This window comes from Salmonella sp. SAL-020, from assembly GCF_017372215.1.
Lineage (GTDB): Bacteria > Pseudomonadota > Gammaproteobacteria > Enterobacterales > Enterobacteriaceae > Salmonella > Salmonella enterica.
Genome location: NZ_CP071690.1, coordinates 1609534 through 2070906, shown reverse-complemented (window position 1 = coordinate 2070906; position 461373 = coordinate 1609534). Strand labels below are relative to the sequence as shown.

Here is a 461373-nt window from a genome sequence, read left to right as displayed (position 1 = left end):
CCTTCCACTTTTATTACCGCGCCTTCGGAGTAATTCTGATCCTGGTAAACGCAGCACTGAATGCAGGGCTGGGACGACTGACCGCGCGTGCTGAAAACTTCCGGCGGGACATTCACCTGAATATCAGGACGACTGTTCTGGTTTGCCAGCCCGACCATTGGCATTATCGCCATCACGGCGACCACGAGGCTTCGGCACATAGGAGTTCCTTATTTTTCTAAGTATATTCTCAGTATAACGGTAAGCCGCCGTGAAAACTTTAATCCTCTTTTGTCATCGCTTTTAGTTATGACCCTCGCCCCGTTATGAATTTACTTAGCAGCGTCATTTTTTTCTTGCTTACCGTCACATTGCTGATGGTATAGTCGAAAACTGCAAATACATATTCTGATAAAACGCAAATACAACCACATTAATATATAAGAGGTTTTTATATCTATGGATCAGACATGTTCTCTGGAATCGTTCCTCAACCATGTACAAAAGCGCGACCCGCATCAAACCGAGTTCGCGCAAGCCGTCCGTGAAGTCATGACCACCCTGTGGCCGTTTCTTGAACAAAACCCCCGTTACCGCCACATGTCTTTACTGGAACGTTTGGTTGAACCAGAGCGCGTAATTCAGTTTCGCGTAGTGTGGCTGGACGACAAAAACCAGGTGCAGGTAAATCGCGCCTGGCGCGTGCAGTTCAACTCTGCTATCGGCCCCTATAAAGGCGGTATGCGCTTCCATCCTTCGGTAAACCTTTCCATCCTTAAGTTCCTCGGCTTTGAGCAAACCTTTAAAAATGCCCTCACCACGTTGCCGATGGGCGGCGGTAAAGGCGGCAGCGATTTCGATCCGAAAGGGAAAAGCGAAGGCGAAGTGATGCGTTTCTGCCAGGCGCTGATGACTGAACTGTATCGCCATTTAGGGCCGGATACCGACGTGCCTGCCGGGGATATCGGCGTGGGCGGGCGCGAAGTGGGCTTTATGGCGGGAATGATGCGCAAGCTTTCCAATAACAGCGCCTGCGTCTTCACCGGCAAAGGGCTTTCCTTCGGCGGCAGCCTGATTCGTCCGGAGGCGACGGGCTATGGCCTGGTCTACTTCACCGAAGCGATGCTTAAACGTCATGGTCTCGGTTTTGAAGGGATGCGCGTCGCCGTGTCCGGCTCCGGCAACGTAGCGCAATACGCCATTGAGAAAGCGATGGCCTTTGGCGCGCGCGTGGTTACCGCGTCGGATTCGAGCGGGACGGTGGTCGATGAAAGTGGCTTCACGCCAGAGAAGCTGGCGCGTCTGTGTGAAATTAAAGCCAGCCGTGACGGTCGCGTCGCTGACTACGCCCGTGAGTTTGGCTTAACCTATCTGGAAGGCCAGCAGCCCTGGAGCGTACCGGTGGATATCGCCCTGCCATGCGCGACGCAGAACGAACTGGACGTTGACGCCGCGCGCGTACTGATTGCCAATGGCGTGAAAGCCGTGGCGGAAGGGGCAAATATGCCAACCACGATTGAAGCGACCGATCTCTTCCTTGAAGCGGGCGTACTGTTTGCGCCGGGTAAAGCCGCCAACGCGGGCGGCGTGGCGACATCAGGGCTGGAAATGGCGCAGAACGCCGCGCGGTTGAGCTGGAAAGCCGAGAAAGTGGACGCCCGTCTGCATCACATTATGCTGGATATCCACCACGCCTGTGTCGAGTACGGCGGCGATAATAAGCATACCAACTACGTTCAGGGCGCCAACATCGCCGGTTTCGTGAAAGTCGCCGACGCCATGCTGGCGCAGGGCGTCATTTAATCCCGTCGTCAGGCCAGATAGCTTTGCGCTTATTCGGTCTGACGGCCTGTCTCCTCAGCAGGCGGGCTTTTTTTGCCCGCTCGCTTACGCGGCGCGCTCTTTTTCTTTTCTCCACCGCCTGGCGCGACTATCCCTCTGAAACGCTTCACCGGCGTGCGCTTAGCCTGATCGATCAGCTGATATAACGTGCCGACCAGCGGTTGCATAAAATCCTGGTAACGGCACTGCTTTTCGCTGATTTGCGTCAAAACAGATTCCCAGTGCGCGGTCATATCTGGACGGGCCGCCATTTCCGGCAGCGAATGTATTAACGCTTTGCCAGCATCGGTAGAATGAATGTAGCGCCCTTTTTTGGTCAGAAAGCTACGTTTGAACAGCAGCTCGATAATCCCGGCGCGCGTGGCTTCCGTCCCCAGCCCATCGGTCGCGCGCAGGATCTTTTTCAGATCTTTATCCTGCACGAAGCGGGCAATTCCGGTCATCGCGGAAAGCAATGTCGCATCGGTGAAATGACGCGGCGGCTGGGTTTGGCGCTCGACCACTTCCCCCTTTTCACACAGCAACTCATCACCTTTGGCGACAACCGGCAGCGGCGTACCGTCGTTTTCCTCGTCGCGCTCTTTACTGCCCAGTAACGTCCGCCAACCGGCCTCCGCCAGAAAACGCGCTTTGGCGACAAATTTTCCTTTGGCGATTTCCAGTTCAATAACGCATTTACGAAACACCGCGTCCGGGCAGAACTGCATCAGATACTGACGCGCAATCAGGGTGTACACTTTCGCTTCGTTTTCCGTCAAATGGACAGAAGAACTGCGCGCCGTCGGGATAATCGCGTGGTGCGCATCCACTTTTTTGTCATCCCAGCAGCGATTGCGCGTGTCAGGATTAACCACAGACTGCGGCAGTAAATCCGGGGCGTGGACGCTAATCGCGTTCATGACCGCCTGCCGTCCGGCAAAGTGTTCTTCCGGCAGATAACGGCAGTCGGAACGCGGATAGGTAATCAGTTTGTGGGTTTCATATAGCTTCTGACAAATATCAAGCACGTTTTGCGCGCTCAGGCCAAAGCGTTTGGCGGCTTCAATCTGTAGCGTCGAGAGCGAAAACGGCAGCGGCGCGGATTCTGATTCCCGTTTATCATTATAACTGGTTACCAGCGCGGGCTGACCGTTGATTCGGTTCACTACATGCTCCGCCAGCGGACGATGAAGCAAGCGCCCCTCTTCATCCTGATAAGGTTCGCACGCCTCGCTCGGCTGCCAGATAGCGGTAAAACGCTCGTCGGCAGGCGTAACGATGTGCGCCTTTACTTCAAAGAAGTCTTTGGCGACGAAGTTCTCAATCTCTTCGTCTCGCCGCACCACCAGCCCCAGTACAGGCGTCTGCACGCGTCCCACGGATAACACGCCCTGATAGCCGGCATTACGGCCCAGGATCGTGTAAGCACGGGTCATATTAATGCCATACAGCCAGTCCGCTCGCGCTCGCGCCAGAGCGGAGACGCACAGCGGCACGAAGTCGCTGTTCGCCCGCAGCCTGTCAATAGCACGCTCGACCGCCTGCGGGTTAAGGTCGTTTATCAGACAACGCCGCACCTGCTGGCGCTTTTCGGCAGGAAGCTGGAGATAATCCAGCACTTCATCAACCAGAAGCTGTCCTTCGCGATCCGGGTCGCCGGCGTGAATAATTTCACCGGCTTGATGCAAAAAGCGCTTAATCACATTGAGCTGTTTGGTGACGGAAGGACGAGGCTGAAGCTGCCATTTTTCCGGCACGATAGGCAGGTCAGCCAGATTCCAGCGCGCATAACGGCTGTCATACGCATCCGGCTGCGCCTGTTCCAGCAAATGACCAATACACCAGGTGACGACCTGCCCGTTTCCGCACTCAATAAAACCATCGCCTTTACGGTGCGGTTTTGGCAGCACATCCGCAATGGCGCGCCCCAGACTCGGTTTTTCGGCAATAAACAACCGCATCAGGTTAACGAATCTCAACCATAGCGCGACCGCCGCGGGCCTCGACCAGTTCGCCAATCGCGGTCAGATCGATACCAAATTCCGCCGCGGTGGCTTTAACATCGTCTTCGGCGTCCGGCGTTACCGCCAACAGCAGACCGCCTGACGTTTGCGGATCGCACAGCAGGCTACGAACTTCACGCGACATGTCGCCCATCAGATGACCATAGCTGGCGAAGTTGCGCTCTGTGCCGCCCGGTACGGCGCCCAGAGCAATATACTCTTCCACGCCCGGCAGTTTAGGGATGTCCTGATAGCAAAGCAGCGCCTGCACGCCTGCGCCCTGGCACATCTCGCTCAGGTGCCCCAGCAGGCCAAAACCGGTAACGTCAGTCATGGCTTTTACGCCGTCGATATTGGCAAACGCCGCGCCAGCAACGTTCATCCGACACATGACTTCCGTCGCCAGCCCCTGATGTTCAGGTTTAAGCAGCGATTTTTTCTCGGCGGTGGTCAACACGCCAATCCCCAACGGTTTGGTCAGAAAGAGTTTGCATCCCGCCTGCGCGGTACTGTTTTTCTTCACCCGTTCGGTCGGCACTACGCCTGTGACCGCGAGACCAAAGATCGGCTCCGGGGCGTCAATAGAGTGTCCGCCCGCCAGCGCGATACCGGCCTGACGGCAGGCAAAACGCCCCCCCTCGGTCACTTCACGCGCAATATCGGGCGACAGGGTATTAATCGGCCAGCCAAGGATCGCGATCGCCATAATCGGTTTGCCGCCCATCGCAAAAATATCGCTGATGGCGTTTGTTGCCGCAATGCGGCCAAAATCAAACGGGTTGTCGACTATCGGCATAAAGAAGTCGGTGGTGCTGATAATACTGGTGCCATTACCCAGATCGTAAACCGCCGCATCATCGCGGGTTTCATTACCCACCAGCAGGTTCGGGTCGACGAACTTCGCCTGCTCGCTATGCAGGATAGTCTCCAGCACTTTAGGGGAAATTTTACAACCGCAACCAGCGCCGTGGCTGTATTGCGTTAAACGAATGGCTTGCTCGCTCATGGACATCTCCTGTCATTGCATTCGCGCTATGGTAGCGCTCATTCCCTGATGTGGTAAGTATCACTGTCTGAATTACCGCGCCTTTGCTCAGAATCCAGACAGTTTTATCCCTCAGCGTCAGAAATAACGCACAAACGGCGTGGGGTCGGGGGTACTGATCGTCGTTGACGCTTTGAGCTGCGGCGTGCCGAGATAGAGAAAACCAACAATTTTATCCTGCGGGCGGCACTCAAAGGCTTCCCGCACGATAGCGCTCTCCGTTAATGCGCCGCTACGCCAGATACCATTAAACCCTTGCGCAATCGCCGCCATTTGCATCGCCATCACCGCGCATCCGGCAGACATCTCCTGTTCCCACACGGGAACCTTATGGTTTTCTTCGCATTTCGCCACCACGGTAATGATCAGCGGCGCGCGAAACGGCGAATTACGCGCTTTTTCGATCGCTTTCTCATCGCCTCCGGCAGCGACAGCGCCTCGTTCAAGCACGGCGCTGAAGCGGTCGCGCCCCTCTCCTTCAATCACAAAAAAACGCCACGGCTGTAGAGATTTATGATCGGGAACACGCATTCCCGCCCGCAGAATGTTCTGTAATTGCTCTCCGACAGGCGCCGGTTCTGCGAGACGAGAGGCGCTACGACGGTTGACCAGCAGTTCTAGTGCATCCATTTGATTAACTCCAGCAATGATATTTATTCACAAAATTAACACGGGAGCGGATTTTGTTACAGCGCAGGCAGTGATTCCTGCTGACAACTGCCTGATGGGTCATTACGATAGCCACATCTTAATGCTTTATCCTCACCAAGGTATAAGCGTTGTTACTCAGATAGGGAGAATACATGCGAACCCTGTGGCGATTTATTGCCGGATTTTTTAAATGGACGTGGCGAGTGTTGAACTTCGTCCGTGAAATGGTACTCAACCTGTTCTTTATTTTTCTGGTCCTGGTGGGCGTTGGGATCTGGATGCAGATCGGTAACGGCAGCAACAGTGAACAAACGGCGCGCGGCGCTCTGCTGCTGGATATTTCCGGCGTCATTGTGGATAAACCCTCCACCAATCATCGTCTGGGCGCGCTGGGTCGCCAGTTATTTGGCGCCAGCTCCGACCGTCTGCAGGAAAACTCTCTGTTTAACATCGTCAACGCTATTCGTCAGGCGAAAGATGACCGTAACATCACGGGTATCGTTCTGGATCTGAAAAACTTCACCGGTGCCGATCAGCCGTCAATGCGCTATATCGGTAAAGCGCTGCGCGAATTCCGCGATAGCGGCAAACCGGTTTTCGCCGTGGGTGAAAACTACAGCCAGGGTCAGTATTACCTCGCCAGTTTCGCCAATAAAATTTGGCTTTCCCCACAGGGTCAGGTAGATCTTCACGGCTTCGCTACGAATGGCCTGTACTACAAAACGCTGCTGGATAAACTGAAAGTCTCTACCCACGTTTTCCGGGTCGGCACCTATAAATCCGCCGTCGAGCCGTTTATCCGCGACGATATGTCGCCCGCCGCCCGCGAGGCCGACAGCCGCTGGATAGGCGAACTGTGGCAGAACTACCTGCATACCGTTTCTGCCAATCGCCAGATTTCGCCGCAACAACTGTTCCCCGGCGCGCAGGCTATTATCGACGGGTTAACCAGCGTGGGCGGCGACACCGCCAAATATGCGCTCGACCATAAACTGGTGGACGCCCTCGCCTCCAGCGCAGATGTTGAAAAAGCGCTGACGAAGCAGTTTGGCTGGAGCAAAACCGAAAATAACTATCGCGCGATCAGCTATTACGATTATTCGCTGAAAACGCCTGCGGATACCGGCGGTACTATTGCGGTTATTTTCGCCAATGGCGCGATTATGGATGGCGAAGAAACGCCAGGGAATGTCGGCGGCGACACTACGGCATCGCAGATCCGCGACGCACGCCTTGATCCTAAAGTGAAAGCGATTGTGCTGCGCGTCAATAGCCCAGGCGGGAGCGTCAACGCCTCCGAAGTTATCCGCGCCGAACTGGCGGCAGCAAGAGCGGCTGGCAAACCGGTGGTGGTCTCAATGGGCGGCATGGCGGCCTCCGGCGGTTACTGGATCTCTACGCCGGCAAACTATATCGTGGCCAGCCCCAGCACGCTGACGGGTTCAATTGGCATCTTCGGCGTCATCAATACGGTAGAAAACAGCCTGTCGTCGATTGGCGTACACAGCGACGGCGTTTCCACCTCGCCGCTGGCGGATATTTCGATGACCAAAGCACTGTCACCGGAAGTGCAGCAGATGATGCAACTCAGTATTGAGTACGGCTACAAACGCTTTATCACGCTGGTGGCAGACGCGCGTAAGCGTACGCCGGAGCAAATTGATAAAATCGCACAAGGCCATGTCTGGACCGGAGAAGACGCGAAAGCCAATGGTCTGGTGGACAGTCTCGGCGACTTTGACGACGCCGTCGCCAAAGCGGCGGAGCTGGCGAAACTGAAACAGTGGCATCTTGATTACTATCAGGACGAACCGACGGTCCTTGATATGGTCATGGACAGTATGACCGGATCAGTACGCGCCATGCTGCCGGAGGCCATTCAGGCTATGCTCCCGGCGCCGCTCGTTTCCGCCGCCAACACGGTGAAGGCCGAGGGGGATAAACTGGCGGCATTTAACGATCCCCAAAACCGTTATGCGTTCTGTTTGACTTGCGCGAACGTTCGCTAATGCTTCATCAATAGCCATACCGGATGGCGGCGTCTGCTCATAGCCGCCATCCGATAATCATTAATACGTCCTTCGCGACACGACTGAACATTATCATGCAAAAGAAATCAATTTACGTTGCCTATACCGGCGGTACTATCGGTATGCAGCGCTCAGATAAAGGGTATATCCCGGTGTCCGGGCACCTTCAGCGCCAGCTGGCGCTGATGCCGGAATTCCACCGCCCGGAGATGCCGGATTTTACCATCCATGAATATGCCCCGCTGATGGATTCATCAGATATGACGCCGGAAGACTGGCAGCATATCGCTGCAGATATCAAAGCGCACTACGATGAGTATGACGGTTTTGTTATTCTGCACGGCACCGACACGATGGCGTATACCGCATCGGCGCTCTCTTTCATGCTGGAAAATCTGGGTAAACCGGTTATTGTGACAGGGTCACAAATTCCGCTGGCTGAGCTGCGCTCCGACGGGCAAATTAATTTGCTGAATGCGCTTTATGTCGCCGCCAACTACCCTGTTAATGAAGTAACGCTGTTTTTTAATAATCGTCTGTTCCGCGGCAATCGCACGACCAAAGCACATGCGGATGGTTTTGACGCTTTTGCCTCTCCTAATCTGCCGCCCTTGCTGGAAGCAGGAATTCACATTCGCCGTTTAAATACGCCTCCCGCGCCCTACGGTTCTGGTGAATTAATCGTTCACCCTATTACGCCGCAGCCGATAGGCGTAGTGACGATTTATCCGGGGATTTCCGCCGAGGTAGTACGTAACTTTCTGCGTCAGCCGGTAAAAGCGCTGATTCTGCGCTCTTATGGCGTAGGCAACGCGCCGCAAAATAAAGCGTTTTTACAGGAGCTGAAAGAGGCCAGTTCGCGCGGCATCGTGGTGGTTAACCTGACGCAATGCATGTCAGGGAGAGTCAATATGGGCGGGTACGCTACCGGTAATGCGCTGGCGCACGCTGGCGTGATTGGCGGTGCCGATATGACCGTCGAAGCTACCTTAACCAAACTGCATTATTTGTTAAGCCAGGGTCTGGACACTCAGGCGATTCGTAGCGCGATGGCGCAAAACTTGCGTGGTGAATTGACGCCGGATGATTAAAAAATCCCGACGACAAGGAGAAGATAATGACAAACCGGGCCTTATTACTGGTCGACTTGCAAAATGACTTTTGCGCCGGCGGCGCGCTGGCTGTAGCGGAAGGCGACAGTACCATCGACATCGCCAACGCTCTTATTGACTGGTGCCAGCCCCGGCAGATTCCGGTGCTGGCCAGCCAGGACTGGCATCCCGCGCAGCATGGCAGCTTCGCCAGCCAGCATCAGGCGGAACCCTATAGTCAGGGAGAGCTGGACGGGCTGCCGCAAACGCTCTGGCCGGATCACTGCGTTCAACATACCGACGGCGCGGCGTTACATCCCCTGCTTAACCAACATGCGATTGACGCCTGCATCTATAAGGGTGAGAACCCGCTGATTGATAGCTACAGCGCGTTTTTTGACAACGAACATCGGCAGAAAACTACCCTTGATACCTGGCTTCGCGAGCATGACGTTACCGAGCTTATCGTGATGGGGTTGGCGACCGATTACTGCGTAAAATTTACGGTGCTGGATGCGCTAGAGTTGGGCTATGCCGTTAACGTTATCACCGATGGCTGTCGCGGCGTGAATATTCACCCGCAGGATAGCGCACACGCGTTTATGGAGATGGCGTCGGCAGGCGCGACGCTGTATACGCTGGCAGACTGGGAAGAGACGCAGGGCCAGGCTGTCGCCAGGTAGCGGAGCAGGTATCGTATCCGGTCAATACATCACGCAACGGTGAGACCATTGCATAGATCTTTGGGCCGGATACGTCACGTCAGCGCCGCTACCAGGCAAAGCTCAACGCAGGCTGGAGAGCGCTTCTAACGAAACTCTTCTCGTTTCAATGCCAAAACAAAATAATATCAGCGCGCACGCCGCCAGCAGCATACCCAGCACAACAAAAACGGTGACAGATCCATACCGGGTCAGTAAAACCGCCACGCCGTAGGGGGTAAAGACAGCGACGATCCGCCCTACCGCATTCACAAAACCCGATCCACGTAGTCTAAGGTGCGTAGGCCATAATTCGGGAACGTAAACCGCCGAGGCGAAGCAGACGTACATATACAGAAAGGAAATCATGACTAGTCCATAAACCAGAATGGCCCATTCCTCAGTCTGTATTGAGTAAAAATATCCTACTACCGCAATAACGATAAGCAACAGCGAACCAAATAACCGTCTGGGGAAATGATCAATAATGAGCGCGGCGATAAATATGCCCACCGGCGCGCCAATCATAATGATGGCGGTCATGAAAATGGATTTTGTAACATCAATTCCTGAATTAACAAAAATTGTCGGGATCCATACCGTAATGGTATAAAGCGAAATGTTCATCGCAATCAATACAGTGATCGCCACTAACGTGCGCCGCAACATTTGTCCTTTGAATAAGAGCCAGAATGTACCGTTTTCAAAGCGCGATTCCGTGGATTTATTGCTTTCCTGATGCGGCGGCAAAACAATACTTTTTTCTTTTTCTATTTGCGATTCAATCATGAGAAGCTGCTGTTCAGCCTCGCGTTGCCGCCCTTTACCTGCTAACCACCTGGGCGATTCGATAAAGTACTTCCCCGAAAGAGACCACGCCAGCAGCATCCCTATCCCACCAAGAAGAAACATCATCCGCCAGCTTAAAAACGCAATGACCACTACGCCAATTCCCGCAGACAGCATCGGTGACCAGTTCCCTACAAAAGAGAGACGCGCGGACCATTTTCCTCGTACAATGGGAGGGATAAACTCGGTAAAAGAAGCATATCCAACCATAATCAATGCCCCCATGCCTGTCCCCATCAGACAACGAAAGAAAATCAGCCAGTACATATTGGGAACAAATGCGGCAGCCGTTGCGGAGATGCCCACAAGCAACAAATTAATGCGAAACGCTTTTCGACGCCCCAGGTAATCCCCAATAAAACCGCCGGTAAGCGAACCAATAAAATAGCCAAGCATCAGTGCCGATGTGAACGCGGCATTAAGATAATTATTCGACCAGCCATTGTTTATCAATTTGGCCAGAACCACATTTCCTGAATAACTCAAAAACCCCGTTAATAGCAGGCCAAAACTAATTATTCCAAAAATACGAAAATGAAACCGGGATAACGGTAAGCGGTCTAGTCTGGCGCCGATATGATCATTGTCTTCCATCTGGATGGCCTCTAACGCAGCAAAATAATAAATTATTGTCTCTCGGCAAAGGGGTATTTGCCGCACTTGCTATCATCTGCCGTTTTTTTTGGCATAATCCAGGCGAAAACAATCCAGGCAAGGATAATCTATCGATTAATAGACAAGCTGGATATTATTTTTATCGCAAAATGCGATCCATTCATCACCTGGCGTTTTATTCGTTATCAGGTAATGGATATGACTAAAATCGACCAACCGCACGAACGCTTTACGATCAAATTTTGAGTGGTCCACCAATAACGCCACCTCTGTGGCCTGGCGAATCATCGTTTTTTTGATTTCAGCTTCCGCCTCGTTAGAATCAAGCGCCCCGCTCGCCATATCCAGCCCTTTACAACTCATTACCATAATATCAACATGATAACGGCTGATTATTTCTTTAGTGATACGCCCCTGCAGCGATAGCGTATTTTTATTTAACTCACCGCCCGTAGAAACAAGATTAATGTCCGATTGCGCCAGTTCATGGAAAGCTTCCGCTGAGTTAGTTAACAAAGTAAGATCGTTTCGGTCTTTCAGGAGTTTTAGCAATTCCATTACCGTACTGCTGGAGTCGGCGGCCATCGTTGTTTTGTTTTTAATAAACGGAAGCGTATTACGGGCTATAATTTGCTTCTCTTCATAGAACGATTTTGCACGCTTATAAAAATGGATATTGTCAGCCAGCACCGCCGAATTTAATACCGCACCGCCATAAGTTCGAGTCAAAAAGCCTTCATCTTCGAGTTTTTCCAGATCGCGTCGAATTGTCTCTTCGGTTACCTGAAAAATTGAACTCAAGTTAGAGACTGTTACTTTTTTATCATTAGCGACCATTTGTTTGATCGCCTGAATCCTGTCTTTCGCCGCCACGATTACACCTCTGTTTTCGACGTCATGATAAACGTTGAGTATCTCACAGACTATGTTTACTTTCAAAATAAGCCGTTTGAATAACAGATTTTATCTGCATTTCGCCAAAAAAGAGGTGTAATGTATTGCTTATGGATTGTCCAGCGCTTCCGCCATTTGTCTCATCAATAACGCATCGTCATCCGTTAAGGTGATGGACAGCGCAGCGATATTCTCTCGTACCTGCTCCGGCGACGTGGCGCCGCTCAGTATCGAAATCAGCTCGCTTTGTCGCAATATCCACGCCAGCGCCAGCGTCGGGACGGCGCAATGGTATTTGTCGCACAATGGCTGCCACTGCTCCAGCATATCAATAACCCGCAACATATTCTCACGCTGGAACCAGAGTTTATTCGCGCGCGCCCCGCCGGGAACATAGTCACGGGTAATGGTGCCGGTTAACAATCCCTGCTCCAGTGGCGAATAAACCTGTACCACGATGCCGTGCTCGCGGCATAGCGGCAGCAGCTCCGTTTCCAGCGCCCGGTCAAGAATGCTGTATTTCGCCTGTATGATGTCCAGCTCGCCATGTTTAAGGTATTCGCGGATATGGCTGACATCTACATTCGCCGCCCCGATAGAACGGATTTTCCCCTCTGCTTTCAGAGCATTGAGCACGCCAACGGTTTCCGCAATCGGCGTAAAAAACGGCGGTACCGACTGCCAGTGGGTCATATAGATATCGATATAATCAATCCCTAGTCGCTGGAGACTGGCATCGACTTCTTTACGAATAGAGTCCGGAGAAAGATTTTTATAGAGCTGGCGATCGCCGACTTTATTGAACAGACTCCCTTCCCGCTCCCAGACGATCCCGCATTTGGTCTCCACCACCATCTCGTTACGCGGTAATTTTTTCAGCGCCTGGCCGACAATCACTTCGCTATTGCCAAAGTTATAGCCCGGCGCCGTATCAATCAGGTTAATACCACAACGGTGCGCCTCAACGATAGTATCGATGCAGACCTGCATATCGAGGTTGCCATTCCATGCCGGACCGCCGCCGATAGCCCAGGTGCCGAGTCCCATACGGGAAAGCGCTATATCTGTATTACCTAAAGGTATCATTTTCATCTGCCGCTATTACCCTTCGTATTCATTCAGGAGTTGTTCCACTAGCATTCTGTTTTTCACGCCCGTTGTGGCGCCCACGCTGAGTACCGATATCGCGGCCGTCGCATTGGCGAACCGTGCGCATTCACGCAGCGTTTTTCCCTCCAGTAGCGCGGCGATAAATCCCGATGCAAAATTATCACCAGCGCCAATAGTGTCGATGGCGGTAATGCCTGACACCGCAGGCACCTCCATTTTTATATCGGCGCTTTTGATAAAGCAGCCTTTCTTGCCAGTTTTAATCACCACTGTTTTTACGCCACATTGCAAAAAACAATCGGCAATATCATCCAGCGTCTCTTTCCCGGTCAGCTTTTTGGCTTCATCAATATTAGGAAACAGATAATCGACAAAACTTAGCGCTTCGCGAATATCGTCCAGAGTTTCATTCAGCCGCGGTTTGATCATGTCAGCGCAGATAACCAGTTGATGCGCTTTCGCCTGCGTAAAAATAGCCGTTAATGCTTTGCCATCCAGCAGCGGGCTGTTAAAGATACTTGCCAGTGATAACAGCCTGACCTGAGAAAAACGGTCAAAATCGACATCGTTAATATTTAGCTTCCACAGGCTGCCGTTACGGTTAGTGACAAAGGTGCGCTCACCATCATCAGTCACCAGCCCAACATTAATTGAGGTATCAATATCCGCATCCTGCTTCAGGCTCTGAATATCGATATTCTCCTTCCGACAGTGGTCGAGAATAAAATATCCTGCCGCATCGTCGCCAACGCGACTCATTAGCGCAGTGCGATGCCCGAGACGCGAAATAATCGTGGCTTCATTAATCGCATCTCCCCCTGTGGTCATGGCAATTCGTTCTAATGGATACGAATCGACATCAAAGATATTTTTACTAACCGGTTGCAAAGGAATGTCGACAATGGCCGCCCCTATGCAAAGAACTTCAATTTCGTCCATATCATCATTCCGCTTTACCATCTGAACCAAACAGTTTGATTTTTTCCAGCGCACGGGCTTTTACCGCTTTGCGTACTTCGCGTTCCAGATGCAGGAACGGCTGATCCTGATTCTCTTTTACCGCTACCATCGCGGCCTGACACAGTTCGGTGTGGATATTGATTTTCGAGATGCCCAGCGAAATGGCTTTTTTGATATCCGCGTCGCTAATACCGGAAGCGCCGTGTAACACTAGCGGTACGGAAACTGCCTGGCGCACGCGCTCCACGACCTCAAAATTCAGTTTTGGTTTAGAGGTATACACGCCATGCTGGTTGCCGATGGCGACCGCCAGCGAGTCACAACCGGTGCGCGCTACAAATTCCGCCGCCTGATCCGGGTCGGTATAGTGATACCCCGCCAACGCCTCTTCATACACCGTTTCGTTCCCTACGTGTCCTAACTCCGCCTCTACCGGAATACCCAGCGGATGGAAGAAATCCACGGCTTCTTTGGTCAGGCGAATATTTTCTTCAAAATCAAAGGAAGAAGCGTCACGCATCAGCGAGTTCATGCCGTGCGTCCAGGCATTATGGATAATGTCCATGCTACGTCCATGATCCCAGTGGGTAATTACCGGCACAGTGGCTTTTTTAGCCATGGAAACCATCATATGAGAGAAGTCTTCAAATGAAGTATTGCCCACAAATCCGGTACCAAAGGAGATAATAACCGGCGAATTTGCCTCTTCCGCCGCATCAATCACTCCCATCAACATTTCCGCATTCCACACATTAAAGTGCGCAATCGCGTAATGTTTATTTTGTGCATCATTTTCCCAATATTTTATATCTGCCAACATCGCTGTTTCTCCCGTTTTTCATTAATCGCAAACTTTAATAACGCCTTTAATAATGTCGCGTTTGTTATTCACCGACTCTTCAAATGCACGTTGTACGTCTTTGTAATCGTAAATATGCGTCACCATTGATTTCACATCGAAACGCCCGGAGGAGATGGCATCAATAGTCACCGGATAGCGGTTGGCATAGCGGAATACCGTCTGGATGGAGACTTCACGGTTAATTTTGAGGAAATTAATCGCTGAATCTCCTGCGACAGTGCCAACAATCATGATCTTCCCGCCGCGCATGACCAGATACGGCGCTTGCTGAGTTGTGACGGCGGAACCGGCGGTTTCAAACACAATATCGGCGCCCATATCGTCGGTGAACTGCTGGCAGAGCGCGACAGTATCTTCTTTCGCCCCATTGATAACGGTTGTCGCGCCCAGTCGTTCAGCCATTGCCAGCCGTTTTTCCAGCACATCCACTACCGCGATATTGGTCGCCCCCAGACACTTACACGCTTGCAGGGTCATTAAACCAATGCAGCCCGCGCCGAGAATGACGATTTTCTTACCCGGTTTAACATCCGCCAGCATTGCCGCGTGCATTCCAACAGCAGCAGGTTCCACCAGCGCACCTTCCATAGTGTCCATATTGTCCGGAAGCTTGTACGTAAAACTTTCCGGATGGCACAGATAGTGCGTTAAGGCCCCGCGATAATTCGGCTGCGTCGCCATAAAATCAACATCCGGACAAATATTGTATTTTCCTTCCAGACAATAGCGGCAGTGGCCGCACGGCACGCCCGGCTCGATATTAACCCGATCGCCTGGCTTAAATTTGCTTACCCGATTGCCGACCGCAACGACCGTACCAGCACACTCATGACCGAGACCAATTTCCTGATTTGGATCCTTCGGCGGAATGAATGGCCCGGATTCAAAACCGTGAACATCTGAACCGCAAATACCGACATATTCCACTTTGATCAATACTTCGTTTTCTTTTGGTACTGGAATATCAGCCGCTATAATTGTCATGGTGCCCGGCGTTTTTAGTATCGCTTTTGAATTTTTCATTTTTATTCCTTTATTTACTCGTGACCTTATCAATGCTCAGACTTTCAACCGAAACACCCTTGGTCTCGATTCCGATAGTCGCTATTGCGACGGCGACGATAATCGAGACAGCGCCCAGCAGGACGAAAACGCCCGTCACGCCATAACCGTTGAGTAATACCGCCACCGCATAGGGGGCAGCGATACCGCTGATTCTGCCGACAGCGTTCGCCAGGCCGGAACCGCGAAGTTTCGCTTCTGTTGGCCAGATCTCCGGCACATAGACCGCCGAGGCATAACAGACATACATATAGACAAAGGTAATCAGGAAAAAGCCAATTAAGGTGATAAGCAACATGCTGGTTTGCAGCGAATAAATATATCCCAGCACGGCAATCAGAATTAATAAACCGACACCCATGGTTTTGCGCGGAATTTTATCCATTACCAGCATAGCGATAAATATGCCAAACGGTGCGCCGAACATACTCATGGTATTTAAAACGATCGAATCTTTGAGGTTGATGCCCTGTGTCATAAAGATGGTGGGCAGCCAGTTAATTAACGTGTATTGCACAACGTTCATGGCAATCAGCACGCAGGAACCCAAAATAACGCGTTTCAGTAATACGCCAGTGAGCAACGCTGAATACGGTACGGAACGCGGCGGCTTGCCGCTGTTTTCAATAACAACCGGCGGCAGCGGTTTTCCTGTCTGACGTTCGATGCCTGCTTCAATGGCCTGCATAACCTTTTCGGCTTCCTGATAACGCCCGCGCGATTCCAGCCAGCGGGGAGATTCAGGGAAGTATCGCCAGGCAAGCGCGGTAGCAATCAGCGACAGCACAGCCGGGATCAGTAACTGCACGCGCCAGTTCCATTCCGCGCTAATTAGCGGCGTCAGCCCCATTGCAATCAGGGAACACAATGGATATGACCAGTTGCCAATAAACGAAACGCGACTCGACCAGGTTCCCCGGTTTCTGCCGGGCATGTACTCGGTAAATCCGGCGAACAGCGTGACCAGTAGTGCCCCTAATCCCACGCCCATCACAAAACGACAGGCAATCAGGAACATCATATTCGGTGAAAATGCGCCCACGACCATCGAGGCAATGTGAATCGCTTCATAAAGAATAAAGGCGTTCCTGCGTCCGGTTTTATCGCCGATAATGCCGCCCACCAGCGCGCCGAGAAACATCCCCGCCGTGGTAATGGCGGAGAAGGTGGCTGTCGTGGAATTATCGGTCCAGCCTAACTCCTTGAGCTGGGCAAGAATTAATCCGCCGACGGCATTACTCCAGCAAACAAGCAGACCAAAGGCGACGACGGCAAACATTGATGAATGCCACCGGCAATCCGGCAGGCGATCCAGCCGGGCGCCGCAGTGCGGTTTTGTTATCTGTTCCATGCGATAACGTTCCTTTAGCAGAAGGGTTATTCATCAAAGTCGTAGGTCATGATCACTTTAATGGCTGTTTTATCGACCATTGCGTCAAACCCTTCGCGCCACTGAGAAAGACCGATACGATGGGTGATCATCGGTTTTACTTTGATAGCGCCGCTGGCAAGCAGGCGAATCGCATTGCGCCAGGATGTGGAGTCATAGGCCATATGCCCAATGATGCTTTTGTTCCAGGAAGTAATGTCGTTAATGGAGAAATCGAGCGGCTTAAACCCCATACCGACGCGAACCACTTCACCATTTGGCCGCAGCATGTCGATGGCCTGTTTAAGCGCAATGTTGGCACCGGAGCATTCGATCACCAGACCGAGGTTGTCTTTGCCGCAAATCTCCCGGCAGCGTGCGACGACATCTTCCGTGGAGCCGTTAACAAACGCCGTCGCGCCGAGTTCTTTGGCCACAGGGAAACGGACAGGAACATCCTCATCCAGGCCAACCACCACGATATTTACCGCCCCCATAATGCGGGCCATTTGGACCGAAAACAGACCTAACGGACCGGTGCCGATGACTACCACGTCCTGGCCGGGTAAAAATTTGGATTGCTGGGCGATAGATTTATAGGCGTTGCAGATAGGGTCCAGTACTGCGGCTTCCTCGTAATCCACGCCTTCCGGGATCTCCCACAGGGCATGGCGATGGATTTTCAGGATTTCTCCCGGAACCAGGCAGTATTTGGAAAATCCACCGCCCCAGGTGTTGTTATCCAGACCCAGATTCACTTTTTCTGTACAACACAGAAAATCGCCTTGTTCACAGGCAGGGCAAACGCCGCAAACGTGTCCGCTGTTGTCAGAAACCACGCGCTGGCCGACTTTCCAGTCTTTCACTTTTTCGCCCACCCGCGCGATACGTCCGGCGAATTCATGACCGCGAACGGAGTTAAATTCGTCGGACCCGCTGTCAACGTTATAGTGCTTCATATCCGCGCCGCAGATCGCCGCCGCTTTGATTTCGATAATCACGTCTTCCGGACCGCATACCGGCTCCGGGACATCAATCATTTTGTAGCCGCCAAAGGCCTTGCCAAATCTCGCCAGTGCTTTCATTGCATCTTCCTTTGTGTTTGGTGTGCATCAATGCTCATCATACTTAACCATAAAATCTTTAAGGTCAACGATAAATCTTTAAAACACAGATAATGATCTGTATTTACCAACCAAGATCACAAACTCAACGAAACAAACGGCGATAAAACCAAAAAGATGGAAGCCGTATCGCGAAAGACGGCGTGAACGCCTGCGCAGGTTTCCATGGATGAAGATGCTAATCTGCTGCGGTTATTTTTTCGCCACTCCATTCTGTGGCGTGTTTCTGTTTTAGATGTCGAAGAGGATCGTTAAAGAAGCCTGTGCGGTGTTTATTCAACCGGCGCAGAAGATTGTCGACAAATATGGTCTCGATGGGATCGATCTTGACTGGGAATATTCGTTTAACGTCGCATTTAAAAGCGCTTCGTCAGCTAATGGGCCAATGGGTCACCCTCGTCGTCGGCGCGAATGCGGAAAGTCCGAAAAGCTGGCTGGACGTGAAAGCTATAGCCCCGTAGCTCGATTTTATCAATCTGATGACTTACGACATGGCCCTATGGCACACAGTATTTCAACGCCAATACGTATGACTCAAACGCCTGACCTGCTGCTGTCAGTGAAGTCTGCCGGAGGAAGGCACTGCTTGCCCTCTCTTATGAAAATCCGCGCTCGGTGGCGATCGATCAACGCGGACCAGATTAAAAAGCGCGGACTGGCCGGCGCAATGTTCTGGGAATAGGCCGCCGATGACAATAATCAGTTAGCGAAACAGTTGGCGGACTCGCTGGACATTAAGCGTTAATGGGTAAAAATATGGCGGGCCTGTGCCTGACAGCAATGAGCAGGCCCGGTAAGCACAACGCATTGGCAATGAAACCGCCGGATGGCGGCTACCTCTTATCCGGCTGCCGTTACTGCATTTTCAATGTCGCAATCGGCTTTGACGTAATACCGAAATCCGCTTTGAGCTGCTGCTTGCTTTTCATCACCATCTGACCGTGAGTATCGATCGTCATATGTTGCGCTTCGGTATTGTGCCGCGCCTGCCATAGCATCACCAGTTGCAGGCTGTTTTCTTTCTGTTCCGGCGTCAACGCCACGCCATCCGGCCATTTACCCAGCTCAACGGCGGTGGATAAACGTTGATACACTTCCGGCGTCATGCTGTTAATGATCTCATCAAGATTCATGATGTGTCCGCTCCTGTGGAATAATTTGCTGAATCGTTTTTTCAGCCTTTCAGTTGATCGCCGTTTTTCTCGTCAGAAAAGGCCAGCGAGGCCGAGTTAACGCAATAGCGCTCACCGGTTGGCTGCGGCCCGTCCGGGAAAACGTGTCCGAGATGCGCATCGCAGTTACCGCAACGAATTTCGACACGCTGCATGCCATGAGAAAAATCGTCTATGTAACGAATCGCCTCTTCGCTGACAGGCTGGTAAAAGCTAGGCCAGCCGCAGCCTGAATCGTATTTGGTGTGGGAGTGAAAAAGCGGCGTATCACAGACCAGGCAGTGATAAACCCCATCGCGTTTATTATGTAGCAGGCGTCCGGTAAATGGCGGTTCTGTGCCACGATCCTGCGTCACGTAGAATTGCATTTCGGACAATTTTTTCTTGAGTTCTTCTGCTGAAGGTTGGTTAGCCATTTGCTCACATCTCACTTTAAACGTGCTCACATTGCCTGACCGATTCTAACAAAACATTAACACCTCAGTACCAACTTTTGTTCTAAACTTGATCATTGCGAAATGGCGGCTCACGAATCGTGACTGATGTCACATTATTATCTCGGTTGCCCTTTAAAATTCGGGGCGGCGCCCCCATGTGGTTTCAAGCCGAAAGGAAGAGTGAGGCGAATCAGCCGCGCAAAGGTTGTGCAGAGGATTGATTTGTCGCAATGATTGACACGATTCCGCTTGACGCTGCGTAAGGTTTTTGTAATTTTACAGGCAACCTTTTATTCACTAACAAATAGCTGGTGGAATATATGACTATCAAAGTAGGTATCAACGGTTTTGGCCGTATCGGTCGCATTGTTTTCCGTGCTGCTCAGAAACGTTCTGACATCGAGATCGTTGCAATCAACGACCTGTTAGACGCAGAGTACATGGCATACATGCTGAAATATGACTCCACTCACGGCCGTTTCGACGGTACTGTTGAAGTGAAAGACGGTCATCTGATCGTTAACGGTAAAAAAATCCGTGTTACCGCTGAACGCGATCCGGCTAACCTGAAATGGGACGAAGTTGGTGTTGACGTAGTGGCTGAAGCTACCGGTATCTTCCTGACTGACGAAACCGCGCGTAAACACATCACCGCTGGCGCGAAAAAAGTGGTTCTGACGGGTCCATCTAAAGACAACACCCCAATGTTTGTTAAAGGCGCTAACTTTGACAAATACGAAGGCCAGGACATCGTTTCCAACGCTTCCTGCACCACCAACTGCCTGGCGCCGCTGGCTAAAGTTATCAACGACAACTTCGGCATCATCGAAGGTCTGATGACTACTGTTCACGCGACTACCGCAACCCAGAAAACCGTTGACGGCCCGTCTCACAAAGACTGGCGCGGCGGCCGCGGCGCATCTCAGAACATCATCCCGTCCTCTACTGGCGCTGCTAAAGCGGTAGGTAAAGTACTGCCAGAACTGAATGGCAAACTGACTGGTATGGCGTTCCGCGTTCCGACTCCGAACGTATCCGTTGTTGACCTGACCGTTCGTCTGGAAAAAGCGGCTACCTACGAGCAGATCAAAGCTGCTGTTAAAGCTGCTGCCGAAGGCGAAATGAAAGGCGTTCTGGGTTACACCGAAGACGACGTTGTATCTACCGATTTCAACGGCGAAGTATGCACCTCCGTGTTCGATGCTAAAGCAGGCATCGCGCTGAACGACAACTTCGTGAAACTGGTCTCCTGGTACGATAACGAAACCGGTTACTCCAACAAAGTACTGGACCTGATTGCTCACATCTCCAAATAAGTTGAGATGACACAGTCATTGGTAAGAGCGACTCAGGTCGCTCTTTTTTTTGCTTAAAGATATACCCGTCATACTTCAAGTTGCAGGTGTGTTGGCTATGCTTTCTCACCCGAATCACTGACGGAAGTCGAACTTATCGGGATGAATCAGGGATGTCCCTGGCCGGAGGTTACCTACGGTTGTTCAAATTCGTTCCCGATGAATTTGTCGTTCACTTGCCGCGTTACTCGGCCTGCGGCCTCGCCTCTACGGGCCAGCGCAAGCACTGGTCAAGGCACAAGCGCCTTGTCATGCAACTCGAATTATTTAGGGTTAAGAGGATTGCGTAATGATTAATAAAATTTTTGCCCTCCCGGTTATCGAACAGCTTACCCCTGTCCTTTCCCGTCGTCAGCTTGATGACCTGGATCTGATCGTCGTTGACCATCCGCAGGTTAAAGCCTCTTTTGCATTACAGGGCGCGCACCTTCTCTCCTGGAAACCCGTTGGCGAGGAAGAGGTATTGTGGCTCAGTAATAATACGCCTTTCAAAACCGGCGTGGCGCTACGCGGCGGTGTACCGATCTGCTGGCCCTGGTTTGGACCTGCGGCTCAACAGGGTCTACCGTCACACGGCTTTGCGCGTAATCTACCGTGGGCGCTAAAAGCGCATAATGAAGATGATAATGGCGTAATGCTGACATTTGAGCTGCAAAGCAGTGAGGCCACCCGGAAATACTGGCCGCACGATTTCACGCTGCTGGCACGTTTTAAAGTGGGCAAAACCTGTGAAATTGAACTGGAAGCGCATGGCGAGTTTGCAACCACATCCGCGCTCCACAGCTATTTTAACGTTGGCGACATCGCCAACGTTAAGGTCAGCGGACTCGGCGATCGGTTTATTGATAAAGTTAACGACGCTAAAGAAGGTGTCCTGGCCGGCGGTATACAAACCTTTCCGGACCGTACCGATCGCGTTTACCTCAATCCTGAAGCATGTAGCGTGATCCACGATGCGACATTAAACCGCACGATTGATGTAGTTCACCACCATCACCTTAACGTCGTAGGCTGGAACCCTGGCCCGGCGTTGTCCGTCAGCATGGGCGACATGCCGGATGACGGCTATAAAACGTTTGTCTGCGTTGAAACGGTTTACGCTACTGCGCCGCAACAAGCCACAGAAGAAAAACCCTCTCGTCTGGCGCAGACTATCTGCGTCGCTAAACGCTAAAAGTGAATGGATAACGGCGTTGCTATAGGATCTGAAAGGCGTCAGCCGCCATCAGGCATGACCTGCCGGATGGCGGCGCTTACACATTTTATCCGGCGTCACACCATATCCAACGCGGTTTTCCCTTTTGGCGCAGGCCAGGCGTTGTCCAGTAAGGCAAGTTCGTTTGCTGACAAGGCGATCTCAAGCGCCGCCGCATTTTGCTTCACGTGTTCTGTACTTCCGGCTTTCGGGATCGCCATCACGCCCGGATGTGCAATCACCCACGTCAGTAAGATTTGCGCCGCCGTTGCGTTATGCGCTTGCGCAATTTCATTCACCACCGGATGATTCAGTAAACCGCTACGTAACCGGCCAGCCTGCGCCAGCGGGCTATAGGCCATCACTGGCATTCGCTGTTGTTGACACCACGGCAATAAATCATACTCAATACCGCGTGACGCCAGATGATAGAGCACCTGATTTGTCGTGCATTGCTGTCCCCCAGGGATGCGCCACAGCGCCTGCATATCGTCATAATCAAGATTAGAGACTCCCCAACGGCGAATTTTCCCCTGCGCGATTAGCCGCTCCATACCTTCAACGGTCTCTTCGAATGAAAAGCTTCCGGCCCAGTGCAATAGATAGAGATCGAGATAATCTGTTTTCAGACGACGCAGGCTTTCCTCACAGGCGGCAACTATCTTCTGGCCGCCAGCGTTCCACGGGTACACTTTTGACACCAGAAATGCCTCATCGCGTCGCCCTGCCAGCGCCTCGCCCACGACCTTTTCCGCCCCGCCGTCGGCATACATTTCCGCCGTATCAATAAGGCGTAACCCCAAATCCAGCCCCGCGCGCAGCGCCGAAACCTCGCGCTGACGTTGATCCGCGCGCTCGCCCATATACCATGTTCCCTGTCCGATGGCAGGAAGCGTCACCTGCCCGCAAAACGTTACGTTTTTCACTGATTTTATTTCCTTTTCAAGGTCACTCGACGGTAAAACAATACAGGACTCTTAGACCCTACGGTAATGTCCGGCATCATACCGCGCAAGGGGGCGATTTTCTTGTCACTGACGAACGTCATCCGCAATCATGTCGACGATGCGGGTAATATGCGCGGCGGGTCGCTGATTTAGTAATAATTGACGCATCACATTCATATAGGGCGTCACATGTTGAAAGAACTCCAGATATCCTTTACAGAGATAATTTTGCCGTTCGCCGCCGTCCATACAAATTCGATGTTTCGGACAACCGCCGTGACAGGCAAAGCGCCACGTACAGTTCTGGCAGCGTGAGGAAAGGTTTGCTTTAGCCGCGCCAAACTGCTGCTGAAAAGGAGAGGCCGCCATTTCTTCTAAAGAGTGTTGCTGCAGATTGCCCAGTTTATAGGCGGGAAAAACAAAATGGTCACAGCTAAACACGTCGCCATTCTGCTCCACCAGCAAACTTTGCCCGCAGGTCGACTGCATCGTACAAAGCGTGGCGGGCTCCCCCATCCAGACGCCAAGTAAGTTATCAAAAAGCTGTACGAATATGCGTCCGACATCGTGACGTATCCATTGATCAAAAACATCGCACATAAAGGCGCCCCACCCTTCAGGCGTGACGGAAAAGGGCATCAGCGAAGGCGAATCCTCATTGTCAGATAACGTCAAAGAACGCTGCGCTTTTTGCGCGAGCGGCTCAACAATGGGAATAAATTGCAGGTGTTTACTTTCCAGTTCCTGCGTCAAAAAATGATAAATAGCGTTGCCATGACGGCATGACGCATCATTCACGACAGTGAGCGTGTTGAACTCGACATCATTTGCCTGCAGAAGGCGGATAGCATTAACGACTCGGGAAAAAGACGCCCGCCCTGACGGCGTTTTCCGGTAATTATCATGAACGACTTGCGGCCCATCAATCGATATACCAATCAGGAACTGGTGCTGCGCAAAGAAAGCCGCCCACTCTTCATTGATTAATACGCCATTGGTTTGCAGACTGTTGTAGATAGTTTTGCCGTTGGCATAGCGTTGCTGCAAGCGCACCACTTTTTGGTAAAAAGAAAGACCGCATAGCGTCGGCTCTCCCCCCTGCCAGCAAAACGAGACCTCTGAGGATGGCGTATCATCAATTACCCGGCGGATATACGTCTCCAGCACATCGTCAGAAATGACGCGCTGCCCCCGGGGTTTATCAAGATAGAAACAGTACTTGCAGGATAAGTTACACAGACTGCCGCTGGGCTTGGCTACGGTATTGAATACTATGCTCATTCGTCTTACTCACTGTGAAGAATGGGTATAGCATAAGCGGGACGTGACAGGGCGATATCAGCCAGCATTGCAACAATTATTACGCTAATTGTTAGCGCAGTTGTAATCACCTGGATTTTTCATATAAAAGGCTAGTTTTTTAAATTGATGTAACAAAGTATAAATCACGTAAGGCTGTACCATACCCGGTCAACAGCGCATTTATGCAAGCCGCCATGTTCGCGTTTCAGTTAGCACAAAGCCTGCATAACGCAGGCTTTGTCATGGTTTTTCCGGCAAATTCAATCAATCAGAATCTATAGGTCACGCCAGTAGAAAGGATACCGGTCCAGGATTTATCCACCATCGGGCTGTCGGTAATTTCATCCGACAGGCGGGTGTAGCGCGCAGTACCATATACGCTCCAGTTACCGGCGAAATTATAGTTAGCGCTAAGTTCAAGATACGGGTTCCAGCTATCGTTCGGGTTATAGCCGCGCAGGCCGCTACGCGAAGATTCTTTACGTGATACGCCGTAATAGTAATCGTTCTGGTTCTCGCTATTCCATTCAACCCCGATACCTGGCGTTAAGGTCAGCCCGCCATTGGTATACCGATACAGCCAGGCCAGATCCCAGACAATACCGTTACTGTTATCCAACGTATCCCCTGCCAGTGAGGTACGCAGGAATCCATACTGGGTGTGATGCGCGTAAGAAACGCCCGCCATCATAGTACTTTTACGCCTGTCCAGACGACGCAACTGATGGTCATCGCTGTCGCCCGGTTTGAAGTACATCGGGGACCAGTATGCCATGATTGACAACTTATCGGCATTGTCATTCCACAAGTAATACCCGCCGCCCAGACCACGGAACCAGAAGTTTTCGCTTTCATAAGCGATGACCGGTATCGGATAAACATCGCTATCGTAATCTTTATAAGGGTGTTCAACCACACCAACGCCTGCGCCCAACGTCAGGTTGCTTTCAGCGTGCGCGACGCTGGCGGATGTTGCAATAAACACGCCAAGAGCCAGAAGTTTAAGTTTGGTCACAATCCATAATTCCTTATTCAAATGTTCTGCGGCAAAAGTGTAACCGCCAATACCTGTAAGCCCAACTATTTTACACAATGTAACCGTTTAATATCACCATCACCGATTATTTTCAGATGATCGGCTGATGATCGTTATGTGACCGGGAACGCTTTTTCTGATATCCACCAGCCTTTTCTACCTGATGAGTTATTGATATGTCATCGAAATCCACTGACGCGTACAGGCAAGTTTTGCAAATGCCATCTACGCTTAATGTTAAGAAGGTGTATCACCGGACACGTTGATCTTCTGACCAATAAAATGGCATGAGAGTTGCTTTTTTTTCCTTAGCAGAGACGGCGTTCAGTCTACCTCTTCCGGGAGCCTCTACTATTCATATGAACGGCTCTTAACATGTGCGAAAAAACGAAAGGATGGCATATCATGAATATATTCGATCACTATCGCCAGCGTTACGAAGCTGCCAAGGACGAAGAGTTCACACTGCAGGATTTTCTTACCATTTGTCGGCAAGATCGCAGTGCTTATGCCAACGCGGCAGAGCGGCTATTAATGGCTATCGGCGAGCCTAATATGGTCGACACTGCCCAGGAACCCCGACTTTCCCGACTCTTCTCCAACCGGGTTATTGCTCGCTATCCTGCGTTTGAAGAGTTTTACGGCATGGAAGACGCGATTGAACAGATTGTCTCTTATCTGAAACATGCGGCGCAAGGGCTGGAAGAGAAGAAGCAAATTCTCTATTTGCTGGGACCTGTGGGGGGTGGCAAATCATCGCTCGCTGAACGGCTGAAATCGCTAATGCAGCGCGTGCCAATTTATGTTTTAAGCGCCAACGGCGAGCGTAGTCCGGTCAACGATCATCCGTTATGCCTGTTTAATCCGCAGGAAGACGCGCAGATTCTGGAAAAAGAGTACGGTATTCCGCGCCGCTATCTCGGTACGATTATGTCCCCGTGGGCGGCCAAACGCCTGCATGAGTTTGGCGGCGATATTACTAAATTCCGCGTGGTGAAAGTCTGGCCCTCCATTCTGGAGCAGATTGCCATCGCCAAAACGGAACCCGGCGATGAAAACAACCAGGATATTTCGGCGCTGGTCGGCAAGGTGGATATTCGTAAACTCGAACATCACGCCCAGAACGATCCGGATGCGTATGGTTACTCTGGCGCGCTGTGCCGCGCTAACCAGGGGATCATGGAGTTCGTCGAGATGTTTAAAGCGCCTATTAAGGTGCTGCACCCCTTGCTGACCGCAACTCAGGAAGGTAACTACAATGGTACGGAAGGTATTTCCGCCCTGCCCTTTAATGGCATCATACTTGCCCACTCAAACGAATCTGAATGGGTGACTTTCCGTAACAATAAAAATAACGAAGCGTTCCTCGACCGTGTCTATATCGTGAAGGTGCCTTATTGCCTGCGAATCTCCGAAGAGATCAAAATCTACGAGAAACTGCTTAATCATAGCGAGCTGGCTCATGCGCCCTGCGCGCCGGGCACGTTGGAAACGCTTTCGCGCTTCTCGATTCTTTCCCGCCTGAAAGAGCCGGAAAATTCCAGTATTTACTCGAAAATGCGCGTTTATGACGGTGAAAGCCTGAAAGATACCGACCCTAAAGCTAAATCGTACCAGGAGTATCGCGACTATGCGGGCGTGGACGAAGGGATGAACGGTCTCTCCACCCGATTCGCCTTTAAGATCCTCTCCCGCGTATTCAACTTCGACCATGCGGAAGTGGCGGCAAACCCGGTACATCTGTTCTACGTTCTGGAACAACAAATCGAGCGTGAACAGTTCCCGCAGGAGCAAGCTGAGCGTTATCTGGAGTTCCTGAAAGGCTACCTGATCCCGAAATACGCCGAATTTATCGGCAAGGAGATCCAGACGGCCTATCTCGAATCTTATTCTGAGTACGGGCAGAACATTTTTGATCGTTACGTGACTTATGCGGATTTCTGGATTCAGGATCAGGAGTATCGCGACCCGGATACCGGTCAACTGTTCGATCGCGAGTCGCTGAACGCCGAACTGGAAAAAATTGAAAAACCAGCGGGTATCAGTAACCCGAAAGATTTCCGTAATGAGATAGTAAACTTTGTCCTGCGCGCCAGAGCCAACAATAGCGGCCGTAATCCAAACTGGACCAGTTACGAGAAGCTGCGCACGGTGATTGAGAAAAAAATGTTCTCTAATACTGAAGAGCTGTTGCCGGTCATTTCTTTTAACGCCAAAACGTCGACTGACGAGCAGAAAAAGCATGACGACTTTGTCGATCGGATGATGGAGAAAGGATATACCCGTAAGCAGGTTCGTTTGCTGTGCGAGTGGTACCTGCGCGTGCGTAAATCGTCGTGATGTTAATGCCCGGTGGCGCTTGCGCTTACCGGGCCTACAAAGTAATGTTCTGTAGACTGGCTAAGCATTAGCGCTATCCGGCACTGACAGAACAGGCGCTCAGTTGGCAGTACGGGGGGCATATGACCTGGTTCATAGACCGACGTCTTAACGGCAAAAATAAAAGCACGGTGAATCGCCAGCGCTTTTTGCGCCGTTATAAAGCACAAATTAAGCAGTCAATTTCCGAAGCGATTAATAAACGCTCTGTGACCGATGTCGACAGCGGAGAGTCCGTCTCTATTCCAACCGATGATATTAGCGAACCGATGTTTCATCAGGGGCGCGGCGGTCTGCGCCATCGCGTCCATCCGGGTAACGATCACTTTATCCAGAATGATCGCATTGAGCGTCCGCAAGGCGGTGGCGGCGGCGGTTCCGGCAGCGGTCAAGGTCAGGCCAGCCAGGACGGCGAAGGCCAGGATGAGTTTGTTTTTCAGATTTCAAAAGATGAATATCTGGATCTGCTCTTTGAAGATTTAGCGCTGCCTAATCTGAAGAAAAACCAGCATCGCCAGCTTAACGAGTATAAAACTCACCGCGCCGGTTTCACCTCAAACGGCGTACCGGCCAATATCAGCGTGGTACGTTCGCTACAAAACTCTCTGGCGCGCCGTACAGCAATGACGGCAGGAAAACGCCGCGAACTGCACGCGCTGGAAACGGAACTGGAGACCATCAGCCATAGCGAACCAGCGCAACTGCTTGAAGAGGAGCGGTTACGTCGGGAAATTGCCGAACTACGGGCTAAAATCGAGCGAGTGCCGTTTATCGACACCTTTGATTTACGCTATAAAAATTATGAAAAACGGCCTGAGCCCTCCAGCCAGGCGGTGATGTTCTGTCTGATGGACGTCTCGGGTTCGATGGACCAGGCAACCAAAGATATGGCCAAGCGTTTTTACATTCTGCTCTATCTGTTTTTGAGCCGAACATATAAGAACGTAGAAGTGGTTTATATCCGCCACCATACCCAGGCGAAGGAAGTGGACGAACATGAGTTCTTTTATTCGCAAGAGACCGGGGGGACGATTGTCTCCAGCGCGCTTAAACTCATGGATGAAGTGGTTAAAGAGCGCTACGACCCGGGGCAGTGGAACATCTATGCGGCGCAAGCGTCAGACGGTGATAACTGGGCCGACGATTCACCGCTGTGTCATGAGATTCTGGCGAAAAAGCTGCTGCCGGTAGTGCGCTATTACAGCTATATCGAGATTACCCGCCGCGCCCACCAGACCTTATGGCGCGAGTATGAACATCTGCAGGCGACGTTCGATAACTTCGCCATGCAGCATATTCGCGATCAGGAGGATATTTATCCGGTATTCCGCGAATTGTTTCAGAAACAGAGCGCCAATCAAAGCGTATAAATAAATCCGCCCGTTCATATGTCGGGCGGATTTTAATAAACCTGGTGTTCGGTTTTTATGACTGAAGCAATTACCCGCGAATAGTCTGAATGAAGGTATTCCGGCATATCGGGTAATTTAACCCATTAATAGAATTCCATCATGTTAATAACACCAAGGCCAAGACCAAGGCCCCAAATGTCCTGGTTGCCCCACTCCAGGAGGAACAATGTGACAGGCAGGGACTTTATCAAAAACATGATCCAAAACATGTGAAAAAGGATCATCCGCCATCGCCGACGACGTAAAACCTGCTGCCAGTAATGCAAAAAATAAAATCACAGCCATCTCTTTAAATCGTTTCATAGAGCCTCAGAACGGAAGTAAATTATTATTCTTACCACTTCACACTCTTTTCATCATCATAATAAAGGTTATTTTCTTTTTGTCACAAATAGATCAGTATTGTTGGTTAAAAATTTAGTTTTTATCACAATAGTCACACATGAAAATATAAACACAGCGTATTAATTGGTTTATTAAATCGAGAATGATTTTTATTTCATAACATCAACACGTTTTATTTTTAAACAGTCTATTAGAGGAATTCTCATCGCTATGGTAAACTAACGCATCCGACTTTCAGGGCTGTAGTTCATCATGAATTTGCATCATAAAGCGCTCAGGCACTTTATCTCGGCAAGCGTCATCGTTTTGACATCGTCCTTCCTGATTTACGAACTTATTGCCAGCGACAGGGCAATGAATGCCTATATGCGTTATATCATGGAGAGAGCCGATTCGTCGTTTTTGTACGATAAGTACCAGAATCAGAGCATCGCCGCACATTTGATGCGAACTTTTGAAGCGCCGGGAGACCCCGTCACTGCAGAAAAACGCCGCGCGTTTTGCGACGCCTTTGAGGCTATTAACGGTACGCACGGCGTCAACCTGACCCGGCATAATTATCCGGGGCTACATGGCACCCTGCAAACCGCCGCTACACAGTGTACCGATAATCTTGATGACGCCCTTTTACTGCCTGCATTTGATCAGGCGGTAAGCATCAACCGTTCGCAGGACGACCACAGTCACGGGCTGGGCACACTGGAGCTTAAATTCCGTTATTACGTTGATTTAAATAAACATTATGTCCATTTCTATGATTTAATCAACTCACGGCGCTTCGCCATGCATCGTTGGACTTTTTTACAAAAAGGCACAATGGGTATTAACAGAAAAGATATAGATAAACTTTTTACCGGCCGTACGGTTATTTCAAGTATTTACATGGATGATATTACCCAGGAAAACGTCATGAGCTTTTTAACGCCAGTCTATCTGGCGGGAACGTTAAAAGGTATCGTGATGGTGGATGTTAACCAGGATAATTTAAAAAATATTTTTTATACCCAGGACCGTCCGCTGGTTTGGCGTTATCTTAACGTAACACTAAAGGACATGGACTCCGGAAAAGAAATTATTATTAATCAAAGCAAAAATAATCTGTTTCAATATGTGAATTATAGCCATGATATCCCGGGTGGACTGCGCGTTTCGTTGTCCCTTGATTTAACCTATTTCCTTGTCTCGTCCTGGAAAGCGCTGGCCTTTTACTTACTGGCAACGGCGCTCCTGCTTAATATGGTACGGATGCACTTTCGGCTTTATCGCAACGTCACACGCGAAAATATTAGCGATGCCATGACCGGGCTTTACAACCGTAAAATATTAACACCGGAGCTGGAACAGCGACTGCAACGCCTGGTCAATGCCGGGACGCCGGTGACATTTGTCGCTATTGATTGCGATAGGTTAAAACTGATCAACGATACCCAGGGGCACCAGGAAGGCGACCGAATTATTACCCTGTTGGCGAAAGCGATTAAAACATCGATTCGTAAAAGCGATTACGCCATTCGCCTCGGCGGCGATGAGTTCTGTATTATTCTTGTTGATTACGCGGCGGATTTGGCTATCCATCTGCCGGAGCGTATTATTCGTAACCTGCAAATTATTGCACCGGATAAGACAGTCCATTTTTCCGCCGGGATTTATAATATGCAGCCCAATGATACGATTAATGATGCCTACCAGGCTTCCGATGCGCAGCTCTATCTGAACAAACAGCAAAAACAACATCGTTCATCATAGTGCTTCGCAGTAAATGTTCATATTGCACCAGGAGTAAGAAATGGCCGAAATGACTGAAGTCGCAAAGGGTGTCGCTACACACCAACGTTTAGTGGCTTTATTAACCCAGGAGAACGCGCGCTATCGTGTGGTGAACCATGAAGCGGTAGGGAAATGCGAAGCGGTATCTGAAATACGCGGTACTGCGCTGGGCCAGGGCGCAAAAGCGCTGGTCTGTAAAGTCAAAGGCAACGGCGTCAACCAGCACGTTCTTGCTATTCTGGCGGCCGATCAGCAAGCCGACCTCTCTCAGCTTGCTTCACATCTGGGCGGCTTACGCGCTTCCCTTGCCAGCCCGGCGGAAGTCGATATGCTGACCGGCTGCGTTTTTGGCGCGATCCCGCCTTTCAGTTTTCACCCCAATCTGAAACTGGTCGCCGATCCGCTCCTGTTTGAGCGTTTCGATGAAATTGCCTTTAATGCCGGCCTGCTGGAAAAATCAGTCATTATGAATACACAGGACTATCTGCGCATCGCCCGACCAGAACTGGCAGTCTTCCGCCGCTTTCAGTCATCGCCAACGGCTTAGTCCCCTTCCCCTTCAAGGAGCAATACAGACACAACGATAATGATAAAAATGGCGAAAAACGACGCCGTTATCATCAGCGCTTCAAGAAACGGTGGATCGTACATAATTGTATCCTCAGGAAGACAACAATGACGGTTCACCGGTTAGCAGTACGCTGCGTTGATGGCAATTTAATGACAACGCCGTTTTTCACGTAGAAATTGTCTTTCAGGCAGTTGCCTGAAATCCGCATCAATCGTTAAAAAGGCCTGTGCGCTTTCCCGTTTGGGCGTAAAGTAGTCAGGCTTACTTTTTGGCAAGGAAACCATAATGTTTGATGTCACTCTGCTGATCCTGCTCGGACTGGCAGCTCTGGGATTTATCAGCCACAACACCACTGTCGCCGTCTCAATTCTGGTGCTGATTATTGTCCGCGTAACCCCGTTGAATACCTTTTTTCCCTGGATTGAAAAACAGGGGCTCACCGTCGGGATTATCATTCTGACCATCGGCGTGATGGCCCCCATCGCCAGCGGAACCCTACCGCCCTCCACATTGATCCACTCTTTTGTGAACTGGAAATCGCTGGTCGCGATTGCCGTCGGCGTTTTCGTCTCCTGGCTGGGCGGTCGCGGCATTACGCTGATGGGAAACCAACCGCAGCTCGTCGCCGGGCTGCTGGTCGGTACGGTACTTGGCGTCGCGCTGTTTCGCGGCGTGCCGGTCGGCCCACTGATTGCGGCGGGGCTGGTCTCTTTAATTGTGGGGAAGCAGTAACTCGCCCGTCAGATACTGGCCTGGCGTCTGCCCCAGGCCTTTTTTAAACATGGTAATGAATGCCGTGGTGGAATCATAACCCAGCATTTGCGCCGTCTGCTGTACATTACGTCCCGCGATCAGCGCTTGTAGCGCCAGAATTAATTGCAACTGATGACGCCAGCGACGAAAGCTTAGCCCCGTCTCTTTGACGACCAGCCGGGCAAGGTTACGCTCGCTCATCGCGAATACGCTGGCCCACTGCCCTAACGTATTCCATCGCGCGGGCTCCTGCGCCATTGTCTCAACCATTTGGCGGATTTTCGGATGCCCCGATACCGGTAATTGCAATTGTTCCTGCGGCTGCTGCGGCAGTTCATCAAACAACACCTGAATAAGGCGCTGCGTTGGCATTTGCGCTCTTTCGGGATCGGTTCTGCGCGCCAGCGACAAAATCAACTCCCGGCATAACGGCGAAATTTTCAGCGTGCAGCAACGCTCCGGCATGACGACCGCCGCAGGTTCAATAAATAAAAAGCACAGCTCCGCCCCTGCGGTCACATGATTACTGTGCGGCAGCGAGCCGGGGAGCCAGACGGCATACTGGGGCGGAACCATCCACATCGCATTTTCCACCTCACAGGTGATCGCGCCGTGCAGAGCGAGGATCAACTGTCCCTTGCGATGCTGATGGCGAGGGCTAAACAGTTCATCATCCCTGGCGCGAATACAAAAGGCCACAGCGGCATCGTGGTGAAGGTCGGGATCGTAACCGTCCAGTCTCAGGCCAATCATTATATTGTCCGATTTTAGCGATAAATTGTCATTTTAGCTTGATTCATCCAAACAGTAAAAACTGTTAAGGTATCGCCTCGCCTGACGAGATGAGAAAACGATGACGACAGCCCTTTCACCACGCGGCAAACAGGGCGCTTTACTGATTGCCGGTATTTTGATGATAGCCACTACGCTGCGCGTAACATTTACCGGCGCTGCGCCGTTGCTGGAGACAATCCGTTCGGATTACGGTCTTTCCACCGCCCAGACGGGCCTGCTAACAACCTTGCCGCTTCTGGCGTTTGCACTGGTTTCGCCGCTGGCGGCCGGTATTGCCCGCCGGTTTGGGATGGAACGCAGTCTGTTTGCCGCAATGCTGCTGATTTGCGCGGGTATTGCTCTCCGCTCCCTGCCCTCCGCTGCATTGTTGTTTGCCGGAACTGCCATTATTGGGTGCGGGATAGCGCTGGGTAATGTGCTGCTACCAGGATTGATTAAGCGCGATTTTTCACAACATGTCGCCAGGCTGACGGGCGCGTATTCATTGACGATGGGCGCCGCCGCCGCGTTGGGGTCCGCGCTGGTGGTTCCGCTGGCGTTGCACGGTTTTGGCTGGCGCGGCGCGCTGTTAATGCTAATGCTGTTTCCGCTGTTGGCGTTTCTTATCTGGTTGCCGCAGTGGCGCACTACCCGCTCAGCTAACCTGAGTAGCTCCCGGGCATTACATGAACGCGGTATCTGGCGTTCGCCTTTAGCCAGGCAAGTTACGTTGTTTCTGGGACTTAACTCACTGATTTATTATGTGATTATCGGCTGGTTACCAACAATACTCATCAGCCACGGTTACAGCGAAGCACAGGCAGGATCGCTACATGGCCTGCTGCAACTGGCGACCGCGGCGCCTGGGTTAGCCATTCCGCTTATTTTGCCTCGCTTTAACGATCAACGCTGGATTGCCGCGCTGGTCTCACTCTTGTGCGCAGTGGGCGCGGCGGGGCTTTGGTTTGTGCCGGGCCAGGCGATCATCTGGACGCTACTGTTCGGCTTCGGTTCAGGCGCGACGATGATCCTCGGCCTGACGTTTATCGGCCTGCGCGCCAGTTCGGCGCATCAGGCGGCGGCGCTTTCCGGCATGGCGCAGTCGGTCGGGTATTTACTGGCGGCATGTGGGCCGCCCGTCATGGGAAAACTTCATGATGCCAGCGGTAGCTGGTATCTGCCGCTATCGGGCGTAACGGTTCTGGCTATCATCATGGCGATTTTAGGCCTCTACGCCGGACGCGATCGAGAGATAGCGTCATAAATAAACCTGATACCCACTTGAATGCCTGATGACGCTTCGTTTATCAGGCCTGATCCATTAAAATCATTACCGCTATCCGACAAAAGTACCGTAAGCGACACCATCACAGGAGGGAAAAATGCGAATCCAGTGTAAGCGCGTCTATTTCCCGGCGGAAAAAGACGATGGTTATCGGGTATTGGTTGACAGGCTATGGCCACGCGGCATTAAAAAATCGGCGCTGGTCTATGATGAATGGAATAAGGCCATTACGCCCTCCACCGAATTGCGCAAAGCCTTTCATAGCGAACTGATTGATTTTAACCACTTCGCGCAGCAATACCGGGCAGAACTTGCGCAACAGCATCACGAAGGCAAACGGCTGGCGGATATTGCCCGACACCAGCCGCTAACGTTGCTATACGCCGCTAAAGATACTCGCCAGAACCATGCCATTGTGCTGGCAGAGTGGCTACGAGAGCTGTGATTGTCGTGCCGCCGCCTGGCCTGGTTGTCTGTCCGGGGACAACGGCATCAAATGTTCTGCTCGCACCCAGGCAAAACCGTGCTGACCATCGGCGGAGGCTACGTCGCCCGTAACCAGCCACAGCGCCCGAGGCGCTTCTTTCGGCAGTAAGGTGACGTGTCCATTTACCGGATTAATGAATTCATCTCCGGGTTGGCACAGGCAAAATAGCTCAACCGATTTACCAATATTCCGCCGTCCGGCGGGTGTCTTAGCGCCAATAACTATTGCCAACGCGCCCGGCTTTAACTGAAACATATTTTCTTGCGCCGCATGAAACTCATTATCAGATTGTTCTTAATCATATCCCGTCGGACCGCAGGTTGTCACTTTTTCGTATCAGGGTGCTCTCTGCGCCATAATGCCCACTCATCAATGATTTCGCCATTGGGCAATTTGCAATCGGAACGCACGCCTTGTGGGGTCTGCACCGGCATCAGCGTACCGCCCTGTTGCTCACAGTAGACGGCTGCCGGATTAGGCATCCCAATGCGCGGCGGCCGGGGGGCGTTGGGTTGCGACGATGAACAAGCGCTCAGCAGCAATACGCCTGGCAACGCAATCCACGTAAATTTCATAACGACTCCTTAAAGCGATATTTTGTCCAGGATAACCTGGCGGGTACGCTATTTCCATACTTTCTGTCAGCGCTTTAGTGGGTGTTTATCCCGGGTTAAGTCAGTAATAGCCACGCCCTGTCACAAAGCAACCGACCTTTTGTCGCTGAGAAAACCCTGCTATTCTGGCGCCCCCTGAACAGTGAAGGTAATAGCATGAGAGTGGGTATCCTCTTCCCTGTCGTCATTTTCATTACGGCAATATTATTTTTGGCATGGTTTTTTATTGGCGGTTACGCCGCGCCGGGAGCATAACCATGAGGAAAACAACGATGGTGTTGATGGGCATCGCGCTAATTGCGGCGGCGGGTACCGAACTGGGCTGGTGGTAAATTCATTTTGAATAATAAAGGCTACCTGTCGTAGCCTTTATTATCTCTGAAAGTTCTGCGTTTAGCTTTTGATTTTTCTGTAGATTAACAGCACGACAATCGCACCGATCACCGCGACTGCAAAGCTGCCGAAGTTGAAACCATCCACTTTGCCAAAGCCAAAGAACGTACTGATCCATCCTCCGACTACCGCACCAACGATCCCCAGAATGATCGTCATAAAGAATCCGCCGCCATCTTTACCTGGCATGATCCACTTAGCCAAAATACCCGCAATAAGTCCAAAAATAATCCATGAAAGAATGCCCATTTTTTCCTCACTTATGTCTTAACGTTAGCGGTTTATTTGCCGTTAAAAAGAATAGCACATCGTCAGGAAAGTGAAGTTTGTGATATCCATCACCTTTTAGCGTCGTGGATAAAAGCGCATAAATATCAGGGTTGCAATCATTAATGATAACGATTATCTTTATCAACACCGAGTAGTTGAGTTTATAACCCACCTGTTCGGTACGACATTGCTCACATTGCTTCCAGTATTATTTGCCCGCCTCACCGAGTGCGGGCTTTTTTTGCTAACCGCTATCTATCCCATGTCGAATTCATGGTCTTTTTCAGCCGCGCTATTTTGCGTGATACGGGGTCATCTCCAGCGCCGTACATTCATCCTGCTTGTCCTGCTGCATAAACACCACGGTCACCATAAACAAACCGATCATAAATGGCACTTCATAAAGCTCTTCAATCAAATCTGTGTAACGAGCGTTATGCAGGAATATCGGCGACAACCACCGATGATGCTCGACAGTGTCGGAAATCAGATATGAACATGCCGTCACGGTAAACAGCCACAATGGCAGAGGAGCGTCCCGTAGGCGACGAACAATCTCCTTACGGAGCCCGGCAGAAAACAGGACTGGCAAGACTAACGCAGCAATTAATAGCACTGAAATCGTTCTGAACAGCATACGCGGCTCGTCAGGGAAATAGTCACGCCCCCAACTGGTGCTTCTACCCAATAGCACCACCCACCAGACAACAGCCCATAGCCAAAACTGCTTTGCCCCTTCGGGACGGGAAAGTGGCCGTATATACCAGGCGGTAAATAGCGCCCCAAACAGTAACCATAACGCTTGTCCGTTTTCAATCCATCGGACCACCACGCCGTTAAGCAAAGGCAATTGCCAGTCCGCCGTAAACGGGATGACCACAGCGGCAAGCGCAAGAGTAAGTGCTGACGAAGTTAATCGGGTATCGAGTTTCATGATTATAAGACTCTTCTGGTTTTTAATACCCAATCATAAGTTTTATGAATACGCTCTCATTAGCAAACAATGCGATATTCTTAATGTTTTCTTAATGTTTCTTTTCAACCCATGTCTGATGTAAATAAACAGCGCTTTTCAATACGCAAAAACCGCATCACGCTGGCGACGCGCGATGCGGCTTCTGATTTAAAAAATCACTTTATATCAAATAGATACTACAAGATCCTTACCAACCGCAAACGTCGTGTTCGTTTTCGGTATCGTAGGAACGCACGGTATTGACCAAATCCTTCACAACTTCTGCTGCAACTTCAGGTACCAGCAACGTCATCGGTGCTTCCGTTTCATAGTCCACAGAGACGCCGTTGCTATTATTCGTGACCGTGACGGTATAAGTGGCCTTTCCCATTATTATTCTCTCCCGGCATGAATGACTTTTCGTGAGGTCGCCCCTTCCATCAGTACTTCCGGCGCGACAAAAAAGTCGATGTTAAAATAGGTATCATCCGTCATGACCTCAATATTGTGCCACTTTTCCGGAGGAAACACGCCAAACTCGCCGGCATTGATCACCATGATCTCTTCCGGCTCAGAGCAATGTTCATCAGCGTATCCGAGATATTTGACCGCCCCCTGCATCACCGAGAGACGAGGATAAACGCCGGGTCGCGTTCCCTTATCAAGGTGGCGTTCGAAAATTCCGGCAGGCGCCGTCTCTTTGTTCCAGAAGGGCGTGGAACGTGTATGGATATGATTTTGTGGAATTTGCCGCATTTGCTTCCCTCTTCCCGCAGGTTACTCAGCGATAATCTCATCGCTGTCGTAAAAAGGTTACGCTCCAAAAACAGCATTTTAAATACCATTTATTGGTTACTATTTTGCTGTTTTCCACGCAATAACACCGAAAGGAGAGCAATGACCCGCCGTTGACGACGGGTCCGGGAGGGTTAAGACTGGAGCGTTGCCAGGCGGGCGGCAAACCCGACGAAAAGAAGGCCAATCAAAGAATTGCCCACTTTTGCCAGTTTCTTTTTGGTACCAATATAGTGGGTTACAAAAGCGCCAGAAAGAATTAAAAAGCTCAGATAGCAAAAACTGACAATTTCAAGGGTGGTGGCCAAAATAAAAAATGACACGCCAGTATGCGGCGCAGTAACATCAATAAATTGCACAAAAAAGGAAACATAAAAAAGTATGGCTTTAGGATTCGTCAGGCTAAGAATTAAAGCACGCTTAAAAATAGCGCCAAAAGGAACTACCGTTTCCGTCGCCGCACGCCCTTTTGAGGTCAGAGTGGCGTAAAGGATTTTTGCGCCAAGGTAGAGCAGATAAAACGCGCCGAGATAGCGAACAATGTTAAACAGAACCGGCGTTGTTTTGATCAGCGTCGCCACGCCCGCATACGCCAGAAACATTAATATCGCATCGCCGATAAACACGCCGCATGCGGCAAGATATCCTCCTTTAACCCCGCGTCCCACGCTATTTTTAAGCACAAAAAGCGTATTCGGCCCCGGTACCAGAACGATAAAAATCGCCCCGACCAGGTACGTCCAATAATTCAGAACACCATACTCCGCGAACACATTAACCTCTTCCTGAAAACATTTACGCTTAGCTGCGAAACAGTATGCTAACGAATGCACCGGAAGATGGGAAGCGAAACCACGTCTCACCAGCCGCTATTCCGCCACGCTTATATCCAAATCACCTAAAAGCGTTCTTTTATCGCTACCTCCGCAGGCAATCACCAGGTATTGGCCCACCTCTCCTCATGTGGAGTTAACGCGCGCGTCGCACCAAAGATAAGGCTGCCAACACATTACTGATATCGCTCTCATTCAGATTCGGCGCATTAAACTGCGCTCTCAGCCACACCATATCGTCGTGGCTGAAAGCGCCGACCATCAAGCGCTGGCTGATAATGATCAACATTTGATTATCAAGTTGTCGAATACGTTGCCGGGTGACCGACAAGGTTTGTATCGGAAAGGAGGGTTCCGAGCCGGTTCGCCACTGCGCTAAATAGCGGTACTGTATCGCTTTACTGGCATCCATTAGCGAACGAATAAAAGGGGTTATCGAATGCGGGTCCAGACCGTTATTTTTCGCTTCTTCTTCAGCCTCGGCAAAAACATTTTGTTCACGTGTGAAATCCTCTATCGGCAGATGGTGCTTCATTTTATAAGCAGCCACATCTTTCATTAATAACATGCGTTCATTGAGCGCGGTTAAGAGCGCGCCAAGCGATACCGACGTTACCGAATCGGCAAAAGTGGTGCTGCACATCAATAAAGAACAAAGAAAAATGGCGATATGACGAATCATTAATCAACCTCCTTTTACGGAGGCTTGACAGTAATTTACCTTTATTAAGATAACATTAAGTAATTATTACAGATGGGTATTAATGCTTATTCGTTTAAACTGGAGTGATAGAAAGAACAGGCCGTTGATTCTGCGGAATCTTCACCTTCATTTAAAGTGTATAAAATATACAACAAATCACACAAATGTGATGCATATCACGTTTTTATGATTTTTTATTACAGTTTTATGATATAGGTCTAACTTTAATAGGTCACTAATTTCTCTCCCCCGCTCAGGGAGATCGGCTTCAATTTACATCGAATATGGTGAAATATGACTACCATTACACTAGTCAACGAACAAAATAGTACTGGCAATCCTTTTTCTGCACATATGTTATGTGAACAGCGAGCTATTCAGGAAATTACTTACGAACTATTGCAATCGCAGCAGCATGTCTCAAATAAGGATATCATCGCCAAACTTATTGAAAAACTGGAAACAGAAAAAGACGTAGTGCAGCTTGATATTTACCGTAATGCCTTAGAAGCCGTTTTGTTTCAGACACCTGACGACATCTAATATATACCCAAAATAATTCGAGTTGCTTAAAGGCGGCAAGGGAGTGAGTCCCCAGGAGCATAGATAACTATGTGACTGGGGTGAACGACAAATCTGCCGGGAGCAGATTTGAACGTCGCTTGCGACGGCCCGTCAGGGCGAGGCCTATGGATGGGCCGAGTAATCCGTAGCCAACACATAAGCAACTTGAAGTATGAAGGGTATAAACAAGGGAGGGGTTACTCCTCCCCTGTTCGTTAATAATGCAGATGCCTCAACGTGCGGTGCCTGATTTTTCGTAGCCGTTTGCATGGATTTGCGGTGCAACATGCTGCATGCTTTCGGGCATCTCATGCTGCCGGTATACGGCTGGCAGTAATGTTAAGCCTGAGCCATTTTTCACATGAAGACTAAATTTACCCGATTCTTTTAAAGCCTGAATAAGATTTTCCTGCGCGGGAGTTAATGTCTCATCATGCCACAGAACAATATGCTCGAAAGACGTTGATAAAAGATCGGGCATCGGCGCCTGCCAGGGGATGACTTCAACTCGCATACCTTCACTACAATATTTAATCGTTTCCAGCCATAGCTCAATGGGGTCGTTCAGCGAAAACGCAGCAATAAGCATTGTGCCTGCTGGCGCCTTTCGTACGCTACTTAGCTGGAACGTGGCGTATTCAATAATCGCAGTATCCAGTAATGCCTTTTCAAATCGGCGTGCATCATCATCGCCTGCGGACAACCACAGCCGTAAAGGACGCAGTATTGACTCAATTACGATACACGGCGGAATTTCCCGACCATAACGCCAGAGTAATTTTCGCAATTTGGCGGGTTCGAATTTTCTACACTGCGCTAAAATCTCTTCCTGGTAGAATAACCATCCCGAGCGGCAATGCGTTTCTTCACCATAGAGGGCAGGTTTAATCTCTTTTAATGAAAAGCCTTTGCTTAACGCGTCGATAATATGCTGTATTCTGATAGCATCTTCTATGCAATAAAAACGATTGCCAGCTTCATCTTTGGTAGGTTGAAGCAGGCCATAGCGTTCCCAGGACCTGATATTTGCTGTTGTGACACCACACTGCGCCGCCATTGCGCTAATACTAAAAGTAGCCATGCCTGTCTGGCCTCATGATGATGTAAGAAAGCATAGTGAACCTAAACGCCATCAGAAGCAAATCATTATTAAGCAATGACCTTACTATTTACACGGGAAATTACATTATCAACATTATTTATTGTAAGCCAGTGCGTAAAGGCTTTAGAAACGGACAGTATTTGATAGTCCAGAACTGTTCTACAACCTAATTTAGTCAGAACATGGTAGCGTACTGAGTAAATAGTTTTTAAATGTACATTCAGCTCACAGCTTATTTGTCGGATATCCATTCCTTTAACAAGCATCGCCAAAACATTTCTTTCATTCGCCGTTAATCTGACTTTCTCTGACCTGGGAAAAAATTGACCAGCAGCGGCCAAAATTAGTAATTCGCGCCACTCAGCAATAGAGGCATCGACCTTTATTCGATATATAGCATGATGTTCATCAATAAAGTTATATTCATTATGGGTAACAATTCCAATGAGTACCGCTTTAAATGTGGAAGTAATATACTGCTGTACGGTGTAGTAATCGTCGATATCAAAAATAATATAATTTACGTTGCCAGCTATTATTGCGACGTCCTTAAATAAGGACTCCAGACCATAATTAAGAAACAGGTTTTCGCTCAATAGTCTTGTATCTGTCTTTAAAACAGATGATGCGGAACCAGTCATATCCACCTCAACAAAACGAGAGCCATGTGGGAATATCCATTCGATGGCCCGCATAAGATCATCTGCTTACTTCAGCGATGAGAACCTATTAAGTAGTAGTTGAGGAACGCCGTTTGCGCAACCTGACAGACGTCCTGGGGCATCTTATGTGAACTGCGTGGGGATGTGCGCTTTGGCAAAATCCACAAAGCGTACGACCGCAGGCAGCAAAATATGCCAGTCCTGTTGCTCCAGACCTAAATATTCACGCTGCGCCGCACGCAACGTGGCAGCATAATCTTCTGGCAACTGAGGTAACAGCCAGTCAGCCGCCGCATCCTTAGAGGTAAATCTCCCGGTAGAAAGGGTATACCAGATACGCGCCAGGGTTAAAACGATATGATACTCATCTCCCTGCACATCTGCCGTGGATTGCCAAAGGTCGAGGGGATAACGCAAGGCCTTCAGCAACTGCGCCGCAGGGGCTGGCGTGAACAGCCGTTCCGCGCGTTCTCCCTTTAGCGGTATACTGGTTTCCAGAATTTGGGTTATCAGTAACACAATGTCCCAGTCCTGCTGCGCTGGTTCATAAATCCCCTGACAAATGTCCTCTCTTAGCCACTCGCCAAATTGCATTTCCCGGGCAGGTGGAAAACACCAGGGAACCAGCTGCGAATAAAGCACGACAGTGACCTCCAGAGCGCGTTTTTCTGCCGACGCCCCCGGCGGCGATGAAAGCGCCAGCAATTCCTGCATCAGCGTTGCGCGTTGGGCCTCCGTCAGCAGCTGGCATATTGTCACCAGTAGATCAATGTCGCTGTTTGGCTTCAGACCGCCCGCGACAGCGGAACCATATAAATGAATAGCACGCAACGTATCGCCTGTGACACGAGTAATCAGGCGACACGCCGCTTCCGTTTGGCATTGAATCGAGGGCGGTATGGACAGCGTCATCGTTGCTCCGGGGGCGCAGGTATTTTTTATATTGATTGCCAGAAATATGGCATAACGGCAGAAAAAAAGCCCGCTATTCATAGCGAGCTTTTAACATTGCAATCAGACTTAATGATGTAGCATTTCGTCAACGACCTCATTCGCCTTTAACTGATAAGGATAATAGGTAGGCCAGTTTTCCATCTCTTGCAACAATGCCTGCTGCGAGGTATTTCCCATAAAGATATGGAAGTGCGCCGATTTGCGCGGGGCAATGATATGATCGCTAAACTGAACATATTTAGGCGCTTTGCTATTCGCATCTTTACATTCGAACAGGTAGCGCACCCCTTTTTTACCCGATGCGTAAGTCAGAATTTTATAGCCGGCATAATTGTATTTACAGGATGCAACGTTATTGTCGCGATGGAATTCTATAACGCCATTTTCAATGCCGATCGTCTCAACATTCGTCACGTATCCTTTGCGATAATACGCTTTAATATCCTCAAACGTTTTCTCCGGGTCTTTCTTCGCCTTTTGTCTGAAGACAGGGTCCAGCTCGCCGCTGACCAGATAAGGATAGACGGATTGCCACATACCATCCCAGTCGGTGAGCGCGCGATCGCGTACATTCGCGTCATCAAACACGCCCGCTGCCGCTTTTTGCTCAACCTCCGTCATCGGCGCGCCATGAGCATGATGACCATGCGCGAAGGCAGGACTATTGACCAACAGCATTCCCAGAAGCATTGTCAGTTTTTTTAAATGAATCACCAAAACGTTACCCTCATCTTTCTTAGAAAGATGATTGTTATATTATAACATTGCACTTATTTCAACAGAAACTCAGCGGCCACCGCGCAGGTGGCCTTTTTTGATATCAACTGGTCCGCCATCGAGGAATTGAACCCCGAACCTTAGAGGTAGAAGCTCTATGCTCTATCCGGTTGAGCTAATGGCGGAAGAAAAATTACGCGGCCATTTTAAGGCAGGCGTCTGCGCATTGGCTGCATGCCCGCGCGCAATTCTGGCAATGGTCGTGATCGTGCCTTGCACACTCTTCGGCGCAGGCTTTGCAGATATCCGCGCACAGGCGGCATAATTTTTGTGAGTACTCGCTTTCCAATGCCATAAATTGCGCCGCCAGGCGACAAATGGCCGCACATTGCATATCTAACTGGATGCAGTGCTTCATCATTTCGACGTTATCTTCACGCAGACAAGAAGAGGCGCAGATATCACACGCCGCCGCGCATTCATAACACTGCTCAATACACTCACGATGTTCTTGTTGCATAAATGACTCCTTATTTTATTAAGAGGAGTAGATAAGTCTGCACAGAAACGCCGGGATAGCCAAACGGCTACCCCTCTTTTTCATACTTTTTGAACAAAAGTGCTGAATAAAACAGCAATAGTAAAGCCGGAAATCGGCCTCCGTGATGTGACGTCTATACTGTAATGTTCATCTGCTTTTCATCGGAGGTAAAATGGAGTATTTAGCACGACTAAATATCGTTGCGATGCTGATGTCAACGACGTTCTGGATCAATCTGGCGGTCGTTTTTTTCGTCACCCTCATTACTTACTGGCTCATCAACTGGCTACTTAATGTGGTCTATAAAGCGCTACAACGCCCGGATAAAAAGAATGATGCTCATGGGCGGCTGCGGCCTATTGTTTTCGAGATGCTGAAAAAGACCAGTAAGATGCTAATCTTTTTTGCCGCATTTCTCTTTAGCCTGCGCTTTGTCGCCCTGCCCGACCGGTTATTCTCTACCCTCTCTCACGCCTGGTTTTTAGTGGTTGCGATTCAAATGGCGATTTGGCTTGATCAGGGCGTACAGTCATGGATGCGTCATTTACTGTATGCCCCAGGCTCCAATAAAAACCCGGTGACGTTAGTCATTCTTGGTATGATTTTGCGCGTGCTCGTCTGGTCTATGATGTTGCTCTCCATCCTGGCGAACGTCGGCGTGGATATTACCGCACTGGTAGCCAGCCTCGGCGTGGGCGGTATTGCTATTGCCCTGGCGGTACAAACCGTTCTGAGCGATGTCTTCGCTTCGCTGTCGATTGGTTTCGATAAGCCCTTCGAGATCGGCGATTTCGTCGTCTTTAATGATGTAGCCGGTACGATTGAACATATCGGTTTGAAAACCACTCGCATCCGTAGCCTCAGCGGCGAACAGATCGTTTGTGCGAACGCGCAATTGTTGCAGCAAACCATACACAACTATAAGCGGATGCAAACGCGTCGTATCGTGTTTACTTTTGGCGTCGCCACTGCGACACCGCCGGAAAAGTTACGCCTCATCGGCGATATGGTGAAAAAGATTATTACCGATGTCGGCGAAACACAATTCGACCGCGCCCATCTACTGGCCTTTGGTCAGGATCGGCTGACCTATGAGGTGGTGCATATCGTCAATACCGCGGATTACAATAAATACATGGATATTCAGCAAGAGATAAATATCCGTATTATTGAAAAACTCATTGAGAATGATATCGAACTGGCGCTGCCTAGTCTGGTTGTCAGAGCCCCTGTACAGGTTGAAGAGACCAGGGACTACAGTAATACCGCTGATGCAAAAAACGCAGATAAACGCGTCATGCAGTAAAATCTCTGCCGACAATACCGGGAACCCATGGGTTCCCGGTGCGTTAACGGCGACACGGCAATGCGGAGAAACGACTTGCGGCTATTCCACCTGTAAATGGCGGGTACAGACTTGATCAAGTAGCGCAGACTGATGACTAATCACCAACATCCCTAATGAACGGCTGCGGCACACCTCAAGCACGTATACCCATATCGCTTTTTGAATAGACGGATCGAGTTGCGCCGTCATTTCGTCGGCAATCAGAAAACGCGTTCGTGGGTCAAGCGCGCGCAGTATCGCAATACGCGCCAACTCCCCGCCTGAGAGCTGCATTGGCCGACGCGTCAGCCACTCGGGCTGCACATGCAAACGCCTCATCGTTTCCGGGTCAGGCTGCCAGGCATCACGTACAGCGTCTCCGGCGCTTCGCCAGGGATTAAACGTCAGTTCAGGATGCTGGGGGACAAGCTGTACCGGACAATACTGATGCAGGGGTAACGGGCTGCCGTCCAGCAGAACGTCGCCCGCCGTCGGCTTTTGCCATCCGGCCAGGACGCGCCCCAACGTTGTTTTCCCCGTTCCGCTTGGCGCATGAATTCCTACCCGTTCACCGGCAGAAATCCTAAACGTCAGGTTCTGCCATAAGACTTTCCCGCCCTGACGAATAACGAGGTCGCGGCAGCTCAGCATTCTATTCCCTCTCCGGTCGGCATAAATAACGGGTTTAGTTCAGGCAATGCTTGCCATTGCCGTTTTAACGGCTCACTCATCTCTTCCGGCTGTAACTGCTCGCAGCGGATATTGTCCGTGATATAACCCTGATGCAGCGCCACAATGCGATCGGCATACCGCGCCGCCAGCAGCAGGTCATGAGTCACCCACAGCACGCCGCATCCCCGCTCGCAGAGACCTCGCAAGTGCTCAAGCAACTGGTTTGCCAGTGCGGTATCAAGCCAGGCGGTGATCTCATCCGCGAGGATATAACGAGCCTGGCTGAGCGAGGCGTGGCACGCCAGAATTCGTTTAGCCATCCCGCCAGAGAGCTGGCGGGGAAAGCGTTCCAGGACTGTCGGTTCAAGATCGCTTTGCTGTAATAGCTGTACCATCTGCGTCTCATCCCAGGCGCGTCCGGTCAGATGACATGCTCTGTTCAAATGTTTTCTGATATTCAGCATGGGATTAAGCGCCTGTACCCCCTGCGGCACGTAGCTAAACGTATTGCCCCTAAGCTGCCTGATGGTATGTCTGTCCAGCCGGTTGCCATCAAGCGTAATCTCCCCCCGAAAGCGTAAGTTTTCCGGCAGCAGATCGAGCAGGCATTGCAGCAGCAGACTTTTTCCCTCCCCGCTGCCGCCAACCAATGCCACCATTTCGCCGGGTGCGATATCAAAAGAGACATTCTGTAATAACGGCGACCAGCGTCTCGTGCCATACCAGCGATAACGCGCGCTTTCCAGCGTAACCTGTTGTAAACTTAGCATACGTCACTCCTTAGCCACAGCCGCTGAATGGCGCGCGCAAACTGATCGAAGAGCATCACCAGCGTGAATAACATTAGGCCGGGAAACAGCACCAGCCACCAGTTACCATGGCTAATAAACCGTAACGCATCCGCCAGCAACAGCCCCAGCGAAGGCTCATGCGGCGCCAGCCCAAACCCCAGAAAACTTAATGCCGCGCTGTGCAATACCGCATGAGGAAACATCAATAACGTTCCCGTCAACCATTGCGGCAATAGCGCCGGAAAATAGTGATATCGCCAGCAATAAAGGTGTCCATGCCCCAGACGATAGGTCAATGTCAGGTAGTCACTCTGCGCTACCCGCTCCGCGTCGGCGCGCAGAATCAGCGCCAGACGGGGCCAGTGCGTTAACGCCACGGCCGCAATGACGCCGCTTTTACCGCCGCCGAGCGTAAAACAGATAAGGATCAGCAAAAGTAAATGCGGCATGGCGAGCATAGCATCGGTTATCAACCGCATCAGGAGGTCCAGCCGGGGATGAATGCGCGCCACTGCCGCCATCACTAGCGCGATAACGCCGCTGCACAGCGCGGCGCCAACGCCAATTTGTAAACTGGTGAAGGCCCCCTGAAAGCAACGAAGCCATACATCGCGCCCCAGATTATCGGTGCCAAACCAGTGCTGGATATCAGGCGACAGATGCCGGGCAAGCAGATTAACCTCTGGCGGCTGGCTCAACGTGGCATAACCGTATCCGGCAATAAACAGCAGACAGGTAACGGAGAGGATCAGACGAAACAACGTCGGGGCAGGATTATAGAGCATCGGGACGCTCCAGCGATCGATTAAGCACCACCACAAGCCAGGCTGAAATCGTATTTCCGGCAAACACTAATAGTGTACAGAATAAAACGATCCCCATGAGTAGCGGGACATCGCCACGCAGACCGGCATCGATAGTGGCCTGTCCCAGCCCCGGATACGCAAAGACTTTTTCTGCCAGTAACGCTCCCCCCATCAGTTCGCCCAGAGAAGCAAACTGTAAACAGAGTGCTGGGGTAATCGCATGACGTAACACCTGGTGACGTAACAGCGACCATCCTTTATCCCCCTGAGCGCGCGCAAAACGAATAAATTCGCTCTTCATTACGCTGGCTATTTTTTCTCGCGTATGCAGCGCAATTTGCCCCATGCCCAATAGACTTAACGCACATACCGGCAACACAAGATGGCGTAAACGTTCCGATAAAAGAGCTGTTCCTGCATTATTTCCGGGGTCCCAGGCGCAACAAACAGGTAATACCGGCCAGCGGACGGCAAATAGCGCCAGCAACAGCATTGCTATCCAGAAAGTGGGCAACGATGACAATAAGTAGCTGATACGGCAAATCATCTTATCCGGCCAACGGTGGAGAAAACGTCCGGCCAGAAAACCCAATGTCACGCCCAGCACACCAGACAATAGCCAGGCGCCCGCCAGCAGCGCGAATGACGTCGCAAAACGTTCCCGGATCACGCTGGCGACAGGCATGTTGAACAGCATGGAATACCCCATGTCACCCTGGAGCAGACGCCAAAACCAGTGACCGAAACGCTCCCACAGCGGCTGGTCGAGCCCCCAGCGCGCCGCAATCCGCGCATATTGTTCTGGCGGAACATGGAGCAGATCGTTGCCAATATAAGCACGGATAGGATCAACGGGCGAAAAGCTAAGCAAAATGAAGGTGCCGGCAGCCACCAGCACCAACAGAATAATCAGCCGCAAAAAATGACTGAAGAACAATTTCATCACCGACAGGTCCAGGTCCAGTCATCAAGATTGTTTAACACCGACCAGCTACCGTGGATTTCTGGCGCGCCTTTTCCCAGATCAATACAGGGGTTGGCCAGATAGGTATGCTGAATATTAAGCAGCCATGCCCATGCCGCATCGCCCTGGACGCCCGCGCCCTGCTTCCCATCCCACTCAACCTGCTGCCAGAAAGGAATCGCCTTTTGCCAGTCAGGCGCATCTATAGCCTGTTTCAGATGTGCTTCTACCGCAGGGTTGCTGTAATAGCCCGGGTTATAATATTCCACACCAGCGGCTTTCCCACTGTAGTGATGGAAGAGTTCCATCGGGTCCAGACTTCCCCAGCCAAACAGCGTAGGGTTAGCGTGCATATGGCGCTCTACAGTTTCCCAGCTTCCCGATTGCAACGAGACGACAATGCCTAAAGGCTGCAACATGGCGCGCACCGCCTCGGCCAGATCCCGTCGGGTGCTGTCGCCACTGGCATACCATAAGGTCAGACGCGCTTCTTTACCCGCTTTTTCACGCACGCCCGCACGGTTTATCTTCCAGCCAGCCTCTTCCAGGATGGCGCGCGCTTTTGCAATATCGCCATCGCTGAATATCACTGAAGGATTTTGCCACGGCAATCCCTGCACCGCGCTATAGGCGGGTATCGCATGGCCTTCCATCACCTGTTCCGCCAGTTGCTTACGATTAATGGCATAGTTAATTGCGCGTCTGATAGCGACATCAGCGGTCACATCGTTGCCGACAGGATAACCGTTAGCATCCTTTTTACCGGCAGGCACCATCGGGAAGACAATGCCCCGGTTTTCAACGCTATCGCGTACCCAGAGTTTAAGATTATCCTGCTGCGGGGCCACCGCCATAGAAGGGGCAATGCGCACCAGTCCCAACTGTCCGCTGCGCGCGGCGGCATAAGCATTATCTTCATCCAGAAAGACAAAAACCAGCCGGTTAAAGTCATTCTTTTTACCCGCATACCAGGGATTAGCTTCAACGATCAGTTGCTGACCCGGCTGAAAGCTGACCAGTCGGTACGGACCGGCGCCTATCGGTTCGCGGGCGAACGTTTTTTCATCATAACGGCTGGCCGGAACAATCCCTAACGACCCGAGTACATTCACAAAGGTGCTCTGCGGATGGCTCAGCGTCATCTCAATTCGGCGTGCGTCCAGCGCTCGCGCATGGCTAAAATTGCCCATGTCAATTTTACCGCCGCTCTTCGCCGCTTTATTGTATGTAAAAACGACATCTTCGGCAGTTAATGGCGAGCCATCGGAGAATTTCAGCCCGGGCTTTAAGGTTAGCGTCCAGATTTTACCGACGGGGCTGGTATCCACTTTTTCCGTCAGTAAATTACCCCAACTCATGTCGGCGTTTTGCTTAAGCAACGGCGCATGAAGCAATAAGTAGCTGCCGTGGCTCCAGCCCAGCATAGGATCAAAGCCTTCCGTTGGCTCAGGGCCAATGGCCAGCTTCAGGGTACGACCGTCTGCCGTGTCCGACGCGGCGAAAAGCGACGAAGTGAATACCAGAGTCAGCGCGCACGTCACGAGCGCCAGTTTGCCTTTAATCATCAATTTGTCCCAGATTATGCGTTGTTTTTGTTTCTCCCGGCGCAGCATAAACGTCGGGAGACCTCCTGAGGACGGCATTATGGCGAGCATTTGTAATGAAAAAATTGACGCAGAACAGAAAGTATGACGATCTTTTAAAAACATCATACGCACAAACGTCGGGAGCGCCAACGTGAGCTAAAGGCCGCTTTTGACGGGGATAAAACGCAAGGGAAATGACGCCAGGAATACCGGGTTAATTAACGCCATCTTATTCTCTTATTTCCTTTCTATTCTGTATTGCGTCTTCCCACCCGACGCTGTTCATTTTCTCAACATTATTAGTCAGTACTGAAACGTAAGAAGGTATCGTAATTAGCGCCTCCTGGCTTTAAACCTAAACCAATATTAAACGAACCGGGCGTTAATGAAACTTACCAGCAGAACGCCAGTCATATGGCAACCCGATGAAATGACATGCTATGGAGTCCAACCGAAAAATGTTAACGCCGCCAGGGCTCGTGATGATTTTTTTAGCCGTAATGTTCTCATTGCTGACAGGATGCACAAGTTATAAAAACACGGCATGGGGAATATATCCGGCTTCAACGGATATTTGTCCGTCAGGTACGACATCAACAGGAGGGTGCAAAGAGTAATATCGCATATTTAATATACACCACTTTTTTAATGACTGTCCGGACATTTTCGGACGGTAAGTTTTCTATTAATTTATAATGGACTAATCCCATGACAAATAAAAAACACATTTTTTCAATTATCTTTATTGGTTCTCTTTTAACGGGGTGTGCTACAGGACCATCACCGACAGGGATTGGCTTATATACGGATGTTAAAGGGCCAATTACTGCCACGAGTCTCCCGGCAACCAAAACCGGTAAAGCGTGTGCGCAAACGGTATTGGGTATTGTAAATACCGGCGACGCATCTATTGATTCAGCGAAAAAAGCGGGCGATATTTCTTTAGTGTCGAGTGTTGATTATGAAACTACAGGTTCATATCCGTTTTATGGTAAAACCTGTGTTGTCGTAAGAGGACAATAACAACAGTAAGCCGGCGATGCCGCCGGCTTTTTATCCCATTTTACGTGCCGCTATCTCTGTCTGTTCCTTGCGACTCAGCCCCCGCTTTAAGGTTCTGTTAAGATTTTACGCATACTCTACAAGCAGTTGTTAATAAAGGATAATAATAATGGCACATTTCTCAAGACTGCAAATAACGCTTCACTGGTTAACACTGCTCCTGACAGGCATCGCATATGCTGCTATTGAGTTACGGGGGTGGGCGCCAAAAGGCTCCAGCGTTTACCTGTTTATGAAAGACACGCACTATGATATGGGCGTTCTGGTCTGGGCGCTGATGTTTTTACGGTTATATCTTAAACACAAATACCCGGATCCGGTCATTACGCCTCCCCCTCCTCACTGGCAGCACGTAGCCGCTAAATTAATGCATATCGCGCTTTATCTCACTTTTCTCGCCTTACCGCTGCTGGGCGTCGCGATGATGGCATCAGGCGGGAAAAGCTGGAGCTTTTTTGGTTTTACTGTACCGGTATTTTTGACGCCAGATAGCGCCCTAAAATCGGATATAAAGCGTATTCATGAAATGCTGGCCAATATCGGCTATTTCCTGATTGCCATGCATGCAGCAGCGGCGTTGTTTCACCATTACATACAAAAAGATGATACATTTTCAAGGATGTTACCCGGTAAATCATGACTATTTCGGCCATCCCGGCGTGAGAGAGCACGCCGGGCAAGGCATTATTATTCCAGCGCTATCGGTTTCGACTGATAGCGCCTTACACCGTTTGTAATCGACAATATACGATATTTTTCCGGTTCCACGTGTAGGTGATATGTACGACGCCGCCCTCGCTAATAATAGCGGGATAAGAATACTCACCGTGGTCACTTTCCAGGTCCAGTAGCGGTAGCCATGATTCGCCATTATCCTGGGAAGCAATCAGTGAAAGCGGATAGCGCTTTCCCCAGTTGCCGTTGACCAGATTTAACGCAAGAATCAGCGTACCGTCCTGCATACTAACCAGATCGATACCACTATTATTATTCGGTAAAGATGTCGCGCGGGCAACAGACCAGGTAGCGCCATAGTCGATTGAATCACTGCGAAAAATTGCCCCGCGTGTGCTTCGTAACAACATATGGATATGCCCCGGAGAAGACTCCCACAGCGTAGGCTGAATAACGCCATCCCAGCGCAGGAGGTTTTCCAGACAACATTCCCACAACATCCCCTTTTTTACACCATCCCACAACGCTACGTTTGTCCCGGAAATAGCGTTATCAGGCTCCAGCGGAACAAAAGAGATATTCCAGTGTTTTCCTTCGTCAGAGGATCGATCCACAAATGCCCTCCACCGTTCAGGACTTTCAATCGACCCTGGCGCAATCCAGGCGCCATTTGATGCCAGCAGGAGTTTATTTTTTACGGGACCGCGCGGCAAAATATCATCGTTAACCAACGGAGCTGGCGTACTCCAGGTAAATCCTCGATCGCTGGAGGTGATAAACCAGGTTTTCCACACGTGTACGTCGCTGCCTACTTTATAAAATAACCACAATTTATCCGACGGGTAAAATAACACCGGATTCCAGTGCGCTTCCCCCTCGCGTGCCGCCACTCGCTGCGGTGTTGTCCAGATATTATGTTCATAGCGAGATAGCCAGATGGCTGTATCTTCGCTTCCTTCGCGCAACCCCGCGAACCATGCGGCCACGAGCGTACCGCACGGTAAGCGAACAAGCGTAGAGGCATGGCACTGGAAGGACTCGGTTCCGCTTTCCGGTAAAATGACCTGCCGATTGACGAGCACTAATTTCATACCTGCCTCTATTAAATAAGGTAAAAAGCATCAGCTTTTTTACGTATGAAAGTAGTGTTAGCAGAAATAGCATCAACGCGGTGAAAACGATCAACCGCTATACGAATTTATATTCAGGTATCGCGCCCATAACAGGCAGAATGTCGAGAGTGGACAAAAATTGGACTGACCTCGCGGATAATTCCAACTTACCGCCGTCCAATGGCGACGAGGTCAGTGGCACGGGATAATATAGAGGTCAGGGCTATAATATTTAGCGATCTGTGCCTACAAGCATGACGGGATACTTTTCGCTACAGGCAATGAAGGCCCGTCTAAACGGGCCTTCATTAACGCGATTATGATTTGTGTTCAATCGCCTTTGGTTTGCTTTCTATGGCAATTTTTTTCGGTTTCTCGCTTTCAGGGATCTCCTGGTAAATCTCGACCAACAAGAGGCCCTGTTCCAGTTTCGCATTATTCACCTTAGCATGTTCAGGCAAAGAAAAACTCAACTGGAAATCCGCCTTACGAATACCACGATAAATCCAGTGCGTCTGATCCTCTACCGTCTCTTCAGTGTGTTTACCCGTAATATTCAGGTTGCCGCCAACCGTTTCAATTTCAAGCTCTTCCTCTTTCCAGCCAGGAACGCTCACGGTAAGCAGATAGTTATTCGCATCGCGCTTTTGCAGATCGTAAGCTGGCGTCGCAGTGACTGGCGTATCTCCTGTTAATTGACTGAAAAGTCTATCAATACGGTTGAAACGGTCAGAGAAAAGAGAATCAGCAAACACGGGAAGTGCTGACAAGGTTCTGAGTGCCATCATTAACCTCCTGAATCACTATTCAAAAGTTCAACATCAAGGCAAGCATTGCTTGTCCACTGACTACATAGGGACGGGAAAAACATTTTCAAGTCTATAAAAGCCTTTTTTTAGTCACGAATTTAAGTGGTTAACGAAAAATCTCATCCCGTTCATTGCCATTTCCTCTGTCCCTTCATCTTTACAATTTTTCTCCACCAGTACAATTGATAATGATTATCAATTGCATTAATGTATACAGGTTGGTTATGGCAGTGACCAACGCCCTTCTCCATTATCAAACCCAGCGCCGCCTTCGGGCGGCCTTTTGGGAGGAAATATGGTCGCCAAAAATAAAATTCACGGTCGTCGTATTCGTCAGTCTCTGCAACAGTTACATCATCGTTGTCTTTTTCAGCAACTGGCGGTAAGCCCACCAGGAGCAAAATATGTTTCAGTCACCGCTGAAACAAAAAACTGGCTTATTCATCTTGTGACTTCAGAGGGCCGTTAGCACGCGGTAGTGACTGTCCATGTTGTCGCTAAAATTTTAATGAAATGACATTTATACACCTACAATTTGCGCCCGGCGGCTCCGGGCGCCATACCTAAAGATATGACACCCGTTGCCAACTCACAGGAATTTTAGCTATCGTCTCCGACGTAGAAAAATTCTATATCTTTATTAAACCATTTATCAATGTTGTGCCACATCAGACAACCGGTCAGAAAACTTGCGATCAATATCCCTCCTATAAGCCACTTTTTCACATATACTCCTGAATAACCCCTGTTGATGCCATTATCTGATCGATAATAAAAAGACCATCATTTGAAGAAATAGTTTCACTGACAGATACCGTATGAAACGAGACAGTGAACAGTACCGTTTTCTTCGGTTTTTATGCCATAGTATTGAGCAGTGGTGACAATCATTTTCTATCGCACCATAATGATTTGCAGCCTATAGTTTATGATTTTAAGATTTGTCTACTCATCACATATGTCAGTGATGGATAAATTATAATACGCTTTTCTGGCGCACTTTTCGTCAGTAAACAGGAATACTACAGCATTCATCGTATTGATGCCGCTTTATCTCCCGTTCTTCAGGGAATTAACGACAATTTTATGCACAAAGGATACTAATGATGAAACGTAAATTGATCCCATTTACCCTCTTTCTCGCTGCGCTTAGCGCCAGTACCACCTCTATAGCAGCTTCGCAGGAGATTTCTAAATCTATATACACCTGTAATGATAACCAGGTTATGGAGGTGATTTACGTCAACACCGAGGCTGGAAACGCCTATGCGATTATCAGTCAGGTAAACGAGATGATCCCGATGCGGTTAATGAAAATGGCCTCCGGAGCAAATTACGAAGCCATAGACAAAAATTATACTTATAAACTTTATACCAAAGGCAAAACGGCTGAACTGGTGGAAGGTGATGATAAACCTGTTCTCAGTAACTGTTCCTTAGCTAACTAACCTTAAGAAATGCCTGAAGACTCATCAGGCATTTCCACTTCAACCTTCCTGTAACGTAACGTTAAAGAATATGTGAATCACTACCGTAGTATAATGGCTAATTAGTAACCACTTTTAAGCATGGTTAATCCTATTTTTAAAGAAAAGTTCGAACTGTCTGAATTGTCGTTGTTGAGCGTTTAAATGTTTTGCTTTATTAAGTGACCCAGGTAGAATTCGCAGCGGCTGGTAACCATTCATATTCGCACTATTGAACGATCACCAGCCAACCGCGCCAGGGTCTTGCATACGCTCTGGCGCGGTTAAATCCCCAGGCCATAAACGAAATCACTGGTTTCTGCTATTGATCATATCTTTCAAGTTAACCTGCATTATGCTTGCCCACCTGATGTAAAAAGACACCGCTCTGAACCATAGGGTGTGAATTTCATTTTATAAAAAATTGCGGTGCCGGGTGCCTCCCGGTGAACCATACCACAGTCAATATGGTTCGCGAGGAACATTAACTATTTGACTGGACGCCCCGCCGCAAAGGGGGATTCACCGCATAAGAAAAATCTACAACTCACAAGTAATAAAAGACAATAACATTTTTGTGCATTTTTTATAAATGACTATCTTGTCACGTAATAAATGAAATTATTCTGTAACAGGATTGCAAGACAATACTTATTCAAAACTGAAGTGGTCAGTGGGAGTCGAACCCACATCATCAGCCTGACACTGAGGTAATAACATTATACGATAACCACATTGGACCGCCACCGAGGCCTCGAACCTCGCACCATCAACTTAGGAGGTTGATGCTCTATCCAGCTGAGCTAGTGGCGGCTGGGGACTTCTGCCAGGCGCAAAAAAGGCGCTCTCCTGGATAAAATACATACCTTGCTACTTTTCAGTAGTCGTTCAACGGCAGGTACAATATGCGAAGGCGGTCACAAAATCTTGATGACATTGTGATTAATTCCAGGAAAATTTTTCAGAGTGAATCTTGTGAGATCAGGCGTTATTTACACCAGATTTTCCTTCCTGCTTATCACCTACCTGAGCAACCTTGATTGCTTACCACAACCCCTTATCTGTGCTTATGCTGGTGAGATGTTATGTACAGCGTCACTATGACGAAGAGAGAAAAGACAGGCAGGTACGTGTTACTGGTAAAGAAGCCCTGTTTTGTGACTGGCGGTGCGGAAGGCGAACCTTCCGCATAGCTTATGCTTTTCAGAAACGGTATCCAACCCCGACGTTGAAGCCGTTTATTTTTGTAGAGGAGATGTTGCTTCCTTCATACCCAACATCGACGACGATATTCTCCAGCGGATTCATCTGTACACCCGCGCCCCAGGCAAATCCCGTTTTCCTTGAGGAAATTTTGTTAGAAAAAGAATCGCCATCCTGAGTGGAATGTTCTTTAAATGTCGCCTTTACCGTGCCGACACCCGCCAGCGCGTATAACGAAAAATTGTCAGACAATCGATAGGCTGGCCCAACCATTAAAGAACCGTACTTCACCTCAAACTTGTCATGGTAATGAATACCTTCAGGCTCAACAGACCCGGAAGCCTGTCTGTCTCCATATAAGTAACTTAGCGAGGAAATAAAACTTACCGGAGAGTCATCCTCATAACGGTATTTCACATTTACCCCTCGGATATTTTTGAAATCCTGAACTTTACTTTGTGCATACCCCACGGAAAAGGCGTTAGTATCGGCCTGTGCAACATTTACAACCAAAACGCTTGTAGTAATAAATAAAGTGGATAAAATAATATTTTTCATAACAACTCCTTAATACTACTTATTATTTACGGTGTGTTTAAACACCTGCAGTACCGATCCGGCATTCAGTTATCGCCACTATGCCGAATCGACAAAACCACGAATAATTCACCGCTATCGCTCCTGATGTGTTTACTTCCTGAAAGATATTTTTACTACCGAAGCACTCTATCGCTCATTTAGGTAACCGGTTCTACAATGTCATCTAACTTTTATAGATTTGAATGCTAATTTTTCTCACGCATATATATTTAACAGAAACCATAAAGTGTTTAGCCACTATAGAACAACAAACCCACCATGCAACATTTTGATATTTAAAGAGAAAATCTCACAACCACATTAAGAAACCTGACACCGATCGGCTAAAAACATGTCATTAAGCAAACTCGCCATATAACCAGAACATATCGCATTGTGCTTCACAGTCCTCACGTGACGCTCCAGCCGCAATACGGTTATATGCCATCGCAGGCGCTGTAATCATATTCACGATGATGCTTAGCACGCTTTATTCCCGCTCCGATTTAATCTTTTAATATATCTATCAGTTACAACATTTCTTGTTATATTATAAGAATAGAATCAACACCACAATTCCAACATAAATATCACCTGTGTTTAGAGAGAATTTACATTCCAAAAAAATAATAACTAACGCAAATATTGAACACGCGATAAAAAAGTCTATTTCGCTATAAAACCCATTATTATTAAGAGTGGTTAACTCTTCGTTGAATAAAAAATGTCAATGACGTTCCATAATTCAGGAGATGAACTTCACAAGTCATTATATATAACAGGAGGTGCTATGAAACATCATGCTTTTATGCTTTGGTCATTACTTATTTTTTCATTCCATGTTTTGGCCAGTTCAGGCCATTGTTCTGGTTTACAACAGGCATCATGGGATATTTTTATCTACGATTTTGGTAGTAAAACCCCGCAACCACCTACAAATACTGATAAAAAGCAAGCCAGGCAGATTAGTTCACCGTCCTGCCCGACGACAAAACCCATGATGTCCGCACCAGTCAATGACGCCAGGAAAGGGAATACTTTCTCCAGAACATAATGTTATTTATCTACAATGGTGCCGAACGACTACTTTTAGCCATCCGGAAATCTTGATTGCCATCAAATATAGCTGGCATTATTTTTCCTGACGTGTATAGTGCGCCTCGTTATCCCCATTAAGGAATTTGTTTGTCTCGTAAAATGACAGGAATTGTCAAAACCTTTGATTGTAAGAGCGGTAAAGGTCTCATCACCCCCTCCGATGGACGCAAAGATGTTCAGGTCCACATTTCAGCATGTCGCCAACACGAAACAGAAGCGCTTATCCCCGGTATACGCGTTGAGTTTTGTCGTATTAATGGCCTCCGCGGACCTACCGCCGCCAACGTTTATCTTTCATAATTCGTCACCCGGCATTTTTTCAGAAAAATTTAGCGAGTACGTCTACCTCCGCAGCCTGCTATGAGGCTTTGCCTGAAAGGCTGCAGAATGTTTTCAGTGGCGAAAATCTAAAAGATTTATTTTGCTAATGACTCCTGTGACCTCTTTTATCATATATCGGGTGCCCCCCCCTTCTCACTTTGTTTAACGTGAAGAAATGTACAGCCGTTTTTCACTGTGATAGCATCTAATATTGCAAAAGTATTTAACGCTATATACCCATCGTCACAGGAGTGGCTGGCTGCGCGCATTTAACCGAAGTATTTATGTGATTCTATCGGAATTATCTCTATTGCCGCTCAATGCTACGTCATATTCAGTGGGTATAAATCGCCAATATAGTTGTAACGCTATTTATTTTTAGGGTAATAATTGAATGACTTTGCTTTCAGGAAAAACCACACTGGTTCTCTGCCTCTCCTCTATTTTATGTGGATGTACGACGAACGGCTTACCCACACCTTATAGTATTAATTTGTCGTTCCCGGTCATTACACAAAACCAGATTAATTCCGGTGGTTATTACATAAATGACGCGGAACAAATTCGGACAACTGATGGTCTGTGCCTTGATACAGGCCCAGATCAACAGAATCGTTTGACGCTGCGGGAGTGTAAGCATGTGCAATCTCAGCTTTTCTCATTTCACCGAGACAGAATCACGCAGGGTGAGAAATGTCTGGATGCCGCAGGACAAGGTACAAAAGAAGGCACACCAATCATTCTTTATTCATGCACGGGTAATGATAACCAGCGCTGGCTCACTGATGATAACAAAATTAAGGGGAAACAGAGCCGAAAATGCCTGGGCACAAATAGCATTATTGTCAGAAAAGGCGACCCTGTTGTGTTGGCCGATTGCGATTTTAGTCGCGCCCTGGAATTTACCATCAGGTAGCAGGACACCGCTGTGAAGAGAGTGCCGCTAACCTCTTGACACGACAACAGGTTAGCGACCTTTACTTCCACGTGCGATCAATTTACTTTACGTCCGCAACGTCAGGATGACAAAACGGCGGCTAAACCTTGACACCAGTTATATACCCAGCTTAAATACTGGTCATCCAACCAGTAAAAAGGAAATGGCGATGTTCGTCGAACTCGTTTATGACAAGCGAAATGTTGAAGGTTTGCCAGGCGCACGCGAAATCATCCTCAATGAACTCACAAAACGCGTACATCAACTTTTTCCCGATGCGCAAGTGAAAGTTAAGCCAATGCAGGCGAACGCATTAAACAGTGACTGTACAAAAACCGAGAAAGAACGGCTGCACCGTATGCTGGAAGAGATGTTTGAAGAGGCTGATATGTGGCTGGTCGCCGAATAACGTCCCCTCCTGCGAAAGCGACATGTCCGATCGAAAACAGCGCCCTGAGGCGCTGTCTGTGACGATATAACGCAAACGCTACCACTCAGAACATGTTGTTGTTGATACCTCAGACCGGTATGTGGAACCGACATTCATCGCTTCACTGGCCTGTCGGTATGAGTAGCCCTTATCAACAATCAGCTGTGCGCATTCCAGCCTGAAATCTGAAAGTACGTTTGGTTTTGTTGTTTATTAAGAGCCTATCCCATTAGACTCTTTTATTCGCCAAACTGGCTTTAACGATTACGCCTACTGGGATAGGTTCTAAACTTATCATCAATACGTAAAATACCTATTTACGAACAAAAAGTAACAGGTAAAAATCCGAAATAAAACCAGCATAACTAAAACTTACTGCAGATATGCACACGCATTATTACTATGTTTCCAAGATAGTCTCGACCAGTCAAGACTATCTATTTTATATAAAAAAGGGAAATACTTCACATGAATAAAATACATGTTACATATAAAAATCTCTTACTTCCGATTACCTTCATTGCAGCAACTCTAATTAGCGCCTGTGATAACGATAAAGATGCCATGGCGGAAGCTGAAAAAAATCAAGAGAAATACATGCAAAAAATCCAGCAAAAAGAGCACCAGCAATCAATGTTCTTTTACGACAAAGCCGAAATGCAAAAAGCTATTGCCAATATCAACGCAAAAGGTGGAGCCAATCTTGCGATTATTGAAGTCCGTTTCTTCAAGGGCGGGTATTCATTCATTCGACAAAGCGTTAACACCCCTGCTAAAGTAGAGATGTTTAAATTTAACAACGGCTACTGGGGGGGACCTTCGCCTGTCAACTTAACCATCTTTGGCACTATAACAGAGGAGCAAAAACAAGAAGCACTAAAAGAGGCTTTATTCAAATTCGACTCGATCAATTTCAGCATTATACCAGAGCGTATTCAGGAAACAATTAAACGCGCTAACGCCAGTGGCATCATTTCCGTTACGGAAGATAGCGATATCGTTGTACGAGCAGAGATAGCTCATAATGGCGAATTCGTCTATGACATTACCATCACTGCTAAAAATACAGCACGTGCGGTAATGACCTTAAATAAGGATGGTTCTATTGCCGGATATGAGATCAAAGAACCTTTCGACCCAAAAAAATAAGCCGAAAAAGCACAGCAACTTGTTGAACAATCGAGAAAAGACATTGAAAGTCAGCGTAAAAAAGCAGCTGAAAAGATGAACGAAATACAGCAGACATTTAAAAAATAGCAGGCGATACAAACATTGATAAAAATTATAGCGCGAAAGAGCGCGTGCCAGGTACTAAGGCACTGCTTGAAGACAGCGAATCGCTATTTCATTCTCTGACACTGTAATTTTTCGTACTCAAGATGTTTATTTATTGAGTCTTTTGTGGATAACCAGGTGAAGTTATGTGACGCCAGGAATCTATTCCAGCGGGCGTACTTGTTGGAGCCAGTGTGAAGCCGGGCAGCGCGCAGAAACCGGAGCGTATACGTTGTACGTGAGAATTTCGAGCACTGCCCGACCTAAAAATGATGAATAAAATAGATATTTTAAAGAGGTAATATGAAGAATTTTTTCAAAATAATTACTGATTTCATCGCGGATATTTCCCTTGATCTATTTGCTATATTTTTATGCATGTTATTCGTATACAAAACAGGACCATCAATTGGTGTGATATCATTTTTTATTGCATTAATTATTTATATCATTCTTCATTTTGTTTTTTACTCATTTCGTGAAAAAATCATAAAAAAAATATTCAAATAAGTATTTAAAATTATTGTTTTGAGGTACAAATTCAGCGCAATAAAACAGAGCAACTAAAAAAAAATTAGGCGTAGCGAAGTGGAAAAGGACTGTCATGTACTGGACCGTGAGCTGGTCGGGAGAGCAATGTACGGGAAAGAGCGAAATACTGTCATTGATATGAGCAGGAATATCGATAGCCAGTAAATCACTCCTGTGGTAATACAGGCCACTTGATGACTGTGAAGGTCGCTTCATCTGAAGCGCCGGTGAAGTCCAGCGATTTAAGTGAAAAGTAGCCAGCAGGCGCTTCTACTGGTCCATATTCCTCTATTTTGCTAGGCCATACTGGAGCGCCACCCAGGTATCTGCCAGATTGATCCTAAGCTAATAAATATAGCAGCTACTGCCTACCTCAAGAAGTATGCGCTCATGATCATTTAATGCTCTTTTAAAGAGCCTGATAATAAGCTTGTCAATATAATATTATGCAGTCTCTATTAAGCACCAGGTTTATTTGTTTTGCATAATCATATAGTTGACTTTCCGAGTAAGAGTTTTCTTGCAAAGACAAATAAACGTGTTTTATATCTCTGAATAAACATACATCACCATGAATATGAGCTTCTATATAATTCCCTTCATAGCCTTTACCATAATTAGAATGAGCTAAAAATTTTTCGCCCTTAGCCATTTTAACCAAACTCTTAAAGCAATTATAACCAAAAAAATCATTTTGACAGGATGCAATCAGGTTCTCCATATGCCAAAATGTTGATAGTTTACTCGTATCCAGACCAAATCTGTGGCCGTAGATATCAAAAGGTGATAATGTACAATTTGTTTTTACATTATCATTTAATTCAAAAAATGATTTCCCATAGGCGCTGGCACCTCCATTTTCACCGTTCAGAAAGTCCAGTGCAGCATAAATTGGTCTGCTTGTAGGGCTAAAAGTTCTACTGTTGGGAGTATATGCTACGGAAAAACCGCCTGTCTGACCATATGGGGCATAAGGTGAATCTGCAAGCCTCTCCAGTTCAAATGCTTTAGTTTCAACTGAATCACGTCCGACATTATAAGCAGGTAAATCTCCTGGTCTGCAACCTAATGCATAAGAGTTCAGATATTCTTTATTTTTTAAGAGAGAGGCAAAGTCAATTTTTGCCGCATTAAAATTTATTGTCAGCCGGGCATTTTGTAAAATATCCACCATCTTATTTAGCAAGAGAGTGCAATCTATTTCGGTACCACACTCACGGCTTATCCGCCTGAGCGCTTTTTCTCTTATTATGTCAGCGTCTCGCTGACACCTGGAATGAATATGCGCAAGTACTTGTTTTCCAAAAAGGCGACCATACACCTTTTTACGCTCTTCATTGCTGAGACCGCAAAACACTTCGTCAAAAGAAAGCCTGTACGCTGCGCTCACAGAACCTCTCGCCGTTCTGCTTTCTGGAAATGGCGGAACATCTTCAACAACATTTCTAACTTGCTGAATGTCTGAAGACAGTGGAGTACGTCCGGCATTTTTTTCCTTATCTGTTTCCAGATATTCCGGAACCTTTATACTTCCACTATGGCAGATAGGTTTGAGCATATGTCTCCTGAATTTTTATGACTAATATAGCATTCACTTTCGCTGACGTATTCTTTATCAGGCTGATATTTCAACACTTCTTAGCAGCCTTGTAGAAAAGCAAATAAAGCATGCTAATAATTTTATAAAATACTTAACCTACCCACTATTGTAGTCAATAAACCATCACTTTTTATTAAAAAATTATCCTGATAATAACAATAAATCTGGTAAGGCACTTTCAAAAAATAGCCAAATCACACATTATTAAGAAAACCACTACAATCAAAATCGGTAACTATCAGCTTTCAGGGGGGTCTCAGGTTATCATGACGATCGGGGTAAAGGATGAACTACTATTGCGGTCTGAATTGAGGGAGTTTTGATAAATTTTTTTGATAAAGTTTTGATAACCGTTCGAATACTAATAATAAAAACGGGGACGTTAAGTCCCCGTTTTAGTTTTTAACAATTATCGTTATTACATATTTGCGATAATCGCGTCACCAAACTCACTACATTTCAGCAGCTTAGCGCCTTCCATCAGGCGTTCAAAGTCATAGGTCACGGTCTTCGCGGCAATCGCGCCTTCCATACCTTTAACAATCAGGTCTGCGGCTTCGAACCACTGCATGTGGCGCAGCATCATCTCCGCAGACAGAATAATGGAGCCTGGGTTGACTTTATCCTGGCCCGCATATTTCGGCGCAGTCCCGTGAGTCGCTTCAAACAACGCGCATTCGTCGCCGATATTCGCACCCGGTGCAATACCGATACCGCCAACCTGAGCCGCCAGGGCATCGGAAATATAGTCACCGTTCAGGTTCATACAGGCGATAACGTCGTATTCCGCCGGACGCAACAGGATTTGTTGCAGGAACGCATCGGCGATAACGTCTTTAACCACGATCTCTTTACCCGTGTTCGGGTTCTTAATTTTCAGCCACGGACCGCCGTCAATAAGCTCACCGCCGAACTCGTCGCGCGCCAACTGGTAGCCCCAGTCTTTAAACGCGCCTTCGGTGAACTTCATGATATTGCCTTTATGTACCAGCGTGACGGAATCGCGATCGTTGGTAATAGCGTATTCAATCGCCGCGCGAACCAGACGTTTAGTGCCTTCTTCAGAACACGGTTTGATACCGATACCGCAGTGCTCCGGGAAGCGAATTTTCTTCACGCCCATCTCTTCGCGCAGGAACTTGATCACTTTCTCAGCGTCTGCAGAGTCAGCTTTCCATTCAATTCCGGCGTAGATGTCTTCAGAGTTTTCACGGAAGATGACCATATCGGTCAGCTCCGGATGTTTCACCGGACTTGGCGTGCCCTGATAGTAACGAACGGGACGCAGACAAACGTACAGGTCAAGCTCCTGACGCAGGGCAACGTTCAGAGAGCGGATACCGCCGCCAACCGGCGTGGTCAATGGACCTTTAATCGCTACGCGGTAGTCACGAATTAAATCAAGGGTTTCAGCGGGAAGCCAGACATCCTGGCCGTAAACCTGTGTGGATTTTTCTCCGGTGTAAATTTCCATCCAGGAAATTTTACGCTCGCCTTTATAGGCTTTCTCGACGGCGGCATCGACTACTTTAAGCATGGCTGGAGTGACATCAACACCGATACCATCGCCTTCAATAAACGGGATAATCGGATTCTCAGGAACGTTGAGTTTGCCGTTTTGCAGGGTGATCTTCTTACCTTCCACCGGAACAACTACTTTGCTTTCCATTCACCTCTCCTTCGAGCGCTTCTGGTTTGCTCGTCTGTCATCGCGCTGCATGTGCAATGGCGTCCTGCTGCACGACTGCGTTAGAGCAATTTTTTGTTAATGTTTTGTAATGAGCATGTCAATACTACCCTATTGTTTGCCGCCATGAAAGACACTCATTATTGCGCTATAATGCGGCAATTAATAAGTTCTGAAAACACCATGCAAAAAACTTCTTTTAGAAATCACTACGTTAAGCGATTCAGCTCACGACAAGCATCTAAATCACGGAAAGAAAACCAGCCAAAACGCGTGGTTTTGTTCAATAAACCTTACGATGTGTTGCCGCAGTTCACGGATGAAGCAGGTCGCCGCACGTTAAAAGATTTTATTCCTGTGCAAGGCGTTTATGCCGCAGGCCGCCTGGACCGCGACAGCGAAGGGCTTTTGGTGCTGACTAATGACGGCGCGCTGCAGGCGCGCCTCACGCAACCGGGCAAACGCACCGGCAAGATTTACTATGTTCAGGTAGAAGGTATCCCGGATAATGCAGCGCTGCAGGCGCTTCGTACTGGCGTCACGCTCAACGATGGCCCTACCCTGCCCGCCGGTATTGAGATTGTCGCGGAGCCTGACTGGCTGTGGCCGCGCACCCCGCCGATTCGCGAACGGAAGAATATTCCCACCAGTTGGCTAAAAGTCACCTTATATGAAGGCCGCAACCGCCAGGTAAGACGCATGACAGCGCATGTCGGTCATCCCACTCTACGATTAATTCGTTACAGCATGGGCGACTACACGCTCAACGGCCTCGATAATGGACAGTGGCGCGAGATCGCACAGGAGAAAGACAGATGAAACGGCTTCTCATTGCTTTTGCTTTATTAACACCGTTATCCGTCGATGCGGCCAGCTTCGACTGCCAGAAAGCGCAGGCTGCGGATGAAAAGGCTATCTGCGCGCACCTGACGCTGAATGATAAAAACGTGGAAATGCACACCAAATATCAGTTTCTGAAAGGGTTGTTCGCGATGGGCAGTCGCGGCGCGCTGCAGGACGCCCAGCAGAGCTGGCTTAAACAGCGTCAGCAGTGCAAGGCCGATGTCACCTGCCTGACAAAAGCTTATAACGAGCGTCTGAAACAGCTTGACGCGATCTATGACCACATTGATAAACCGCTTTAATAAGGATGCCTATGTTCAAGCCGCACGTGACCGTTGCCTGCATCGTACATGCCGAAGATAAATTTCTGGTGGTGGAAGAGACCATCAACGGTAAATCGTTATGGAATCAACCTGCCGGACACCTGGAGGCAGATGAAACGCTGGCGCAGGCCGCCGCGCGTGAACTGTGGGAAGAGACTGGCATCACGGCGCAACCACAGTATTTTATCCGTATGCATCAGTGGATTGCGCCGGATAAGACCCCGTTCCTGCGCTTTTTATTCGCTATCAAGCTTGATCATATTTGCGCGACCGAACCCCATGACAATGACATCGATTGCTGCCGTTGGGTGAGCGCCGACGAGATTCTGAACGCGCCGAATTTACGTTCTCCGCTGGTGGCTGAAAGCATTCGCAGTTATCAAACGGGACAATGTTACCCCTTATCTATAGTGGGCGAATTTAACTGGCCGTTTACAGAGGGTGTCAAGTAAAGGGCTGCGTGGTAGAATACGCCGCCTTGAAGTTCAATGTCGCGAGTATTCCAATGTCAGAAAGCCCAAAAAAAGTGATCGTCGGCATGTCCGGCGGTGTCGACTCCTCCGTTTCCGCCTGGCTGTTGCAACAACAGGGTTATCAGGTAGAAGGCCTGTTCATGAAGAACTGGGAAGAGGACGATGGTGAGGAATACTGTACCGCGGCAGCCGATCTGGCTGACGCGCAGGCCGTGTGCGACAAGCTTGGCATTGAACTGCATACCGTTAATTTTGCCGCAGAATATTGGGATAACGTCTTTGAACTGTTCCTTGAAGAGTACAAAGCGGGCCGTACGCCGAACCCGGATATTCTGTGCAATAAAGAGATCAAATTTAAAGCCTTCCTTGAATTTGCCGCAGAAGATTTAGGCGCCGACTATATCGCCACCGGTCACTACGTTCGCCGCGCGGATGTAAACGGCAAAAGCCGGTTGTTGCGCGGGCTCGACGGCAACAAAGATCAGAGCTACTTCCTCTATACGCTTGGCCATGAGCAGATTGCGCAAAGTCTGTTCCCGGTTGGCGAGCTGGAAAAACCGCAGGTGCGTAAAATCGCCGAAGATCTGGGGCTGGTAACCGCCAAGAAAAAAGATTCTACCGGTATCTGCTTTATCGGCGAGCGCAAATTCCGCGACTTTTTAGGGCGCTATCTGCCTGCGCAGCCGGGGAAAATCATTACCGTTGACGGCGATGAAATCGGCGAGCATCAGGGTCTGATGTATCATACGCTCGGTCAGCGTAAAGGGCTGGGAATCGGCGGCACCAAAGACGGTAGCGAAGACCCCTGGTATGTGGTGGATAAAGACGTTGAAAACAATGTGTTAATTGTCGCCCAGGGGCATGAGCACCCACGTCTGATGTCGGTAGGCCTCATCGCCCAGCAGCTACATTGGGTCGATCGCGAACCGTTCACCGGCACCCTGCGCTGTACGGTAAAAACCCGCTACCGCCAGACCGATATTCCGTGCACGATTAACGCGCTGGATGACGATCGTATCGAGGTCATTTTTGACGAGCCGGTTGCCGCCGTTACGCCGGGCCAGTCCGCTGTCTTTTACAGCGGCGAAGTCTGCCTGGGCGGCGGCATTATCGAGCAGCGACTGCCGCTGACGGTCTGATTATTCAATACACAACACCATTCAAGTCGCCTCAAAGCGGCTTAAAAGATGAAGTGTATTTTATTTGATACAAGGAAGCAGTGATTGTGGCAAAGAATTATTATGACATCACCCTCGCGCTGTCTGGCATTTGCCAGTCGGCACGCCTGGTGCAACAACTGGCGCACCAGGGGCACTGTGATGCCGACGCGTTGCACGTTTCACTCAACAGTGTCATTGATATGAATCCCAGTTCTACTCTGGGCGTGTTCGGCGGCAGCGAAGCTAACCTGCGTCTTGGTCTGGAAACACTGCTCGGCGTGCTGAATGCCAGCAGCCGACAAGGACTTAACGCCGAACTGACGCGTTATACGCTTAGCCTGATGGTGCTGGAGCGCAAGCTGTCATCCGCCAAAGGCGCGTTGAATACGTTAGGCGATCGCATTAACGGCCTGCAGCGCCAGCTTGACCATTTTGATTTACAGTCAGACACGTTAATGAGCGCCATGGCGGGCATCTACGTGGATGTGATTAGCCCATTGGGCCCGCGCATTCAGGTGACGGGCTCCCCGGCCGTTCTGCAAAGTCCGCAGGTGCAGGCCAAAGTCCGCGCCTCGCTACTGGCAGGCATCCGTGCAGCCGTGCTCTGGCATCAGGTAGGCGGTGGTCGCCTACAGCTTATGTTTTCTCGTCATCGCCTGACGACTCAGGCAAAACAAATTCTTGCTCATTTAACCCCGGAGTTATGATCTATGGAATTATCCTCACTGACCGCCGTTTCCCCTGTCGATGGACGCTACGGCGATAAAGTCAGCGCGCTGCGCGGAATTTTTAGCGAATACGGTTTGCTGAAATTTCGTGTACAAGTCGAAGTACGTTGGCTGCAGAAATTAGCCGCGCACGCAGCGATCAAGGAAGTTCCTGCTTTTGCTGCCGACGCAAACGGTTACCTGGATACGCTTGTTGCAAACTTCAATGAAGAAGATGCCGCGCGCATTAAAACCATTGAGCGCACCACGAATCACGATGTGAAAGCGGTTGAGTATTTTCTGAAAGAAAAAGTCGCCGCGATCCCGGCGCTACATGACGTTTCCGAATTTATCCACTTTGCCTGCACTTCTGAGGACATTAACAACCTGTCGCACGCGTTAATGCTCAAAACCGCGCGCGATGAAGTGATCCTGCCTTACTGGCGTCAGATGATTAACGCGGTTAAAGATCTCGCCACGCAGTATCGCGACATTCCTCTGCTCTCCCGCACCCACGGCCAGCCGGCAACGCCTTCCACTCTGGGTAAAGAGATGGCGAACGTGGCGTATCGGATGGAGCGTCAGTTCCGCCAGCTCAACCAGGTGGAGATCCTCGGTAAAATTAACGGCGCCGTAGGCAACTATAACGCGCATATCGCCGCCTATCCGGAAGTTGACTGGCATCAGTTCAGCGAAGAGTTCGTCACCTCGCTGGGCATCCAGTGGAATCCTTACACCACCCAGATTGAACCGCATGATTATATTGCGGAACTGTTTGACTGTATCGCGCGCTTTAACACCATCCTGATCGATTTCGATCGCGATGTCTGGGGCTATATTGCGTTGAACCATTTCAAACAGAAAACCATCGCCGGGGAGATCGGTTCTTCTACCATGCCGCATAAAGTTAACCCCATTGACTTTGAAAACTCAGAAGGCAACCTCGGTCTGTCTAACGCAGTGTTGCACCATCTGGCAAACAAACTGCCGGTTTCCCGCTGGCAGCGCGATCTGACCGACTCAACCGTCCTGCGTAACCTGGGTGTCGGCATCGGCTATGCGCTTATCGCTTATCAGTCCACCCTGAAGGGCGTCAGCAAGCTGGAAGTAAACCGCGATCATCTGCTTGACGAACTGGATCACAACTGGGAAGTATTAGCCGAACCGATCCAGACCGTCATGCGCCGCTATGGTATTGAAAAACCATATGAAAAACTGAAAGAGTTGACCCGTGGCAAGCGTGTTGATGCCGAAGGAATGAAACAGTTTATTGATAGTCTGGCCCTGCCGGAAGCAGAAAAAACGCGCCTTAAAGCCATGACGCCGGCAAATTATATCGGTCGCGCTGTGACTCTGGTCGACGAACTTAAATAATGCCTGCCTCACCCTCTTTTCTTCAGAAAGAGGGTGACTATTTGTCTGGTTTATTAACTGTTTATCCCCAAAGCACCATAATCAACGCTAGACTGTTCTTATTGTTAACACAAGGGAGAAGAGATGATGCGCGTACTGGTTGTAGAGGATAATGCATTATTACGCCACCACCTGAAGGTTCAGCTCCAGGATTCAGGTCACCAGGTCGATGCCGCAGAAGATGCCAGGGAAGCTGATTACTACCTTAATGAACACCTTCCGGATATCGCTATTGTCGATTTAGGTCTGCCGGATGAAGACGGCCTTTCCTTGATACGCCGCTGGCGCAGCAGTGATGTTTCACTGCCGGTTCTGGTGTTAACCGCGCGCGAAGGCTGGCAGGATAAAGTCGAGGTTCTCAGCTCCGGGGCCGATGACTACGTGACGAAGCCATTCCACATCGAAGAGGTAATGGCGCGTATGCAGGCGTTAATGCGCCGTAATAGCGGTCTGGCCTCCCAAGTGATCAACATCCCGCCGTTCCAGGTGGATCTCTCACGCCGGGAATTATCCGTCAATGAAGAGGTCATCAAACTCACGGCGTTCGAATACACCATTATGGAAACACTTATCCGTAACAACGGTAAAGTGGTCAGCAAGGATTCGCTGATGCTTCAGCTGTATCCGGATGCGGAACTGCGGGAAAGTCATACCATTGATGTTCTCATGGGGCGTCTGCGGAAAAAAATACAGGCCCAGTATCCGCACGATGTCATTACCACCGTACGCGGACAAGGATATCTTTTTGAATTGCGCTAATGAATAAATTTGCTCGCCATTTTCTGCCGCTGTCGCTGCGGGTTCGTTTTTTGCTGGCGACAGCCGGCGTCGTGCTGGTGCTTTCTCTGGCATATGGCATAGTGGCGCTGGTCGGCTATAGCGTAAGTTTTGATAAAACCACCTTTCGTTTGCTGCGCGGCGAAAGCAACCTGTTTTATACCCTCGCCAAATGGGAAAATAATAAAATCAGCGTTGAGCTGCCTGAAAATCTGGACATGCAAAGCCCGACCATGACGCTGATTTACGATGAAACGGGCAAATTATTATGGACGCAGCGCAATATCCCCTGGCTGATTAAAAGCATTCAACCGGAATGGTTAAAAACGAACGGCTTCCATGAAATTGAAACCAACGTAGACGCCACCAGCACGCTGTTGAGCGAGGACCATTCCGCGCAGGAAAAACTCAAAGAAGTACGTGAAGATGACGATGATGCGGAGATGACCCACTCGGTAGCGGTAAATATTTATCCTGCCACGGCGCGGATGCCGCAGTTAACCATCGTGGTGGTCGATACCATTCCGATAGAACTAAAACGCTCCTATATGGTGTGGAGCTGGTTCGTATACGTGCTGGCCGCCAATTTACTGTTAGTCATTCCTTTACTGTGGATCGCCGCCTGGTGGAGCTTACGCCCTATCGAGGCGCTGGCACGGGAAGTCCGCGAGCTTGAAGATCATCACCGCGAAATGCTCAATCCGGAGACGACGCGTGAACTGACCAGCCTTGTGCGCAACCTTAATCAACTGCTCAAAAGCGAGCGTGAACGTTATAACAAATACCGCACGACCCTGACCGACCTGACACACAGTTTAAAAACGCCGCTCGCGGTTTTGCAGAGTACATTACGCTCTTTACGCAACGAAAAGATGAGCGTCAGCAAAGCTGAACCGGTGATGCTGGAACAGATCAGCCGGATTTCCCAGCAGATCGGCTATTATCTGCATCGCGCCAGTATGCGCGGTAGCGGCGTGTTGTTAAGCCGCGAACTGCATCCCGTCGCGCCGTTGTTAGATAACCTGATCTCCGCGCTAAATAAAGTTTATCAGCGTAAAGGGGTGAATATCAGTATGGATATTTCACCAGAGATCAGTTTTGTCGGCGAGCAAAACGACTTTGTCGAAGTAATGGGCAACGTACTGGACAACGCTTGTAAATATTGTCTGGAGTTTGTCGAGATTTCGGCTCGCCAGACCGACGATCATTTGCATATTTTCGTCGAAGATGATGGCCCAGGCATTCCCCACAGTAAACGTTCCCTGGTGTTTGATCGCGGTCAGCGCGCCGATACCCTACGACCAGGACAAGGCGTGGGGCTGGCTGTCGCGCGCGAGATTACGGAACAATACGCCGGGCAGATCATTGCCAGCGACAGTCTGCTCGGCGGTGCCCGTATGGAGGTCGTTTTTGGCCGACAGCATCCCACACAGAAAGAGGAATAAACATTTCTGTGCGTTCTTCCACGCATCTCGTTAAGCATCCGTTATAATCGGTGTCAGATACCAGCCTGCGGATACTTAACATGGAATACCAATTAACTCTTAACTGGCCCGACTTTCTTGAACGCCACTGGCAAAAACGCCCGGTGGTCTTAAAACGTGGGTTTAGCAACTTTATCGATCCGCTCTCGCCGGATGAGCTGGCGGGGCTGGCGATGGAAAGCGAAATCGACAGCCGACTCGTTAGCCATCAGGATGGCAAATGGCAGGTCAGCCATGGCCCTTTCGAAAGCTACGATCATCTGGGTGAGAGCAATTGGTCGCTGCTGGTACAGGCGGTAAACCACTGGCACGAACCCACCGCCGCGCTGATGCGCCCGTTCCGCGCTCTGCCGGACTGGCGTATCGACGATCTGATGATCTCCTTTTCCGTTCCCGGCGGCGGCGTTGGCCCGCATCTGGATCAGTATGATGTGTTTATTATTCAGGGAACCGGTCGCCGTCGCTGGCGCGTGGGCGAAAAGCTGCAAATGCGTCAGCACTGCCCGCATCCCGACCTGTTACAAGTCGATCCGTTCGAGGCCATTATTGATGAAGAGCTGGAGCCGGGCGACATTCTGTATATTCCGCCAGGATTCCCGCATGAAGGCTATGCGCTGGAAAACGCCATGAACTATTCGGTCGGTTTTCGCGCGCCCAATAGCCGTGAGCTGATCAGCGGTTTTGCCGATTACGTCCTGCAACGGGAGTTGGGCAATACATACTACAGCGATCCGGATATGCCGTCCCGCAAGCATCCGGCGGATATCCTGCCGCAGGAGATGGATAAACTGCGTAATATGATGCTCGATTTGATCAATCAACCCGCGCATTTCCAACAGTGGCTTGGCGAGTTTCTCTCTCAGTCACGCCACGAACTGGATATTGCGCCGCCGGAGCCGCCGTATCAGCCTGATGAAATTTACGATGCCTTAAAGCAAGGCGAGGTATTAGTACGTCTCGGCGGGCTTCGCGTGTTGCGTATCGGCGATGAGGTCTATGCGAATGGCGAAAAAATAGACTCTCCGCATCGCCCCGCTCTGGAGGCGCTCGCCAGTCATATTGCACTGACCGCTGAAAACTTCGGCGATGCGCTGGAAGACCCGTCCTTCCTCGCGATGCTGGCGGCGCTGGTGAATAGCGGATACTGGTTTTTCGAAGGATAAGAACATCGCAATGCCCGGCGACCGCCGGGCTGACGCAAACTATCCACAACGATCGCCGCCAGGTTTGGCGAAATCGTTATATTGCGGATCGCCCGGATAAATCGAGTGGGCCATTCGATGGCGAAATGACAATTGTCGGTAACGTCGCGCCAGTACGTTATCGCCAAGACCTTCGGCAATATTAGCCAGTCGCTGTAATCGTTCATACTGCATCTTTGCTGGATAAGCTACGGCATCAAGCGTAAAGGCGCGTTCCGCAAAGTCTTTTGCTTGTTCAAGCTGTTGATTATTCTGATAAAGCAGCGAAATACCATACAACACCATGGATACGTCGGACTGCCGACGTTTATATTCTTCCAGCAATGGGAGATAGGGGGAGGTACTGTCCAGGTCGATGTTTTCGGGCAAATAAAAGCGTAATCGTGATATTACCGTCGCCATTGGCGTTAAACGGCTCTGGTAATACGCGATAAGTTTAAGGTAGAGATCTTTCGCTTCCTTATAATGATGGCCCTGTGCATAAAAGCCAGCAAGATTATTGCTGTCAACCGTCATTTCGCCGAATTCGGCGCCATAAAGCGTTTGCTCAATTTTTAGCGCCTGACTTAGCGCATTAATCGCCTCGCTAATATGCCCTGCATTATAAGCAATATCCGCTTTCTGCTGCAAAAAAGAGGCGACGCGCTCACGATTATCCCAGGTTTTATCTCGTAAAATAACGCTCAGCCACTGCCGCTCCGTTGTGTCTATCTTCGCCAAATAATAGGCTTTACGCGCACTATCACATTCGACATCCCGCTCTTCCAGCGCATCAGAATAAGCGTCGCGCATCCTGTTTAAGGTATAAACCAATGCCTCCGTCGATGCCTTTTTGTCTTTAAGACGCCACGTTAATGCCTGCTCTTGCCAGGCTATTCGCTGACGGTAATCAACCTTAATCTCGTATCGCCACTGCTCTGTAGATGAATACTCTATATGGCGATCGTCACTGTAAACATAAAAGGCCGCCAGGTGTTCAAACATATCGGCCCGATCGCCCGGATAAGTGCCCGCCGGAAATGTTTTCATTATTGCCCGCGCTCGCAGCAGCATTTGCGGCGTTAATTCAGGTTTACCCAGCCATTGATAAATATCGCTTTGTAATAGCAGGCTACGAACAAGCTGTATTGAGCGTTTGCCATATTGCTGCGAGGCCAGCCTCACCGCATCATCAATAAACGTCATGCAGGTTTCATCGCCGGTCATAAAACATGCTGCAGATTGTTGCTGGCGCTGGGACCAGGAAGGCGTATATTCGGCGCTCCAGGCAGAAAAATTGATGGCGGAAAATATCCCGCCATAAATAATAAAACGCTTCACCACAATGCGTAACATTCGCTACTGGCCGCGCTTCGCCGTCAGCTCCGCGATACGTACAATCACCTGTACCGCTTTTTCCATCCCCTCCAGCGTCACAAACTCATGTTTACCATGATAGTTATATCCGCCGGTAAAGAGATTAGGACACGGCAGGCCCATAAACGACAGTTGCGCCCCGTCTGTACCGCCGCGAATTGGTTTCATCTCCGGCGTAATATGACAGTCACGCATGGCCTGCTGGGCGATATCGAGAATATGCGGATGCTCAACCACTTTTTCGCGCATATTGTAATAACTGTCTTCAATCACCAGTTCGATATAGCAGTCCGGATGCAGCCCCTTACCGACTTTTTTGGCAATCTCCATCATTTTGCGTTTACGCGCTTCAAACTGCTTACGGTCGAAATCGCGAATGATGTAGTGCATTTCGGCCCGGTCAACGGTGCCTTTCATGCTGGCCAGATGATAAAACCCTTCGTAACCTTCAGTGGTTTCAGGCGTTTCATCCGCCGGCACTTCCGCGTGAATCCTCGCCGCCAACGACAGCGCATTGACCATCACGCCTTTTGCCGTACCGGGATGCACGTTATTGCCGACGATTTTGATATTCACCGAGGCGGCATTGAAGTTTTCAAACTCCAGTTCGCCCACGCCGCCGCCGTCGACCGTATAGGCCCACTGCGCGCCAAAGGCCTCAACATCGAAGTGCTTCGCGCCTTTCCCTACCTCTTCGTCAGGCGTAAACGCCACTTTAATTTCACCGTGGGGAATAGGATTACCTTTCAGCACCGCCAGCGCGGTCATGATCTCCGCAACGCCGGCTTTATCGTCCGCGCCCAGCAATGTCTTACCATCGGTAGTAATCAGCGTCTGTCCCAGTAATTGATGCAGTACCGGGAACATCACGGGTGACAACACCTCATCGCCAATCCCTAATGCTATATCGCCGCCGCGATAATTCTCGACAATCTGCGGGTTAACGTTTTTACCGCTGAAATCCGGAGAGGTATCCACATGGGAGATAAAACCAATGGCGGGAATATCCCCCTCAACATTGGCCGGGAGCGTCGCCATCAACGTCCCTTTTTCACTTAATGTAATGTTAACCAGCCCCATCTCTTCGAGCTGCTGTTTGAGCAAACGTAGTAACTTCCACTGCCCCTCAGTGCTGGGAACCTGCCGAACACCCGACTTTGATTGGGTATCCAGCGATACGTAGTGTAAAAAACGCTCAAGTAGTTTATCCATGCAGTCACCCTCACTTTTCGTGACAACATTATTAATAAGCAAGAAAAGACAAATATTGCGTCAGGTCACTTTTATCCCTGCAAACAAGAATATTTCACTTTGACACGCTTTCTGACTATAAAGCTAAGTCAGTAATTCGCAACAAGGATTGGCGATCACAGTGGTTTGCCGTAGAATGACCGCCCTCATTAAGAGTGATTAAGGTGGTTAACCACAAACCCCGCAGCGGTCAGCCATCCGTTGCGTTTACATGGGACAGAGTAAGAAATTGAATAATCAACCGCGTTCGCTTTCACCGCTGGTGCTTTTGTCTGGAATTAGCAAAAGTTTCGATGGCAAAGAGGTCATTTCGCAACTGGATTTGACCATTAACAATGGCGAATTCCTCACGCTGCTTGGCCCTTCCGGCTGCGGTAAAACAACCGTTCTTCGCCTGATTGCCGGCCTGGAAACCGTTGATGCCGGGCATATCATGTTGGATAACCAGGATATCACCCACGTTCCCGCCGAAAATCGTTATGTAAATACCGTATTTCAAAGCTACGCTTTATTTCCGCATATGACGGTGTTTGAAAATGTCGCGTTTGGCTTACGAATGCAAAAAACGCCAGCCGCCGAGATAGCGCCTCGCGTGACCGATGCGCTGCGTATGGTGCAGCTTGAAGAGTTTGCACAACGTAAACCGCACCAGCTTTCCGGCGGACAGCAGCAGCGTGTGGCTATCGCTCGCGCGGTGGTGAATAAACCTCGCCTGTTATTACTGGATGAATCGCTTTCCGCGCTGGACTATAAATTGCGCAAACAAATGCAGAACGAGCTTAAAGCATTACAGCGTAAACTCGGTATCACGTTTGTTTTTGTCACTCACGATCAGGAAGAAGCGCTCACCATGTCCGATCGTATCGTGGTAATGCGTAATGGCGTGATTGAGCAAGACGGCACGCCGCGTGAAATCTATGAAGAGCCAAAAAACCTGTTTGTCGCCGGTTTTATCGGCGAAATTAACCGCTTTGACGCAACCGTCATTGAACGGCTTGATGAACAGCGCGTCCGCGCCAGCGTAGAAGGTCGGGAGTGCAATATATACGTCAATTTCGCTGTCGAACCGGGCCAAAAACTGAACGTCCTGCTGCGACCGGAAGATCTACGCGTCGAAGAGATCAACGATGATAACCACATCGAAGGGCTTATCGGCTACGTGCGCGAGCGCAATTATAAAGGTATGACGCTGGAGTCGGTGGTTGAACTGGAAAATGGCAAAATGGTGATGGTCAGCGAATTCTTCAACGAAGACGATCCTGACTTCGACCATTCACTTGACCAAAAAATGGCCATTAGTTGGGTAGAAAGCTGGGAGGTCGTACTGGCTGATGAAGAACACAAGTAAATTCCAGAATGTAGTGATTGTCACTATCGTCGGTTGGCTTGTGTTATTTGTTTTTCTGCCCAACCTGATGATCATTGGCACCAGCTTTCTGACCCGTGACGACGCCAGTTTCGTCAAGATGGTCTTTACGCTGGATAATTACGCGCGCCTGCTCGATCCGCTCTATTTTGAAGTGCTCCTGCACTCTCTGAATATGGCGCTGATCGCCACCCTCTCCTGCCTGGTGCTGGGCTATCCTTTTGCCTGGTTTCTGGCGAAGTTACCGGAAAAGATACGTCCGTTATTGCTGTTTTTGCTGATTGTTCCTTTCTGGACCAACTCACTGATCCGCATCTATGGGCTGAAAATATTCCTGAGCACTAAAGGTTATCTCAATGAATTCCTGCTGTGGCTGGGCGTGATTGATACACCGATTCGCATCATGTTCACCCCGAGCGCCGTTATTATCGGCCTGGTTTACATTTTGCTGCCATTTATGGTCATGCCGCTCTACTCCAGCATTGAGAAGCTCGACAAACCACTACTGGAGGCCGCACGCGATCTCGGCGCCAGTAAAATGCAAACGTTCATCCGCATCATTATTCCATTAACCATGCCGGGCATTGTCGCCGGTTGCTTGCTCGTGATGCTACCGGCAATGGGCCTGTTCTACGTCTCCGATTTAATGGGTGGCGCGAAAAACCTGCTGATTGGTAACGTCATTAAGGTACAGTTCCTGAATATTCGCGACTGGCCGTTTGGCGCGGCTACCAGCATTACGCTGACCATTGTGATGGGACTCATGCTATTGATTTACTGGCGGGCTTCCCGCTTATTGAATAAGAAGGTGAGTGATATAAGCGATTAATTGCGCAACGCTAACAAATCCACACGCATCCAGGCATGAAGTTTATTCAAGGGTAAACTTCATGCCTCCGGCATAAAAAACGCATGAAAGCAGTTGCCGCCAGTATTGCAAATCTACAACATCATCCGCGCCAGGCCTTCTTTTATTTTTACCTGTAGCGACGCTATCACAGACAGTAATGCGTTTATACGCGAAGCTCTCAGGTTTTATACTGATTGTCAGTCTCTTTTAAAAATTATATTACATCCGATGCGCCCGCAGTTGAGATAAAAAGGGTCGATTTAATCAATTATGTAGTCATTTTTACTCCAGTTTAAGTGAGATTAATATGCCGATTACTATAGGGAATGGTTTTTTAAAAAGTGAAATCCTTACCAACTCCCCAAGGAATACGAAAGAAGCATGGTGGAAAGTTTTATGGGAAAAAATTAAAGACTTCTTTTTTTCTACTGGCAAAGCAAAAGCGGACCGTTGTCTACATGAGATGTTGTTTGCCGAACGCGCCCCCACACGAGAGCGGCTTACAGAGATTTTTTTTGAGTTGAAAGAGTTAGCCTGCGCATCGCAAAGAGATAGATTTCAGGTTCATAATCCTCATGAAAATGATGCCACCATTATTCTTCGCATCATGGATCAAAACGAAGAGAACGAATTGTTACGTATCACTCAAAATACCGATACCTTTAGCTGTGAAGTCATGGGGAATCTTTATTTTTTAATGAAAGATCGCCCGGATATTTTAAAATCGCATCCACAAATGACGGCCATGATTAAGAGAAGATATAGCGAAATCGTAGACTACCCCCTCCCTTCGACATTATGTCTCAATCCTGCTGGCGCGCCGATATTATCGGTTCCATTAGACAACATAGAGGGGTATTTATATACTGAATTGAGAAAAGGACATTTAGATGGGTGGAAAGCGCAAGAAAAGGCAACCTACCTGGCAGCGAAAATTCAGTCTGGGATTGAAAAGACAACGCGCATTTTACACCATGCGAATATATCCGAAAGTACTCAGCAAAACGCATTTTTAGAAACAATGGCGATGTGTGGATTAAAACAGCTTGAAATACCACCACCGCATACCCACATACCTATTGAAAAAATGGTAAAAGAGGTTTTACTAGCGGATAAGACGTTTCAGGCGTTCCTCGTAACGGATCCCAGCACCAGCCAAAGTATGTTAGCTGAGATAATCGAAACCATCTCTGATCAGGTTTTTCACGCCATTTTTAGAATAGACCCCCAGGCTATACAAAAAATGGCGGAAGAACAGTTAACCACGCTACACGTTCGCTCAGAACAACAAAGCGGCTGTTTATGTTGTTTTTTATAAAATCAGACGACGCTTTCTCAAACGTCACGTTCAGGGTTTACTCACGTACTCCATGTTTGCCTACAGAGTAACCTCTTGCCTGGTGCAATAATGCCGCATATGACCGGATCGGATGAGAATAGTCATTTAAATGGCCTTTTTTTCCCGCTCGTCTGGCAATTTGTTGTAAAATTCGCGGCTTCAAGCGGCAGCTTGCTTCTTCCTGGCTGCTGATAACCGCGAGACGTTTTGGAGAGATTTTGGAGAAGAGAAAAAATTGATCATTTTCAATACTCTAAAAGCACCCCATCCTCTGAATAAGAAGGTGGAACTTGAATGATCGGTCGGCTGCTCCGTGGCGGTTTCATGACTGCCATCTATGCGTATCTGTATATTCCCATCATTATTCTGATCGTGAACTCCTTCAACAGTTCGCGGTTCGGCATTAACTGGCAGGGCTTTACCACTAAATGGTACGAACTCCTGGTCAATAACGACAGTCTGTTGCAGGCCGCTCAACATTCACTGACGATGGCGATTTTTTCAGCGACCTTCGCCACGTTGATTGGCTCGTTAACCGCGGTGGCGCTTTATCGCTACCGCTTTCGCGGGAAGCCATTCGTCAGCGGGATGCTGTTTGTAGTAATGATGTCGCCGGATATCGTGATGGCGATCTCCCTGCTGGTGCTGTTTATGTTACTCGGCATTCAACTGGGCTTTTGGTCGTTGCTGTTCTCGCACATCACCTTTAGCCTGCCGTTTGTGGTCGTCACGGTCTATTCGCGCCTGAAAGGCTTTGATGTCAGAATGCTGGAAGCCGCAAAAGACCTGGGGGCCAGTGAGGTAACGATTTTACGCAAAATCATTCTGCCGCTGGCGATGCCGGCGGTGGCGGCGGGCTGGTTGCTGAGCTTTACGTTGTCGATGGACGATGTAGTGGTCTCGTCGTTTGTCACCGGGCCGGGCTATGAAATTTTACCCTTAAAGATTTATTCCATGGTAAAAGTCGGCGTTTCACCAGAAGTGAACGCGCTGGCGACCGTTTTATTGGTGCTGTCTCTGGTAATGGTCATTGCCAGCCAGCTTATTGCTCGTGATAAAACCAAGGGCCGATAAGGCCCGTAATTCAGGGGACGTTAAATGAAAAAATGGTCACGCCACCTGCTCGCGGCGGGCGCCCTGGCGCTGGGTATGAGTGCCGCTCATGCCTCCGACAACGACACGCTCTATTTCTATAACTGGACTGAGTATGTACCGCCGGGCCTGCTGGAACAGTTCACTAAAGAGACAGGCATTAAGGTGATTTATTCGACCTACGAGTCGAACGAAACCATGTATGCCAAACTCAAAACCTATAAAGATGGCGCGTATGACCTGGTTGTTCCTTCTACATACTATGTCGACAAAATGCGCAAAGAAGGCATGATCCAGAAGATCGATAAGTCGAAATTAACCAATTTCCACAACCTCGATCCGGAAATGCTCAACAAACCGTTTGACCCCAACAACGATTATTCTGTTCCGTATATCTGGGGCGCAACGGCGATTGGCGTGAACAGCGATGCTATCGATCCAAAAACCATTACCAGCTGGGCTGACTTGTGGAAACCGGAATATAAAAACAGCCTGCTTTTAACCGACGATGCGCGAGAAGTCTTCCAGATGGCGCTGCGCAAGCTAGGTTATTCCGGTAACACTACCGATCCGAAAGAGATCGAAGCGGCATATGAAGAGTTGAAAAAACTGATGCCGAACGTAGCGGCCTTCAACTCCGATAATCCGGCGAATCCGTATATGGAAGGGGAAGTCAATCTGGGGATGGTGTGGAACGGTTCGGCCTTCGTTGCTCGTCAGGCTGGCACGCCGCTGGAGGTCGTCTGGCCGAAAGAAGGCGGTATTTTCTGGATGGATAGCCTGGCTATTCCGGCAAACGCGAAAAATAAAGAGGGCGCGCTGAAGCTAATCAACTTCCTGCTGCGTCCTGACGTCGCGAAAGAGGTGGCAGAAACCATCGGCTACCCTACCCCCAACCTGGCGGCGCGTAAGCTGTTAAGCCCGGAGGTCGCCAATGATAAGTCGCTCTATCCGGATGCGCAAACCATCAGCAAAGGCGAGTGGCAAAACGATGTCGGCGACGCCAGCGCCATTTATGAAGAGTATTATCAGAAGCTAAAAGCAGGACGCTAATTCAGCCAAAGCGCCTGTCGGGCCTACAGATGAACGTAACGTGAAATGTAGGCCGGATAAGGCGTTACCGGGCAAACAGCACTACAGCCCTTTCAGGAATTTATCAACAAATTCCGGCACAACCTGGCTTGCCGGGCCGTAGTGCTTCTCTTCAAACTCGCTGCCGACCTGGCTTGGCTCAAGATTCAGTTCCACCGTATGTGCGCCGTGCAGTTTTGCTTCATGCACAAACCCCGCAGCCGGATAGACATGACCGGATGTGCCAATGGCGATAAAAATATCCGCCATCGACAGCGCCATATAAATTTCATCCATGCCAAGCGGCATCTCGCCAAACCACACCACGTGCGGACGTAGCGGCGCCGGGAACTGGCAGCAGTGACATTTATCTTCCGGCATCACATCGCCGTTCCATTCCAGAATTTGGCCGCTTTGCGAACAGCGCACCTTCAACAGCTCGCCATGCATATGAATGATGTTGCGATTGCCCGCGCGTTCATGCAAATTGTCGATGTTTTGCGTCACCAGCAAAAAGCGATCGCCAAGCGCTTCTTCAAGCTTCGCTAACGCCAGATGCGCCGCATTGGGTTGTATTTCCGGCTGTTGAAGCTGCTGACGGCGGGCATTATAAAATGTCTGCACCAGCCCCGGATTACGGGCGAATCCTTCCGGCGTTGCCACGTCTTCAACCCGATGCTCTTCCCAAAGGCCATCCGCCGCGCGAAACGTACGAATACCAGACTCTGCAGAAATTCCTGCACCTGTAAGGACTAATACTCTTGGGTTTTCCATCATTTCCGGCACCACTCTGTCTCTGAAAAAGATCCGCTGGCGCAGACGTTCACGCAACAGACGTTTATTTTTACGAAAGCGGCTTAATCGATGAAACCGACGCGACTGCATAACAACCTCTTTTTTTGATTAGTCGGTAAGATGTAAAAAAGCAGCACCGCGCATCCCACCTGCATCCCCATGCCGCGCACGCTCAATGCGCGGCGCGCGGGCAACAGGGAGGAGATGGCGCGGCAGTCTTTCCGCCAGTTGCGTTGTTATTGCCGTAAAGTTCGATAGTCCGCCGCCGATCACCAATAAATCGGGATCGACAATCGTCAGTATATTCCCCAGACAAACCGCCAGTAAATCCAGATAGCGCTCAACATGCGCGTGCGCCTGCTCATCGCCCTGCTCCCACAACGCGATAATCTCCGGCGCCTGCAGCGATTGATCATAATAATGCTGATATAGCCACGCAAACCCGCGCCCGGACAGATAATTCTCAATGCAGCCCATCTGACCGCATCCACAACGGCGGAGAGGAAAATCAAACCCCATCAACGTTAGCGCGTCAACCGGCAAACGCATATGACCAAACTCGCCGGTGATATAGCTCTGACCGGTAATCGGCTTCCCGTTTAGCACCAGGCCACCGCCGACGCCGGTGCCGAGGATAAGCCCCATAACCAAAGGATATTGCGTGAATTCATCATCCCAGGCTTCGGACAAGGCAAAACAGTTAGCGTCATTGTCCAGACGCACATCGCGATCCAGTCGGGCGCTGAGATCGGCGCGCAACGGCTTACCGCTGGCTGCCGGGACATTCGCGGCGTACAGCGTGCCGTCTTCGGTTTCCGGCATACCGGGTATGCCAATCCCTACCGACCCTTTTACGCCAAATCGCTGGTCGGCTTCCGCGACCAGTTCGCATACGGCGTCTAAAAAGGCGCTATAGCTGGTATGGGGCGTGGGAACCCGTTTTTCCCACTGCAGCCGCCGCGTTGAGTCAAATACGCCTAACGCAATCTTTGTTCCGCCAATGTCAAACCCGTAATACATCACCGCTCCTTGTTTTTATATTCCGCGATTACTGCCCGCTCAATACTCGCGCAGGGTCAATGTTGCTCGCCCGCCGCGCCGGATACCAGCTCGCCAGTAAGCTTAACAACAACGCCGTGACCAGTACGTAAACAACGTCCAGCCAATGTAATTCGGATGGCAGGAAGTCGATAAAATAGATATCGCCGGACAAAAACTGATGCCCGATCTCCTTTTCAATCCCATTAATAATGGCGGTAAGCTGAAGCGAAACGACAACGCCGATCGCCACGCCAATCAAGCTGCCCAGCAAGCCCGCCAGTAGCCCGTACCAGACGAAAATGGCACGAATCAAACCATCTTTCGCCCCCAGCGTTCTTAATACCGCAATGTCGCCGCTTTTGTCTTTTACCGCCATCACTAAGGTGGAAACGATATTAAAACAGGCCACGCCGATCACCAGAATCATCGCCAGATACATAATGGCGCGAATCATCTGGATATCGCGATACATATAGCCGTAGGTGCCGATCCAGCTCTTAATGTAGACATAGCTGTTAGTCACTTCACCCGCGTCACGCACCAGTTTGTTCGCATTAAACACGTCGTGGACTTTAAGCGCGATACCGGAAACGCTGGACCCCATATCCAGATACTGCTGCGCATCCTCAAGCGGGATCATGGCGAAGCTGTGATCGAGCTGGCCGCTCAGTTGCAGAATCCCGATGACATGCAAACGCACGCGTTTGGGCTGGAGCAGCTTATGGTCGGCATTCGCATTGGGGATCATGATGGACACCCAGTCGCCCTGTTTCACGTTCAGCGCATCGGCGACGCCTTTGCCGATAATGATCTGCTGTTCGCCCGCTTTGAAATGATCCCAGGCGTGATTTTGCACAAATGACGGTAACGCGCTAAGCTGCTGCTCTTGCTTAGGGTCGACGCCTTTAACCTGAATGGCGCGCAAATTCGCCCCGCTCTCTACCAGGCCGGTAAAATTGATATACGGCGCGGCGGCGGCAATGCCCGGCACCTTCTGCACTTTTGCCAGCGCTTCACGCCAGTTGGTCCACGGCTGATTGACCGCTTCAATCTCCCCGTGCGGAACCACCGCCAGAATACGGTTATTCAACTCGCGTTCGAAACCGTTCATCGCGCTTAAACCGACAATCAATACCGCCACGCCCAGCGCGATACCGATGGTAGAAATGACGGAAATGAGCGAAACCATACCGCCGCGCCGCCGCCCACGGCTGAAGCGCAAGCCAATTAACAATGATAAAGGCGACGCCATTACTCCGCCCCCATCAGGCTCAGTTCCGCCGTCAGGCGGCCATCGCGCATCTCAAGCTGGCGGCTCATACGTTTCGCCAGTTGCAAATCGTGAGTCACCACCAGAAACGCGGTTCCCTGCAGACGATTTAACTCGCCCAGAAGCTCAAAAATACTGTCGGCATTACGCGCATCCAGATTACCGGTCGGCTCATCCGCCAGTACCAGACGCGGGTTATTCACCAACGCGCGCGCTATCGCGACACGCTGGCGCTCACCGCCGGAAAGTTCCGAAGGTCGATGGGTTGCGCGATGCTCCAGCCCTACGGCGTGCAGCATTTCTCGCGCCCGAGCGTCAATCTCCGCCGGTTTCTTTTTGCCAATCAATAATGGCATCGCCACGTTTTCCAGCGCCGTAAAATCCGGCAGGAGATGATGAAACTGATAGATAAACCCCAGTTTCTGGTTACGTAATTCCGCTTTTGCCGCAGAAGAGAGTTTGCTCATCGGCTGGCCGCTAAAAATCACATCGCCGGAGGTGGGCGTATCCAGCCCGCCTAACAGATGCAGCAACGTACTTTTACCCGAACCGGAACTGCCGACGATCGCCATCATTTCGCCTTCGCCGATACTGAAGCTGACATCGTGCAACACGTCGGTTTGTACGGTGCCTTCCTGATAGCGTTTGCACAGGTTGTCGCATTGCAACAGGATCTTATTCATAACGTAAAGCCTCAGCGGGTTGAGTGGCGGCAGCGCGCCAGGAAGGATAAAGCGTAGAAAGCAGCGCGATGGCCATTGCCACCAGAGCGATAACGATCACCTGTAACGGCTCTATCGCCACGGGCAACGCAGCGCCATCCAGAAACGCGCCGATGATCGGCATCAGGTTATTCAGTTGGCTGGCAAGCAATGCGCCCAGCGCGGCGCCCAACAGCGCGCCGATAATCCCGGCGCTGGCGCCCTGCACCATAAAGACCATCATAATTTGTCGCGGCGTCAGCCCTTGAGTTTGTAAAATCGCCACTTCGCCCTGCTTCTCCATGACCATCAGGCCCAACGAAGTAATAATGTTAAAAGCCGCGACTGCCACGATGAGACTCAGCAACAATCCCATCATGTTCTTTTCCATGCGCACAGCCTGGAACAACTCGCCTTTGCGTTCGCGCCAGTCCTGCCACTTCGTGCCTTGCGGCAGCGTCTGTTGACTGAGGGTATCGACTTGCAGCGGTTCATCCAGCCACAGACGCCAGCCGGTAATATTGCCTGCCGGATAGCGCATTAAACGCGACGCGTCCTGAATATTGACCAGCATTTCATAGCCATCGACCTCGCTATTGGCGGCAAATGTGCCAATCACCGTAAACAGACGCTGGCTGGGCAGGCGTCCCATTGGCGTAAACTGGCTGGCAGATGGCACCATTAGCCGAATCTGATCGCCACGGTTGACCCCTAACTGTCCGGCGAGCTGCTCGCCGAGGATGACATTATACTTACCCGGCTGTAATTCGCTTTGCTTCACATTGACCAGATACGGCGTTAACGGATCTTTTTGCGCCGGATCGATACCCAACATCACGCCAACCGCAACGCTACGCGCGCTTTGCAGTACGACATCGCCCGTCGTCAGCGGCGCAATACGGTTAACGCCTTGCAGATTCACCGCTTTTTCCGGCATCTGACTCGGGTTAAGAGAACCATGTTCAGCAGAGAGGATGGCCTGAGGCATCAAACCAAGAATGTTATTTTGCAGTTCGCGCTCAAAACCGTTCATCACCGACAATACCGTGACCAGCGCCATCACCCCCAGGGTAATGCCGATAGTGGAAAGCCAGGAAACGAAGCGACCGAAGCGATCTGCTGCACGCCCGCGCATGTAACGCAGGCCGATGAATAGAGCGACAGGTTGATACATGTAATCCGTCTGGTTGCTGTTAGCAAAGTCCCGAGTATATAAGCGAAAGCGGAATGCGTAAATGTCTGAACCGTAAGAGTTCGTCAGCGTTATTCTGAAAAAGGCCGACAAATCAAGTCACTTACATGTTCATACTTTACCTGTTCGGCGCGTTATCCGGCGGATTCAATTTGCTAATAAACAACGATCGCGGATAATAAAGAACATTGCTTATCAGTCATATGCCCCTGAATACCTGAGTCCTTCATGCTGTCCCGGCGCGCAGCCAACCATGAAGCAGCCTGAAGGGTGACGCGTAGAGTGCGGCGTAAAACAAAAAGAGATACTGACAACCGTTATGCCTGAAAAACAACGTTACACGCTGCCGACAAAAGCGGGCGATCAGCGCCAGTTGGGCGAACTTACCGGTGCCGCCTGCGCTACGCTGGTGGCGGAGATAGCCGAACGCCATGCCGGTCCGGTGGTACTCATAGCGCCTGACATGCAAAATGCTCTGCGATTGCATGATGAAATCCGCCAGTTTACCGATCAGATGGTGATGAACCTGGCGGACTGGGAAACGCTACCGTATGACAGCTTCTCCCCGCATCAGGAAATTATCTCTTCGCGCCTGTCCACGCTCTACCAGTTGCCGTCGATGCAGCGCGGCGTCTTGATTGTACCGGTAAACACCCTGATGCAGCGCGTTTGTCCGCATAGCTATCTGCATGGTCATGCGCTGGTGATGAAAAAAGGCCAGCGGCTGTCCCGCGACGCTCTGCGCGCGCAGCTTGACAGCGCCGGTTATCGGCATGTCGATCAGGTGATGGAGCATGGCGAATACGCGACGCGCGGCGCGCTGTTGGATCTCTTTCCGATGGGCAGCGAACAGCCTTATCGCCTCGACTTTTTTGATGATGAAATCGACAGCCTGCGTCTGTTTGACGCGGATACCCAGCGTACGCTGGAGGAGGTCGAGGCCATCAATTTGTTGCCCGCGCACGAATTTCCTACCGACAAAGCCGCTATTGAGCTTTTCCGTAGCCAGTGGCGCGATACCTTTGAGGTAAAACGCGACGCCGAACACATCTATCAGCAGGTCAGCAAAGGCACCTTGCCCGCCGGGATCGAATACTGGCAGCCGCTCTTTTTCAGCGAACCGTTACCGCCATTATTTAGCTATTTCCCCGCCAATACTCTGGTGGTGAATACTGGCTCGCTGGAAACCAGCGCCGAACGCTTTCAGGCCGATACGCTGGCGCGTTTTGAAAATCGCGGCGTCGATCCTATGCGCCCGCTTTTGCCGCCGGAAGCCCTCTGGCTACGGGTAGATGAGCTCTTTTCCGAGCTTAAACGCTGGCCTCGCCTCCAGCTTAAAACCGACCATCTGCCGGAAAAAGCCGCCAATACCAATCTTGGTTTCCAGAAATTACCGGATTTGGCTATCCAGGCACAGCAGAAAGCGCCGCTGGACGCGCTGCGTAAGTTCCTCGAATCTTTCAGCGGCCCGGTGATTTTTTCTGTGGAAAGCGAAGGACGCCGCGAAGCGCTGGGAGAGCTCCTGGCTCGCATAAAAATCGCGCCGAAGCGGATATTACGCCAGGACGAGGCGCAGGATGCGGGACGCTATCTGATGATTGGCGCCGCAGAACATGGCTTTATCGACACCCAACGCAATCTGGCGCTGATTTGTGAAAGCGATCTTTTGGGTGAGCGGGTGGCGCGTCGCCGCCTGGATTCCCGCCGCACGATCAACCCGGATACGTTGATTCGTAACCTGGCGGAGCTCCACGTCGGTCAGCCGGTAGTGCATCTGGAGCACGGCGTCGGACGCTATGCCGGCATGACCACTCTGGAGGCTGGCGGCATCAAGGGTGAGTATCTGATGCTCACCTACGCCAATGACGCCAAACTGTATGTGCCGGTCTCCTCATTGCATCTGATTAGCCGCTATGCCGGCGGCGCGGAAGAAAGTGCGCCGCTGCATAAACTGGGCGGCGACGCCTGGTCGCGCGCCCGGCAGAAAGCGGCGGAAAAAGTGCGCGATGTCGCAGCGGAACTGTTGGATATTTATGCGCAACGGGCGGCAAAAGAGGGGTTTGCCTTTAAGCATGATCGTGAGCAGTATCAGTTATTCTGCGACAGCTTCCCGTTTGAAACGACGCCCGATCAGGCACAGGCGATTAACGCCGTATTGAGCGATATGTGCCAACCGCTGGCGATGGACAGGCTGGTGTGCGGCGACGTCGGCTTCGGCAAAACCGAAGTGGCGATGCGCGCCGCGTTCCTGGCAGTGGAAAACCATAAACAAGTAGCGGTACTGGTGCCAACCACGCTGCTGGCGCAGCAACACTATGATAACTTCCGCGACCGTTTCGCCAACTGGCCGGTACGCATTGAGATGCTGTCCCGCTTTCGCAGCGCCAAAGAGCAGACACAAATCCTGGCGGAAGCCGCCGAGGGTAAGATCGATATTCTGATCGGTACGCATAAACTGCTACAAAGCGATGTGAAGCTGCGCGACCTGGGCCTGCTGATTGTCGATGAAGAGCACCGTTTCGGCGTGCGCCACAAAGAGCGAATTAAGGCGATGCGCGCCGATGTCGATATTCTGACGCTCACGGCGACGCCGATCCCGCGGACGCTGAATATGGCGATGAGCGGTATGCGCGATCTCTCCATTATCGCCACTCCCCCTGCCCGTCGTCTGGCGGTAAAAACCTTTGTTCGCGAGTATGATAGCCTGGTAGTAAGGGAAGCGATTCTGCGTGAAATCCTGCGCGGCGGTCAGGTTTACTATTTGTACAATGACGTCGAAAATATTCAGAAAGCCGCAGAGCGGCTGGCGGAACTGGTACCGGAAGCGCGAATCGCTATAGGCCACGGGCAGATGCGTGAACGTGAGCTGGAACGGGTCATGAACGATTTCCACCATCAACGTTTTAACGTGCTGGTGTGTACTACCATTATCGAAACGGGGATCGACATTCCCACCGCTAACACGATCATCATTGAACGCGCGGATCATTTCGGCCTCGCGCAGTTGCACCAGCTGCGTGGCCGCGTTGGGCGCTCGCACCACCAGGCCTACGCCTGGCTGTTGACGCCACATCCTAAGGCCATGACCACCGATGCGCAAAAACGGCTGGAGGCGATTGCGTCGCTGGAGGATTTAGGCGCCGGGTTTGCGCTGGCGACCCACGACCTGGAGATCCGCGGCGCGGGCGAACTGCTTGGCGAAGAGCAAAGCGGCTCAATGGAAACCATTGGCTTCTCACTCTACATGGAACTGCTGGAAAACGCCGTCGATGCGCTGAAAGCAGGCCGCGAACCCTCGCTGGAAGATCTCACCAGTCAGCAAACGGAAGTCGAGCTGCGAATGCCGTCGTTGCTGCCAGATGATTTTATTCCGGATGTTAATACCCGGCTGTCATTCTATAAACGCATTGCCAGCGCGAAGAACGAAAACGAGCTGGAGGAGATCAAAGTGGAATTGATCGACCGCTTCGGCCTGCTGCCCGATCCGGCGCGTAATCTGCTGGATATCGCCCGCCTGCGCCAACAGGCGCAAAAGCTCGGCATCCGAAAACTGGAGGGTAACGAGAAAGGCGGAACGATTGAGTTCGCCGAGAAAAACCACGTTGACCCCGCCTGGCTTATCGGGTTGCTGCAAAAACAGCCGCAGCATTTCCGTCTGGATGGCCCGACGCGCCTCAAGTTTATTCAGGATTTAAGCGAACGTAAAACGCGTATAGACTGGGTACGCCAGTTTATGCAGCAACTGGAAGAAAACGCTATTGCATAAGCGTCAGGCCGGGCGTCATTACTCTGCGTCCGGCCTAATCTTTACAAATTCTTTGCACTTCCCTGCAGTTCCAGACACAGCCAACCGCCATAATTCTTATTTCCTCTTTTATAAAAATAACCACATAATAATCATGGGCTTATTATAATGTTCAACAATACGCGACTCTCTCGCTGGTGGGCGTTGTTTGCGCTTACCGCGACCATCATGCTTGCCCTTCCCGCGCAGGCGAATACGTGGCCTCTTCCGCCCCCCGGCAGTCGACTGGTGGGAGAAAATAAATTCCATGTCGTTGAAGACGACGGCGGCTCGCTGGAGGCGATCGCCAAAAAATATAACGTGGGCTTTTTAGCCCTGTTACAGGCCAACCCCGGCATTGATCCTTACGTGCCACGCGCAGGCAGCGTGCTGACGATTCCGCTGCAAACGCTGCTACCGGACGCGCCACGTGAAGGGATTGTCATTAACCTCGCGGAATTACGGCTTTACTATTATCAACCGGGGAAAAATACGGTCACGGTCTACCCTATCGGGATTGGCCAACTGGGCGGCGATACCCTGACGCCAACGATGGTGACGACCATTTCGGATAAACGCGCCAATCCAACCTGGACGCCGACCGCCAATATTCGCGCACGTTATAAAGCGCAAGGCATCGATCTCCCCGCCGTGGTGCCTGCCGGTCCCGATAACCCAATGGGGCATCACGCGATTCGTTTAGCGGCCTACGGCGGCGTCTATCTGTTACATGGCACGAATGCCGATTTTGGCATTGGTATGCGCGTCAGTTCCGGCTGTATCCGTCTGCGCGACGGTGATATAGAGACATTGTTCCGTCAGGTCACGCCGGGAACCAAAGTGAATATTATCAATACGCCGATTAAAGCCTCGGTGGAGCCAGGCGGCGTGCGACTGGTGGAAGTTCATCAGCCGCTGTCTAAAAATATAGGCGACGATCCGCAGGTGCTGCCGATTGTGCTGAATGGCCCGATGCAGGCCTTTAAGGACGCGCCGCAGACCGATGCTGCGGTGATGGAACATGTTATGGAAGTGCGTTCCGGAATGCCGGTGGATGTAACCCGTCAAGCAGAGGCGAAACCGCAGTCGCTGTAAGCGTGAATAGCTGACCGACAAAAAAGCCTCGCGATGCATCGCGAGGCTTTCTTTTTTTATTGTGGCAATCGCAGCGGCATTAATGAGGGTTAATGCTTACTTATAGATTACCGCCGTACCGTGAAGGGTATTCGGGCCGGTAACAGAGGTAATACGGAAAGACTTCGCCCCCATCTCCTGCGCTTTTTGCGCCAGCTGATCTTCCAGCGAGCCCAGATTCGTGCCGCCATTCGCGGAAATGGTACCGAACTTCTGTTGACCTTCTGGCGTTGCCTGAACTTCAACGGCGGCGAAGCTGGCGAATGAGAGCGAACTCAGTACGGCAGCAGCGATGAGGTTTTTTACGTTTTTCATAGTGATGACCTTTAGCAGATGAATGGGTGTCGTAAGCATTAACTTAACGATCGATAAATTAATCATAGATGTGATCTACATCACACGTCAACTTCTTTTTATAATGATCGTTATATAATTTATAAAGATGTTATTTTTCATGTGAATAGAATTGATTTATTTTTCTAATGAATACTCTGGAGCCAGAAGTGGTTTGTTTTTATAATAGAGAGACCGCTCTTTAAACAGGTACAACGGCATCATGACAACGGATACCACGAGTTGCGCGAAGAAAAGCCGTGGCCGACCAAAAGTGTTCGACAGGGAAGCCGCGCTTGATAAGGCCATGACTCTCTTCTGGCAGCACGGCTATGAAGCAACTTCGCTTGCCGATCTCGTAGAGGCTACCGGGGCGAAAGCGCCTACTCTCTATGCGGAATTCACTAATAAAGAAGGATTATTTCGCGCTGTCCTGGATCGCTACATCACTCGCTTTGCCTCAAAGCACGAAGCCCAGCTCTTTTGTGAAGAGAAAAGCGTGGAATCGGCGCTGGAAGATTACTTCACAGAAATTGCCGCCTGCTTTACCAGTACAGACACGCCGGCTGGCTGCTTTATGATTAATACGTCCGCCACCCTCGCCGCCTCCTCGCGCGATATCGCCCGCACGGTAAAATCACGCCACGCCATGCAGGAACAGACGCTCATCCAGTTTCTGCGCCAACGTCAGGAGCGCGGTGAAATTCCGGCGCACTGTAACCCGCAGGCGCTCGCGGAATATATAAACTGTATTTTACAGGGAATGTCGATCAGCGCCCGTGAAGGAGCCACCTTCGAACAACTGATGCAAATTACGCGTACGACTCTGCGCATCTGGCCTGAACTACTTAAGTCCTGAACGACGCGGCTTCGGATAAAAAAAGCCCCTCAGCCTGAGCGAATGAGGGGCTAACTTGCAGAGTACAGCTTTTTTATGCTTTGTTATTCAGAACCAGTTGGCCATTGCCGTCGAGGGGAATTTGCGTTCCGGGGTCTTTATCCATGCGGATTTTGCCCTGCTGATCGCCAATTTTGTAGGTCACGTCGTAGCCAAGCATCTTTTCAGATTTGTCATACACCGTCTTACAGCGTTGCTGCGTGGTAGTGTAAGTATCACTTTCCTGCATTGACCCCTGGATTTGATTGCCAGCATAACCGCCGCCCAGCGCCCCGACGACCGTCGCCACATCTTTACCACGACCGCCGCCAAATTGATGTCCAATCACGCCGCCTGCTACTGCGCCAAGCACCGAGCCGGCAATACGGTTTTCGTTCTGAACCGGTCTGCGATGCGTGACCGTGACATTACGGCACTCCTGACGCGGCGTTTTTACCGTCTCTTTAATCGGTTTAGCCGATATCACCTGCGCATATTGCGGACTACGATCAAATACGTTGAGACTGGCCACTGCCGCCACACCCAGCGCAGCCGCTACGCCAATCCCTATACCCGCCAACATTGATTTATTCACGGGAGCTCCTCCTTCGTTGCTATTGGTAACAATTTTGCAACCAGTATGCGAACAAAGCCAATCGGAATGAGGATGAAAAATGCGGGATGAGGCGGTAAAGCTGAAGGATTCGGACAACTCCGAAGCAAGAGATGGAGAAGCGCTCACCGGCGCGAGCAGCCGGTGAGGCGCAGAGAAATTAATGCAGTTTCAGACGCGGACGAATGACGCGGTTAATACTGCCCACCAGCATCATCAGGCCGGTTTTAAAGTATCCATGCAGCGCTATCTGGTGCATACGGTATAGCGAGATATACACGAAGCGGGCGATACGTCCTTCAATCATCATTGAACCGCGGGTCAGGTTCCCCATCAGACTACCCACGGTAGAGAAGTTGGACAGAGAGACCAGCGATCCATGATCTTTATACTGGTAAGCTTTCAGCGGTTTGCCATTCATCTGCGCCAGAATGTTATTCATCGCGCAGGTAGCCATCTGATGCGCCGCCTGAGCGCGAGGCGGCACAAAACCTCCCTCCGGACGTGCGCAGGAAGCGCAGTCGCCAATCGCATAAATATCAGGATCGCGCGTGGTTTGCAGCGTCGGTTCCACCACCAGTTGGTTAATGCGGTTCGTTTCCAGACCACCAATCTCTTTCATAAAATCTGGCGCTTTGATACCCGCCGCCCACACCATCAGATCGGCCTGAATATATTCACCTTCTTTCGTATGCAGACCGCCTTCGTCGGCGCTGGTGACCATAGTTTGCGTCAGCACGCGAACGCCCAGTTTGGTCAGTTCATTATGCGCGGCGCTGGAGATACGCGGCGGCAACGCAGGCAGAATACGCTCGCCAGCCTCAACCAACGTCACGTTCAGCGCGTCGTTGGTCAGCCCCTTATAACCATAGCTATGCAGCTGTTTTACCGCATTATGCAGTTCAGCCGACAGCTCAACCCCCGTCGCACCGCCGCCAACGATGGCGATATTGACCTTACCGTTCGCGCCCAGATTAGCCGAATACTTGAGGAACAGGTTCAGCATCTCCTGGTGAAAACGGCGCGCCTGATGCGGGTTATCGAGGAAGATACAGTGCTCTTTCACGCCCGGCGTGTTGAAATCATTAGAGGTGCTGCCCAGCGCCATCACCAGCGTGTCATACGCGATTTTGCGCTCCGGCACCAGCAGTTCGCCCTTTTCATCACGCAACTCGGCAATGGTGATGGTCTTCGCTTCGCGATCGATATCCATCACCGACCCCGGCTGGAACTGGAAACCATGATTACGCGCATGAGCCAGATAGCTCAGCGCATCCACGCCTTCGTCCAGAGAGCCAGTCGCCACTTCGTGCAGCAATGGTTTCCACAGATGGCTGTGATTTCTGTCTACCAGCGTGATTTTCGCTTTTTTCTTGCGCCCCAGTTTATGGCCTAACTGCGTCGCCATTTCCAGCCCGCCAGCGCCGCCGCCGACAATCACGATCTTTTTTAATGGTGTAGTCAACGTGACCCCCTTAAATTTATTAACCAATTGTTAATTAAAAGTTATTAGTATAGCCTTTAATTAACAACAAGTTACGTTAATGAGAATAAGCTTCTGATATGAGAATAGCATGAACGGTGCATTGGTCATACCAAAATTGATGTGCATCAAGTTTTCATGCTGAAAAGATAGACAGTTTGCGAGAATTGAGCATAAAAAAACCAGCCGCAAGGCTGGTTATCCGGTCACTGATAACGCCATATTGCCGGATGGCGTTATCCCAGCGTTTTAAACGCTTTGATACGTTGCAAATGCGGCGAAATATTTTTGAATTTGTGAGTCTGTTCCTCATCCCACACAATTTCATAATACGGGTGAAGCGCTTGCGCTGAGCGTTGGCTGTCCAGCGCTTCGTCATGACGCGAGAGGATCACCAGACAACGATCGCGATTTTTTTCGCGAAAGTTGGTCACGCACTTTGTAGCGATGTCCGCATATTCTTCCGGGCGATCGATTTTCCCCTCCATGTTTTCATAGGGGAACAGGTTCGGGTTAAAAACCACCTGACGGATATCGCACAAAAAGCCAATCCGCTCCGCCCAGTAACCGCCCAGCCCCACGCCACAGATTAAAGGGCGCTCGTCCACATTCAACTGCAACATTTTGTCCACTTCTTTCAGCAGATGCTGCATATCGTGCTTAGGATGCCGCGTACTGTAGCTTACCAGCCGAACATCCGGGTCGATAAACTGTAATTGCAACACTTTTTCATGGTTGCCCGGACTATTTGAATCAAAACCGTGTAAATAAATAATCATCTGGCACCCTCACGAAAACTCGAGTTAATGACCTGCTTTTTCTTCCTGCCAGCGTTCATGTAACTGGTTGAGCTGGGCGCTGGCTGTTTTCCAGCGTGCTGAGTCCATGAGCTCCCGGCGTGAAAATGAACCTTTATGATACAAACGTGTAACACGTTCTGCTTTGATCGGCGACAGATTATCCAGCACGCTGACTGCGCCTTTACGATTATTGCAGACCAGAATCATATCGCAACCCGCATCCAGCGACGCCTGAGCGCGCTCAGCATAGCTGCCCATAATCGCCGCGCCCTCCATCGACAGATCGTCGGAGAAAATGACGCCATCAAAGCCTAACTCCTGACGCAGCACCGTTTTCAGCCAGTACGGCGAACCGCTTGCCGGACGCGGATCGATAGCGCGGTAGATCACGTGCGCAGGCATAATCGCATCCAGTTTATTCTCGCTAATCAGCGTGCGGAACACCGACATATCTTTGCCACGGATGTCCGTTTCAGGACGTGGATCGCACGGCGTCTCTTTGTGGGAGTCCGCCGTGACCGCGCCGTGGCCGGGGAAATGCTTACCGGTCGTTTTCATCCCGGCGTCATGCATACCGTCAATAAAGCGTGTTGCCATTGCCAACGCTTTTGCGGGATCGGCATGATAAGAACGCTCGCCAATTGCCGCGCTGATATGCCCGACGTCCAGCACTGGCGCAAAACTGATATCAATATCCATCGCGATCATTTCGCTGGCCATCAGCCACCCAGCCTCCTGCGCCAGTCGCCCCCCCTCTTCCAGCCCATGCAGCGCAAAAAAAGATTGCGCCGCGGGCAGGCGGGTAAACCCTTCACGGAAACGCTGTACGCGCCCGCCTTCCTGATCGACGGCCACCACCAGATGGTTACGCGATGCCGCCCGAATCTGGCGCACTAATTCGCGCAGCTGTTCCGGGTCATGGTAATTACGCGTGAACAGAATAAGCCCGCCAACCAGCGGATGCGCCAGTATCTCGCGCTCCTCCGCATCCAGCTCACATCCTTCGACATTCAACATTACTGGGCCCACACTGCTCTCCTTATCCTTTCATACGTAGCTGGCGCCAGGTTTCATCGGCCAGCCTGATAAATTGTTGCTCGCCGGTTTGTCGCCAGCGGTATTCGAACCACCCTGCTTTTAGCATAATGACCCAGGGGTGCCATAATCGTATCTGTCGCCATAGCTGCCGGGCGTCGATTCGCGCGCGCGCTGCATACGCGTCTGCCAGTTGTCGGTGCTGGCGTTCATCCTCAACCCATACTGCCGCCAGCTCCAACGCAATATCGCCGTCGCCGGCATACTCCCAGTCAATCAGTCTCAACCCGGCGGACGTTAATACTATATTGTCGCCATGGACATCCATATGCAAAGGCGCGAGCCGCAGCGGGCGAGGTTCACCGTTTTTTTGCAACTGTTTGAGCCGCCGCAACCAAAACGGCGTACGCCTCGCCGGATCGCAACACGACCAGTACTGCGCCAATAGTGGCGATAGCGCGATACGCCAGCCAAAACGCGGCTGTTGATGCAAATGATACAGTAAGGCCGCCAGTTCGTCGGCATCTGGCAGAGCGGAATTTACCACACCATGCAGATATTCTACCGCCATCCAGCCCGGCGTATAAAAAAGCGCTCGCGGCGCAAGACTGGCCGGCAATTGGGATAAGGCGCGGTAATGACGTAAAAAATGGGCTGGTGGAGCGTCGGGGTCGTGATGACGGCGCAGCACGATACGGTGAGTATCGTGGGCAATAATACAGCTCCCGCCGCTTAGCCCCTGCGATGCGGCGACGGCGGGACGATACTGGGGAAAATAGCGCGACAGGATCTCGTCGCGCGTTAAGGGATTATTGTTGTTGGACCGCACCTTTACCTGACCAGATTATCTCGCCCGTTTGCACCAGCATTAACTGCATCTGTAATGCAGGCGCGTTAACGTTACCGGATGCGCTGGAGTAAAGTACATATTGCGCCCCGACATTGCGCGCAATGCCAATAGCTTTACTGCGCGTTCCCAGACTATCCTGCGGAGACAACCCTAACTGCTGTTTTGCCATCGAGAGTTGCTGTACGGAGACCAGCGTAAATTTACCGTTGTTCGCCAGCGCATTACGTAACGTTTCCGTTGCCTCGTTCGCATTTAACGACCCATTCGTCCGGTTATTCACGCTGTCGACAAGCAATACGCTTCCGGCCGTCACGCCATCAGCCTGCAACATTTTGCTGACCAGCGGTTGCATCGCGCCGTTCCAGTCATAGTGGCGCACCTTAGGCGCTGGCTGGCCCGTTTGATCTTCATGTTCGATCGGCCCCGGTTGCTGTGGAATGGTTGGCACAGACGGCACAACAGGAGGTTGCGGTGGCTGCGCGGGTTGTTCTGGCGCTGGTTTTACCTCTTCAACTGGCGCAGGTTGACGTTGCGCCATACACCCGGAGAGAAATATCGCCAGCGCAGCAATGGCGGCGTAGCGATGCATTTTTGTCATCAAAATTCACTCCTCACAAATAAAGATAAAGCCTGACCTTATGCGCCCCCAGATAATTGGCGCTGCCAAATAGCGTTACCGACGAACGCGCGGGTATGGTTACGCTACGCGGCGCCTCCAGCGGATGCATCTCCAGCCCCCGCGCGTCATACCAGTAAAACCGATAATGAACGGTTATGGGCTCTTGCCTTTCGTTATAGACGCGGGAAGAGGCTGATGGCTGGATATCAGACGCCGTCAGTTCAGGCGGCTCTGCGGTGACGCCCGCCGCCAGAACCGTGGACTCCATCACCAGCGACTGCGCGTCGCTTACCGGAATTTCAGGGTGTGACCGGCAGCCGGTAAGCAGCAGCAAGCCCAGAGAAACCGCGATGCATCCTTTGATCATACTTACAAGCCTTTATGCGCCAGCATCGGGCCTAGCGGGCGGCCGCCCAGTAGGTGCATATGGATATGATAAACCTCCTGGCCCCCATGACGGTTGGTATTCATGATTAAACGATACCCATCTTCGGCAATGCCTTCCTGTTCGGCGATTTTCGCCGCCACGGTGATCATCCGACCTAACGCCTGTTCATGTTCCGCCGTCACGTCATTGACGGTTGGGATCAGGATATTGGGAATAATCAAGATATGCGTCGGCGCCTGCGGTGAAATATCACGAAAGGCGGTGACCAGCTCATCCTGATAAACGATATCCGAAGGGATTTCACGACGAATAATTTTGCTGAATATAGTTTCTTCTGCCACGACGTTTTCCTTTTTCATAATAGCCCTTGCAGCGCACATGCTACGCCGAGCCATACTGCGAGTATAGAGTATGAGCGAGTTACCGACGCTCTTTCAACTTTAACCCACGATATATTAAGCGAAAAATGACTACATGCTGGACTTACCGCCATATCCCCCTGCCATGACGCCTTTGTACGCTTAAAAAATATTTCTAGTTTCCCTGGTTATACCGTTTTACACATTTAATACAAATGCGTATATTTCTCATTTGCATTTTTATACACATTAACTAGCAAAGAATGAAAAGGTTCAACGTCATACGTCCTGAACTTACCCCAATAACAAGCAAGGATTTTCAGATGTCTTTCATTCAATACCGCCGGGACAAACACCTTCCGTCCACCGCCGCACCGTCGCTGTTAGCTATGGGTATGGCGATGGCATTTATGCCTGCCGCCTTCGCGGCTGAGGATACCGTTATTGTCGAAGGCGCGACGACCGCTGACGCCGTAAACCGCGAAGAACAGGATTACAGCGTGAAAACGACCGCAGCGGGCACCAAAATGCCGATGACTCAGCGCGATATCCCGCAGTCGGTCAGTATTGTCAGCCAGCAGCGTATGGAAGACCAGCAGTTGCAAACCCTGGGCGAAGTGATGACCAATACGCTAGGGATCAGCGGAAGCCAGGCTGACTCCGATCGCATCAGCTATTACTCGCGCGGGTTTGAAATTGACAACTATATGGTTGACGGTATTCCAACGTATTTTGAGTCCCGCTGGAATCTGGGCGATGCGCTAACGGATACCGCGCTGTATGAGCGCGTGGAGGTGGTTCGCGGCGCGAATGGGCTGATGACCGGGACCGGTAATCCTTCGGCCTCAATTAATATGATCCGTAAACACGCCACCAGTCGGGAGTTCAAAGGTAACGTTTCCACAGAATACGGTAGCTGGAATAAGCAGCGTTACGTCATGGATCTGCAAAGTCCGCTCACCGCGGACGGCAATGTCCGTGGGCGCATCGTGGCGGGTTATCAGAATAATGATTCCTGGCTGGACCGCTATAACAGTGAGAAAGCGTTCTTTTCCGGAATTGTCGATGCCGATCTGGGTACAACCACCAACCTTTCAGCCGGTTATGAATATCAAAAAATTGATGTCAACAGCCCAACCTGGGGCGGTCTGCCGCGCTGGAACACCGATGGCAGCAAAAATAGCTATGACCGCGCGCGTAGTACCGCCCCGGACTGGGCTTATAACAACAAAGAGATAAATAAATTCTTCGTCACGCTTAAACAGCGTTTTGCCGAAAGCTGGCAGGCGACCCTGAATGCGACCCATACTGAGGTCAAATTCGACAGTAAAATGATGTATATCGATGCGTTAGTCGATAAAGAGACAGGTACGCTGGTGAGTCCTTATGGCGCAAGCTACCCCGTGGTCGGCGGTACGGGCTGGAACAGCGGCAAGCGCAAAGTAGATGCCATAGATCTCTTTGCCGATGGCGCTTATGAGCTGTTTGGCCGTCAGCACAATATGATGTTTGGCGGCAGTTATAGTAAACAGAATAACCGCTATTTTAGCGCCTGGGCGAACGTCTTTCCGGACGACATTGGCAACTTCAGCGCCTTTAACGGTAATTTCCCCCAAACCCACTGGGCGCCACAAAATCTGGCGCAGGACGATACCACGCATATGAAATCGCTGTATGCCGCTACGCGCATTTCGCTGGCCGACCCGCTGCATCTGATTCTCGGCGCTCGTTATACCAACTGGCGTGTTGATACACTGACCTACAGCATGGAGAAAAACCATACCACGCCGTATGCCGGGCTGATTTATGATATCAACGACAACTGGTCCGCTTATGCCAGTTATACCTCTATCTTTCAGCCGCAGAATAAACGCGACAAAGCGGGTCAATATCTGGCTCCGATTACCGGTAATAACTATGAAGCGGGTCTGAAGTCCGACTGGATGAACAGTCGCCTCACCACCACGTTGTCCGTGTTCCGCATTGAGCAGAATAACGTCGCTCAGGCAACCACTATTCCCATCCCTGGCAGTAATGGGGAGTTTGCCTGGAAGTCTACTGACGGAACGGTGAGCAAAGGCGTCGAATTTGAAGTGAACGGCGCAATTACCGATAACTGGCAGATGACTTTCGGGGCTACCCGGTATGTTGCCGAGGACAATGAAGGTAACGCCGTGAACCCTAATCTCCCGCGCACCAGCGTGAAGTTATTCACCCGCTATCGTCTGCCGGCGATACCGGAGCTGACGGTCGGCGGCGGCGTGAACTGGCAGAATCGGGTTTACAAAGATACCACGACGCCGTACGGCACTTTCCGCGCCGAACAGGGCAGCTATGCGCTGGTCGATCTGTTTACCCGCTATCAGGTGACGAAAAATTTCTCCGTACAGGGAAACATCAACAACCTGTTTGATAAAACCTACGACACCAATATTGATGGTTCCATTGTTTACGGCGCGCCGCGTAACGTCAGCCTCACCGCCAATTATCAGTTCTGACAGACTGTCGGAGAGCGGCATGTAAAGCGCCATTAAAAAAGGCAGCCGAATGGCTGCCTTTTTTCTCCCCAACATCATTACTGCTTAGCTGTTACGGATGTACTCATCCATTTCCGTTTTCAGGTTATCGGATTTCGTACCGAAAATAGCCTGAACGCCGGAACCCGCGACGACAACGCCTGCCGCACCCAGTTTCTTCAGGCCAGCCTGATCCACTTTCGCTACATCGGCTACGCTCACGCGCAGACGCGTGATACAGGCATCCAGGTTAGTGATGTTCTCTTTACCGCCAAACGCCGCAACCAAAGCCGGCGCCATTTCGCTGGTCGCGCCCGCTTTTGCGTCATCAGTAGTGTCTTCACGACCCGGCGTTTTCAGATCCAGCGCTTTGATCAGCACACGGAACACGGTGTAGTACACAATCGCATAACCGGCACCAACAATCGGGAACAGCCACAATTTGCTGCTGTTACCGGACAGCACGATAAAGTCGATCAGACCGTGGGAGAACGACGTACCGTCACGCATCCCCAGCAGGATACAGATCGGGAATGCCAGACCTGCCAGAATCGCGTGAATGATGTACAGGATCGGCGCCACGAACATGAAGGAGAACTCGATAGGCTCGGTAATACCCGTCAAAAACGAGGTCAGCGCGGCGGAAATCATGATACCGCCCACTTTTGCGCGGTTTTCCGGTTTAGCAGAGTGCCAGATAGCAATGGCCGCAGCCGGCAGACCGTACATTTTGAACAGGAAGCCGCCAGACAACATACCCGCCGTCCGGTCGCCCGCCATATAGCGCGGAATGTCGCCGTGGAATACCTGACCCGCTGCGTTGGTGTATTCGCCGATCTGCATCTGGAAAGGAACGTTCCAGATATGATGCAGACCAAACGGCACCAGGCAACGCTCGATAAAACCGTAAATACCAAACGCGACAACCGGATTCTGATAAGCCGCCCACTGCGAGAACGCCTGGATAGCCGTACCGATTGGCGGCCATACGAAAGACAGCACCACACCGGTAAAAATAGCGGCCAGACCCGAAATGATCGGCACGAAGCGTTTGCCCGCAAAGAAGCCCAGATACTCAGGCAGTTTGATACGGTAGAAGCGGTTAAACATATACGCTGCGATCGCACCGGAGATAATCCCCCCGAGAACACCCGTATCAGCAAGGTGTTTAGCGGCGATCTCTTCAGCAGGTAAATGCAGAACCAGCGGCGCAACCACAGCCATGGTTTTCACCATGATGCCATACGCTACTACCGCCGCCAGAGCCGAAACGCCGTCGTTGTTGGTGAAGCCCAACGCCACGCCGATAGCGAAAATCAGCGGCATATTGGCAAAAACAGATCCGCCCGCTTCTGCCATAACGTGCGATACAACGGCTGGCAGCCAGCTGAAGTTAGCGGAACCGACACCCAGCAGGATACCTGCGATAGGGAGTACGGATACCGGCAGCATCAGCGATTTACCGACCTTTTGCAGGTTAGCAAATGCATTCTTAAACATAATTGAGAGTGCTCCTGAGTATTTGTGCTTTTCTACGTTCTCACGCATTGGCGAGGGGGGAGAACCCCGCCGTGGACAGGACATCTAAGTGCCCTTTTATTTATTACACAGAGTAAAATAAATACGTCTGATTTTGTTTGACGGCTATCACGTTTCAGCGCCAGATAGCCTAAAAAGTATCACATTCTGCCAAAATGAGTTTCCGAATGTTTCCACAAGCTCGTTCACCGCCCCTTTTGTGGCGGTGAACTTTACGCGCTTTGCTTATTAATTACGAGCTTTAAAAAAACTCGTTTAACGGATTGATGACAGGCGAGACGCGTCAATATGGAACAGGCGAGCAAAGTTATCGGTGGTGATCTGCGCCAGTTCTTCAACGGCAACCCCTTTCAATACCGCCATATATTCTGCGACGTCGCGTACCATCGCAGGCTGGTTCTCTTTACCGCGATGCGGCACCGGCGCCAGATAAGGAGAATCGGTCTCGACTAATAACCGATCCAGCGGCACATAGCGCGCCGCATCACGCAACTGTTCAGCGTTACGGAACGTTACGATGCCGGAAAAAGAGATATAAAACCCCAGATCCAGCAATTTGCCGGCCGTTTCTCTGTCTTCTGTAAAACAGTGTAGTACGCCGCCGCAATCCGTCACTTTTTCTTCGCGCAGGATAGCCAGCGTATCGGCACGCGCGTCGCGAGTATGGACAATCACCGGTTTATGCAATTCGCGGCCAATCTGGATATGATGAATAAAAGACGCCTGCTGGCGGATTTTGGTCTCAGGCGTGTAAAAGTAATCAAGCCCGGTCTCGCCCATCGCCACCACATCGTCTTCTGCAGCAAGGAGGCGCAGTTCTTCTACGTCATATGCTTCATCCTGATTTAACGGATGCACGCCGCAGGAAAAGACCACATTATCGCGCTTGCCCACCAGCTCGCGCATATGGCGATACCCCGGCAGCGTCGTCGCCACCGCTAAACAGAACTTCACATCGCGCGCGGCGGCTTTCGCCAGCACATCGTCCACGTCCTTATGCAAAGATTGATAATCCAGACCATCAAGATGGCAGTGTGAGTCGACTAAAAACATAATGTCTCTCTCAAAGATGAGGAACAGGCAACAAGGTGCCTGGTTGCAGGTAATGCTCGATGCGGAGAATGAGATCGGTTAATACCAGTTCGCGATTTAATCCGGTCACATGAAGTAATTGATCACGACAATGGCAAACATCGTTCAGGATTGCCTGAATACGCGCCGGGGATAGCGGCCCCGCCAGCGCGGCAACAACCGCGTCCGCATCAACGTTTGTCAGGTACGACGCGCCGTGCTGACGTTTCAGCGCGTCTACCAGCAGCGTCGCCAGCCAATGCAGGCGCGCCGGGGCTTGCTCATGATTGAGCGCCGTTAATAACGCATACCAGTCGCCCGTATGTAAACTGTCCATCAACGCCTGACACAGCGCCTCACGCTGCGCCCAACGTTCAGACTGCAACAGCGCCAGCGCGGCGCCGGGCGACCCCGCATTCAGGCGTAGCGCCGTGAGCAATGCTTCTTGTGACGCCGTCACTTCTCGCGACAGCCATGACATCGCATACGATTCGGACGGCGCCGCCAGATGATGCAGCCGACAGCGGCTACGTAATGTCGCCAACAGACGAGCAGGCTCCGGGCTGGCAAGGAAAAACCAGGTTTGCTCCGGCGGCTCTTCCAGCGTTTTGAGCAACGCATTGGCGGCGGCGTCGGTTAATAGCGCCGCATCCGCAATCCACACCACCTTCGCGCCGCCCAGACGGGAGTGCTCGTACAATTTCTCGCTGACCTCGCGTACCGCATCTACGCCGAGGCTGCTTTTGCCTTTATCCGGCGTCAGCGTGTAATAGTCCGGATGCGTGCCAGCCTGCATAAGCTGACAACCACGGCAATGCCCACAGCTTTTGTGGCCCTCAGGCTGCTGGCATAACAGATAACGGCTCAGCGCATAGCACAGCGCCTCGTCGCCCATGCCAGGTAAGGCCTGAATCAGTAGCGCATGGTGCCCACGTCCCGCCTGGTAACTTTCTACCAGTTTTTCATAGGCGGGCCGTAACCATGGATACCATTTCATGCCGCTTGCTCCTGCACCCACTTCGTCACCGTGGCGCGAATGTCGCGCATGACGGCATCCAGCGGCTGGGTCGCGTCAATGGTGCGGATACGCGAGTCTTGCGCCGCCAGTTCCAGATAGCGCGCGCGAGTCCGGTTAAAGAAATCAAAAGATTCCTGCTCAATGCGATCCAAATCGCCGCGCGCTCTGGCGCGTTTTAGCCCGACTTCCGGCGTGACATCCAGATACAGCGTCAGGTCAGGACGAAAATCGCCCAGCACGGCATCGCGTAGTGTCGCCAGCATGGTTTGATCAATGCCGCGCCCTCCCCCCTGATACGCCTGGGTCGAGAGATCGTGGCGATCGCCGATCACCCATATGCCTTGCGCCAGCGCGGGTTTGATTACCGTTTCGACGAGCTGTACGCGAGCGGCATAAAACATCAGCACTTCCGCTTTATCGGTAATCACTTCGTCGCCTACCGATCGGATATCCAGCACCAGACTTCTTAGTTTTTCGGCAAGTTGCGTCCCGCCCGGCTCTCGGGTAAAAATCATATTACGAATACCCAGTTGCTCAAGGGTCTCCACCACCACGTCGCGCGCAGTGGTTTTTCCGGCGCCTTCCAGGCCCTCGATGACGATATAATTACTGCCCATTTTTTTCCTTAAGCACTTTCAGGTACTCCTGCACTGACCGATTATGGCTGGCAAGATTGGTGTTAAATGTGTGACCGCCTTTACCGTCGGCCACAAAATAGAGATACGGCGTTTTCGCCGGATGCGCCGCCGCCTGCAATGACGCTTCGCTGGGCGATGCAATCGGTCCTGGCGGCAGCCCGGTTATGGTATACGTGTTATAAGCCGTCGGCTTTTCCAGATCCGCACGCGACAAGTTACCATTATAACTCGTCCCCATTCCGTAAATCACGGTGGGATCGGTCTGAAGGCGCATACCGATTCTCAGGCGATTAATAAAGACTGAGGCCACCTGATCGCGTTCGCTGGCGACAGCCGTTTCTTTTTCAATAATCGAGGCCATTGTCACCAGTTGGTTCTGATCTTTATAAGGCAGCCCCTCGGCCCGGCCTTTCCAGACAGTATCGACAGCTTTCACCATCTTTTGGTGCGCTCGCTTGAGAATAGCGACATCGCTGGTGTTGGCGGTATACATCCAGGTATCGGGCCAGAACCACCCTTCTACCCATTCCGGATGCGCAAGCTTTAATGCCTGAGCGACAGTGGCGTAGTCATCATCCGGCAATGTATGGCGAATATACGGCGCCTCTCGTAACTGTTTCAGGTAATCGCTAAGGCGCATCCCTTCCACAAACCGCAACGGGAATTGCGCTTCTTTGCCGCTCTCCAGCAACTCAAGCATCTCCCGTACGGTCATCCCCGGCGTAAAACGGTAAGTTCCCGCTTTAAAGTGCGATAACTCAGGCTCCACGCGCAGCAGCCACTGAAATACCCGGGGGCGATTAATGATTTTTTCATCATAAAGCTGGTCGCCAAGCGCCAGCCGCCCCGTTCCCGCCTTGAGCGTAAAGATAGTCTCGTTTTTAATAAGTAACGTGCTGTTCGCCAGATGGCGAACTTTCCACATCCCCACGCCCGCGGCAATACCCAGCACAACCAACAGCAGAAGGAAAACGCCTGACAATTTTTTCATAACTAATTCGGATGCTCACAAAATGGGGCTAAAAATTGAAACAGTGTTCGCGAAGAATACGACGTCCCGTGATAGGCGCGTATGGGAATAATCGGCATTAGCGCGTTGCAAATGATAATCTCATCCGCCTGCCTGACTGCCTCCTCTCTCGCCTGTACTTCAAGAACCTGGAAAGGAGATTGCGCCAGTTGGCGTAAACAAAATTGTCGCATAATGCCGTTCACCCCGGCCTGATCCAGACGCGGCGTAAAAACAATGTCGCCTGTACGCCAGAACAAATTAGCCGCACAGCATTCCGTAACCCATCCCTCGCTGTCAAGAACCAGCGCCTCATCGGCGTCCGTCTGCTCAAGATGAGAGCGAATCAACACCTGTTCGAGGCGGTTCAGATGTTTTAATCCGGCAAGATAAGGATTGCGCCCAAGCGGTATGGGACTAAGGGTAAGAGTGATGCCTTGCTTACGCCACTGAGAATAATAAGCGGGATAAGCAGAAACGGAGAGGATTCGGGTAGCTGCCTGACAATTCATGGCGCTGTATCCCCGGCCACCGCTACCACGGCTAATGATCACTTTCAACACGCCTGAATCATGCCCTGTGGCCAACATTGTCATCTCTTGCCGAAGGGTCGCCCAATGGCTAAAAGCGATCCGTAATTTTTCACAGGCAACCTGCAAGCGCTGAAGATGCGCTTCCAGATGGCAAATGTTGCCATCAACAATACGTGCGGTCGTAAAACTGCCATCGCCGAACTGCGTCGCCCGGTCGCTTACAGCAAGTTGATCCTGCGCATGGCCATTAATTAAAAACATAGTGGCTCCTTATCCGTCGCCTGCTAGTGTGGCAGGATGAATAACGCAGAACAAGAGGTGATATGCCTGATAAAAAAGGCCCGACAAGCGGACCTTTTTATTAATGTCTGTCTCTGGCTTAACTTAGATCTTTTTAAAAATCAAGGAACCGTTAGTTCCGCCAAAGCCAAAGGAGTTACACAGAGCGTACTCCAGATCGCTGACCTGGCGCGCTTCATGCGGCACGAAGTCCAGATCGCAACCTTCATCCGGGTTATCCAGATTAATGGTTGGCGGAATGGCCTGATCGCGTAACGCCAGAATAGAGAAAATAGACTCTACTGCGCCTGCGGCGCCCAACAGATGGCCGGTCATCGATTTGGTCGAGCTCACCATCACTCGGCTTGCGGCATCGCCAAAGACTGACTTAACCGCCTGCGTCTCAGCTTTGTCGCCGGCAGGCGTCGACGTGCCGTGCGCGTTGACGTAGCCAATCTGAGCAGGCTCAATCGCGGCATCACGCAACGCGTTAACCATCGCCAGCGCAGCGCCTGCGCCATTTTCCGGCGGCGACGTCATATGGTAAGCATCGCTGCTCATACCAAAGCCGACGATTTCAGCATAGATTTTCGCACCACGCGCTTTCGCATGTTCGTACTCTTCAAGCACCAACATACCGGCACCGTCGCCCAGTACAAAACCATCGCGTTCTTTATCCCACGGACGGCTCGCCGCCTGTGGGTTATCGTTGCGGGTCGACAGCGCGCGCGCTGCGCCAAAACCGCCTACACCCAGCGGCGTACTGGCTTTTTCTGCGCCACCTGCCACCATCGCGTCCGCATCGCCATAGGCGATGATACGCGCGGCATGGCCGATGTTATGCACGCCTGAAGTACAGGCAGTCGCAATAGAGATGCTTGGCCCACGCAGGCCATACATGATAGTCAGATGGCCTGCTACCATGTTAACAATCGTCGACGGGACAAAGAACGGGCTAATCTTACGCGGTCCGCCTTTTACCAGCGAACTGTGGTTTTCTTCGATCAGACCGAGACCACCGATACCGGAGCCGATAGCGGCGCCAATACGGCTTGCGTTCTCTTCCGTCACTTCAAGGCCAGAATCCTGCATGGCCTGTACGCCAGCGACAATTCCATATTGAATGAAGGCATCCATCTTGCGCTGTTCTTTGCGCGAGATAATGTCATCACAGTTAAAATCCTTTACTAAGCCAGCAAATTTCGTTGCATAGGCGCTAGTATCGAAATGGTCGATCAGGCTGATGCCACTCTGACCGGCAAGGAGAGCTTTCCAGGTAGACTCTACGGTATTGCCGACAGGAGACAACATGCCCAGTCCGGTCACAACTACACGACGCTTAGACACGGTTGTCCTCCAGGGAGGGAAAATGATTCTAGTGGGACAAAAAGATAAAACTCAGGCGGTCGAACGACCGCCTGGAGATGTTCACTTACGCCTGGTGGCCGTTGATGTAATCAATGGCAGCCTGAACGGTGGTGATTTTCTCAGCTTCTTCGTCCGGAATCTCAGTATCAAACTCTTCTTCCAGAGCCATTACCAGCTCAACGGTGTCAAGAGAATCTGCGCCCAGGTCTTCAACGAAAGAAGCATTGTTGGTTACTTCTTCCTGCTTAACGCCCAGCTGTTCGCCGATAATTTTCTTAACGCGTTCTTCGATAGTGCTCATACTCTTAAATTTCCTATCAAAACTCGCTTTCGCGATGGTTTTCGTAGTGTATAAAATGTTGAAAAATTTGCAACTAAATCCCGGCAGGTCTTACCACGATTTTACGTTATTTTGCGGCCTTTCGCCCTAATAACGCAAATATTTTTCAATCGTGATTAAACCATGTACATTCCGCCGTTGACGTGCAGAGTCTCACCAGTGATGTAACTCGCTTCGTCAGAGGCTAAAAATGCAACCGCACTGGCGATTTCCTGAGCGCCGCCGAGGCGACCCGCAGGCACCTGCGCCAGGATACCCGCACGCTGATCGTCAGACAGCGCACGCGTCATGTCCGTTTCAATAAAACCCGGAGCCACAACATTGACAGTAATACCACGGGACGCAACTTCACGCGCCAGTGATTTACTGAAACCGATCAGGCCCGCTTTCGCCGCAGCGTAGTTTGCCTGACCTGCATTTCCCATGGTACCAACCACAGAACCAATAGTGATAATGCGACCACAACGCTTTTTCATCATAGCGCGCATTACCGCTTTTGACAGGCGGAAAACGGATGATAAATTGGTTTCGATAATATCGTTCCACTCATCATCTTTCATTCGCATCAACAGATTATCACGAGTGATACCGGCATTATTAACCAGGATATCCACTTCACCAAATTCTGCGCGAATATTTTCCAGAACAGATTCAATAGATGCAGGATCGGTCACATTCAGCATCAAACCTTTCCCGTTAGCACCTAAATAGTCGCTAATGTTCTTCGCACCATTTTCACTGGTCGCAGTCCCGATAACTTTCGCGCCGCGGGCAACGAGAGTCTCTGCAATTGCGCGGCCTATGCCACGGCTTGCACCAGTCACCAGCGCAATCTTTCCTTCAAAGCTCATGGTTTTCCTCTTTTATTGCGTAAGTGCCGCAGACAGCGCCGCCGGCTCGTTCAGCGCCGACGCTGTCAGGGTGTCGACAATACGTTTCGTCAGACCAGTGAGGACTTTACCTGGACCCACTTCATAAAGATGTTCAACGCCCTGCGCCGCGATAAATTCCACGCTCTTCGTCCACTGTACCGGATTGTACAACTGGCGAACCAGCGCATCGCGGATAGCGGCGGCATCGGTTTCACATTTCACGTCAACGTTGTTTACTACCGGCACCGTTGGCACGTTAAAGGTAATTTTGGCTAATTCAACCGCCAGCTTATCTGCCGCTGGTTTCATCAGCGCGCAGTGCGACGGTACGCTCACCGGCAGCGGCAGCGCGCGTTTCGCGCCAGCGGCTTTACAGGCTGCGCCTGCGCGTTCTACCGCCTCTTTATGCCCGGCGATAACCACCTGTCCCGGCGAGTTAAAGTTAACCGGTGAAACAACCTGCCCTTCGGCAGATTCTTCACAGGCTTTAGCAATAGAGGCATCATCCAGCCCTATGATCGCAGACATGCCGCCAGTACCTTCCGGAACCGCTTCCTGCATGAATTTACCGCGCATTTCCACCAGACGAACGGCATCAGCAAAGTTGATGACGCCAGCGCAAACCAGCGCGGAATATTCGCCCAGGCTGTGACCTGCCATTAACGCAGGCATTTTACCGCCCTGCTGCTGCCAAACGCGCCAAAGCGCGACGGAAGCGGTTAATAGCGCCGGCTGCGTCTGCCAGGTTTTATTCAGTTCTTCCGCTGGACCTTGCTGGGTGAGCGCCCACAGATCATATCCCAGAGCCGCAGAAGCTTCAGCAAACGTTTCTTCTACGATAGGGTAATTTGCCGCCATCTCGGCCAACATCCCAACGCTCTGAGAACCCTGACCGGGGAACACAAATGCAAATTGCGTCATGTTTAAATCCTTATACTAGAAACGAATCAGCGCGGAGCCCCAGGTGAATCCACCCCCGAAGGCTTCAAGCAATACCAGCTGACCGGCTTTAATTCGCCCGTCACGCACGGCTTCATCCAGCGCGCACGGCACAGAAGCCGCGGAGGTATTGCCGTGCCTGTCCAGCGTGACGACGACATTGTCCATCGACATGCCGAGTTTTTTCGCTGTCGCGCTAATGATACGCAGGTTAGCCTGATGCGGCACCAGCCAATCGAGTTCTGAGCGATCCAGGTTATTAGCCGCCAGCGTCTCATCGACAATATGCGCCAGTTCAGTGACCGCCACTTTAAAGACTTCATTGCCCGCCATCGTCAGGTAAATCGGGTTATCCGGATTTACGCGATCGGCATTCGGCAGGGTCAGTAATTCACCGTAACGGCCATCGGCATGAAGATGAGTGGAGATAATACCCGGTTCTTCAGAAGCGCTCAGTACGGCCGCGCCTGCGCCATCGCCGAAAATAATGATCGTACCGCGATCGCCAGGATCGCAAGTGCGGGCTAATACATCGGAACCGACCACCAGCGCGTGTTTAACCGCGCCGGATTTAACGTACTGGTCGGCGATGCTTAACGCGTAGGTGAAACCTGCGCACGCTGCCGCGACATCAAACGCCGGGCAACCTTTAATACCGAGCATACTTTGAATCTGACATGCCGCGCTTGGAAATGCATGCGTTGCTGATGTGGTAGCCACCACAATCAAGCCAATTTGGTCTTTATCGATCCCCGCCATCTCAATCGCGCGATTCGCAGCGGTAAAGCCCATCGTCGCGACAGTTTCATTAGGCGCGGCGATATGGCGTTCACGAATACCTGTACGAGTGACAATCCACTCGTCAGAGGTCTCAACCATTTTTTCCAGATCGGCGTTAGTCCGCACTTGTTCGGGCAGATAGCTGCCAGTACCAATAATCTTCGTATACATGTACGCTCAGTCACTTTTCGGTTATATACCGTTACCTGTAAACGTCTGGCACGCTGGCGGCGCCGGGGAGACAGCGATATTATCTGTGCGCCCGCAGGTTTACGCCTTTGCCATCGTCCAGCGGTTCAAATCCGGCTGGGTATACAGATTCCAGGCGAGCGGCAATTCGCTGAGGAACTTGTCGCTGCACCGCCTGCACTGCCTGTTCAATCGCGACTGCAAATGCTCGCTGATTGGCCGCACCATGACTTTTTATCACCGTGCCGCGCAATCCTAACAGACAGGCGCCATTATACTGGTCGGGGTTGAGGTGACTGAATCGCCTCGTCAGGCTTTTTTGTAACCAACGTTTTAATAACAGCAGCCACCACGACCGTTTTTTCCCCTCGCCCTGTGATTTCAGCAGTGAAAGGAACATTCTGACAACCCCCTCCATCGTTTTAAGTGTGACATTGCCTGTAAAGCCGTCACACACCAGTACATCGGTTTTTCCCGTCAGTAACTCATTCGCCTCAAGGTAGCCGATGTAATTGATGGTTGGGACTGTTTTTAACATTAAAGAGGCTTCGCGAATACTGTCGAGGCCTTTGGTTTCTTCTTCCCCGATATTGAGTAGCGCCACGCGGGGATTTTTGATCCCGACGACCTCTTCCGCCAAAACGGCGCCCATCACGGCAAACTGCACCAGCATGGTACTGTCACAGTCGACGTTGGCCCCCAAATCAAGCACTACCGTTTTGCCCTTTTGCTGGTGCGGTAATACCGTCACCAACGCCGGACGCTCAATCCCCTCAAGAGGCTTGAGCAATAATTTCGCCAGCCCCATCAGCGCCCCGGTATTACCGGCGCTAACGCAAGCTTCGGCTCGGCCTTCTTTCACAAGCTCCAGGGCCACACGCATGGATGTCCCGCGACTGGCGCGGATCGCCTGCGAAGGCCGGGCATCACTGGCAATAACTGACTGTGCAGGGATAATCTGCAGACGCGAACGTTGTTCAAAGTCAGCTTTGGCAAGTAATGGCGTGATAATATCGGGATTCCCGACTAAAAGAAGAGTGAGCTGCGAATTAGCGTTCAGTGCCTGCAATGCTGCAGGCACCGTCACGGAAGGACCAAAATCGCCCCCCATGACATCTAACGCCAGGGTTAGACGTGTCAAGGTATCGTCGCTGCCTGGTTCGGTGTTCTCCGCTTACGCGGAGAAATCCTCACTAAGCTTTATCACGCTTGTACTCTTCGGCTTTTACACCACAGGCACGCCTGTGATGCAAAAGGCATCGAGTATCGCGCGATTACTTAGCGATGACCTTACGGCCGCGGTAGTAACCGTCGGCAGTGATGTGGTGACGCAGGTGTTTTTCACCAGAAGTTTTGTCTACAGACAGGCTGGTGACTGCGGTCAGAGCGTCATGGGAACGACGCATGCCACGTTTGGAACGGGTTGGTTTATTCTGTTGTACGGCCATGGACCTTACTCCTCAATTACGGTTTATCCCTGCGTCCGCGGGGAAGACCTATTACTTACGCTTTAAGCTGGCTAATACGGCAAATGGGTTTGGCTTTTGCGCTTCATCAGGCAGTTCGCCAAAGACCATGTCCGCCTCGGACACTTCACAGTGTTCAGAATCATGCACCGGAACTACCGGCAAGGCGAGGATGATTTCATCTTCAACCGTCGCCAGCAGATCGATTTCGCCGAATTCGTTTACCTCAATCGGCTCATACGCTTCCGGCAGTGCTTCAGCCTGCTCGTCGGAACGGACAGGGCTAAAACAATACGTTGTGTGAACCTGATGGGTAAACGGTTTCCCGCAACGCTGGCATTCGAGCGACACCGTAACGACCGCATCGCCGGTTAAAACGGCGAGACGCTGGTTATCGATAGCGAACGACATGGAGCATTCCACATCACTGTCCACACTGACTACAGATTCGGCAACGCGCTCAACCTGATCGGGGGTATAGATACCCTGGTAATCAAGGCGTTTTTGAGCGGTACGAACCGGATCAAGAGTCAGGGGTAATTTTACCTTTTGCATAGGGCGCGCATATTAACTTCGTAACGTCATATAGTCAAAGAAAAAGGCAGCCTGCGGTTGCCTTTTGCCAATAATTCGCACACATTGCGGGTTACAGACTTATTTTCGCTCAAGACGAGTCAGTATGACAGGCTTGAAGACCGAAGAGCATAGTTTAAGATGGCTCTCATCATTACGCTATATCTGAGGGAAAAAATATGCCCCGTCTCATCCTTGCGTCTACCTCTCCCTGGCGTCGCGCGCTGCTGGAAAAGCTGACGATTCCTTTCGAATGCGCCACGCCGGATGTTGATGAAACCCCCATGCCGGGCGAAGCGCCGCGTCAGTTGGTGCTGCGGCTGGCGCAGGCGAAGGCGCAATCGCTCGCCGCGCGTTTCCCGAATCATTTGATTATTGGCTCCGACCAAATTTGTGTTCTGGACGGCGAAATCACCGGCAAACCGCTGACGGAAGAAAAAGCGCGTCAGCAATTAGCCAAAGCCAGCGGAAATATTGTGACGTTTTATACCGGACTGGCACTGTATAACTCCGCCTCCGGGCACTTACAAACCGAAGTGGAGCCTTTTGACGTTCATTTTCGCCATTTAAGCGAAGCGGAAATAGACGACTATGTCCGTAAAGAGCATCCGCTGCACTGCGCGGGAAGTTTTAAAAGCGAAGGTTTAGGCATTGCATTATTTGAGCGCCTGGAGGGCCGCGATCCGAACACGCTGATCGGCTTGCCGCTTATTGCTCTGTGCCAGATGCTGCGACGGGAAGGCTTCAACCCGCTACTGCAGTAAACGGATATTCTGTAGGCTTTTCAAATACCGCTAAAAGCCGTTTCTGCACGTGTTGGTAGTTATCTCCCGTTTATTGGGGAGCAGTTTCGACCGCTTCCAGTTCTAACCAACTGGAAAGCGCTTGTTGTGAACAATTTAGCGCCTGCCGATCTTCACTCTCTTCGTGCGGGCCCGTTTCCTGGTCAATCCATTCACCGACCAGAAAAAAAGCATTGGTATTACGAACCGATGTACGGTGCGTTTTATCCCATAGGGTATCAACAGCGGTGTACGTGCGCGTTAATGAATTCCCCATCTCAGTTCAGTTTTGTAAAAACACATGTTCTCAATACTCGCCTGACGCGCTCTACGGCGTCAAAAGCGGCTTACAAACTTATTCTCGCGAGCAACTCTCAGGACGTTTACTGTCCTGAAACCTTCCCTTTGCGACTCGTTAAATTCCATCTCGCGATGAGTTTACGCCCCCCTAACATTGCTTCACCTCACGACACATTCCTTTAATTAACGCCGCCAGCATCCGCCGCATCTTGTTGACTATTTATAAATTCAACCATCTGCTGAGTAAGATGGTTTATATCATTCTGCGTAATGAAAAAATTAAATTGTTGATCCTGAAAGTGTTCTTTTGCTGCCAGGTCGACAAAAACCGCTTTTCCATCCGTTTCAAAGCGGACTTTATTTCCCTGTTTTTGCAGAAACTCGCCCATTGCGACCAGCTGGTCGAGCCGCTTTCCGCGCAGAAAATAATAGCGAGTCATCGTCTCATCCAGCGGTGTTACGGTTTTATTCCACGCAGCGTCAAAGACAGGCTTCACATCAGAGGGGAGCTTTAAAGCAGAATATTTTTTTCTGTTTTCACTACTCACATTTTTCAACCGAAGGATAAATCGATTGTTTACGTCACGAGCCACACGTAGCTCGTTCAGGAAAACCAGATTATCACGCTCAGACTGAATAACACCGGTGATCTTATCCTCCTGGCCGGTCTCATACACCACAGCAAAGATTTGCCCGTAGGCAGCTAATAGTACATCGTAGTCATCGGCGTAATGACCAAAAGCCTGACGTTGGGCTGGCGTCAACTCACAGACGCCCACCACGGGAGACGTAATGATTTGCGTATTCAAATACTCAACGAAAGCCCGTCGTGAACTATCGCCCTTCCCTTCGCAACCGGTCAGCATCGCGATCACGAGCGGCACGATAACGTATTTTCCCCAACGCTGAGTAAATGAGCGCATCCAGCTAGTATTGGCCATCTGTTCGTCCTTAAACACGCCGAAATCCGGATCGCAAGAATAAACAGTACACAACGGTAAAAATGCGTCGGATACAGCAAAACAAAAATATTATGAGAAAAGTGAGATTCGGGCAGATAACCTGCCCGAGAGAGGAACTATTTTGCGTTACGCAGCACCTGCAGACAGCGCTTCAGGGCGTTATCCATCGGCGCTTCAATGCGCATGACTTCGCCCGTTCCCGGATGCGTGAACTTCAGCGCCGCGGCGTGTAGAAAGAGACGTTTAAGACCGGTTCCCGCTTCGGTAAGCTGTTGATCAAACTCACGGTCGCCGTAGCGATCGTCGAACGCAATAGGGTGACCGGCATATTGGGTATGTACGCGAATCTGATGCGTACGGCCCGTTACCGGGCTACAGCGCACCAGCGTGGCGAAGGCATAGCGCTCTTCCACCTTGAAGCGCGTTTCTGACGGTTTGCCTTCCTGGCTCACGCGAACAATACGTTCGCCGCTTTGCAGAATGTTCTTTAATAATGGCGCCTGTACGGTTTTAACGTGCGATTGCCACTGGCCGCGCACCAGCGCCAGATAATCTTTCTGCATTCCCTTTTCGCGCAGTTGCTCATGCAGCGAACGCAGCGCGGAGCGTTTTTTCGCCACCAACAGCACGCCGGAGGTATCGCGGTCAAGACGATGCACCAGTTCCAGGAATCGCGCTTCCGGACGCAACGCCCGCAGCCCTTCGATGACGCCAAAACTTAACCCGCTCCCGCCGTGTACGGCGGTGCCGGAAGGCTTATTCAGCACCAGAATATGGTCGTCTTCATACAAAATGACGTCCGCCAACGCCGCCACTTTTTGCAAATGCGGCGACACGGCCTCTTCTTCGCGTTCAGCAACGCGAACCGGCGGAATGCGGACTTCATCGCCCGCTTCCAGTTTGTATTCCGGTTTAATGCGTTTTTTGTTCACCCGCACCTCGCCTTTACGCAAGATGCGATAAATCATACTTTTTGGTACCCCTTTCAGTTGGGTGCGCAAAAAGTTATCAATGCGTTGCCCCGCTTCGTCAGCGGCGATAGCAACAATTTTTACGGATGGCGTTTCTGTTTTCATGGGGGGCGATTCTAAATAGCCTGTGAGATTCGCGCCACACATTTTTCTATGCTTATAGAGACGTCTACGCCAGTGGATGAACATTTTTCACTGCGGTTTTGCTGGTTATTAAAGCGATTGGCTCGCGCTGGTGAAAAAACTGTGAGTAAGCGGGTGATAAATGGTAAAAGTCATCTTGCTATAACAAGGTTAGCAGTGGAATAATGATGCGGTTTCCGCACCGAAACTTGTTAAAACAAAAAGTTTAGCGGAATAACCCATTTTGTCTGACCGATCATCAACGCAGCAATGGCGTAAGACGTATTGATTTTTCAGACAGTTAGCGGGCTGCGGGTTGCAGTCCTTACCGGTAGATAGGATCTTCTCTGGAGAGTAATGCCCAGGCTGCTTCCCTGATAATTGCGCTGTGTTTCCGTATGAAATACAGGCAACCGACACTCTGCGCCTCTTTGAGCTGACGATAACCGTGAGGTTGGCGACGCGAAATAGTCACGAGGCCATCGGTTCATGCCCGGTAAGGCGTCACCATGCCCGCAGCTTAGTCGTCAACGTAAGAATAATGAGTAAGTTACGATGAAAAGAATGTTAATCAACGCGACTCAGCAGGAAGAGTTGCGCGTCGCCCTTGTAGATGGGCAGCGTCTGTACGATCTGGATATAGAAAGCCCCGGACACGAGCAGAAAAAAGCGAACATCTATAAAGGCAAAATTACCCGTATTGAACCGAGCCTGGAAGCGGCTTTTGTTGATTACGGCGCAGAACGCCACGGTTTCCTCCCGTTAAAAGAAATTGCCCGCGAATATTTCCCCGCTAACTACAGCGCTCATGGTCGCCCGAACATTAAAGACGTGTTACGCGAAGGCCAGGAAGTCATTGTTCAAATCGATAAAGAAGAGCGCGGCAACAAAGGCGCGGCGTTAACCACCTTTATCAGTCTGGCGGGCAGCTACCTGGTACTGATGCCGAATAACCCGCGCGCGGGTGGTATTTCCCGTCGCATTGAAGGCGACGATCGTACCGAGTTAAAAGAAGCGTTGGCCAGCCTGGAACTTCCTGAAGGGATGGGGCTTATCGTGCGTACCGCGGGCGTGGGTAAATCCGCCGAAGCGTTGCAGTGGGATTTAAGCTTCCGCCTGAAACACTGGGAGGCCATTCAGAAAGCCGCTGAAAGCCGTCCCGCGCCGTTCCTGATCCATCAGGAAAGCAACGTCATCGTACGCGCGTTTCGCGACTATCTGCGTCAGGATATCGGTGAAATCCTGATCGACAATCCAAAAGTGATGGAAATGGCGCGTCAGCATATCGCCGCGTTGGGCCGCCCGGATTTTAGCAGCAAAATTAAGCTGTACACCGGTGAAATCCCGTTGTTCAGCCATTACCAGATCGAATCGCAGATCGAGTCAGCGTTCCAGCGTGAAGTGCGCCTGCCCTCCGGCGGCTCCATCGTCATTGACAGTACCGAAGCGTTAACCGCCATCGATATCAACTCCGCCCGCGCGACTCGCGGCGGCGATATCGAAGAAACGGCGTTTAATACCAACCTGGAAGCGGCCGATGAGATTGCCCGCCAGTTGCGTCTGCGCGACCTGGGCGGCCTGATCGTTATCGACTTTATCGATATGACGCCGGTACGTCACCAGCGCGCGGTAGAAAACCGTCTGCGTGAAGCGGTGCGTCAGGACCGGGCGCGTATTCAGATTAGCCATATTTCCCGCTTCGGCCTGCTCGAAATGTCGCGTCAGCGCCTGAGCCCGTCGCTGGGCGAATCCAGCCATCACGTGTGTCCGCGCTGTAGCGGTACCGGCACCGTGCGCGATAACGAATCTCTGTCGCTGTCCATTCTGCGCCTGATTGAAGAAGAAGCGCTGAAAGAGAATACGCAGGAAGTCCATGCCATTGTTCCGGTGCCGATCGCCTCTTATCTGCTTAACGAAAAACGGACGGCAGTTAACGCTATTGAGACGCGTCAGGATGGCGTCCGCTGTGTCATCGTCCCGAACGATCAGATGGAAACGCCGCACTATTCCGTGCTGCGCGTACGCAAAGGGGAAGAAACGCCGACCCTGAGCTACATGCTGCCGAAGCTGCACGAAGAAGCGATGGCGCTGCCTTCTGAAGAAGAGTACGCCGAGCGTAAACGCCCGGAACAGCCTGCGCTGGCGACATTCGCTATGCCAGATGTGCCTCCGGCGCCGACGCCTGTCGAACCGGCGGTTAGCGTCGCCACGGCGAAAAAGGATAATGTTGCCGCCGCGCAGCCTGCCCAGCCGGGTCTGTTTAGCCGCTTCCTTAACGCGCTGAAACAACTGTTCAGCGGTGAAGAAACGAAAGCCGTCGAAACAGCCGCGCCGAAAGCGGAAGAAAAAGCGGAGCGTCAGCAGGATCGTCGCAAGCCACGGCAGAACAACCGTCGCGATCGTAACGAACGCCGCGACACCCGTGATAACCGTGCCGGACGTGACGGCGGCGAGAGCCGCGACGATAATCGTCGTAACCGTCGCCAGACGCAGCAGCAAAATGCGGAAGCGCGCGATACCCGCCAGCAGGAAACGGCGGAAAAAGTGAAAACCGGCGATGAACAGCAACAGACGCCGCGTCGCGAACGCAGCCGCCGCCGCAATGATGACAAGCGCCAGGCGCAGCAGGAAGTAAAAGCGCTTAACCGCGAAGAACAGCCTGTCCAGGAGACCGAGCAGGAAGAACGCGTTCAGCAGGTTCAGCCGCGCCGCAAGCAGCGTCAGCTTAATCAGAAAGTCCGCTTTACCAACAGCGCAGTGGTTGAAACGGTTGACACGCCGGTCGTCGTCGACGAACCACGCCCGGTTGAAAACGTTGAACAGCCCGTTCCAGCGCCGCGTACCGAGCTGGCGAAAGTTGATTTACCTGTCGTCGCCGATATCGCGCCGGAGCAGGATGATAGCGTAGAACCTCGCGATAATACCGGTATGCCGCGTCGCTCCCGCCGTTCTCCGCGCCACCTGCGCGTAAGCGGTCAGCGTCGCCGTCGCTATCGTGACGAGCGCTACCCGACACAATCGCCGATGCCGTTAACCGTCGCCTGCGCGTCGCCGGAAATGGCGTCCGGTAAAGTCTGGATCCGCTACCCGATTGTCCGTCCTCAGGAAACGCAGGTTGTTGAAGAGCAGCGTGAAGCAGATCTGGCGCTGCCACAACCGGTTGTCGCTGAACCGCAGGTTATCGCTGCGACCGTAGCGTTAGAACCACAAGCGTCGGTACAGGCGGTAGAAAACGTTGCCGTTGAGCCGCAGACCGTCGCCGAACCACAGGCGCCGGAAGTCGTCAAGGTCGAGACAACGCATCCGGAAGTGATTGCCGCGCCGGTTGATGAACAGCCGCAACTGATTGCCGAAAGCGATACGCCGGAAGCGCAAGAGGTTATTGCTGACGCCGAACCGGTAGCAGAAACCGCCGACGCGTCCATTACGGTGGCTGAAAACGTGGCTGATGTTGTCGTTGTCGAGCCAGAAGAAGAGACAAAAGCGGAAGCGGCTGTTGTGGAGCACACGGCAGAAGAAACCGTTATCGCACCGGCCCAGGTGGTGGAAAAGCCGCAGGACGTTGTCTGCGTTGACGACGATCATAATCACGCCAGCGCGCCGATGACGCGTGCGCCAGCGCCGGAATATGTGCCGGAAACCCCGCACCATAGCGACTGGCAGCGCCCTTCCTTCCACTTTGAAGGTAAAGGCGCGGCAGGCGGACACAGCGCTACACGTCATGCCAGCGCCCCGGCGACACGCCCACAGCCGGTAGAATGATGTAAATGCTGATACAAAGCCGACCGCCAGGTCGGCTTTTTTATGCCCCTTACAGGGCGATGCCTCACCCCATGGCGTCTTTTAGTCACTATGAGATCGGGCGGGATAATACGTACGGATGGCGTCGCTACGGGCGCGACAATATGACCACTAACTCAATGACGACTAAAAAAATGCCCGCGCCGGGGTGGATGGCGCGGGCAGACAAAACATATCCAGTTTCGTGATATGTTTCAAAAAGAGGTGTTACCGGTTCAACTGGAAAAGCGACATTCCCTGCATGTCGGTAAACGTTTTATAGGACGCCTGTAATGCCGCCTGTTGCATGACGTAGGAAGAAATGACCGAGTTCCAGTCCACATCTACCAGGTTGCTCATCTGCAGTTTCTGTCCCAGCGCACGGTCGCTTCCCAGTGAATCCAGCGTACTGAGTTCGCTCAGTTGCGTTCCCAGTTCCGCACGAACGGTCAGGACGTTATTAAGCGAATTTTTTAAGCCGCGATTGGTTTTATCAATGGCGGCAGCGGCTTTTTCTTTTTCCACGTCATTGCCTTCCACCGGGGTCTTGAGCGCGGCAATTGCCGTATCGAGCATGACAAACAGATTCTTTTCGGAGTCTGAGCCATCCGGTTCCGGCACCGCATTGCTGGTGATGCTATTAAAAATTTGCGCTCCCGTATGGCCAATTACCATCGTGCGTGCGGAATCCACCTGCTGGGTAACACTTTTCTCGCCGCCATGATAACCACCTGTCGCCTGGTCGAATGGCGCCGCTTCCGTTTTATACCCGGCAAAGATATAGCGACCATTGCCGTCAGTGCTGTTTGCCAGGTTCATCAGCTGATCGCGGATCCCCTGTAAATCCGTCGCCAGCGACGCGCGGTCATCGTCGCTTAACGTGCCGTTTCCGGCATAGACGATTTTTTCCTGCGCGGTTTGAATCGCCGTCGTCACCTGACTGAGTACGCTTTCTTCCAGCGACACTTTTTGGGTGGCAAACGTACGCGCCAGGGCATACTGGCTATTCTGCGCCTGCGCCTGAGAGAGTACTACCGCCTGCGACGCGGCGATTGGATCGTCAGATGGGTTGGTAACGCGCTTACCGGTAGACATCTGCTCGCCCAGCTTCATCCATTCGGCCTGAGAATTAGTGATGCCGCTCATATTTTGTTCGTACATCATCTGGGTACTGATACGCATGTCATCCTTCTCCTTTAGCGAATATTCAATAACGCATCAAACAGCGCATTCGCGGTCTGCAATACTTGCGCATTCGCCAGATAATACTGCTGATAACGCTGCAAATTGCCGTACTCTTCGTCGAGGTTAACGCCGGAAACCGACTGTTGCTGTTTATAAAGCTGTTTAACCACATTCGCCTGCGTGGTGCTGCTGGTTTTCAGCGTTGACGTTTTGTTACCCACATCGCTGACCAACGTGGCGTAAGCATCGTTAAAAGTTTTGTTGCCGCCCACTACATTGCTGTTTTGTAAGTCCAGCAATGCCTGACCATTGCGGTTATCGCTGTCGCCGGTATCCACGTCAGGATCGAGTTTTGACTCAGACGCCATCGCAATCTCGGCTTCATTCGTCACTTTAACGTTCATGTCGACGATAGCATTGCTAACCGGCTTGAGAAGAAAACTGTCGTTTTTCTGTGCGCCGGTCCCTACCGTCACTTTCAGACCGTCAATCTCCAGTTTTCCGTCAGCATCTTTTGTCGCCGTGAAGGTGGTGTTATCCGCAGTGCGAGTAACCTGCCAGTCTGTACCGTCAAAAACAATCTTATAATCCGTCGCCTGAACCTTCGTGCTATCGACCACCTTAGCGGTTAGCGATACCGTTTTATCGGCATTATTACTGTTGCTATATACCACCGGCGAGCCAATGCTAAAGAAGTCTTTCCCTTTATTGCCGTCGGCGTCATAACCTTTGGTATGCTGCGCGTTAAACGCATCGGCAAACGCCAACGCCAACTGGCCCAGCGTATTACGAGTCTGATCCAGATCCTGGGAACGGAACGTCAGTAGCCCGCCGAGCGAACCGGTGTTCAGCAACTTTTCCGGAATTTCGATGTTACCGGCGGCCTCATCGACATAAGCGACAGTCGTTCGCGTCGGGTCGGCGCTGGAGGGAACCGCCGCCAACTGACGCGCCGTCGACCCCTGCACCAGCGTATAGCCATTGGCCATCGTCAGGTTATAGGTGCCGCCGTCCTGTACACTCACCTCGACGCCAACGATCTTGTTAAGCTCGCTAACCAACTGATCACGTTGATCGAGCAGGTCGTTCGGCGATGCGCCCGCGCCTACGCCCGTCATACGGGAGATTTGATCGTTCAGGTTAGCTATCTGCTTCGCGTAATTGTTGATTTGCGCCACGCTGGAGCCAATCGCGATATTGACCTGTTTATCCTGATCGCGCAGATACTGATCGGTGGTTTTGAACTGGTTTACCAGCCCTTCCGCTTTACCAATCAGCGCCTGACGCGCCGCAGGATCTTCCGCATTACTGACTAACGTTTGCAGGCTGGTAAAAAAACTCTGCAACGAACCAGACAGTGAGCTGGATTTATCGGCCAGCAGGTTGTCGATTTTCGACATCTGTTCATAGCGCGTGGTCAAGCCGCTGCTCTGGTTTTGCGCGCCGCGTAGCTGATTAGTGATAAACGCATCATATTCGCGCTGTACGCCTGAAACGTAAACGCCATTACCTATCCAGCCGCCAGCCCCTAACGTACTGTTTGCCTGCGCCAGAATAGTTGTCTGCCGGGTATAACCCGCAACGTTATAATTGTTGATGTTATTACTGACCGTATTTAACGCGGCCTGCGCGGCGTTAAGTCCGCTCATGGCGTGATTAATCAAGCTGGACATGATGGTTCCTTTTAATCCTTCAATACTCGTTGTTATCGGCAGCGACTACGTGGACTTGAGCAATTTAAAAGAGATTGTCGAGATTCGCGCTGTAGGTTTTGCTGACCTTTTCACTCATCGCTTTCAACTGCTGAATCATGCTGGTCAATTTACGCGCGTAATTCGGGTCAGTGGCGTATCCGGCGTTTTGCAGAGCCACTGCGCCCTGCTCTGCCGTGGCGGCAGTGGTCACGGCAGCGTAGCGTGGGTTACGCGCTAACAGCGCGACATAATCCGATAATGCCTCCAGATACGAGCTATAGACGCGGAATTTCGCTTTCACTTTTTTCGCTTCGCCATTCTCGTATTCAGTGGTGGTGATTTCCGTCACCGGCCCTTTCCAACTGGCGGTCGCTTTCACGCCAAATACGTTATAGCTGGGTTCGCCATTCTCCCGCAGGATTTGCCGTTGCCCCCAGCCGGACTCCAGCGCCGCCTGCGCCAGAATCAGATGATGCGGCACCCCGCTTTGTTCGCTGGCCAGCCTCGCCGGGAGCGAAAGCCGGGCCAGAAAGTCTTTACTGTCGCCGGAGAGCGGCGCATCGCTGCTGTCCGGCGTTTTCGGTATGGCTTTGCGCACCAGTTGGGTCAGCGCCTGATTTTGATAGCTGTTTACCGTCTCCAGGGAGAATTTAAGCGGTACTTGCGGCGCATCATCCGCAGGCATCGTCTGCCCGCCCGTCATCTGTTTAACCATCATATCCGCCAGCCCCAATCCCTTACCGGCGGTCATCTGCTGGGCGATCTGCTGGTCATACATGCTGGTATACAGACGCGTCTGATCGCTGCTGAATAAACCATCTTTGGGTAAAGCCTCGCGCATACTTTTCAGCATCATCTGCACAAACATCCCTTCCACCTGACGGGCCACAGGACGGATATTCGCCGCCGGGTCCTGGCCCGCTTTCGCTTTCAGTTCGTTCAGAGATTGCGCATCCCAGGCCGCGCTGGCCAGCAATTTACCGTCTCCGATCATCAGATGATTTCCAGTTTGGCGCGTAGACAGCCCGCGCTCTGCATGGACTGCAAAATCGACATCAGGTCCATCGGCGTCGCGCCAAGCGCATTCAGCGCACGCACTACGCTGTTCAGATTGGCGCTGGAACGCACGCTCTGTAGCGATCCGCCGCTCTGACGCAAATCTATTTGAGTCTGTGGCGTCACCACGGTCTGCCCGCCGCCAAATGGCGTATTCGGCTGGTTGACGTTGAGCTGGCGATTGACTGTCACTGACAAATTGCCCTGCGCCACAGCGCAGCTATCCAGCGTGACTTCCCGATTCATGACCACCGAACCGGTACGCGAGTTGATCACAACTTTTGCATCCTGCGGCGTCACGTTGACTTCCATATTTTGAATGTCCGCCAGAAAACGCACCTGCGAGCTGTTGCCGCTGGGCACGCGTACCTGTACCGTTCGCGCATCAAGCGCAGTGGCGCTGCCGTAACCGCGGGCGCGGTTGATGGCGTCGGTAATTTGCTGCGCCATCGTAAAATCTTCGTCGTTCAATTGCAGATTAATGGTGTTGCCAGCGCCGAACTGAGTCGGCAACTCGCGTTCGATAATCGCGCCATTAGTGATGCGCCCGCCATTAAGCTGGTTAACCTGCACGCTACTGCCGCCTGCGGAAGCGCCCGCGCCGCCGACCAGAATATTGCCCTGCGCCAGAGCATACACCTGGCTGTCCACCCCTTTTAACGGCGTCATTAATAACGTCCCGCCACGCAGACTTTTAGCGTTCCCCATTGAGGAAACGACGACATCGATCGTTTGTCCCTGTCGCGCAAAAGGCGGATACGACGCCGTCACCATCACCGCCGCCACGTTTTTCAACTGCATGTTGGTGCCGGTGGGGACCGTAATCCCCAGTTGTGACAGCATGTTATTCAGCGTCTGGGTGGTAAATGGCGTCTGGGTCGTCTGGTCGCCCGTACCGTCCAGCCCGACCACCAGCCCGTAGCCGATCAGCGAGTTTTCCCGTACTCCCTGGACACTGGTCAGATCCCGGATACGCTCGGCGTGCGCCAGAGTGGCAACCAGTGCCAGAACGATTCCTGCAAGAGCTTTAAACACATACACCTCGCTTACATCGGCGACAAATTAAGGAAGAAACGTTGCAGCCAGCCCATATTTTGCGCTTCGTTAATATAGCCGTTCCCGACATATTCAATCCGCGCATCCGCCACCTGTGTCGAGGGAACGGAGTTGCTGCCGCTGATGGTGCGTGGATTTACCACGCCGGAGAAGCGGATGAATTCCGTTCCCTGATTAATCGCGATCTGTTTTTCCCCCACGACGTGTAAATTGCCATTGGCCAGAACCTGATCGACGGTCACGGTCAGCGTGCCGCTAAAGGTATTGCTGGCATTCGCGCCGCCTTTGCCGTTAAAAGAGTTGCCGCCGGAGGCCTCCATATCCGCGCGGGAATTACCGAATAATCCCTGCAGATAACGCGGTACCGTATCAAAACCAAAACTGGTTTTGCCGTCGCGACTGGCATTTGCCGACGAGCTTTTACTGGCGCTGACGTTTTCCTGTAACACAATCGTGAGCGTATCGCCGATATTACGCGGTCGACGATCTTCAAAAAGCGGCTGATAGCCATAATTAATCGGCTGCGCAGACTGAAATATGGAGCCATTCGCCACCGGTACCGGGCCAGGTATCGGCTGCGCCGTGGTCGCCCCCTGCACGAGCGGTTTAGCGGGTATCCAGGCGCATCCTGTCAGCGTCGCGACCATCAGGGCCATAACTGGGTAAGCGTGAAGCGCGTATTTTTGCATTACCTTCATCTTCAAAATCAGGGAGCCGGTGGCGTATCCCCCACCGGCGGCCCCTTAGAGTTGCGTCAGTTTCTGCAGCATCTGATCGGTCGTCGATACTGCTTTACTGTTAATTTCATAGGCGCGTTGAACCTGAATCATGTTCACCAGCTCTTCCGCCACGTTAACGTTCGACGTTTCGACATACCCTTGATACAACAACCCCGCGCCGTTGAGCCCCGGCGTGCTTTCGTTCGGCGCGCCGGACGATTGCGTTTCGATATAGAGGTTCTCGCCAATGCTTTCCAGCCCGGTGTCGTTCATAAAGGTGGTCAGGTTAAGCTGCCCGACCTGAACCGGCGCGGCCTGCCCCTGCTGGGTAACGCTGACCACGCCGTCGCGGCCAATCGTGATGCTTAACGCGTTGGCCGGAATGGTGATTGCCGGCTGCACCTGAAAACCGCCCGCCGTCACCAGTTGACCATTCTGATCCACCTGGAAAGAGCCGTCGCGGGTATAGGCAGACGTACCGTCCGGCAGCATGACCTGGAAAAAGCCCTGCCCTTTAATCGCCACATCTTTACTGTTGTTGGTCTGCGACAGGTTCCCCTGACTGTGCAGACGCTCCGTGGCGACCGGACGCACGCCGGTACCGATTTGCAGCCCTGAAGGCAGCGTCGTCTGCTCGGACGACTGCGCGCCCGGCTGGCGGATGGTCTGATACAACAGATCTTCAAATACCGCGCGCTGACGCTTAAAACCATTGGTGCTGACGTTTGCCAGGTTATTGGCAATCACATCCATATTGGTTTGCTGCGCGTCCAGACCGGTTTTGGCGATCCATAATGAACTGATCATAAAATGTCCTGTATTAACTCATCGACAGCAGTTGGTTAGCTCGCCCTTCGTTCTCATCTACGCTGGTGATAACCTTCATCTGCATTTCAAAACGACGTGCGTTGGCGATCATGTCGGTCATGGCTTCAACCGGCTTGACGTTACTGCCCTCCAGCACGCCCGACATAATGCGAATTGACGGGTCGGCGGCCAGTACCGCCCCGCGTTCAGCCTGTGCCTCGGCGGTAAGGCGGAATAAACCGTCATCGCTCCGCTGCACCTCATTGCCTTCCGCTTTGACCAGCTTCAGTCGCCCAACGGGCGCCACCGTGTTTGGCGGGTCGCCGGGATTGAGCGCGGAGATCGTGCCGTCTGCCGCAATGGTGATTTCCGACCCTTCAGGAACGGTAATCGGGCCGCCTTCGCCGATAACCGGATGTCCCTGAATGGTTAACTGCCCGGTCGGACCCACCTGGATATTCCCGTTACGGGTATATCCTTCAGCGCCATCCGCCGCTTGCACTACCAGCCAGCCGTCCTGCTGTAACGCGACATCCAGCGGACGGGAGGTGTAGTCCAACTGACCCGGGGTCATATCCGCCCCGGGCGTCGACGCCGTAACCAGCGTGCGCGTTGCTAAAGAGAGGCCATCAACGGGCACCGCGCGTAGCGCGTTAAGCTGCGCGCGAAAGCCCGGCGTTGAGGCATTAGCCAGGTTGCTGGCCGTTACCGCCTGCTGGTTAAGCGTCTGGCTGGCCGCCCCCATAGCGGTATAAATTGCGTGATCCATTAAGCTATCCCGTCAGGCGCTTAGCGCAGGTTAACCAGCGTATTGAGGATCTGGTCCTGAGTTTTGATGGTCTGCGCATTCGACTGGTAGTTACGCTGCGCGACGATCATATTCACCAGCTCTTTACTCAAATCCACGTTAGAGGCTTCCAGCGCGCCGTTCGTCAGCTTACCGAAGTTGCCGGAACCGGCAGTCCCCAGCAGCGCAACCCCGGAAGCCTGCGTCGCCGCCCAGACGTTATCGCCCTGGGATGCCAGACCTTCGTTGTTGGCGAAGTTAGCCAGCACAATCTGCCCCAGCACCTGCTCCTGCTCGTTGGAGTAGTTGCCAACCACGGTGCCGTCGTTGTTAATCTGGTAGCTCACCAGGTCGCCCGGCTTATAGCCGTTTTGATTGGTGGCGACGATGTTATTAGCCCCGGTGTTCTGCTGCATGGAGTTAAGGAAGCTGAGGGAGAAGGTGGCCGCTGTCGCGCCATTAATCGTACCGGTGGTGATGTTCACCGTACCGCCAGACTCCAGAATCCCGTTTTCATTGAATTTCAGCGTAGTGGACGCCGTTGTTGGCGCAGTGGCTGCAGGATCGCTGCTGTCATGGGTGTACACAGCCCATTCATTATCTTTGGTTTTCACAAAATAGACGTTCATGTCATGGGCATTACCCTGGCTGTCATAAACGGTGACGGTGCCTTTTTTGTTATACGAATCCGCATCACTCACGCTAAAGGGCGTTTTAGACGGTACAGGGTCCGTTGAGTTCAGGTTGATCTGCATTGACGCGGTGGTGGTCGATTTCGCCGCCATCAGCGTGTTCGGAATGGTGATCGGCGCAGGATTCGCCCCCTGCTGAATGGTCGGCGGCGTACCGGTGGCCGGATAGCCGGTCAACTGCATCCCCTGCATATTGACCAGGTTACGGTTCTCGTCCAGTTTGAACTGGCCGTTGCGGCTATAGAACACGGAACCGTTGCTGTCTACCAGGCGGAAAAAACCGTTCTGGCTAATCGCGACATCCAGCCCGCGCCCGGTGTTCGTTGTCGTACCGTCGGTAAAATCCTGGGTAATCCCCGCCACTTTTACGCCCAGCCCCACTTTGGAACCGGCGAACATATCGGCAAATGATGCCGTACCGGACTTAAAGCCATAGGTGGCGGAGTTGGCGATGTTATTACCGATAACATCAAGGTTGGTGGCCGCAGCGTTCAGGCCGCTAACCGCTTGAGAAAAAGACATGACTGACTCCTGATAAGTGTAAGGGCTTAGATTATTTGCCGAACTTCGTCGAGTGTGGTGGTGCCGTAGGTACCCAGATCCAACAGGTTGCCGTTACTGCCCTTCGTCACGCCCTGTACCAGAGCGAATTGCAGCGGCTGCGCCACCAGTTGCGTTCCGCCATTGCTGGCGGTAATCGCAATGTTGTAAGAACCATTCGGTACCGTTGTTCCGTCCGTTTGCTTACCATCCCAGGTAAAGGTGTGTACCCCGGCTCGCAACTCACCGATCTCCAGCGTCCGTACCACCCGGCCATCTTTATCGGTAATGGTTGCCGTCACTTTGTCCGCAGGCTGTTGCAATTCCACGCCAAACGGCGTCGTGGACGTCACGGCCCCTTCTTCCGCGCCTTTACCCGCCAGAATTGTGGTGCCAGGCACCATAACGCCATGTCCAATCAGCGTGGTCGCCTGTAGGGACTGACTATTATCGATTTGCCCGGAAATAGCCCCCAGCGTCGTATTCAGTTTTTCAATGCCGCTCACGGTACTGATTTGCGCCAACTGTGTCGTTAACTCATTATTTTGTAATGGGTTAGTCGGGTCCTGGTTCTTCAATTGCGCGACCAGTAAGGTCAGGAAACTGCTTTGCAGATCGGCAGCGTTGCTTCCGGTCATCGACCCGCTGCCGGTCGTCGTTTTGACGCCCGTGTTGGTCGGGTCATTCATATTTACGGCAATAGACATACGCGCCTCCTTTACTGGCCTAATGTCAGCGTTTTAAGCATCATGCTTTTTACGGTATTCAGGACTTCGATATTTGCCTGATAGCTGCGCGAGGCTGACATCGTGTTGACCATTTCGCCGACCACATCGACGTTGGGCATTTTGACGTAACCATTAGCGTCCGCCAGCGGATTGCCTGGCTCATAAACCAGCTTTTCCGGTGCCTGACTTTCAATCACGCTGGCGACCTTTACCCCGCCAGTGGCTTGACCCGGCGCGGCGTCCACCTGAAAAACCACCTGTTTGGCGCGATAAGGCTGTCCGTCCGGGCCGGTGACGCTATCCGCATTCGCCAGGTTACTGGCCGCAACGTTCAACCGCTTGGACTGCGCGGCAAGCGCCGATCCGGCAATATCAAAAATGTTTAACAGCGCCACGAATTAGTTTCCTCCCTGTAGCACATTCATCATGCCTTTGAGTTGGCTACCCAGAACGGTAAGCCCCATCTGATATTTGAGACTGTTATCCGCAAACTGCGTACGTTCCCTGTCCATATCTACGGTGTTACCATCCAAAGAAGGCTGATCGGGTACGCGGTAAAGCAGATCCACTGCGGGAGAAGAGACCGCCTGGGCGGGAATATGGTGAGAGGAAGTCAACGTTAACGCGACGCCGCCGGTTTCTTCCCGTCCACGCACCATCACCTTTTTTAACTCACTGGCAAAATCAATATCGCGCGCCTGATACCCCGGCGTATCGGCATTGGCGATATTCGCCGCTAATATTTCCTGACGTTGCGCGCGCAGATTAAGCGCTTCCTGCTGAAATCGTAAGGCGGCATCGAGCCTGTCGAGCATATCTCCTCCGCAAATGGCAAAATTCAGCCGACAGCTTAAATGCCTTCACGCGCGCGTTATCGCCGGAATAAACGCAAAATGCGTCGCTATTTATTGCGTTGATGCCTGCTTCACACGGGTAGAATCCTGTCATGACATCAACCAGGGGGAAGTACCATGCAAACGTTAAAACGAGGATTCGCCGTGGCGGCTTTGCTGTTCAGCCCCCTGACAATGGCGCAGGACATCAACGCCCAGCTGACCACGTGGTTTTCCCAGCGTCTGGCTGGCTTCAGCGACGAGGTGGTTGTCACGCTCCGTTCATCGCCCAATCTGCTACCGAGCTGCGAACAGCCAGCCTTCAGCATGACGGGCAGCGCGAAGCTGTGGGGCAACGTCAATGTGGTGGCGCGCTGCGCCAATGAAAAACGTTATTTGCAGGTGAATGTGCAAGCGACCGGCAATTATGTCGCCGTTGCCGCGCCCGTCGCGCGCGGCGGAAAATTGACGCCGGCCAACGTCACGCTAAAACGTGGCAGGCTGGATCAGTTACCGCCGCGGACGGTACTGGATATCCGTCAGATTCAGGATGCCGTCAGTTTGCGCGATCTCGCACCCGGGCAGCCGGTACAGCTTACGATGATACGTCAGGCCTGGCGCGTCAAAGCGGGGCAACGAGTACAGGTCATCGCCAATGGCGAGGGGTTCAGCGTCAATGCGGAAGGTCAGGCGATGAATAATGCCGCCGTCGCGCAAAATGCGCGCGTGCGCATGACATCGGGTCAAATCGTGAGTGGAACCGTCGATTCTGATGGGAATATTCTTATTAACCTATAATTGTGTAAAGATTTTGTCGCGGCTGCCGATGAGATATTCAACCATGATGGTAGCTGGCCGCTACAACGTAACCCTCGATGAGGATAAATAAATGAGCATTGACCGTACCTCACCTTTGAAACCCGTTAGCACTGTCCAGACGCGCGAAACCAGCGACACGCCGGTACAAAAAACGCGTCAGGAAAAAACGTCCGCCGCGACGAGCGCCAGCGTAACGTTAAGCGACGCGCAAGCGAAGCTCATGCAGCCAGGCGTCAGCGACATTAATATGGAACGCGTCGAAGCATTAAAAACGGCTATCCGTAACGGTGAGTTAAAAATGGATACGGGAAAAATAGCAGACTCGCTCATTCGCGAGGCGCAGAGCTACTTACAGAGTAAATAAGCGTATGACTCGTTTGTCAGAAATACTTGACCAGATGACCACCGTCCTGAATGACCTGAAGACGGTGATGGACGCCGAGCAACAACAGCTTTCCGTAGGCCAGATTAACGGCAGCCAGCTACAGCGTATTACAGAAGAAAAAAGCTCGTTGCTGGCGACGCTGGATTATCTGGAACAACAGCGCCGTCTGGAGCAGAACGCGCAGCGTAGCGCAAACGATGACATTGCAGAGCGCTGGCAGGCGATTACCGAAAAAACGCAGCATCTTCGCGACCTCAACCAGCACAACGGCTGGCTGCTGGAAGGGCAAATCGAGCGTAATCAACAGGCGCTGGAGGTGCTGAAACCTCACCAGGAGCCGACCTTGTACGGGGCTGACGGTCAGACTTCCGTCTCTCACCGCGGCGGTAAAAAAATTTCTATCTAATCATTGCCGGATGGCGACGTTGCGCCTTTCCGGCCTGAATGCCTTGTAGGCCTGATAGCACAGCGCTATCAGGCACTGAATTTACGCCGTCCGGCGAACAAACTCTTTCACTTTAAAGCCCAGCACGGCAAGCGCGGCGAAATAGGCCGCAATACCCGCGATCACTACCGCCATCAAACGTAGCAAACGCCATAACATCGACCCTTGCGACCACTCCGGCATAATATGCAACACGCCGAACAATACGGCGGCCATCACCAGTACGGAAATGATCAGACGCATCAGGAACCACATCCAACCCGGTTGTGGCGTAAAGATATTCTGTTTGCGCAGTTGCCAGTACAGCAGCGACGCATTGAGACATGCCGCCAGACCAATAGAGAGCGACAGCCCGGCGTGTTTCAGCGGTCCAATAAACGCCAGGTTCATTAACTGAGTCATGATTAACGTCACTATGGCGATTTTCACCGGCGTTTTAATATCCTGGCGAGAATAGAAGCCCGGGGCCAACACTTTTACGACGATCAAGCCAATCAGCCCCACCGAATAGGCGATTAACGCCCGCTGCGTCATCGCCGCATCAAAGGCGGTGAATTTACCGTACTGAAACAGCGAGACCGTCAGCGGCTTCGCCAGAATGCCTAACGCTACCGCGCTCGGCAACGCCAGTAAAAAGCACAAACGCAGCCCCCAGTCCATCAGGCGGCAGTACTCATCATGATTGCCGCTGGCAAAGCTTTTCGACAATGACGGCAACAGGATGGTCCCCAACGCCACGCCCAGCACGCCGGACGGGAACTCCATCAACCGATCGGCATAGTACATCCATGAGACCGAGCCGGAGGCCAGAAACGAGGCAAAAATGGTATTGATGATAAGAGAGATCTGACTGACGGATACGCCCAAAATCGCCGGCCCCATCTGTTTGACCACCCGCATCGCCCCGGTGTCGCGAAAGTTAATGCGCGGCAGCACCAGCATACCGATCTTTTTCAAATACGGAAGTTGATACACCAGTTGCAGCACGCCGCCGACGGTGACTGCCCAGGCTAACGCCAGCACCGGCGGATTAAAGTATGGCGCGGCGAATAATGCAAAACCGATCATGCTGATATTAAGAAATGTCGGCGCAAAAGCGGGAATAGAGAAGCGATTCCAGGTGTTGAGAATGGCGCCAACCAGTGAAGCCAGCGAGATCAGCAGAATATAGGGAAACGTAATCCGCAGCAGTTGCGTCGTCAGCGCGAATTTATCCGCAGTATCGGCAAAACCCGGCGCGGTTACCATAATCACCCACGGGGCGGCCAGCATACCGGCCACCGTCACGACGGCCAATGCCAGCGTCAACAGGCCGGAAACGTAAGCGACAAAGATCCGCGTCGCTTCTTCACCCTGCTTGCTCTTATATTCCGCCAGGATAGGCACAAAGGCCTGAGAAAAAGCGCCTTCGGCAAAGATCCGGCGTAGTAGATTGGGGAGTTTAAACGCCACAAAAAAGGCGTCGGTCGCCATCCCTGCGCCAAAAATTCTGGCGACAATCGCATCACGGGCAAAGCCCAACACGCGTGAAAACATAGTCATCGAGCTGACGGCAGCCAGCGATTTCAATAAATTCATTTCTTTTGTATTCCAGACCCTGGCGTAAAACTCCTGCATGGCTGATCCATCGACCGGATAACGCAACTTCTGCCGTATCCGGCTGTATCACCGCGCCTGACGGCGACGTTAAAACGTCTTATCAGGCCTTACAGACTCCCCACGGTTTGCCATTATTCACTGTGAAAAGAGGTATTGTGTAGAGTGGGCATATATACCCGCCATACTTCGAGCTGCATGTGCGTTAGCTTTTCTGCAACTCGAATTATTGAGGGTATAGTACCTGGATTACGATGAATTACTACCGCCAGATGTTACAGAGGGTTATTCGCTGATGGCGTCCCGCCACAGCGCCTCCACGACGCGCTGGGCCAAAATCGCCTGCTCCCCCGCCGTTTCCGGAACCGTCTGATTTTGTACGCAGTCAATGAAATGCCGCGCGCATCCGACAAAACCACGCTGTTCAAGCGTCGTTTGCCAACTAGGAATGGGTTTGATGAGAATACCCTGCCCGCGCTCTTCGCGCCATTCACGCATATCCGTCACGTCATATAGCCCGCCGTCGGTGACGGCCTGGACCGATTCACGCTGACTTCCGGCGCGCCGGTGCATACTGGTGGTAATTTGTAGTTTGTCGGCGGAAAAATGATGTTCCGCATAGCACATTTCGCCGGACTCGCTGGTGAGCAACGTGCCGCTGGCAAGGCGCGCCTCGCCGCCCGCCAGCCACAGAGCGGTATCCACGACATGCAGATAGTCATCGAGCAAAGTAAAACGTAAGTCGTGCGGCCCGACGCTATCGGTACGATGTTTATCCATACGCAGTGACGCCGCAGTGCCGAGGCGCGTCTTCAGTTCGCGGTACAGCGGCGCGAAACGGCGATTAAAGCCAACCATCAGCGTCAATTTTTTTTGCGCCGCCAGCGCCACCAGCCGTTCGGCATCACGTAGATTTTCCGCCAGCGGTTTATCCACGCAAACATGGACGCCGGCATTGAGAAGTTCGCTGACCACGGCATAATGGCTTGCGGTACTGGAGTGGACGAAGACCGCATCGCAGCCGGACGCTAAATTCGCCAGCGAATCCACATACGGTATGCTCCAGCTTTCGCAGATACGTAAGGCTTTATCCCGCGAAGGAGACCAGGCGCCCTGTAACGTCCATCCGGCGGTGTTGGTTAATACCGGCAGCCAGGCCTTCTGCGCAATACCGCCTAATCCGACAATGCCAATCCGTAATGTTCTCACATTACTCTCCCAGGTGAGCTAACAAAGAATCCAGCCGCTGCTTTAACTCCGCCACTTCGCTTTCCAGCGCTTCGACGCGCGACTGAAGATCGCCCGACGCACTTTCCGGCGCAGACGTCTGGAGAGACAGTTCATCGACGTCGCCGCAAAAAAGGTGCATATAACGGCTTTCGCGCTTACCCGGTTCACGCGCCAGACGGACGACATACGGGCCGTCCTCACGACTGGCAAGCCGTTCCAGCGTGGATTCAACTTCCGCCATATCGCTGAATTCATGCATCCGCGACGCCCGGCTACGCAACTCGCCGGGCGTTTGCGCGCCGCGCAGCAGCAGCGTAGTGACAAGCGCCACTTCCGCCGCGCTAAGTTTCAGATCGCCAAATTCGGAATTACAGAAGCGCTGTTCATATTTGGTGACGCGATTGCCAAACCCGCTGACCGTACGCAAAAAGTGGCGTTTCACCAGGTTATCGAGCTGTTCTTGTACCTCTTGTTCCGTCAGGTTCATCACCGGTTCACGGTTGGTTTTCTGATTACAGGCTGTCACCACGCCGTTGACGGAAAGCGGATACTGTTCCGGCGTTGTCACCTGCTTTTCCAGCAGACAGCCAATCACTCGCGCTTCAGTGGCGGTTAATTCATATTTCATCGTTTTCTCCCTTTGCCTCTCATTCCGTAAGCCGCTCAACGCCCCGGCGTCCATAACGGCGTGGTTAACGCCGTCAGGACATGGTCGCGCCATTGTCCATCAATCAACAGGTAATCTTTCGCATAGCCTTCTTTTTCAAAGCCAAGCCGCGCCAGCAACGCGCCGCTACGTTTGTTGTGCGGCATATAGTTCGCCATGATACGGTGGATATGCTGAGTGCGCTGCATATAGCGAATCGCAGCGGTTAAGGCTTCAAACATCAGCCCTTGCCCCTGCCACTTCTGCGCAATGGAATAGCCCAGATAACAGGCATGAAAAGAACCGCGCACCACATTGGAAAAATTCGCCACGCCGATAATTTCTTTTTCTTCCGGATCAAGTAGCGCGAAATAGAAGGCGGAGCCCTGTTTGTGAAATTCACCGATCATTCCCAGACGCGCCTGCCATCCTGAAGGATAACAATGACTTTCATCACGGACCGGTTCCCAGGGTTTTAAAAAATGACGATTTTCCGCGTAATAATCGGCCAGACGCCAGGCATCACGCTCATGCACTAAACGTACCACCAGACGATCGGTGGTTAAGCGCACTTTTGGCACGTTACTACGATAGCCAAACATTCTATACCTACTCCTTCCTGTAACGTCTTCAGCACGCCAGTAACATTACTATACCTGCGCAACCAGGCTCTGTGAAAAGCGCAAATCGTCATTTTTTGAATTGCTGCCACATTTTGATGAAAACTCTCGATTAAAAAGGACTTTTGATAAAAAAATATTGTCCCGCTAACGGTAGGAAAAAACGAAACGCCGCCGCAGAATAGAAGACGCTCATCTTTTATTTCCCGGGAGGGGAAATGTCGCGCGTCTCGCAGGCGAGGAACCTGGGTAAATATTTTCTTCTCATCGATAACATGTTAGTGGTGCTGGGTTTTTTCGTCGTCTTCCCGCTCATCTCTATTCGCTTTGTCGATCAAATGGGGTGGGCTGCCGTAATGGTAGGGATCGCGCTCGGCCTGCGCCAGTTTATTCAACAAGGTCTGGGCATTTTTGGCGGCGCCATCGCCGATCGCTTTGGCGCGAAACCGATGATTGTCACCGGTATGCTGATGCGCGCCGCCGGCTTTGCCACCATGGGTATCGCGCATGAGCCCTGGCTCTTGTGGTTTTCCTGCTTTCTTTCCGGTCTCGGCGGTACGCTTTTTGACCCGCCGCGTTCAGCGCTGGTGGTCAAATTAATTCGTCCGGAGCAACGGGGCCGCTTCTTCTCTCTGTTGATGATGCAGGACAGCGCGGGCGCGGTGATTGGCGCGCTGCTGGGAAGCTGGTTGCTACAATACGATTTTCGCCTGGTCTGCGCGACAGGCGCTATTTTGTTCATATTATGCGCCCTTTTCAACGCATGGCTGCTTCCGGCCTGGAAGCTATCAACGGTCAGAACGCCGGTGCGTGAAGGAATGCGCCGCGTCATGAGCGATAAAAGGTTTGTCACCTACGTGCTGACGCTGGCGGGCTACTATATGCTGGCGGTACAGGTCATGTTAATGCTGCCGATTATGGTAAACGATATCGCCGGTTCGCCTGCTGCCGTGAAATGGATGTACGCTATTGAGGCGTGTCTCTCGCTGACGTTGCTCTACCCGATTGCCCGCTGGAGCGAAAAGCGTTTTCGGCTGGAGCATCGGCTGATGGCCGGTTTGCTCGTCATGTCGCTGAGCATGCTCCCCATCGGGATGGTGGGCAATTTACAGCAGCTTTTTACGCTTATTTGCGCTTTCTACATCGGCTCGGTTATCGCCGAACCGGCGCGCGAAACGCTCAGCGCGTCGCTCGCAGACGCGAGGGCGCGGGGAAGCTATATGGGCTTTAGCCGTCTGGGATTAGCCATTGGCGGCGCGATTGGTTATATCGGCGGCGGCTGGTTGTTTGATATGGGGAAAGCGCTTGCGCAGCCTGAACTACCGTGGATGATGCTCGGTATTATCGGCTTTATCACCTTTTTGGCTTTAGGCTGGCAATTTAGTCATAAACGCACGCCGCGCCGGATGCTGGAACCCGGCGCCTGATTTGATACCTGTCGCTATCTCCTCCATACTGGTCAGATACCGACAGTCAAATGGAGGAGAAACGTGAAGCTTTATATTTACGATCATTGCCCTTTCTGCGTTAAAGCCCGCATGATTTTCGGCCTGAAGAACATCCCCGTTGAACTTAACGTGTTACAAAATGACGACGAGGCGACGCCCACCCGGATGATTGGTCAAAAGATGGTGCCCATCCTGCAAAAAGATGATAGTCGCTACCTTCCTGAAAGTATGGATATTGTACATTATGTCGACAACCTCGACGGCAAACCGCTGTTAACCGGGAAACGCAATCCAGCCATTGAAGAGTGGTTGCGCAAAGTTAACGGTTACGTTAATCAGCTACTGCTGCCGCGATTTGCAAAATCCGCTTTCGATGAATTTTCTACCCCTGCGGCGCGTCAGTATTTTATCCGCAAAAAAGAAGCCTCATCTGGCAGTTTTGACAACCATCTTGCGCACTCTGCAGGACTGATTAAAAAGATCGGCGATGATTTACGTTTGCTGGATAAACTCATCGTACAGCCTAACGCCGTTAACGGCGAATTATCGGAAGATGATATTCATCTGTTTCCGCTTCTGCGTAATCTGACGCTGGTCGCCGGTATCCACTGGCCGACAAAAGTCGCGGACTATCGCGATAATATGGCGAAGCAGACGCAAATTAATTTACTCTCCTCAATGGCTATCTAACTCCCGCCAGGCGGCAACCCTTTCTTGCCGCCTTTTTCAGCTTTTTCTAGTGGCACCATGTCCGCTGGCGCGACATGCTGCTTTGTGTCAAGATTAGGGCACAGGCAACATGCTAAGGAACGCCATGAAAAAGTTTTTTTTTGCCGCTGCGCTGGTAGTTAGCGGCCTGTTAGTGGGTTGTAATCAACTTACGCAATACACCATTAGCGAACAAGAAATCAATCAAGCGCTTGAAAAACGGAATAATTTCTCAAAAGATATTGGTCTGCCCGGCATTGCCGACGCGCATATCGTATTGACTAACCTTGTCAGCCAGATTGGTCGGGAAGAACCTAATAAAGTCACCCTTACTGGCGATGCCAGGCTGGATATGAATTCCCTGTTTGGCAGTCAAAAAGCGACGATGAAACTCAAGCTAAAAGCCCTGCCGGTCTTTGATAAAGAAAAAGGCGCCATCTATCTTCAGGAGATGGAAGTAGTAGACGCCACCGTGACGCCGGAGAAAATGCAATCGGTGCTACAAACGCTCCTGCCTTATTTAAATCAGTCTTTACGTAGCTACTTTAACCAGCGGCCCGCTTACGTGTTGCGTGAGGACAGCAGTAAAGGCGAAGCGTTAGCAAAGAAACTCGCGAAAGGCATTGAAGTTAAACCTGGTGAAATCGTTATTCCTTTCACCAATTGATTTCGGAGGGCGCGCTCGCGCCTTTTTTTTACGTGCAAACGAAAACGTTTCCGCTTATCCTTTGTTTCCGGCAAAAAGACTATTCCTCAGCCGGAGCTTATTAATGACTGCACCATCCCAGGTTTTAAAGATCCGCCGCCCGGACGACTGGCACGTTCACCTTCGCGATGGCGACATGTTAAAAACGGTCGTACCCTATACCAGCGAAATTTATGGTCGCGCTATCGTGATGCCGAACCTGGCGTCCCCCATCACGACCGTTGATGCAGCGATCGCCTACCGCCAGCGTATTCTCGATGCGGTGCCCGCCGGGCATGATTTCACGCCGTTAATGACCTGCTATTTAACGGATTCGCTCGATGCCGATGAACTGGAGCGTGGTTTCCATGAAGGCGTATTTACTGCGGCTAAGCTTTACCCGGCCAATGCCACCACTAACTCCAGTCATGGCGTAACGTCAGTCGACGCTATCATGCCGGTACTGGAGCGGATGGAAAAACTCGGAATGCCATTGCTGGTCCACGGTGAGGTGACCCATGCGGAGGTTGATATCTTCGATCGCGAAGCGCGTTTTATCGACACCGTAATGGAACCGCTACGCCAGCGTCTGACCGCGCTTAAAGTGGTCTTTGAGCACATCACGACCAAAGATGCCGCGCAGTATGTACGTGACGGCAACGACTACCTGGCGGCTACCATTACGCCTCAACATTTAATGTTTAACCGTAATGATATGCTGGTCGGCGGCATTCGTCCTCACCTGTACTGTCTGCCGATTCTGAAACGCAATATTCACCAGCAGGCGTTACGCGAACTGGTTGCCAGTGGTTTTACGCGCGCCTTCCTGGGGACGGATTCAGCGCCGCATTCACGTCATCGTAAAGAGACTAGTTGCGGCTGCGCCGGTTGTTTCAACGCTCCCTCCGCCCTTGGCAGTTATGCCGCCGTGTTTGAGGAAATGAACGCGCTGGCGCACTTTGAAGCGTTCTGTTCACTGAATGGCCCGCAATTCTATGGCCTGCCGGTGAATGCGGGGTGGGTGGAACTGGTTCGCGATGAACAACAGGTACCGGAAAATATCGCGCTGGCTGATGATTCGCTGGTGCCTTTTTTAGCGGGTGAAACAGTACGCTGGTCAGTAAAAAAATAAAAAATGCGCTTACCTGTTGCTATATATTAGATTTAACTGTATATATATCCAGTATATTCAACAGGGGGCCATTATGCGTATTGAAGTCACTATAGCCAAAACGTCACCTCTGCCTGCCGGTGCGATTGATGCGCTGGCGGGCGAACTCTCCCGTCGTATTAGCCATCATTTTCCTGAGAACTTGGGTAACGTCACCGTGCGTTACGCTACCGCCAACAACTTGTCCGTCATTGGCGCATCAAAAGAGGACAAAGAACGCATTAGCGAGATTCTCCAGGAGACCTGGGAGAGCGCTGATGACTGGTTCATCAATGAATAAAAAATGATATGCAGTGATGTATGTTTGCCGGGTCGCCCCGGCTTTTTTATTTGCGCAACTGATGAATATTTCGCCTGACCGTCAAAATAATTGCACAACATCCTAAAAAAATATGAATGAACTGCCGCTTTATTGTTCATATAATTCTTAAAAAGAGAAATTTATCCTCCGGTCTCTTTAAAAACGCAGTGAATAGCCTTATTAATTGGTATACTGAAGTTGCTTCAGAAGAAAAACACGCATTGAACCTCGAGAACCGTTGTCTTATAACACGTACCAGGGGGGCATGATGGAAAAGAATAATGAAGTCATTCAGACCCATCCGCTTGTAGGATGGGACATCAGCACCGTCGATAGCTATGATGCGCTGATGCTGCGTTTGCACTACCAGACCCCAAATCGTCCGGAACCGGAAGGGACTGAAGTTGGTCAAACGCTCTGGTTAACGACAGATGTAGCCAGGCAATTTATTTCAATATTAGAAGCCGGCATCGCCAAAATAGAATCAGGTGATTACCAGGAAAACGAGTATCGTCGCCATTAGCGTGACGCGCTCCCCCTCTCTCAGGCACCGTAAGGTGCCTCACTTATTTCTGGCTTGTATATCTCAGCGCAGTTATTTACCCTGAAATCATCGCGATAGCAGAGAGAAGCTGATGAAATACGACCTTATTATTATCGGCAGCGGTTCGGTTGGCGCCGCCGCTGGTTATTACGCCACCCGCGCCGGGCTAAAGGTCCTGATGACCGATGCGCATATGCCGCCTCATCAACAGGGCAGCCACCACGGCGATACCCGTCTTATCCGCCATGCTTATGGTGAAGGCGAAAAATATGTCCCGCTGATGCTTCGCGCCCAGACGCTTTGGGATGAACTCTCCACACACAATGAAGAGCCTATTTTTGTCCGCTCCGGCGTCGTCAACCTCGGCCCGGCCGATTCCGCTTTCTTAGCCAACGTCGCACGAAGCGCGCAACAGTGGCAATTGAACGTCGAGCGCCTGGACGCGACGGCCCTCATGACGCGCTGGCCGGAAATTCGCGTGCCCGATAATTATATCGGGCTGTTTGAAGCTGACTCCGGTTTTCTGCGCAGCGAATTAGCCATTACCACATGGCTTCGTCTGGCCCGAGAGGCTGGCTGCGCACAGCTATTCAACAGCCAGGTAAGCCATATTCATCATGATGATAACGGTGTGACGATAGAGACGAGTGAAGGCAGCTACCACGCCAGCAAGGCGCTAATTAGCGCGGGCACCTGGGTCAAAGCGCTGGTACCGGAGCTGCCCGTTCAGCCCGTACGTAAAGTTTTTGCCTGGTTTAAGGCGGATGGACGTTACAGCACTAAAAACCGCTTTCCGGCCTTTACCGGCGAAATGCCCAACGGCGATCAATATTACGGCTTCCCGGCGGAGAACGACGAGTTAAAAATCGGCAAACACAATGGCGGACAGCTAATACAGGCTCCGGAAGAGCGCAAGCCCTTTGCCGCCGTTGCCAGCGATGGCGCGGAAGCATTTCCTTTCCTGCGTAACGTACTGCCGGGTATCGGCGGTTGTTTACATGGGGCGGCATGTACCTATGATAATTCGCCGGACGAGAATTTTATTATCGATACGCTGCCTGGCCATGAGAACACGCTTGTCATCACTGGACTCAGCGGACATGGTTTTAAATTCGCCCCGGTGTTAGGAGAAATCGCTGCGGATTTTGCGTTGGGAAAAACATCCTCCTTTGATCTGACGCCGTTCCGGCTTTCCCGTTTTAGCCAATAATTTGTCGGCCCCGTAAAGGGGCTGTTTATTAAGGTAACCTATGCGCCGTCTCTTTCATTTTCTGATGAATAATATTCGCGAACATTTCATGCTTTACGTTATTCTTTGGTCACTGCTAGCGGTGATGGATATTGTTTATCTCCTTTTCTTCTGATTGCTTTTCATTGACGCTAACTGACACTTCCTGAAAATTCCTCACTTTTTATTTCATAACGTTGAAGCACGACAATAATGCCAGTTCCTGCCGTTGCGCGGTTACAGGAGTGAAATATCTCGAAACTTCTGAAGCTGAACCGCAAACAACATCAAAATTATTGAAATAAAAATAAATATCATTCAAATTCTTATTTATAAGTTGCATTCGGCGCTTTTCCACGCCATTTTCATTCTCTCGTGAAATATTCATTGGTGTGTTTATGCAATTTAAAAATACTCCACAGCGTTATGGCGTGGTTTCCGCCGCGCTCCACTGGCTGACCGCCCTGGTGGTCTATGGCATGTTTGCGTTGGGTTTATGGATGGTCACGCTCAGTTATTACGACGGCTGGTATCACCAGGCACCGGAAATACATAAAAGTATTGGCATATTACTGATGATGGCGCTGATCGTGCGTATTATCTGGCGGCTTTATTCTCCGCCTCCCGTTGCGTTGACCAGCTATTCCCGCTTAACGCGCGCTGGCGCCGCCGCAGGTCATCTCCTCCTGTATCTCCTGCTCTTTGCGATAATCATTAGCGGCTACCTGATTTCCACCGCCGACGGTAAACCGATTAGCGTCTTTGGCTGGTTTGAGATTCCGGCCACGCTTACGGACGCGGGCGCGCAGGCTGACATCGCCGGAACGCTGCATCTGTGGTTTGCCTGGTCGCTGGTCATTATCTCGCTCTCGCATGGGGTTATGGCGCTAAAACACCATTTCATCGATAAAGACGACACACTGAAACGTATGACAGGAATGTCGTCATCTGACTATGGAGCTCAAAAATGAAAAAAAACCTGCTGGGATTCACCCTCGCATCCTTGTTATTCACGACCGGTTCCGCCGTGGCGGCGGAGTATAAAATTGATAAAGAAGGCCAACATGCGTTCGTCAATTTCCGCATTCAGCATCTAGGCTACAGCTGGCTATACGGCACCTTTAAAGATTTCGACGGCACGTTCACTTTTGACGAAAAAAATCCGTCGGCAGACAAAGTGAACGTGACCATTAACACCAATAGCGTCGACACTAACCATGCCGAACGTGACAAACACCTGCGTAGCGCGGAGTTTCTTAATGTTGCGAAATTCCCGCAGGCAACCTTCACCTCTACCAGCGTGAAAAAAGAGGGCGATGAACTGGATATTACCGGCAATCTGACGCTCAATGGCGTGACTAAACCGGTGACGCTGGAAGCGAAGCTGATGGGCCAGGGCGACGATCCGTGGGGCGGTAAGCGCGCGGGCTTTGAGGCCGAAGGAAAAATTAAGCTGAAGGATTTCAATATAACTACCGATCTCGGCCCGGCCTCACAAGAGGTTGAGCTTATCATCTCAGTAGAAGGCGTTCAGCAGAAGTAACGCCTGGCGAAATGCCGGATAGCGGCCTTTACGCTGCTATCCGGCAAAATATTACTCAGCCGGATCGGGAATGCTCAGTTTGCTATTAAGCCGACCACGCGATTTATTAAAAATTTTATTGCCGTTCTCGCGACCCGCGCGACGTCGGCGCTGTTCTTCCTCCGGCAAGGCCAACTCTTCACAGCATTGTTCACTACAGCAGCCGTTAAATTTACTGGCGCACTGCGGACACTGGATAAACAGCAGATGGCAACCGTCATTTTTGCAGTTGGTATGGCTATCGCAGGGCGCGCCGCACTGATGGCAATGCGCGATAACCTCATCCGAGATTCGTTCGCCCATTCGCTCATCAAATACAAAGTTTTTGCCGATAAAGCGAACGGGAAGCCCCTGCTCGCGCGCGCGACGGGCGTACTCAATGATGCCACCCTCAATATGCCAGACTTTATTGAAACCGTTGTGTTTCATCCAGGCGCTGGCTTTCTCACAACGAATACCGCCGGTACAGTACATCACTATCTTTTTATCTGCATGTTCCCGCAGCATTTCAACCGCTTTTGGCAACTGTTCACGAAACGTATCCGCCGGGATTTCCAGAGCATTTTCGAAATGGCCGACTTCATACTCATAGTGGTTGCGCATATCAATAAAGACCGCATCAGGATCGTCCAGCATCGCATTCACATCTGCCGCCTTCAGATAATCGCCGACATTACTGGCGTCAAAAGTCGGATCGTCAATTCCGTCAGCGACGATACGGTCGCGAACTTTCATACGCAGCACCCAAAATGACTTTCCGTCATCCTCCAGCGCGATATTTAAACGCAGCCCGTCCAGCGCGGGGTCGAACGTATAAAGCTGTTGACGAAAGGTCTCGACCTTGCTTTGCGGCACGCTGATTTGCGCATTGATGCCTTCATGCGCCAGGTAAACACGACCAAAAACGTCCAACGCCGTAAACACCTGATACAACGCGTCCCGCGTCTGCTGCGGCGAGGCGATAGTGAAATATTTATAAAAAGAAATTGTCGTACGCGGCTCGCTTTCCGCCAGCATTTTGGCTTTCAGCTCGTCATTAGAGATGCGGTTGTGTAACACTGGCATGGTGTACGTATCCTGCAATCAGCAAAAAATAAAGTGGGCAGGCATGATAAGGCAAGTCTCGCCAATTTACATCCACACATTTTGCGCTACATTTCCTGCTTTACACTAAATAATTAACAACAATTGCCGATTTAATCGCCACTCTCCTGCTACATATTTTTGCTCAACGCAAAAAGATGCGAGAATACGGGGAATTGTTCGTTGAAAGACAGGATAGAAATGACGAAGTTGCCTAAATTCTCCGTGGCCTTACTGCACCCGCGCTATTGGTTAACCTGGTTGGGTATAGGCGCGCTTTGGTTGGTCGTGCAACTCCCCTACCCGGTCATCTATAAATTGGGTTGCGCATTGGGCCACCTGGCGCGACGCGTAATGAAACGCCGCGCAAAAATCGCCTATCGCAACCTTGAATTATGCTTTCCGGAAATGACCGCGCAGGAACGCCACACTATGGTGGTCAAAAACTTTGAATCCGTCGGTATGGGCGTGATGGAAACCGGCATGGCCTGGTTCTGGCCCGATCGGCGAGTGAACCGCTGGATGGAAGCGAGCGGTCTGGAGCATATCCGTGAAGTTAAGGCGCAGGGGCTGGGGTTCATTCTGGTAGGAATACATTTTCTTACCCTTGAGTTTGGCGCCCGCATGTTTGGTATGCATAACCCGGGGATCGGAGTTTATCGCCCGAATGATAATCCGTTGCTCGACTGGTTACAGACCTGGGGACGCTTACGCTCCAATAAATCGATGTTGGATCGCAAAGATCTGAAAGGCATGGTTAAGGCATTGAAAAGCGGCGAATTGATCTGGTATGCGCCGGATCACGATTACGGCCCGCGCGCCAGCGTCTTTGTACCGTTATTCGCCGTCGACCAGGCCGCTACGACCTCCGGTACCTGGATGCTCGCGCGCATGTCTAAAGCCTGTATTATCCCCTTCGTGCCTCGCCGTAAACCCGATGGGAAAGGCTACGAACTGATCATTCTTCCTGCGGAATATTCGCCTCCGCTGGAGAGCGCAGAAGCGACTGCCGCATGGATGAATAAGATTGTTGAGCAGTGCATTATGATGGCGCCAGAGCAGTATATGTGGCTGCATCGCCGCTTTAAAACTCGCCCTGAAGGCGTACCGTCGCGCTATTGACAGGATTGCAGCCGTCAGGCTGCAATTTTTCCCCTCTTTTAGCTTTAAAAGCTCCCCACATTGCGAGGCTGGTAAGGTCGGCGCATAATTATAATTAGTACGCTCATAATTAAATTGATGATAGCGCAAACCGCGCATCATACTGTGGAACGCTATGTCACCCTCTGATGTCCCCATAAACTGGAAACGCAATCTAACCGTTACCTGGCTGGGCTGTTTTTTAACCGGCGCAGCATTCAGTCTGGTCATGCCTTTTCTCCCTCTCTACGTTGAGCAACTCGGCGTAACAGGCCATAGCGCGCTCAACATGTGGTCCGGGCTGGTCTTTAGTATTACGTTCCTCTTTTCAGCTATCGCTTCCCCTTTTTGGGGCGGTCTGGCGGATCGTAAAGGGCGTAAGATCATGCTGTTGCGTTCCGCTCTCGGCATGGCCATTGTGATGCTGTTAATGGGCATGGCGCAAAATATCTGGCAATTTCTGATCCTCCGCGCGTTATTAGGCCTGCTGGGCGGATTTATTCCCAACGCCAATGCGCTCATCGCCACTCAGGTGCCGCGCCACAAAAGCGGCTGGGCGTTAGGGACGCTCTCTACTGGCGGCGTCAGCGGCGCTCTGCTTGGCCCACTTGCGGGCGGTCTGCTCGCCGACCATTACGGCCTTCGTCCGGTCTTTTTTATTACCGCCAGCGTTTTGTTTATCTGTTTTCTGCTCACCTTCTTTTTCATTCACGAGAATTTCCTGCCGGTGAGCAAAAAAGAGATGCTTCACGTTCGGGAAGTGGTCGCCTCGTTAAAAAATCCCCGCCTGGTGTTAAGCCTGTTTGTCACCACGCTGATTATTCAGGTGGCGACGGGGTCTATTGCGCCCATCCTGACGCTCTATGTGCGCGAACTCGCGGGAAATGTCAGTAATATTGCGTTCATTAGCGGGATGATAGCGTCCGTTCCCGGCGTGGCGGCATTACTTAGCGCCCCCCGGCTCGGCAAGCTTGGCGACAGAATTGGCCCGGAAAAGATCCTTATCGTCGCGCTGATTATTTCCGTACTGCTGCTGATTCCAATGTCTTTTGTGCAAACGCCGTGGCAGCTCGCGCTATTGCGGTTTCTGCTTGGCGCGGCGGATGGCGCGCTGCTGCCAGCCGTTCAAACTCTGCTGGTTTACAACTCTACCAACCAGATAGCCGGGCGCATATTCAGTTACAACCAATCTTTCCGCGATATCGGCAACGTCACCGGCCCTCTCATGGGTGCCGCAATTTCCGCGAGCTATGGCTTCCGCGCCGTATTCTGCGTCACGGCAGGCGTGGTGTTGTTCAATGCTATCTATTCATGGAACAGCTTACGACGGCGCAGACTGGCAATAGAATAATTTTTGCGCTTTCATACTTGCAATATTACAGAATCAGCTATTCTTTCCCTAAATACCTCATCAAATCAAAGGGAGACACTGATGACCATGTATGCCACGCTGGAAGAAGCTATCGATGCAGCCCGGGAAGAATTTCTGGCTGACCATCCAGGCCTCGAACAAGATGAAGCGAATGTGCAGCAGTTCAACGTTCAGAAATATGTACTGCAGGATGGGGACATCATGTGGCAGGTCGAATTTTTCGCCGATGAAGGTGAAGATGGCGAATGTCTGCCGATGCTGAGTGGTGAAGCCGCGCAGAGCGTGTTTGACGGCGATTATGATGAGATAGAGATCCGCCAGGAATGGCAGGAAGAGAATACTTTGCATGAATGGGATGAAGGGGAATTCCAGCTTGAACCCCCGCTTGATACCGAGGAAGGCCGTACTGCGGCAGACGAATGGGATGAGCGTTAATTACTCATAAGGCCCGTGGTGAATATCGAGCGGCAGTAGCAGTGTATCGAAGATCAGTGAGAAGGGCAGATCGAGGATAGTGATATAGCGCCATGCGGAATCACGCATATCCCACTGCACGCCAGGGTAATACTGGTTGCCGTGTCCTTGTCCGGGGATCGTTCTGCTGATAATACTGCCGCAGCCGCTCAGGGTAATCACCATTATGCTCACCGCGAATATACGCACCTGATACCTCATTTCACTATAAAAATACCGGCATCACGCCGGTATTTTTCACCTCACTCCAGACCTGAAGACCTTATCTCGCTGACGATGTTCGTCCCTGCAACGCCTGCGGATTCAGGACGAGAGACTGATAATGGTTTACCCAGGAAGAGTATCTCTCTGGCGCATTCCAGACCCGATAGTGTAAACGCGCCATTGTCACCGGATCGCTGAGCAAAACCAGACGCCGATCGCGGTTCAGTTTCTCCGGCGTTTCGTTTAGCGCCTGCTCCACATGACGATCGCGGGCTATTTCCAGCACCTTACTGGCGCGGTGACGCGCAGTGGCCATCGCGGTCGCCAGCGCATTAAGCGACGGGTTAAATACCGCATGCATAAAGCCATCGTCCAGAATACGGCGGCGATTCATCTCCAGATATTTATCGGTATCGACCAACACCTGAGGCGGCGAATACTCTTCCGGGATCAGGAACAGCTTCCAGCGTTTGGTGCGTAATCCTACCGTTGAACGACTGGAGATCACCGAAACAAATGGCGACAGAATCAGCGAAAAGACAATCGGCGCCAGCCAGAACAGAAAGCGTAAATCCAGCCACGCCATACCCACCGCCCAGACCAGCCCCAGCAGCAGTTGAGAGCCGTGACGCATAAAGGCTTCTCCCCACGGCGTAGAATCATCGTCGCGTTGCGGTGAGTTCCAGACCACTTCCCAGCCGAGGAACGCGCTGACCACAAACACGGTATGAAACAGCATACGCACCGGCGCCAGCAACACGGAGAACAGCACTTCCAGCAACAGCGACAACGTAACGCGCCAGAAACCGCCATACTCTTTGGTGCCTTTACACCAGATCAGCATAATACTGAGCAGCTTCGGCAGGAACAGCAGCACCATCGTTGATGCAAACAGCGCGATTGCCAGTTCCGGACGCCACTGCGGCCAGACCGGAAAAAGCTGGCGCGGCTGAAGGAAATATTGCGGCTCTGTTAACGCATGAACGACCTGCAGCGCGGTAGAAAGCGCGAGGAACATAAACCATAACGGCGCGGACAGATATGACATTACCCCCGTCAGGAACACGGCGCGATGCACCGGGTGCATTCCTTTCACCAGGAACAGACGAAAGTTCATCAGGTTGCCGTGACACCAGCGGCGGTCGCGTTTAAGCTCATCCAGCAGGTTTGGCGGCAGCTCTTCATAGGAGCCGGGGAGATCGTAGGCAATCCAGACGCCCCACCCTGCCCGACGCATTAGCGCCGCCTCCACAAAGTCGTGGGAAAGAATCGATCCGGCGAACGAACCTTCTCCCGGCAGCGGCGCCAGAGCGCAGTGCTCGATAAACGGCTTCACGCGGATAATGGCATTGTGCCCCCAGTAGTGCGACTCCCCCAACTGCCAGAAGTGCAGCCCGGCGGTAAACAGCGGCCCATAGACGCGGGTCGCGAACTGTTGGCAGCGGGCATACAGAGTATCCATCCCCGACGCTTTCGGCGAAGACTGGATAATCCCGGCGTTTGGATTCGCTTCCATCAGGCGCACCAAGCCGCTCAGACACTCGCCGCTCATCACTGAGTCCGCGTCCAGCACCACCATATAGCTGTACTGATTGCCCCAGCGGCGGCAAAAATCGTCAATATTGCCGCTTTTGCGTTTCATACGGCGGCGGCGGCGACGGTAAAAAATTTGGCCTTCGCCCTGCACTTCCGCGATAAGCTCCATCCACGCCTTTTGCTCCGCCACGCAGATATCCGGGTTATAACTGTCGCTAAGGATATAGACGTCGAAATGCGCGGCGTTGCCTGTGGCTTTAACGGACTCCCAGGTCGCGCGCAGACCGGCGAAAACGCGACTAACGTCTTCATTACAGATAGGCATGATCAGCGCCGTCCGGTGTTCCGGATTGAGGGGCTCATCGCCAACCGTAGACGCGGAGATGCTGTACTTATCGCGCCCGATAAGCAGTTGCAGGAAGCCCATCAGCGCCGTCCAGAATCCGGCTGACACCCAGCAGAACAGCACGGCAAACAGAATCAGGATACCGGTTTGCAGCATGTAGGGCAGGAGCTGCATAAAAGAGACCCAAATATCCTGCCCCACCATATCCATAGGATTGATGAGCGCCCATCCCTGATAAGGCAGAATGGTCTTCATATACCAGGTCGCGACGACGGTTTGCGCCAGAGTCAAAATTAACAAAATATAGCGGCGTATAGTGCCGACGGTACGCCATTTTTGCTCGCTCGCCTGCTCTTCTTTTGTCAGACGAGAAACATAGCGCGGCGTTACATCCCGCCCACGCAGACGATCCCAGAAACGGCCAACCGGGTTGGTTCGCCAGGGATCGGGAAACATCGAAGAGCGCGTCGCTTTTGGCATAGCCTGCAACTGATCGCGCCCTTCATCATCTTTAATTAACTGCCCCTTCGCCAATGAATCCGGCCAGGCGTGTTCAAGGCGGGCTTTTACGGAACCCTGCGGTGAATCGTCTTCTCGCGAGTAAGTCCGATGCTCGGCATCCAGCGCCTGATGCACGGCGCGGATGTCAGTTTTCGGCAATGCCGCTTTCTCACGTTCAGAAAGCAGCAGTGCGTCAATATACTCAGTTGTTTTATTCATTGGCAGGTAACTGGTAGCTCCAGGTTTCACTTAGCGTCTGATCGGCATTCACCAATGCGGCACGCATTTCCGTGGTTTTCTTCGCGTCTTTGACTTTCACGCGCAGCATTAAACGCCAGCCTTTAGTGACTGGGTTATAGCGTACATTACTGTCAACGATTTCACCGTTATCGCCAATGCTGGTTTGCGCAGCGACAGGCGTATCCGGCGGCAGTTTTTTCATGTCGGCGCCAACGAAATCCACCACAAAGGCAATAGTGCCGTCGGGCTGGCGAATCAGATTCGACTGTTTAACGTCGCCCGTTGAGCGGCGTGTTTGCAGCACCCAGGCATTATCCGGCGCATGAAGTTTATCTTCATCGCGGCTGAAGGTCAGAGTGTACTTGAAGTTCATCTCTTTACCCGGTTCCGGCAGTTGATCCGGAGTCCAGTAAGCGACGATGTTATCGTTGGTTTCATCATTGGTCGGAATTTCAACCAGTTCAACCTTACCTTTGCCCCAGTCGCCTTTCGGGGTAATCCAGGCGCTTGGACGCAGGTCGTAGCGATCGTCTAAATCTTCAAAGCGCGAGAACTCGCGACCACGCTGCAACAGGCCGAATCCCTGAGGGTTTTCCATTGCATAGCTGCTCACAGCGAGGTGTTTTGGATTGTTCAGCGGACGCCAAATCCACTCGCCATTACCCGCATGAATGGATAAGCCGTTCGAGTCATGCAGTTCCGGACGATAGTTGGTCGTCGGCGACGGCTGGTTTGGCCCAAACAGGAACATACTGGTTAATGGCGCAACGCCCAGCTTGCCCACTTTATCGCGCAGATAGACTTTTGACTGCACGTCCACCACGGTATCGCGGCCAGGAATGATCACAAAACGGTAAGCGCCGGTCGCGCGCGGAGAATCCAGTAATGCATAGACGGTCAAACGCTTATCGGTGGGTTTTGGACGCTCAATCCAGAACTCGCGAAAGCGGGGAAACTCTTCACCAGATGGTAAGGCGGTATCAATCGCCAGGCCGCGCGCAGATAAGCCATATACCTGGCCTGCGCCGATAACGCGGAAATAGCTGGCGCCAAGCATACTGACGATTTCGTCGTTCTTATCTTTACTGTTGATGGGGTACAGAACTTTGAACCCGGCGAAGCCTAAATCTTTTACCGTGTCTTTATCGTGCTGAACATTGCCAAAATTGAAGTAATCCGGGCTGTATTTGATTCTTTTGACCGTCGTCGCCGTCACTTCGTTAATCTTGACCGGCGTATCGAAGTACATCCCCTGATGGTAAAATTCGAGCTTAAAAGGGGTCTTTAAGTTGTTCCAGTAGGCTTTATCGCTGTTAAACTGGATCTGCTGATAATCCGCATATTTCATGTCGCGGAAAACGGAGGGCAAGTTGCTTTTAGGCGCCTCATAGCCTTTCCCGGCTAAAGATTGAGCTTGTTTTGCCACGTCATCAATACTGAACGCCCAGCTCGATGATGCGTAGAGCGTTAACATAATAGCTGCGCCCAACCAACGCATTTTCATCATTTGTCGTTTATGTTTCATAATAAGTAAGCACTTCCCCCTTTGTGTGCTTATATCGATCCGATCCATTTTAATGGATAATCAGGCATTACGACAACTGAATCCAGGCTTTGTTCAGCGCGCTGGCTCATGGATTAAGCACCTCCCGCGCCTGTTTTCACTTTGCGTGCTTATCCTGGAGACAGGTTGTCGGAGTTGGTGTAGGGTTGCTACCGAATGTAACTATAATTCGCCTTATGGATAAGGTGAAAAATCTGAGAATACGTGACCTTATATGAGCTCTGTACCCGCGCCGCGTGAATATTTTCTTGACTCTATCCGCGCATGGCTGATGTTGTTAGGGATTCCCTTTCATATCTCGTTGATCTATTCCACTCACAGTTGGCATGTCAATAGCGCCACGCCATCGTGGTGGCTAACTCTGTTTAACGATTTTATCCACGCTTTTCGTATGCAGGTGTTTTTTGTTATTTCTGGTTATTTTTCGTACATGTTGTTTTTACGTTATCCGTTAAAACGCTGGTGGAAAGTACGGGTAGAACGTGTGGGTATTCCCATGCTTACCGCAATCCCTTTGCTTACCTTGCCGCAATTTATCCTGTTGCAATATGTCAAAGAGAAAACAGAGAACTGGCCTACACTCTCTGCCTATGAAAAATATAATACGTTAGCGTGGGAACTCATTTCACATCTGTGGTTTTTACTGGTGCTGGTGATATTAACCACCGTCAGCATCGGGATTTTTACCTGGTTCCAAAAAAGGCAGGAAACAAGCAAGCCTCGTCCCGCCGCTATTTCACTGGTCAGGCTTTCGCTTATTTTTTTCCTGCTGGGGATGGCTTACGCCGCTATCAGGCGCATTATTTTCATCGTATATCCAGCAATCCTCAGTGACGGCATGTTCAATTTTATTGTGATGCAAACGCTATTTTATGTGCCGTTTTTTATTCTCGGTGCGTTGGCCTTCATTCACCCCGATCTGAAAGCGCGCTTCACCACGCCCTCACGCGGATGCACTTTAGGCGCTGCCGTTGCTTTTATCGCGTATCTGCTGAATCAACGTTATGGGAGCGGCGACGCCTGGATGTACGAAACCGAATCCGTGATTACGATGGTAATGGGGCTGTGGATGGTGAACGTGGTATTCTCACTGGGGCATCGCTTGTTAAACTTCCAGTCCGCGCGTGTCACCTATTTCGTGAATGCTTCGCTGTTTATCTATCTGGTGCATCATCCCTTAACGCTTTTCTTTGGCGCGTATATTACGCCGCATATCTCCTCCAACCTGATCGGGTTCTTGTGTGGGCTGATATTTGTCATGGGTATTGCGTTAATTCTGTATGAAATTCATTTACGCATCCCGCTCCTGAAATTTCTCTTTTCAGGTAAACCGCCGGTAAAACAAGAAAGCCGCGCCGCGATCGGGTAGTTTTCCGCGCGCGGGTTCACAGCAACCATTCCACAGGTAAAATTGCCGCCAACCGTACCAGAACTCGCTGCCAGAAACGCGTAGCGGGTTCTTTCTTTAACACCTTTTCCTCTTCTTGCTGACGATCGATCCAGTTAATTCGTCCCCAGCGATCCAGCCGCAGTTGCCAGGCCGCATCGCGTTGGCTCTGCGTAAAACGCTTATGAATAAGCGTCGCCAGCGTTTCACTTTCAATGACAAAGCCCATTTCGGTATTTAAAAGCGTTGAACGGGGATCAAAATTAAGCGACCCGATAAACACCTTACTACCATCAATACTGAACGTTTTAGCATGTAAGCTGGAACCTGAGTTCCCGGTGAGTCCGCGATCATGTACGGCGGTTTCATGTTCGCGGGTCGGTTTCAGTTCGTAGAGCTCCACGCCATAGCGCAGTAATTTCTTGCGCCAGCGCGCGTACCCTGCGTGAACGACCGCCACATCGTTGGCCGCCAGAGAGTTAGTTAAGATGGCGATCTTCACGCCTTTCCTGACCAGATTAAGCAACTGCGCCACGCCTGCGCGCGTAGGGACAAAGTAAGCGGAAATAATGTCGATACGCTCCGTCGGCGACCCCATCACGTCAAATAATCGCTGCGGAAGAAGCGAATGGCGCTGCGCCTTCCCCTCGCCTTTAGAAGGGTCATCGCTAAGCAAGCGTGTTTTTGCCCAAATCAGCGGCAACGTTCCGCGATCGAGATCCGCCATAAACTGGCTGGTTTCCAGCTTATGCAGATAACGGCGGGTGATCTCATCGTTATACCAGGATTCGGGAAGTTCGATACGCTGCGTCAGTTCCTGCTCAGAAAGGGATAATACTTGCTGCAATGTCGACACTGAACTACAGCGCCAGTAACGTTCAAAATCATTGGCGACATCATTGACCACCGGGCCAATGGCCATCACGTCCAGATCGGAAAATAGCGGCTCCTCGCCAGCGCCGAAATAGGCATCGCCGATGTTGCGCCCACCGACCAGCGTCACTACGCCGTCGGCAGTGTAACTTTTATTGTGCATCCGCCGATTCAGCCGCGCAAAATCCGTCAAATATCCCAGCGCGCGTAGCGTACGAAAAGAGAAAGGATTAAACAGACGAACTTCGATATTAGGATGGCTATCCAGCAAGCGCAACGTATCATCCAGACCAGGCGTATTGTTATCATCCAGCAGCAGACGAACATGAACGCCGCGCTTCGCCGCCGACAGCAGTACCGAAAAGAGCAGTCGCCCGGACATATCGTCTTCCCAAATATAATACTGCACATCCAGCGTCCGCGCCGCCATTTCGGTCAGGCGGTAGCGGGCGGCAAAAGCGTCCAGACTGTTATCCAGCGCGAGAATGCCGCACTCTCCGGGATGGCGCGCGCATAGCGGTTCAACGGCACGCTCCAGGCGTGTTTTATCAGGCAGGGTCGTCGCCTTGCTGAGTAAGTAATCTTGCGTAAAGCCGGGCAGTTTCTTCATCATAACAGACAAAGTATACCTGTTCAGGCAGAGCGTAACGGGTAATAAAATCTGAAACCGTCCTGACGGCGACTTCAGCGGCCTGGGCGCGTGGATAGCCATAAACGCCGGTACTGATTGCCGGAAAAGCGATGGAACGAAAGTGATTCGCCTCGGCAAGCAGCAAACAATTCCGGTATGCCTCTTCGAGTAGCTCAGCTTCCTGGTGTTCGCCGCCTCGCCAGACGGGCCCCACTGTGTGAATAACCGCCTTTGCCGAAAGCTTGCCAGCAGGCGTGATAACCGCATGTCCCGTCTGACATTCGCCCTGTTGCTGACGGATGAGTTTACAGGCGTCCAGCAATGCCGGCCCCGCCGCGCGATGAATCGCGCCGTCTACGCCACCGCCGCCCATTAATGATGCGTTAGCGGCATTCACAATCGCATCGACGCTAAGTTGAGTGATATCACCCTGTATGACCTGAAGACGTGATGTCATAACCCCCCCTTTTGTCTCACCTTATCTGCAAAGTGTACAGCAGGGCTTTCAACAGAGTCGCTCTTTTTATATCTATGACACCGCCGTTAACGGTACTCAATATTCATCACCGCCAGGCTTTTTTGCGCATCGAGATAATGCAGCCTCACCGTCGCAATGGACTGAATATCCTGCGGTAATCCAGATGCCTGCCGAAGGTCAATCCGGTGCATTTGCTTTTTACCTTCGCGCAGGCAGGTTAAATCAATATTTTCGGCATGAGTAGAAATATCGCACAGTGGCTCAACAATCGCGCCGCGAAAATGGATAACGCCGCCCTGTACCGTTTGTTGCCCTACCGCAGAATGGATAAAAAAAGCGCAGATACACAGGCCTATGCCAGGGATATTTTTCTTGATTACGGACATGTTAACTCCTCAATGATCAGTCATCCTCGAGGGTTCGGCGTTACCTTATAGCGACATGCCGAGACGATGAGACGCTTTTATCGCCTCTTTATACCCAGGTCAGCCAATCCATTTCCGCCACCATCAAAAACTACTGTGCAGAAGGCGGCCATTGTTGTGATAAATGCAGTGATTGTCCGTCCGAAACAGTAACAATAATTTTAACCGAGTCCTCTGAAGATATATTTACACTAAGACGAGACAACTCAATCGGTTGATTAGCAGGTAAAGATAGCGTTTGTTTTTGCTGTGTATGGCTTTGTCCCCCGACGCCGTCGCGCACAGAGAGAATTTGCACCTGACAGACGCAGGGTTCGTTTAATGTGACCTGAGGGATCACCGTGTAAATATCGCCTTGCTGAGTCGTGGTAAACGTAATCTGATTTGAAAGTGCGGCAAGGAGCAATAAAGTATGCATAATTTCCTCCCGAAAAAAAACAGGGCTTATGCCCTGTTTTTTTATTAGCGCAGACGCTAAATTAATACTGGTTAGCCGTGGCGTTGTTGCCAAAACCAACCTGACGCACCATTACGCTGGAATCAGATGCGGTCTGATTAACCAGCGCGGCGTTATTACCGCCGTATTGGCCGACAGTAATATCGGAGTTTTTAGCGTTCCACTGGTCGATGGTGGCATTATTTCTGAAACCATTCTGAGTCAGTTCAATAGTACTATTATCCGCACCCTGGCCTACATCGGCGCCGTTACCATAACCGCTCTGGGTAATGGTCGTTTCAGATTTACGGGCATCGCTTTGCAGAGCAAGCGCAGCGTTAGCGGAACCGTACTGATAAATGCTCAACGTTGAGTCCGGGCCGGAACTATTGCCGCCGCCGTTATGATTACCGCCGCCGCCCCATTGTGGAACGACGCCAGCCAGAGCACTGCCAGAAACTACGATTGCTGCGAATGCTGCCACTTTTAAAAGTTTCATGGTAAAACCCCCATCGGATTGATTTAAAAGTCGTAACGGTATTAGCGTTGGGTGACGCGAATAGCCATATGCGACTGTTTCTGCACTACAACTGCTGTTTTCTGCGTACCGTACTGGGTAATATTGGCCTTATTTCCAGAACCTTTCTGGATAATAGCTGCACTATTACCGTAAGCGCTTTGCGATATACTGGCATCGTTGGCATTGCCCGTTTGCTCAATATACGCAAAGTTATAATTCCCTGCCTGGTCGACTTTCGCCCGATTATTTCCTCCTTCTTGTGAAATAACGGACAATAGTTTTGATCCTTCCTGGCGTACTCTGGCACTATTATCCGTGCCGACTTGACCAATAATGGCCGCCTGATTAAATGAAGACTTGCTTAATTCATTTACCGCAAAATTATATTCTGAACGAGCCAGATCATAATTTGTCGCGGTTGCAATCCCAGGCGCACCCAGTATTGTCAACATCATAAATAACAATTTGTTTTTCATGCTGTCACCCTGGACCTGGTCGTACATAGCGAAAATTATCTATTACCTTGTTAGCGACATGCGTTTTTTGTTAACGCGTCGTTACGATGAAGAGTATGTCCGTGGAAAAATTTTTAATAACTCACCCACGCGTGGTATTTTGTTATTTAAGCTCATACCAAAGTGCTAATAAAACGATAGCCATGTGATTTTTTATAATTGATTTTTGGCCATAGAAGATAGTGTATCGCGAACCCAAAAAATGAAGTGTTGGTGTGTGTTATGCCGCCATGGGGATGTTCTTATGCTTCCTATGGGGGGCAATACGCACAAGACGTGACACACTTCGTTTTTTTTGTCTTTGTGCTGTCCAGGTTAATGCCTCGTCTCAAATTTTAAGAAAAAATAAAATCAAAACATGACACACAATAATTAAAATGATTAAAAATCAATGAATTATTATAATTTGTATGATTTTTTAAATCTATGCAATAACAGCGAAATGTACAACTTTACTATCAAATCTAAACTTCAAAAAAACCCAAAAACAACATTTTAATATATATTTTTACATCTTGTTACAAGTTTAACACTTGCTTTAAGATTTGTAATGGCTAGATTGAAAACAGTTAAAAGTATTTTCGTAAATATTTTTCTCTTTCTGGATAATGGGCTATTTCAACCCACAGCAGTGCAACATCTGTCAGTACTTCTGGTGCCTTTATTTTATGGGGGCAGCTGTCAGATGTGCGATTAAAAAAAGTGGAGTTTCATCATGTTTAATGAAGTCCATAGTAGTCATGGTCACACACTATTGTTGATCACAAAGCCATCTCTGCAAGCTACGGCATTATTGCAACATTTAAAGCAATCGCTGGCCATAACCGGAAAACTGCATAATATTCAACGTTCTCTGGAAGATATCTCAGCCGGTTGCATTGTTTTAATGGATATGATGGAAGCGGATAAGAAGCTTATCCACTATTGGCAGGATAATTTAAGCCGCAAAAACAATAATATAAAAACATTATTGTTAAATACCCCTGACGATTATCCCTACCGTGAAATTGAAAACTGGCCTCATATTAACGGCGTGTTTTACGCCACTGAAGACCAGGAACACGTGGTCAGCGGATTACAGGGTATTCTGCGTGGCGAATGCTATTTTTCACAAAAATTAGCCAGTTACCTGATTACGCACTCAGGAAATTACCGCTACAACAGCACCGAGTCCGCATTACTCACTCATCGCGAAAAAGAGATCCTCAATAAGTTACGTATTGGTGCCTCTAATAATGAAATCGCGAGGTCGCTATTTATCAGCGAGAATACGGTTAAGACACATCTTTATAATCTTTTCAAAAAGATAGCTGTCAAAAATCGCACCCAGGCAGTTTCATGGGCAAACGATAATCTCAGGCGGTAAGGCCATGAAACGCTATCTGACCTGGATTGTAGCAGCAGAGTTACTGTTCGCTACCGGAAACCTGCATGCCAATGAAGTTGAAGTCGAGGTTCCCGGATTGTTAACCGACCATACCGTCTCTTCGATAGGACATGAATTCTATCGTGCATTCAGCGACAAATGGGAAAGCGAATACACCGGCAATCTGACCATTAATGAAAGACCCAGTGCGCGTTGGGGAAGCTGGATCACCATAACGGTAAATCAGGACGTTATTTTCCAGACCTTTTTATTTCCAATGAAAAGAGACTTCGAGAAAACCGTCGTCTTCGCATTAGCGCAAACAGAGGAAGCATTAAATCGCCGACAAATAGATCAAACGCTATTAAGTACGAGTGATTTAGCGCGTGATGAATTCTAAAACATGATTTTTATCCGGAGGCTGTCATGCGTGTTAAACATGCAGTAGTGCTGCTCATGCTTTTTTCGCCATTAACCTGGGCTGGAAATATGACGTTCCAGTTCCGTAATCCTAACTTTGGTGGAAACCCCAATAACGGTTCCTTTTTATTGAATAGCGCCCAGGCGCAAAATTCATATAAAGACCCCGCTTATGATAACGATTTTGGTATCGAAACCCCCTCAGCGTTGGATAACTTTACGCAGGCTATTCAATCGCAAATTCTGGGCGGCTTGTTGACCAATATTAATACCGGGAAACCAGGACGTATGGTGACCAACGATTTTATTATCGATATCGCTAATCGCGACGGACAGCTCCAGCTCAACGTCACGGACAGAAAAACGGGAAGAACCTCGACCATCGAAGTGTCAGGTTTACAAACTCAGTCAACCGATTTTTAAGCTACAGTCACTAAAGGATATAAATCATGCCGCGCTTACTTATTTTGGTTGCCGTTTTATTGTTGAGCGGATGCTTAACTGCCCCGCCGAAACAAGCTGCGAAACCGACATTAATGCCCCGCGCACAAAGTTACAAAGATTTGACGCACTTACCTGCTCCCACCGGTAAGATCTTTGTTTCGGTATATAACATTCAGGATGAAACGGGCCAATTTAAACCTTACCCGGCAAGTAACTTTTCTACGGCTGTGCCGCAGAGCGCCACCGCTATGTTGGTCACTGCGCTGAAAGATTCGCGCTGGTTTATCCCGCTGGAACGACAAGGCTTACAGAATCTTTTGAATGAACGGAAAATTATTCGCGCAGCCCAGGAAAACGGCACCGTGGCGATGAATAACCGTATCCCGCTTCAGTCGCTGACGGCGGCAAATATTATGGTGGAAGGTTCTATTATTGGTTATGAAAGTAACGTCAAATCCGGCGGGGTCGGCGCAAGATATTTCGGTATTGGCGCCGATACGCAGTATCAGCTGGATCAGATTGCTGTCAACCTGCGCGTGGTTAACGTCAGTACAGGCGAGATCCTTTCTTCGGTGAACACCAGTAAAACAATCCTTTCCTATGAAGTACAGGCAGGCGTGTTCCGTTTTATTGATTACCAGCGCTTACTGGAAGGCGAAATCGGCTATACCTCGAACGAACCGGTGATGCTGTGTCTGATGTCAGCCATTGAAACCGGCGTTATCTTCCTCATTAATGATGGTATCGATCGCGGACTGTGGGATTTGCAGAATAAAGCGGACAGGCAAAATGATATTCTGGTGAAATACCGTGAGCTGTCAGTACCGCCAGAATCCTGATGAATACGACAAAGCGTGGGGAAGAACCCCACGCTTTTTTATTTTGTGACCGCCGTATTCGCTGAATGTTGCTCGCGGCGTGATGCCAGCCATAGCCCACTATTTTTCATGGCATAGCCAAAGATTAGCCCCAGCGCCAGCGACGGTAATACCAACCGCCAGTCACCCTGCCCTGCAAATGTCGCGCAGGCGCCGATAAATGTTCCCGGAACAAAAGAAAGCAATAGCTGCTTTGCCTGGATACACATCAGGAATGCCACGATCCCCGTCAACACGTAACTGACAATTTCCAGATGCGGCGCCAACGCGCTACCGTGAATAATGACCAGCGCCCACACCATACCGCTTAACAGCGTACAGACGGAAATTAACAATCCCTTAAAGCCGCCCTGCGGACAGGCGAAATAAGCCGTACAACCTAAAAAACCGGCCCAGCTTAGTAACCCCAGGGAGACGGCCACCCATCCCCATATTCCAGAAAGGATGCCCGTCGTGATAGCAATAGAAAGAAGTATGTTCATGGCGCGCATCATAACAGAAAAGCGGCGCATTAATGAGATCACGCACACATTTTATGCAATGATGTAAAACCAGTTGCAGTTAAGGGTGATTTACATCACATTATTCTTCATCTTCTTCCTGAAGTTCATCCCACATGGCCCCTATCGCATCACGCGTTAGCGGCGCCAGAGTGCGCCAGAATGGCGTAACGGCATGGGCTTCAACTTTACCGAGGAAGGTATTGCACCAGGGAAGCAGATAATCGGCAAATAAGGTTTCCAGCGCTTCACTTTCATCTTCGGCAGACTGATCTTCCAGCCAGGAGGCCGCGAGCAATAAAGTGCCAATGTGATCGGCAGGCGTATCGGCCAGCGGCATCCCTCGCGACGTTAAAAAAGCGCGCACCTCAGACTCTTCCGCGCCTTCGACCCACGCACTGCGGTATGGCGCTACCGCGCACTCTTCCCCAACAAATAACGCATTGTAATCAGTGGAAATCTGCGTGATATCGCAGCTTTTCTGTAAACGCGCCAGCATGTCATCCTGCTCCAGCGGCCAGTTTGCCGCCAGTTTACCTTCACGGATTAACGTAAACAGCGGAACCAGTAAAGGATCTTGCGGTTGGCGGTAAAACAACGATCCCAGCACACGGCACAGGATTGAAAACTCATTCATTGATATCTTCCCGTAAATAACGATTAAAGTTCGGCAAATTCCGGTACAGGCGCCATACCGCGTGATTCGAGAAAGGCCAGTAAGCGCTGCGGAGAGACGTTCAGGATTCGATCTTCCGGAAAATTCACCGCATCCAGAATTTTCCGGCATTCGGTGAAATCGCCAAGCGTAAAGGCCGTATGGGAATCAGAGCCTAACGCTACCCAGCCTCCCGCATCGCGTACGGCGGCAGCGACCGCGCGGCAATTATCTTCGCTTCCTTTACGCGAATGCAGAAAAGAAGAGTTGTTGATTTCCAGCGCTACATGGTGTTTCGCCGCCGCCTGCGCGATGGCTTTAACCTCCACTGGATACTTTGGATTTCCGGGGTGACTAATTATATGCACCTTGCCGCTGGCGATGGTCGCGATCATCGCCTGGGTATTGGTTTCTTTATCATGTGGCGCAAAAACGGGCTCATGGAAGCCTGCGATAATCAGATCCAGCGAGTCGAACATCTTTCCGGAACAATCAATTTCACCGTTAATGTTCTTGATATTCGCCTCAATGCCACGCAGTATCCCCACGCCGTCAACCAGACGCGGCCAGATGCGCATGTTAATAAAATGCCAGTGATGCGGCGCATCTTCCATGTCCGGACCATGATCGGTAATCGCAAAAAGTTTAATGCCTTTGCGTTTGGCTTCCGCGATATAATCGCTCAGAGTACTGTAGGCATGAGTGCTGGCGACGGTATGCATATGCAGGTCAACGGGATACATTGCTCTCTCCTGTAGTCATTTCCGACAAGGATAGCAGGTATCGCCAGCGTTTTTTAGCGAAACCCGGCCCGCGCCGGGTTGATGTCAATATCCTCTCGCCCGATCCACCTGCCCCGTCACCGGCTCTCCCTTCTCCAGCTGGGTAATGGTGCGGCTAATATAATCGATGGCTTCCGCTGGACGGGTGACTGCCGCAATGTGCGGCGTCATGGCGACTCGCGGATGGCGCCATAATGGACTTTCCTGCGGTAACGGTTCCTGGCTAAAGACATCCAACATCGCGCCTTTTAGCTTACCGCTATCAAGCGCAGCCAGCAGATCCGCCTCCTGAACATGCACGCCGCGCGCGAGATTCAACACGTAAGCGCCATCCGGCAATTGATCCAACAATTCGCTATTAATAATTCCTACCGTTTGGGCCGTATTCGGCAGCAGATTAATCAGCACCCGCGTCTGGTTCAGGAAAGCGTGCAGCTCTTCACGCCCAACATAACTTTCCACGCCAGGCCAGGATTTGCGGCTACGACTCCAGCAACGTAACGGGAACCCCCACGCCTGTAGACTTTCTGCCACTTTTGCGCCCAGTACCCCTGCGCCCATGATACCGACGCTAAACTCTTCGCGGGTATATTCCGGCAACGGTTTCCATAGCGCCTGATTTTTCAGCGCCTGATAATCATCGAAACGACGGAACCAGTGTAATACCTGACTTACGGCATATTCCTGCATTTGCAGGCCCATTCCGGTATCTTCCAGACGGAATAGAGGAATGGAGGCGTCCAGCATTTCCGGATGCGCATTTAATTTACTCAGAATTGCATCCACCCCCGCGCCCAGCGCAAAGACGGCTTTTAAGCGTCTTCCGGCCAGCATTTCAACCGGGGGCTGCCATACAAGCGCATAGTCTGCGGGGTTGTTATCACCGACCTTCCATTCACGAACGCGCGCATGTGGGAGAGCCTTCTCCAGCGCATTTACCCACCAGGCGGTGTTAAATGTCGGGTGATAAAAAATTATCTCCATGTTATCTCCTGAGCAGTATTGTGCGGAATGTGATTGCGCCTGTTATCAGCGTTTTCAACGGGATGTGCAGCATAGCAAATTTCCCGGCGCGGGCAAAAAAAGCAGTTTTCGCTTATTAAAACCACAGATTGGTGGAAGTTTGTATAAACGCGCTTTTTTTTAAAAAAGTTGATTGACGTAGAAAAGATATTTCCCTACATTAGCGCCCGTTCCAGTAATGCTGGAGCGACAATTTGGTGAGGTGTCCGAGTGGCTGAAGGAGCACGCCTGGAAAGTGTGTATACGGCAACGTATCGGGGGTTCGAATCCCCCCCTCACCGCCATATCTAAGTTGAGAGCCTGTACAGAAGTACGGGCTTTTTGCTTATATGTATCCCCCAAACCAAGGGGGGATGAGAACCACCGACCGGGGTTCGACAACTGGCGCAGCCAGTTGGACAGACGACGAGCTTGCGAGGAGACTGCCCGAAGGGCGAGCGCAGCGAGTCAATCCCCCCCTCACAGCCATATTTAAGTTGAGAGCCTGTACAGAAGTACGGGCTTTTTGCTTATTATGTATCCCCCAAACCAAGGGGGGATGAGAACCACCGACCGGGGTTCGACACAAAAACGCCGGGAGCATTTTTGAACAGAGCTTGCTCTGGCCCCGAAGGGGCGAGGCCCAGGGATGGGCTGAGTAGCGTCGCAGCCAGTTGGACAGACGACGAGCTTGCGAGGAGACTGCCCGAAGGGCGAGCGCAGCGAGTCAATCCCCCCCTCACCGCCATATTTGATACAAAATCAATCGATTACAACGTAATATTGGTTTTGTCCTGCATAAAATACTGCATAAAGAAGCTCGTGTAAACGGACTTTTTTTGCATCTTAACCTCTTGTTTTTGCTGTGATTTTCCTGATGAAAGGTTTATTTTTGGACCTTTGGCTGCTATGGGAAAGTTGCTGTAGATTGTGAAAAAACAGCCCCATTCCCCTACCTGAAACGCTTTAGAAAAGTTTGCATAAGTATCTCTCGGTAGTAAAAAGCACCGAGTTCCTCTGCCTGATGCTGCTGTTGCTTTATTAGAAGGCTTACCGCGTTTGAAAGATAACAATCAAGTATCCCCTGCCCCTCGCGCTTGACCTTCCCCCTGTAAACAGTATCAGTCTAAACTGAAGTTTCCAGTCTTTCTTCCATCTCACAGAGAGCCGCATTGTCATGAAAAAGACCCGTTATACCGAAGAACAGATTGCATTTGCCCTGAAACAGGCTGAAACCGGCACCCGCGTCGGGGAAGTCTGCAGAAAGATGGGAATTTCTGAGGCCACATTTTACATCTATGGACTACCTCCGTTTTGCAAGTACTGAATCTGGTTTTGGCTTGTTGCTTACATCTATCCGGCATCAGGAAAATCTGTGCCCAAATGGGTAGCCTCAACAACTGGACGGCCTCTGAGGCCAGTATAAAAATCAGGTTCCGATTGTGCAGGTGCAACCTGTCATCATTTCTCAGTACGCTGCAACTTTTGCTGGCAAGGGATTAATTACACACTACCTGATACCCGGTATCATTTCTCAGCATCGACCAGATTATTCTCGCGTTTTTGTTAGCGACCGCCACGGTCGTTTTATTAAATCCGCGCCGTTCCTTTAACTGGTTAACCCACTGATTCATATGACCATCATTGTTATTCGTGGCAACCCTGACGACAGCGCGGGCACCATGAATAAAAAGTGTCCGCAGATGCTTGTCGCCTTTTTTCGTCATATTCATCAGCACCTGCCTGTCGCCACTCGAATGCTGGCGTGGAACCAGACCCAGCCATGCAGCAAAGTGGCGACCATTCTTAAATTCAGTTCCTTTGCCAATAGCAGCAACAACGGCCGTGGCCGTTTTAGGACCAATGCCTTTAACTTTGGCGATACGCGGACAGGCTTCTGATTGCCTGAATACTGTTTCAATTTCCTTATCAAAAAAATGGATCCGACGCCCGAGATCGTTAAAGAGATCATAGAGTTCGGCAATTGTTCTGCGCATACGGGAACTTAGACCGTTTTCTGCATCTTCAAGGATAAGAGGAATAGCACGGCGAGCTCTGGAGACAGCACTGCCAATGGGGATCCCCCGGTCAAGTAACAGCCCCCTTATTTGACAGACTGTAGCAGTGCGGTGATTGACAATACGCTGCCTTGCCCGGTGTAAAGCCTGGATATCCTGCTGTTCGGGGCTTTTTGGCGGCACGAACTGCATTGTCGGTTGCATCAGAGCCACTGCGATGGCCTGTGCATCATTACCATCATTTTTTTGCCCGCGGACAAAGGGTCTTACATACTGAGGACTGATGACCTTTACTTTGTGCCCCAGTTTCTCAAACTCACGCTGCCAGTAAAATGCCCCGGTGGACGCTTCGATCCCAATCAGACATGCAGGAATATTTGCCAGCGTCTGGAGCAATTCTTTTCGGCCAGTGCGTTTCGTATAAACCGGTTTGCCGGCCTGGTTTAACCCGCAGAGCTGAAAAACATTTTTAGCCAGATCAATACCCAGAAATACGATATTCATGGTGATTCTCCTGGTGAGCACATTTCGTACAGTTAACCGCAGCGGGAGGAAGTAGTCCATCCCATTAACTGGAAGAAAAAATTTGCCGGGCCGGGCGTGACGGAACTGCGGCGTCTGCGGCAACTGGAGGATGAGAATCAGCGGCTGAAGAAGCTGGTGGCTGACCTGAGTCTGGACAAGGAGATGCTGCAGGAGGTACTGAACTGACCAGAACACCATGATAAACACTGACAACAAATTAAAAGCGTAGTATTTTTGATTTGCGGCAACAAAATTAATAAGAGTCATGGTAGCTAAAAAAACTCTTTTTCTTTTCCTGTACAAATAAGATAAAAATCGCTTCATCCACCACCGCAAGAATATGTATATTATCTGTTATTACTATTTCGATAACACAATATCAAATTAAATATATCTCTATTACCTATCCATTAGTGTAATTTTCTTAAACTGAAAATTTATCATTTACAGCCCAAACTCTTACGCATTTTTTCTTTTAATGGCTCGGCTACTTCTGGACGTAATTTTGAGTATAAATTTTGTAGATTTTCACAGCCAGCAGGTTGGCCTGATGATAAAGGCTCTATTTTTGTCAGGATATTCCACAAAATATAAATTGCAAATGCGATTAGCATTATACTTAAAAAACAAATACGGATACCCCGAGCATTAAACAACGCTGGGACATTTGATGCTTCTTGTTTAACGGATGGCACATAATTTACGACTGGAGCAGTAACCTCAGGAATAACAAGTTGTTTTCCATACGGAACGAAGTATTCAGAAATATGCTCTGGGCTATAATGCTGTTCAACACGTTTCCACTCATCTGACGGAATGAGTAAGAACGATAATGTATCACTAAAAGTGCTGTTCTGATATACCCGCAAACTATATCCACTATTAGCCAATATATGCTCAATGCGCACCAGTTCTGTATCAAAACCATCACTTCCCATTGGGTAGTGATGAAACACATACTGCGTATCAACCAAATTTATCGTTGCTGTTTCAATCTCACTGTCATAATCGAATTTGACCGTGACAGGCTTCCCTCCCTGATTATCTGAAAGTGCCTCAAGCAGGCTAAAAGTCCCCTCTTTCCAGTCAATATTAATTCCGTAGATACTCATAAACAGCGCCTGGTAGTCCTCTAATGCAGACTCAGACAGACACGGTTCTTTATGTTTCTCCAAAAAAAACTTACGCCTTAAAGAGGCTTGTTCATCATCATTGGCAGCAAAAAAATCAGAAAACTCATCCTGTTCTGGTAATTGCATCGTGGTTCCATCCAATATTTTATTAATCAAAAATCGATCCCAGCAGCTAATTTTCCCTGCTGTCTATGATAGAATAGAATATGTGATCTCAAAGCGTCAAGATGACAAGACCAAACGAGCACGCATCCATTCAATAAATGAATAAACCCTGTTAATACAAATAGTTTTAAAAATGATTTATCTGGACAACTGAAATTATCTTTATACTGATAGCAGTACAGCCATTTCTGTAAGTTTAAATGACAGATAAAAACACGGACAAATCGTTTTACGTTATTTCCAATATTTTCAATGTCTGCCCTCTGTTTTTTTACGTAATCCCTATGTTGTCGCGACGGGAACAATAATAGCGAATTCGCGTATGACGTTTTAGGGGCATTCATAAAAGAGTTTTTTGAAAACATGAAGGGAGATGAACGGAAAAAGGTTCGTTAAGGCTGGATGCGATCACGTTCGCTTACGGCGAACGTAACCCTTTTTACCTGGCTGCATTTTTCTTCTTCTTTTCGTCCTCAACATGCTTATCAACAGGTGAGTCTTTTAAGCGATTGTTTTGCATGATGTCATCTTCAAGCGATTTTAGATAGCTTGCATCAGTCAGCAAGGCTATTGCCAGCGTTTTCGCATAAAATTGCGCGTGGCTTCGTGTCGTAGGATTTACCGCGTAGGTTCTGGCAAGCTCATGTCCAGGGGAGGCGGTATCACCACTGAAAAAGATTTCGCCTCTTTTCCTCCATCCTCCAGCAATCCATTTCCTTTAAGATACCCTCACAGGATCCGTGTGAAGCAACGGCAGTTAAACTGTTTTGTCACCAGAGATGTGAGATGGGCGTTGCAAAAGAGTGTGAGCTTGTGAGCTAAAGAAGATAAAAGTGGATGCCCGACGCGCAGCAAAATGGTAAAAAACAGCATCAGTAGTAAGAAAAATCGAGCGAGTGAAAGAAATTTTAATGCAGGGATTTATGTATGACGAAATCAAAAACGCTTTGTCAGTGATTGATTTTGTTGAATGATTGGCGGAGAGAGGGGGATTTGAACCCCCGGTAGAGTTGCCCCTACTCCGGTTTTCGAGACCGTCCCAATATTCTTATTTAACATTAACTTATCTAATAACATGAGAAAAAAGTAGCATTTTTGTACGCAGTATTTTCAGAAAGTTAGCCTACTTATCAAAATCATTTTCTCACCATGATAGACTATTTTTTAAACAAAACCATCTCCTTTATTGACTTCCCACAACAACATGCGCCATAACATCTTCGTGGCATCTGGTGGTTTCCGTCCTTAATCAGTTATGGGATTCCTACAGGTTCACCGGATGCCACAACCTTCCCTCATGCTTCTAGTTAGCGCGGTAATCCCGTTTTTTAACTCCCTTCCGGTTAGCCGATAACAGAATCCAGTACAGCCCGTGTATCGACAGCCCCACATCATAAATAATCGCTACCTGCTGTCGCGGTATTCCTGCCCCAATCAGACGCCCGGCCTGCGCCCATTGCTCAGGTGATAACTTTGGTCTTCGCCCGCCAATCTCCCCTGTCCCCCTGCAATACAATAAAAACATATCGTATAAGAAGTATAAAATACTTATTCAAAAATGTAATTTTAAGCCCCCCCTAACCAAGTAAAAACTATCGTTTCAGATAGCTATGGCACGAAAATACGGTAGCAAATCTTCATACAAAAATCTTCCAATTTATTAAACTAAGGTTAAAACCCGATATCTTATCAATCTCAAATCATGGTATGTTATATTAATAGCGTAAGGGTTGAAAAATGTTTTCTCGAGTCAGAGGTTTTCTTTCATGCCAGAACTATTCTCATACTGCAACTCCAGCTATTACTCTGCCTTCATCAGGTAGTGCAAACTTTGCCGGAGTTGAATATCCTTTATTGCCATTAGATCAGCACACCCCCCTACTTTTTCAATGGTTTGAACGAAACCCAAGCAGGTTTGGGGAAAACCAGATCCCAATTATTAATACTCAACAAAACCCCTATCTCAATAATATTATCAACGCCGCTATAATAGAAAAAGAGAGAACTATCGGGGTTTTAGTTGATGGGAATTTTAGTGCTGGACAAAAGAAAGCATTAGCAAAGCTGGAAAAACAATATGAAAATATAAAGGTTATCTATAATTCCGACCTGGATTATAGCATGTATGACAAGAAACTATCAGATATTTATTTAGAAAACATCGCTAAAATTGAAGCTCAACCAGCAAATGTCAGAGATGAATATCTGCTTGGTGAGATAAAAAAGAGTTTAAATGAAGTTTTAAAGAACAATCCAGAGGAGTCCCTTGTTTCGTCCCATGATAAACGCTTGGGACATGTACGGTTTGATTTTTACAGAAATCTTTTTTTATTAAAAGGAAGTAATGCTTTTCTGGAGGCGGGCAAACATGGCTGCCATCACCTGCAACCTGGAGGTGGCTGCATATATCTTGATGCTGATATGTTACTTACAGGTAAACTCGGCACTTTGTATTTACCTGATGGTATTGCTGTTCATGTAAGTCGTAAAGGTAATAGCATGAGTCTTGAAAATGGGATTATCGCCGTTAACCGCAGCGAGCATCCGGCATTGAAAAAAGGACTTGAAATTATGCACAGTAAACCTTATGGCGATCCATACATTGATGGTGTCTGCGGTGGGCTAAGGCATTATTTTAATTGTTCTATACGGCACAATTATGAAGAGTTTTGTAATTTTATAGAATTTAAGCATGAACATATTTTTATGGATACCAGCAGTTTGACTATCAGCTCCTGGAGATAATTATTTGCAAACGTATGATATAAACGCGAGCAATGTTTCGGCAAAGCTAAACGTAAAGACCATACTGACGATTTCGATCGATATCGTGGATGTGACGCGCGTACCTCCATTAAATTGGATGACCTGCGTGCCGTGGTGAAAATCACTCATCCGGTTAACTCCGTGGTTAAGGGGTGAGTATATTTTCAGGTCAGTACACAAGAGGGGGCTATTTGTACCGGCTGTCAGGTTGATGGCACAACGACAGGAAAAAGAAAAGGCGGGTAATAAACCCGCCTGAATATTTAGCGTGGTATATCCGGCCAGTCAGGCGCAGATGTATCCACCCTGTTTACCATTACGCTATAAAGTTCCCATGCTTCCAGCCGTTTAATCTCTTCATCTGTGGCAATTTTTAGTTTTACTGCCCGTGCCAGTGGTGCGATGGCTGATTCAGCCTCAGCAAGGCGGCGAACTTTTTCAGCCTCCGCCTTTTTACGCAGCTCTTCCGGAGAATAACCCCGTTGAACGACTTTACCGTCCTGATATAACCACGTACCATCACCACGGCAATCATCAGGGCAGTCAGCAGCGTCTATTTCCGCAACAGACATATTAACCGGCCACAACATTGATACAGAATATGTGTTTCCTCGTTGCGGGACTGGCTTATTAACAACACCCCAGATAACCCCCTCATGGTCGTACATTATTTTTGCAGTATCATCAGAAAATAATGACTGACACTCATACCAGTCCTGTCCATCGTCCGACTCCAGAAAATATGCACCTATATTTATTTCAGCCTGAGTTTTATCCCTGTTTACGGGCGCGTCAATAAGTCTGAAATTTTTGATATTCTGATATTTTTTCATTATACCGTTCCCCCTTGTACGGTATACCACTGACTCCCGACTCGTTTTTGCAAAGGCGCATAATTAATACCATCAATATTTTCGCCCTGATAATCTTTCCAGACGGAGGTAACTACATATCCGGGAGTGTTAGGCCAGGAACCTGCATTGTTCCAGGTAGTCACTGATGTGCCAGCCCCTAACTGAACATCTAAGACGAGATTATTATTAATCCAGGTACTTAACCAGCCATTTCCCCATAGCGAACCAAAGATGTCGCCGTTATTCTGATAGATAGCCCCGCTTGCACGAAGCGTGTTAGCGGTGATATCTCCATTGACCGTAAAGACAATCGAACCGTCAGGATTTCGCTGGCTGTACAGATGCCATCCCTGATCGTCGTCCAGTTCAATAACTGTTGGCCTGTTTGCGTCGCCCCATAAATTAAACGTGGCTGTCATTGTCGAATTATTATTGCTCGTCAGTGACAGTTTTTTTGCGTTGCCTGCGCGTACGGCACCATTAGTGAGAACATCTACTGACATGTGCAGCCCGGAATTGTCGATATAACCAACCAGAGCATTATTGGCATAAATCCCCAGAACGCCGTCACTGTGCCACTTAAACCCTGTATCGTTATCTCCGAATACAATCGAATTACCACCCAGCGCATTATCAGTACCAATGCCTAACGGACCGTTTAGCCTCCCTCCATTAACTGACAGTGCCTCAACGTCACCGGCTGTGGGTTTCATCAGACTATTAAACAGTGTATATGTCTGACCGCTGGTTGAGTTTCCCGGCTGAACTGATGAATATTCAGGCGTACTGTGCAGCGTGACATTTGCATTACCGGTGTAATCATATTGCGCAATTAACCAGTACGCATACTGGCCGATATTAATATAAATATCGTAGGTGTCGCCTGATGTATTAACCCATGCGACCTCGTTAGCAGCAGAAGGTGAACGCCTCCATAATGTGGCGGTTATTCCAACAGGTGAACCATTACCGGCACGCAATACCAGTTCGCTGATTGCCGCCTGTTCAGGTGAACCAGCGTTAAACCCCGCCCCACCGTACAGTTTAATCACCGCAGTTGATGTAGCCTGCGGCATTACAACCGTGGCGATTTTGAACCAGCCTGATTCGCCAAGTGTAATGGTGGTTGACGTTACCGCACCGATGGTTCTCGCAAATTGTTTTTTGTCAGGAATATCGCCGCCGTTCTGCGATTTTTGCAGGGCCCCTGCAGCGAGATTTATCGTTTCTCCTAAACCGACGTTCTGGAGAAACAGCGGCTTATTCGGGATGTCCGCGCCATTCTGATTTTTTTCAAGACGGGTTTTAACCTGTTCATCGATCAGCCTGCCAATGGCGGCGTGAAGCTGCGTATGTTCGCCTTTACTGAGTGGTATGCCGGCGGCTTCAATAACAGTACAGACCTCTTCCTGGACTGCATCCCACATATCACTGTTGAGATCCGTTGCGCGGCGGCCCGTGGCGGGATCACCATTCGTAAATCCGTTTTTTCCCTGACCAAATTTATCTTTTTGCGCGGTGGGCGTATCAATTCTGTGCATTCTCTTTTCCTTCCGGATAAGCAAAAACAACAACCGTATGTGACGGACAAAGCTTATCAATCACACATTCAGCAACAGTATCGCCCCACGTTCTGATCGCAGAGTCGCAGGTGCTTGTACAGGTCTGCCAGCTGATGTTCGCATCAGCCGGAATATTCACACGCCAGTAGTAACGCCAGAATTCCCCCCATTCAGGATCGGGTGTGCTGTCGAGATTCTGAAACTGCTCAATGGTGGCAGCGGTATACCCCAACGCATCAAGCTGTTCCCGATAAAACCTCTCGTTTATACCGCCAGCAACATTTGCCTTTGCATCCAGCCGTTGCTGGCGCTGCTGTAATGTCTGAACGCCTTCCGGTGCACAGGAATCAGGCAGGCCATACAGCTGTTCATAACGGTCTATCAGTTCTGTGGTTCTGGCCGGATCAATTTCAGCCATCAGTTCATCCGCTCTCTGATGTACCCGGTTCAGCGACGGCGCCAGCCCTTCAATCAGTGGGTTTTCTCCGTCCCAGGCAGGCCCTTCCGGCAGAAGGTGATAAAGTAACTGCGTATATTCGTCCTGTAATGCCATAGTTATCCGTTCTCCCCGGTATAGGTGGCCCAGGTTATATTCCCCAGGACAGGAAGTTCAGTTTTTCCCAGCACCACATCTGCCGCCGGCACACGCAGCTGATGTGCCACTTCCCCGGTCGCCAGACTTATCGCCTCGCTGATTCGCGAAACATAAATTTTTCCGGACGGCGCGCCATCACGCAGCATCAGCGCATTTAGCTCCGCAATAATGGCAGTACGAATTTCCGGGGTATCTTTGGCCAGTGCGACTGTTACCGGAATGCTTTTTTCAGTGGCAGCGAAAACAAAGAGTCCGCCGCCAGCAACAGGTGCCAGCGGCAAAATATGGTCACGTACAGCCTTAACGAGATCGTCGCCAGGAGCCGGATTCACCGGGTTACTGGTAGCCACCATCACACCAACGGTGCCGGTCCCCTTATAATGGCGGAATGTCCACGCACGGGTTATTCCCGCGATTTCCTTTGCCCAGATGACGTAATCAGGATCAGCGCCCCCCTGTGGTATCCAGTAATAGCGTTCCATGACGCGCGCGCGCCACGTTTCAGGCTCCTCTGTATCAGCCCCCCCGGTCAGAGTGTCAGCGTAACCTGTAGAAGGAATACCAGTAATCGGCGTGCCAAGGCGTAACGCCGTACCATCGTCAGTATTACCGGCAGTTCCCGCCACATCACCAATAACCGGCACACGTAACAGGCCGCCGGAAGCTTTCACCGTCTGCAGGGTCGTGAATGTAACCTGATCATCCCGCTGAATCTGTGTACCCGCGGGGATCTCCGGCGTTCCGGCAATACCATCCCAGCGTGCAAATCCCTTCGCAGATACGGCATTTTTCCTGGGACAACGCTTAATCCTCGCGTGACGGTAAAGCCAGTCCTCATCACACATATCAGGCAGCATATTCCGGGCCAGATAATCGATATAACCATACAGCGTATGTACGGCAGCAGCCTGTACCCGGCTGTAAACCTCGGCATCCATGCGACGTAACACAACATCCTGCTGAAAACGGGTCAGTAAATCGCTGCGAATGGTAGCAATCAACTGAGGAAGTTCAGGACGTGCAAATTGACTGTCAGCCATTAAGTTTGCTCCATATATCATCGAATGTAATATTGTGAATTACCCCGTCCCGCTGATATATCGTCACGCCAGCTGCCAGGGTATCTGTTCCTGTGCGTTCAGATGTCACATCAATACGTGCCGCCACGCCATCGTCTGTCATCCACGCCAGCGCCTGCTGCATGTATTCGCGGGCATCCTGCGGCGTTTTATTGGTGAGTTTGCGGCGTTTCAGCAGGTAGAGGCGGGAACCGATGCGGTCATTCTGAACAGCAGGCCAGGTGTCCCCCCACCAGCCGTATGGCTGTGGGGTCCTGTCATCCCGCTCCGCCCGGCGCCAGGTAAAAAGAGAAATCACCACTGCCCGCGTCAGAAAGTCGAGCGAAGCCGTGGCATCCTTACGGATTCCATTAACATAAAGGATCATGGTGTCAGCTCATGGGTTGGCCAGGCTTATCGGTTATACCGCCGCCATCGCCATTTTCTTTATGGGTATGACCGTTATAGGTCGTGCGCATTTCAGCCATCGTTTTTCCACTGCTGTCACAGTTGTCCCTGATATCGCCAGTGGATTCGATCGGCATTTCAAAACGTGCTTTAGTGGCATTCGTGAAAATAACTGGCTTTCCGCCGCCATTTACCACTATTCCGGCTCGGGTTAATGTGACCGACTGCCCCTGATCGTCATATAGCGCGACTTCCCCGCGCGCCAGCCCTTTCAGTCTGAAGCGGCGGTCAGCCACAACCACAGCCACTCCGTGCGAACGGCCACCGCCGGGAAACAATACCACCGCTTCTGCGCCATTCTGTGCTGCAGAGGTGAAACCGTAAGGTTCAAGATGCTCCACATTCTCTTTTTTTTCACCGGCAATAAGTTTCAGTCCGGCAGTCTGGCATTTTCTGACGGTATCAATCGCGGTAATGACTGCGCGCGTTATCATGTTCTGAAGAGGATGGTTAGCCATCAGAAATCTGCCTCCTCACTGACTTTTTTCTTCGCTTTCGGCCTGAATGGTTCAGGAAGATAGGCATCCGCAGGCCCCACCCGGATTTCGGTCAGGGTGCCGTTATTGTCCTGGCTGTACGTCACTTCGGCGATCACCAGCGTTTCATTGTCAAAACCGTTCAGCGGGTCATACACCACCACGGCCTGATTCGGTTTCCACAATTCGCCATTCCCCTGTCTCCATCCCTGTACGGTATAGGTGGTTTCCAGCGTTTTCGCCGCACGCTGACGGGCTTCAAATTCACAGCGGGATTTGCAGCTGTCAGTTGTGGCAGTTCCTGACTGCTGAATGGTGTGGGGACGATACCGCGTGACGCCTGCATCACCAGTACTCTGCCGGATAGCAGCAATGGTTGCCTCGCCGAAATCGTCATCCGTACCAGGACGCTGCCCCGTAACCAGATAACTGGAGAAACGCTCACGAACACTACGCTCGGTATCACAGGAAAGAATATTTTCGCCAAGTACCAGTGCCGTGGCTGCTTTCATACTGCCCGGCCTGCCGAGAACCAGCCGTCCCCGTTCGTCGTCATATGCCAGCGCCTGAGCCTGTCCAAGCAGCCTGTTCAGACAGTCCACAACCGTTTCACCATGTTCCGGCTGAGCCTCAATAACGGCGGCTGCCGGCGCGCCTGCATCAACAACGTCCACACCGAATGGCCGGGCAAGTGCGCTGGCGATCAGGAATAAATTTTTCCCGTTATGCTGTGCAGGCGATGCAGAACAGTCGATAAGATCTGCCGTTTTGCTGCGCCCGACAATGCCCGTCATAATGGTCTGCGCATCATAACGTAGCGGTAACGCCTCAACCCAGCCGGTAATAACTAAATCATCGCCAATGAGTACCTCTACAGCGTCACCATTTTTTACTGGCGGTACGTCTTCTCCACCAGGCCACTGCCGGGTGATCGAGACATTAAAGTCCCGGGCAATACGGTCAATGCCCGCACTTATCCGTACTGACGTCCATCCTCCCCAGTCACGCCCGTTGACGCGTAAAAAAACCGTATTATTCATCGTACCGGAACCCTCAGCGGCTCAACCGGGATAAATCCCGGATGGGGAACGGGATTACGAGTGAGGATATCAGATTCCCGCCCGGCGTCGTCATACCAGGCTGCAGCCAGTACCAGTGCAGGCAGAACATCATCAGGCGTTCGCAATGCAGTACGTTCAACCTGTGCCAGTCGTGCAGAAATATCGCGATTGAGATCCGTCCGCATAACGGAAATTTGCTGGAAAAGCACATCATCCCGGATACGCAACTGCTCCTGGTCAATCGCAGCATTGAGCGCGGTCCGGATAGCTTTCAGATCTTCATAATTCGGTGGAAAGCTGCCATTACTGACTGTCTGTACACCATCCAGCGCCGGGTGCATGACAGTGATAATGTCTGAGTCACGGCCTGTTCCTGCAGGCTGATTTACGCCCCGGACATCAGGTACATCACGCGGCTGCTTCAGTGTTGTCACGGCGTGGACGGCTGTGCTGATGGCTGTTGTCCTGATGGCGGCTGCGATCATATTGCGTTGCATTTTCTGTTTCGCAGCAGATCCGGAGTCAGTGGGCCAGGTGCCACGGGGGGAAAGACCGGGATCAAGGGTGATACCTGACATCGTTTTTATCATCGTGACCAGATCCGATGTACTGCCTCTGAGCCTGTCACCTGAGCGCCAGGCTTTTTGCAGTGCGTTAACGAAATCACTTGCGGCGCCCGGTGGCATCAGAATGACAGACAAATCCCCCTGTAACAGCCGCATTGCGGCAGACACGCCGGAGTCAACCATCCTGAAAGCATCGGCAACATCGCCCAGCATGGAGGCAGCATCGGCAATGACATCGTTCTGGATAAAATCAGAAATACCTGACAACGAGAATGTGGAAAACATACTGTCAATCGCATCGTCGAAAAGCCCGCCTGATGTTTCCAGGCGCTTCGCCGTTGCCATTCCCGCCACAGGAAAAGAAAGTTCACCACTTTCCACAAACTGAAAGGAGACACGACACATGCGCCCTTCTGTACTGCTGTGAGTGATCCTGACCTGTCCGTCAATGCTGCCCTGCATTTCGCCATACTGCGGATGGACCAGCGTACCAGGGCCTGCGGTTTCAATGGCACCAATAAGACGATCCCGCCTGTCTGCGTAATCATCACCGACAAGATAAGCATTTATCGTCAGGCGGCGCGTGGCGCGACCTAAATCCTCCGTCCAGGGCTTATCCCTGTTCGGATATTCATGTACCTGTACGCGGCGTCCAAACGTGCTTTCATCATCTTCAACGGAGAAAGGCACTCCACGAAATGATGCATCACGCAGGCGCCCGCGCCAGCCAGTTGAGGAGAAAAAAGCCATATTTACCCCATAAGAAAACCTGCCGGAGCAGGTTTATCGTGATGTACGAAAGGGTGAGTAACCCACATCATGGCTGATGTTCATCAATGGATTACCGGATTTCGGTATATCAGTCACACGCATACCTTGTGGTGCATTCTCAAATGTCACTTTGAGTTCGCTGCGCTGCGTTGATGGCGGGACAGCTCGCCCGAGTACGCCAGAACGCCGGGTCAGTGGCACATAAGGTTGATAACGCCCCTGCGGAATCGGGGTGTCCATACCAAGAAGCTCTTTGAGTCTGGGAATAAAACCGTTATACCCGCGTTCACGCTCCTTCGTTTGCAGCTTCTGTACAGCGAATGCGCCAGCATCCATACCCGCATCCTTTGCCCCCTGCTCCAGATCCTTAAGCTCTTTAAAGAGTGACACCGCCACGCCAATTGTCAGCGTCATGGCCCCCATCCGGCCAATTTTACCCAGCAGACCGGAAAGCCGTCCGGCCAGCAGGACGGACTGCTGCAGGGCACCAATGGTCCTGACGGTAAAAGAACCAGCCATAACCAGACCAACCCCTTCAATCACCGTCTCCCATCCGCCCATCTCCTGCGCAACGTTATCGACCTCCTGCCATACCGCCTTAATCACCGGAGCAACATCGTCCCAGTTCTCAATGATCAGCATAGCGCCGGCCACCAGCGCCGCAATGGCGACTTTCGCCGGAGAGAGGTTAATGACACTGTTCAGGATTTTGACAGCCCGGGACAGGCTGCCAATGGATACGCCAACAGCCAGCAGCGCCGCGCCGAACTTCGCCGCAGACTGAACCAGTTCAGGATTCGCGCGAACGAATGTCCGGAGCTGCTCCAGGTAAGGCATGACCGCTTCTGCAGCTTCGTTAATGGCGGGCAGGAAGGTATCGCCCAGCGTTACCGAAATCGCATTGACGCTGTTTTTCAGCAGAACCAGCTGGTTTTCTGTTGTGGACGCGCGGGATGCGTATTCCTTCTGCATCGAGCCGCCATATTCCTGGGCATCAGCCACACGATCAAAATTGGTGCGTAACAAATCCAGGTTGGTCAGCAGCGGGGCAATCGCGCTAAGTGACTCCTTGCCAAACAGCGCATTCATGACGGCGGCCTGTTTAGCTTTTGGCACTTTCGCGAGCGAGTCCAGCACCTTCAGCATGGCCCCGCGCGAATCCTTTTGCATATCCTCAGCGAGTTTCCGGGGATTCAGCTTCAGGAAAGCCATAGCCTGTTTCTGGGCTTTGGTTGCCGAATTACCTGCGGTTAACGACAGCATGAAGTTTTTGATGCCGGTGGAGGCAATTTCTGATTCAACCCCCATCCCGGCAATGGTGGCGCCCATCGCGGCAATTTCGCCGGATGCCACTCCGGCAACACCGCCCAGCGGACCAATCCGCGTCACGATATCAGAAATTTTCTTCGCATTTGCCGGGCCGGTATTCCCCAGATAGTTGATTTTATCGGCCAGGACAACCACGTCTTCCTGCGTCAGTCTGAACGCTGTCCGCCACTGCGCCATCATCTGACCGGACTCTTCGGCAGTGGTATCAAACGCCACACCCATTTTCACTGCGTCGTTCGCAAACTGCATCAAATCGCCGCGGGCAATGCCTGCCTGCCCGCCCGCCGCCACGATCTCTGCAATTCCCTCCGCCGCCATCGGTAACTGTGTGGACAGCGTCAGGATATCGTCACTCATCTGCGCGAATGCTTTTTTATCATCCAGGCCGTCAACCACCTTCCGGATGTCAGCCATTTTTGACTCAAAGCCGATCGCAGCATTCACGGGCAGCGCCAGCGCCCCAAGAACAGCGGTCCCGGCAGCGGCAGCACCGATCGCCAGCCCGGCCATTTCTTTCTGAAATCCCTTCAGTTCCCGCTGCATCCCTTTCAGCGGACCCGATAACTGGTCAACGGCAGTGATAATGGCCTTTAACTGGAAACTGTCAGCCATGCTTCATTTCCTCATTGATACGGACAGCCTCCGACTCCAGCTCCAGAAAATCGGATATCGCCGCCCGCCGGAGCTCCAGGGGATTTATTCGCCAGAAGTATGCGGTGTTGTAGACCCGCTTTCTGAGTCCTCCTCCGTCTCCGACCGGGTAAAAAAATTGAGGATCAACATACAGGCTTTGAAAATATCCAGTTTTGCCAGTTGCGCTGCCGAGGAGCGTGGAATACCTGCCAGCACAGGGATATATTTCAGAGCAACCGAACTGTCCAGCCGGACGCCGCCATCACCGGAAACGGTGAACGGAAAACCAATGGCTTCGATTTCATCGTAGGACGGTTCGCGCAGCTCCAGCACATGAAGCTTTTCGTTATGCGCCATAATCGGCTTTTTGAGCACAAGTTCTTTTATCACTGGTAAAATCCCTCCTCACCGTGGAACTCAAGATCCACGGTGCCCTCTTCCGGGTTATGGTTGGCTTCGCCGTGCAGCCAGGCGTTTGAGAGAACATACACCTGACCATTTGCCAGCTCTGATGTGATGGTCATGACATCAGAAGACGTAATTTTATCGACCGGGAAGTTTTTCGGCACTTTGGCGGTCACCTTCGTATACGGTGCCCGGCTGGTTTCCTTGTAGTCAACGGAACCATCCAGGCCAATCACGTCGTCACGAACTTTGGTGTTCATGGGGACTTCAATCCCTCCGGTTACCGACAGTTGCTGTCCGTCGATTTTGAAATATGTTGTTCCCGCAATTTTTCCCATTATGCAGCCTCCTCGCTGTACTGCAGACGGAACTGGTTAAGCACCGCAAACACACGTAACTGATTGACATAATCAGGCGGAAACAGCACATCAAGGCGGTTCGAATCGTTCGCGTTACGCTCAACTATCAGATGTTGCTGGAACAGATCGAAGTTTTCCACGATGCCTTCCCGCTCCAGCTGGCGATATGTTGATCCCAGCTCACCACGGATAACGGCAGGCGTGACAATGGCCTGACCAGGCCCGAAACGCGTACCATCATTAGCAAGTTTATGGCGCCCGTATTTACTGGTAATAACAGATTTCAGACGGCGCAACACATAAGCACTGGTATGCAGCGTCTCGCTGTCAAGGTAGCTGTTATCCGCCACACCATACGCATTTTTCCTGTACGTCGTGATATCCCGCTGAATACGCAGCACGCCGCTTTCCACATACGCCGTTGCCACACCGTGGGAAAGTAACGTCTGCTGTTCAGTCGTCGTGAAGCGTTTGCCTTTCGGTGCCGGCAGCATGTCCACCAGTTCCCCGGTCTGGGTCGGGCGCGCCGGATCGTTACGGATAAAAACCGCAGCACGGGCAGTACGGCTTGCAGCCAGTTCATCAGCAGGCGTCTGGGTGTCTTTCTCATAGCCCGCCAGGGTGATGTGCTGCAGGTTAAACTGGTCACCCGCGGCCACAAGCTCCGACAGCGTCCCCGTCTTCGCCGTATAAACGTGACCATACAACTGCCGGATATAACTCCAGCGACCGCTGGAATCATTCATTTCAGTTGCCATCGTGTTCACCGATGCCGTGCCGTTAAACGGAAGGCCGATATAATCGAACGGCTCATCTCCCATCGCTGCCACCGCGTCGTTAAGAGCTGGCGCACCAGCCCCCTTCACGCCGCTGGCAACCGTAATATTCACACCTGCCGGTAACACCTCCCCACCGCCAAAGCCGTAATAATTGAGAGTGACCGGAATTTCATTTCCATATAACCCCTTGTGGCGCGCAGTCAGTGTCACCACCCCCGCTTCTGATGTTGCCGTAAAGGGAAGATCAGGGTTTGCATTGACCGCATCCTTAATGCTCACAGCCACCGCCGCAGCGTCATCACCGCTGGTCACGGGAGCCTGAACGCGGGTTCGGCCGGTATAGACATTCACCGTTCCGGTTTCCGTCGCTTCGCCAGTTACCGTCAAAGCGACGGTTGCTGCCGCGCCTGTGGATTCAGGTACGGCAATGACATACAGTTCGCCAAATGGATCGGTCTTACGGTACGCCCCGACCATACGGGCCAGCTGGCTTCCTGCACCGCAAATCTGACGGGCATAATCAACCGATGACACCAGAACAAGACTGTTGACGGCAATTGACGCATCATTGCTGGCGTGACCAATCAGCAGTGATGCCCCGCTGTCCCGGGCGGTATTTGCCGCCGAGTTATCCATCTCGGCATAAAACAGCGGAACCCGCGTATCTGACGGGATGGAATTAAAACTAATCGCCATTTGTTTTCACCTTTTTATTCGTGCGCCGGACATCACCAGCGGCCTCGCGGCGCAGCCAGTAGTTATTCTCATCAACATTTCGACCTCCTTCAGGTAAAAGGTCGCCACGGGCCGGATCGGGAACCGATCGCCCTTTTGCGGGTTTCACAAACATGGTTTATTCCTGAAATGTAATTTCGGTGTGGTGCTCGATGTCGCCATCTGGCCCGGTACCGGGTTCGATAAAATCAACATCAATACTGAGCGTTTTAAGGTCGGGCAGGCCGTCCAGATCATCCTGCTGGCGGGTGTCTGTTTCGGTAATTTCATACTTCACCGTGAAGTCGAACTGGTAATACAGTTCGTGGCGGTTCAGATCGAGAAGCATCCCACCCGCATACTGAATTTCATGCGCCTGCGGGTCCGGTTCCCACCCCAGCAGCGCCTTCCAGATTTCCTGCCTGACGTCGTGAACTGCGTCGTAAGAAGCCCACTGCCCTTTTTCATCCCGTTCGTTGCTGAGTACCACGATGACGGAAAAACCCTCCGTCAAATCCTGCCAGTAGTCGGTCTGCGATTTCTGCTCACCCGTGACGTCTTCGGCTGGCACAACATACGCGGCTGGTAGCCTGAGCTTTCCGGCCTCCGGTATCGCTTTAAACTGCGCTGCGCCACCCACACGGTTTTCAAACCGAGGGCAACGGCTGCGAAGTGCCGCAATAATCGGGGTTAATTTCATTTTTTCTTCCTTCGCTGAGGACGGAGTGATTTTCGCAATTCGCGGGAGAGCACATAACGTGTCCAGCTGCGGCGTTTATCCAGAACCTCAGTCATGTAGTTGTTACGTGGTGCCACACGCCAGCCGCTGCCGCCTGATGCGCCTCGATGATGGCCTTTCTTACGCTTCGCCCCACGGCGAACACCGTAGAACAGAAAGGCAGGGTAAAATGCGCCTGAGATCGGGCGGTTCCCTTCCCCGTTCTTCTGATTAGGGGCAATTTTCACCATCAATCCAGGACGGCGACTGGATGCCCGCGGAACGTAATACCCGATGGAGCGTGCCAGTTTTCCCGTTCTGTATGAAGGATTATCGCCGGGTCCGGAACGCCCCCGCTTCATGACCAGGCGGCGGGCATCGCGCATATGTACCTGCCCGATACTGACAAACGCCCGGCGCATACGCGCCCGGTTAAAAACAAGCGTTTCCGGCTGTTCAAAATCAACGTGTAAATATGCTTTCTGCGGCATAGTCACTCCCGTTATCGGTACCCAGCTCTTCGCACTCGAGCAACAGAAAGCGGCGTTTACTGTTCAGATCACGGACCCGTTTAACCCGATAAGAAATATCGTCGTGGAGCACTTCATGATCGGCGGTGATACCGCGGCGAAAACGGATGGTGAAATAGTGCGTCACCCTGTTTTCTATCTGCACAGCCCCCTGATAAGCTGCCGCGCCGGGTTGCGCTTTTTTGGCCCACGCCCGGATCTGCTCCGGGTACGTCGGCGTTACGCCAAAGTCATCAGCCGGAACATCGACACGCCGCCGGATAACAATGCGCTGGTCAAGTTCGCCTGGGTCGGGCAAAAGGTATGTGGCGCTGGCCTGCGCCTGCCTGAGTTTCATAGCGGGATGTACCTGTATGGACCGACGAGCCAGTTAAAGCTCATCGGCAGTTCGACTTTCTCCACTTCGGTGACGGTAGAACGATTCTCGTAGAAGTGCGTCACCAGAAGCAGCATCCCCATCCTGATGTCATCCGAGAGAATAAGCCCCTCCGGATCGTCGGCTGGCACCCCCGCCTCCGCCGTATAAAGTCTCCGGTTCAGAAAATTTTCTGTCCTGGCCTGAACCGCCCGCCCCAACAGCTCAAGAAATTTATCTTCATCGGCGTAATCCTCATCCAGCCTGAGCTGCAACTTGATCTCCTCAGGAGAAAGCAACATAGGATCCTCCTGCGCCCGCCGGGTGGCGGGCACAAAAAAACCGCTTAACGCGGCATGGTTTGTTCAGAGGTGAGAGGGATTAGCTGCTTGCCGAGCCTTTGCCCACCAGCGCTTTAATCGCAGAGGTATCTTCGAGAATACAGTCAAAGCGATGGAACGCCAGGAAGCCGGTCTGGTCGAATTCCGCGTAACGCTCCACCAGGCGCTTCAGGATCATGTAGCGAACACGGCGGATAATGAAGCGGTCGAAGTCGCCACAGAACATGAATTTTTTGCCCGCGCCAATATCATCGATCTCCTGATCAATAACGTACGGAACATTCAGCACTGATGCTGGCGCCACGCCGACGATATCAGGCAGCCAGAGTGGACGGCCCTGACCGTCTTCCATCTCGCTGATGAGTTTCAGCGTATTGTCATTGAACGCCAGGCGGAACTTCGGCCCGCGGCGGTACGCCGGATCAATACTGTGTTTCAGCGCCAGAATCTCTTGCCATTTAACAGCTCCGGCAGCGGCCGTCTGCGTAGTGCCGGTTACGGATGCTTTCAGACCCTTAGGCTGTTTTGGCGTACCGGTGCCGGTCCCCTGAATAAGGTAACGCGCTTCACCGCGGCCAATGCGCTCCGCAATACGGCGGGCGAGATAGGCTTCCATGTCGATCGCACTGTCCTGTAGCAGCTCGTTGGATACGCGGATAATTTTGGATGTCATTTTCAGCGCGCCCAGACTATCCATACCGAATTCGGTATCTTCTTCACCCGCTTCTTCGTTTTCACCCAGCAGCACACCCACTTCAGCGGTACCATCAGCAGTGGCCCATTCCATAGTGCGCCCATCGGATGTAGCGAGGATCTGCGCCACGCTGGCAATACCACCGTAGGATTTCATCTGTTCGACCACTTTCGCCAGGAAGGTATCAGGCACGGTATAGCCGCCCTTTTCATCCGGCGCCACACCCTGCGCACGCAGTTCGCGTAAGGCTTTGCGCTCTTCGGAACTCAGTTCGCTGGCGCCGTGACGCATCCATTTATCAAAAATCTGGCCGCGTTTTTCGTCCTGCTGCGGGTCTTTATCAGGATCCTGATTATTGCGCTGCTCTTCCTCGTTTTCATCAACGTAGGTCTGGTCCTGGCGGCGCAGCTCTTCTTCGCGGGCGATGCGCTCGTCGAGTGCTTCCAGTTCAGATTTTGCCTTGTTCCATTCGGTACGCTGCTCATCCGTCCATGGGTTATCGCCGATTTTTTCGTTCAGCGCGCGCATGTCGGTCGCGATGGTGTTACGTTTTTGTTTCAGTTCATGCAATTTCATGGTTTTTCCTTACGCGTTAAGAAGGGTCAGGACGCGCTCACGCGCCATTCGTTGGTTAATGGCTTTCTGCAGTGCGCTACTATCGCGCGCCTCCTGCCAGGCTTTCATAGAGCGGACGGCGGAATCTGCCTCCTGATACGCCGGATATGTCACAGGGCTGACATCCAGCAGACGGGAAAAACGGGTAATCTCACGAATCACCACACCATCCTCGTCCTGGTACCATTCCTCTCCGTCGCGGGCGACGCGAAATGCAAAAGAGGACTGGTTGATATCCCCGCGCTGCATTGGTGCCAGCACCAGATCACGGATTGTCTGAGTTTCTGGCGCGGTGATGTCATAACGCAGACCCCGCTCATCAACCGTCAGTGCCAGCGTGCCCGCACTTCTGCGACCCAGGATAAAATTGGGGTCATGGTTGAATAACGCCCGTACATCGTCATTCAGCACTTCATCAAACGCACCGGGCCGGATGATTTCGCGAAACGAACCGAAAATCAGTTCAGAACGGCTGTCAAAGACCGAACCATACCCGATGATCCGGCTGGGCTCGCTGTCGTGCGTTTCTGCGCGCACCTCGCCGCTGTAACAGCGAATTTCACGTTCACTCATCTTGAGTGTTCTCCTGGGTTGTGGATTTGGCTGGCCGGGAGGCGTTAACGCTGACCAGCATTTCATCAAGGCCGTCTTTCGGATTCATATCCTCAAACGCGCGTGCTTCGTTGCGGCTCATCCAGCCATCGGTGATAGCGAAGTGATAGAACTCCGCGCGCTCTTTGGCAGTACCGCGCAATAAACCCGCCAGGTTAAAGCGCACGTAATACCCGGCTTCCCGTTCGGCGCGGGTGAACAACCGACGGTTAAGCTCCTGCTCCCAGTTCGTCACCCACGGCATCATTGTGTAGCGAACAAACTGAATCGCCTGTTCGGAAATATTGGAGAAGGTGGCTTTTTCGAGGTCGTTGATCATGTGTGCCGGCACGTTGAAAATCCCGGCAATCATGGAACGGTTGAGCTTCATCATGTCGATGAGCTGGGCATCGACTGGGGAAACCGTCAGCGCTTTATAATCCAGTTCAGCCGGGAGCAACATTGTCCTGTTTTCCTGGCTGCGCAGCATCGCCGTGGCTTTTTGCCACATCTCTTTCAGCCTTTTCCAGGAGCCGTCATTCAATTCTCCTTTTACTGAAACTATGCCCGCTGGTCTGGCGTTACCGCTGAAAAAACTTTCCGTGTATTTCTGCCCGCTCATACCCATACCGATGGTTTCGGCGTGCTGAAGAACCGGACTGAGCCCCATTTTCTGATCGTTACCCAACGCCCTGACGTGGATCATGTCATCAGGATTAATGGCAAAGGAACCTTCTTCGTTATACACGCCGTAGGTATAGCGCCCGCCGGTGTTCAGCAGCGTTGTTTCCCACGGCATACAGGCTTCAAGGCCAGTGACTTCACCGGTTCGGCGGTGACGGAGAACTCTGGTATATCCGTTACCCCAGCCCAGAATGTGACGTTGTTTGAGCTCGCGCCATTTATAGCTGGTCTGCCAGGAATTGGGTTCGTCATGAACCAGGTAAAAGGCAGGATGGTCGCGGGCAGTTTCAACCTTCTTCCCGGTTCGCCGCATGACGTGCAGGGGCATCTGCGCAACGTTGGATGAAATAACGTAGATACATGCATACACCGCCGCCAGTTTCATTGCCGTCCGGGGGTTAACAATCACATCACCATTAAAGATCCCGTCGTTTTCGACCGCTTCAACGGTGACCGGAACAGCTGGGTTTTCCAGCGAGTTGCTTCTGAAAATGGCATCAATCAGCATGTTTTTATTCTCCTGGCCGCCAGCAGTGCCCACAGCAGCAGGCCACTACCACCAGCCATAAGAGCAACCGCCGCGCCAAATTTGAGGTAAATACCTCCCACCAGCGCGCCGAAGCCTGCCACCCCGGCCACATCGATAATTAGTGATTTCACAGGAATAACAGTTCCTCATCAGGATCGAGGTTAGAAAGAAAGTCTTTCGGCTCGTTCAGCATTGCGCGGCCAACCCCCATCATCAGGCCAACTGCACCATCAATTTTGTTGCCTGCGCCTTCTTTCACCGGGCGAACAACATCGTCGCTACCAGGCAGGTACTTGCCAACCACGTTCGAAATACACCAGGTCATCAAGGGATTACCGTCATGATGGAATCGGCCAGCAGCGATCGCAGCCTCAATCTCACGCATCGGGTCGCTCATGTTCGTGTAGTTCTGGGTAATGGTGACAGGTTCAAGCCCTTCATCCTGCAGCATATGAGATAAGCCTGTTGCACCGTAGGGGTCAATCGGACTCGCGGCTATCTTCACCGTTTCCCGTAATTTCAGGATCGCTTCCAGGATAAGGCGGTAATCCACTTCTGCACCGTCTGACGGAACCAGCACGCCCTGATTAACAAAAGACTGGTAACGGTCTGCAATAGTTTTCAACGCCGGGTCCGTGGCGTAGACGGTGTCTTCCGGTACCCAGAACATAGGCGAAACGCAGTAATAATGACTCAGGCCGTCTATTTCACGGCGGAATACCGGCACCACTGCATTAAGGTCAAGTTTTGATGCCAGGTCGATGCCGGGATAACACTCCTCACCTGCAAAATCGGACAGTCTGAGCGTTTTGTCTGCTGCGGTCATCCACTTCTGCAGGTTGTAGTAAGCTGCTTTAGAACTCACCCATTTGTTGAAATGCTTGGTGAGTATTTTATTGGTCTGGCCTGGCGTGGACATCGCCAGCAACTGTTTAGCCTTGAGGAATCCCTCTTTCACCGAAATGTTGTAATTCGGGTTGGCTTTGATCAGAGCTTCCGGCTGTGTCCAGTCATCGTCATCATCCAGGGTATAGATGATCCCGAAAATTGCCTCGTTTTCACCACCCTCCCGGATGCGCTCCAGTATCTCGACCACCTGAGTACGTTTTTCATAGCAAGGCGAGGCAATATCAAAGCCTGCCGTGGTGATGATCAGCGTGATGGGCTGCTCCCTCGCCCCCATCCCGGTAGTCATTGTGGTGTATAGCGCGTCAGTATCATGCTCGTGGTACTCATCGATGATCGCACATGATGGTGAGTCGCCATCTCCAGGGTCACCGATAATTGGCGCGAACAGGGAACCATCCGGGCGAGTCATTTTCTTTGCCCAGGGTTTGATACAGAACTTCTGACGCAACGCCGGCAGCTTTTTCACCATCGCCAGTGCAGGCGCAAAAACTTTCCAGGCTTGTTTTTCCGTTGTGGCACCACAGTAAACTTCCGCTGCGTACTCGCCATCTGCACAGAACATATAGTTACCGACGGCGGCCGCAATCGCCGATTTCCCATTTTTACGCGGTACCTCGATGTAAATCTCAGTGAAGCGGCGAAAACCGGTATCCTTGCGCACCCAGCCAAACGGCACGCCCAGCGCAAATTTTTGCCAGGGTTCAAATTCTATCCGCAACTTCCGGCGAGCCCACTCTCCGGAGGTGTGCGGCATTTTCTGGGAAAAGCGAAGGAAACGTTCTGCTTTATTTTTATCGAAGCGGTAAGGCCAATGCGGATCTTTGGCACGTTCCAGGTCGTCAAGATGTCGCTGACAGGCAAGCATGGTTAACCGGCAGGCCAGTATCTTCCCGTTCACGACGTCCCGCGCATACTGGTTCGCCGCATTGACGTTCGGATATGTAGCCATCAGTCAAACTCATCAAATTCATTCCCTTCATCGTCCGGATCATTTTTTCCGCTGGTCATTCTTATGCGGCTGAGCGGGTCTAACCCGAGAAGTGAACCCAGACGGGCGAGCTGCGAAACGGAGTCATTACGGACATTGACTGCAGGGTGTTTTTTCTCACCACCCATTTCACTTGATACGGTCAGGCCTTCTTCCGCGATGACTTTTTCGGCCTCAATCATCAAGTGAAACGCATTGCAGTACGCCAGGAGTAGCGGCGCGTCTTCAAGATCAAAAACGCCCCGCTCAATTAAAATTTTGCTCTGCGTTTTCCAGATGCGGATCGCGATATCACTCATTAACTCTTCCGGCGGTGCGATCCTGGTCAGCTTGCTTTTCTGGCCCGAAGGCAAATTGCGCTTACGGCCACCACCGGAAGATCTCACAACAGCACCCATCAAAACCTCCAGTTCAATAGGTTGAACCTTCCGGAAAAAAGTTTCTTATTTTTGGCGCGTAAAAATTTGATGAGGCGGGCAGTCCGGAAGACGTCAGGCCACAGGGATTTACCCCGCCCCTCCCCTCTGGCTGTGGAAACTGGTTTTTATTTCAGCCGTTCACGAGCCGTCTTCGCCTTATGGCAGGGCCAGCACAGACTCTGCAGATTACTGTCGGCATCAGTTCCGCCATGCGCTTTAGGGATAATGTGGTCAACAGTTTTCGCCTCACGCACCACACCGGCACGCAGACATAACTGGCATAAACCTTTATCACGCTTCAGTATGCGCTCACGGATAACGTCCCACTTCGAACCATAACCGCGTTGATGACGGGATTGTCCTGGCTTGTATTGTTTCCAGCCCTCGCTTCTGTGACTTTCACAATATCCGGATGGATCTGTTGTTGTACTGCGACAGCCGCGAACACGACAGGATTTAGGTGTTCTTGGTGGCATATAAACTCCGGTAAAAAGCACCGCTAGTGCGGGGCTATGGGATTGTTGGTTGACTCTCTCACCGAGTTGTAAATACGCTCACACGTCATTCCTGCGCGGTAGCTTTCGTCAGATCGCTCAGCATAATATCGAGCTTCTTCTGCAAGGCGTCCGAGCATGTCGGCGAGCACTGCGGCGTCGGCTCCGGCTGTTTTGCTTCTGACGGCAGCGGCAAGATCTGAGGTGTGCTTTGCGGCGTCCAGGCGGGCGGCAAGCTTTGTTGCTTCGGTACGCAGCTGGCTAACAGTGGCAGACAGGCCAGCAGCAGTGGCAGCAGATTTAGCGGCTTGTGCTTGTGCATCTTTTACAGCCTCATCACGGGCAATTATGCGCCCTTGTTCAATCCAGCGTGCGGCAGTCTGCGCGTTCGCTTCCTGTGAAGATTCCATGCTATTGCGGTCAGCCCACTTCTTTTGCCAGCCCCGATCACTCCAGATGATCCCGGCAAGAAATGCACCAGCCAACATCAGCAAAACAATGATTGTTTTCCACCGCGCCTTAACGAAAGCAAAGACCGCTGTCATACCAGCAACGCCGCCCGCGCTTTGTTATAACGACTATTTCTGTCAGCCAGTCCATTCTGGCCACCGTTGATGATCTGCGTTACACGGACAACATCACCTGAATACATCAGGCAACCACGTAATGTGAAAAACCATGCAGCAGAACGGGCTGCATGCTTCTCCTGTGCCAGCAACTCTGGTGTGCTGATCAGATCAAGCTTCAGCGCAGCTCCGCATTTGACGTAGTTCTCGCGGCCGGTGATTTGAAGCAGACCACGCCCGCGATACTTCCAGCCATCTCCGGCGTCTTTGTTACCCATGCGGCCACCGTAAACCAGATTGGCTATTTGCGGCTGGTGGGCAACCTGGCGACCATCAATACGCCCCAGCATTTCACACTGATACGGCGTCAGGCGTTTACCAAACGTCTTTTTCAGCGCCTCCACCGAATAATTGAAGCTTTCCTTCAGAACAGTAAATCCTGCTGATTCATGTCCCGTTTGTGCAATAAACATGGCCTGATCATTAACTGCTGTAATACCAAACTCTTTCATTGCCGCATCAATGTGCGGAAACCAGCGTGCAGAAAGCCCGGCGCTAATACCAGCCGCCTGCTGAAATTGTTGTTGATTCATCAGTGCCTCAGTGCATCGACCAGACGCGCCACATTACCGCGAGCCCACAGCACAGCGGCGCAGATAAGGATATTCACCATCACCACCAGCCAGTGGGATGATTCATATAAACCAAAAACAAACCGGAAAGGGACGCTGGCATATACCAGCACCATGACATAGGCCAGTAACGAAATCAGGGGGCGGTGTGTCGCATCACCGCGTCGGTAAAACATCAGAACGATGACTATCACCCCACAAATTACGGCATTCAGAGCTGCAGAAGGGTCATTTGCTACCATCTGATCCCCCTCCCCTGATACGAGAGAGAATACTGAACAGGGTGTTCAGATCCTGACTGTTGAGAAAAGTGAGAAACTTTATACACATTGCAGAAATAATCACTGCGCCAAGTGCATCCAGTGGTTTTTCATAATGCGTTATTGCCGCAAGCTTAGTACCTATCAGCCCGGCACCAAGCACTCCCACAATAAATGATGTAATAAAATAAGCGACCAGCCTGATGCGTCCGATGTTGGTTGCCGTGGCGACATAAAACACCGCGCCGGCAAAAGCGCCGAATACCACACCATAATCAGTTCCGGTTGCCAGACCGAATACACTGGCCCCCATTAATCCACCAGCCAACACTGTCGCACTGGATACAGGTTCGGACATTCATCCCCCTCTGGTTATGTGGGTCCTCTCAGTTATGAGGGGAAATAAAAAAGGCCGCCCGAAGGCAGCCTAAAAGTATTTAGATTTTTTACAGCGATGATTGGTGGAACCGAACTGCAAGGAAGTAAAGTCCCAGCAAAGTTGTTGTTATGATATTCATTAAGATGAATATATAAACGCCAACAAATACCGTTTTAAGCCACAAGATTGCATCAGGAGAACAGAATGTGAGCAGCCACAAATGGAAAGGCTTCCCAATCAGAATAGAAATCATCCCTAAGCAAAATAACATAAAGCTCACAAGAGCTAGATAACCAAAAAGGTAACAAACAAAGCGCCTGCGCGTCAGTTCTACAGTAAGCTTCTGCCCTCGGAATTTCTCTACTAGAGTCGGAGGTACGCCCGCCATTACTTCGTCGATCGAAGAGCTAGAAAAAGTAGAAACCGCAGCCAGTGCTGCGATATAAAAACCAATCAAGACTTGAAGTAACCCATTAACCTGAAGCAGGAGTCCGTTAGTCTCGATTAAAGAAATTTTGCTAGCGTGAAAATAATAAACAATAGTGACGATTAGAGACACTGCAGCTGGTATTTTGTAATCATACCAGTCCTTTTCCTCATGCTTGATGCGGAGATAACTCAGCGGTGAAAAAAGTTTCATATGAAACTCCCGTTAGAGCAACCCTATCATTTTTGTTTCAAGCTGCAGATGTACTGTGCTTTCACATTGGTTGATGAGGTTACCTAATATTACCCTCTCACTTTTAGTGAACAGTTTTGTGGCAGCATCTTCGTTACGGTCAAGATCCAAACTGGCTTGCTTGCCATCTTTTGAGTAACTAATTGAAACCTTGGTATATCCAGACTGCTGCCCTTTCTTTCTTAAAATCTCTAACAACCTTTCTTTATCTTTCAATGGCGGCTGTCTAATGATTTTATACTTTACGGACCTTTCTGAGAGCTCAGTGTACGCCGTTTGGTCCAATCCACCTTTCCTTCTTGTACTCACAAGTTTAACGTTATGAATCTTTGCACCTTTTAATGCATCCATCAGCGTTTGTGAACCATGAGAATAGATTTCCAGCTTTGGGCGGTGCTGGCACATACCTTTAGTTGCAGGATTTTTAAACTCACATCCAGCGAAGGCTTCTCTGAGCATAGCATTTAAAAATGGCTCAAGAACTGACTTACTGATACCGGGGACAGATTCAACGAGAGTTTTGTGGTGATCGGCAGTGTTTTTGACAACATCTGTGGATATTACAATGTGACAAGAAACTGCGATACCTTCACCGGCAAGCTTAGGTTCTACTCTAAGGTTGCCTGTTGTTAACTCACCAAAAACAGGGTCAGAACCATTTTTATCACAAAGCTGGATAAGTAGAGTCGCCTGGCTATCCCCAATAGAATATTTCATCTCCGAAATCCTAAGCGCTCTAGACCTATGATTGTATAACTTTACAGCACTCCCTGAGCTCACCAGTACCTTCAATTTCTTGAGTATGTCTTCAATGGGAATACTCGGCGCCGCTGCGTGTGTAGGCGTAAAAGCAAAGTCAAAAAAGGAAACCCAACGTTCGTTATTAGAGAGCACAATGTCACCACTTAATTTTAGTTCTTGTCCATACAATAACTTAGCAAGACAAAAAATAAAGTGATCACAAATAAAAAACCCACTCGGAGGCGGGTTCTTGAGACTTATCAACGATAGACATACAAAGCCCATCGTTGGGAGAATCTTATCCATATTTTTTGAAATATGCAAGCATCATGTCGCTATCTTCGTTGAAAATCTTTCATCTTGTCACCTTTCTTAATTGCGCTTCTGCATATGCTTCTTCCTGCCAGCATTTTGTAACCAGTTTATCAATGACGTCTGCATATCCTTTGTACCACTGATAATCCGTCAGATCCGGTACCAGTTTCTGGACATGGTGCCGCGCCAGTGTGGTTGGTAAACGACTAAACCGGTTTCCATTGCAACGCCCACAAATCTTATAAACAGGCGCGCCATGAAACCGAGTTCTTTTTTCATCCAAGACAATACCTTTACCCTTACACCCTCTGCACACCGTGCTGACTTCTCCCTTACCATGACAATGCTGACATAGTTCCTTCTCCCACTCCTCTTTGATGACGGGTTCACCATTTCTGGAGTGTTTCACCACTTCACGTAATACATGATGAAATCCCGTACCAGCACAATGCTCACAGCGAGCCTTGCTTGCAGCAGATCTGGAATAATCAGCAAATGCAAAATTCACGAGGTAAGGAACAATCTGTAACCGAGTTTCTTCACTCAATTTATTCAGTGTCGGGTTATCCAGTGCCACCGCGTAATGAATCAGCCCTTCAATCGCGAAGTCAGGATTCTGAATACCAACTTTTGCCAGGAATAAAGCAAACCCCAGTGGTGCTTTCGATTGCACCATCCCCTGCGCCGCCATTACATCCGTAATCGTCAAAGATTCGGAGGTTGTCGCCGGAGCGTCATCGCTCAATTTTGGAGATTTTGGTGAGTAATATTTTGGTAAGGCTTCAAGGTTCATGCGTGTTCTCCATTTACGCCAGCACGCCGATCGCCAGCGCGCGATCGATAAAACGAAATATCAACTCCAGTTGAGAGCCGTATTTCTCTTCGAATGCCACGGTGTCCGCATGTAACTCATTGTGATGCGTTCTGCACAACGGCAGCACAAAGAGGTCATGCGCCTTTGTTCCCATCCCTCCCTGACCGTGGCCTGTCAGGTGGTGCGGATCATCCGCCTGCTTCCCGCAGCACGCGCACGGCTGGGATTTAACCCAGCGGGTATATCTTTCATTGATCCATCGACGGCGTTTCGGACGTAACATGAAGCTTTCCGGCGATTCCGGATCAACCCTGAGTGCCAGTACCTTTTTCGCCTTATCCTGTACAATGCTGGTGGCCGGCACCGAGGGGACAATTTCACTTTCACGGGTAGCTGACTGGACAATTGCCTTCGGCATCCTTAATGCTTTTCTCGCAGCGCTCTCCGGTAAGACTTCTGCCAGGTCATTGCGTACCATCCACCAGCACAGTTCCGGGAGCGTGACTGCGTGCATATCGTCAAAACCCAGATCACGACAAACAACCGATAAAACCCATTTTGTCGTGTTCTCCACAGCTATTGATTCCAGCCGTTCCGTAAACTGTTCGCGCAGCAGGTTATCGCAGTGCCAGCACAGTCGGATTGCCCCCGGTGCGTGGCGCATGGTTGTCATCTGTTCGCTGTGCCAGACTGAATGCGGCCACTGACAGCCATTCCCCCGGAGTAGCCAGCTTTCCAGACTATCGAGACCACCAGCACGATAGATAACCGACTCATTACGGAACACATCACGAACAGCAGGATCATCCGCCAGCGGCTGTGATACCGCCGGGACCGCGCCGCAGGCGAAAGATGAATATTGTTCCGGCTCTGGTTCAAGCAGAACACGCCCCTGCATAAACAGGGGCATCAGTTCCGATCCCGGCCTGAACAATACAACGCCCATACGAGGAGCAATTTCAGGGGTCAGTAACGCTCTCACGATCACCTCAATGAACGGTATCGAGCAGCTTCAGCAGCTCAGGGAATTTGGATTCGAAGAAATGCGGCTGCGTCTCGCGAGGGTTTGCCGGGCTGGTGATGTTTTTGCCGAACATGCAGCCTTTCGCCGTCAGCGACCAAAATTTTTTAATGCCGTTAATCGCGGAGCGACTGTAACGCTCACGATGTTCAACAACACCCAGCTTTGCTAACTGCTGATACGCCTGATTAGCCGTCATCCGGATACCATGCTGTTTTAACAGCGCGCTCAGTGCAAGCGTCGGGCGGCTTGAACCATCCGGCGCGCCAGCCGGAGCATCAATGGCATATTGTGGCGCCAGGTTAGGTAGTCCCACTGCCTCCTGGAGTTTCTGGCACGCGCCCAGTACCGATGAATTGGACAGGTTTAACTCTTTGCGCATAAAACCCAGCAGAATCACCCCCGCCTGCATCTTATCGGCAGCCATACCAGAAGATATTTGTGGCGCACTGGTAATCCGATCGAACGTGCGGATCACCTTGAGATGGAAAGACGGACTGATCCACATTGCATAAGCAAATACCAGTTCTTTGCATACGTATGTACCTTGTTCAGCACCACCGCGAACAGTATTTACTGGAGCACGTGCCAAACTTCGGGTATCACTACCGCCCTGAAAAAAGCTAACAGATTGATTTTGTTCCGAGGGTGGAATTCCGCCCTCGGTGAAAAGTTGCTCAATCAGCTCACGGGTTTGCTTATTATCAAGCCAGTACTTCGGACGGTATTTCTGCTCTCCACCCGCAGCCCGGTGCAAATCGTTAAGACAATAGCGCCCATGAACGTCGCGGCGAACTTCGATACCATCAATGACCATTAAATTATTCATGCTTCTTTCTCCATGTTCAGGCAGCTGCACCCGCCCCTGTTTCAAATTTCGTGATCGTGATTTCTACCTTCCCCTTCGGGAAAACTGGTCCCCACTCCACCAGCATTCTTTTCACCTGGCTGTCGTCTTCCCACACACCCGCGTGGGTCAGGGCGTCAAACAGCGCCTTGTTGTAGTTGTCCAGATCCCTGATCCGCTTGTCTGGCGGATACAGGGTGATTTCCACCGCTGCCGGGGCTGTTGAAGGTTTTGGCAGACGGCGTAACTGCTCAATCACTGCCGCGCACGCCTCGCTCTGATACTTCCGGCCGCTGGCGCTGACCATGTGACGACCTTTAAGCGGTCCCTTATTCGGAGCCCGCCAGTAGGTGTTAACGCTGGGTGGAAATGGCAATGTCAGTTTCATGCCGCCCCCTACAGAATCGCCACGAGATCTTTCGCTTTCTCGCGGGTACTGCCCTTACTTGATATTGAGCGGCGGGCGCTGATATAGCGGATTTCAAAGCCGTGCTGCGAGTACAGGTCGATAACACGCGGAGATGTGGAATTGCCGATCACGACTCTGGCACCTCGCTGATGAGCAGCAACACAACATTCCGCCAGCGCGATATGATCATCCCAGGTAAAGCCACCAGCGGCGTAGTGAGTAAAACCATCCTTGCCGGGCATCGGTTCGTAGGGTGGATCGCAGTACACAACGTCACCCTCTCCCGCAAGTGCCAGCGTCCGGCGAAATCCTGCCGCCATGAATACGCAGTTGTGCGCCATTTCGGTAAATGCCCTGATTTCTTCTTCCGGGAAATAAGGCGACGGGTATTTGCCCCAGCCAACGTTAAACTGGTTGTTGCGGTTGTACCGGATCAGGCCATTGAAGCAGTGACGATTAAGGAAAAGGAAAGCGGCGGCGCGTTCCGGAGCGTCCATCACCTGAGCATTGAACTCTTCCCGTAGCGCCATATAGCTTTCAGCGTCATTGAGACGGTCAAACATTACCCTAGCATGTCTTATCACCGCACCAGGTACAACAGCCAGCATCTGATACAGATTGATAAGGTCGGTATTCACATCGGCCAGCAGGAAGCAGGCGTGTTTGTCTGAGTTGAGAAACACCGAACCACCGCCGACAAACGGTTCAATCAGGCGCATACCTGCCGGAATGACCTGGTAAAGATCGGGTAACATGGAATATTTACCGCCTGCCCATTTCAGGAACGGGCGACGCCAGGTGCGCGAAGCGGATTCATCAACAGATATCGTTACATCACTGCTTTCAATACAAACGGATTCACTGGTCATTCCACGTTCCCCACAAATCGCCCTGCCAGATAAACCTGCTCTACGGGTCTGATTCTCTTTTTGATGCGGTTCAGACACTTCTGACGGCGGCGTAAAAATTCCTCGCGTTCGTAGATAAACTGGCTTTCGCTAAATGCCTCCAGCCACACTATCGATGCACGATTAAATAACCCTCTGGATTCCAGTTCTTCAGCGCGGCTTACCAGCTTTGCAATCACCATCGGATCACCCGAACCTGTATGACCTGACCTTTTCTGTCGTAACGTCAAAATCACTGCCTCGTCTTTACCCGCGTAATAGCGAAATACATCTCCATCCAGGCGGCGGTTAACACGCTTACACCGATACAACTTGCTCGCTGAACGCTGCACATCAAAGCGTGCGTATTCAGGAAAAGCATCGGCAATCTCATTTGATGTCAGCCCCGGATTAAGCTCGATAAACGCCTGCACTTTTGCTAACAGACTCATCCTCTGAATCCCTCCGGAATCGTTGTATCAACCGGACCAAAAGCCATCACATCGCGCTTCTTCGCACCCCAGTCAGCGCGTTTAGGCCGCCCCTTCTGATCCCAGCGGGTAGCGCTTTGCAGATAGCTCTCGAATTTCTTCGGACCGAACAGCGTTTCCGGGCGCATGTACTGGTACTGCTCGTCGTTCTCGTGCCAGTGCTCATGCTTCAGGTCGATAACCAGTTGCAGATCAGCAACGCTGTACCCCTCACGCAGTCGGGCACGGATGTTTTCCAGGGAGGTTTTTGACTTCTGATACCGGGAGCCACTTACCTGGTTCAGGTGGGTTAAAACCTCAATCGCCTGATCGGTGAGCGTCACTTCGGGGTCGGGTTGCTCAGCAACCGGACAAAAAGGGGTTTTACTCTCCTGTGTAATCTCCTGAGTAGTCTCTGTGTAATCTCCTGTAGGAAAGATTGTGGGATCGCCACATGCTTGTTCGTTGGGTTGCCCCGTACTTGTTTGCGGGGTTTCCACATTCTTGTTTGCGGCATCACCGCAATCTGGTTTGCGGGGTTGCACCAATCCAGATTGCGGGGTTTCCACATTCTGGAAGTCCCGCAATCTGGTTTTCTCCTGAGCGCCCTTTTTCACTGGCTTCGCCGTTTCCAGCAACAGCGCTTCAAGCCGTGCGGTGTTGATGCGGTAGTGCATGGTGGCAGGTACACCGCGACGGGCTTCTTCCAGTACACCAAGTGCTACCAGACGTTTACGTGCTGTTTCCTGTTCGTCGCGGGTTAGCGCCGTTTCACTGGCAATATCAGCCTGTGTTTTGTACATCCAGCCGCCATCCATCCGGTTATGCCAGTAAACAAGCTGGGACAGGAATACTGCCGCAACCGGGCCAGCTTTTACCTTCCCGGCTTTCAGTTTTGCAAAAGCAGGGTTGTAGGCGATGGGGCGATCGAGTAATTGAATAAGGGAACTCATGCAGCACCTCCGAGATGCTTCATGTTTTTGCCGGAACGAAAGGCAATAAGCGGCATGTTGACGCGGTAATTACGCCCAAGAGGCTCACAGACAACCTTCTGACATTCGCGATCGACCAGGCTAATACGCAGAACGTACCCTTCTGGTGTGCTGTACCACTGTCCTGGACGAGGGCAATGAAAACGTTGGCTGGTGAACCGTTTAAAAATATTCCGGATCATTTGCGCCCCCTTACCTCTGAACGGTTCAGTGTCATATTGATAAGGCTCGCAAGCGCCGCAGCGTCATTGATGCGATCGTGCAGGCTTACAGCCAGCGGAGATTCCGCTTTTTCCAGCATGGGATAAAGCTGCTGTAACCAAACCTGATGAATGGATGAAATGTAGGAATAAAGAACGCTGGCATTATGTGCTGCATCGCTCAGCACCGATGGAGTTGAAAGCTGTTTCTCCATCTGGTTAAAGGCATCGATGTATGCCTCTTTAAACTGAGCAGCACGTTTACCAGTGAAACCCATTGCCAAAAACGCAAAACCATCGCGTGTGATTTGATAGCATGGGAGTTTGCGAGTACCGCCGTTGGGCTGATTTATTGAAATCGATGTAAACGCAAAATTGCGTTTACGAAATAGAGTGGAACATTCGAGAGATTCTATTTTACGGATAACATCAGCGTGACGCTTGATGAAGTAGTCGGCAACAGCCAGGGAGGAAGTAACGGCTTGGCCGTTAATAATTCTAATTTCAGGTTGAGCGAGGGTTGGGACAGTAGCCATAGTGGCAGCCTCTATGTTGAATTCAATGAACTCACCACCAAGGCTTTCCACGACCTTATAGGTGGTGAGACGTACAGGGGTGGAAATACCGGTCAACATAGAACCCGGCCCAGCCGAAACTGGCCCTGCACGCCCCACCATAATTTGGGCGTAACAATGCTCATGACAAGAAAAAACCGCATGAGCGCGGTTGTGCTCTATATTGAATTCCGGGTTTCCACGCCCGGCACCCGCTTTATGAGGTGCCTGAACAGTGTAACGTCCCGGAATTGCAGAATCAATGTGTTCCTGGCGCTTCACACTCAACAAAATCACGCCTGAATTTCCACAAAGGGCTAAAACACTCATGCGGATAGCCCTTGCGCAGATAGATAACGCGCTCAGTTTCTGGTTCCCAGCGAATGACATGGACATAAAGTCCCCTTCCATCCCGAAACCAGCGGTTAAGTTCCTGCACGATTCATCCCCCACGGTCAGGCTGTGTTCCCTGTGGTTACGCACGACCAGGCTATTTGATAATCTGCATTCATGACGCAACGGCCGGTACTCATACATCCCCGGTTGTTGCGACAAACGGTTATTTACCGTTAAACTGTTCATGCGTTGGTTTTCTCCATAAAATTTGACGCCACGGCGCCCGGAGCTGCACACTCGCGGGCGTCACCCTTTTCTGGCACGCAAAAAACTCTGTATACCAGTGTCGAATGCTGTTGCAGCTTTGCGATCGCCTGATACAACTCCTCATCAATCACGGCTTTTTCATGTGGCTCAATAACGCCATCTTCGATAGCCACCCTGATTTGCTGGGAATAACTGGTGATCTGCTCAATCGCTTCCAGCAGGCGATGATTAATATCTGCGTTATCCACTTCTTCCATATCTGCCAGCGGAACAAAAACGCCACCTGATGCCCTGGCTACTGAATGTGCCAGGTGATAGGTTCCTCCGGCACGTTGCAGTACCAGCGCCCACCCAATCGGGAAGATCTGATCACCACCAGTACGCAGGCGGTTAAACAGAGCATCTTTGGTGACATCCAGCCATTCCGCAGCTTCTTCATAACCGCCATGCAGACTGGAAATCGTCTTTTTAATCGCAGCCACCAGCCAGCGGGGCTGCTTTTCAACTTTCCATTCAGGTTCATGTCCCACGGATCTACTCCTTCTGCTGTGGTGGCGGTCAAATCGCCGAATCACTAAGCTGATATCTGTTTGGATACAAAATTTGCATCTCGCTAATTTCTCCGGCGTAAAATTGAGCCAGGCGCTCAGCAAGCTCTGTTGAAGGAGCCTGCTCGCATCTTTCAACCCGGCTTAATGTTGCAGGATCAACCTGAACCCCTTTAGCGACGTGCTGTAACGTATAACCATGCGATTTCCGCAATTTTCTCAATGGTGATTGCATAAAACCTCCTTCTTTTGCGTATGTCGCATGTTATTTCATACAGCAAACTTGCGCAAGTTGATTTGCACAATGCGCAAAAAATTAATGTAATGAACGCATGAATATAGGAAACCGTGTCAGACAACTTCGCCGCGCGAAGAACATGAAAATTGCTGAGCTAGCAGAAGCGATCGGCGTGGATGCCGCAAACATCTCTCGTCTGGAGACTGGCAAGCAAAAGCAATTTACCGAACAAACACTTTCTAGGCTGGCTGACTGCTTAAGTGTTGATATAGCAGAACTCTTTACCTCAGACCCAAAAGGTAATACTGTATGTAAACACAGTGATATGAGGAAGGATTCAGCTAACGTGAAGGATTTGTTCCGTATCGAGATACTGGATGTCAGTGCAAGCGCCGGTAATGGACTCATTCAGGGCGGTGATGTTATCGATGTAATCCATGCTATCGAATATAACAAGGACAAAGCACTAGCTATGTTCGGCGGGCGTCCTGCCGCTGAGCTTAAAGTGATTAACGTGCGTGGTGACAGCATGGCACCAACAATTGAACCCGGAGATCTTATTTTTGTCGATATAAGCATCAACCAGTTCGATGGTGATGGCATCTATGTCTTTGGCTTTGATGATAAAATATACGTAAAAAGGCTACAGATGATCCCCGATAAATTACTGGTGATATCTGATAACACTAACTACAGGGAATGGAGTATTACCAAAGACAACGAGTGCAGGTTCGGTGTTTTTGGCAAGGTTCTGATAAGCCAGACGCAGTCACTCAAACGACACAATTAATAGAAAGCGTCGACAAGGCCACCATTATAGTGGCTTTTTTTTTGACTCAAAATTGCATATATCGCAATTTTATACTTGCGCAATGTGCAATTTAAATGTAATTTGCACTCATAGAGCAGCGAACAGGCAGGACGCCCACGAAGTAGCCGCCGGTGGCATACGAATGACCGGATGATTCGCAATGATGCATTACACAGGAGTTCAGATGAATAACTACTACACATGCTCCTTCTGCGGGGTCAGTGAGCTGGATGCAAAAAAGCTCATCGCTAAAGGAAGTAAGGACGAGCCAGCTATCTGTTCCGAGTGCGTTGTTTCATGCGTAAACATTCTTATCAACTACGCAGCCGTGATAAAGCCAGTAAAACTGAACGTCACGAAGGGGGAATGATGCTGGTTAATGCAAAGAAAAGCGCCATCACCCAACGGCGCTTTAAGGGAAATGAAGTAGTTCAGGTGTTCCTTATTAGTGCTTGCCTTCTTGTGGGCTGTGAACGTCGGAATTTCGCAAATCCTGAATATGCCTTTGCAAGTCTGAAGCCAGGCTCTCAGCCATCTCAGGAGTAAGTACTAAAAATTGCGTTTCCTGAGCAGACTCAATTGGTTGCATCGGTGATGAGAGAAACTGGAATTTCACTACCAGAGCGTCGTAACCAGGAAGCGGTCCAGCCTGCCAGCCGGTTACGGGAAAGACAGGAATATCATCCTTCTGAGACATGTTAAGCCCTTATGTTGTTGGGGAATTAAAAAGATTACCCGAATCCTTACTGTTGGGGAATAGCAAGGTCCACCGAGCCTGATGTGGTGAAAAGACAGGCACACAACGATGAGAGCATTGACGAGCAAGGCATAAGTGCTGGTTCGATTCCAGACAGTCCTGTTTAGTCAGGAGGGTTGGGCAGAGAAAAGGTCCGTTCAATTCGGACACCGGCAGTGCTCTCTTCGTTGTGGTAATCCGCGAAATGGCGCGGCGGTAAGTATGGCGGGTTTTTCTCCATTTGTACCCAGTAGGACACCGGGTTGTCAGGTTGACCATGCGCCTGAGTGACAGCCCCACCACAACGTTATTGCTGTGTGAAGTCTTGTCGGCGTCCGGCTCTTCCAACAACAGGAGGAAGGCGACAGTGTTCTGCCGTGACGCCGACCTTTTTACACAACAGAAAAGAGCATCTCCGCGCGACGGGCTCATTACCCAATCCACCCGGAAAGCTGTTACAGCAGGTGCTCTTTTCTGTTTTGTGGAGAAACCAACGTAAAACGCCAGTGCAGAGGCGTTAAGGAAACAAAATGCATAACCCATTTTTTAAAAATATGCTGATATATCGCTTCAGCCGCGACTTTAACATCGACATAGACTCTCTTGATAAGAAACTTGAGCTGTTTCGCTTCTCACCATGCGGAAGCCAGGATATGGCAAAAAGCGGATGGTTTTCACCATTAGTCCAGTATTCAGATGTGCTATATCATGCAGTCAATAACCAGTTACTTTTGGTTATTCGTCGTGAAGAAAAAATCATACCTAAACAAACGATCGCCGATGAGATTAATAAGAAGGTTTCCACGCTTGAGCGAGAGCAAGGCCGCCGTCTTAAGAAAACTGAGAAAGACTCTATTCGTGATGAGGTTCTTCATTCCCTGTTACCCAGGGCGTTTACTAAAAACAGTCTGGTTCGTATTTGGATAAACACTGCAGCCGGGTTTATCGTTGTTGATACATCCAGCATCAAGCGCGCAGAAGATTCTCTCGCCCTGCTTCGTAAAACCCTAGGTTCCTTGCCAGTCGTGCCGCTGACGATGGAAAACCCTATCGAGCTCACGCTAACTGAGTGGGTTCGTAGCGAAGCGGCTCCTTCCGGGTTCTCCATCGGCGATGAAGCGGTCCTTAAAGCTATTCTCGAAGATGGTGGCACAGGCCGGTTTAAAAAGCAGGATCTTGCCTGCGATGAAATTCTTACCCATATCGAAGCTGGGAAGGTAGTTACCCAGATTTCAATGGAATGGCAGCAGCGTATCAGTTTCACCCTTTCTTGTGACGGTATATTGAAACGCATAAAATTTGCAGATCAGTTAATCAGCCAGAACGACGATATCGACAGCGAAGATGTCGTGCAGCGATTTGATGCTGACATTACGCTGATGACAGGCGAACTCAGTAATCTTATTTCTGATTTAACGGCTGCCCTCGGCGGCGAAGCCAAGCGATAACTCATAGCGGCAATTAACCCCACATCGTGGGTTGGGTTGCTGTACTCAAAATTCACGCGGTGCAGCGCGAAATAAATTATAAGGAGAACCAACGATGAGTTTTATTCAAACACTTTCAGGTAAACAATTTGATTATCTCAGCGCAACTATTGACGACATTGATATTGAAGATATCGCCGTGGCGCTTTCCAATATTTGCCGCTTCTCCGGACATCTTCCTGAATTTTATAGCGTGGCGCAGCATTCCGTACTGTGCAGCCAGCTTGTATCACCGGAGTTTGCCTTTGAAGCCCTGATGCACGACGCAGCCGAAGCGTATTGCCAGGATATCCCTGCCCCATTAAAAGCGTTACTGCCTGATTATCGCGAGATTGAGAAACGTACCGATCAACTGATCCGCTTTAAGTTTGGCTTGCCACTGGAAGAAGCCAGCGTAGTGAAGTATGCAGATCTGACCATGCTGGCAACTGAACGCCGTGATCTGGATATTGATGACAGTATTCCCTGGGTAATACTGGAAGGTATCCCCCCGACAGATTTATTCGAAATCTACCCACTTCGCCCCGGTCAGGCTTTCGGCCTGTTTATGGCCCGCTTTAATGAACTGATGGAGCTACGCCAATGTGCTGCATAAAAGATAAAGAGTCTGTAGTGAAGGCAATCAGATCAAGACTTTTGTGGGAGCGCGTTGAAGGCGGTGCAGCATGAAACTGGAAATGTACACCCTGGACGGATCGGTGATTGTTGATAGCAATCTGGTAACACAGTTCTATCCAGACTACAAAAGCGGCGGCGAGTTAACAGTCATCGAGACTATTTCAGCCACCGGAGAAACTTTCACCGTGAGGGTTAAACACTCGTTTCTTCAGGTAACAAGTGCGCTGGCTACGGCGTGGAGCGTTGATGAAAAGAAAGCTGAAGGAGCAGCTCAATGAGCAACCGAATTCGCAATGCTCAGGTATTCGACGCGCGCACCGGTGAGTACCCGGTTGATATGTACATTCGCTGGATCATTGGTGGTGAACTTGATTTTGATGCCAATTATCAGCGCGGGTATGTCTGGGGGCATGAAGAGCAGCAGGCATTCTTAAACGCAGTTATTTCTGGTTTTCCTATCGGCTCAGTGGCGCTGGCAAAGGCACCTGACTGGTGTTCGCGTGAACTTCCTTACATAGAAGTTGTTGACGGCAAGCAGCGTCTCACAACCCTGAAAAAACTCATCACCAATGAGATTCCAATCATCTTGGCTGATGGTCCGCTTTACTGGCGAGATATGACTCGTGCGGAGCAATTGGCATTTGGGCGTCGTCCACTCCCAGCAGTTGTGCTGGATGAGGTGACGTACAAGGATCGCCTGGCTTATTTCATGGCGGTGAACTTTACAGGTGTTCCGCAAAGCGAAGAGCACAAGCGACACGTAATGCAACTAATGGAGGCTGCCCAATGAGCAACATCGACAAACTCAATGACCATGAACTGGTTGATCTGAAAAACGCTATCGAAAGAGAGCTTAAACGACGCGCTGATGGGCCAAAAGTCACCACGTATTATGTCGTCTCCTGCATAACTGATGCTCAGCATTTTACTGATTTGGACTGCGCTTTACGTTGCTTAAAAAGTGTCACCGAAAACCTTATGGAGTGGGTAACGGAATCCCCAGAAAACCGGGATTACGTCAATCAATGCACAGGCATTGTTGGGGCAAAACTCCAGGTGAAGGAGATGAATCTCGATCACTTCAACATGCGCGTAGCAGAAAAATATTTCGACGATATTTGTTATCCACAGGAGACAGCCCAATGAGCAACATCGATAAACAGGCGCTGCGTATTGAGAGGGGGTGAGATGTGTAACTTCCACGAACGCAAAGTTCGTCGAACTGAATATTACCAACGTTTCGTTTTTGGCTGGAAGCTGCGTCCCTGCACGGCGTGTAACGGCAGTGGTTATTACGACCACAACGGTAGTCCGAAATGCTCGTCCTGCAATGGCACAGGCAAAGAGCGGTACAAACCAAATTAGTAGAATTACGGCAGAAATTAAACGCCGCTGGCATCGGCAAGGGGAAGTGACTATGTGGAGAGGATTAAATCGCGGCGGCAGCCAGATGATTCTAACTGCCTACGAATACGATCCGGAAACCGAAAAATCTCAGTCTGTTTACCTTCTACGGCATCACAGCAAGGTTAAGAAGACCACGCTTGAACAGAAGCTGACAGTTAAGAACGACGCCTTCGGACGGTTTAAGCCTTTCGTTGAACTTGAAGATTTTCCGGAAGGGCTTAGCGAACGCGAAGCAATGCTGAAATTAGCTGACTGGCTGCACCGACTTAGTGTGGCTATCGAAGATAACTGGAGTACACCATGACCACTATTACCAAAGAATGGCTACAGCAAACTATCGCTGAATTTGAAAACACTCGCGACGATATTCCGTTTGGCCTGAGCGATGACGACGCCAAAGTTCTTATTGTGCTGAAGCGTGCGCTGGCATCGCTGGAAGCTGAGCCAGCCGGATATCACGTAATCAAAGAGTGCGGAAAGGTTGGCTGTAGTGTTGCAACGCTTGAGGAAGCCGAGAAAACGCGAGATTTCTGGAATAAAAAGTGGACTATCAGACCGTATTTTTACACCGCCCAGCCAGTACAGGAAACTGGCGTTTACAATGATGTGCTAAATATCATCAGCCTGTTGGAAAACAACGAATGGGCTGAGCACTGCACGAGTACAGTTTTAGGTTCACTTCTGGAATCAGAAATAACGCGTCTGGTTGGCAAAGAACAGTCAGCGCCGGTAGTCACTTTCTATCGCGATGGCGTTGAAGCCGCCGCCAAATGGATAGATCAGCAGCGTGAGGCATACGACAGCGAGCATGGATGGTCTGATCCTGATACCGGAGCGTTCGAGTTCGGCAATGATGCCCAACGCGGATATTCATCCACCCTGGAAGAATTGGCCGAAGGCATTCGCGCTCTGCATCCAAATGCTGGCAACTCTCCGGTAATTCCGGATGGTTGGATAAGCTGTAGTGAGCGGATGCCAGAAGACGAGCAAGAAGTAATTGTTCATAACAAGTTGGGATACCGTTATGTTTCATATTTTGATGAGCATTCTGGACTATTTTTTGACATGCGAGGCGGCAATCAGATGAACTGTATTGAGCACATCTTTGTTACACACTGGATGCCAGTGCCAGCAGCACCAAAACCGGAGATAAATAACGAATGAACAACTTAATGGTCGACCTTGAAACGATGGGTAAAAAACCTAACGCGCCTGTTGTCTCCATCGGTGCTGTGTTCTTCGATCCGCAAAGTGGTGAAATTGGACCTGAGTTCTATACCGCCGTTAGCCTTGAAAGCGCAATGGAACAAGGTGCCGTTCCTGATGGCGATACCATTCTATGGTGGTTAAGACAAAGCCCGGAAGCGCGAGCGGCTATTTGCGCTGATGCAGTATCTGTTACGACCGCGCTTATTGAGTTCAATGACTTTATCACCTGTCACGCCGACGATTTGAAATACCTGAAGGTATGGGGTAACGGTGCCAATTTCGATAACGTTATCCTGCGTGGCGCTTTCGAACGTGCCAGCCTCCCCTGCCTGTGGAATTACCGGAACGATCATGACGTCCGCACGATGGTTACTTTGGGTCGTGCAATCGGCTTCGATCCCAAACGTGACATGCCGTTCGAAGGCGATATGCACAACGCGCTGGCTGATGCCAGGCATCAGGCGAAATACGTTTCAGCTATCTGGCAGAAACTGATCCCGCCCACCAGCAACAATATCTGATTTAAACCGGGTGCAGCCGGTTAGATGGAGAAGCAACTCATGAGCGATCGCTTCCTGACTGAGGAGGAACTGGAAGATGCTACAGGAGCAAGCCAGAAGTCACTCCAGAAAGAAGTATTAACGCTGAACGGTATTTATTTTATAGAACGCCGGGACGGTTCAATCAGAACAACCTGGTATCATATAAATCACCCAGTTTCGCGCCTTCTTCCACCAGCAGGGTATCAGCCTGTACCAGGCATGAATTTTGACGCTATAGAGAGTTAACATGGGTCGCAAACGTGCGCCCGGTAATGAGTGGATGCCAAAGGGTGTATTCTTTCGCCCTTCTGGTTACTACTGGAAACCGGGAGGATCAACAGAAAATATAGCTCCAGCTGATGCAACTAAAGCTGAGGTCTGGGTGGCTTACGAAAAAAAAGTTGAGGGTAGAAAAAACAGAATTACATTCACACAATTATGGCGAAAATTTCTTGCCAGTGCCGATTATGCTGATCTGGCCCCAAGAACGCAGAAAGATTATCTGGCACATGAGAAATATATACTTGCCGTATTTGGTGATGCCGAAGCTAAAGCAATAAAGCCAGAACATATCCGGCGTTATATGGATGCCCGTGGGCAAAAAAGCCGTGTCCAGGCGAATCATGAACACAGCTCTATGTCGCGCGTATTTCGTTGGAGTTATCAACGTGGTTATGTTCCTGGTAATCCTTGCGTTGGTGTGGATAAGTTTCCTAAGCCTCAACGCGATCGATATATTACCGATGAAGAGTACAGAGCGATATATAATAACGCAACGCCAGCCGTCAGGGCTGCAATGGAAATAGCTTATTTATGTGCTGCCAGAGTTTCTGATGTATTGAAAATGAACTGGAATCAAATACTGGAGAAAGGAATTTTTATTCAGCAAGGAAAAACCGGAGTTAAACAAATTAAATCCTGGACAGATCGCTTACGTGATGCCGTTGAAATATGTCGTGAATGGGGAGAGGAAGGCCCTGTTATCAGGACTATGTATGGCGAGCGTTATTCTTATAAAGGATTTAACGAGGCGTGGAGAAAGGCGCGAAAGGCTGCGGGGGATGATCTGGGACGTCCTCTTGACTGCACTTTCCACGATCTAAAGGCAAAGGGGATTTCAGACTATGAGGGAACGGCAAAAGACAAGCAGAAGTACAGTGGCCACAAAACCGAATCCCAGGTTCTTGTTTACGATCGCAAGGTGAAAATGAGCCCAACCCTGGACAGGAAGCGTTGAGCTTTTCGATGTGCGCCAGTTAAAATTCTGGCGTTTTTTTCTCACCGAATTTTCTCATTTTTTCTCAACGTGATTTTCATCACTATAAGAAAATCACGTAAGTGCTTGAATAGTGGCGGAGAGAGAGGGATTCGAACCCTCGGCGGAGTTACCCCCGCAACGGTTTTCGAGACCGGTCCGTTCAGCCGCTCCGGCATCTCTCCGTATATTGCAATGATGCCAGGTAATTTGGCATTTTAACAGACCCTATTCGGGTAATTTTGTTCAAGTGACGAGTTTACGAGCAAAACGATGATTAAGTGGCCCTGGAAAGCACAAGAAATAACCCAGAACGAAGACTGGCCGTGGGATGATGCGCTGGCTATACCTCTTCTGGTAAACCTCACCGCGCAAGAACAGGCTCGGCTTATTGCGCTAGCCGAACGTTTTTTGCAGCAGAAAAGACTGGTAGCGCTACAGGGATTTGAGCTCGACTCGTTAAAAAGTGCACGTATTGCGTTAATTTTTTGCTTACCGATCCTGGAGCTCGGTATTGAGTGGCTTGATGGTTTTCATGAAGTGCTCATTTATCCCGCGCCCTTTGTGGTAGATGATGAATGGGAAGATGACATAGGTCTGGTGCATAGCCAGCGTGTCGTACAGTCGGGGCAAAGCTGGCAACAAGGGCCCATCATTCTGAACTGGCTGGATATCCAGGACTCGTTCGATGCTTCGGGTTTCAACCTCATTATTCATGAAGTCGCGCACAAACTGGATATGCGTAATGGCGATCGCGCCAGCGGCATCCCTTTCATCCCGTTACGCGATGTGGCTGGCTGGGAACACGATCTCCACGCGGCAATGAATAATATTCAGGATGAAATCGATCTTGTTGGCGAAAGCGCTGCCAGTATAGATGCCTATGCCGCCACCGACCCTGCAGAATGTTTTGCCGTGTTGTCAGAGTATTTTTTCAGCGCGCCAGAACTGTTTGCTCCACGTTTCCCGGCACTATGGCAGCGTTTTTGCCAGTTCTATCGCCAGGATCCTTCTCAGCGCTTACGGGTAAGCGCTGCCGAAGGCGACTACGGCGAGGAATCCGAACATTAATTCCTCACTTTGTGGGTTAATTAACCAATTGAATTGGCGCGTTAATTTTACTGTTGACACGTTATAGCCGGCCCAGTATTATGCGCCTCGTTGAAACAATTCCTCTGTAGTTCAGTCGGTAGAACGGCGGACTGTTAATCCGTATGTCACTGGTTCGAGTCCAGTCAGAGGAGCCAAATTTAGGGAAGCAGACGTTCAGTGACGTCTGCTTTCTGCATTTATATCAACTGGTTATGCCCTTCTTCAGGTTCACCCTCGTTCACTAAAAACCACTCGAAGCCATACCCTTTTGCTGGTAAAGCTGGTTCGATTTGCGTTTTACCAGCACGCGGGGGGAACCGTCATGTCACTTACTGATACTAAAGTAAAAAATGCCAGACCAGCGGAAAAGGCCGTCAAGCTCACTGACGGGTTTGGCCTCTATCGATTCAAAATACTGGCAGACAGGCTATCGCTTCAATGGCAAACAGAAGGTGTTTTCTATTGGGGTTTACCTTGCGGTTTCTCTTACTGATGCCAGACAACGCCGTGACGAGGTCAAAAGGCTGCTGGCTCAGGGGATTGACCCGAACGCAAAAAACAGGCTGATGAAAAAATCCTTCAGGAAAAGCGCGATAAAACCCGCTCGTCCCGTGTCGTCGCCAAAAGCTGATGCGCCATAATTCTGCCTATGATATTGACGGAAATCTTTTCGCCTGCACCAGAAATTTATCTGCCATTTCCGCTACCGGCGTCAGACTGCCTGTATCAACCATTTTTACAAAATATTTCACGTCTAAAGTTCATTCTGCCCCCTGCCCTTAATCTCTACGGCGTTATGTCTCAGAATTATTTGCCAAGTGCCTGCCAGTTTTTCACGTTTCATCAGACGCCGGCACATAGCCATTGCGGTAAGGTCACAGCATTTGACTTGTGCAATTACAGACAAAGTTGCGCCATGCCGGGGCAAAGTAGAAATTAGATCAAAACTTCAACGCTTTGTTGTTTTTGTCAGCAAACAAACGCGCAACCTTATTTCCCCCTTTGACAAGCCGATCGCACATCGTTACTATGCGCCCCGTTCACACGATTCCTCTGTAGTTCAGTCGGTAGAACGGCGGACTGTTAATCCGTATGTCACTGGTTCGAGTCCAGTCAGAGGAGCCAAATTAAGGAAAGCAGACGTTCACTGACGTCTGCTTTCTGCATTTATATCAACTGGTTATTCCCTTCTTCAGGTTCACTCTCGTTCACTAAAAACCACTCGAAGCCATACCCTTTTGCTGGTAAAAATGCTGGTAAAGCTGGTTCGATTTGTGTTTTACCAGCACGCGGAGGGAACCGTCATGTCACTTACTGATACCAAAGTAAAAAATACCAGACCATCGGAAAAGGCCGTCAAGCTCACTGACGGGTTTGGCCTCTATCTGCTGGTGCATCCTAACGGTTCAAAATACTGGCAGTTAGGCTATCGCTTTGATGGCAAACAGAAGGTGTTTTCCATTGGGGTTTACCCTGCGGTTTCACTTGCCGATGCCAGACAACGCCGGGACGAGGCCAAAAGGCTGCTGACTCAGGGGATTGACCCGAACGCTAAAAAACAGGCTGATGAAAAAGTCCTTCAGGAGAAGCGGGATAAAACCCGCTCGTTCCGTGTCGTCGCCAAAAGCTGGTTTGCCACCAAAACAAAATGGTCAGAAGATTACGCCGATACTGTCTGGAAGCGCCTTGAAACCTATGTCTTCCCGGATATAGGCGACAGAAACGTTTCAGAACTGGATACGGGTGATCTGCTTGTCCCGGTCAAAAAAGCGGAAACACTCGGCTACCTTGAAATTGCCATGCGGATTAAGCAATACATCACCGCGATCCTACGTCATGCCGTCCAGCAAAAGCTTATGCGTCATAATCCGGCCTATGATATGGAAGGCGCTGTCCAGAAACCAGAGACGGAACACCGCCCTGCACTGGAGCTGGAAGAGATCCCGCTACTGCTTGAACGTATTGATGCCTACAAAGGTCGTGGACTGACTACGCTAGCGATTAAACTCAATCTGCTGATCTTCATTCGTTCCAGCGAACTTCGTTTCGCCCGGTGGTCGGAAATCGACTTCAAAAGTAAGTTATGGGTGATCCCCGAACAGCGGGAAGCGATTGAAAACGTCAAGCACTCGACTCGTGGGGCTAAAATGAAACGTCAGCACTTCGTTCCCCTTTGCAGGCAGGCTCTCAAGATACTGAAAGAGATCCGCCAGCTTACCTATGAAGAAGGTAACGAAGCAGAATTAATTTTCACTGGCTGTTATGATTCATTCAAACCCATGAGTGAAAACACTATTAACAAGGCGCTACGTAAGATGGGCTATGACACCACACAGGACATCTGCGGTCATGGTTTCCGCACACTGGCGTGTAGTGCCTTAATTGAGTCTGGTCTATGGTCAGAAGATGCTGTAGAGCTTCAAATGAGCCATAAGGAAAGTAACAGCGTTCGCGCAGCCTATACCCATAAGGCCAAGCATCTTGACCAACGCCGCCTGATGCTCCAGTGGTGGGCTGATTTTCTTGATGAGAATCGGTATGAGATGGTCAGGCCGTTTGAGTTTGCTCAGAAACAATAATCACCTTCCTACAAGCAAACAATCGCATTAAATCAAAAAATACAGGGAGGTTTTACTCTCCCTGTTACTTATCACTTACGCCCTTTGTTTGATTGTGCCAATACCGAAGCAGCAAGCTGCTTCGTTAATTCGCTAGAGCGTGGGTTATCAAGGGCCGATGATGCCTTATGTTCCATTTTGCCACTGGTCTGGTTTGACGTCCCACGTTGAGAAAGCGCGGAACCCGCAAGGCTTTTCTGGATGGCTGAGGCATTAGGATCAGTCAGCGTTTTTGCAGCAGTAGAAGCCACATTTTCAGAAGTCTGTTTTACATTTTTACTCATTAAACGCATCCCCAAAAGTCATGAACATCACTTATGTAGTGTCTTCATCAAAAAAATCACTATATGCAGTTATAACCATATTCTTTATAAGCTTTAATTCCACTAAAGACAACATCATTGCTGTATAAAATCACAGTATACGTGTAGTTAATTGATTTTATTTATAAAAATATTTTGTCTAACAGGAACAAGATACGCTAAAAGCTCATTGTCATCCTGAAATTGTTGCCTTCTGAAAATCAGTGGGGAGGCCGTGCTCATAATACGCGAGGAATATCATTGAACATGCGTTAGCTCACCAGTTAGAAGATAAGGCCAAAGCAGAGTATCAACATGGGACGCTATGGGCTAAGCATGTGGCATTGATGGATGATTGGACGGGGTATCGCACAAGTGGTATCCAATCTGTTTATCAATACAGTATTATATATTTACAACATGATTATCATGCTTAGGTAATTATTTTAAATAACGTGTCTTAATCGGCATTTATTGCATTATAGTCGTTATTTTCCAGTTCATCCATTGAAAATGTTTTTCTTTCGGAGTCTCGGAGACGTTTTAAACTATTTTCAAGAACACCGACTTTTTCTAGATATTTCTCTATGTCTTTAAATTTTGATTCCTTTATTATCTCATATATAGGGGATAATATCATGTTTTTCCTTACAACATCATCTTCTTTCATAGACCGATTATAAGCATTATTTACTCTCAATACAGTTTCCCTAAGATCATCTACAAAAATGAATATATTATTGAGATCATCATCTAATTTTTTTCGCTCTTCTAATAGTTCATTATTTCGCGCTTCTTGGTTTTTGACAATTATATCAAGCCGTTCAAGTTTTTCTTTTAACTCGCTCGTATTGTATTGAGATTCAGATTTTATTCTTTCAAGTTCTGCTTTATGTTTTGCTTCACCTTCAATCATATCTATTTCATGTTGACGTTCAATCACTCTAATAGAGTTCATACTTTTTACCCTACGAGAGTCCCTTTTGGAGGAAAGAGTACAGATAATATCTGTCCGACTTAAGATGGAAAAATTCTATCGCTCTTGATAAAAAAGGCATTATTATGGTTATGATTATACCGTAAACAATAGGTTGCCAAAAGTTAATGCCCTGCATTTGAACTATCGACGTCCTATACTCAATGTTCCCTTTTCCAAACATAATAAATAATATCTTATCCCAATTATCAATACAGAAGGCTGAAATAACATATACATATAATGGTGTCGTGAAACGCTCGATCAAGGAACTTTTTATGTTATTGAAAAATGATTCCTCTGATGTTTTCTCATTGCTCATATCAATCTTCTTATAGAAAAATTAGTTTAAAAAGGGACGAACGAAATACTCGTCAACTCTAAATTTATTATCTGTGAATGTATGAATGGCATCAATACCTTCATGACATTTCCCTATTAATTCTCTAAGTATATTTTGCCTTTCAGTTTCTGTGCTTTGACTTACTTCATCCACTACATTAATCAATGGAAAACTTAATTTATTCCTATAGATATTTTTAATTATTTCAAAAGACTCTTTAAAATCATCTCTGATCTTCCATCTATGGCGTTCAATAATATTGGAACTGATAGTTACAATTTCAATTTGTGTATTAGACAGTCTATTGGTAATTTTCTCCAACCGAGTTTCCAATATATCATTTGGAATTCTATTGGATGTCATTGATAACAAAACGATAACCAATTTATGCAAATCAATTCTATATTGAGGATACAGTTCAAATATCAATTTTTTTGCATCATTATATGCTTCCTCATCATTTTTACTTTTGAAATAGCTCTTAGCCTTAAAAGCGCCATAAATCGCAGAACCGGCGATCATCACATTAGATATAGTATTAATCCAATCTGTAGTATTACTCATTTCCCACCATATCGTATACATAAAACAATAATCGATTATACACATTTCTATACCTAATAATAAATATCAAATGACATTCATTTTAATGATATTAATGCAAATTTCATAATGAAGGGGAATGTATCCATTAAGAATATTGGAGCAAAAATGACCAACTAAACGCGTAAATTTATTGTCCACGCGCCAAGCAACAGTGGTCATTCCGGGCACGCCAAAAGACTAAGCACCTTTACCAGCGGAGCTAAATACTTCAATGATGGAGATCATGTTCAGGTGTTGAAGTATAGAGTTAGAACGGCCTGATAAGAAAGTCCTCTTTTATCGATATATTATTAGGTAAAATCAATCGCCTACAAGTACATAGATAGTGTAGTATACACCATATGTAAATATCTCAGGGAGTTAATCTGATGTCTATAAGCACCACAATGTCAAATATCAACAGAATACAAAAAGACATTGCTAGTCTACAAAAACAACTTTCTGATGAGCAGCGTAAAGAGGCCCAACTTTCAGGAAAAATCAATCAAATAAAGCGTAGCGTCACTAAGTCAACGTCTTTAAGCACATTGAATTCCAAAATGTCAGAGATCTCTCGTCATAAAAATGATATTTCAAGATGTAACTCTAAAAAAGCAGATATTAATAAAAAAATAACAGCAAAAACTGGAGACTTACACCGTTATCAATTACAACTCATTAAAGAGCAAGAGAATGACCAGAAAAAAAGAATTGCTGCACAGAAGAAACTTGAAAAAGAACAATTAGATTACCAGAAGAAAATCACACGAGAATTGAAATCGCAGAAAAGGGCAATATCTCCAAGCCATAAATTCAATCGTCCAGTCATCAACAAATCTGATGAGACAGAAGATATTACAGAGAGTTATGATGTTTTTATCTCTCATGCAACAGAAGATAAAGATAGTTTTGTCCGTCCCCTTGCTGAGTTGTTAAGAGCAAAAGGGATAAATGTATGGTATGACGAATTCTCTTTAGGCTGGGGTAAAAGTCTACGTAAGACAATCGATTATGGATTAGCAAATTCTCGGTTTGGAGTTGTTGTTTTATCTAAATCCTTTATCAAAAAGGACTGGACAGAGTATGAATTAAATGGTTTGACTGCTAGAGAGATGAGCGGTGAAAACCAAGTAATACTGCCTATCTGGCACGAAGTATCTAAATCTGATATTTTAAAATTCAGCCCTACACTAGTAGATAAAATGGCATTAAATACATCGATAAATACCATTGATGAAATTGCTGAACAGCTTGAATCATTATTGAAATGAAATAAATATTTAAGCGAAAGGGAACTCTCCATTGGAGAGAATACATATCACTTGGGAAAACTGAATCAACTCATTGAGCTGTAAACTACTCCCTATATATTAGACAATCAGATATATTATAAAAGTGAATATCTTTAAAAGACACTTATTAAATAATATGTTATTTATTAAAAGTTAAATTTTATTATAATGTTTAAACACAAACATTAATTCCTCAACAGTTAACATTATTGGCATGCATATAATCTTCTGTAATTACTATAAAAGTGATCATTCTTTCCACCACCACAACGTTGATCATCATATTGAGCAATTAACGTTCCTGATAAATAGCTGTATTTTGAGCTATATGCCGATCCCGGACAAGAACATCCCCTTGTATCGCTGTTTGGTATTACACACTTATAGCCCGATACTTGGTCTGTGATCGTGATATAAATACCTTTTAATCTATCACCACTTACTGTTTGCCACTTACCACTGACGCAGGATAAAACCTTACCCATACTGTCTCGGCCCACCAGACCATTAGGCGTACATTTCGCATTTAAAGTCGCCTGATCATTAAAATAGTCATTGTGCCTGAACGATATAATTCATGGCAACATTCTTAGGTCTTGTTTCATTACCTGCCCGAACGACTCTCGAAGCATCAAACGTATATTTCCTTACTTCATTGCTTTTATGACCTTCATCACCTTCACCTAACGCACCACTATCCGCGAAAGCGCCACTCACATATTTACCGATGTTTCCACTCTGTGATACATCAGCCGCCATATGACCTGTAATATTTTGAATCTGATCATCCTGATAAGAATTAATAACTCTTCCTGAGTCAAGTCCTCTTCCCGAATCCAGCCCTCGAATAAATACTCCTCTTAAATCAGGAAGTCTTCCTCTTGGATAGGCTTTTGCTAACTGAGGATATAGGGCAGTATTAAAAGATTGTCCCCTGCATATTAACCAACCTACAGGCGCTGTATTTGAAGGCCAAGGAACAGGTGAACCAACTGGCAGGTTACTGACAACAGACCATTTTCCATTAACGCAGGATAATATATTTCCCATGTTGTCTTTAGATATCAGGCCTATACTTGGACATGTCCCACCAGTTGTATTCGTCGATGTAGGTTGTAGAGTATGTCCCTGAATATTTCCAGATGCTGCAATACTACCAGTGCTTCCTGTCCCCGGAGTAATAGCAAAATCACCTTGGTTGGTTTGTTTCCCAAAAACCTGAAGCCTTGTTTCAGTACTGGTGCCACCATTTCGCCAGATGGTTAGCGGCTTAACAGTATCTAATCTGAACTCATAATCGTTAGCATCTCCACCACCAATACTGAAACTATCACCACCACCGTTATGACCATTAAATTGTCCACCGGATGTGATACTTTTACCTGTATCTAATGTTCCACTAATCGTTCCATTACCAATCGTAGACAGCCCTCCACTAATTTTCAGCGTAGTGAGATCTGTTCGATTGCTTGCCATATGAATAGATAAGGTCTTATCCTTAGACATGGTTATTTCATAGTCGTTATTAACAGCATCGCCGCCAAAATGTATGGCATCACCATAACCATTATGCGCTATTATTTCTTGTGCTGCGATTATTTTCCCTGCGGAAGAAACATCCCCACCAAAGATCCCCGTTCCCGATGCGGTAATGTTCTTGGCATTATTAATATCGTTAGTGCCCATATTGAGATTTCCAGTCATAGGCAATGTTCCATCGCGACGCAAGTAAACAGAATACATAGAACTATCATAGCCCACACGGTAAACCAGTAATCCTGCTTTATTAATTGCCGGGTAATCAGTAGACTTTTCTGTCCACACTCCATTATATCCTGATGCCTGAGCAGGCGATTTCGTCATACCGCTATCAATACCTGCTGATTGCATCGATTTTCCTAACAGGTCGTATCGCGTTTTTCCACCTTCGACCCAAGGTATCGTCGTAGCAATCAAACCATTGATAACATAGTTTGGTGATACGCCTGATCGTTTTAACAGGATTTTATAAGAAGACTTTTGGGCATTAACTCCCGCATATGTAGAGGGCAAGAGACTTTCATTCACCAGCGTCTGGTAAGTGATTTCACAGCCATTAGCCGTACAGGTTCTTGGTCCCGGATCGCTACTTTGACTGCGTGAAGATGACAGTGTGGAAAGCTTATTATAGCGAATGCTAATATAACGGTTAACTGCTTCGCCAACCTGTTTCATTTGAAAGCCTACCGCCTGTGCCATTACTGCTTCCTGTTCTTTCCTCATGTCCTGAAACTTCATAAAACCAATAAGAGAACCTATACCTAAAACGATGGTGATCTCTAATAGAGTAAATCCTCTTTTCTTTATCATAATTATATCTCCCATCTGAAAATATGATCCAAAAAGGGGCATAAAGTGCCCCTTTAATTAAATAGACGTGAATACTAATGTATTACTTGTAGCGTTATTACATGCTGCGGCGGTAGCTGCTACATCAAGGGTACCATCTGCAGCTTTTACTACTTTAGAACCCACTTTAGCAGTGTAAAAATTGCCTGCCGCCGCTGTGGTTATTTTCACACATTCTGCTGCTGGCACGTTGTCATATGTGATAGTGAAAGAAGAACCTGCCGCAGATGACGGACCTGTAGCTGCCGCAGCCAGCGTCACGTTCCCTTTGAATGCGTTAATTGGTTTAGCTGCATTGCCTGTTCCACTTAACATATTATCAGGGAAGATTTTTGCCTGAACAGCTACGGTATTCGTTAGCCCAGTAAAGCTGGATGCTGATGTATAGAGTGCTTTGACACCTGCCTGTATGGTGGCAATATTATTACTTTCCGCTTGCGCTCTTTGTGAAGCCTGAACCTTGGGATACACAATAAAAGCCGCTACTACTAATGCGGCAATAATCCCCAGAACAAGTAATAATTCGAGTAATGAGAAACCTTTTTTGCTTTTTCTTTTACTATTTAATAAAACCATTATTATCTCCTTTATTTATTTTAATGATATCTCCTGTTATAACGCTTCTCTCATTTCTGGCAATAGATGGCGTAAGATATATTTAACTCTATCTGATAGACGGATGAATTGAAAAAGGCAAAGATCGCTCTTTGCCTTTTGGGAGATTTAAATACAACATTTATTATCACAGCGTTTGTCATTATCACCTTCCCATGAGATATATAATCATATCCGATGAAAAAGTAATAATGACGTTTACTACATAAAGATAAAAATTAACAGATTACTGGTCGAACAGAACGCATGATTGATTGAAAAGGAAAAAATATGTATTAATAAAGTATTATCCTGCGCTCTGTTCTTTTATATAGATAACAGATATTAATTAGATATCAACCCCTGTCATGAAATTTATTTAATATTTTTTATTTTTGTCTGCCATCCATTTGAGCAAGAAACCATCTCCCTGCTTTTATATATTTGACTCTTTCAATATCATTCAACTCAGATGCTGAAAGTAAAATCCCCATAACAAGTTCCTTATCCACCTGTTCGATACCACAATTCATAGCCTTGGCTACTTCTGCCCCAAGAATAATCTTAAGCCTTGTTTCAACTTTCTTTTGTTCTGATTTCTCCATTGACTTTAAACGGTTAAGTTCAAGTTGAGCAAATGCCACCTTTTGTTTTAATGTTTTTTCTGTTCTTGATCTTTTAGTTTCATTATCCATGATTATTACCTCTTATTGTTTATACGTATTTAATTATCACAAAGGTAAATAACGTCAAATTTACACCGTTTTGTCAGAAGGAATAGTTCTGGAGCATCCATAAATAAAATAGTGCAATACATGCGATAGTAATCACTAACACAAAACATCTGGCACTCTCCGCGTTACTTATTTTTGTACTTTTGTTATTTTATTTTCACCTATCAGCTTTAAACTCTATTTTTCAACCTCAACCTGTGAATTGTGCAACACATAACACTCTCCGTTTTATTAGCTTTTTTCTTCAATTTTAGCTATCCCGCCTTTCGGCGGGAACAATTAATACTTCTTTTGCCATTACGGGCCTTTTCTTTATTTTTTCCCTTCGGACGTGAAACCTACACCTTTAATCCAGTTCGTGTCGTTTAATTTAACGCATCATTTTACAACTATCAGTATATTTCGTATTAATTAACTAAGGGGGAGTTTTTACATTGGCTTATTTTTTAAAGACAATGCCCACCTATACACTGCTACGCAGTGTGTGGGGTCTACCGACGGTTGCCTGCCGCAGGCTAAAAGCAAAACCAACGTCAACCCCGAAGTTTTTCTTACGTAAAACTAACGGCAGCATTTATATTTGAGGTTAATTTATTAATGGCGATTTTTCATCTGGATTTTAAAATTGTGAAACGAAGCGAAGGCATGACTTCCGTTGCGAAGGCTGCCTACCATACCCGTACACGTATTACAGATGATCGCATCGGTGAAACATACGATTTCAGCCACAGAACAGATCTACATGGTCATATTATATTGGCACCTGTTTCCGCACCTGCTCATATTGTTGAAAGCTCCTCAGCATTGTGGAATGAAGTTGAAAGAGTGGAACGCCAGAACAACGGACAAACAGCGCGTTATTTTGATGTCGCTATCCCCGTAGAACTCAGCAATGATGACAAGAAAAAATTAGTTGCCGAATACTGCCAGAAAAACTTTGTCGATAAGGGGATGATTGCTGATATCGCATTTCATGATCTGGACAGTAAAAACCCACATGCTCACGTCATGTTAACCCTGAAAACCATTGGTCCAGAAGGCTTCGGCAAAAAAGACAGAAGCTGGAATGATAAGAAGATGGTTGTTCAGTGGCGTGAGTCGTGGGCCACGATGTCAAACAGCTACCTTGAGACCGCAGGCCGTGAAGAACGTATCGATCACCGTTCTCTCAGAACTCAATGTGCTGATGCCCTTGCCCAAGCAGAAGAAGCATTCAGCGCTGAAGAAAAAGCCTTCTGGCTTGCCAAAGCAACCGAAACAAACCGTCCAGCAATGCAACGAGTTCATCGTGCCAAGTGGAATAACACCGAGTCACAGGAACAGCGAGCTACAGAACAAGCTTTACGTGATCAGCAAATAGAGGAAGCGAAGAAGGTCTACAACACATTCAGTGAGCTACCACTGGAGATCGTGGTTGATGTCAGAAGCTTTACGATTACACATCTTGCTGAACCCGAAGAAATCGTTATCCCTGACTTCCCGGCTACAACTAAACAGCAACCTGTTATGACGACACACGCCACAAGCAGAAGACCAGCAACAAAATCTTACCGTAATCCCAATAAGGTCAGTAAAGTAAATGTATCAGGGAAGAAATCTCCCGTTCTGATTGTTCCTGAACCAACTGCATCCACTAAATTGAAAACCCCATCTATTCAAAACACCAGAGCGAAGAACCGCGCTCCGATGAGGAGTAGGAAACAGACCAAGCCCCGCCAGAATGGTTTGTTTAAACGTTTCACGCTACTGATAGTAGGATATATAAGAGAGAAATTTATATGGGCCAGAAGGAAACCCGATACCACTGATGCTGACCATGATAAGCGTATCGCAGAGAACTATGTCTATGATGAAGTGCTGGGTATCAATGTTCCACGCTCGGAGTTTGAAAAACGCGCTAAATTTAACAATGACCAGACATCACCAGAAGCAAGCATCTATGGCAATGAATCAGACCATGACAAAACCGTTCGTTTTCCAAGTCGTCCGAAAGATGTACAAACAGAGATTGATAAATACATAGATCTCATACCATCAAGCCCCTCAGAGTATTCAGGAAAGTCCCATGTTTCAAAGTTGAGACCACTGGCATATCGTAATAATAATTATAATGAATAGCAAAATAGAAAATACATTTTTATTTAAGCTCCATAACTGGCCTTTGATTTCAATATTTTTATGCTGTGTTCAAAACCATTATACTGCAAAAAGTTAACAATATCGCTTTCTTTAAATTTATTGTTTGGACCTAATATCAATTCTGAAACGGCATCTTTTGGGAAACCTAATTCGTAATATGATATAATTTGATTATTGGATATTCTATATTTCAGATCTTTAATTGATGATGATTCTGGGTATTCATATCTTCCTGTATCAAGAGTTTGATAAACTAATCGTACTTCTTTTTCCTCCTTAAATGCTGGGTTTTTAGTCGTGGTATTTAAGTGAATAATATTGGAAATTAATTCAAGGATGCATTTGTCGTAGCGGTTAAATTTTGATGTCGATATAATTTCATTCATATAGTATTTTTTTATGAATGAATATCTTGATAATATCCTTTCAGCTAAGCATTCAATTACGTTAATATCCATATAAGATATATCGCTAAGAGTTAGTCGGTGTTTAGGATCAAGGTTATTACCTATAATCCCATCATAGACATCGAGCTTTTCTCTGTCGAATCCGATGGATACACCAAAGCCATCTTTTGCATACGCACGCCATTGACTTAAAATATCCCCAGATTTAGATAGACAACAAGCAAATGGTGTTCCAATAGATATATTGTCATCCAAATGTGCTATAAACTGGTCAACGCAGTTAGCATCTAAGTTTTTATATAAATATTTTTTAAGTGTAGAGTAAAACCACTTTTTCTCCATGTAATCGTTCATATGATCCATAGAGCTTAGCCATAATCGCTGATTCTGAATAATACTGAAGAAAGATTCAGGGCTGCAATAATGATAGATTGTATTCATCTTATTCAAAGTCCTTTTATAAGAGACAATTTCTAAAATCATCATACCACACAATTTCATTACCAGCACATCTGTTTCTAATATCAGGGAGCAATTTGTCAGGTAAGATGCGAACCTGATTTATTAAGGTCTCAGCTCAAGGTCGATTAAGGGCACTCTATCCAATCCTCTTATATAGATATAAACCATACTCCTATAAATCAAGAATATGGTTTTTGTTTTATGCTTAATTACATTCTTCGCCTAAACACTACATTATCAGCAAAAATAACTTTGCCAGCAACAAACCCTACGATAGCAATTATCGGAAGGCTGATAGTAGCTCCTGCCATACCGATCAACGTCGATAAACCAAAAGTCAACAACAAAACAACAGCAGCATACCAGCCGGGATAAGTGCCACATAACACAGTCGCTAAGCAACCTGTGCAAACGTGAACCCCACGCTGGCTCTCTTTGAAACAGAACGGGCATTTGATGGTATTGTTTTCCATATTGGTTTCCTTAATTGGCTTTCCAGCCATTGCTGGTCTTAAAGAGATTCATTGCACCATCAGCAGGTTCATTCATTCCTTTAACACTGGCGAATGCCTTTTTGTCAATCCAGTTCGGAACGTCAACCAGCTTCCACGTATAAGACACACGAACTACTTTCTGATTACCGTTTCCCGGCTCAGTCCATTCCTTAATCTCGTCAACAGCACGACGACCAACACAGGCACCGTCTGTTGTGCTCCAGACTTTGGCTTTTTTGCCTTCCTCTGTTATCCCTAATACGTTCGAGTCATAGCCCTGTTCAAAAACCATCAGGCCCTGCTCAATAAAACCGTCGAGGATCACTGAATTCGTCCCTGTGCCAGTCGAATCAAGCCGTGGCTTGGCAAGACGGATCGGGAAGCTGGTGTTATTGTTATCCAGCGAGAAGCAGTATTTGTCCTGCCCAATCTTGGCATTGATCGCTTTCTCAAACTCACCTTTCTCACCACATCCCGCCAGCGCCAGAGCCGCGCCAGCAACGAGTAAAATCTTCTTCATCTGCTTATCCATCCTGATAATCAAAATTGCGTATATTTTTTGACCTAATCCGGTCAGGGCTAGAGTTGTTGCGGGATCCGGCTGATATCACATGGCAAAACCACCGCTTAACCAATTGATAGGATTCAATTCTTTTAGCGTCTCGTCATATCGTTTAAAACGATCAAAAACAATCTTATGATAGTTTTTAACTATCATAAATAGATATTCGATCGATAATAACAATTAATAACCGATCGATATCACACTTTCAATCGTTATAATCTATCGATAACTAATTATCGATCTTTTATATCGATCATAATTTCAAGTTCTGATAGCCTTGCAACGCCGAGACCGACGCCATGAGTTTGGTGCTGTAGGACGTATAAAACGAAGCAAAGCTCTGTGAGCGGGTTCAGTCTCTTTAACTCATTTACATGGAGGAAGTAAGAGTGGAAGCAACAGGTATCGTATTTTTAGTGGTGCTCTTCGTCATTATCATGACCGCAGCAGATATACAGAAGAAAAAGCACTACAACAGCTTTACGGAAGTTCTGGACGGCGACATTCTTTCGTATGAATGCCAGCAGACAGGTATTGTTATTGATACTCAAAAACATACTGTCCGTATTTTCAATAAAGATAAAGACAGCACATATACTTTTGATGAAATCCGGGAAATAAATTATACGCTTTCAGAGGGTGGTAAGTTTTACGGCAATGGAACATTACGAGGTATGAATAATGCGGCTATTGCTAACTGGAGAGAACAACTTTCAGCTAATAAACGGTCTGGTCTAAATATTTTACCGATGATATTAAAAATCCCATGTGGAAAGTTAATGTTCCCCTGAAAAATAAAAGCACCTCAAATCACGAACTTTGCGAGCGGTGGATGCTGGTATTTAAAAAGTATGTTTTCTAACCTGTTACCTTTCATCTATTTATAGAACAAAAATGAAAAAATTATTATTTGCTATTTTTATCATACTTCCGCTTGGTGGCTGTACCGTTCATGGTAATAAATCTCTAACTGATGAAAATCATCAGACGGTTAAATTAAAAATCGTCAAGGGTAAAACTACCCAACGAGAAATTCTTGCTGCCTTTGGAGAACCTCAGACACGCGCTACGAATGATGGACAGGAGATGTGGAACTACTCAAGTATGACGGGAGAAAGCCAATTATCTAACTACATACCCGGCCTTGCCCTATTGACCAATAGCAGCACGGCACACATTAAATCACTGGATATCTGGTTTAAAGGTGATGTTGTGGAACGTTATAATTTTAGTCAGACAGCCAGTAAAGTTACACGAGGTATGATTGATTAGTGGTTTCATTTTATTTTTATGAAAACTAACTTCATGAGTAAGATCATTTCCCAAGGAAGTGATCTTACTCTATATGATTAGATTATATTCTTTCTAACACTCAATACTTTTTCAACATAATCAGTTTCGAATTTACTAACAGATGCAGTCCCATAAAAGAATTCATTATTATAAACCATTCGATGCTTAGCTACAGCATCAAGAATAAACCTAAAACTAAATTGCCTCTCGATATCCATCATCCCACTATAAAACATATCAAGTGAAGGCATCCAATCGTATAGGTAACGACATTCATCAAGCACCAACATATCCATATACATATTGGTGTCTTTTGCTTTGTATTTCCATCTCAGTGTTTTTTCCATATTTACATGATAAGGTACGGATAACTGTCTGAATAAAACCTCTTTAATTTGATGAAACAAAAAAAGATCACAAAATGGATAAACTTTTTGATACCAATTTATTTTATTGAGATTTCGCAGAGAATCACTATAGAAATTATTCTCTGTACGCCCTTCATTTAATAGAAAGTGCATATTAGAAATGTTTTTTATTAAATCATGAGCATTACCATTAGCACTCATTTGCGATAAAAAAGACTGAGCATAATCGTTAAAATCATCATCGCAATAAATATCTTGATAGTAATTCTTATCTTTATTATTGTATTTTTTATCTATTGATGCAATTGTCCAAAGGATTGGAAATAGCCCTGAATCAACTATAATATCCCCACCATTCCCATTACTATCAAAATGAAATAAATCATTTACGCTTTTAGTTAGATCGTTGTAATTAGAAATTTTAAACATATTTTTATATAAAGAATGCGATGAGGTGAAATTATCATATGGAGAGATCACCGAAATCAGATCAACTAATAATCTCGTTATATACTGCCCATAGAAATCTTCAATTTCACATTCAACTTTTTTATGCCACTCATCAAGGCTATAACCTTCAGAAATTGCACCATCAGTACAGTTCCATTCAGGATTATTACTCTCCAGTGTTGATTTTGGATAGAGATAACTCGCAACTAAATTTACGATATTTTTATGTTCATTCGCGTTTTGTTCTTTTGACGGTAGACTTACATTTGTTATCATAACACCAAGAGGTGAAAGCGCATGATATTTTAATATTGATGTTATTGCCTTTAATGTTTTCTGACCAGCTTTCTTACTCGGCAATGGCCCACAGAAATCAAGATATATAAGATCAAATTTCTGCGGTGACACCTCAAAAAAATCCCCAACATTAGCTTTAATTAATTTTATAAACGGAAATTTTGAAGAAAGTGCTGAAATTACAGCCTCATTATATATTTTAGCATCACTTTCAAATGCCCAAATATTTTCTGGCAAAAGCCCCATATCAGTCATTTCAGTTAAATCATTTTCAGGGTTAGGCCCAGATAAATATGCGACTTTAATACTACGTGCAGTCCTATCCTGAATCACTGAATCATAGAATTCCTCCCACCGAATTATTGTTTCCTCCGATAACTCATCAACAATAAACGCACGTGGATCACTCTCGTCTTTCCTATAAAACGCTTTAACTTTTCGAATATAGTCTTTAGGAGCTAAAGTCGAGTCTTTTCTACACAAAGTAAGCGCCTCAATCGCAGCTTTTAAAACACTTTTACGAGCTATATTTTTATTTTCTTCTTTATACATTATTAAATTCCACTCTATGATTTAGCATTCACATTTTAGTAAAAATATCAACTAAGGTATAATCTGAATAGACTCAGACATTTTAATGTTGCCAATGCGTATGGGCAGCCCACCTTCTTGCTGGCATAACTTCTTAATGGATTGCCACTCCGCTTTTTCAGACTCCATGTGAGCAGCGAGCGAATCAAATGCACCTTCGGCTACAACGATGGTAGGTTCTTCATCTGTTTCATTGCCAGTCGACTCCGCATTTGGATTTTCAGCGCGTTCTTCTTCCAGTTCAGCCAGACTCGCTTTCAGCTCATCAAGACTGCTGGCGGCGTCTTTTGGTGCATAGAAGAACAGCCCGCTAATGAAGATGGCTTCCATAACCTCACTGAAAGAAAACGAGGTATCGCCATAAATGAAGCAACTGTGCTTCGAACTCTTCACACCCGATATGTTTTTCTTCAACAAACCGTCTTTCGGTGAAGTCATCAATGTCTGTTTGCTATAGAGGATTACAGGCAGATTCTTTATCTCGTGAACATCACCACTGATGCTCCATCGTTCTTTATCACCTTTAATGAAGCCAGAAGCCTCACAGCCACTTTCAATCTCAAATTCATCTGTCAGAACGCGTTCCCGGTTTAAATAGTCAGAAAAATCCTCTCCATCCTGCATCTCCTGACGTTTATAAGCGCGGTAAACCATGCTACGGCGATCAATCCCAATCCATTCAATATCCCATGTCGTTGGCCCGGACGGTTTTCTTACCTCATCTATATAAGCACCAACATCTCTGTCCAGATAAGCCGCTAACAAAGCCTTCCACGGTTCTATTGCCAGAAAGATACTTGCCAGCGTTGTTCCTTCTTCAATCAGAACGGTATGGTGGAAGAAACGGAGAAGAAAGAACGGATCGGTATCGGCTATGACGTTCTGGATGGATAGCAATGGAACGGCAGCGGTTTCATCGTAATCGGACTGAAACCGTAGTATTGAATCGGAACAAAAAATTAACTGACCTTCCATCGCTCATCCTCCTCCTGTAGTTATCAGATTAAATATTTTACCAGATCATAGGTTGTTATAGCATTTTACTTTTTGCTGCTTCATATTCATTAATATGGTCCTTAAAAGTGCTTATCGCTTTTGGCAATGACCTGTTAAGTAAACCATTAACTTCCTGTGATGCTTTTCCGTTTCTGATTACCACGATATATCCAAGAGTTAGATCTTGTCTTATCATTGGATTTAATGGTTCTATGCCTATGCTAATCCCCGTGTTTTTATATTTAGCAACCGGATACCCAACTGAACTGTGGATAACAATATTGCCGCTATCTGCAAGCCTTGATAATATTCTGTCGCTGTATATTGTTTTTCTTAAATCCTCTAAAACAGGGATATAGTGTCTACCCATGTTTCCTGTTAAAGTTGTAGGTATATAGATCTTTGTTTTTATTTTCCGCATGACATTTTTCCTGTTATCGTTTTTATTTAATACCATGCAACCAGTCGTAATATCAAAAATATTTATGATATTTTGATAAATATTTTATAACATCTGTGATTTTATAGTTTCTTCACTCATCTGTGTGAGTTCTGAAACCAAGCGAATATAAATATTTTTCAACCTGTCTTTATCACAACGACTTACAGAATCTGATAAAAGATAATGACTATAATTATTGACACAAATGTTGTTGCCGTTTTCAAGGGTTAATTTCAATCCGTGTTCTGTATCTTCTACTTTGCTTACAATACAGATCATAAATGGTGTTTTGTCATGTGGATGGAAGAGTGTGATCATTTTGATATTGTTCATTGTATTTTCCTTTTATTATTTTATTACTGTTTAATACTCTATCGTAAGCGTAAAAATCAAATATATTTTTATTTAATTTATGATTTTACTACTGATTATTAAACTTCTTTTTGAAAAGATCTTTATCTCTGTGCTTACGCACGGCTACGCCCTAAAACTGACATTTTGTATTTTACTACTATGAAGTAATAAGCGAATGTATTCGATCATAGTCAGTTCTATTTTCCTTTTAAATTTTAATTCGGATCCTATGTTTAAACATAGCATTCCCCCTCTGACATATAGCATTTGCTCTTAAATGTATAGGAAAACTATATCTTTAGTAGCAGCACTTCGTGATTGTTGCCAACAATCACTTTGCTGGACAGGGCTTGCCCCTGTTAAAGATGTTTTTTCAATTAATAATTTTTTCCATATAAAATTAGTGCCTGTAATCAGTTATAAGAGCTTTAAGTGTGAAGATGGTTATATGTGTTATATTTCTGTTCCCAAGGTCTTACCAAGCTTCCTGTGCGGTTTATTAACAGTTTATAGAACACTCTTACTTATGCTTATTGATATTTATTTTTACCTGATACATTCAATTATTATTTTTTGAAAATACATCCATTGTGCTGGCGCACGGCTACGCCCCTGATACTGGTATAAAACTATTTTCCTTGTTCACTTATAAGTTATTAATATTTTATCAATGGAAAATAAAGCGATCAGTATAAAGATCATTCCCTCCACCGAGTTAGAACTCAGATCTTATGCTTGAATATACCATCTTCCCTCTGACATATAGCATTTGCTCTTAAACACATAGGAAAACTATATCCTTGGTAGCAGCACTTCGTGATTGTTGGCAACAATCACTTTGCTGGACAGGGCTTGCCCCTGTTAATGATGGATTTATCCAAAAAAAGATCGCGGCGTAGACGCTAATAAAACAAAAGAAATCTTAATTAAGCTCTCACAATAAAAGCAGCGGTTCGTGATTGTTCGAAACAATCACTTCGCTGATAGCAGTTATTAAGGAATACAATACCCTCTGTAAAACCACTAAAACATAACGCAAAAGTAAAACTGGACTCTCTTAACTTCTTACTAATTATTTAATTATAAGCATAGTCCCGGACCAGTAAAATCGCGGCTTCACAACTTTTTTCCTATGTTCGAACATAGCAAACTCCTATGTTCAAACATAGATCCGTCCTATGTTCGAACATAGCAAGATCTATGTTCGAACATAGTTTTTTTAACATATAACATTGTCATAAAAATATACTTTCTATTTTATTTATAGTTCTACTATTGACTTTCACTTTTTTGCATAGTATTAAAACAGATATAACAAAAATAATAAGAGGGAATAATATGAATACACCAGATGCTGATCTATTACACTTATTTGAATCATTAACTACCGAGCAAAAGATTGATATCGCAAGACGCTTACTACAAAACAAAGAAATAAAATCAACAACAGTCATTTCTTCTGAGGAAGATAAAGCTATTTCGTTTTCACAACCTTATGTATTTGCTTTTACTTCCAACTTTCGTGTTTTCTCTGATCTTGATATATCCAAGAATGAATTCCGTGTATTAACCTATATCTTGGAGTATATGGAGTTTGGAAATCTGATCAATCTTTCACAATCATCGCTGTGCAAAGCATTGAATATCGCTTCCGGTAATATGTCTAACATTTTTAAAAAACTCAGACAGAAAGGAATACTCGTCGAGCATCATGGTCATCTCTATATCAACTCTAACATTTTCGCTAAAGGAATGAGTCATCAACTGGATCAGAAACGTAAAGAACAGTTGAGCAACGCTCGCAATCTTTGCGCAGAAATAGAACAGTATCCAGAAAGTTATTCAGCTATGTCAAAAAGTGAAAGAAGAACCCTATTCTTAGAAACTGAAACAAAAGAAATCTATACTGACGCATTTGTTTTCAGTAAGAAGAAAAAGAATAACGCTGTTCCTAATCCCAATAACAGCATACATGTTGATAAACCACGAAAAGTATATAAAAGAACAAAGGAAAATGAGGAAGCAAGAAGAAACGCTGTTGACGCAGACTCTCATATGCAGAAAGTATCCTGATAAAATAACAACAACAACAAGGAAATAACAATGAAAAAACTACCCGGTTCTCTTGAGATTAAGCTCCACGAAAAACTATCCAAGAGTGATATACTAAATATATTAGCTGAGCAGATGACCATGCTTGAGGAAACATTTGGCATTCAGGAGTTTAAGATTTTCTCTTATCTTGAATGCTATATTGGAGATAAGAAAAAAGCATTATATTACAGAAGTCGCAACAGTGCCGTAGCCACATTCAAATTAAAGGGTCTTGAATCCCCTGTGAACACGGCTAAACTCATATCAAAAGAAAACGGACAACGTATTGTTTCCTTTGATAAAGATCTGGATATAAACAGAATATCTGCTACAGTCCGAAACATACAAAACAATAATCCTTATCGTGGGTGGTCTGAAGGTATCAGTGTTGTTCCTGCCTCAATCATTAGTAAAATAATTGAAGTGGATATAATACGCGCGCAGGAAGAACAAGGCAGACTTTACCGTATTGAAGAACAGCGCAAGAAAGAAGAACAAATACGCAAAGCTAAAGAAAGAGAGGAGTATGAACGACCTTTAAAGGCTTTTATTTCTTCAAAAATAAAAGAAAGTGATTTATCTGAGAAGGATTTCAAAAAGCAGGTTTGTTCAAGCTGCGACTATCTGAAAGATCGCTCCACAAAATCAAGATATTTTACTGAACGACCAGACCTGTTAGACAAATATCATAATGAAAGATTAATTCGTTTCTCGATAAAAGGCACTGATGGGAAAGTAGGAAAAATAGAAATTTATACAGATACAGGCGAGCTTATTTTTGAACGGTATAAAACCAAGTAATGTTTTTATGCCTATGCCAATTTGACACCTGAACCATATCTCGTAATATAAATATATCCACTATTTTATTTCCGAGGTATTGTTTATGAGAAAAGTAAAAACAGACAACAGTGATTTAATCGAATACGTAAATACAGTCAAAGAACTAAAAAATCATATTTCGATAGATGAATACAGGAATGAATATCGTAGGCTACGCTCTGATGACATTCCATTGGTTAAGTCTCAAAAATTTAAGTCTGCACATACTGAGCTTCGCAGACTTGAAAAGAAGAGAGAATCTCTTATTGAATACTTTATTGACGAGTTAAATCCTATTAGCAGTTCAAAAGCTAACACATCAGCGAGATCAACTGGTAATCTCGATTTATTTAACGAACGCGTGTTATACCGTAAAGCACTTTCAGAAAAAAGCGATGAAGAAATAATTGCCTTAGTCATAAAACAGCGTACAGAAGCCGCTGTTGAGTTCAAGCGTTCCATAGAACAAAGCCTGAATCAACTCTCTCACATCTCGTCAGAGTTCGCCCCATCAAGCCAGAAGCGCAGGAAAATGTCTCTTTAAAGAAATGCCCTATGTTATCCGTGTTAAATAGGATGTTTTAAGATTGCTTAATCAATAATATTTACTATATTATTTACTGGTTGGTATTTTTTGACTGTTCAACAGCATTATATACATTAACCTTATTAATCACCTATTTTAAAACACCGGACAACATACTATGAGTGAAGCTCTCAAGGCACTGAACAATATTCGTACACTTCGCGCACATGCTCGTGAAACAGATCTGGCAACTCTGGAAGAGATGCTGGAAAAACTCTCCGCTGTCGTTGAAGATCGTCGTGAGGAAGAAAGTGCCGTCCGTAAGGAACAAGAAGAACGTCAGGCTAAGCTGGAAGCTTTCCGTCAGAAACTGTTAGAAGATGGTATTGACCCGGCAGAACTCCTTGCTGCTGTTGGCTCATCCCAACCTAAAACCAAATCGACCCGCGCTCCACGCCCTGCCAAATACAAATATACAGATGAAAACGGCAACGAGCAGACTTGGACAGGTCAGGGTCGCACTCCTAAAGCGATCGCTGCTGCTATCGAAGCAGGTAAAAAACTGGAAGACTTCGCACTCTGATCACAATAAAACCGTCAATCTAATTTGGCGGTTTTACTTTCGTTCGCTGTAAGCTCTACGTAATCAAAACGTTGATTACGGCGGCCGATTTACTGAAAAGTGGTGTATTGCCATTTTATTAGTCTCAGGACACTGCCAGTACTGAAGATAGAGACTGCCAAAGGAAGAGAAGGCTCTCTTGGATTATTACAAACAGATCTTGATGAATTGCTGGTTAACTATAATAATGAATAAATTCATCAGGGGAAAATGGGCTGTGGCCGGACACCAATGAAAATATTACCTGATGGAAAACGCATTCGGGCTAAAAAGAATTTAAGCTAAATAGAATCTGACAGATATCTGTATAAATAACTGATAACTGTCAGATCTGATTTGAGCCAATGCGAATTATCTAATCTATGAATAAATAAATTCATTTCCGTTTCAATTCAGTGGGAAGAAATTTATCAATTTCCTCATCAGAGAAAGTCATATCCTCAAGTTCCTTCAGTGCCTTTTGAGCCATTGAATATGCCTTGTAATTCGTGGATGGTGCTCCGATATAAATTGCAGAAAGTTCAATCATCAAGGCGTCTCTTTCTTTAAGAATTTCCTCGATACTTTTAGTTTGCATTTTCAAGTCTGTGAGAAGAGATAAATATCTTTCCCTGATTAACCACATATCCCCAGCAGCTTGTCTGTGTTTTTGAGCTATAGAGCCTAAATCATAATCCTTTAAATATGAGTTTAAAAATAGGAGGATAGCGGAAAGTACTGACCCAATTATAGCACCTGTTTTAGCATCTCCCACCACTGTAGTTATAAAACTACCGGTAGTTATTGCTAAAAGAACTAACTGTAAATTTTTCATGCAGCCTAGTTTTTTTTGAAGGATATCTGCACATTTCTCGTGAGTTTTATGTGTGTAAACGACCCTTCCATAGCATTCTCTTAATTGCCCTTCTAATATATTATTATCCATCCGACTCACCATTATCATATGTTAGGTTAATGTTAGTTTAACACTAACCTAACATAAAGTGGGACTAATTATGTATAGGTACGTCGATTCTATCTCTTGCTACAACTTGATTACCATAAATAACATAACATTCAACAAAATGAGGTCCTGAGAAATCTGCGGTCTCGAAACGCTCAGAACCGCCTTCATCGTCTAAAATTTCACCTCTAACATTTCCTCGGCGCTCAGCTTCATCACCTACATTTTTTATTTTCCATTTAATCTTATATGGGTGAGATATATTATTTATCTCATCAACATAGAATCTTAACTTGCGATTCGTGCTAATATCATGCCCTTCGCCAAGAAGATTTGAAAGAAGAGCTTCCAGTAAATTATTCTTTCTAATCTCACATTCTATCGAAACATGACCATATAAATTCATCTCATATTGATCTTCAATAAACTGTTCAGATACATTGACATTACTGAGTGCTTTTGTCGTATAATTTGGAAAAGGCCTGCCAAAAACTTTTTTCCAAGCTAAGTTTCTTGAGTTTTCACTTGTAGCAGATAAAGCTTCTTCACAATATTCTTTTGTTAATTTTGCTACTTTATTAAATGATTTTTTTACGCTCACTTTTGAGCGACTACCGGGAGCATAATAAAATACTCGGTCACCTTCATTCTCTAAGAAAGTGAAAAAATCAAGCGAAAGTTGATCATAACTTTTGAAACTCTTATCATCATATTCAGTTAGATTAGAGAAAAAATTATAACACAGTGTATCAATTAAGAATCCACTTATCTCAACTTCATGACGAGCTTTCCATGCTCGAATCATTTTAGATAGACGTCTCAGATGTCCCTTCCTATCATCATTCAGTGCCCTAAAAGACGACATTTCGGCCCTAGGGTTACATACCTTCCACGATCCACCATCATGTGTATCCGGGTATGTAAAAGTGCCATCTTCATTACTGAATACAGGAACTACCTCAACCTCTTGATTCTTAAATTTAACAACAACAACTTGCCCATCACCGCGAATATCTGTATTTTTGAAAGTTTTCTTGATTTCTGTTTTCACAACCTGTAATAAATACGATTGTCGATCTCGGAATCTTGGCCATGCAGTTGCAGGTAGAAAGTAAAGCATATCAAGATCAGAGATCCCTCGAATCCCTGTGAAGCGCCCATAGGAACCAACCTGTAGTGAATTGGCTGTCTTAGAATCTAAGTTATAAAAGTATTGGTTCAAAGCCTTAGTTATACGACCATACCTTTTACTAATCTGGCCTGCATTATCTATTTTTATATTGTCGAGGAGTGTCTTAAAGTCAGTTGCGGTGCTCATGTAATTTCCTTGTTAAGGTCATCAATTACATATGCTTCCATAAAAGAGATTATCAATGTGTAATACGCTAATTTTCTATTAAAAAATGATCTCAATCAAATTTATAGTTATAAATAGAGTGCCCTGACCAGTTGTCAGACATTAGTCCAACCTTCGAACAGCAGCAAAACAAGTCTCGCCGCAGAACAGCACCTTAATTGTCCGGTTATCAGCCCCATGAAGGGGCCGGTATACGTCAGAACACATCAACATATTGACTCTGCCAGAACGGTGTAGTGCATTTTGGCTAATGCCTGCTTAACCCCTTTAAAATCCACCTCTGACAGTTTTTCAGCAGCGTTTTTTTTCCATGCTTTTTTCAGAAGATGCTTCTCAGCATTCCTCATTGCCAGATCGATTAGCCTACAGACAAACTCATGATCCATTACATGCGTCATAATCATATTACTGGTTGTTTTATCCTTTGAGTTAAAAAGCTCCGCATAGATATGCAAGGACACAACATAAAAGATTTCAGTAGTTTTATTTTTAAATGTATTCATTGGCTTTTCCTTTTGGTTAATATTAAAAATGAAATGCTGTAGTATTAGCGGTATACACACTTATAGATAATCCAAAGCTGACGAAGATGTTGCTTTACCTTACAGTGACTTACTTCTCCATAAATCCGATTCCTTTTGCCTTCTTCGGTGTCATCATAAAAATAATATCTCGTTTTTTTAATGATACTTTCCATAATGTCATTCATATTGTATTTATTGTTGAGAAAATAATAAAAATCATCTGGTGCATTCCTCCGCAATCCGTCCATATAGTTCCTGAAATAACATTCGGCTTGTTCAATAAACTGTTTTGTTGTAATAAGTTCTATCTTCATGTTTTTCTCCATTATTGTTTAGGGTAATAAGATGCCCTGTACGAACAGATATCTGTTCGACACGAGATCCTATTTCTGTTTTTATGCTGCGTTCTGGCGTGAGTTTCGAATAGTCGCTTCAATCCATTCATCAATCTCACTTTCAATGAATGCCACTGCTCTTATCCCTGTTTTCACCTGAGATGGAAAACGCCCGGCCTTAATCAGTTCGTAAATCCACGTTTTACCAAATCCGGTGCGTTTTATTACTTCTGGCAAACGGATAAACGTTGTCTTTGCTTTTATTTCTCTTTTAACCATATTTATCTCCTGTGTTATTCGATGGAGATAATTGTATGGAGATCGCTTGTAAAAAACTAGGTTGGTTCACCAGTCCTGAACCGGAGGGATGTTCAGGACCAGTGAGTTTAGGGGATGTTTATATAATATGAATACAGGGGAAGTTCAGGGTTAGTGGATGTCCCTTGTTTTCTTTTTTGTTTCTGGTTTGTCATTCATTGCGATGACATCAAGAATAGGTGAGTTTTTCACCAGATTGTTTTTTATGAAAAAATCATTCAGTGACTTGAAATAATTGTCATTGTTTAAAAAACCGTGGGCAAGCGGATAATCAGTGTCTTTGATTTGCTCGCTACCTCTGGCATAACGCATATCAGGGTGCAGGATACCAGCCAATACAGGGTATTTGATTTTCTGATTGTTGAGCTGTTCCCAAGCTATGAGGTCCATCAGAGGGATAATCTTGTAATCGAGTATCTTCTGGAATGTTTTATGACCAAAACGAAAATCTTTTTCCGGTGGTTTAGGCACTTTCAGGTGCTTCTGCCATTGATTGATAAGCACTTTCAGGTGTTCAGCCAGATCGTCGCTACTGGCTTCTTCCAAATCAATTTCAATCAGCATCTTGTTAGCAGGGTTCAGCCCTCCCTGTTTCAGGTATTCAGATATGTAATCCGAACTCACTGAAACATTTTCTTCTGGAGGTGTATTCTCCAGTCGATACATTGCCCGTCCATAGTTAAACAGTGAATCCCTTGTCATTGGCCTGACGGCATAGCTATGAGCCAGCATGTGGCTATCAGAGATCCATTTATCCTCCAGCAAGACCCTGCCAGAGTGGATCATCGCATCATGGTGAATAACGGCATTACGATGCTTATCATCCAGTGTTTCCCATTGTTGTCTGGCTTTGTAGGCAAACATGCGCCTTTCCAGTTCCGCATAAATTTGTTCCAGAGTGAGGTTTTTCAGCGCATCATAGCGGCTAACATCAAACCATTTGCTTAATGCTTCCACTATCTCCGCGACAGGCAATCTTTTTGTCATTCTTTTCCCTAAAAATGTTGATGTTCATTACATTGACGTTAACGCATCCAGCAGCATAGAGAAAGGGAATAAAGATGGCTGGCTATCTCAGCATTGGTCATAACGTATTCTTCTGCCCTTACTTATCTTTCCGGGAGGAAACATATCGGGCAATAGCGGTAATCTGTTGAATAAACGAGATAAAATTTATAGCAGCACAGGAAGATCGTTCAGTAAGGTTCAGTGAAGTGTATTGTCATAACTAATTGATAGTAATTGACTTTATGGTAATACAGCATTAAAAATGCTGGTAAATATGATGGTAAAAACAGACGCCATTTTTTGAAAGCCACTAACAGCAGGAGCTACAGATGAAGTTCGAGTCCAGTCAGAGGAGCCAGATTTTAGTTTCGGGACATCCTGGCGAGTCCGGAGACGTTTAAAAAACAAGAAATTATCTTTACCCGGTTGATCTGATAAGGTTTGCCGGGTTTTTTGACATCCATAGTTTTTGGGGCTTAATCGGGGCCTCACGGTTCGTTGAGTAAATAGAGCCCCCTCCTATGGCATTAACCGATACCGCTGGCGGCACGCAGACCGATCCGGGTACAGGAAAACCGTCAGAAAATCCACCCGCCGATCCACCGTCAGATGGTCCCGCTTCTGAAAAACCACACGACCCACCCGCCGATCCCAATAAGCCCACTCCACCGAAAGAAGAAACGCCGCCCGGCGCGCCGGAGAAATACGCGTTCACCGCCCCTGAAGGTCAGGAACTCGATACCAGCGCGCTGGCGCAGTTCGAACCAGTGGCGCGTGAACTGAACCTGACGCAGGAGCAGGCGCAGAAGCTGGTGGACGTCTATCCGAAAGTGCTGGCGGGAGTGCAACAACAGCAAGCGGAGTCATGGCAGAAGCAAACAGAAGACTGGGCTGCGGCAGTTAAAGCCGATAAAGACATTGGCGGTGACAAGCTGGCGTCTAATCTTGGCGCAGCTCAGCGGGCTATCGACACGTTCGGTACCAAAGAACTGAAAGAGTATCTCGATGGTACCTGCGCCAGATCTCTGGTCAATGCTGCACCGTGACGGAAGCGATTCCACCCGGCACCTGTTACCACATCAGCGCCTTTTACTTTACGGGCTGCGGCCTGCAAAGACGTCCGGCTTTGCTGCCGCGTGACCGTCAATCTGCGCCAGAATCCGCGATCTTTCGCGCCCGGCACTCAACCGGTGCGTCACTTTCGTCGCGCAAAGCGACAAAGTGACGCACAACCACTACACCGCGCCATGCCCCTGTTTTCGGGGTTCCGGCGTTCATTCCCGAATCTGACACGCCTTTTTGGGGCCGCTGTCAGCAAGAAAGAAGAGAAAAAGATCGATACCGAGGGGGGGGCTGATGCCCCGGAGAATTTCTGCTCACGCAGGCAGCCTGTACCGCGTACAGTCTGAAACTCCCTATACCTCAACAAACTGCCACTCCGGCGTAAAGGTATCGTTCTGGCGCAGCCAAAGAGCATACGCCGGAGACTGTTTGTGTTCTCAAAATCATAGGAGAAGTGTATGGGCAAGTTAGGTGGTGAAATGAAGGCACTGGCAAAGCACTGTGGCGGTAGCCATAAAACGGTGAACGATTGCATTCATATCGTGCAGCGTTTCGATCATCACTTACGGGCTTTGAACGTCCATATGCAGCGGGTTGCGCAGATTAAGGTGCGCCACATTGAAAGCTATATTCATGAAAGGTTGGCGCAGGGGATCGGCAAACGCACGCTGCAAAATGAAATGGCCTCGCTGCGCGCTGTTCTGCAACAGGCCGGGCGTAAACAGGTGGCAGAGCATGAGTGGCTGACTAATAAATCGCTGGGTCTGGCTGGTGCATCGCGCAGCGGGACGCGACAGGCGATCACGCCGGAACATTATCATCATGTGCTGGAGACGGCCCGCATGAAAGATCCGGGACTGGCGGCGGCGCTGGAACTGGCGAGGCTGATGGGCTTACGTTCACAGGAAGCGGTGCAGAGTGTGCAATGGATCTGGGGCATGGGGACGGGCGTGGGCGGTATGTGGCGCAGGTGTATGGGCAAATTTGACAGCTGGCTAAGAGCGAGCAGCGGATGGAGCAGGTTACCACCGTTCACAGTTAGTGAAAGACTGGGCGGAGGTGGTAAATATCAGGCTGCATTACCTTCCCCCTTACAGTCCAAACCTGAATCCGATAGAACGAATGTGGAAATTAATGAACGAACATGCCCGGAATAATCGCTACTTCAGCAGTACGCGAGAGTTCAGGGACGCAATATCTGTCTTTTTTAACCAGAGGCTGCCGGATATAGCGGACTCACTGACATCCCGAATTAAAGATCACTTTCAGGTGCTCACTCCCGCATCTTGAGGTTTATTGGGTATATAATCGTTAATAATCATCAGCGCGTTATTATCAAATTAAAAACAACGCGCTCGTAATACTTAAATTATTCTTACTGGTAACTGAAGAAAACTCTCTCCTGCCAGAATATGCTCCTCGCATCCTTTACATTAACTCTTTGTTTCTATAGCATGAAATAAGTTTCAGGGAGTTATTATTCATACAAGGAGAACATCTTGAAGAAAATATTCATAACAATTATAGTTTCATTATATTGCGCGAATATATGTGCAAAACAATCCCCCAGTACAGAATCCAAACCCGTTAATTTCATCGCCCAAATTGAAAATATCGATTTTAATAAAACCGCCATTAGCAGTGACCTGAAACTTTTACTCGCCGACCGTTATTATTTTAAAGATAAAACACCCTGTAATACTAATACCCTTTCTGCGCGCGCAGAATCAATGGGACTGACGACAGAAGAATATATTAATAAAATACGCAGTTTAAGACCGGCTATTCTCGATGACCGTTATTTTTACCTGACGGTCGATCAGTGCGATGCTGGCGGCACGCCCATGCTGACTGGAATCGAGCTATGTACCGAAGCGCTGTGCGGTGCCGAATACATGAAAAGATCGTCTGACTTGTGGCTGGATGATGAACTGCAACCGACGGTTAAACGTCAGGCAACAACAGTAGTCCATATGCCCCTCCCCTATGACAAAGAGAAAAAATTATGGAAAGTCACCGGCTGGTATCTGGAATCCTCAGAAGAAACAGGGGAGGTGATGCAGAGTAAACAGATAGCCTTTGAAGGCTATACCAACGAAGAAAACTTCGCTAACCGACAACGTGTTTCTGTATTTAAATCTTTCTATGAAAGCGGCAATCTCAAAAATATTTATCATTATAATGCGCAAAATAAGCGTGACGGAAAAGCTGAAACTTACTTTGATGAAAAAGACAAAATAGCGGAAACGCTGACGTTTAAAGATGGTCAACCCGAAGGGGAATACATCGTATACCATGAAAACGGAGCCGTTGAAAGTAAACGTTACTTTGCCCAAGGTAAAATTAAAGATGGCGAATGCCCACATTTTTATGATAACGGCGTTTTAAAACAAAAACACAGCTATTTAAATCAGAAACTGGAAGGCCCGGCATTTGAATATTTCCCTGATGGGAAAATAAAGGGGAAATATTCATACAGAAAAGGCACCATTGTCGGCACCAGTACGGAATATTATTCTACCGGTAAAATTCGTGGTGTTTACCACAGAAATAACCAAGGTGAAAACGACGGAACGTTCGAACAATACAGTGAAGAGGGCAAACTCCTTTCTAAAGCGACTTATAAAAATGGCAAACAGCTTTCTGCTCAGAGCTGGTATGGAAATGGGCATCCCAAAGAAGAATCCTCTTTTGATAGTGAAGGCCGTAAACATGGTGCGGTCAAAGAATGGTTCAGCAACGGAAAGCCTGCCTCATCCAAAATGTATAAACATGATGTGTTAGACGGGGATTCCGAAAAGTGGTACGAAAATGGTCACCGCGAATCAGTCTATCCCTATAAAAACGGTATGCTAAATGGGGATGCTAAGCACTGGAATGAACAGGGCAAACTCACCTATACCACCGAATATAAAGACGATAAAAAGCAGGGAGCCGATCGCCGCTGGAGCGAACGTACCGGTAAACTTGTTGAAGAGGTTATGTTTGCTAATGATGAAAGAAACGGCCTGAAAAGAGAGTTTAACGATCGTACGGGTAAGGTCTTAAGTGCGCTGCCCTATGTCGATGGCGACAAGGAAGGTACAGAAGAAGCCTATGATGAAGACGGCATAAAATACATCCGTTGTTACCACAACGATGAAGAGCTTTCAGAGCTATATGCGCCGACTGACGTCACCAATAAGGCAAAGCAGGGTGACAGCACTGCGCAATATCATTTAGGTAAGTATGAGTTTGAATGCACAAACTACGATGCGGCGATGAAATGGTTAACTCAGTCCGCAGAGCAAAATCATCCCGGCGCGCTTCTCTTTTTGGCCTATGCGTACAACGACGGTGATGGCGTAACGCAAGACAGCAAAAAATATCTCTCCTATTTATTCAAAGCGGCAGAGCTTGGCGAAAGTGATGCGCAGTTAGAAGTGGGATATTTAAATCTTATCGGCGAAGGAATGCCGAAAAACCTGCCGGAAGCCTATAAGTGGATTAAAAAATCCGCTGACCAGGGAAATGCTCAGGCGCACTATAACCTTGGACTCATGTACAGGAATGGTGATGGCGTTGAGAAAGACCTCAACAAAGCCAAACTTCATCTTACAGCGGCGGTAAAAGGCGGCGTCAAACCTGCACTGGCAGCCTTAAAGGAATTAACGCCTCAAACTAAGTAAATATGACTTTGCTGTAAAGAGGCTATTCAAACGGAACTGAAAGGATACACGTTGCTATGAAATTTAAATTCGCCACATTACTCACAGCCGCCACGGTTTTTTACTCTTATCAGAGCGTTGCACAAAGTCAGCAATCGCCTGATGTCTGGTCAGTTGTCGAACAGAAACTGCAAAATGCCGTCCCTTTAAATGAAAACACCACTTTTAAATCGCAGGCAGCCTGGTTTGAATTACACAGGGAACTGTTTATGTACGGCCCGATGAGCCGTGCGGATGCATTACTGAAAAAGCTGGACACACAATCGAATGATGCGAAGTTTTCGCTAAACCATGAGGCCTCGTGGATCGCTGAAAATAATAGCCCGGATGCCGCGATGGTTTTCCTGTCCAAAATTGGTCTCGATAAACCGTCGAGCATTACCGCCTACGAGAGCTACGTTGATGGCTGGGTTAATCGCAAACAGCCTGAAAAAGCCTTAGCCCTTCTTAGCAAAAATGCCGACGCGAGGAATTTTTATTTAGCCACGGTTTTAAAATCCTGGCACTCAGATCCTGATAAAACCGCCGCTATTTATAATGAAAATTACGCTGATAAAATTGTTGTTCCTTATACTCAGCTAAAAATGCTGCTTATTATTGCGAAGCAGTACCATGCCAAGGGCGACACCGCAAAGGCGTTGGTTTACGCAGATAGCGCGCTGAAAATGTTTGATACGGCTATTGCTCAACAACCGAGTGCTGAAGCCTACCGTTATCAGGAGTATCTCGACCTGATGGAGATCTATTACGCCACGGGTAATAAAGAGAAGGCGATGGCGTTGTCTGCGAGATTGCGCAAAGCAACCGGCAATAAAGGAAGCTATTTCCAGTATTCATTACCGGGATTGCTCTCTTTTTATAAGAAAAACGAGCTGACACAGAATTATCAGGAGACGCTTTCAACCTATGTGACGCAGGTCGATAAAATATTCAATTTTGCCCCTTCGCCGCGCATTGAAATGGAGCTGATTGATTTATTAAGCAAGCTTGATGATGTTGCGCTGATGAATAAGCGTATCGATTTGCTGATGAGCGCGCCGGAATATACCTGCTACGACGACAGGTATTGCTACGAGTACAAAATCAAAGCGCTGAAGAATCTCTTTCAGCATAAGCAGAATGCTGTGGCGGAAAAGCATATCGCAACCCTCTCCGCCGAGGCGCAAACCCTGACGTTCGCCGAATGGGAAGATGCAACAAATGAAATAGGTGAAGTACTCAAAGAAATTGGCCATCCTGAGGCAGCGCAAAAATTAGCCGTCAGCGCCGAGGCGATTTACCTCAGCCAAGCAAAAGCCTGGCCTGATGAAGATATGTCGCGTTCCTTTCAAAGACTTGCAGAGCTTTACGGCTATGGCAACGACACGGTGAATGCCAAACGGGTGTTACACCAGCACGTTCCCTCTCTCGAAGAGGAGGCGATGATCGACCACTACATGAATGCAAAACAGTGGAGTCAGGCAAGGGAATTGATGATTAACGCAGATAGGGTCGATAATAAAAACCTGATGCTGTTACGCCAGATTTGTTCTGAAAACACGCCCGAGTGTCAGGAACATATTACCTTTACGCTGAAAAAATTAACCACGCAGGCGTCGATTACCCGCCAGGACGACACCGGTAATCAGCAGCTTTATCAGATTGGGAATATTTTTCACAGATTGGGTATCATACCGGGAGCGGAACAGCAGGCGCTGATTCAGGCGTTGTATAACAAGGCCGCAGAGCCTAAAAAAGCCACGCCTTAATCGATTTACCCGCCCGGCCACCTTTCTCACATGCGGGAAGGCGGCGGGCGGGAAAAATCAATCGCGGAAGTTTTTGAACTGGAACGGCTGGCCCAGATTGCCGCCGCGCATCAGCACCATCGCTGCCTGCAGATCGTCGCGGGATTTACCGGTCACACGCACTAACGTAAATTCGAATCCAAACCCACAGAGATTACCGCAAGATATTAATGTTGACCCAACACCGCCTGCCGGAAGACCCGCGCTGGAACGCCCTGCACGAGGAGTTCAGCTTTGACGACGACGACAACCTGCTGGGCATGAACATGCCGCCCGAAGGTGGCGAGCATCAGGCGAAAGTCAAAGGCGACCGCCTGCTGCTACAGGGCAGACCACCACTATGAGTACGACGAGTTCGGCAATCCCATCGCTGACCGCTGGGGCAAGGCGCAGTGCCGGGAGCACCGATTTGAATGGAACGGCGAGCACCGGCTGGTGCGCTTTACCGACGTGCGCCACTATGATGATGAAGGCTTTCCGCGCCACTCGTGGCGCTATGAGTTCGATAATGGCGTGACCACCCTATATCCCTGTCCGACGCGAAAATCCTCAGTATCAAGCCTTCTGATAACCCCTTTAAGCTGATCGATTCTCACGGTCGGTATCTGCTTGTTAATCCGGGCTTGTGGGTCAGGCGCTCAAGGAGCGTGAAGTGTGGCGCAATGTTTTCGCCTTCCGGCGCGTTTCCTGGCATAGACGCGGTTATCGGCGACAGGTATCCGGCGATGGTGATGAAGCTCGCGGCACAATAAGGCCTTAGCGGGATGCAGAATCGCCTCCCGCTAAGGCTTCATTCAGCCGCTTTCCATATCACATAAATACGCCTCTTCCACTCCTGTCCAGCAGCAGGCGACAGCTCATTTCGTTAGCGAAACGGTGGCTCATTAAACGTGCGTAATTTACGTGAGTGCAAACGATCACCTTCTGCGCGTAGTAAATCAATAGCACGAATACCAATTTGCAAATGTTCTGAAATAGCCCCCTCATAAAACCGGTTTGCCTGCCCGGGCAGTTTAATTTCACCGTGTAAAGGTTTGTCAGAAACACAAAGCAGCGTGCCGTAAGGCACGCGGAAGCGATAGCCCTGGGCTGCAATCGTCGCGCTCTCCATATCAATCGCGACCGCGCGGCTAAGGTTGAATCGCAGCGCCGATGCGGAATAACGAAGCTCCCAGTTACGATCATCCGTGGTGACGACCGTTCCCGTGCGCAGTCGCTGTTTCACCTCTTCACCGGGCATTCCGCTAACCGCTTTGGTAGCGTCGTACAGCGCACGCTGTACTTCCGCAATGCTTGGAATAGGAATATCAGGCGGCAGAACGGCATCCAGCACATGATCATCGCGTAAGTAGGCATGGGCCAGCACATAATCACCAATCGCCTGACTTTCTCGTAACCCTCCACAGTGCCCAATCATAAGCCAGACGTCAGGCCGCAACACGGCCAAATGGTCGCAAATCGTTTTAGCATTTGAAGGGCCGACACCGATATTTACCAGCGTAATCCCCTGCCCATCTGCCGTTACCAGGTGCCAGGCGGGCATCTGATGCTTCTTCCAGGCCAGATCGGAAATAGCCTCTTCCGGCGCTTCCGTTTCTGCCGTGATCCAAATTCCGCCGGCACAGGAAAGCGCGATATAGGGACTGTCAGGATCAAGAATTTGGCTGCATCCCCAGCGCACAAACTCATCGACATAGCGGGTGTAGTTGGTAAACAAAACGAAGGGCTGAAAATGTTCAACCGGCGTACCGGTATAGTGCCGTAACCGGGCCAACGAGAAGTCAACACGACGCGCGTCGAAGTGCGATAGCGGATAGAATTCGCCGGGGTGGAACAGACCGTCTGCCGTCTCATCGCCAATCTGCGCCAGTTCTGTGGTAGGAAAATGGCGCGTTAGCCCGGCGCTCATAGAACGATCCAGCGTCAGAGCCGAGCCATCGATCACATAAGGATACGGGATCTCATGGTGCGAGGCCTCTACCGCAATATGCGCGCCATAATCATGGTAAACGAGGTTAAGCTGTTCCAGAAGATAAGCGCGAAATAGCGCAGGCCGCGTAACGGTAGTGGTATAACAGCCGGGATGAGTAAAGCGTCCAAAAGCGCGTGTTTTAGGCGGGTTCGGTGTCGCGCCATCCCAGCTTACAGACAGCGAAGGATAAACAAACAGTCCGTTAAGCCTGGCGTGGGGATCGGGCAGCGTACCGTTATCAACATAGTCAGCGATGGCTTCACGGAGCGCGTTAACCGACTGCTCGTATAGCTCCTCCAGGCGATCCAGCGCCTGCTCGGGCGTTAGGTTTGTGCCTTTATTTTCCATATTATTCTCCTTAGCGTTCACAGGTGAGGCACGTCATTCGATAGTATGACAGCAAAGGAGGAAACTAAAGGGGTTAGCGTAGGGGTGGCGACAGTAAACATGAACCCTTTAAAAAGAAAAGAGAACTATCTTAGCGCCACCATCATCGCTCAAAAAGAAGGGTACTGGTACAGCCATTTGTTAAGTTCATTACAATTAGTCATATAACCATTTCCCGGCTTTTGCTGACTCGATCAGCATGCTGATAGTGAAATCTGGGACGGGTACAGGTTCCGTTTTCTTGAACGGATGCCATGAAAAAGGGTGATTAGGAAAATAGGTTTCTATTCTGAAGTTACCTCGCTCGACATTGAGTTTCTCGAAGAATTTATTCATGAGATCTTCGGCTTCAAGTTCATCAATGCTCAGATCAGTATCAAGGTCAATCTCTGGTGTTAATTCCACTTGCTTAATGTTGAACAGATATGTGCCAGCATAAGGCCGTACAAGCTCGTAAACTTGCTGTTCAATATTGTCTACCATAACTTATCATTGCCCCGAGCAATGGTATTGTAGTCGCGTATAGTGCGATATGTTATTTGTGACACATCTGCGGCAAGGATAATTTCCCCGATCAAAGGAATGAAACGTCCAACAAACGGCGCAATGTTACGAACCATAACACGTCTGGCTGTCCACGGGGTGTAACCGCCTAACCATGTCGGAAGGGATATTCCAAAGGGAAATTTTGACTTTTTAAACACTGCACGTGCAGTCCTGGACGCGTATGATGTGCCTTTAGTCGCTCCAGCGGGTTTCGCCCTTGTCCAAAGATTATTACGACCTGATGCCAAAGCAACAACAGCCCCGAAATCTGCAACACCAATCCCAAACTGGCTTGCGGTATTCTCACAGAAAATCATAACAGAAGTTCGGCAGCAGTCAGATTGGATTTTCCTGCATAGAAGTATGTTCCATTTAGTTCTTCTACTGTATCCATTAGAAACTCTATAGTTACTATTTTGGTTTACTTATTGTACATCCTTGTTTCGAATGAAAGAAATCAATCTTTTGGGAAAGAACGGATCAAGATCACGGGAAATATCTGAAATCAGATGAAAGAGACAGTCGCGATTCCCACCAGGGGCATCACCTGGCAAGCTTGTGTGATCGCTCCGTTTGAACCGAACACATCTATATGTCAGCATACTGATACGGGTTTGATCTTGCGGATAGCGGTATCGGTTAATGCCATAGGTGGGGGCTCCATTTTCTCAGCGAACCGCGAGGCCCCGATTAAGCCCCTAAAAACTATGGATGTCAAAAAACCCGGCAAACCTTCTCAGGTCAACCGGGTAAAGATAATTTATTGTTTTTTAAACGTCTCCGGACTCACCAGGATGTCCCGAAACTAAAATCTGGCTCCTCTGACTGGACTCGAACCAGTGACATACGGATTAACAGTCCGCCGTTCTACCGACTGAACTACAGAGGAATCGTGTGAACGGGGCGAATATTAACGAGGTGCCCCTGGCTTGTCAAAGCCTGTTTTCACAAAAAAAGTTCGTTTGCTGCTTTATTCCACACTTCGGTTAAAATTCACCGTTTCCTGATGATTTTCACAGCAAAAAGCGCTTACTCCCTCTTTACGCGCGGGTATCTCCACAGCCAGCGCCCGCTTACCAGACGCCAGTAAAACAGCGCGCCGCGCACGGCCCAGTCAAGAAACATCCCCAGCCAAACCCCTACAACCCCCATACCCAGCACAATACCAAGCGTATACCCTGCCACAACGCGACAGCCCCACATCCCCAGCATCGATACCCACATCGCAAATCGCACATCGCGCGCGCCTTTAAAACCCGACGGCAACACCCACGCGGCCGCCCAAATTGGCATAAAGACAGCATTAAGCCAGAGCAGAACTTTCACTACCTCTTTTACGTCCTGCTCCTGGGTATAAAATGAGGCAAACAGACCCGCGAACGGCGCTGTCCCCCAGGCGATTGCCGTAAGTACGATAGTCGACATCCAGAATACATGGCGCAATTGACGCTCTGCCTGACCAATTTGTCCGGTACCAAGACGCTTACCGGTGATAATAGTCGACGCCGAACCAAGGGCGTTACCCGGCAGGTTGATAAGCGCCGCCACGGAAAAGGCAATAAAGTTACCCGCAATAACGTTAGTGCCCATTCCGGCGACAAACATTTGCGTCAGTAGCTTGCCACCGTTGAACAGCACTGATTCAATGCTCGCCGGAATACCGATACCCATCACTTCCCAGATAATGCCGAAATTCAGCGGCTTCAGATAGCTTTTCAGCGGAATGCGCAGCGCCGGATTAAAACCAATCATCAGCACCCAAATAATCGCTACTGCGCCGATGTAGCGCGAAATGGTTAATCCCAGCCCCGCGCCGGCAAAACCCAGCCCTTGCCAGGAGAAAGCCCCGTAAATCAGGATGCTGCTGATGATAATATTGAGAATGTTCATCCCGCCGTTAATCATCAACGGGATTTTCGTATTCCCTGCCCCACGCAGCGCGCCGCTACCGATTAGCGCAATTGCCGCAGCCGGATAACTCAGCACTGTCAGTTCAAGGTACGTTAACGCCAGCCCCTTTACTTCTGACGTCGCCTCGCCTGCGACAATATTAATAATTTCACTGCCGAAATAATGAATGACCACTGCCAGCACAACGGCAAATAGCGTCATAATCACCAGCGACTGGCGCGCCGCCGCCCTTGCCCGTCGCCTGTCGCGCTTGCCCAGGCTAAAGGCAACCACCACCGTAGTACCAAGATCGATAGCCGCAAAAAAAGCCATAATTACCATATTAAAACTGTCGGCAAGCCCCACGCCCGCCATTGCTTCCTTGCCCAGCCAACTGACGAGAAAAGTACTGAGCACGCCCATTAGCAAAACACAGGTATTTTCCAGAAAAATAGGGATAGCAAGTGGGGTGATTTCACGCCAGAACAACACTTTGTAGCTCTTGCGTTTGGCATACCAGGGCGTACGGACGACAGCCTGGCGTAAGGCAGTGGAGACGTTCAAAATGGACCTTAAAGAAGAGAGTTGAAACCACATTTCAATAATGAGCGAGAAATCGTAAGGCTGCAAAGCTTTTTGCAGAAAAAATGTCTGCAAATGCAACAAAGTGATGAGATAACCCGCAATCGAATCTGTAAGAGGTTAAATGGGGTTTGACAAAAATTTTTCCGCCGCTAATATACGACCCCACACGATTCCTCTGTAGTTCAGTCGGTAGAACGGCGGACTGTTAATCCGTATGTCACTGGTTCGAGTCCAGTCAGAGGAGCCAGATTTTAGTTTCGGGACATCCTGGTGAGTCCGGAGACGTTTAAAAAACAAGAACTTATCTTTACCCGGTTGACCTGATAAGGTTTGCCGGGTTTTTTGACGCCCATAGTTTTTGGGGACTTAATCGGAGGGCTAGCGGTTCGTTGAGAAAATGAAGCCCCTGCCATGACACTCACTACTAATACAGATACTCCAGCCCATGAAAACCAGCAATGCGACAGGATATTTAAAGGCCAGGCCTGCCCGCGCTAATGTTGACCGGCATTCCGGAACGGCGCTCCAGCACCTCATTAACCCGCGAAGTATCAACGTCATCCCCTTTGATAAACGTGCGCAGCACTGGCGTAACGGGCAATGGAACTTTTTTGTCTGACTCAAATTCAGCACGGTTGCGAGAAAGCGGTTCGTGTACCTCCAGCCAACGACTGCCATCCGGCTCTACCGAAAATTTAACGGGCCTGTCGATAATCTGAACGCGGGTTCCTACAGGAACATGGTCGAATAAATATTTAATATCGTCATTGCGTAAACGGATACAGCCCTGACTGACGCGAAGGCCAATGCCAAAGTTAGCGTTAGTGCCATGGATGGCATATAACCTGCCGATATATATTGCGTATAGCCCCATAGGGTTATCCGGCCCCGCAGGCACCATCGCGGGCAGCGTTTTTCCCTCTTTAGCATATTCCCGACGCGTATTAGCCGTTGGCACCCAAACCGGGCCATCTTGTTTGCGTTCAACCGCAGTTACCCAGTTGCGCGGCGTTTCACGGCCAGCCTGACCAATACCAATAGGTAGCACCTCAACCGTATTCGTGCCTGCGGGATAATAATAAAGGCGCATCTCGGCGACGTTTACCACAATACCTTCACGAACGGTGTCAGGCAGAATCAACTGCTGCGGCACCACCAGTGTGGAACCAGACTGAGGTAAAAACACATCCACGCCGGGATTCGCTTCAAGCATATTACTCAGCCCCTGACCGTAGCGGGCGGCAAATGACTCTAAGGGCTGAGTATTGTTCTGCGGTACGGCGATTGTGACAGGCTGTCCTACCAGACGACTGCCTTCGGGCGGCAACGGATAGCTTATAGCCAGCGAGAAATGGCTTACCAACAAGACGAAAAACGGAAAAAAAGGTGTGATACGACGCATTATATCCCTTCCTTTGTCGCGGCAGGTGCGCGTTAAGTATAGCTTTTTTCTCACATGGCTGGTGTTGTGCGCCCGGGTTATGTTGCGTTTGCGTTCCCCTCCGGCAGGACAATATTACTGGCCGCCAACTCCCCCATGTTGTGGAACATGGCGCACGCGGCTTCCACGATCGGCATCGCCAGCGCCGCGCCGCTTCCTTCACCTAACCGCATCGCCATATGCAAATAGGGTTCCATAGACAAATGCGCGAGCGCGATGCGGGCGCCCTTTTCCGCCGAAAAGTGCGACGGGATCAGATAAGGTCTCACCGCAGGCGCAATCTGACAGGCCGCCAGCGCTGCCGAGTAGGAAAGAAAGCCATCCAGCAATACGGGTAAGCCACACCTTGCCGCGCCAAGCATCACGCCGGTCATCCCGACCAGATCAAAACCACCCACCTTCGACAACACATCAATGCCGTCGCGCGGATTGGGCTGATTAATCGCAATCGCCCGCCGCACGACGTCCACTTTATTATCGATGCGGGAAGGCGGAAGATTCGCGCCAATCCCCACCACCTCTTTTGCATCACTTCCTGTAAAAACGCTGACCATCGCGGCGGCTGGCGTAGTGTTCGCCATTCCCAGCTCCCCTACGCCAAATAAGGTCACGCCGCGTTGCGCCAGGTCGCAGGTGTAGCGGGAAACCTCCAGCAAAAGCGCCTCAGCCTGCAAGCGACTCATCGCCGGGCCAACGGCAATATTTCCGCAGCCGCGCGCGACGCGCATATTAACTACGCCAGGAATAGGTTCGGCATCAATACCGACATCAATGACATGCACCTTCGCACCGGCCTGAGCGGCAAGCACGCATACGCCGGTTGTTCCCCGCGTCATATTCGCCGCCTGAATCGCCGTCACGATTTTGGGCGAAACCGCTACGCCTTCATCCCAGACGCCATGGTCGGCGCACATCACCAGCACCGCCTTTTCACCTACCTGCGGCGTACCGTTAAGACCCGGCATACCCGCGAGCTGAACGGCTAAGGTTTCCAGTCTGCCCAGGCTGCCCGGCGGTTTGAGCAGGCCGTCAATATGTTGCTGCGCACGCGCCATCGCCTCGGCGTCCGGCGCAGGAATGTCACGGAGTAAAGCGTGTAGTGTCTGCATAAGATGTCTCGTCCGTAATAATCGGCTCATAACAGAGCCAGCAGAAAGATCAATTCACCAAGTTCGATCGCCGCGCCCAGCGTATCGCCGGTTTGACCGCCAAGCGTACGTTTAAGCAACTGGCCAAGGATGAAAATCGCCGCGCATGTGACCACCATTGCGGCCAACCCTTGCATACCAGGCAGTAATACCGTGGCGACGATTACCGCCAATCCCAGAGTAATGCAGGTTTGCCGTCCGCTGACTTTACCGATAAATACATTGCCAAGCCCCTCTTCACGGGCGTAGCGATGACGGTACATCAATAAAACGGCGCTGCCGCGTCCGGCCGCACAGGCCGCCGCCAACGCCGCCAACATTGGCGTTCCACGTAACGCCAGTTCGCTGACCACCAGAATTTTTGCCAGTAGCACAAAAATAAGCGCCAGCCCGCCATGGGTTCCCAGACGACTATCACGCATAATCTCCAGCATTCGCTCACGGCGGCGCGCGGAAAAAATACCATCGCAGGTATCGGCCAACCCATCCAGGTGAAAACCACCGGTCAGCAACGCCAGCGCCAGAATACAGAACAACGCCGCTAGCGGAATACCGCACCAGGGTTGCAGGAGGATGAAAATCAGGCCGCTTACCCCTCCCAGAATCAACCCGATAAAGGGAAACATCACGATCCCACGCGAATACTGCTCGAAATCCAGTCCCTGCGACCAGCGTGACGGCACGGGCAAGCGGCTAATAAAAGCGAGCATGGCCCAAAACAGCTTACTCATTTAATTTTGACTCCAATACCTGAGACCACCAGCCAGACCTCATCCGCCGCTGCCGACAGTCGTTGGTTGACCCGACCGGCAATATCACGAAAATGGCGCGCCAGACGGTTTTCCGGGACGATCCCCATTCCCACCTCATTTGTCACCAGTACCACTTTCGCCGGGCAGCGCTGGCAGGCTGCAATTAAAATCTGAATTTCATCGTCAATGGCGCGCTCCATCGCCGCGTAATCCCACTGTTCGGGATCGTTTTCGCCTCCCAGCGCAAACAGCAGATTCGTCACCATGGTGGTAATACATTCCAGCAAAATCGCGTCGTCAGGGGCAAGATCCGCGGTAATCAACGTATCAAGATGCCGCCAGCATTCTGCGGTCCGCCAGTGTGCCGGCCTGCCATCTTTATGATGCTGAATTCTCGCCGCCATCTCGTCATCAAGAATCTGCGAGGTGGCGATATACAGTACCTGCGGCGCATCGCCAATTAAGGCTTCAGCATGACGGCTTTTACCACTACGCGCCCCGCCCGTCACCAGAATCATCATACCGGCTCCTGATGCTGTTGCATGATGGTATAAATTTTATCAATATCAATATGTTGCCGCATCGCTTCCGCCAGCAGATCAAATTGCCGCGCTTTATGCTCCGCATAACAAAAAGTCGTTTCCCACGGCGCAAGCCCTTTTCGTGCCCGTAACCCATTGACCACCGCACGGGTAAACGCATCGCTGTCAAACAGGCCGTGAAGGTAAGTGCCAAACGCCAGTCCGTCGGCGGTGACCGCGCCATCCGCCACAGAGCATCCATTTTTCTGTAACGTCATGGCCGTACAGCATCCTTCCTGCAGCACCGTTTCCCCCATGTGGATTTCATAACCGCGTACCGGTAGCCCCGCCGCGGCAGCCAGCCAGCTGGGCAGCTCGCCTGACATTGTCGCGTTAACCTGCGTCGTGATTTTATCCTGTGCAAAGCGAGTGATCGTATTAAGCAGCCCCAGGCCCGGCTGCGTACCCAGCCCCGACTCCACCTCATCCACAATAGTGTCGCCCAGCATCTGGTAGCCACCGCAAATTCCCATCACCGGCACGCCCTGCCGATGTGTCTGCAATAGCGCATCCGCCATCCCGCTTTCGCGCAGCCAGGCGAGGTCGCTCAGCGTATTCTTACTGCCCGGCAGGATCACCAGATCAGCGTCAGTCAACGCTTCCGGGCGGCGAATATAGCGTATGCGCACATCCGGCTGCGCCGCCAGAGCGTTAAAATCCGTAAAGTTAGAAATATGTGGCAGTTGCACAATGGCAATAGTGATATCACGGGGGGCGTTACCGCGATATTTATCGTTTTGCAGCGCGACGCCATCTTCATCTTCCAGATCCACATCCAGCCACGGCATCACTCCCAGGACCGGGACGCCGGTAAGCGATTCGATTTGTTCGATACCGGAATAGAGTAGCGCCACGTCGCCGCGGAATTTGTTGATAATGACGCCCTTTACTCTGTCACGCTCCTGTTTATGCAGCAGCGCCAGCGTGCCATAAATAGCGGCGAATACGCCGCCTCGGTCGATATCCGCCACCAGAATAACCGGACACTGGGCCATTTCCGCCATTCCCATATTGACGATATCGCGATCGCGCAGATTGATTTCCGCCGGGCTTCCGGCGCCTTCCAGCACAATAACGTCATATTCCTGCGCCAGGCTGTTATAGACCGCAAGGATTTGCTCACGCAAACGCGGTTTATAGTCATGGTAACTCACCGCATCCATATTGGTCGCCACTTTCCCCATCAGCACGACCTGCGCCTGGCGATCGCTGGTCGGTTTGAGCAGCACCGGGTTCATACGCACATCTGGCGTGATCCCCGCGGCTTCCGCCTGAAAAATCTGCGCCCGCCCCATCTCTTTACCATCCGACGTAATACCAGAATTAAGCGCCATATTTTGCGATTTAAACGGCGCGGTACGCAGACCATCCTGATAAAAAATGCGGCATAAACCCGCCGCCAGCACACTTTTGCCGACGTCGGATGCCGTCCCCTGCAACATAACTGCCTGCGTCATGACGCCTCCCTGAATGCGCACTTTTGCATTCGATGAAAAAACTCCGTTTCTGTTTTACACAGCGGCAGTCCCAGTTGAGTATGAAGTTTGACCAGCCAGGGCTGGGTTAGCCCCGCTTGTTCCATCGCTTCCGTACACGCGAAAACCTCGCCAGGCGCGCCATGCGTCAGGATCTGGCCCTGGCGTAACACGTATACGGCATCGCTAATTTCATAAATAAGATCGATATCATGGCTGGAGATAATGACATGATTGCCCTGCGCCACAATCCGCCTGATGATAGCAAGCATCTGAGTGCGCCCTGCGGGATCGAGACCAGCAGTGGGTTCATCCAGCAATAGATAGCGCGCCTGTAGCACCAGCGCTCCGGCGATAGCCACACGTTTTTTTTGCCCATGACTCAAACACTGAATGGGCTGATGGCGAAAATGTTGGGCGTCAACCAGCGTTAGCGCCTCGTCGACGCGGCGCGTGATTTCCGCCTCCGGCACCCCCAAATTACGTAAACTAAACGCAATGTCGCTATCGATATCAGTATAAAAAATCTGCTGTTCAGGGTCCTGAAAAACCGTCGCAACTTGCTGGCGCAGCGCCAGTAGTCCGCGCTTGCTGTAATCCAGCGGTTTTCCCTGCCACAACACGGCCCCTTTTTGCGGACGCAACAGGCCGCTCAGGTTCATAAAAAGCGTAGACTTCCCACAGCCGTTCGCGCCCACCAAACCGGTAACAGGCGAGAGCGAAAAATCCAGATTTAACCCTTTAAGTACCGGCTCATCCTGATATCGGAACCACAGGTCTGAAGTGGCAAGCATAATAGTCCTTACAGGTGAAAATCACCCTGATACAGTTTGATATCCAGCGTGGTAGTCATTTGCTGATAACGCATTAACACCCGCGTAAACAGGAGTCCAGTCAGCATTGCCAGAGATCGATAGCCGTTCGGCAGGCTGCAATAACCAAAACGCAGCGTTTGCGAGCGACGAATTGCCGCCGCCTCATCCAGAAGAATAAAGAGAAAGCGCCACGTTAACAGGATTTGCTCGGTAAGCAGGCGTGGAATATGCGCGCGCTTAAGCAAGCTAATTAACTGCGGAAACGGTAGGTTCATCACCAGCCACAACGTCGCGGACAGCGCCGTCAGGCTACGCCAGAACGTTTCATTCGCCGTAACCACGCCCGCACGGGTAATCCCGATCCAGTACGGCCCAACAGATATGCCAGCCAGCAGCATTTGCGGCTCGCGGCTGATGCTGAAGATAATCGTTATCACGCCGACCAACAAAAATCCAAAAGGTATCGCCATCCATCGACACCAGCGCCAGAGGGATATGCGCAATAGCCAACAGCTCAATCCGGCAATGATCAGCAGCTCAATGCCCTGCCCTACAGGCGGCAGAACAAACGCCAGTATTATCATCGCCAGCCACAGCAAAAACTTGCGCTGCGGCGCAACGTGTGCCCAGCGGCTTTGATAGCTGAGTCGATCAAGCCCGGTCATCACGGCGTTGTTTACCTTTGCAATACCCCAGGATATAAAAAATCACCGCCGCGCCAAGAGAGCCCTGAAGGGTAAACAGCAGGCTTTCAATTTCACCGCTGGCAGGTTCATATAACGGCTGAAACCAGGGTTTATACTGCGGCGCAATAGCCTGAATCTGGCTTTCCGCTTCGCCGTCTGAACCGCCATATTCACCGCCATGGTTAATAAAAAACGGCAGAATCACCAACGCCACCACCATCGCTAACAACATCAACGTTTTTTTCATTTTAATGTCCTTGTACGGTAATCACTTGCCGTTTGGTTAACTGGTCATAAATCATGACGGTTAATAAACCTTCAGCAATAGCGACAGGAATCTGTGTGAGGCAGAAAATCCCCATAAACTTCACAACAGACCCTGTCGCTCCGGCATGGGGATCTGGAAACGCAACGCCAAGCTGGACTGAAGTCACAAAATAGGTCGCCAAATCCGCCAGCATCGCGCACAGAAAAACGGCGACATCGCGGCGCAGTCCGGCACGGCAGGCCATTTTCCACACCAGATAACCGACAACCGGGCCAATCACCGCCATCGACATTCCATTTGCGCCAAGCGTCGTCAGGCCGCCATGCGCCAGCAATAGCGCCTGAAACAACAGCACAACCGCGCCGAGAATCGCCACCACCCCAGGCCCGAACAAGATAACCGCCAGACCAACGCCGGTCGGATGTGAACAACTCCCCGTTACCGACGGAATTTTGAGCGCGGACAGGACAAAAATAAACGCGCCGCACAGCGCCAGCAGTACCTTCTGATGATTATCCTCCTGCACAATACGCCGTAAGCGTACCAGCCCATACCACAAGCAGGGTAAAAACAGTAACCACCAGGCCAGCGCCCACACTGGCGGTAAAAAGCCCTCCATGATATGCATCGCAAACGCCTGTTGCGGGACAACCATCAGCAATAGCGCTGCAGCCAGTCCACTGAAAGACAACTGTCTAAGCTGCTGTTCAAGTTTCATTCTGCATACTCCCACTGTTTATTGACCAGAATGGTCGAAAAATAGGGCAACGCTCGATCATCGTTGACCTCGTGGAGGTGGCGCCAGCACTGCTCGCCGAGCAGCGTGGCCTCGGACATCATTAAGGCGCATTCCAGCAGGCCAGCCTGCGCCAGCAACGCTTTAATACGGGCGAATCGGCCATACACTTTCATCAACACCAGGCTATCATGCTGTTGTAGCGCCTGGGCTATTTCCGCCTCCGGCGCGGTACAAGAAATAACCGCCAGCGATTGCCGTTCTATGGCGAGCGGCATTTTCGCGCGGGCGGCTATCGCGGCGAAGGACGTGACGCCGGGGACAATCTCCAGCCACTCCGGGCAGCCGATTCTCTGGAGTAAAAAAATCCAGGTACTGAATAGCATCGCATCGCCCAGGGTAATAAAACCGACCTGTTTACCCGCTTCCACCTCTGTGGTAAGCGCGGCGGCAACCTCGTTCCAGACCGCTTCTTTCTCGGCGCCGTCAGCGCTCATAGGGAAATGGCAACAACGTACTTCCGTCTGCTCGCCGAGATAGTCGCGCACAATCGACAGCGCCAGGCTATCGCCCCCCTTACGACCGGCGGGCGCATACAGAATGTCCAGCGAGCCAAGAATCCGCGCTGCGCGGACGGTTATCAGGTCGGGCGCGCCTGGCCCGGTACTTAATGCGTATAATTTACCGTTCATGCCGCCTCCTCTACCGTCATGTTCAGCGCCTGGCGCAAATGCGCGACAAACATCGCCCGGATAGCCGGGTTTTCTCCCAGCCCGCTCAGCCACGGCGTCGCCGGAATGCCCGCCGCGTTAAAGCGCATTTTCCATGAGTCGCCGTCGTCTGAAGCCATATCATTAATGGCGTGATCGCCCGCCACCAGCATTAATGGCATCAAATGTACGCCGGTGACGCCTTCGTCACGCAGGCTGTCGATCAGGATGTCGACCTCCGGGTAGCTTTCTACGGCGCCGACGCGCGCCGGAAAGCGCTGCGCGGTCATCATATGATCGAGACAGGCATAAGCTGCGAATGCGTGATGGCTGGCGCCGTGGCCCATAAAAACGACTTTCTCCGTTTGTCTGAGCGATGGCATCTGTTGTCGCAACGCCTGCATTAGCTGCACATAATCGTTATGGCTGCTCAGCAACGGCACGCCCAGCGTCAGGCGAGTGAATAACGGACGCAAGAGTTGTACTTCACGGACAATTTTTTCATATTCGTCGCCGTTAATAATGTGCAACGACTGAATCGCCACGTCCTGATATCCCTGTGCGGCAAGCTTTTGCAAAGCCTGTAATGGCGTATCGATGTCGATACCGTCACGCTGGCGAAGCTTGCGAATGATCATTCCGGAAGTGAAGGCGCGAAACAGGTCGCGATCGGGACAGGACGCCGCCAGATCACGTTCGCACGCCACAATGTTTTTTTCACAGGTGTCGTGATAGCTGGTGCCAAAACTGACCACCAGAAGCGCTTTTTTCATTTTTACTCCTTAGCTGCGGCCAGCCAGCGCGATAAACGCTGCGCAAAGGCGGCCTGGCTTTCCAGTAACTCATCACCCGTCACAAGCGGCGTCGGGCGCGCAATAACGATGCAGGGAATGCCCGCATCCAGACAGGGCTGAACTTTTTCCTGATATCCCCCCTCCGCGCCGGATGCTTTGGTAATGACTACGTCGGCCCGGCACTGGTGGTAAAACGCGGCGTTAAAATCAGCGCTGAACGGCCCACACAGTGCGAAAATTTCTCCAACGCCGAACCCCAGTTCGCTGCAGCGTTGAATCACCTCCGCCACGGGCAGTACGCGCGCCAGCAACGTTTTTTCCGCCAGCCCGGCACGCCAGACGGCCAGATCTTTACTGCCGGTCGTCAGTAACACGCGCGGACCAAAACGCCTCGCTATCTCGCAGGCATCGGCAATACTGCGCGCCGTATAGAGAAGCGGATGCGTCAGATTGCTAAGCTGCTCCGGACGCTGATAACGACTTAACAACACGCCCGCCGTTTCACAGGCGCGAAGGAGGTTATGGCTGACCATTTCTGCATAAGGATGCGATGCATCTATTACCCAGCGAGTACGGTTTTCTTTTAGCCAGGCGACCATCTGCCCGTACTCCAGACGACCACAGCGCACCTGTCCTTTAATGTCGCCAGCCAGCGCTTTTCCGGCTGGCGTCGCCACGGATAAGGTGTACGCGACGTTCGCCGCATCCAGTTGTCGGCATAACGCGCGCGCATCGCTGGTGCCGCCCACCACCAGCACCTCCCCCTCATTCACAACGTGTAACCTCGCGGCGTTATCATCAGCCCATCCTGAACATAGGTCGTTTTATTACCAACGATGACCAGACTGGTCATATCTACCGGTTCAAAATCCATATCGCCGAGCGTAGTCAGCCATTTTTCCTCTTTCTTACGTCCGGCGGATTTCACCACGCCAACCGGCGTTTGCGCGCTTTTACTGGCGGCAAGCAGGTCAAACGCGCGCGCCAGATGCCCTTCGCGCCCGCGGCTGCGCGGGTTGTAAAAACAGATAACAAAGTCTGCCTCTCCGGCGGCAACAATACGTTTTTCAATAACCGGCCACGGGGTCAGCAGGTCGCTGAGGCTGATATGACAGAAGTCATGCATCAACGGCGCGCCCAGTAAAGAGGCGGCGGCGATGCTGGCGGTCATGCCAGGAATGAGCCGCACCTCGACGTCCAGTTTTTGCTTGCCGACCAGTTCCAGCACCAGACCCGCCATGCCGTAAATTCCCGCATCCCCGCTGCTGATGAGCGCTACGTTATGCCCAGCCTGCGCCAGTTCAATAGCCGCCTGGCAGCGTTCAATTTCCTTACACATGCCGGTCTTGATCACCTGCTTATCGCCGGTGAATGCTTTAACCAGATGGGTATAGGTTTTGTAGCCCACGACGATTTCCGCCGCCTGTAACGCCTCAATCGCTTCCATGGTCATCATTGACTGTGAGCCAGGGCCAATTCCGATTACGCTTAACATCAGTGTGAAACTCCCAAAGTAATAGTGACGCCCTGTTCTCGCAGGGTCTCGCCTAACAATTGTCCCTGGCTTAATAACCACGCTGCCGGGCCGGATACGCTGCCAACGCCCACCGTTTTTCTGACGAAGCCAGAACCGGGAAAATGGTGTTCGAATTCACGCAACGCTTCGGCGGTAAAGGTTTTAAAAGGCACGCGGCAGCAGGAGGCGAGCTGAATAAGCCCCGGCTCCCCTTTTTTGAGCGTGACGCTGCCAATCGCTTTTAACGCCAGCGGATCGAGTTTCTGCGCTTCAAGCTGACGCGCCAGTAATGTCGCTAACAGGGGAAATGGCGTATCGCGGCGACAGCCAATTCCCGCCACCACACGCTGGGGCACCAGTTTCCAGTGCAGTACGGGAAGCTCAGGGAGGTCATTACGCAAAGAGACGCAGATAAGCGCATCCAGCTCAGGCAACCGCTGCAAATCATCAACAGGGATAAAACCGCGAATATCGCACTGGCCGATCTCTTCCGTTAGTTCGGCATCCCACCATAACCCCACACGTTGATGACTGACCAACATCTGGTTAACGGTTTTTACCGCCGTGCGAAGATCGGACATGCGGGCGTTAAGCTGGAAAGCTAAGGTGTCCAACGCGGACATCTCATTGACATCCGTTGCCGTGGTAATCACCGGATCGGCGCCTAACATTCCTGCCAGGTAGCGCGTCAAGGCATTGGCCCCGCCCGCATGACCGGAAAGCAGGCTAATGACATGCTGACCTCGTTCATCAATGACGACCACCGCCGGATCGCTGAACTTGTCGTTCACTAACGGCGCCAGGACACGAACGGCAATGCCGGTCGCGCCGATAAAAATAAGCGCGGTATAAGTGGTAAAAGCCTGCCGGGCGGTATTAGCGAATCCGCCATCGAAGGGAATAAATCCCTCTTCCCGCAGTTTTTCACTGGTAAAGCAGGTTAACGGCAGCATCGCGGAGAGTCTCTTTGCCAGCGCCACGCCGCCGGGCGTCAGGCAAAACAACGCAATGGATTCAGGCTTTACGGTATTCATGGCTAAAGTCCGCTGCATAAAGTCTTGAGTAGTGATACTCCTTACCCAGAAAATTCCCGACCAGAATCAGCGCCGTCTTACGGATGCCAGCATCACGTACTTTGTCGCTAATATCCGCTAACGTGCCGCGAACGGTCTGGCTTTCCGGCCAGGTAGCCTTATAGATGACCGCGACAGGCGTAGCTGCCGGATAACCGCCGGCAATGAGACGTTCCGCCACTCGGTGAATACGCTGAACGGAGAGATAAATCGCCATCGACGTCTGGTGACTGGCGAACGCCTCCAGTTGCTCGCGCGCCGGTACTGGCGTACGCCCTTCCAGACGGGTAATAATGAGACTCTGCGATACCTCCGGTACGGTATATTCCACACCCAGCTCCGCCGCAGCGCCGAGAAACGCGCTGACGCCAGGCACTACCTGCCAGTCGATACCACGGCGGGTTAACTCTTCGCCTTGCTCACGTACGGAGCCGTACAGCGAGACATCGCCCGTTTGCAAACGCACCACCGTTTTTCCCGCTTTCACGCCCGCCGCCATCAGCTCGATAATCTGCTCAAGATGCAGTTCGGCGCTGTCGTAGCGTTCTGCCTGCGCGGGGCAGTAATCCAGCAGTTCGGTATTGATCAGCGAACCGGCATAGATAACTACCTGCGCCTGTTGCAGCAGGCGGTAGCCTTTAAGCGTGATCAGCTCGCGATCGCCCGGCCCGGCGCCGACGAACCATACACAGCGTGGATCAAATGTCTCTGACATGGTTTTCTTCCTTCTGACAGGCGATAACAAAAACAGGATTGTTCGGTTTGAAATAGTGCCCCGCCCCCAGCGGCGTTAACGATGAAAGCTGAAGCTGTACACAGTCCATTCGACATGCGCCGATGTGCGCAAGATGCGCCAGCGCGCTATGAAGGTTTTCCTGCAAGATAAAGGTCATCACCAGACGGCCACCGGGATGCAGATGGCCCATCGCCCAGTCAATCAGCGCCGTCAGATGTCCGCCGCTGCCGCCCATAAACACCGCATCGGCTTTCCCGGTTATGGTCATTGGCGCTTCGCCGGGGAGAATATCGATATTGCCGCAGGCAAAGCGCTGACGATTCTCATCAAGCAGCCGTAGCGCGGCAGGATTACGCTCGATAGCCGTCACCTGCAACGAAGGAAATTGCAGCGCCGCTTCAATTGAGACGCTTCCCGTTCCCGCCCCGACGTCAATCAGGTGACTGGCGCGGTGGAGCTCAAGTTTCGACAGCGCCAGCGCCCGTACCGCCTCTTTGGTCATTGGCACGTTCTCGCCGCGCAGAAAAAGCTCATCTTTCATCCAGGATCACCACTGTATTCATTTCATAGTCGGCGTTGACCGCACTGACGGGTAGCCAGTGGATCCGCTCATTTTCCATCGCCAGATTTTCACCAATCACCATTAAGCGATGCCCTTTGCCCCGCGCGACCAGTTCCCGCGCGATTTCTCGCGGCCCGCAGCGGGCATCCGTGACCATCGCCACTTTGCGATGGCTCGCCAACTGATCGAAGCTGACGCAACGACCGTGGCTACTGGTCAACCACATGTCATTCATATCAATTCCAGCCTGCGCGCACAGATACTGTACGGCGCTGATGCCAGGGATAATGCGAACCTGTTCGATACCAAAATGCGCCACCAGGCGTGTACCGATGCCATAAAACAGCGGATCGCCGGAGGCCAGCACCACGATCCCTTTATCCCAGCGGGCGGCAATCCAGGACAACAACGCGCCAATATCCGCGCCCAGCGTAAATCGTTCGCCGCCAAACGCCGGAAACTGCGCCAAATGCCGTTTACCGCCTGCCAGCGCATCGGCGTGGTCTATCGCTTCCAGCGCCGCAGGGGTCATCAAATGCCGTCCGGCGGGCCCCATTCCCACGACCGTTAGCATTGCAGCTCCTTAGCAATCTCGTCGACGGGACGATTACTGCCGAGAATATGGTTATCAAAAGAAAACAGGATGGCGTCGCAGACAGGCGGCGTTTTGGTAAAACGCAGCATCTGCATGACTCGCAAACAAATACGCCTGGCAAGATGGTTATAGATATGCCCGAAGCCATATGCTTCAATGTGCTCCATTGCCGCTTCAGTGGTATCGCAATCGCCGACCAGGGTGAGTAACTCCAGCGGCGCGCCCAGTAAAGCTAAATGCGCGACCAGCGTTTCCATGCGCGCATCGGCAATATGGCTATGGGTATGAAAGATCCCGGCGGCGATTTTGATCAGTTTTCCAGGATGCCCCACCAGCACTATCTGGCAAAATCCCAGCCGTACCGCCTCTTCAATCATGTAGCCGACAAAATTGCTCATGGTGACGACTGCCTGTGTGTCGACGCCCATTTGTTCGCGAACAAACCGTTCGCCGTGGTTGCCCGGCACGAGTATCACCCGCGTTAATCCTGACGCCCGTTTGATCTCCAGTTCCAGCGATAGTGAGCGTTTCCAGCTTTCTTCCGACATCGGCGTCACAATGCCGGTAGTGCCAATAATGGAAATGCCGCCAAGGATGCCAAGCCGCGAGTTATACGTTTTTTGCGCCCGCACTTCGCCTTCCGGGGCAAAAATCTCCACATCGGCCCCACGCGCCGGGCCTATCGCTTCGCGCACCGCTGACTCAATGGTATGGCGCGGCGTACGATTGATGGCGGCGCTCCCGAGCGGCAGTCCAATCCCTTTACGCGTTACCGTACCAATACCTTCGCCGCCAGTGAGCGTAATCTCACCGCTGTCGTTGAGCGTAACGCGGGCAAAAATCAGCATTCCGTGCGTGGCATCCACGTCATCGCCGCCATCTTTACGAATTGCGGCTATCGCCTGCTGGCCTTCAATGTGCGGCGACTCCACGTTCAGGCATAGCGTGACGCCCGACGGCGTGACGATGGAGACCTGATGAATCAGATGTTGACGTAATACCATCAGCGCGGCGACTTTTGCCGCCGCCGTCGCGCAGGAACCGGTGGTATATCCTTTACGTAACGCTTTACCGTGGTGCCAGACCGGCGCGTCAAAAGAAAGCTCGCTCATCAGGCCTCCCGGAGATGATAGAGCAGCGCATTGACGATAGCGGCAGCCACGTTACTGCCGCCTTTACGCCCTAACGCGGCAACCGCGGGGAAATGGCTATGGGTGAGTGCCTCTTTGGACTCCGCCGCGCCGACAAAGCCTACCGGTACGCCCACCACGCCGCTCACCGTCACGTTATGTTCAAGCAAACGGAACAGGGCCGTCGGCGCATTACCGAAAACAAAGAGCTTGTTTTTCTCCTCCTCGGCGATAGCGATATCGACGGCGGCCATTGAACGGGTAATCCCCTGCGTTTGTGCGGCGCGCACCACGCGCGGATCGCTGATATAACAGCGACACTCGCCGCCAAACGTCGCCAGTAATCTTTTATTAATGCCGGACAGCGCCATCGTGGTATCGGTATAAATAATGCACGGATGGCGTAACGCATCACAAAGCTGCTCCAGCGCATCGGCAGAGAACCACAAAATGTCCAGCCAGTCGAAATCGGCGGTGGTATGAATAACCCGCTTGATAATGGCCTCATGGAGCGGACTGGCGAAACGGTAATCAGGACGCGTTTCGCGAATAATGTCGCTAATAATGGTGAAACTGTTGGCCTCAATGGTTTGGGGCTGCTGGATATAATGCATACTGTCGTCCTCAGGCCACGCCAGATAACCCGCACCGCGCCGCAATAAACAGCGCCAGCGCCAGGGTTGAAGCGACCCACATCAATCGAATCGTTCGGGAAATATCGTCCACGGAAATATCGCGCTGCGCGTCGCCTATCCAGGGCTTGTCCACACGCTCGCCAAAGTAGTTATTTGGGCCGCCGAGCTGGATACCTAAGGCGCCGGCCACACACGCTTCCGACCAGGCGCAATTTGGGCTACTGTGGTTATAACGGTCACGCCAGCCAATACGCAGCGCACGCCAACCACTCAGGCGACACAGTCCTGCCGCAATGCCCAGCAACAGCCAGCTCAGTCGGGCAGGAAGATAGTTCGCTACGTCGTCCATACGGGCGCTGACCATACCAATCGCCCGGTATTTTTCATGTTTGTAGCCCACCATTGAATCCAGGGTATTGACGGCTTTGTAGGCCATCGCCAGCGGCGCGCCGCCGAGAAAGAGGAAAAAGAGCGGCGCGATAATGCCGTCAACGGTGTTTTCTGCAACCGTTTCCACCACGCCGCGATTGATCTGCGCTGGCTGAAGTTGCGACGTATCGCGCCCGACGATCCAGGAGAGTTTTATTCGGCTTTCCGCAAGGTCGTTCTCCCGCAACGGTCGTTCAACCTCCTGCGCGGCGCGGGCCAGAGAGCGTCCGGCCAGCGTGGTAAAGATCATCCAGACTTCGACGCTCCAGCCAAACCAGGGGTGAATCCGCTGCGCCAGCGCCAGTACGCCCCATGCCACGCCCCAGGTCGCCCCGACAACCACAACCCACATTACGCCGCCGCCAATCCGCAGCGCTTTATCGCCGGGACAATAGCGACGCACAATACGCTGCACAAACGTAATTAATCGGCCTATCCAGCGTACCGGATGGGGCCAGTGTTGAGGGTCGCCGATGATAAAATCCAGCACCCAGGCGATACACCAGGCAAGGATCGTCATAATACGCGCCTCGCCGCCGCCAGCCAGTGCTGCAACATTTCCGGACGCTGGGCGAAATGGACGTGCAGATAGCTGGCAAACGTGTTGCCTGTCTGCCAGCCGCCAGTCCATTCCTGTAACACGCGGCCATCGCGAACCTTACGACAGGCCATAACGGCGGGTGTTTCGGGGATAAAATCTGAGTAGTGAAATTCATGGCCGCGCACTATCTCGCCAGGCGCCGCCAATAGCGTTGGCTGCATAGCCTGCGCCTCACAGTAGCCAAAGCGGGTAAGTCGCTTACCCATTTTGCTGTGACCGGGGATAATATTCGCCATCTGATGAATTTCCCCACCGCTATCCTCCAGAGTGCTCCCCAGATACATCAGACCGCCACACTCCGCGTAAATCGCCACGCCGCGCTGATGCGCCGCCCGCAAATGTTTTAACATCGCCGTATTTGCCGCCAGATCCGCGGCGTATAATTCAGGATATCCACCGCCCAGCCAGATCATCTGACAATCAGGCAATGCGCGGTCATGCAGTGGGCTAAAACGCACAATGTTAACGCCGGCACGCTCCAGAAAATCGATGTTATCGGGATAATAAAAGTTAAAGGCCTCATCATCCGCCAGAGCAAGCGTCAGCCCTGCCCCCGCTGTGTTATCGGGGCGCTCAGGCCACATTCCCGTCGGAAGCGCTGATAACACGCTCAGCGAGAGTAGCGCATCCACATCCACTGTTTGTTCCAGCGAGGCGGCAAAATCATGCCATGATTGCTGATTGACGAGGGATTCTCTGGCGGTAATCAACCCCAGGTGGCGTTCAGGTAATGCGACGCCGTCGCAAGGAGGAACATACCCCAGTACCGGCAGTGAGCAATAATGTTCAATGGCATTTTTGAGGAGCTGATAGTGGGCGTCGCTAGTGACGCGATTCACAATCACGCCCGCGAGGTTGAGGGTCGGGTCGAAGTGCTGAAATCCCATAACGGTAGCCGCAAGCGACGTTGAAACAGCCTTGCCGTCCACCAGTAGGATGACCGGGCAACCAAGCTGTTTGGCCATCGCGGCTGTGCTGCAGTAATTGGGGTCGACGCCATAGCCGTCATACAGCCCCATGACGCCTTCAATGACAGCGATATCCGCCTGCCGCATTTGTTCGCAAAATAAGGCGTTGAGAACAGGAGGAGGAAGCATGAAACTGTCAAGATTACGGGACGCCACGCCACAGATAGCGGTATGCCAGCCGGTATCAAGGTAATCTGGCCCAACTTTAAACGGCTGTACGCGCAGCGCGCGTTTTTGCAGCAGCCTCAACAAACCAAGCGTCACCGTGGTTTTGCCGCAACCGCTTCCTGTGCCTGCAAGAATAAATGCGTGATGCCTTGCCGCCATTACCCTGATCCTGTTCAGGGTGGTAGGGGTATACAGGTACGCGCATGTTCAGTCTTTCGACTGTACGCGTCTTCGCAACCCACTTCCCACCGAAGTTGTTGGTTATCACCGACAGGCAGGTCTTCTGGCTTAGCGTCCTCCTCGCCCGTCCTTCCCAATCTTGCGATCAGTGGTCTTTACGGGGTCGTCAGCATCACAGCAGCGGGGGCTGCGGGGGATTTTCACCCCCTTCCCTACCACAAATGTGGCAAACCTGTTGGTTTACGTTATGGCTGTACGGCACACCCATAACGGCAATTAATAATGTGCTACGTTTTACATTTCTGTGAGCAATAGCCTGAGCGGTTGCTCATCTGACGTTAATCTACTCATCCTTACCGGTATATTGACGATAAAACGTATCGACAAAGCGTAATAAAACTTATCTTTCCTGACACTGTACTTCATCACAAAAATAAAAACTGATGCAGTTTATGCCCTAAATTTTATTATTTTGTTGCGCTATGACAATTTATTGTTACACCAGATAAATTTTCTTTCTGAAATGATTAAGATACAAAAGACTATCAAAAATCGGCAATAGCAAAATATTGCTATTCATAACGATGGAGGATGAGAATTCTCATTTATCTGCTGGCGATAAGCCTGCGGCGTAACCTGATAGGTCTGGCGGAAGACTTTGCAAAAATAGCTGGTTTGCGAAAAGCCTAAATTACGCGCAATACTGGCAATACTCCAGTCACTATGGCAAAGCAATTCTCTGGCGCTAACCATTCTCTGGCGGTTTACCCACGCATTAAATCCGATTCCCTGATATTTTTTGAATAGCTTACTGAAGTAATAGGGGCTGAGATAGACATGTGAGGCGACATCCTCAAGACGAAGATCGTCGGACAAATGCGCATCAATATAGCGAAGCGCTTTTTTCATTTTACTGTCATGCGGAGTGGGACCACGAGTGGTTTTATTTGCCTCCGATTGCTGCGGATTGTCTTTGATAACCACGAAATTGAGCTGTTTTTTCAGGCAATTCTCAACTATCAGTTTAAGAAGATCGGCGGAAGCGATAACGCGTGAATAGTCCATCTCTGGCACATTCCGAAATTCATTCAAGAGCTCAGGATCAGCCTGCCAGCGATCGTCGACATTAAGAATGTTTACCAGCTCCACGTCATTACTTAAACGAACCTGCCCGCATAAAACAAAGCCAACTAAATGCCCTGCGATTACCAGCGGAATAGAAAAATCCGTTAGACCGGCATGACAACGATAAATACAGGGTTGATCGGACTTCGATGCCTCCAGTCCCCCGCAGCGATCGCTCATACGACAACGTGTACTATGCTGGGGATGCTGCCGCATCAACTGACAAAACGGCGTGAAATTGAATAGCTCAGATATTTCATCACCATGAATATTGACAACCACAACCGCCAGACCGGTGGCTTGTGCAAAATCCTGTGCGATTTTATTAATGAGTTCTGAGTTCAGAGCGCTCGCAGAAATCATGATAAAACCCCTCAGTTAATTTATTGTTATAAACAAAACACATTATTTACATTCACTTTTTATTAGCATTATCCTGGCCCTGATAAAAAGTACAATGACAATATCAAAAGTCTCCCATTGCTGGGAGACTTTTGATCAGTTCGTGAAAGCAGATCACGAAATTATCTCACCTGTTTTTACGATACATCATTGCTGTGAATCTGGTTCGCATTTTCTTACAGTTCACAGCGGTTACAAGGTAAATTCTTACCAATAAAATAGCGATATATGGCTGCTCCGGCACAGGCGCCGATAACAGGCGCGACAATCGGCACGATAAAATAAGGGATCTCTCGCCCACCGCTCATCGCCATGTTCCCCCACCCCGCTAACCATGTGAACAGTTTGGGACCGAAATCACGCGCCGGGTTCATTGCAAAACCGGTAAGGGGTCCAGTAGACGCGCCGATAACGGCAACCAATATCCCAATAAGCAAAGGCGCAAGCGGCCCTTTAGGAATGCCATTGCCATCATCCGTCAATGCCATGATCATGCCCATCAGAATCGACGTAATGACCACTTCCACCAACGCAGCCTGCCATACATTTAGCGCTGCGGCCGGATAGGTACTGAAAATGCTGGCTAATTGCAAACTTTCGACGCTACCGCGCACCATATGATGCGCAGTCTCAAATTCAGTAAAAAGGCTACTATAAAGCACATACGCCAGCAGAGCGCCGCCAAAAGCGCCGGCAAACTGGGCAATAATATAAGGCAATACTTTCTGTTTGGGAAAGCAGGCAAACAGCCACAGCGCAATCGTCACCGCAGGGTTAAGATGTCCGCCGGAGATTCCGGCAGTAAGGTAAACGGCCAGTGAAATTCCAAGCCCCCAAATAATGCAAATCTCCCATAATCCGAGGCTGGCGCCTGCGACTTTGAGCGCGCTCAAACAACCGATACCAAAAAACAAAAAGAGTCCGGTGCCTAAAAATTCCGCACCACATTGCGCCTTTAGAGAATCATTCATGTGACACCTTCTGAGCAAAGTTCGTGTCCTGGCCAGCGCAAGTTTCGGCTGGCGGTAGAGTACAGCTAACCTCACTATAAAAAGTGCCGCCTGTAAATTGTTGGCAACCTGCGGGCCTGCCTTCCGGAAAAATCGTGTTGCGATAGCAAAATTTTGCTTTTCCGATATTTTTATCAGCCCATCACACGGGAAATTTGAGCTATAAAATACGCCTGTTGAAATAATAAAATATTGCACAAGCCAACTTATCAATTTCGAATAAACATCACATTTTGCGTCTTTCGCCATATCAAATAAAAATACTCTCGTCACTAACAAAAATGTAAAAATGAAATAATAAAAACAAAATAATCATATAGACAATAATAAATTAAATATTGATTATCAATGAGTTATAAAAATAAAAGGCAATTTAGTCATATTGCTTTCTCATTATTTTCTGATGCTCAACAGCAAGTCAGCCATTCTTTTTCCTCGCATCTTCTTATAGTCCCAACTATCGGAACACTCCATGCGAGGTCTTTATGCAACAAGAAGCACTAGGAATGGTAGAAACCAAAGGCTTAACCGCAGCCATAGAGGCCGCTGATGCAATGGTTAAGTCAGCCAATGTGATGTTAGTGGGCTATGAAAAGATTGGCTCCGGGCTGGTAACCGTCATCGTGCGCGGCGATGTTGGCGCGGTCAAAGCGGCCACCGATGCAGGTGCCGCAGCCGCACGCAACGTGGGTGAAGTGAAAGCCGTACACGTCATCCCACGCCCTCACACCGATGTAGAAAAAATCTTACCGAAGGGAATTAGCCAATGAGCAGCAATGAGCTGGTGGAACAGATCATGGCGCAGGTGATTGCCCGTGTGGCAACGCCGGAACAACAGGCCATCCCTGGTCAACCCCAACCTATACGAGAGACGGCTATGGCAGAAAAAAGCTGCAGTTTAACGGAATTTGTCGGGACCGCCATTGGCGATACCCTGGGCCTGGTTATCGCCAACGTCGATACCGCCCTGCTGGACGCGATGAAGCTTGAGAAGCGCTATCGTTCCATCGGTATTCTCGGCGCCCGCACCGGCGCAGGCCCGCACATTATGGCGGCGGACGAAGCGGTGAAAGCCACCAACACCGAAGTGGTCAGCATTGAGCTGCCGCGCGATACCAAAGGCGGAGCGGGCCACGGTTCGCTGATTATTTTAGGCGGTAACGATGTATCCGACGTCAAGCGCGGTATCGAAGTCGCGCTGAAAGAGCTGGACCGCACCTTCGGTGATGTTTACGGCAACGAAGCCGGACATATCGAGCTGCAGTACACCGCTCGCGCCAGCTATGCGCTGGAAAAAGCGTTCGGCGCGCCGATTGGCCGCGCCTGCGGCATTATCGTCGGCGCTCCGGCTTCCGTCGGCGTACTGATGGCCGATACCGCGCTGAAGTCAGCCAACGTTGAAGTCGTGGCGTACAGCTCTCCGGCGCACGGCACCAGCTTTAGTAACGAAGCTATTCTGGTGATTTCCGGCGACTCCGGCGCGGTCCGTCAGGCGGTGACCTCCGCCCGCGAAATCGGCAAAACCGTCCTTGCGACCCTCGGTTCTGAACCGAAAAACGATCGCCCGTCCTACATCTGATACCCACGAGGCTGATTCATGAGATCGAAAAGATTTGAAGCACTGGCGAAACGCCCTGTGAATCAGGACGGCTTTGTTAAGGAGTGGATCGAAGAAGGCTTTATCGCGATGGAAAGCCCGAACGACCCAAAACCGTCGATAAAAATCGTTAACGGCGCGGTAACCGAGCTGGACGGAAAACCGGTTAGCGAATTCGACCTGATCGACCACTTTATCGCCCGCTACGGCATCAACCTGAACCGCGCCGAAGAAGTGATGGCGATGGATTCGGTCAAGCTGGCTAACATGCTGTGCGATCCGAACGTCAAGCGCAGCGAAATCGTTCCGCTAACCACCGCGATGACCCCAGCGAAAATTGTCGAAGTGGTTTCGCATATGAACGTGGTTGAGATGATGATGGCGATGCAGAAAATGCGCGCCCGCCGTACTCCATCTCAACAGGCGCACGTCACCAACGTTAAAGACAACCCGGTGCAAATTGCCGCCGATGCCGCCGAAGGCGCATGGCGCGGGTTTGACGAACAAGAGACGACGGTTGCGGTAGCGCGCTATGCGCCGTTCAACGCCATCGCGCTGCTGGTTGGTTCTCAGGTAGGTCGTCCGGGGGTACTGACTCAATGCTCGCTGGAAGAAGCCACCGAGCTGAAGCTCGGCATGCTGGGCCACACCTGCTACGCCGAAACCATCTCCGTTTACGGCACCGAGCCGGTCTTCACCGACGGTGACGATACCCCATGGTCGAAGGGCTTCTTAGCCTCTTCCTACGCCTCTCGCGGCCTGAAAATGCGCTTCACCTCCGGCTCCGGCTCCGAAGTGCAGATGGGCTACGCCGAAGGCAAATCCATGCTGTATCTGGAAGCGCGCTGCATCTATATCACCAAAGCCGCGGGCGTTCAGGGGCTGCAAAACGGCTCCGTAAGCTGCATCGGCGTACCGTCTGCCGTGCCGTCAGGCATTCGTGCCGTGCTGGCGGAAAACCTGATCTGCTCTTCGCTGGATCTGGAATGCGCCTCCAGTAACGACCAGACCTTCACCCACTCCGATATGCGTCGTACCGCGCGCCTGCTGATGCAGTTCCTGCCGGGTACCGACTTTATCTCCTCTGGTTATTCCGCGGTGCCGAACTACGACAACATGTTCGCCGGTTCCAACGAAGATGCGGAAGACTTTGACGACTACAACGTTATCCAGCGTGACCTGAAAGTGGACGGTGGTCTGCGCCCGGTTCGCGAAGAGGACGTTATCGCCATCCGTAACAAAGCCGCCCGCGCGCTGCAGGCCGTGTTTGCCGGAATGGGACTGCCGCCGATTACCGATGAAGAAGTTGAAGCTGCGACCTATGCCCACGGTTCGAAAGATATGCCGGAGCGTAACATCGTCGAAGACATCAAGTTCGCCCAAGAAATCATCAATAAAAACCGCAACGGTCTGGAAGTCGTTAAAGCGCTGGCGCAGGGCGGGTTTACCGACGTGGCCCAGGACATGCTCAACATCCAGAAAGCCAAGCTAACCGGCGACTATTTGCACACCTCCGCCATTATCGTCGGCGACGGACAAGTGCTCTCTGCGGTTAATGACGTCAATGACTATGCCGGTCCGGCAACAGGTTATCGCCTGCAGGGAGAACGCTGGGAAGAGATTAAAAACATCCCTGGCGCTCTTGATCCCAACGAGATTGATTAAGGGGTGAGAAATGGAAATTAATGAAAAATTGCTGCGCCAGATAATTGAAGACGTGCTTCGCGATATGAAGGGCAGCGATAAACCCGTCTCGTTTAATGCGCCTGCGGTATCCACAGCACCACAGACCGCTGCGCCTGCGGGCGACGGCTTTCTGACCGAAGTGGGCGAAGCGCGCCAGGGCACTCAGCAGGACGAAGTCATTATCGCCGTCGGCCCGGCATTTGGCCTGGCGCAAACCGTCAATATCGTCGGCTTACCGCATAAGAGCATTTTGCGCGAAGTCATTGCCGGTATTGAAGAAGAAGGTATCAGGGCGCGCGTGATTCGCTGCTTTAAATCTTCCGACGTGGCGTTCGTCGCCGTGGAAGGTAACCGCCTGAGCGGCTCCGGCATCTCCATCGGCATCCAGTCGAAAGGCACTACGGTTATCCACCAGCAGGGGCTACCGCCGCTCTCCAACCTGGAGCTGTTCCCACAGGCGCCGCTGCTGACGCTGGAAACCTACCGTCAGATTGGTAAAAACGCCGCCCGTTATGCGAAACGCGAATCACCACAGCCGGTCCCTACGCTCAATGACCAGATGGCACGCCCGAAGTACCAGGCAAAGTCGGCCATTTTGCACATTAAAGAGACCAAGTACGTCGTGACGGGCAAAAACCCGCAGGAACTGCGCGTGGCGCTTTGATAAAGGATAACTCCATGAATACCGACGCAATTGAATCGATGGTTCGGGACGTATTGAGCCGCATGAACAGCCTGCAGGGCGATGCGCCAGCAGCGGCTCCTGCGGCAGGCGGCACGTCCCGCAGCGCAAAGGTCAGCGACTACCCGCTGGCGAACAAACACCCGGAATGGGTGAAAACCGCCACCAATAAAACGCTGGACGACTTTACGCTGGAAAACGTGCTGAGCAATAAAGTCACCGCTCAGGATATGCGCATTACCCCGGAAACCCTGCGCTTACAGGCGTCTATCGCCAAAGATGCGGGCCGCGACCGGCTGGCGATGAACTTCGAACGCGCCGCCGAACTGACCGCGGTACCGGACGATCGCATTCTTGAAATCTACAACGCCCTTCGTCCGTATCGTTCAACGAAAGAAGAGCTGCTCGCTATCGCCGACGATCTCGAAAACCGTTATCAGGCAAAGATTTGCGCAGCTTTCGTTCGTGAAGCGGCAGGGCTGTACGTTGAGCGTAAAAAACTCAAAGGCGACGATTAAGGATTTCGTATGCGATATATAGCTGGCATTGACATCGGTAACTCATCAACGGAAGTCGCACTGGCGCGGCAAGATGAGACTGGCGCACTGACGATTACGCACAGCGCGCTGGCGGAAACCACCGGGATCAAAGGCACGTTGCGTAACGTGTTCGGCATTCAGGAAGCGCTCGCCCTCGTCGCAAAGCGCGCGGGGATCAATGTCAGCGATATTTCGCTCATCCGCATTAACGAAGCCACGCCGGTGATTGGCGATGTGGCGATGGAAACCATTACCGAAACCATCATCACCGAATCGACAATGATCGGCCATAACCCAAAAACGCCGGGCGGAGCAGGCCTTGGTGTGGGTATCACGATTACGCCGGAGGAGCTGTTAACCCGCCCTGCGGACTCGTCCTATATTCTGGTGGTATCGTCAGCATTCGATTTTGCCGACATCGCCAATGTTATCAACGCCTCAATGCGCGCCGGATACCAGATTACCGGCGTCATTTTGCAGCGCGACGATGGCGTGCTGGTCAGCAACCGGCTGGAAAAATCGCTGCCGATCGTTGACGAAGTGCTCTACATCGACCGCATTCCGCTGGGGATGCTGGCGGCGATTGAAGTCGCCGTGCCGGGGAAGGTTATCGAGACCCTCTCCAACCCTTACGGCATCGCCACCGTATTCAACCTCAACGCCGATGAGACGAAAAACATCGTCCCGATGGCGCGCGCGCTGATTGGCAACCGTTCCGCCGTGGTGGTTAAAACGCCATCCGGCGACGTCAAAGCGCGCGCAATACCCGCCGGTAACCTGGAGCTGCAGGCTCAGGGTCGTACCGTGCGCGTGGATGTTGCCGCCGGTGCCGAAGCTATCATGAAAGCGGTGGACGGCTGCGGCAAGCTCGACAACGTCACCGGCGAGGCCGGGACCAATATCGGCGGCATGCTGGAGCACGTACGCCAGACCATGGCCGAGCTAACCAATAAGCCCAGCAGCGAGATTTTCATTCAGGATCTTCTGGCCGTTGACACCTCGGTTCCGGTGAGCGTCACCGGCGGTCTGGCCGGGGAGTTCTCACTGGAGCAGGCCGTCGGCATCGCCTCGATGGTGAAATCAGACCGTCTGCAGATGGCGATGATTGCCCGTGAAATTGAGCAGAAGCTTAATATCGACGTGCAGATCGGCGGCGCTGAGGCTGAAGCCGCCATTCTGGGCGCGCTGACCACGCCGGGTACCACCCGACCGCTGGCGATCCTTGACCTCGGCGCGGGCTCCACCGATGCCTCCATCATCAACCCTAAAGGCGAAATCATCGCCACTCACCTCGCCGGTGCAGGCGACATGGTGACGATGATTATTGCCCGCGAGCTGGGGCTGGAAGACCGCTATCTGGCGGAAGAGATCAAAAAATACCCGCTGGCGAAGGTCGAAAGCCTGTTCCACTTACGCCACGAGGACGGCAGCGTCCAGTTCTTCCCGACGCCGCTGCCTCCCGCCGTGTTCGCCCGCGTCTGCGTGGTGAAACCGGACGAACTGGTGCCGCTTCCCGGCGACTTAGCGCTGGAAAAAGTGCGCGCCATTCGCCGCAGCGCTAAAGAACGCGTCTTTGTCACCAACGCCCTGCGCGCGCTGCGCCAGGTCAGTCCAACCGGCAACATTCGCGATATTCCGTTCGTGGTGCTGGTCGGCGGCTCGTCGCTGGATTTCGAAGTTCCGCAGCTGGTCACCGATGCGCTGGCGCACTACCGCCTGGTCGCCGGGCGAGGAAATATTCGCGGCAGCGAAGGCCCAAGAAACGCGGTGGCCACCGGCCTGATTCTCTCCTGGCACAAGGAGTTTGCACATGGACAGTAATCACAGCGCCCCGGCCATCGTCATTACCGTTATCAACGACTGCGCCAGCCTCTGGCACGAAGTGCTGCTGGGTATCGAAGAGGAAGGCATCCCTTTCCTGCTTCAGCATCACCCGGCTGGAGATGTCGTTGACAGCGCCTGGCAGGCGGCGCGCAGCTCGCCGCTGCTGGTCGGCATTGCCTGCGATCGACATACGCTGGTCGTACATTACAAGAATTTACCCGTATCGGCGCCGCTTTTTACGCTGATGCATCATCAGGACAGTCAGGCCCAACGCAACACCGGTAATAACGCGGCACGGCTGGTCAAAGGGATCCCCTTTCGGGATCTCCATGCTTAATCACAGGAGAACGGCAGTATGAATAACGCACTGGGACTGGTTGAAACAAAAGGGCTGGTCGGCGCCATTGAAGCCGCCGATGCAATGGTTAAATCCGCCAACGTACAGCTGGTGGGCTACGAAAAAATTGGTTCTGGCCTGGTTACCGTCATGGTTCGCGGCGATGTCGGCGCGGTTAAAGCAGCCGTAGATGCCGGCAGCGCGGCGGCAAGCGTCGTGGGTGAAGTGAAATCCTGCCACGTTATCCCGCGTCCGCACAGTGATGTTGAGGCCATTTTACCGAAATCAGCCTAATCGATGGCGAATAAGGAGCACCGCGTGAAGCAATCACTGGGATTACTTGAAGTTTGTGGTCTGGCACTGGCTATCAGCTGCGCCGATATCATGGCGAAATCCGCTTCTATCACGCTGCTCGCCCTCGAAAAGACCAATGGTTCAGGCTGGATGGTGATTAAAATTACCGGTGATGTGGCCTCCGTGCAGGCGGCCATCACCACCGGTGCGCAATTTGCCGAACAGCGGAATGGTCTGGTGGCCCACAAGGTTATCGCCAGGCCCGGAGAAGGGATCCTGCTCGCAGAGACACCCTCCCCCTCCGTCATTGAACCTGAGCCTGAAGCGTCAGAGATAGCTGATGTCGTTTCTGAAGCGCCAGCCGAAGAGGCCCCGCAGGAATCAGAACTGGTCAGCTGCAATCTGTGTCTGGATCCAAAATGTCCGCGCCAGAAGGGCGAACCTCGTACGCTTTGCATTCATTCCGGCAAGCGAGGTGAAGCGTAATGGATAAAGAGCTTTTGCAATCAACGGTCCGTAAAGTTCTCGACGAGATGCGCCAGCGGCCTATTCCGCTGGGCGTCTCAAACCGTCATATCCACCTGTCCGCGCAGGATTATGAGCGGCTGTTTCCCGGCCATCCCATCAGCGAAAAAAAAGCGCTACTGCAGCCGGGACAATATGCTGCGGAGCAAACCGTCACCCTGGTAGGGCCGAAAGGACAGCTCAACAATGTGCGCCTGCTCGGCCCGCTGCGCTCGGTAAGCCAGGTGGAAATTTCGCGTACCGATGCGAGAACGCTGGGGATTGCCGCGCCGCTGAGAATGTCCGGCAACCTGAAGGGCACACCTGGCATCCGCCTGGTCAGCCCCTTTGGCGAACTGGAGCTACCTTCCGGGGTTATCGTCGCGCAGCGGCATATTCATATGTCGCCGCTTGATGCGCTGATCCTGAAGGTCTCCCACGGCGATAGGGTTTCGGTAGCGATTGAAGGCGACGAGCGCGGGCTGATTTTCAACAATGTGGCGATTCGCGTTTCACCGGACATGCGCCTCGAAATGCACATTGATACCGATGAAGCCAACGCCGCTGGTGCCGATAACCCGCAGGCCTTTGCCCGGCTGGTAGGCCCGCGATGAACGGCGAAACTCTGCAGCGCATTGTCGAGGAGATTGTCTCCCGACTGCAGCGCCGTGCCCAGAGCACGGTGACGCTGAGCGTTGCGCAGCTTCGCGATGCCGACTGCCCAGCGCTGTTCTGTCAGCACGCGTCGCTGCGCATCCTGCTCGTCGACCTGCCGCTGCTGGGTCAGCTTGCGGATGCAGAAACCGACGATACCGCCGCCCGGAAAATTCACGACGCGCTGGCGTTTGGCATCCGCGTACAGCTCAGCCTGCACAGCCAGCTGCTGCCGGTTATCCCGGTAAAAAAACTGGCTCGTCTGCCGCTGGTATTCACCGATGAGCGCGGACTGCCGCTGGTTCTGCACGCGGGTTCGGTGCTGAGCTATCGCGATGTCGCGCTGCTAAGCCGGGGGCGTGTGGTTGTCCACCGCAAATGCATCGTGACGGCCCTGGCGCGCGAAGCAGCTAATGCGCGGAATATTCAATTAATTAAGCAGGAGTAAATCATGCATCTGGCACGAGTCACGGGCGCGGTTGTCTCCACGCAAAAATCACCTTCTTTGATTGGGAAAAAGCTGCTGCTGGTGCGTCGGGTCAGCGCCGATGGCGAACTCCCCGCCTCGCCAACCTCCGGCGATGAAGTGGCCGTGGATTCCGTCGGCGCAGGCATCGGCGAGCTGGTTCTGCTCAGCGGCGGCTCCAGCGCCAGGCACGTTTTTTCCGGGCCAAATGAGGCCATCGACCTCGCCGTTGTCGGCATTGTCGATACGCTTTCACGTTAAGGGGCGAATATGGCGATTTATACCCGAACAGGTGACGCAGGCACCACATCACTGTTTACCGGCCAGCGGGTGAGCAAAACGCACCCGCGGGTTGAAGCCTACGGCACGCTGGATGAGCTGAATGCCGCGCTGAGCCTGTGCGCCTGCGCCGCTGCGGATGAAAATCACCGCACCTTACTCGAGGCCATCCAGCAGCAACTTTTTTGGTTTAGCGCAGAGCTGGCCAGCGACAGCGAGCAGCCATCGCCCAAACAGCGCTACATCAGCAGCGAAGAGATTTCGGCCCTGGAAGCCGCTATCGATCGGGCAATGGCCCGCGTCGAACCGCTGCACAGCTTTATTTTACCCGGACGCTGCGAAGCCGCGAGCCGCTTACATTTTGCCCGCACGCTGGCGCGCCGCGCCGAACGCCGTCTGGTTGAACTGGCAACTGAAGTCAACGTACGCCAGGTGCTGATGCGCTACATCAACCGCTTATCGGACTGCCTGTACGCCCTGGCCCGCGCGGAAGATAGCGATGCGCACCAGGCCAACATCATCCGCGAAGTTAGCAAGCGCTATCTGGCTGCCAGCCAGCCGACCCGCAGCAAGGAGACAACGCCCGTGGCCCTCTCATTCCACGATCTGCACCAGCTCACCCGCGCCGCCGTTGAACGCGCGCAGCAACTGCAGGTTCCGGTAGTCGTCAGCATCGTTGACGCGCACGGCACGGAAACTGTGACCTGGCGGATGCCGGACGCCCTGCTGGTCAGCAGCGAACTGGCGCCGAAAAAGGCCTGGACCGCAGTGGCAATGAAAACGGCGACCCATGAGCTGAGCGATGTTGTTCAGCCAGGCGCCGCGCTTTATGGCCTGGAAAGTCATTTACAGGGAAAAGTGGTCACCTTTGGCGGCGGTTACGCCCTATGGCGCGACGGCATATTAATTGGGGGTCTTGGCATCAGCGGCGGCAGCGTTGAGCAGGACATGGACATAGCACAGACCGCCATCGCGGCTATTAACGTGGGAACACATCAATGAATACTTCTGAACTCGAAACCCTGATTCGCACCATTCTTAGCGAGCAATTAACCACGCCGGCGCAAACGCCGGTCCAGCCTCAGGGCAAAGGGATTTTCCAGTCCGTGAGCGAGGCCATCGACGCCGCGCACCAGGCGTTCTTACGTTATCAGCAGTGCCCGCTAAAAACCCGCAGCGCCATTATCAGCGCGATGCGTCAGGAGCTGACGCCGCTGCTGGCGACCCTGGCGGAAGAGAGCGCCAATGAAACGGGGATGGGCAACAAAGAAGATAAATTCCTCAAAAACAAGGCTGCGCTGGACAACACGCCGGGCGTAGAAGACCTCACCACCACCGCGCTGACCGGCGACGGCGGCATGGTGCTGTTTGAATACTCACCGTTTGGCGTTATCGGTTCGGTCGCACCGAGCACCAACCCGACGGAAACCATCATCAACAACAGCATCAGCATGTTGGCGGCGGGCAACAGCGTCTACTTTAGCCCGCATCCGGGGGCGAAAAAGGTCTCTCTGAAGCTCATCAGCCTGATTGAAGAGATTGCCTTCCGCTGCTGCGGCATCCGCAATCTGGTGGTGACTGTAGCTGAACCCACCTTCGAAGCGACCCAGCAGATGATGGCCCACCCGCGAATCGCAGTACTGGCCATTACCGGCGGCCCCGGCATTGTGGCAATGGGCATGAAGAGCGGTAAGAAGGTGATTGGCGCTGGCGCGGGTAACCCGCCCTGCATCGTTGATGAAACGGCGGACCTGGTGAAAGCGGCGGAAGATATCATCAACGGCGCGTCATTCGATTACAACCTGCCCTGCATTGCCGAGAAGAGCCTGATCGTAGTGGAGAGTGTCGCCGAACGTCTGGTGCAGCAAATGCAAACCTTCGGCGCGCTGCTGCTAAGCCCGACCGATACCGACAAACTCCGCGCCGTCTGCCTGCCTGAAGGCCAGGCGAATAAAAAACTGGTCGGCAAGAGCCCATCGGCCATGCTGGAAGCCGCCGGGATCGCTGTCCCGGCAAAAGCGCCGCGTCTGCTGATTGCCGTTGTCAACGCCGACGATCCGTGGGTCACCAGCGAACAGCTGATGCCGATGCTGCCGGTGGTAAAAGTCAGCGATTTCGATAGCGCACTGGCGCTGGCCCTGAAGGTTGAAGAGGGGCTGCATCATACCGCCATTATGCACTCGCAGAACGTGTCACGCCTGAACCTCGCGGCCCGCACCCTGCAAACCTCGATATTCGTCAAAAACGGCCCCTCTTATGCCGGGATCGGCGTCGGCGGCGAAGGCTTTACCACCTTCACTATCGCCACGCCAACCGGTGAAGGGACCACGTCAGCGCGTACTTTTGCCCGTTCCCGGCGCTGCGTACTGACCAACGGCTTTTCTATTCGCTAACTGAGGTCGCGATGAATACCTTCTCACTACAAACGCGGTTGTACAGCGGTCAGGGCAGCCTGGCGGTGCTCAAGCGCTTTACCAATAAGCACATCTGGATAATCTGCGATGGCTTTCTGGCGCGCTCTCCGCTGCTGGATACCCTGCGTAATGCGCTGCCCGCAGATAACCGCATCAGCGTCTTTAGCGAGATAACGCCGGACCCCACCATCCACACAGTGGTTCAGGGCATTGCGCAAATGCAGGCTCTGCAACCGCAGGTGGTGATCGGTTTTGGCGGCGGCTCGGCAATGGACGCGGCGAAAGCGATTGTCTGGTTTAGCCAGCAGAGCGGGATCAACATCGAAACCTGCGTGGCGATCCCGACCACCAGCGGCACCGGCTCGGAAGTGACCAGCGCCTGCGTAATTAGCGACCCGGATAAAGGCATCAAGTATCCGCTGTTCAACAATGCGCTGTATCCGGATATGGCGATCCTCGACCCGGAGCTGGTGGTCAGCGTACCGCCGCAGATTACCGCCAACACCGGCATGGACGTGCTGACCCACGCCCTGGAGGCCTGGGTGTCACCGCGCGCCAGCGACTTTACCGACGCGCTAGCGGAAAAAGCCGCCAAACTGGTGTTCCAGTATCTGCCCACGGCGGTGGAAAAAGGCGACTGCGTGGCGACGCGCGGGAAAATGCACAATGCCTCAACGCTCGCCGGGATGGCCTTCAGCCAGGCGGGGCTGGGGCTTAACCACGCGATAGCCCACCAGCTTGGCGGGCAGTTTCATCTGCCGCATGGCCTGGCCAACGCCCTGCTGTTAACCACGGTTATCCGTTTTAACGCCGGCGTTCCGCGCGCCGCCAAACGCTACGCGCGGCTGGCCAAAGCCTGCGGTTTTTGCCCGGCAGAAGCCAATGATATCGCGGCGATCAATGCGCTGATTCAGCAAATCGAACTGCTTAAGCAACGCTGCGCCCTTCCCTCACTGGCCGTTGCGCTTAAAGAAGGAAGATCCAACTTTTCCGCACGCATTCCGGCGATGGTGCAGGCCGCGCTGGCGGACGTTACGCTGCGCACCAACCCGCGCCCGGCCAGCGCCGAAGAAATTCGTGAACTGCTGGAGGAACTGCTATGAGCACCGCCATCAACAGCGTTGAAATGTCCCTTAGCGCCGATGAAATTCGTGAGCGCGTCCGCGCAGCGGGCGTTGTCGGCGCAGGCGGCGCAGGTTTTCCCGCTCACGTCAAACTACAGGCGCAGGTAGAGATTTTTCTGGTGAACGCCGCCGAGTGTGAACCGATGCTCAAAGTTGACCAGCAACTGATGTGGCAGCAAGCTGCGCGCCTTGTGCGCGGCGTACAGTACGCCATGACGGCGACCGGCGCGCGCGAAGGGGTGATTGCCCTGAAAGAAAAATACCGCTGGGCCATCGACGCCCTTACCCCGCTACTGCCCGCCGGTATCCGCCTGCATATTCTGCCGGATGTTTATCCGGCGGGCGATGAGGTGCTGACTATCTGGATGGCAACCGGCCGCCGGGTCGCCCCGGCTGCGCTACCGGCCAGCGTCGGCGTGGTCGTCAATAACGTGCAAACGGTGCTGAATATTGCCCGGGCTGTCGAGCAGCAGTTTCCGGTCACTCGTCGCACGTTGACCGTGAACGGCGCGGTCGCCAGACCGTTGACCGTTACTGTTCCCATTGGCATGTCGCTGCGGGAAGTACTGGCGCTGGCGGGCGGCGCAACGGTCGACGACCCTGGTTTTATTAACGGCGGCCCGATGATGGGTGGCCTGATTACCTCTCTTGATAATCCGGTGACGAAAACTACCGGCGGCCTGCTGGTGCTCCCCAAAAGCCATCCGCTTATCCAGCGGAGAATGCAGGACGAGCGCACGGTGCTTTCCGTCGCGCGCACCGTCTGCGAACAGTGCCGACTGTGTACCGATCTCTGTCCGCGACACCTGATCGGCCACGAACTCTCTCCGCACCTGCTGGTGCGGGCGGTGAACTTTCACCAGGCTGCCACGCCGCAGCTGCTGCTGAGCGCCCTTACCTGCTCGGAATGCAACGTTTGCGAAAGCGTGGCCTGTCCGGTGGGGATCTCGCCGATGCGCATCAACCGCATGTTAAAACGCGAGCTGCGGGCGCAAAACCAGCGCTACGAAGGGCCGCTGAATCCGTCCGACGAAATGGCGAAATATCGCCTGGTGCCGGTGAAGCGGCTGATCGCCAAACTGGGACTAAGCCCCTGGTACCAGGAAGCGCCGCTGGTTGAAGAAGAGCCGTCAGTAGAAAAAGTCACTTTGCAGCTGCGCCAGCATATTGGTGCCAGCGCGGTAGCGAACGTTGCGGTGGGAGAACGCGTGACGCGCGGGCAATGCGTTGCCGATGTCCCGCCTGGCGCGCTCGGCGCACCTATTCACGCCAGCATCGACGGCATTGTTTCGGCCATCAGCGAACAGGCCATCACGGTTGTAAGAGGTTAACCATGTCTCAGGCTATAGGAATTTTAGAACTCACCAGCATCGCCAAAGGGATGGAGCTTGGTGATGCGATGCTGAAAAGCGCCAACGTCGATCTACTGGTCAGCAAGACCATCTGCCCGGGGAAGTTTTTACTGATGCTGGGCGGCGATATCGGCGCTATCCAGCAGGCCATTGAAACCGGTACGTCGCAGGCCGGCGAAATGCTCGTCGACAGCCTGGTGCTGGCGAATATTCATCCCAGCGTACTTCCGGCCATCAGCGGCCTGAACAGCGTCGATAAGCGCCAGGCGGTAGGTATCGTCGAAACCTGGAGCGTGGCGGCCTGCATTAGCGCCGCAGACCGGGCGGTGAAAGGCTCAAACGTCACCCTGGTGCGGGTGCATATGGCCTTCGGTATCGGCGGTAAATGCTACATGGTGGTGGCGGGCGACGTTTCTGACGTCAATAACGCCGTGACGGTTGCCAGCGAAAGCGCGGGCGAGAAAGGGTTGTTGGTTTACCGTTCGGTGATCCCACGCCCGCATGAAGCCATGTGGCGACAGATGGTGGAGGGATAATGGAAAGACAACCGACAACGGATCGCATGATTCAGGAATACGTGCCGGGGAAACAGGTCACTCTCGCGCACCTGATTGCTAATCCAGGGAAAGATCTCTTTAAGAAGCTGGGCCTGCAGGATGCGGTGTCCGCCATTGGCATCCTTACCATCACGCCGAGCGAAGCATCTATTATTGCTTGCGATATTGCTACCAAATCCGGCGCGGTGGAGATTGGGTTTCTTGACCGCTTTACCGGCGCGGTGGTGCTGACTGGCGATGTTTCTGCCGTCGAGTATGCCCTCAAGCAGGTAACGCGCACGCTGGGCGAAATGATGCAGTTCACCACTTGCTCGATCACCCGGACGTAAAGTCATGAAGCGTTTGATGTTTATCGGCCCCAGCCAGTGCGGAAAAACCTCGCTGACCCAAAGCCTGCGCGGCGAAGCGCTCCATTATAAGAAAACTCAGGCCATTGAATGGTCGCCGATGGCCATCGATACGCCGGGCGAATATCTGGAGAACCGCTGCCTGTACAGCGCCCTGCTGACCAGCGCCTGCGAGGCCGACGTCATCGCCCTGGTGCTGAATGCCGACGCCCAGTGGTCGCCCTTTTCTCCGGGTTTTACCGCCCCGATGAACCGCCCGACGATTGGCCTGGTCACCAAGGCCGATCTCGCCGAGCCGCAGCGTATTTCGCTGGTTGCGGAGTGGCTTACGCAGGCTGGCGCCCGGCAGATTTTTATTACCAGCGCGTTGAATAATTCGGGTCTCGACGCCGTGCTGGATTTTCTGAATTCGAAGGAACCTTTATGTCTTACAAAATAATGGCCATTAACGCCGGCAGCTCATCGTTAAAATTCCAGCTGCTGGAGATGCCGCAGGGCGACATGCTCTGTCAGGGGCTGATTGAGCGTATCGGTATGGCGGATGCGCAGGTGACAATTAAGACGCACAGCCAAAAATGGCAGGAAACCGTCCCCGTTGCCGATCATCGCGATGCGGTAACGCTGCTTCTGGAAAAGCTGCTGGGTTATCAAATCATTAACAGTCTGCGGGACATTGACGGGGTGGGCCATCGTGTGGCGCACGGCGGTGAGTTTTTTAAAGACTCGACGCTGGTCACGGATGAAACGTTAGCGCAAATCGAACGTCTTGCTGAACTGGCCCCGCTTCACAACCCGGTAAACGCGTTGGGTATTCACGTTTTTCGTCAACTGTTGCCTGATGCCCCTTCCGTAGCCGTGTTTGATACGGCATTTCACCAGACGCTGGATGAACCCGCCTATATTTACCCGCTTCCCTGGCATTATTACGCGGAACTGGGGATTCGCCGTTATGGCTTTCATGGCACCAGCCATAAGTATGTCAGCGGCGTTCTGGCGGAAAAGCTGGGCGTACCACTCAGCGCATTACGGGTGATTTGTTGTCATCTTGGAAACGGTAGCAGCATCTGCGCCATCAAGAACGGGCGTTCGGTCAATACGTCGATGGGCTTTACGCCGCAGTCAGGCGTGATGATGGGCACCCGTAGCGGAGATATTGATCCCTCTATTCTGCCGTGGATAGCCCAGCGCGAAAGCAAAACGCCGCAACAGTTGAATCAGTTATTAAATAATGAGTCAGGCTTGCTGGGCGTTTCTGGCGTGTCGTCTGATTACCGCGATGTCGAACAGGCAGCCAATACCGGTAACCGGCAGGCTAAACTCGCTCTCACTCTGTTTGCCGAACGCATTCGCGCCACCATTGGCAGCTATATTATGCAAATGGGAGGACTGGATGCGCTGGTATTCACTGGGGGCATTGGCGAGAACTCAGCGCGCGCCAGATCGGCGGTGTGCCATAATTTGCAATTTTTGGGCTTAGCCGTTGATGAAGAGAAAAATCAGCGTAATGCGACATTTATCCAGACGGAGAATGCCCTGGTGAAAGTCGCCGTCATCAACACCAACGAAGAGTTAATGATCGCACAAGACGTTATGCGCATTGCGCTACCGGCCACGGAAGGGCTTTGTGTACCAGCCTGAGAGGGTTAAACGACGCATTGCGGCAAGTCATGGTAATAATGCTTTTACCATGACACTATGCGCGCACACTATTCGTACCTGAAAGGTGATAACGTGGCTGTTGCGCAATGCCCCGCCTCATGCGGGGAACTTATCCAGGGATGGATTCTGGGCAGTGAGAAACTGGTCTCCTGCCCCGTTGACTGGTACAGCACCGTAGCAGTCACGGCTGCGCCGCCGTTGGTAAACGAGCGTCCATTGTCGCGGGCGATGGTGGAGCGCGTTCTGGCGCACTGGCAGTATCCTGCGCACTGGAGTAACGAGATTCGCGTCGATGTGCGTTCGTCAATTCCCGTTGCCAAAGGCATGGCCAGCAGCACCGCAGATATCGCCGCTACGGCGGTGGCAACGGCGCATCATCTTGGCCATTCGCTGGATGAAACTACCCTTGCACAGCTTTGCGTCTCAATCGAACCCACTGATAGCACCGTTTTTCATCAGTTAACGCTGTTTGATCATAATAATGCGGTCACGCAAATCGCCTGCGAGCCACCGCCGCCAATCGATTTGCTGGTACTGGAAAGCCCGGTCACCCTGCGCACGCAAGATTACCACCGTCTCCCTCGCCAGCAGAAATTAATAGCAAGTTCAGCAACCTTGCAGCAGGCCTGGAATCTGGTGCAGGAAGCCTGTATAACGCAAAATCCGCTCCGACTGGGTGAGGCGGCTACGCTTAGCGCTATCGCCAGCCAGACGCTGTTACCTAAGCCGGGCTTTACCGCCCTGCTGTCGCTGGTCGAAGAGTGTGATTTATACGGATTGAACGTGGCGCATAGCGGTAGCGTGGTGGGTCTGATGCTGGACCGAAAACGTCATGATATTGCGCGCCTGAAAGGTAAGCTGGCAGAGAAAAAACTTACCCGACACTGGCCAAAACAACATTTACTCAAGATGGTCACAGGCGGGGTCAAACTGCAGTGAGAGCCTGATATACGCTCCCACTGCCGTAGCGCATTATTCGGCTTTTACATCGGCGTGTTTCATTTCGCCCATCGCTTTCAGCTTTTTGGAAATGTCGCGACGCTCTTTGGAGATTTCGGCATTTTTAATGATGTAGTCATCAACGCGATCTTCATAGTCGCTTTTCATACTGGCGATGATACCCTGAATCGCCTCAACGCTCATACCTGGCTTGATGTAGTCGCTCAGGTTGTCCAGCAGCAGCACACGCTTCTGGTTGTCACGGATCTTCTTCTCAATGTCCTGAATTTCACGCTGCAGTTTATTTTTGCGACGGAACAGACGAACAAACTCCAGCACGTCCTGGAAAGAAGGCTTGGTTGTTTCCATTTTTACACCCCTGATAATGTGAGATTCGGATTCGTTAAGCAACTGCTAGTGGATAAACATTACGTTTATCCCCGTCATACTTCAAGCCGCCAGAGGAAACACCGTTACGTCGCCGTCTGGGGAAACCTGAAGGTTCGGGGATAAAATCGTTGCCAGTAGCACTCATTTTATCCTTATATTAGTATCATACTCTTAATCTTTGCTGAATCGAAGCAGCAACAAATTCATTCGCCCCATCTGCTTTTTATTTGCGCAAAGCCCGGCAGATCAAATGTGAAAGCAGTTCCAACTGTCGGGCAGTTTCCATACTTAGCCAAACATAGCCGTGGATGGGGGTTTCAGCCACCGCGTCGCCCTGCTGCTCGTTCATTAGCTGCCGCAACTCGGCAGCAATATCATTCAGTTTACCGGTGTTTGCCAGTACCGGCTGCGGGTTGCCTTCAAACAACGCGTGGGCGATCGTTAGCAAGGTTTGCTGCGTCATCTGCTGGGTTTCACGCAATGTGTGCGCGTTAAGCATCACAAAATGGCTGGCGCGCGTCGCCCAGTGGGCATTGATTTGTAATTCAAGCATACAAACCAGGTTGCGGTTGATGGTCTGAATGGCCTCGAAAATAGATTTTTGTATCCGGGTTTCTTTACTGGCAGGCGTTATCAGCCCGCGCATTTTGACGACATCGTTCAGCAACCGTTGCAAATGTTTATCCAACCGGGGGCGCTCCAGCAAATTCGGCGACAGCGCTGCCTGATACACCCGATTATACGCCGTGACGCAATGAGCCAGTTGGATGCGCCAGTGCAAAAAGGCGCGCTGGGGCCAGATGCCGGTAAACAACATTGCCAGTAGCGACCCCAAAATCACATCCCCGCCACGCCATAATGCCGTATCCATATCACCAGCGGGAGCGCCGACAACAACGGCAAGCGTTATGCCTATCAGTAGCGCCTGATACGGTTTTTTCCCTAAGGCCAGCCAGCCGCACAAAAACATCGCTATCGCACACCACACCAGCATCAGCGGTAAGGAAAAGAGCTCCAGGCGTAGCGCCACCAGCCCTAACGCCGCGCCCAGAATCGTACCGCCTATGCGCTCAAAAGCACGAGGCACTACATTTCCCCAGAATGAGATGGGCCCCATAATCACCACTAACGTGATTAGCGGCCATGTGCCCTCGGGAATAGAAAACAGACGAACCAGCAGAAAGGTAAGAATGAACGCCAGGGCGATACGTATGCCATGCACGATGCGATAATGACGGTACAACCGTATTTCAAAAGGGCTTAATGACTTATCGGCACGCACGCTTGCGCTCCTTACGGGAATGGCAAAAAATGCATTGTACCTGCTTTATAGCAAAAATAGCGCACTGGCGGACGGAACACATTATCCGTCCGCTCTTTTCAGCCAGGAAACCAGTCGTTCACTTCCGCTGTACCGGAATATACATTTCAATATCCCAGTATCCATCTTCCATGCCGTTATTCAGATAGGTTTCAAAACAGGGCGCAGAGGCTATCTGATAAGCGCTATCCTGCTCCAGGACATCAAAAAACCGTTCCCACGGCTTCGCAAAGTCACGGTCTTCCACTCGCGCGACAGCAGTGGCATATTCGCCGCCTTCAATGGCGGTCACGATTACGCCTTCGCTATTGTCCGGCAGGATGAAATTCTCTGCCACGGACACCACGGTATCGCAGCGGAGTTTTTCTGCAGGTACGACATCTGGATTGTCGTAATAGACGGCAATCCATTCAACTGGCACGATCCGCTGTCGATCCACCCACGTCATCAGTTGTTCAAAACCCTGCTTCACGGTGTGTTCCCATGGACCGACCATGTGGAAACCGGCTATCTTGCGTTTTTGTTCCTGCCTGATTTCGTAATCCATGCTGCCTCCGTCACTTTACTATACTGTATGAATGTACAGTATAATTACAGCCTTTTACGGTCACAAGGACAGCGTGATCATTTTGTGAGCAACCTCGCAATCCCGCCCTTTTGACACCTCAGATGACGGTGAACGGTGTGTGACAACGGCTTACGCTTTATGCTGAAAATAGTCGCTCAGACGAGAGAACATACCGCCTTTACCCACCGACTCCAGAGTGACCAGCGGCCACTGAGCGATCAGTTTATCCCGATCGTATAGCTCTATTTCACCTACCCGTTGATGAGCGGCGATTGGCGCCTCCAGCTCTTTTCTATCCAGCACATATTTTGCTTTGATATGCGGAATTTCCGCTTTAGGCAGCGCCATCCAGAAATCCTGTTCCGTACCCAGCGCAATCTTTTCTTTATCTCCATACCAGATTCGCTCGCTGCCCACTTTTTTACCGCTGTGCAAAATCTGCACCGTCGCAAAGTTTTGCTGGCCCCACTGCAACAGTTTTCGCGCCTGTTCCTCACGGCCTTTCGAACTTTTCGCCCCCATCACGACGGCGATAAGTCGACGCTGCCCGTCCACCGCCGATGCGATAAGATTAAATCCCGCCCCCGATGTGTGTCCGGTTTTAAGCCCATCGATATGCATGGTCTTATCCCACAACAAGCCGTTGCGGTTCTGCTGCGTGATGCCGTTCCAGGTCAGGCTTTTCTCGCTGTACATGTGATAAAATTCAGGTTCGCCGTGAATAATCGCCCGGGAGAGTACGGCCAGATCATACGCGGAGCTATGTTGTCCCGGCGCATCCAGACCGTGGACGGTTTCAAAATGGGTATCCTGCAAATTGAGTTTTTTCACATAGCTGTTCATCATCGCCACAAACTGCGGCTGCCCGCCCGCGATATAATCCGCCAGCGCCACACAGGCATCGTTACCGGAATCCACAATTAAGCCACGGCTTAAATCGCGTACCGACACGCGATCCCCTTCTTTTAAAAACATCAACGAGGAGCCGACAAACACCGGATTATCCTTCGCCCAGGCGTCGCGCCCAACTGTGACGATATCGTCAGGGCTGATACGATGACTATCGATGGCGCGATCGACGACGTAGCCCGTCATTAGCTTGGTAAGGCTGGCGGGATTACGTTGCTGGTGTTCATTACCGGCGGTAAGAACCTGCCCCGTAGTGTAATCCATCAACACCCAGGCGCCTGCATCAATGGCTGGCGGTTGGGGAGCAAAACTTACGGCATCGGCCGCAAGCGCAGGAGAAAGGTGCATCGCGAATAAAGAAGCGGCAATAAACAAACGGCGTTTCAACAGCATGTCCTCAGGATGGTCTCTATTTGCCGTTCTTTTTACGGAAGTTCAGTTAAACAAACATGGATAAATTGCAAGAAAATGTGACACAAGGCACATTTTCTTGCTGACATTATTTTATGGATACGCTCAGACGGCGGACTTATCCCCGCGCGGCGCGGTACGATGACGATGATAGCCGTCAACCATGCTACGGAAAATTTGTCCCGGCGTGTCGCCAAGAGTACACAGATAGAGATGCGCGCAAATAAACAGTAAGCCGATGATAGCAAGCGCCATATGCAGCACCAGCATCACAGGGCCCAGACCCGCAACCTGCGGATAGAGACACAGCAAACCGGTGATGATTAACAGCGGTACCAGCGCGTACATAATCGCCAGATATGCCAGTTGTTGCAGTGGATTGAACTTATTCTGCTCTGTTGCCGCGAACGGATGCGCTTCCCCTTTCATAATGCCAAAAAGGTAAAAACGCGTCTGGCGTATGCAGCGCGTTACCAGTCCGGAAAAATTTACCCGATAGTGACGCCCGTTACCTGTGGTGAGGTTGATCAGCACAAACCCGACCCAGAAAGCCAGTAAGGCAAAACCACACCAGGTATGCACTTGTACCATTAGCGCTACAGGGCCGAGAGAAAAATGACCAAATAAACCGCTTAACAGTAATAAAACAAACAGTAACGCATTTCCCCAATGCCAACGGCGAATCGCCAGCGAGTAGAGATAGTCACGATGCTCTTCGCCGCCCGCCGTTTTTGGCGCCAGCATCCGGCGCAATAACGCATGGATAACCAGCCCAACAAGCATGAGCAGCACCACGACGCCTGCATAAATTAACCACAGCGGCCAATAATCTGGCGCATAATGTAGTTCCGCTCCCCAGATAGTATTCATGCTTTACCCTCCTGATGGATTTCTTTACGACGGTACAGACTGACCGCGCCGCTACGCGCTTCCTGCTGGCGATAGACCTCTTTCTGACCGACCCAGCGCTGGATCTCGCTCTCATCCAGTCTGCCGAATTTCAGCGCGTCCGTTGGGCAAACGGATACGCACGCCGGAGACTGGCCAGCCGCCAACCGCGTGTCGGCACAGAAGTTACACTTGTCGGCGACGCCGGTTTGCGGATTCAAATAGCGCACATGGAAAGGACACGCGGCAACACAATAATCGCAGCCAATACAGCGCGATTTATCCACCTGCACGATCCCGTTTTCATCACGATATGACGCTCCGGTAGGACAAACGCTGACACATGGCGCATTTTCACAGTGCTGACAGGAGACGCGGACAAATTGAAAATGGATTAGTGCGTTGGATGCCTGTTCAGGGGCGCGAATTTGTACCTGTACGCGGCTAAATCCCTCCGGTACGTCATTAAGCACTTTGCAGGCAACGGTACACGCCTGGCAGCCGATACAACGTTTTTCATCATGCAGCATGACGTACTGATTCGTTAAATGATTCATGGTTCCCTCCTCCCTCATGCCCGGCTCAGCGTCACGCCTGCGGTATGCACTACCGTACCGGATACCGGACTCGTCACGTGCGGCAGTAAATTGCCACAGTGGATACCGTGTGTCGTCGCCGCCGTTTTGGCCCCAGCTTTAGCGCCAAATCCCATATAGACAAAAAGCGTGTCCGGGCGGATACCGGGCGTCACCAGCGCCTTACCTTTCTCTTTACCCGTGGCATTTTCCAGCCAGATCTCATCGCCGGTCTTAATGCCTTTTTCTTGCGCCGTTTGCGGATGAACCCAGACCGCGTTATCCCACATTAGCTCGCTGAGTAAAGGTACGTACTGCGTCGCGCCATTGGTATGCACGGCCACCTTGCCCTGAATGAAGTAAAGCTCATTCTCTTTTTTCAGCGCAAAGTCACGAACGCGCGGAACGCCGTAGCCAGGGAGCAATTCCTCCAGGGTTGCGGAATAAAGTTCGATTTTGCCGGAGGGCGATTTGAAGCGAAGCTGTTCGCCATAGGTGTTGTCACTGTCCGTCGCGATAGCGCCGGGGTAACGCGCCGTAAACTGACGAACGGATTCTGGTTCGCGTAATAGCAGCGGAACGCCCCATTCGAGATACCCTTTCTGTCGCAGTTCCTTCGCTAAGGCATGGTCGCCGTTCAACTGATAGAGTTGGCGCGTCTGCATATCCTGCCACGGATAGTACTGCCCTAATCCCAACTGCTCGCCAAGTTCTTTCCAGATTTGCCAACTCGGACGCGCCTCGCCAATCGGCTCTACGACCTGTTGGCGCAGAGCGTAAGCCGGGTGCAGTCCCGACATATCGGATACCTCTTCGTCCCGTTCGAGATAGGTGCATTCCGGCAGCAGATAGTCGGCATATGCCGCGCTCTCGCTCAAATAGACATCGCAGCTGACCACCAGATCCAGTTGCTCAACGGTTTTTACCAGGTCCGAACGACAGGTGACGGTCTGGAAAGGATTATGCCGCGACATAATCCACGCCTTTATCGGGTAAGGCTTCTGGGTTAACGCCGAGTCAATAATGCTTTGCACCACGCCGCCGCCAGCGGCGATATATTTAAACTGCGGTGCGACCAAATCGATGCGTTGCGCCGTCGGTTTCGGCATATTTTTAATGTTGAGTTTCGCCAGCGTTGGCGCGACCTTTTCTCCGGCCAGTTTATTGTAAACAGACGCGTTTTTTTTCTGATATAGCCCGCCTTCGCGCTCAATATTACCGAGCAGCACATTAAGCGTAAAAATCATACGCCGCATATCGATCTCTTCCTGCGAGAACGTCGCGCGATGACCAGGACTGACAATAGCGTGAGGCGCGCAGGCAGCCAGTTCGCGTGTCACCCGGACAATAACGTCGGCTGGGACATCGGCCTGCGCGGCGGCCCATTCCGGCGTCGTCTCTTTTACCGCCTGTGCTAACTGTTCAAATCCGCTGGTATAACGCTCAACAAAAGACGCATCGTAGAGCTGTTCATCAATCATGACGTGGCACATCGCCAGCAGAACCGCTAAATCCCCCCCGGGACGAATAGCGTGCCACTCATCCGCCTTGCTGGAAAATATAGACAAACGCGGATCGAAGCTCACCATTTTGGCCCCCTTCTCCTGCGCGGTCATTAACTCATGGGTATCGGCAACTTCAATCCCTTCATACAAATTGTGGCCAAACGAAACCAGATAGCGCGTGTTAGCGATATCCATCGCCAGATCGCCGCCCATCATCACTTTTGCCGCAATGGCTTTCCCGGCAGGGCATGTTGAGGCGTGAGTAAAGGTATTAGGCGAACCAAAGGCCGTAGCCAGATGGAAAAGATGGCTGGAGAGCGAGCCCGATTTGGAAGAGAAAGCCACGCTCTCGGGGCCATGCTGCGCTTTGATGGCATTCATTTTCGCCGCGATTTCCTGGTAAGCCTGTTGCCAGCTAATCACCTGCCATTCACCGTCGCCGCGTGGCCCGGTGCGTTTCATAGGTTTTACAATCCGTTGCGGGTCATTGACCAGGCTGACGCCGCTCCCGCCCCTGGCGCATATGCGCGTCCCCTGCTGCGGCGCAGAAGGATTGCCCTGGATAAAAACGGTCTTGTTATTGACTACCTGCGCCTGAATAGGGCAACGAAAGGAACACATCTCGCACAAACTTGGCGTTAGCGTGGTTTTACCGTTAATGCCGGCAATCGGGTTGCGCGCCAGCGCCCCGGGCGGAAAAGCGCCCAGCGCGCAGGCAGAGCAGCCTATGCCTACCCCCTGCAAAAAAGAACGACGACTAATGCTCATATAACCTCCTGTTATTAGATATAGCTGAAGATTATATTTAATTTGTATTATGAAATGTCGGCTTCAATCACAATTTGAAATAGTTGTTAAAATGAGCATGCCAACACGATAAAACCTTTTATTTTATAAATATTTTACATTTCCTGAACACGCACATGGACTGTCATTGAATAATCAGCAGAATTACCAAACAACCCGCTGTTAATTATAAAAATGATACAATTCCAATAACACGTAATAATATTTAAAAGAAAACGATTATTTCCTGAAAAGCGATTTCACGCGCTTTACGCAGTTCTTTCTCATACGCGCCGGACCGTCCGCCGACGATATCCCGAATGCCGGCGAAAAAACACTGGTTGAGCATCGAAGCGGGTTTACTTTTGCGTGCACACGGGCTCCGTTACCCGACCCGCTCTCTTATGCCTGGATTTTTCCGCAGATACGTCAGCGTCCCACAATACGGTGACATGATGACAGAATGGACACTTTCTGAAAGAAACCTTCCAGATAGCATGGTGAATTGTGATCTCCATCGCCATACCGATATATGAAGCTTACTTTTAAGGCGTTAAAAATCCAGACCGTTTTTCCATAATGATGTTGATAAGGAATTCTAATGAAGATATCATCAGGCGCAATTAATTTTTCTACTATTCCTAACCAGGTTAAAAAATTAATTACCTCTATTCGTGAACATACGAAAAACGGGCTCGCCTCAAAAATAACCAGTGTTAAAAACACGCATGCTTCTTTAAATGAAAAACTTAAAACAGGAAAGAGCTCATCGATTGAGTTCGCGTTACCACAAAAAATAAAAGACTTCTTTCAGCCGAAAGATAAAAACACCTTAAACAAAACATTGATTACTGTTAAAAATATTAAAGACACAAATAATGCAGGCAAGAAAAATATTTCAGCAGAAGATGTCTCAAAAATGAATGCAGCATTCATGCGTAAGCATATTGCAAATCAAACATGTGATTATAATTACAGAATGACAGGTGCGGCCCCGCTCCCCGGTGGAGTCTCTGTATCAGCCAATAACAGGCCCACGGTTTCTGAAGGTAGAACACCACCAGTATCCCCCTCCCTCTCACTTCAGGCTACGTCTTCCCCGTCATCACCTGCCGACTGGGCTAAGAAACTCACGGATGCAGTTTTACGACAGAAAGCCGGAGAAACCCTTACGGCCGCAGATCGCGATTTTTCAAACGCAGATTTCCGTAATATTACATTCAGCAAAATATTGCCCCCCAGCTTCATGGAGCGAGACGGCGATATTATTAAGGGGTTCAACTTTTCAAATTCAAAATTTACTTATTCTGATATATCTCATTTACATTTTGACGAATGCCGATTCACTTATTCGACACTGAGTGATGTAGTCTGCAGTAATACGAAATTTAGTAATTCAGACATGAATGAAGTGTTTTTACAGTATTCAATTACTACACAACAACAGCCCTCTTTTATTGATACAACATTAAAAAATACGCTTATACGTCACAAAGCCAACCTCTCTGGCGTTATTTTAAATGAACCGGATAATTCATCACCTCCGTCAGTGTCAGGGGGCGGAAATTTTATTCGTCTAGGTGATATCTGGCTGCAAATGCCACTCCTTTGGACTGAGAACGCTGTGGATGGATTTTTAAATCATGAGCACAATAATGGTAAAAGTATTCTGATGACCATTGACAGCCTGCCCGATAAATACAGTCAGGAAAAAGTCCAGGCAATGGAAGACCTGGTTAAGTCATTGCGGGGTGGCCGCTTAACAGAGGCATGTATCCGGCCAGTTGAAAGTTCGCTGGTAAGCGTACTGGCCCACCCTCCCTATACGCAAAGTGCGCTTATCCGCGAGTGGCTCGGGCCTGTTCAGGAACGTTTTTTTGCCCACCAGTGCCAGACCTATAATGACGTTCCCCTGCCGACTCCTGACACATATTATCAGCAGCGCATACTGCCTGTGTTGCTGGATTCGTTTGACAGGAACAGCGCCGCCATGACCACTCACAGCGGACTCTTTAATCAGGTGATTTTACACTGTATGACAGGCGTGGACTGCACTGATGGCACCCGCCAGAAAGCTGCAGCGCTTTATGAACAGTATCTTGCTCACCCGGCGGTGTCTCCCCACATCCATAATGGGCTCTTCGGCAATTATGACGGCAGCCCGGACTGGACAACCCGCGCTGCAGATAATTTCCTGCTGCTTTCCTCCCAAGATTCAGACACGGCGATGATGCTCTCCACTGACACGCTGTTAACAATGCTAAACCCTACTCCTGACACTGCATGGGACAACTTTTACCTGCTGCGAGCCGGAGAGAACGTTTCCACCGCGCAAATCTCTCCGGTAGAGTTATTCCGTCATGACTTTCCGGTGTTTCTCGCCGCATTTAATCAGCAGGCCACGCAGCGACGCTTTGGGGAGCTGATTGATATCATCCTCAGCACTGAAGAGCACGGGGAGCTGAACCAGCAGTTTATTGCCGCCACGAACCAGAAACATTCCACCGTGAAGTTGATTGATGATGCCTCAGTGTCGCGTCTGGCCACCATTTTTGCCCCCTTGCTTCCTGAAGGCAAACTCAGCCCGGCACACTACCAGCACATCCTCAGTGCTTATCACCTGACGGACGCCACCCCACAGAAGCAGGCGGAAACCCTGTTCTGTCTCAGTACCGCATTCGCACGCTATTCCTCCAGCGCCATTTTCGGCACTGAGCATGACTCTCCGCCGGCCCTGAGAGGCTATGCGGAGGCGCTGATGCAGAAAGCCTGGGAGCTGTCTCCGGCGATCTTCCCGTCCAGCGAACAGTTTACCGACTGGTCCGACCGTTTTCACGGCCTCCATGGCGCCTTTACCTGTACCAGCGTTGTGGCGGATAGTATGCAACGTCATGCCAGAAAATATTTCCCGAGTGTTCTGTCATCCATCCTGCCACTGGCCTGGGCCTAGTCCAGCCTCAACCCGCATGAAATTAAGGGACACAGCGTTGTGTCCCTCTGTACATAGACCCGTTTTAGTCCATGCATTTTTTGAGATCCCGGCCAGATTGCCCCTGGCCTAAATTCCATACAGTACTAAATCAGAACCAGTAATTTCAGATGGACCGGAATATGGTTTACCATAGAGGGAGCGTAGTTTAGTGTCGCTGATGGTCATTTTAGTATTTTGTACTCAATGATTTTAATGTTTATGTACTCACCATCGCATGTACGAACATTAGCAACAATATCAATTGGTGTACAAATACAATCAATCAACGACAAAATAAAAGAATAAAATATTTCATATACAGATAACATCAGGCGTGTACATCAAGTGACAGTTAAAAACGACAGCATACAGAGCACATTCCTCTTCCACGATTACGAAACCTTCGGTACGCATCCGGCCCTCGACAGACCTGCGCAATTCGCCGCGCTCCGTACGGATAACGACTTCAACGTTATCGGCGAGCCGGAGGTGTTTTATTGCAAACCCGCCGATGATTATCTACCGCAGCCCGGCGCGGTGCTGATTACCGGCATCACGCCGCAGGAAGCGCGTGAGAAAGGAGAAAACGAAGCCGCTTTCGCCAGACGCATTCATGCGCTGTTTACCGTTCCTAAAACCTGCGTTGTGGGCTACAACAATGTGCGTTTTGATGATGAAGTCACGCGCAATATTTTTTATCGCAACTTTTACGATCCCTATGCCTGGAGCTGGCAGCATGATAATTCACGTTGGGATCTATTGGATGTCATGCGCGCCTGTTATGCGCTGCGCCCGGAGGGAATTAACTGGCCGGAAAACGACGACGGCCTGCCCAGCTTTCGTCTGGAACATTTAACCCAGGCGAACGGGATCGAACACAGCAACGCGCATGATGCGATGGCGGATGTCTACGCCACTATTGCGATGGCGCAACTGGTGAAAACACGCCAGCCGCGGCTGTTTGATTATCTTTATAGCCACCGCAGTAAACATAAACTGGCGGCGCTGATTGACGTCCCGCAAATGAAGCCGCTGGTGCATGTCTCCGGCATGTTTGGCGCGTGGCGCGGTAATACAAGCTGGGTCGCGCCGCTGGCGTGGCATCCTGAAAACCGTAACGCGGTGATCATGGTCGATTTAGCAGGCGATATTTCTCCTCTTCTTGAGCTGGACAGCGACACCCTTCGCGAGCGGCTTTATACGGCCAAAGCCGATCTTGGCGATCACGCCGCAGTGCCGGTAAAGCTGGTGCATATCAATAAATGTCCGGTACTGGCGCAGGCGAATACCTTGCGCCCGGAGGATGCCGACCGGCTGGGAATTAACCGCCAGCATTGCCTGGATAACCTGAAAGTGTTGCGTGAAAACCCGCAGGTTCGCGACAAAGTGGTGGCGATTTTCGCCGAAGCCGAACCTTTTGCCGCCTCGGATAACGTTGATGCCCAGCTCTATGATGGTTTTTTCAGCGATGCCGATCGCGCAGCCATGAAAATCGTACTCGAAACCGAGCCACGTAACCTGCCCGCGCTGGACATTACCTTTGTCGATAAGCGCATTGAGAAGCTGCTGTTTAATTACCGCGCACGCAATTTTCCCGGTACGCTGGATGACGCAGAGCAGCAGCGCTGGCTAGAGCATCGCCGTCAGGTGCTGACGCCGGAGTTTTTACAACAATATGCCAATGAATTGCAGATGCTTTCTCAGCAGTATGCGGAAGATAAAACGAAGCTGGGGTTGCTGAAATCACTGTGGCAGTACGCAACTGAGATTGTGTAATTGACCAATGCCTGACGAGCATTGTTAATCCAGAGCGGATAAAGAGTGACGCCGCCATCCGGTAAACGTGCTGGATGACAAACAAAAAACCGGAGGCACTGCCTCCGGTTTTACTATTGCCGATAATACGCGCGATTACGCGACGTCTTCGTACTGTGGAACCGGGTTGCGGAAGCTTTTAGTTACGCACGCCAGATAAATCAGCCCGATACCTGCCCAGATCAGGCCCAGTACCATTGAGCTCTCTTCCAGGTTAACCCACAACGCGCCAACCGTGAGCGCGCCGCACATGGGCAGGAACAGATACTGGAAGTGATCTTTCAACGTTTTATTACGCTTCTCACGGATCCAGAACTGCGAAATCACCGACAGGTTAACAAAGGTAAACGCGACCAGCGCACCAAAGTTAATCAGCGCCGTCGCCATCACCAGGTCAAAATTAATCGCCAGCAGCGCGATCGCCCCGACCAGGATGATGTTCATCGCTGGCGTACGCCATTTCGGATGAACGTAACCGAAGAAGCTTTTCGGGAATACGCCGTCGCGCCCCATTACGTACATCAGGCGCGCTACGCCTGCATGCGCCGCCATACCGGAAGCCAGTACGGTGATAGTAGAGAAGATCAGCGCGCCCACCTGGAAGGTTTTACCCGCCACGTACAGCATGATTTCCGGCTGAGACGCATCCGGATCTTTAAAGCGAGAGATATCCGGGAAGTACAATTGCAGGAAATAGGTTGCAAAGATGAAGATCAGGCCGCCAATCAGCGCGGTCAGAAAAATCGCACGCGGGATCACGCGCTCAGCATCTTTGGTCTCTTCCGACAGGTTACTGATGCCGTCAAAGCCGGTAAAGGAGAAGCACAGGATCGTCGCTCCCGTAATCATCGGGATAACGTGCGCATCGCCGGACCAGAACGGACGGGTGCTCGCCAGCGTACCGGCGCCTTCGCCTTCAAATACGCCATAAACCACCATGCCCAGAATGACCGCAATCAGCACCACCTGTAGCACTACAATCACGGTGTTGAAGTTAGCGACCGATTTGAGGCTGCGCAGGTTAAAGGCCGTCATAAAGGCCACCAGCGCCACGACAAACACCCATGACGGAATGGAGGGCACCAGCGCTTCAAAATAAATTTTCGCCAACAGAATGTTGATCATCGGCGCGAACAGATAATCGAGCAGAGAAGACCAACCCACCATAAAGCCAACGGTCGGGCTGATGGATTTCTGGGCATAGGTGTACGCCGAACCCGCGGAAGGATAGCGACGCACCAGTTTCCCGTAGCTCAACGCCGTAAACAGAATCGCGATTAACGCGAATGCATACGCCGTCGGTACGTGACCGTCAGTGAGGCCTGAAACGATACCAAATGTATCGAACAGCGTCATCGGCTGCATATAGGCAAGACCCATCATTACAACCGGAACTAACGTAAGCGTTTTACGTAATTCCACGCGAGAGGTGTTTGGAGTAACGTTATGCGACATGGTCATTCTCCTTTACGGCGAATGCCGTCGCGTAAGCAAAAAATTGCCCCATTTTCTGGATTCCTCAGCGACAACAACTGTCGATTTTTAAGTAAGTATCTATCCGGTACGAAGCCCGGCCTCTTGGTATTGAATGATGTGTTTGAAGCAAAAAAATAACCGACGCGTATTAAAACGTCGGTTAGTGTCATTTTTTGCAAGCGGCGTATTCTGCCCTAAATTGAAGTGAAATGACAAGAGAATGCGAGCGCGTTCAAAAAATTATTTTTCATAAGCGATTGATTTTTAAACCGTCGATTTTGCATACACCCCAGCAATAGCATTATTTGCTAAAATTTCATCCCGCCACCAGCCGCTGGCCAGCCCGGCGGTCTGTTCATTCCAGCCAACCCACACCGGTTCATAGACGATTTGCGCCACAACTTTCTTCTCTATAAGCGCGCCGCTTTCCAAAAATCGCTGCGCCAGATAACGCGGTAAATAGCCGCATCCCAGGCCGCTAATTTGCAGCTCCAGCTTGGTTTTAAAATCAAACACGGTAATCGCTTCCTGAGCGTCGAGCAGTTCAGACCCTATTGATCGCGAGGAATGGACGCTATCGCCAACCACAATCGCGCGAAAACGTTTGATCGTCTGGCGGCTAAGCGGTTCCTCTTCATGAACCAGCGGATGATGCGGAGCGACAGCAAACACCAGTTCAAGATCGCCCAGTCTTGCAAAGCCAAAGCCGGTGTCAGGCGGCGGCGCGCGCATGGCGCCAACAATAATATCCGCCCTTCCCTGCGTCAGCGTCTCCCATGAACCGCCGAGAACGCCATTGACAAATTTAAGGCGCGTCACGCTGTGGCGTTGATAAAAAGCGTCGATAAGCGGGGCCAGAAGAGAAAAGGGAAAGGTATCATCCACACCGATGACCAGTTCGTTCTCCCAGCCTTCATGCAGTTTAATCGCCTGCTTTTCCAGCTCGCGAACGGTGTGCAGCACTTCACGGCCTTTTTCCAGTAGCATCTTACCGGTTCGCGTAAATCGCGCGCGATGCCCGCTACGGTCGAGCAATTGGATATTAAGATCGTTTTCCAGCTTATGAACGGTATAACTGAGGGCGGACGGCGTTTTAAATAATTTTGCCGACGCCGCCGCGAAGCTGCCTTCTTTTTCTAACGCATCAAGAATAATCAGAACGTCCAGCAGTGGTTTCATACTCGTCCCCTTGCGCTATATGGCGACCACCTGCTGGACAGCGACTCACTCCATCGGCATCACCAGCGGATCGGGATATTGATATTCAAATCCCAGCTCATTACAAATCCGGCTACCGTCGATAATCTTCCCTTTGCCGTTGTCCGGTGCGTTACGAAAATGCGGCGGCGCCATTCCCAGCAAGCGCGTCATTTGCGGATAAAACACGTTGCGGGCTGGATGCGCCGGCGCACATATATTATAGATGTGCCCCCCTTTTGGCGCCTGTAGCAAAAGGGTAATTGCGCCAACCACGTCTTCAAGATGCACCAGATTGACCCCGTGTTGACCATCCGGCGCGGTTTTTCCGGCAAAGAAACGACCGGGATGGCGTCCAGGCCCGACCAACCCCGCCAGCCGCAGAATATCTACTGACGTGCCCGGCAGATTATGCAGCCAATCTTCCAGTTCCTTCAGGGTACGCCCGCTGGCCGTGACCGGATTACGCGGCGTATTCTCTTTCACCACGCCTTGCGCATCGCCGTAAACAGACGTCGAACTGGTAAAAATAATACGCGGGATACGATAAGCCAGCGCGCTGTCGACCAGCTCCTGCATCGCCTGCAGATAAAAATCCTCTCCCGGACCGCTACGGCGCGCGGGCAGTGTTATCACCAGCGCATCGACATCCAGCAGAGCGTCAAGATCGTCCGCCTCACAGACCAGCTCCGGCTCCAGACGCAGCGGATAGCTTTCAATTCCACTCATACGGGCCGCTTCCACCCCGTCAAGGGTGGTTTTGCTGCCGGTAACCTGCCAGCCTCTCGCTGCCAGCGACATTGCCAGCGGCATGCCTAACCAACCTAAACCGACAATTGCGACCTTTTTCATCCATTTTCTCCTGACTTTAACGCCTTATACATAAGGCTACGCCAGCCCGCCGTGACTGACAATTCATACTATAAATGCGAAATGAAAAAAGCGCTTGCTTTAAGGCGTAAAAGTGGTTTAGGTTAAAAGGTATCAAATGAATAAGCATTCATCGGAATTTTTATGACACGCGTTCAATTTAAACACCACCATCATCACCATCATCCTGACTAGTCTTTCAGGCGATGTGTGCTGGAAGACATTCAGATCTTCCAGTGGTGCATGAACGCATGAGAAAGCCCCCGGAAGATCATCTTCCGGGGGCTTTTTTTTGGCGCGCGATACAGACCGGTTCAGACAGGATAAAGAGGAACGCAGAATGTTAGACAACACCCGCTTACGCATAGCTATTCAGAAATCAGGCCGTTTAAGCGATGATTCACGAGAATTGCTGGCCCGCTGCGGCATAAAAATTAATTTACACACTCAGCGCCTGATTGCGATGGCGGAAAACATGCCGATTGATATCCTGCGCGTGCGTGATGATGACATTCCGGGTCTGGTGATGGATGGCGTGGTCGATCTCGGCATTATCGGCGAGAACGTGCTGGAAGAAGAGCTACTCAACCGCCGCGCGCAGGGTGAAGATCCGCGCTATTTTACCCTGCGCCGTCTTGACTTCGGCGGCTGCCGTTTATCGCTGGCAACGCCGGTTGACGAAGCCTGGGACGGCCCGGCCGCGCTGGACGGTAAACGTATCGCTACCTCTTATCCGCACCTCCTCAAACGCTACCTCGACCAGAAAGGCGTCTCTTTTAAATCGTGTCTGTTAAATGGTTCTGTCGAAGTCGCGCCGCGCGCGGGGCTGGCCGACGCTATCTGCGATTTGGTCTCTACCGGCGCGACGCTTGAAGCTAACGGCCTGCGTGAAGTCGAAGTTATCTACCGCTCTAAAGCCTGTCTGATTCAGCGCGACGGTGAGATGGCACAGAGCAAGCAACAGCTGATCGATAAATTGCTGACCCGTATTCAGGGCGTGATTCAGGCGCGCGAATCGAAATACATCATGATGCACGCGCCAAGTGAACGCCTGGAAGAGGTTATCGCCCTGCTGCCAGGCGCCGAAAGGCCGACAATTCTGCCGCTGGCAGGCGAGCAACAGCGCGTGGCGATGCACATGGTCAGCAGCGAAACGTTGTTCTGGGAAACCATGGAGAAACTGAAAGCGCTTGGCGCCAGCTCGATTCTGGTACTGCCGATCGAGAAGATGATGGAGTGATCTGACGCCTGATGGCGCTGCGCTTATCAGGCCTACGTAATGCGTTGATATTTTGGGTTCTGTAGGCCGGATAAGGCGGAACCCTGTGATGGAGTAAAGACCATGAGCTTCAATACCCTGATTGACTGGAACAGCTGTAGCCCTGAACAGCAGCGTGCGCTGCTGACGCGTCCGGCGATTTCCGCCTCTGACAGTATTACCCGGACGGTCAGCGATATTCTGGATAATGTAAAAACGCGCGGTGACGATGCCCTGCGTGAATACAGCGCTAAATTTGATAAAACAGAAGTGACAGCGCTACGCGTCACCCCTGAAGAGATCGCCGCCGCCGGCGCGCGTCTGAGCGACGAATTAAAACAGGCGATGGCCGCTGCCGTCAAAAATATTGAAACGTTCCATTCCGCGCAGACGCTACCGCCTGTAGATGTGGAAACCCAGCCAGGCGTGCGTTGCCAGCAGGTTACGCGTCCCGTCGCGTCTGTCGGTCTGTATATTCCCGGCGGCTCGGCTCCGCTCTTCTCAACGGTGCTGATGCTGGCGACGCCGGCGCGTATTGCGGGATGTCAGAACGTGGTTCTGTGCTCGCCGCCGCCCATCGCTGATGAAATCCTCTATGCGGCGCAACTGTGTGGCGTGCAGGAAATCTTTAACGTCGGCGGCGCGCAGGCGATTGCCGCTCTGGCCTTCGGCAGCGAGTCCGTACCGAAAGTGGATAAAATTTTTGGCCCCGGCAACGCCTTTGTAACCGAAGCCAAACGTCAGGTCAGCCAACGCCTCGACGGCGCGGCTATCGATATGCCAGCCGGGCCGTCTGAAGTACTGGTGATCGCCGACAGCGGCGCAACACCGGATTTCGTCGCTTCTGACCTGCTCTCCCAGGCTGAGCACGGTCCGGATTCGCAGGTGATTCTGCTGACGCCTGATGCTGACATTGCCTGCAAGGTGGCGGAGGCGGTAGAACGTCAACTGGCAGAACTGCCGCGCGCGGACACCGCCAGGCAGGCCCTGAGCGCCAGTCGTCTGATTGTGACCAAAGATTTAGCGCAGTGCGTCGCCATCTCTAATCAGTATGGGCCGGAACACTTAATTATCCAGACGCGCAATGCGCGCGATTTGGTGGATGCGATTACCAGCGCAGGTTCGGTATTTCTCGGCGACTGGTCGCCGGAATCCGCCGGTGATTACGCTTCCGGAACCAACCATGTTTTACCGACCTATGGCTATACTGCTACCTGTTCCAGCCTTGGGTTAGCGGATTTCCAGAAACGGATGACCGTTCAGGAACTGTCGAAAGCGGGCTTTTCCGCTCTGGCATCAACCATTGAAACATTGGCGGCGGCAGAACGTCTGACCGCCCATAAAAATGCCGTGACCCTGCGCGTAAACGCCCTCAAGGAGCAAGCATGAGCACTGAAAACACTCTCAGCGTCGCTGACTTAGCCCGTGAAAATGTCCGCAACCTGGTACCGTATCAGTCTGCCCGCCGTCTGGGCGGTAACGGCGATGTCTGGCTGAACGCGAATGAATTCCCGACAGCGGTGGAGTTTCAGCTCACCCAACAAACGCTTAACCGCTACCCGGAATGCCAGCCAAAGGCCGTGATTGAAAACTACGCGCAATATGCTGGCGTAAAGCCGGAGCAGGTGCTGGTCAGCCGCGGCGCGGATGAAGGGATCGAGCTGGTGATCCGCGCCTTCTGTGAACCGGGGAAAGACGCTATTCTCTACTGTCCGCCCACTTACGGTATGTACAGCGTCAGCGCCGAAACCATTGGCGTAGAGCGCCGGACGGTTCCCGCGCTTGAAAACTGGCAGCTGGATCTACAGGGGATTTCCGACAACCTTGACGGCACAAAAGTGGTGTTCGTTTGTAGCCCCAATAATCCTACCGGACAACTTATCAACCCGCAGGATCTGCGCACGCTGCTGGAGTTGACACGCGGTAAAGCGATAGTCGTCGCCGACGAAGCTTATATTGAGTTTTGCCCGCAGGCCACGCTGACAGGCTGGCTGGTTGAATATCCTCATCTGGTTATCCTGCGCACATTGTCGAAAGCTTTTGCGCTGGCGGGTCTGCGCTGCGGCTTTACACTGGCTAATGAAGAGGTGATCAACCTGCTGTTAAAAGTGATCGCCCCTTATCCGCTTTCTACGCCAGTGGCGGATATCGCCGCCCAGGCGCTGAGCCCGCAGGGAATAAACGCAATGCGCGATCGCGTGGCGCAGACAGTGCAGGAACGTCAGTATCTGGTGAATGCCCTGCAACAGACCGCCTGCGTAGAACACGTCTTTGACTCTGAAACCAACTATATTCTGGCGCGGTTTACCGCCTCCAGCAGCGTGTTTAAATCCTTATGGGATCAGGGCATTATCTTACGCGATCAGAATAAACAACCTTCTTTAAGCGGCTGCCTGCGGATTACGGTCGGCACCCGCCAGGAAAACCAGCGCGTCATTGACGCCTTACGTGCGGAGCCAGTATGAGTCAGAAGTATCTTTTCATCGACCGGGACGGAACCTTAATTTCCGAACCGCCGAGCGATTTTCAGGTAGACCGCTTTGATAAACTGGCCTTTGAGCCAGAGGTGATTCCCGTATTGCTGAAGCTGCAAAAAGCCGGTTTTAAGCTGGTGATGATCACTAACCAGGATGGACTTGGCACGCAAAGCTTCCCGCAGGCGGACTTCGACGGACCGCACAACCTGATGATGCAGATTTTCACCTCTCAGGGCGTATGCTTTGATGAGGTGCTGATCTGCCCTCACCTGCCCGCAGACGACTGCGACTGCCGCAAGCCCAAAGTGAAGCTGGTGGAGCGTTATCTTGCGGAACAAGCGATGGATAGCGCCAACAGCTATGTGATTGGCGATCGTGCGACCGATATCCAGCTCGCTGATAACATGGGCATTACTGGTTTACGCTATCACCGTGAAACGCTGAACTGGACGATGATTGGCGAACAGCTAACGAAACGCGATCGCTATGCGCATGTGATCCGTAACACCAAAGAAACACAGATTGATGTCAGTGTCTGGCTGGATCGCGAAGGCAACAGCAAGATTAATACCGGCGTCGGCTTCTTTGACCATATGCTCGATCAAATCGCCACCCACGGCGGCTTTCGCATGGAGATTACCGTTAAGGGTGATCTCTATATCGACGATCACCACACGGTAGAAGATACTGGACTGGCGCTCGGTGAGGCATTAAAACTGGCACTCGGCGACAAGCGCGGTATCTGCCGTTTTGGCTTTGTACTACCGATGGATGAATGTCTGGCGCGCTGCGCGCTGGATATTTCCGGTCGTCCGCATCTGGAATATAAAGCTGAATTTACCTACCAGCGTGTGGGCGATTTGAGCACAGAGATGATTGAACACTTTTTCCGCTCACTCTCTTACACGATGGGCGTCACTCTGCATCTCAAGACTAAAGGTAAAAACGATCACCACCGTGTCGAAAGTTTGTTTAAAGCCTTTGGTCGGACGCTACGCCAGGCTATTCGCGTGGAGGGCGATACATTACCGTCCTCGAAAGGAGTGCTGTGATGAACGTCGTCATCCTTGACACCGGCTGCGCCAATTTAAGCTCGGTAAAATCCGCCGTGGCGCGCCACGGTTACACCCCGGTGGTCAGCCGCGAAGCGGAAATCGTATTACGCGCTGACAAACTCTTTCTGCCCGGCGTCGGCACGGCGCAGGCCGCTATGGATCAACTGCGCGAACGTGAACTGATCGACTTAATTAAAGCGTGTACTCAGCCGGTACTGGGTATCTGCTTAGGGATGCAACTGCTGGGTCGTCGCAGCGAAGAGACGCGCGGCGTGGATCTGCTGAACATTATCGAACAAGACGTGCCGAAAATGACCGACTTTGGTCTGCCGCTGCCGCACATGGGCTGGAATCGCGTGTATCCGCAGGCGGGCAACCGGCTGTTTCAGGGCATTGAAGATGGCGCCTATTTTTACTTTGTTCACAGCTACGCGATGCCGGTCAACCCGTGGACTATCGCCCAGTGCAATTACGGCGAGCCGTTTACCGCGGCGGTACAGAAAGATAATTTCTTCGGCGTACAGTTCCATCCGGAACGTTCGGGCGCGGCGGGCGCACAGTTGCTGAAAAACTTCCTGGAGATGTAATGATTATTCCGGCATTAGATTTAATTGACGGCACCGTGGTGCGTCTCCACCAGGGCGACTACGCCCGGCAGCGGGATTACGGTAACGATCCCCTGCCCCGTTTGCAGGATTACGCCGCCCAGGGCGCCGGGGTGCTGCATCTGGTAGATCTGACCGGCGCTAAAGATCCGGCTAAGCGACAGATACCGCTGATTAAAACCCTGGTCGCGGGCGTGAACGTGCCTGTTCAGGTCGGCGGCGGCGTGCGTACCGAAGAAGACGTTGCGGCATTACTGAAAGCTGGCGTTGCCCGTGTGGTCATCGGTTCAACGGCGGTGAAATCTCCTGACGTGGTGAAAGGCTGGTTTGAACGTTTTGGCGCGCAGGCGCTGGTACTGGCGCTGGACGTTCGCATAGACGAACACGGCAACAAGCAGGTGGCGGTTAGCGGCTGGCAGGAAAATTCCGGCGTCTCGCTGGAACAACTGGTGGAGACCTATCTCCCCGTCGGCCTGAAACATGTACTGTGTACCGATATTTCTCGCGACGGCACGCTGGCGGGCTCTAACGTTTCACTGTACGAAGAGATATGCGCCAGATATCCGCAGATCGCCTTTCAATCCTCCGGCGGTATTGGCGATATCGATGATATTGCCGCCCTGCGCGGCACCGGCGTGCGCGGCGTGATTGTCGGACGCGCTCTGCTGGAAGGGAAATTTACCGTTAAGGAGGCCATCCAATGCTGGCAAAACGTATAATTCCGTGTCTGGATGTTCGTGATGGTCAGGTGGTGAAAGGCGTACAGTTTCGCAACCATGAGATCATTGGCGATATCGTTCCGCTGGCCAAACGCTATGCCGACGAAGGCGCGGACGAACTGGTGTTCTATGACATTACCGCCTCCAGCGATGGTCGCGTAGTCGATAAAAGCTGGGTGGCGCGCGTTGCCGAGGTGATCGACATTCCGTTTTGTGTAGCGGGCGGCATCCGGTCAATTGACGACGCCGCCAAAATTCTTTCTTTCGGGGCGGATAAGATCTCTATCAATTCCCCTGCACTGGCTGACCCAACGCTGATTACCCGTCTGGCTGACCGTTTTGGCGTACAGTGCATTGTCGTCGGGATTGATACCTGGTTTGACGACGCCACGGGGAAATATCATGTTAACCAGTATACCGGCGATGAAAACCGTACCCGCGTGACGCAGTGGGAGACGCTGGATTGGGTGCAAGAGGTACAACAGCGCGGCGCGGGGGAAATCGTCCTGAATATGATGAACCAGGACGGCGTGCGTAACGGTTACGATCTGACGCAGTTGAAAAAAGTCCGTGACGTTTGCCGCGTGCCGCTGATCGCCTCCGGCGGCGCGGGCACGATGGAACACTTTCTTGAGGCATTCCGTGATGCCGATGTCGACGGCGCGCTTGCCGCCTCCGTTTTTCACAAGCAAATCATCAATATTGGCGAATTAAAAGCGTACCTGGCAGGCCAGGGCGTGGAGATCAGGATATGTTAACAGAGCAACAACGCCGCGAGCTGGACTGGGAAAAAACCGATGGCCTGATGCCAGCCATCGTGCAACATGCGGTATCCGGCGAAGTATTGATGCTGGGCTATATGAACCCACAAGCGCTGGACAAAACCATTGAATCCGGCCATGTCACGTTCTTCTCACGCACGAAACAGCGTTTATGGACCAAAGGCGAAACCTCAGGCCATGTGCTGAATGTCGTCAGCATTGCGCCGGATTGCGACAACGATACACTGCTGGTGCTGGCAAATCCTGTCGGGCCGACCTGCCACAAAGGTACCAGCTGCTGCTTTGGCTACGCCGGCCATCAGTGGTTATTCCTGTATCAACTGGAGCAGCTACTGGCAGAGCGCAAAACCGCCGATCCGGCCAGCTCTTACACGGCGAAACTGTACGCCAGCGGTACCAAACGTATTGCGCAAAAAGTTGGCGAAGAAGGTGTAGAAACCGCGCTGGCGGCCACCGTCAATGATCGTTTTGAATTAACCAATGAAGCGTCTGATTTGATGTACCACCTGCTGGTGCTGTTGCAGGATCAGGATCTCAACCTCACCACCGTGATCGACAATCTTCGTAAGCGTCATCAATAAGCATAAAAAACCGGGCAACGCCCGGTTTTTTATGAGAAATTTTACCTTTCGAAGCCGACCACCATCCGGCAAAGAAGCTTACAAGGCTTTTGGCTTATAGCTACGTAGCGCATTGCGCCCCAGCACAATCCCGGCACCGATCATCCCGCCCAGCAATACAGCCAGCACAAGGGTAATGGCTTTTTTCGGGCTATCGCGACGGACCGGCAGCGTCGGCTTCATCACATAACGATAGACGTGCACCGTATCGGCAGTCACTTTCAGATTTTTAATGTCCAGCAGTGTCTGCTTCGTCTGGTAATAGGCCGGAGAAAAGACCAGTGGACGCGTCGCTTCGTTCTGTATCATCGATTTTAGCGCATCGCTCCCCAGCAGGAACATCGTGTCCTGGGTAACATCCTGGGTTTGCTGAATCTGCGGCTGCGTGATTTTGGCCTCATCCGCATAGCGCAACGCTTCTTCGATTTGCTTAATACGCAGATCTTTTTGCTCCTGCGCCACAACTTCCTGCGTCTCAAGGGACTCCTGCAACGTTTTGGTTTGCAGCGTGATGTTATCTTTCAGGTCAACTTCCAGTTCCTTAGCGACCTCTTCATCCACCTGTTGGATATATTCCGCCAGCCGACGCTGCGCCCCTTCAGCGGTAGTACTCACATAAGAAACCGAGAGTGGCAGCGCCTGCCCCTTTACCGACTGTTCAATGGTGAGCTTTTCCCGCTCTTTCTGATTATCCAGCGCTTCCGATAATGCGGAAAACGCAGAGCTAAAGCGGCTTATAAAATTCGCCTGCACTTCAGAGATTTTGGGGGCATTCCCGCCATACAAGACGTTGAGCGCATTGGTATAGGTGGCAACCTGCGCGGCATCAGGTTGGGTAATAATCGCCGTGGATGTCCATTTTTCTTTGGCTATCATCAGGTAGCCTACGGCCAGCAAAATGGCGATAATAACGGCTACAATAATGGTCATCTTCCCACGCCATAACTGTAGCAATAACTCAATCAAATCAATCTGTTCCGGATCGTTCCCACGCCCGGAAGACGTATTACTATCCACTGTCATAGATACCCTAACTAAAAAAAGGATGAAGCTGGAGACAGTGTAGTCATAAAGCAAATATATGCCATAGGATTAATGATAAAAATCAGACATTATTTCCATTTGGTCAATAAATCATCGGGACTCATCAGCCCCGATTGCCTTATTAATCACTACCGAAAAGATCGCGGGTATACACTTTTTCAGCAACATCCAAAAGCTCTGCCGCCATCCTGTTGGAAATAATGACATCCGCCTGCTGTTTAAAGCAGTGCAAATCACGTTCAAGACGTGAGTTAAAGAAAGTATCTTCTTCCATTACCGGCTCATAGATGATGACCTCTACGCCTTTCGCTTTAATGCGCTTCATAATCCCCTGAATCGATGAGGCGCGGAAGTTATCGGAGCCACTCTTCATAATCAGGCGATAAATGCCCACCACTTTAGGCTTTCTGGCGAGGATAGCGTCGGCAATAAAATCTTTACGCGTACGGTTTGCTTCAACGATAGCGGAGATAATATTATTAGGCACCGACTGATAATTGGCCAGCAACTGTTTGGTATCTTTTGGCAAACAATATCCGCCATAACCAAAAGAGGGATTATTATAATGATTGCCAATACGCGGGTCGAGGCACACCCCTTCAATAATTTGTCGGGTATTTAATCCTAACGTTTCAGCATAGCTGTCTAATTCATTAAAATAAGCGACTCGCATAGCGAGATAAGTATTGGCGAAAAGTTTAATAGCTTCCGCCTCAGTGGAGTCCGTAAACAGCGTTGGAATCTCCTGTTTAATAGCGCCTTCCTGGAGTAATGCGGCAAATTCTCTGGCGCGCTCAGACTGTTCCCCAATCACGATACGGGAGGGATAAAGGTTATCGTAAAGGGCTTTACCTTCACGTAAAAACTCCGGAGAGAAAATGATATTTTCTGTCGCAAACTTCTGACGCATTGCCGCCGTGAAGCCAACCGGCACCGTAGACTTAATAATCATCACGGCTGCGGGGTTGATGCTGATCACATCCTGAATGACCGATTCCACACTGGACGTATTAAAATAGTTGGTTTTGGGATCGTAATCCGTAGGCGTAGCAATAATGACGTAATCTGCATTCTGGTACGCATCAAACTTATCCAGCGTTGCCCTGAATCTGATGTTATCTTCCTTTAAAAATTGCTGAATTTCTTTATCAACAATCGGAGATATCCGATCATTTAACAGTTCAACACGGGAAGGAACAATGTCTAACGCCACCACATCATGATGTTGTGCAATAAGCAAACCATTAGACAAGCCAACATAACCCGTCCCGGATATCGTGATTTTCATTATTCGCTCTCAGAATTAACTTAATTATGAATCATGATGTATTTCGCATCCTGATAAGATATTAAAGTTTTAACGCCTGAGTATATAAAGTGCAACGCAGACGAAAACAATTCAGATTATCTTCATTACGATAAACACAGATTATTAAGTTAATATTAAGCAAAAGCGATAAATCAATAAGAATAGAGATAAAAAAAAGCCCGGTATTAAACCGGGCTTAAACATTTTTGCAGAAATTATTCCAACCACTCGGTATGGAAAATGCCTTCTTTATCAGTACGTTTATAGGTGTGCGCACCAAAGTAGTCACGCTGCGCCTGAATTAAGTTAGCTGGCAGTACTGCGGCGCGATAGCTGTCATAGTAGGCCACTGCCGCAGAGAATGTCGGCACCGGAATGCCGTTCTGCACCGCGTAAGCCACAACATCACGCAGCGCCTGCTGGTACTCATCAGCAATTTTCTTGAAGTAAGGCGCTAACAGCAAGTTAGCGATACCAGCGTTTTCTGCGTAAGCATCAGTGATCTTCTGCAGAAACTGAGCGCGAATGATACAGCCCGCACGGAAAATCTTAGCAATCTCGCCGTAGTTGAGATCCCAGTGATATTCATCAGACGCGGCGCGTAGCTGCGAGAAGCCCTGCGCATAGGAGACGATCTTGCCAAGATACAGCGCGCGACGCACTTTCTCGATAAATTCAGCTTTGTCGCCTGCCGGCTGCGCTTTCGGCCCGGAGAGCACTTTAGATGCGGCAACACGTTGCGCTTTCAACGAAGAGATGTAACGCGCAAAGACGGATTCGGTAATCAGCGACAGCGGTTCACCCAGATCCAGCGCGCTCTGGCTGGTCCATTTACCGGTCCCTTTGTTGGCGGCTTCATCAAGAATGACATCCACCAGGTAGTTTCCGTCTTCATCTTTTTTAGTGAAGATGTCTTTAGTGATGTCGATCAGATAGCTGCTCAGCTCGCCGTTATTCCACTCAGTAAAAGTGTTCGCCAACTCTTCATTGCTGAGATTCAGGCCGCCTTTCAGCAGGGAGTAAGCTTCAGCGATAAGCTGCATATCGCCATATTCAATACCATTGTGGACCATCTTGACGTAGTGACCAGCACCATCGGCGCCGATATAGGTCACGCACGGTTCGCCATCTTCCGCCACAGCAGCAATCTTCGTCAGGATCGGCGCCACCAGTTCATAGGCATCTTTCTGACCGCCAGGCATGATAGATGGCCCTTTCAGCGCGCCCTCTTCACCACCGGAAACACCGGTACCGATAAAGTTAAAACCTTCCGCAGACAGCTCGCGATTGCGACGGATTGTGTCCTGGAAGAAGGTGTTACCGCCATCAATAATGATATCGCCTTTTTCCAGATACGGTTTCAGCGAATCGATAGCTGCATCAGTACCTGCACCCGCTTTCACCATTAACAGGATACGACGAGGCGTTTCGAGGGATTCAACAAACTCTTTCACCGTGTAATAAGGCACCAGCTTTTTGCCGGGATTCTCGGCAATCACTTCTTCGGTCTTTTCACGGGAGCGGTTGAAAACGGAGACGGTATAACCACGGCTTTCGATGTTGAGCGCGAGGTTGCGCCCCATCACTGCCATACCGACGACGCCGATCTGTTGCTTGGACATTACATACTCCTGTCAGGTGTGGAAACCCTGCCACAAACGGTCATGGCAGGTTAAAGGTGAATAGTATGTTAACTCAAAGGTATGATATTAAGGTAGCGATTGATGCGTTCAGATTTTACGCAGGCTATTTTATACAATTATTATTCAGTACTTCTCGGTAAGCTTAATACGCACCATCTCGCCGCAAAACAACTTTCGCTGTTTTAAACAGAATGGCAATATCATTCCAAAGCGTCCAGTTTTTAACATACCAGGAATCAAAATAAACACGAGTGTCATAATCAACATCATTACGCCCACTCACTTGCCATAGACCTGTCATGCCCGGCTTTGCCATCAAATAATAATCAACATCATCACAATAACGCTCCAGTTCATCCGAAACGATAGGTCGTGGTCCAACCAGGCTCATATCACCTTTTAGTACATTAAAAAGTTGTGGCAACTCATCAAGGCTAGTTTTACGTATAAATCGACCTACAGCTGTGATTCGAGGATCATTTTTCAGTTTAAAATCTTTCTCCCATTCAGCCCTGGCAATAGGATCGTTAGCCAAAAGTTCTTTTAGTACCTCTTGAGAATTCATAACCATAGAACGAAATTTGTAGCATGGAAAAAGTTTTCCATGCCGACCTACTCGCTGGTGACCATAAATAGCCGGACCACCATCTCGAGTAACTTTATACCACAGATAAATCATAAGTGGTGATGCAATTATAAGAATCATTATTGAACAAACAATATCAAATGTCCGTTTGAGAAAACGGGACGACCTTTTAGCCAAGTTATTTTGTATCCTTAATAACATAACTTCATGGCTAAAGATAAAAGACATATCAGTATTATATAATGGCAATCCTCTAAACGAGGGGACTACAGTAACAGAACGACAATGATGTTTTGAAAGTTCACGTAGCCAAAAATGTGTTTTCTCCAACTCGGTGTATTCATAAGCAAGGATATAATGGACATCACCTGTACGATTTAAATCCCAAATAATCTCAGTATCCTTTATCACCGGCAACATATTTATTTCAGCATCTGACGCATCCGTATCAAAAAAAGCGATAACATCAAACCCCATCATCTCCTCACTTTGCAGCGCAGAATATGCACCACGAGCATTCTGTCCGCTCCCCAGGATGATAGTTTTTTTCTTCCAGATACCTAGCTTGTTCAATAAATGCTTTGTAAGTGCGCGAAAAAAAGGCACCAGGATTAGAGCAAAAGTCCAACAAAACACCCAGACATAGCGTGAAAACTGCCATTTTGTAAACGCTATCAGAGCCAAATCAAATATAGCAAAAATAACGATCGTACGAAAAATTTCTTTTAACTCATACCAAAATGGCTTGCGGTATGTATAATGTCGCAAACGAATCCAAAACCAACCGACACATACTACTGACAAAATAAAATGCGTAATAACTCTTGTATCTAATTGGTCTTGAGGAATAAATCGCTGTACTTGATCAAAAATAAAATAGACACATCCTAATGAAAACCATAAGGCTAAATTAAAAAAAATCAAATCCGATATAGCCAAAAAAATTTTACATAGCTGTGGATTATACTTATTATCAATATTATCCATTTAATCCTCACCCTCTGACCGTGCATAATGTAAATAAAATAGGCATATTAAGTAAATAACATTCAATTTTTTACAGCAAGCATCGTTTTTTAATATTAGCAAGCGTTGTATTTACAAGATCCTGAGCCCTATTTAATAAATTAGCTTCTGCATAGCAGCGTAACTCAGGTGCATTACCAGAAGCGCGCAAATGCACAATACATCCATCACGTAAAGTAATTCGCATACCATCTGTCATATCTGTAGAAATTGCACCTTCATTCTCCAAACCAATATAGCTTAAGAGGTTGCTCAGATTTTCTCTGCCCATACTAATTAAGGATTGACTTTTATCAGTTGTAATCCCCTGTAATCTGTCAGAATGGGTGTAACGAGTTGGGAGTTCATTGACTAAAGCGCTAATGCTGGTATTCCTACTTTTGTAAAGCAGCATTATTGCTGGTAATACAGCATCACGAGTTGGTAAGGCATGAAGATTCTGCTCGTTAATACAGATGTCGCTTCCTAATAAAAAACCGCCATTGGCTTCAAAACCGACAATACGACTATAACTCCGCGATAATTCATTAAAAGCTTCGATAACATAAGGCGAGCCAATTTTTGTAAGCTTAACATGTTTAAAAAAGCGGCCAGAAGAAATTATGCTGTTACAACTAACAGGAATAGCGACGGCTTCTGCATCCAATGCAAGTGAACATAATAGACCTAGTATATCGCCTCTTAGCCACTCACCGGCCTCATCAGCAATAAGAGGGCGATCACCATCCCCATCTGTCGAGAATATGGCATCTAAATCGAACTCTTTAGCCCATGAGCGAGCTTTTTCCCGATCCTCTTTGCTTACAGCCTCTGTATCTATAGGTACAAAATTATCGCTTCTACCCAAGCTAACGACTTCAGCCCCCAATGCAATAAATAAAGGCTTATAAAGATCACGCCCAGCGCTTGAATGTTCGTAAATACCAATACGCTTATTTTTCAGGAATGGAGTAGAAAATAAAGATGTATAACGAGATATATAATTAACAGCAGCCATTTCTGAAACTATGAGTTCTTTAAGCTCTAAATGGCTGCACGTATCTTCAACACTAAGGATCGCAGCCTCATCATGTTTCGTGATTTCACCATCAGGACGATAAAACTTGAGGCCGTTCCGCTCGAATGGAATATGACTTCCCGTAACCATTATCGCAGGCATATTGTCAGACATAGACTGAAAGGCCAAAGCTGGGGTTGGTACCACTCCATAAAAAATACAGTTAACGCCTTTATCCGCCAATGCAGCAGCACACGCCTGAGCCATCCCATAACTACTTGGACGATTATCTATTGCCAATGCTACGGTATCAAAGGAAAAATGTTCCTGCATAACGGCAACAAATGAAACCGTAAAAGCAGCACATACCTGAGGTGTAAAATCTTTTACAAGACCGCGAGCCCCACTCGTTCCAAACACAATACCTGATGAATAAATAACATCACGGCTATTATTAACTACGTTCATTAGTCCACTCCTTCGAAAATCCAGAACGTTGTTCTAAACGAATAATATCATCCTCACCAAGATAGGTACCTGATTGAATCTCAATTAACTTCAGGGGGGTCATTCCAGGATTTTCCAGCGCGTGAATAGTATTCGGAGGAATAAATGTTGATTCATTTTCAGAAACCATATAAATCTGCTCTCCCTTTGTAACACGAGCAGTCCCGGATAATACTATCCAATGCTCAGCCCGGTGGTGATGCATCTGCGCCACAAATTTCTCACCCGGCTTAACAGTGATACATCGAACGAGGTAATTTTTGCCGCTATCAATCACATTATATTTTCCCCAGGGGCGGAAAACTTCTTGATGATGTTTATATTCGTTCCTATCATTCCGTTTTAAATAATCGACAATTTTTTTAACATCTTGTACTGTATCTTTATTAGCCACCAGTAAAGCGTCTGTTGTTTGAACAATGACAAGATTGCTTACACCAATCGCACTTATAAACATATCTTCGGAATAAATGTAATTATCATTACAAGCATGTGCGAAGATATCTCCTTTTAAAACATTTCTCTGATGATCTTTATTCGATATATCCCAAAGTGAGGACCAGGAACCCACATCCGACCAGCCAGCGCTCATTGGTATCACCACCGCATGCTGTGTGTGCTCCATAACTGCATAATCGATAGAATCACTCGGGCATGACATAAACTCTTCTTTATCAATACGAATAAAATCAAGATCGGGATTTATATGTCCTACCGCCTTTTCACAAGCTTTATAAATTTCAGGTGATAAATACTTTAATTCGTTTAAATAAGAGCTTGCACGAAATAAAAACATACCGCTATTCCAGTAATATTTCCCTGATTTGAAATAGTCACCGGCGGTATCGATATCCGGTTTCTCCACAAATTCAGCCACTGCATAAGCGTCATTTCCTATCAACTCACCACGACGAATATATCCATAACCCGTTTCAGCATGCGTTGGAACAATACCAAAAGTTACAAGCTTACCATTTGCAGCGTATTCTTCAGCATGTCTGACAGCTTTCGTAAAAGCTATTTCATCCTGAATCACATGATCTGCAGCAAGAACCAACAAAAGAGGATCAGCATTATCAGCATTCTGGAGCGCACAAAACGCGGCAAGAGCGATCGCTGGTGCAGTATTACGGCCTACCGGTTCGAGAATAATATTATTTGCTAACTTGTCAATTTCACGGAGTTGTTCAGCGACTAAGAAACGGTGTCTGTCATTGCAAATGACAACGGGTTCTTCTGTAGAAAGTGAAGCTAATCGCTTTATAGTATTTTGCAGCATTGATAGTTTACCTTCAACGCTTAGAAACTGCTTCGGATGATATTCGCGTGAAAGCGGCCATAAACGGCTACCTGTGCCGCCAGCCATAATTACGGGAAGAAAAGACATTTATTTTATCTCTTTTGACGAAGAATATTGGATATTATTCCAATAACTCTTGTACATGCTAAAATAGCGACATGTAGACAACGGTAAAGATTGCCAATGCTTGCCTAATTTGTAACCCAAGAATTTAGCAAAGGTTGTTAATAAAGCTCTTGGAATCCAGAACGGTGCATTTTTAAGCAGGAATTGAATCTCTGATTTTACGAAGCGGAAACCCTCACCACCGGCTCCGCCAAAGTCACGCTGAATCCACGGAGAACAAGCATGAAATACACCAGTATCAAAATATCGTTGAAACTCTTCTCGCGGGGTATAATTATGGGAGTGTCTTACCACCGCTTCAGCGCAGTAGGCGACCTTATAACCCGCCTGAATCATCTTAGCCGCCATAAACATATCCTCGGCAAGAATTGTATGTTCAGGAAACCCACTTAACTCTTCAAAAACGGAACGGCGATAGGCAGCAAAAGAATTGGACATAAATACAGTTTTAATACCCAATTTTTCTATATCTGCCTTACTTTTAACAATAGATTTTGAACTATAATTAAAATTTCTGGCATGCACTGCAAGGGGATTAGCATCTTTATGAGGAAGTTGTCTACCACAAACCGCTGCTATCAATGGATCTGAAAAATAATAAACCAAATTTTTAATTGCATCCGAATCCGCGAGAATTGCATCTTGCGTTAGAAAAATTATAACATCAGCGTCCAGAGTTTTTGCAACTGCTAAATTTCTGGTTCCTCCATGATTAAAATCTTTAGAGTCAATATTAAATATTGATATATTTTTCAGGTCTGAGGCTAACGGAACCGTTTCATCTTTAGAACCTGAGTCTATAACAATCAATTTATCCGGATATATAGTTTGCTGCTTAATCGCATCCAGAACATTAGGCCAAAGCGACCCTGCATTATATGTGGGAATAATTAATGTTATTTTCATTTATTTTGATTCCGCCAACCAATTGCCAACCATCTGCTTCATATTATCAAAGTCATACCGTGCGACATAGTTGTTAAATCGGGAAATTGCATCAGGCAACTGCTCTATATTTTTAATTGCACTCTGCCAGCTTTTTTCATCATCCGGATTCACATATAATGCACCATTGGTTAACACTTCATGAAATACTGGTATATCGGACACTATAACTGGAGTATTTGATGCCATCGCTTCAATAGGAGGTATACCAAAACCCTCATCAATAGATGGATAAACAAGCGCGTAGGCTTTAGAATATAAAATCTTTAATTCATTAAATGAGACTTCATGTAAAAAAGTCACTTTATCTTTTAGTTCCAGATCAACGACCATTTGTTGGAGAGACATTGCATAGTCAGTACGACCACATACAATAATTAAATTATAAGAGTCAGACCAAACTTTTTTATTTTTTATGAATGAATGAATATTTTTATGTGGCCAACTTGCACCAACAGCTAAAAAGTAATTCTCTTTTTCTTTTTTTTGTATAAAATCAGATTTATTAACACTATTATAAATTACTGATATTTTCTCACTATCTACATTATAAGTTTTAGCAATGCTATCTTTAACGGTATAAGATACCGTTAAAACATGCTTACATCGCTTAACGGACATTTTTAATAAAAAGCGAAAATACACTTTCTGAATAAAACTATCTGGATAATAAAAAGGTCTTATATCATGTACGGTTATCGTTTGGTTTCTCAGTAAGGGGATAGTGTGATGTGTAGTACACACCAATTTTTTATTACCAAACTTAATTAAAACCCTCAGCGCAAGCCAGTAACTATATACATACCATACTAATGGTCTAAGTCGCGATGTTTTTGATGTGTTGCTAACAATATTCGGAACAGTAACTACTGCATAACCGAGCTTTTCAAAATAATCAGCGTGTACCTTGCTACAGATTATTGCGTCAACATCAGCTATTTCTCGCAGTGCCGTTAAAAATTTAATCGAGTATTGCCACATTCCCGTACCACTTTTACCTAAACGTGATAGGTTAACGATCATTGAATAGCTCTCCGTTTTTCCATTCATGCTTGTATAGCGATTATCACAAGGACGACCAATAGTTATTAGGAAACATTTTCATTAAAATGAACCACGGATCATAATTAAAAATGAATAAGGAATCATATCCAAATAAATATAAGCAAGCCTTGTAATTATTATAAAATCACCATTAAAATCAGTTCATAATACTAAGCCAAATATTATACCAAGTAAAAATGCCACAAAAAATAGCATCTGCCATAATATACTCACTCTATGGTAAACACTAAGATATGCAAGAGCATAGTAAGCAAAAGAAAGAAAACTAGGGTTTCCGACAATCTCTAATTGCCACAAGTCTTAATTTTGAAATTGATAAATAGTCAAAAACAACCCCGTCCATACATATTATAGATACATATATAGCATCTGTTACTGTATCCGAAAAAGCAAGAGTATTTAAAGGTTCTAATTAAGGAAATTGCAAATAAATCATCCTACAAAACACGTATAAACTATACGCTAAATAGTCACGACAATAATAGCATAAGCATTTTTTATACTATAAACTCGATTTGTATTGATGTTGATACTATGAAAATATTTTTTTTATTACCATTTTTGCTAATTTTATTTTTTTAGTGTAGCTAGCCAGCCCTTTAAGACGAAATATTAAATTGGTGGCTATTTTCGGATATCCCAACTTCTTATAAAATGATGCAAGTTCAGCCCTATCGGTGGAATCACCATAACATGCCATAGCTAAAGAAGTATAAAACCAAGGACGCTCTTTTGTAAGAACCCGTCCAAATGAGATATATATTTTTGTATTGTTATTATAAAAATCCTCCCTCAGTTTTAAATAACCGATGAAATCAATTTTTATTCGACGAGCCTTCCCATTACTTTCGAATGTATCGTTATCTCCTCTGCAATCAACCAGTGGCAGTGATATGTACTGCAGGGTCGAATTCATATTGTTAATTATTCTTAATAAAATATATACATGCGCATAAGCTGTACCAATGTATGACTCGTCAAATATGACGTCAGACCATTTATTCCTTTTCACTATAATAGAGCTTAAGTAGCTAAAAAGTCCGCCGACTGAGTTACATTTACTAAAGTACTCTATCAAATCAGCTTCATTGCTAAAAGAAAATAATCTACTGCCACCATTTAACCATCGCCGATGTGGATTAGATATTTTCGTCATTGAAATATCTAATTCTCGTCTGTCACATAAATAAATGTCACTTCCGGCAGCCAATTTATCTTCCATCAATGCAAGGGAATTTTTTGTAAGAATATCATCACTTCCGAAAATCCAACAATAATCTCCAGTCCCCATATTAACTGCAGATAAATAATTCCTATCTGGCCCAATATTTTCGTTATGCCTTTGATACAAAATTGGAAAATTAAATCTATCTCTCCAGATATTTATTGACTCTTCCGTTCCATCAGTTGATGCATTATCTGAAATACATACTTCTACAATTAAGGAGTGAGAAGATTGATTATTAATACTTTCAAGAAGGTCTTCAATGAATTTTACTCGATTATACGTTGGGATACAAAATGATACCTTCATATTATGCTAGCCTTTTACTCTTATACATATAATACACTGGCAATCCCCAAAAAACAGTTAGCGAGAACGATAAAATTAGTCCGTATAAAATACCAACTATTCCATAATGCTCTGCAAAATACCATTGAGTCACACCACCAATTAATGCCTGACACGGAACTATGAGCCAAAGAATTTTTAATTGGTTCATACTTTGAAGTAACATAGCAAATGTATCACACCAAACTCTTATACTAAAATACACAGCCAGTAAAACAAAAACAGCCCCACTAATATTATAATCTATACCGTTAGCAATTATGCTATAGATATAATCCTTTAAAACATAAATGAATAACGTACCAAGACCAACAAAAAATACCCCACCAATAATATTTAGGAAAATGATTCTATGCAACTTTCTCCACTGCATTTTCACTCGTAATTCAGCACATACTGGCCATAATGCTTGTAATACCGCAGTATAAATAAAAAACATTAAACCAAATATTTTCATCGTTACAGTATATTTTATAATATCTGCAGCAGATAATTTCTGAGACATCACAATATAATCAGTTTGTAAAACTATTATCGATAAGGACGAAAAAATCAGAAACCCTGATGAACGTGATAGTAATAATTTATAGGTGTTAAAGTTTACTTTCGTTTTAAGAACATATATGTACCGAAACGATATATATATAATGGGCAGTATTGCTACCGGAGCATACAATGCTACTAAAGCGAAGGTAATACTCGAATCTGGCATTAAATAATGGATCGCAACTACATCTAAAAAACCTAAAAGATAAGATAATGCATTAATTATATTAGCTTTCCACCCTAACAGTTCCGCAAATAATATTTTATAGACCACACTCCCAACGCCAATGAATATAAATAATATACTTGCTATAAAAAAATAACTTCCTGAGTTGTTTTTCAATTCATCGCTAAATGAAGTAAGATATAGTGACGATAATTTATCTGATAAGAAGAATAATGTAGAGCTTAAAATGATTAAGGATGCGAATAGAATATGAATTGCGGCCTTGATATATGCATCATATGATTTTCTATCAGCTTTCAACTCAGATATATAATTTTGTAGACTACTACCAATCCCAATATCTGCAATGCTAAACCAGACCAATAATCCAGTTAAAAGAGTAAATACAGCGTATGATTCTTCGCCAAGAATTTCCAAAAGAAATTTAACACTTACTAACTGAACACCGGCAATTATTATCTTTGAAAGCCAAGAGGAAGCGGCAATAATAAGATGTCTTGGAATTCTAACCAACCTCAGTTTCCTCACGTCAGCTTCATCTTTTAATTATAAAAAATATTTCATTCTTTAATTATGCCCGCTTTCGCGGGCAGAAACATCATATAGAACTAGTCCAATCATACATTTTCTGGACACCATCTTTTGCCGAGACTTTCGGGCTCCAGTCAATTGCATTAGTGATTTTTTTAATATCTGCAACAAAAACACGCTGATCACTTTCCCTTACTGGTAAATTAGTGAACCTCATATCAATGTTGCAATAATCTTCAAGCAATTTGAATAATTCAAGTAATGATAGGCTGTTGACAATGGTACCACCAATATTAAAAGCGTTCCCCCTAATTTTTGATACATTTGCCAAGGCAGTGAAATATAACGAAATCATATCTTCAGCATGCAAAACATCCCTAACTTGCTTACCATTACCAGAAATAGTGAAGGGTTTGTTAATACCATTTTTAATTTCAACCGCTTTTTGACAAAACCAACCTACCCAGCCTTGATCATAAGTAGCAAACTGTCTCCCACCATACATTGATGAATGCCTGAACACCACTGTATTCAAACCAAAAATCCTTGCATAATCAAGCATGTATTGATCTGCAGCACCTTTTGAACAACCATATGGTGAGTGGAAATCTAATTGTGTGCTCTCATCATATCCATTAGGCTTATCTATACAAGTATATCTAGTTTCTGTTTCATTGTATTTATATTGCTCAAGATCGCCGTATACTTTATTTGTTGATGAATAAATTATATTACAATTTGAATTATACTGCCGTACTGCCTCAAGTAAATTTAAAGTTCCACCTACATTAATTTCAAAATCCATACAAGGATTGTCAATAGATGTAGTCATTGCCACTTGACCTGCAAGATGAAAACAGCTATCAGGCATATACTTAGTTATTAATCTTGTAACATCATTTTTGTTGCGAATATCACCATGTACAAACTCAAAGTTTCCTAAGGAGGATAACCAATGTAAATTATCTGTTGCACCTTTACGTGATAGATTATCGAATACAATTAAATCAATCCCTTGACTTAAAGCAAAGGAGGCAAGATTACTCCCAAGAAAGCCACATCCACCGGTAATTAAAAGCTTCATTTCCCTTCCTCTTCAATTATTTCAGTTAATGCATCAACAAGAGAGAACTCTCTTTTCCATCCTATTTTTTCAAGTTCTGCTATATCAGCACAACTATACATCAATTCATTGGCTCTTTCTTTGACCACACCAAATTCAATTATAGAATTGCTTTTTGTGATATTTTTAACAGTCTCTACATATTCACGAATTGATATAGCCTTTCCACTACCAACTTCAATACTATGAAATTTGGGGAAATTATTAACATTATTTATAATACAATCGAACGCTGTTAGTAGATCTTTTATATACAAGAAATCTCTCTGTTGCAAACCAGATGTTAACTTTACTGGCTGGTTACTTAAACAACGTCTAATAACCATACTGGTAAACTTATCGTCTCCATCAAAAGCTCCATAGAAATGCTCCAATTTTAACTCTATATATTTACCACAAACTTTATCTATAATGGCGGCGGCGAGTTCATTTGCTTTTTGTTTAGTATATGCATATAAACTCGTATTTGGTGGCAGTGATGTTCCACAATTTATGAATACTGCATCAAGTGATGAGATAGATTCTAATACTCTGATAGGCATAAGAATATTGCTTTCTATTAAAGCTGTTGCAGGTTCGTTATGTCTTCCATAGCAAGCAATAGTGTTAATAATAATATTCGGTTCAAATTCTACTATTTTTTCGATCCAATTATTTTCTGTCGTGTAAATAATATTATTTATGGTAGCTTCATTGTTCCTCTTCCTTGCTAAGCCAATCACAGTATGTCGACTTTCGAAGTAGGATGTAAGTCGTGATCCAAGGAACCCAAACGCTCCCATTATTAGAATTTTCATGAAATCATAGAGGGGAATCCCCCCCCCTCAAAAATTAGAAATTTAAACCAAAAAACTCTTCAAATTTGCTAACTACATAATCTAAATGCTCTGTAGTCAAGCCAGGATAAATACCAATCCAGAACGTTTGATTCATTATACGGTCGGTATTTGTCAACTCACCCACTACACGATATTTCACATTAGCAAAATACGGTTGGCGAATCAGATTTCCAGCAAACAGTAAACGTGTACCGATTTTTGCTTCATCAAGGAATTTCACCAGTTCGACACGGTTAACACCGCTAGTTTCTTTCAGGGTGATAGGGAAGCCAAACCAGGATGGGTCTGATTTCTCTGTTGCTTCTGGTAATTCGAGGAATTCAGTGCAAGATTGCAAGCCCTGTTTCAGATAGGAAAAGTTAGCTTTACGCTGCTCTACAAACTCTTCTACGCGCTCCAACTGAGCCAGACCACATGCTGCCTGCATGTCCGTGATTTTGAGATTATATCCGAGGTGGGAATAAGTATATTTGTGATCATAGCCTTGAGGAAGTGATCCCAATTGCTGACCAAAACGTTTACCGCAGGTGTTATCGCATCCTGGCGCACAATAACAATCCCGGCCCCAGTCACGGAACGACTCAATAATTTTCTTCAGTTCACCTGACTTGGTGAATACAGCACCGCCTTCACCCATTGTGATATGGTGAGCCGGATAAAAACTAACGGTTCCGATGTCACCAAAGGTACCTACCATCTGGCCTTCATAAGTCGTCCCAAGGGCATCACAGCAGTCTTCAATCAACCATAAGTTATATTTATCGGCAATCCGACGAACTTCACTCAGGTTAAATGCATTACCGAGTGTATGAGCGATCATTATCGCTTTTGATTTCTCAGTAACTGCAGCTTCAATGAGAGAGGCATCGATATTATATGTCGGGATATCAACATCCACGAATACCGGTATTAAACCATTCTGGATCGCCGGGTTAACTGTAGTCGGGAAGCCAGCAGCGACAGTAATAACCTCATCACCAGGTTTGAGAGCACGCTCGCCTAATTTTGGGGAAGTCAGCGCAGTCAGTGCCAGCAAGTTTGCCGAAGAGCCAGATGTAGTCGTTAAAACATGAGGAACCCCAATAAATTCCCCAAGTTTTTTCTCAAAGGCATCATTGAAACGACCAGTAGTTAGCCATCCATCAAGAGACGCCTCAACCATCAATTGTAACTCTTTGGCACCAATAACCTTCCCGGAAGGAGGCACAACGCTTGTACCTGCAACAAAAGGTTTCGGGCTCAATGCCTCATTCGCATACTGAGCGACAAGCTGAGAGATTTGCTCACGCAGGTTATTTGCTGTCATTACTTTGATTCCTTAAACTTATTTTCTTAACGAGTAGTTGCAGACATATAGTCGCTGATTTCACGCTTTGAACAAATCAACATATCTTCGCCGCGAATCCATGCTTTATGCCATTTTACGATGCGACCAAGTGTTTCAGTCAATCCCCAACGCGGATGCCATCCTAATTGCATATTTGCTTTAGAGCAATCCAGTTTCAGGTAATGTGCCTCATGAGGATGATTCTCACCATCCAGTAACCAGCTTGCATCATCACCCCAAAGCGTGACCATCTTGTCAACAATAAATTCGACCGTCTTCGCATCTTCATCACGCGGGCCGAAATTCCATCCTTCAGAAAACTTAGCACCTTCTGTATATAAGCGTTGCGCCACCACAATGTAACCAGAAAGAGGCTCCAGTACATGCTGCCAGGGACGGATAGAATATGGGTTTCGAATAATAACCTGCTGGTTATTTTCAAATGAGCGCAGAATATCGGGAATTAAACGGTCTTTAGCCCAATCGCCTCCGCCTATGACATTACCAGCCCTCACAGACGCCAAACCAACGCCATGTTGCTCATAATTTGCAGGATTGAAGAATGAGTTCCGGAATGCAGACGCGACTAATTCTGCACAACCTTTACTATTAGAGTATGGATCGTACCCTCCCATGGGTTCGTTCTCACGATAGCCCCACACCCACTCACGATTGTCGTAGCACTTATCACTGGTGATATTTACGACTGCCTTTATGTTACCTACTTGCTTAACTGCTTCAAGCAAATGGACAGTACCCATAACATTTGTTGAGTATGTTTCGATTGGCTGTTCATAAGATAGGCGCACTAAAGGCTGGGCTGCCATATGGAAAACAATTTCTGGCTTAAATTCTGCAATAGAATTGCGCAGCTTTTCAAAATCACGAATGTCGCCAATATGAGATTCCATAAGATCACTAAGACGCACTATCTCAAATAAACTTGGAACAGTTGGCGCATCAAGTGCATAGCCTTTTACAATTGCACCCATTTCAGTCAGCCATAGCGAAAGCCAGCTTCCTTTAAAGCCAGTATGGCCGGTAACGAATACACGTTTACCTTGCCAAAAATTTTTATCAATCATCTACTTACTCCCAGGTTTTCCACGGAGCTTTACCTTTTTCCCACAGCCCTTCAAGGTAAACTTTATCACGTAGGGTATCCATCGGCTGCCAGAAACCTGGGTGTTCAAAAGCCATTAACTCCCCCTGTTGTGCCAATGTCATTAATGGCTCTTGTTCCCAGGTTGTTGCATCGTTATCGATGAGATCGATAACCGATGGATTCAACACAAAGAAACCACCATTGATCATTGCCCCATCGCCTTTCGGTTTTTCCTGGAATGACCGGACCTGACCAGCTTGGATATCTAATGCGCCAAAACGTCCTGGTGGAAAAGTAGCTGTTAAAGTCGCTTTCTTACCGTGAGCCTTATGGAAATCGATAGTCGCTTTGATATCAAGGTCGGCAACGCCATCACCATAAGTAAACAGGAAAGCCTCGTCATCTTTTACGTATTCAGCAACACGTTTCAGACGACCACCAGTCATTGAAGAATCACCCGTATCAACCAATGTGACATTCCATGGTTCAACACGTTTATGGTGAACTTCCATACGATTTTCAGCCATATGGAATGTTACATCTGACATGTGAAGGAAGTAGTTCGCAAAATATTCTTTAATCACATATCCTTTATAACCACAGCAGATAATAAAATCCTTGATACCATGCACAGAATACATTTTCATAATGTGCCAAAGAATAGGCTTGCCACCAATTTCTACCATCGGTTTTGGTTTTACAATTGTTTCTTCACTTAGTCTGGTACCAAGTCCACCAGCCAGGATGACCGCTTTCATAAATTATCCTCAATATTATTTAGATGCGGTAAATGCATCAGAATAGAAATGTTCTACAGAGAGATTTTTCATCATAAAGTCCTTTTTACTGGCATCGATCATCACAGGTGAACCACATGCATATATATCGAAGAACTCTAGAGAATCAAAATCATCCATCACAGCATGATGGACAAATCCCTTTCTTCCCCCCCATTCGGCGTCATCACCAGAAACAACAGGGATATAATGAACGTTGTCGTGCTGTTCACTCCACTGCTGCGGTAATGCAGAGTAAAAATCTTTACTATCTTGCATTCCCCAGTAGATGTAGATCTCACGACGACATTTTCCCTGAATGAGATGCTCAACCATTGATTTAACTGGAGCGAATCCAGTACCGCCTGCAAGGAAGATTATAGGTCTGTCACTTTCACGAATAAAAAATGTTCCGCAAGGTCCTTCAATGCGCATAAGAGTATTTTCTTGTAACTCCCCAAAAATGAGAGAGCTCATCTGACCATTGGGAACATTCCTTACATGCAACTCAATACCATTCGACTCATCACTATTAGCGATAGAATAACTGCGAGTTACACCTTTATAATGTAAATTGATATACTGCCCTGGAAGGAAGCCAATTTTTGCTGTTGGTGGTGTGCGTAACTTCAAAGTCATAACATCGCCTGAAACCAGTACAGCACTATTTACCTTGCATGGGACAATTTTTTTTGTCTGTCCAGCTAGTTCAGGAAAAAAATGCGCATTTAGCTCAAGGGCGGTTTTAGGTTTACAGCAGCAGGTTAGTATTTTATCACCCTGTCCAAAAATATTACCTTTGGAGTCAACAACTTCTCCCGCCAACAAATCGGACTCACAGATACCACAATCACCCGCTTTGCAGCTATGTTCAAGATGGATGCCAGCCGATAGCGCAGCATCGAGGATTGATTCATCCTCTCTACCGGAAAATTCAATATTTGATGGAAAAATCTTAATAATATGAGACACGATGCTTACTCTGTTAACAAGGCTTGATGCAGTAAAGGTGCTGCAGCATCTTTTGCTGAAAGCTCAGGCAGCTGAGAAAAAGGCCATTCAATACCTATTGTCTCATCATTCCATAAAATGCTACCTTCCGATGAAGGTGAGTAATAATTAGTTGCTTTGTACAGAAACTCTGCATACTCACTAAGAGTAACAAAACCATGAGCAAAACCTTCTGGAATCCAAAGCTGTCGCTTATTCTCAGCAGATAGATTTACGCCAACCCATTGACCAAAAGTAGGCGATTCTTTTCGGATATCGACCGCAACATCAAAAACCTCACCGACAGCACAACGAACTAACTTCCCCTGTGCATTTTCTCCTCTCTGAAAATGTAGCCCTCTGAGTACGTTCTTTTTGGATTTTGAATGATTATCTTGAACAAATGTAACTTTACGTCCAATCAACTCTTCAAAGGTCTGCTGGTTATAACTTTCAAAAAAGAATCCCCTCTCATCGCCAAAAACTTTAGGCTCTAAGATCAAGACATCTGGTATTGCTGTTTTAATCACAATCATCACTTATAAACCTTTCACCATCTTCAGCAAATATTTGCCATAATCATTTTTTGATAATGGCCCGGCCAGTTCTATAACCTGTTGTGCATTTATAAAATTTTTACGAAATGCGATCTCTTCCGGGCAGGACACTTTTAGCCCCTGGCGTTCTTCGATGGTTGCAATAAAATTACTGGCCTCTATCAAACTCTGATGCGTCCCTGTATCCAGCCAGGCATAACCGCGCCCCATCATGGCGACAGACAATCTTCCCTGATCCATATAGATACGGTTAATATCCGTGATTTCTAACTCACCGCGAGCGGAAGGCTTAAGATTTTTCGCCATCTCCACCACGCTATTATCATAAAAATACAGCCCCGTTACCGCGTAATTACTCTTCGGTTGTAACGGTTTTTCCTCCAGACTAACGGCTGTGCCACTTTGGTCAAACTCAACCACACCGTAGCGCTCCGGATCGTTTACATGATAAGCAAAGACGGTAGCACCACTTTCTTTATTAACGGCAGCTTCCATTAACTTTGGTAAATCATGACCATAGAAGATATTGTCACCCAGTACTAATGCACAATCATCATTACCAATGAACTCTTCACCAATAATAAACGCCTGTGCTAAGCCATCCGGGCTTGGCTGTACTTTATATTGAAGATTCAGCCCCCACTGGCTGCCGTCTCCCAGCAGTTGTTGAAAACGCGGCGTGTCCTGTGGCGTACTGATGATCAGGATATCCCGAATGCCTGCCAGCATAAGCGTGGAAAGGGGATAGTAAATCATCGGTTTATCATAAATTGGTAGCAATTGCTTACTTACCGCCATGGTCACCGGATAAAGACGGGTGCCGGAGCCCCCCGCTAAAATAATGCCCTTACGCGTTTTCATTTCCATTTCTCATTCATAGAAAATGCCCTGATGGGCATTTAAATTTATCAGATGGTTGTCGTCGTAAACATTTCAGTCAGCATGCGCTTAACTCCTAATTCCCATTGCGGCAGAATAAGGTCAAAATTACGCTGAAACTTTTCAGTATTGAGACGCGAATTGCCTGGTCTGCTCGCCGGCGTCGGGTAGGCGCTGGTCGGCACAGCATTAAGCTCAGTCAGCGCAAGCGTTATCCCTGCTTTGCGCGCCTCGTCAAAGACTAAGGCCGCGTAGTCATGCCAGGTTGTGGTTCCCCCGGCAACCAGATGGTAAAGACCTGCGACTTCTGGTTTCTTTAACGCCACACGGATCGCATGAGCCGTGCAGTCAGCCAGTAATTCTGCACCGGTTGGCGCACCGTACTGATCGTTGATGACTGAAAGTGTCTGACGCTCTTTCGCCAGACGAAGCATTGTCTTTGCGAAATTATTGCCCTTACCTGCATAAACCCAACTGGTGCGGAAGATAAGATGCTTAGGGCAGTTATCCTGCAGGGCCTTTTCTCCCGCCAGTTTGGTCTTGCCATAGACATTCAGCGGCGACGTAGCGTCCGTTTCCTGCCATGGGATATCGCCGGTACCAGGAAATACATAATCGGTTGAATAATGCACTACCCATGCGCCAGTTTCGTTGGCTGCTTTAGCGATGGCTTCCACACTGGTGGCGTTAAGTAACTGCGCCAGTTCTGGTTCAGACTCTGCTTTATCTACTGCAGTATGTGCTGCTGCGTTAACAATCACATCGGGACGAAGCTTACGAACGGTTTCGGCAACGCCTTTCGGATTACTAAAATCACCGCAAAACTCTTTTGAATGGACATCCAGGGCAATCAGATTCCCTACTGGTGCCAGAGAACGTTGCAACTCCCAGCCTACTTGCCCTGTCTTACCAAAAAGTAAGATATTCATTACTGGCGTCCTTCATAGTTCTGTTCTATCCAACTCTGATACGCCCCACTTTTAACATTGTTTACCCATTGAGTATTTGCAAGGTACCATTCCACTGTTTTACGAATACCGCTTTCAAAGGTCTCCAGCGGTTTCCAGCCTAATTCGCGGCTAATTTTACCTGCATCAATGGCATAACGACGATCATGGCCCGGACGATCCGCGACATAAGTGATTTGTTCACGATAAGAAGTCGCTTTGGGTACAATCTCGTCCAGCAGATCACAGATGGTAAATACCACATCGAGATTTTTCTTCTCATTGTGGCCACCAATGTTATAAGTCTCCCCCGCCTTGCCTTCAGTCACTACCATATGAAGCGCGCGAGCATGATCTTCTACATATAGCCAATCGCGAATCTGATCCCCTTTGCCATAAATTGGCAAAGGCTTTCCTTCCAGTGCGTTCAAAATGACCAACGGAATCAGTTTTTCAGGGAAGTGATAAGGGCCATAGTTATTAGAACAATTGGTAACGATCGTTGGTAGACCATAGGTACGCCGCCAGGCACGGACTAAATGATCGCTGGATGCTTTTGACGCAGAATAGGGGCTACTTGGCGCATATGCCGTCGTTTCAGTAAATAACGGCAGCGTAACGCTGTTTTCAACTTCATCAGGATGCGGTAAATCGCCGTAAACTTCATCAGTGGAAATATGATGAAAACGAAAATTATTTTTTTTATCTTCGCCAAGCGCAGACCAGTATTTACGCGCAACTTCAAGAAGTACATAGGTGCCGACGATATTGGTTTCAATAAATGCTGCTGGCCCGGTAATCGAACGGTCCACATGACTTTCCGCAGCCAAATGCATCACCGCGTCCGGCTGGTACTGCTCAAAAATACGCGTTATTTCAGCGGAATCACAAATATCCGCGTGTTCAAAATTGTAGCGATTACTCTCAGAAATATCAGAAAGGGATTCAAGATTACCGGCGTAGGTTAATTTATCAATATTAACTACAGTGTCCTGTGTATTCTTAATAATATGGCGGACAACAGCTGATCCAATAAAACCTGCCCCGCCAGTAATAAGTATCTTCACTTTTCTATTCCATAAGGCGTATTTAATGTGGTATTTAATTTGCCAATAAAAATTAATTGCTCAAGTCGTTACACACGCTACCGCCCCTGGCTCATCAGCTACCAGTGCACTGCGTACATATCGACTTGTTACAAACCTCGCCCAGCAGGGCAAAGCTCACTAAAACTTAAACGCTAATTGTCTTATTAATTGCATCCGGAAACAAGGATTAATCTTATAAAATCAGCATTAAAATGCTCCAGATAACCCCTTGTTACTTAAGCCCTTTATACAAAACTAAAACGGCAGTCAACACTCGCTTCAGCCAACTTGCCGCTTCGAATGTTCACTGCCGTTATTATGTTTATCACCAACCATTTATCACGGTTGTTAATACTTATTCATGCAAAAGCTGCTCTATGCTCTTACGGAACTTCGCTCCTTCTTTCAGGTTGCGCAGCCCGTACTTCACAAATGCCTGCATGTAGCCCATTTTTTTACCGCAGTCATAGCTGTCACCCGTCATTAGCATCGCGTCAACCGACTGTTTTTTCGCCAGTTCTGCAATGGCATCGGTGAGCTGGATACGGCCCCAGGCGCCCGGTTCGGTTCTTTCCAGTTCCGCCCAGATGTCGGCTGAAAGCACATAACGGCCTACCGCCATCAAATCGGAATCCAGCGTCTGCGGCTGATCCGGTTTTTCGATAAACTCCACAATCCGGCTGACTTTGCCTTCATTATCCAGAGGTTCTTTCGTCTGGATAACGGAATACTCCGATAAATCACCTTTCATGCGCTTCGCCAGCACCTGGCTGCGACCCGTTTCATTGAAACGCGCCACCATCGCCGCAAGGTTATAGCGCAGCGGATCGGCGGTAGCATCATCGATAATAATATCCGGGAGTACCACAATGAAAGGGTTATCGCCCACGACCGGACGCGCGCACAGAATAGAGTGCCCCAGCCCTAACGGCTGCGCCTGGCGAACGTTCATAATCGTCACGCCCGGTGGGCAGATAGATTGCACTTCCGCCAAAAGCTGGCGCTTAACGCGCTGCTCAAGAAGTGATTCAAGTTCATAAGAGGTGTCGAAGTGGTTCTCAACGGCGTTTTTAGACGCGTGAGTCACCAGTACGATTTCTTTGATCCCTGCAGCCACAATCTCATCGACAATGTACTGAATCATTGGCTTGTCGACGATCGGTAGCATCTCTTTTGGGATTGCCTTGGTGGCAGGCAACATATGCATACCCAAACCCGCTACCGGTATAACTGCTTTCAAATTCATCATTGTTTCTTCCACCTGTAAAATGGTTGCTGAATTATAGCTCTTTAGCTTGTTTTCGCCAGCATGAATTACTCTGCTGCCAGGGATAATGATGGCACGCTTTACATTACGTCTTAGTCGGCACCATAACATTAAGTATGAACAACTTTTTCCCAGGAATTTTCGTAAAAATAGCGGTACTTACCCTCCCCGCTTCGGCAGCGAAAAATTCACTGCTTCGACATTCACGGTTTGGTGATTAATCCTGTCGATATCCACGGAACTCTGCCCGTTTTCATTGATGGCATGAACATTAGCGAGGGAAAGCAGCGTGTCCTGGCGGGCCATAAATTGACCACGGACATCTTTACGCAAATCGAAATGCATTTTTAACGCCGGGCCAATCGCTGAAGTTTGCATCACGTTGATATTACGCAGAAAGAGGTGCTGCGGTTGATTATGCAGTTCCAGCGTAGCACGCGTCATCCGTACATTGGTGATGGCGACAAAAGAGGGGATGTTGCCGGAGGAAATTTGAATGCCGCGTAATTTATAAGCAACCTGGCGATTATCCAACCGAATAGCGTTTAATTTAAAGTTTTGCGGAATTGACAGGTATTTTCCTTTAACGACGCCATAGCCGATGAGCATCCCAGCACTATTCGTCATATCAATATTATCAATGACGAAATTATCACAGCCATAAATGGCGATCGTTGCGTTATCAATACCCGCATTTTTACTGAAATCGGGCGTGATGTTTTTGGCTTTGACATTGCGAATGACGAAATGTTTGCCATTTTCTACGTGCACCAGCTGTCGGCAATCAGATCCGGTAATATTGGCCACCACAAAGTTTTTTACTGCCTGATCTTCAGGATAACTGTTGTCATAGGTGCTACCCGCCAGCCCGATGCCGATCCCCCAGTTGATTTTGCCATTGGTACAATCAATGCGTTCGATGACATGATCGGAAATCAGGATGTCGCGGTCGTGAATCGCGACATTCCACTCAATGGCGTCCCCCTGCAAATCGCTAAAGCGGCTATGCGTAATCCGCGCGCCGTCCATTTGGTTATGAAATCCCTGGCGGAGAATGGCGTAGTTGGCGTGGGTAACGGTGATGTCATCGATAATGAGATTACGCATCACCTGCGGTTCCTTACCGCCGATGAAAATTTGCGCGACGGGGCCAAAGCCGCTCATCGTCACGCCTTTAATCACACAGTCCGACCCGCGAACATCCAGCGTCACATTGTGCAGACTGCCGCCCTGCTCCCCCACCACCTGACACCCGTCCTGCAAAATAAACCGTCCCCGGCCATTCCCACGCACCGCGCCCTGTACCCGCAGCGTTTTTCCCGCCGGAATCGTTATCGCCGCATTGATATTTTCACACACCCATCCTGGCGGTAAGACCACGGTCTGTCCGTCGGCGAAGGCCTGTTTGAACGAGGCGATACCGTCATCCGCCGGATAATCCTTAATATCGACGGTCTCGCGAGGTTCACGCGCCTGTACCGGCAAGGCGCGCAGAAAAGGAAGAACAGCAAGCGCGGAACCTGCCGTCAGGAGGGTACGTCGGGAGAACTTATTCACGGGCATACCACCTCGTTTATATCGTTTGTAGCAGGCTGGCTAGCTGGCGATTAATCGCCTGCTGATTAAAATCTTGCGCCACTTTTTCACGGGCGCGCGTGATCACCGACTCCAGCGTGTCGTGGTCAATCCGGCTGAACTCAGCGAGTCGGGCCGCCAGCGCCTGCGCATCGTTTTCCGGCACCAGCCAGCCGGATTTGCCGGCCTCCACCAGTTCCGGAATACCGCTATGCACGGTAGATACCACGGGAATCCCTACCGCCATCGCCTCCATCAGCGCTACCGGAATACCTTCCATATCGCCATCCGTACCGGTAATCGACGGCAGCAAAAAAACATCGGCGTCATCCAGCATCGCCTTCACTTCATGGCTCGGTTTAAACCCCGGCATCTCAATGACATCCTCTAGCTGATACTGCTCGATGAGCGTGCGCAGCCGACGTTCCCACGGGCCAATGCCCAGAATGCGGTAGCGAAACGCCACGCCCTGCGCTTTCAGTTGCCGACAGGCTTCAATCGCCACATGCAGGCCTTTTTTCTCAGTCAGGCGCGCGACGGAAATCATCTCCAGCGGCATCCCTGGCGCTTTCACCGGACGATAGGTAAAACGCGTCATGTCGACGCCCATGCGCGAAACGGCAATCTTTTCCGGCGGACAGCCCATACTTTTCAGGCGACCGGCCCACAGTTCGCTGATGGGCAGCATCAGATCGCCACGACGAAACAACTGCTGATACTCCGGCGTGTAATGACTGAGCACTTCGCGGCTGGAAATATCAATCCCGTGGAAAATAGTCGCGATTTTGCCGCGAAGCACGCCCAGTTCGCGTAGTTTGGCCGCCGTCACGCCCGCCGGACCAAAGTGTGCGATGAACACATCCGCCCCAAAAGGCTGGCTCACCTGCGCGCAAATCGCGGAAAGGATCAAATTGCGTGATTCATCGCCATAGCGGGTAAAATTGAGCGCTTTCCAGGTCGCCGCCCGATGCAGCCCCGGCAGCGTTTTACATGCCCGGTAGCGCAGTTTCGCCAGCCGTCCCTGGGGCTCATCCTGTAACCAGCGGGTTTTCGCCGCCAGGCCATACTTCTCCCAGGCGGCGTGAGTATGTTGGGTATCGCCTTTTTGTAACGCGACAATCTCCACCTCATGGCCCATATCAATAAACGCAGTAATCTGATTCAGCACAAAGGTTTCCGATGAGAGTGGAAATTTCAGCAGAAAAAAGCTGACTTTCATTGCGCCTCCCGAATTCTGTCGAGAACAGATTTGATCATCGTGAACCCTTTCGCCCGCTCCTCGGTGACGGCGTTAGCCACTTTTGCCTTTAGCGCAGGCAATTGATTGAGCGTATCGGCCACCACGCTTTGTAATGAACCGTTCAGCAAGTGACGGATATCGATGGCCAATTCCGCCAGGCCTAGCTGCTGCATAATCCCGGCGGATTTATGTTCATAATTAATGGCGATGGCGGGTGTGCCAAAATTCATGGAGATAATGGCGGAATGCAGGCGCGTCCCGATGGTCAGTACGCAGGAGGCGAGGATCTTTCCGATTTCCACGTCATTGAGTTCGTCCATCGCGATATGGAAATTCTCTGAGTCGTTTACATACTTCGCCATCCGTAACGCAACCATCCGGTCATCGCGGTTATAGCGATCGATACTGGTGCAGGTTGACAGCGCCAGTACCTGATAACCGTCCGCAATCAGGCGATTCACGACCTGGGCAAATGCCTGCTCATAGGCCTGCTGAGTGGTGCCCAGGCGTTTATCAAACGGCTCCAGATCGCGCAACGTAATCGCGACGGTTTTGCGGCGCGCGGTGACGTCCAGCCAGTGCTGCACAGCATAACTGGCAACAAACTCGTCGTGACGGCGTTCGACTAACCAGGCGGTATCCACCCCCTGCTCCACTTTCCGGGTATCGATCTGCGCGGCGGTCATCATATCGCGGCTGACGGTTTCACGCAGGATCAGCGCACTGGTGCGGCCAAAAACATAATTGGCGAGCTGGTTAAAGTCAGGATTCTGGAAAGGGCCGACGCTATGTCCCACCATATAAATTGGTTTGTTCGCCATAAACGCGCACAGCGGATATTCAAAGTGAGTCAAACCGTATAAGTCGACATAGTTTGAACCGCCCACCTGAATGACGGCGTCATACTGCGCAATAAATTGCGCGAATTCGGCAAATTCCGGCGCGATAGCAAAATTACGCAGCGATCCTTCCTGGGCGACTTTAGACAATAAAATTTTATGCTGAAAACGACGGCGTAATACTTTTTTCACCCGACCGTTAAGCCCTGCCGCCGCCTGCTGTTTCTGGCTTAACTGATACAGCGGGTCGGCAATAATCGGGCGCCCCTGCAACCAGGCGGAACTCACCGGGAAACGGCTCATCACATCCATCTCCGCCTCCGGCGCCTGTTGACGGATGGCATCAAGCAAACCGCGCATAATGGCGCTATCACCACGGTTGCCGCATGTGTGGTTGCCTAAAATTAATAATTTCATAAATAGCCTCTTATATCCCCGTCATCCGACACGTAATAACTTTTTCATTTTTGCACTGCCAACAAGCTGATTTTTAATTTCCATCACCAGCGCATTGCGTGAAAAAATAATCATCAAAATAAAACTCAAAATACCGACCATAACCTGTAGTGCGAATACCCCTGACAACGGTAAATAGCCGTCGGCCAGCTTTCCTGCGCCGTAGCTGGTAATAAATGTTGGCAATGAGAGATAAAACGGTAGCCACAGGCTGAGAATATACTGACGATAGCTGGAGCCGAGTACCGGCTTAATCATCACGAAATAGCTCAGAATGGTGTTGATGATTTGCACCACCAGGAACCCCAGCGTCACGCCAATCGCCCCCGCCAGATGGCCGCCAATGAGAATTGCCGGGATAAACAGAAACGTTTTAAAGACGTTGAACTTAAAGCTGATATCCACGCGCGCTTTCGCCATCAGCAGCGAACCAATCGGGTTGCCGACCGAGCGCAACAGCCCCACCACGCACAGCAATTGCAGGATCGGGATAATACTGTTCCACTTCTCGCCAAACACTAACGGCACAAAATTGTTCGCCACTACCATCAGGCCCAACAGCGCGGGAAAATTGATAATTCCCACCACGGAAAGCAACTTATAGAAGTTGACGCGCAGCTTCTCGGTATCGTCCTGGATTTTGGCGAATGCCGGAAATAGCACGCGAGTAATGATGGGGTTAAGCTTCGCCGGCGGCACAACCGCCACGTTGTACGCGAGGTTATATCCCCCGGCGACGCTTGCGCCGAGAATTCTCGCCAGTACCAGCGTCGATAAATTCGTGTTGATGTAATTGACGATACTGTCCGCCGTCAGCCACGCGCCAAAACGCAGGTTCGTGGACACCGATGCCAGCGAAAAATGCAGCCCCGGACGGTAAATCTTGCGGCCAAAGTAACCAAACAGCAGCGTTCGCACCGCACTGTTCACCAGATAGCCGAGAATCGCGGTTAACGCCAGCGGCCAGTAATGGGCGCTAATCACCGTAAAGGTGAACCCCGCCAGCACGGAGGTCGTTTCGATCATGCCGATCTTATTGAACTCCAGCTCTTTTTGCATCAGAGCGCGGAACTGCTGCCCGTGAGGGATCACGATGAACGCCAGCGACAACGTTTTGATTAACGGCGCGAGATCCGGGTTATGCAAAACATGGGCAATCGCATCGCTCAGCCAAAAGACCACCGCAAATACCACAATCCCAAGCCCAACGTTTAGCCAGTAGAGCGTGGTCAGCTCCAGATGCCCAATCGTTTTACGCTGGATAATCGAGTTCGCGATGCCAAAGTCCGAGATCGTGTCGGCCAGCGCGATAATCACCAGCGAGACGGTCAACAGGCCAAACTGGTGGTTGTCGATGATCCGCGCCAGCACCGTCATCTGAATTAACCCCAGACCGATAATCACTATCGTGGCGATAGCCGACCATTTAGCGCCGCTGATCGTTTTTTGTCGTAAACTCATTCTTTTCTCCAGAACCTGTTCACAAGGCGTCATTGGCGCAGCCAGATTGAGCACTGCCCTGGTGCAATATGGCAAGTAAAATAGCCTTGTGGGTCAGGTTCTTAATACGCCGCTTTATTAACAAACCCTTTAAAAATCGTCAGAAAAACGATTTTGATATCGAACCAAATACTCCATTCGCGGATGTATTCCAGGTCGAATTCCACGCGTTTTTCCATTTTCTCCAGCGTATCGGTCTCACCGCGCCAGCCATTAATTTGCGCCCAGCCGGTGATGCCCGGCTTCATCTTGTGGCGTAGCATGTAACCTTCAATCAACTGACGATACTGTTCGTTATGCGCCACCGCGTGCGGGCGAGGACCGACGATGGACATCCCGCCAGTTAATACGTTGATAAACTGCGGCAATTCATCCAGCGAGGTACGACGCAAAAAGTTACCTACCCGGGTGACGCGCGGATCGTTTTGCGTCGCCTGGGTAACGACCTTATCGTTCTCCATCACCTTCATTGAGCGGAACTTCCAGACCTTGATCGGCTTGCCGTCCATCCCGTAGCGCGTCTGACGGAAAATCACCGGCCCGGGCGAGCTCAATTTGACCGCCAGCGCAATGCAGCACAGTACCGGTGAGATGAGCAGCAGAATCAGCGACGCCAGCACGATATCTTCTGCCCGTTTAAGCAGACGGTTAATCCCTGATAGCGGCGTGTCATACAGCGGAACGACCGGAACGCCGCTCATCTCCTCCACGCGCGAGTGGAGAATATTAAAGGTGAACACATCGGGAATAAGGATCACCGAGCAGGTGGTGTCGGCCAGCTCGCGCACCAGTTTTTTCACCATGGCGCCGTCGCTCATCGACATGGCGATATAAACATTGTGAATTCGCGAGGCTTTCGCATCGTCAATTAACTGCTCGAAGTTCCCGGCCCAGTCAGCAGAGACGCCGCCCGGTTTAGGATCGTGATAGACGCCCACCACCTCAAAACCCAGCCACGGCTCATTACGGAAGCTATCCAGCAACGCCTGACCCGCAGGCAAATCTCCGGCGACGGCGACCCGGCGAGTGTTATAACCACGATTGCGTAGCCAGCCCGCGCCGAAACGAATAAATGAACGGCATAACACTAAGCCCAGGCTGGACAGCGCATACCAAGCCAGCCAGGTGGCGAGGCGGTTGTCAAAGTCATCATTAAACGCCACCAGACCGGCGCTGAAGATCAGGCTCAGCGTCCAGTTTTGCAGTAACAGCGTTAACTCTGTCGACATTTTGACGCCGCGCCAGGAGCGATAAAAATCGGTCATCCCGCCCAGCATTTGAAAAACAACCAGCGTAATCAGCGCCACCAACAGGTGCATGTACAGGAATGGCAGTCCACTGACTTCACAGATGAACCACAGCCCGCCAAACATGATGGTGATATCTGAAAAGCGTTGCACCATAGAGATTAACGATGCATTGGTTTTGGCTCGTTCGCGCTTTTTTAGATTTGTCATCGTTGTTCCTGTGTTTGGCCCCTTACCCGCAGGCGGTAAGGGGAGATCTGACGTTACTGATTCAGCAGCGCCAGCAGAGTGCGTGTTCGCGCTTCCATCAGCGGAATATCGCCGCGTGATTCCACATTCAGGCGCACCACCGGTTCGGTGTTCGACGAGCGCAGGTTGAAACGCCAGTCGGCGAACGACATGCTGAGACCGTCCGTGCGATCCACCGCCTGCGCCTCTTCCGCAAAGTGCGCTTCCACCCGCGCAATGGCCGCCGCCGGCTCCGCCAGTCTGCTGTTGATTTCCCCGCTCGCCGGGAACGCCGCCATCCGGTCGCGAACCAGCTCACCCAGCGACTGTCTCTTCAGGCACACCAGCTCCGCCACCAGCAGCCACGGGATCATCCCGCTGTCGCAGTAGGCAAAATCACGAAAATAGTGATGCGCGCTCATTTCCCCGCCATAAATGGCATCCTCCGTACGCATCCGCTCCTTGATAAAGGCGTGCCCGGTTTTTGACATCACCGGCGTCCCGCCCGCCGCCGTCACCACTGCCTCCGTGTTCCAGGTCAGGCGCGGGTCGTGGATAATCTTCGCCCCCGGGTGTTTTTCCAGAAACGCTTCCGCCAGCAGCCCGACGATGTAGTACCCCTCGATAAACTGCCCTTTCTCATCGAACAGGAAGCAGCGGTCGAAGTCGCCGTCAAAGGCGATGCCCATGTCCGCCCCGTGTTCAATAACGGCCTTGCGGGTGTCGTCGCGACACTCCGGCAGCAACGGGTTGGGAATGCCGTTCGGGAAGGTGCCGTCCGGGGTGTTGTGGATTTTGATGAACTCCACCGGCGCGCCCAGCGCCTTCAGGCGCGCTTCGATGGCGTCAATGACCGGCCCCGCCGCGCCGTTGCCGGCGTTAAACACCAGCTTCAGCGGGGTGAGATTGTTAACACTGATATAGCCGAGCAGGTGGCCGATGTAGGCGTCGCGCAGGCTGATTTGTCTGTAGCTGCCGCGCGCGGCCTCGTTCACCGGCGGGAAGTCGCCCGCTTCCACCAGACGCTGAACGTCGCGCAGACCGGTGTCGCCGCTTATCGGGCGGGCGCCCTCGCGTACCAGCTTCATACCGTTGTAGTCCATCGGGTTATGGCTGGCGGTCACCTCAATACCGCCGTCCACGCCAAGGTGGAAGGTGGCGAAGTAAATCTCTTCGGTGCCGGACATACCGATATCCAGCACGTCAACGCCCGCGTCCTGTAACCCTTTCGCCAGCGCCAGCTTCAGCGCCTCGCTGGTCAGACGCACGTCGCCGCCCAGCACGATGGTTTTCGGTTTTAAATATTCGCCGTAGGCGCGGCCAATCCGCCACGCGATATCTTCATTGAGCTCTTCGCCCAGCCTGCCGCGAATGTCGTAGGCCTTGAAACAGGTTAATTTTGTCATGTGCTTACCCTTCTTCAGGCAACAGTTAGCCCTGACCGTAAATGGCCAGCATCGTTATTGTTATTCATTGCCGGATGGCGCGTTGCGCTTACCGGGCATAATTGCAGGCGTCAGACCCGCCCGTAACGGTCCTCGAACCGCACCACGTCGTCCTCTTCGAGATACGAGCCGGAACGCACTTCAATTAAATCGAGCGGTATTTTTCCCGGATTTTCCAGGCAGTGAGTCGCCCCCAGCGGAATATAGATGGACTCGTTTTCACCGAGCAGCTTAACCTCGCCGTTGATGGTGACTCTGGCGGTCCCCGCCACCACCACCCAGTGCTCGGCGCGGTGATGGTGCATCTGCACCGACAGTCCCTCCCCCGGCTTGACGGTAATACGCTTCACCTGATAGCGCTCGCCCGCGTCGATGGAGTCGTATTTGCCCCACGGACGGTAAACCTCACGGTGCATGTGGTGCTCATGGCGTCCGTCGGCCTTGATCTTCTCCACCACCTTTTTCACGTCCTGCACCGCGTGGCGATCGGCAATCAGCACGGCGTCTTTGGTCTGCACCACCACCAGATCCTTCACGCCGACGGTGGTCACCAGGCCGGATTCGGCGTAAACGTAGCTGTTTTCCGTTTTATGGCTGATGACGTCGCCGTGGTGGACGTTTCCCTCCGGGGTGTGGGCGCTGATTTCCCACAGCGAGGACCACGAGCCGACATCGCTCCAGCCCGCGTCCATCGGCATCACCACCGCGTCCACCGTTCGCTCCATCACCGCGTAGTCAATGGACTCTTCCGGACAGGCGAGGAAGGCCTCTTCATCCACACGAATGAAGTCAAGATCCGGATCGACGCCGCGCATCGCCTGTTCACAGGCGGCCAGAATATCGGGGCGGAACTTTTTCAGCTCTTCCAGATAGCGTCCGGCGCGGAACAGAAACATGCCGCTGTTCCAGTAGTAATCGCCGCTGGCGACGTAGGCCTGAGCGGTTTCCAGCCCCGGCTTCTCAACGAACTGCGCCACCTCAAAAGCCACCGCATCCGTCGCGCCCGGCACGACATCACCGCGCCGGATATAGCCATAGCCGGTTTCCGGCAGATCCGGCACGATACCGAAGGTCACCAGTTTGCCCGCGTCGGCATAGGGCATGGCGCCGCGCACCGCGTCGCGGAAGGCCTCTTCATTGGCGATTGCATGATCCGCCGCCAGTACCAGCATCAGCGGATCGCAGTCCGTATGCTGGCGCGTCGCCGCCAGCGCCGCCAGCGCAATCGCCGGCGCGGTATTGCGCCCGGCGGGCTCAAGAATAATGTTCTCCGTCAGCTTATTGAGCTGGCGGAGCTGTTCGGCAACGATAAAACGGTGCTGTTCGTTACAGATCACCACCGGGCTTTCGCACTCCACGCCGTTCAGACGGCAAATGGTGGTTTGCAGCATGGTGAGATCGCCTTTCAGGCACAGAAACTGTTTTGGATAAAGCACGCGAGAAAGCGGCCACAATCGGCTACCGGAGCCACCGGCCATCACAACCGGGTAAAGTTTTGTCTGACGCATTATCATCCCCGAATATCTGCAATAAATTGGCGTAGCACGTTCTCTTTATTGAGAGTGCGTTCGGCGTATTCACGTGCCGTCGTGTTGTTTTTCGGCATGGCGAGCGCCTGGCTAATCCCGTTGACCAGCGCGTCGGTCGACTCCGGTTCCACGCAAACGGCGATGCCCGGATAGCGCGCGCAAAGTTGTCCTAATTCGGTGTGCGGCTCAGCGGTAATCACCGCATTACCGCCGACCGCCAGAATGTTAGTCAGCTTGGAGGGCAGTACCGCATCCGCCGCGCCGCGCTTTTGCACCACCAGATGGCAGTCGCCCATTTTCAGCAGCGCGGGTAAGGCGTCGTAAGGCTGCAGCGGGAGGAATTTAATATTTGCCAGGCCGCGTTCGCGGGCCATGTTCTCCAGCCGCGCCTTGCCGCCCCCCTGGCCGACAATCGCAAAAATCAACGGTCGATCGCGTAATCGTTCCGCGGCGTCAATCACCTTTTCCAGCCCTTGCTTTTCGCCGATATTGCCGGAATAAAGCACAATTTTTTTGCCCTCTGGCAAGCCAAGCTGCTGACGCAAAGCCGTCACGTCAGCGTCATTAACGTCCTGAAAGCGCGCCACTTCCGACCAGTTCGGAAAAAAGAGGATTTTTTCCGCCGCGACGCCCTTTTCCCGCGCTTTATTCATCATGGAGCGAGAGATGGTCGAAACATTATCAACGTTACGCAGCGCGCTGCGTTCAAAGGCCGTCGCTAACCGCGCTACGCTGCCGCGCTTGCCTTTTCCCGCCATTCCTAAGCCGAGCATGGCATCCACTTCGTAATCCTGAATATGCAGAACGGTACGCGCGCCGGAGAGTGTCGCCAGCAGGCGCATTCCCGGCGTACAAAAGAGCGTCGGTACAACGCCGATAATCCGATCCGGCTTCCAGCGACGCTGCGCCATCAGTGGGAAAAAACTGCTCAATGCAAAGCTCCCCAGATGAAGCAGTCGTTTTAAGGTGGAGGGCTGTTTCGGCACATACAGCGGGCAGCGCCAGACGGTAGCCTCGCCCTCTTCCCGGCGATAGCGCCAGGCGGAATAGCGCTCACCGACCTTCCACTGCGGGTAGTACGGCGGCGCAGTAATGACCCGCACCTCATGGCCTTCCTGCGCCATCCACGCCACCATTTCGCCGGTATATTTGCCGATACCGGTCAGTTCCGGCGAATAGTTAATGCCATAGACCAGGATCTTCATAGGCCCACCGCCGGCGCGTCAGGAAGGAAGTAGGCCCGACTGTTCTCATGAACATTGTCGCTTGCCAGAAGCTGTTCCGGCGTCAGCCAGCGGTAACTGCCATGCTGGGCATCAGGCAGGCGTAAATCGCTCTCCGTCACGCGCAGACGAAAGCCGAGCACGATGTAGTGAGTTGAAAAATCCTCACCGGAAAAGTTGTCGTCATAGAAGTGCTGCCAGACGCCATAAAACGTCCCTGCCGCCAGCGGCAGACGCACGCCCAGTTCCGCCTGCGTCAGGCGTGCAAAGGCGGCCTCCAGCGTTTCGTCTTTGCACACCCGCCCCCCCGGCACAAACCAGTAGCCCTGCGCCGGACGGTTGAGACGCTGGCCCAGTAAAATTTCCCCCTGGCCGTTTTCCACGATGAAATCGAGGGAGATGAGGGGCGTGGTCCGCACCACGGCGGCGAAATCTTCCTGACGTAAAAACATTGTCACCCCCGGAACCGGTGCTGATTCTCAAGGAACCACTGGTAAGTACCGGCAAGCCCTGCCTCCAGTGAAATTTCGTGATACCAGCCAAGCTGATGCAGGCGCGTGACGTCGAGCAATTTACGCGGCGTGCCGTCCGGCTTCGTGGCGTCGAACACCACCCGGCCCTGGTAACCCACCACCTTTGCGATAGTCTGCGCCAGCTCGCGGATGGTGCAGTCCACGCCAGTGCCGACGTTAATGTGCGACAGCATCGGAGCGGTGTTCTCCTGCCACACTTCGCGCGCCAGCTCCATCACGTGAATGCTGGCCGCCGCCATATCGTCAACGTGCAGAAATTCGCGCATCGGCGTGCCGCTGCCCCACACCACCACCTCCGGCGCGTGGCTCTGCGCGGCCTCATGAAAGCGGCGCAGCAGCGCCGGGATCACATGTGAATTGTCCGGATGGAAATTGTCATGCGGGCCGTACAGGTTGGTTGGCATCACCGAACGGTAGTCGCGACCGTACTGCCGGTTGTAGGACTCGCACAATTTAATCCCGGCGATCTTGGCGATGGCATACGGCTCGTTGGTCGGCTCCAGCGTCCCCTGCAGCAGCTCGCTTTCCGCCATCGGCTGCCTTGCCAGTTTCGGATAGATACAGGACGAACCGAGAAACAGCAGTTTGTTCACGTTGTGCAGGTGCGCGGCGTGAATAATGTTGCTCTCTATCATCATGTTTTCATAGATAAAATCCGCCGGATATGTGTTGTTGGCGACAATGCCGCCCACTTTCGCCGCCGCCAGATAAACCTGGTCGATACCCGCCCCGGCAAAGAACGCCTGTACCGCGCGCCCGTCGAGCAGATCCAGCTCATCGCGGGTGCGCAGCACCAGTTCCACGTCGCCGCGCGGCGCAAGCTGCCGTACAATGGCGGAGCCCACCATCCCGCGATGGCCCGCCACAAAAATTCGTTGCTTATTCATTCTCAGGACTCCAGCGCGATGGCCACCTCGTAACCGTGAGATTTCAGCAGTGAGTGTTTTTTCGCGGCCTCCAGATCGTTCGCCACCATCTCGGAGACCATCTCCGACAGGGTGATTTCCGGTTTCCAGCCCAGTTTCTCATGCGCTTTGGACGGGTCGCCCAGCAGGGTTTCCACTTCCGCCGGACGGAAATAACGCGGATCAACGGCCACAATCACATCGCCCGGTTTCACGCCCGGCGCATCGTGTCCGGTAACGGATACCACAATCCCTTTCTCATTAATGCCTTCGCCTTCAAAGCGCAGTTTTATCCCCAGTTGCGCCGCCGCCAGCTCCACAAACTGGCGCACGGAATACTGCACGCCGGTGGCAATCACGAAATCTTCCGGCTGCTCCTGCTGTAACATCATCCACTGCATCCGCACGTAATCTTTCGCATGACCCCAGTCGCGCAGCGAGTCCATGTTGCCGAGATACAGGCAGGACTCCAGTCCCTGGGCGATATTGGCGATGGCGCGGGTGATCTTACGGGTGACGAAGGTTTCGCCGCGACGCGGGGACTCGTGGTTAAACAGAATGCCGTTACAGGCGTAAATACCGTAGGATTCACGGTAGTTAACGGTGATCCAGTAGGCGTACAGTTTCGCCACCGCATAGGGGGAACGCGGGTAGAACGGCGTGGTCTCTTTCTGCGGGATCTCCTGCACCAGCCCGTACAGTTCAGAGGTGGAGGCCTGGTAGAACCGCGTTTTCTTTTCAAGACCGAGGAAGCGGATCGCCTCCAGCAGGCGCAGCGTGCCCATCGCATCCACATCGGCGGTATATTCCGGCGACTCAAACGACACCGCCACATGGCTCATCGCGCCCAGGTTGTAGACCTCATCCGGCTGCACTTCCTGTAAAATGCGGGTCAGGTTGGAGGCGTCGGTCAGGTCGCCATAATGCAGATGAAATTTCGGGTTGCAGCTGTGCGGGTCCTGATAAATATGGTCCACGCGCTCGGTATTAAACGATGACGCGCGGCGCTTGATACCATGCACCTCATACCCTTTTTCCAGCAGAAATTCTGCCAGGTAAGACCCATCCTGTCCGGTTACGCCAGTAATGAGAGCGACTTTTGACATTTTCATTTCCTCAAATAGTCCCGTTAGGGAGTAACTTTCTGAACGCGCTGGCGCGTTACCACTGCGGGATTGCCCCGACAAATCGCATTTGCCGGTAATGATTTAAATACGCTGCTGCGCGCGCCGACGACGGTGCCATGACCTATCGTCACGCCGGGCGCGACAAAAACATCGGTCGCCAGCCAACATTTTTCGCCAATAACAATCGGCGCGGCGTTAATATCGAAATGGGCGCTGGTATAATCATGGCTACCGGTGCACAAATACCCTTTTTGTGAAATGACCGCATGTGCGCCAATATTAATTTCACCCAACGTATATAACACAGCGTCGTCGCCTACCCAGGCATAATCGCCGACGGTTAATTTCCACGGATAGGTAATTTTTACTGACGGTCGAATAACCACATTCTTTCCAATTTTGGCGCCAAACAGACGCAGCAAAAAGGCTCGCCAGCGATACAATATTTGCGGCGACCCGGCGAATAATGTCGCCTGTACCGCCCACCATAATTGTACTTTTAGCACATTAGCGCCGCGGAACCCCTTCGGCACCGTAAAGCCGCTAAGATCCTGCATAATAACTCCCGGTGATTAGACTTTGTTATACCGCGCTTTTGTTTTACCCGTCGTTTTCAGACGTAATAAATAGGATAATTGCGCCCAAAATCCTGGCACACGTAATATTTTTCGCTGTACATTTTTTGCATCCTGACATAATTCCAGATTATTCGAGGTTGACACGCCGCCCATCGAAAATTCAGATACCAGTCCGTTAATTCGCCGAAAAGGATAGCCTGCTTTATAAAGACGGGCCGCCAGCGCATAATCTGAAGAAACATGATATTGCAGATCATAAGGATACTTTTTTAACGCTGCCGTCGGGAAAAATATCGCCTGATGGCTGGCTGGCAAACTATGGTAGATATAATACCCGGGTTTAGCCTTCCGGCGTATTTTATGCCCGCCGCCGAAATCCAGCAGCGCGTCGCCAATATACATCGCCTCGCCCTTTTGCCGCGCCAGTTGGCGGACAAACAGCGCGGCATCATCATGGAACGCATCACCGGAATTAAGAAACAGGGTATAACGCCCCTGCGCCAGCGCAATGCCTTTGTTCATGGCATCATAAATACCGCGATCCTTTTCACTGATAAAACGCAGGTTAAACTCACCGTGACGTTTTTGCAGAAATTCGCGCGTGCCGTCCTCCGAACCGCCATCCACTACGATCCATTCAAATGACAGACCCGGATCGCGCGCCAGATTGCGCAGCGAGCGCCAGGTTTTTACCACCCCTTCGTAATTGCGAAAGGCGACGGTAACGACGCTTAAAAACATGCCACCACCCCGTTATGAAATTTTTAACGCCTTGCGCAAAATGAACGGACAGACGATTAAAAAAGCATATTCCGGGCTAAATATTGAACCGGTAAAAAACAGTGACACCGGCGTAAAAAGATAGAGCTGTACCCGAAAATTGCGATTATCGCCAAACGCATTTAGCGCCATTTTTAAAACTTTCCCCATATACCACAGCGTCATTAGCACTGCGAACCAGGAAAAATAAATAATCAGCAGATACAATCCATTGTCTATGGTTTTCCCGACATCCGCACCGTTAAAGATTCCGAATGATGCGACATATTCATAAAGTGAGCCAAATCTGACTACACCATCAATATGGGTCAAGGAATATCCGACCATGACTAAGGGGCCCACAATACGATAATAAGAAGATGAGCCTTCCGTCCCTAAATCGCCAAGTCGTGTCGCGATATAAGGAAATGCAATAATTACCCCAACCAAAAACAGGGTTAATGAGACCAGCGCCAGTGGAAGTTTTTTCTTTATCGCATCCTTATTCAAATATTGGAACGCCCACTCCAGAAGGTAAAACAGGATAAAGGTCATTACCCCTGAAAATGATCCTGATAATATTATCCCTGCCAGAATCATAGCATCGCTTTTCGGTGTTTTGATACCAAACTGTTTGATGCTCAGCCAAATTGAGATTAGTGCCAAAGCGAAAAATGCCGGTTCAAAATAAAGCGCAGTGGTACGCTTACCGCCAAATTTTATGAAGTTCAGTACGTAGCTATTACTGTAAATGAGATATTTCGAAATTCCTTCCATAATACTGCTGCCGCCGGTAAGGATAATTTGCGCCATCTCAACCGCGGCGAGCGCGACCACTATACCCACCACCAGATAAAAAAAACGCAAAATCTTTCGGTGGTTATGCGCGGAAATGGTTTTGAATCGGATACTCCAGACCATCCCGATAATGACCACAATATAGACAAACAGCATCGTGGATGTGACATATTTACCGGCATTCAGCGACTGGCCGAACAGGAAGTTAAATGCCGTAAGCCCCGCGCCGATGCCTAAGGCGATCATCAATTTTTTTACGCTAATGCGTTCCACAAATAACAGCAGCAACAGCGGTAAAAAAGTGACGATGGTAATGGGAAAGCTTTCCCCCAGTTGGGCAATCTTGACATTGACCAGTAGGTAGATCAGCGGCAGCAGCAGATAGCTACAGATTCTGATAGAACGAGACATACTCCTCCAGCATCTGTTGACCGCTGTACGCGACGCGGCTACGCATACGAAAGGCGTCCAGCGTGGCGCCAAATACCGCCTGAGCAATCTCTGGCTTACGCCGCTGCGCCAGGCGCAGTACATCTGTAGCGGCAAAGGTCTGGCCGCCGGATTTCGCCAGCACCTCCTGCGCCGCCTCGCTGTGGGTAGCGAGCACCGGTACGCCGATCGAGAGCGCTTCACACAAGATCAGCGGATAGTTATCGACCCGCGAGCTAAAGACCAGCGCATCCATCTCATTGAGCGCGCTCATTAATTTGCGCTTATCGGTTTCAAAACCGTGATTAACAACGTTTTGGCCGGTAAAAGGCGAAAATTTACCGAAGGTATGCAGTTCAATTTTTTCGCCCAGCGCCATCATGTCGTGTACCAGACGCTGGTCAGTTTTGCCGTCGTAACGCAAGTCATGCGCCACAATGGCGATCCGCGGTTTGCCCGGATTCAGCGGCACAGGTGATAGTTGCGCGAGAATCGCCTCGGTCGCCAGATCGATACCGTTGTTAATCACCCGGCAGAGTCCCGCGCCATAAACGCTGTTAAAGGCCTCGGCCACATGCTGGCTCGGCGAAATAAACTGGCAGCCCAGCCGCAGCATGTCCCGAAAGCGCTGACGTTTGCCGCCAATAAGCTGGTGCGCCCGATCCACCCTGACCGGCGGATAATTGCTTAGGGTCGGACATTTTTGGCAGCCGCTTTTCCAGCCCTCGCAACCGTCGGTGAAGGCGCAACGCCCGGTGACGCTCCAGTGATCGTGCAGCGTCCAGACCAGCGTGACGTCCGGTTTTTGCGCTTTGACTTTTTCGCAAAACGTCACGATATCCGCCAGGTTTAGCCAGTAACTGTGGAGAACATGAAAATGCAGCACCAGCGGGCCGGATGTCTGGATAACCGTGCGGTAAAGATTGTCGAGATTGCCAAACAGATCGCGATTCAGGAAACGAAACAGCGCGATATTAGCGATTGCCGTGCCGCGCGGCGTCTGTTTTATCACCTGCGGATAACGGTGGTGGCTGACGCTTTTTTTTCCGCCTTTGCCATAACCATAGACAAAACGTGACGTCAGCCCTTTTTGCAGCGCCCGCAGATGGAGATCCAACGCCACTCCCGCCGCGCCGCCTTCCGCCAGCCGTACATTAAATTGCAGAATATTCATGTGCTGACCTTCACCCGTGCTTTTTCTCCCACCACCAGCGCATGGTCCGGAATACTGTCAAGTACCACGCTACCCGCGCCAATCGTGACGTGATTACCGATAGTAATATCGCCAAGCAGGATGACATTCGCCCCCAGCTCAACGCCGTGACCAATCACCGGACAAGCCAGGCTGTCCGCGCCGCGATTGCCAATGGTGACGCCGTGGCGAATGGTAAAATCGTCGCCGGCGACGACATGTTTGTTAATCACTACCGCGTAACCATGATGGATAGTGAACCGCCGACCAATGGTCGCGGCGGCCTGGATTTCATACCCGAACAGGCATTCCGTGATCACGCGATACAGCACCAGCACCGGCGCGGCCCACAGATTATTCAGCACATTCTTTTTGCGCCAGACGGAACAAAAATGAGCGATACGGTAGGCCAGCACCATGCAACAGGGGCGTAAGCTCCAGCTATTCGCGCGTAAGTCTTCCAACATCGTTATCGCCCCCGCAGCCCGGCCGCCAGGCGTTTGCTGTTACGCACGGAGAGCAACGTCAGCAACGTGCGCCAGGTCATTCGCTTATTGCGAATTTGGTACAGCGTAAAAAGCTGGTATTTTTTGCTGGCGCGATCGAATTTATCTTTGTGCTTACGATAAAAATGGAAATAGCCGGAGAACTTTTTCGGCGAAGAGGTAATCTGCATCTCGCCGTGGTTGATATGTAAAATTTGCGTCGCCTCTTCAACTTTCCACGGTTCGCCATACTCCACCACCATGCGCAGAAAAATGTCGTAATCCTGCGCCGCCTTGAGTTCGGTATCGAACAAACACGCTTTAAAACGCCAGGCCCAGGTAAAAACCTGATTGCCAATAATATTGCGCTTGTAGAACAAGCGGCGCGAATAAGGGGATTTCGGATACAGCGGCAGGCTGGCAGGCTGAGAGTAGACCTCGCCCTCGCACACATAGTCGTTGGCATACAAAAAGGCGTGCGTAGTCAACTGGTGTTTATGGGCCAGAAACACGCTCAGACGGTTTGGCGTCCATTCATCGTCATCATCAATACCGGTAATGTAGTGTCCTTGCGCCTGCATAATGGCCTGGTTGCGAACCGCGCAGGCGCCGGTATTCCTGGCGTTATGGGTATAACGGACGCGCGGGTCGTTCAGCTCCTCAACAAATTGTTGTAGCTGCTGATAAGACGAGGAGCAATCATCCACGATGATCATCTCCCAGTGGCGGTAGTCCTGACGTAGTACTGATTTAATCGCCCGGATAGCCAACTGCTGCCTGTTCCAGGTTGGCATATAAATTGAGATCAGCGGATTGTCTGTTGTCATGCTTATTCCCCAGATAGTTTTGCCGCATGGCGCTACGCTTGTCCGGCCTACAGTCACAGGCCGCGCCATCCGGCACGCCTTATTTTTTATTTGGAATCTGACTGGTATTCATACTCGTAATAACCATAATCCTGGTAGCCCGTCGCCCGGCGAAAAATGGAGTTGAGAATGACGCCTTTGACCTGAATGCCATTCTGGTCAAAACGGCTCAGACTGGTTTCCACCTCTTTTAAGGTGTTGACGGCATAACGCGCCACCATCAGCGTCGTCCCGACGTGGCGACCCACAATCGCGGCGTCCGTCACGGCCAGAATCGGCGGCGTGTCGATTAATACCAGGTCGTAGCGGCTGCTTGCCCAGGCGATCAGCTCGCCGAAGCGCTCGCTCATCAGCAGTTCCGATGGATTAGGCGGCACCTGACCGCGCGGAATAAGATCAAAATTAGCGATCGCCGTAGGTTTCGCGCAGGAGGCTATCTCGCCTTTGCCCGCCAGAATGTCAGATAAGCCGTCCACGTTATTGGTGCCGAGCAGTTCATGGGTGTAGCCCTTGCGCATATCGCAGTCGATCAGTAATACCCGTTTATGCGTCTGGCTGATGACGGCCGCCAGGTTGGCGCAAACAAAGGTTTTACCGATAGAGGGGCTGACGCCTGTGAGCATGAGTACATTATTTTGCGCCTGCATCATGGCGAAATGGAGGCTGGTGCGCAGGCTGCGAATCGCCTCAATCGCCAGATCGGTCGGATTGCCCACCGCCAGCAGTTGGCTCTGCTTGTAACGCTTAATCCCTTTAATGGTTTTGACGCTATCGCGCGCTTTTTGCCATTCCGACAGCGGAATACTGGCATAGACGCTGATCCCGTGCTCCTCCAGCGCCTGCGGGCTTTCGATACCGCGATTAAACAGCGAGCGCAGCAGCACGCCGACAATCGATAACATTAATCCCAGAATAATGCTGCCGAGAATAATCAACGCCTTTTTCGGCTTCAGCACGCCCGGCTGGGTAATCGCCGGGTCAACGATGCGCACATCGCCAACGGTGCTGGCTTCGGTGATTTTCAGCTCCTGCTGTTTATTAAGCAGTTGCATATAAACCTGCTGGCCGGACTCCACATCGCGGGTCAAACGCACAATCTCCTGCTGGGTTTTCGGCATTGCCGTCACCCGCCCGTTCAGTTTGGCTTTTTCATCTTCCAGCGCTTTACGTTTTTCCAGCAGGGTGCGGTAGGCCGGATGCGCTTTGGTAAAGAGCTTGGAAATTTCCGCCTCTTTAAACGTCAACTCATTCAACTGGGCGTCGATATTAACCATCGAATCGAGCACCGCCTTCGCCTCCAGCGGTAAATCCACCGAGTCTTTATCCTGGCGGAAAGCGTTTAGCTTGTTTTCCGCCACATCCAGACGGCTGCGGACTTCCGGCAGTTGTTTTGCCAGAAACGCCAGGCTCTTCCCCGCCTCTTCAGATTTCCGCGCAATATCCTGTTGCAGATAGTTACGGGTAATACTGTTGAGAATTTCGCGGATCTGGTCGCGATCCTCTCCCGTGAACGTCAGGCTCAGAACGCCGGTATCTTTGCCGGTTTCCGTTACGGTGAGGTTATTTTGCAGGTTATTAATCATGCCAAGCGTTGAGAATTTACTCACCGTAAATTCTGTATCAGGACGGGCGTCAATCGCCTCTACCTGCATCGTCACGCCGTCTTTATTGAGTGGCTGGCCCACAACGCCCTGCGCGCTAAATCCGCCGTCGCTAACCAACTGATAACGTTTGTCGCCCAGCACTTTGAGGGTGAAGATCTGTCCGCTCATCGTCTCTGGTCGGGTGAATGTCGTGACTTTCACCATTTCATTGTGACGCCCCATCAGCCGTTCCCACCCGGCGCCGAACAGCGGAAAGGTGTTTTTGGTGACGGCAATATCCAGATCCAGATCGTCAACGGTCTTCCCAAGCACCAGGCGCGATCGAATGAGCTGAATTTCCGCATCGGAAGCCGGCGGCTTATTCGCTAATGCACTGTTGATATCCTGTACCAGCGAATTACCGGCGTTTTGTTCAATCTGCACCAGCGCATCGGCGCTATAGATGGGCGTGGCGAAGAACGTATAAATTACCGCGCACAGCGCAAATATGGCCGTCGTCCCCAACACCCACCAACGCGCTTCAATCACCGTTCCGACCAGGCGCCCGATATCGATTTCATCGCTACCCGTAACCGCCGCAGATTGTTTTACTTTTTCTGTCATGGTTTTCCCTGCTCTGCATTCAGTGCCTGCGCCCACTGGCGGGCAGACCTTTCCAGTAATGTGTACACCGCCTCAAACGCATCGCGGCTTTTGCGATACGGGTCCGGTATTTCACGCTCGCTGTCCCAGTGACCAAACAGCATTACCTTGCCGCGCATTTCCGGCGCAATGTCGCACAGGGCGGCGATGTGACGTTTCTCCATCGTCAGAATCAGGTCATATTCCCGGCACAGACGCGCGGAAATTTGCCTTGCGCAGTGATTTTCCAAAGACAGATTGTGGGCGCTCGCCACGCTCGCCGCCGCAGGATCGGCGCCTTTGCCGACCAGCGCGCCTAATCCTGCGGACGCAACCGTCAGCGAGGGATGAAAGCGTTTTAGCAAACGTTCCGCCGTCGGGGAACGGCAAACATTCCCCACACAGACCACTAAGATTTTGTTAAACATAACGATTACCAGGAATGAATGTCGCTGGCCGTATCCGTCATATAACGGACACCGCTAATGGTTGGCAGCAACTGATTGATCAGACGGTTCCAGCGAGCAACCGGCGCGGTCGTGACGTACACCACATCGTAAGGCTGAAGTCGGAATTCCGTCGCCATCACCAATGACGTGGCGTCAGACATATCAAGCTGGTAGATATTGGCGATCTTGCCGCCGCGTTCCCCCTCGCCTTTCAACGGACGAATCACAAAAATGCCGCTGGCGTTGGAGGTGGTCAGATCGATGCCTTCCGCATTGCCCAATGCTTCGGTGAGCGTCATGCCGCTGAAATCCATTTTGAGGGTGCTCTGTTTTTTCACTTCGCCCATGACAAAGACTTTCAGATCGTCATTGCGCGGCACATACAGAATGTCGCCAGGGTAGAGCAAGCGGTTCTGACTAAGATCGCCATTTTGCATCAGCGCCTGTAGCGAAATGCGCTGTTCTTTGCCGTTGTGCGTCAACACGACGTTGCGCCAGTCCGCCATATCGGTCAGGCCGCCCGCGGCGTTAATCGCATCCAGGACGGTTAGCGGTACGTTAGTAATGGCCTGCTGACCGGATTTATTCACCTGGCCGGAGATATACGCTTTTTGCGAGCGGAAAGCGGCGATATTGACATCCACCTGCGGGTCCGCGATGTACTTCGCTAAACGCCCGGTAATATCGCTGCGAATCTCTGACAAAGTTTTACCGACGACGCTAACCTTGCCAATGTAGGGATAAAACATGGTGCCGTCCGGCTGTACCCAGTTGCCGGTATCGCTTGAGCTACGGTACTGGCCCGCTGGCGTGGTCAATTCCGGGTGATCCCAGACGGTGACATTCAGCACATCGCCAGGCCCGACGCGATACTGATAGCTGGCGATCTCCTGGTCCAGCGACATATTCGGTTGCGCGACATTGGGCCGCGGGCGTAATTGCTCAACCAGCCGTGGCGTCAGCGGATACACATTGACCATCCGGTCGAGATCAAAGTCAGCGTCTTGCTGTTTGATCACATCTTTCCCCATCGTAGACATATTGCTGCCCGGAAGTACTGTGCAACCACTTATCAAGCTGAGCGACGCCAATAATGGCATCAATTTCATTTTGGATTTCATCATTGATTATTTATCACTTTGGCAGAGTCATTATCCTGTGCAATTTAAATAGCGGCTTCGTCCGTGCACATTTACCTTGCAGTTAATGGCAGAGAAAATTAACTGGCATCATTCTGAAAAAAAATCAATTCATCCGCAGGCTATTGACAGAATAATAAAGGCTTATATTCAGGCTTTCAGGCACGCTACCGCCCCTGGCTTCTTAGCTACCAATACACTGATTATTCTAAATTTTCGCATTCCCCTCAGATTTTATCCTCGTTCAGATAAAAATCTTCAGCGAAATAAAGGTTACGTATTAATAGTTTTCTCGATGTCGTGACAGGATATTTAAGAGCGCTATCTTAATCCTGCAAGAATTGTTGCAGCTAACCTAATGACAGGCAAGGTAACAAACCCGCCATTCTATATTTTTAAGATTAATATTAAATGAATTAACAGATGATTTTAGGATTTTATTGATGTTGACAATATTTATTTACTCCACTCCACCTGCGATATTTCCTAAATATATTCTTGACATTATTTAATTTCTGACAGAAACATTACGGCTATTTTAAAGTTATTTTATAGCCGAGTAACAAAGATAAATTGCGCTGCGGCATTGCATTTTTCCGCCGTATTATCCATGATCGAATTGTGACAATTATCATATTACAGAAGGTATTGCTCTTACTATGGAATGGATTGCCGATCCGTCAATCTGGGCCGGACTGGTAACGTTAATCGTTATCGAACTTGTTCTCGGCATTGATAACCTGGTCTTTATTGCCATCCTCGCTGAAAAACTACCGCCGGGGCAGCGCGACCGCGCGCGCATTACCGGCCTGATACTGGCGATGATCATGCGCCTGCTGCTGCTGGCGTCAATCTCGTGGCTGGTCACCTTGACTAAGCCGCTTTTTAGCGTACAGGCGTTAAGCTTTAGCGCCCGCGATCTGATTATGCTGTTCGGCGGCTTCTTCCTGCTCTTTAAAGCCACCATGGAGCTCAACGAACGGCTGGAAGGGAAAGATAGCGCCAACCCTACCCAGCGTAAGGGGGCGAAATTCTGGGCGGTGGTCGCGCAAATCGTGGTGCTGGACGCTATCTTTTCTCTCGACTCCGTGATTACCGCCGTGGGGATGGTCGATCACCTGGCGGTCATGATGGCGGCCGTGATAATCGCCATTAGCCTGATGCTGCTCGCCAGCAAGTCACTGACCCGATTTGTGAACAACCATCCCACCATTGTCATTTTGTGTCTTAGCTTCCTGCTAATGATCGGCTTTAGCCTGGTGGCGGAAGGGTTTGGTTTCCACATTCCGAAAGGGTATCTGTACGCGGCTATCGGCTTCTCGGTGATGATCGAGGCGCTCAACCAACTGGCTATTTTTAACCGCCGCCGTTTTCTTTCCGCTAACCATACGCTGCGCCAGCGCACAACGGAGGCCGTGATGCGGCTGATTAGCGGTAAAAAAGAGGATGCCGAACTGGATGCGGAAACCGCCGCGATGCTGGCAGACCATGACGACAGCCAGATTTTTAATCCGCAGGAGCGCAGGATGATTAAGCGGGTGCTGAATCTCAACCAGCGCACCGTAAGTAGCATCATGACGTCGCGTCACGATATCGAGCATATCGATCTCAACGCGCCGGAAGCGGAAATCCGCGCTCTGCTGGAAAAGAACCAGCATACGCGTCTGGTCGTGACGGGTGAGAATGAACAGGAAGATTTACTCGGCGTCGTCCACGTCATCGATCTGTTGCAACAATCGCTGCGCGGCGAACCGCTCAACCTGCGGGCGCTGATTCGCCAACCGCTGGTTTTCCCGGAAACATTGCCGCTGCTGCCTGCGCTGGAGCAGTTCCGTAACGCCAGAACCCATTTTGCCTTTGTCGTAGATGAGTTTGGCTCGGTTGAAGGCATTGTGACATTAAGCGATGTCATGGAGACTATCGCCGGTAATTTGCCGAATGAAGTCGAGGAAATTGACGCCCGCCACGATATTCAGAAGAACCCGGACGGTTCCTGGACAGCAAACGGCCATATGCCGCTGGAGGATTTGGTGCAGTACGTGCCGCTACCGCTGGATGAAAAACGGGAATACCATACGATTGCCGGATTATTGATGGAATATTTGCAGCGCATACCGCAAACCGGTGAAGAGGTTCAGGTGGGTGATTATTTGCTGAAAACATTGCAGGTAGAAAGCCATCGAGTGCAGAAAGTGCAGTTAATTCCGCTGCATAACGGCGAGCCAGACCAGGAGATGTAACGCCTGTTCACCTGCCCCGGCCTGCTTACCAGGCAGGCCGGAGGCGCGTTAGCCTTGCCATCCGGCTCTGCCCTTTGGCCAAAAACTACAGCTTATCCAGCAGTTTCTTCACATCTTTACCATTGCGGGTATCTTTATTGCGCTCCGCCCAGTCGTTGAGCCGACGCTTCGCCTCATCCTGTAAATGCTTACGCAATAACTGATCCACTTGCAGGGTATAGTTCAGCTCCTGCCACTTGCCATAGACGCGCAGCGGCACCGGCGTCTCTTTCAGGAAGGTGATCAGGTTGCTATCGCCGTTCCAGCCGCCCAGCACACGCAGATTAAATTGCGTATCACAGCTCTGCTTAACCAGGTCCAGCGTTCCGCTGCCGGTTAACGCCAGCATAGAAGATTGCCCGACCATGTCGTCGAGCGTCAGCGTGCCCTTATTTAGCGTCAGATCGGTCGTGAAGCGATCCAGTCGGGTCGCGTTGTCCATATTTTCCTGCGACTGCTGCGCGTCGCCGCCGCTTCGCTCTACGGCCTGCTGCACCAGTTGCTGGAAATTCATTCCTTCGAGGCGCGTATTGCTCATGTCAACATGCGCTTTTCCTTTCCAGCTGTGGCGAAATGCCTCCGCGTCAATATCCGCCCCGGAGAAATCGCCAACCAGCGACATCTTACCGGTCAGGCTAATCGGATAATTGAAGGCTTTCAGGATAGTCCCAATCTCAACATGGTTGAGGCGAGGGTGGAACTCGATGCGTGGACTGGCGGTGCGGGCGTCAAGCGTGCCGGGCAGCGACATCTCTCCGTCGGCCAGTTTCCCCTGCAACTCGGTAATATCCAGCAATCCGGCCTGATTAGACATCTTCGTCGAAACCTGGGTAAAGTCCATTCCCCGCCAGCGAACTGAATCCGCCTGTAAAGCAATCTCCGCCGTAAAGCTTTGCAGCCCCTGATAAGGCGGCGCACCAACACGCGACGCGATAACTGGCCTGGTCAGGGGGAGCGTATTTTGCCCCTGCGACACCGCGCCGCCCGTCTGAGCCACGGCGCTATGATGCGGCAACAGGTTGTCCAGATTAAGCTTGCTGGACTGGAGGTCAATTTGCCATTCCGGCTGCTCCGCCAGCGTTACCTGAACGTGTCCGGTCAGAGAACTGTCATTCGCCGTTAAATTTAAGTGGTTAAATGAAAGACGTTTTTGCGCCTCCTGCCACTGCGCCTGCAGCTGTCCCTGCCCCTCAATCCCCTGCGCCGGTAAATCCGCGCCCTGCAATTGCCAGCGCAGTTGCTCAATACCCGCGGTTAAGTTATGCGGATAATCGGAAGCATCCACCGTTCCGCTGAACGATAAAGCAAGATCCCGCTGATCGCGGTTCACGCGTCCCGAAAAATCAAACGTGCCGCGATGCTCGGCATCTTGTTCCATATTCAGACGAATATCGCGCACCGTGACCTGATCATCATTTTCATGCTGGAAAACCAGCACGCTGTCGGCAACGCGCAGGCTACGAATATCAAACGACCAGCCGCGATCTTCCGCTACGTCCGGCAAGGTATTATCTTTCGGCGCGACCGGCGCATCATCACTGCGTACCGCTTCCGTTTGCGGCGTCAGTTGAATCACCCCGCCTTTCAGCATCACCTGCTTAACATGAAGCTGATGACTCAACAGCGGCCATAAAGCGACATCCAGGCGCATATTGTCAGCCCGCACCAGCGGTTCGCTGGCGCCTCGCGCCGTTAGCGTCATTCGCCCGGAAAGGATGCTGAGTTGCGGCCATACGTGCCAGCGCAGCGGCCCGTCCAGTTGCAACTGGTATTCACTACGCGCGGCAACCTGCTGCACCATATAGGCGCGGAAATCATTCGGATTGACCAACAATACCAACGCAGAGAATCCGGCCACCAGCACGACCAGGAGAATCATCAGCGTCGTCAGAAATCGTCTCATGCTACCCTCAATGGACCGGCAGTATTGCGCCGAATGGCTCAGTCTTTATCAATCCGGCTGGCGACAGCGCCCTGCTGATCGCGATATTTGGCATCCTGACGGCGGTTATAAGGCCGCGCCGCCGGGCCGGACAGCGGCTCAAAGCTCAGCGCGCCGATGAGCATACCCGGACGCAACGCCAGCGGCAGCTTCCCGGAGTTGTAAAACTCAAGCACAATGCAGCCCGACCAGCCGGGATCGATACGGTGCGCCGTCACATGCACCATCAATCCCAGACGCGCCAGCGAGGAGCGACCATCCAGCCAGCCCACTAAATCCGGCGGCAGGGTAACGGATTCAAAGGTGACAGCCAGCGCCAACTCGCCCGGATGCAGATAAAATGCCTCGCCGTCCGGCAAAACGATTTCATCGCTCATCACGCGATCCAGCGCCGCGCTGACCTCGTCTTTCGGCCCGCTCAGATCGATAAACGCCGCCGTATGGCCACGGAAGGTTCGAAATTTATTGCCAAGACGTACATCGACCGTCGCGCCGTTAATGCGCTCTACGGGAGGTCGCGGGGTGATAGACAAACGGCCTTCATCCAGCCAGGCTTCAATATCTCGGTCGCATAAACGCATGGCACTTTCTCCTTTCGCGCATCAAGCCCTTAAATCAAGCACATCAAGGGCTAACCAGGTTATCACTGAACGGTACACAATTCGCCAGATTTATTCAAAGAACTGGCTGATTTTCGCTTTCAGAATATCAATAGCGATGCGGTTTTTACCGCCGCGCGGCACGATAATATCCGCATATTGTTTGGAAGGCTCAATAAATTGCAGGAACATCGGACGCACCGTTTTCTGATATTGCGCCATCACCGAATCCATTGAGCGACCACGCTCGTTCACATCGCGTTTGATACGGCGCATCAAACAGATATCCAGCGGCGTATCGACAAAAATAGAGAAGTTCATCTCTTCACGCAAACGCGCGTCGGTCAGTAACAGAATACCTTCAAGAATAATCACTTTCTTCGGTTCTACGCGAACCGTTTCCTGCATACGGGTATGCTCAACATAACTGTATACCGGTAATTCAATCGCCGAACCGCGCTTGAGCGCCTGAAGATGCTGAAATAGCAGGCTGTGATCCATCGCATTCGGATGGTCATAGTTAGTTTTTACGCGTTCTTCCATCGACAGATGGCTTTGATCTTTGTAATAACTGTCTTCGGGAATAACGCCAATATGTTCGTCACCCACTTGTTCACGCAATTCGCGGTAAAGGGTACTGGCAATAAGACTCTTGCCGGAAGCCGATGCGCCAGCGATACCGATAATGACGCACTGATGAGACTGATCAGTCATAAATTTAGCGACCTGATTAACCTGGATGTAAGGAAGGGGGGCGCCGAAACGCCAAACGCGGCAATTATAGGGATTTCAGCAGCGCGATACCAGTCCGGCGCTATGCCACGGTGAATTTGTTGGCGGCGTATTCGACGTCGCGACGTAAAAGCGTTCAGTTTTAACGCGGACAGCGGATTTATCGCCCCGTCTGGAGGAGGAATACGCCGGGAGCCACAATTTATATTCAGCCAGCGTATAAATCATTACGCGTTTATACTAGCATAATCACAGAGTAAACTGACGCGTCCGGTATTCCGCGACGTTACCGGCGATTCGGATAGAGTGGTAATGAGTAAACCATCCCAACATGTTTTCGTTACCGTCCCCCACCCGCTATTGCGTCTGGTCAGTTTAGGCCTGGTCGCGTTTGTCTTTACGCTCTTTTCGCTCGTATTATCGCGTGTCGGCACCCAACTCGCGCCGCTGTGGTTCCCCACCTCCATTATGATGGTCGCGTTTTACCGCCATGCGGGCCGTCTGTGGCCAGGGATCGCGGTCGCCTGCTCGCTCGGCAGCATCGGAGCCTCACTGACTTTATTTCCTGCCGCCTCGCTTAACTTTAGCTGGACGGCAATAAATATTATCGAGGCGGCCACTGGCGCGATACTGCTGCGAAAACTGCTCCCCAGCTACAATCCCTTACAAAATTTGAATGACTGGTTTCGTCTGGCTATCGGCAGCGCCGTGATTCCGCCGCTACTCGGCGGCCTGTTATTTTGGCTGATAGCGCCGGAAGCGGTCGCCTCGAAAGCGTTTCTGATTTGGGTATTATCGGAAGCCATCGGCGCGCTGACGCTGGTGCCGTTAGGTTTACTGTTTAAACCACACTATCTATTGCGTCATCGCGACCCGCATCTGTTGCTGGAAACGCTGTTGACGCTGGTCATTACGCTGGCGCTAAGCTGGCTCGCTATGCGCTATATTCCGTGGCCGTTTACGTGCGTTATCGTCCTGTTGATGTGGAGTGCGGTGCGCCTGCCGCGAATGGAGGCGTTTTTAATTTTTTTAGCTACCGTTATCGTGGTCTCGCTCATGCTGGCCAATGACCCCACGCTGCTCGCCACGCCGAAAACCGACGTGATGGTCAATATGCCGTGGCTGCCTTTTTTAATGATCCTGCTGCCTGCCAATATGATGACGATGGTGATGTACGCGTTTCGCACGGAGCGCAAACATATCACCGAGAGCGAATCCCGCTTTCGCAACGCGATGGAGTATTCCGCCATTGGTATGGCGCTGGTCGGTACGGAGGGTCAGTGGCTACAGGTCAATAAATCTCTGAGCCATTTTCTTGGCTATAGCCAGGATGAATTACGCACGATGACATTTCAGCAATTGACCTGGCCGGAAGACCTGAATAATGACCTTGAACAGCTAAACATGCTGGTGCGCGGCGACATCAATAGCTATTCCATGGAAAAACGCTACTACACCCGCAACGGCGATGTCGTCTGGGCGCTACTGGCCGTCTCGCTGGTTCGTCATAAAGACAATAAACCTCTCTATTTTATTGCTCAGATTGAAGATATTAACGATCTCAAGCAAAGCGAGCAGGAAAACCAGCGGTTGATGGAACGTATTACACAAGCGAACGACGCGCTGTTTCAGGAAAAAGAACGGTTGCACATCACGCTTGACTCTATCGGAGAAGCGGTGGTGTGTATTGATGTCGCGATGAATATCACCTTTATGAACCCGATCGCCGAGAAGATGAGCGGCTGGCGGCAAGAGGATGCTTTAGGCGCGCCATTATTAACGGTTCTGCGCATTACGTCAGGTGATAAGGGGCCGCTGCTGGAGGATATTTATCGCGCCGACAGGTCGCGATCGGACATGGAACAGGAGATAGTGCTCCATTGTCATAACGGCGGCAGCTACGATATTCATTACAGTATCACGCCGCTCAGTACGCTTGACGGCGATAAGATTGGTTCGGTTCTGGTTATCCAGGACGTTACCGAATCACGAAAAATGTTACGCCAGCTCAGCTACAGCGCAACGCATGACGCCCTCACCCATCTTGCCAACCGCGCTAGTTTTGAAAAACAGCTTCAACAGCGCCTGCAAACAATACAGGAATCGCCTCAACATCATGCGCTGGTGTTTATCGATCTGGACCGTTTTAAAGCGGTTAACGACAGCGCGGGACATGCCGCCGGCGATGCCTTATTGCGCGAACTCGCGTCACTGATGCTCAGTATGCTTCGATCCGGCGATCTTCTGGCCCGTCTGGGTGGCGATGAGTTTGGCCTGTTGCTGCCGGATTGTAATAGTGACAGCGCACGCTTTATCGTGACGCGGCTTATCAACGCCGTTAATGAGTATCACTTTATGTGGGAAGGACGCCTGCATCGGATCGGCGCCAGCGCCGGGATCACAATGATAAATGAACATAACTGCCAGCTCACAGAGGTCGTGTCTCAGGCCGATATAGCCTGCTACGCCGCGAAAAATAGCGGTCGCGGCCGTCTGACCGTGTACGAACCGCAGCACGCATTAACCTCCTCAAAGGGAATGATGCCGCTGGAAGAACAGTGGCATATGATTAAAAATAACCACCTGCTGATGCTTGCCAGAAACGTCGCGCCGCCGCGTACGCCGGAGGCCACCAGCTTTTGGCTGGTCTCACTCAGGCTGTGGACCAGCGAAGGGGAAGTGTTGGAAGAGCGCGCGTTCCGGGCAGGGTTAGCCGACTCCGCGCTGCATCACGCGCTTGACCGACGGGTATTCCATGAGTTTTTCCACCATGCGGCGACCGCCGTCGCCAGCAAGGGATTAAGCGTTGCGCTGCCGCTGTCCGCCGCGGGATTATACAGCGCGACCCTTATTGATGAGCTGCTGGAACAACTGGAGCATAGCCCACTGCCGCCACGGTTATTACATCTGATTATCCCGGCTGACGTTATCGTTAAGCAGGCGCAGACCGCCGCTGCGACTCTGCGAAAACTGCGGCAACGCGGCTGCCAGGTGATTCTCAGCCATGTCGGGCGCGATTTACAGCTGTTTAATTTACTGCCCCCGCATATCGTCGATTATTTACTGCTGGATAGCGACCTTATCGCCAACGTTCATGAAAGTTTAATGGATGAAATGCTGACCTCGATCATCCAGGGACACGCCCAGCATCTGGACATCAAAACGCTCGCCGGGCCGGTACAAAACCCACAGGTGCTGGATACGCTCTCCTGTATTGGCGTGGATCTGATTTATGGCGACACTATCGCCGAAGCGCAACCGCTGGATTTATTACTGAATACCAGCTATTTCGCTATCCATTGACGGTTGCCAGCCGTGGGTATACCAGATATGCAGTAGCGCGTAGGAACGCCACGGTTTCCAGCGCTCCGCGTAGCGACGGATCTGCGCGGGCGTCATCCCGGCGAAGCGCTGCTTAATTAAGTAATCATCGGGTAAAAAGATATCTTTTGCCTGCCAACCGCGCAGGGCGAAATAGTTCGCCGTCCAGCGGCCAATTCCCGGAAACGTTTGTAAATTTTTAACGCTCTGCTCAATATCCGGCGGCGCGGCGAGCGCCAGTTTTCCCGCCAGCGTCGCCTGCGCCAGATGAATCAGCGCTTCGGCGCGCCGCAGCGGCATCCCCAGAGCTTTCAGCGCCAGCGGATCGGCCAACGCCAGCGTTTCCGGACCGGGAAAACAGACATAATCGGGCGCATCCGGCAACGCCTCGCCATAGCGGCGCGCCACTTTCGCCGTCAACCTTGCCGCCATCGCGACACTCACCAGTTGCCCCAGTATCGCCCGCACGCCTTGTTCAAACGTATCAACCGATCCCGGTAAACGCAGCCCCGGTCTGTCCTCGCCCAGTGGCCCCAGCACGGCGGCAACCTGCGCGGGCTGGCAGTCAAGATCAAACAGACGCGAAACCTTCGCCAGACACGCCGGCGCGACGGGAAGTAATCCGGCGCTCACGCTGACCTGCACAGTGTGGGTGGGCAGATGGGGGCTCACGCTGATCAGTCCGCGATGCTCGCCCACCACCAGGCTGCGCGCATAAAAGCCCTCGCCTACCGTTTCCACGCCGTCCACCGCACGCGCGGCAAGAAAGCCCAACATCCACGACCAGTCGTAAGGCGGCTGCCAGCTCAGGGTAAACATACTTTTCTCCTTTATTTGACCTTTCAGCATAAACGCTAATCGCACGTAACGCCTTGCTTTCATATTCCAGTTGTCGCCGCGACGACATTTCGCTAAAGTCACGCCCCTTCTTCACTGGCATGGGGATTTTAAGGTGTTTATCGGATTTGATTACGGTACGGCAAACTGCTCGGTCGCCATTATGCGCGACGGGCATCCACAGTTGCTGACAATGGAGAATAACAGCGCATTACTGCCGTCTATGCTGTGCGCGCCGACGCGCGAAGCGGTGAGCGAGTGGCTGTATCGCCATCATGATGTGCCGGCAACGGACGAAGAAACCCAGGCGCTGCTACGCCGCGCGATACGCTACAACCGCGAGGAAGATATTGAGGTTGGCGCGCAAAGCGTACAGTTTGGTCTGGCGTCGCTGGCGCACTATATTGACGATCCCCAGGAGGTCTGGTTTGTCAAATCGCCGAAATCCTTTTTAGGCGCCAGCGGCCTGAAACCGCAGCAGGTCGCGCTGTTTGAAGATTTAGTCTGCGCCATGATGGTACATATTCGTCATACGGCGCACAGCCAATTGCCGGAGGCCATTACCCAGGCGGTGATCGGTCGCCCGATCAACTTTCAGGGACTCGGCGGCGATGACGCGAACCGCCAGGCGCAGGGTATTCTGGAGCGGGCGGCAAAACGCGCCGGTTTTCAGGAGGTGGTATTCCAGTATGAACCGGTTGCGGCGGGCCTGGACTACGAAGCTACGCTGCGGGAAGAGAAGCGTGTGCTGGTCGTGGATATTGGCGGCGGTACCACCGACTGTTCCATGCTGCTGATGGGGCCGCAGTGGCGTCAGCGCGCCGATCGTGAAAACAGCCTGTTGGGGCACAGCGGTTGCCGCGTGGGCGGAAACGATCTGGATATCGCGCTGGCCTTTAAAAATCTGATGCCTTTGCTGGGCATGGGCGGCGAAACCGAAAAAGGCATCGCCCTACCGGTGCTGCCGTGGTGGAACGCCGTGGCGATTAACGACGTCCCGGCGCAAAGCGATTTTTACAGTAGCGCGAATGGTCGTCTGTTGAACGATTTGGTTCGCAACGCGCGTGAAGCAGACAAGGTCGCGTTGCTGCTCAAGGTCTGGCGTCAGCGGCTTAGTTACCGCCTGGTACGCTGCGCGGAAGAGAGCAAAATCGCCCTTTCCGGCCAGGCGGATGTTACGGCGAGGCTGCCATTTATCAGCGACGACCTTGCGGTCGCTATCAGCCAGCAAGGACTGGAAGCGGCGCTGGATCAACCGCTGGCGCGTATTCTGGAACAGGTGCAACTGGCGCTGGACAGCGCGCAGGAAAAACCGGATGTCATCTATCTGACCGGCGGCAGCGCCCGTTCGCCATTGATTAAAAAAGCGCTTTCCGAACAGTTACCGGGCATACCCGTCGCTGGCGGCGATGATTTCGGCTCCGTCACCGCAGGACTGGCTCGCTGGGCAGAGGTCGTTTTCCGCTAAGCGCCTCGCAAGCCCAGCGCTGATGGATTGACATTATTCTTGATGTGGCTTAACGTCAGGAGTGAGGGTTAGGGAGGATTCCTCCTCCCCCTGGTGTCTTAGTAAGCCTGGAAGCTAATCACTAAGAGTATCACCAGTATGATGACTACCTTCATCATAACCCTTTCCTTATTTTGGCCCCTTCCTCGGGAGGGGCTTTCCCGTTTCAGCGTCCTGCTGAAATCGGTGGCTTACCTTCATTGCCGTGCCGCCACTTTACCGCACTCCGGCGCGTTAACGATTTTCACCGATGAGAGTTGCGTAGCGCCTCGCAAAGCGAGTCGCCATTCAGAATAATCCCGACCGTGTTCCATAATTCCTCCATTTTTCTCCCTTCCCTGCTGACTACAATAGAGGAAGCAACATTCCGCAAAACGTTTCAGGATGAGAAACTTATACCGATGAAAGGCAGTAATACTTTCCGCTGGGCAATAGCGATTGGGGTTGTAGTGGCCGCCGCCGCATTCTGGTTCTGGCATAGCCGTAGCGAAAGCCCGACCGCCGCGCCGGGCGTCGCCGCGCAAGCGCCGCATACCGCCGCCGCAGGTCGCCGCGGTATGCGCGACGGCCCTCTGGCGCCGGTACAGGCCGCGACCGCGACCACGCAGGCCGTACCGCGCTATCTGAGCGGGCTGGGTACCGTGACCGCCGCGAATACCGTTACGGTGCGTAGCCGCGTGGATGGTCAACTCATCTCCCTGCACTTTCAGGAAGGTCAGCAGGTCAACGCAGGCGATCTGCTGGCGCAAATCGATCCCAGCCAGTTTAAGGTCGCCCTGGCGCAGGCTCAGGGACAGTTGGCGAAAGATAACGCTACGCTGGCGAATGCGCGTCGTGATCTGGCGCGCTATCAGCAACTGGCAAAAACCAATCTGGTTTCCCGTCAGGAACTGGATGCGCAACAGGCGCTGGTCAACGAAACCCAGGGAACCATTAAAGCGGATGAAGCCAATGTCGCCAGCGCGCAGTTACAGCTCGACTGGAGTCGTATCACGGCCCCGGTCTCGGGACGCGTGGGTCTGAAACAGGTGGATGTCGGCAACCAGATTTCCAGCAGCGATACCGCAGGTATTGTCGTCATTACGCAAACGCACCCGATTGATCTCATTTTTACTCTGCCGGAAAGCGATATCGCGACCGTGGTTCAGGCGCAGAAAGCGGGGAAAACGCTGGTCGTAGAAGCCTGGGATCGGACTAACTCGCACAAATTGAGCGAAGGTGTGTTGCTCAGTCTGGACAACCAGATTGATCCCACAACGGGAACGATCAAAATTAAAGCGCGCTTTACCAATCAGGACGATACGCTGTTCCCCAATCAATTTGTGAACGCCCGGATGCTGGTCGATACCGAACAAAATGCCGTTGTGGTGCCTGCCGCGGCGGTGCAAATGGGCAATGAGGGCCACTTTGTGTGGGTGCTGAACGACGAAAATAACGTCAGCAAGAAGCGGGTAAAAATCGGTATTCAGGATAACCGAAACGTGGTGATCAGCGCTGGCTTGTCGGCAGGCGATCGCGTCGTTACCGATGGTATTGATCGGCTGACGGAAGGCGCAAAAGTCGAGGTCGTTGAGCCGCAAACCACCGTGGCGGATGAAAAATCCCCTTCCCGCCATGAAGGTCAAAAAGGAGCGCGCGCCTGATGCAGGTATTACCTCCGGGCAGCACGGGCGGCCCCTCGCGTCTGTTTATTCTGCGCCCCGTGGCCACCACTCTGCTGATGGCGGCGATTTTACTCGCCGGGATTATCGGCTATCGCTTCCTGCCCGTCGCCGCTTTGCCGGAGGTCGACTACCCCACTATTCAGGTTGTTACGCTCTACCCTGGCGCCAGCCCGGATGTCATGACCTCCGCCGTCACCGCGCCGCTTGAGCGCCAGTTCGGCCAGATGTCAGGACTGAAGCAGATGTCGTCGCAAAGCTCCGGCGGCGCGTCGGTGGTAACGCTACAGTTTCAGTTGACGCTGCCGCTGGACGTTGCCGAGCAGGAAGTACAGGCGGCGATTAACGCAGCCACCAATTTATTGCCTTCCGACCTGCCGAATCCGCCGATTTATAGCAAAGTCAATCCGGCGGACCCGCCGATTATGACGCTTGCCGTCACCTCAAACGCGATGCCAATGACTCAGGTAGAGGACATGGTAGAAACCCGCGTGGCGCAGAAGATCTCGCAGGTCTCCGGCGTCGGACTGGTGACGCTTGCCGGCGGGCAGCGCCCTGCAGTACGCGTAAAACTGAATGCTCAGGCTATCGCCGCGCTCGGTCTGACCAGCGAAACGGTCCGTACCGCAATTACCGGCGCCAACGTCAACTCGGCGAAAGGCAGTCTGGATGGCCCCGAGCGGGCGGTGACGCTTTCTGCTAACGATCAGATGCAGTCTGCCGACGAATACCGCAAGCTTATCATCGCGTATCAAAACGGCGCGCCGGTACGGTTGGGCGATGTCGCCACCGTCGAACAGGGGGCGGAAAATAGCTGGCTCGGCGCATGGGCGAATCAAGCGCCGGCTATCGTGATGAACGTTCAACGCCAGCCCGGCGCCAATATCATTGCGACAGCGGACAGCATTCGCCAGATGCTGCCCCAGCTTACCGAAAGCCTGCCGAAATCGGTGAAGGTCACGGTCCTGTCCGATCGCACCACCAATATTCGCGCTTCCGTGCGCGATACCCAGTTTGAACTGATGCTGGCGATCGCGCTGGTCGTCATGATTATCTATCTGTTTTTACGTAATATTCCCGCCACAATTATTCCCGGCGTCGCCGTACCGCTGTCGCTTATCGGCACCTTTGCGGTGATGGTGTTTTTGGATTTTTCCATTAATAACCTGACGCTGATGGCGCTCACTATCGCCACGGGTTTCGTGGTGGACGATGCGATTGTGGTGATCGAGAACATCTCGCGCTACATCGAAAAAGGAGAAAAACCGCTGGCGGCGGCGCTCAAAGGCGCGGGCGAAATCGGCTTTACCATTATTTCCCTCACCTTTTCACTGATTGCGGTGCTGATCCCGTTGCTCTTTATGGGCGATATTGTTGGTCGACTGTTCCGCGAATTTGCGGTGACGTTGGCGGTAGCGATTTTAATCTCCGCCGTCGTCTCTTTGACGCTCACGCCCATGATGTGCGCGCGTATGCTCAGCCAGCAGTCTCTGCGTAAACAAAACCGCTTTTCCCGCGCCTGCGAGCGGATGTTTGACCGCGTGATCGCCAGCTACGGACGCGGATTAGCGAAAGTGCTCAACCATCCGTGGCTTACATTGAGCGTGGCATTCGCCACGCTCCTGCTCAGCGTTATGCTGTGGATAGTCATTCCGAAAGGGTTCTTTCCGGTACAGGATAACGGCATTATCCAGGGGACGCTGCAGGCGCCGCAATCGTCATCGTATGCCAGTATGGCGCAACGTCAACGCCAGGTGGCGGAGCGGATATTACAGGACCCGGCGGTGCAAAGCCTGACGACTTTTGTTGGCGTAGACGGCGCTAACCCCACGCTCAATAGCGCGCGCCTGCAAATTAACCTCAAGCCGCTGGATGCGCGTGATGACCGCGTGCAGCAGGTGATCTCCCGGCTGCAAACCGCCGTGGCGACGATTCCCGGCGTGGCGCTGTATCTCCAGCCGACGCAGGATTTAACCATCGACACGCAGGTCAGCCGCACGCAGTATCAGTTTACCCTGCAGGCCACGACGCTCGATGCGCTCAGCCACTGGGTGCCAAAACTGCAGAACGCGCTACAGTCGTTACCACAGCTCTCTGAGGTAAGCAGTGACTGGCAAGATCGAGGATTAGCGGCCTGGGTGAATGTCGACCGCGACAGCGCCAGCCGTCTGGGTATCAGCATGGCGGATGTGGATAACGCGCTCTACAACGCGTTCGGACAACGCCTGATTTCAACGATTTATACCCAGGCGAACCAGTACCGCGTCGTGCTGGAACATAATACCGCCAGCACGCCGGGCCTGGCGGCGCTGGAGACGATTCGCCTGACGAGCCGCGACGGCGGCACCGTACCGCTCAGCGCGATTGCCCGCATTGAGCAGCGCTTCGCTCCGCTCTCCATCAATCATTTAGATCAGTTCCCGGTTACGACATTTTCGTTTAACGTGCCGGAGGGCTATTCGCTCGGCGATGCGGTGCAGGCGATTCTCGATACGGAAAAAACGCTCGCCCTGCCAGCAGATATTACAACGCAGTTTCAGGGTAGTACGCTCGCCTTCCAGGCGGCGCTAGGCAGCACCGTCTGGCTTATTGTCGCCGCCGTGGTGGCGATGTATATCGTGCTCGGCGTGCTGTATGAGAGTTTTATCCATCCGATCACGATTCTCTCAACGCTGCCGACGGCGGGCGTCGGCGCGCTGCTGGCGCTGATCATCGCTGGTAGCGAGCTCGATATTATCGCCATTATCGGCATTATTTTGCTGATCGGTATCGTGAAGAAAAACGCCATCATGATGATTGACTTCGCCCTCGCCGCTGAACGCGAACAGGGGATGAGTCCGCGCGACGCTATCTTCCAGGCCTGTCTGCTGCGTTTTCGACCGATTCTGATGACCACGCTGGCGGCGTTGCTCGGGGCATTGCCATTAATGTTGAGTACCGGCGTTGGCGCGGAATTACGTCGCCCGTTGGGGATCGCGATGGTGGGCGGCCTACTGGTCAGCCAGGTATTAACTCTGTTTACCACACCGGTGATTTATCTCCTGTTTGACCGCCTGTCGCTGTACGTGAAAAGTCGCTTTCCGCGCCATAAAGAGGAGGCGTAGATGCGCTTTTTCGCCCTTTTCATCTACCGCCCGGTCGCCACCATTTTGATTGCCGCCGCCATTACGCTGTGCGGCATTCTGGGCTTTCGTCTGCTGCCGGTCGCCCCGCTGCCGCAGGTCGATTTCCCGGTGATTATGGTTAGCGCCTCGCTGCCGGGCGCCTCGCCGGAAACCATGGCTTCGTCGGTGGCGACGCCGTTGGAACGTTCTTTGGGACGCATTGCAGGCGTCAATGAAATGACCTCCAGCAGCTCGCTCGGCAGTACACGCATTATTCTCGAATTTAATTTCGATCGTGATATTAACGGCGCGGCGCGCGACGTGCAGGCCGCCATTAACGCCGCGCAAAGCTTGTTGCCAGGCGGAATGCCCAGCCGCCCGACTTATCGCAAGGCCAACCCGTCCGACGCGCCGATTATGATTTTAACGCTTACCTCGGAGAGCTGGTCACAGGGCAAACTGTATGATTTCGCCTCTACCCAACTGGCGCAAACCATCGCGCAAATTGACGGCGTCGGCGATGTTGACGTCGGCGGCAGCTCCCTGCCCGCAGTACGTGTAGGCTTAAACCCGCAGGCGCTCTTTAACCAGGGCGTCTCGCTGGATGAGGTCCGCGAAGCGATCGACAGCGCCAACGTACGCCGACCACAAGGCGCAATTGAAGATAGCGTCCACCGCTGGCAAATCCAGACCAACGACGAACTGAAAACCGCCGCCGAATATCAGCCGCTGATTATTCACTATAACAACGGCGCGGCGGTACGCCTGGGCGACGTCGCCAGCGTCACTGACTCGGTGCAGGATGTCCGTAACGCCGGGATGACGAACGCTAAACCCGCTATTTTGTTGATGATCCGCAAGCTGCCGGAGGCCAACATTATTCAGACGGTCGACGGCATCCGGGCAAAACTGCCGGAACTGCGGGCAATGATCCCCGCCGCTATCGATTTACAAATCGCCCAGGATCGTTCGCCGACGATTCGCGCATCGCTGCAAGAGGTAGAAGAGACACTGGCTATCTCTGTTGCGCTGGTGATCCTGGTGGTGTTTTTATTCCTGCGTTCCGGGCGCGCCACGCTAATCCCCGCCGTCGCCGTTCCCGTTTCGCTCATCGGCACCTTCGCCGCCATGTATCTGTGCGGCTTCAGCCTCAACAATCTGTCGCTGATGGCGCTGACTATCGCGACCGGATTTGTCGTTGATGATGCCATTGTGGTGCTGGAAAATATCGCCCGCCATCTGGAGGCGGGAATGAAACCTTTGCAGGCGGCATTACAGGGTACGCGGGAAGTCGGGTTTACGGTCATCTCCATGAGTCTGTCGCTGGTGGCGGTATTTCTGCCGCTGCTGTTAATGGGCGGCCTGCCAGGACGATTATTACGGGAATTCGCCGTTACCCTCTCGGTGGCGATTGGCATTTCGCTGGTGGTCTCGCTCACACTGACGCCGATGATGTGCGGCTGGATGCTTAAATCAAGCAAACCGCGCACCCAACCGCGTAAACGGGGCGTTGGCCGTTTGCTGGTCGCCTTGCAACAGGGTTACGGCACGTCGTTAAAATGGGTGCTTAACCATACGCGTCTTGTCGGGGTGGTTTTTCTTGGCACCGTTGCGCTGAACATCTGGCTTTATATCGCCATCCCTAAAACATTCTTTCCGGAGCAGGACACCGGCGTGTTGATGGGCGGTATTCAGGCTGACCAAAGCATCTCTTTCCAGGCCATGCGCGGCAAGCTGCAGGATTTTATGAAAATTATTCGCGACGATCCGGCGGTGAATAATGTCACTGGTTTTACCGGCGGATCGAGGGTGAATAGCGGCATGATGTTTATTACGCTGAAGCCGCGTGGCGAACGCAAAGAGACGGCGCAGCAAATCATTGATCGACTGCGGGTCAAACTGGCAAAAGAACCTGGCGCCAGGCTGTTTCTGATGGCGGTACAGGATATTCGCGTCGGCGGGCGGCAGGCTAACGCCAGTTACCAATATACGTTGCTGTCTGACTCTCTGGCGGCGCTGCGCGAATGGGAGCCGAAAATACGCAAAGCGCTCTCGGCCCTGCCGCAACTGGCGGACGTAAACTCCGACCAGCAGGATAACGGCGCGGAGATGAACCTTATCTACGACCGCGACACCATGTCACGGCTGGGTATTGATGTTCAGGCCGCAAACAGTCTGTTAAATAATGCTTTCGGCCAGCGGCAAATTTCCACCATTTATCAGCCGATGAACCAGTATAAAGTGGTGATGGAAGTCGATCCGCGCTATAGCCAGGATATCAGCGCGCTGGAGAAAATGTTCGTTATCAACCGTGACGGAAAAGCGATTCCCCTCTCTTATTTCGCCCAATGGCGGCCCGCCAATGCGCCGCTGTCGGTGAACCATCAGGGACTTTCCGCGGCGTCCACGATTGCCTTTAACCTGCCGACCGGCACATCGTTATCGCAGGCGACAGAGGCCATTAATCGCACCATGACGCAGCTTGGCGTCCCCTCGACGGTACGCGGCAGTTTTTCCGGAACGGCGCAAGTCTTCCAGCAGACCATGAATTCACAGCTTATTTTGATAGTGGCGGCGATCGCTACCGTCTACATTGTGCTGGGGATACTGTACGAAAGCTACGTCCATCCGCTGACCATTCTCTCTACTCTACCATCGGCGGGCGTTGGGGCGCTTCTGGCGCTGGAACTCTTCAATGCCCCTTTCAGCCTAATCGCCCTGATAGGGATCATGCTATTAATTGGCATTGTGAAGAAAAACGCCATTATGATGGTCGATTTTGCGCTTGAAGCGCAACGAAGCGGCGGCCTGACGCCGGCACAAGCCATTTTCCAGGCCTGCTTGTTACGCTTCCGTCCAATAATGATGACCACGCTGGCGGCGCTGTTCGGCGCACTGCCATTGGTGTTATCTGGCGGAGACGGTTCGGAATTACGGCAGCCGTTGGGGATAACCATTGTCGGCGGTTTGGTCATGAGCCAGCTCCTGACGCTCTATACCACGCCGGTGGTGTACCTCTTTTTCGATCGTCTGCGGCTGCGTTTTTCGCGTAAAAATAGCAAACCGGTAGTAGAAATATGACAGAACTTCCTGACAATACCCGCTGGCAACTCTGGATTGTGGCATTCGGCTTTTTTATGCAGTCGCTGGATACCACCATCGTCAACACTGCGCTGCCCTCCATGGCGAAAAGCCTGGGGGAAAGCCCGCTGCATATGCACATGGTAGTGGTGTCATATGTTCTTACCGTCGCCGTAATGCTCCCCGCCAGCGGCTGGCTGGCAGATAAAATCGGCGTGCGTAATATCTTCTTTGCCGCCATTGTGCTGTTCACGCTGGGTTCGCTGTTTTGCGCCCTTTCCGGCACGCTTAATCAACTGGTATTAGCGCGGGTTTTACAAGGCGTAGGCGGCGCGATGATGGTGCCGGTCGGACGCCTGACGGTCATGAAAATCGTGCCGCGCGCGCAATATATGGCGGCGATGACCTTCGTCACCCTACCGGGACAGATCGGGCCGTTACTCGGCCCCGCGCTGGGCGGGGTGCTGGTGGAATATGCTTCATGGCACTGGATCTTTCTGATCAATATCCCGGTGGGAATCGTCGGCGCTATGGCAACCTTTATGCTGATGCCAAACTACACCATAGAGACCCGGCGCTTTGATCTGCCGGGGTTCCTGCTGTTAGCTATCGGCATGGCGGTACTCACGCTGGCGCTGGATGGTAGTAAAAGCATGGGGATTTCGCCCTGGACATTAGCCGGACTTGCTGCGGGCGGCGCGGCAGCCATTCTGCTCTATCTCTTCCATGCCAAAAAAAACTCAGGCGCGTTATTCAGCCTGCGATTGTTCCGCACGCCCACGTTTTCACTGGGGTTGCTGGGCAGTTTTGCCGGGCGTATCGGCAGCGGTATGCTGCCGTTTATGACGCCGGTCTTTTTACAAATTGGTCTTGGTTTTTCACCGTTTCATGCCGGTTTGATGATGATCCCCATGGTGCTAGGCAGCATGGGAATGAAGCGGATTGTGGTGCAGATAGTTAACCGTTTTGGCTATCGTCGGGTTCTGGTGGCGACTACGCTCGGACTGGCATTGGTTAGCCTGTTGTTTATGTCGGTCGCGCTGCTCGGCTGGTATTATCTCCTGCCGCTGGTACTGCTTTTGCAGGGAATGGTGAACTCGGCGCGCTTTTCTTCCATGAATACCTTAACGCTAAAAGACCTTCCCGATACGCTGGCCAGCAGCGGCAATAGCTTATTATCGATGATTATGCAGCTCTCGATGAGTATCGGCGTCACTATTGCCGGAATGCTGCTGGGTATGTTTGGCCAACAGCATATCGGGATAGACAGTAGCGCCACACATCACGTCTTTATGTACACCTGGTTATGTATGGCGGTTATTATCGCGCTACCGGCGATAATTTTTGCCCGCGTGCCGAACGATACACAGCAAAACATGGTCATTTCACGGCGTAAAAGGAGCCTGTAATGAAAGTCTGGCGGCCCGGAATCACCGGCAAGCTGTTTCTGGCGATTTTCGCCACCTGCATCGTGCTGCTGATCAGTATGCATTGGGCCGTGCGCGTCAGTTTTGAACGCGGATTTATTGACTATATCAAACACGGCAACGAGCAGCGGCTACAAATGCTGGGCGATGCGCTGGGCGACCAGTACCAGCAACACGGCAACTGGCGTTTTTTACGCAACAACGATCGCTTCGTTTTCCAGATTTTGCGTTCATTTGAGCATGACAACGACCGGGATAAACCCGGCCCCGGTATGCCGCCGCACGGTTGGCGCACCCAATTCTGGGTCGTCGATCAAAATGGCCGGGTGCTGGTCGGCCCACGCGGTCCGGTGCCGCATGACGGTACTCGCCGCCCCATTCTGGTCAATGGCGCCGAAGTCGGCGCGATTATCGCCTCTCCTGTCGAGCGGCTGACGCGCAATACGGATATTAATTTTGATATGCAGCAGCGGCGCGCCAGTTGGATGATCGTGGCGTTATCAACGTTGCTGGCCGCGCTGGCGACGTTTTTGCTGGCGCGTGGCCTGCTCGCCCCGGTCAAACGGTTGGTCGAGGGTACGCACAGACTGGCGGCGGGGGATTTTACCACGCGCGTGACCCCAACCAGCGCCGATGAGCTGGGAAAACTGGCGCAGGACTTTAACCAGCTTGCCAGTACGCTGGAAAAAAACCAGCAGATGCGCCGCGACTTTATGGCGGATATTTCCCACGAACTGCGCACGCCGCTGGCGGTATTGCGCGGCGAACTGGAAGCCATTCAGGATGGCGTTCGCCAGTTCACGCCAGAATCGGTTACCTCGCTACAGGCGGAAGTCGGTACGCTTACCAAACTGGTTGACGACCTGCATCAGCTGTCGTTGTCTGACGAGGGCGCGCTGGCTTACCAAAAAACGACCGTCGATCTTGTTCCCCTGTTGGAAGTCGCTGGCGGCGCGTTCAGAGAGCGCTTTACCAGCCGGGGGCTAACGCTACATTACGCGTTGCCGGATAGTATGACCGTCTTCGGCGACCCGGATCGCCTGATGCAACTGTTTAATAATCTACTGGAAAACAGTCTGCGCTACACCGACAGCGGCGGCGGCCTGCATATTTCCGCCGAACAACGCGACAAATCATTATTCCTGACCTTTGCCGATTCTGCACCGGGCGTCAGCGATGAACAGTTACAAAAGCTTTTTGACCGTTTTTACCGCACGGAAGTGTCCCGTAACCGCGCCAGCGGCGGTTCTGGACTGGGGCTGGCAATATGCGTCAATATTGTACACGCGCATAACGGTCATCTTCACGCCGCTCATTCGCCTTTTGGCGGGGTTAGCATTACAGTAGAGTTACCGCTGGATCGCGATTTACAGAGAGAAGTATGACTGAATTACCCATTGATGAAAACACGCCGCGCATTTTGATTGTTGAAGATGAACCCAAGCTGGGTCAGCTGCTTATTGACTACTTACGCGCGGCGAGTTACGCCCCCACGCTCATCAATCACGGCGACAAGGTACTGCCGTATGTGCGTCAAACGCCGCCGGATCTGATTCTGCTGGATCTGATGCTGCCGGGTACCGATGGTCTGACGCTATGCCGGGAGATTCGCCGTTTTTCCGACATCCCCATTGTGATGGTCACAGCCAAAATTGAAGAGATCGACCGGCTGCTGGGGCTGGAAATCGGCGCCGATGATTATATCTGTAAGCCTTACAGCCCGCGCGAAGTCGTGGCCCGCGTGAAAACCATTTTGCGCCGCTGTAAACCGCAGCGCGAACTCCAGCAGCAGGATGCCGAAAGCCCGTTAATGATTGATGAAAGCCGCTTTCAGGCCTCCTGGTGTGGTAAAGCGCTGGATTTAACCCCCGCTGAATTCCGCCTGCTAAAAACCTTATCGCTTGAACCGGGTAAAGTTTTTTCCCGCGAGCAGTTGTTAAACCACCTCTACGACGACTACCGTGTGGTGACCGATCGTACTATCGACAGCCACATTAAAAACTTGCGCCGTAAACTGGAATCGCTGGATGCCGAACAGTCATTTATACGCGCGGTCTACGGGGTGGGATATCGCTGGGAAGCGGATGCGTGTCGCCTGGTATAATGATTATTGGCATAACAATAACAAGGTCGTAAGACGATATTTTCCGCCAACGCTATTCTGGCGGAATTAACACACAGTCCTCTTTCCTTTGGCCGAGCGGTATCCCGAAAACCACGACGAACGCGGTCGGGGACAATAAATTATTTGGCCGCTCTTTTTAGTTTACCGATATACTATGAGTAGTTTTTTAAACTTATTGCGCATTAATTCATTAAGTGAATCTAAAAATACATAAACATAATACCAGCTTAATTATACATGGATTTTTATGACAGAAACGTCATCTCACCGCTATAAACCACGCAATATAATAAATGCGCCAAATGTAAAATCGTCTATTTTTTCCCGGAGCCAACAACGCGGCGACAGCGAAAATATCCAGCGCTGGTTAAGCAACCATTTTTATCGTTGGATCATCGGTGACTTTCCTCATGTTTATCCTGTGCGTTCCGTCGCCGATTATGCCGTTTATTTTAGCGCTGATGCAGAAATCCCCGCCTGGCTGGCGCCAAAGCTGGGTGGCGATGAGCGCTTTTACTACCTTAACGTTCAGCACCCGCAACTTGTGGCAATGGAAAGAGATTTAGTGGAATTTCTTTCGCGTCAGGAAGGAACGCGGCTGGAAACTAAACTGCAGCGCATCAACTGCTTTACCGTGCTGGCAATGCGCGAAGCGGAGCATCAAAAAATGCAGCGCCTGCGTGAACAAGGTTGGTATCCCTCCAACAGCGAGGCGCTAAAACCGGTGATGACGGTGAATAACGGTGTGCTGGTTGAACTTGATGCAACAAATCCCGGCCTGCGCAGTGAGATGGCGTATGAATCCTGGCATATGCAACACTGCGACGGAGATTTTGATAATAAAGGCGCGCTTTCCGGCGGCTACGGCGATTACTACGCCCGGCAAATGGAACAACAAAAACTTCGCCTGTTCAGCCTGCGCGACGGCAATAATATTCCCCACGTCACAATAAGCCTGGTGGTTGGTAATAACGGCCTGAGCATTGATCAGATTAAAGGTAAGCAAAATCGCCATCCTATTAAGAAATATGCTAACGATGTTTTATCTCTGTTACGCCATCTGCAACCACTTCCTGAGCGCCACGCTGATTGCGAAGGGATGGGAATAGTTTATGAATCGACGCCGGAATATTCAGGTTGGAAATTTATTACTCATATTCATGACCTCAATTTTCTGCTCAATGTGCTGCATGACAATTTTCATTTAATGGAGCACTTCCCTACGCCTCCGGTGGCTTTACAGTGGCTGCTGCTGCACAGCGCCCCGGAGGCACTGCGCTACCTTCAGGTTGTTGATCCTAACGTGGCGACGGCTGCGGAAATGCTGTTTCCGCAGCATGAATGGCATCCTACGCTTGCCGGGAAAAACACCAGTAGCGAACCTTTCGAAATTGAAAGCCTGACGCTACAAACCACGCGTTACCTCCCTGTCATCAAGGAGGTGCAATAATGTTCTGGATTGTTCTTATTATTGCCGCCCTATTTTTTAGCTGGCGCAACTACAAAAAAAACAAACCGCTGATTGCGGCCCGTATCGCCGAGGAGAAAGAAAAAGATCGCCTGAAAGACCTGCGTCGCGATACCCGACGGCGGCAATGGGCGCTGGCGCTAGCTGATATCCTCGCCCGGCGCAACGGGCTACCGATCAAAGGCGTTGAGCTGGTATTTAAACTTGACGATGACAAACGCCGCTATCTGGCGCAGCAGGTAAAAAAAGAGCTGGGCTTGAGCGAAAACCTCGACGGCGCGGCGTTACGCCACAAGGTTGAGGATATCTTACGCCGCTGGCCTGCGGGCATCGGCAGCTCGCCGCGCACGTTTTATCATCATCTGGCGGCCCAGGGCCAGGTCCGCGACGCGCTGGCCTTCGACTGTATGCGCACCGCCTTTCTGACCCGCTGTATCGCCGGGCTCGGCTGGTGTAACGAAAACGAGGCCTGGCTGGTGCTATTGCTCAACGCCCAGCGCGCTCAGGACTGTTTTGATTCCTGGGAGGATTACGCCACCGCCTACGTTCGCGCTCGCCGGGTATGGCTCACGCTACGTGACACGCCAACAGCGCTTGCCGGACGGGATTTACAGGAAGCCACCCATTATCTGCAAGACCCTGTCAGCCGCTGGCGACAACTGCCGTGGAATGAATTCAAAATTTTCGAGCCGATTTAAAGGACTATTTATGGAACAGGATGATCGTCTGCTCAACGCTATGTTTGAGATGTGCAACCACAAAAATCCCCTCAATGACGGGCAACGAGAGTGGCATATCGCCGATATTTCCGGCCTGCTGCGCGAAGAACGCTATGACGAACTGGACGAACGCTACAACCAGACGCTGACGGAGAGCTTTACCAGCCGCGAAGCGGAAAAGCGCTATTTCTTCGCCTGGAATCAAATGGACAACCCTTTTTACGATATGGACACGCTGGTTGAGGCTGGGCCGCAAGGATTAGCGCTGATCAAAAACTGGCAGCGCGCCCGCCCCCGCTCCACTCACGCCTGGCTTGCCGAGGCGCAATACTGGAATCACCGTGCGTGGCTGTATCGCAGCTATGGCTGGGCGAGAGAAACCACCCGAGCGATGTGGATCTGCGCCGCCGCCTGCAACGAACGGATGGTCATCGCCGTGCTCAATGCTATCGACTGTGAACCGCGCCAGTGGATGGCGGCGGCCCTGACCAGCACCAACTCAAAAGTCTTCGGCCAGCCCGACTGGCTGGTTGAGTTCCTCGAGGGCGCGGATGTTGCCGGGCAGCCATTAATGGAGGATCTGGCTGAATATCATCGCCATTCACCGCAGGAGGTGGACGCGCTGATGGCCCATTCCGGGCTGTCGTTTGCCGACGCGGTTTGCCCAAATTTGCCGCGCCCGTCCGTGCTGCCGGAGTGCAATGACGATGCCGGGCAAAAATACTGGCTCACCGTCTGCCTGGCTATTTTCCCGACGGCATTTTACGTGCTGGATGAATATATCCCGTTTCGTATGCCGCGCTGGGGAGGGTCTCACGAGGAAATCCGCGAATTTCTGGAATCAAGCGTATGCGATCACCTTTCTGCCGCAGAACGTGAACATCTGGAGCTATTGATCTGGTGGGACGATCACCGCGATCTGCGCATCAAAGAGGTTGACTCCCCGGCAGAACAGGAACGCATTATCGCCAAAGCCGAAGAGATTAGCCTGCGAGCGCATATCCAGGAATCTCGCCATAACACGCTGAAGTGGCTGCGGGTCTGCTATAGCGATCTGGACGATAATGACGCGCTCTGGCGAACCCTTCAGCGTTCGATCGTGGAAAAAGTTAAGTTCAACAATTACTTCTTTGATGACACGATAAAGTTCGCCCTGCGCGATTTTCCTGACACCTGGTGGATGTATAATTTTCTCTGTCAGAATGCGCAGCAAACGGAATTCGCAGTGCCGAAAATCCGTCGTGGCTACTTTCAGTACGCCGGGTTATTGGGTTTCGAAAAGGATGAGGCGCAAGGCCTCGCCTGGCTCGATAGCGTCGCCGACATTCAATATAACCATAACTGGCGGGCGGCGATTAAAAATTTCGACTGGTTCGGGCTCCCGGAACATTTCGTGCCGCTGGCAGAGCTGGGCGCACAAAGAAATATACCCGCCGCGCTAAACCTGCTGGGCCTTGAACACAATAATAAAGAGAACAACGGCCTACTACCTTACGATCCTGCCATCGCGTTAGGGTATTTTCAGCGCGCGGCGGAGATTTTGCACCGGCAGTTAGCGCTGCGCGAGAGCCCCCCGTACAAATTAATAGATAACGGAGGCTATACCGACTATGAAAATGACCTGCAAAATATTCATTTCAGCATTGGCATCTGCAACCAGCGTCTGAGTAAACAAGAACCTGATACCGAAAAACGTTCCGCTTATGAAAAAGAACTGCTCGATAATCTCTGGCTGGCGCATCAGTACGGGCATAAAGAGGCCTGGGGCTTGTTCCTGCTGAATATTTTTGAAGTGAAGGATATTACGCTGGCGCATAAGCATCTGGAACTGGTGCAACAAGAAGCCAACAAAGGCACGCTACACGCTATGGTGACCCTATCGCGCCTGCATGGTAATAAACACGATCGAACGCTGTTTAATATGAAGCTAAGCGCACGCTGGGCGCATTTTGCCTTCACGCTTTACCCGGATAATGAAATCGTTATGGACTGCCTGGACCACCTGCATTTCGATTCTTTCTGGAAACGCTTCCGTTTCGCGTGGTATACCGTCCGCATCCCGAATTCAGAGCTGCCGGGACAGGTCAACTCAATGGTGTAAGGTGGTTTACTCCCCTCTCCCACGGCGCTACAATGCCCGCCCTTAAAGTGAGGACTCTCCTCAAGCCGCCTCATCAGGTGAGGCGGATCTGACCTGTCATCAGAACGAGAAAATGATGTTTAAACCAGAACTTCTTTCGCCGGCGGGAACGCTGAAAAATATGCGTTACGCTTTCGCTTACGGTGCCGATGCCGTCTATGCGGGCCAACCACGCTACTCTTTACGCGTGCGTAATAACGAATTCAATCACGAAAATTTGCAGCTTGGCATCAACGAAGCCCACGCGCTCGGAAAAAAATTCTACGTGGTGGTGAACATCGCCCCGCATAACGCCAAGCTCAAAACCTTTATCCGTGACCTGAAACCCGTCGTCGAGATGGGCCCGGATGCGCTGATCATGTCCGATCCAGGGTTGATTATGCTGGTACGCGAGCACTTCCCGGCAATGCCGATTCACCTGTCGGTACAGGCTAACGCCGTAAACTGGGCGACGGTAAAATTCTGGCAGCAGATGGGGCTGACCCGTGTGATTCTCTCCCGCGAACTGTCGCTGGAAGAGATTGAGGAAATTCGCCAGCAGGTGCCGGATATGGAAATAGAAATTTTCGTCCACGGCGCGCTATGCATGGCCTATTCCGGCCGCTGCCTGCTTTCCGGCTACATCAATAAACGCGATCCGAATCAGGGCACCTGCACCAATGCCTGCCGTTGGGAATATAACGTGCAGGAAGGAAAAGAAGACGTTGTCGGCAACATCGTGCATAAGCACGAACCGATTCCGGTACAGAACGTTGAGCCGACGCTCGGTATCGGCGCGCCGACGGATAAAGTGTTTATGATAGAAGAGGCCCAAAGACCGGGCGAATACATGACCGCGTTCGAAGACGAGCATGGCACCTATATCATGAACTCAAAAGATTTGCGCGCTATCGCCCACGTGGAGCGCCTGACGAAAATGGGCGTCCACTCGCTGAAAATCGAAGGCCGCACCAAATCCTTTTATTACTGCGCCCGTACCGCACAGGTCTACCGTAAGGCCATCGACGACGCCGCCGCGGGTAAACCCTTCGACCCTACGCTGCTGGAAACGCTGGAAGGTCTGGCTCATCGCGGCTATACCGAAGGTTTCCTGCGTCGCCATACGCACGACGATTACCAGAATTACGAGTACGGGTACTCCGTTTCCGAACGCCAGCAATTTGTCGGCGAGTTCACCGGCGAGCGTAAAGGCCAACTGGCGGCCGTGGCGGTGAAGAATAAATTCTCCGTTGGCGATAGTCTGGAGCTGATGACTCCGCAGGGAAATATCAATTTCACCCTGGAACAGATGGAGAACGCCAAAGGCGACGCTATGCCGGTGGCACCTGGCGATGGCTATACCGTCTGGATGCCCGTCCCGCAGGACGTTACGCTGGATTACGCACTATTGATGCGTAATTTCTCAGGCGAATCAACGCGTAACCCCCATGCTAAGTAGTTAATTGCGGTTATTTTTTCATGGCGGGAAGATTCTTAGAAATTGATCACATACCGCTTCGCTCAATGCGGGTATTATTCAACGCGCTGAAAAACATAACCCATAAATGCTAGCTGTACCAGGAACCACCTCCTTGGCCTGCGTAATCTCCCTTACGCAGGCTTATTTTTTGCGTATAATCAATAAAAAAGTGGTACTTCCCGCCATAGCCAACATTGACCACACTAACCAAAGCGCAAATGGGCGCTTAGGTTTACAGACCTCCCCTATTCATGGCCAGCCAGCAAGTCACAATCCTCCCCGCATCCGGTCGGACTCAGGACTTAGCATTCTGACTTTTACGTTTAACATCAGTGAATTAAATCAATAACTGCTTTGTGAGAACTTACACAAAAAGTTTCCAGATTATTAAATTAAGGTTAAAAACTGATAATTTAAGCGTGTAAAGGTATGGCACGTTTTAATGCCGCTTTTACAAGGATTAAAATAATGTTTCCCGGATTAGAGGTTTGATTTCATGTCAAAGTAATACTCAAACCATCGCACCTACGCTCAGTCCACCTTCATCAGGCCATGTAAGTTTTGCTGGGATTGATTATCCTCTATTGCCACCAGATCACCAAATCCCCTTCCCACCGTCACGTATAATCGGTATCCAGAGTTATTCCTTTATCCTGTAAAATGTGATACAGTTTCTCCATTGATCTAATAACTACCTCAATTTCACATTCCAGTTTCTCTACAGAACTTTCATTTAGTGAGAAGTTGAGAGCCAATAATAATGATTGTGAGTTATTATCATAACACAAATGTGGTCCATTATTCTCTGCAAACCATAAATTAGCATTGAGAAATTCAAAAGCAAGATTATTATTATCCGGAGGTCTTCCGCAAAAACCGTATATCATTATATACTCACTGTTAGTGCTTGTTAGTAAGATACGGTAACGGTTATCTATAATAAATGAGCATAATCTGTTTTCGTCAAAGACAATTGAATCGGCATTTAATTTTAGTGAAAACTGTCTTAATAAGCGATCGGCTCTTGAATACATAACACCCCATACTCTATCTAAAGCGTTCCTATATAAGTCATAAGCCTCTGGTCTGGACGCTTAACACCCCGTGTCATCGTCGGAATTCGTCTTTTCCCTATGACTTGCTGTGTTTGCTCATTTATGGCCAGGCTGGCCGGGTTCTGATGCCATTTGCGCTAAGGTATAGTCCGGCGCATATTCCCATCATACCAATTCCCCCCATGCCAAACGATGCGCCTAAAACCGTCAGGGCGGTAGTATATGCAGTACCACTACTGACACTGGCGACAGCCCCTGAGCATACCCCACTGAAAACACCTGCAAACAATGCCGTGGTTCCCAGGCACATTAAACATCTGGGTTTATTGCCATAAGCGTTAAAATCAACGATTTCAGCTACCGGTTTTTCGTCATTACCCCGTTCAGAAGGAGGGAGCAATGGCGTTTGCGCATTCACGCCTGAAGTGACATTCATATAAACCTCTTCATGCACATGCCTGTTTATGTTTATGAGAAAAGCGATACATCAGGCAACGGTACGACTATAGGACACCGCGCTAAGCCATCATCTAAATAGGTTTTATTTGATATATAGTAGCGTGCTTCTAATAGTGCGCCGTGTTTCTGCTAAAGAGTCTAAAGAACATTTCGATTTTATGCTATTAAAAAGTATGTTTGGTAATAAATATCAGGTTTTTATCTGATATTATGGTGTTTGAAATTAATACTGATAACTGACGTATGTTCGTCTTGTTAATTCTCCGTTTCGTTATCAAAGGCGCTATATCGGAAAGCGTCTGACTACCCCTTGTGATTTCCTTGCACTCTCACAAGCGCTACTCAATGCGCATACCGGCATCTCTCTTGTCGCCATTTGCCTTAAACCATGCTTCACTTACCGCTGCGTACAGCAGGAAGAAAAACGGTAAAGCAATAAGTGCGCAACATTTCAATTTTCATCCTGTTCTGACCTCGCTTTTTCATTTCTGCTATACACTTTCTGGAGATTGTTGTTCAACCTATTAAGGCATAACGGATGGCTAACTTTCCCGCCAGCTTACTGATCCTCAATGGCAAAAGCGCTGATAACCAGCCGCTACGTGAGGCCATTACTCTACTTCGCGACGAAGGTATACAGATTCACGTTCGGGTAACCTGGGAAAAAGGCGACGCGCAGCGTTACGTTGATGAAGCCCGTAGACTGGGCGTTGAAACGGTGATTGCCGGCGGCGGAGACGGTACCATTAATGAAGTGTCGACCGCGCTCATCCAGATCCGCGACGGCGTAGCCCCTGCACTGGGCCTTTTGCCGCTCGGCACTGCCAACGATTTTGCCACCAGCGCCGGTATTCCTGAAGCGCTGGACAAAGCGCTGAAACTGGCGATTGCCGGAAACGCGATGGAAATTGATATGGCCAGGGTCAATGATAAAACCTGTTTTATCAATATGGCGACGGGCGGTTTTGGCACCCGCATTACCACCGAAACGCCGGAAAAACTTAAAGCCGCGTTGGGCGGCGTCTCCTATCTTATTCACGGTCTGATGAGAATGGATACGCTGACCCCTGACCGCTGCGAAATACGTGGCGAAAACTTTCACTGGCAGGGAGATGCGCTGGTGATCGGCATCGGCAACGGTCGTCAGGGCCGGCGGCGGGCAGCAATTATGTCCTACCGCGCTGGTTAACGACGGACTGTTACAGCTACGGATTTTTACCGGCGAAGAACTGCTGCCGGCGCTGTTTTCCACACTCACGCAGTCAGATGACAATCCGAATATTATTGACGGCGCCTCAGCGTGGTTTGATATTCATGCACCGCATGAAATCACGTTCAATCTGGATGGCGAACCACTCAGCGGGCAAGAATTTCATATTGAGGTGCTGCCTGGCGCATTACGCTGTCGGCTGCCGCCAGACTGCCCGTTGCTACGTTAATAACACCAGTCGCTGGCCGGATGCGCTCACATCCGGCTTTTCTTCGTTGAACTCAGGCGATGGTGACTTTGCTATCCAGATAGACATCCTGTACGGCATTAATCAACTTCACGCCATCAGCCATCGATTTCTTAAAGGCTTTACGTCCCAGAATTAGTCCCATTCCACCGGCTCGTTTGTTGATCACCGCGGTACGAACCGCGTCGCCGAGATCAGTGTCACCGCCGTCCGCGCCGCCGGAGTTGATAAGCCCGGCGCGTCCCATATAGCAGTTCGCCAACTGGTAACGAACCAAATCAATCGGGTTATCGCTGGTCAGTTTGCTGTACACGCGATCGTCGGTATAGCCGAAGTTGACCGCTTTATAACCGCCATTATTCTCGGCCATTTTCTGTTTCACAATATCCGCACCAATCGTAGCGGCCAGATGGTTGGCTTGCCCCGTCAGGTCAGCGGATACATGGTAATCGACGCCGTCTTTTTTAAAGGAAGAATTACGCAGGTAAGCCCACAATACGGTCACCATACCCAGCTCATGCGCACGCTCAAAAGCGGCGGAGATCTCTTCAATCTGGCGACGGGACTGTTCCGAACCGAAATAGATCGTCGCGCCTACCGCCACGGCGCCCATATTGAACGCCTGCTCAACGCTGGCGTACAGGGTCTGATCGTACTCTGTCGGATAGCTCAATGTTTCGTTGTGATTCAGTTTGACCAAAAACGGAATACGGTGCGCATAGCGCCGTGAAACCGAGGCCAGTACGCCGTAGGTAGAGGCCACGCAGTTACAGCCGGCCTCAATCGCCAATTCAACAATATTTTTTGGGTCAAAGTAGCGCGGGTTGGCCGCAAAAGAAGCGCCGGCGGAGTGCTCCACTCCCTGATCGACGGGCAGTATCGAAAGGTATCCTGTTCCCGCCAGGCGTCCAGTATTATAGAGCGTCTGCATATTACGCAGAACGGCTGGTGGACGATTATTGTCAATCATCACCCGGTCAACGTAATCCTTGCCGGGTAGATAAAGCTGATCGGAAGGAATGGTCATACAACGATGCTGTAAAAGGCTGTCGGCGTCTTTGCCAAGCAACTGCGCAATATCAGTCATAGCTATGCTCCCGTAAGTTCCGATAGGGTATCGGAAGGTGAATAGTCCTGCCCCGCAGATTGCGGGTCGCAATAAGCCTGGTACTGACCGACCATTTTTGCCAACTTTAGCGCATTTTTTCGGCGCTATCTGCTGACTCGATTCACGTCCGAAAAAGTGTTAGATCGGTCAAAATTAATGCTCAATGGTATTTAAAAGGTATTATTAAGTGGTATTGTCGTGGCGTACCTTACCTGTCATGAAGGATTCAAAAATGAAAACGACCTTTAAACTGTCGTTCATGATGTTCGTGGAGTGGTTTATCTGGGGCGCCTGGTTCGTCCCCCTGTGGCTATGGCTAAATAAAAGCGGGTTTTCCGCCGGTGAAATAGGCTGGTCTTATGCCTGTACCGCCATTGCGGCGATCCTGTCGCCGATTCTGGTCGGCTCCGTTACCGACCGTTTTTTCTCAGCGCAAAAAGTCCTGGCGGTACTGATGTTTGCGGGTGCCGTACTGATGTATTTCGCGGCACAGCAAACCACCTTTGCCGGATTCTTTCCGCTGCTCCTGGCCTATTCATTGACCTATATGCCGACCATCGCGCTGACAAACAGCATTGCCTTCGCTAACGTACCGGACGTTGAACGCGATTTTCCACGCATTCGCGTTATGGGAACCATTGGGTGGATTGCCTCCGGCCTCGCCTGTGGATTCTTGCCGCAAATGTTAGGCTATAACGATATTTCCCCCACCAACATTCCACTGCTCATAACCGCCGCAAGTTCAGCGTTGCTGGGCGTATTTGCGTTCTGTCTGCCAGACACGCCGCCAAAAAGCACCGGCAAGATGGATATTAAAGTGATGCTGGGGCTGGATGCGCTGGTTCTGCTGCGCGATAAAAACTTTCTCGTTTTCTTCTTCTGTTCCTTCCTGTTTGCGATGCCGCTGGCCTTCTACTACATCTTCGCTAACGGCTATCTGACAGAAGTGGGAATGAAAAACGCCACCGGCTGGATGACGCTCGGCCAGTTCTCTGAAATCTTCTTTATGCTGGCGCTACCCTTTTTCACTAAGCGCTTTGGTATTAAAAAGGTATTATTACTTGGTCTTATTACCGCCGCGATCCGCTACGGCTTTTTTGTCTATGGCGGCGCGGAGACGTACTTCACTTACGCCCTGCTGTTCCTCGGTATTTTGCTGCACGGCGTAAGTTACGATTTCTACTACGTCACCGCCTACATTTATGTCGATAAAAAAGCGCCGGTTCATATGCGTACCGCTGCGCAAGGGCTTATCACCCTCTGCTGTCAGGGATTCGGCAGCCTGCTGGGGTATCGCCTCGGCGGCGTGATGATGGAAAAAATGTTTGCTTATCCGCAACCGGTTAACGGTCTGACATTCAACTGGGCGGGCATGTGGACGTTTGGCGCAGTGATGATTGCCGTCATCGCGCTACTGTTTATGATTTTCTTTCGCGAATCGGACAAAGAGATCACTGCTATTGACGATCGCGATATTGCGTTGACACAAGGGGAAGTAAAATGAAAGCAGAACGTATTCTCGGTGCTCTTTACGGGCAAGCGTTAGGGGATGCGATGGGAATGCCCTCTGAGCTGTGGCCGAGAACGCGCGTCAAAGCGCATTTCGGCTGGATTGACCGCTTTCTGCCCGGGCCAAAAGAGAATAATGCCGCCTGCTATTTTAACCGCGCGGAGTTTACGGATGATACCGCAATGGCGCTCTGCCTGGCCGACGCGCTACTCGAATGCGAAGGCAACATTGATCCCGAGATTATTGGGCGTAACATCCTCGCCTGGGCGGAACGCTTTGATGCGTTCAATAAAAATGTACTCGGCCCGACGTCAAAAATTGCGCTGAATGCGATTCGCGACGGCAAACCCATCGCGGCGCTGGAAAATAACGGCGTGACTAACGGCGCGGCCATGCGCGTTTCGCCGTTGGGCTGCCTGTTGCCGCCAACTAACCTGACAGCCTTTATAGCAGAAGTAGCGTTAGCCTCCAGCCCGACGCATAAATCCGATCTGGCGGTGGCTGGCGCCGTGGTTGTCGCCTGGGCCGTCTCGCGAGCGGTTAACGGCGACACGTGGCAAAGTATTGCCGACTCGCTCCCCGCCATCGCCCATCAGGCGCAGACAGCGCGTATTACCACGTTTAGCGCCTCGCTATCGGCACGTCTGGAACTGGCGCTAAACATTGTCCGCCACGCCGACGGCGTCGAATCTGCCAGCGAACAGCTCTATCAGATCATCGGCGCGGGAACCAGCACCATTGAATCGGTTCCCTGCGCTATCGCCATGGTGGAGCTGGCGAATACCGATCCTAACCGCTGTGCCGTGCTGTGCGCTAACCTCGGCGGCGATACCGACACTATCGGCGCGATGGCTACCGCCATTTGCGGCGCGTTGCACGGGGTAAGCGCCATTAACCCCCAGTTAAAGCAAACGCTGGACAAGGTTAATCAGCTGGATTTTGCGCGCTATGCCGTTGCGCTGGCGAGCTATCGTCAACGGCGGGAGGCACTATGAACGGCGCACGGTTGCTGACATTATTACCGACCCTGCATACCCGGCGTCCGCTCACCGTTATCGGCGCGGCAGTGATCGATATCATTGCCGACGCCTGGACGTTGCCGCGTCGCGGAGGCGATATTGAACTGCAACAACAGAGCGTCAATGTCGGCGGCTGTGCGCTGAATATTGCCGTGGCGTTGAAACGACTGGGGATTGACGCCAGCAATGCGCTGCCGCTGGGCCAGGGCGTGTGGGCGGAGAGGATTCGCCGCCGTCTGGCAAAAGAGGGATTATCCAGCGTGATTGACGCGGTTGAAGGAGATAACGGCTGGTGTCTGGCGTTAGTCGAACCGGATGGCGAACGCACGTTTATGTCTTTTAGCGGCGTGGAAAACCAGTGGAATGCGGACTGGCTGTCGCAGCTCAGGACACCGCGGGGCAGTCTTGTCTACCTGTCCGGCTATCAACTGGCCTCGTCCTGTGGCGAGCCACTGATCCAGTGGCTGGAAACCGTCGACGATGTAACGCCTTTTATCGATTTTGGCCCGCGAATCGGTGATATTACAGACGATGCAATGGCGCGCATTATGGCCTGCCGGCCCATCGTATCCCTCAATCGCCAGGAAGCCATCATCGCCGCGGAACGCGCCGGGCTTGCGACCGATACCCGCACTTTCGGCGAAGCATGGGTAAAACGCTTTTCCGCGCCGCTGGTGGTGCGCCACGATAAAGACGGAGCGTGGTATTTTAGCGCGCAATCTTCCGGCGTTGTGCCAGCGTTTCCGGCAACCGTGGTGGATACCATCGGCGCAGGCGACAGCCATGCTGGCGGCGTGCTGGCAGGACTGGCGTCAGGCTGGTCGCTCGCGGATGCCGTACTGCTGGGAAATGCGGTGGCGAGCTGGGTGGTCGGGCATCGCGGCGGCGACTGCGCGCCCACGCGCGAGGCGCTACTCCTCGCACACAAAAACGTATAGGTCGCTACGACAATAACTGATGCTGTATTCAATAGGCCGCTGCTGCTGATCGAGCGCCACCTGCTTAATCACCAGCACCGGCACTTTACCATCCATTTGAATATGCGACTGAAACTCATCATCCGGCATCCGGGCGCTGACGCGGGATCGGGTACGCTGAGGGTAAATGTGCTGGCGACGAAAATAGTCATACAGCGAAATGCCAATCGCGTCGACATCATGAATCAGATGCGCGGGCACCCAGGACTCTTCAATCGATACCGCGTCCTCATCAACATAACGAATGCGTTTGAGTAAAAAGACGTCGCTGCCTGCGGGGATCGCCAGATGCTGCGCGACCTCATCCGGACAACTTACCACGCGTTTGTTAACCCATAGCGTATCCGGTTTTTTGCCGCGCAAGACAACCTGCTGAGAAAATCCCCGCGCCTCTTTCAGGGAATATTCAAAGATATTATTGATTTGCGTACCGTAGCCGCGGGCGCGCGTGACGACCCCCTCTTCTTCCAGCGCCTGCATCGCTTTTCGTACCGTGATGCGCGAGACGCCGGTAAGCTGGCTGAGATCGCGTTCGCCAGGCAAAATATTACCGTGCTCAAGAATACCGCTGCGCACGGCATCCTTTACCGTCTGGGCGAATTTCATGTATAGCGGCGTATTATCCGCCGCTGAAATTCGTTCATTCAGTTGCGCGATGAGCCGGGTATGCGCTTGTTCCATTTATCTTTCCTGACGACGGGTCTGTAGGCAGTATACTACCACCACGCGTGGAAATGATGTACCGGACCAATGCCCTTCCCCACTTCCAGCGTGTCCGCCTGCGCCAGCGCCGCCGAAAGCCATGCCTTCGCCTCGTTTACCGTCTCTCCCCAACAGCGATGCCGGGGCCGTAACGCCGCCAGCGCCGCCGACAGCGTACAGCCCGTCCCATGCGTATTTTTGGTGTTCACACGCGGCGCGCTAAAACGTTGCTCGCCCTCACGGGTAAAGAGCCAGTCCGGGCTTTGCGCATCCTCTAAATGCCCGCCTTTCATCAATACCGCTTCACACCCCATCGCCAGTAACGCCCGCCCCTGCGCCAGCATCTCCTGTTCCGTACGTGCATGGGGCGCATCCAGCAACGCTGCGGCTTCCGGCAAATTAGGCGTAATCAGCGATACCTGTGGCAACAGCCGGACGCGTAATGTTTCTATCGCAGAGGGCGAGAGCAGCGGATCGCCGCTTTTCGCCAGCATCACCGTATCCAGCACCACATTACGTACATGATGACGCTGTAGTCGCTCCGCCACGGCCTCGACAATATCGGTTTCCGCCAGCATGCCGATTTTTGTGGTATCAATGCGCACATCGCTGAACACGGAATCAAGTTGAGCGGCGACAAAGTCCGGCTCTATCCGGTACACCGACTGTACGCCACAGGTATTTTGCGCCACCAGCGCGGTGATGACCGAACAGCCATATGCGCCCAGCGCGGAAAAGGTCTTGAGATCCGCCTGGATACCGGCCCCGCCGCTGGGATCGGTGCCGGCAATCGTCAGCGCGTTAATTCGTTGCATTGGCCGCCTCCACATCCAGATGATAGAGCGCATCAAGAAAAGCCGGGATGAAGCTACCAGGTCCTTCGCTACGCTCTGCCGCGGCCTGTCCAGCCAGTTTCATCCAGCAGCAGGCCGACGCGACATTGTCCAGCGCGGCGCCCGGTAACGCGCAACTGGCGGCGACGACCGCCGACAACGCGCAGCCGGTGCCTACAATGCGAGTCATTAACGGATCGCCGCCGGGAATGCTCAGCGTGCGCTGACCATTAGTGACGTAATCTATCTCTCCGGTAACCACAACGATGCAGTCTATCTGACGCGCCAGCGCCTGCGCCGCAGGCAGTGCGGCCAACGCCGCCTCGGTGGTATCTACGCCACGTCCGCCCAGCGCCATGCCGGATAACGCCAGGATTTCCGAGGCGTTGCCGCGTATTGCCGCCGGGCGCAGGGACAAGAGATCCAGGCAAAATCGCCGACGAAATTCCAGCGCGCCCACCGCGACAGGATCAAGCGTCCACGGCGTTTTGGCATCATAAGCGCTTTCTACCGCCGCACGCATCGCGTCAGCGCGTGAGGCAGTTAATGTTCCGACATTAATCAGCAAGGCGTTGGCGATGGCGGCAAACGGTCTGGCCTCGACAGGATCAATCACCATGGCGGGTGAAGCGCCCAGCGCCAGCAACGTATTGGCGGTAAACGTTTGTACGACGTCATTCGTCATACAGTGCGTAAGCGGGGAGAGCGCGCGAAAGTGTTTTAACGTATGCGCCGCAAGCGTGCGGCAGTGCAGGTCAGGCTGCATGGTTCAGCTCCTGCCCGCGTGAAGAAGGGACACGAGCAGTGTCAGACTTCCCTACGCTGGCATTATCCAGATCAGGTGGTACGGGTATTTCTCAGCCTTCACAAAGAAGGGCACCCCGAGTCGTCAAGCCCCACCGTGTTAAGCGGGGTTTCGCTATTAAGCATACTGTCTGCGCCAGACAATGTAAATTTACAGCCAGCCGCGGACGATAATTTCAGCGTTATCAGATAGTTCTCAAAACCTATTCGGTTCTGGCAAACTTGCTGGCGGATATGTTGCTGCACGACGCTTTCGTTTACACTTTTTACGAAAAGGGGCGTGAGATAACAAAATAGCGCTTGTCAGATACGCCACCAGCAGAAATGATACACACGATGTTAACTGACCCGCATATGTGGAGGGTAAAAATATGAAAAGTAAGTTGCTGCCTTGCGCGCTGTTGCTTGCAACCAGTTTTGCATGGGCCGCCCCCGCGACAACGGGCATTGATCAATATGAGTTAAAAAGCTTTATCGCCGACTTCACCCACTTCAAGCCCGGCGATACCGTTCCGCAAATGTACCGCACCGATGAGTATAATATTAAACAGTGGAAATTACGTAATCTGCCCGCGCCAGATGCCGGTACTCACTGGACCTATATGGGCGGCGCGTATGTACTGATTAACGATACCGATGGAAAAATTATCAAAGCCTATGATGGCGAGATTTTTTATCATCGATAATGATATACGCACTCTTTCTATAAAGAGTGCGTACCGCATAAATTTAATTATAAGATACCACGATTAATGCTTTCGATTGTAATGGCCCCGCTTTAACTTTTGCAGGATCGAGAACATAATATGTGGCAAAGACAGGAATAGCTTCCACCGAATTCACTGCGCTGCCTTTGGCATAGGTTTTGAAAATACTATTTATCGCTACTCCTTTGTTTATTTTAAGCAGGCTCCGATTTGAATCTCTTAAGATAAACCCAACGCCATTATCGTTATCCGGTTTCAGGACTGCTTCATTCTCATCCCAGACTAAATCACTACGTAGATTTACCGCTATTTGCCGTGATGTCAGCATCGCATTCCGCACCTGATTTTTGCAATCCAGAATAATATCACCCTGCTTAGAAAACTCACTAACCTCTCCTTTAGCACGGAGTTTAGTCATAGGCACCGGGTCCAGTGTGATGGTGAGATTCTGGGGGGCGCAGGTAGTTTCTTTACGGTTGTAATTTATCGTTAAACTGGCTTTATAAACGCCTTTCCCATTCAGATCAGTGATAACGTTTGCAACACACTCTCTATTCCCCCAACAGCCAATATATCTTAAAATAAATACCACCCAATCGCTACTGCTCCATTGATTCTTTGCACCCGACATCACCGTTATATTATCTATCGTAACCGAGTACCCCCCCCTGGCAGACACAGTCACCGCCTCCAGTGAGTTTATTTCTGAAATCGTTATCTTATAGGGGGCTTCAATTACACCGTTTTGATTGCGCATATTTATCGCACTACTGCTCTGCCATTCAACTTTTAACTTTAACTTAACACTGTCATTCGGTCCCATACCGATAATATGATCGGATGTCTCTAATTTAGTCACAACATCACTATTAGAACAATTGGCATCTGTGAAACCATTTGTAATAATGGCTGACTCCTCCCCCCCCAGCATTAAGCTGTCGGATTGAATCGTATAATCCTTCGTGTTGGTTAAGGTCGCATTACACGCCGCGTAACCCAACTGCGTAAACTGCATCATCATTAATAAAAATAGTAGTCTTTTCATGGCGTCACCTAAAGATTACCGACAAATATAAACGTTATTTTCATCAATCTGTTTATCAAAAGTGATCTTACAGAAAAGACCCTGTTGTTTATCTGTTGCGATTTTTACCGAAATGGGAACCTTTTCAGTACGAATAAATACCCGGCTCCCCTGACCTACCAGTCCTACATTATTTCCCTCGTCATCTTCCACTTCATAACCAAATGTTAAAGGCTCGCCATCTGCGCGCCGCGCCAGGAAATAAAAAGGTTTACTGGTCTCTGTTTCAAAATGAACCAATACTACGGCTCCGCGATAAGGCACTGTAACTTTTCGATTTCCCAACAGGGCGACATCGCTTTCACTCTCAGAGACATCAAGAGAGATAAAATTTTGCCGGTATGGCGTCAATGCTTCAAATACGGCATAACCTTTTGCATTGGTACGTAAATAGGGACGCCCCTGCACCGCCGCGCCTTCCAGGTACGGCGCGTTAATAATCGCGATAGTATCATTAAGGCGAGAGGCTAAATGCACGCCATCGGCCCATGCAACCAGCCCTCCCTGAATATTTCCGCCCACCTGATGGTATTTATTGGACTGGCTGTAACTGCCGCCGACTGTCGCCAGCGGGGCGTTCCAGGTTACCGATCCCCCGAATGTCGTTTGGTGTTCCTGTCGCTGCTGGCTGAGGTTAGTCGTATAATTAAACTGATCGCGATTACCGAACGTGCCGCTAAGGCTGGTGTTATTCGCCTCATAACCTTGATCGTCAAAGGTGGTGGAATTCGATAAATGGATATCACGATTTCCCCCATTCTCCTTTAATCCCCATGTTAAGGGAATCGATAAATAGATATTAAAGCGCTTATCTTCACGGTTATTGCTGTCATACGTCTGAGTTGCCGATAGCGTAAAACTGAGCCGCTGCCAGGTATTACTGTAGCTTAACTGATAATCCTTTCCCGTGCCGCTACGCCCCCAATAGTCGCGCCACAGAGCGCTGGCAGTAAAATATCCCCACCCATCGGGTAACGTCTGATTAATATTGAGAGTGAAAGTATTTTTACGCCCAAAGTCATTCTCATAATAATCAGCAATATCATAAATATCGTCATCATCGCGACGATAGTTATCCCGGTTATTAGCCCAGACATGATCGTTAAAAGTGCGATAATCACGTGATGAGTAGCGATACGCTGCCAGAGAAAAATGGGTGGCCGATTGCGGGAGATATTTATTCCAGGCAACCTGGTAGCTTTCCCCATCAAAAACATCGCCATTATCCTGCTTGCTATGAGACAACGTACCGTCGACAGATACCGCGCCAATCAGCGTGTTCCATCCGGTGCCAAGGGTAAATGAGCGATAATCGCTGGCTAACATCGTTCCGCCATACAACGTTAGCAGGTTATTGACCCCGTACTGATAGGTTCCCTGGAGAAAATCAGTTTGCTGAGAGGCTCCTTCAATTCTGCTTCGTCCGGCGGCGAAATCATATTTTGCTACGCCGGGCTGCACCATATTGGGAACGGAAGAATACGGAACAATAAACCGTGAAACAGTACCGTCAGCCTCTTTAACGCTCACGTCCAGATCGGCTCCCCCCCCTGCCAGCTGAAGATCTTCAAATACAAAGGGGCCAGGCGGAACTTCTTTTTGATAAACAATGAAGCCATTCTGTTCAACCGTCACCAGGGCGTTACTTTGCGCCACGCCACGCACAACCGGAGCGAAATTTTGCTTAGAGTGCGGCAGCATTTGCATATCACGCCAGAAGCGCACCCCGCGAAAGCGCACCGTATCAAACATATCCCCGCTGGTGTACTGTTCCCCCAGACGCATTGTCCCCAGTACCGCCGGGAAATCACGTTCCAGATACAGAGTATTGCTCTGCCATTTGCCAGCTGAATTTTCACTTTTGGAAAAATTAGCGTTAGAATGTAATTGCCATCCAAGCAGATTCAATCCGCTGACAAAATTTGCGTAAGTATTTTTCTCACTACCGCCGCTTTTATAATGGCTGTAATATTCGCTGGCATAATACGATGTATAAAAAGCGTTAATTCCACGGTCCCATGTCTCTGGAGACGCATAGCCCGCTTCATATTCCAGCACATAAGCCTGAGGGACGCTCAGATAAAGGTTAAAAGCGGCAGTGTCATAAGAAACACTACCTCCATGAACCACCGTTTTCAGCGCAATACATTCATTTTCTACTGTTGTACTCTGCGGGGTAAATTTAATTCCCAGGCTGGCGATCAGGTCCGGAGAAATACAGGTGCTATCGGGGTCATCCTGAATATTAACCTCATAAGTTCCACGCCATTCTTTATTGACATAAACGTCCATTTCATAAACGCCAGCCATGGGTTTGGTGCTATCAATCTGATAACGAGACACCTTTTCACCTTTCAACCCACCGAACATAAAGTTAGTATCGAATGTTTCTTCTTCAGCCCAGGCGGGTGAAATAAGTAATGCTGCAAAAAGTGACAGCGTGATGGCGTTTAACTTTTCCATTATCTATCCTTAGGTGGATTCCCCGCTTTTAATTTTCTATTTTGACAGTCTCGTTTAAATAATTACCAGAATCATCAATTAGCGTCACGGTATAGCTATTTACGACTACCGTTGTGGTGATACTCTGCGATGACCATGGAGCCAGTAATAAGGTTTCTTTATTTACTTTACTTTTTGCTTTAATTTCTGGAATAGTGATCCAGTTTGCGGAATTATTTTTCACGCTAATACTCCCTGGCGCACGAAGCAACTGCAAGCGGGAAAATGTTGCTTTATCGACTTTCTGTACCCCCGGTGGGCGATAGATCAACTTTATCCGGTTTTGTAGCGCAAATTTAATGATATTTTTATCTTTGTTCTCGTCTGAATTTGGTGGAATATCCAATACATTGAGGTAGAAAAGACTTTCACGATCGCCAGGCAAATTATTAGCGAGCTTCTTTATTTTTAATTGCTGACCTGAATTTGCCGCAACTCTAATTACAGGGGGGGTCATAATAAATGGAACCTGTAATTTTTCTGGCGGCAGGCTGGTATCACCGTTATCAATCCACGCCTGGATGAGTGAACTTCGTTTACCGTCATTCATTAATTGTACGGTAATATCTTTTTTCTGCGCCGGATAAATAATACGTGTACCATATATATAAATGCCGCTCCACGCAGGCATAGCGGCACAAGCCAGGCATAATGCAATCATCCATTTCATGGCCGATAACCTTATAAAAGAGATACAAGCGGCTAAAAGCTTAGCCGCCAAAAAACGATTGTTAATCAGTTAATACCGTCATCGTCAGTACAGATTCAACAGAACCTGGTGTTACAGTATTTTCAACGGCGGCATAGCGGGCAGAAAAGTTCAGGGTATATACACCATTTTCAAACTTACTTGAATTCAGAGTGTAATTCCCCGCCTCATCCGGTTTCACCTGAATACCATCAAGATAAACAGCGAAGCCCGCACCATTATTAGTAGCATTATTTTTGGTGATTTGCATGTTATCCACAAATTGAGAACGGTTAAAACTAATTCGTGGATTAGCTGTATTCGTACATCTTACTTTTAAAATCGCTTCTGGGCTAGTGTATCCTGTATATATATCGCCAGGGTTTAAGTCAGTCAATCTATCAACACCTACCTGGGATAATTCAATAGTCGCGCTATTTGCACCTTCGAAAGTACAGGATGTTCCCACCACTTCTCCGTTTATTTTTAATTCCCCCATATCTTCATCAGCAGCAAAAACCCCAGCGCTCATAAATACAGCAGACAATACAGAAGCAGCAATAAGTGAACGTCTCATAATCTCTTCCTTAATGAAGTAATTTCTATTTGTTAAGAGTTATTAACCCTTGCAACGAAAATTCTCATAGACAGGAAGTTATCGCAATGTAAACACGATGTTTTGTTGATTTAAAACAATTTACAGATTGCAATATAATTGCAACAAATAATCATTGCTTATCATTATTTTGTAAACTTATTAATTTCCGAAATTTACTGCCCTTAAACATAAACACAACAAATAAAAAAGCCCATATCATTGATATCAATGATATGGGCCTGCGGAATTAATAAGAATTAGTCGTAATGATTAACAACAATCTGTCGGGTGCTATCACCAGGCACCGTGTATAGCTGCGTTGTCACACCTCTCATCGGCGTAGCGGCGGGTGTTTGCAGAGTTGAAACGTGGATAGTGTTGCCGCAACGCTGCTGCAACTGTGCGTTTACCACTTCTGTACTGCACGTTGGCGCGGTCACTTTTCCACTGATGGTTAATGTTGCGGTGTCGGAGGCAAAAACGGGTACGCTTATCCCATAAGCCGAAACTATAATTCCCATCAGCAAATATTTTTTCATAGTGAGTAATTGTTCCTCTGGTGAACGTCAAACAGTATGCAGGCCGTCCTGATGAGCAGTATGAACGTATCGATACCTTAAAACCAATTGAAAAAATAAATCAGTAGGATAGGTATGATCAATTCAAATAATGTTTTTGCCGATTATTTCAGATAAACACCTGTCTGTTTAAGCAGGAATTAACAATGCGGGGGCTATTATTTTATTAATACATTCACTGCATCAATATATATTAATGCAGTGAATGTCATATTCTCTTTGGAATACGTCAGGAGGATTACACCGCGCGGAAGGCGATTTCACCCGGAATCACTTCACCCTGCCAGTAAAGCTGTGCCGCAACGCGATCGGCCAGTTCGCGATAGATCGCGGTAAATTCGCTCTCCGGACGGCTAACCACCGTCGGCGTACCACGATCGAGATCTTCGCGCAGACTAATATGCAGCGGCATCTGACCCAGAAGCTGAGTATGGTATTTTTCCGCCAGCTTCTGCGCGCCGCCCGTGCCGAAGATCGGTTCGTGATGGCCGCAGTTGCTACAAATATGCATACTCATATTTTCCACAATGCCGAGCACCGGCACTTCCACCTTCTCGAACATCACGATACCTTTTTTGGCGTCGATCAGCGCGATATCCTGCGGCGTAGTCACCACCACCGCGCCGGTAACAGGAATGTTCTGCGCCAGCGTTAGCTGAATATCCCCGGTTCCCGGCGGCATATCCAGTACCAGATAATCCAGATCCGGCCACAGCGTCTCCTGCAACATCTGCATCAGCGCCTTACTGGCCATTGGGCCGCGCCATACCATCGCGTTATCGTCAGTCACCAGATAGCCGATCGAGTTGGTCGCCAGGCCGTGAGACATAATCGGCGCCATATGCGTACCGTCTGGCGATGTCGGGCGCTGATCTTCTGCGCCAAGCATGGTTGGGATCGACGGACCGTAAATATCGGCATCGAGAACCCCGACCTTTGCGCCTTCAGCCGCTAACGCCAGCGCCAGGTTTACCGCCGTGGACGATTTCCCCACCCCGCCTTTACCGGAGCTCACGGCAATGATGTTTTTCACGCCATTAATGCCAGGCTGATTTTTGACGCGTTTCAGCGTCGCAATGTTGTACGACAGTTTCCAGTCGATCGCTTTTGCGCCCGTAATACGTAACAGATCGGCGCTGCATTGCTCTTTTAATACCTCAAACGCGCTGTTCCAGACGAACGGCATGACCAGCTCAACGTGCAGCGTATCATCCATCCAGGCGACGTGGTGCAACGCCTTAAGCGTGGTGAGGTTATGCTTCAGGGTTGGGTGCTGAAAATTCGCCAGCGTCCCGGCGACCATCGCTCGCAGGGTATCTGGTGATTTGGCCTGGGATTGTTCGTTCATCCCGACTCCTTTTGTAGTTCTGAAAAGTACGATTGTAACTTTGTAGTTTACTCCAGCGGTAACAATTATTCATTTACGGATAAATGCCCTTATCGATTGGCGCAGTAATTACCATTTTGGTACTATCAAAGCCCTTTTTTACAACAGAAGAAGTAATACCCACTATGACTCAAGTCGCGAAGAAAATTCTGGTAACGTGCGCGCTGCCGTACGCCAACGGCTCTATCCACCTCGGCCATATGCTGGAGCACATCCAGGCTGATGTCTGGGTCCGTTACCAGCGAATGCGCGGCCATGAGGTTAACTTCATCTGTGCCGATGACGCTCATGGCACGCCGATCATGCTGAAAGCGCAGCAGCTTGGTATTACGCCGGAGCAAATGATCGGTGAAATGAGCCAGGAGCACCAGACCGATTTCGCCGGTTTTAATATTAGCTACGACAACTACCACTCAACGCACAGCGACGAGAATCGCGAGCTGTCCGAGCTGATTTATACGCGCCTGAAAGAGAACGGTTTTATTAAGAACCGCACTATCTCTCAACTCTACGATCCGGAAAAAGGCATGTTCCTGCCGGACCGATTTGTGAAAGGCACCTGCCCGAAATGTAAATCCGCGGACCAGTACGGCGATAACTGTGAAGTCTGCGGCGCAACTTACAGCCCGACCGAACTTATCGAGCCGAAATCCGTGGTGTCCGGCGCGACGCCGGTAATGCGTGACTCCGAGCACTTTTTCTTTGATCTGCCGTCATTCAGCGAAATGCTGCAGGCGTGGACCCGCAGCGGCGCGCTGCAGGAGCAGGTGGCGAACAAAATGCAGGAGTGGTTTGAATCCGGCCTGCAACAGTGGGACATTTCCCGCGACGCGCCGTATTTTGGTTTCGAAATCCCGAACGCGCCGGGCAAATATTTCTACGTCTGGCTGGACGCGCCGATTGGCTATATGGGCTCCTTCAAAAATCTGTGCGATAAGCGCGGTGACACGACCAGTTTTGATGAGTACTGGAAAAAAGACTCCGACGCCGAGCTGTATCACTTTATCGGCAAAGACATCGTCTATTTCCACAGCCTGTTCTGGCCTGCCATGCTGGAAGGCAGCCACTTCCGTAAGCCGACCAACCTGTTCGTTCACGGTTACGTGACGGTGAACGGCGCGAAGATGTCTAAGTCTCGCGGCACCTTTATTAAGGCCAGCACCTGGCTGAAACACTTTGACGCCGACAGCCTGCGCTACTACTACACCGCGAAGCTTTCTTCACGCATTGATGACATCGACCTGAACCTGGAAGACTTTGTCCAGCGCGTCAATGCCGATATCGTCAATAAAGTAGTCAACCTGGCATCCCGTAACGCCGGTTTTATCAATAAGCGTTTCGACGGCGTGCTGGCGGCTGAACTGGCCGATCCGCAATTGTACAAAACCTTTACTGACGCCGCTGCGGTGATTGGCGAAGCATGGGAAAGCCGTGAATTCGGCAAAGCTATCCGTGAGATTATGGCGCTGGCCGACGTCGCTAACCGTTATGTTGACGAGCAAGCGCCGTGGGTGGTGGCTAAACAGGAAGGCCGCGACGCTGACCTGCAGGCCATTTGCTCGATGGGCATCAACCTGTTCCGCGTGCTGATGACGTATCTGAAACCGGTACTGCCGACGCTTTCTGAACGCGTTGAAGCCTTCCTGAACAGCGAACTGAACTGGGATGCCATCGAACAGCCGCTGCTCAGTCACAAGGTCAACACCTTTAAGGCGCTCTACAATCGCATCGACATGAAGCAAGTTGAAGCGCTGGTTGAAGCGTCTAAAGAAGAGGTGAAAGCCGCAGCCGCACCGGTTACCGGCCCGTTAGCCGACTTCCCGATTCAGGAAACCATCACCTTTGACGATTTCGCCAAAATTGACCTGCGCGTAGCATTGATTGAAAACGCTGAGTTCGTGGAAGGCTCCGACAAATTGCTGCGTCTGACGCTGGATCTGGGCGGCGAGAAGCGTAACGTCTTCTCCGGCATTCGTTCCGCCTACCCGGACCCGCAGGCGCTGATCGGCCGCCAGACGGTAATGGTCGCCAACCTCGCGCCGCGCAAAATGCGCTTTGGCGTCTCCGAGGGAATGGTGATGGCCGCAGGCCCTGGCGGGAAAGATATCTTCCTGTTAAGCCCTGATGACGGCGCGAAGCCTGGCCAACAGGTGAAATAAGCAACAAGCCGGAGCATGCTCCGGCTTTTTTAACCGCTTAATCCTGACTGGCATATCGCCTCCTCCGCACGTTTTAACTTTTTCCTTAATAAGCAATAGCGCTAAGACTCCATATCCGGACTGCTAAATAACGGCTAAAAGTCATATTCTATCTCTCCCTGATACATTGCTATTACTGGGTTAAATTAATTCATTGAAATTATTTTAAAAGCCCAATTATTATATAAAATGGAGTTTTAGATGAAAATTTCTGGCAAGTTATTGTCCACGGCTTTGGCTTCCGTACTGGTGTTCTCTCTTGCTGGCTGTGGCGATAAAGAAGAATCAAAGACCTTTAACGCAAACCTGGCGGGGACAGAAATTTCAATTACTTACACCTATAAAGGTGACAAAATCATTAAGCAGACGTCTGAAAGTAAAATCAGCTATGCCACTGTAGGCGCTAAAACGAAAGAAGATGCCGCCAAAATTCTCGATCCGCTGAGCGCGAAATATAAAAATATCGCCGGAGTGGAAGAAAAATTAACCTATGAAGATACCTATGCCCAGGAAAACGTCTCTGTGGATATGGAAAAAGTGGACTTTAAAGCGTTACAGCAAATCTCAGGGACGATGGTGTCCGGCGATACCAGCAAAGGTATCAGCATGAAACAAACCCAGACGCTGCTGGAAGCTGCTGGTTTTAAAGAAGCGAAATAACTGGCAGGCATAATGTATTGCATCGACTGGTAAAGTCGCTCAGGGCGCTGCTTCGGCAGCGTCTTTTCTTTATGAATTCCGAAAAAAGACAGCCTCGCTGTAAGTCCCCTCGCCAAAGCCTATAATCCCTGAATTCCTGGCCACACCAATACTTAACGACAAGGAATTGTTATGCAGGTTCTACGTCTTATGGCACTGCCACTATTCGCGCTCTCTCTATCGGTTAGCATAACTGGCTGCGATCAGAAAAACGATACTCTCCAGGGAAAGCAAAATAACATGACAGCGTTTATCAAGAAGATAGCCGCTAGCAAAGAGTCAGAGGAAACACAACGCTATGTAGGTAATCTCAACGGTATTGAAATCAAGTTAACCTATTACTACAAAGGGGATATCGTTTTACGTCAAATATCTGAACATAAACTACTTTATAAGACCCTGAAAGCCAATAATAAAGAAGAAGCACAAAAAATGCTGAGTCAAGTCGGCGAAGCTTATCAGGGTATGCCGGGTTTGACTGAACGAATCGACTATTATGATAGCTATGCTACGGAATATGTGGATATTGATTTTACCCAGGCAAAAATAAGCGACCTCTGTAAATTGCCAGGATCATCAATTGACAACTGTTCCGCGTACTATCTGTCAATGATTCGCTCGCAGAAACTGTTGGAAGAGAGCGGGTATCATAGAATCAATTAGTATAATAATGCGTTTTCCCGGTCAGACAGGACGCTGCCGGGAACAATACCGCAGAATTACTTCGCCGCGTGTTCACGGGCCGCCAGACCGCGCAGAAAATAACGCATAAACTGATCGCCGCATTCGCGGAAGTTCTTATGGTCCGGCGCGCGCATCATCGCGGTGATCTCTGACATTGAGACACGAAACAACTGACCGGTAAGTATCGCCAGGATATCATCTGTTTTTAGCGAAAAGGCAATACGCAGCTTTTTCAGCACAATATTGTTGTTGATACGACGTTCCGCCGTCAATGCAGGCGCCGCCTCATCTTTGCCGCGTTTTTCATAAATGAGGCCATTGAGAAATGAGGACAACACGATATCCGGGCAACGCTGAAACCCCTCTTCCTCTTCTTTGCGCAACCAGATTGCTATCTGCTCCGGCGTAGCATCAACGTTACCCAGCGCCAGGATACGCGCCAGATCGGTATTATTAGCTTTTAAAATGTAGCGCACGCTACGCAGAATATCGTTACTCAGCATGAGGCCTTCGGTCGTTTCTATGGCAAAACGATATTCTAACAGTCTTTTACAGGCCAATCGCCTCTTTTAAACTTTTCAGATAGCGACGGCTTACCGGCACCGTCAGGCCGTTGCGTAAAATCAGCTCTGCCTGCCCATTATCCTCCAGCCGAATTTCCTGCAAATGGGCCATATTCACCAGAAACTGACGATGACAACGCAGTAGCGGCGTCCGGCTTTCCAGCGTGCGCAGCGTCAGCTCGGTAAACCCCTCTTTCCCTTCACTGCTGGTCACATAAACGCCGCTCATACGGCTACTGACAAAGGCGACATCATCCATTTGCAACAAATAGATCCGGCTGTGTCCGGTACAGGGAATGAATTTAAGCGCCTGCTGGTTTTCCGGCAACAACGAAACATCCTGTTTACTGCGCTCCTGACGCAGACGATGTAACGTTTTTTCCAGCCGTTTCTCCTCTATCGGCTTGAGCAGATAATCAAAAGCGTGTTCTTCAAAGGCTTTGATGGCGTATTCGTCAAACGCGGTTAAAAAAACGATATACGGGCGGTGTTCCGGATCAAGCATTCCTACCATCTCCAGTCCACTGATACGCGGCATCTGAATATCCAGAAACAGCACATCAGGTCGCAACTTATGTACCGCGCCAATCGCTTCTACCGCGTTCGCGCACTCTCCCACAATCTCAATGTCATCCTGCCCCTGGAGCAAAATCCGCAGATTTTCCCGCGCTAACGGCTCATCATCCACAATCAGCACTTTAATCATGCGTCCTCCTCCAGTGGAAGTCGTAATGTAATTCGGGTAAAACAGTCCGGCTCGCAGGCCACGCTAATACCATAATCATCGCCAAAGTGTTCGCGCAGACGTTTATCAACCAGACTCATCCCCAGCCCGCTACTGCCGGCGGAAGGCTGATACAGTCCCGCATTATCCTCAATATCTAACATCAAATGCTGCCCTTCGCGCCGGGCGCGAATAGCGACGTTGCCGGTATCAAGCAGTTGCGACGTGCCATGTTTAATGGCGTTCTCAACAATCGGCTGTAATGTAAACGCAGGCAATTTCTGACGTGAAAGCGTCGATGGAACATCAAGCTGTACCTGCAGACGCGACTGAAAACGCGCTTTTTCAATTTGCAGATAAGCGTTTACGTGTTCAATTTCATCCGCCAGCGTGACGATTTCCGACGGGCGTTTTAAATTTTTGCGAAAAAAGGTCGACAAGTACTGCACCAGTTGGCTGGCCTGTTCGCTGTCGCGGCGAATCACCGCTTTAATGGTATTGAGCGCGTTAAACAGAAAATGCGGGTTCACCTGCGCGTGCAACAGCTTGATCTCTGACTGCGTCAGCAACGCCTTCTGCCGTTCATACTGCCCGGCCAGGATCTGCGCGGATAAAAGCTGCGCAATACCCTCTCCCAGGGTGCGGTTAATTGAGCTAAACAGCCGGTTTTTCGCTTCGTACAATTTAATGGTGCCCATGACTCGCTGATTTTCGCCACGCAGCGGGATCACCAGCGTCGAGCCGAGTTTACACTGCGGGTGTAGCGAACAGCGATACGGCACTTCGTTGCCATCGGCATAAACCACCTCTCCGGTTTCAATTGCTTTCAGCGTATAACCTGATGAAATGGGTTTGCCCGGTAGATGGTGATCGTCGCCAATACCAGTAAAAGCCAGCAGTTTTTCGCGATCGGTGATGGCGACGGCGCCAATATCCAGCTCCTGATATAACACCTGCGCCACCTTCATACTGTTCACTTCGTTAAATCCCTGACGCAGAATCCCCTCCGTTGACGCGGCGACCTTCAGCGCGGTAGCAGAAAATGCCGAAGTATATTTTTCGAACATGGCGCGCTTATCGAGCAAAATACGCATGAACAGCGCGGCGCCAACGGTATTCGTCACCATCATCGGCGCGGCAATATTACTGACCAGATGCAAGGCATCGTCAAACGGCCTGGCTATCAGTAAAATGATCAGCATCTGCACCAGTTCGGCAATACACGTAATTGCTCCCGCCGTCAGCGGGCTAAACACTTTGTCCGGGCGTCCGCGACGTATGAGAACGCTGTGTACCAACCCGCCCAGCAGCCCTTCGACGATGGTGGAAATCATACAGCTCAGCGCCGTCATGCCGCCCATAGAATACCGATGTAACCCACCGGTCAGACCGACCAGCCCGCCGACGACCGGCCCGCCGAGTAGGCCGCCCATCACCGCGCCAATTGCGCGGGTATTGGCAATCGAATCTTCGATATGCAGCCCAAAATAAGTGCCCATGATGCAGAAGATAGAAAACGTGACGTAACACAGAAGCTTGTGCGGCAGACGAACCGTGACCTGCATAAGCGGGATGAACAGACGCGTTTTACTCATTAGCCACGCAATGACCAGAAACACGCACATCTGCTGAAGCAGCAGCAACACCAGATTAAACTCGTACATACCCGCAAACCACACTTCAATTAAAAGCGCGTAACATACATTGAGTACGATTAACTTTCTTTGAACTGTTGCATAAAAATATGAATTCGTGAATACGATCACTTAAACACCCCGCCGCAACCCGCTACTTCGCGTTTTAATGCATAAAAAACAGGCAAAACTTCCTGGTTCGTAAAAGAGCGTCTAAAGTTAAACCGGGACCTCGCGAGCAAGGGTGAAACGATGGCGCTTTACACAATTGGTGAAGTGGCTTTGCTTTGTGATATCAATCCTGTCACGTTGCGCGCGTGGCAGAGACGTTATGGACTTTTAAAACCACAGCGAACGGATGGCGGTCATCGTCTGTTTAACGATGCCGATATCGACAGAATCCGCGAAATCAAGCGCTGGATAAATAACGGCGTCCAGGTCAGCAAAGTCAAAGTGCTGCTCAGTAGCGACAGTAGCGAACAACCTAACGGCTGGCGCGAACAGCAGGAGATCCTGCTGCACTACCTGCAAAGCAGTAATCTGCACAGTTTACGGTTATGGGTCAAAGAACGCTGTCAGGATTATCCAGCCCAAACATTGACCACTAACCTGTTCGTCCCGCTGCGGCGACGATTACAGTGCCAACAACCTGCCCTTCAGGCGCTGCTCGGCATTCTTGACGGTATCCTGATCAACTATATTGCGCTCTGCCTGGCGTCTGCGCGTAAGAAACAGGGAAAAGATGCGTTGGTGATCGGCTGGAATATCCATGATACCACCCGCCTGTGGCTGGAAGGTTGGGTCGCCAGCCAACAGGGATGGCGAATCGACGTGCTGGCGCATTCGCTTAGCCAGTTCCGCCCGGAACTGTTTGACGGCAAGACGTTACTGGTATGGTGCGGAGAAAACCAGACGCTGGCGCAGCAGCAGCAACTCCTGGCATGGCGCGCCCAGGGACGCGACATTCATCCCCTTGGCGTTTAAACAGCAGCTAACAAATTCGCTTTAATGTATACTCCTTTTATTAACATAAGGAGTACATAATGCGCGTAGCGAAAATCGGGGTGATCGCCCTTTTCCTGCTGATGGCTATTGGCGGTATCGGCGGCGTGATGCTGGCAGGTTACAGTTTTATTTTGCGTGCCGGGTAAGCGCGCGCGTCAGCCTTTCAAACAGGCGATCGATAATGATCGCCGCCAGCGCCACCAGCAGCGCCCCCTGGATAACATAGGCCGTATTAAAGCCGCTAAGCCCGATAATGATCGGCGTGCCTAACGTACTGGCCCCCACTGTTGAAGCGATGGTCGCCGTACCAATATTGATAATCACCGAGGTTCGGATGCCCGCCAGAATCACCGGCGCGGCCAGCGGCAGTTCAACCTGATACAACTGTTGGCGACGGCTCATTCCCATACCGCTGGCAACGCTCATCACGCTGGCAGGCACCGCGCCCAGCCCGGCCAGGGTCGCCTGCAGGATGGGCAACACTCCATACAGGATCAAGGCGATAATGGCTGGTTGCTGACCAAAACCCATGACGGGTACCGCGATCGCCAGTACCGCGACCGGGGGAAAGGTCTGCCCGACGGCGGCGATAGTCTCCACCAGGGGACGAAACTCCTTCCCACTTTCTCGCGTGACCGCAATCCCTGCGCCGACGCCCACCACGACGGCAAACAGACTTGAGATGCCCACCAACCAGAAATGGGCGAGCGCGAGGGCGGCAAAACTCTCCTGTTGGTAGACCGGGCGCGGTAAATCGGGAAACAGCGCGGCGAAGAACGGCTGGCTATAAGGCAATCCAAACAGCAGAAGCAAGAACAGAACAATAAGCCAGAGAAGCGGATCACACAGTCGTTTCACGGGGGGACGTCTCCGAAAGTAGATCGCGGAAATGGAGCGTACCGCAGGGCTCGCCCTGCTGATTCGCCACCGGCAGGACGTCGCACCGACGGGCGACAAACATCGATAGCGCATCGCGTAGCGTCATCTCTTCCACCAGCGCGTCGCCGCTGAGCTGTTCATGCCGACGTACATAATCGCCTACGCTACGTAACGAAAGCAGCCTTACGCCCAGCTCGCTGCGGCCAAAAAACGCCTGCACGAAATCATTTTCCGGCGAGGTCAGCATAGAAAGTGGCGATCCCTGTTGGATAACATTGCCCCCGTCCATCAGCACCAGATGGTCGGCGAGGCGTAGCGCCTCGTCGATGTCGTGCGTCACCAGTACGATGGTGCGCCCCAGTAGCTGATGAATGCGGGTCATCTCCTGCTGCAATGCGCCGCGCGTTACCGGATCAAGCGCGCCGAAAGGCTCGTCCATCAGCAATACCTGCGGATCGGCAGCCAGCGCCCGCGCAACGCCGACCCGCTGCTGTTGCCCGCCGGAAAGCTGATGCGGATAACGATCGCGCAGCGCGCTTTCCAGACCCAATAATGCCATCAGTTCATCAATACGATCGTTAATCCGCGCACGCGACCACTTTTGTAGTTGCGGTACGGTGGCGATATTTTGCGCCACCGTCCAGTGGGGAAAAAGACCGATAGACTGAATGGCATAGCCCATGCGACGGCGCAGTTCAAGCACCGGCAGGCTGCGGATCTCTTCCCCGGCAAAACGGATCGTTCCGCTATCATGCTCTACCAGCCGGTTAATCATCTTCAGAGTGGTCGATTTTCCCGAACCGGAGGTGCCAATTAACACCGAAAAGCTGCCTTCGCTAAAGTGCAAATTGAGGTCGCTAACAGCCTGTTGATCGCCGAAGGTTTTACTGACATGGTTAAATTCAATCATCGGTTGCTCCCTTCAAAAACGCGATCCATAAATCAAACAGCGCGTCGATCACTACCGCCAGCGCAATCACCGGAATGACGCCCAACAGGACTAAATCAATGGCGCTGCTCAATAGCCCCTGAAACACCAGCGCGCCGAAACCTCCCGCGCCAATCAGCGCGGCGACGACGGCCATTCCCACTGTCTGAACCATTACTACCCGCAGGCTACGTAAAAAGACCGGCAGCGCCAGCGGCAGTTGCACATGCCTGAAGCGCTGGCCGCTACTCATTCCCATTGCTCTTGCGCTCTCCAGCACATCGCGCGGCACCTGATTGAGCCCGGCGACCACGCCGCGCACCAGCGGCAATAACGCATAGAGCACCAGCGCTATCAGTGCAGGCGTCATGCCGGTTCCCGCGACGCCGAATTCGGCAAGCCACGGAAACTGTTTCACCAGCCCGGCCAACGGCGCAATCAGCAGGCCAAACAGCGCGACGGAAGGGATAGTCTGGATCACATTCAGCACGGTAAACACCGGCCCCTGGCGTGAGGCGGAAAAATAACACCAGACGCCCAACGGTAGTCCGATCGCCAACGCCGGCAGCACCGTGCCCGCCAGTAACATCAAATGTTGCACCAGCGCGGCATCGAAAACATCCTGGCGGTTGGTATACTCTTTCAGAAGCGAGAGGTTGTCGAACGTGCCTGAAAACAGCAGCACCAGCGGGACAATGACAATTTGCGCGTGCAGCAACCAGCGCCACAGCGGCCCAGTGGTAATACGGCGGATCGCATCGCTACAGGCCAGCAGCATCAGACCGAGGCCCAGCCACAATCCACTTCCCAGACTGGTACGCGCCAGCGGGCTGCCCTCCTGCGCCAATTGGGTCGCCACCCTGCCGACTCCCCACAGCATGACAATAAAAAGCGTCTGCGCCATCATCAGCGTCAGTACGCTACCGCGTTTACCGGGTACAAAGCACAACGTAAACAGCGCGCATCCCGCGCCAGTCAGCATCCAGATGGTCGCCGGCCAGATCTCCCATAACTGGCGCCCCTCGCCGCTCACCAGACGATTCGGGGCGTAATTAATGAAAGGCAGCGCGACAGCAAGCAGGGTCAGAACAACCAACAGCAACAGCACACGATTAACCGTGATTTTTTTGGCAGCATCACTCACAGATTACTTCACCCACCCTTTTTGTCGGAGGTAATCTGCGGCGACTTTTTTCGCATCCAGCCCTTCTACGGCGATTCTGGCGTTCAACTGTTGCAGCGTTTTCTCATCAAGGCTGGCGAAAACGGGCTGCAGCCAGTCGGCTATCTGCGGATAGGCCTGTAACACCGATTCACGCACTACCGGCGCGGGCGCATAGATAGGCTGGACGCCTTTCGGGTCGCTCAGGGTTTGCAGACCCAGCGCGGCGACAGGGCCGTCGGTGCCATACGCCATCGCGGCGTTAACGCCGGATGTTTGTTGCGCGGCGGCTTTGATCGTGACCGCCGTATCGCCGCCCGCCAGCGACAAGAGCTGGTTCTGATTCAAGGTAAAATCATAGGCTTTTTCAAATGCCGGCAGCGCATCCGCCCGTTCGATAAATTCCGCAGACGCCGCCAGTTTAAAAGTGCCGCCCTCTTTCAGATAACGGCTGAGATCGGCAAGCGAGGAGAGTTTATTTTTTTCCGCGATGTCCTGGCGTACCGCGATGGTCCAGGTGTTATTTGCCGGCGCAGGCGTCAACCAGACCAGCTTATTCTGCTCCGCATCCAGTTTTTTGACTTTCTCAAAGCCTTGCTTTGCATTTTTCCATGCCGGATCGTTTTCATCTTTAAAAAAGAACGCCCCGTTACCGGTGTATTCCGGATAGATATCCAGCTCTCCGGCGGTAATCGCGCCACGAACGACTGGCGTCGTCCCGAGCTGAATTTTATTGACCGTTTTAACGCCGTGGCTTTCCAGTACCTGCAAAATCATGTTGCCGAGCAGTGCGCCTTCGGTATCAATCTTTGACCCGACCGTCACGGGCGATGCCGCCTGTAGAGGTAAACTCACCGTCGCCAGCAACGCCAGCGAACTTACCCATAGCTTTGAGATCGTCATGATGCTTTCCTCATCCTTTTACGGCCTTTTTCAGAGACTTGAGAAAAAAGCATAGTTGAAAAGTCTGCGTTTAACCTGGGATTTTCCGGCAGTTTAAGTGACGTGGCAGGCAATAAAAGGGGGGACAGAAAAAGTCATTGCCAGACAGGGCGCAGCTATCGCGCCCTGTTGACGGCAGGCTTACAGTAGCTCGAACGATCCTTGTTTAACGCGAGCGGAATCCACGCCGATAAAGACGTTGAACTTGCCGGGTTCCGCGTCATATTTCATCTGCTGATTCCAGAACTTCAACGCCTCGATATCAATCGGGAAACTCACGGTTTTACGTTCGCCGGGCTTGAGGGTGATTTTTTCAAAGCCTTTTAATTGCTTCACCGGGCGGCTCATCGACGCCGTGACATCCTGTAAGTACATCTGGATGACCGTGGCCCCTTCGCGTTTACCGGTGTTCGTGACCTCTACGCTGGCCGTGACTTTGCCGTCGCGTTGCATTGTCGGTGAGGAGAGCGTGACGTCAGACACCGTAAATGTGGTGTAGCTCAGACCGTAACCAAACGGATAGAGCGGGCCATTCGCTTCGTCAAAATAGCGTGAGGTGTATTTGTTTGGCTTTTCAGGATTATACGGGCGTCCCGTATTGAGATGGCTGTAATAGACCGGAATTTGTCCCACCGAACGCGGGAAGGAGATCGGCAGTTTGCCTGACGGGTTGTAATCGCCAAACAGCACATCGGCAATGGCGTTGCCGCCTTCCGTCCCGGCAAACCAGGTCTCCAGAATCGCATCGGCCTGTTGATCTTCTTTTACCAGCGCCAGCGGTCTGCCGTTCATTAATACCAGTACCAGCGGCTTACCGGTGGCTTTCAGAGCGGTGATTAAGTCGCGCTGACTCTGCGGAATGGTGATATTGGTACGACTGGAGGCTTCATGCGCCATCCCCTGCGACTCGCCTACCACTGCGACCACTACATCGGCCTGTTTCGCCGCCTGCACCGCCTCATCAATCATCGCCTGCGGTGAGCGCGGATCGATTTTCACCGCCTCTTCATACAGGTTTAAGAAATCGACGATATCTTTATCGTTAGTGATATTCGCCCCTTTGGCATAGAGGATCTTCGCCCCGTCGTCGACGGCATTTTGAATACCCGCCAGCACCGTCACTGACTGATTCGCGACCCCAGCAGCAGACCAGCTTCCCATTACATCACGTTGACTGTCGGCCAGCGGCCCAACAACGGCAATGGTGCCCGATTTTTTCAGCGGCAGCGTTTCCAGCCGGTTTTTCAGCAGTACCACACTTTCCCGCGCCACTTCCCGTGCCTCTTTACGATGCAGGCGGCTTTCGGCATTGGTGTCCACCGGGTCGCTCTCTTTCGGTCCCAGATGGCTATAGGGGTCGTTAAACAATCCCATGTCATATTTTACGTTGAGCACATGGCGCGTCGCGTCGTCCAGTTCCGCCATCGTCACTTTGCCCGACTTAATCAGACCCGGCAGATATTTGCTGTAATACTCATCCGCCATGCTCATATCCACCCCTGCCTTTAGCGCCACGCGCACCGCATCTTCCGGGTCGGCCGCGGTACCGTGTTTAATCAGTTCTTTAATAGCGCCGTGGTCGGAAACGGTAATTCCCTTAAAGCCCCACTCATCGCGCAGGACATCTTTCAATAGCCAGGAATCTGACGTCGCTGGCGTGCCGTTCAGCGAGTTCAGCGCCACCATCACCGCGCCGCTCCCCGCATCCAGCCCCGCTTTGTACGGCGGCATGTAGTCATTAAACAGACGCTGGGAACTCATATCCACGGTGTTGTATTCTTTACCGCCTTCAACGGCGCCATAGGCGGCAAAATGTTTCACGCTGGTCATCACCGAATAGCGGTCCGCCGGGCTTTTGCCCTGCATCGCTTTCACCATGGTTTCGCCCATGATAGAGGTTAAATATGTATCTTCGCCAAAGCCTTCGGAGGCGCGTCCCCAACGCGGATCGCGGGAGACATCCACCATCGGCGCCCAGGTCATATTCAGACCGTCGTCCGCCGCTTCATACGCCGATACGCGTCCTACGGTTCTTACCGCATCCAGATTAAAAGAAGAAGCCAGACCGAGGCTTATCGGGAAGACGGTTCGCTGGCCGTGTACCACGTCATAGGCAAAAAAGAGAGGAATTTTCAGGCGGCTCAATGCCATCACCTGATCCTGCATTTGACGGATATCCTGGCGGGTGACGGTATTGAAAATCGCCCCTACCTGCCCGTCTTTGATCATCTCGCGAATCGCTTCTTTCGGGTTATCAGGGCCGACGCTAATCAGACGTAACTGACCAATTTTTTCATCGACAGTCATTTTCTTGAGTAAATCCGTGACGAACGCGTCGCGCGCTTCGGGCGTCAGCGGGTGATTGCCAAACAGGTTTTCCGCCAATGCTGGCTGCATCGCCAGACTCACAGCAACACCTACTGAACATAACCATTTCATGTTGAGTCTCTCTTTATCTTTATCCCGACGAGGCGGTAAAAACAGAATAAAAACCGCAGTTTGCCATAAGCCTAAACGCGAGAGGAGAAGAAAGCGAAGGTTATTCTCCTAATTTTCCACACAGTCGAATACGCAACCGCCAGCAAATGGTATCAAGGCGGCAAATGAATACCACCAACACAGAGACAATTTGAATGAGAAAGCGTATTGTCATACCAAGCGCTATGCTTAACGCTGATATTTTGTCCCACCACAAGGAGTGGAGAATGTCTTCCATAACAATGACTGATAATAAAACGTTCCTGAATGAGCTGGCCCGCCTGGTAGGCCATTCTCACCTGCTGACAGACCCCGCCAAAACCGCCCGCTATCGCAAGGGTTTCCGTTCCGGTCAGGGCGACGCGCTGGCCGTTGTTTTCCCGGGTTCGTTACTGGAACTGTGGCGCGTGCTCAACGCCTGCGTTAACGCTGACAAAATTATTCTGATGCAGGCCGCCAACACCGGTCTGACGGAAGGCTCCACGCCGAACGGCAACGACTACGATCGCGATATTGTGATTATCAGCACCCAGCGACTGGATAAGCTGCACTTACTGGATAACGGCCAACAGGTTCTGGCCTGGCCCGGTACGACGCTCTATGCGCTGGAAAAAGCGCTTAAACCGCTGGGCCGTGAACCGCACTCGGTGATTGGTTCGTCGTGCATCGGCGCGTCGGTCATCGGCGGTATCTGTAATAACTCCGGCGGCTCGCTGGTGCAGCGCGGCCCGGCCTATACCGAGATGTCGCTTTTTGCCCGTATTGACGACCAAGGCAAACTGCAACTGGTCAATCATCTGGGTATCGATCTTGGGCATACGCCGGAGCAGATCCTGAGCAAGCTGGATGACGAACGGATTAAAGATGAGGATGTGCGCCACGATGGTCGTCATGCGCACGATCACGACTACGTGACGCGGGTACGAGATATCAACGCCGATACGCCCGCCCGCTATAACGCCGACCCGGACCGTTTGTTTGAATCTTCCGGCTGCGCCGGAAAACTGGCGGTTTTTGCCGTTCGCCTTGATACCTTTGCAGCGGAAAAAAATCAGCAGGTTTTTTATATCGGCACCAATCAGCCCGCGGTACTGACTGAAATCCGTCGGCATATTCTGGCGAACTTCGACAATCTGCCAGTGGCGGGAGAATATATGCATCGCGATATCTACGATATTGCGGAGCAGTACGGTAAAGATACCTTTCTGATGATCGATAAACTCGGCACCGACAAGATGCCATTCTTTTTCACGCTAAAAGGCCGAACCGATGCGATGCTGGAAAAAGTAAAATTTTTCCGTCCGCATTTCACCGACCGCGCGATGCAGAAATTCGGCCATCTGTTTCCCAGCCATCTGCCGCCGCGAATGAAAAACTGGCGCGATAAATATGAGCATCATCTGCTGTTAAAAATGGCGGGAGACGGCGTCGCAGAAGCGCAACGCTGGCTGAATGAATTTTTTAAATCCGCTGAGGGCGGTTTCTTCACCTGTACGCCGGAAGAAGGCAGCAAAGCCTTCCTGCACCGCTTCGCCGCTGCTGGCGCGGCGATTCGTTATCAGGCCGTACACGCTGATGAAGTGGAAGATATCCTGGCGCTGGATATCGCTCTGCGCCGCAACGATACCGACTGGTTCGAGCATCTGCCGCCGGAAATCGACAGCCAACTGGTACATAAACTCTATTACGGCCACTTTATGTGCCACGTTTTTCATCAGGACTATATCGTGAAGAAAGGCGTCGACGTCCACGCGCTGAAAGCGCAAATGCTGGAGCTGTTGCAGGCGCGGGGGGCACAATACCCGGCGGAGCACAACGTTGGACATCTGTATAAAGCGCCGGAAACGCTGACGCGTTTTTATCGGCAAAATGACCCAACCAACAGTATGAACCCCGGTATCGGCAAAACGAGTAAGCGGAAATTCTGGCAGGAAAATACGCCCGACGAAACGCATTAACACCGAGTGGTTTACCGTGAATGCCCGGCGGCGCGATGCCTGCCGGGCCTGCGGCGACTTAATCGTTCTGTGCGGTTTGCGCTCCGGCGCTGGCGCTGGCTGCCGCCATTTGCGCGGCTTTTTGCTTTTTATAGCTCAGCGCGGCAGCCGGAACGGGCATGACTTTACCGGTTTCAATCCATGTACGCAGGCGACTGGCGTCCGCAAAGTGAGTATATTTGCCGAACGCGTCCATGACCACCAGCGCGACCGGTTTGTTATTGATCACGGTACGCATCACCAGGCAATGCCCCGCCGCATTAGTAAAGCCGGTTTTCGTTAACTGGATATTCCAGTTATCACGGTAGACCAAATGGTTGGTATTGCGAAACGGCAGCGTATACGCCGGATGCGAGAATGTCGCCATGTCTTCGCGCGTGGTGCTTAGCTGGCCAATCAGCGGGTATTGCTTCGTGGCAATCAGCAATTTTGTTAAATCCCGCGCGGTCGAGACGTTATGAATCGACAGCCCCGTCGGCTCAACGAAGCGGGTATGCGTCATGCCCAGCGCTTTCGCCTTCGCATTCATCGCTTTAATAAACGCGTTATAACCGCCAGGATAATAGTGCGCCAGGCTTGCCGCCGCACGGTTTTCGGATGACATCAACGCCAGCAGCAACATATTTTTGCGGCTAATTTCGCTGTTCAGGCGCACGCGGGAGTAAACCCCTTTCATTTCCGGCGTCTGGCTGATATCGACCTTCAGTATTTCATCCAGCGGCAATCGCGCGTCGAGCACGACCATCGCTGTCATTAATTTGGTTATCGAGGCAATCGGACGCACCAGATCCGGGTGGTTCGAATAGATCACTTTATTGGTGTTGAGATCAACAATCATTGCGCTACCGGAGGCAATCTCAGGTTGAGACGCCGCGGTTGTCGCTGCCGTTTTCGCCACAGCCTGCGGGGCAAAAGGAACGGCCAACATCAGAGCAAGGCTCAGGAATGAAGCTCGGAATTTCAGCATGATGAGATTTCTGATAATGATTCACGCGCGTCGTAACGCACACCGCCTGAGCTAAGATTATACTCAAGCTAGCAGTGGCATCATAGCGGCACGCCAGCGTTGCCGCTACAGAAGAATCGTCAGCAAATGCTGCATTGCTGGCTTTTGCGCCAGCCCTTTTTCGCATCAGAACAGGCGGTAGCCGTATCCCCACAGGATCACGGTGATCGCCAGTAGCACCTCCAGGACCAGTACGCCGATAGCGAGCGTCGAACTGGAGAAGCTTAATCCTTCCTCTCTATTAATGTTAAGGAAAGTCGGAATACCCAAATACAGCAAATAGCCGGTGTAAAAGAGCGCGACAGCGCCGACCAGTGCGCATAGCCATACCAGGGGATAGAGCGCCACCAGACCACTTAAAAACAGCGGCGTCGCGACATAGCCGGCAAAAACCATACAGCGCGCAAGCGATGGCCGTTGCGGATAGTTTCGCGCCATCCACCAGATGACGCGTCCCATCACCGCGACGCCCGCCAGCATCACGCCGTAGAACAAGACCGCCAGCGCAAAAGCGGTAAACAGCGAGAGTTGTAACACGTTGCCGTCGCCAAAATTCCAGCCGATTTGCGTCGTGCCGATAAAGGCGCAGACGACGGGAATCGCCGCCATCAGCAAAACATGGTGCGTATAGTGATGCGAAACGGTTTCGTTTTCGCTTTTGATCACCTGCATTTCCCGATCGGGATGGGAAAAAAGCCCCCATACATGGTTCATACTGCCCCCTTCTGCTGCCTCAGATGCCAGTATGTTCAAGTATAATTCAGTTTCTGGTTATTTTATGAACAATGGCAAAATAGTCTCCGGCAAAACGTCGGCTTTGCCGCGCACGCCTCTTGCCAGGGTGTATGCTTAATGCCGGAGGTGGTTTACGCATGGATATCAACACGCTTATTACGCATTATGGCTATGCGGCGCTGGTTATCGGCAGTATGGCCGAAGGTGAAACCGTTACCCTGTTGGGGGGCGTCGCGGCGCATCAGGGATTACTCAAGTTTCCGCTGGTGGCGGCGGCCGTCGCGCTGGGAGGGATGATGGGCGATCAGCTACTTTACCTGTTAGGACGATGCTATGGCGGGAAGATCCTGCGTCGTTTCCCGCGTTATCATACGAAGATTCGTCGCGCGCAGAAAATGATCCAACGCCATCCGTATCTGTTTGTGATCGGCACGCGTTTTATGTACGGCTTCCGGGTGGTTGGCCCGCTGCTGATTGGCGCCAGCCGCCTGCCGCCTAAAATTTTTCTGCCGCTGAATATTGTAGGCGCGCTGATCTGGGCGCTGCTGTTTACCACGCTGGGATATCTTGGCGGCGAGGTGATCGCGCCATGGCTGCACGACCTCGATCAGCATCTCAGGCACGGGGTCTGGCTGATTCTGGCCATCGTCCTGGTGGTGGGCGTGCGCTGGTGGCTGAAAAGACGCGGCAAAGCGGAGGCCCGTTAAACCCGATGGTATCCGGATGGCATAACGCCGCCATCCGGCACCCGGCGTTTATTTGGCGTTGAATTGCGGATTCGCCAGCATAAACCCGCCGTCGACAATCAGCGACTGACCGGTGGTATAGCTTGCTCCTTCCGAACACAGCCAGGCGACGAGGCTGGCTATTTCATGCGTAGAACCCGGTCGGGCGATAGGGATCGAGGGTTCCGATCCCGGCTCAATGTCGCTGTCATCCATATCATTCATCGGCGTGGCGATAGCGCCTGGCGCGACGGCGTTGACCAAAATATGATGCTCAATCAGTTCCAGCGCCATGGATTTAGTCAATCCCCCCAACGCATGTTTCGCCGCGGTATAGGCGCTGGCTTGCGGAAGCGGCGTATGCTCATGGACGGAGGTGATGTTGATAATGCGCCCTCCCTCTCCTTGTTTAATCATATGCCGGGCGGCGATCTGCGCGCAGAGAAACGCGCCATCGACATCCACGGTAAAAATTTGCCGCCACTGCGTAAACGGCATATCAATAAACGCGGATTTGGTCATCGCCCCGGCATTATTGACCAGCACGTCAACGCGCCCCAGGCGCTGGATAAGATGTTCAATGACCTGCGCGCCCTCGGGTAACTGGCTCAGGTCAAGATGAATGGTCTCTGCCCGCACACCAAACTGCGCCGCTTTTTTCGCCGTCTCCTGCGCGCCGCGTTCATCGGAATGCCAGGTGATACCAATATCAAAACCGTTTTGTGCTAATAACAACGCACACGCTTTGCCAATTCCCGAATCTGATGCCGTTACAATTGCGACTTTGGTCATATTCCTCTCCGGATGATTCATACACAGCCTAAGTATAGGAACCCTGTCTGAATCATCCGGAAAAATCAGGAATGATAACCGCCGCCCAGCGCGCTGGTAAGCTGAATAGAGGCATCCAGCCACTGGCCCTGCAACAGCAAGCCGTTACACTGCTCGCGCAGTGCCGGGATTTTGGCCTCGCTCACGCGGGAACCCGCAATAATGCCGGCATTAAAGCGCGCTTGCGCCAGACCGACCACACGCTGCGCGTCATGCTCAATCTGCTGCTGATGCTGATTTTTCTGCGCCAGCGTCTCTACCTGACTGGCGGCGCGCGCCACATCATTAACCGCATCTACCACCGCTTTGTTGTAGTTGGCGATAGAAAGGTTGCTTTGCGCTTTGGCGATATCGAGGTTGGCATTCAGCCTGCCGCTGTCGAAAATCGGCAGCGTCAGCCCGCCGGTAATGCCATATTGCTGTGCGGAATGGCGGAACAGATCGCTCAGATGTAACGCATCCTGCTGTAAAAAAGCCATCAGATTGATATCGGGATAAAACGCGGCCTTCGCGGCGTCAATGCTGCTCAACGAGGATTCAATGTACCAGTGCGCGGCCTGTAGATCCGCCCGGCGCGCCAGCAACGAATACCCCAGTTGCGACGGTAACTGGCTTTCAACGGCGGGGAGACTCACCTGACGCAGCTTGAGCGCCGCCGATTGCGTATTGGTTAACGCGCTGAGCCGCGCTTCAATAACCTTCATTTTACCGTTAACGTCATTCAACTGCTGCTGGGTTTTGCTGGCGTCGATATCGGTCTCGACCCCTTCAACAGAAGAAGTAATACCGTGTTGATACAACTCCCGGTTTACCGCCACCACGTTTTGCTGCTCATGCTCGATTTGCATCAGCACATTTTTCAGCGCTGCCTGTGTTTGCCACTCCCAGTAGAGTCGCGCCACGCCGCTTGCCAGCAATTGTCGGGTCTGCTCCTGCTCCGCTTCGCGCGCTTTGACCGCCCCGATCCGCGCGGTAACTTCAGCGCGGTTTTTCCCCCATAAATCCAGATCCCAGCCCGCCGTCAGGCCGAATGTACCGTTGGTATACCACGGCCCGGTCGTTCCCGCCGCGGGGTCGGTAATCGCGAATGGCCCCATCAGCCCTTCCGCGGACATTCGCTGGCGCTCAATGTCGGCAGAAAAGTCGAGCTGCGGGCCGTCCTGCGCCTCAACCGCTTTCGCCTGCGCTTCCGCCAGTTGAATACGCTGTTCAGCCACCTGCATATCCGGCGAATGCTGTATGGCATTATCGATCAGCGCGTCAAGCTGCGCATCGTGATACGCCTTCCACCACTGGCTATCCGGCCAACCGTTTTTCAATGCCGCCGGCAGGCTGGAATCAACATGAGAAGAGGGCGTCTGCTGGGTCAGCGACTGGCGGGTATCGTGCATGGGGGCGCAACCCGCCAGCAAAATAAAAAGCGGTAAGCTCGCTGTCGCGGCAAGGAAAGAATTACGATTCATGGAGGTGTTCTGATAAAAAAAGGTGCGCAGAGAGTACGTCTTACGGCGATCTATTTTTTAGTTACGCGTGGCAATACATCATCAGACAACAAAAGACATATTTTGAAATTTATATGATTAGCAAATAATTTCATCTGATACATTTTTTGATGTAATACTTCAATGAAAAGTCCCACTAACCCGTTCATAAATGAACGATTTTGCTGCAATACGCGCCAGCAGCCTTCATGAGTTAAACGTCGCCGCGCCCAACAAGGCAGCAGATGGCTTAATACTTTCCTATACTTTGTTTGTATTTACCAATAAAGGGACAAACAATGAAAATTCTTCTATGGGCAATCTTAATTATTTTTCTGATTGGGCTGTTGGTGGTAACGGGCGTGTTTAAGATGATTTTCTGATTCCTGCGCCGGGCAGCGATAGTATCTGCCCGGCACACGTTCTGGACGCTGTAGAGATTAGATTTTAATAGCCTGAATCGCCCGCGCAATCTCGGACGAACGGTTTAACGCCCGAATCGACTGAAAAAGTTCTATCGCCTCAATATATTCCTTACGTAAATATCCCAACCACTGTTTAATACGCGCGACATGGTATAAACCGGTATCGCCCTGCTTTTCCAGTCGGGTATATTTTTGTAATAACGTCACCACTTCCGGCCACGGCATACGCGGTTCGTTATACTTCACCACCCGACTCAGGTTAGGAATATTTAACGCCCCACGGCCAATCATCACCGCATCGCAGCCGCTGGTCGCCATACATGCCTGCGCGCTCTGCCAGTCCCAGATTTCGCCATTCGCGATAACCGGAATAGTCAAACGCTGGCGTATTTCGCCGATCGCCTGCCAGTCGATATGCTCGGCGCGGTAGCCCTGCGCTTTGGTACGACCATGCACCACCAGTTCACTGGCGCCGGCCTGCTGCACCGCATCGGCGATTTCAAATTTTCTATCGCCGCTATCCCAGCCGAGACGCACTTTTACCGTCACCGGCAGATGCGACGGTACCGCGGCCCGCATCGCTTTCGCGCCCTGATAGATGAGTTCGGGATCTTTGAGCAATGTCGCGCCGCCGCCGCTGCCGTTCACCACTTTTGACGGACAGCCGCAGTTCAGGTCCACGCCATACGATCCCAACGCCGTCGCCCGCGCGGCGTTTTCCGCCAGCCACTGCGGATGCTGGCCCAGAAGCTGAATACGCACCGGCGTGCCGGACGGCGTGCGGCTGGCGTGATGCAACTCCGGGCAGATGCGATGAAACACTTTTACCGGCAGCAGCTGATCCACCACGCGCACAAATTCGGTGATGCAGAGATCGTAATCATTCACTTCGGTCAGCAGCTCGCGCACTAACGCGTCGAGCACGCCTTCCATCGGCGCCAGTAAAACACGCATATCGGTATCCACAGCAAAAAAAGAGGCGCTATCATAACGCCTCTCTGCGATGAGCAAAACTTTTTGCCGGGTGGCGGCGCAAACGCTACGCTACGTCACGTAAGGCGCTCAACGCGGCTCAAGACAGTTATCTTCTTTCCAGCCGTACAGCCATTCGATACCGCGATAAAACGCCTCCTGCGATTTCCCTTTCCACAGCAGATTACGCACCTGACGCTCCACCCCGGCGGCGTGATAGAGACGTCCCATCTCGCGGGTAGACCAGACGATACGCGCCGTGCGGGGAATACGCACCGACTCATACAGCGCAAATGCCTGCTGCGCGTCGCCGTCGCAGCGTTCCAGCGCTTTGCCCAGCGTGACGGCGTCTTCCAGCGCCATACAGGCGCCCTGGGCCATATATTGCGCCACCGGATGCGCGGCGTCGCCCACCAGAGTGATACGCTCGGTTCCCCATTTCGCGACCGGCTCGCGATCGGCGGTCGACCAGCGGCGCCAGGAGGTCGGCTTATCCAGCATCTGGCGCGGGCGGGGATGAATGCCGGCAAAATAAGAGAGCACCTCTTCTTTACTGCCGTCTTTCACGCCCCACTCTTCTTGCTGGCGGCTGTGGAATGTCACCACCAGATTGTACTGTTGACCTCCACGGAGCGGATAATGGACCAGGTGACAATGCGGGCCTGCCCACAGCACCGGTGCGTTAATACGTAAATCGTCCGGCATATCGTCGCAATCAATCACCGCCCGATAAACTACATGCCCCGTTACGCGCGGCGCATCGCCGAGTAAACTTTGCCGCACGACCGATTTAACGCCGTCGCAGCCCACGAGAATATCCGCCGTCCAGCTATTTCCCTGCTCATCAAACACCGTAACGTCATCCGGCGTCTGGCGGATATCGACAATATGGGTCGAGGTACGATACTCCACGCCAGGGTGCGTCAGCACCGCTTCCCATACCGTTGCATGAATATCTACCCGGTGAATTACCGCATACGGCCCGCCAAAATGGTCGCGGAACGCCTGTCCGGTTTCAATGCATACCACTTCTTCGGCATTCACGGCATCCATCATGGTAATGTGATCGGTAAACACCGCACGCTGGCGGGCAACATCGCCCACACCGAGACTATCCAGCGCCGAAAAAGCGTTCGGCCCAAGCTGAATACCCGCGCCAATCTCGCCAATTTCGTGCGCTTTTTCCAACAGCATGACTTTTATTCCCTGGCGCGCCAGGGACAGCGCGGTCGCCGCGCCGCCAATTCCGCCACCTACAATAATTGCGCTTGTCACGTGAGTCATGGTCATTCTCCTTTTCAGGCCGGGATTTTATCTTGTTGATTTTCCGGCGCGGCGGCAATAAACGCCGGTAGCTGTACGCAGGCGTCATAAACGGCTTTACAGCGCGGATAGCCTGATAAATCGCAGCCCATCCTGAGCGCATTCGCCCACTGAGGAATCAGGCAGCAGTCCGCAAGTCCTGGCGCGTCGCCCACGCAGAATCGTCCGGACTGACTTTTACGCAATAGCTGCTCTACCGCGCTTAACCCTTGCTGTATCCAGTGGGCGTACCAGCGTTTTTTATCCTCTTCGCTAACCTTCAGCTCATCGGTCAGGTAGCGCAACACGCGCATGTTATTGATTGGGTGTATATCGCAGGCGATAGCGTAGACAATTTCCAGCGCCTGGCTGCGCGCCGGGTCGCTCGTCGGCAGCAGCGGCGTTTGCGGAAAATGTCGGTCCAGCCAGTCGACGATGGCCAGCGATTGCCCCAACGATTCGCCGTCATCAGTGACCAGCGTCGGCACCAGGCCTACCGGATTCATCCGTCGGTAGGCCAGCGCATTCTGCTGGCCGATACGAATATTGACGCCCACCGTCTGGTAATCAATCCCCTTTAACGCCAGCGCAATACGTACACGATAAGACGCCGAACTATTAAAGAAACTGTACAGCTTCATCGTTCACCTCAGACAATTTTCACAGCAATCGGCGTCAGACCTTCTACGTTCCCGGTGATGACATCCCCTTTCACCACGGCGCCCACCCCCTCTGGCGTACCGGTGAAAATCAAATCGCCTGGCTGCAATTCAAAAAAGCCGGACAAATAGCTGATGGTTTCATTCACCGACCAAATCAGGTGACGAATATCGCTGCGCTGATGGTCTTCGCCGTTAACCTGTAGCCAAATAGGGGCGTTATCCACATTATGCGTTTCAGCGGCTTTGTGTAATGGCGCAATGGGCGCGGAGAGATCGAACGCTTTGCCGATTTCCCACGGGCGTCCCATCTGACGCATTTCCATCTGACGATCGCGACGCGTCATGTCCAGACCGGTGGCGTATCCCCAGACATATTCATGGGCTTTTTCCAGCGGAATATCGCTCCCTTTTTTACCAATCGCCACCACCAGCTCAATTTCATAATGGTAGTTATCAGTCTGCGCCGGATACGGCAGTTCTAGGGTATCCCCCGCCGCTACCGGGACGACAGCGTCCGCTGGTTTACAAAAGAAGAACGGCGGTTCGCGGTCGGGATCAAAGCCCATTTCACGGGCATGGGCGGCATAGTTGCGACCCACGCAGTAAACGCGACGTACCGGAAACTGCTCATCACTGCCCGCCACGGGTACTGTTACCGGAGCCTGCGGCTGGAATACATATTTGGTCATGTTCTCTCTCCCTAATTAATAACGTGCTTCGCGGAACAGCCCCAGGGCTTCCTGAACCGGCTTGTCCGAAAAACTGAATAACACCGTGTCTTCGCTGCTGCGAAACGACACCTCATGCCAGGTCGGCGCCACAAAAATGTCTTTTGCGGAAAAATGAAAAGTTTCGTTGCCGATAGTGACCTGCCCTGCCCCTTCAACGACGTGGTAGATAGTGCTGTCGGTGCTCCGCGCCACACGCGAGGCAAAGCCTTTTGGCAGCAGTTGCAGGAACGCGCCCATCGACGGCATCGGATAACCGCCGGTGACGGGATTAACGTAACGCAGCTTGTAGCCTTCCCACTCATCCGGATCGCCCATACGGGTCAGATCGTGCAACGCCTCGCGACTGCGGTCGTAACGGTAGTTGAAAATCGGCGACGAGTTCCCGCGCTGGTGGCGCAGCGGCAGCATATTCGCTGCATAGCGCGGCAGATAATCGCCCTCTTTTCGCGTCACCGGCTGCTGATCTTCGGGATAGTCTTCCGCAAACCCACAGCCCAGGAGGTTGACTAACGGCAGATCCAGACCATCCAGCCATACCACCGGCTCTGACCCCGGATTACCATGATCGTGCCAGCGCCACTGCGGCGTCAGGATAAAATCGCCGGTATGCATTGGCGTGCGCTCGCCGTCCACCGCGGTAAATGCGCCTTTACCTTCGACGATAAAACGCAGCGCCGACTGGTTATGGCGATGACTCGGCGCGACTTCGCCGGGCAGGATCAGCTGTAAACCAGCGTATAAGGTCGCCGTGATCGACGACTGACCGCGCAATGCCGGATTTTCCAGCACCAGCACCCGGCGGATCGCCTCTTTCGCGCCAATGACATTGCCGCTTTCCATCAGTAGCGGACGAATTTCCTGATAATTCCAGTAGGCCGGCGCGCAGTTGGCGTTTGGCGTCTGCGGTACCAGGTGATGTAACGATTCCCACAGCGGCGTCAGATTCTGCCCGGAAATATGCTGGTAATACTGCTGACGGCTATCTTTTACGTTCTGATTTATTTCATACATGGAGATTCTCCTTATTCGTTTACGACGCTGGCACGCGGCAGGTCGTCAGGTACAGAAATCGAAAGGCGGACAACCACCGTCAGCAGGGTAAGCATTACCGCGCTGATAGCCGCCGGAATAGCAATGACAAAAAACAACGTATCGAAAGAGAAATTGAGGGCCATCATCATGCCGCCGGAGAGCGAACCGACAATCGCCCCGCAGCGTCCAATGGCGTTCGACCAGCTCACGCCCGTCGCCCGGCTTTGGGTGGGGTACAGCGTCGCCGTCAGAGCATTAAGCCCGACCTGTGAACCGCTAATACCGATGCCGGTACCAAAAATCGCCAGCGCCATCAGCCAAAGGCCGTTTTCGCTCAGGCCTATCATGACAATGCAAACCGCGCCCAGCGCATAGCTCACCGCCAGTACCCGGAACGGGTTAAGCCGATCCATCAACACGCCGAGTAACAGCGCGCCAAGCGTGCCGCCAACCTGGAATGCGGCAGTCACCCACGACGCCTGTTGCAGATCAATACCGCGATGGTTAAGTAACGTCGGCATCCAGCTGGAAAGCAGATAGATAATGAGCAGGCTCATAAAGAACACCACCCATAACATCAGGGTAATGACAAGCTGTCGCCCGGCAAAAAGCTGGCGAATACTGCCTTTGGCGACGGCTGCCGTCTCATGCAGAAAGAATTGCGTATCGTGATAGCGCTCGCCGGTAATGGCGCTGACCGTCCGGGCGACAACGGCTTGCGGTAGTTGGCGGCGTACCTGCCAGCGGGGAGATTCCGGCAGCGCGAACAGCAGGCCGAAAAACAGCATCAAAGGCAAGATGCCGCCTAGCGCCAGAATTCCGTGCCAGCCAATCAGCGGCACCAGTTGCGCGCTCACAATCCCGCCCATCGCCGACCCCAGGGTAAAACCGCAGAACATCAGCGTGACCAGCGCTCCGCGTCGACGAGCGGGAAGGTATTCCGACGTCATGGTGATGGTATTCGGCATCGCTCCGCCCAGTCCCAGACCGGTTAAGAAGCGCAGCAACACCAGGGTTTCTATATCCGGCGAGAAAGCGGAAAGCAGGCTCAATGCGCCGAATAGCGCCACGCAAAGCTCAATGACCCGCTTGCGGCCAAAACGATCCGCCAGCGGCCCGCATAGCAGCGCGCCGGCCGTAAGCCCCAGCAGCCCTGCGCCAAACAGCGGCGCAAGTTCGCTGGCGCTTAGCTGCCAGTGAGTACGAATATCCGGGGCGATGAAGCCAATCGCGGCGGTGTCAAAACCGTCGAGCATAACCACCAGAAAACAGCAGATGATAACGCGCCACTGCATTTTGCCGACGGGCGCGGCATCAATAAGGGCTTGTAGATCACGTCGTTGAGTCATAGCTAATGCCTCAGTGCAGGGAGATAGATGTTGTTTTTATGTTTGCTATGTTACGAGTTTGTAGAGTGAGCGATAAAATGTACAATGGCTTTTCAGGCAGAGACATAACCTGGAGGTTATAGCGAATGGCGAACTGGGCGCAGAAATTGAAATTACATCACCTGCAAACGCTGGTTGCGCTGGGCGAACAGGGCAACCTGACGCACGTCGCCCGGATGATGAATATCTCCCAGCCGGCGCTATCGAAGTGGCTATCTCAACTCGAAGATGAGATAGGCATCACGCTTTTTGAGCGCCACAGTAAAGGACTACGCCCCTCGGAAGGCGGTAAATTACTGCTCCAGCACGCCCAGCGCCTAATTAACGATCTGGAGCGTTCACAGTATGAAATCGCCCGTTTCAAGCAGGGCGGCCTGGTTGGCAGCCTGAAGATCGGCTGTTCGCCCGTGGCGACTGACTGCGTATCACAGGCGATTCTGAGCCTGCTTAACGAAATGCCGACGCTGCATCTGAATATTGAAGAGAAGGTAATGACGCCGCTGCTGCACGATTTGCTTGCCGGTCAGGTGGATGTGGTGGTAGGGCGTGTCGGCGGCCGCGCCCTGCAACTGCCGCTTAATTATCAGGTACTTTATACCGAGCCGGTCTGCTTTGTGGCGCGTCCGCACCATCCGCTGGCCGCGCGAGCGCAGATCGCCTGGAGCGATCTGGCGCACTGGCGGTGGATAGTCTGGCCAACCGGCACCCCTATTCGCATCAGTATTGATAACGCCCTCGTCGATAATGGCGTCATGCTCCCGGAAAACACCATTGAATCGGCGTCAATGAACGTCAGCACCAATTTGCTGCAAAGCAGCGATATGATCTCTATTCTTTCTTTACGGCTGGCGCAACGCTATGCCAGCCAGGGGCAACTGGCGATTTTAAACTTGCCAAAAATTGAGCAAAAAGGCAGCGTAGGGATGTTCTGGCGTAAGAATGAGACGCCGTCTTTGGCCCTGAGTCGCTTTTTGTATTTTTTAGCCCAGGTTTAACGCCGCCGACCAGGGGCATTGCCCGATGTTCCTGCTGTCTATACCCACTATGCTAAGAATTCATGATGTGATCGGTAGCACGTTTTAACGTTTAATTGTATGATGAATCCATCTCATCAAGGGCTTTAAACATGAGTAAGTCACTGAATATTATCTGGCAATATATACGCGCTTTTGTATTGATTTATGCCTGTTTGTACGCAGGCATTTTTCTTGCATCACTGCTTCCTATCACTATTCCCGGCAGCATTATCGGGATGTTAATTCTGTTTGTATTGCTGGCGCTGCAAATTCTGCCGGCAAAGTGGGTTAACCCCGGCTGTTATGTGCTGATTCGTTATATGGCGTTGCTGTTTGTGCCGATTGGCGTTGGGGTCATGCAATATTTTGACTTACTGCGCGCGCAATTCGGCCCGGTGGTGGTCTCTTGCGCTATCAGTACGCTGGTCGTTTTTGTGGTCGTAAGCTGGAGTTCACATCTGATACACGGTGAGCGTAAAGTGGTTGGGCAGAAGGGAACGAAAAAATGATGACATATATCTGGTGGTCGTTACCGCTGACGCTGGCGGTATTTTTCGCCGCCCGCCGACTGGCGGCGCATTTTAAAATGCCGTTGCTGAATCCGCTGCTGGTGGCAATGGTAGTCATTATTCCTTTTCTGTTGCTGACCGGTATTCCCTACGAGCACTACTTCAAAGGCAGCGAAGTACTTAACGATCTGCTGCAACCGGCGGTAGTGGCACTGGCCTATCCCCTTTATGAACAATTGCACCAGATTCGCGCGCGTTGGAAATCCATTATTAGCATCTGTTTTGTCGGCAGTCTGGTAGCGATGATTACCGGGACATCCGTTGCCTTGCTGATGGGCGCAACGCCTGAAATCGCGGCATCGGTACTGCCTAAATCCGTGACTACGCCTATCGCGATGGCGGTGGGCGGCAGCATCGGCGGCATCCCCGCGATCAGCGCGGTATGCGTAATTTTTGTCGGTATTCTGGGCGCGGTGTTTGGCCACACGCTGTTAAACGCGATGCACATCCGTACTAAGGCCGCACGCGGGCTGGCAATGGGGACCGCCTCACATGCGCTCGGTACTGCGCGCTGCGCCGAGCTGGATTACCAGGAAGGCGCGTTTAGCTCCCTGGCGCTGGTGATCTGCGGCATTATTACCTCGCTGGTAGCGCCCTTTTTGTTTCCGCTCATTCTGGCGGTAATGCGCTAACGACGGGACAAAAGACCGGGTTAAAATTTGCGATACGTCGCGCATTTTTCATTTAAGTTTCACAAGTTGCATAAGCAATGAGATTTAGATCACATATTAAGACATAGCAGGCCCGTAAACTACGGTTCCATTACATTGTTATGAGGCAACGCCATGCATCCACGTTTTCAAACTGCTTTTGCCCAGCTTGCGGATAATTTGCAATCAGCGCTGGCCCCTATCCTGGCGGACCACCATTTTCCCGCCATGCTGACCGCAGAGCAGGTCTCGACGCTTAAAAATACGGCGGGACTGGACGAAGACGCGCTGGCTTTCGCACTGTTACCTCTGGCGGCGGCCTGCGCCCGTACCGATTTGTCCCATTTTAACGTCGGCGCGATTGCGCGCGGCGTCAGCGGCAACTGGTATTTCGGCGCGAATATGGAGTTCCTGGGCGCCACCATGCAACAAACTGTGCATGCTGAACAAAGCGCGATTAGCCACGCCTGGCTACGCGGCGAAAAAGGGCTCGCCGCCGTCACCGTTAACTACACGCCTTGCGGCCACTGTCGCCAGTTTATGAACGAGCTGAACAGCGGTCTGGATCTGCGCATTCATCTGCCGGGCCGCGCGCCGCATACGTTACGCGATTATCTGCCTGACGCTTTCGGGCCAAAAGATCTGGAGATCAAAACGCTGCTGATGGACGAGCAGGATCATGGCTTTACGTTAACGGGCGATACGCTAACGCAAGCGGCGATAACGGCAGCCAATAAGAGCCATATGCCTTATAGCCACTCACCGAGCGGCGTGGCGCTGGAATGTAAAGATGGCCGTATTTTCACCGGCAGCTATGCGGAAAACGCCGCCTTTAACCCTACGCTTCCCCCGCTGCAAGGCGCGCTAAACCTGCTGAGTCTCAATGGCTATGACTATGCGGATATTCAGCGCGCGATTCTGGCGGAAAAAGGCGATGCAGCATTAATTCAATGGGATGCCACCGCCGCAACGCTGAAAGCGTTAGGTTGCCATAATATTGACCGCGTCCTTCTCGGCTAAGCAAATGTGCCGGATAGCGACGCACTGGCGTCTTATCCGGCCTGACTCTCCTCTCCCGCGACTCGATACAAGGGAAATCATGCTGAAAATCTCCGCAATCAGACGGCGGTTTCTTGCGCTACGTCTTCGGGTACAGTAGCCTGATCGTACTTTCATCCTGGTATCGAGTTTCCTGCATGTTAAAGCGCGTGTTTTACAGCCTGTTGGTCCTGGTAGGCTTGCTGCTGTTGACGGTGCTTGGCCTCGATCGGTGGATGAGCTGGAAAACAGCGCCCTATATCTATGACGAGCTACAGGATCTCCCCTACCGCCAGGTTGGCGTCGTGTTAGGGACAGCCAAATACTATCGCAAGGGTGTCATTAATCAGTACTATCGTTATCGTATCCAGGGCGCGTTAAACGCTTACAATAGCGGTAAAGTCAATTACCTGCTGCTCAGCGGCGACAATGCCCTGCAAAGCTATAACGAACCGATGACCATGCGCAAAGACCTTATCGCGGCGGGCGTCGATCCTGCGGACATTGTGCTTGATTACGCTGGCTTCCGTACGCTTGACTCCATTGTGCGTACCCGCAAAGTGTTTGATACCAACGACTTTATTATCATCACTCAGCGCTTCCACTGCGAACGCGCCTTGTTTATTGCGCTGCATATGGGCATTCAGGCGCAGTGTTACGCGGTACCTTCGCCCAAAAATATGCTGACAGTGCGCCTGCGCGAATTTGGCGCCCGCTTTAGCGCGCTGGCGGATCTCTATATTTTTAAACGCGAACCGCGTTTTTTAGGCCCGCTGGTACCTATTCCCACGCAGCATCAGGTGCCGAATGACGCCCAGGGGTATCCGGCAGTTACGCCGGAACAATTGCTTGAACTGGAAAAGAAAAAAGGGAAATGATCATGGATGTACAGACGATATTTGTCATATTAGCCTTTCTGCTACTCCCGCTTTTTTGCTTCCGTGAGGCCTGGAAAGGCTGGCGAACCGGCGCGGTAGATAAAGTTGTCAAAAATGCGCGAAAACCGGTTTATGTCTATCGCCATGCCGATCCCGTACAATATTGGTCTTATCTTTTTCTTTATACCGGTTGCGGTTTTTTATTTACTGGAATGATTATTTATCTTCTTTTTTATCGTTAATCTATTTATTATCCCTTTAAAATTGAGAATAGTTATTATTATGATATAAGGAACAAATGCTGTTTTGCATTCTGGTTTCATTTTTTTGTGAATTCTTTCACAGAATACCCTTCTTTCAATGCTTAGGCTGGCGGTAGATTTTAGATCATTAAAACGCGTTATTTGCGTTTCGCCTTAATTTATTCAAGCATTAAGGAAGATTATATGCCGCAACAAAATTATCTGGATGAACTCACGCCTGGTTTTACGCCATTACTGGCAATAAAAGAGGCTTCACGTTGTTTATTATGTCACGATGCGCCCTGTAGTCAGGATTGCCCGGCGCAAACCGATCCGGGGAAATTTATTCGTTCTATTTACTTTCGCAATTTTAAAGGCGCAGCGGAAACTATCCGGGAAAATAATGCGCTTGGTGCTGTCTGCGCCAGAGTCTGTCCGACGGAAAAATTATGCCAGCGCGGATGTACACGTTCCGGAATAGATAAACCTATTGATATTGCACGCCTGCAACGTTTTATTACCGATTTTGAACAGCAGACTGCCATGCAGATTTATCAGCCCGGGAGTAAAACACGCGGGAAAGTCGCGATTATTGGCGCGGGTCCGGCAGGTTTGCAGGCAAGCGTGACGCTCACACATTTAGGCTATGACGTCACCATTTACGAAAAACAGCCGCAGCCCGGCGGATGGCTGCGTCACGGCATCCCGGCATTTCGTCTGCCGCAAAGCGTACTCGATCAGGAAATTGCCCGCATTGTAGAAATGGGCGTCAATATTAAATGTAATTGTGACGTGGGCGGGTCGCTATCACTTGCGCAACTCAAAGCCGAATATCGCGCCGTGCTGATGACCGTCGGGATGTCCTGTGGCTCTGATTTACCGTTATTTGAGCAAGCCAGTCACGTAGAGATTGCCGTTGATTTTTTACAGCGCGCCCGTCAGGCCGACGGCGATATTAGCGTTCCGCGTAGTGCATTAATTATTGGCGGCGGCGACGTAGCGATGGATGTCGCCAGTACGTTAAAAATTCTCGGCTGCCCTTCCGTCACCTGCGTGGCGCGGGAAGAATTAGCCCAATTTCCCGCCAGCGAAAAAGAATTTACCAGCACGCAGGCATTAGGCGTATCGATTATTGATGGCTTTACGCCTGTCGCCGTCAGCGGAAATAAAGTGACCTTCCACCATGTACGCCACTCAGGAGAACTGACGCTGGAAGCGGAAAATATTATTTTGGCCGTGGGGCAGCACGCGCGACTGGATACCTTTGCGGAGATAAAAGCGCAGCATAATATTATCGACACGCATAATTATCAAACCGACGACCCGGCGATCTTTGCCGCTGGCGATATTGTTAAAGGTGATAAGACCGTCGTTTATGCGGTAAAAACCGGAAAAGAAGCCGCTCAGGCTATTCATCATTATTTAGAGGAGGCCTGCTCATGTTAACAAAAGATTTGTCTGTTACCTTTTGCGGCGTTAAGTTTCCCAATCCGTTTTGTCTTTCTTCTTCTCCGGTAGGCAATTGTTATGAGATGTGCGCCAAAGCCTATGATACCGGCTGGGGCGGGATCGTTTTTAAAACCATTGGTTTTTTTATTGCCAACGAAGTCTCTCCACGTTTTGATCACCTGACGAAAGAAGATACCGGTTTTATTGGTTTCAAAAACATGGAGCAAATTGCTGAGCATCCGCTGGAAGAGAATCTGGCCGCCATTCGACGGCTAAAACAGGATTATCCGGATAAGGTGCTGATTGCTTCCATCATGGGGGAAAATGAGCAGCAGTGGCAGGAACTGGCGCGTCTGGTTGAAGAAGCCGGCGCGGATATGATTGAGTGTAACTTCTCTTGCCCGCAGATGACCTCGCACGCCATGGGAAGCGATGTAGGGCAAAGCCCGGAGCTGGTTGAAAAATACTGCCGCGCCGTAAAACGCGGTTCATCTTTGCCAATGCTGGCGAAAATGACGCCGAATATTGGCGATATGTGCGAAGTCGCGCTGGCCGCCAAACGCGGCGGAGCCGACGGTATCGCCACCATCAACACCGTGAAATCCATTACTAACATCGACCTGAACCGCAAAATCGGGATGCCGGTGGTTAACGGTAAATCCAGTATCTCCGGTTATTCAGGAAAAGCGGTGAAACCCATTGCGCTGCGTTTTATCCAGCAGTTGCGAATGCACCCTGAACTGCGCGATTTCCCGATTAGCGGTATCGGCGGCATTGAAACCTGGGAAGACGCTGCCGAATTTCTGCTGCTGGGCGCGGCGACCCTACAGGTGACGACAGGCATTATGCAATACGGTTACCGCATTGTAGAAGATATGGCGAGCGGCCTCAGCCACTATCTGGCCGATCAGGGATTTGCCTCATTACAGGAGATGATCGGGCTGGCGAATGGCAATATTATCCCGGCGGAAGACCTGGATCGCAGCTATATCGTCTATCCGCGGATTAATCAGGAGAAATGCGTCGGCTGCGGACGTTGCTATATCTCCTGCTATGACGGCGGTCATCAGGCGATGGAGTGGGATGAACACAGCCGCACGCCGCATTGCAATACGGAAAAATGCGTCGGTTGTCTGCTGTGCGGTCATGTCTGCCCGGTCGCCTGTATTGATTTAGGCGAGGTCAAATTTAAAAAAGGCGAAAAAGAACACGCGTTAACGCTGTAGCTCACGGTATGAAGCCCGGCGCGCAGTTTCGCTGCGCCGGGTTATCTGATAAGCAAAGTAATAGGTCTGGATAACTACTTCTTACGCGCGTATTTCAGCGAGTCCAGCGCCACGGCGAAAATGATAATGCCGCCTTTGATAATGTACTGCCAGTACGGGTTTACCCCTATATAGGTCAGGCCATAGTTGATGACGGTAAAGATAATGACGCCGGTCACCACGCCGAAGACCGTCCCCACTCCGCCGCTAAACGATACGCCCCCGACCACGCACGCGGCAATCGCATCCAGTTCATACATAAAGCCGAGGTTGTTGGTGGCAGAACCAATACGCCCTGCTTCCAGTAAGCCGCCGAAGGCATAAAACACGCCGGAGAGCGCATAAATCATCAGCAGGTTCAGCGCCACGTTTACGCCAGAAACTTTCGCCGCCTCCGGGTTGCCGCCAATAGCAAAAATGTTTTTACCAAAACGGGTCTTATTCCACAGCACCCAGACAAACGCTACCGCAATCAGAGCGTAAAAGGTGATGTATGAGAGCCGGAAACTGCCCATCGCCACAAAGCCCTGCGCAAAGGTGGAAAAGCCGCTGTCAAAGCCGGAAATGGGCGAAGCGCCGACAAAGTCATAGTAAAGGGAGTTGATCCCATAAACGATAATCATCGTGCCAAGCGTGGTAATAAACGGCGTCACGTTCAGGTAAGCAATGATGATGCCGTTCACCAGGCCAATCACCGCGCCAATCGCGCAGACAATCAGGATGACCAGCGCAATCGGCATGGTCGCCATTTCCGGAAACACTTTGTTGGCGTTTTCCATTGATTGCAGTAATGTTGCCGCCACGACCGCCGCCAGCCCTACCTGACGCCCCGCCGACAGGTCTGTCCCCTGGGTGACGATGAGTCCCGCCACGCCCAGCGCGATAATAATACGTACCGAAGATTGCGTCAGAATATTACTTAAATTCAGCAAACTTAAAAAAGTCGGGTCCTGGAAAATAATAATCGCCAGCAACACTAAAAGAACGACGTAAATTCCGCCCTCTTTCAGCCAGGTCAAAAAGCTTTTCTTGTTTAACGCACTCATAAGGAGCCCCTGATCTTAAAGGTGCAAAGAAGCAAGACGCAAAATTTCGTTTTGCGTTGTTGTTTTAGTATCGACAATGCCGGAAACGAGACCGTTACTCATCACCAGGATACGATCGGTAATCCCTAACAGCTCCGGCATTTCAGAAGAGATAATGATGATCCCCTTGCCTTTTTTCGCCAGTTCCGCAATAAGCTGATAAATTTCAAACTTTGCGCCGACATCAATGCCGCGGGTCGGTTCGTCCAGCATTAATATTTCCGGCTGCGTTAATAGCCAGCGACCAATGATCACCTTTTGCTGATTGCCGCCGGAAAGCGAACCAATTTGCGTGCGATGCCCCGGCGTTTTTACCCGCATGGAATCAATGACCCATTGGGTGTCGCTTTTCATCCGGGAATTATCCAGTAACCCCACTTTATTTTTATAATTACGGATATTCGAAATTAATGAGTTAAATCCGATATCCAGATAGGCGTAAATTCCGGTGGAACGACGTTCTTCCGTCACCAGCGCAAAACCGTGGTTAATCGCTTCGTTCGCAGTGTGATTATTAATTTTCTTGCCATGTAAAGTGATTGTCCCGGACGACTTCTCACGAATGCCAAACAGCGTTTCGACGATATCGGTACGCTTTGCCCCAACCAGACCGGCAATGCCCAGAATTTCGCCCTTGTGCAAATCAAAGGAGACATCGCGAATGGAAGGCTGGCGCAGCGAGGTCAGGTGACGAACCTCCAGAATCACGTCGCCCGGCTTATTTTCTTTATCCGGAAAGCGCTGGTTCAGGGAACGCCCGACCATCATCGCAATGATCTTATCCATATCCAGCCCTTCCAGCGGCTGGGTGGCAATCCACTGACCGTCGCGCAAAATAGTAATTTCATCGCACAATTGAAAAATTTCTTCCATTTTATGCGAGATATAAACAATGCCGCAGCCGCGTTCTTTCAGCTTGCGAATAATGGTGAACAGATGATTAACCTCTTTCTCAGTTAACGATGAGGTCGGTTCATCCATAATAACGATCTTAGCGTTATAGGAAAACGCCTTCGCAATTTCGATCATCTGCATTTGCGAAACGGATAACGTTCCTACGCGCGCGCGCGGGTCAATATCGATATCCAGCTCATCAAATATCGCTTTGGTATCCTGGTACATTTTATCCTGGTCGACAAACATACCTTTGGTAGGATAACGCCCCAGCCACATGTTATCCATGACCGAACGTTGTAATACCAGGTTTAACTCCTGGTGTACCATCGAAATCCCATTCTCCAGCGCTTCTTTCGCCGAATGGAAGTCCACTTCTTTTCCCTGAAATACAATGCTGCCGGAGTCTTTTTGATAAATACCGAAAAGACATTTTAATAATGTTGATTTGCCTGCGCCGTTTTCGCCCATTAATGCATGAATAGAGTGCGGACGAACGTTTAAGTTGACATTATCAAGCGCTTTCACGCCGGGAAATGATTTGTTAATGCCACGCATTTCCAACAAATATTCACCCGACGACGGAGAGATCGTGCTGCCCATAATGATACCCTGTCGGCCTTTTTAATTATGACTATCCGCGCCGGATGGCAAAAGAAATACGTTATCCGGTCTGCGGCACGTCACCCTTCCACGGTTTCAGGGCGCAACAAAATTGCGCCCACAGACGGAAAAGTTATTTTTGGGTAAATTCGCTCAGATTGTCTTTGTCCACGCCGACATAAGGCACGCGCACGATTTTGTTCTCAATCTTCCAGTTGGTGCCGTCAGCCGCGCCCTTGCCTTCGGCGAGGTTTTTCGCCAGATCGAATGTCGCTTTCGCCTGATTGTTGGCGTCATTCAGTACCGTACCGGCCATCGCGCCCGATTTCACCAGCGCCAGAGCTTCCGGTAACGCATCGACGCCAAAGACCGGAATCGATGATTTATTATGCGCTTTCAGCGCCTCTACCGCGCCCATCGCCATCGCATCGTTATTCGCGATAACCACTTCAATCTTGTTAGCGTTCGGGCCAGATAGCCAGGCATCCATCTTATCTTTTGCCTGCGCGGTATCCCACATGGCGGTGTCTAACGCCAGTTGCTCGGTCTGAATACCTTTAGCATTTAACTCTTTCACCACATACGTCGTACGAGCTTCAGCATCCGGGTGCCCCGGCTCGCCTTTCAGCAGAACATACTGAATTTTACCGTCTTTATTCAGATCCCAACCCTGATTCGCCTGCCAGTGTTTGGCAATCAAGTCGCCCTGAATCACACCGGATTCTTTAGAGTCAGTCCCGACATAATACGCCTTGTCATAGCTGTCCAGCGCTTTGCGGGAAGGCTCTTTGTTAAAGAACACCACCGGCACATTTTGCCCGCGCGCTTTCTCAATCACCGTACCGGCGGCTGCCGGGTCGACCAGGTTAATCGCCAGAGCTTTAACCCCTTTCGCCAATAAAACGTCAATTTGATCATTCTGTTTAGATTGATCGTTTTGCGAGTCATTCATCAGTAGCTGAACATCCGGCGCGGATTTGCCATCTTTTTCAATAGCCTTACGCACCACGGACATAAAGTTATCGTCATATTTATAAATCGTCACGCCAATACGAGTATCAGCCGCCTGCGCGTGCGCGCCGAATAACAGACTTGCCATCACGGCAGAAAGGGTCAGTACCTTCTTATTCATGGTAGCTCCGGTTTTATTATGTAGGGTATAGCGTAAAAAAATGCCCGGCTGTTCAGCACGTTAACGCGTGTTACTGAACGCCGAAGCGTATTTAGAGCCTATCCCACCAGGCGTTATTGGCGCAGCCAGTTTGGACACGGACAGCGCGCAAAAACCGGAGCGTACACGTAGTACGTGAGGTTTGACTCGCTACGCTCGCCCTTCGGGCCGCCGCAAGCGGCGTTCAAAACGCTAACGCGTTTTGGCGAGCACTGCCCAGGTCCAAAATGGCAAGTAAAATAGCCCTAATGGGATAAGCTCTTATTCAACTCTTTATTTTTGTCCGGTAGTCGCGGGATATTGTGATAACGGTTTTTATAAGCGAAATACCCCAGCAAAACTGACAACTAACTGTTACACGTTAGTTACAGTGCGACAAACGTTGTCATCATAGCTATCACAATGTTAATAAACTGTGAATTTACTCACAGATTGAAAACGGTTACATGCGGTGCGTAATCAGTTAGTGATCAGTACCGCATTCTGTCGCCATGCCACCGAATGGCGCCGTACCAGGGTCGGCATGAAGCAGTGCGTCGCCGTGATATCCAGCGTGCCTGCAGCCCCCTGTAACGCCAGCTCGGTCGCGATTTTCGCCATAGAAGCAATAGGATAGCGCACGGTAGTCAACTGAGGATCGGTATAACGAGCAATAGGGATATCGTCGAAACCGATGACAGACAGATGCAAGGGAATGGCGATGCCGTTATCTTTTAACGCCGTCAGCGCACCCGCCGCCATGTTATCGTTATAGGCAAATACCGCCGTCAGTTGCAGATTGCGTCCCAGCAACTCAACCATTGCCGACTCGCCGCCCTGCATGTCCGGCGTGCCGGTGCCTATCCAGCTCTCCGACGCAGCAATCCCCTGCTCTTGCAGCGCGTGTAACCACCCTTCTCTGCGCATCGCGTCATCTTCAATACGGTGGCTGGAGGCCAGGTAGCCGATGCGTTGATGTCCATTATTCAGCAACATTCGGGTCGCCATTCTGGCGCCGCTCACATTGTCGAGACAAACACAACGATGCGCATAACCCGGCACGATACGGTTAATCAGCACCATACCGGGGATCTGATCCATAAAGTCGCTCAGCTCGCGATCGGTTAAGGCTTTTGAGTGAACAATCAATGCGTTACAACGCTGACGGATCAAGACTTCAATCGCATGGCGCTCTTTTTCCGCCTCATGATAACTGTTGCCAATGAGAACATATTTCTGGTGCTGCTGCGCGACCAGATCTACGGCTTTCACCAGAGCGCCGAAAAAGGCATCGGAAACATCCATGACCACGACGCCGATGGTATCGCTCACCTGGGTGGCCAGCGCTTGCGCATTCGCATTTGGCCGATATCCCAGCAGGGTGACGGCCTGCATAACGGCGTCACGGGTGTCGGGACTGACCAACGCGCTGTTATTCAGTACGCGGGAAACGGTCGCTACAGACACGCCAGCCTGGCGCGCTACATCACGAATGGTGATCATATTCACTGCCCTGTTTGAGTTCAAAAATGCTCACAAATGCCCCGTTAGCAGGCGGCTATTTTGTCAGCACCCTGCCCAGGGCTGCGTGAGAAACATCACAGGGATGGAAACGGTTACAGCCATTTTGTTAATGAATGTGATCCAGATCGTTATCTGAGCGATCCTGACGCGCGCAACGTGAGTTGACGCCATAACCACTCGACCGGTCCCTGTCGCCAGAAACGTAGCCAGATGACGGAAAAGAGAAGGTTTATTGCCCATACCGGAACGACAAAGAACAAGAGTTCCAGTCGATTGAATTTCATAAATAAGCCAAACTGATAAAACAGCGTGGTACAGATGATCGTCTGCAGCAGATAATTGGTCAGCGCCATTCGCCCTACGCAGGCAATGGCAAGCGTCAGTCTGCATCGGCTAAGCTGCGGCCAGAAGCCAAACATCAGCGCGGCATAGCCCAGCGTTTGCAACGGCGCGCTCAGTTCACGCGGCGCCTGCAATAAAAAGGCGCACCAGCGGTACGCCCAGTCCAGCCGCCATTGTAAAATGACCGCAGGCAGGTTGATCAGTAGCCCTAACGCCACCAGCAGAGCCCCGGTACGGCGATAGTGCCGCAGACTGTACTGACCTTTCAGCCAGCCGCTACGCATTAGCGCGGCGCCCAGCAGCATCATACCCGCCAGTTGCCAGCCATACTGCGCGCCGAGCGCCAGTAAACTATTCGACAGCATCTCTGCCCGGTTGCTGATAGCCTCCATGCCGCCGTTCAGCTTCCAGTATTTTTCATACAATATTGCCGACGCATCCGGCGTCCAGGCGCGGCTGGTTTCGCTACTCGATACCACGCCCAGCAGCAGTAGCACGCCAATCCCTACCAGATAAAGGAGTATGCCGGTATTGAACAGGCTTTTTACCGAAGGCGCATCGCGTATCAGTCGCCAGCAAATTAACCCGACCAGACCGTAGGCCAGCAGAATGTCGCCGTCCCAAAAGAATAACGCATGGATAAAACCTAACAGTACCAATAGCGTTAAGCGCGACTGAATCCACTGTTTACCACGCGGAAGCAGCATTTGTAGCCCCGCGCCAAACAACAACGCGAACAGCGTAAGAAACTTAGCCTGCGCCACAATACCGAGAATCGCCCAGGACCAGGCGTCTTCGGGAACGATCGCGCCGTACCAGGCGGGATTGAGATAAGCCGCCTTCGGCAATCCAAAGGCGCTAATGTTAAGAAGCAGGATACCGAGGATAGCGACGCCACGTACAAAATCCAGCGTGACATTACGCTCCATCGTCTCCGCCTTAATCATGGATGATGGCGAACGGCACGCAGAAACTCCTGGCGCGTATTCTGGCTGGACTTAAACAATCCACCCAGCGACGTCGTCGTCGTGGCGCTGGTTGCGTCACGAATACCGCGCGCTTTCACGCAGTAATGCACCGCATCAATCGATACCGCTACATTATTGGTGCCGAGCAAGGTTTGCAGCGCCGTCAGAATTTGTTGGGTCAAACGTTCCTGAACCTGTGGACGCTGGGCGAAGAATTGCACGATGCGGTTAATTTTCGACAGGCCGATCACGGAATCTTTGGGGATATACGCGACGGTCGCTTTGCCATCAATGGTCACGAAGTGATGTTCACAGGTGCTGGTCAGCGTGATATCGCGGACGGTGACCATTTCATCCACCTTCATTTTATTTTCAATGAGGGTAATTTTCGGGAAATTGGCATAGTCGAGGCCGGCGAAAATCTCGTCAACGTACATCTTAGCGATACGATGCGGCGTTTCCATCAGACTGTCATCGCTCAAATCGAGATTCAGCAACTGCATAATCTCAGTCATATGCCCTGCGATAAGGCTTTTTCGCGTTTCATTATCCAGTTCATCCATAGGCGGGCGCAGCGGCGTTTCCAGCCCCCGGGCAACCAGCGCGTCATGAACCAGGGCCGCTTCTTTACTGAGTGATGGCATTAATCGTGTTCTCCTGCAGGTGTGGCGCCTCTGCCCTGCATGGGGCAAAGTTTGTCAATATTGTGACAGTGTGATTATTGTGCGTGAGGTAGCGCACATAATCCAGTATTCACGCCCATAATTGTTGAAATTGTCGCTGCCTTTCATGACATCTGTTCCGGTGCGAAAATGATGGCAGGACAAAGGGCATATTTGTTAACGCAACGTTATTTAAATGATGAAGCATGTTTATGTATTACGGAAGTGAAAGTTACTCACAACGCGGTGAATAATCTGTATTATGAAGAATCTGCATACCTTATCAGGTTCACTATAAAAGGAGCCCCCGCATGGAAATGCTCGAAGAGCACCGATGTTTTGGCGGCTGGCAGCAGCGCTGGCGTCATCATGCCGCCACGCTAAACTGCGCCATGACATTCAGCATTTTTCTTCCGCCGACTCAGGATAATGAACCGCCTCCGGTACTGTACTGGTTGTCCGGGTTGACCTGCAATGATGAGAACTTTACCACCAAAGCAGGCGCGCAGCGTATCGCAGCAGAACTGGGCATTGTATTGGTGATGCCGGATACCAGTCCACGCGGTGAACAGGTCGCCGACGATAGCGGATACGATTTAGGCCACGGCGCCGGGTTTTATCTCAATGCCACACAGCCGCCCTGGGCCAGCCATTATCGCATGTACGATTACCTGCGCGATGAGCTTCCGGCGCTTATCCAGACACAGTTTAACGTCAGCGACCGTTGCGCCATCAGCGGGCACTCGATGGGCGGCCACGGCGCATTAATCATGGCGCTGAAAAATCCGGGCAAATACACCAGCGTCTCTGCTTTTGCGCCTATCGTCAACCCCAGCCGCGTGCCGTGGGGAATCAAAGCGCTTACCGCTTATCTCGGCGAAGATGAATCAGCCTGGACTGAGTGGGATAGCTGCGAATTAATGCTGGCCAGCGAGCCGCAGGACGCCATTCCTGTGCTCATCGATCAGGGCGACAGCGATCAATTCCTCGCCGATCAGCTTCAGCCCGCCGTACTGGCGGAAGCCGCGCGGCAAACCGCCTGGCCGATGACGCTACGAATCCAGCCTGGTTACGATCATAGCTATTATTTTATTGCGTCCTTCATCGAGGACCATCTGCGCTTTCATGCCAGGTATTTACGGGACGAGCGTGAGACGTCACCAACATAATGAATTTTCCAGCGCCGCGCTGTAGTTCACCTCCTCCGACTGCGGCGCGGAAGATTTATTATTTAAATCCGCGGCCTGCTGGCGTACCTGAAGGCGGCCGCTGCCCTCTCCGCCTTCATAACTTTCGTGAAAATTACGCAGCTCGGATTCAAACAGCACCGCATCAAGATTATGCAACTTATCCAGCGCCCGCAGGAGAGAAATTAGCGTATCAAGATTGAGCCCTCCCCCCTTCTCGATACGCTTGATGGTGGCGATGCCAACGTGCGCGCGATCGGCAAGCTGCTGCTGGGTCATCGAAAGAGACAGACGCGTCTCCTTTAAGCGGGCGCACAACGACAGGATAATCTCGTCGTTATTCATCGTATTGTATTTCACGCTGTTACCCTCTCTTGCGCGGCTGAATTTTCCCCAGCGAACCATGATACGTTTCACGGTATTTAGCGCTCATGTCTTTACCGGTCTCGTACATCGCAGCAATGATCTCATCGAGCGAAATACAGGGTTCGCTTACGCGACTCATCGCCATCGTCGCCGCGTTTATCGCTTTCACGGCAGAGATGGCATTTCTCTCTATGCAGGGAATTTGTACCTGCCCGCCCAGCGGATCGCAGGTCAATCCCAGATGATGTTCCATGGCAATTTCAGCGGCGCTCAGCGTTTGCTCCACGGATGCGCCCATCAGTTCAGCCAGGCCCGCCGCCGCCATTGAGCACGCCACGCCGATTTCCCCCTGACAGCCAACTTCAGATCCCAGAATAGAGGCGTTTTGTTTAAACAATATCGCGATAGCGGCGGCGGTCAGGAAGAAACGGGTCAGAGCACCGGGCTCCAGCGGCGTGACAAATTTATCATACCAGCAGAGCGCTGCCGGAATGATGCCGCACGCGCCATTAGTTGGCGCGGTAACAATCTGTCCGCCGCTGGCATTTTCTTCGCTTACCGCAATCGCGAAGGCATTGACCCAGTTCAGCGCGGTTAAAAAATCGCTGGCGGAGCGGTTAGCCTGTAACGTCTTATGTAACGCACAGGCGCGCCGCGGTACCTGATAGGGACCGGGTAATACCCCCTCAGTATGCAGGCCGCGATAAACCGCCTGCTGCATCACGTCCCATATTTGCGCCAGATAATTCTGCAACGTCTGTGGCGAGTGGCGGCACAGCTCATTTTTCATCATCAGCGCCGCCACGGACAGGCCATTACGTCGGCACAGCGCCAGCAACTGCGCGGCATGACTAAATTCAAAGGGCGACACTGTACGCAAAGGAAGCGATGGCGTCAGCGGCTCGCCATGTTTGCGAACCTGTCCGGCGCCGGTCGAAAACCAGGTCTCTTCATACACCGTGAAATAATCATCTCTGGCGCGAAACGTCATGGCATAAGGATGGCCTGGATGCGCCTGGTGATTGGCGATAATCTTGACTTTTATCGTGATTCCGCCCGCGTCGGAGAGCGGGAGTTCGATTTTGTTTTCATTTTCCGCACGCTTAATCACCGCCATATGCGAACGGAGATCGACATTCTCCGGCTGGCAACCCAGCAGCCCAAGATAAAGGGCGGTATCCACATTGTGGCACTTGCGGCTTAACGATAACGCGCCATACAGCTCGATTTCAATTTCCCGAATTAGCGGCAACGTCTCTTGTTCTCTGAGCAATGAAATAAAGTGACAGGCGGCGCGCATCGGCCCTACGGTACGTGAGCTGGATGGACCTATTACTATTTTGAATATATCAAGGCAACTCTCCATCGTTATATCAATCCTTTCAGTGTCATTCGCGTTCAGTAATAAATAACATCCTCGCACAGTTGGCATATCAAAAGTGATACCTTTTGTGTCTGAACTTTACCTGGTATCAAAAACAACGCTTTTTTAGCCCTTTTCTGGCTGTGATATCTGTGATAGCACGAGATTCCACGCCGCAAAAGAGCCATTATAATACCCGTAAATTAAGGGAGTTATCATATGAGCATTATTTATTTTATTACTACACAGGATATCGATACGTTTCAGAAAAAATTACAGGAAACGTTATTTAATGCCGTCACCATGCCGTTTCCGCTATTATTTGATAAACGTTATGCCGCGCTTATCAATACCGCTTATTTAAAGCTTACGCTGCCAGCGGAATGTCTGACGCCTGAATTTTATCGCTATTTACGCGAACTCTCATTGCAATGGCAGTTTGATTTTTTTATTAAGCCGCAGCCACTGCCTGCTAACGGTATTATCGCGTTTGATATGGACTCGACATTTATTGCGGAAGAAGGCGTGGATGAAATTGCCCGCGAGCTTGGCATGTCGACGCAAATCACCGCCATTACCCAACAGGCGATGGAGGGCAAGCTTGATTTTAACGCCAGTTTTACCCGACGTATCGGAATGTTGAAAGGCACACCGAAAGCAGTGCTGAACGCCGTATGCGATCGCATGACCCTTTCGCCAGGCCTGTTAACTATTCTGCCAGTCATCAAGGCCAAAGGATTTAAAACCGCGATTATCTCCGGGGGACTGGATATATTCACCCAGCGTCTAAAAGCGCGGTATCAACTGGATTATGCCTTTTCGAATACGGTTGAAATACGCGATAACGTTCTGACGGATAACATTACCTTGCCGATTATGAATGCCGCAAACAAAAAACAGACTCTGGTTGACCTGGCTGCCCGGTTAAATATTGCCACGGAGAATATTATTGCCTGCGGTGATGGCGCCAACGATCTGCCGATGTTAGAACATGCTGGCACCGGTATTGCCTGGAAAGCGAAGCCGGTTGTACGGGAAAAAATCCACCATCAGATTAATTATCACGGTTTCGAATTGCTTCTTTTTCTTATTGAAGATGAATTATAACGCGACTCACCTCGCCGGAAGGGAATTTTAAAATGAGTATAAAAACATTTATTTTCAGCCAGCCCGATAAGCCGATTGTAAAAGAGAAAAAAGAGATAGACCAGACCTATAAAAAATTTCGTTTTGAGATTATCGCCTCGGTCTTTATCTCTTATGCCGTCTTTTATCTTACCCGTAAAAACTTCTCCGCCGCGATGCCGGCCATGCTGACGGAAACGTCGCTGACCGCAGAAGACTTCGCCATTATGTCTTCTATTTTTTACATTCTTTATGGCGCGATGAAGTTTGTCGGCGGGATGCTGGTCGATAAAATTAACCCGAAAGCCATGACCGGCCCGGTGCTGATTGGCGTGGGGATTGTAAATATTCTGTTCGGCTTTTCCGATAGTGTGGCGGCATTCTACGTACTGTACAGCCTCAACGCGATCTTACAGGGCACCAGCTTTCCGCCGATGGCGAAAATTATGGCCTCGTGGTTTTCGAAAAACGAACGGGGACGCTGGTGGGCTATCGTTGAAGCGGCGCACAATATCGGCGGCAGCCTCGCGCCGCTGCTGACCAGCTTTGCTATCGCCTTTAGCGGTAGCTGGAAAATGGGGTTTTATGTTCCCGGCGCCATTTCGCTGCTGATGGGGATAGTGGCGCTATTTACCATTAAAGATCGTCCCGGTACGTTAGGTTTGCCCAACGTGGGGCAGTGGCGTAACGACCCGACAGAACTGGCCCAGGTCAAGGCCAGCCCGGTCAACCTGAGCTTCTGGCAGATTTTTGTAAAATATATCCTGACCAATCCACTGGTATGGATCATTATTATCGGCGATATGTCAGTTTATATTGCGCGCACCATCCTTAACGACTGGCCGCAGATTTACTATTCGCAGGTTCACGGCTGGAGCCTGATAAAAGCGAACTCGATTATTTCCTGGTTTGAGGCGGGCGGACTGGCAGGTGGGTTGCTGGCAGGCTACTTGTCTGGCTTTATGTTCAAAAGTAACCGCTGGATGACCGGATTAATCTTCGCGTTAGCGCTGTGCATATGCATCGTGCTGGTGCCGCTGGTTCAGGATACCTCTTACACCCTCACCGCGATTCTGTTCACCATCATGGGCTTCGCCTTATACGGACCGCATATGCTTTTTGCCGTCGGCTGTCTGGATGTGACCCATAAGGATGCGGCGGGATCGATTACCGGCTTTCGAGGATTGTTCAGCTATGTCGGCGCGGCAATGGCCGGTGTGCCGGTAATTATGGTGAAAAATAGCTGGGCGTGGTCGGGCGTTTATATCTATGCGGTGATCGCCATTCTGCTAACGACTCTGTCGCTGGCGCTGCTCTCCAGGCTGCATCGGTTATAACATTCTGGCGACAGCGGCAAAACGCGGCTGTCGCCAGTCTCTGTCAGAAACGGTAATCCACCGCCATAAAGTAACGACGTCCGTCTTCGGTATAACCGTAGTCGTCGCGTTTGAGATCTTTATCGCCCACGTTCAGAACGCCCGCACGCAGTTTAACGTTTTTCGTCGCCTGCCATGCCGCGCCGGTATCCCAGACCACGTACCCGCCCGGCGTTTTCGCTGTTGCGCTGTCGGCCCGCTTACGCCCGGTATACTTCCCTGATACGTAGAATGACCAGTCTTCGAGCTGCGCCGGTTTCCAGTCCAGCGTACCGTTCGCGGTGTGGAACGGCAGATCGGAAAGCGGCTTGTTCCCGCCATTACTGACGTCGCGTCCGTCGTTATAGGTGTAATTCAACGACAGTTTCCACGCCTCGTTAAACGGAACTTTCAACTCGGTTTCCACGCCCTGAATACGCGCTTTATTCACGTTGTAATAACGGAAGACCGGAACGCGCTGTCCCCGACTGTTGGTTTCGAAACCGACAAAGTTGGAATAGCCGGGCGCGGCGTTAACGTCAGGGGTACGACTAATGCTGATGCGATTGTCCACATCGTTACGGAACGTGGTAACGCTCGCTTCCACGCCCTCCAGTATGCCTTCTTCGCCCCGGTAATAAAGGCCGAGCTCCCAGCTTTCACTGGTTTCAGGTTTCAGATCCGGGCTACCGACAATGCGGCATCCGCCACGGCAGGAGTTGGTCGCCCAGTCCGGACTTAATTGCAATAGCGACGGCGCTTTAAAGGCCGTGGCCCACCCACCTTTCACCGTCAGGGTATCCGTTGCGTTATAGACCAGATAAGCACGCGGGCTCCAGTGATCGCCATAGGTTTCATGATCATCCATACGAATACCGGTGGTCAGCGCCAGCGGTTCGAAGATGCGCCACTCATCTTCAAGGAACAGAGCATACTGGCTGGCGGAGGTTTTAGTACTGGAACCGCCGGTCAGGTTGACCGCATCGCTCAGTTTATCGTGACGCCATTCGCCGCCGAAGGTAAGGAACTGGTTGACAGCCGCTAACGGCAGAACGTATTTCCCGTCAATCGAATTGCTTTCTGACGTGATAGGGCTACTGTTGCCGGGGTTTTTGTTTTCCACTTTTTCGCCGTAGAATTTGAGCTCACTATTGCCGAGATCCCAACGTCCGTTATGGCTCAACGCATAGTTTTGCCGTTCCAGACGGTTTTTATCCAGCGAGTCGGAGTCCCGGTCCTGGCGATCAAAACCGTAGCCTGCGGTAACGTCATGATTTTCGTTTGGTGTCCAGGCAAACTCGACGTTTCCATCCCGGCTGGTAAATCCTTCAATGCGCGGCGTTTCACCCGTAGCGGTGGTGGCGGAACTCTGCTGCTCGTCTTTTTCGCGTTTCGCCAGGCTACCGTAGGCTTTCATTCCCAGCACGCCGTCGATCAGCGGACCGCTGGTAAAGAACTGACCGTTATAAGTATCGCCACGGTCGCGATGTTCCTGAATAGTGGAGTCAACCGTGACGCTGCCGTGCCATTTCTGACCAATTTTTTTGGTGATAATGTTGACCACGCCGCCCAGCGCATCGGAACCATACAGCGAGGACATGGGGCCACGCACCACTTCAATGCGTTCGATAGCGTCAACCGGTATCCAGTTCAGATCAAAATCATTATGGCGGAAGACCGCGTTACGGGAGTTAACGCGCTTACCGTCGATCAGGATCAGCGTATAACTGCTGTCCAGACCACGAATACTCACGCCTTTACGGTTATCCCCTTCGTTAGTGAGCTGTACGCCCGGCACCTCTTTCAGGACATCTTTCAGGTTTTGCACGGGCCTGCGCTGTAAATCTTGCTGGGTAATGACGCTGATACTTGCTGGCGCATCTTTCAGATTTTGTTCGATGGCGGACGCGGTAACGACCATGGTTTCACCATCATCCGTTGCCGCGGCAACCGGCCAGGCCAACGTAACTGCGGACATACAAAGCCCTACCCGAACGAAAGGGTTAAACCTAAACATTCCATTTCTCCATGAGGTAAATACGACAAAAAAATCGGTTATCGCTCACAACGCATTACGTTTCGCCTGCGATAACGGTTATCACGGCGAACTCTTTTTATTCAGGCGAGTCGGGCTCATGAGTGACGGTCGCGCCCGAATCTTCATCCTTTCTGATTTCGATCGTAACGATAAAGCAAACGATAATAATTATCAATTTAATTGTTAATAATTATGTCATTTGAACCAATCATGAAGAAAAAACAAAAAACCCTCTCGAATGAGAGGGTTAGAAGAGTCAGATTCAGGCAGTCAGTGCCGGATAGCGGCATAAAAGCCTATCCGGCCTACGACGAAAATACCGCGTTACTTTTTAACGCGTTCCGGGAAGTGCATTTCGCTATAGCGCACGAAATGCGTACCTTTTATCAGCTTGTAGCCGAACCAGATAAGCAGGAACAGCGGAATACCGATATAGGTCGCCGCGACGCCGCCCCAGTCGATGGTATCTTTCAGGAACGCTTCATAGTTCTGCCCCAACGTAATAATCAGGCACAGTACAAAGGCGAAAATCGGCCCCAGCGGGAAGAACCCGGAACGGTACGGCAAATCATTCACATCATACCCTTGTAACACGTAACCGCGACGGAAGCGATAATGGCTAATGGCAATCCCCAGCCAGGCGATGAAGCCCGTCATACCGGAGGTGTTCAACAGCCACAGATAGACCGTCTGGTTGCCAAACATTGAGGTCAAAAAGCAAAGACCGGCAATCACGGTGGTGGCATAAAGCGCATTGCGCGGTACGCCGCCGCGGGACAATTTCGCAAAAATACGCGGGGCCTTACCGTCACAGGCCAGGGTGTAGAGCATACGGGTCGAGGCATACATCCCGGAGTTACCCGCAGACAGTACCGCCGTCAGGATAACCGCATTCATTATCGCCGCCGCAGACAACAAGCCCGCATGCTGGAACACTAAGGTAAACGGACTGACGCTAATGTCTTTGACGTCGTTACGCAGCAGGTTTGGATCGGTATAAGGAATGATCAGGCTGATAATCAAAATCGCGAAAACATAAAACAGCAGAATACGCCAGAACACCTGACGCACCGCGCGTGGAATATTCTTCTCCGGGTTTTCAGATTCCCCGGCGGCAATACCAATCAGCTCAGTTCCCTGGAAAGAGAAGCCCACGATCATCGCGACGCCAATCATTGCCGCAAAACCGCCAGCGAAAGGCGCATCGCCCGTCGTCCAGTTGCTCCAGCCGACCGGCTCGACACCTTTAAAGATACCGATAATCATCGCTACGCCAACGATGATGAAGATAATAACGGTCGCGACTTTAATTAACGAGAACCAGTACTCCGCCTCGCCAAAACCGCGTACAGAAATGTAGTTCAGCAAGAAAATGACGCAGAGGAATAGCGCGCTCCAGATCCAGCCCGGCGTGTCCGGGAACCACCAGCCCATCACCAATTGCGCGGCAACCAGGTCAACAGCGATAGTCACCGCCCAGTTGTACCAGTAGTTCCAGCCCAGCGCGAAACCAAAGCCTTCTTCCACATAGTTCTGACCATATGTCGCAAACGAGCCAGATACTGGCATATAGGCCGCCAGCTCGCCAAGACTGGTCATCAGGAAGTAGACCATCAAACCAATCAGAATATAAGAAAACAGCGCGCCGCCTGGCCCCGCCTGAGAAATTGTCGCACCAGATGCAACGAAAAGACCTGTCCCGATGGAGCCGCCAATGGCAATCATCGTCAGGTGACGCGCCTTTAATTCGCGACGTAGCGCGGGCGCTTCTGTGGTTTTAGTTTTGGAACCCATGTGAAAATGCTATCCATCCAAAAAATGAGGCGCGATTGTAACAGACGAAATACTATCCTTCCGACACAAATGCGCGGTTATAAGAGACCTTCATGACCGGCCACGGATTATAAGTAAAGCAGAGAATAACGTATACGTAAGCGGATACTAAAAATGGCGATGCCGCCCGGGCAGCCCTCCTCTTCACCTTTATTCACAGTAACTCAAAAAACGCTGCAACGCGTTAGAAAGATGTTTCTGCCGATGATGAACACGCCACAACGTGCGCACCAGGCGCGGTAACGGCACCGCGACTTCGCCCAGGGTTCCCGCCTGGAGTTGTTCAGCAATCACCCGGCGCGATAAACAGCTTATCCCCAGTCCATGACGCACCGCATGTTTGATCGCTTCTGAATTCCCCAACTCCATCGCCATATGAAAGCGCGGCAAATGCGACAACAGCAAATAATCGACAATTTCCCGCGTACCGGAACCGCGCTCGCGTAAAATCCATGGGGATGCCGCAAGCTGTTCCAGCGTCACCGGCCCCTGCGTCAGCGGCGAGGACGGCGCGGCAAAGACCACCAGCTCATCTTCCAGCCACGGCTCAGAGATAATCTCTGTACTGTGACACGGCCCTTCAATCAGGCCGATATCAACCCGAAAATCCAACACCGCGTTAATCACGTCCTGGCTGTTTCCCACGCTGAGTTCCAGCGGCAAGGCCGGATAATGCTGGCGATAGCGGGCAATCATGGCGGGTAAAATGTAATTGCCGATGGTGCTACTGGCATAAACCCGTATCGCGCCGTTATCTTCACGAAATAGCTGCTCAATTTCTACCGCTTGCTCCAGCAATGCCAGCGCGCGCGGGTATAACAAGCGCCCATGTTCGTTGACCACCAGCCGTTTCCCCACCCGATCAAACAACTGTACGCCGAGCTGACCTTCCAGATCGGTGAGCGCGGCGCTAACGGCGGACTGCGATAATGACAGCATGACCGACGCCTGGGTTGTTGAACCGCTTTTCAGTACTTCAGCAAACACTTCAAGTTGTCGTAGCGTAATATGCATAGTCGTATCCCACCGATAGCGTTTCACTTACCACTTATAAAGATTAATTATAAATATATAATCAATTTTATTTTTAAACCAGATCACCGTAACCTTATTGTCCATATACAGGAGAAGGTTATGACAGAACTCACCTTGCAGAATCATCGTCGTACAATGTGGCATTTTATACCGGGGCTCGCTCTGAGCGCCGTCATTACAGGAGTCGCCCTGTGGGGCGGCGCTATCCCTGCCGTTGCAGGCGCGGGGTTCAGCGCCCTGACCCTGGCTATCCTGCTGGGTATGGTTATCGGGAATACCGTCTATCCACAAATATGGAAACAATGCGACGGCGGCGTGCTGTTTGCAAAACAACATCTGCTGCGTTTAGGGATTATCCTTTACGGCTTCCGCCTTACCTTTTCACAAATCGCCGACGTGGGTATTAGCGGTATTGTGATTGACGTATTAACGCTTTCCAGCACGTTCATGCTGGCCTGCTTCTTAGGCCAAAAAGTCTTTGGTCTGGACAGGCATACCAGCTGGCTGATTGGCGCCGGTAGCAGTATCTGCGGCGCGGCGGCGGTACTGGCGACAGAACCGGTGGTAAAAGCGGAAGCCAGTAAGGTTACTGTAGCCGTCGCGACTGTCGTTATTTTCGGCACCATCGCTATTTTCCTTTACCCGGCAATGTATCCGCTGCTGGCGCACTGGTTCAGCCCGGAAACTTACGGCATCTATATCGGCTCAACCATGCATGAAGTCGCGCAAGTGGTCGCAGCGGGTCATGCCGTTAGCCCGGATGCGGAAAATGCGGCAGTTATCGCTAAGATGCTGCGTGTCATGATGCTGGCGCCGTTCCTGATCATTCTGGCGGCACGCGTTAAACAGCTTTCACCGGCGACCGGCGCGGAAAAAAGCAAAATTACCATTCCGTGGTTTGCTATTTTCTTCATCGTAGTGGCGATCTTCAACTCTTTCCACCTGCTGCCGAAAGCCGTGGTGGATATGCTGGTGACGCTGGACACAGTGCTGCTGGCGATGGCGATGGCGGCGTTGGGTCTGACCACTCACGTTAGCGCATTGAAAAAAGCGGGGGCGAAACCGCTGCTGATGGCGCTGGCACTATTCGCCTGGCTGATTATTGGCGGTGGCGCCATTAACGTCCTAATCCATAGCCTTATCGCATAAATTATTACGTTTCACGCCTGTTAACCCGTTATCATAGCGTTCGTAATGAACCGTTAGCGGGTTTAACAGGAGTCTTTTATGAAATACATCGGAGCGCACGTCAGCGCTGCTGGCGGTCTGGCTAACGCCCCTGCCCGCGCGGCTGAAATTGGCGCAACGGCCTTTGCGCTTTTCACAAAAAACCAGCGTCAGTGGCGTGCCGCCCCCCTTACTCCCCAGGTCATTGATGACTTTAAAATCGCCTGTGAAAAGTATCATTTCTCGGCGGCGCAAATTCTTCCCCACGATAGTTACCTGATTAATCTGGGCCATCCGGTCAGTGAAGCGCTGGAAAAATCACGCGATGCCTTTCTCGATGAAATGCAGCGCTGTGAACAACTCGGCTTAACCTTGCTTAATTTTCATCCCGGTAGCCATCTGATGCAGATTGCACAGGAGGATTGCCTGGCGCGGATCGCGGAATCCATCAATATTGCCCTCGCGCAGACCGAGGGCGTTACGGCGGTTATCGAAAATACAGCCGGTCAGGGCAGTAATCTGGGGTTTGAGTTTGAACAGTTAGCCGCCATCATCGACGGCGTGGAAGATAAGTCGCGCGTTGGCGTCTGTATCGATACCTGCCATGCCTTTGCCGCCGGATACGATCTGCGTACGCCAGAGGCGTGCGAAAAAACATTCTCCGAATTCGGGAAAATTGTCGGATTTCAGTATTTGCGCGGAATGCACCTGAACGACGCCAAAAGCGCCTTCGGTAGCCGCGTTGACCGCCATCACAGTCTGGGTGAAGGCAATATCGGCCACGATGCGTTTCGTTGGATTATGCAGGATGGGCGTTTTGACGGTATTCCGCTGATACTGGAGACCATCAATCCTGATATCTGGGCGGAAGAGATTGCGTGGTTAAAAGCCCAGCAAATTGCCGAAGCGATGGCCTGACGCTCAATGTTCTTCAGGCAATAAAAAAGGCAGAGCGCGCTCTGCCTTTTTTAGCGTGTTTCTCTTATGCCGCTTTTGCCGCGACTTCCGTCTCCGGACGTTTCAGGACGGCATAAGCCAGTCCTGCCACCAGCGTACCGGCCACAATTGCCAGCAGGTATCCCAATACCGGCGTAATTGCGCCTGGGATAAGCAGAACAAACAGACCGCCATGCGGCGCCATCAATTTTGCGCCTACCGCCATAGAAATAGCCCCGGTCAACGCGCCGCCAACGATACAGCACGGCAGTACACGCATCGGGTCGCGCGCCGCAAACGGAATAGCGCCTTCAGTGATAAAGCACAGCCCCAGTACCAACGCCGCTTTACCGCCTTCCTGCTGCGCTTTGTCGAACTTACGACGCGCCACCATCGTTGCCAGACCCAGCGCTAACGGCGGTACCATACCTGCGGCCATGATCGCCGCCATCGGCGCGTAAGTTTGCGTACTCAGCAGACCAACGCCAAACGCATACGCCGCTTTGTTCACCGGGCCACCCATGTCGGTACACATCATCCCGCCGAGAATCGCGCCCAGCAGCACCGCGTTTGCGGTCCCCATGGTTTGCAGCCAGTGGGTGAGCCCTTCCAGAATCCCGGCAACCGGTTTACCGATCAGGTAAATCATCGCCAGCCCCACCACCAGACTGGAAATTAACGGGATGATCAGGATTGGCTTCAGCGCTTCCATACTTTGCGGAAGTTTCAGTTTGGTACTGATAAGCTTCGCCATATACCCGGCAAGGAAGCCGGCAATGATCCCGCCGATAAAACCAGAACCGGTGCTAACCGCCAGCATACCGCCAATCAGACCTGGCGTAAGGCCTGGGCGATCCGCGATGGAGAAAGCGATATAACCCGCCAGTACCGGCACCATCAGCGCAAACGCCGAACCGCCGCCAATCTGCATCAGCGCCGCCGCCAGCGTGCCCGGCACCTTAAAGGCTTCAATACCAAAGGCGAAGGAAAGCGCAATACACAGTCCCCCGGCAACCACCATAGGCAGCATGTAAGAAACGCCCGTCAACAGATGCCGGTATGCGCCAGCGCTCTCTTTCTTCCCTTCGGTCGCCGCTTGCGATGCCTTACCCGCCGGTTGATACGGCGTCGCTTCCGCTACGGCTTTATCCAGCTCCTGCGCCGTCTTTTTCAGCGCCAGGCCGGTCGACGTGCGGTACATCGGGAGACCGGCAAACTTCGCCAGATCCACTTCGATATCCGCCGCCACAATCACTAAATCCGCTTCCGCCACCTCTTCCGGGGTGATGGCATTGCCGGCCCCCACGGAGCCGCGCGTTTCGACTTTTACCCACCAGCCGCGTTTTTTCGCTTCTGTTTCAATGGCTTCAGCCGCCATAAAAGTATGGGCGACGCCGGTCGGGCAGGCCGTTACCGCGACCACGCGTTTCGGACCGCCGCTCGCCGCAGGAGCAGCCGCAGCAGGGGCGCTGTAAAGGGTCGCATGGCTTTTGGCTTCACTCAGAAACAGTTCCGGATGCGCGACGGCGCGACCAATATCCCCCAGCCAAACCTTTTTGCCGTTCAGAGCATTGTCGTTCGGCAGAGATTCGCCCAGCACGATCGCCAGCTCAGCATCATTCGGATTGTCGATAATTTCCAGATTTGCTTTATGCGCCGCCGCTCCAAGCAGGGTTTTCGCCATGTAAGCGCGAGCCTGGCCGAGATTAGCGTCAATTATCAGCAGCGTTTTCATTATGCCTCTCCTGCTGTCAGTTAAACGGTTGTAAGTCGACACGCGCCATCATTGCGGCCAACTGAGGACGATCGGTAATACCCACATTGCTCTGGCTGACCGCCAGCGCGGCAACCGCCGTCGCCAGACGCAGCGTATGTTCGCTGGACTCGCGCATCAGCAGGCCGTAAATCAATCCGCCAACCATGGAATCGCCTGCGCCGACGGTACTTACCACGTCAACTGCCGGTGGTTTAGCGATCCATTCTCCTGAGGCGTTAACCCACAGCGCGCCTTCCGCCCCCAGCGAAATCACCACATGAGCGATACCCTGTTCGCGTAACGCGTGCGCCGCATCAATTACATCTTTCATTTCCGGGAGCTTACGACCCGCCCAAATTTCCAGTTCGCGGCGATTCGGTTTCACCAGCCACGGCGCAGCTTTAAGACCGGCGACTAACGCTTCACGGCTACTATCAAAGATAATGCATGGACACTGGCTGCGCAGACGCGTCATCCAGTCGGTGAACGCTTCCGGACTCACGCCAGCCGGTAAGCTACCGCTGACGCAGACCATATCGAACTGGCCCAGCCAGCTCAGGGAGTCGTTAACAAAGCGTTCCCAGTCTGCGGGGGTCACGTCAAAGCCGGAAAAGTTGAAGTCGGTCACTTCGCCATCTTTTTCCGTCAGCTTCACGTTGATGCGGGTCCGGCCCTGAACCACCTGAAAGCGGTTAGCGATGCCCAGTTCGCTGAACAATTGCTGAAAACCGTCCTGGTTATCTTTACCGAGAAAACCGCCGACGGTGACGTCGATGCCTAAGTCTTTTAGCACCTTGGCAACGTTAATGCCTTTGCCCGCCGCGTGCAGACCCGTGGTTTTCACCAGGTTCACTTCGCCGCGTTCGATTTCAGGGCAAAACCCAACCAGATCGTAAGCCGGATTAAGGGTAATGGTGGCGACACGCCTGCTCATTATGCGCCCTCCCCGAGACCGGCGGCGATCGCATCGCCAATCGCTTTCAGCGCCTGTTCAGCATCTTCACCCTGCGCGGTAAAGCGCAGACGATGGCCTTTCTTCACGCCTAACGCCACCACTTTCATCAGACTACGTCCGTTTGCCGGTTTGCCGGTTCCATCAAGGTTTGTCACGGTAATTTCACTGTTAAATTGTTTAATCGTATTCACCAGCATGGTGCCCGGACGGGCATGGAGACCATGCTCATTACGCACTACAAATTCCGCGCTCAGTACGTCATCCGTCAGCGCATCATCACTGGTCAGCAACGCCAGCAGCGTCGCGGCGTCGGCGCTCAGCAGACGATCGGCTTTATTGTTCAGCAACAGGTCGCCGAGGCGTTTTAACACGGCAATCGGCTGCTCGTCGTTCATCGCGACAGTGACTAATAAGGCTGCTTTTTCACCCTCTACGTCAAACGCCTGGGTCGCACGGCTTACCGCAACAGCGCTGCGCAAATTGCCTTCCGCGCTGTCGTTCAGCCAGATGCCTTGTCC

General features: G+C 50.7%; 456 protein-coding genes, 8 tRNA genes, 1 other RNA gene, 26 pseudogenes, 2 riboswitches and 1 other annotated feature (2 of these 494 cut by a window edge). Of the genes and pseudogenes, 181 read left to right on the top strand and 310 right to left on the bottom strand.

From position 1 onward, the window contains the following. Positions 1–200: the 5' portion of a YnjH family protein gene (locus J1G48_RS09975; RefSeq protein WP_000336848.1), read on the bottom strand. The gene continues 76 nt to the left of window position 1, outside the view; the window shows 200 of its 276 coding nt (coding positions 1–200); its start codon is at positions 198–200; its stop codon lies beyond the left edge, outside the window. A gap of 238 nt (positions 201–438) precedes the next feature. Here J1G48_RS09975 and gdhA point away from each other — a divergent pair, with 238 nt between their 5' ends. Then, positions 439–1782, top strand: a complete 1344-nt coding sequence (gdhA, locus tag J1G48_RS09970; RefSeq protein ID WP_000372865.1) for an NADP-specific glutamate dehydrogenase — start codon at positions 439–441, stop codon at positions 1780–1782. 29 nt (positions 1783–1811) lie between these two features. Here the strand turns inward: gdhA and topB are convergent, their stop codons facing one another. From topB to J1G48_RS09955, 3 genes are all read right to left on the bottom strand, one after another. Beyond that, positions 1812–3761 (bottom strand): DNA topoisomerase III, encoded by a 1950-nt coding sequence (topB, locus tag J1G48_RS09965; protein WP_001235873.1) that lies wholly within the window; start codon positions 3759–3761, stop codon positions 1812–1814. 4 nt (positions 3762–3765) lie between these two features. Further along, positions 3766–4809 carry a selenide, water dikinase SelD gene (gene selD, locus J1G48_RS09960; RefSeq protein WP_001294900.1) on the bottom strand — a complete coding sequence of 348 codons (1044 nt, stop codon included), beginning with the start codon at positions 4807–4809 and terminating at the stop codon, positions 3766–3768. Positions 4810–4926: 117 nt separating this feature from the next. Beyond that, positions 4927–5478: an NAD(P)H nitroreductase gene (locus tag J1G48_RS09955; protein ID WP_000339318.1), complete on the bottom strand. Its 552-nt coding sequence runs from the start codon at positions 5476–5478 to the stop codon at positions 4927–4929. A gap of 173 nt (positions 5479–5651) precedes the next feature. Here J1G48_RS09955 and sppA point away from each other — a divergent pair, with 173 nt between their 5' ends. From sppA to pncA, 3 genes are all read left to right on the top strand, one after another. Then, on the top strand, positions 5652–7508 hold the full coding sequence (gene sppA, locus J1G48_RS09950; RefSeq protein WP_207600920.1) for a signal peptide peptidase SppA: 1857 nt from the start codon (positions 5652–5654) through the stop codon (positions 7506–7508). Positions 7509–7603: 95 nt separating this feature from the next. Further along, positions 7604–8620, top strand: coding sequence for an asparaginase (ansA, locus tag J1G48_RS09945; RefSeq protein ID WP_001170138.1), 1017 nt, complete (start codon positions 7604–7606; stop codon positions 8618–8620). A 26-nt stretch (positions 8621–8646) separates the two neighbouring features. Beyond that, complete coding sequence (pncA, locus tag J1G48_RS09940; RefSeq protein WP_000184702.1) at positions 8647–9303, top strand: bifunctional nicotinamidase/pyrazinamidase; 657 nt, start codon at positions 8647–8649, stop codon at positions 9301–9303. A gap of 102 nt (positions 9304–9405) precedes the next feature. Here the strand turns inward: pncA and J1G48_RS09935 are convergent, their stop codons facing one another. From J1G48_RS09935 to J1G48_RS09900, 8 genes are all read right to left on the bottom strand, one after another. After that, the gene (locus J1G48_RS09935; protein WP_000389924.1) at positions 9406–10764 is read right to left on the bottom strand and encodes an MFS transporter; all 1359 of its coding nucleotides are present in this window, start codon (positions 10762–10764) and stop codon (positions 9406–9408) included. 135 nt (positions 10765–10899) lie between these two features. After that, the gene (locus J1G48_RS09930; RefSeq protein ID WP_000719104.1) at positions 10900–11658 is read right to left on the bottom strand and encodes a DeoR/GlpR family DNA-binding transcription regulator; all 759 of its coding nucleotides are present in this window, start codon (positions 11656–11658) and stop codon (positions 10900–10902) included. A gap of 129 nt (positions 11659–11787) precedes the next feature. Beyond that, positions 11788–12771: an aldo/keto reductase gene (locus J1G48_RS09925; RefSeq protein WP_000782139.1), complete on the bottom strand. Its 984-nt coding sequence runs from the start codon at positions 12769–12771 to the stop codon at positions 11788–11790. Positions 12772–12780: 9 nt separating this feature from the next. Next, positions 12781–13728: a sugar kinase gene (locus tag J1G48_RS09920; protein ID WP_000343334.1), complete on the bottom strand. Its 948-nt coding sequence runs from the start codon at positions 13726–13728 to the stop codon at positions 12781–12783. 4 nt (positions 13729–13732) lie between these two features. Continuing rightward, the gene (locus tag J1G48_RS09915) at positions 13733–14569 is read right to left on the bottom strand and encodes a ketose-bisphosphate aldolase (protein ID WP_000878874.1); all 837 of its coding nucleotides are present in this window, start codon (positions 14567–14569) and stop codon (positions 13733–13735) included. A gap of 21 nt (positions 14570–14590) precedes the next feature. Then, positions 14591–15634, bottom strand: a complete 1044-nt coding sequence (locus J1G48_RS09910) for an NAD(P)-dependent alcohol dehydrogenase (RefSeq protein WP_000798080.1) — start codon at positions 15632–15634, stop codon at positions 14591–14593. 10 nt (positions 15635–15644) lie between these two features. Beyond that, positions 15645–17024 (bottom strand): MFS transporter, encoded by a 1380-nt coding sequence (locus J1G48_RS09905; RefSeq protein WP_000435324.1) that lies wholly within the window; start codon positions 17022–17024, stop codon positions 15645–15647. Between the two features lie 26 nt (positions 17025–17050). Continuing rightward, complete coding sequence (locus J1G48_RS09900; RefSeq protein WP_000645184.1) at positions 17051–18127, bottom strand: zinc-binding dehydrogenase; 1077 nt, start codon at positions 18125–18127, stop codon at positions 17051–17053. A gap of 295 nt (positions 18128–18422) precedes the next feature. Here J1G48_RS09900 and J1G48_RS23310 point away from each other — a divergent pair. Further along, a pseudogene (locus tag J1G48_RS23310) lies at positions 18423–18845 on the top strand (glycosyl hydrolase family 18 protein); the annotation flags it as partial. A 175-nt stretch (positions 18846–19020) separates the two neighbouring features. Here J1G48_RS23310 and J1G48_RS09895 read toward each other — a convergent pair. Continuing rightward, the gene (locus J1G48_RS09895) at positions 19021–19299 is read right to left on the bottom strand and encodes a YeaC family protein (protein WP_001046864.1); all 279 of its coding nucleotides are present in this window, start codon (positions 19297–19299) and stop codon (positions 19021–19023) included. A 41-nt stretch (positions 19300–19340) separates the two neighbouring features. After that, positions 19341–19754, bottom strand: a complete 414-nt coding sequence (gene msrB / locus J1G48_RS09890) for a peptide-methionine (R)-S-oxide reductase MsrB (RefSeq protein WP_001519539.1) — start codon at positions 19752–19754, stop codon at positions 19341–19343. Between the two features lie 341 nt (positions 19755–20095). On the opposite strand from msrB, the gene gapA reads away from it, so the two are divergent. After that, positions 20096–21091 (top strand): glyceraldehyde-3-phosphate dehydrogenase, encoded by a 996-nt coding sequence (gene gapA / locus J1G48_RS09885; protein WP_000153505.1) that lies wholly within the window; start codon positions 20096–20098, stop codon positions 21089–21091. A gap of 328 nt (positions 21092–21419) precedes the next feature. Beyond that, the gene (locus J1G48_RS09880) at positions 21420–22304 is read left to right on the top strand and encodes a D-hexose-6-phosphate mutarotase (RefSeq protein ID WP_000608660.1); all 885 of its coding nucleotides are present in this window, start codon (positions 21420–21422) and stop codon (positions 22302–22304) included. Positions 22305–22402: 98 nt separating this feature from the next. Here J1G48_RS09880 and J1G48_RS09875 read toward each other — a convergent pair whose 3' ends face one another. The 3 genes from J1G48_RS09875 to J1G48_RS09865 form a co-directional block, all read right to left on the bottom strand. Further along, the gene (locus J1G48_RS09875) at positions 22403–23260 is read right to left on the bottom strand and encodes an aldo/keto reductase (protein WP_072100761.1); all 858 of its coding nucleotides are present in this window, start codon (positions 23258–23260) and stop codon (positions 22403–22405) included. Between the two features lie 96 nt (positions 23261–23356). Further along, positions 23357–24553 (bottom strand): anaerobic sulfatase maturase, encoded by a 1197-nt coding sequence (locus J1G48_RS09870; RefSeq protein ID WP_000029229.1) that lies wholly within the window; start codon positions 24551–24553, stop codon positions 23357–23359. Between the two features lie 289 nt (positions 24554–24842). After that, positions 24843–25589, bottom strand: coding sequence for a MipA/OmpV family protein (locus J1G48_RS09865; protein ID WP_000163762.1), 747 nt, complete (start codon positions 25587–25589; stop codon positions 24843–24845). 426 nt (positions 25590–26015) lie between these two features. On the opposite strand from J1G48_RS09865, the gene yeaG reads away from it, so the two are divergent. Both yeaG and J1G48_RS09855 read left to right on the top strand, forming a co-directional pair. Further along, entirely contained in the window at positions 26016–27950 is a 1935-nt protein-coding gene (yeaG, locus tag J1G48_RS09860) for a protein kinase YeaG (protein WP_001518010.1), read from the top strand. A gap of 122 nt (positions 27951–28072) precedes the next feature. Then, complete coding sequence (locus tag J1G48_RS09855; protein WP_000219715.1) at positions 28073–29359, top strand: YeaH/YhbH family protein; 1287 nt, start codon at positions 28073–28075, stop codon at positions 29357–29359. Positions 29360–29503: 144 nt separating this feature from the next. Here J1G48_RS09855 and J1G48_RS09850 read toward each other — a convergent pair whose 3' ends face one another. Next, entirely contained in the window at positions 29504–29704 is a 201-nt protein-coding gene (locus J1G48_RS09850) for a hypothetical protein (protein ID WP_016705258.1), read from the bottom strand. A gap of 294 nt (positions 29705–29998) precedes the next feature. Here J1G48_RS09850 and dgcJ point away from each other — a divergent pair, with 294 nt between their 5' ends. Further along, positions 29999–31492: a diguanylate cyclase DgcJ gene (gene dgcJ / locus J1G48_RS09845; protein ID WP_001048662.1), complete on the top strand. Its 1494-nt coding sequence runs from the start codon at positions 29999–30001 to the stop codon at positions 31490–31492. A 49-nt stretch (positions 31493–31541) separates the two neighbouring features. Beyond that, the gene (locus J1G48_RS09840) at positions 31542–32060 is read left to right on the top strand and encodes a YbaK/prolyl-tRNA synthetase associated domain-containing protein (RefSeq protein WP_010989016.1); all 519 of its coding nucleotides are present in this window, start codon (positions 31542–31544) and stop codon (positions 32058–32060) included. Here the strand turns inward: J1G48_RS09840 and yoaI are convergent. Beyond that, the gene (yoaI, locus tag J1G48_RS09835; RefSeq protein WP_000272239.1) at positions 32057–32164 is read right to left on the bottom strand and encodes a small membrane protein YoaI; all 108 of its coding nucleotides are present in this window, start codon (positions 32162–32164) and stop codon (positions 32057–32059) included. The genes J1G48_RS09840 and yoaI overlap by 4 nt on opposite strands. A gap of 205 nt (positions 32165–32369) precedes the next feature. Here yoaI and J1G48_RS09830 point away from each other — a divergent pair, with 205 nt between their 5' ends. Further along, on the top strand, positions 32370–32816 hold the full coding sequence (locus J1G48_RS09830; protein WP_000460698.1) for a DUF441 domain-containing protein: 447 nt from the start codon (positions 32370–32372) through the stop codon (positions 32814–32816). Here J1G48_RS09830 and J1G48_RS09825 read toward each other — a convergent pair. Then, the gene (locus tag J1G48_RS09825; RefSeq protein WP_000579793.1) at positions 32796–33590 is read right to left on the bottom strand and encodes a helix-turn-helix transcriptional regulator; all 795 of its coding nucleotides are present in this window, start codon (positions 33588–33590) and stop codon (positions 32796–32798) included. The two genes, J1G48_RS09830 and J1G48_RS09825, sit on opposite strands and share 21 nt — an antisense overlap. Positions 33591–33690: 100 nt before the next feature. On the opposite strand from J1G48_RS09825, the gene J1G48_RS09820 reads away from it, so the two are divergent. Together J1G48_RS09820 and J1G48_RS09815 are read left to right on the top strand one after the other, a co-directional pair. Beyond that, on the top strand, positions 33691–34875 hold the full coding sequence (locus J1G48_RS09820) for a CynX/NimT family MFS transporter (protein WP_000205339.1): 1185 nt from the start codon (positions 33691–33693) through the stop codon (positions 34873–34875). 118 nt (positions 34876–34993) lie between these two features. Further along, on the top strand, positions 34994–35341 hold the full coding sequence (locus J1G48_RS09815; protein WP_001222530.1) for a DUF488 domain-containing protein: 348 nt from the start codon (positions 34994–34996) through the stop codon (positions 35339–35341). On the opposite strand, the gene J1G48_RS09810 is transcribed toward J1G48_RS09815, so the two are convergent. Continuing rightward, a complete protein-coding gene (locus J1G48_RS09810) occupies positions 35327–35638 on the bottom strand; it encodes a hypothetical protein (RefSeq protein ID WP_000487129.1) in 312 nt (103 codons plus the stop codon). The genes J1G48_RS09815 and J1G48_RS09810 overlap by 15 nt on opposite strands. A 68-nt stretch (positions 35639–35706) precedes the next feature. Then, on the bottom strand, positions 35707–35958 hold the full coding sequence (locus J1G48_RS09805) for a DUF333 domain-containing protein (protein WP_000673491.1): 252 nt from the start codon (positions 35956–35958) through the stop codon (positions 35707–35709). 195 nt (positions 35959–36153) lie between these two features. On the opposite strand from J1G48_RS09805, the gene J1G48_RS09800 reads away from it, so the two are divergent. Beyond that, a complete protein-coding gene (locus J1G48_RS09800; RefSeq protein ID WP_001589065.1) occupies positions 36154–36252 on the top strand; it encodes a YoaK family small membrane protein in 99 nt (32 codons plus the stop codon). A gap of 138 nt (positions 36253–36390) precedes the next feature. Here J1G48_RS09800 and J1G48_RS09795 read toward each other — a convergent pair whose 3' ends face one another. From J1G48_RS09795 to J1G48_RS09770, 6 genes are all read right to left on the bottom strand, one after another. Next, positions 36391–36639 carry a GlsB/YeaQ/YmgE family stress response membrane protein gene (locus J1G48_RS09795; RefSeq protein ID WP_000512149.1) on the bottom strand — a complete coding sequence of 83 codons (249 nt, stop codon included), beginning with the start codon at positions 36637–36639 and terminating at the stop codon, positions 36391–36393. A 313-nt stretch (positions 36640–36952) separates the two neighbouring features. After that, on the bottom strand, positions 36953–37594 hold the full coding sequence (locus J1G48_RS09790) for a hypothetical protein (protein WP_001576139.1): 642 nt from the start codon (positions 37592–37594) through the stop codon (positions 36953–36955). A 229-nt stretch (positions 37595–37823) separates the two neighbouring features. After that, positions 37824–38006: a DUF1869 domain-containing protein gene (locus tag J1G48_RS09785; RefSeq protein ID WP_000513733.1), complete on the bottom strand. Its 183-nt coding sequence runs from the start codon at positions 38004–38006 to the stop codon at positions 37824–37826. Positions 38007–38008: 2 nt separating this feature from the next. After that, entirely contained in the window at positions 38009–38371 is a 363-nt protein-coding gene (yeaR, locus tag J1G48_RS09780) for a DUF1971 domain-containing protein YeaR (RefSeq protein WP_001248993.1), read from the bottom strand. Between the two features lie 173 nt (positions 38372–38544). Next, the gene (leuE, locus tag J1G48_RS09775; RefSeq protein ID WP_000457190.1) at positions 38545–39183 is read right to left on the bottom strand and encodes a leucine efflux protein LeuE; all 639 of its coding nucleotides are present in this window, start codon (positions 39181–39183) and stop codon (positions 38545–38547) included. Between the two features lie 196 nt (positions 39184–39379). Beyond that, entirely contained in the window at positions 39380–39925 is a 546-nt protein-coding gene (locus J1G48_RS09770; RefSeq protein WP_000617985.1) for a chorismate mutase, read from the bottom strand. A gap of 82 nt (positions 39926–40007) precedes the next feature. Between J1G48_RS09770 and J1G48_RS23305 the strand changes: the two are divergent. Both J1G48_RS23305 and J1G48_RS09765 read left to right on the top strand, forming a co-directional pair. Beyond that, a pseudogene (locus tag J1G48_RS23305) lies at positions 40008–40162 on the top strand (hypothetical protein). 78 nt (positions 40163–40240) lie between these two features. After that, entirely contained in the window at positions 40241–40489 is a 249-nt protein-coding gene (locus J1G48_RS09765) for a biofilm/acid-resistance regulator YmgB/AriR (RefSeq protein WP_000208086.1), read from the top strand. 253 nt (positions 40490–40742) lie between these two features. On the opposite strand, the gene J1G48_RS09760 is transcribed toward J1G48_RS09765, so the two are convergent. From J1G48_RS09760 to J1G48_RS09735, 6 genes are all read right to left on the bottom strand, one after another. Beyond that, entirely contained in the window at positions 40743–41591 is an 849-nt protein-coding gene (locus J1G48_RS09760) for a MerR family transcriptional regulator (protein ID WP_000190263.1), read from the bottom strand. Positions 41592–41659: 68 nt separating this feature from the next. Then, positions 41660–42253: a helix-turn-helix transcriptional regulator gene (locus tag J1G48_RS09755; RefSeq protein ID WP_001576140.1), complete on the bottom strand. Its 594-nt coding sequence runs from the start codon at positions 42251–42253 to the stop codon at positions 41660–41662. Between the two features lie 144 nt (positions 42254–42397). After that, positions 42398–43186: a cryptic aminoglycoside nucleotidyltransferase ANT(3'')/ANT(9) gene (gene aadA, locus J1G48_RS09750; protein WP_000175789.1), complete on the bottom strand. Its 789-nt coding sequence runs from the start codon at positions 43184–43186 to the stop codon at positions 42398–42400. Positions 43187–43294: 108 nt separating this feature from the next. Beyond that, complete coding sequence (gene zinT / locus J1G48_RS09745; RefSeq protein ID WP_001574476.1) at positions 43295–43942, bottom strand: metal-binding protein ZinT; 648 nt, start codon at positions 43940–43942, stop codon at positions 43295–43297. 111 nt (positions 43943–44053) lie between these two features. Then, positions 44054–44130 (bottom strand) — tRNA-Arg (locus tag J1G48_RS09740). Between the two features lie 8 nt (positions 44131–44138). Beyond that, a complete protein-coding gene (locus tag J1G48_RS09735) occupies positions 44139–44465 on the bottom strand; it encodes a four-helix bundle copper-binding protein (protein WP_001183699.1) in 327 nt (108 codons plus the stop codon). A gap of 193 nt (positions 44466–44658) precedes the next feature. Between J1G48_RS09735 and J1G48_RS09730 the strand changes: the two genes are divergently transcribed. Further along, positions 44659–45792, top strand: coding sequence for a mechanosensitive ion channel family protein (locus J1G48_RS09730; protein ID WP_000456073.1), 1134 nt, complete (start codon positions 44659–44661; stop codon positions 45790–45792). A gap of 81 nt (positions 45793–45873) precedes the next feature. Here the strand turns inward: J1G48_RS09730 and J1G48_RS09725 are convergent, their stop codons facing one another. Genes J1G48_RS09725 through J1G48_RS09705 form a run of 5 tightly spaced genes read right to left on the bottom strand, consistent with a single transcriptional unit; the run spans position 45874 to position 50659 of the window. Continuing rightward, positions 45874–46464: an ATP-binding cassette domain-containing protein gene (locus J1G48_RS09725; RefSeq protein WP_000947451.1), complete on the bottom strand. Its 591-nt coding sequence runs from the start codon at positions 46462–46464 to the stop codon at positions 45874–45876. After that, a complete protein-coding gene (locus tag J1G48_RS09720) occupies positions 46458–47255 on the bottom strand; it encodes an ATP-binding cassette domain-containing protein (protein WP_000950212.1) in 798 nt (265 codons plus the stop codon). The genes J1G48_RS09725 and J1G48_RS09720 overlap by 7 nt, the downstream gene beginning before the upstream one ends. Beyond that, positions 47249–48061, bottom strand: coding sequence for an ABC transporter permease (locus J1G48_RS09715; RefSeq protein ID WP_000966637.1), 813 nt, complete (start codon positions 48059–48061; stop codon positions 47249–47251). The genes J1G48_RS09720 and J1G48_RS09715 overlap by 7 nt, the downstream gene beginning before the upstream one ends. Next, the gene (locus tag J1G48_RS09710) at positions 48051–49025 is read right to left on the bottom strand and encodes an ABC transporter permease (protein WP_001520270.1); all 975 of its coding nucleotides are present in this window, start codon (positions 49023–49025) and stop codon (positions 48051–48053) included. The genes J1G48_RS09715 and J1G48_RS09710 overlap by 11 nt, the downstream gene beginning before the upstream one ends. Then, complete coding sequence (locus tag J1G48_RS09705; RefSeq protein ID WP_000946094.1) at positions 49025–50659, bottom strand: ABC transporter substrate-binding protein; 1635 nt, start codon at positions 50657–50659, stop codon at positions 49025–49027. The genes J1G48_RS09710 and J1G48_RS09705 overlap by 1 nt, the downstream gene beginning before the upstream one ends. 681 nt (positions 50660–51340) lie before the next feature. Between J1G48_RS09705 and J1G48_RS09700 the strand changes: the two genes are divergently transcribed. Beyond that, positions 51341–51655 (top strand): TRL-like family protein, encoded by a 315-nt coding sequence (locus tag J1G48_RS09700; protein ID WP_000182479.1) that lies wholly within the window; start codon positions 51341–51343, stop codon positions 51653–51655. A gap of 148 nt (positions 51656–51803) precedes the next feature. Further along, on the top strand, positions 51804–52334 hold the full coding sequence (locus tag J1G48_RS09695; protein ID WP_000929980.1) for a cytochrome b: 531 nt from the start codon (positions 51804–51806) through the stop codon (positions 52332–52334). Between the two features lie 82 nt (positions 52335–52416). Here J1G48_RS09695 and J1G48_RS09690 read toward each other — a convergent pair whose 3' ends face one another. The 3 genes from J1G48_RS09690 to J1G48_RS09680 form a co-directional block, all read right to left on the bottom strand. Continuing rightward, entirely contained in the window at positions 52417–53460 is a 1044-nt protein-coding gene (locus J1G48_RS09690; RefSeq protein ID WP_000780156.1) for an exo-alpha-sialidase, read from the bottom strand. Between the two features lie 338 nt (positions 53461–53798). After that, entirely contained in the window at positions 53799–54266 is a 468-nt protein-coding gene (locus J1G48_RS09685; protein WP_001218120.1) for an Hsp20 family protein, read from the bottom strand. Positions 54267–54418: 152 nt separating this feature from the next. Then, the gene (locus J1G48_RS09680) at positions 54419–54691 is read right to left on the bottom strand and encodes a hypothetical protein (RefSeq protein ID WP_000927827.1); all 273 of its coding nucleotides are present in this window, start codon (positions 54689–54691) and stop codon (positions 54419–54421) included. Positions 54692–55393: 702 nt separating this feature from the next. Here J1G48_RS09680 and J1G48_RS09675 point away from each other — a divergent pair. Beyond that, complete coding sequence (locus J1G48_RS09675) at positions 55394–55738, top strand: c-type lysozyme inhibitor (protein WP_000977725.1); 345 nt, start codon at positions 55394–55396, stop codon at positions 55736–55738. A 754-nt stretch (positions 55739–56492) separates the two neighbouring features. On the opposite strand, the gene J1G48_RS09670 is transcribed toward J1G48_RS09675, so the two are convergent. Both J1G48_RS09670 and pagC read right to left on the bottom strand, forming a co-directional pair. Beyond that, positions 56493–56569, bottom strand: a tRNA-Arg gene (locus J1G48_RS09670). A 390-nt stretch (positions 56570–56959) separates the two neighbouring features. Continuing rightward, positions 56960–57517: a virulence membrane protein PagC gene (gene pagC / locus J1G48_RS09665; RefSeq protein WP_000789466.1), complete on the bottom strand. Its 558-nt coding sequence runs from the start codon at positions 57515–57517 to the stop codon at positions 56960–56962. 811 nt (positions 57518–58328) lie between these two features. Between pagC and pagD the strand changes: the two genes are divergently transcribed. The 6 genes and pseudogenes from pagD to J1G48_RS23565 all read left to right on the top strand — a co-directional run bounded on the left by pagD (position 58329) and on the right by J1G48_RS23565 (position 62109). Next, complete coding sequence (pagD, locus tag J1G48_RS09660; protein WP_001535993.1) at positions 58329–58592, top strand: virulence protein PagD; 264 nt, start codon at positions 58329–58331, stop codon at positions 58590–58592. Positions 58593–58723: 131 nt separating this feature from the next. Further along, positions 58724–58936 carry a cold shock-like protein CspF gene (gene cspF / locus J1G48_RS09655; protein WP_001537306.1) on the top strand — a complete coding sequence of 71 codons (213 nt, stop codon included), beginning with the start codon at positions 58724–58726 and terminating at the stop codon, positions 58934–58936. 415 nt (positions 58937–59351) lie between these two features. Then, on the top strand, positions 59352–59873 hold the full coding sequence (locus J1G48_RS09650) for an RICIN domain-containing protein (protein WP_001532066.1): 522 nt from the start codon (positions 59352–59354) through the stop codon (positions 59871–59873). A 190-nt stretch (positions 59874–60063) separates the two neighbouring features. Beyond that, positions 60064–60303, top strand: a complete 240-nt coding sequence (gene msgA / locus J1G48_RS09645; protein WP_000497451.1) for a virulence protein MsgA — start codon at positions 60064–60066, stop codon at positions 60301–60303. Positions 60304–60792: 489 nt separating this feature from the next. Further along, positions 60793–61581 (top strand): annotated as a pseudogene (locus J1G48_RS09640) (lipoprotein EnvF). 321 nt (positions 61582–61902) lie between these two features. Then, positions 61903–62109, top strand: coding sequence for a hypothetical protein (locus J1G48_RS23565; RefSeq protein ID WP_000787625.1), 207 nt, complete (start codon positions 61903–61905; stop codon positions 62107–62109). A 454-nt stretch (positions 62110–62563) separates the two neighbouring features. Here J1G48_RS23565 and sopF read toward each other — a convergent pair whose 3' ends face one another. Next, positions 62564–63688 carry a type III secretion system effector SopF gene (gene sopF, locus J1G48_RS09635; protein ID WP_000917263.1) on the bottom strand — a complete coding sequence of 375 codons (1125 nt, stop codon included), beginning with the start codon at positions 63686–63688 and terminating at the stop codon, positions 62564–62566. 460 nt (positions 63689–64148) lie between these two features. Next, positions 64149–65399, bottom strand: a complete 1251-nt coding sequence (icd, locus tag J1G48_RS09630; RefSeq protein ID WP_000444508.1) for an NADP-dependent isocitrate dehydrogenase — start codon at positions 65397–65399, stop codon at positions 64149–64151. A gap of 171 nt (positions 65400–65570) precedes the next feature. Between icd and rluE the strand changes: the two genes are divergently transcribed. The 9 genes from rluE (at position 65571) to roxA (ending at position 73760) form a co-directional block, all read left to right on the top strand. Then, the gene (gene rluE / locus J1G48_RS09625) at positions 65571–66236 is read left to right on the top strand and encodes a 23S rRNA pseudouridine(2457) synthase RluE (protein ID WP_001249412.1); all 666 of its coding nucleotides are present in this window, start codon (positions 65571–65573) and stop codon (positions 66234–66236) included. Further along, entirely contained in the window at positions 66233–66562 is a 330-nt protein-coding gene (locus J1G48_RS09620; protein ID WP_000825951.1) for a lysozyme inhibitor LprI family protein, read from the top strand. Before rluE ends, J1G48_RS09620 begins: the two co-directional genes overlap by 4 nt. 11 nt (positions 66563–66573) lie before the next feature. Continuing rightward, the gene (locus J1G48_RS09615) at positions 66574–67035 is read left to right on the top strand and encodes an NUDIX hydrolase (protein ID WP_000476069.1); all 462 of its coding nucleotides are present in this window, start codon (positions 66574–66576) and stop codon (positions 67033–67035) included. A gap of 53 nt (positions 67036–67088) precedes the next feature. Further along, entirely contained in the window at positions 67089–68195 is a 1107-nt protein-coding gene (mnmA, locus tag J1G48_RS09610) for a tRNA 2-thiouridine(34) synthase MnmA (RefSeq protein WP_000004540.1), read from the top strand. An 86-nt stretch (positions 68196–68281) separates the two neighbouring features. Further along, complete coding sequence (gene hflD, locus J1G48_RS09605; RefSeq protein ID WP_001519653.1) at positions 68282–68923, top strand: high frequency lysogenization protein HflD; 642 nt, start codon at positions 68282–68284, stop codon at positions 68921–68923. A gap of 3 nt (positions 68924–68926) precedes the next feature. Beyond that, positions 68927–70297 (top strand): adenylosuccinate lyase, encoded by a 1371-nt coding sequence (gene purB / locus J1G48_RS09600; protein WP_000423759.1) that lies wholly within the window; start codon positions 68927–68929, stop codon positions 70295–70297. Between the two features lie 126 nt (positions 70298–70423). Continuing rightward, positions 70424–71095, top strand: coding sequence for a two-component system response regulator PhoP (gene phoP, locus J1G48_RS09595; protein WP_001537766.1), 672 nt, complete (start codon positions 70424–70426; stop codon positions 71093–71095). Continuing rightward, positions 71095–72558, top strand: a complete 1464-nt coding sequence (gene phoQ, locus J1G48_RS09590; protein ID WP_001031687.1) for a two-component system sensor histidine kinase PhoQ — start codon at positions 71095–71097, stop codon at positions 72556–72558. Before phoP ends, phoQ begins: the two co-directional genes overlap by 1 nt. An 80-nt stretch (positions 72559–72638) precedes the next feature. Beyond that, positions 72639–73760 (top strand): [50S ribosomal protein L16]-arginine 3-hydroxylase, encoded by a 1122-nt coding sequence (gene roxA / locus J1G48_RS09585; protein ID WP_000456514.1) that lies wholly within the window; start codon positions 72639–72641, stop codon positions 73758–73760. A 39-nt stretch (positions 73761–73799) separates the two neighbouring features. Here the strand turns inward: roxA and J1G48_RS09580 are convergent, their stop codons facing one another. Together J1G48_RS09580 and pepT are read right to left on the bottom strand one after the other, a co-directional pair. Beyond that, positions 73800–75134 (bottom strand): hypothetical protein, encoded by a 1335-nt coding sequence (locus tag J1G48_RS09580; protein WP_000944545.1) that lies wholly within the window; start codon positions 75132–75134, stop codon positions 73800–73802. A gap of 3 nt (positions 75135–75137) precedes the next feature. After that, positions 75138–76367 (bottom strand): peptidase T, encoded by a 1230-nt coding sequence (pepT, locus tag J1G48_RS09575; RefSeq protein ID WP_000359415.1) that lies wholly within the window; start codon positions 76365–76367, stop codon positions 75138–75140. Positions 76368–76617: 250 nt separating this feature from the next. Here pepT and potA point away from each other — a divergent pair, with 250 nt between their 5' ends. The 5 genes from potA (at position 76618) to potD (ending at position 82106) form a co-directional block, all read left to right on the top strand. Next, positions 76618–77754, top strand: a complete 1137-nt coding sequence (gene potA / locus J1G48_RS09570; protein WP_000531607.1) for a spermidine/putrescine ABC transporter ATP-binding protein PotA — start codon at positions 76618–76620, stop codon at positions 77752–77754. Continuing rightward, positions 77738–78601, top strand: coding sequence for a spermidine/putrescine ABC transporter permease PotB (gene potB, locus J1G48_RS09565; protein ID WP_000799391.1), 864 nt, complete (start codon positions 77738–77740; stop codon positions 78599–78601). The genes potA and potB overlap by 17 nt, the downstream gene beginning before the upstream one ends. A 328-nt stretch (positions 78602–78929) precedes the next feature. Continuing rightward, positions 78930–79940 carry an SPI-2 type III secretion system effector SifA gene (gene sifA, locus J1G48_RS09560; protein ID WP_001576144.1) on the top strand — a complete coding sequence of 337 codons (1011 nt, stop codon included), beginning with the start codon at positions 78930–78932 and terminating at the stop codon, positions 79938–79940. A gap of 315 nt (positions 79941–80255) precedes the next feature. Beyond that, a complete protein-coding gene (potC, locus tag J1G48_RS09555) occupies positions 80256–81035 on the top strand; it encodes a spermidine/putrescine ABC transporter permease PotC (protein WP_000580299.1) in 780 nt (259 codons plus the stop codon). 24 nt (positions 81036–81059) lie between these two features. Then, on the top strand, positions 81060–82106 hold the full coding sequence (potD, locus tag J1G48_RS09550; protein WP_000759329.1) for a spermidine/putrescine ABC transporter substrate-binding protein PotD: 1047 nt from the start codon (positions 81060–81062) through the stop codon (positions 82104–82106). 81 nt (positions 82107–82187) lie between these two features. Here potD and cobB read toward each other — a convergent pair whose 3' ends face one another. From cobB to lolC, 5 genes are read right to left on the bottom strand one after another with little or no spacing between them, the layout of a single operon-like run. Next, positions 82188–83009 (bottom strand): Sir2 family NAD+-dependent deacetylase, encoded by an 822-nt coding sequence (cobB, locus tag J1G48_RS09545; protein WP_001191856.1) that lies wholly within the window; start codon positions 83007–83009, stop codon positions 82188–82190. Between the two features lie 18 nt (positions 83010–83027). Next, positions 83028–83939, bottom strand: a complete 912-nt coding sequence (gene nagK / locus J1G48_RS09540; RefSeq protein WP_000291330.1) for an N-acetylglucosamine kinase — start codon at positions 83937–83939, stop codon at positions 83028–83030. Positions 83940–83967: 28 nt separating this feature from the next. Continuing rightward, the gene (gene lolE / locus J1G48_RS09535) at positions 83968–85212 is read right to left on the bottom strand and encodes a lipoprotein-releasing ABC transporter permease subunit LolE (protein ID WP_000168092.1); all 1245 of its coding nucleotides are present in this window, start codon (positions 85210–85212) and stop codon (positions 83968–83970) included. Next, a complete protein-coding gene (gene lolD / locus J1G48_RS09530; RefSeq protein WP_001033714.1) occupies positions 85212–85913 on the bottom strand; it encodes a lipoprotein-releasing ABC transporter ATP-binding protein LolD in 702 nt (233 codons plus the stop codon). Before lolD ends, lolE begins: the two co-directional genes overlap by 1 nt. Further along, positions 85906–87105, bottom strand: a complete 1200-nt coding sequence (gene lolC / locus J1G48_RS09525; RefSeq protein ID WP_001532069.1) for a lipoprotein-releasing ABC transporter permease subunit LolC — start codon at positions 87103–87105, stop codon at positions 85906–85908. Before lolC ends, lolD begins: the two co-directional genes overlap by 8 nt. Before the next feature lie 337 nt (positions 87106–87442). On the opposite strand from lolC, the gene mfd reads away from it, so the two are divergent. Together mfd and J1G48_RS09515 are read left to right on the top strand one after the other, a co-directional pair. Continuing rightward, entirely contained in the window at positions 87443–90889 is a 3447-nt protein-coding gene (mfd, locus tag J1G48_RS09520) for a transcription-repair coupling factor (protein ID WP_001114331.1), read from the top strand. 147 nt (positions 90890–91036) lie between these two features. Further along, positions 91037–92002 (top strand): L,D-transpeptidase family protein, encoded by a 966-nt coding sequence (locus tag J1G48_RS09515; protein WP_000482961.1) that lies wholly within the window; start codon positions 91037–91039, stop codon positions 92000–92002. Between the two features lie 96 nt (positions 92003–92098). Here J1G48_RS09515 and bhsA read toward each other — a convergent pair whose 3' ends face one another. Continuing rightward, entirely contained in the window at positions 92099–92356 is a 258-nt protein-coding gene (gene bhsA / locus J1G48_RS09510; RefSeq protein WP_000800134.1) for a multiple stress resistance protein BhsA, read from the bottom strand. Positions 92357–92597: 241 nt separating this feature from the next. Here bhsA and comR point away from each other — a divergent pair, with 241 nt between their 5' ends. Continuing rightward, complete coding sequence (comR, locus tag J1G48_RS09505) at positions 92598–93233, top strand: TetR family copper-responsive transcriptional repressor ComR (RefSeq protein WP_000205986.1); 636 nt, start codon at positions 92598–92600, stop codon at positions 93231–93233. 73 nt (positions 93234–93306) lie between these two features. Here comR and J1G48_RS09500 read toward each other — a convergent pair whose 3' ends face one another. From J1G48_RS09500 to hinT, 8 genes are all read right to left on the bottom strand, one after another. Beyond that, positions 93307–93846, bottom strand: coding sequence for a glycine zipper 2TM domain-containing protein (locus J1G48_RS09500; RefSeq protein ID WP_001043453.1), 540 nt, complete (start codon positions 93844–93846; stop codon positions 93307–93309). 178 nt (positions 93847–94024) lie between these two features. Next, positions 94025–95329 (bottom strand): NADH-quinone dehydrogenase, encoded by a 1305-nt coding sequence (gene ndh / locus J1G48_RS09495; protein ID WP_187787667.1) that lies wholly within the window; start codon positions 95327–95329, stop codon positions 94025–94027. A 254-nt stretch (positions 95330–95583) separates the two neighbouring features. Next, complete coding sequence (ycfP, locus tag J1G48_RS09490) at positions 95584–96126, bottom strand: alpha/beta hydrolase YcfP (RefSeq protein ID WP_000587945.1); 543 nt, start codon at positions 96124–96126, stop codon at positions 95584–95586. Between the two features lie 24 nt (positions 96127–96150). Continuing rightward, positions 96151–97176: a beta-N-acetylhexosaminidase gene (nagZ, locus tag J1G48_RS09485; RefSeq protein ID WP_000529340.1), complete on the bottom strand. Its 1026-nt coding sequence runs from the start codon at positions 97174–97176 to the stop codon at positions 96151–96153. A gap of 10 nt (positions 97177–97186) precedes the next feature. After that, a complete protein-coding gene (gene thiK / locus J1G48_RS09480; protein WP_001257327.1) occupies positions 97187–98011 on the bottom strand; it encodes a thiamine kinase in 825 nt (274 codons plus the stop codon). Further along, entirely contained in the window at positions 97992–98630 is a 639-nt protein-coding gene (gene lpoB / locus J1G48_RS09475; protein WP_000164359.1) for a penicillin-binding protein activator LpoB, read from the bottom strand. Before lpoB ends, thiK begins: the two co-directional genes overlap by 20 nt. A gap of 13 nt (positions 98631–98643) precedes the next feature. Then, on the bottom strand, positions 98644–99018 hold the full coding sequence (locus tag J1G48_RS09470; protein ID WP_000589563.1) for a YcfL family protein: 375 nt from the start codon (positions 99016–99018) through the stop codon (positions 98644–98646). A 2-nt stretch (positions 99019–99020) separates the two neighbouring features. After that, on the bottom strand, positions 99021–99380 hold the full coding sequence (gene hinT, locus J1G48_RS09465; RefSeq protein WP_001532068.1) for a purine nucleoside phosphoramidase: 360 nt from the start codon (positions 99378–99380) through the stop codon (positions 99021–99023). Positions 99381–99721: 341 nt separating this feature from the next. Between hinT and fhuE the strand changes: the two genes are divergently transcribed. Further along, positions 99722–101896: a ferric-rhodotorulic acid/ferric-coprogen receptor FhuE gene (gene fhuE, locus J1G48_RS09460; RefSeq protein ID WP_000008403.1), complete on the top strand. Its 2175-nt coding sequence runs from the start codon at positions 99722–99724 to the stop codon at positions 101894–101896. A gap of 84 nt (positions 101897–101980) precedes the next feature. Here fhuE and ptsG read toward each other — a convergent pair whose 3' ends face one another. The 14 genes from ptsG to yceD form a co-directional block, all read right to left on the bottom strand. Then, a complete protein-coding gene (gene ptsG / locus J1G48_RS09455) occupies positions 101981–103414 on the bottom strand; it encodes a PTS glucose transporter subunit IIBC (RefSeq protein WP_000475706.1) in 1434 nt (477 codons plus the stop codon). Positions 103415–103708: 294 nt separating this feature from the next. Next, positions 103709–104506 carry a metal-dependent hydrolase gene (locus tag J1G48_RS09450; protein ID WP_000480268.1) on the bottom strand — a complete coding sequence of 266 codons (798 nt, stop codon included), beginning with the start codon at positions 104504–104506 and terminating at the stop codon, positions 103709–103711. 10 nt (positions 104507–104516) lie between these two features. After that, the gene (holB, locus tag J1G48_RS09445; RefSeq protein ID WP_000872445.1) at positions 104517–105521 is read right to left on the bottom strand and encodes a DNA polymerase III subunit delta'; all 1005 of its coding nucleotides are present in this window, start codon (positions 105519–105521) and stop codon (positions 104517–104519) included. Continuing rightward, positions 105518–106159, bottom strand: coding sequence for a dTMP kinase (tmk, locus tag J1G48_RS09440; protein ID WP_000535396.1), 642 nt, complete (start codon positions 106157–106159; stop codon positions 105518–105520). Before tmk ends, holB begins: the two co-directional genes overlap by 4 nt. Further along, on the bottom strand, positions 106149–107171 hold the full coding sequence (yceG, locus tag J1G48_RS09435; RefSeq protein WP_000736459.1) for a cell division protein YceG: 1023 nt from the start codon (positions 107169–107171) through the stop codon (positions 106149–106151). The genes tmk and yceG overlap by 11 nt, the downstream gene beginning before the upstream one ends. A 2-nt stretch (positions 107172–107173) precedes the next feature. After that, positions 107174–107983, bottom strand: a complete 810-nt coding sequence (pabC, locus tag J1G48_RS09430; RefSeq protein WP_000478653.1) for an aminodeoxychorismate lyase — start codon at positions 107981–107983, stop codon at positions 107174–107176. A gap of 123 nt (positions 107984–108106) precedes the next feature. Next, positions 108107–109348, bottom strand: coding sequence for a beta-ketoacyl-ACP synthase II (gene fabF / locus J1G48_RS09425; RefSeq protein ID WP_000044664.1), 1242 nt, complete (start codon positions 109346–109348; stop codon positions 108107–108109). Between the two features lie 85 nt (positions 109349–109433). After that, entirely contained in the window at positions 109434–109670 is a 237-nt protein-coding gene (acpP, locus tag J1G48_RS09420) for an acyl carrier protein (protein WP_000103754.1), read from the bottom strand. 155 nt (positions 109671–109825) lie between these two features. Then, a complete protein-coding gene (gene fabG, locus J1G48_RS09415; RefSeq protein ID WP_000007236.1) occupies positions 109826–110560 on the bottom strand; it encodes a 3-oxoacyl-ACP reductase FabG in 735 nt (244 codons plus the stop codon). Positions 110561–110572: 12 nt separating this feature from the next. Continuing rightward, positions 110573–111502 (bottom strand): ACP S-malonyltransferase, encoded by a 930-nt coding sequence (gene fabD, locus J1G48_RS09410; protein WP_000191342.1) that lies wholly within the window; start codon positions 111500–111502, stop codon positions 110573–110575. 15 nt (positions 111503–111517) lie between these two features. Beyond that, complete coding sequence (gene fabH, locus J1G48_RS09405) at positions 111518–112471, bottom strand: beta-ketoacyl-ACP synthase III (protein ID WP_000288148.1); 954 nt, start codon at positions 112469–112471, stop codon at positions 111518–111520. Positions 112472–112550: 79 nt separating this feature from the next. Then, positions 112551–113630, bottom strand: coding sequence for a phosphate acyltransferase PlsX (gene plsX, locus J1G48_RS09400; protein WP_001518286.1), 1080 nt, complete (start codon positions 113628–113630; stop codon positions 112551–112553). Between the two features lie 133 nt (positions 113631–113763). Beyond that, positions 113764–113937: a 50S ribosomal protein L32 gene (gene rpmF, locus J1G48_RS09395; RefSeq protein ID WP_000290727.1), complete on the bottom strand. Its 174-nt coding sequence runs from the start codon at positions 113935–113937 to the stop codon at positions 113764–113766. Between the two features lie 51 nt (positions 113938–113988). Next, complete coding sequence (gene yceD / locus J1G48_RS09390) at positions 113989–114510, bottom strand: 23S rRNA accumulation protein YceD (RefSeq protein ID WP_001174492.1); 522 nt, start codon at positions 114508–114510, stop codon at positions 113989–113991. Between the two features lie 197 nt (positions 114511–114707). Between yceD and J1G48_RS09385 the strand changes: the two genes are divergently transcribed. Beyond that, positions 114708–115292: a nucleoside triphosphate pyrophosphatase gene (locus tag J1G48_RS09385; protein ID WP_001137614.1), complete on the top strand. Its 585-nt coding sequence runs from the start codon at positions 114708–114710 to the stop codon at positions 115290–115292. A 70-nt stretch (positions 115293–115362) separates the two neighbouring features. On the opposite strand, the gene J1G48_RS09380 is transcribed toward J1G48_RS09385, so the two are convergent. From J1G48_RS09380 to rluC, 3 genes are all read right to left on the bottom strand, one after another. Further along, positions 115363–115587, bottom strand: a complete 225-nt coding sequence (locus J1G48_RS09380; protein WP_000528430.1) for a hypothetical protein — start codon at positions 115585–115587, stop codon at positions 115363–115365. 202 nt (positions 115588–115789) lie between these two features. Continuing rightward, positions 115790–116533 carry a DUF3053 domain-containing protein gene (locus J1G48_RS09375; RefSeq protein ID WP_012543370.1) on the bottom strand — a complete coding sequence of 248 codons (744 nt, stop codon included), beginning with the start codon at positions 116531–116533 and terminating at the stop codon, positions 115790–115792. A 155-nt stretch (positions 116534–116688) separates the two neighbouring features. Next, on the bottom strand, positions 116689–117648 hold the full coding sequence (gene rluC / locus J1G48_RS09370; protein WP_000846319.1) for a 23S rRNA pseudouridine(955/2504/2580) synthase RluC: 960 nt from the start codon (positions 117646–117648) through the stop codon (positions 116689–116691). A gap of 573 nt (positions 117649–118221) precedes the next feature. Here rluC and rne point away from each other — a divergent pair. Next, a complete protein-coding gene (gene rne, locus J1G48_RS09365; protein WP_000827456.1) occupies positions 118222–121428 on the top strand; it encodes a ribonuclease E in 3207 nt (1068 codons plus the stop codon). Positions 121429–121674: 246 nt separating this feature from the next. Here rne and flgL read toward each other — a convergent pair whose 3' ends face one another. From flgL to flgB, 11 genes are all read right to left on the bottom strand, one after another. Continuing rightward, positions 121675–122628: a flagellar hook-associated protein FlgL gene (gene flgL, locus J1G48_RS09360; protein ID WP_001223032.1), complete on the bottom strand. Its 954-nt coding sequence runs from the start codon at positions 122626–122628 to the stop codon at positions 121675–121677. A 14-nt stretch (positions 122629–122642) separates the two neighbouring features. After that, positions 122643–124304 (bottom strand): flagellar hook-associated protein FlgK, encoded by a 1662-nt coding sequence (gene flgK, locus J1G48_RS09355; RefSeq protein ID WP_000096425.1) that lies wholly within the window; start codon positions 124302–124304, stop codon positions 122643–122645. Between the two features lie 64 nt (positions 124305–124368). Next, positions 124369–125319 carry a flagellar assembly peptidoglycan hydrolase FlgJ gene (gene flgJ, locus J1G48_RS09350; protein WP_000578682.1) on the bottom strand — a complete coding sequence of 317 codons (951 nt, stop codon included), beginning with the start codon at positions 125317–125319 and terminating at the stop codon, positions 124369–124371. Further along, positions 125319–126416: a flagellar basal body P-ring protein FlgI gene (locus J1G48_RS09345; RefSeq protein WP_001518955.1), complete on the bottom strand. Its 1098-nt coding sequence runs from the start codon at positions 126414–126416 to the stop codon at positions 125319–125321. Before J1G48_RS09345 ends, flgJ begins: the two co-directional genes overlap by 1 nt. Before the next feature lie 11 nt (positions 126417–126427). Beyond that, positions 126428–127126: a flagellar basal body L-ring protein FlgH gene (gene flgH, locus J1G48_RS09340; RefSeq protein ID WP_001174897.1), complete on the bottom strand. Its 699-nt coding sequence runs from the start codon at positions 127124–127126 to the stop codon at positions 126428–126430. Between the two features lie 54 nt (positions 127127–127180). Further along, positions 127181–127963: a flagellar basal-body rod protein FlgG gene (gene flgG, locus J1G48_RS09335; protein ID WP_000625851.1), complete on the bottom strand. Its 783-nt coding sequence runs from the start codon at positions 127961–127963 to the stop codon at positions 127181–127183. A gap of 13 nt (positions 127964–127976) precedes the next feature. Next, entirely contained in the window at positions 127977–128732 is a 756-nt protein-coding gene (locus tag J1G48_RS09330) for a flagellar basal body rod protein FlgF (RefSeq protein WP_000349278.1), read from the bottom strand. Positions 128733–128752: 20 nt separating this feature from the next. Further along, the gene (gene flgE, locus J1G48_RS09325; protein WP_000010567.1) at positions 128753–129964 is read right to left on the bottom strand and encodes a flagellar hook protein FlgE; all 1212 of its coding nucleotides are present in this window, start codon (positions 129962–129964) and stop codon (positions 128753–128755) included. Between the two features lie 26 nt (positions 129965–129990). Next, complete coding sequence (gene flgD / locus J1G48_RS09320) at positions 129991–130689, bottom strand: flagellar hook assembly protein FlgD (RefSeq protein ID WP_000020450.1); 699 nt, start codon at positions 130687–130689, stop codon at positions 129991–129993. Positions 130690–130700: 11 nt separating this feature from the next. After that, positions 130701–131105 (bottom strand): flagellar basal body rod protein FlgC, encoded by a 405-nt coding sequence (flgC, locus tag J1G48_RS09315; RefSeq protein WP_001196448.1) that lies wholly within the window; start codon positions 131103–131105, stop codon positions 130701–130703. Between the two features lie 3 nt (positions 131106–131108). After that, positions 131109–131525: a flagellar basal body rod protein FlgB gene (gene flgB / locus J1G48_RS09310; protein ID WP_000887043.1), complete on the bottom strand. Its 417-nt coding sequence runs from the start codon at positions 131523–131525 to the stop codon at positions 131109–131111. Positions 131526–131681: 156 nt separating this feature from the next. On the opposite strand from flgB, the gene flgA reads away from it, so the two are divergent. The 3 genes from flgA (at position 131682) to flgN (ending at position 133153) form a co-directional block, all read left to right on the top strand. After that, positions 131682–132341, top strand: coding sequence for a flagellar basal body P-ring formation chaperone FlgA (flgA, locus tag J1G48_RS09305; protein WP_001194086.1), 660 nt, complete (start codon positions 131682–131684; stop codon positions 132339–132341). Between the two features lie 91 nt (positions 132342–132432). Beyond that, on the top strand, positions 132433–132726 hold the full coding sequence (gene flgM / locus J1G48_RS09300) for a flagellar biosynthesis anti-sigma factor FlgM (protein ID WP_000020893.1): 294 nt from the start codon (positions 132433–132435) through the stop codon (positions 132724–132726). A 4-nt stretch (positions 132727–132730) separates the two neighbouring features. Continuing rightward, on the top strand, positions 132731–133153 hold the full coding sequence (flgN, locus tag J1G48_RS09295; protein WP_000197547.1) for a flagella biosynthesis chaperone FlgN: 423 nt from the start codon (positions 132731–132733) through the stop codon (positions 133151–133153). Between the two features lie 81 nt (positions 133154–133234). Here the strand turns inward: flgN and murJ are convergent, their stop codons facing one another. The 4 genes from murJ to rimJ form a co-directional block, all read right to left on the bottom strand. Next, positions 133235–134770 (bottom strand): murein biosynthesis integral membrane protein MurJ, encoded by a 1536-nt coding sequence (gene murJ / locus J1G48_RS09290; protein WP_001537775.1) that lies wholly within the window; start codon positions 134768–134770, stop codon positions 133235–133237. A gap of 303 nt (positions 134771–135073) precedes the next feature. Further along, complete coding sequence (locus J1G48_RS09285; RefSeq protein WP_001259735.1) at positions 135074–135997, bottom strand: Gfo/Idh/MocA family oxidoreductase; 924 nt, start codon at positions 135995–135997, stop codon at positions 135074–135076. A gap of 1 nt (position 135998) precedes the next feature. Then, positions 135999–136646 carry a YceH family protein gene (locus J1G48_RS09280; protein ID WP_000873047.1) on the bottom strand — a complete coding sequence of 216 codons (648 nt, stop codon included), beginning with the start codon at positions 136644–136646 and terminating at the stop codon, positions 135999–136001. Positions 136647–136681: 35 nt separating this feature from the next. Continuing rightward, on the bottom strand, positions 136682–137266 hold the full coding sequence (gene rimJ / locus J1G48_RS09275; RefSeq protein ID WP_000468204.1) for a ribosomal protein S5-alanine N-acetyltransferase: 585 nt from the start codon (positions 137264–137266) through the stop codon (positions 136682–136684). 236 nt (positions 137267–137502) lie between these two features. Between rimJ and mdtH the strand changes: the two genes are divergently transcribed. From mdtH to J1G48_RS09225, 10 genes are all read left to right on the top strand, one after another. Next, complete coding sequence (gene mdtH / locus J1G48_RS09270; protein ID WP_000092178.1) at positions 137503–138711, top strand: multidrug efflux MFS transporter MdtH; 1209 nt, start codon at positions 137503–137505, stop codon at positions 138709–138711. A 63-nt stretch (positions 138712–138774) separates the two neighbouring features. After that, the gene (gene grxB / locus J1G48_RS09265; RefSeq protein ID WP_000780893.1) at positions 138775–139422 is read left to right on the top strand and encodes a glutaredoxin 2; all 648 of its coding nucleotides are present in this window, start codon (positions 138775–138777) and stop codon (positions 139420–139422) included. Positions 139423–139546: 124 nt separating this feature from the next. After that, on the top strand, positions 139547–140107 hold the full coding sequence (locus J1G48_RS09260) for a lipoprotein (RefSeq protein ID WP_000713057.1): 561 nt from the start codon (positions 139547–139549) through the stop codon (positions 140105–140107). Positions 140108–140210: 103 nt separating this feature from the next. Next, positions 140211–141257: a dihydroorotase gene (gene pyrC, locus J1G48_RS09255; RefSeq protein WP_000126602.1), complete on the top strand. Its 1047-nt coding sequence runs from the start codon at positions 140211–140213 to the stop codon at positions 141255–141257. 73 nt (positions 141258–141330) lie between these two features. Beyond that, entirely contained in the window at positions 141331–141576 is a 246-nt protein-coding gene (gene dinI, locus J1G48_RS09250) for a DNA damage-inducible protein I (protein WP_001217763.1), read from the top strand. A gap of 289 nt (positions 141577–141865) precedes the next feature. Then, positions 141866–142120 (top strand): biofilm formation regulator BssS, encoded by a 255-nt coding sequence (gene bssS, locus J1G48_RS09245; protein WP_000414441.1) that lies wholly within the window; start codon positions 141866–141868, stop codon positions 142118–142120. 112 nt (positions 142121–142232) lie between these two features. After that, the gene (solA, locus tag J1G48_RS09240) at positions 142233–143351 is read left to right on the top strand and encodes an N-methyl-L-tryptophan oxidase (protein WP_000872758.1); all 1119 of its coding nucleotides are present in this window, start codon (positions 142233–142235) and stop codon (positions 143349–143351) included. A 40-nt stretch (positions 143352–143391) separates the two neighbouring features. After that, positions 143392–143505: a YceO family protein gene (locus J1G48_RS09235; protein WP_001253282.1), complete on the top strand. Its 114-nt coding sequence runs from the start codon at positions 143392–143394 to the stop codon at positions 143503–143505. A 262-nt stretch (positions 143506–143767) separates the two neighbouring features. Beyond that, the gene (locus J1G48_RS09230; RefSeq protein WP_001159784.1) at positions 143768–144340 is read left to right on the top strand and encodes a cytochrome b; all 573 of its coding nucleotides are present in this window, start codon (positions 143768–143770) and stop codon (positions 144338–144340) included. Next, positions 144337–144912, top strand: a complete 576-nt coding sequence (locus J1G48_RS09225) for a YceI family protein (protein ID WP_000739886.1) — start codon at positions 144337–144339, stop codon at positions 144910–144912. Before J1G48_RS09230 ends, J1G48_RS09225 begins: the two co-directional genes overlap by 4 nt. Before the next feature lie 51 nt (positions 144913–144963). On the opposite strand, the gene J1G48_RS09220 is transcribed toward J1G48_RS09225, so the two are convergent. Next, positions 144964–146016, bottom strand: a complete 1053-nt coding sequence (locus J1G48_RS09220) for a rhodanese-related sulfurtransferase (protein WP_001144637.1) — start codon at positions 146014–146016, stop codon at positions 144964–144966. 219 nt (positions 146017–146235) lie between these two features. Between J1G48_RS09220 and J1G48_RS09215 the strand changes: the two genes are divergently transcribed. The 3 genes from J1G48_RS09215 (at position 146236) to J1G48_RS09205 (ending at position 148981) form a co-directional block, all read left to right on the top strand. Continuing rightward, the gene (locus J1G48_RS09215) at positions 146236–147156 is read left to right on the top strand and encodes a Kdo(2)-lipid IV(A) acyltransferase (RefSeq protein ID WP_000163977.1); all 921 of its coding nucleotides are present in this window, start codon (positions 146236–146238) and stop codon (positions 147154–147156) included. A 154-nt stretch (positions 147157–147310) separates the two neighbouring features. Beyond that, positions 147311–148525 carry a multidrug efflux MFS transporter MdtG gene (mdtG, locus tag J1G48_RS09210; RefSeq protein ID WP_000075046.1) on the top strand — a complete coding sequence of 405 codons (1215 nt, stop codon included), beginning with the start codon at positions 147311–147313 and terminating at the stop codon, positions 148523–148525. 81 nt (positions 148526–148606) lie between these two features. Continuing rightward, positions 148607–148981, top strand: coding sequence for a MysB family protein (locus J1G48_RS09205; RefSeq protein ID WP_000180050.1), 375 nt, complete (start codon positions 148607–148609; stop codon positions 148979–148981). Here J1G48_RS09205 and J1G48_RS09200 read toward each other — a convergent pair whose 3' ends face one another. The 3 genes from J1G48_RS09200 to mdoG form a co-directional block, all read right to left on the bottom strand. Next, on the bottom strand, positions 148982–149209 hold the full coding sequence (locus J1G48_RS09200; RefSeq protein ID WP_001217832.1) for a YceK/YidQ family lipoprotein: 228 nt from the start codon (positions 149207–149209) through the stop codon (positions 148982–148984). A 73-nt stretch (positions 149210–149282) separates the two neighbouring features. Next, positions 149283–151826, bottom strand: a complete 2544-nt coding sequence (gene mdoH, locus J1G48_RS09195) for a glucans biosynthesis glucosyltransferase MdoH (RefSeq protein ID WP_001044610.1) — start codon at positions 151824–151826, stop codon at positions 149283–149285. Beyond that, on the bottom strand, positions 151819–153354 hold the full coding sequence (gene mdoG / locus J1G48_RS09190; RefSeq protein ID WP_001562609.1) for a glucans biosynthesis protein MdoG: 1536 nt from the start codon (positions 153352–153354) through the stop codon (positions 151819–151821). Before mdoG ends, mdoH begins: the two co-directional genes overlap by 8 nt. Positions 153355–153625: 271 nt before the next feature. On the opposite strand from mdoG, the gene mdoC reads away from it, so the two are divergent. Further along, positions 153626–154780 (top strand): glucans biosynthesis protein MdoC, encoded by a 1155-nt coding sequence (mdoC, locus tag J1G48_RS09185; RefSeq protein ID WP_000100071.1) that lies wholly within the window; start codon positions 153626–153628, stop codon positions 154778–154780. Between the two features lie 16 nt (positions 154781–154796). Here mdoC and J1G48_RS09180 read toward each other — a convergent pair whose 3' ends face one another. The 6 genes from J1G48_RS09180 to csgB all read right to left on the bottom strand — a co-directional run bounded on the left by J1G48_RS09180 (position 154797) and on the right by csgB (position 158637). Beyond that, complete coding sequence (locus J1G48_RS09180; protein WP_000976323.1) at positions 154797–156284, bottom strand: phospholipase D family protein; 1488 nt, start codon at positions 156282–156284, stop codon at positions 154797–154799. Further along, positions 156220–156759 (bottom strand): O-acetyl-ADP-ribose deacetylase, encoded by a 540-nt coding sequence (gene ymdB, locus J1G48_RS09175; RefSeq protein WP_000203944.1) that lies wholly within the window; start codon positions 156757–156759, stop codon positions 156220–156222. Before ymdB ends, J1G48_RS09180 begins: the two co-directional genes overlap by 65 nt. Before the next feature lie 86 nt (positions 156760–156845). After that, positions 156846–157166, bottom strand: a complete 321-nt coding sequence (locus J1G48_RS09170) for a type 1 fimbrial protein (protein ID WP_000111257.1) — start codon at positions 157164–157166, stop codon at positions 156846–156848. Positions 157167–157296: 130 nt separating this feature from the next. Next, positions 157297–157623 carry a curli assembly chaperone CsgC gene (gene csgC, locus J1G48_RS09165; RefSeq protein WP_000557256.1) on the bottom strand — a complete coding sequence of 109 codons (327 nt, stop codon included), beginning with the start codon at positions 157621–157623 and terminating at the stop codon, positions 157297–157299. 61 nt (positions 157624–157684) lie between these two features. Then, positions 157685–158140 (bottom strand): curli major subunit CsgA, encoded by a 456-nt coding sequence (gene csgA / locus J1G48_RS09160; protein WP_000771416.1) that lies wholly within the window; start codon positions 158138–158140, stop codon positions 157685–157687. Between the two features lie 41 nt (positions 158141–158181). Further along, positions 158182–158637 carry a curli minor subunit CsgB gene (gene csgB, locus J1G48_RS09155; protein WP_000791655.1) on the bottom strand — a complete coding sequence of 152 codons (456 nt, stop codon included), beginning with the start codon at positions 158635–158637 and terminating at the stop codon, positions 158182–158184. Positions 158638–159391: 754 nt separating this feature from the next. Between csgB and csgD the strand changes: the two genes are divergently transcribed. Genes csgD through csgG form a run of 4 tightly spaced genes read left to right on the top strand, consistent with a single transcriptional unit; the run spans position 159392 to position 161745 of the window. Then, on the top strand, positions 159392–160042 hold the full coding sequence (csgD, locus tag J1G48_RS09150; protein ID WP_000481517.1) for a biofilm master transcriptional regulator CsgD: 651 nt from the start codon (positions 159392–159394) through the stop codon (positions 160040–160042). A gap of 4 nt (positions 160043–160046) precedes the next feature. Continuing rightward, positions 160047–160442 carry a curli production assembly/transport protein CsgE gene (gene csgE, locus J1G48_RS09145; RefSeq protein WP_000833307.1) on the top strand — a complete coding sequence of 132 codons (396 nt, stop codon included), beginning with the start codon at positions 160047–160049 and terminating at the stop codon, positions 160440–160442. A 26-nt stretch (positions 160443–160468) separates the two neighbouring features. Continuing rightward, positions 160469–160885, top strand: coding sequence for a curli production assembly/transport protein CsgF (gene csgF, locus J1G48_RS09140; protein WP_001264073.1), 417 nt, complete (start codon positions 160469–160471; stop codon positions 160883–160885). A gap of 26 nt (positions 160886–160911) precedes the next feature. Next, positions 160912–161745, top strand: coding sequence for a curli production assembly/transport protein CsgG (gene csgG, locus J1G48_RS09135; RefSeq protein ID WP_001137620.1), 834 nt, complete (start codon positions 160912–160914; stop codon positions 161743–161745). A gap of 38 nt (positions 161746–161783) precedes the next feature. Here csgG and J1G48_RS09130 read toward each other — a convergent pair whose 3' ends face one another. The 4 genes from J1G48_RS09130 to ghrA form a co-directional block, all read right to left on the bottom strand. Then, positions 161784–162266: a DUF1097 domain-containing protein gene (locus tag J1G48_RS09130; protein ID WP_001675581.1), complete on the bottom strand. Its 483-nt coding sequence runs from the start codon at positions 162264–162266 to the stop codon at positions 161784–161786. Between the two features lie 100 nt (positions 162267–162366). Continuing rightward, positions 162367–162921 (bottom strand): molecular chaperone, encoded by a 555-nt coding sequence (locus J1G48_RS09125; RefSeq protein WP_001001883.1) that lies wholly within the window; start codon positions 162919–162921, stop codon positions 162367–162369. 23 nt (positions 162922–162944) lie between these two features. Beyond that, positions 162945–163682, bottom strand: a complete 738-nt coding sequence (locus J1G48_RS09120; RefSeq protein WP_000283643.1) for a phosphatase — start codon at positions 163680–163682, stop codon at positions 162945–162947. Positions 163683–163766: 84 nt separating this feature from the next. Then, a complete protein-coding gene (gene ghrA, locus J1G48_RS09115) occupies positions 163767–164705 on the bottom strand; it encodes a glyoxylate/hydroxypyruvate reductase GhrA (protein ID WP_000402561.1) in 939 nt (312 codons plus the stop codon). A gap of 235 nt (positions 164706–164940) precedes the next feature. Between ghrA and J1G48_RS09110 the strand changes: the two genes are divergently transcribed. The 4 genes and pseudogenes from J1G48_RS09110 to J1G48_RS09100 form a co-directional block, all read left to right on the top strand. Beyond that, positions 164941–165028, top strand: a tRNA-Ser gene (locus J1G48_RS09110). A 48-nt stretch (positions 165029–165076) separates the two neighbouring features. Continuing rightward, positions 165077–165212: non-coding RNA, RtT sRNA (locus J1G48_RS09105), on the top strand. Positions 165213–165719: 507 nt separating this feature from the next. Beyond that, a pseudogene (locus J1G48_RS23300) lies at positions 165720–165818 on the top strand (integrase); the annotation flags it as partial. A gap of 82 nt (positions 165819–165900) precedes the next feature. Next, a pseudogene (locus J1G48_RS09100) lies at positions 165901–166017 on the top strand (transposase); the annotation flags it as partial. A gap of 205 nt (positions 166018–166222) precedes the next feature. Here J1G48_RS09100 and J1G48_RS09095 read toward each other — a convergent pair. Next, positions 166223–167245 (bottom strand): IS110-like element ISSaen1 family transposase, encoded by a 1023-nt coding sequence (locus J1G48_RS09095; protein WP_001028172.1) that lies wholly within the window; start codon positions 167243–167245, stop codon positions 166223–166225. Positions 167246–167311: 66 nt separating this feature from the next. On the opposite strand from J1G48_RS09095, the pseudogene J1G48_RS09090 reads away from it, so the two are divergent. Continuing rightward, a pseudogene (locus J1G48_RS09090) lies at positions 167312–167446 on the top strand (transposase); the annotation flags it as partial. A gap of 260 nt (positions 167447–167706) precedes the next feature. Here the strand turns inward: J1G48_RS09090 and J1G48_RS09085 are convergent. From J1G48_RS09085 to J1G48_RS09080, 3 genes and pseudogenes are all read right to left on the bottom strand, one after another. After that, positions 167707–168525, bottom strand: a complete 819-nt coding sequence (locus J1G48_RS09085; protein WP_001176778.1) for a hypothetical protein — start codon at positions 168523–168525, stop codon at positions 167707–167709. Between the two features lie 478 nt (positions 168526–169003). Continuing rightward, positions 169004–169249, bottom strand: a pseudogene (locus J1G48_RS23560) (hypothetical protein); the annotation flags it as partial. A gap of 618 nt (positions 169250–169867) precedes the next feature. Further along, positions 169868–170062: pseudogene (locus tag J1G48_RS09080) on the bottom strand (helix-turn-helix domain-containing protein); the annotation flags it as partial. Positions 170063–170301: 239 nt separating this feature from the next. Here J1G48_RS09080 and sseK3 point away from each other — a divergent pair. Further along, positions 170302–171309 carry a type III secretion system effector arginine glycosyltransferase SseK3 gene (gene sseK3, locus J1G48_RS09075; protein ID WP_000492926.1) on the top strand — a complete coding sequence of 336 codons (1008 nt, stop codon included), beginning with the start codon at positions 170302–170304 and terminating at the stop codon, positions 171307–171309. A 36-nt stretch (positions 171310–171345) separates the two neighbouring features. Here sseK3 and J1G48_RS23295 read toward each other — a convergent pair. The 44 genes and pseudogenes from J1G48_RS23295 to J1G48_RS08870 all read right to left on the bottom strand — a co-directional run. Then, positions 171346–171459 (bottom strand): annotated as a pseudogene (locus J1G48_RS23295) (hypothetical protein); the annotation flags it as partial. Between the two features lie 134 nt (positions 171460–171593). Next, positions 171594–172193, bottom strand: coding sequence for a tail fiber assembly protein (locus J1G48_RS09070; protein WP_015701331.1), 600 nt, complete (start codon positions 172191–172193; stop codon positions 171594–171596). Next, positions 172163–173725: a hypothetical protein gene (locus J1G48_RS09065; RefSeq protein ID WP_000554738.1), complete on the bottom strand. Its 1563-nt coding sequence runs from the start codon at positions 173723–173725 to the stop codon at positions 172163–172165. Before J1G48_RS09065 ends, J1G48_RS09070 begins: the two co-directional genes overlap by 31 nt. Next, positions 173712–174299 carry a putative phage tail protein gene (locus J1G48_RS09060; protein WP_001207832.1) on the bottom strand — a complete coding sequence of 196 codons (588 nt, stop codon included), beginning with the start codon at positions 174297–174299 and terminating at the stop codon, positions 173712–173714. The genes J1G48_RS09065 and J1G48_RS09060 overlap by 14 nt, the downstream gene beginning before the upstream one ends. Before the next feature lie 2 nt (positions 174300–174301). Next, a complete protein-coding gene (locus tag J1G48_RS09055) occupies positions 174302–175381 on the bottom strand; it encodes a baseplate J/gp47 family protein (RefSeq protein ID WP_001699732.1) in 1080 nt (359 codons plus the stop codon). Continuing rightward, on the bottom strand, positions 175374–175787 hold the full coding sequence (locus J1G48_RS09050) for a phage GP46 family protein (protein ID WP_000605050.1): 414 nt from the start codon (positions 175785–175787) through the stop codon (positions 175374–175376). Before J1G48_RS09050 ends, J1G48_RS09055 begins: the two co-directional genes overlap by 8 nt. Positions 175788–175791: 4 nt before the next feature. After that, complete coding sequence (locus J1G48_RS09045) at positions 175792–176325, bottom strand: phage baseplate assembly protein V (RefSeq protein WP_001273650.1); 534 nt, start codon at positions 176323–176325, stop codon at positions 175792–175794. After that, positions 176325–177383 carry a phage baseplate assembly protein gene (locus J1G48_RS09040; RefSeq protein WP_001066630.1) on the bottom strand — a complete coding sequence of 353 codons (1059 nt, stop codon included), beginning with the start codon at positions 177381–177383 and terminating at the stop codon, positions 176325–176327. The genes J1G48_RS09045 and J1G48_RS09040 overlap by 1 nt, the downstream gene beginning before the upstream one ends. Continuing rightward, entirely contained in the window at positions 177380–178720 is a 1341-nt protein-coding gene (locus J1G48_RS09035; protein ID WP_000863817.1) for a DNA circularization N-terminal domain-containing protein, read from the bottom strand. Before J1G48_RS09035 ends, J1G48_RS09040 begins: the two co-directional genes overlap by 4 nt. Positions 178721–178753: 33 nt before the next feature. After that, positions 178754–180682 (bottom strand): phage tail tape measure protein, encoded by a 1929-nt coding sequence (locus J1G48_RS09030; RefSeq protein WP_000785387.1) that lies wholly within the window; start codon positions 180680–180682, stop codon positions 178754–178756. Positions 180683–180766: 84 nt separating this feature from the next. Next, positions 180767–181060 (bottom strand): phage tail protein, encoded by a 294-nt coding sequence (locus J1G48_RS09025; protein WP_080249853.1) that lies wholly within the window; start codon positions 181058–181060, stop codon positions 180767–180769. A gap of 29 nt (positions 181061–181089) precedes the next feature. Further along, the gene (locus J1G48_RS09020; protein ID WP_000515952.1) at positions 181090–181446 is read right to left on the bottom strand and encodes a phage tail tube protein; all 357 of its coding nucleotides are present in this window, start codon (positions 181444–181446) and stop codon (positions 181090–181092) included. Next, the gene (locus J1G48_RS09015) at positions 181446–182942 is read right to left on the bottom strand and encodes a phage tail sheath subtilisin-like domain-containing protein (protein ID WP_119795212.1); all 1497 of its coding nucleotides are present in this window, start codon (positions 182940–182942) and stop codon (positions 181446–181448) included. Before J1G48_RS09015 ends, J1G48_RS09020 begins: the two co-directional genes overlap by 1 nt. Continuing rightward, positions 182932–183096 carry a DUF2635 domain-containing protein gene (locus J1G48_RS09010; protein WP_000497739.1) on the bottom strand — a complete coding sequence of 55 codons (165 nt, stop codon included), beginning with the start codon at positions 183094–183096 and terminating at the stop codon, positions 182932–182934. The genes J1G48_RS09015 and J1G48_RS09010 overlap by 11 nt, the downstream gene beginning before the upstream one ends. A 3-nt stretch (positions 183097–183099) precedes the next feature. Beyond that, complete coding sequence (locus tag J1G48_RS09005; protein WP_000779215.1) at positions 183100–183660, bottom strand: hypothetical protein; 561 nt, start codon at positions 183658–183660, stop codon at positions 183100–183102. Next, positions 183657–184169, bottom strand: coding sequence for a hypothetical protein (locus J1G48_RS09000; RefSeq protein ID WP_001135695.1), 513 nt, complete (start codon positions 184167–184169; stop codon positions 183657–183659). The genes J1G48_RS09005 and J1G48_RS09000 overlap by 4 nt, the downstream gene beginning before the upstream one ends. Beyond that, on the bottom strand, positions 184141–184545 hold the full coding sequence (locus tag J1G48_RS08995) for a phage head closure protein (protein WP_000776844.1): 405 nt from the start codon (positions 184543–184545) through the stop codon (positions 184141–184143). The genes J1G48_RS09000 and J1G48_RS08995 overlap by 29 nt, the downstream gene beginning before the upstream one ends. Further along, the gene (locus J1G48_RS08990) at positions 184542–184865 is read right to left on the bottom strand and encodes a head-tail connector protein (protein ID WP_000927251.1); all 324 of its coding nucleotides are present in this window, start codon (positions 184863–184865) and stop codon (positions 184542–184544) included. Before J1G48_RS08990 ends, J1G48_RS08995 begins: the two co-directional genes overlap by 4 nt. 79 nt (positions 184866–184944) lie before the next feature. Further along, the gene (locus J1G48_RS08985) at positions 184945–186174 is read right to left on the bottom strand and encodes a phage major capsid protein (protein WP_000766103.1); all 1230 of its coding nucleotides are present in this window, start codon (positions 186172–186174) and stop codon (positions 184945–184947) included. A gap of 9 nt (positions 186175–186183) precedes the next feature. Further along, entirely contained in the window at positions 186184–186786 is a 603-nt protein-coding gene (locus tag J1G48_RS08980; protein ID WP_000003793.1) for an HK97 family phage prohead protease, read from the bottom strand. Next, a pseudogene (locus J1G48_RS23290) lies at positions 186779–186913 on the bottom strand (phage portal protein); the annotation flags it as partial. The pseudogene J1G48_RS23290 and the gene J1G48_RS08980, both read right to left, overlap by 8 nt. Positions 186914–186916: 3 nt before the next feature. Then, positions 186917–187873, bottom strand: a pseudogene (locus J1G48_RS08975) (phage portal protein); the annotation flags it as partial. A gap of 116 nt (positions 187874–187989) precedes the next feature. Beyond that, entirely contained in the window at positions 187990–188148 is a 159-nt protein-coding gene (locus tag J1G48_RS08970) for a hypothetical protein (RefSeq protein ID WP_000838395.1), read from the bottom strand. Next, positions 188145–189875, bottom strand: coding sequence for a terminase TerL endonuclease subunit (locus J1G48_RS08965; RefSeq protein ID WP_000257219.1), 1731 nt, complete (start codon positions 189873–189875; stop codon positions 188145–188147). Before J1G48_RS08965 ends, J1G48_RS08970 begins: the two co-directional genes overlap by 4 nt. Beyond that, entirely contained in the window at positions 189875–190312 is a 438-nt protein-coding gene (locus tag J1G48_RS08960) for a phage terminase small subunit P27 family (protein WP_000501481.1), read from the bottom strand. Before J1G48_RS08960 ends, J1G48_RS08965 begins: the two co-directional genes overlap by 1 nt. Before the next feature lie 146 nt (positions 190313–190458). Next, entirely contained in the window at positions 190459–190809 is a 351-nt protein-coding gene (locus J1G48_RS08955) for an HNH endonuclease signature motif containing protein (protein WP_001135228.1), read from the bottom strand. A gap of 23 nt (positions 190810–190832) precedes the next feature. Beyond that, entirely contained in the window at positions 190833–191372 is a 540-nt protein-coding gene (locus tag J1G48_RS08950; RefSeq protein WP_000127618.1) for a DUF2514 domain-containing protein, read from the bottom strand. After that, positions 191369–191986 carry a glycoside hydrolase family 19 protein gene (locus tag J1G48_RS08945; protein WP_001075993.1) on the bottom strand — a complete coding sequence of 206 codons (618 nt, stop codon included), beginning with the start codon at positions 191984–191986 and terminating at the stop codon, positions 191369–191371. The genes J1G48_RS08950 and J1G48_RS08945 overlap by 4 nt, the downstream gene beginning before the upstream one ends. Next, on the bottom strand, positions 191986–192267 hold the full coding sequence (locus J1G48_RS08940; RefSeq protein ID WP_000226304.1) for a phage holin family protein: 282 nt from the start codon (positions 192265–192267) through the stop codon (positions 191986–191988). The genes J1G48_RS08945 and J1G48_RS08940 overlap by 1 nt, the downstream gene beginning before the upstream one ends. Next, positions 192254–192643, bottom strand: a complete 390-nt coding sequence (locus J1G48_RS08935; RefSeq protein WP_001294874.1) for a phage holin family protein — start codon at positions 192641–192643, stop codon at positions 192254–192256. The genes J1G48_RS08940 and J1G48_RS08935 overlap by 14 nt, the downstream gene beginning before the upstream one ends. 88 nt (positions 192644–192731) lie before the next feature. Then, entirely contained in the window at positions 192732–193304 is a 573-nt protein-coding gene (locus J1G48_RS08930; RefSeq protein WP_000765639.1) for a hypothetical protein, read from the bottom strand. Positions 193305–193316: 12 nt separating this feature from the next. After that, positions 193317–194060: a hypothetical protein gene (locus tag J1G48_RS08925; RefSeq protein ID WP_223163519.1), complete on the bottom strand. Its 744-nt coding sequence runs from the start codon at positions 194058–194060 to the stop codon at positions 193317–193319. A gap of 379 nt (positions 194061–194439) precedes the next feature. After that, the gene (locus tag J1G48_RS08920; protein WP_001047141.1) at positions 194440–195192 is read right to left on the bottom strand and encodes an antitermination protein; all 753 of its coding nucleotides are present in this window, start codon (positions 195190–195192) and stop codon (positions 194440–194442) included. A gap of 13 nt (positions 195193–195205) precedes the next feature. Next, positions 195206–196195 carry a DUF968 domain-containing protein gene (locus J1G48_RS08915; protein ID WP_012543375.1) on the bottom strand — a complete coding sequence of 330 codons (990 nt, stop codon included), beginning with the start codon at positions 196193–196195 and terminating at the stop codon, positions 195206–195208. 7 nt (positions 196196–196202) lie between these two features. Beyond that, positions 196203–197063 (bottom strand): KilA-N domain-containing protein, encoded by an 861-nt coding sequence (locus J1G48_RS08910; protein WP_001061459.1) that lies wholly within the window; start codon positions 197061–197063, stop codon positions 196203–196205. Between the two features lie 16 nt (positions 197064–197079). Further along, positions 197080–197469 (bottom strand): RusA family crossover junction endodeoxyribonuclease, encoded by a 390-nt coding sequence (locus J1G48_RS08905; RefSeq protein ID WP_000779149.1) that lies wholly within the window; start codon positions 197467–197469, stop codon positions 197080–197082. Between the two features lie 8 nt (positions 197470–197477). Next, positions 197478–198359, bottom strand: a complete 882-nt coding sequence (locus J1G48_RS08900) for a Dam family site-specific DNA-(adenine-N6)-methyltransferase (RefSeq protein WP_000200166.1) — start codon at positions 198357–198359, stop codon at positions 197478–197480. Further along, entirely contained in the window at positions 198356–198829 is a 474-nt protein-coding gene (locus tag J1G48_RS08895) for a PerC family transcriptional regulator (protein ID WP_000054227.1), read from the bottom strand. Before J1G48_RS08895 ends, J1G48_RS08900 begins: the two co-directional genes overlap by 4 nt. Beyond that, entirely contained in the window at positions 198826–199800 is a 975-nt protein-coding gene (locus J1G48_RS08890; RefSeq protein WP_000096529.1) for a conserved phage C-terminal domain-containing protein, read from the bottom strand. Before J1G48_RS08890 ends, J1G48_RS08895 begins: the two co-directional genes overlap by 4 nt. Continuing rightward, entirely contained in the window at positions 199797–200021 is a 225-nt protein-coding gene (locus tag J1G48_RS08885; RefSeq protein WP_000620702.1) for a hypothetical protein, read from the bottom strand. The genes J1G48_RS08890 and J1G48_RS08885 overlap by 4 nt, the downstream gene beginning before the upstream one ends. Next, positions 200018–200983, bottom strand: coding sequence for a Rha family phage regulatory protein (locus tag J1G48_RS08880; RefSeq protein WP_223156940.1), 966 nt, complete (start codon positions 200981–200983; stop codon positions 200018–200020). The genes J1G48_RS08885 and J1G48_RS08880 overlap by 4 nt, the downstream gene beginning before the upstream one ends. Then, a pseudogene (locus tag J1G48_RS23285) lies at positions 200937–201032 on the bottom strand (DUF4222 domain-containing protein); the annotation flags it as partial. The gene J1G48_RS08880 and the pseudogene J1G48_RS23285, both read right to left, overlap by 47 nt. A gap of 139 nt (positions 201033–201171) precedes the next feature. Continuing rightward, positions 201172–201726, bottom strand: a complete 555-nt coding sequence (locus J1G48_RS08875; RefSeq protein ID WP_000509728.1) for a YmfL family putative regulatory protein — start codon at positions 201724–201726, stop codon at positions 201172–201174. Positions 201727–201754: 28 nt separating this feature from the next. Continuing rightward, positions 201755–201979: a helix-turn-helix transcriptional regulator gene (locus tag J1G48_RS08870; RefSeq protein ID WP_001191666.1), complete on the bottom strand. Its 225-nt coding sequence runs from the start codon at positions 201977–201979 to the stop codon at positions 201755–201757. A 97-nt stretch (positions 201980–202076) separates the two neighbouring features. On the opposite strand from J1G48_RS08870, the gene J1G48_RS08865 reads away from it, so the two are divergent. Both J1G48_RS08865 and J1G48_RS08860 read left to right on the top strand, forming a co-directional pair. Then, positions 202077–202772, top strand: coding sequence for a helix-turn-helix transcriptional regulator (locus J1G48_RS08865; protein WP_001020644.1), 696 nt, complete (start codon positions 202077–202079; stop codon positions 202770–202772). A gap of 205 nt (positions 202773–202977) precedes the next feature. Beyond that, entirely contained in the window at positions 202978–203163 is a 186-nt protein-coding gene (locus J1G48_RS08860; protein WP_001067433.1) for a ClpX C4-type zinc finger protein, read from the top strand. Positions 203164–203238: 75 nt separating this feature from the next. Here the strand turns inward: J1G48_RS08860 and J1G48_RS08855 are convergent, their stop codons facing one another. Beyond that, positions 203239–203490, bottom strand: a complete 252-nt coding sequence (locus tag J1G48_RS08855; RefSeq protein WP_000078504.1) for a hypothetical protein — start codon at positions 203488–203490, stop codon at positions 203239–203241. Between the two features lie 569 nt (positions 203491–204059). On the opposite strand from J1G48_RS08855, the gene rdgC reads away from it, so the two are divergent. From rdgC to J1G48_RS08805, 10 genes are all read left to right on the top strand, one after another. Then, the gene (gene rdgC / locus J1G48_RS08850) at positions 204060–204977 is read left to right on the top strand and encodes a recombination-associated protein RdgC (protein ID WP_000551790.1); all 918 of its coding nucleotides are present in this window, start codon (positions 204060–204062) and stop codon (positions 204975–204977) included. A 94-nt stretch (positions 204978–205071) separates the two neighbouring features. Beyond that, complete coding sequence (locus tag J1G48_RS08845; RefSeq protein ID WP_000008351.1) at positions 205072–205611, top strand: hypothetical protein; 540 nt, start codon at positions 205072–205074, stop codon at positions 205609–205611. Positions 205612–205681: 70 nt separating this feature from the next. Beyond that, the gene (locus J1G48_RS08840; RefSeq protein ID WP_000764235.1) at positions 205682–205912 is read left to right on the top strand and encodes a hypothetical protein; all 231 of its coding nucleotides are present in this window, start codon (positions 205682–205684) and stop codon (positions 205910–205912) included. Beyond that, positions 205909–206424 (top strand): DUF262 domain-containing protein, encoded by a 516-nt coding sequence (locus J1G48_RS08835; RefSeq protein WP_000071068.1) that lies wholly within the window; start codon positions 205909–205911, stop codon positions 206422–206424. The genes J1G48_RS08840 and J1G48_RS08835 overlap by 4 nt, the downstream gene beginning before the upstream one ends. Then, positions 206421–206780 (top strand): DUF5448 family protein, encoded by a 360-nt coding sequence (locus tag J1G48_RS08830; protein WP_000065085.1) that lies wholly within the window; start codon positions 206421–206423, stop codon positions 206778–206780. The genes J1G48_RS08835 and J1G48_RS08830 overlap by 4 nt, the downstream gene beginning before the upstream one ends. A gap of 271 nt (positions 206781–207051) precedes the next feature. Next, positions 207052–207345, top strand: coding sequence for a hypothetical protein (locus J1G48_RS08825; protein ID WP_000267991.1), 294 nt, complete (start codon positions 207052–207054; stop codon positions 207343–207345). Then, on the top strand, positions 207342–208205 hold the full coding sequence (locus tag J1G48_RS08820) for a DUF551 domain-containing protein (RefSeq protein WP_000208076.1): 864 nt from the start codon (positions 207342–207344) through the stop codon (positions 208203–208205). Before J1G48_RS08825 ends, J1G48_RS08820 begins: the two co-directional genes overlap by 4 nt. Further along, on the top strand, positions 208202–208771 hold the full coding sequence (locus J1G48_RS08815) for a 3'-5' exonuclease (protein ID WP_001061370.1): 570 nt from the start codon (positions 208202–208204) through the stop codon (positions 208769–208771). Before J1G48_RS08820 ends, J1G48_RS08815 begins: the two co-directional genes overlap by 4 nt. Before the next feature lie 39 nt (positions 208772–208810). Beyond that, complete coding sequence (locus J1G48_RS08810; RefSeq protein WP_001527041.1) at positions 208811–209038, top strand: DUF4224 domain-containing protein; 228 nt, start codon at positions 208811–208813, stop codon at positions 209036–209038. Between the two features lies 1 nt (position 209039). Further along, complete coding sequence (locus J1G48_RS08805; RefSeq protein ID WP_000532847.1) at positions 209040–210029, top strand: tyrosine-type recombinase/integrase; 990 nt, start codon at positions 209040–209042, stop codon at positions 210027–210029. Positions 210030–210142: 113 nt separating this feature from the next. On the opposite strand, the gene J1G48_RS08800 is transcribed toward J1G48_RS08805, so the two are convergent. Next, a tRNA-Ser gene (locus J1G48_RS08800) sits at positions 210143–210232 on the bottom strand. Between the two features lie 88 nt (positions 210233–210320). On the opposite strand from J1G48_RS08800, the gene mtfA reads away from it, so the two are divergent. From mtfA to J1G48_RS08775, 5 genes and pseudogenes are all read left to right on the top strand, one after another. Beyond that, positions 210321–211118, top strand: a complete 798-nt coding sequence (gene mtfA / locus J1G48_RS08795) for a DgsA anti-repressor MtfA (protein WP_000598920.1) — start codon at positions 210321–210323, stop codon at positions 211116–211118. Between the two features lie 100 nt (positions 211119–211218). Continuing rightward, positions 211219–211294 (top strand) — tRNA-Asn (locus tag J1G48_RS08790). 167 nt (positions 211295–211461) lie between these two features. Next, positions 211462–211767: pseudogene (locus tag J1G48_RS08785) on the top strand (Arm DNA-binding domain-containing protein); the annotation flags it as partial. A 421-nt stretch (positions 211768–212188) separates the two neighbouring features. Beyond that, positions 212189–212264 (top strand) — tRNA-Asn (locus J1G48_RS08780). A gap of 179 nt (positions 212265–212443) precedes the next feature. Then, a complete protein-coding gene (locus J1G48_RS08775) occupies positions 212444–213718 on the top strand; it encodes an integrase arm-type DNA-binding domain-containing protein (RefSeq protein WP_001680077.1) in 1275 nt (424 codons plus the stop codon). A gap of 71 nt (positions 213719–213789) precedes the next feature. Here J1G48_RS08775 and J1G48_RS08770 read toward each other — a convergent pair whose 3' ends face one another. The 3 genes from J1G48_RS08770 to J1G48_RS08760 form a co-directional block, all read right to left on the bottom strand. Further along, positions 213790–214041 (bottom strand): hypothetical protein, encoded by a 252-nt coding sequence (locus J1G48_RS08770; RefSeq protein WP_000042271.1) that lies wholly within the window; start codon positions 214039–214041, stop codon positions 213790–213792. A 478-nt stretch (positions 214042–214519) separates the two neighbouring features. Further along, complete coding sequence (locus tag J1G48_RS08765; protein ID WP_001084817.1) at positions 214520–215017, bottom strand: hypothetical protein; 498 nt, start codon at positions 215015–215017, stop codon at positions 214520–214522. 361 nt (positions 215018–215378) lie between these two features. Beyond that, a complete protein-coding gene (locus J1G48_RS08760; protein ID WP_000072670.1) occupies positions 215379–215942 on the bottom strand; it encodes a hypothetical protein in 564 nt (187 codons plus the stop codon). Positions 215943–216352: 410 nt separating this feature from the next. Here J1G48_RS08760 and J1G48_RS08755 point away from each other — a divergent pair, with 410 nt between their 5' ends. Continuing rightward, positions 216353–217234, top strand: coding sequence for a toll/interleukin-1 receptor domain-containing protein (locus J1G48_RS08755; protein WP_000028416.1), 882 nt, complete (start codon positions 216353–216355; stop codon positions 217232–217234). Positions 217235–217461: 227 nt separating this feature from the next. Here J1G48_RS08755 and J1G48_RS23280 read toward each other — a convergent pair. From J1G48_RS23280 to J1G48_RS08740, 4 genes and pseudogenes are all read right to left on the bottom strand, one after another. Next, positions 217462–217794, bottom strand: a pseudogene (locus tag J1G48_RS23280) (pilus assembly protein PilV); the annotation flags it as partial. Positions 217795–217807: 13 nt separating this feature from the next. Next, the gene (locus J1G48_RS23520; RefSeq protein WP_001127942.1) at positions 217808–219646 is read right to left on the bottom strand and encodes a tail fiber protein; all 1839 of its coding nucleotides are present in this window, start codon (positions 219644–219646) and stop codon (positions 217808–217810) included. Between the two features lie 15 nt (positions 219647–219661). After that, a complete protein-coding gene (locus J1G48_RS08745; RefSeq protein WP_000243508.1) occupies positions 219662–220219 on the bottom strand; it encodes a type 4 pilus major pilin in 558 nt (185 codons plus the stop codon). A gap of 407 nt (positions 220220–220626) precedes the next feature. After that, on the bottom strand, positions 220627–220932 hold the full coding sequence (locus tag J1G48_RS08740; RefSeq protein WP_000368357.1) for a conjugal transfer protein TraD: 306 nt from the start codon (positions 220930–220932) through the stop codon (positions 220627–220629). Between the two features lie 636 nt (positions 220933–221568). Here J1G48_RS08740 and mobQ point away from each other — a divergent pair. Further along, positions 221569–223089: a MobQ family relaxase gene (gene mobQ / locus J1G48_RS08735; RefSeq protein ID WP_000964102.1), complete on the top strand. Its 1521-nt coding sequence runs from the start codon at positions 221569–221571 to the stop codon at positions 223087–223089. A gap of 23 nt (positions 223090–223112) precedes the next feature. On the opposite strand, the gene J1G48_RS08730 is transcribed toward mobQ, so the two are convergent. From J1G48_RS08730 to J1G48_RS08720, 3 genes are all read right to left on the bottom strand, one after another. Beyond that, positions 223113–224003 carry a DUF2971 domain-containing protein gene (locus J1G48_RS08730; RefSeq protein ID WP_000972946.1) on the bottom strand — a complete coding sequence of 297 codons (891 nt, stop codon included), beginning with the start codon at positions 224001–224003 and terminating at the stop codon, positions 223113–223115. 185 nt (positions 224004–224188) lie between these two features. Then, positions 224189–224452, bottom strand: coding sequence for a hypothetical protein (locus J1G48_RS08725; protein ID WP_000430094.1), 264 nt, complete (start codon positions 224450–224452; stop codon positions 224189–224191). Positions 224453–224462: 10 nt separating this feature from the next. Further along, positions 224463–224993: a lipoprotein gene (locus J1G48_RS08720; RefSeq protein ID WP_000722542.1), complete on the bottom strand. Its 531-nt coding sequence runs from the start codon at positions 224991–224993 to the stop codon at positions 224463–224465. Positions 224994–225427: 434 nt separating this feature from the next. Here J1G48_RS08720 and J1G48_RS08715 point away from each other — a divergent pair. Together J1G48_RS08715 and J1G48_RS08710 are read left to right on the top strand one after the other, a co-directional pair. After that, a pseudogene (locus tag J1G48_RS08715) lies at positions 225428–225900 on the top strand (DUF4755 domain-containing protein). Positions 225901–225932: 32 nt separating this feature from the next. Further along, positions 225933–226310: a hypothetical protein gene (locus J1G48_RS08710; protein ID WP_000734572.1), complete on the top strand. Its 378-nt coding sequence runs from the start codon at positions 225933–225935 to the stop codon at positions 226308–226310. A 77-nt stretch (positions 226311–226387) separates the two neighbouring features. Here J1G48_RS08710 and J1G48_RS08705 read toward each other — a convergent pair whose 3' ends face one another. The 4 genes from J1G48_RS08705 to J1G48_RS08690 all read right to left on the bottom strand — a co-directional run bounded on the left by J1G48_RS08705 (position 226388) and on the right by J1G48_RS08690 (position 229808). Continuing rightward, on the bottom strand, positions 226388–227998 hold the full coding sequence (locus J1G48_RS08705; RefSeq protein ID WP_000276246.1) for a class I SAM-dependent methyltransferase: 1611 nt from the start codon (positions 227996–227998) through the stop codon (positions 226388–226390). 51 nt (positions 227999–228049) lie between these two features. Continuing rightward, complete coding sequence (locus J1G48_RS08700; RefSeq protein ID WP_000399004.1) at positions 228050–229012, bottom strand: hypothetical protein; 963 nt, start codon at positions 229010–229012, stop codon at positions 228050–228052. A 55-nt stretch (positions 229013–229067) separates the two neighbouring features. Next, complete coding sequence (locus J1G48_RS08695) at positions 229068–229454, bottom strand: hypothetical protein (protein WP_001226498.1); 387 nt, start codon at positions 229452–229454, stop codon at positions 229068–229070. A gap of 84 nt (positions 229455–229538) precedes the next feature. Then, positions 229539–229808 (bottom strand): hypothetical protein, encoded by a 270-nt coding sequence (locus tag J1G48_RS08690; protein ID WP_001059614.1) that lies wholly within the window; start codon positions 229806–229808, stop codon positions 229539–229541. A gap of 1359 nt (positions 229809–231167) precedes the next feature. Here J1G48_RS08690 and J1G48_RS08685 point away from each other — a divergent pair. The 5 genes and pseudogenes from J1G48_RS08685 to J1G48_RS23270 form a co-directional block, all read left to right on the top strand. Further along, the gene (locus J1G48_RS08685; RefSeq protein WP_001095779.1) at positions 231168–231902 is read left to right on the top strand and encodes a replication/maintenance protein RepL; all 735 of its coding nucleotides are present in this window, start codon (positions 231168–231170) and stop codon (positions 231900–231902) included. 30 nt (positions 231903–231932) lie between these two features. Then, positions 231933–232724, top strand: a complete 792-nt coding sequence (locus J1G48_RS08680) for a hypothetical protein (protein ID WP_000735917.1) — start codon at positions 231933–231935, stop codon at positions 232722–232724. A gap of 85 nt (positions 232725–232809) precedes the next feature. After that, positions 232810–233289, top strand: a complete 480-nt coding sequence (locus J1G48_RS08675) for a DUF4756 family protein (RefSeq protein ID WP_001233370.1) — start codon at positions 232810–232812, stop codon at positions 233287–233289. 160 nt (positions 233290–233449) lie between these two features. After that, complete coding sequence (locus tag J1G48_RS08670; RefSeq protein ID WP_001287371.1) at positions 233450–233854, top strand: H-NS family nucleoid-associated regulatory protein; 405 nt, start codon at positions 233450–233452, stop codon at positions 233852–233854. 47 nt (positions 233855–233901) lie between these two features. Continuing rightward, positions 233902–234178, top strand: a pseudogene (locus J1G48_RS23270) (IS481 family transposase); the annotation flags it as partial. Positions 234179–234269: 91 nt separating this feature from the next. On the opposite strand, the gene J1G48_RS08665 reads toward J1G48_RS23270, so the two are convergent. From J1G48_RS08665 to J1G48_RS08640, 6 genes are all read right to left on the bottom strand, one after another. After that, a complete protein-coding gene (locus tag J1G48_RS08665) occupies positions 234270–234818 on the bottom strand; it encodes an SLATT domain-containing protein (RefSeq protein ID WP_000369761.1) in 549 nt (182 codons plus the stop codon). A 64-nt stretch (positions 234819–234882) separates the two neighbouring features. Further along, on the bottom strand, positions 234883–236154 hold the full coding sequence (locus tag J1G48_RS08660) for a nucleotidyltransferase (RefSeq protein ID WP_000102010.1): 1272 nt from the start codon (positions 236152–236154) through the stop codon (positions 234883–234885). Positions 236155–236399: 245 nt separating this feature from the next. After that, positions 236400–236696, bottom strand: coding sequence for a hypothetical protein (locus J1G48_RS08655; protein ID WP_001091329.1), 297 nt, complete (start codon positions 236694–236696; stop codon positions 236400–236402). A 44-nt stretch (positions 236697–236740) separates the two neighbouring features. Then, positions 236741–237031, bottom strand: a complete 291-nt coding sequence (locus J1G48_RS08650) for a hypothetical protein (RefSeq protein ID WP_000687681.1) — start codon at positions 237029–237031, stop codon at positions 236741–236743. An 81-nt stretch (positions 237032–237112) separates the two neighbouring features. After that, positions 237113–237331 carry an AlpA family transcriptional regulator gene (locus tag J1G48_RS08645; protein WP_000240779.1) on the bottom strand — a complete coding sequence of 73 codons (219 nt, stop codon included), beginning with the start codon at positions 237329–237331 and terminating at the stop codon, positions 237113–237115. Positions 237332–237481: 150 nt separating this feature from the next. Next, positions 237482–238357, bottom strand: coding sequence for a DUF6387 family protein (locus tag J1G48_RS08640; protein WP_000166861.1), 876 nt, complete (start codon positions 238355–238357; stop codon positions 237482–237484). 542 nt (positions 238358–238899) lie between these two features. Here J1G48_RS08640 and J1G48_RS08635 point away from each other — a divergent pair. From J1G48_RS08635 to J1G48_RS08615, 5 genes and pseudogenes are all read left to right on the top strand, one after another. Then, positions 238900–239424: a peptidase gene (locus J1G48_RS08635; RefSeq protein WP_001219023.1), complete on the top strand. Its 525-nt coding sequence runs from the start codon at positions 238900–238902 to the stop codon at positions 239422–239424. A gap of 474 nt (positions 239425–239898) precedes the next feature. Then, a pseudogene (locus J1G48_RS08630) lies at positions 239899–240366 on the top strand (phage integrase N-terminal domain-containing protein); the annotation flags it as partial. Positions 240367–240451: 85 nt separating this feature from the next. Next, positions 240452–240730 (top strand): annotated as a pseudogene (locus J1G48_RS08625) (transposase); the annotation flags it as partial. A 683-nt stretch (positions 240731–241413) separates the two neighbouring features. Then, on the top strand, positions 241414–243108 hold the full coding sequence (locus J1G48_RS08620; RefSeq protein ID WP_077904895.1) for an SEL1-like repeat protein: 1695 nt from the start codon (positions 241414–241416) through the stop codon (positions 243106–243108). Positions 243109–243164: 56 nt separating this feature from the next. Beyond that, positions 243165–244895 carry a hypothetical protein gene (locus J1G48_RS08615; protein WP_000669119.1) on the top strand — a complete coding sequence of 577 codons (1731 nt, stop codon included), beginning with the start codon at positions 243165–243167 and terminating at the stop codon, positions 244893–244895. A gap of 57 nt (positions 244896–244952) precedes the next feature. Here J1G48_RS08615 and J1G48_RS08610 read toward each other — a convergent pair. Continuing rightward, positions 244953–245057, bottom strand: a pseudogene (locus J1G48_RS08610) (DUF520 family protein); the annotation flags it as partial. A gap of 47 nt (positions 245058–245104) precedes the next feature. Between J1G48_RS08610 and J1G48_RS08605 the strand changes: the two are divergent. Further along, positions 245105–245278, top strand: coding sequence for a hypothetical protein (locus J1G48_RS08605; protein ID WP_000957535.1), 174 nt, complete (start codon positions 245105–245107; stop codon positions 245276–245278). Between the two features lie 180 nt (positions 245279–245458). Further along, positions 245459–245557 (top strand): annotated as a pseudogene (locus J1G48_RS23265) (DUF4102 domain-containing protein); the annotation flags it as partial. Between the two features lie 242 nt (positions 245558–245799). On the opposite strand, the gene J1G48_RS08600 reads toward J1G48_RS23265, so the two are convergent. Continuing rightward, on the bottom strand, positions 245800–247254 hold the full coding sequence (locus J1G48_RS08600; RefSeq protein WP_000428191.1) for an AMP nucleosidase: 1455 nt from the start codon (positions 247252–247254) through the stop codon (positions 245800–245802). 45 nt (positions 247255–247299) lie between these two features. On the opposite strand from J1G48_RS08600, the gene J1G48_RS08595 reads away from it, so the two are divergent. Continuing rightward, the gene (locus J1G48_RS08595; protein ID WP_001536381.1) at positions 247300–247461 is read left to right on the top strand and encodes a hypothetical protein; all 162 of its coding nucleotides are present in this window, start codon (positions 247300–247302) and stop codon (positions 247459–247461) included. Here J1G48_RS08595 and J1G48_RS08590 read toward each other — a convergent pair. From J1G48_RS08590 to J1G48_RS08575, 4 genes and pseudogenes are all read right to left on the bottom strand, one after another. Continuing rightward, entirely contained in the window at positions 247450–247776 is a 327-nt protein-coding gene (locus tag J1G48_RS08590) for a DUF1493 family protein (RefSeq protein ID WP_000228159.1), read from the bottom strand. The two genes, J1G48_RS08595 and J1G48_RS08590, sit on opposite strands and share 12 nt — an antisense overlap. Beyond that, positions 247770–248233: pseudogene (locus J1G48_RS08585) on the bottom strand (STM2901 family protein). The gene J1G48_RS08590 and the pseudogene J1G48_RS08585 overlap by 7 nt, the downstream one beginning before the upstream one ends. A 419-nt stretch (positions 248234–248652) precedes the next feature. Continuing rightward, positions 248653–248728, bottom strand: a tRNA-Asn gene (locus J1G48_RS08580). Positions 248729–248868: 140 nt separating this feature from the next. Continuing rightward, positions 248869–250326 carry an EmmdR/YeeO family multidrug/toxin efflux MATE transporter gene (locus tag J1G48_RS08575; protein ID WP_001675746.1) on the bottom strand — a complete coding sequence of 486 codons (1458 nt, stop codon included), beginning with the start codon at positions 250324–250326 and terminating at the stop codon, positions 248869–248871. A gap of 159 nt (positions 250327–250485) precedes the next feature. On the opposite strand from J1G48_RS08575, the gene J1G48_RS08570 reads away from it, so the two are divergent. Continuing rightward, a tRNA-Asn gene (locus tag J1G48_RS08570) sits at positions 250486–250561 on the top strand. Positions 250562–250786: 225 nt separating this feature from the next. Here J1G48_RS08570 and ldtA read toward each other — a convergent pair. From ldtA to pduF, 23 genes are all read right to left on the bottom strand, one after another. Beyond that, positions 250787–251716 (bottom strand): L,D-transpeptidase, encoded by a 930-nt coding sequence (gene ldtA, locus J1G48_RS08565; protein ID WP_001252816.1) that lies wholly within the window; start codon positions 251714–251716, stop codon positions 250787–250789. 77 nt (positions 251717–251793) lie between these two features. Then, positions 251794–252864: a nicotinate-nucleotide--dimethylbenzimidazole phosphoribosyltransferase gene (gene cobT, locus J1G48_RS08560; protein WP_001193983.1), complete on the bottom strand. Its 1071-nt coding sequence runs from the start codon at positions 252862–252864 to the stop codon at positions 251794–251796. Between the two features lie 26 nt (positions 252865–252890). Further along, complete coding sequence (gene cobS, locus J1G48_RS08555) at positions 252891–253634, bottom strand: adenosylcobinamide-GDP ribazoletransferase (protein WP_000039997.1); 744 nt, start codon at positions 253632–253634, stop codon at positions 252891–252893. Continuing rightward, positions 253631–254176 carry a bifunctional adenosylcobinamide kinase/adenosylcobinamide-phosphate guanylyltransferase gene (gene cobU, locus J1G48_RS08550; protein ID WP_000973146.1) on the bottom strand — a complete coding sequence of 182 codons (546 nt, stop codon included), beginning with the start codon at positions 254174–254176 and terminating at the stop codon, positions 253631–253633. Before cobU ends, cobS begins: the two co-directional genes overlap by 4 nt. Next, positions 254173–255693 carry a cobyric acid synthase gene (locus tag J1G48_RS08545; RefSeq protein WP_000189667.1) on the bottom strand — a complete coding sequence of 507 codons (1521 nt, stop codon included), beginning with the start codon at positions 255691–255693 and terminating at the stop codon, positions 254173–254175. The genes cobU and J1G48_RS08545 overlap by 4 nt, the downstream gene beginning before the upstream one ends. Next, on the bottom strand, positions 255690–256505 hold the full coding sequence (locus J1G48_RS08540) for an energy-coupling factor ABC transporter ATP-binding protein (protein ID WP_000881542.1): 816 nt from the start codon (positions 256503–256505) through the stop codon (positions 255690–255692). The genes J1G48_RS08545 and J1G48_RS08540 overlap by 4 nt, the downstream gene beginning before the upstream one ends. An 8-nt stretch (positions 256506–256513) precedes the next feature. Beyond that, positions 256514–257191 (bottom strand): energy-coupling factor ABC transporter transmembrane protein, encoded by a 678-nt coding sequence (locus tag J1G48_RS08535; protein WP_000147122.1) that lies wholly within the window; start codon positions 257189–257191, stop codon positions 256514–256516. After that, the gene (locus tag J1G48_RS08530; protein WP_000753212.1) at positions 257178–257459 is read right to left on the bottom strand and encodes an energy-coupling factor ABC transporter substrate-binding protein; all 282 of its coding nucleotides are present in this window, start codon (positions 257457–257459) and stop codon (positions 257178–257180) included. Before J1G48_RS08530 ends, J1G48_RS08535 begins: the two co-directional genes overlap by 14 nt. Before the next feature lies 1 nt (position 257460). Continuing rightward, positions 257461–258198 (bottom strand): cobalt ECF transporter S component CbiM, encoded by a 738-nt coding sequence (gene cbiM / locus J1G48_RS08525; protein ID WP_000764336.1) that lies wholly within the window; start codon positions 258196–258198, stop codon positions 257461–257463. Then, entirely contained in the window at positions 258195–258908 is a 714-nt protein-coding gene (locus J1G48_RS08520; protein WP_001013560.1) for a cobalt-factor II C(20)-methyltransferase, read from the bottom strand. Before J1G48_RS08520 ends, cbiM begins: the two co-directional genes overlap by 4 nt. Next, on the bottom strand, positions 258905–259699 hold the full coding sequence (locus tag J1G48_RS08515; protein WP_000709785.1) for a sirohydrochlorin cobaltochelatase: 795 nt from the start codon (positions 259697–259699) through the stop codon (positions 258905–258907). The genes J1G48_RS08520 and J1G48_RS08515 overlap by 4 nt, the downstream gene beginning before the upstream one ends. A gap of 2 nt (positions 259700–259701) precedes the next feature. After that, entirely contained in the window at positions 259702–260493 is a 792-nt protein-coding gene (locus J1G48_RS08510; RefSeq protein WP_001001983.1) for a cobalt-precorrin-6A reductase, read from the bottom strand. Next, positions 260490–261215, bottom strand: coding sequence for a precorrin-3B C(17)-methyltransferase (locus J1G48_RS08505; protein WP_000953647.1), 726 nt, complete (start codon positions 261213–261215; stop codon positions 260490–260492). The genes J1G48_RS08510 and J1G48_RS08505 overlap by 4 nt, the downstream gene beginning before the upstream one ends. Continuing rightward, positions 261215–262270 (bottom strand): cobalt-precorrin 5A hydrolase, encoded by a 1056-nt coding sequence (cbiG, locus tag J1G48_RS08500; RefSeq protein WP_001098928.1) that lies wholly within the window; start codon positions 262268–262270, stop codon positions 261215–261217. Before cbiG ends, J1G48_RS08505 begins: the two co-directional genes overlap by 1 nt. Further along, a complete protein-coding gene (locus J1G48_RS08495) occupies positions 262251–263024 on the bottom strand; it encodes a cobalt-precorrin-4 methyltransferase (RefSeq protein WP_000004867.1) in 774 nt (257 codons plus the stop codon). The genes cbiG and J1G48_RS08495 overlap by 20 nt, the downstream gene beginning before the upstream one ends. Next, positions 263008–263586: a decarboxylating cobalt-precorrin-6B (C(15))-methyltransferase gene (locus J1G48_RS08490; RefSeq protein ID WP_000650985.1), complete on the bottom strand. Its 579-nt coding sequence runs from the start codon at positions 263584–263586 to the stop codon at positions 263008–263010. The genes J1G48_RS08495 and J1G48_RS08490 overlap by 17 nt, the downstream gene beginning before the upstream one ends. Beyond that, positions 263576–264181, bottom strand: a complete 606-nt coding sequence (locus J1G48_RS08485) for a cobalt-precorrin-7 (C(5))-methyltransferase (protein ID WP_000958840.1) — start codon at positions 264179–264181, stop codon at positions 263576–263578. The genes J1G48_RS08490 and J1G48_RS08485 overlap by 11 nt, the downstream gene beginning before the upstream one ends. Next, positions 264175–265314 carry a cobalt-precorrin-5B (C(1))-methyltransferase CbiD gene (cbiD, locus tag J1G48_RS08480; RefSeq protein WP_001292910.1) on the bottom strand — a complete coding sequence of 380 codons (1140 nt, stop codon included), beginning with the start codon at positions 265312–265314 and terminating at the stop codon, positions 264175–264177. The genes J1G48_RS08485 and cbiD overlap by 7 nt, the downstream gene beginning before the upstream one ends. Continuing rightward, on the bottom strand, positions 265314–265946 hold the full coding sequence (locus tag J1G48_RS08475) for a cobalt-precorrin-8 methylmutase (RefSeq protein ID WP_000558988.1): 633 nt from the start codon (positions 265944–265946) through the stop codon (positions 265314–265316). Before J1G48_RS08475 ends, cbiD begins: the two co-directional genes overlap by 1 nt. A 10-nt stretch (positions 265947–265956) precedes the next feature. Further along, on the bottom strand, positions 265957–266916 hold the full coding sequence (gene cbiB / locus J1G48_RS08470; protein WP_000153660.1) for an adenosylcobinamide-phosphate synthase CbiB: 960 nt from the start codon (positions 266914–266916) through the stop codon (positions 265957–265959). Next, the gene (locus J1G48_RS08465) at positions 266913–268292 is read right to left on the bottom strand and encodes a cobyrinate a,c-diamide synthase (protein ID WP_000741252.1); all 1380 of its coding nucleotides are present in this window, start codon (positions 268290–268292) and stop codon (positions 266913–266915) included. The genes cbiB and J1G48_RS08465 overlap by 4 nt, the downstream gene beginning before the upstream one ends. 96 nt (positions 268293–268388) lie before the next feature. Then, positions 268389–268564, bottom strand: a riboswitch (cobalamin riboswitch). Positions 268565–268889: 325 nt separating this feature from the next. Beyond that, positions 268890–269801, bottom strand: a complete 912-nt coding sequence (pocR, locus tag J1G48_RS08460) for a regulatory protein PocR (protein ID WP_000622326.1) — start codon at positions 269799–269801, stop codon at positions 268890–268892. 215 nt (positions 269802–270016) lie between these two features. Next, positions 270017–270811, bottom strand: a complete 795-nt coding sequence (gene pduF, locus J1G48_RS08455) for a propanediol diffusion facilitator PduF (RefSeq protein ID WP_001000023.1) — start codon at positions 270809–270811, stop codon at positions 270017–270019. A gap of 524 nt (positions 270812–271335) precedes the next feature. On the opposite strand from pduF, the gene pduA reads away from it, so the two are divergent. The 21 genes from pduA to pduX all read left to right on the top strand — a co-directional run bounded on the left by pduA (position 271336) and on the right by pduX (position 288104). Beyond that, positions 271336–271620 (top strand): propanediol utilization microcompartment protein PduA, encoded by a 285-nt coding sequence (gene pduA, locus J1G48_RS08450; RefSeq protein ID WP_001183618.1) that lies wholly within the window; start codon positions 271336–271338, stop codon positions 271618–271620. Next, entirely contained in the window at positions 271617–272429 is an 813-nt protein-coding gene (gene pduB / locus J1G48_RS08445) for a propanediol utilization microcompartment protein PduB (protein WP_000097497.1), read from the top strand. The genes pduA and pduB overlap by 4 nt, the downstream gene beginning before the upstream one ends. Before the next feature lie 18 nt (positions 272430–272447). Next, complete coding sequence (pduC, locus tag J1G48_RS08440) at positions 272448–274112, top strand: propanediol dehydratase large subunit PduC (protein ID WP_001256896.1); 1665 nt, start codon at positions 272448–272450, stop codon at positions 274110–274112. Between the two features lie 10 nt (positions 274113–274122). Next, positions 274123–274797: a propanediol dehydratase medium subunit PduD gene (gene pduD / locus J1G48_RS08435; RefSeq protein WP_000405052.1), complete on the top strand. Its 675-nt coding sequence runs from the start codon at positions 274123–274125 to the stop codon at positions 274795–274797. Positions 274798–274811: 14 nt separating this feature from the next. Continuing rightward, on the top strand, positions 274812–275333 hold the full coding sequence (gene pduE, locus J1G48_RS08430) for a propanediol dehydratase small subunit PduE (RefSeq protein ID WP_001090597.1): 522 nt from the start codon (positions 274812–274814) through the stop codon (positions 275331–275333). 9 nt (positions 275334–275342) lie between these two features. Continuing rightward, positions 275343–277175 carry a propanediol dehydratase reactivase alpha subunit PduG gene (gene pduG / locus J1G48_RS08425; protein ID WP_001268879.1) on the top strand — a complete coding sequence of 611 codons (1833 nt, stop codon included), beginning with the start codon at positions 275343–275345 and terminating at the stop codon, positions 277173–277175. Then, complete coding sequence (pduH, locus tag J1G48_RS08420; protein ID WP_000377975.1) at positions 277165–277515, top strand: propanediol dehydratase reactivase beta subunit PduH; 351 nt, start codon at positions 277165–277167, stop codon at positions 277513–277515. Before pduG ends, pduH begins: the two co-directional genes overlap by 11 nt. Positions 277516–277533: 18 nt before the next feature. Further along, positions 277534–277809 carry a propanediol utilization microcompartment protein PduJ gene (gene pduJ / locus J1G48_RS08415; protein ID WP_001057755.1) on the top strand — a complete coding sequence of 92 codons (276 nt, stop codon included), beginning with the start codon at positions 277534–277536 and terminating at the stop codon, positions 277807–277809. Between the two features lie 3 nt (positions 277810–277812). Further along, positions 277813–278295 carry a propanediol utilization microcompartment protein PduK gene (gene pduK / locus J1G48_RS08410; RefSeq protein WP_001284393.1) on the top strand — a complete coding sequence of 161 codons (483 nt, stop codon included), beginning with the start codon at positions 277813–277815 and terminating at the stop codon, positions 278293–278295. Next, positions 278295–278927 (top strand): phosphate propanoyltransferase, encoded by a 633-nt coding sequence (locus J1G48_RS08405; protein ID WP_000356718.1) that lies wholly within the window; start codon positions 278295–278297, stop codon positions 278925–278927. Before pduK ends, J1G48_RS08405 begins: the two co-directional genes overlap by 1 nt. Next, a complete protein-coding gene (gene pduM, locus J1G48_RS08400) occupies positions 278924–279415 on the top strand; it encodes a propanediol utilization microcompartment protein PduM (protein WP_001012971.1) in 492 nt (163 codons plus the stop codon). Before J1G48_RS08405 ends, pduM begins: the two co-directional genes overlap by 4 nt. A gap of 3 nt (positions 279416–279418) precedes the next feature. Further along, complete coding sequence (gene pduN, locus J1G48_RS08395) at positions 279419–279694, top strand: propanediol utilization microcompartment protein PduN (RefSeq protein WP_000549823.1); 276 nt, start codon at positions 279419–279421, stop codon at positions 279692–279694. Between the two features lie 9 nt (positions 279695–279703). Next, on the top strand, positions 279704–280714 hold the full coding sequence (gene pduO, locus J1G48_RS08390) for a two-domain cob(I)yrinic acid a,c-diamide adenosyltransferase PduO (protein WP_001029486.1): 1011 nt from the start codon (positions 279704–279706) through the stop codon (positions 280712–280714). After that, positions 280711–282105 carry a CoA-acylating propionaldehyde dehydrogenase PduP gene (gene pduP / locus J1G48_RS08385; protein ID WP_001097684.1) on the top strand — a complete coding sequence of 465 codons (1395 nt, stop codon included), beginning with the start codon at positions 280711–280713 and terminating at the stop codon, positions 282103–282105. The genes pduO and pduP overlap by 4 nt, the downstream gene beginning before the upstream one ends. Positions 282106–282116: 11 nt before the next feature. Then, the gene (pduQ, locus tag J1G48_RS08380; RefSeq protein ID WP_001091466.1) at positions 282117–283229 is read left to right on the top strand and encodes a 1-propanol dehydrogenase PduQ; all 1113 of its coding nucleotides are present in this window, start codon (positions 282117–282119) and stop codon (positions 283227–283229) included. Next, positions 283226–284581, top strand: coding sequence for a cobalamin reductase PduS (gene pduS / locus J1G48_RS08375; protein ID WP_000100783.1), 1356 nt, complete (start codon positions 283226–283228; stop codon positions 284579–284581). The genes pduQ and pduS overlap by 4 nt, the downstream gene beginning before the upstream one ends. Positions 284582–284583: 2 nt before the next feature. Continuing rightward, complete coding sequence (pduT, locus tag J1G48_RS08370) at positions 284584–285138, top strand: propanediol utilization microcompartment protein PduT (RefSeq protein ID WP_000075772.1); 555 nt, start codon at positions 284584–284586, stop codon at positions 285136–285138. Continuing rightward, a complete protein-coding gene (gene pduU, locus J1G48_RS08365) occupies positions 285138–285488 on the top strand; it encodes a propanediol utilization microcompartment protein PduU (protein WP_000441103.1) in 351 nt (116 codons plus the stop codon). The genes pduT and pduU overlap by 1 nt, the downstream gene beginning before the upstream one ends. A gap of 4 nt (positions 285489–285492) precedes the next feature. After that, positions 285493–285945: a propanediol utilization protein PduV gene (gene pduV, locus J1G48_RS08360; RefSeq protein ID WP_000826278.1), complete on the top strand. Its 453-nt coding sequence runs from the start codon at positions 285493–285495 to the stop codon at positions 285943–285945. Continuing rightward, a complete protein-coding gene (gene pduW, locus J1G48_RS08355; protein WP_000120647.1) occupies positions 285930–287144 on the top strand; it encodes a propanediol utilization propionate kinase PduW in 1215 nt (404 codons plus the stop codon). Before pduV ends, pduW begins: the two co-directional genes overlap by 16 nt. Positions 287145–287237: 93 nt before the next feature. After that, a complete protein-coding gene (gene pduX / locus J1G48_RS08350; protein ID WP_001533066.1) occupies positions 287238–288104 on the top strand; it encodes an L-threonine kinase PduX in 867 nt (288 codons plus the stop codon). Positions 288105–288137: 33 nt separating this feature from the next. Here the strand turns inward: pduX and J1G48_RS08345 are convergent, their stop codons facing one another. The 8 genes and pseudogenes from J1G48_RS08345 to J1G48_RS08310 all read right to left on the bottom strand — a co-directional run. Next, positions 288138–288473, bottom strand: coding sequence for a DUF496 family protein (locus J1G48_RS08345; RefSeq protein ID WP_000450405.1), 336 nt, complete (start codon positions 288471–288473; stop codon positions 288138–288140). Between the two features lie 244 nt (positions 288474–288717). Continuing rightward, positions 288718–289776 carry an FUSC family protein gene (locus J1G48_RS08340; protein ID WP_001200854.1) on the bottom strand — a complete coding sequence of 353 codons (1059 nt, stop codon included), beginning with the start codon at positions 289774–289776 and terminating at the stop codon, positions 288718–288720. Between the two features lie 118 nt (positions 289777–289894). Continuing rightward, entirely contained in the window at positions 289895–290362 is a 468-nt protein-coding gene (gene sbmC / locus J1G48_RS08335; protein WP_000384326.1) for a DNA gyrase inhibitor SbmC, read from the bottom strand. Positions 290363–290512: 150 nt separating this feature from the next. Beyond that, on the bottom strand, positions 290513–291685 hold the full coding sequence (dacD, locus tag J1G48_RS08330; protein WP_000925044.1) for a serine-type D-Ala-D-Ala carboxypeptidase DacD: 1173 nt from the start codon (positions 291683–291685) through the stop codon (positions 290513–290515). Positions 291686–291808: 123 nt separating this feature from the next. Further along, positions 291809–292573, bottom strand: a complete 765-nt coding sequence (phsC, locus tag J1G48_RS08325; RefSeq protein ID WP_001092553.1) for a thiosulfate reductase cytochrome B subunit — start codon at positions 292571–292573, stop codon at positions 291809–291811. Next, positions 292570–293148 carry a thiosulfate reductase electron transport protein PhsB gene (phsB, locus tag J1G48_RS08320; RefSeq protein WP_001016230.1) on the bottom strand — a complete coding sequence of 193 codons (579 nt, stop codon included), beginning with the start codon at positions 293146–293148 and terminating at the stop codon, positions 292570–292572. The genes phsC and phsB overlap by 4 nt, the downstream gene beginning before the upstream one ends. A gap of 14 nt (positions 293149–293162) precedes the next feature. Further along, complete coding sequence (gene phsA, locus J1G48_RS08315; protein WP_000028228.1) at positions 293163–295439, bottom strand: thiosulfate reductase PhsA; 2277 nt, start codon at positions 295437–295439, stop codon at positions 293163–293165. Positions 295440–295698: 259 nt separating this feature from the next. Then, positions 295699–295809 (bottom strand): annotated as a pseudogene (locus tag J1G48_RS08310) (heavy metal-binding domain-containing protein); the annotation flags it as partial. 249 nt (positions 295810–296058) lie between these two features. On the opposite strand from J1G48_RS08310, the gene sopA reads away from it, so the two are divergent. After that, entirely contained in the window at positions 296059–298407 is a 2349-nt protein-coding gene (gene sopA / locus J1G48_RS08305) for an SPI-1 type III secretion system effector HECT-type E3 ubiquitin transferase SopA (RefSeq protein ID WP_000703991.1), read from the top strand. Between the two features lie 129 nt (positions 298408–298536). Here the strand turns inward: sopA and J1G48_RS23260 are convergent. Then, a pseudogene (locus J1G48_RS23260) lies at positions 298537–298614 on the bottom strand (hypothetical protein); the annotation flags it as partial. A 159-nt stretch (positions 298615–298773) separates the two neighbouring features. Here J1G48_RS23260 and sbcB point away from each other — a divergent pair. Further along, the gene (gene sbcB, locus J1G48_RS08300) at positions 298774–300204 is read left to right on the top strand and encodes an exodeoxyribonuclease I (protein WP_000216699.1); all 1431 of its coding nucleotides are present in this window, start codon (positions 298774–298776) and stop codon (positions 300202–300204) included. 135 nt (positions 300205–300339) lie between these two features. On the opposite strand, the gene plaP is transcribed toward sbcB, so the two are convergent. From plaP to J1G48_RS08280, 4 genes are all read right to left on the bottom strand, one after another. Beyond that, positions 300340–301698 carry a putrescine/proton symporter PlaP gene (gene plaP / locus J1G48_RS08295; protein WP_001519005.1) on the bottom strand — a complete coding sequence of 453 codons (1359 nt, stop codon included), beginning with the start codon at positions 301696–301698 and terminating at the stop codon, positions 300340–300342. Further along, the gene (yoeI, locus tag J1G48_RS08290) at positions 301688–301750 is read right to left on the bottom strand and encodes a membrane protein YoeI (protein WP_096335044.1); all 63 of its coding nucleotides are present in this window, start codon (positions 301748–301750) and stop codon (positions 301688–301690) included. The genes plaP and yoeI overlap by 11 nt, the downstream gene beginning before the upstream one ends. 233 nt (positions 301751–301983) lie before the next feature. Next, on the bottom strand, positions 301984–302898 hold the full coding sequence (locus J1G48_RS08285; protein ID WP_000803317.1) for a LysR family transcriptional regulator: 915 nt from the start codon (positions 302896–302898) through the stop codon (positions 301984–301986). Between the two features lie 45 nt (positions 302899–302943). Continuing rightward, complete coding sequence (locus tag J1G48_RS08280) at positions 302944–303768, bottom strand: SDR family oxidoreductase (protein WP_000754713.1); 825 nt, start codon at positions 303766–303768, stop codon at positions 302944–302946. A gap of 162 nt (positions 303769–303930) precedes the next feature. Here J1G48_RS08280 and hisL point away from each other — a divergent pair, with 162 nt between their 5' ends. The 9 genes from hisL to hisIE all read left to right on the top strand — a co-directional run bounded on the left by hisL (position 303931) and on the right by hisIE (position 311263). Then, the gene (gene hisL, locus J1G48_RS08275; protein ID WP_001364200.1) at positions 303931–303981 is read left to right on the top strand and encodes a his operon leader peptide; all 51 of its coding nucleotides are present in this window, start codon (positions 303931–303933) and stop codon (positions 303979–303981) included. Further along, positions 303957–304080 (top strand) — a sequence feature (His leader region). Its footprint overlaps the gene before it by 25 nt. 46 nt (positions 304081–304126) lie before the next feature. Next, entirely contained in the window at positions 304127–305026 is a 900-nt protein-coding gene (hisG, locus tag J1G48_RS08270) for an ATP phosphoribosyltransferase (RefSeq protein ID WP_000886600.1), read from the top strand. A 102-nt stretch (positions 305027–305128) separates the two neighbouring features. Then, on the top strand, positions 305129–306433 hold the full coding sequence (gene hisD, locus J1G48_RS08265; protein WP_000009620.1) for a histidinol dehydrogenase: 1305 nt from the start codon (positions 305129–305131) through the stop codon (positions 306431–306433). Further along, positions 306430–307509 carry a histidinol-phosphate transaminase gene (gene hisC / locus J1G48_RS08260; protein WP_000102715.1) on the top strand — a complete coding sequence of 360 codons (1080 nt, stop codon included), beginning with the start codon at positions 306430–306432 and terminating at the stop codon, positions 307507–307509. Before hisD ends, hisC begins: the two co-directional genes overlap by 4 nt. Continuing rightward, positions 307506–308573: a bifunctional histidinol-phosphatase/imidazoleglycerol-phosphate dehydratase HisB gene (hisB, locus tag J1G48_RS08255; protein ID WP_000080042.1), complete on the top strand. Its 1068-nt coding sequence runs from the start codon at positions 307506–307508 to the stop codon at positions 308571–308573. The genes hisC and hisB overlap by 4 nt, the downstream gene beginning before the upstream one ends. Continuing rightward, positions 308573–309163 carry an imidazole glycerol phosphate synthase subunit HisH gene (gene hisH / locus J1G48_RS08250; RefSeq protein ID WP_001103591.1) on the top strand — a complete coding sequence of 197 codons (591 nt, stop codon included), beginning with the start codon at positions 308573–308575 and terminating at the stop codon, positions 309161–309163. The genes hisB and hisH overlap by 1 nt, the downstream gene beginning before the upstream one ends. Continuing rightward, positions 309163–309900 carry a 1-(5-phosphoribosyl)-5-[(5-phosphoribosylamino)methylideneamino]imidazole-4-carboxamide isomerase gene (gene hisA, locus J1G48_RS08245; RefSeq protein WP_000586403.1) on the top strand — a complete coding sequence of 246 codons (738 nt, stop codon included), beginning with the start codon at positions 309163–309165 and terminating at the stop codon, positions 309898–309900. Before hisH ends, hisA begins: the two co-directional genes overlap by 1 nt. Further along, entirely contained in the window at positions 309882–310658 is a 777-nt protein-coding gene (gene hisF, locus J1G48_RS08240; protein WP_000880125.1) for an imidazole glycerol phosphate synthase subunit HisF, read from the top strand. Before hisA ends, hisF begins: the two co-directional genes overlap by 19 nt. Continuing rightward, positions 310652–311263, top strand: coding sequence for a bifunctional phosphoribosyl-AMP cyclohydrolase/phosphoribosyl-ATP diphosphatase HisIE (gene hisIE / locus J1G48_RS08235; RefSeq protein WP_000954843.1), 612 nt, complete (start codon positions 310652–310654; stop codon positions 311261–311263). Before hisF ends, hisIE begins: the two co-directional genes overlap by 7 nt. A 78-nt stretch (positions 311264–311341) precedes the next feature. Here the strand turns inward: hisIE and wzzB are convergent, their stop codons facing one another. The 41 genes and pseudogenes from wzzB to J1G48_RS08030 all read right to left on the bottom strand — a co-directional run bounded on the left by wzzB (position 311342) and on the right by J1G48_RS08030 (position 358337). Beyond that, positions 311342–312325, bottom strand: a complete 984-nt coding sequence (wzzB, locus tag J1G48_RS08230) for an LPS O-antigen chain length determinant protein WzzB (RefSeq protein ID WP_000215251.1) — start codon at positions 312323–312325, stop codon at positions 311342–311344. Between the two features lie 142 nt (positions 312326–312467). Continuing rightward, positions 312468–313634, bottom strand: a complete 1167-nt coding sequence (ugd, locus tag J1G48_RS08225; RefSeq protein WP_000704825.1) for a UDP-glucose 6-dehydrogenase — start codon at positions 313632–313634, stop codon at positions 312468–312470. Between the two features lie 236 nt (positions 313635–313870). Next, complete coding sequence (gene gndA / locus J1G48_RS08220; RefSeq protein ID WP_000043532.1) at positions 313871–315277, bottom strand: NADP-dependent phosphogluconate dehydrogenase; 1407 nt, start codon at positions 315275–315277, stop codon at positions 313871–313873. Between the two features lie 163 nt (positions 315278–315440). Continuing rightward, positions 315441–316871 (bottom strand): undecaprenyl-phosphate galactose phosphotransferase, encoded by a 1431-nt coding sequence (locus J1G48_RS08215; protein ID WP_000368707.1) that lies wholly within the window; start codon positions 316869–316871, stop codon positions 315441–315443. 70 nt (positions 316872–316941) lie between these two features. Further along, positions 316942–318375: an O-antigen biosynthesis phosphomannomutase RfbK gene (gene rfbK, locus J1G48_RS08210; protein ID WP_001103643.1), complete on the bottom strand. Its 1434-nt coding sequence runs from the start codon at positions 318373–318375 to the stop codon at positions 316942–316944. Further along, entirely contained in the window at positions 318362–319801 is a 1440-nt protein-coding gene (locus J1G48_RS08205; RefSeq protein WP_000009014.1) for a mannose-1-phosphate guanylyltransferase/mannose-6-phosphate isomerase, read from the bottom strand. Before J1G48_RS08205 ends, rfbK begins: the two co-directional genes overlap by 14 nt. Next, on the bottom strand, positions 319802–320746 hold the full coding sequence (gene rfbN / locus J1G48_RS08200; RefSeq protein WP_000705151.1) for an O antigen biosynthesis rhamnosyltransferase RfbN: 945 nt from the start codon (positions 320744–320746) through the stop codon (positions 319802–319804). It lies immediately after the preceding gene. After that, entirely contained in the window at positions 320747–321808 is a 1062-nt protein-coding gene (locus tag J1G48_RS08195; RefSeq protein WP_001521643.1) for a glycosyltransferase family 1 protein, read from the bottom strand. It abuts the gene before it with no gap. A 574-nt stretch (positions 321809–322382) separates the two neighbouring features. After that, entirely contained in the window at positions 322383–323384 is a 1002-nt protein-coding gene (locus tag J1G48_RS08190; RefSeq protein WP_000868492.1) for a glycosyltransferase family 2 protein, read from the bottom strand. Position 323385: 1 nt separating this feature from the next. After that, positions 323386–324684: an MATE family efflux transporter gene (locus J1G48_RS08185; RefSeq protein ID WP_001228887.1), complete on the bottom strand. Its 1299-nt coding sequence runs from the start codon at positions 324682–324684 to the stop codon at positions 323386–323388. Positions 324685–324754: 70 nt separating this feature from the next. Next, the gene (locus J1G48_RS08180; protein WP_000770933.1) at positions 324755–325771 is read right to left on the bottom strand and encodes a CDP-paratose 2-epimerase; all 1017 of its coding nucleotides are present in this window, start codon (positions 325769–325771) and stop codon (positions 324755–324757) included. Next, positions 325768–326607, bottom strand: coding sequence for a CDP-paratose synthase (locus tag J1G48_RS08175; protein ID WP_000697758.1), 840 nt, complete (start codon positions 326605–326607; stop codon positions 325768–325770). Before J1G48_RS08175 ends, J1G48_RS08180 begins: the two co-directional genes overlap by 4 nt. Before the next feature lie 34 nt (positions 326608–326641). After that, positions 326642–327955 (bottom strand): lipopolysaccharide biosynthesis protein RfbH, encoded by a 1314-nt coding sequence (rfbH, locus tag J1G48_RS08170; RefSeq protein WP_000126349.1) that lies wholly within the window; start codon positions 327953–327955, stop codon positions 326642–326644. Positions 327956–327981: 26 nt separating this feature from the next. After that, entirely contained in the window at positions 327982–329061 is a 1080-nt protein-coding gene (rfbG, locus tag J1G48_RS08165) for a CDP-glucose 4,6-dehydratase (RefSeq protein WP_000565913.1), read from the bottom strand. A gap of 4 nt (positions 329062–329065) precedes the next feature. Further along, complete coding sequence (rfbF, locus tag J1G48_RS08160; RefSeq protein WP_000648783.1) at positions 329066–329839, bottom strand: glucose-1-phosphate cytidylyltransferase; 774 nt, start codon at positions 329837–329839, stop codon at positions 329066–329068. Then, positions 329836–330829, bottom strand: a pseudogene (locus J1G48_RS08155) (CDP-6-deoxy-delta-3,4-glucoseen reductase). The gene rfbF and the pseudogene J1G48_RS08155 overlap by 4 nt, the downstream one beginning before the upstream one ends. Before the next feature lie 5 nt (positions 330830–330834). Further along, positions 330835–331386 carry a dTDP-4-dehydrorhamnose 3,5-epimerase gene (gene rfbC / locus J1G48_RS08150; protein WP_000973709.1) on the bottom strand — a complete coding sequence of 184 codons (552 nt, stop codon included), beginning with the start codon at positions 331384–331386 and terminating at the stop codon, positions 330835–330837. After that, the gene (gene rfbA / locus J1G48_RS08145) at positions 331387–332265 is read right to left on the bottom strand and encodes a glucose-1-phosphate thymidylyltransferase RfbA (protein ID WP_000857535.1); all 879 of its coding nucleotides are present in this window, start codon (positions 332263–332265) and stop codon (positions 331387–331389) included. It lies immediately after the preceding gene. A 47-nt stretch (positions 332266–332312) separates the two neighbouring features. Beyond that, positions 332313–333212: a dTDP-4-dehydrorhamnose reductase gene (gene rfbD, locus J1G48_RS08140; protein WP_001023658.1), complete on the bottom strand. Its 900-nt coding sequence runs from the start codon at positions 333210–333212 to the stop codon at positions 332313–332315. Further along, positions 333212–334297: a dTDP-glucose 4,6-dehydratase gene (rfbB, locus tag J1G48_RS08135; RefSeq protein ID WP_000697846.1), complete on the bottom strand. Its 1086-nt coding sequence runs from the start codon at positions 334295–334297 to the stop codon at positions 333212–333214. Before rfbB ends, rfbD begins: the two co-directional genes overlap by 1 nt. A gap of 376 nt (positions 334298–334673) precedes the next feature. Beyond that, positions 334674–335567: a GalU regulator GalF gene (galF, locus tag J1G48_RS08130; protein WP_000981469.1), complete on the bottom strand. Its 894-nt coding sequence runs from the start codon at positions 335565–335567 to the stop codon at positions 334674–334676. A gap of 177 nt (positions 335568–335744) precedes the next feature. Continuing rightward, complete coding sequence (wcaM, locus tag J1G48_RS08125) at positions 335745–337148, bottom strand: colanic acid biosynthesis protein WcaM (protein ID WP_001144948.1); 1404 nt, start codon at positions 337146–337148, stop codon at positions 335745–335747. Positions 337149–337158: 10 nt separating this feature from the next. Next, a complete protein-coding gene (gene wcaL, locus J1G48_RS08120; protein WP_000868514.1) occupies positions 337159–338379 on the bottom strand; it encodes a colanic acid biosynthesis glycosyltransferase WcaL in 1221 nt (406 codons plus the stop codon). Next, positions 338376–339656: a colanic acid biosynthesis pyruvyl transferase WcaK gene (gene wcaK / locus J1G48_RS08115; protein WP_000770911.1), complete on the bottom strand. Its 1281-nt coding sequence runs from the start codon at positions 339654–339656 to the stop codon at positions 338376–338378. The genes wcaL and wcaK overlap by 4 nt, the downstream gene beginning before the upstream one ends. A gap of 21 nt (positions 339657–339677) precedes the next feature. Beyond that, positions 339678–341156 (bottom strand): colanic acid undecaprenyl disphosphate flippase WzxC, encoded by a 1479-nt coding sequence (gene wzxC, locus J1G48_RS08110; RefSeq protein WP_000058677.1) that lies wholly within the window; start codon positions 341154–341156, stop codon positions 339678–339680. A 101-nt stretch (positions 341157–341257) separates the two neighbouring features. Continuing rightward, positions 341258–342652, bottom strand: coding sequence for an undecaprenyl-phosphate glucose phosphotransferase (gene wcaJ, locus J1G48_RS08105; RefSeq protein WP_000183163.1), 1395 nt, complete (start codon positions 342650–342652; stop codon positions 341258–341260). Between the two features lie 53 nt (positions 342653–342705). Beyond that, on the bottom strand, positions 342706–344076 hold the full coding sequence (gene cpsG / locus J1G48_RS08100) for a colanic acid biosynthesis phosphomannomutase CpsG (RefSeq protein WP_000164206.1): 1371 nt from the start codon (positions 344074–344076) through the stop codon (positions 342706–342708). A 110-nt stretch (positions 344077–344186) separates the two neighbouring features. After that, the gene (gene cpsB / locus J1G48_RS08095) at positions 344187–345629 is read right to left on the bottom strand and encodes a mannose-1-phosphate guanyltransferase (protein ID WP_000605949.1); all 1443 of its coding nucleotides are present in this window, start codon (positions 345627–345629) and stop codon (positions 344187–344189) included. Continuing rightward, on the bottom strand, positions 345626–346849 hold the full coding sequence (gene wcaI / locus J1G48_RS08090; protein ID WP_000699632.1) for a colanic acid biosynthesis fucosyltransferase WcaI: 1224 nt from the start codon (positions 346847–346849) through the stop codon (positions 345626–345628). Before wcaI ends, cpsB begins: the two co-directional genes overlap by 4 nt. Beyond that, positions 346846–347319 carry a GDP-mannose mannosyl hydrolase gene (locus J1G48_RS08085; protein WP_001574640.1) on the bottom strand — a complete coding sequence of 158 codons (474 nt, stop codon included), beginning with the start codon at positions 347317–347319 and terminating at the stop codon, positions 346846–346848. The genes wcaI and J1G48_RS08085 overlap by 4 nt, the downstream gene beginning before the upstream one ends. 2 nt (positions 347320–347321) lie before the next feature. After that, positions 347322–348287, bottom strand: coding sequence for a GDP-L-fucose synthase (locus J1G48_RS08080; RefSeq protein ID WP_001041686.1), 966 nt, complete (start codon positions 348285–348287; stop codon positions 347322–347324). A gap of 2 nt (positions 348288–348289) precedes the next feature. Continuing rightward, positions 348290–349411: a GDP-mannose 4,6-dehydratase gene (gmd, locus tag J1G48_RS08075; RefSeq protein WP_000048160.1), complete on the bottom strand. Its 1122-nt coding sequence runs from the start codon at positions 349409–349411 to the stop codon at positions 348290–348292. 23 nt (positions 349412–349434) lie between these two features. Then, complete coding sequence (gene wcaF, locus J1G48_RS08070) at positions 349435–349989, bottom strand: colanic acid biosynthesis acetyltransferase WcaF (RefSeq protein WP_001153607.1); 555 nt, start codon at positions 349987–349989, stop codon at positions 349435–349437. Positions 349990–350004: 15 nt separating this feature from the next. Then, positions 350005–350751 (bottom strand): colanic acid biosynthesis glycosyltransferase WcaE, encoded by a 747-nt coding sequence (gene wcaE, locus J1G48_RS08065; RefSeq protein WP_000480132.1) that lies wholly within the window; start codon positions 350749–350751, stop codon positions 350005–350007. Between the two features lie 12 nt (positions 350752–350763). Continuing rightward, complete coding sequence (gene wcaD, locus J1G48_RS08060) at positions 350764–351978, bottom strand: colanic acid polymerase WcaD (RefSeq protein ID WP_000091392.1); 1215 nt, start codon at positions 351976–351978, stop codon at positions 350764–350766. After that, positions 351953–353170 carry a colanic acid biosynthesis glycosyltransferase WcaC gene (gene wcaC, locus J1G48_RS08055; RefSeq protein WP_001023844.1) on the bottom strand — a complete coding sequence of 406 codons (1218 nt, stop codon included), beginning with the start codon at positions 353168–353170 and terminating at the stop codon, positions 351953–351955. Before wcaC ends, wcaD begins: the two co-directional genes overlap by 26 nt. Continuing rightward, positions 353167–353655 carry a colanic acid biosynthesis acetyltransferase WcaB gene (gene wcaB, locus J1G48_RS08050; protein ID WP_000888724.1) on the bottom strand — a complete coding sequence of 163 codons (489 nt, stop codon included), beginning with the start codon at positions 353653–353655 and terminating at the stop codon, positions 353167–353169. Before wcaB ends, wcaC begins: the two co-directional genes overlap by 4 nt. Positions 353656–353657: 2 nt before the next feature. Further along, positions 353658–354500, bottom strand: a complete 843-nt coding sequence (gene wcaA, locus J1G48_RS08045) for a colanic acid biosynthesis glycosyltransferase WcaA (protein WP_000205695.1) — start codon at positions 354498–354500, stop codon at positions 353658–353660. An 86-nt stretch (positions 354501–354586) separates the two neighbouring features. Next, positions 354587–356746, bottom strand: a complete 2160-nt coding sequence (wzc, locus tag J1G48_RS08040) for a tyrosine-protein kinase Wzc (protein ID WP_000137220.1) — start codon at positions 356744–356746, stop codon at positions 354587–354589. Continuing rightward, the gene (gene wzb / locus J1G48_RS08035) at positions 356743–357192 is read right to left on the bottom strand and encodes a low molecular weight protein-tyrosine-phosphatase Wzb (RefSeq protein WP_000482226.1); all 450 of its coding nucleotides are present in this window, start codon (positions 357190–357192) and stop codon (positions 356743–356745) included. Before wzb ends, wzc begins: the two co-directional genes overlap by 4 nt. 5 nt (positions 357193–357197) lie before the next feature. Continuing rightward, a complete protein-coding gene (locus J1G48_RS08030) occupies positions 357198–358337 on the bottom strand; it encodes a polysaccharide export protein (RefSeq protein ID WP_000978076.1) in 1140 nt (379 codons plus the stop codon). A gap of 674 nt (positions 358338–359011) precedes the next feature. On the opposite strand from J1G48_RS08030, the gene J1G48_RS08025 reads away from it, so the two are divergent. Further along, positions 359012–360592 (top strand): TerC family protein, encoded by a 1581-nt coding sequence (locus tag J1G48_RS08025; RefSeq protein WP_000454721.1) that lies wholly within the window; start codon positions 359012–359014, stop codon positions 360590–360592. 85 nt (positions 360593–360677) lie between these two features. On the opposite strand, the gene asmA is transcribed toward J1G48_RS08025, so the two are convergent. The 3 genes from asmA to udk form a co-directional block, all read right to left on the bottom strand. Then, entirely contained in the window at positions 360678–362534 is a 1857-nt protein-coding gene (asmA, locus tag J1G48_RS08020; RefSeq protein WP_001252257.1) for an outer membrane assembly protein AsmA, read from the bottom strand. A 38-nt stretch (positions 362535–362572) separates the two neighbouring features. After that, a complete protein-coding gene (dcd, locus tag J1G48_RS08015; protein ID WP_001234783.1) occupies positions 362573–363154 on the bottom strand; it encodes a dCTP deaminase in 582 nt (193 codons plus the stop codon). Positions 363155–363244: 90 nt separating this feature from the next. After that, positions 363245–363886, bottom strand: coding sequence for a uridine kinase (gene udk, locus J1G48_RS08010; protein ID WP_000132082.1), 642 nt, complete (start codon positions 363884–363886; stop codon positions 363245–363247). Positions 363887–364216: 330 nt separating this feature from the next. Here udk and J1G48_RS08005 point away from each other — a divergent pair, with 330 nt between their 5' ends. Beyond that, positions 364217–367207, top strand: a complete 2991-nt coding sequence (locus J1G48_RS08005) for an MASE1 domain-containing protein (protein WP_000042939.1) — start codon at positions 364217–364219, stop codon at positions 367205–367207. Here J1G48_RS08005 and alkA read toward each other — a convergent pair. After that, positions 367175–368044: a DNA-3-methyladenine glycosylase 2 gene (alkA, locus tag J1G48_RS08000; protein WP_000494704.1), complete on the bottom strand. Its 870-nt coding sequence runs from the start codon at positions 368042–368044 to the stop codon at positions 367175–367177. The genes J1G48_RS08005 and alkA overlap by 33 nt on opposite strands. Positions 368045–368177: 133 nt before the next feature. Here alkA and yegD point away from each other — a divergent pair, with 133 nt between their 5' ends. Further along, the gene (gene yegD / locus J1G48_RS07995; protein WP_000469628.1) at positions 368178–369530 is read left to right on the top strand and encodes a molecular chaperone; all 1353 of its coding nucleotides are present in this window, start codon (positions 368178–368180) and stop codon (positions 369528–369530) included. 98 nt (positions 369531–369628) lie between these two features. Here yegD and ibsA read toward each other — a convergent pair whose 3' ends face one another. After that, the gene (gene ibsA / locus J1G48_RS07990; RefSeq protein ID WP_001805500.1) at positions 369629–369688 is read right to left on the bottom strand and encodes a type I toxin-antitoxin system Ibs family toxin; all 60 of its coding nucleotides are present in this window, start codon (positions 369686–369688) and stop codon (positions 369629–369631) included. 282 nt (positions 369689–369970) lie between these two features. Here ibsA and mdtA point away from each other — a divergent pair, with 282 nt between their 5' ends. The 11 genes and pseudogenes from mdtA to J1G48_RS07935 form a co-directional block, all read left to right on the top strand. Continuing rightward, positions 369971–371212 (top strand): multidrug efflux RND transporter subunit MdtA, encoded by a 1242-nt coding sequence (gene mdtA / locus J1G48_RS07985; RefSeq protein WP_000678819.1) that lies wholly within the window; start codon positions 369971–369973, stop codon positions 371210–371212. After that, complete coding sequence (gene mdtB / locus J1G48_RS07980; protein ID WP_001197783.1) at positions 371212–374334, top strand: multidrug efflux RND transporter permease subunit MdtB; 3123 nt, start codon at positions 371212–371214, stop codon at positions 374332–374334. The genes mdtA and mdtB overlap by 1 nt, the downstream gene beginning before the upstream one ends. Beyond that, positions 374335–377415 (top strand): multidrug efflux RND transporter permease subunit MdtC, encoded by a 3081-nt coding sequence (gene mdtC, locus J1G48_RS07975; RefSeq protein WP_001210076.1) that lies wholly within the window; start codon positions 374335–374337, stop codon positions 377413–377415. It abuts the gene before it with no gap. Continuing rightward, positions 377412–378824 carry an MFS transporter gene (locus tag J1G48_RS07970; RefSeq protein WP_000137818.1) on the top strand — a complete coding sequence of 471 codons (1413 nt, stop codon included), beginning with the start codon at positions 377412–377414 and terminating at the stop codon, positions 378822–378824. Before mdtC ends, J1G48_RS07970 begins: the two co-directional genes overlap by 4 nt. Then, positions 378824–380227, top strand: coding sequence for a two-component system sensor histidine kinase BaeS (gene baeS / locus J1G48_RS07965; protein WP_000870073.1), 1404 nt, complete (start codon positions 378824–378826; stop codon positions 380225–380227). The genes J1G48_RS07970 and baeS overlap by 1 nt, the downstream gene beginning before the upstream one ends. Continuing rightward, a complete protein-coding gene (gene baeR, locus J1G48_RS07960; RefSeq protein ID WP_000137854.1) occupies positions 380224–380946 on the top strand; it encodes a two-component system response regulator BaeR in 723 nt (240 codons plus the stop codon). The genes baeS and baeR overlap by 4 nt, the downstream gene beginning before the upstream one ends. A gap of 268 nt (positions 380947–381214) precedes the next feature. Next, a complete protein-coding gene (locus tag J1G48_RS07955; RefSeq protein WP_000141064.1) occupies positions 381215–382417 on the top strand; it encodes a hypothetical protein in 1203 nt (400 codons plus the stop codon). Continuing rightward, positions 382417–383133: a DUF1266 domain-containing protein gene (locus J1G48_RS07950; RefSeq protein WP_000498587.1), complete on the top strand. Its 717-nt coding sequence runs from the start codon at positions 382417–382419 to the stop codon at positions 383131–383133. Before J1G48_RS07955 ends, J1G48_RS07950 begins: the two co-directional genes overlap by 1 nt. 10 nt (positions 383134–383143) lie before the next feature. Further along, positions 383144–385255, top strand: coding sequence for a DUF4034 domain-containing protein (locus tag J1G48_RS07945; protein WP_000434258.1), 2112 nt, complete (start codon positions 383144–383146; stop codon positions 385253–385255). Positions 385256–385370: 115 nt separating this feature from the next. After that, the gene (yegQ, locus tag J1G48_RS07940; RefSeq protein ID WP_001517981.1) at positions 385371–386732 is read left to right on the top strand and encodes a tRNA 5-hydroxyuridine modification protein YegQ; all 1362 of its coding nucleotides are present in this window, start codon (positions 385371–385373) and stop codon (positions 386730–386732) included. A gap of 450 nt (positions 386733–387182) precedes the next feature. After that, positions 387183–387355: pseudogene (locus J1G48_RS07935) on the top strand (non-LEE encoded effector protein NleB); the annotation flags it as partial. Positions 387356–387370: 15 nt separating this feature from the next. Here the strand turns inward: J1G48_RS07935 and J1G48_RS07930 are convergent. Together J1G48_RS07930 and steD are read right to left on the bottom strand one after the other, a co-directional pair. Next, positions 387371–387787, bottom strand: a complete 417-nt coding sequence (locus J1G48_RS07930; protein ID WP_001680202.1) for a CesT family type III secretion system chaperone — start codon at positions 387785–387787, stop codon at positions 387371–387373. 121 nt (positions 387788–387908) lie between these two features. After that, complete coding sequence (gene steD, locus J1G48_RS07925; RefSeq protein WP_001576201.1) at positions 387909–388244, bottom strand: type III secretion system effector SteD; 336 nt, start codon at positions 388242–388244, stop codon at positions 387909–387911. Positions 388245–388805: 561 nt separating this feature from the next. On the opposite strand from steD, the pseudogene yegS reads away from it, so the two are divergent. Further along, positions 388806–389706 (top strand): annotated as a pseudogene (gene yegS / locus J1G48_RS07920) (lipid kinase YegS). A gap of 52 nt (positions 389707–389758) precedes the next feature. On the opposite strand, the gene fbaB reads toward yegS, so the two are convergent. Next, complete coding sequence (gene fbaB, locus J1G48_RS07915; protein ID WP_000129590.1) at positions 389759–390811, bottom strand: class I fructose-bisphosphate aldolase; 1053 nt, start codon at positions 390809–390811, stop codon at positions 389759–389761. A gap of 253 nt (positions 390812–391064) precedes the next feature. Between fbaB and J1G48_RS07910 the strand changes: the two genes are divergently transcribed. The 3 genes from J1G48_RS07910 to J1G48_RS07900 are packed head-to-tail and all read left to right on the top strand — an operon-like array spanning position 391065 to position 394299. Further along, positions 391065–392336 carry a nucleoside permease gene (locus J1G48_RS07910; RefSeq protein WP_000858692.1) on the top strand — a complete coding sequence of 424 codons (1272 nt, stop codon included), beginning with the start codon at positions 391065–391067 and terminating at the stop codon, positions 392334–392336. After that, positions 392333–393337: an ADP-ribosylglycohydrolase family protein gene (locus tag J1G48_RS07905; RefSeq protein ID WP_000642789.1), complete on the top strand. Its 1005-nt coding sequence runs from the start codon at positions 392333–392335 to the stop codon at positions 393335–393337. The genes J1G48_RS07910 and J1G48_RS07905 overlap by 4 nt, the downstream gene beginning before the upstream one ends. Beyond that, a complete protein-coding gene (locus J1G48_RS07900; protein ID WP_001012656.1) occupies positions 393334–394299 on the top strand; it encodes a PfkB family carbohydrate kinase in 966 nt (321 codons plus the stop codon). Before J1G48_RS07905 ends, J1G48_RS07900 begins: the two co-directional genes overlap by 4 nt. On the opposite strand, the gene J1G48_RS07895 is transcribed toward J1G48_RS07900, so the two are convergent. Genes J1G48_RS07895 through thiM form a run of 3 tightly spaced genes read right to left on the bottom strand, consistent with a single transcriptional unit; the run spans position 394273 to position 396639 of the window. Continuing rightward, positions 394273–395019, bottom strand: coding sequence for a GntR family transcriptional regulator (locus tag J1G48_RS07895; protein WP_000434062.1), 747 nt, complete (start codon positions 395017–395019; stop codon positions 394273–394275). The two genes, J1G48_RS07900 and J1G48_RS07895, sit on opposite strands and share 27 nt — an antisense overlap. A 35-nt stretch (positions 395020–395054) precedes the next feature. Continuing rightward, on the bottom strand, positions 395055–395855 hold the full coding sequence (thiD, locus tag J1G48_RS07890) for a bifunctional hydroxymethylpyrimidine kinase/phosphomethylpyrimidine kinase (protein WP_001188955.1): 801 nt from the start codon (positions 395853–395855) through the stop codon (positions 395055–395057). After that, positions 395842–396639 carry a hydroxyethylthiazole kinase gene (gene thiM, locus J1G48_RS07885; RefSeq protein ID WP_001182156.1) on the bottom strand — a complete coding sequence of 266 codons (798 nt, stop codon included), beginning with the start codon at positions 396637–396639 and terminating at the stop codon, positions 395842–395844. Before thiM ends, thiD begins: the two co-directional genes overlap by 14 nt. A gap of 31 nt (positions 396640–396670) precedes the next feature. Next, positions 396671–396767: riboswitch (TPP riboswitch) on the bottom strand. A 281-nt stretch (positions 396768–397048) separates the two neighbouring features. On the opposite strand from thiM, the gene rcnB reads away from it, so the two are divergent. Further along, positions 397049–397363, top strand: a complete 315-nt coding sequence (rcnB, locus tag J1G48_RS07880) for a Ni(II)/Co(II) efflux transporter accessory subunit RcnB (protein ID WP_000837534.1) — start codon at positions 397049–397051, stop codon at positions 397361–397363. A gap of 43 nt (positions 397364–397406) precedes the next feature. Here the strand turns inward: rcnB and J1G48_RS07875 are convergent, their stop codons facing one another. From J1G48_RS07875 to apbC, 6 genes are all read right to left on the bottom strand, one after another. Next, positions 397407–398429: a fimbrial protein gene (locus J1G48_RS07875; protein WP_000825916.1), complete on the bottom strand. Its 1023-nt coding sequence runs from the start codon at positions 398427–398429 to the stop codon at positions 397407–397409. A gap of 15 nt (positions 398430–398444) precedes the next feature. Beyond that, positions 398445–400931 (bottom strand): fimbrial biogenesis outer membrane usher protein, encoded by a 2487-nt coding sequence (locus tag J1G48_RS07870; RefSeq protein ID WP_000413358.1) that lies wholly within the window; start codon positions 400929–400931, stop codon positions 398445–398447. A gap of 28 nt (positions 400932–400959) precedes the next feature. Further along, positions 400960–401640: a fimbrial assembly chaperone gene (locus tag J1G48_RS07865; protein WP_000871808.1), complete on the bottom strand. Its 681-nt coding sequence runs from the start codon at positions 401638–401640 to the stop codon at positions 400960–400962. Between the two features lie 61 nt (positions 401641–401701). Continuing rightward, entirely contained in the window at positions 401702–402235 is a 534-nt protein-coding gene (gene yehD / locus J1G48_RS07860; protein ID WP_119795215.1) for a fimbrial protein YehD, read from the bottom strand. Between the two features lie 278 nt (positions 402236–402513). Next, positions 402514–402795, bottom strand: coding sequence for a YehE family protein (locus J1G48_RS07855; protein ID WP_000760404.1), 282 nt, complete (start codon positions 402793–402795; stop codon positions 402514–402516). Between the two features lie 277 nt (positions 402796–403072). Then, a complete protein-coding gene (gene apbC / locus J1G48_RS07850) occupies positions 403073–404182 on the bottom strand; it encodes an iron-sulfur cluster carrier protein ApbC (RefSeq protein WP_001005424.1) in 1110 nt (369 codons plus the stop codon). A 164-nt stretch (positions 404183–404346) separates the two neighbouring features. Between apbC and metG the strand changes: the two genes are divergently transcribed. The 3 genes from metG to J1G48_RS07835 all read left to right on the top strand — a co-directional run bounded on the left by metG (position 404347) and on the right by J1G48_RS07835 (position 407781). Beyond that, the gene (gene metG, locus J1G48_RS07845; protein WP_000195340.1) at positions 404347–406380 is read left to right on the top strand and encodes a methionine--tRNA ligase; all 2034 of its coding nucleotides are present in this window, start codon (positions 404347–404349) and stop codon (positions 406378–406380) included. A 240-nt stretch (positions 406381–406620) separates the two neighbouring features. Further along, positions 406621–407079, top strand: a complete 459-nt coding sequence (locus J1G48_RS07840; RefSeq protein WP_000703145.1) for a YehR family lipoprotein — start codon at positions 406621–406623, stop codon at positions 407077–407079. Positions 407080–407250: 171 nt separating this feature from the next. Next, complete coding sequence (locus J1G48_RS07835; RefSeq protein ID WP_001197951.1) at positions 407251–407781, top strand: YehR family lipoprotein; 531 nt, start codon at positions 407251–407253, stop codon at positions 407779–407781. Between the two features lie 56 nt (positions 407782–407837). Here J1G48_RS07835 and J1G48_RS07830 read toward each other — a convergent pair whose 3' ends face one another. The 3 genes from J1G48_RS07830 to J1G48_RS07820 are packed head-to-tail and all read right to left on the bottom strand — an operon-like array spanning position 407838 to position 410753. Beyond that, a complete protein-coding gene (locus tag J1G48_RS07830) occupies positions 407838–408305 on the bottom strand; it encodes a DUF1456 family protein (RefSeq protein WP_000950414.1) in 468 nt (155 codons plus the stop codon). Positions 408306–408351: 46 nt separating this feature from the next. Further along, entirely contained in the window at positions 408352–409071 is a 720-nt protein-coding gene (gene btsR / locus J1G48_RS07825; RefSeq protein ID WP_000598637.1) for a two-component system response regulator BtsR, read from the bottom strand. After that, entirely contained in the window at positions 409068–410753 is a 1686-nt protein-coding gene (locus J1G48_RS07820; RefSeq protein ID WP_000272845.1) for a sensor histidine kinase, read from the bottom strand. Before J1G48_RS07820 ends, btsR begins: the two co-directional genes overlap by 4 nt. Before the next feature lie 222 nt (positions 410754–410975). On the opposite strand from J1G48_RS07820, the gene mlrA reads away from it, so the two are divergent. Then, on the top strand, positions 410976–411707 hold the full coding sequence (mlrA, locus tag J1G48_RS07815; protein WP_001240420.1) for an HTH-type transcriptional regulator MlrA: 732 nt from the start codon (positions 410976–410978) through the stop codon (positions 411705–411707). Between the two features lie 59 nt (positions 411708–411766). Then, positions 411767–411874: a protein YohO gene (locus tag J1G48_RS07810; protein ID WP_001261696.1), complete on the top strand. Its 108-nt coding sequence runs from the start codon at positions 411767–411769 to the stop codon at positions 411872–411874. Here the strand turns inward: J1G48_RS07810 and J1G48_RS07805 are convergent. The 5 genes from J1G48_RS07805 to bglX form a co-directional block, all read right to left on the bottom strand. Further along, positions 411855–412586: an ABC transporter permease gene (locus tag J1G48_RS07805; RefSeq protein WP_000824854.1), complete on the bottom strand. Its 732-nt coding sequence runs from the start codon at positions 412584–412586 to the stop codon at positions 411855–411857. The genes J1G48_RS07810 and J1G48_RS07805 overlap by 20 nt on opposite strands. Then, positions 412570–413517 carry an ABC transporter ATP-binding protein gene (locus J1G48_RS07800; RefSeq protein ID WP_000569168.1) on the bottom strand — a complete coding sequence of 316 codons (948 nt, stop codon included), beginning with the start codon at positions 413515–413517 and terminating at the stop codon, positions 412570–412572. Before J1G48_RS07800 ends, J1G48_RS07805 begins: the two co-directional genes overlap by 17 nt. Then, positions 413510–414679, bottom strand: a complete 1170-nt coding sequence (locus tag J1G48_RS07795; protein ID WP_001278123.1) for an ABC transporter permease — start codon at positions 414677–414679, stop codon at positions 413510–413512. The genes J1G48_RS07800 and J1G48_RS07795 overlap by 8 nt, the downstream gene beginning before the upstream one ends. Before the next feature lie 3 nt (positions 414680–414682). After that, complete coding sequence (locus J1G48_RS07790; protein WP_000155876.1) at positions 414683–415600, bottom strand: ABC transporter substrate-binding protein; 918 nt, start codon at positions 415598–415600, stop codon at positions 414683–414685. Positions 415601–415780: 180 nt separating this feature from the next. Beyond that, a complete protein-coding gene (gene bglX, locus J1G48_RS07785) occupies positions 415781–418078 on the bottom strand; it encodes a beta-glucosidase BglX (RefSeq protein WP_000871548.1) in 2298 nt (765 codons plus the stop codon). 266 nt (positions 418079–418344) lie between these two features. Between bglX and dld the strand changes: the two genes are divergently transcribed. Beyond that, complete coding sequence (gene dld / locus J1G48_RS07780) at positions 418345–420075, top strand: D-lactate dehydrogenase (protein ID WP_000095232.1); 1731 nt, start codon at positions 418345–418347, stop codon at positions 420073–420075. Positions 420076–420133: 58 nt separating this feature from the next. Here dld and pbpG read toward each other — a convergent pair whose 3' ends face one another. Together pbpG and J1G48_RS07770 are read right to left on the bottom strand one after the other, a co-directional pair. Next, positions 420134–421081, bottom strand: coding sequence for a D-alanyl-D-alanine endopeptidase (gene pbpG / locus J1G48_RS07775; RefSeq protein ID WP_000911555.1), 948 nt, complete (start codon positions 421079–421081; stop codon positions 420134–420136). A gap of 165 nt (positions 421082–421246) precedes the next feature. Beyond that, positions 421247–421834, bottom strand: a complete 588-nt coding sequence (locus J1G48_RS07770; RefSeq protein WP_001017057.1) for a Yip1 family protein — start codon at positions 421832–421834, stop codon at positions 421247–421249. 158 nt (positions 421835–421992) lie between these two features. On the opposite strand from J1G48_RS07770, the gene J1G48_RS07765 reads away from it, so the two are divergent. Continuing rightward, the gene (locus J1G48_RS07765) at positions 421993–422562 is read left to right on the top strand and encodes a DedA family protein (protein ID WP_001523476.1); all 570 of its coding nucleotides are present in this window, start codon (positions 421993–421995) and stop codon (positions 422560–422562) included. 48 nt (positions 422563–422610) lie between these two features. Here J1G48_RS07765 and J1G48_RS07760 read toward each other — a convergent pair whose 3' ends face one another. Continuing rightward, the gene (locus tag J1G48_RS07760) at positions 422611–423372 is read right to left on the bottom strand and encodes an SDR family oxidoreductase (RefSeq protein ID WP_000169616.1); all 762 of its coding nucleotides are present in this window, start codon (positions 423370–423372) and stop codon (positions 422611–422613) included. 65 nt (positions 423373–423437) lie between these two features. Continuing rightward, entirely contained in the window at positions 423438–424874 is a 1437-nt protein-coding gene (gene mdtQ / locus J1G48_RS07755; protein WP_001081453.1) for a multidrug resistance outer membrane protein MdtQ, read from the bottom strand. A gap of 190 nt (positions 424875–425064) precedes the next feature. Here mdtQ and J1G48_RS23255 point away from each other — a divergent pair, with 190 nt between their 5' ends. Next, complete coding sequence (locus J1G48_RS23255; protein ID WP_001521726.1) at positions 425065–425262, top strand: hypothetical protein; 198 nt, start codon at positions 425065–425067, stop codon at positions 425260–425262. 70 nt (positions 425263–425332) lie between these two features. Here J1G48_RS23255 and dusC read toward each other — a convergent pair whose 3' ends face one another. From dusC to J1G48_RS07720, 6 genes are all read right to left on the bottom strand, one after another. After that, the gene (gene dusC / locus J1G48_RS07745) at positions 425333–426271 is read right to left on the bottom strand and encodes a tRNA dihydrouridine(16) synthase DusC (protein WP_001264837.1); all 939 of its coding nucleotides are present in this window, start codon (positions 426269–426271) and stop codon (positions 425333–425335) included. Between the two features lie 108 nt (positions 426272–426379). Beyond that, positions 426380–427573 carry a 3-hydroxybenzoate 6-monooxygenase gene (locus J1G48_RS07740; RefSeq protein WP_000150103.1) on the bottom strand — a complete coding sequence of 398 codons (1194 nt, stop codon included), beginning with the start codon at positions 427571–427573 and terminating at the stop codon, positions 426380–426382. 14 nt (positions 427574–427587) lie between these two features. After that, entirely contained in the window at positions 427588–428232 is a 645-nt protein-coding gene (gene maiA, locus J1G48_RS07735) for a maleylacetoacetate isomerase (RefSeq protein ID WP_000781183.1), read from the bottom strand. Between the two features lie 8 nt (positions 428233–428240). Further along, positions 428241–428942, bottom strand: coding sequence for a fumarylacetoacetate hydrolase family protein (locus J1G48_RS07730; RefSeq protein ID WP_000170621.1), 702 nt, complete (start codon positions 428940–428942; stop codon positions 428241–428243). A gap of 15 nt (positions 428943–428957) precedes the next feature. Beyond that, the gene (gene gtdA, locus J1G48_RS07725; RefSeq protein WP_000273022.1) at positions 428958–429995 is read right to left on the bottom strand and encodes a gentisate 1,2-dioxygenase; all 1038 of its coding nucleotides are present in this window, start codon (positions 429993–429995) and stop codon (positions 428958–428960) included. A gap of 11 nt (positions 429996–430006) precedes the next feature. Continuing rightward, on the bottom strand, positions 430007–431365 hold the full coding sequence (locus J1G48_RS07720; RefSeq protein ID WP_000194222.1) for an aromatic acid/H+ symport family MFS transporter: 1359 nt from the start codon (positions 431363–431365) through the stop codon (positions 430007–430009). A 125-nt stretch (positions 431366–431490) separates the two neighbouring features. On the opposite strand from J1G48_RS07720, the gene J1G48_RS07715 reads away from it, so the two are divergent. The 8 genes from J1G48_RS07715 to preA all read left to right on the top strand — a co-directional run bounded on the left by J1G48_RS07715 (position 431491) and on the right by preA (position 438472). Continuing rightward, a complete protein-coding gene (locus J1G48_RS07715) occupies positions 431491–432399 on the top strand; it encodes a LysR substrate-binding domain-containing protein (protein WP_000024658.1) in 909 nt (302 codons plus the stop codon). Between the two features lie 131 nt (positions 432400–432530). Then, positions 432531–432929: a CidA/LrgA family protein gene (locus tag J1G48_RS07710; protein WP_000045719.1), complete on the top strand. Its 399-nt coding sequence runs from the start codon at positions 432531–432533 to the stop codon at positions 432927–432929. After that, the gene (locus tag J1G48_RS07705; protein WP_000989296.1) at positions 432926–433621 is read left to right on the top strand and encodes a CidB/LrgB family autolysis modulator; all 696 of its coding nucleotides are present in this window, start codon (positions 432926–432928) and stop codon (positions 433619–433621) included. Before J1G48_RS07710 ends, J1G48_RS07705 begins: the two co-directional genes overlap by 4 nt. Before the next feature lie 153 nt (positions 433622–433774). After that, positions 433775–434659: a cytidine deaminase gene (cdd, locus tag J1G48_RS07700; protein WP_000553526.1), complete on the top strand. Its 885-nt coding sequence runs from the start codon at positions 433775–433777 to the stop codon at positions 434657–434659. Between the two features lie 176 nt (positions 434660–434835). Then, positions 434836–435555 carry an outer membrane permeability protein SanA gene (gene sanA / locus J1G48_RS07695; protein WP_000920081.1) on the top strand — a complete coding sequence of 240 codons (720 nt, stop codon included), beginning with the start codon at positions 434836–434838 and terminating at the stop codon, positions 435553–435555. Next, positions 435552–435797 carry a DUF2542 family protein gene (locus tag J1G48_RS07690; protein WP_000605187.1) on the top strand — a complete coding sequence of 82 codons (246 nt, stop codon included), beginning with the start codon at positions 435552–435554 and terminating at the stop codon, positions 435795–435797. Before sanA ends, J1G48_RS07690 begins: the two co-directional genes overlap by 4 nt. A 204-nt stretch (positions 435798–436001) precedes the next feature. Beyond that, on the top strand, positions 436002–437243 hold the full coding sequence (locus tag J1G48_RS07685; protein ID WP_001136420.1) for an NAD(P)-dependent oxidoreductase: 1242 nt from the start codon (positions 436002–436004) through the stop codon (positions 437241–437243). Then, complete coding sequence (gene preA, locus J1G48_RS07680) at positions 437237–438472, top strand: NAD-dependent dihydropyrimidine dehydrogenase subunit PreA (RefSeq protein WP_000956095.1); 1236 nt, start codon at positions 437237–437239, stop codon at positions 438470–438472. The genes J1G48_RS07685 and preA overlap by 7 nt, the downstream gene beginning before the upstream one ends. A gap of 74 nt (positions 438473–438546) precedes the next feature. Here the strand turns inward: preA and mglC are convergent, their stop codons facing one another. From mglC to folE, 6 genes are all read right to left on the bottom strand, one after another. Then, the gene (gene mglC / locus J1G48_RS07675; RefSeq protein WP_001275101.1) at positions 438547–439557 is read right to left on the bottom strand and encodes a galactose/methyl galactoside ABC transporter permease MglC; all 1011 of its coding nucleotides are present in this window, start codon (positions 439555–439557) and stop codon (positions 438547–438549) included. A gap of 15 nt (positions 439558–439572) precedes the next feature. Continuing rightward, the gene (gene mglA, locus J1G48_RS07670; protein ID WP_000535913.1) at positions 439573–441093 is read right to left on the bottom strand and encodes a galactose/methyl galactoside ABC transporter ATP-binding protein MglA; all 1521 of its coding nucleotides are present in this window, start codon (positions 441091–441093) and stop codon (positions 439573–439575) included. Positions 441094–441226: 133 nt separating this feature from the next. Then, the gene (mglB, locus tag J1G48_RS07665) at positions 441227–442225 is read right to left on the bottom strand and encodes a galactose/glucose ABC transporter substrate-binding protein MglB (RefSeq protein ID WP_001036949.1); all 999 of its coding nucleotides are present in this window, start codon (positions 442223–442225) and stop codon (positions 441227–441229) included. A 498-nt stretch (positions 442226–442723) separates the two neighbouring features. Further along, positions 442724–443746, bottom strand: coding sequence for an HTH-type transcriptional regulator GalS (gene galS / locus J1G48_RS07660; protein ID WP_000628631.1), 1023 nt, complete (start codon positions 443744–443746; stop codon positions 442724–442726). 149 nt (positions 443747–443895) lie between these two features. After that, positions 443896–445038 carry a DUF418 domain-containing protein YeiB gene (gene yeiB, locus J1G48_RS07655; protein WP_001674878.1) on the bottom strand — a complete coding sequence of 381 codons (1143 nt, stop codon included), beginning with the start codon at positions 445036–445038 and terminating at the stop codon, positions 443896–443898. A 14-nt stretch (positions 445039–445052) separates the two neighbouring features. Further along, positions 445053–445721, bottom strand: a complete 669-nt coding sequence (gene folE, locus J1G48_RS07650; RefSeq protein ID WP_001139611.1) for a GTP cyclohydrolase I FolE — start codon at positions 445719–445721, stop codon at positions 445053–445055. A gap of 329 nt (positions 445722–446050) precedes the next feature. Between folE and fghA the strand changes: the two genes are divergently transcribed. Beyond that, a complete protein-coding gene (gene fghA / locus J1G48_RS07645) occupies positions 446051–446908 on the top strand; it encodes an S-formylglutathione hydrolase (RefSeq protein WP_000425484.1) in 858 nt (285 codons plus the stop codon). Here the strand turns inward: fghA and J1G48_RS07640 are convergent. Beyond that, a complete protein-coding gene (locus J1G48_RS07640; RefSeq protein ID WP_000876817.1) occupies positions 446897–447286 on the bottom strand; it encodes a helix-turn-helix transcriptional regulator in 390 nt (129 codons plus the stop codon). The genes fghA and J1G48_RS07640 overlap by 12 nt on opposite strands. Before the next feature lie 4 nt (positions 447287–447290). Continuing rightward, positions 447291–448658 (bottom strand): L-serine ammonia-lyase, encoded by a 1368-nt coding sequence (locus J1G48_RS07635; protein WP_000443206.1) that lies wholly within the window; start codon positions 448656–448658, stop codon positions 447291–447293. Between the two features lie 216 nt (positions 448659–448874). Between J1G48_RS07635 and serB the strand changes: the two genes are divergently transcribed. Both serB and J1G48_RS07625 read left to right on the top strand, forming a co-directional pair. Further along, positions 448875–449762, top strand: coding sequence for a phosphoserine phosphatase SerB (gene serB / locus J1G48_RS07630; protein WP_000022911.1), 888 nt, complete (start codon positions 448875–448877; stop codon positions 449760–449762). Positions 449763–449794: 32 nt separating this feature from the next. After that, positions 449795–451117: an MFS transporter gene (locus J1G48_RS07625; protein ID WP_058662155.1), complete on the top strand. Its 1323-nt coding sequence runs from the start codon at positions 449795–449797 to the stop codon at positions 451115–451117. A gap of 43 nt (positions 451118–451160) precedes the next feature. Here the strand turns inward: J1G48_RS07625 and cirA are convergent, their stop codons facing one another. From cirA to yieE, 3 genes are all read right to left on the bottom strand, one after another. Then, complete coding sequence (cirA, locus tag J1G48_RS07620) at positions 451161–453152, bottom strand: catecholate siderophore receptor CirA (protein WP_000488245.1); 1992 nt, start codon at positions 453150–453152, stop codon at positions 451161–451163. 345 nt (positions 453153–453497) lie between these two features. Beyond that, complete coding sequence (gene lysP / locus J1G48_RS07615) at positions 453498–454967, bottom strand: lysine-specific permease (protein WP_000535000.1); 1470 nt, start codon at positions 454965–454967, stop codon at positions 453498–453500. Between the two features lie 189 nt (positions 454968–455156). After that, positions 455157–456020 carry a DNA-binding transcriptional regulator YeiE gene (gene yieE / locus J1G48_RS07610; protein WP_000548316.1) on the bottom strand — a complete coding sequence of 288 codons (864 nt, stop codon included), beginning with the start codon at positions 456018–456020 and terminating at the stop codon, positions 455157–455159. Between the two features lie 120 nt (positions 456021–456140). Here yieE and J1G48_RS07605 point away from each other — a divergent pair, with 120 nt between their 5' ends. Both J1G48_RS07605 and nfo read left to right on the top strand, forming a co-directional pair. Beyond that, positions 456141–457190 (top strand): YeiH family protein, encoded by a 1050-nt coding sequence (locus tag J1G48_RS07605; RefSeq protein WP_000137966.1) that lies wholly within the window; start codon positions 456141–456143, stop codon positions 457188–457190. A gap of 78 nt (positions 457191–457268) precedes the next feature. Next, positions 457269–458126, top strand: coding sequence for a deoxyribonuclease IV (gene nfo, locus J1G48_RS07600; RefSeq protein WP_000873915.1), 858 nt, complete (start codon positions 457269–457271; stop codon positions 458124–458126). Between the two features lie 64 nt (positions 458127–458190). Here the strand turns inward: nfo and fruA are convergent, their stop codons facing one another. The 3 genes in view from fruA to fruB are tightly spaced (at most 16 nt apart) and all read right to left on the bottom strand, a layout consistent with a single transcriptional unit that may run on beyond the window. Next, positions 458191–459879 carry a PTS fructose transporter subunit IIBC gene (gene fruA / locus J1G48_RS07595; protein WP_000854398.1) on the bottom strand — a complete coding sequence of 563 codons (1689 nt, stop codon included), beginning with the start codon at positions 459877–459879 and terminating at the stop codon, positions 458191–458193. A 16-nt stretch (positions 459880–459895) separates the two neighbouring features. After that, on the bottom strand, positions 459896–460834 hold the full coding sequence (gene fruK / locus J1G48_RS07590) for a 1-phosphofructokinase (RefSeq protein ID WP_000091249.1): 939 nt from the start codon (positions 460832–460834) through the stop codon (positions 459896–459898). Beyond that, a protein-coding gene (gene fruB, locus J1G48_RS07585; protein WP_000487282.1) for a fused PTS fructose transporter subunit IIA/HPr protein crosses the window boundary here: on the bottom strand, positions 460834–461373 show its end. It continues 591 nt past the right edge of the window; only the last 540 of its 1131 coding nucleotides appear in the window; its start codon lies beyond the right edge, outside the window — the gene reads right to left on this strand; it ends in the stop codon at positions 460834–460836. The genes fruK and fruB overlap by 1 nt, the downstream gene beginning before the upstream one ends.

Bases quoted from the DNA above. Each gene is read 5' to 3' on its own strand.
- gdhA (WP_000372865.1), top strand. From the start codon at position 439: ATGGATCAGACATGTTCTCTGGAATCGTTCCTCAACCATGTACAAAAG.
- topB (WP_001235873.1), bottom strand. From the start codon at position 3,761: ATGCGGTTGTTTATTGCCGAAAAACCGAGTCTGGGGCGCGCCATTGCG.
- selD (WP_001294900.1), bottom strand. From the start codon at position 4,809: ATGAGCGAGCAAGCCATTCGTTTAACGCAATACAGCCACGGCGCTGGT.
- J1G48_RS09955 (WP_000339318.1), bottom strand. From the start codon at position 5,478: ATGGATGCACTAGAACTGCTGGTCAACCGTCGTAGCGCCTCTCGTCTC.
- sppA (WP_207600920.1), top strand. From the start codon at position 5,652: ATGCGAACCCTGTGGCGATTTATTGCCGGATTTTTTAAATGGACGTGG.
- ansA (WP_001170138.1), top strand. From the start codon at position 7,604: ATGCAAAAGAAATCAATTTACGTTGCCTATACCGGCGGTACTATCGGT.
- pncA (WP_000184702.1), top strand. From the start codon at position 8,647: ATGACAAACCGGGCCTTATTACTGGTCGACTTGCAAAATGACTTTTGC.
- J1G48_RS09935 (WP_000389924.1), bottom strand. From the start codon at position 10,764: ATGGAAGACAATGATCATATCGGCGCCAGACTAGACCGCTTACCGTTA.
- J1G48_RS09925 (WP_000782139.1), bottom strand. From the start codon at position 12,771: ATGAAAATGATACCTTTAGGTAATACAGATATAGCGCTTTCCCGTATG.
- J1G48_RS09920 (WP_000343334.1), bottom strand. From the start codon at position 13,728: ATGGACGAAATTGAAGTTCTTTGCATAGGGGCGGCCATTGTCGACATT.
- J1G48_RS09915 (WP_000878874.1), bottom strand. From the start codon at position 14,569: ATGTTGGCAGATATAAAATATTGGGAAAATGATGCACAAAATAAACAT.
- J1G48_RS09910 (WP_000798080.1), bottom strand. From the start codon at position 15,634: ATGAAAAATTCAAAAGCGATACTAAAAACGCCGGGCACCATGACAATT.
- J1G48_RS09905 (WP_000435324.1), bottom strand. From the start codon at position 17,024: ATGGAACAGATAACAAAACCGCACTGCGGCGCCCGGCTGGATCGCCTG.
- J1G48_RS09900 (WP_000645184.1), bottom strand. From the start codon at position 18,127: ATGAAAGCACTGGCGAGATTTGGCAAGGCCTTTGGCGGCTACAAAATG.
- J1G48_RS09895 (WP_001046864.1), bottom strand. From the start codon at position 19,299: ATGAATCTTGATGAGATCATTAACAGCATGACGCCGGAAGTGTATCAA.
- msrB (WP_001519539.1), bottom strand. From the start codon at position 19,754: ATGGCTAACCAACCTTCAGCAGAAGAACTCAAGAAAAAATTGTCCGAA.
- gapA (WP_000153505.1), top strand. From the start codon at position 20,096: ATGACTATCAAAGTAGGTATCAACGGTTTTGGCCGTATCGGTCGCATT.
- J1G48_RS09880 (WP_000608660.1), top strand. From the start codon at position 21,420: ATGATTAATAAAATTTTTGCCCTCCCGGTTATCGAACAGCTTACCCCT.
- J1G48_RS09870 (WP_000029229.1), bottom strand. From the start codon at position 24,553: ATGAGCATAGTATTCAATACCGTAGCCAAGCCCAGCGGCAGTCTGTGT.
- yeaG (WP_001518010.1), top strand. From the start codon at position 26,016: ATGAATATATTCGATCACTATCGCCAGCGTTACGAAGCTGCCAAGGAC.
- J1G48_RS09855 (WP_000219715.1), top strand. From the start codon at position 28,073: ATGACCTGGTTCATAGACCGACGTCTTAACGGCAAAAATAAAAGCACG.
- J1G48_RS09850 (WP_016705258.1), bottom strand. From the start codon at position 29,704: ATGAAACGATTTAAAGAGATGGCTGTGATTTTATTTTTTGCATTACTG.
- dgcJ (WP_001048662.1), top strand. From the start codon at position 29,999: ATGAATTTGCATCATAAAGCGCTCAGGCACTTTATCTCGGCAAGCGTC.
- J1G48_RS09840 (WP_010989016.1), top strand. From the start codon at position 31,542: ATGACTGAAGTCGCAAAGGGTGTCGCTACACACCAACGTTTAGTGGCT.
- yoaI (WP_000272239.1), bottom strand. From the start codon at position 32,164: ATGTACGATCCACCGTTTCTTGAAGCGCTGATGATAACGGCGTCGTTT.
- J1G48_RS09830 (WP_000460698.1), top strand. From the start codon at position 32,370: ATGTTTGATGTCACTCTGCTGATCCTGCTCGGACTGGCAGCTCTGGGA.
- J1G48_RS09825 (WP_000579793.1), bottom strand. From the start codon at position 33,590: ATGATTGGCCTGAGACTGGACGGTTACGATCCCGACCTTCACCACGAT.
- J1G48_RS09820 (WP_000205339.1), top strand. From the start codon at position 33,691: ATGACGACAGCCCTTTCACCACGCGGCAAACAGGGCGCTTTACTGATT.
- J1G48_RS09815 (WP_001222530.1), top strand. From the start codon at position 34,994: ATGCGAATCCAGTGTAAGCGCGTCTATTTCCCGGCGGAAAAAGACGAT.
- J1G48_RS09810 (WP_000487129.1), bottom strand. From the start codon at position 35,638: ATGTTTCAGTTAAAGCCGGGCGCGTTGGCAATAGTTATTGGCGCTAAG.
- J1G48_RS09805 (WP_000673491.1), bottom strand. From the start codon at position 35,958: ATGAAATTTACGTGGATTGCGTTGCCAGGCGTATTGCTGCTGAGCGCT.
- J1G48_RS09800 (WP_001589065.1), top strand. From the start codon at position 36,154: ATGAGAGTGGGTATCCTCTTCCCTGTCGTCATTTTCATTACGGCAATA.
- J1G48_RS09795 (WP_000512149.1), bottom strand. From the start codon at position 36,639: ATGGGCATTCTTTCATGGATTATTTTTGGACTTATTGCGGGTATTTTG.
- J1G48_RS09790 (WP_001576139.1), bottom strand. From the start codon at position 37,594: ATGAAACTCGATACCCGATTAACTTCGTCAGCACTTACTCTTGCGCTT.
- J1G48_RS09785 (WP_000513733.1), bottom strand. From the start codon at position 38,006: ATGGGAAAGGCCACTTATACCGTCACGGTCACGAATAATAGCAACGGC.
- yeaR (WP_001248993.1), bottom strand. From the start codon at position 38,371: ATGCGGCAAATTCCACAAAATCATATCCATACACGTTCCACGCCCTTC.
- J1G48_RS09770 (WP_000617985.1), bottom strand. From the start codon at position 39,925: ATGATTCGTCATATCGCCATTTTTCTTTGTTCTTTATTGATGTGCAGC.
- J1G48_RS09765 (WP_000208086.1), top strand. From the start codon at position 40,241: ATGACTACCATTACACTAGTCAACGAACAAAATAGTACTGGCAATCCT.
- J1G48_RS09760 (WP_000190263.1), bottom strand. From the start codon at position 41,591: ATGGCTACTTTTAGTATTAGCGCAATGGCGGCGCAGTGTGGTGTCACA.
- J1G48_RS09755 (WP_001576140.1), bottom strand. From the start codon at position 42,253: ATGACTGGTTCCGCATCATCTGTTTTAAAGACAGATACAAGACTATTG.
- aadA (WP_000175789.1), bottom strand. From the start codon at position 43,186: ATGACGCTGTCCATACCGCCCTCGATTCAATGCCAAACGGAAGCGGCG.
- J1G48_RS09735 (WP_001183699.1), bottom strand. From the start codon at position 44,465: ATGCAACAAGAACATCGTGAGTGTATTGAGCAGTGTTATGAATGCGCG.
- J1G48_RS09730 (WP_000456073.1), top strand. From the start codon at position 44,659: ATGGAGTATTTAGCACGACTAAATATCGTTGCGATGCTGATGTCAACG.
- J1G48_RS09725 (WP_000947451.1), bottom strand. From the start codon at position 46,464: ATGCTGAGCTGCCGCGACCTCGTTATTCGTCAGGGCGGGAAAGTCTTA.
- J1G48_RS09720 (WP_000950212.1), bottom strand. From the start codon at position 47,255: ATGCTAAGTTTACAACAGGTTACGCTGGAAAGCGCGCGTTATCGCTGG.
- J1G48_RS09715 (WP_000966637.1), bottom strand. From the start codon at position 48,061: ATGCTCTATAATCCTGCCCCGACGTTGTTTCGTCTGATCCTCTCCGTT.
- J1G48_RS09710 (WP_001520270.1), bottom strand. From the start codon at position 49,025: ATGAAATTGTTCTTCAGTCATTTTTTGCGGCTGATTATTCTGTTGGTG.
- J1G48_RS09705 (WP_000946094.1), bottom strand. From the start codon at position 50,659: ATGCTGCGCCGGGAGAAACAAAAACAACGCATAATCTGGGACAAATTG.
- J1G48_RS09700 (WP_000182479.1), top strand. From the start codon at position 51,341: ATGACAAATAAAAAACACATTTTTTCAATTATCTTTATTGGTTCTCTT.
- J1G48_RS09695 (WP_000929980.1), top strand. From the start codon at position 51,804: ATGGCACATTTCTCAAGACTGCAAATAACGCTTCACTGGTTAACACTG.
- J1G48_RS09690 (WP_000780156.1), bottom strand. From the start codon at position 53,460: ATGAAATTAGTGCTCGTCAATCGGCAGGTCATTTTACCGGAAAGCGGA.
- J1G48_RS09685 (WP_001218120.1), bottom strand. From the start codon at position 54,266: ATGGCACTCAGAACCTTGTCAGCACTTCCCGTGTTTGCTGATTCTCTT.
- J1G48_RS09675 (WP_000977725.1), top strand. From the start codon at position 55,394: ATGATGAAACGTAAATTGATCCCATTTACCCTCTTTCTCGCTGCGCTT.
- pagC (WP_000789466.1), bottom strand. From the start codon at position 57,517: ATGAAAAATATTATTTTATCCACTTTATTTATTACTACAAGCGTTTTG.
- pagD (WP_001535993.1), top strand. From the start codon at position 58,329: ATGAAACATCATGCTTTTATGCTTTGGTCATTACTTATTTTTTCATTC.
- J1G48_RS09650 (WP_001532066.1), top strand. From the start codon at position 59,352: ATGACTTTGCTTTCAGGAAAAACCACACTGGTTCTCTGCCTCTCCTCT.
- msgA (WP_000497451.1), top strand. From the start codon at position 60,064: ATGTTCGTCGAACTCGTTTATGACAAGCGAAATGTTGAAGGTTTGCCA.
- J1G48_RS23565 (WP_000787625.1), top strand. From the start codon at position 61,903: ATGAAGAATTTTTTCAAAATAATTACTGATTTCATCGCGGATATTTCC.
- sopF (WP_000917263.1), bottom strand. From the start codon at position 63,688: ATGCTCAAACCTATCTGCCATAGTGGAAGTATAAAGGTTCCGGAATAT.
- icd (WP_000444508.1), bottom strand. From the start codon at position 65,399: ATGGAAAGCAAAGTAGTTGTTCCGGTGGAAGGTAAGAAGATCACCCTG.
- rluE (WP_001249412.1), top strand. From the start codon at position 65,571: ATGCGGCAATTAATAAGTTCTGAAAACACCATGCAAAAAACTTCTTTT.
- J1G48_RS09620 (WP_000825951.1), top strand. From the start codon at position 66,233: ATGAAACGGCTTCTCATTGCTTTTGCTTTATTAACACCGTTATCCGTC.
- J1G48_RS09615 (WP_000476069.1), top strand. From the start codon at position 66,574: ATGTTCAAGCCGCACGTGACCGTTGCCTGCATCGTACATGCCGAAGAT.
- mnmA (WP_000004540.1), top strand. From the start codon at position 67,089: ATGTCAGAAAGCCCAAAAAAAGTGATCGTCGGCATGTCCGGCGGTGTC.
- purB (WP_000423759.1), top strand. From the start codon at position 68,927: ATGGAATTATCCTCACTGACCGCCGTTTCCCCTGTCGATGGACGCTAC.
- phoP (WP_001537766.1), top strand. From the start codon at position 70,424: ATGCGCGTACTGGTTGTAGAGGATAATGCATTATTACGCCACCACCTG.
- phoQ (WP_001031687.1), top strand. From the start codon at position 71,095: ATGAATAAATTTGCTCGCCATTTTCTGCCGCTGTCGCTGCGGGTTCGT.
- roxA (WP_000456514.1), top strand. From the start codon at position 72,639: ATGGAATACCAATTAACTCTTAACTGGCCCGACTTTCTTGAACGCCAC.
- J1G48_RS09580 (WP_000944545.1), bottom strand. From the start codon at position 75,134: ATGTTACGCATTGTGGTGAAGCGTTTTATTATTTATGGCGGGATATTT.
- pepT (WP_000359415.1), bottom strand. From the start codon at position 76,367: ATGGATAAACTACTTGAGCGTTTTTTACACTACGTATCGCTGGATACC.
- potA (WP_000531607.1), top strand. From the start codon at position 76,618: ATGGGACAGAGTAAGAAATTGAATAATCAACCGCGTTCGCTTTCACCG.
- potB (WP_000799391.1), top strand. From the start codon at position 77,738: ATGAAGAACACAAGTAAATTCCAGAATGTAGTGATTGTCACTATCGTC.
- sifA (WP_001576144.1), top strand. From the start codon at position 78,930: ATGCCGATTACTATAGGGAATGGTTTTTTAAAAAGTGAAATCCTTACC.
- potC (WP_000580299.1), top strand. From the start codon at position 80,256: ATGATCGGTCGGCTGCTCCGTGGCGGTTTCATGACTGCCATCTATGCG.
- potD (WP_000759329.1), top strand. From the start codon at position 81,060: ATGAAAAAATGGTCACGCCACCTGCTCGCGGCGGGCGCCCTGGCGCTG.
- cobB (WP_001191856.1), bottom strand. From the start codon at position 83,009: ATGCAGTCGCGTCGGTTTCATCGATTAAGCCGCTTTCGTAAAAATAAA.
- nagK (WP_000291330.1), bottom strand. From the start codon at position 83,939: ATGTATTACGGGTTTGACATTGGCGGAACAAAGATTGCGTTAGGCGTA.
- lolE (WP_000168092.1), bottom strand. From the start codon at position 85,212: ATGGCGTCGCCTTTATCATTGTTAATTGGCTTGCGCTTCAGCCGTGGG.
- lolD (WP_001033714.1), bottom strand. From the start codon at position 85,913: ATGAATAAGATCCTGTTGCAATGCGACAACCTGTGCAAACGCTATCAG.
- lolC (WP_001532069.1), bottom strand. From the start codon at position 87,105: ATGTATCAACCTGTCGCTCTATTCATCGGCCTGCGTTACATGCGCGGG.
- mfd (WP_001114331.1), top strand. From the start codon at position 87,443: ATGCCTGAAAAACAACGTTACACGCTGCCGACAAAAGCGGGCGATCAG.
- J1G48_RS09515 (WP_000482961.1), top strand. From the start codon at position 91,037: ATGTTCAACAATACGCGACTCTCTCGCTGGTGGGCGTTGTTTGCGCTT.
- bhsA (WP_000800134.1), bottom strand. From the start codon at position 92,356: ATGAAAAACGTAAAAAACCTCATCGCTGCTGCCGTACTGAGTTCGCTC.
- comR (WP_000205986.1), top strand. From the start codon at position 92,598: ATGACAACGGATACCACGAGTTGCGCGAAGAAAAGCCGTGGCCGACCA.
- ycfP (WP_000587945.1), bottom strand. From the start codon at position 96,126: ATGATTATTTATTTACACGGTTTTGATTCAAATAGTCCGGGCAACCAT.
- lpoB (WP_000164359.1), bottom strand. From the start codon at position 98,630: ATGACAAAAATGCATCGCTACGCCGCCATTGCTGCGCTGGCGATATTT.
- J1G48_RS09470 (WP_000589563.1), bottom strand. From the start codon at position 99,018: ATGATCAAAGGATGCATCGCGGTTTCTCTGGGCTTGCTGCTGCTTACC.
- fhuE (WP_000008403.1), top strand. From the start codon at position 99,722: ATGTCTTTCATTCAATACCGCCGGGACAAACACCTTCCGTCCACCGCC.
- ptsG (WP_000475706.1), bottom strand. From the start codon at position 103,414: ATGTTTAAGAATGCATTTGCTAACCTGCAAAAGGTCGGTAAATCGCTG.
- J1G48_RS09450 (WP_000480268.1), bottom strand. From the start codon at position 104,506: ATGTTTTTAGTCGACTCACACTGCCATCTTGATGGTCTGGATTATCAA.
- holB (WP_000872445.1), bottom strand. From the start codon at position 105,521: ATGAAATGGTATCCATGGTTACGGCCCGCCTATGAAAAACTGGTAGAA.
- tmk (WP_000535396.1), bottom strand. From the start codon at position 106,159: ATGGGCAGTAATTATATCGTCATCGAGGGCCTGGAAGGCGCCGGAAAA.
- yceG (WP_000736459.1), bottom strand. From the start codon at position 107,171: ATGAAAAAATTGTCAGGCGTTTTCCTTCTGCTGTTGGTTGTGCTGGGT.
- pabC (WP_000478653.1), bottom strand. From the start codon at position 107,983: ATGTTTTTAATTAATGGCCATGCGCAGGATCAACTTGCTGTAAGCGAC.
- acpP (WP_000103754.1), bottom strand. From the start codon at position 109,670: ATGAGCACTATCGAAGAACGCGTTAAGAAAATTATCGGCGAACAGCTG.
- fabG (WP_000007236.1), bottom strand. From the start codon at position 110,560: ATGAGCTTTGAAGGAAAGATTGCGCTGGTGACTGGTGCAAGCCGTGGC.
- fabD (WP_000191342.1), bottom strand. From the start codon at position 111,502: ATGACGCAATTTGCATTTGTGTTCCCCGGTCAGGGTTCTCAGAGCGTT.
- fabH (WP_000288148.1), bottom strand. From the start codon at position 112,471: ATGTATACGAAGATTATTGGTACTGGCAGCTATCTGCCCGAACAAGTG.
- rpmF (WP_000290727.1), bottom strand. From the start codon at position 113,937: ATGGCCGTACAACAGAATAAACCAACCCGTTCCAAACGTGGCATGCGT.
- yceD (WP_001174492.1), bottom strand. From the start codon at position 114,510: ATGCAAAAGGTAAAATTACCCCTGACTCTTGATCCGGTTCGTACCGCT.
- J1G48_RS09385 (WP_001137614.1), top strand. From the start codon at position 114,708: ATGCCCCGTCTCATCCTTGCGTCTACCTCTCCCTGGCGTCGCGCGCTG.
- J1G48_RS09380 (WP_000528430.1), bottom strand. From the start codon at position 115,587: ATGGGGAATTCATTAACGCGCACGTACACCGCTGTTGATACCCTATGG.
- J1G48_RS09375 (WP_012543370.1), bottom strand. From the start codon at position 116,533: ATGCGCTCATTTACTCAGCGTTGGGGAAAATACGTTATCGTGCCGCTC.
- rluC (WP_000846319.1), bottom strand. From the start codon at position 117,648: ATGAAAACAGAAACGCCATCCGTAAAAATTGTTGCTATCGCCGCTGAC.
- rne (WP_000827456.1), top strand. From the start codon at position 118,222: ATGAAAAGAATGTTAATCAACGCGACTCAGCAGGAAGAGTTGCGCGTC.
- flgL (WP_001223032.1), bottom strand. From the start codon at position 122,628: ATGCGTATCAGTACCCAGATGATGTACGAACAAAATATGAGCGGCATC.
- flgK (WP_000096425.1), bottom strand. From the start codon at position 124,304: ATGTCCAGCTTGATTAATCACGCCATGAGCGGACTTAACGCCGCGCAG.
- flgJ (WP_000578682.1), bottom strand. From the start codon at position 125,319: ATGATCGGAGACGGTAAATTGCTGGCCAGCGCGGCCTGGGATGCGCAA.
- flgH (WP_001174897.1), bottom strand. From the start codon at position 127,126: ATGCAAAAATACGCGCTTCACGCTTACCCAGTTATGGCCCTGATGGTC.
- flgG (WP_000625851.1), bottom strand. From the start codon at position 127,963: ATGATCAGTTCATTATGGATCGCCAAAACCGGTCTGGACGCGCAGCAA.
- J1G48_RS09330 (WP_000349278.1), bottom strand. From the start codon at position 128,732: ATGGATCACGCAATTTATACCGCTATGGGGGCGGCCAGCCAGACGCTT.
- flgE (WP_000010567.1), bottom strand. From the start codon at position 129,964: ATGTCTTTTTCTCAAGCGGTTAGCGGCCTGAACGCTGCGGCCACCAAC.
- flgD (WP_000020450.1), bottom strand. From the start codon at position 130,689: ATGTCTATTGCCGTAAATATGAATGACCCGACCAACACGGGCGTCAAA.
- flgB (WP_000887043.1), bottom strand. From the start codon at position 131,525: ATGCTCGACAGGCTCGATGCCGCCTTACGATTTCAGCAGGAAGCGCTT.
- flgA (WP_001194086.1), top strand. From the start codon at position 131,682: ATGCAAACGTTAAAACGAGGATTCGCCGTGGCGGCTTTGCTGTTCAGC.
- flgM (WP_000020893.1), top strand. From the start codon at position 132,433: ATGAGCATTGACCGTACCTCACCTTTGAAACCCGTTAGCACTGTCCAG.
- flgN (WP_000197547.1), top strand. From the start codon at position 132,731: ATGACTCGTTTGTCAGAAATACTTGACCAGATGACCACCGTCCTGAAT.
- murJ (WP_001537775.1), bottom strand. From the start codon at position 134,770: ATGAATTTATTGAAATCGCTGGCTGCCGTCAGCTCGATGACTATGTTT.
- J1G48_RS09280 (WP_000873047.1), bottom strand. From the start codon at position 136,646: ATGAAATATGAATTAACCGCCACTGAAGCGCGAGTGATTGGCTGTCTG.
- rimJ (WP_000468204.1), bottom strand. From the start codon at position 137,266: ATGTTTGGCTATCGTAGTAACGTGCCAAAAGTGCGCTTAACCACCGAT.
- mdtH (WP_000092178.1), top strand. From the start codon at position 137,503: ATGTCGCGCGTCTCGCAGGCGAGGAACCTGGGTAAATATTTTCTTCTC.
- J1G48_RS09260 (WP_000713057.1), top strand. From the start codon at position 139,547: ATGAAAAAGTTTTTTTTTGCCGCTGCGCTGGTAGTTAGCGGCCTGTTA.
- pyrC (WP_000126602.1), top strand. From the start codon at position 140,211: ATGACTGCACCATCCCAGGTTTTAAAGATCCGCCGCCCGGACGACTGG.
- dinI (WP_001217763.1), top strand. From the start codon at position 141,331: ATGCGTATTGAAGTCACTATAGCCAAAACGTCACCTCTGCCTGCCGGT.
- bssS (WP_000414441.1), top strand. From the start codon at position 141,866: ATGGAAAAGAATAATGAAGTCATTCAGACCCATCCGCTTGTAGGATGG.
- solA (WP_000872758.1), top strand. From the start codon at position 142,233: ATGAAATACGACCTTATTATTATCGGCAGCGGTTCGGTTGGCGCCGCC.
- J1G48_RS09235 (WP_001253282.1), top strand. From the start codon at position 143,392: ATGCGCCGTCTCTTTCATTTTCTGATGAATAATATTCGCGAACATTTC.
- J1G48_RS09230 (WP_001159784.1), top strand. From the start codon at position 143,768: ATGCAATTTAAAAATACTCCACAGCGTTATGGCGTGGTTTCCGCCGCG.
- J1G48_RS09225 (WP_000739886.1), top strand. From the start codon at position 144,337: ATGAAAAAAAACCTGCTGGGATTCACCCTCGCATCCTTGTTATTCACG.
- J1G48_RS09220 (WP_001144637.1), bottom strand. From the start codon at position 146,016: ATGCCAGTGTTACACAACCGCATCTCTAATGACGAGCTGAAAGCCAAA.
- J1G48_RS09215 (WP_000163977.1), top strand. From the start codon at position 146,236: ATGACGAAGTTGCCTAAATTCTCCGTGGCCTTACTGCACCCGCGCTAT.
- mdtG (WP_000075046.1), top strand. From the start codon at position 147,311: ATGTCACCCTCTGATGTCCCCATAAACTGGAAACGCAATCTAACCGTT.
- J1G48_RS09205 (WP_000180050.1), top strand. From the start codon at position 148,607: ATGACCATGTATGCCACGCTGGAAGAAGCTATCGATGCAGCCCGGGAA.
- mdoH (WP_001044610.1), bottom strand. From the start codon at position 151,826: ATGAATAAAACAACTGAGTATATTGACGCACTGCTGCTTTCTGAACGT.
- mdoG (WP_001562609.1), bottom strand. From the start codon at position 153,354: ATGATGAAAATGCGTTGGTTGGGCGCAGCTATTATGTTAACGCTCTAC.
- mdoC (WP_000100071.1), top strand. From the start codon at position 153,626: ATGAGCTCTGTACCCGCGCCGCGTGAATATTTTCTTGACTCTATCCGC.
- J1G48_RS09180 (WP_000976323.1), bottom strand. From the start codon at position 156,284: ATGATGAAGAAACTGCCCGGCTTTACGCAAGATTACTTACTCAGCAAG.
- ymdB (WP_000203944.1), bottom strand. From the start codon at position 156,759: ATGACATCACGTCTTCAGGTCATACAGGGTGATATCACTCAACTTAGC.
- J1G48_RS09170 (WP_000111257.1), bottom strand. From the start codon at position 157,166: ATGTCCGTAATCAAGAAAAATATCCCTGGCATAGGCCTGTGTATCTGC.
- csgC (WP_000557256.1), bottom strand. From the start codon at position 157,623: ATGCATACTTTATTGCTCCTTGCCGCACTTTCAAATCAGATTACGTTT.
- csgA (WP_000771416.1), bottom strand. From the start codon at position 158,140: ATGAAACTTTTAAAAGTGGCAGCATTCGCAGCAATCGTAGTTTCTGGC.
- csgB (WP_000791655.1), bottom strand. From the start codon at position 158,637: ATGAAAAACAAATTGTTATTTATGATGTTGACAATACTGGGTGCGCCT.
- csgD (WP_000481517.1), top strand. From the start codon at position 159,392: ATGTTTAATGAAGTCCATAGTAGTCATGGTCACACACTATTGTTGATC.
- csgE (WP_000833307.1), top strand. From the start codon at position 160,047: ATGAAACGCTATCTGACCTGGATTGTAGCAGCAGAGTTACTGTTCGCT.
- csgF (WP_001264073.1), top strand. From the start codon at position 160,469: ATGCGTGTTAAACATGCAGTAGTGCTGCTCATGCTTTTTTCGCCATTA.
- csgG (WP_001137620.1), top strand. From the start codon at position 160,912: ATGCCGCGCTTACTTATTTTGGTTGCCGTTTTATTGTTGAGCGGATGC.
- J1G48_RS09130 (WP_001675581.1), bottom strand. From the start codon at position 162,266: ATGAACATACTTCTTTCTATTGCTATCACGACGGGCATCCTTTCTGGA.
- J1G48_RS09125 (WP_001001883.1), bottom strand. From the start codon at position 162,921: ATGAATGAGTTTTCAATCCTGTGCCGTGTGCTGGGATCGTTGTTTTAC.
- J1G48_RS09120 (WP_000283643.1), bottom strand. From the start codon at position 163,682: ATGTATCCCGTTGACCTGCATATGCATACCGTCGCCAGCACTCATGCC.
- ghrA (WP_000402561.1), bottom strand. From the start codon at position 164,705: ATGGAGATAATTTTTTATCACCCGACATTTAACACCGCCTGGTGGGTA.
- J1G48_RS09095 (WP_001028172.1), bottom strand. From the start codon at position 167,245: ATGAATATCGTATTTCTGGGTATTGATCTGGCTAAAAATGTTTTTCAG.
- J1G48_RS09085 (WP_001176778.1), bottom strand. From the start codon at position 168,525: ATGCAATTACCAGAACAGGATGAGTTTTCTGATTTTTTTGCTGCCAAT.
- sseK3 (WP_000492926.1), top strand. From the start codon at position 170,302: ATGTTTTCTCGAGTCAGAGGTTTTCTTTCATGCCAGAACTATTCTCAT.
- J1G48_RS09065 (WP_000554738.1), bottom strand. From the start codon at position 173,725: ATGCACAGAATTGATACGCCCACCGCGCAAAAAGATAAATTTGGTCAG.
- J1G48_RS09060 (WP_001207832.1), bottom strand. From the start codon at position 174,299: ATGGCATTACAGGACGAATATACGCAGTTACTTTATCACCTTCTGCCG.
- J1G48_RS09055 (WP_001699732.1), bottom strand. From the start codon at position 175,381: ATGGCTGACAGTCAATTTGCACGTCCTGAACTTCCTCAGTTGATTGCT.
- J1G48_RS09050 (WP_000605050.1), bottom strand. From the start codon at position 175,787: ATGATCCTTTATGTTAATGGAATCCGTAAGGATGCCACGGCTTCGCTC.
- J1G48_RS09045 (WP_001273650.1), bottom strand. From the start codon at position 176,325: ATGGCTAACCATCCTCTTCAGAACATGATAACGCGCGCAGTCATTACC.
- J1G48_RS09040 (WP_001066630.1), bottom strand. From the start codon at position 177,383: ATGAATAATACGGTTTTTTTACGCGTCAACGGGCGTGACTGGGGAGGA.
- J1G48_RS09035 (WP_000863817.1), bottom strand. From the start codon at position 178,720: ATGGCTTTTTTCTCCTCAACTGGCTGGCGCGGGCGCCTGCGTGATGCA.
- J1G48_RS09030 (WP_000785387.1), bottom strand. From the start codon at position 180,682: ATGGCTGACAGTTTCCAGTTAAAGGCCATTATCACTGCCGTTGACCAG.
- J1G48_RS09025 (WP_080249853.1), bottom strand. From the start codon at position 181,060: ATGGCGCATAACGAAAAGCTTCATGTGCTGGAGCTGCGCGAACCGTCC.
- J1G48_RS09020 (WP_000515952.1), bottom strand. From the start codon at position 181,446: ATGGGAAAAATTGCGGGAACAACATATTTCAAAATCGACGGACAGCAA.
- J1G48_RS09015 (WP_119795212.1), bottom strand. From the start codon at position 182,942: ATGGCGATTAGTTTTAATTCCATCCCGTCAGATACGCGGGTTCCGCTG.
- J1G48_RS09010 (WP_000497739.1), bottom strand. From the start codon at position 183,096: ATGTTTGTGAAACCCGCAAAAGGGCGATCGGTTCCCGATCCGGCCCGT.
- J1G48_RS09005 (WP_000779215.1), bottom strand. From the start codon at position 183,660: ATGAAATTAACCCCGATTATTGCGGCACTTCGCAGCCGTTGCCCTCGG.
- J1G48_RS09000 (WP_001135695.1), bottom strand. From the start codon at position 184,169: ATGCCGCAGAAAGCATATTTACACGTTGATTTTGAACAGCCGGAAACG.
- J1G48_RS08995 (WP_000776844.1), bottom strand. From the start codon at position 184,545: ATGAAACTCAGGCAGGCGCAGGCCAGCGCCACATACCTTTTGCCCGAC.
- J1G48_RS08990 (WP_000927251.1), bottom strand. From the start codon at position 184,865: ATGTTGCTTTCTCCTGAGGAGATCAAGTTGCAGCTCAGGCTGGATGAG.
- J1G48_RS08985 (WP_000766103.1), bottom strand. From the start codon at position 186,174: ATGAAATTGCATGAACTGAAACAAAAACGTAACACCATCGCGACCGAC.
- J1G48_RS08980 (WP_000003793.1), bottom strand. From the start codon at position 186,786: ATGAGTGAACGTGAAATTCGCTGTTACAGCGGCGAGGTGCGCGCAGAA.
- J1G48_RS08965 (WP_000257219.1), bottom strand. From the start codon at position 189,875: ATGGCTACATATCCGAACGTCAATGCGGCGAACCAGTATGCGCGGGAC.
- J1G48_RS08960 (WP_000501481.1), bottom strand. From the start codon at position 190,312: ATGGGTGCTGTTGTGAGATCTTCCGGTGGTGGCCGTAAGCGCAATTTG.
- J1G48_RS08955 (WP_001135228.1), bottom strand. From the start codon at position 190,809: ATGCCACCAAGAACACCTAAATCCTGTCGTGTTCGCGGCTGTCGCAGT.
- J1G48_RS08950 (WP_000127618.1), bottom strand. From the start codon at position 191,372: ATGACAGCGGTCTTTGCTTTCGTTAAGGCGCGGTGGAAAACAATCATT.
- J1G48_RS08945 (WP_001075993.1), bottom strand. From the start codon at position 191,986: ATGAATCAACAACAATTTCAGCAGGCGGCTGGTATTAGCGCCGGGCTT.
- J1G48_RS08940 (WP_000226304.1), bottom strand. From the start codon at position 192,267: ATGGTAGCAAATGACCCTTCTGCAGCTCTGAATGCCGTAATTTGTGGG.
- J1G48_RS08935 (WP_001294874.1), bottom strand. From the start codon at position 192,643: ATGTCCGAACCTGTATCCAGTGCGACAGTGTTGGCTGGTGGATTAATG.
- J1G48_RS08930 (WP_000765639.1), bottom strand. From the start codon at position 193,304: ATGAAACTTTTTTCACCGCTGAGTTATCTCCGCATCAAGCATGAGGAA.
- J1G48_RS08925 (WP_223163519.1), bottom strand. From the start codon at position 194,060: ATGAAATATTCTATTGGGGATAGCCAGGCGACTCTACTTATCCAGCTT.
- J1G48_RS08920 (WP_001047141.1), bottom strand. From the start codon at position 195,192: ATGAACCTTGAAGCCTTACCAAAATATTACTCACCAAAATCTCCAAAA.
- J1G48_RS08910 (WP_001061459.1), bottom strand. From the start codon at position 197,063: ATGAATAATTTAATGGTCATTGATGGTATCGAAGTTCGCCGCGACGTT.
- J1G48_RS08905 (WP_000779149.1), bottom strand. From the start codon at position 197,469: ATGAAACTGACATTGCCATTTCCACCCAGCGTTAACACCTACTGGCGG.
- J1G48_RS08900 (WP_000200166.1), bottom strand. From the start codon at position 198,359: ATGACCAGTGAATCCGTTTGTATTGAAAGCAGTGATGTAACGATATCT.
- J1G48_RS08895 (WP_000054227.1), bottom strand. From the start codon at position 198,829: ATGAGTCTGTTAGCAAAAGTGCAGGCGTTTATCGAGCTTAATCCGGGG.
- J1G48_RS08890 (WP_000096529.1), bottom strand. From the start codon at position 199,800: ATGAGTTCCCTTATTCAATTACTCGATCGCCCCATCGCCTACAACCCT.
- J1G48_RS08885 (WP_000620702.1), bottom strand. From the start codon at position 200,021: ATGATCCGGAATATTTTTAAACGGTTCACCAGCCAACGTTTTCATTGC.
- J1G48_RS08880 (WP_223156940.1), bottom strand. From the start codon at position 200,983: ATGTCATTCGCTGGGAACCAGAAACTGAGCGCGTTATCTATCTGCGCA.
- J1G48_RS08870 (WP_001191666.1), bottom strand. From the start codon at position 201,979: ATGCAATCACCATTGAGAAAATTGCGGAAATCGCATGGTTATACGTTA.
- J1G48_RS08865 (WP_001020644.1), top strand. From the start codon at position 202,077: ATGAATATAGGAAACCGTGTCAGACAACTTCGCCGCGCGAAGAACATG.
- J1G48_RS08860 (WP_001067433.1), top strand. From the start codon at position 202,978: ATGAATAACTACTACACATGCTCCTTCTGCGGGGTCAGTGAGCTGGAT.
- J1G48_RS08855 (WP_000078504.1), bottom strand. From the start codon at position 203,490: ATGTCTCAGAAGGATGATATTCCTGTCTTTCCCGTAACCGGCTGGCAG.
- rdgC (WP_000551790.1), top strand. From the start codon at position 204,060: ATGCATAACCCATTTTTTAAAAATATGCTGATATATCGCTTCAGCCGC.
- J1G48_RS08845 (WP_000008351.1), top strand. From the start codon at position 205,072: ATGAGTTTTATTCAAACACTTTCAGGTAAACAATTTGATTATCTCAGC.
- J1G48_RS08840 (WP_000764235.1), top strand. From the start codon at position 205,682: ATGAAACTGGAAATGTACACCCTGGACGGATCGGTGATTGTTGATAGC.
- J1G48_RS08835 (WP_000071068.1), top strand. From the start codon at position 205,909: ATGAGCAACCGAATTCGCAATGCTCAGGTATTCGACGCGCGCACCGGT.
- J1G48_RS08830 (WP_000065085.1), top strand. From the start codon at position 206,421: ATGAGCAACATCGACAAACTCAATGACCATGAACTGGTTGATCTGAAA.
- J1G48_RS08825 (WP_000267991.1), top strand. From the start codon at position 207,052: ATGTGGAGAGGATTAAATCGCGGCGGCAGCCAGATGATTCTAACTGCC.
- J1G48_RS08820 (WP_000208076.1), top strand. From the start codon at position 207,342: ATGACCACTATTACCAAAGAATGGCTACAGCAAACTATCGCTGAATTT.
- J1G48_RS08815 (WP_001061370.1), top strand. From the start codon at position 208,202: ATGAACAACTTAATGGTCGACCTTGAAACGATGGGTAAAAAACCTAAC.
- J1G48_RS08810 (WP_001527041.1), top strand. From the start codon at position 208,811: ATGAGCGATCGCTTCCTGACTGAGGAGGAACTGGAAGATGCTACAGGA.
- J1G48_RS08805 (WP_000532847.1), top strand. From the start codon at position 209,040: ATGGGTCGCAAACGTGCGCCCGGTAATGAGTGGATGCCAAAGGGTGTA.
- mtfA (WP_000598920.1), top strand. From the start codon at position 210,321: ATGATTAAGTGGCCCTGGAAAGCACAAGAAATAACCCAGAACGAAGAC.
- J1G48_RS08775 (WP_001680077.1), top strand. From the start codon at position 212,444: ATGTCACTTACTGATACCAAAGTAAAAAATACCAGACCATCGGAAAAG.
- J1G48_RS08770 (WP_000042271.1), bottom strand. From the start codon at position 214,041: ATGAGTAAAAATGTAAAACAGACTTCTGAAAATGTGGCTTCTACTGCT.
- J1G48_RS08765 (WP_001084817.1), bottom strand. From the start codon at position 215,017: ATGAACTCTATTAGAGTGATTGAACGTCAACATGAAATAGATATGATT.
- J1G48_RS08760 (WP_000072670.1), bottom strand. From the start codon at position 215,942: ATGAGTAATACTACAGATTGGATTAATACTATATCTAATGTGATGATC.
- J1G48_RS08755 (WP_000028416.1), top strand. From the start codon at position 216,353: ATGTCTATAAGCACCACAATGTCAAATATCAACAGAATACAAAAAGAC.
- J1G48_RS23520 (WP_001127942.1), bottom strand. From the start codon at position 219,646: ATGCCCCTTTTTGGATCATATTTTCAGATGGGAGATATAATTATGATA.
- J1G48_RS08745 (WP_000243508.1), bottom strand. From the start codon at position 220,219: ATGGTTTTATTAAATAGTAAAAGAAAAAGCAAAAAAGGTTTCTCATTA.
- J1G48_RS08740 (WP_000368357.1), bottom strand. From the start codon at position 220,932: ATGGATAATGAAACTAAAAGATCAAGAACAGAAAAAACATTAAAACAA.
- mobQ (WP_000964102.1), top strand. From the start codon at position 221,569: ATGGCGATTTTTCATCTGGATTTTAAAATTGTGAAACGAAGCGAAGGC.
- J1G48_RS08730 (WP_000972946.1), bottom strand. From the start codon at position 224,003: ATGATGATTTTAGAAATTGTCTCTTATAAAAGGACTTTGAATAAGATG.
- J1G48_RS08725 (WP_000430094.1), bottom strand. From the start codon at position 224,452: ATGGAAAACAATACCATCAAATGCCCGTTCTGTTTCAAAGAGAGCCAG.
- J1G48_RS08720 (WP_000722542.1), bottom strand. From the start codon at position 224,993: ATGAAGAAGATTTTACTCGTTGCTGGCGCGGCTCTGGCGCTGGCGGGA.
- J1G48_RS08710 (WP_000734572.1), top strand. From the start codon at position 225,933: ATGAAAAAATTATTATTTGCTATTTTTATCATACTTCCGCTTGGTGGC.
- J1G48_RS08705 (WP_000276246.1), bottom strand. From the start codon at position 227,998: ATGTATAAAGAAGAAAATAAAAATATAGCTCGTAAAAGTGTTTTAAAA.
- J1G48_RS08700 (WP_000399004.1), bottom strand. From the start codon at position 229,012: ATGGAAGGTCAGTTAATTTTTTGTTCCGATTCAATACTACGGTTTCAG.
- J1G48_RS08695 (WP_001226498.1), bottom strand. From the start codon at position 229,454: ATGCGGAAAATAAAAACAAAGATCTATATACCTACAACTTTAACAGGA.
- J1G48_RS08690 (WP_001059614.1), bottom strand. From the start codon at position 229,808: ATGAACAATATCAAAATGATCACACTCTTCCATCCACATGACAAAACA.
- J1G48_RS08685 (WP_001095779.1), top strand. From the start codon at position 231,168: ATGAATACACCAGATGCTGATCTATTACACTTATTTGAATCATTAACT.
- J1G48_RS08680 (WP_000735917.1), top strand. From the start codon at position 231,933: ATGAAAAAACTACCCGGTTCTCTTGAGATTAAGCTCCACGAAAAACTA.
- J1G48_RS08675 (WP_001233370.1), top strand. From the start codon at position 232,810: ATGAGAAAAGTAAAAACAGACAACAGTGATTTAATCGAATACGTAAAT.
- J1G48_RS08670 (WP_001287371.1), top strand. From the start codon at position 233,450: ATGAGTGAAGCTCTCAAGGCACTGAACAATATTCGTACACTTCGCGCA.
- J1G48_RS08665 (WP_000369761.1), bottom strand. From the start codon at position 234,818: ATGGATAATAATATATTAGAAGGGCAATTAAGAGAATGCTATGGAAGG.
- J1G48_RS08660 (WP_000102010.1), bottom strand. From the start codon at position 236,154: ATGAGCACCGCAACTGACTTTAAGACACTCCTCGACAATATAAAAATA.
- J1G48_RS08655 (WP_001091329.1), bottom strand. From the start codon at position 236,696: ATGAATACATTTAAAAATAAAACTACTGAAATCTTTTATGTTGTGTCC.
- J1G48_RS08650 (WP_000687681.1), bottom strand. From the start codon at position 237,031: ATGAAGATAGAACTTATTACAACAAAACAGTTTATTGAACAAGCCGAA.
- J1G48_RS08645 (WP_000240779.1), bottom strand. From the start codon at position 237,331: ATGGTTAAAAGAGAAATAAAAGCAAAGACAACGTTTATCCGTTTGCCA.
- J1G48_RS08640 (WP_000166861.1), bottom strand. From the start codon at position 238,357: ATGACAAAAAGATTGCCTGTCGCGGAGATAGTGGAAGCATTAAGCAAA.
- J1G48_RS08635 (WP_001219023.1), top strand. From the start codon at position 238,900: ATGGCATTAACCGATACCGCTGGCGGCACGCAGACCGATCCGGGTACA.
- J1G48_RS08620 (WP_077904895.1), top strand. From the start codon at position 241,414: ATGCCCCTCCCCTATGACAAAGAGAAAAAATTATGGAAAGTCACCGGC.
- J1G48_RS08615 (WP_000669119.1), top strand. From the start codon at position 243,165: ATGAAATTTAAATTCGCCACATTACTCACAGCCGCCACGGTTTTTTAC.
- J1G48_RS08605 (WP_000957535.1), top strand. From the start codon at position 245,105: ATGTTGACCCAACACCGCCTGCCGGAAGACCCGCGCTGGAACGCCCTG.
- J1G48_RS08600 (WP_000428191.1), bottom strand. From the start codon at position 247,254: ATGGAAAATAAAGGCACAAACCTAACGCCCGAGCAGGCGCTGGATCGC.
- J1G48_RS08595 (WP_001536381.1), top strand. From the start codon at position 247,300: ATGACAGCAAAGGAGGAAACTAAAGGGGTTAGCGTAGGGGTGGCGACA.
- J1G48_RS08590 (WP_000228159.1), bottom strand. From the start codon at position 247,776: ATGGTAGACAATATTGAACAGCAAGTTTACGAGCTTGTACGGCCTTAT.
- J1G48_RS08575 (WP_001675746.1), bottom strand. From the start codon at position 250,326: ATGTGGTTTCAACTCTCTTCTTTAAGGTCCATTTTGAACGTCTCCACT.
- ldtA (WP_001252816.1), bottom strand. From the start codon at position 251,716: ATGCGTCGTATCACACCTTTTTTTCCGTTTTTCGTCTTGTTGGTAAGC.
- cobT (WP_001193983.1), bottom strand. From the start codon at position 252,864: ATGCAGACACTACACGCTTTACTCCGTGACATTCCTGCGCCGGACGCC.
- cobS (WP_000039997.1), bottom strand. From the start codon at position 253,634: ATGAGTAAGCTGTTTTGGGCCATGCTCGCTTTTATTAGCCGCTTGCCC.
- cobU (WP_000973146.1), bottom strand. From the start codon at position 254,176: ATGATGATTCTGGTGACGGGCGGGGCGCGTAGTGGTAAAAGCCGTCAT.
- J1G48_RS08545 (WP_000189667.1), bottom strand. From the start codon at position 255,693: ATGACGCAGGCAGTTATGTTGCAGGGGACGGCATCCGACGTCGGCAAA.
- J1G48_RS08540 (WP_000881542.1), bottom strand. From the start codon at position 256,505: ATGCTTGCCACTTCAGACCTGTGGTTCCGATATCAGGATGAGCCGGTA.
- J1G48_RS08535 (WP_000147122.1), bottom strand. From the start codon at position 257,191: ATGACCGGGCTTGATCGACTCAGCTATCAAAGCCGCTGGGCACACGTT.
- J1G48_RS08530 (WP_000753212.1), bottom strand. From the start codon at position 257,459: ATGAAAAAAACGTTGATGTTGTTAGCGATGGTGGTGGCGTTGGTGATT.
- cbiM (WP_000764336.1), bottom strand. From the start codon at position 258,198: ATGAAACTTGAACAGCAGCTTAGACAGTTGTCTTTCAGTGGACTGGCT.
- J1G48_RS08520 (WP_001013560.1), bottom strand. From the start codon at position 258,908: ATGAACGGTAAATTATACGCATTAAGTACCGGGCCAGGCGCGCCCGAC.
- J1G48_RS08515 (WP_000709785.1), bottom strand. From the start codon at position 259,699: ATGAAAAAAGCGCTTCTGGTGGTCAGTTTTGGCACCAGCTATCACGAC.
- J1G48_RS08505 (WP_000953647.1), bottom strand. From the start codon at position 261,215: ATGTTAAGCGTAATCGGAATTGGCCCTGGCTCACAGTCAATGATGACC.
- cbiG (WP_001098928.1), bottom strand. From the start codon at position 262,270: ATGAATACCGTAAAGCCTGAATCCATTGCGTTGTTTTGCCTGACGCCC.
- J1G48_RS08495 (WP_000004867.1), bottom strand. From the start codon at position 263,024: ATGTCAGAGACATTTGATCCACGCTGTGTATGGTTCGTCGGCGCCGGG.
- J1G48_RS08490 (WP_000650985.1), bottom strand. From the start codon at position 263,586: ATGAAAGATGAGCTTTTTCTGCGCGGCGAGAACGTGCCAATGACCAAA.
- J1G48_RS08485 (WP_000958840.1), bottom strand. From the start codon at position 264,181: ATGCTAACGGTCGTGGGAATGGGGCCCGCCGGACGGCATTTGATGACC.
- cbiD (WP_001292910.1), bottom strand. From the start codon at position 265,314: ATGAGCGAGCTTTCTTTTGACGCGCCGGTCTGGCACCACGGTAAAGCG.
- J1G48_RS08475 (WP_000558988.1), bottom strand. From the start codon at position 265,946: ATGCATTATATCCAGCAGCCCCAAACCATTGAGGCCAACAGTTTCACC.
- cbiB (WP_000153660.1), bottom strand. From the start codon at position 266,916: ATGACGATCCTTGCCTGGTGTATCGCCTGGGTGCTGGATTTTATCATC.
- J1G48_RS08465 (WP_000741252.1), bottom strand. From the start codon at position 268,292: ATGGCGGCAAGGCATCACGCATTTATTCTTGCAGGCACAGGAAGCGGT.
- pocR (WP_000622326.1), bottom strand. From the start codon at position 269,801: ATGATTTCTGCGAGCGCTCTGAACTCAGAACTCATTAATAAAATCGCA.
- pduF (WP_001000023.1), bottom strand. From the start codon at position 270,811: ATGAATGATTCTCTAAAGGCGCAATGTGGTGCGGAATTTTTAGGCACC.
- pduA (WP_001183618.1), top strand. From the start codon at position 271,336: ATGCAACAAGAAGCACTAGGAATGGTAGAAACCAAAGGCTTAACCGCA.
- pduB (WP_000097497.1), top strand. From the start codon at position 271,617: ATGAGCAGCAATGAGCTGGTGGAACAGATCATGGCGCAGGTGATTGCC.
- pduC (WP_001256896.1), top strand. From the start codon at position 272,448: ATGAGATCGAAAAGATTTGAAGCACTGGCGAAACGCCCTGTGAATCAG.
- pduD (WP_000405052.1), top strand. From the start codon at position 274,123: ATGGAAATTAATGAAAAATTGCTGCGCCAGATAATTGAAGACGTGCTT.
- pduE (WP_001090597.1), top strand. From the start codon at position 274,812: ATGAATACCGACGCAATTGAATCGATGGTTCGGGACGTATTGAGCCGC.
- pduG (WP_001268879.1), top strand. From the start codon at position 275,343: ATGCGATATATAGCTGGCATTGACATCGGTAACTCATCAACGGAAGTC.
- pduH (WP_000377975.1), top strand. From the start codon at position 277,165: ATGGACAGTAATCACAGCGCCCCGGCCATCGTCATTACCGTTATCAAC.
- pduJ (WP_001057755.1), top strand. From the start codon at position 277,534: ATGAATAACGCACTGGGACTGGTTGAAACAAAAGGGCTGGTCGGCGCC.
- pduK (WP_001284393.1), top strand. From the start codon at position 277,813: ATGGCGAATAAGGAGCACCGCGTGAAGCAATCACTGGGATTACTTGAA.
- J1G48_RS08405 (WP_000356718.1), top strand. From the start codon at position 278,295: ATGGATAAAGAGCTTTTGCAATCAACGGTCCGTAAAGTTCTCGACGAG.
- pduM (WP_001012971.1), top strand. From the start codon at position 278,924: ATGAACGGCGAAACTCTGCAGCGCATTGTCGAGGAGATTGTCTCCCGA.
- pduN (WP_000549823.1), top strand. From the start codon at position 279,419: ATGCATCTGGCACGAGTCACGGGCGCGGTTGTCTCCACGCAAAAATCA.
- pduO (WP_001029486.1), top strand. From the start codon at position 279,704: ATGGCGATTTATACCCGAACAGGTGACGCAGGCACCACATCACTGTTT.
- pduP (WP_001097684.1), top strand. From the start codon at position 280,711: ATGAATACTTCTGAACTCGAAACCCTGATTCGCACCATTCTTAGCGAG.
- pduQ (WP_001091466.1), top strand. From the start codon at position 282,117: ATGAATACCTTCTCACTACAAACGCGGTTGTACAGCGGTCAGGGCAGC.
- pduS (WP_000100783.1), top strand. From the start codon at position 283,226: ATGAGCACCGCCATCAACAGCGTTGAAATGTCCCTTAGCGCCGATGAA.
- pduT (WP_000075772.1), top strand. From the start codon at position 284,584: ATGTCTCAGGCTATAGGAATTTTAGAACTCACCAGCATCGCCAAAGGG.
- pduU (WP_000441103.1), top strand. From the start codon at position 285,138: ATGGAAAGACAACCGACAACGGATCGCATGATTCAGGAATACGTGCCG.
- pduV (WP_000826278.1), top strand. From the start codon at position 285,493: ATGAAGCGTTTGATGTTTATCGGCCCCAGCCAGTGCGGAAAAACCTCG.
- pduW (WP_000120647.1), top strand. From the start codon at position 285,930: ATGTCTTACAAAATAATGGCCATTAACGCCGGCAGCTCATCGTTAAAA.
- J1G48_RS08345 (WP_000450405.1), bottom strand. From the start codon at position 288,473: ATGGAAACAACCAAGCCTTCTTTCCAGGACGTGCTGGAGTTTGTTCGT.
- sbmC (WP_000384326.1), bottom strand. From the start codon at position 290,362: ATGGATTACGAAATCAGGCAGGAACAAAAACGCAAGATAGCCGGTTTC.
- dacD (WP_000925044.1), bottom strand. From the start codon at position 291,685: ATGCTGTTGAAACGCCGTTTGTTTATTGCCGCTTCTTTATTCGCGATG.
- phsC (WP_001092553.1), bottom strand. From the start codon at position 292,573: ATGAATACTATCTGGGGAGCGGAACTACATTATGCGCCAGATTATTGG.
- phsB (WP_001016230.1), bottom strand. From the start codon at position 293,148: ATGAATCATTTAACGAATCAGTACGTCATGCTGCATGATGAAAAACGT.
- phsA (WP_000028228.1), bottom strand. From the start codon at position 295,439: ATGAGCATTAGTCGTCGTTCTTTTTTGCAGGGGGTAGGCATAGGCTGC.
- sopA (WP_000703991.1), top strand. From the start codon at position 296,059: ATGAAGATATCATCAGGCGCAATTAATTTTTCTACTATTCCTAACCAG.
- plaP (WP_001519005.1), bottom strand. From the start codon at position 301,698: ATGTCGCATAACGTTACTCCAAACACCTCTCGCGTGGAATTACGTAAA.
- J1G48_RS08285 (WP_000803317.1), bottom strand. From the start codon at position 302,898: ATGAAACCACTGCTGGACGTTCTGATTATTCTTGATGCGTTAGAAAAA.
- J1G48_RS08280 (WP_000754713.1), bottom strand. From the start codon at position 303,768: ATGAAAAAGGTCGCAATTGTCGGTTTAGGTTGGTTAGGCATGCCGCTG.
- hisG (WP_000886600.1), top strand. From the start codon at position 304,127: ATGTTAGACAACACCCGCTTACGCATAGCTATTCAGAAATCAGGCCGT.
- hisD (WP_000009620.1), top strand. From the start codon at position 305,129: ATGAGCTTCAATACCCTGATTGACTGGAACAGCTGTAGCCCTGAACAG.
- hisC (WP_000102715.1), top strand. From the start codon at position 306,430: ATGAGCACTGAAAACACTCTCAGCGTCGCTGACTTAGCCCGTGAAAAT.
- hisB (WP_000080042.1), top strand. From the start codon at position 307,506: ATGAGTCAGAAGTATCTTTTCATCGACCGGGACGGAACCTTAATTTCC.
- hisH (WP_001103591.1), top strand. From the start codon at position 308,573: ATGAACGTCGTCATCCTTGACACCGGCTGCGCCAATTTAAGCTCGGTA.
- hisA (WP_000586403.1), top strand. From the start codon at position 309,163: ATGATTATTCCGGCATTAGATTTAATTGACGGCACCGTGGTGCGTCTC.
- hisF (WP_000880125.1), top strand. From the start codon at position 309,882: ATGCTGGCAAAACGTATAATTCCGTGTCTGGATGTTCGTGATGGTCAG.
- hisIE (WP_000954843.1), top strand. From the start codon at position 310,652: ATGTTAACAGAGCAACAACGCCGCGAGCTGGACTGGGAAAAAACCGAT.
- wzzB (WP_000215251.1), bottom strand. From the start codon at position 312,325: ATGACAGTGGATAGTAATACGTCTTCCGGGCGTGGGAACGATCCGGAA.
- ugd (WP_000704825.1), bottom strand. From the start codon at position 313,634: ATGAAAATCACGATATCCGGGACGGGTTATGTTGGCTTGTCTAATGGT.
- gndA (WP_000043532.1), bottom strand. From the start codon at position 315,277: ATGTCCAAGCAACAGATCGGCGTCGTCGGTATGGCAGTGATGGGGCGC.
- J1G48_RS08215 (WP_000368707.1), bottom strand. From the start codon at position 316,871: ATGGATAATATTGATAATAAGTATAATCCACAGCTATGTAAAATTTTT.
- rfbK (WP_001103643.1), bottom strand. From the start codon at position 318,375: ATGAACGTAGTTAATAATAGCCGTGATGTTATTTATTCATCAGGTATT.
- J1G48_RS08205 (WP_000009014.1), bottom strand. From the start codon at position 319,801: ATGTCTTTTCTTCCCGTAATTATGGCTGGCGGCACAGGTAGCCGTTTA.
- rfbN (WP_000705151.1), bottom strand. From the start codon at position 320,746: ATGAAAATAACATTAATTATTCCCACATATAATGCAGGGTCGCTTTGG.
- J1G48_RS08195 (WP_001521643.1), bottom strand. From the start codon at position 321,808: ATGATCGTTAACCTATCACGTTTAGGTAAAAGTGGTACGGGAATGTGG.
- J1G48_RS08190 (WP_000868492.1), bottom strand. From the start codon at position 323,384: ATGAAGGTATCATTTTGTATCCCAACGTATAATCGAGTAAAATTCATT.
- J1G48_RS08180 (WP_000770933.1), bottom strand. From the start codon at position 325,771: ATGAAGCTTTTAATTACCGGTGGATGTGGCTTTCTTGGGAGTAATCTT.
- J1G48_RS08175 (WP_000697758.1), bottom strand. From the start codon at position 326,607: ATGAAAATTCTAATAATGGGAGCGTTTGGGTTCCTTGGATCACGACTT.
- rfbH (WP_000126349.1), bottom strand. From the start codon at position 327,955: ATGACAGCAAATAACCTGCGTGAGCAAATCTCTCAGCTTGTCGCTCAG.
- rfbG (WP_000565913.1), bottom strand. From the start codon at position 329,061: ATGATTGATAAAAATTTTTGGCAAGGTAAACGTGTATTCGTTACCGGC.
- rfbF (WP_000648783.1), bottom strand. From the start codon at position 329,839: ATGAAAGCGGTCATCCTGGCTGGTGGACTTGGTACCAGACTAAGTGAA.
- rfbA (WP_000857535.1), bottom strand. From the start codon at position 332,265: ATGAAAACGCGTAAGGGCATTATTTTAGCGGGGGGCTCCGGCACCCGT.
- rfbD (WP_001023658.1), bottom strand. From the start codon at position 333,212: ATGAATATCTTACTTTTTGGTAAGACAGGGCAAGTAGGCTGGGAGTTG.
- galF (WP_000981469.1), bottom strand. From the start codon at position 335,567: ATGATGAATTTGAAAGCAGTTATACCGGTAGCGGGTTTGGGTATGCAT.
- wcaM (WP_001144948.1), bottom strand. From the start codon at position 337,148: ATGCCCGTGAATAAGTTCTCCCGACGTACCCTCCTGACGGCAGGTTCC.
- wcaL (WP_000868514.1), bottom strand. From the start codon at position 338,379: ATGAAAGTCAGCTTTTTTCTGCTGAAATTTCCACTCTCATCGGAAACC.
- wcaK (WP_000770911.1), bottom strand. From the start codon at position 339,656: ATGAAATTATTAATTTTAGGCAACCACACATGCGGCAACCGTGGTGAT.
- wzxC (WP_000058677.1), bottom strand. From the start codon at position 341,156: ATGAGTTTACGACAAAAAACGATCAGCGGCGCTAAATGGTCGGCTATC.
- wcaJ (WP_000183163.1), bottom strand. From the start codon at position 342,652: ATGACAAATCTAAAAAAGCGCGAACGAGCCAAAACCAATGCATCGTTA.
- cpsG (WP_000164206.1), bottom strand. From the start codon at position 344,076: ATGACAAAATTAACCTGTTTCAAGGCCTACGACATTCGCGGCAGGCTG.
- cpsB (WP_000605949.1), bottom strand. From the start codon at position 345,629: ATGATAATGCGTCAGACAAAACTTTACCCGGTTGTGATGGCCGGTGGC.
- wcaI (WP_000699632.1), bottom strand. From the start codon at position 346,849: ATGAAGATCCTGGTCTATGGCATTAACTATTCGCCGGAACTGACCGGT.
- J1G48_RS08085 (WP_001574640.1), bottom strand. From the start codon at position 347,319: ATGTTTTTACGTCAGGAAGATTTCGCCGCCGTGGTGCGGACCACGCCC.
- J1G48_RS08080 (WP_001041686.1), bottom strand. From the start codon at position 348,287: ATGAATAAGCAACGAATTTTTGTGGCGGGCCATCGCGGGATGGTGGGC.
- gmd (WP_000048160.1), bottom strand. From the start codon at position 349,411: ATGTCAAAAGTCGCTCTCATTACTGGCGTAACCGGACAGGATGGGTCT.
- wcaF (WP_001153607.1), bottom strand. From the start codon at position 349,989: ATGCAGGATCTTAGCGGCTTTACGGTGCCGAAGGGGTTCCGCGGCGCT.
- wcaE (WP_000480132.1), bottom strand. From the start codon at position 350,751: ATGTTTTTAAGCGTCGTTACCGTCGCCTTTCGCAATTACGAAGGGGTG.
- wcaD (WP_000091392.1), bottom strand. From the start codon at position 351,978: ATGTCTCGTTCTATCAGAATCTGTAGCTATCTGCTGCTGCCGCTGATC.
- wcaC (WP_001023844.1), bottom strand. From the start codon at position 353,170: ATGAATATTCTGCAATTTAATGTACGGCTGGCGGAAGGCGGCGCGGCG.
- wcaB (WP_000888724.1), bottom strand. From the start codon at position 353,655: ATGTTGGAAGACTTACGCGCGAATAGCTGGAGCTTACGCCCCTGTTGC.
- wcaA (WP_000205695.1), bottom strand. From the start codon at position 354,500: ATGACAACAGACAATCCGCTGATCTCAATTTATATGCCAACCTGGAAC.
- wzc (WP_000137220.1), bottom strand. From the start codon at position 356,746: ATGACAGAAAAAGTAAAACAATCTGCGGCGGTTACGGGTAGCGATGAA.
- wzb (WP_000482226.1), bottom strand. From the start codon at position 357,192: ATGTTTAACAAAATCTTAGTGGTCTGTGTGGGGAATGTTTGCCGTTCC.
- J1G48_RS08030 (WP_000978076.1), bottom strand. From the start codon at position 358,337: ATGATGAAATCCAAAATGAAATTGATGCCATTATTGGCGTCGCTCAGC.
- J1G48_RS08025 (WP_000454721.1), top strand. From the start codon at position 359,012: ATGGAATGGATTGCCGATCCGTCAATCTGGGCCGGACTGGTAACGTTA.
- asmA (WP_001252257.1), bottom strand. From the start codon at position 362,534: ATGAGACGATTTCTGACGACGCTGATGATTCTCCTGGTCGTGCTGGTG.
- dcd (WP_001234783.1), bottom strand. From the start codon at position 363,154: ATGCGTTTATGCGACCGAGATATTGAAGCCTGGCTGGATGAAGGCCGT.
- udk (WP_000132082.1), bottom strand. From the start codon at position 363,886: ATGACTGATCAGTCTCATCAGTGCGTCATTATCGGTATCGCTGGCGCA.
- J1G48_RS08005 (WP_000042939.1), top strand. From the start codon at position 364,217: ATGAGTAAACCATCCCAACATGTTTTCGTTACCGTCCCCCACCCGCTA.
- alkA (WP_000494704.1), bottom strand. From the start codon at position 368,044: ATGTTTACCCTGAGCTGGCAGCCGCCTTACGACTGGTCGTGGATGTTG.
- mdtA (WP_000678819.1), top strand. From the start codon at position 369,971: ATGAAAGGCAGTAATACTTTCCGCTGGGCAATAGCGATTGGGGTTGTA.
- mdtB (WP_001197783.1), top strand. From the start codon at position 371,212: ATGCAGGTATTACCTCCGGGCAGCACGGGCGGCCCCTCGCGTCTGTTT.
- mdtC (WP_001210076.1), top strand. From the start codon at position 374,335: ATGCGCTTTTTCGCCCTTTTCATCTACCGCCCGGTCGCCACCATTTTG.
- J1G48_RS07970 (WP_000137818.1), top strand. From the start codon at position 377,412: ATGACAGAACTTCCTGACAATACCCGCTGGCAACTCTGGATTGTGGCA.
- baeS (WP_000870073.1), top strand. From the start codon at position 378,824: ATGAAAGTCTGGCGGCCCGGAATCACCGGCAAGCTGTTTCTGGCGATT.
- baeR (WP_000137854.1), top strand. From the start codon at position 380,224: ATGACTGAATTACCCATTGATGAAAACACGCCGCGCATTTTGATTGTT.
- J1G48_RS07955 (WP_000141064.1), top strand. From the start codon at position 381,215: ATGACAGAAACGTCATCTCACCGCTATAAACCACGCAATATAATAAAT.
- J1G48_RS07950 (WP_000498587.1), top strand. From the start codon at position 382,417: ATGTTCTGGATTGTTCTTATTATTGCCGCCCTATTTTTTAGCTGGCGC.
- J1G48_RS07945 (WP_000434258.1), top strand. From the start codon at position 383,144: ATGGAACAGGATGATCGTCTGCTCAACGCTATGTTTGAGATGTGCAAC.
- yegQ (WP_001517981.1), top strand. From the start codon at position 385,371: ATGTTTAAACCAGAACTTCTTTCGCCGGCGGGAACGCTGAAAAATATG.
- J1G48_RS07930 (WP_001680202.1), bottom strand. From the start codon at position 387,787: ATGTATTCAAGAGCCGATCGCTTATTAAGACAGTTTTCACTAAAATTA.
- steD (WP_001576201.1), bottom strand. From the start codon at position 388,244: ATGAATGTCACTTCAGGCGTGAATGCGCAAACGCCATTGCTCCCTCCT.
- fbaB (WP_000129590.1), bottom strand. From the start codon at position 390,811: ATGACTGATATTGCGCAGTTGCTTGGCAAAGACGCCGACAGCCTTTTA.
- J1G48_RS07910 (WP_000858692.1), top strand. From the start codon at position 391,065: ATGAAAACGACCTTTAAACTGTCGTTCATGATGTTCGTGGAGTGGTTT.
- J1G48_RS07905 (WP_000642789.1), top strand. From the start codon at position 392,333: ATGAAAGCAGAACGTATTCTCGGTGCTCTTTACGGGCAAGCGTTAGGG.
- J1G48_RS07900 (WP_001012656.1), top strand. From the start codon at position 393,334: ATGAACGGCGCACGGTTGCTGACATTATTACCGACCCTGCATACCCGG.
- J1G48_RS07895 (WP_000434062.1), bottom strand. From the start codon at position 395,019: ATGGAACAAGCGCATACCCGGCTCATCGCGCAACTGAATGAACGAATT.
- thiD (WP_001188955.1), bottom strand. From the start codon at position 395,855: ATGCAACGAATTAACGCGCTGACGATTGCCGGCACCGATCCCAGCGGC.
- thiM (WP_001182156.1), bottom strand. From the start codon at position 396,639: ATGCAGCCTGACCTGCACTGCCGCACGCTTGCGGCGCATACGTTAAAA.
- rcnB (WP_000837534.1), top strand. From the start codon at position 397,049: ATGAAAAGTAAGTTGCTGCCTTGCGCGCTGTTGCTTGCAACCAGTTTT.
- J1G48_RS07875 (WP_000825916.1), bottom strand. From the start codon at position 398,429: ATGAAAAGACTACTATTTTTATTAATGATGATGCAGTTTACGCAGTTG.
- J1G48_RS07870 (WP_000413358.1), bottom strand. From the start codon at position 400,931: ATGGAAAAGTTAAACGCCATCACGCTGTCACTTTTTGCAGCATTACTT.
- J1G48_RS07865 (WP_000871808.1), bottom strand. From the start codon at position 401,640: ATGAAATGGATGATTGCATTATGCCTGGCTTGTGCCGCTATGCCTGCG.
- yehD (WP_119795215.1), bottom strand. From the start codon at position 402,235: ATGAGACGTTCACTTATTGCTGCTTCTGTATTGTCTGCTGTATTTATG.
- J1G48_RS07855 (WP_000760404.1), bottom strand. From the start codon at position 402,795: ATGAAAAAATATTTGCTGATGGGAATTATAGTTTCGGCTTATGGGATA.
- apbC (WP_001005424.1), bottom strand. From the start codon at position 404,182: ATGAACGAACAATCCCAGGCCAAATCACCAGATACCCTGCGAGCGATG.
- metG (WP_000195340.1), top strand. From the start codon at position 404,347: ATGACTCAAGTCGCGAAGAAAATTCTGGTAACGTGCGCGCTGCCGTAC.
- J1G48_RS07840 (WP_000703145.1), top strand. From the start codon at position 406,621: ATGAAAATTTCTGGCAAGTTATTGTCCACGGCTTTGGCTTCCGTACTG.
- J1G48_RS07835 (WP_001197951.1), top strand. From the start codon at position 407,251: ATGCAGGTTCTACGTCTTATGGCACTGCCACTATTCGCGCTCTCTCTA.
- J1G48_RS07830 (WP_000950414.1), bottom strand. From the start codon at position 408,305: ATGCTGAGTAACGATATTCTGCGTAGCGTGCGCTACATTTTAAAAGCT.
- btsR (WP_000598637.1), bottom strand. From the start codon at position 409,071: ATGATTAAAGTGCTGATTGTGGATGATGAGCCGTTAGCGCGGGAAAAT.
- J1G48_RS07820 (WP_000272845.1), bottom strand. From the start codon at position 410,753: ATGTACGAGTTTAATCTGGTGTTGCTGCTGCTTCAGCAGATGTGCGTG.
- mlrA (WP_001240420.1), top strand. From the start codon at position 410,976: ATGGCGCTTTACACAATTGGTGAAGTGGCTTTGCTTTGTGATATCAAT.
- J1G48_RS07810 (WP_001261696.1), top strand. From the start codon at position 411,767: ATGCGCGTAGCGAAAATCGGGGTGATCGCCCTTTTCCTGCTGATGGCT.
- J1G48_RS07800 (WP_000569168.1), bottom strand. From the start codon at position 413,517: ATGATTGAATTTAACCATGTCAGTAAAACCTTCGGCGATCAACAGGCT.
- J1G48_RS07790 (WP_000155876.1), bottom strand. From the start codon at position 415,600: ATGACGATCTCAAAGCTATGGGTAAGTTCGCTGGCGTTGCTGGCGACG.
- bglX (WP_000871548.1), bottom strand. From the start codon at position 418,078: ATGAAATGGTTATGTTCAGTAGGTGTTGCTGTGAGTCTGGCGATGCAG.
- dld (WP_000095232.1), top strand. From the start codon at position 418,345: ATGTCTTCCATAACAATGACTGATAATAAAACGTTCCTGAATGAGCTG.
- pbpG (WP_000911555.1), bottom strand. From the start codon at position 421,081: ATGCTGAAATTCCGAGCTTCATTCCTGAGCCTTGCTCTGATGTTGGCC.
- J1G48_RS07770 (WP_001017057.1), bottom strand. From the start codon at position 421,834: ATGAACCATGTATGGGGGCTTTTTTCCCATCCCGATCGGGAAATGCAG.
- J1G48_RS07765 (WP_001523476.1), top strand. From the start codon at position 421,993: ATGGATATCAACACGCTTATTACGCATTATGGCTATGCGGCGCTGGTT.
- J1G48_RS07760 (WP_000169616.1), bottom strand. From the start codon at position 423,372: ATGACCAAAGTCGCAATTGTAACGGCATCAGATTCGGGAATTGGCAAA.
- mdtQ (WP_001081453.1), bottom strand. From the start codon at position 424,874: ATGAATCGTAATTCTTTCCTTGCCGCGACAGCGAGCTTACCGCTTTTT.
- J1G48_RS23255 (WP_001521726.1), top strand. From the start codon at position 425,065: ATGAACGATTTTGCTGCAATACGCGCCAGCAGCCTTCATGAGTTAAAC.
- dusC (WP_001264837.1), bottom strand. From the start codon at position 426,271: ATGCGTGTTTTACTGGCGCCGATGGAAGGCGTGCTCGACGCGTTAGTG.
- J1G48_RS07740 (WP_000150103.1), bottom strand. From the start codon at position 427,573: ATGACTCACGTGACAAGCGCAATTATTGTAGGTGGCGGAATTGGCGGC.
- maiA (WP_000781183.1), bottom strand. From the start codon at position 428,232: ATGAAGCTGTACAGTTTCTTTAATAGTTCGGCGTCTTATCGTGTACGT.
- J1G48_RS07730 (WP_000170621.1), bottom strand. From the start codon at position 428,942: ATGACCAAATATGTATTCCAGCCGCAGGCTCCGGTAACAGTACCCGTG.
- gtdA (WP_000273022.1), bottom strand. From the start codon at position 429,995: ATGTATGAAATAAATCAGAACGTAAAAGATAGCCGTCAGCAGTATTAC.
- J1G48_RS07720 (WP_000194222.1), bottom strand. From the start codon at position 431,365: ATGACTCAACGACGTGATCTACAAGCCCTTATTGATGCCGCGCCCGTC.
- J1G48_RS07715 (WP_000024658.1), top strand. From the start codon at position 431,491: ATGGCGAACTGGGCGCAGAAATTGAAATTACATCACCTGCAAACGCTG.
- J1G48_RS07710 (WP_000045719.1), top strand. From the start codon at position 432,531: ATGAGTAAGTCACTGAATATTATCTGGCAATATATACGCGCTTTTGTA.
- J1G48_RS07705 (WP_000989296.1), top strand. From the start codon at position 432,926: ATGATGACATATATCTGGTGGTCGTTACCGCTGACGCTGGCGGTATTT.
- cdd (WP_000553526.1), top strand. From the start codon at position 433,775: ATGCATCCACGTTTTCAAACTGCTTTTGCCCAGCTTGCGGATAATTTG.
- sanA (WP_000920081.1), top strand. From the start codon at position 434,836: ATGTTAAAGCGCGTGTTTTACAGCCTGTTGGTCCTGGTAGGCTTGCTG.
- J1G48_RS07690 (WP_000605187.1), top strand. From the start codon at position 435,552: ATGATCATGGATGTACAGACGATATTTGTCATATTAGCCTTTCTGCTA.
- J1G48_RS07685 (WP_001136420.1), top strand. From the start codon at position 436,002: ATGCCGCAACAAAATTATCTGGATGAACTCACGCCTGGTTTTACGCCA.
- preA (WP_000956095.1), top strand. From the start codon at position 437,237: ATGTTAACAAAAGATTTGTCTGTTACCTTTTGCGGCGTTAAGTTTCCC.
- mglC (WP_001275101.1), bottom strand. From the start codon at position 439,557: ATGAGTGCGTTAAACAAGAAAAGCTTTTTGACCTGGCTGAAAGAGGGC.
- mglA (WP_000535913.1), bottom strand. From the start codon at position 441,093: ATGGGCAGCACGATCTCTCCGTCGTCGGGTGAATATTTGTTGGAAATG.
- mglB (WP_001036949.1), bottom strand. From the start codon at position 442,225: ATGAATAAGAAGGTACTGACCCTTTCTGCCGTGATGGCAAGTCTGTTA.
- galS (WP_000628631.1), bottom strand. From the start codon at position 443,746: ATGATCACCATTCGTGATGTAGCGCGCCAGGCTGGCGTGTCTGTAGCG.
- yeiB (WP_001674878.1), bottom strand. From the start codon at position 445,038: ATGGAGCGTAATGTCACGCTGGATTTTGTACGTGGCGTCGCTATCCTC.
- folE (WP_001139611.1), bottom strand. From the start codon at position 445,721: ATGCCATCACTCAGTAAAGAAGCGGCCCTGGTTCATGACGCGCTGGTT.
- fghA (WP_000425484.1), top strand. From the start codon at position 446,051: ATGGAAATGCTCGAAGAGCACCGATGTTTTGGCGGCTGGCAGCAGCGC.
- J1G48_RS07635 (WP_000443206.1), bottom strand. From the start codon at position 448,658: ATGGAGAGTTGCCTTGATATATTCAAAATAGTAATAGGTCCATCCAGC.
- serB (WP_000022911.1), top strand. From the start codon at position 448,875: ATGAGCATTATTTATTTTATTACTACACAGGATATCGATACGTTTCAG.
- J1G48_RS07625 (WP_058662155.1), top strand. From the start codon at position 449,795: ATGAGTATAAAAACATTTATTTTCAGCCAGCCCGATAAGCCGATTGTA.
- cirA (WP_000488245.1), bottom strand. From the start codon at position 453,152: ATGTTTAGGTTTAACCCTTTCGTTCGGGTAGGGCTTTGTATGTCCGCA.
- lysP (WP_000535000.1), bottom strand. From the start codon at position 454,967: ATGGGTTCCAAAACTAAAACCACAGAAGCGCCCGCGCTACGTCGCGAA.
- yieE (WP_000548316.1), bottom strand. From the start codon at position 456,020: ATGCATATTACGCTACGACAACTTGAAGTGTTTGCTGAAGTACTGAAA.
- J1G48_RS07605 (WP_000137966.1), top strand. From the start codon at position 456,141: ATGACAGAACTCACCTTGCAGAATCATCGTCGTACAATGTGGCATTTT.
- nfo (WP_000873915.1), top strand. From the start codon at position 457,269: ATGAAATACATCGGAGCGCACGTCAGCGCTGCTGGCGGTCTGGCTAAC.
- fruA (WP_000854398.1), bottom strand. From the start codon at position 459,879: ATGAAAACGCTGCTGATAATTGACGCTAATCTCGGCCAGGCTCGCGCT.
- fruK (WP_000091249.1), bottom strand. From the start codon at position 460,834: ATGAGCAGGCGTGTCGCCACCATTACCCTTAATCCGGCTTACGATCTG.